This window comes from Azospirillum sp. UENF 112521, from assembly GCF_058780665.1.
In genome coordinates this window covers 722383-1172350 of record NZ_JBSNCI010000002.1, presented here as the reverse complement: position 1 = coordinate 1172350, position 449968 = coordinate 722383, and the positions used below count along the sequence as shown (strand labels likewise).

Annotated in this window: 426 protein-coding genes, 3 tRNA genes, 1 other RNA gene and 7 pseudogenes (2 of these 437 running past the window's edge); 176 read left to right on the top strand and 261 right to left on the bottom strand. The window is 67.5% G+C overall.

The window, feature by feature from the left end; all coding sequences use genetic code 11:
- Positions 1–339 carry the 5' end (the start) of a Crp/Fnr family transcriptional regulator gene (locus ACWPN8_RS07835; protein ID WP_492240423.1) on the bottom strand. It extends 396 nt beyond the left edge of the window, so the window shows 339 of its 735 coding nt (coding positions 1–339); it begins with the start codon at positions 337–339; its stop codon lies off the left edge, out of view.
- A 213-nt stretch (positions 340–552) separates the two neighbouring features.
- On the opposite strand from ACWPN8_RS07835, the gene ACWPN8_RS07830 reads away from it, so the two are divergent.
- Positions 553–954: a hypothetical protein gene (locus ACWPN8_RS07830; protein WP_109447431.1), complete on the top strand. Its 402-nt coding sequence runs from the start codon at positions 553–555 to the stop codon at positions 952–954.
- Between the two features lie 97 nt (positions 955–1051).
- Positions 1052–1888: a DUF502 domain-containing protein gene (locus ACWPN8_RS07825; protein WP_492240422.1), complete on the top strand. Its 837-nt coding sequence runs from the start codon at positions 1052–1054 to the stop codon at positions 1886–1888.
- On the opposite strand, the gene recG is transcribed toward ACWPN8_RS07825, so the two are convergent.
- From recG to ACWPN8_RS07790, 7 genes are all read right to left on the bottom strand, one after another.
- Positions 1840–3921, bottom strand: coding sequence for an ATP-dependent DNA helicase RecG (gene recG / locus ACWPN8_RS07820; protein ID WP_492240421.1), 2082 nt, complete (start codon positions 3919–3921; stop codon positions 1840–1842). The two genes, ACWPN8_RS07825 and recG, sit on opposite strands and share 49 nt — an antisense overlap.
- A 415-nt stretch (positions 3922–4336) precedes the next feature.
- Positions 4337–7279 carry a chemotaxis protein CheA gene (locus ACWPN8_RS07815; RefSeq protein ID WP_492240420.1) on the bottom strand — a complete coding sequence of 981 codons (2943 nt, stop codon included), beginning with the start codon at positions 7277–7279 and terminating at the stop codon, positions 4337–4339.
- A gap of 38 nt (positions 7280–7317) precedes the next feature.
- Positions 7318–7740 carry a response regulator gene (locus ACWPN8_RS07810; protein ID WP_492240419.1) on the bottom strand — a complete coding sequence of 141 codons (423 nt, stop codon included), beginning with the start codon at positions 7738–7740 and terminating at the stop codon, positions 7318–7320.
- A gap of 56 nt (positions 7741–7796) precedes the next feature.
- Entirely contained in the window at positions 7797–8807 is a 1011-nt protein-coding gene (locus ACWPN8_RS07805; RefSeq protein WP_492240418.1) for a chemotaxis protein CheB, read from the bottom strand.
- Between the two features lie 66 nt (positions 8808–8873).
- Positions 8874–10322, bottom strand: a complete 1449-nt coding sequence (locus tag ACWPN8_RS07800) for a chemotaxis protein CheW (RefSeq protein ID WP_492240417.1) — start codon at positions 10320–10322, stop codon at positions 8874–8876.
- On the bottom strand, positions 10319–11245 hold the full coding sequence (locus ACWPN8_RS07795) for a CheR family methyltransferase (protein ID WP_492240415.1): 927 nt from the start codon (positions 11243–11245) through the stop codon (positions 10319–10321). Before ACWPN8_RS07795 ends, ACWPN8_RS07800 begins: the two co-directional genes overlap by 4 nt.
- A complete protein-coding gene (locus ACWPN8_RS07790; RefSeq protein ID WP_492240413.1) occupies positions 11242–12483 on the bottom strand; it encodes a methyl-accepting chemotaxis protein in 1242 nt (413 codons plus the stop codon). The genes ACWPN8_RS07795 and ACWPN8_RS07790 overlap by 4 nt, the downstream gene beginning before the upstream one ends.
- 215 nt (positions 12484–12698) lie before the next feature.
- Here ACWPN8_RS07790 and ACWPN8_RS07785 point away from each other — a divergent pair, with 215 nt between their 5' ends.
- A complete protein-coding gene (locus tag ACWPN8_RS07785) occupies positions 12699–14702 on the top strand; it encodes a methyl-accepting chemotaxis protein (protein WP_492240412.1) in 2004 nt (667 codons plus the stop codon).
- 245 nt (positions 14703–14947) lie between these two features.
- Entirely contained in the window at positions 14948–15187 is a 240-nt protein-coding gene (locus ACWPN8_RS07780) for a hypothetical protein (protein WP_109449376.1), read from the top strand.
- A gap of 39 nt (positions 15188–15226) precedes the next feature.
- Here ACWPN8_RS07780 and ACWPN8_RS07775 read toward each other — a convergent pair whose 3' ends face one another.
- The 7 genes from ACWPN8_RS07775 to ACWPN8_RS07745 all read right to left on the bottom strand — a co-directional run bounded on the left by ACWPN8_RS07775 (position 15227) and on the right by ACWPN8_RS07745 (position 21471).
- A complete protein-coding gene (locus ACWPN8_RS07775) occupies positions 15227–15517 on the bottom strand; it encodes a DUF2934 domain-containing protein (protein ID WP_109449378.1) in 291 nt (96 codons plus the stop codon).
- Between the two features lie 114 nt (positions 15518–15631).
- On the bottom strand, positions 15632–16639 hold the full coding sequence (mltG, locus tag ACWPN8_RS07770; protein ID WP_492240411.1) for an endolytic transglycosylase MltG: 1008 nt from the start codon (positions 16637–16639) through the stop codon (positions 15632–15634).
- A 49-nt stretch (positions 16640–16688) separates the two neighbouring features.
- Complete coding sequence (fabF, locus tag ACWPN8_RS07765) at positions 16689–17951, bottom strand: beta-ketoacyl-ACP synthase II (protein ID WP_109449382.1); 1263 nt, start codon at positions 17949–17951, stop codon at positions 16689–16691.
- A 127-nt stretch (positions 17952–18078) separates the two neighbouring features.
- Positions 18079–18318: an acyl carrier protein gene (locus tag ACWPN8_RS07760; RefSeq protein ID WP_014247969.1), complete on the bottom strand. Its 240-nt coding sequence runs from the start codon at positions 18316–18318 to the stop codon at positions 18079–18081.
- A 188-nt stretch (positions 18319–18506) separates the two neighbouring features.
- The gene (fabG, locus tag ACWPN8_RS07755; protein WP_492240409.1) at positions 18507–19244 is read right to left on the bottom strand and encodes a 3-oxoacyl-[acyl-carrier-protein] reductase; all 738 of its coding nucleotides are present in this window, start codon (positions 19242–19244) and stop codon (positions 18507–18509) included.
- A gap of 41 nt (positions 19245–19285) precedes the next feature.
- Complete coding sequence (gene fabD, locus ACWPN8_RS07750) at positions 19286–20227, bottom strand: ACP S-malonyltransferase (protein ID WP_492240408.1); 942 nt, start codon at positions 20225–20227, stop codon at positions 19286–19288.
- A 257-nt stretch (positions 20228–20484) separates the two neighbouring features.
- On the bottom strand, positions 20485–21471 hold the full coding sequence (locus tag ACWPN8_RS07745; protein ID WP_492240406.1) for an acyltransferase family protein: 987 nt from the start codon (positions 21469–21471) through the stop codon (positions 20485–20487).
- Positions 21472–21897: 426 nt separating this feature from the next.
- Between ACWPN8_RS07745 and rpsF the strand changes: the two genes are divergently transcribed.
- From rpsF to ACWPN8_RS07700, 9 genes are all read left to right on the top strand, one after another.
- Positions 21898–22338 carry a 30S ribosomal protein S6 gene (rpsF, locus tag ACWPN8_RS07740; RefSeq protein ID WP_109047679.1) on the top strand — a complete coding sequence of 147 codons (441 nt, stop codon included), beginning with the start codon at positions 21898–21900 and terminating at the stop codon, positions 22336–22338.
- Complete coding sequence (rpsR, locus tag ACWPN8_RS07735) at positions 22339–22608, top strand: 30S ribosomal protein S18 (RefSeq protein WP_012974291.1); 270 nt, start codon at positions 22339–22341, stop codon at positions 22606–22608.
- Between the two features lie 49 nt (positions 22609–22657).
- The gene (locus ACWPN8_RS07730; protein WP_109449390.1) at positions 22658–23617 is read left to right on the top strand and encodes a DUF2232 domain-containing protein; all 960 of its coding nucleotides are present in this window, start codon (positions 22658–22660) and stop codon (positions 23615–23617) included.
- The gene (rplI, locus tag ACWPN8_RS07725; protein WP_109449392.1) at positions 23617–24180 is read left to right on the top strand and encodes a 50S ribosomal protein L9; all 564 of its coding nucleotides are present in this window, start codon (positions 23617–23619) and stop codon (positions 24178–24180) included. The genes ACWPN8_RS07730 and rplI overlap by 1 nt, the downstream gene beginning before the upstream one ends.
- A gap of 254 nt (positions 24181–24434) precedes the next feature.
- Positions 24435–25703 (top strand): class I SAM-dependent methyltransferase, encoded by a 1269-nt coding sequence (locus ACWPN8_RS07720; protein ID WP_492240405.1) that lies wholly within the window; start codon positions 24435–24437, stop codon positions 25701–25703.
- A 325-nt stretch (positions 25704–26028) separates the two neighbouring features.
- A complete protein-coding gene (locus ACWPN8_RS07715; RefSeq protein WP_109449394.1) occupies positions 26029–27252 on the top strand; it encodes an NADP-dependent isocitrate dehydrogenase in 1224 nt (407 codons plus the stop codon).
- Positions 27253–27398: 146 nt separating this feature from the next.
- Positions 27399–27779 carry an oxidoreductase gene (locus tag ACWPN8_RS07710; protein WP_492240404.1) on the top strand — a complete coding sequence of 127 codons (381 nt, stop codon included), beginning with the start codon at positions 27399–27401 and terminating at the stop codon, positions 27777–27779.
- 107 nt (positions 27780–27886) lie between these two features.
- Positions 27887–28843 carry an SPFH domain-containing protein gene (locus ACWPN8_RS07705; protein ID WP_109449398.1) on the top strand — a complete coding sequence of 319 codons (957 nt, stop codon included), beginning with the start codon at positions 27887–27889 and terminating at the stop codon, positions 28841–28843.
- 3 nt (positions 28844–28846) lie between these two features.
- Positions 28847–29290, top strand: coding sequence for an NfeD family protein (locus tag ACWPN8_RS07700; RefSeq protein ID WP_492240403.1), 444 nt, complete (start codon positions 28847–28849; stop codon positions 29288–29290).
- A gap of 100 nt (positions 29291–29390) precedes the next feature.
- On the opposite strand, the gene ACWPN8_RS07695 is transcribed toward ACWPN8_RS07700, so the two are convergent.
- The 5 genes from ACWPN8_RS07695 to ACWPN8_RS07675 all read right to left on the bottom strand — a co-directional run bounded on the left by ACWPN8_RS07695 (position 29391) and on the right by ACWPN8_RS07675 (position 35020).
- Positions 29391–29759 (bottom strand): GcrA family cell cycle regulator, encoded by a 369-nt coding sequence (locus ACWPN8_RS07695; RefSeq protein ID WP_109047672.1) that lies wholly within the window; start codon positions 29757–29759, stop codon positions 29391–29393.
- Positions 29760–29933: 174 nt separating this feature from the next.
- A complete protein-coding gene (locus tag ACWPN8_RS07690; RefSeq protein WP_492240402.1) occupies positions 29934–30734 on the bottom strand; it encodes an anti-sigma factor family protein in 801 nt (266 codons plus the stop codon).
- On the bottom strand, positions 30734–31285 hold the full coding sequence (locus tag ACWPN8_RS07685) for an RNA polymerase sigma factor (RefSeq protein WP_109449404.1): 552 nt from the start codon (positions 31283–31285) through the stop codon (positions 30734–30736). The genes ACWPN8_RS07690 and ACWPN8_RS07685 overlap by 1 nt, the downstream gene beginning before the upstream one ends.
- 42 nt (positions 31286–31327) lie before the next feature.
- Positions 31328–32773, bottom strand: coding sequence for an NADP-dependent isocitrate dehydrogenase (locus ACWPN8_RS07680; protein WP_109449406.1), 1446 nt, complete (start codon positions 32771–32773; stop codon positions 31328–31330).
- A 141-nt stretch (positions 32774–32914) separates the two neighbouring features.
- On the bottom strand, positions 32915–35020 hold the full coding sequence (locus tag ACWPN8_RS07675) for a multicopper oxidase family protein (RefSeq protein ID WP_492240401.1): 2106 nt from the start codon (positions 35018–35020) through the stop codon (positions 32915–32917).
- A 303-nt stretch (positions 35021–35323) separates the two neighbouring features.
- Here ACWPN8_RS07675 and ACWPN8_RS07670 point away from each other — a divergent pair, with 303 nt between their 5' ends.
- A complete protein-coding gene (locus ACWPN8_RS07670; RefSeq protein WP_492240400.1) occupies positions 35324–37594 on the top strand; it encodes an SLC26A/SulP transporter family protein in 2271 nt (756 codons plus the stop codon).
- Between the two features lie 90 nt (positions 37595–37684).
- Here ACWPN8_RS07670 and ACWPN8_RS07665 read toward each other — a convergent pair whose 3' ends face one another.
- Positions 37685–38425, bottom strand: coding sequence for a hypothetical protein (locus ACWPN8_RS07665; protein WP_492240398.1), 741 nt, complete (start codon positions 38423–38425; stop codon positions 37685–37687).
- Between the two features lie 334 nt (positions 38426–38759).
- On the opposite strand from ACWPN8_RS07665, the gene ACWPN8_RS07660 reads away from it, so the two are divergent.
- Complete coding sequence (locus ACWPN8_RS07660; RefSeq protein ID WP_492240397.1) at positions 38760–39572, top strand: DUF2189 domain-containing protein; 813 nt, start codon at positions 38760–38762, stop codon at positions 39570–39572.
- Between the two features lie 341 nt (positions 39573–39913).
- On the opposite strand, the gene ACWPN8_RS07655 is transcribed toward ACWPN8_RS07660, so the two are convergent.
- Positions 39914–41200: a hypothetical protein gene (locus ACWPN8_RS07655; RefSeq protein WP_492240395.1), complete on the bottom strand. Its 1287-nt coding sequence runs from the start codon at positions 41198–41200 to the stop codon at positions 39914–39916.
- 81 nt (positions 41201–41281) lie between these two features.
- Positions 41282–42472, bottom strand: coding sequence for a vWA domain-containing protein (locus ACWPN8_RS07650; protein ID WP_492240394.1), 1191 nt, complete (start codon positions 42470–42472; stop codon positions 41282–41284).
- A gap of 69 nt (positions 42473–42541) precedes the next feature.
- On the opposite strand from ACWPN8_RS07650, the gene ACWPN8_RS07645 reads away from it, so the two are divergent.
- Both ACWPN8_RS07645 and ccoG read left to right on the top strand, forming a co-directional pair.
- A complete protein-coding gene (locus tag ACWPN8_RS07645; RefSeq protein WP_492240393.1) occupies positions 42542–43120 on the top strand; it encodes an HD domain-containing protein in 579 nt (192 codons plus the stop codon).
- A gap of 342 nt (positions 43121–43462) precedes the next feature.
- Complete coding sequence (ccoG, locus tag ACWPN8_RS07640) at positions 43463–44980, top strand: cytochrome c oxidase accessory protein CcoG (RefSeq protein ID WP_492240391.1); 1518 nt, start codon at positions 43463–43465, stop codon at positions 44978–44980.
- 72 nt (positions 44981–45052) lie between these two features.
- Here ccoG and ACWPN8_RS07635 read toward each other — a convergent pair whose 3' ends face one another.
- Positions 45053–47899, bottom strand: a complete 2847-nt coding sequence (locus ACWPN8_RS07635) for a [protein-PII] uridylyltransferase (protein WP_492240389.1) — start codon at positions 47897–47899, stop codon at positions 45053–45055.
- A 372-nt stretch (positions 47900–48271) separates the two neighbouring features.
- Here ACWPN8_RS07635 and ACWPN8_RS07630 point away from each other — a divergent pair, with 372 nt between their 5' ends.
- The 3 genes from ACWPN8_RS07630 to ACWPN8_RS07620 all read left to right on the top strand — a co-directional run bounded on the left by ACWPN8_RS07630 (position 48272) and on the right by ACWPN8_RS07620 (position 50214).
- Complete coding sequence (locus ACWPN8_RS07630) at positions 48272–48946, top strand: hypothetical protein (RefSeq protein WP_492240388.1); 675 nt, start codon at positions 48272–48274, stop codon at positions 48944–48946.
- Between the two features lie 384 nt (positions 48947–49330).
- Positions 49331–49693: a hypothetical protein gene (locus tag ACWPN8_RS07625; RefSeq protein WP_098740047.1), complete on the top strand. Its 363-nt coding sequence runs from the start codon at positions 49331–49333 to the stop codon at positions 49691–49693.
- Between the two features lie 197 nt (positions 49694–49890).
- Positions 49891–50214, top strand: coding sequence for a hypothetical protein (locus tag ACWPN8_RS07620; protein ID WP_492240386.1), 324 nt, complete (start codon positions 49891–49893; stop codon positions 50212–50214).
- A 53-nt stretch (positions 50215–50267) separates the two neighbouring features.
- Here the strand turns inward: ACWPN8_RS07620 and ACWPN8_RS07615 are convergent, their stop codons facing one another.
- The gene (locus ACWPN8_RS07615) at positions 50268–50798 is read right to left on the bottom strand and encodes a hypothetical protein (RefSeq protein ID WP_492240384.1); all 531 of its coding nucleotides are present in this window, start codon (positions 50796–50798) and stop codon (positions 50268–50270) included.
- 262 nt (positions 50799–51060) lie between these two features.
- On the opposite strand from ACWPN8_RS07615, the pseudogene mutS reads away from it, so the two are divergent.
- A pseudogene (gene mutS, locus ACWPN8_RS07610) lies at positions 51061–53698 on the top strand (DNA mismatch repair protein MutS).
- A gap of 193 nt (positions 53699–53891) precedes the next feature.
- On the opposite strand, the gene ACWPN8_RS07605 reads toward mutS, so the two are convergent.
- The 4 genes from ACWPN8_RS07605 to radA all read right to left on the bottom strand — a co-directional run bounded on the left by ACWPN8_RS07605 (position 53892) and on the right by radA (position 58450).
- The gene (locus ACWPN8_RS07605; protein ID WP_109449424.1) at positions 53892–54599 is read right to left on the bottom strand and encodes an SDR family NAD(P)-dependent oxidoreductase; all 708 of its coding nucleotides are present in this window, start codon (positions 54597–54599) and stop codon (positions 53892–53894) included.
- A gap of 80 nt (positions 54600–54679) precedes the next feature.
- A complete protein-coding gene (purF, locus tag ACWPN8_RS07600) occupies positions 54680–56128 on the bottom strand; it encodes an amidophosphoribosyltransferase (RefSeq protein ID WP_199237667.1) in 1449 nt (482 codons plus the stop codon).
- Between the two features lie 108 nt (positions 56129–56236).
- Positions 56237–56926 carry a CvpA family protein gene (locus ACWPN8_RS07595; protein WP_109449428.1) on the bottom strand — a complete coding sequence of 230 codons (690 nt, stop codon included), beginning with the start codon at positions 56924–56926 and terminating at the stop codon, positions 56237–56239.
- 75 nt (positions 56927–57001) lie between these two features.
- The gene (gene radA / locus ACWPN8_RS07590; protein ID WP_109449430.1) at positions 57002–58450 is read right to left on the bottom strand and encodes a DNA repair protein RadA; all 1449 of its coding nucleotides are present in this window, start codon (positions 58448–58450) and stop codon (positions 57002–57004) included.
- Between the two features lie 188 nt (positions 58451–58638).
- On the opposite strand from radA, the gene map reads away from it, so the two are divergent.
- From map to ACWPN8_RS07570, 4 genes are read left to right on the top strand one after another with little or no spacing between them, the layout of a single operon-like run.
- The gene (gene map / locus ACWPN8_RS07585; RefSeq protein WP_109449432.1) at positions 58639–59448 is read left to right on the top strand and encodes a type I methionyl aminopeptidase; all 810 of its coding nucleotides are present in this window, start codon (positions 58639–58641) and stop codon (positions 59446–59448) included.
- Positions 59445–60065 carry an NUDIX hydrolase gene (locus tag ACWPN8_RS07580; RefSeq protein WP_109449434.1) on the top strand — a complete coding sequence of 207 codons (621 nt, stop codon included), beginning with the start codon at positions 59445–59447 and terminating at the stop codon, positions 60063–60065. The genes map and ACWPN8_RS07580 overlap by 4 nt, the downstream gene beginning before the upstream one ends.
- Positions 60066–60103: 38 nt before the next feature.
- Positions 60104–60697, top strand: a complete 594-nt coding sequence (locus tag ACWPN8_RS07575) for a Uma2 family endonuclease (RefSeq protein ID WP_492240382.1) — start codon at positions 60104–60106, stop codon at positions 60695–60697.
- Entirely contained in the window at positions 60690–61142 is a 453-nt protein-coding gene (locus ACWPN8_RS07570) for a cupin domain-containing protein (RefSeq protein WP_492240381.1), read from the top strand. The genes ACWPN8_RS07575 and ACWPN8_RS07570 overlap by 8 nt, the downstream gene beginning before the upstream one ends.
- Positions 61143–61222: 80 nt before the next feature.
- Here ACWPN8_RS07570 and ACWPN8_RS07565 read toward each other — a convergent pair whose 3' ends face one another.
- On the bottom strand, positions 61223–63412 hold the full coding sequence (locus ACWPN8_RS07565; RefSeq protein ID WP_492240380.1) for a putative bifunctional diguanylate cyclase/phosphodiesterase: 2190 nt from the start codon (positions 63410–63412) through the stop codon (positions 61223–61225).
- 600 nt (positions 63413–64012) lie between these two features.
- On the opposite strand from ACWPN8_RS07565, the gene ACWPN8_RS07560 reads away from it, so the two are divergent.
- A complete protein-coding gene (locus ACWPN8_RS07560; RefSeq protein ID WP_109449442.1) occupies positions 64013–64258 on the top strand; it encodes a hypothetical protein in 246 nt (81 codons plus the stop codon).
- Here ACWPN8_RS07560 and ACWPN8_RS07555 read toward each other — a convergent pair.
- Positions 64230–64571 carry a YnfA family protein gene (locus ACWPN8_RS07555; RefSeq protein ID WP_109449445.1) on the bottom strand — a complete coding sequence of 114 codons (342 nt, stop codon included), beginning with the start codon at positions 64569–64571 and terminating at the stop codon, positions 64230–64232. The genes ACWPN8_RS07560 and ACWPN8_RS07555 overlap by 29 nt on opposite strands.
- A 183-nt stretch (positions 64572–64754) precedes the next feature.
- On the opposite strand from ACWPN8_RS07555, the gene ACWPN8_RS07550 reads away from it, so the two are divergent.
- The 5 genes from ACWPN8_RS07550 to trpE all read left to right on the top strand — a co-directional run bounded on the left by ACWPN8_RS07550 (position 64755) and on the right by trpE (position 69292).
- Complete coding sequence (locus tag ACWPN8_RS07550) at positions 64755–64973, top strand: hypothetical protein (protein ID WP_146208075.1); 219 nt, start codon at positions 64755–64757, stop codon at positions 64971–64973.
- A gap of 22 nt (positions 64974–64995) precedes the next feature.
- Complete coding sequence (locus ACWPN8_RS07545; protein ID WP_492240379.1) at positions 64996–65334, top strand: hypothetical protein; 339 nt, start codon at positions 64996–64998, stop codon at positions 65332–65334.
- A gap of 114 nt (positions 65335–65448) precedes the next feature.
- Positions 65449–65628, top strand: a complete 180-nt coding sequence (locus tag ACWPN8_RS07540; protein WP_098740061.1) for a CsbD family protein — start codon at positions 65449–65451, stop codon at positions 65626–65628.
- Between the two features lie 230 nt (positions 65629–65858).
- Complete coding sequence (locus ACWPN8_RS07535) at positions 65859–67739, top strand: peptidylprolyl isomerase (RefSeq protein ID WP_492240378.1); 1881 nt, start codon at positions 65859–65861, stop codon at positions 67737–67739.
- A 41-nt stretch (positions 67740–67780) separates the two neighbouring features.
- Positions 67781–69292, top strand: coding sequence for an anthranilate synthase component I (gene trpE, locus ACWPN8_RS07530; RefSeq protein ID WP_492240377.1), 1512 nt, complete (start codon positions 67781–67783; stop codon positions 69290–69292).
- 416 nt (positions 69293–69708) lie between these two features.
- Here trpE and ACWPN8_RS07525 read toward each other — a convergent pair whose 3' ends face one another.
- The 10 genes from ACWPN8_RS07525 to ACWPN8_RS07480 all read right to left on the bottom strand — a co-directional run bounded on the left by ACWPN8_RS07525 (position 69709) and on the right by ACWPN8_RS07480 (position 79781).
- Positions 69709–71196: a carboxypeptidase M32 gene (locus tag ACWPN8_RS07525; protein ID WP_492240376.1), complete on the bottom strand. Its 1488-nt coding sequence runs from the start codon at positions 71194–71196 to the stop codon at positions 69709–69711.
- Entirely contained in the window at positions 71174–71998 is an 825-nt protein-coding gene (locus ACWPN8_RS07520) for an SURF1 family protein (protein WP_492240375.1), read from the bottom strand. The genes ACWPN8_RS07525 and ACWPN8_RS07520 overlap by 23 nt, the downstream gene beginning before the upstream one ends.
- Complete coding sequence (locus ACWPN8_RS07515) at positions 71995–72366, bottom strand: DUF983 domain-containing protein (RefSeq protein ID WP_109449459.1); 372 nt, start codon at positions 72364–72366, stop codon at positions 71995–71997. The genes ACWPN8_RS07520 and ACWPN8_RS07515 overlap by 4 nt, the downstream gene beginning before the upstream one ends.
- A 72-nt stretch (positions 72367–72438) precedes the next feature.
- Positions 72439–73314 carry a cytochrome c oxidase subunit 3 gene (locus ACWPN8_RS07510; RefSeq protein ID WP_492240374.1) on the bottom strand — a complete coding sequence of 292 codons (876 nt, stop codon included), beginning with the start codon at positions 73312–73314 and terminating at the stop codon, positions 72439–72441.
- Positions 73315–73335: 21 nt separating this feature from the next.
- Entirely contained in the window at positions 73336–73998 is a 663-nt protein-coding gene (locus ACWPN8_RS07505; RefSeq protein WP_492240373.1) for a cytochrome c oxidase assembly protein, read from the bottom strand.
- Complete coding sequence (locus ACWPN8_RS07500; RefSeq protein ID WP_109051101.1) at positions 73998–74183, bottom strand: cytochrome c oxidase system small membrane protein; 186 nt, start codon at positions 74181–74183, stop codon at positions 73998–74000. Before ACWPN8_RS07500 ends, ACWPN8_RS07505 begins: the two co-directional genes overlap by 1 nt.
- Positions 74180–75091 (bottom strand): heme o synthase, encoded by a 912-nt coding sequence (gene cyoE / locus ACWPN8_RS07495; protein WP_492240372.1) that lies wholly within the window; start codon positions 75089–75091, stop codon positions 74180–74182. Before cyoE ends, ACWPN8_RS07500 begins: the two co-directional genes overlap by 4 nt.
- A 150-nt stretch (positions 75092–75241) precedes the next feature.
- Positions 75242–76861 (bottom strand): cytochrome c oxidase subunit I, encoded by a 1620-nt coding sequence (gene ctaD, locus ACWPN8_RS07490; protein WP_098740070.1) that lies wholly within the window; start codon positions 76859–76861, stop codon positions 75242–75244.
- A 119-nt stretch (positions 76862–76980) separates the two neighbouring features.
- The gene (gene coxB / locus ACWPN8_RS07485) at positions 76981–77829 is read right to left on the bottom strand and encodes a cytochrome c oxidase subunit II (protein WP_109449467.1); all 849 of its coding nucleotides are present in this window, start codon (positions 77827–77829) and stop codon (positions 76981–76983) included.
- Positions 77830–78401: 572 nt separating this feature from the next.
- On the bottom strand, positions 78402–79781 hold the full coding sequence (locus tag ACWPN8_RS07480; RefSeq protein WP_492240371.1) for a DUF3422 family protein: 1380 nt from the start codon (positions 79779–79781) through the stop codon (positions 78402–78404).
- 277 nt (positions 79782–80058) lie between these two features.
- On the opposite strand from ACWPN8_RS07480, the gene tldD reads away from it, so the two are divergent.
- The 4 genes from tldD (at position 80059) to ACWPN8_RS07460 (ending at position 83186) form a co-directional block, all read left to right on the top strand.
- Complete coding sequence (gene tldD / locus ACWPN8_RS07475; protein WP_109449469.1) at positions 80059–81492, top strand: metalloprotease TldD; 1434 nt, start codon at positions 80059–80061, stop codon at positions 81490–81492.
- Positions 81493–81641: 149 nt separating this feature from the next.
- Positions 81642–82202 carry a polymorphic toxin type 46 domain-containing protein gene (locus ACWPN8_RS07470; RefSeq protein WP_492240370.1) on the top strand — a complete coding sequence of 187 codons (561 nt, stop codon included), beginning with the start codon at positions 81642–81644 and terminating at the stop codon, positions 82200–82202.
- A 47-nt stretch (positions 82203–82249) separates the two neighbouring features.
- On the top strand, positions 82250–82537 hold the full coding sequence (locus tag ACWPN8_RS07465; RefSeq protein ID WP_492240369.1) for an immunity protein Tsi6 family protein: 288 nt from the start codon (positions 82250–82252) through the stop codon (positions 82535–82537).
- A 109-nt stretch (positions 82538–82646) separates the two neighbouring features.
- On the top strand, positions 82647–83186 hold the full coding sequence (locus tag ACWPN8_RS07460; RefSeq protein WP_492240368.1) for a glycine cleavage system transcriptional repressor: 540 nt from the start codon (positions 82647–82649) through the stop codon (positions 83184–83186).
- 13 nt (positions 83187–83199) lie between these two features.
- Here the strand turns inward: ACWPN8_RS07460 and sugE are convergent, their stop codons facing one another.
- On the bottom strand, positions 83200–83517 hold the full coding sequence (gene sugE / locus ACWPN8_RS07455) for a quaternary ammonium compound efflux SMR transporter SugE (RefSeq protein WP_098740076.1): 318 nt from the start codon (positions 83515–83517) through the stop codon (positions 83200–83202).
- Between the two features lie 240 nt (positions 83518–83757).
- Between sugE and ACWPN8_RS07450 the strand changes: the two genes are divergently transcribed.
- The 3 genes from ACWPN8_RS07450 to ACWPN8_RS07440 are packed head-to-tail and all read left to right on the top strand — an operon-like array spanning position 83758 to position 88718.
- Positions 83758–84066: an FAD assembly factor SdhE gene (locus ACWPN8_RS07450; protein ID WP_492240367.1), complete on the top strand. Its 309-nt coding sequence runs from the start codon at positions 83758–83760 to the stop codon at positions 84064–84066.
- A 55-nt stretch (positions 84067–84121) separates the two neighbouring features.
- A complete protein-coding gene (mfd, locus tag ACWPN8_RS07445) occupies positions 84122–87763 on the top strand; it encodes a transcription-repair coupling factor (protein ID WP_492240366.1) in 3642 nt (1213 codons plus the stop codon).
- A gap of 1 nt (position 87764) precedes the next feature.
- Entirely contained in the window at positions 87765–88718 is a 954-nt protein-coding gene (locus ACWPN8_RS07440; protein WP_109449485.1) for an ACT domain-containing protein, read from the top strand.
- A 9-nt stretch (positions 88719–88727) separates the two neighbouring features.
- Here the strand turns inward: ACWPN8_RS07440 and ACWPN8_RS07435 are convergent, their stop codons facing one another.
- Positions 88728–88937, bottom strand: a complete 210-nt coding sequence (locus ACWPN8_RS07435) for a hypothetical protein (RefSeq protein WP_492240365.1) — start codon at positions 88935–88937, stop codon at positions 88728–88730.
- 195 nt (positions 88938–89132) lie between these two features.
- Between ACWPN8_RS07435 and ACWPN8_RS07430 the strand changes: the two genes are divergently transcribed.
- A complete protein-coding gene (locus ACWPN8_RS07430) occupies positions 89133–91064 on the top strand; it encodes a di-heme-cytochrome C peroxidase (protein ID WP_492240364.1) in 1932 nt (643 codons plus the stop codon).
- Between the two features lie 27 nt (positions 91065–91091).
- Here ACWPN8_RS07430 and ACWPN8_RS07425 read toward each other — a convergent pair whose 3' ends face one another.
- Entirely contained in the window at positions 91092–91502 is a 411-nt protein-coding gene (locus ACWPN8_RS07425) for an HIT domain-containing protein (protein WP_492240363.1), read from the bottom strand.
- 272 nt (positions 91503–91774) lie between these two features.
- On the opposite strand from ACWPN8_RS07425, the gene ACWPN8_RS07420 reads away from it, so the two are divergent.
- Both ACWPN8_RS07420 and ACWPN8_RS07415 read left to right on the top strand, forming a co-directional pair.
- Positions 91775–94384, top strand: a complete 2610-nt coding sequence (locus tag ACWPN8_RS07420) for a glycosyltransferase family 2 protein (protein WP_492240362.1) — start codon at positions 91775–91777, stop codon at positions 94382–94384.
- Between the two features lie 88 nt (positions 94385–94472).
- The gene (locus ACWPN8_RS07415; protein ID WP_492240361.1) at positions 94473–95066 is read left to right on the top strand and encodes a hypothetical protein; all 594 of its coding nucleotides are present in this window, start codon (positions 94473–94475) and stop codon (positions 95064–95066) included.
- A gap of 88 nt (positions 95067–95154) precedes the next feature.
- Here ACWPN8_RS07415 and recA read toward each other — a convergent pair whose 3' ends face one another.
- From recA to flgB, 9 genes and pseudogenes are all read right to left on the bottom strand, one after another.
- Positions 95155–96234 (bottom strand): recombinase RecA, encoded by a 1080-nt coding sequence (recA, locus tag ACWPN8_RS07410; protein WP_492240360.1) that lies wholly within the window; start codon positions 96232–96234, stop codon positions 95155–95157.
- Positions 96235–96410: 176 nt separating this feature from the next.
- Positions 96411–98456: an ATP-binding protein gene (locus ACWPN8_RS07405; RefSeq protein ID WP_492240359.1), complete on the bottom strand. Its 2046-nt coding sequence runs from the start codon at positions 98454–98456 to the stop codon at positions 96411–96413.
- Positions 98457–98542: 86 nt separating this feature from the next.
- Positions 98543–98701 (bottom strand): annotated as a pseudogene (locus tag ACWPN8_RS07400) (PAS domain-containing protein); the annotation flags it as partial.
- Between the two features lie 457 nt (positions 98702–99158).
- Complete coding sequence (gene flhB / locus ACWPN8_RS07395; RefSeq protein WP_492241379.1) at positions 99159–100223, bottom strand: flagellar biosynthesis protein FlhB; 1065 nt, start codon at positions 100221–100223, stop codon at positions 99159–99161.
- Between the two features lie 26 nt (positions 100224–100249).
- Positions 100250–101020 (bottom strand): flagellar biosynthetic protein FliR, encoded by a 771-nt coding sequence (fliR, locus tag ACWPN8_RS07390; protein WP_109449503.1) that lies wholly within the window; start codon positions 101018–101020, stop codon positions 100250–100252.
- Positions 101017–101376, bottom strand: coding sequence for a flagellar biosynthetic protein FliQ (locus tag ACWPN8_RS07385; RefSeq protein WP_098740089.1), 360 nt, complete (start codon positions 101374–101376; stop codon positions 101017–101019). The genes fliR and ACWPN8_RS07385 overlap by 4 nt, the downstream gene beginning before the upstream one ends.
- Before the next feature lie 45 nt (positions 101377–101421).
- Positions 101422–101721, bottom strand: coding sequence for a flagellar hook-basal body complex protein FliE (gene fliE / locus ACWPN8_RS07380; RefSeq protein ID WP_109449505.1), 300 nt, complete (start codon positions 101719–101721; stop codon positions 101422–101424).
- Positions 101722–101770: 49 nt separating this feature from the next.
- Entirely contained in the window at positions 101771–102181 is a 411-nt protein-coding gene (flgC, locus tag ACWPN8_RS07375) for a flagellar basal body rod protein FlgC (RefSeq protein WP_098740091.1), read from the bottom strand.
- A gap of 48 nt (positions 102182–102229) precedes the next feature.
- Positions 102230–102601 (bottom strand): flagellar basal body rod protein FlgB, encoded by a 372-nt coding sequence (gene flgB / locus ACWPN8_RS07370; RefSeq protein ID WP_395458162.1) that lies wholly within the window; start codon positions 102599–102601, stop codon positions 102230–102232.
- 467 nt (positions 102602–103068) lie between these two features.
- On the opposite strand from flgB, the gene ACWPN8_RS07365 reads away from it, so the two are divergent.
- From ACWPN8_RS07365 to ACWPN8_RS07340, 6 genes are all read left to right on the top strand, one after another.
- Complete coding sequence (locus tag ACWPN8_RS07365; protein WP_492240358.1) at positions 103069–103242, top strand: hypothetical protein; 174 nt, start codon at positions 103069–103071, stop codon at positions 103240–103242.
- Entirely contained in the window at positions 103239–103727 is a 489-nt protein-coding gene (locus tag ACWPN8_RS07360) for a hypothetical protein (RefSeq protein WP_492240357.1), read from the top strand. Before ACWPN8_RS07365 ends, ACWPN8_RS07360 begins: the two co-directional genes overlap by 4 nt.
- A gap of 22 nt (positions 103728–103749) precedes the next feature.
- Positions 103750–104091, top strand: coding sequence for a FliO/MopB family protein (locus ACWPN8_RS07355; RefSeq protein WP_492240356.1), 342 nt, complete (start codon positions 103750–103752; stop codon positions 104089–104091).
- Between the two features lie 8 nt (positions 104092–104099).
- Complete coding sequence (gene fliP, locus ACWPN8_RS07350; RefSeq protein ID WP_492240355.1) at positions 104100–104876, top strand: flagellar type III secretion system pore protein FliP; 777 nt, start codon at positions 104100–104102, stop codon at positions 104874–104876.
- A gap of 222 nt (positions 104877–105098) precedes the next feature.
- On the top strand, positions 105099–106997 hold the full coding sequence (locus ACWPN8_RS07345) for a potassium transporter Kup (protein ID WP_109449515.1): 1899 nt from the start codon (positions 105099–105101) through the stop codon (positions 106995–106997).
- A gap of 158 nt (positions 106998–107155) precedes the next feature.
- Positions 107156–107701: a fasciclin domain-containing protein gene (locus ACWPN8_RS07340; RefSeq protein ID WP_109449518.1), complete on the top strand. Its 546-nt coding sequence runs from the start codon at positions 107156–107158 to the stop codon at positions 107699–107701.
- Positions 107702–107755: 54 nt separating this feature from the next.
- Here ACWPN8_RS07340 and ACWPN8_RS07335 read toward each other — a convergent pair whose 3' ends face one another.
- From ACWPN8_RS07335 to ACWPN8_RS07315, 5 genes are all read right to left on the bottom strand, one after another.
- Complete coding sequence (locus ACWPN8_RS07335) at positions 107756–111352, bottom strand: tetratricopeptide repeat protein (RefSeq protein ID WP_492240354.1); 3597 nt, start codon at positions 111350–111352, stop codon at positions 107756–107758.
- 1 nt (position 111353) lies between these two features.
- Positions 111354–112091 carry an OmpA/MotB family protein gene (locus tag ACWPN8_RS07330; RefSeq protein ID WP_492240353.1) on the bottom strand — a complete coding sequence of 246 codons (738 nt, stop codon included), beginning with the start codon at positions 112089–112091 and terminating at the stop codon, positions 111354–111356.
- Positions 112088–112858: a hypothetical protein gene (locus ACWPN8_RS07325; protein WP_247873330.1), complete on the bottom strand. Its 771-nt coding sequence runs from the start codon at positions 112856–112858 to the stop codon at positions 112088–112090. Before ACWPN8_RS07325 ends, ACWPN8_RS07330 begins: the two co-directional genes overlap by 4 nt.
- A gap of 85 nt (positions 112859–112943) precedes the next feature.
- Complete coding sequence (locus ACWPN8_RS07320; protein WP_109451966.1) at positions 112944–113651, bottom strand: protein phosphatase CheZ; 708 nt, start codon at positions 113649–113651, stop codon at positions 112944–112946.
- 294 nt (positions 113652–113945) lie between these two features.
- Positions 113946–114074, bottom strand: coding sequence for a hypothetical protein (locus ACWPN8_RS07315; RefSeq protein WP_492240352.1), 129 nt, complete (start codon positions 114072–114074; stop codon positions 113946–113948).
- A 363-nt stretch (positions 114075–114437) separates the two neighbouring features.
- On the opposite strand from ACWPN8_RS07315, the gene ACWPN8_RS07310 reads away from it, so the two are divergent.
- Together ACWPN8_RS07310 and ACWPN8_RS07305 are read left to right on the top strand one after the other, a co-directional pair.
- Positions 114438–115469, top strand: a complete 1032-nt coding sequence (locus ACWPN8_RS07310; RefSeq protein ID WP_492240351.1) for a patatin-like phospholipase family protein — start codon at positions 114438–114440, stop codon at positions 115467–115469.
- Positions 115470–115602: 133 nt separating this feature from the next.
- Positions 115603–117183 (top strand): matrixin family metalloprotease, encoded by a 1581-nt coding sequence (locus ACWPN8_RS07305; RefSeq protein WP_492240350.1) that lies wholly within the window; start codon positions 115603–115605, stop codon positions 117181–117183.
- 30 nt (positions 117184–117213) lie between these two features.
- Here the strand turns inward: ACWPN8_RS07305 and ACWPN8_RS07300 are convergent, their stop codons facing one another.
- Positions 117214–118197 (bottom strand): SAM-dependent methyltransferase, encoded by a 984-nt coding sequence (locus tag ACWPN8_RS07300; RefSeq protein ID WP_492240349.1) that lies wholly within the window; start codon positions 118195–118197, stop codon positions 117214–117216.
- 209 nt (positions 118198–118406) lie between these two features.
- Here ACWPN8_RS07300 and ACWPN8_RS07295 point away from each other — a divergent pair, with 209 nt between their 5' ends.
- The 3 genes from ACWPN8_RS07295 (at position 118407) to ACWPN8_RS07285 (ending at position 119517) form a co-directional block, all read left to right on the top strand.
- Entirely contained in the window at positions 118407–118700 is a 294-nt protein-coding gene (locus ACWPN8_RS07295) for a (2Fe-2S)-binding protein (protein ID WP_109451972.1), read from the top strand.
- A gap of 221 nt (positions 118701–118921) precedes the next feature.
- Positions 118922–119191 carry a hypothetical protein gene (locus tag ACWPN8_RS07290; RefSeq protein WP_492240348.1) on the top strand — a complete coding sequence of 90 codons (270 nt, stop codon included), beginning with the start codon at positions 118922–118924 and terminating at the stop codon, positions 119189–119191.
- A 20-nt stretch (positions 119192–119211) separates the two neighbouring features.
- Positions 119212–119517: a hypothetical protein gene (locus ACWPN8_RS07285; RefSeq protein WP_098740106.1), complete on the top strand. Its 306-nt coding sequence runs from the start codon at positions 119212–119214 to the stop codon at positions 119515–119517.
- A gap of 81 nt (positions 119518–119598) precedes the next feature.
- Here ACWPN8_RS07285 and era read toward each other — a convergent pair whose 3' ends face one another.
- The 8 genes from era to rpoZ all read right to left on the bottom strand — a co-directional run bounded on the left by era (position 119599) and on the right by rpoZ (position 126917).
- Positions 119599–120504: a GTPase Era gene (gene era / locus ACWPN8_RS07280; RefSeq protein ID WP_109453340.1), complete on the bottom strand. Its 906-nt coding sequence runs from the start codon at positions 120502–120504 to the stop codon at positions 119599–119601.
- 250 nt (positions 120505–120754) lie between these two features.
- Positions 120755–121540: a ribonuclease III gene (rnc, locus tag ACWPN8_RS07275; protein WP_492240347.1), complete on the bottom strand. Its 786-nt coding sequence runs from the start codon at positions 121538–121540 to the stop codon at positions 120755–120757.
- Positions 121541–122308, bottom strand: a complete 768-nt coding sequence (gene lepB / locus ACWPN8_RS07270; RefSeq protein ID WP_492240346.1) for a signal peptidase I — start codon at positions 122306–122308, stop codon at positions 121541–121543.
- Entirely contained in the window at positions 122305–122790 is a 486-nt protein-coding gene (gene acpS, locus ACWPN8_RS07265; RefSeq protein WP_492240345.1) for a holo-ACP synthase, read from the bottom strand. Before acpS ends, lepB begins: the two co-directional genes overlap by 4 nt.
- Positions 122787–123536, bottom strand: a complete 750-nt coding sequence (locus ACWPN8_RS07260; RefSeq protein ID WP_109451980.1) for a pyridoxine 5'-phosphate synthase — start codon at positions 123534–123536, stop codon at positions 122787–122789. Before ACWPN8_RS07260 ends, acpS begins: the two co-directional genes overlap by 4 nt.
- Positions 123537–123715: 179 nt before the next feature.
- Entirely contained in the window at positions 123716–124096 is a 381-nt protein-coding gene (locus tag ACWPN8_RS07255; protein ID WP_492240344.1) for a c-type cytochrome, read from the bottom strand.
- Positions 124097–124168: 72 nt separating this feature from the next.
- Positions 124169–126328 (bottom strand): RelA/SpoT family protein, encoded by a 2160-nt coding sequence (locus tag ACWPN8_RS07250; RefSeq protein WP_492240343.1) that lies wholly within the window; start codon positions 126326–126328, stop codon positions 124169–124171.
- Positions 126329–126482: 154 nt separating this feature from the next.
- Positions 126483–126917 (bottom strand): DNA-directed RNA polymerase subunit omega, encoded by a 435-nt coding sequence (gene rpoZ / locus ACWPN8_RS07245; protein ID WP_098740113.1) that lies wholly within the window; start codon positions 126915–126917, stop codon positions 126483–126485.
- A 306-nt stretch (positions 126918–127223) separates the two neighbouring features.
- Between rpoZ and ACWPN8_RS07240 the strand changes: the two genes are divergently transcribed.
- Positions 127224–127826 (top strand): LabA-like NYN domain-containing protein, encoded by a 603-nt coding sequence (locus tag ACWPN8_RS07240; protein WP_109453342.1) that lies wholly within the window; start codon positions 127224–127226, stop codon positions 127824–127826.
- Between the two features lie 98 nt (positions 127827–127924).
- On the opposite strand, the gene pdxA is transcribed toward ACWPN8_RS07240, so the two are convergent.
- The 3 genes from pdxA to lptG form a co-directional block, all read right to left on the bottom strand.
- The gene (pdxA, locus tag ACWPN8_RS07235) at positions 127925–128953 is read right to left on the bottom strand and encodes a 4-hydroxythreonine-4-phosphate dehydrogenase PdxA (RefSeq protein ID WP_492240342.1); all 1029 of its coding nucleotides are present in this window, start codon (positions 128951–128953) and stop codon (positions 127925–127927) included.
- On the bottom strand, positions 128950–130410 hold the full coding sequence (locus ACWPN8_RS07230; RefSeq protein WP_492240341.1) for a peptidylprolyl isomerase: 1461 nt from the start codon (positions 130408–130410) through the stop codon (positions 128950–128952). The genes pdxA and ACWPN8_RS07230 overlap by 4 nt, the downstream gene beginning before the upstream one ends.
- A gap of 205 nt (positions 130411–130615) precedes the next feature.
- Entirely contained in the window at positions 130616–131710 is a 1095-nt protein-coding gene (lptG, locus tag ACWPN8_RS07225; protein WP_109047418.1) for an LPS export ABC transporter permease LptG, read from the bottom strand.
- 292 nt (positions 131711–132002) lie between these two features.
- Between lptG and ACWPN8_RS07220 the strand changes: the two genes are divergently transcribed.
- Complete coding sequence (locus tag ACWPN8_RS07220) at positions 132003–132581, top strand: GNAT family N-acetyltransferase (RefSeq protein WP_109451990.1); 579 nt, start codon at positions 132003–132005, stop codon at positions 132579–132581.
- A 37-nt stretch (positions 132582–132618) separates the two neighbouring features.
- Positions 132619–134202 carry a glutamine-hydrolyzing GMP synthase gene (gene guaA, locus ACWPN8_RS07215; RefSeq protein WP_492240340.1) on the top strand — a complete coding sequence of 528 codons (1584 nt, stop codon included), beginning with the start codon at positions 132619–132621 and terminating at the stop codon, positions 134200–134202.
- A 452-nt stretch (positions 134203–134654) separates the two neighbouring features.
- Here guaA and ACWPN8_RS07210 read toward each other — a convergent pair whose 3' ends face one another.
- Positions 134655–135755, bottom strand: coding sequence for a lytic transglycosylase domain-containing protein (locus ACWPN8_RS07210; RefSeq protein ID WP_492240339.1), 1101 nt, complete (start codon positions 135753–135755; stop codon positions 134655–134657).
- 345 nt (positions 135756–136100) lie between these two features.
- Here ACWPN8_RS07210 and ACWPN8_RS07205 point away from each other — a divergent pair, with 345 nt between their 5' ends.
- On the top strand, positions 136101–137315 hold the full coding sequence (locus tag ACWPN8_RS07205; RefSeq protein WP_492240338.1) for an efflux RND transporter periplasmic adaptor subunit: 1215 nt from the start codon (positions 136101–136103) through the stop codon (positions 137313–137315).
- Positions 137316–137334: 19 nt separating this feature from the next.
- Positions 137335–140460 carry an efflux RND transporter permease subunit gene (locus ACWPN8_RS07200; protein ID WP_492240337.1) on the top strand — a complete coding sequence of 1042 codons (3126 nt, stop codon included), beginning with the start codon at positions 137335–137337 and terminating at the stop codon, positions 140458–140460.
- Positions 140461–140463: 3 nt separating this feature from the next.
- On the opposite strand, the gene ACWPN8_RS07195 is transcribed toward ACWPN8_RS07200, so the two are convergent.
- A complete protein-coding gene (locus ACWPN8_RS07195; RefSeq protein ID WP_492240336.1) occupies positions 140464–141546 on the bottom strand; it encodes a patatin-like phospholipase family protein in 1083 nt (360 codons plus the stop codon).
- Between the two features lie 158 nt (positions 141547–141704).
- Between ACWPN8_RS07195 and ACWPN8_RS07190 the strand changes: the two genes are divergently transcribed.
- The 4 genes from ACWPN8_RS07190 (at position 141705) to ACWPN8_RS07175 (ending at position 146575) form a co-directional block, all read left to right on the top strand.
- Positions 141705–142526: a TrmH family RNA methyltransferase gene (locus tag ACWPN8_RS07190; RefSeq protein WP_492240335.1), complete on the top strand. Its 822-nt coding sequence runs from the start codon at positions 141705–141707 to the stop codon at positions 142524–142526.
- Positions 142523–144748: a helicase-related protein gene (locus ACWPN8_RS07185; RefSeq protein ID WP_492240334.1), complete on the top strand. Its 2226-nt coding sequence runs from the start codon at positions 142523–142525 to the stop codon at positions 144746–144748. Before ACWPN8_RS07190 ends, ACWPN8_RS07185 begins: the two co-directional genes overlap by 4 nt.
- 241 nt (positions 144749–144989) lie before the next feature.
- A complete protein-coding gene (locus ACWPN8_RS07180; protein ID WP_492240333.1) occupies positions 144990–146279 on the top strand; it encodes an Nramp family divalent metal transporter in 1290 nt (429 codons plus the stop codon).
- Between the two features lie 83 nt (positions 146280–146362).
- Complete coding sequence (locus tag ACWPN8_RS07175) at positions 146363–146575, top strand: SlyX family protein (protein WP_109452008.1); 213 nt, start codon at positions 146363–146365, stop codon at positions 146573–146575.
- A 16-nt stretch (positions 146576–146591) separates the two neighbouring features.
- Here ACWPN8_RS07175 and ACWPN8_RS07170 read toward each other — a convergent pair whose 3' ends face one another.
- The gene (locus tag ACWPN8_RS07170; protein WP_492240332.1) at positions 146592–148136 is read right to left on the bottom strand and encodes a multicopper oxidase family protein; all 1545 of its coding nucleotides are present in this window, start codon (positions 148134–148136) and stop codon (positions 146592–146594) included.
- Positions 148137–148207: 71 nt separating this feature from the next.
- A complete protein-coding gene (locus tag ACWPN8_RS07165; RefSeq protein ID WP_492240331.1) occupies positions 148208–148588 on the bottom strand; it encodes a hypothetical protein in 381 nt (126 codons plus the stop codon).
- A gap of 186 nt (positions 148589–148774) precedes the next feature.
- Between ACWPN8_RS07165 and ACWPN8_RS07160 the strand changes: the two genes are divergently transcribed.
- On the top strand, positions 148775–148984 hold the full coding sequence (locus tag ACWPN8_RS07160) for a hypothetical protein (protein ID WP_109452014.1): 210 nt from the start codon (positions 148775–148777) through the stop codon (positions 148982–148984).
- Positions 148985–149091: 107 nt separating this feature from the next.
- Here ACWPN8_RS07160 and ACWPN8_RS07155 read toward each other — a convergent pair whose 3' ends face one another.
- The 3 genes from ACWPN8_RS07155 to ACWPN8_RS07145 are packed head-to-tail and all read right to left on the bottom strand — an operon-like array spanning position 149092 to position 156397.
- Positions 149092–149313, bottom strand: coding sequence for a hypothetical protein (locus ACWPN8_RS07155; RefSeq protein ID WP_492240330.1), 222 nt, complete (start codon positions 149311–149313; stop codon positions 149092–149094).
- Positions 149288–151162 (bottom strand): penicillin-binding protein 1C, encoded by a 1875-nt coding sequence (gene pbpC / locus ACWPN8_RS07150; protein ID WP_492240329.1) that lies wholly within the window; start codon positions 151160–151162, stop codon positions 149288–149290. The genes ACWPN8_RS07155 and pbpC overlap by 26 nt, the downstream gene beginning before the upstream one ends.
- Positions 151163–151180: 18 nt before the next feature.
- Positions 151181–156397, bottom strand: a complete 5217-nt coding sequence (locus ACWPN8_RS07145; protein WP_492240328.1) for an MG2 domain-containing protein — start codon at positions 156395–156397, stop codon at positions 151181–151183.
- Positions 156398–156599: 202 nt separating this feature from the next.
- Between ACWPN8_RS07145 and ACWPN8_RS07140 the strand changes: the two genes are divergently transcribed.
- Together ACWPN8_RS07140 and ACWPN8_RS07135 are read left to right on the top strand one after the other, a co-directional pair.
- The gene (locus ACWPN8_RS07140; RefSeq protein WP_492240327.1) at positions 156600–157010 is read left to right on the top strand and encodes a hypothetical protein; all 411 of its coding nucleotides are present in this window, start codon (positions 156600–156602) and stop codon (positions 157008–157010) included.
- 51 nt (positions 157011–157061) lie between these two features.
- Complete coding sequence (locus ACWPN8_RS07135; protein ID WP_492240326.1) at positions 157062–158432, top strand: PepSY-associated TM helix domain-containing protein; 1371 nt, start codon at positions 157062–157064, stop codon at positions 158430–158432.
- Positions 158433–158442: 10 nt separating this feature from the next.
- On the opposite strand, the gene ACWPN8_RS07130 is transcribed toward ACWPN8_RS07135, so the two are convergent.
- Complete coding sequence (locus tag ACWPN8_RS07130; RefSeq protein ID WP_492240325.1) at positions 158443–159348, bottom strand: LysR family transcriptional regulator; 906 nt, start codon at positions 159346–159348, stop codon at positions 158443–158445.
- Complete coding sequence (locus tag ACWPN8_RS07125) at positions 159345–160583, bottom strand: molybdopterin molybdotransferase MoeA (RefSeq protein WP_492240324.1); 1239 nt, start codon at positions 160581–160583, stop codon at positions 159345–159347. Before ACWPN8_RS07125 ends, ACWPN8_RS07130 begins: the two co-directional genes overlap by 4 nt.
- A gap of 334 nt (positions 160584–160917) precedes the next feature.
- On the opposite strand from ACWPN8_RS07125, the gene ACWPN8_RS07120 reads away from it, so the two are divergent.
- Entirely contained in the window at positions 160918–161235 is a 318-nt protein-coding gene (locus tag ACWPN8_RS07120; protein ID WP_492240323.1) for a hypothetical protein, read from the top strand.
- A gap of 33 nt (positions 161236–161268) precedes the next feature.
- On the opposite strand, the gene ACWPN8_RS07115 is transcribed toward ACWPN8_RS07120, so the two are convergent.
- Positions 161269–162480, bottom strand: a complete 1212-nt coding sequence (locus ACWPN8_RS07115) for an ATP-binding response regulator (RefSeq protein WP_109452024.1) — start codon at positions 162478–162480, stop codon at positions 161269–161271.
- A 296-nt stretch (positions 162481–162776) separates the two neighbouring features.
- Here ACWPN8_RS07115 and ACWPN8_RS07110 point away from each other — a divergent pair, with 296 nt between their 5' ends.
- Both ACWPN8_RS07110 and ACWPN8_RS07105 read left to right on the top strand, forming a co-directional pair.
- A complete protein-coding gene (locus tag ACWPN8_RS07110) occupies positions 162777–163241 on the top strand; it encodes a hypothetical protein (protein WP_492240322.1) in 465 nt (154 codons plus the stop codon).
- An 85-nt stretch (positions 163242–163326) separates the two neighbouring features.
- Positions 163327–165207, top strand: a complete 1881-nt coding sequence (locus ACWPN8_RS07105; protein ID WP_492240321.1) for a carboxylesterase family protein — start codon at positions 163327–163329, stop codon at positions 165205–165207.
- A 101-nt stretch (positions 165208–165308) separates the two neighbouring features.
- On the opposite strand, the gene glpX is transcribed toward ACWPN8_RS07105, so the two are convergent.
- From glpX to ACWPN8_RS07090, 3 genes are all read right to left on the bottom strand, one after another.
- Complete coding sequence (gene glpX / locus ACWPN8_RS07100) at positions 165309–166310, bottom strand: class II fructose-bisphosphatase (protein ID WP_174471837.1); 1002 nt, start codon at positions 166308–166310, stop codon at positions 165309–165311.
- Positions 166311–166405: 95 nt separating this feature from the next.
- Positions 166406–167710: a homoserine dehydrogenase gene (locus ACWPN8_RS07095; RefSeq protein ID WP_492240320.1), complete on the bottom strand. Its 1305-nt coding sequence runs from the start codon at positions 167708–167710 to the stop codon at positions 166406–166408.
- Complete coding sequence (locus ACWPN8_RS07090) at positions 167710–168984, bottom strand: LL-diaminopimelate aminotransferase (protein ID WP_109086512.1); 1275 nt, start codon at positions 168982–168984, stop codon at positions 167710–167712. Before ACWPN8_RS07090 ends, ACWPN8_RS07095 begins: the two co-directional genes overlap by 1 nt.
- 292 nt (positions 168985–169276) lie before the next feature.
- On the opposite strand from ACWPN8_RS07090, the gene ACWPN8_RS07085 reads away from it, so the two are divergent.
- From ACWPN8_RS07085 to ACWPN8_RS07075, 3 genes are all read left to right on the top strand, one after another.
- Positions 169277–171349 carry a methyl-accepting chemotaxis protein gene (locus tag ACWPN8_RS07085; RefSeq protein ID WP_492240319.1) on the top strand — a complete coding sequence of 691 codons (2073 nt, stop codon included), beginning with the start codon at positions 169277–169279 and terminating at the stop codon, positions 171347–171349.
- Between the two features lie 95 nt (positions 171350–171444).
- Positions 171445–171741: a hypothetical protein gene (locus ACWPN8_RS07080; RefSeq protein WP_492240318.1), complete on the top strand. Its 297-nt coding sequence runs from the start codon at positions 171445–171447 to the stop codon at positions 171739–171741.
- A 64-nt stretch (positions 171742–171805) separates the two neighbouring features.
- Positions 171806–172686 (top strand): IS5 family transposase gene (locus ACWPN8_RS07075; RefSeq protein ID WP_492240317.1). Its coding sequence is split into 2 segments (ribosomal slippage): positions 171806–172180 and positions 172183–172686, totalling 879 coding nucleotides; the frame shifts between segments, so codons are not numbered across the junction.
- 7 nt (positions 172687–172693) lie between these two features.
- On the opposite strand, the gene ACWPN8_RS07070 is transcribed toward ACWPN8_RS07075, so the two are convergent.
- On the bottom strand, positions 172694–173779 hold the full coding sequence (locus ACWPN8_RS07070; RefSeq protein ID WP_247873335.1) for a response regulator: 1086 nt from the start codon (positions 173777–173779) through the stop codon (positions 172694–172696).
- 148 nt (positions 173780–173927) lie between these two features.
- Here ACWPN8_RS07070 and ACWPN8_RS07065 point away from each other — a divergent pair, with 148 nt between their 5' ends.
- The 3 genes from ACWPN8_RS07065 (at position 173928) to ACWPN8_RS07055 (ending at position 177973) form a co-directional block, all read left to right on the top strand.
- Positions 173928–174500 (top strand): peroxidase-related enzyme, encoded by a 573-nt coding sequence (locus ACWPN8_RS07065; RefSeq protein WP_492240316.1) that lies wholly within the window; start codon positions 173928–173930, stop codon positions 174498–174500.
- A gap of 82 nt (positions 174501–174582) precedes the next feature.
- Entirely contained in the window at positions 174583–176334 is a 1752-nt protein-coding gene (gene sppA / locus ACWPN8_RS07060) for a signal peptide peptidase SppA (RefSeq protein WP_492240315.1), read from the top strand.
- 67 nt (positions 176335–176401) lie between these two features.
- Positions 176402–177973: an MDR family MFS transporter gene (locus tag ACWPN8_RS07055; protein ID WP_492240314.1), complete on the top strand. Its 1572-nt coding sequence runs from the start codon at positions 176402–176404 to the stop codon at positions 177971–177973.
- Positions 177974–178010: 37 nt separating this feature from the next.
- Here ACWPN8_RS07055 and ACWPN8_RS07050 read toward each other — a convergent pair whose 3' ends face one another.
- The 5 genes from ACWPN8_RS07050 to ACWPN8_RS07030 all read right to left on the bottom strand — a co-directional run bounded on the left by ACWPN8_RS07050 (position 178011) and on the right by ACWPN8_RS07030 (position 183787).
- Positions 178011–179099 (bottom strand): AI-2E family transporter, encoded by a 1089-nt coding sequence (locus ACWPN8_RS07050; protein ID WP_492240313.1) that lies wholly within the window; start codon positions 179097–179099, stop codon positions 178011–178013.
- A gap of 253 nt (positions 179100–179352) precedes the next feature.
- On the bottom strand, positions 179353–180786 hold the full coding sequence (locus ACWPN8_RS07045; protein ID WP_492240312.1) for a sensor histidine kinase: 1434 nt from the start codon (positions 180784–180786) through the stop codon (positions 179353–179355).
- A gap of 25 nt (positions 180787–180811) precedes the next feature.
- Positions 180812–181492: a winged helix-turn-helix domain-containing protein gene (locus tag ACWPN8_RS07040; protein ID WP_109452048.1), complete on the bottom strand. Its 681-nt coding sequence runs from the start codon at positions 181490–181492 to the stop codon at positions 180812–180814.
- A gap of 90 nt (positions 181493–181582) precedes the next feature.
- Positions 181583–183187 (bottom strand): DegQ family serine endoprotease, encoded by a 1605-nt coding sequence (locus tag ACWPN8_RS07035; protein ID WP_492240311.1) that lies wholly within the window; start codon positions 183185–183187, stop codon positions 181583–181585.
- A 180-nt stretch (positions 183188–183367) separates the two neighbouring features.
- Positions 183368–183787: a secondary thiamine-phosphate synthase enzyme YjbQ gene (locus ACWPN8_RS07030; RefSeq protein WP_109452052.1), complete on the bottom strand. Its 420-nt coding sequence runs from the start codon at positions 183785–183787 to the stop codon at positions 183368–183370.
- A gap of 138 nt (positions 183788–183925) precedes the next feature.
- Between ACWPN8_RS07030 and ACWPN8_RS07025 the strand changes: the two genes are divergently transcribed.
- Positions 183926–184375, top strand: coding sequence for an SRPBCC family protein (locus tag ACWPN8_RS07025; protein ID WP_109452054.1), 450 nt, complete (start codon positions 183926–183928; stop codon positions 184373–184375).
- A gap of 133 nt (positions 184376–184508) precedes the next feature.
- Complete coding sequence (locus ACWPN8_RS07020) at positions 184509–185123, top strand: nitrogen fixation protein NifQ (protein WP_492240310.1); 615 nt, start codon at positions 184509–184511, stop codon at positions 185121–185123.
- Positions 185124–185129: 6 nt separating this feature from the next.
- Here the strand turns inward: ACWPN8_RS07020 and ACWPN8_RS07015 are convergent, their stop codons facing one another.
- From ACWPN8_RS07015 to ACWPN8_RS06970, 10 genes are all read right to left on the bottom strand, one after another.
- Complete coding sequence (locus ACWPN8_RS07015) at positions 185130–185495, bottom strand: hypothetical protein (protein ID WP_109452056.1); 366 nt, start codon at positions 185493–185495, stop codon at positions 185130–185132.
- A complete protein-coding gene (locus tag ACWPN8_RS07010; RefSeq protein ID WP_492241378.1) occupies positions 185492–185890 on the bottom strand; it encodes a response regulator in 399 nt (132 codons plus the stop codon). The genes ACWPN8_RS07015 and ACWPN8_RS07010 overlap by 4 nt, the downstream gene beginning before the upstream one ends.
- A gap of 143 nt (positions 185891–186033) precedes the next feature.
- The gene (locus tag ACWPN8_RS07005) at positions 186034–187383 is read right to left on the bottom strand and encodes a response regulator (RefSeq protein WP_492240309.1); all 1350 of its coding nucleotides are present in this window, start codon (positions 187381–187383) and stop codon (positions 186034–186036) included.
- A gap of 268 nt (positions 187384–187651) precedes the next feature.
- On the bottom strand, positions 187652–189298 hold the full coding sequence (locus ACWPN8_RS07000; RefSeq protein WP_492240308.1) for a sensor histidine kinase: 1647 nt from the start codon (positions 189296–189298) through the stop codon (positions 187652–187654).
- A gap of 438 nt (positions 189299–189736) precedes the next feature.
- Complete coding sequence (locus ACWPN8_RS06995) at positions 189737–192220, bottom strand: methyl-accepting chemotaxis protein (RefSeq protein WP_492240307.1); 2484 nt, start codon at positions 192218–192220, stop codon at positions 189737–189739.
- 488 nt (positions 192221–192708) lie between these two features.
- Positions 192709–194049 carry an acetyl-CoA carboxylase biotin carboxylase subunit gene (gene accC, locus ACWPN8_RS06990; protein ID WP_109452067.1) on the bottom strand — a complete coding sequence of 447 codons (1341 nt, stop codon included), beginning with the start codon at positions 194047–194049 and terminating at the stop codon, positions 192709–192711.
- Positions 194050–194068: 19 nt separating this feature from the next.
- Positions 194069–194518 carry an acetyl-CoA carboxylase biotin carboxyl carrier protein gene (gene accB, locus ACWPN8_RS06985; protein WP_098740163.1) on the bottom strand — a complete coding sequence of 150 codons (450 nt, stop codon included), beginning with the start codon at positions 194516–194518 and terminating at the stop codon, positions 194069–194071.
- A 22-nt stretch (positions 194519–194540) separates the two neighbouring features.
- Positions 194541–194990 (bottom strand): type II 3-dehydroquinate dehydratase, encoded by a 450-nt coding sequence (aroQ, locus tag ACWPN8_RS06980; RefSeq protein WP_098740164.1) that lies wholly within the window; start codon positions 194988–194990, stop codon positions 194541–194543.
- Between the two features lie 41 nt (positions 194991–195031).
- Positions 195032–195997 (bottom strand): substrate-binding periplasmic protein, encoded by a 966-nt coding sequence (locus tag ACWPN8_RS06975; RefSeq protein WP_492240306.1) that lies wholly within the window; start codon positions 195995–195997, stop codon positions 195032–195034.
- 176 nt (positions 195998–196173) lie between these two features.
- Complete coding sequence (locus tag ACWPN8_RS06970) at positions 196174–197646, bottom strand: dynamin family protein (protein ID WP_492240305.1); 1473 nt, start codon at positions 197644–197646, stop codon at positions 196174–196176.
- A gap of 152 nt (positions 197647–197798) precedes the next feature.
- Between ACWPN8_RS06970 and ACWPN8_RS06965 the strand changes: the two genes are divergently transcribed.
- The gene (locus tag ACWPN8_RS06965) at positions 197799–198548 is read left to right on the top strand and encodes a hypothetical protein (RefSeq protein ID WP_492240304.1); all 750 of its coding nucleotides are present in this window, start codon (positions 197799–197801) and stop codon (positions 198546–198548) included.
- Between the two features lie 543 nt (positions 198549–199091).
- Positions 199092–199347: pseudogene (locus tag ACWPN8_RS06960) on the top strand (helix-turn-helix domain-containing protein); the annotation flags it as partial.
- A gap of 646 nt (positions 199348–199993) precedes the next feature.
- On the opposite strand, the gene mepK (ACWPN8_RS06955) reads toward ACWPN8_RS06960, so the two are convergent.
- A complete protein-coding gene (gene mepK, locus ACWPN8_RS06955; protein WP_492240303.1) occupies positions 199994–200533 on the bottom strand; it encodes a peptidoglycan L,D-endopeptidase MepK in 540 nt (179 codons plus the stop codon).
- A 487-nt stretch (positions 200534–201020) separates the two neighbouring features.
- Between mepK (ACWPN8_RS06955) and ACWPN8_RS06950 the strand changes: the two genes are divergently transcribed.
- Positions 201021–202349, top strand: a complete 1329-nt coding sequence (locus tag ACWPN8_RS06950; RefSeq protein ID WP_247872714.1) for a L,D-transpeptidase family protein — start codon at positions 201021–201023, stop codon at positions 202347–202349.
- A 34-nt stretch (positions 202350–202383) separates the two neighbouring features.
- Here the strand turns inward: ACWPN8_RS06950 and ACWPN8_RS06945 are convergent, their stop codons facing one another.
- On the bottom strand, positions 202384–202752 hold the full coding sequence (locus ACWPN8_RS06945; RefSeq protein ID WP_109095500.1) for a DUF2934 domain-containing protein: 369 nt from the start codon (positions 202750–202752) through the stop codon (positions 202384–202386).
- 315 nt (positions 202753–203067) lie between these two features.
- Here ACWPN8_RS06945 and ACWPN8_RS06940 point away from each other — a divergent pair, with 315 nt between their 5' ends.
- The gene (locus ACWPN8_RS06940) at positions 203068–204699 is read left to right on the top strand and encodes a polysaccharide deacetylase family protein (RefSeq protein WP_492240302.1); all 1632 of its coding nucleotides are present in this window, start codon (positions 203068–203070) and stop codon (positions 204697–204699) included.
- A gap of 22 nt (positions 204700–204721) precedes the next feature.
- Here the strand turns inward: ACWPN8_RS06940 and ACWPN8_RS06935 are convergent, their stop codons facing one another.
- The 8 genes from ACWPN8_RS06935 to ACWPN8_RS06900 form a co-directional block, all read right to left on the bottom strand.
- On the bottom strand, positions 204722–205084 hold the full coding sequence (locus ACWPN8_RS06935; protein ID WP_492240301.1) for a hypothetical protein: 363 nt from the start codon (positions 205082–205084) through the stop codon (positions 204722–204724).
- Between the two features lie 136 nt (positions 205085–205220).
- Entirely contained in the window at positions 205221–205637 is a 417-nt protein-coding gene (locus tag ACWPN8_RS06930) for a hypothetical protein (RefSeq protein ID WP_492240300.1), read from the bottom strand.
- Between the two features lie 576 nt (positions 205638–206213).
- Positions 206214–208295, bottom strand: a complete 2082-nt coding sequence (locus ACWPN8_RS06925) for an amylo-alpha-1,6-glucosidase (RefSeq protein ID WP_492240299.1) — start codon at positions 208293–208295, stop codon at positions 206214–206216.
- Positions 208296–208323: 28 nt separating this feature from the next.
- On the bottom strand, positions 208324–210306 hold the full coding sequence (gene treZ / locus ACWPN8_RS06920) for a malto-oligosyltrehalose trehalohydrolase (RefSeq protein WP_492240298.1): 1983 nt from the start codon (positions 210304–210306) through the stop codon (positions 208324–208326).
- Between the two features lie 222 nt (positions 210307–210528).
- On the bottom strand, positions 210529–211251 hold the full coding sequence (locus ACWPN8_RS06915) for a DUF6683 family protein (RefSeq protein WP_492240297.1): 723 nt from the start codon (positions 211249–211251) through the stop codon (positions 210529–210531).
- 102 nt (positions 211252–211353) lie between these two features.
- On the bottom strand, positions 211354–211608 hold the full coding sequence (locus ACWPN8_RS06910; protein WP_492240296.1) for a hypothetical protein: 255 nt from the start codon (positions 211606–211608) through the stop codon (positions 211354–211356).
- A gap of 18 nt (positions 211609–211626) precedes the next feature.
- On the bottom strand, positions 211627–212808 hold the full coding sequence (locus tag ACWPN8_RS06905; RefSeq protein WP_492240295.1) for a zinc-dependent alcohol dehydrogenase: 1182 nt from the start codon (positions 212806–212808) through the stop codon (positions 211627–211629).
- On the bottom strand, positions 212805–213644 hold the full coding sequence (locus ACWPN8_RS06900) for an SRPBCC family protein (protein ID WP_492240294.1): 840 nt from the start codon (positions 213642–213644) through the stop codon (positions 212805–212807). The genes ACWPN8_RS06905 and ACWPN8_RS06900 overlap by 4 nt, the downstream gene beginning before the upstream one ends.
- A 139-nt stretch (positions 213645–213783) precedes the next feature.
- On the opposite strand from ACWPN8_RS06900, the gene ACWPN8_RS06895 reads away from it, so the two are divergent.
- Positions 213784–214434 (top strand): alpha/beta hydrolase, encoded by a 651-nt coding sequence (locus ACWPN8_RS06895; RefSeq protein ID WP_492240293.1) that lies wholly within the window; start codon positions 213784–213786, stop codon positions 214432–214434.
- Between the two features lie 94 nt (positions 214435–214528).
- On the opposite strand, the gene ACWPN8_RS06890 is transcribed toward ACWPN8_RS06895, so the two are convergent.
- The 8 genes from ACWPN8_RS06890 to ACWPN8_RS06855 all read right to left on the bottom strand — a co-directional run bounded on the left by ACWPN8_RS06890 (position 214529) and on the right by ACWPN8_RS06855 (position 223613).
- On the bottom strand, positions 214529–215473 hold the full coding sequence (locus tag ACWPN8_RS06890) for an anti-sigma factor family protein (RefSeq protein ID WP_492240292.1): 945 nt from the start codon (positions 215471–215473) through the stop codon (positions 214529–214531).
- The gene (locus ACWPN8_RS06885; protein ID WP_042703142.1) at positions 215473–215982 is read right to left on the bottom strand and encodes a sigma-70 family RNA polymerase sigma factor; all 510 of its coding nucleotides are present in this window, start codon (positions 215980–215982) and stop codon (positions 215473–215475) included. The genes ACWPN8_RS06890 and ACWPN8_RS06885 overlap by 1 nt, the downstream gene beginning before the upstream one ends.
- 260 nt (positions 215983–216242) lie before the next feature.
- A complete protein-coding gene (locus ACWPN8_RS06880) occupies positions 216243–217916 on the bottom strand; it encodes a tetratricopeptide repeat protein (RefSeq protein ID WP_492240291.1) in 1674 nt (557 codons plus the stop codon).
- A 55-nt stretch (positions 217917–217971) separates the two neighbouring features.
- Positions 217972–218047 (bottom strand) — tRNA-Ile (locus ACWPN8_RS06875).
- Between the two features lie 145 nt (positions 218048–218192).
- On the bottom strand, positions 218193–220226 hold the full coding sequence (gene rpoD, locus ACWPN8_RS06870; RefSeq protein WP_109095489.1) for an RNA polymerase sigma factor RpoD: 2034 nt from the start codon (positions 220224–220226) through the stop codon (positions 218193–218195).
- A 200-nt stretch (positions 220227–220426) separates the two neighbouring features.
- Positions 220427–222334 carry a DNA primase gene (dnaG, locus tag ACWPN8_RS06865; protein ID WP_492240290.1) on the bottom strand — a complete coding sequence of 636 codons (1908 nt, stop codon included), beginning with the start codon at positions 222332–222334 and terminating at the stop codon, positions 220427–220429.
- Positions 222335–222460: 126 nt separating this feature from the next.
- On the bottom strand, positions 222461–223057 hold the full coding sequence (locus ACWPN8_RS06860) for a Uma2 family endonuclease (RefSeq protein WP_492240289.1): 597 nt from the start codon (positions 223055–223057) through the stop codon (positions 222461–222463).
- A gap of 91 nt (positions 223058–223148) precedes the next feature.
- A complete protein-coding gene (locus ACWPN8_RS06855) occupies positions 223149–223613 on the bottom strand; it encodes a GatB/YqeY domain-containing protein (protein WP_109095486.1) in 465 nt (154 codons plus the stop codon).
- A gap of 367 nt (positions 223614–223980) precedes the next feature.
- Between ACWPN8_RS06855 and carA the strand changes: the two genes are divergently transcribed.
- The gene (gene carA, locus ACWPN8_RS06850; RefSeq protein WP_109095485.1) at positions 223981–225153 is read left to right on the top strand and encodes a glutamine-hydrolyzing carbamoyl-phosphate synthase small subunit; all 1173 of its coding nucleotides are present in this window, start codon (positions 223981–223983) and stop codon (positions 225151–225153) included.
- Positions 225154–225212: 59 nt separating this feature from the next.
- Here carA and ACWPN8_RS06845 read toward each other — a convergent pair whose 3' ends face one another.
- Positions 225213–225551: a hypothetical protein gene (locus tag ACWPN8_RS06845; protein ID WP_492240288.1), complete on the bottom strand. Its 339-nt coding sequence runs from the start codon at positions 225549–225551 to the stop codon at positions 225213–225215.
- A gap of 35 nt (positions 225552–225586) precedes the next feature.
- Here ACWPN8_RS06845 and ACWPN8_RS06840 point away from each other — a divergent pair, with 35 nt between their 5' ends.
- Entirely contained in the window at positions 225587–225901 is a 315-nt protein-coding gene (locus ACWPN8_RS06840) for an HNH endonuclease (RefSeq protein WP_109095483.1), read from the top strand.
- A 9-nt stretch (positions 225902–225910) separates the two neighbouring features.
- On the opposite strand, the gene ACWPN8_RS06835 is transcribed toward ACWPN8_RS06840, so the two are convergent.
- Positions 225911–226633, bottom strand: coding sequence for a hypothetical protein (locus tag ACWPN8_RS06835; protein WP_109095482.1), 723 nt, complete (start codon positions 226631–226633; stop codon positions 225911–225913).
- A gap of 120 nt (positions 226634–226753) precedes the next feature.
- Positions 226754–227998: a phosphoglycerate dehydrogenase gene (gene serA, locus ACWPN8_RS06830; protein WP_109095481.1), complete on the bottom strand. Its 1245-nt coding sequence runs from the start codon at positions 227996–227998 to the stop codon at positions 226754–226756.
- Between the two features lie 224 nt (positions 227999–228222).
- On the opposite strand from serA, the gene arsC reads away from it, so the two are divergent.
- The 3 genes from arsC to ACWPN8_RS06815 all read left to right on the top strand — a co-directional run bounded on the left by arsC (position 228223) and on the right by ACWPN8_RS06815 (position 230687).
- Entirely contained in the window at positions 228223–228564 is a 342-nt protein-coding gene (gene arsC / locus ACWPN8_RS06825; protein WP_109095480.1) for an arsenate reductase (glutaredoxin), read from the top strand.
- Between the two features lie 58 nt (positions 228565–228622).
- A complete protein-coding gene (gene prmB, locus ACWPN8_RS06820; protein ID WP_492240287.1) occupies positions 228623–229567 on the top strand; it encodes a 50S ribosomal protein L3 N(5)-glutamine methyltransferase in 945 nt (314 codons plus the stop codon).
- 139 nt (positions 229568–229706) lie between these two features.
- Positions 229707–230687: an alpha/beta fold hydrolase gene (locus ACWPN8_RS06815; RefSeq protein WP_492240286.1), complete on the top strand. Its 981-nt coding sequence runs from the start codon at positions 229707–229709 to the stop codon at positions 230685–230687.
- Here ACWPN8_RS06815 and ACWPN8_RS06810 read toward each other — a convergent pair.
- The 39 genes from ACWPN8_RS06810 to ACWPN8_RS06620 form a co-directional block, all read right to left on the bottom strand.
- The gene (locus ACWPN8_RS06810; RefSeq protein WP_492240285.1) at positions 230678–231280 is read right to left on the bottom strand and encodes a GNAT family N-acetyltransferase; all 603 of its coding nucleotides are present in this window, start codon (positions 231278–231280) and stop codon (positions 230678–230680) included. The genes ACWPN8_RS06815 and ACWPN8_RS06810 overlap by 10 nt on opposite strands.
- A gap of 72 nt (positions 231281–231352) precedes the next feature.
- Positions 231353–231811: a MarR family winged helix-turn-helix transcriptional regulator gene (locus ACWPN8_RS06805; RefSeq protein ID WP_098740193.1), complete on the bottom strand. Its 459-nt coding sequence runs from the start codon at positions 231809–231811 to the stop codon at positions 231353–231355.
- Between the two features lie 154 nt (positions 231812–231965).
- The gene (locus tag ACWPN8_RS06800) at positions 231966–232385 is read right to left on the bottom strand and encodes an organic hydroperoxide resistance protein (protein WP_492240284.1); all 420 of its coding nucleotides are present in this window, start codon (positions 232383–232385) and stop codon (positions 231966–231968) included.
- A gap of 272 nt (positions 232386–232657) precedes the next feature.
- The gene (locus ACWPN8_RS06795) at positions 232658–232888 is read right to left on the bottom strand and encodes a hypothetical protein (protein ID WP_098740197.1); all 231 of its coding nucleotides are present in this window, start codon (positions 232886–232888) and stop codon (positions 232658–232660) included.
- A 679-nt stretch (positions 232889–233567) separates the two neighbouring features.
- Positions 233568–233816, bottom strand: a complete 249-nt coding sequence (locus ACWPN8_RS06790) for a hypothetical protein (protein WP_492240283.1) — start codon at positions 233814–233816, stop codon at positions 233568–233570.
- Complete coding sequence (locus ACWPN8_RS06785; protein WP_492240282.1) at positions 233813–234577, bottom strand: lysozyme; 765 nt, start codon at positions 234575–234577, stop codon at positions 233813–233815. Before ACWPN8_RS06785 ends, ACWPN8_RS06790 begins: the two co-directional genes overlap by 4 nt.
- A 64-nt stretch (positions 234578–234641) precedes the next feature.
- On the bottom strand, positions 234642–235217 hold the full coding sequence (locus ACWPN8_RS06780) for a hypothetical protein (protein ID WP_492240281.1): 576 nt from the start codon (positions 235215–235217) through the stop codon (positions 234642–234644).
- Between the two features lie 69 nt (positions 235218–235286).
- Positions 235287–235685 carry a tail fiber assembly protein gene (locus ACWPN8_RS06775; protein ID WP_492240280.1) on the bottom strand — a complete coding sequence of 133 codons (399 nt, stop codon included), beginning with the start codon at positions 235683–235685 and terminating at the stop codon, positions 235287–235289.
- Positions 235686–235693: 8 nt separating this feature from the next.
- Positions 235694–236371 (bottom strand): phage tail protein, encoded by a 678-nt coding sequence (locus ACWPN8_RS06770; RefSeq protein WP_247872709.1) that lies wholly within the window; start codon positions 236369–236371, stop codon positions 235694–235696.
- 30 nt (positions 236372–236401) lie between these two features.
- Positions 236402–238183, bottom strand: a complete 1782-nt coding sequence (locus ACWPN8_RS06765) for an autotransporter outer membrane beta-barrel domain-containing protein (RefSeq protein WP_492240279.1) — start codon at positions 238181–238183, stop codon at positions 236402–236404.
- Positions 238184–238203: 20 nt separating this feature from the next.
- Positions 238204–238842 carry a YmfQ family protein gene (locus ACWPN8_RS06760; RefSeq protein WP_492240278.1) on the bottom strand — a complete coding sequence of 213 codons (639 nt, stop codon included), beginning with the start codon at positions 238840–238842 and terminating at the stop codon, positions 238204–238206.
- Positions 238843–238846: 4 nt separating this feature from the next.
- Positions 238847–239947 carry a baseplate J/gp47 family protein gene (locus ACWPN8_RS06755; protein ID WP_492240277.1) on the bottom strand — a complete coding sequence of 367 codons (1101 nt, stop codon included), beginning with the start codon at positions 239945–239947 and terminating at the stop codon, positions 238847–238849.
- Between the two features lie 4 nt (positions 239948–239951).
- The gene (locus ACWPN8_RS06750) at positions 239952–240386 is read right to left on the bottom strand and encodes a phage GP46 family protein (protein WP_492240276.1); all 435 of its coding nucleotides are present in this window, start codon (positions 240384–240386) and stop codon (positions 239952–239954) included.
- 2 nt (positions 240387–240388) lie between these two features.
- Positions 240389–240943, bottom strand: a complete 555-nt coding sequence (locus ACWPN8_RS06745; RefSeq protein WP_492240275.1) for a phage baseplate assembly protein V — start codon at positions 240941–240943, stop codon at positions 240389–240391.
- Positions 240943–241992 carry a phage baseplate assembly protein gene (locus tag ACWPN8_RS06740; protein WP_492240274.1) on the bottom strand — a complete coding sequence of 350 codons (1050 nt, stop codon included), beginning with the start codon at positions 241990–241992 and terminating at the stop codon, positions 240943–240945. Before ACWPN8_RS06740 ends, ACWPN8_RS06745 begins: the two co-directional genes overlap by 1 nt.
- A gap of 6 nt (positions 241993–241998) precedes the next feature.
- On the bottom strand, positions 241999–243387 hold the full coding sequence (locus ACWPN8_RS06735; protein ID WP_492240273.1) for a DNA circularization protein: 1389 nt from the start codon (positions 243385–243387) through the stop codon (positions 241999–242001).
- Positions 243387–245282 carry a transglycosylase SLT domain-containing protein gene (locus tag ACWPN8_RS06730; protein ID WP_492240272.1) on the bottom strand — a complete coding sequence of 632 codons (1896 nt, stop codon included), beginning with the start codon at positions 245280–245282 and terminating at the stop codon, positions 243387–243389. Before ACWPN8_RS06730 ends, ACWPN8_RS06735 begins: the two co-directional genes overlap by 1 nt.
- A 141-nt stretch (positions 245283–245423) precedes the next feature.
- Complete coding sequence (locus tag ACWPN8_RS06725; protein WP_492240271.1) at positions 245424–245684, bottom strand: phage tail assembly protein; 261 nt, start codon at positions 245682–245684, stop codon at positions 245424–245426.
- A gap of 3 nt (positions 245685–245687) precedes the next feature.
- On the bottom strand, positions 245688–246056 hold the full coding sequence (locus ACWPN8_RS06720) for a phage tail tube protein (protein ID WP_109095461.1): 369 nt from the start codon (positions 246054–246056) through the stop codon (positions 245688–245690).
- A gap of 12 nt (positions 246057–246068) precedes the next feature.
- On the bottom strand, positions 246069–247547 hold the full coding sequence (locus ACWPN8_RS06715) for a phage tail sheath subtilisin-like domain-containing protein (protein WP_492240270.1): 1479 nt from the start codon (positions 247545–247547) through the stop codon (positions 246069–246071).
- A 3-nt stretch (positions 247548–247550) separates the two neighbouring features.
- On the bottom strand, positions 247551–247718 hold the full coding sequence (locus tag ACWPN8_RS06710; RefSeq protein WP_492240269.1) for a DUF2635 domain-containing protein: 168 nt from the start codon (positions 247716–247718) through the stop codon (positions 247551–247553).
- 12 nt (positions 247719–247730) lie between these two features.
- The gene (locus tag ACWPN8_RS06705) at positions 247731–248339 is read right to left on the bottom strand and encodes a hypothetical protein (RefSeq protein ID WP_492240268.1); all 609 of its coding nucleotides are present in this window, start codon (positions 248337–248339) and stop codon (positions 247731–247733) included.
- Complete coding sequence (locus tag ACWPN8_RS06700; RefSeq protein ID WP_492240267.1) at positions 248336–248662, bottom strand: head-tail joining protein; 327 nt, start codon at positions 248660–248662, stop codon at positions 248336–248338. The genes ACWPN8_RS06705 and ACWPN8_RS06700 overlap by 4 nt, the downstream gene beginning before the upstream one ends.
- Positions 248663–248666: 4 nt before the next feature.
- Positions 248667–248915 (bottom strand): hypothetical protein, encoded by a 249-nt coding sequence (locus ACWPN8_RS06695; RefSeq protein WP_492240266.1) that lies wholly within the window; start codon positions 248913–248915, stop codon positions 248667–248669.
- Position 248916: 1 nt separating this feature from the next.
- The gene (locus tag ACWPN8_RS06690) at positions 248917–249957 is read right to left on the bottom strand and encodes a major capsid protein (RefSeq protein WP_492240265.1); all 1041 of its coding nucleotides are present in this window, start codon (positions 249955–249957) and stop codon (positions 248917–248919) included.
- Between the two features lie 14 nt (positions 249958–249971).
- Positions 249972–250376 (bottom strand): head decoration protein, encoded by a 405-nt coding sequence (locus ACWPN8_RS06685; protein ID WP_492240264.1) that lies wholly within the window; start codon positions 250374–250376, stop codon positions 249972–249974.
- Positions 250377–250386: 10 nt separating this feature from the next.
- Complete coding sequence (locus tag ACWPN8_RS06680) at positions 250387–251025, bottom strand: hypothetical protein (protein ID WP_492240263.1); 639 nt, start codon at positions 251023–251025, stop codon at positions 250387–250389.
- A 30-nt stretch (positions 251026–251055) separates the two neighbouring features.
- Positions 251056–251949: a S49 family peptidase gene (locus ACWPN8_RS06675; RefSeq protein WP_492240262.1), complete on the bottom strand. Its 894-nt coding sequence runs from the start codon at positions 251947–251949 to the stop codon at positions 251056–251058.
- Positions 251946–253595, bottom strand: coding sequence for a phage portal protein (locus tag ACWPN8_RS06670; RefSeq protein WP_492240261.1), 1650 nt, complete (start codon positions 253593–253595; stop codon positions 251946–251948). Before ACWPN8_RS06670 ends, ACWPN8_RS06675 begins: the two co-directional genes overlap by 4 nt.
- Before the next feature lie 6 nt (positions 253596–253601).
- Positions 253602–253862, bottom strand: coding sequence for a gpW family head-tail joining protein (gene gpW / locus ACWPN8_RS06665; RefSeq protein WP_492240260.1), 261 nt, complete (start codon positions 253860–253862; stop codon positions 253602–253604).
- 10 nt (positions 253863–253872) lie between these two features.
- Positions 253873–255978, bottom strand: coding sequence for a terminase gpA endonuclease subunit (locus tag ACWPN8_RS06660; RefSeq protein WP_492240259.1), 2106 nt, complete (start codon positions 255976–255978; stop codon positions 253873–253875).
- The gene (locus ACWPN8_RS06655; RefSeq protein ID WP_492240258.1) at positions 255965–256612 is read right to left on the bottom strand and encodes a DUF1441 family protein; all 648 of its coding nucleotides are present in this window, start codon (positions 256610–256612) and stop codon (positions 255965–255967) included. Before ACWPN8_RS06655 ends, ACWPN8_RS06660 begins: the two co-directional genes overlap by 14 nt.
- Before the next feature lie 161 nt (positions 256613–256773).
- Positions 256774–257481, bottom strand: coding sequence for a hypothetical protein (locus ACWPN8_RS06650; protein WP_492240257.1), 708 nt, complete (start codon positions 257479–257481; stop codon positions 256774–256776).
- Between the two features lie 4 nt (positions 257482–257485).
- Positions 257486–257758 (bottom strand): hypothetical protein, encoded by a 273-nt coding sequence (locus tag ACWPN8_RS06645; RefSeq protein WP_492240256.1) that lies wholly within the window; start codon positions 257756–257758, stop codon positions 257486–257488.
- Positions 257755–258561: a DNA-methyltransferase gene (locus tag ACWPN8_RS06640; RefSeq protein ID WP_492240255.1), complete on the bottom strand. Its 807-nt coding sequence runs from the start codon at positions 258559–258561 to the stop codon at positions 257755–257757. The genes ACWPN8_RS06645 and ACWPN8_RS06640 overlap by 4 nt, the downstream gene beginning before the upstream one ends.
- Positions 258562–258571: 10 nt before the next feature.
- Complete coding sequence (locus tag ACWPN8_RS06635; protein WP_109095447.1) at positions 258572–259231, bottom strand: DUF3164 family protein; 660 nt, start codon at positions 259229–259231, stop codon at positions 258572–258574.
- Positions 259232–259369: 138 nt separating this feature from the next.
- The gene (locus ACWPN8_RS06630) at positions 259370–260359 is read right to left on the bottom strand and encodes a tyrosine-type recombinase/integrase (RefSeq protein ID WP_492240254.1); all 990 of its coding nucleotides are present in this window, start codon (positions 260357–260359) and stop codon (positions 259370–259372) included.
- Between the two features lie 121 nt (positions 260360–260480).
- The gene (locus tag ACWPN8_RS06625; RefSeq protein ID WP_492240253.1) at positions 260481–261284 is read right to left on the bottom strand and encodes a hypothetical protein; all 804 of its coding nucleotides are present in this window, start codon (positions 261282–261284) and stop codon (positions 260481–260483) included.
- A 2-nt stretch (positions 261285–261286) separates the two neighbouring features.
- On the bottom strand, positions 261287–261583 hold the full coding sequence (locus ACWPN8_RS06620; RefSeq protein ID WP_492240252.1) for a hypothetical protein: 297 nt from the start codon (positions 261581–261583) through the stop codon (positions 261287–261289).
- A gap of 110 nt (positions 261584–261693) precedes the next feature.
- On the opposite strand from ACWPN8_RS06620, the gene ACWPN8_RS06615 reads away from it, so the two are divergent.
- Positions 261694–262233: a LexA family protein gene (locus ACWPN8_RS06615; protein WP_492240251.1), complete on the top strand. Its 540-nt coding sequence runs from the start codon at positions 261694–261696 to the stop codon at positions 262231–262233.
- A gap of 2 nt (positions 262234–262235) precedes the next feature.
- A complete protein-coding gene (locus tag ACWPN8_RS06610; protein ID WP_492240250.1) occupies positions 262236–263501 on the top strand; it encodes a Y-family DNA polymerase in 1266 nt (421 codons plus the stop codon).
- A gap of 131 nt (positions 263502–263632) precedes the next feature.
- Here ACWPN8_RS06610 and ACWPN8_RS06605 read toward each other — a convergent pair whose 3' ends face one another.
- Positions 263633–264196, bottom strand: a complete 564-nt coding sequence (locus tag ACWPN8_RS06605) for a hypothetical protein (RefSeq protein WP_492240249.1) — start codon at positions 264194–264196, stop codon at positions 263633–263635.
- A gap of 303 nt (positions 264197–264499) precedes the next feature.
- Between ACWPN8_RS06605 and ACWPN8_RS06600 the strand changes: the two genes are divergently transcribed.
- The gene (locus ACWPN8_RS06600) at positions 264500–264949 is read left to right on the top strand and encodes a hypothetical protein (protein WP_492240248.1); all 450 of its coding nucleotides are present in this window, start codon (positions 264500–264502) and stop codon (positions 264947–264949) included.
- Positions 264950–265155: 206 nt separating this feature from the next.
- Here the strand turns inward: ACWPN8_RS06600 and ACWPN8_RS06595 are convergent, their stop codons facing one another.
- From ACWPN8_RS06595 to ACWPN8_RS06570, 6 genes and pseudogenes are all read right to left on the bottom strand, one after another.
- On the bottom strand, positions 265156–265863 hold the full coding sequence (locus ACWPN8_RS06595; protein WP_492240247.1) for a DUF3102 domain-containing protein: 708 nt from the start codon (positions 265861–265863) through the stop codon (positions 265156–265158).
- A 4-nt stretch (positions 265864–265867) separates the two neighbouring features.
- Positions 265868–266134 (bottom strand): hypothetical protein, encoded by a 267-nt coding sequence (locus ACWPN8_RS06590; protein WP_492241396.1) that lies wholly within the window; start codon positions 266132–266134, stop codon positions 265868–265870.
- A gap of 247 nt (positions 266135–266381) precedes the next feature.
- Positions 266382–266489: pseudogene (locus tag ACWPN8_RS06585) on the bottom strand (ParA family protein); the annotation flags it as partial.
- A complete protein-coding gene (locus tag ACWPN8_RS06580; protein ID WP_492240246.1) occupies positions 266486–267304 on the bottom strand; it encodes a hypothetical protein in 819 nt (272 codons plus the stop codon). The gene ACWPN8_RS06580 and the pseudogene ACWPN8_RS06585, both read right to left, overlap by 4 nt.
- 421 nt (positions 267305–267725) lie before the next feature.
- Complete coding sequence (locus tag ACWPN8_RS06575; protein WP_492240245.1) at positions 267726–270737, bottom strand: AAA family ATPase; 3012 nt, start codon at positions 270735–270737, stop codon at positions 267726–267728.
- Positions 270738–270992: 255 nt separating this feature from the next.
- Positions 270993–271229 carry a hypothetical protein gene (locus tag ACWPN8_RS06570; RefSeq protein WP_492240244.1) on the bottom strand — a complete coding sequence of 79 codons (237 nt, stop codon included), beginning with the start codon at positions 271227–271229 and terminating at the stop codon, positions 270993–270995.
- Positions 271230–271353: 124 nt separating this feature from the next.
- On the opposite strand from ACWPN8_RS06570, the gene ACWPN8_RS06565 reads away from it, so the two are divergent.
- Together ACWPN8_RS06565 and ACWPN8_RS06560 are read left to right on the top strand one after the other, a co-directional pair.
- Complete coding sequence (locus ACWPN8_RS06565) at positions 271354–271542, top strand: type II toxin-antitoxin system RelE/ParE family toxin (RefSeq protein ID WP_492241377.1); 189 nt, start codon at positions 271354–271356, stop codon at positions 271540–271542.
- Between the two features lie 24 nt (positions 271543–271566).
- Positions 271567–271854, top strand: a complete 288-nt coding sequence (locus ACWPN8_RS06560; RefSeq protein WP_109048450.1) for a HigA family addiction module antitoxin — start codon at positions 271567–271569, stop codon at positions 271852–271854.
- 14 nt (positions 271855–271868) lie between these two features.
- On the opposite strand, the gene ACWPN8_RS06555 is transcribed toward ACWPN8_RS06560, so the two are convergent.
- Positions 271869–272039, bottom strand: a complete 171-nt coding sequence (locus tag ACWPN8_RS06555) for a hypothetical protein (RefSeq protein WP_492240243.1) — start codon at positions 272037–272039, stop codon at positions 271869–271871.
- Positions 272040–272166: 127 nt separating this feature from the next.
- On the opposite strand from ACWPN8_RS06555, the gene ACWPN8_RS06550 reads away from it, so the two are divergent.
- Positions 272167–272553 carry a hypothetical protein gene (locus tag ACWPN8_RS06550; RefSeq protein ID WP_492240242.1) on the top strand — a complete coding sequence of 129 codons (387 nt, stop codon included), beginning with the start codon at positions 272167–272169 and terminating at the stop codon, positions 272551–272553.
- 96 nt (positions 272554–272649) lie between these two features.
- Here ACWPN8_RS06550 and ACWPN8_RS06545 read toward each other — a convergent pair whose 3' ends face one another.
- The 4 genes from ACWPN8_RS06545 to ACWPN8_RS06530 all read right to left on the bottom strand — a co-directional run bounded on the left by ACWPN8_RS06545 (position 272650) and on the right by ACWPN8_RS06530 (position 275263).
- Positions 272650–272931, bottom strand: coding sequence for a hypothetical protein (locus ACWPN8_RS06545; protein ID WP_492240241.1), 282 nt, complete (start codon positions 272929–272931; stop codon positions 272650–272652).
- A gap of 3 nt (positions 272932–272934) precedes the next feature.
- Positions 272935–273801 (bottom strand): hypothetical protein, encoded by an 867-nt coding sequence (locus ACWPN8_RS06540; RefSeq protein WP_492240240.1) that lies wholly within the window; start codon positions 273799–273801, stop codon positions 272935–272937.
- A 673-nt stretch (positions 273802–274474) separates the two neighbouring features.
- Complete coding sequence (locus tag ACWPN8_RS06535; protein ID WP_492240239.1) at positions 274475–274720, bottom strand: hypothetical protein; 246 nt, start codon at positions 274718–274720, stop codon at positions 274475–274477.
- A gap of 279 nt (positions 274721–274999) precedes the next feature.
- Positions 275000–275263 (bottom strand): hypothetical protein, encoded by a 264-nt coding sequence (locus tag ACWPN8_RS06530; protein ID WP_109086438.1) that lies wholly within the window; start codon positions 275261–275263, stop codon positions 275000–275002.
- 129 nt (positions 275264–275392) lie between these two features.
- Between ACWPN8_RS06530 and ACWPN8_RS06525 the strand changes: the two genes are divergently transcribed.
- The 6 genes from ACWPN8_RS06525 to ACWPN8_RS06500 all read left to right on the top strand — a co-directional run bounded on the left by ACWPN8_RS06525 (position 275393) and on the right by ACWPN8_RS06500 (position 278963).
- Positions 275393–275713: a hypothetical protein gene (locus ACWPN8_RS06525; protein ID WP_492240238.1), complete on the top strand. Its 321-nt coding sequence runs from the start codon at positions 275393–275395 to the stop codon at positions 275711–275713.
- Positions 275714–276364: 651 nt separating this feature from the next.
- Positions 276365–276751, top strand: coding sequence for a ribbon-helix-helix domain-containing protein (locus tag ACWPN8_RS06520; RefSeq protein ID WP_492240237.1), 387 nt, complete (start codon positions 276365–276367; stop codon positions 276749–276751).
- A 1-nt stretch (position 276752) separates the two neighbouring features.
- Entirely contained in the window at positions 276753–276935 is a 183-nt protein-coding gene (locus ACWPN8_RS06515; protein ID WP_492240236.1) for a hypothetical protein, read from the top strand.
- On the top strand, positions 276932–277246 hold the full coding sequence (locus ACWPN8_RS06510; protein WP_492240235.1) for a hypothetical protein: 315 nt from the start codon (positions 276932–276934) through the stop codon (positions 277244–277246). The genes ACWPN8_RS06515 and ACWPN8_RS06510 overlap by 4 nt, the downstream gene beginning before the upstream one ends.
- Before the next feature lie 2 nt (positions 277247–277248).
- Positions 277249–277605, top strand: a complete 357-nt coding sequence (locus tag ACWPN8_RS06505) for a helix-turn-helix domain-containing protein (protein ID WP_492240234.1) — start codon at positions 277249–277251, stop codon at positions 277603–277605.
- Positions 277606–277610: 5 nt separating this feature from the next.
- On the top strand, positions 277611–278963 hold the full coding sequence (locus tag ACWPN8_RS06500) for a tyrosine-type recombinase/integrase (RefSeq protein WP_492241376.1): 1353 nt from the start codon (positions 277611–277613) through the stop codon (positions 278961–278963).
- Here ACWPN8_RS06500 and ACWPN8_RS06495 read toward each other — a convergent pair.
- The 8 genes from ACWPN8_RS06495 to ACWPN8_RS06460 form a co-directional block, all read right to left on the bottom strand.
- Positions 278914–278990, bottom strand: a tRNA-Pro gene (locus ACWPN8_RS06495). The genes ACWPN8_RS06500 and ACWPN8_RS06495 overlap by 50 nt on opposite strands.
- A 94-nt stretch (positions 278991–279084) precedes the next feature.
- Positions 279085–279561: a MerR family transcriptional regulator gene (locus ACWPN8_RS06490; RefSeq protein ID WP_492240233.1), complete on the bottom strand. Its 477-nt coding sequence runs from the start codon at positions 279559–279561 to the stop codon at positions 279085–279087.
- A 117-nt stretch (positions 279562–279678) separates the two neighbouring features.
- Positions 279679–280011, bottom strand: a complete 333-nt coding sequence (locus ACWPN8_RS06485; RefSeq protein ID WP_098740199.1) for an integration host factor subunit alpha — start codon at positions 280009–280011, stop codon at positions 279679–279681.
- 157 nt (positions 280012–280168) lie between these two features.
- Complete coding sequence (locus ACWPN8_RS06480) at positions 280169–281140, bottom strand: beta-ketoacyl-ACP synthase III (protein WP_109095425.1); 972 nt, start codon at positions 281138–281140, stop codon at positions 280169–280171.
- A gap of 3 nt (positions 281141–281143) precedes the next feature.
- A complete protein-coding gene (gene plsX / locus ACWPN8_RS06475; protein WP_109095424.1) occupies positions 281144–282196 on the bottom strand; it encodes a phosphate acyltransferase PlsX in 1053 nt (350 codons plus the stop codon).
- 82 nt (positions 282197–282278) lie between these two features.
- Complete coding sequence (gene rpmF / locus ACWPN8_RS06470; RefSeq protein WP_012973646.1) at positions 282279–282467, bottom strand: 50S ribosomal protein L32; 189 nt, start codon at positions 282465–282467, stop codon at positions 282279–282281.
- 190 nt (positions 282468–282657) lie between these two features.
- Positions 282658–283245 (bottom strand): YceD family protein, encoded by a 588-nt coding sequence (locus tag ACWPN8_RS06465; protein WP_492240232.1) that lies wholly within the window; start codon positions 283243–283245, stop codon positions 282658–282660.
- Positions 283246–283392: 147 nt separating this feature from the next.
- Positions 283393–283974: a ubiquinol-cytochrome C chaperone family protein gene (locus ACWPN8_RS06460; protein WP_492240231.1), complete on the bottom strand. Its 582-nt coding sequence runs from the start codon at positions 283972–283974 to the stop codon at positions 283393–283395.
- Between the two features lie 132 nt (positions 283975–284106).
- On the opposite strand from ACWPN8_RS06460, the gene ACWPN8_RS06455 reads away from it, so the two are divergent.
- The 9 genes from ACWPN8_RS06455 to ACWPN8_RS06415 all read left to right on the top strand — a co-directional run bounded on the left by ACWPN8_RS06455 (position 284107) and on the right by ACWPN8_RS06415 (position 292693).
- On the top strand, positions 284107–284601 hold the full coding sequence (locus tag ACWPN8_RS06455) for an outer membrane protein assembly factor BamE (RefSeq protein ID WP_109095422.1): 495 nt from the start codon (positions 284107–284109) through the stop codon (positions 284599–284601).
- Positions 284602–284627: 26 nt separating this feature from the next.
- Positions 284628–285770: a bifunctional diaminohydroxyphosphoribosylaminopyrimidine deaminase/5-amino-6-(5-phosphoribosylamino)uracil reductase RibD gene (gene ribD / locus ACWPN8_RS06450; RefSeq protein ID WP_492240230.1), complete on the top strand. Its 1143-nt coding sequence runs from the start codon at positions 284628–284630 to the stop codon at positions 285768–285770.
- 78 nt (positions 285771–285848) lie between these two features.
- Positions 285849–286436, top strand: coding sequence for a riboflavin synthase (locus tag ACWPN8_RS06445; RefSeq protein ID WP_492240229.1), 588 nt, complete (start codon positions 285849–285851; stop codon positions 286434–286436).
- Positions 286433–287572 (top strand): 3,4-dihydroxy-2-butanone-4-phosphate synthase, encoded by a 1140-nt coding sequence (gene ribB / locus ACWPN8_RS06440; RefSeq protein WP_109095419.1) that lies wholly within the window; start codon positions 286433–286435, stop codon positions 287570–287572. Before ACWPN8_RS06445 ends, ribB begins: the two co-directional genes overlap by 4 nt.
- A gap of 18 nt (positions 287573–287590) precedes the next feature.
- Positions 287591–288055, top strand: a complete 465-nt coding sequence (ribH, locus tag ACWPN8_RS06435; RefSeq protein ID WP_098740208.1) for a 6,7-dimethyl-8-ribityllumazine synthase — start codon at positions 287591–287593, stop codon at positions 288053–288055.
- 35 nt (positions 288056–288090) lie between these two features.
- Positions 288091–288681, top strand: coding sequence for a transcription antitermination factor NusB (nusB, locus tag ACWPN8_RS06430; protein WP_109095418.1), 591 nt, complete (start codon positions 288091–288093; stop codon positions 288679–288681).
- A gap of 88 nt (positions 288682–288769) precedes the next feature.
- A complete protein-coding gene (gene thiL / locus ACWPN8_RS06425) occupies positions 288770–289795 on the top strand; it encodes a thiamine-phosphate kinase (RefSeq protein WP_492241375.1) in 1026 nt (341 codons plus the stop codon).
- Between the two features lie 91 nt (positions 289796–289886).
- The gene (locus tag ACWPN8_RS06420; RefSeq protein WP_109095416.1) at positions 289887–290345 is read left to right on the top strand and encodes a hypothetical protein; all 459 of its coding nucleotides are present in this window, start codon (positions 289887–289889) and stop codon (positions 290343–290345) included.
- Between the two features lie 245 nt (positions 290346–290590).
- Positions 290591–292693, top strand: coding sequence for a sodium-translocating pyrophosphatase (locus tag ACWPN8_RS06415; RefSeq protein ID WP_492240228.1), 2103 nt, complete (start codon positions 290591–290593; stop codon positions 292691–292693).
- Positions 292694–292763: 70 nt separating this feature from the next.
- Here ACWPN8_RS06415 and nrdR read toward each other — a convergent pair whose 3' ends face one another.
- The 3 genes from nrdR to rpiB all read right to left on the bottom strand — a co-directional run bounded on the left by nrdR (position 292764) and on the right by rpiB (position 295152).
- Positions 292764–293231 carry a transcriptional regulator NrdR gene (nrdR, locus tag ACWPN8_RS06410; RefSeq protein ID WP_109095414.1) on the bottom strand — a complete coding sequence of 156 codons (468 nt, stop codon included), beginning with the start codon at positions 293229–293231 and terminating at the stop codon, positions 292764–292766.
- A 32-nt stretch (positions 293232–293263) separates the two neighbouring features.
- Positions 293264–294565 carry a serine hydroxymethyltransferase gene (glyA, locus tag ACWPN8_RS06405; protein WP_098740214.1) on the bottom strand — a complete coding sequence of 434 codons (1302 nt, stop codon included), beginning with the start codon at positions 294563–294565 and terminating at the stop codon, positions 293264–293266.
- Positions 294566–294714: 149 nt separating this feature from the next.
- Entirely contained in the window at positions 294715–295152 is a 438-nt protein-coding gene (gene rpiB, locus ACWPN8_RS06400) for a ribose 5-phosphate isomerase B (protein ID WP_109095413.1), read from the bottom strand.
- 585 nt (positions 295153–295737) lie between these two features.
- On the opposite strand from rpiB, the gene ACWPN8_RS06395 reads away from it, so the two are divergent.
- The gene (locus ACWPN8_RS06395; protein WP_014247241.1) at positions 295738–296181 is read left to right on the top strand and encodes a Ros/MucR family transcriptional regulator; all 444 of its coding nucleotides are present in this window, start codon (positions 295738–295740) and stop codon (positions 296179–296181) included.
- A 128-nt stretch (positions 296182–296309) separates the two neighbouring features.
- Here ACWPN8_RS06395 and ACWPN8_RS06390 read toward each other — a convergent pair whose 3' ends face one another.
- Positions 296310–296834, bottom strand: coding sequence for a hypothetical protein (locus ACWPN8_RS06390; protein WP_109095412.1), 525 nt, complete (start codon positions 296832–296834; stop codon positions 296310–296312).
- 396 nt (positions 296835–297230) lie between these two features.
- The gene (locus ACWPN8_RS06385) at positions 297231–297461 is read right to left on the bottom strand and encodes a DUF6898 family protein (protein ID WP_098740216.1); all 231 of its coding nucleotides are present in this window, start codon (positions 297459–297461) and stop codon (positions 297231–297233) included.
- 169 nt (positions 297462–297630) lie between these two features.
- Here ACWPN8_RS06385 and ACWPN8_RS06380 point away from each other — a divergent pair, with 169 nt between their 5' ends.
- From ACWPN8_RS06380 to ACWPN8_RS06360, 5 genes are all read left to right on the top strand, one after another.
- Complete coding sequence (locus ACWPN8_RS06380) at positions 297631–298143, top strand: YciE/YciF ferroxidase family protein (protein WP_098740217.1); 513 nt, start codon at positions 297631–297633, stop codon at positions 298141–298143.
- Between the two features lie 126 nt (positions 298144–298269).
- Positions 298270–298689: a hypothetical protein gene (locus tag ACWPN8_RS06375; protein WP_109095411.1), complete on the top strand. Its 420-nt coding sequence runs from the start codon at positions 298270–298272 to the stop codon at positions 298687–298689.
- An 81-nt stretch (positions 298690–298770) separates the two neighbouring features.
- The gene (locus tag ACWPN8_RS06370) at positions 298771–299181 is read left to right on the top strand and encodes a hypothetical protein (protein WP_109095410.1); all 411 of its coding nucleotides are present in this window, start codon (positions 298771–298773) and stop codon (positions 299179–299181) included.
- Positions 299182–299190: 9 nt separating this feature from the next.
- Positions 299191–299673, top strand: a complete 483-nt coding sequence (locus tag ACWPN8_RS06365; RefSeq protein ID WP_492240227.1) for a GNAT family N-acetyltransferase — start codon at positions 299191–299193, stop codon at positions 299671–299673.
- A gap of 350 nt (positions 299674–300023) precedes the next feature.
- Positions 300024–301709 carry a methyl-accepting chemotaxis protein gene (locus ACWPN8_RS06360; protein WP_492240226.1) on the top strand — a complete coding sequence of 562 codons (1686 nt, stop codon included), beginning with the start codon at positions 300024–300026 and terminating at the stop codon, positions 301707–301709.
- Positions 301710–301751: 42 nt separating this feature from the next.
- On the opposite strand, the gene ACWPN8_RS06355 is transcribed toward ACWPN8_RS06360, so the two are convergent.
- The 5 genes from ACWPN8_RS06355 to pdxH form a co-directional block, all read right to left on the bottom strand.
- A complete protein-coding gene (locus ACWPN8_RS06355) occupies positions 301752–302573 on the bottom strand; it encodes a universal stress protein (RefSeq protein WP_492240225.1) in 822 nt (273 codons plus the stop codon).
- Between the two features lie 208 nt (positions 302574–302781).
- On the bottom strand, positions 302782–303894 hold the full coding sequence (gene hypD / locus ACWPN8_RS06350; RefSeq protein WP_174471894.1) for a hydrogenase formation protein HypD: 1113 nt from the start codon (positions 303892–303894) through the stop codon (positions 302782–302784).
- A gap of 91 nt (positions 303895–303985) precedes the next feature.
- Positions 303986–305389, bottom strand: a complete 1404-nt coding sequence (locus tag ACWPN8_RS06345) for a methyl-accepting chemotaxis protein (protein WP_492240224.1) — start codon at positions 305387–305389, stop codon at positions 303986–303988.
- A 231-nt stretch (positions 305390–305620) separates the two neighbouring features.
- The gene (locus tag ACWPN8_RS06340) at positions 305621–306523 is read right to left on the bottom strand and encodes a cation diffusion facilitator family transporter (RefSeq protein WP_492240223.1); all 903 of its coding nucleotides are present in this window, start codon (positions 306521–306523) and stop codon (positions 305621–305623) included.
- Positions 306524–306637: 114 nt separating this feature from the next.
- A complete protein-coding gene (gene pdxH / locus ACWPN8_RS06335; RefSeq protein WP_492240222.1) occupies positions 306638–307255 on the bottom strand; it encodes a pyridoxamine 5'-phosphate oxidase in 618 nt (205 codons plus the stop codon).
- Between the two features lie 198 nt (positions 307256–307453).
- On the opposite strand from pdxH, the gene ACWPN8_RS06330 reads away from it, so the two are divergent.
- Together ACWPN8_RS06330 and ACWPN8_RS06325 are read left to right on the top strand one after the other, a co-directional pair.
- Complete coding sequence (locus ACWPN8_RS06330; protein ID WP_109095404.1) at positions 307454–307927, top strand: RT0821/Lpp0805 family surface protein; 474 nt, start codon at positions 307454–307456, stop codon at positions 307925–307927.
- Between the two features lie 51 nt (positions 307928–307978).
- Positions 307979–308944 (top strand): DnaJ C-terminal domain-containing protein, encoded by a 966-nt coding sequence (locus tag ACWPN8_RS06325; protein ID WP_109095403.1) that lies wholly within the window; start codon positions 307979–307981, stop codon positions 308942–308944.
- Positions 308945–309014: 70 nt separating this feature from the next.
- Here ACWPN8_RS06325 and ACWPN8_RS06320 read toward each other — a convergent pair whose 3' ends face one another.
- Positions 309015–310397, bottom strand: a complete 1383-nt coding sequence (locus ACWPN8_RS06320; protein WP_247872701.1) for a YihY family inner membrane protein — start codon at positions 310395–310397, stop codon at positions 309015–309017.
- A 118-nt stretch (positions 310398–310515) separates the two neighbouring features.
- Between ACWPN8_RS06320 and fabI the strand changes: the two genes are divergently transcribed.
- Positions 310516–311364, top strand: a complete 849-nt coding sequence (gene fabI, locus ACWPN8_RS06315) for an enoyl-ACP reductase FabI (RefSeq protein ID WP_109095401.1) — start codon at positions 310516–310518, stop codon at positions 311362–311364.
- 216 nt (positions 311365–311580) lie between these two features.
- A complete protein-coding gene (locus ACWPN8_RS06310) occupies positions 311581–312669 on the top strand; it encodes a hypothetical protein (RefSeq protein ID WP_492241374.1) in 1089 nt (362 codons plus the stop codon).
- 84 nt (positions 312670–312753) lie between these two features.
- Here the strand turns inward: ACWPN8_RS06310 and ftsH are convergent, their stop codons facing one another.
- The 20 genes and pseudogenes from ftsH to ACWPN8_RS06210 all read right to left on the bottom strand — a co-directional run bounded on the left by ftsH (position 312754) and on the right by ACWPN8_RS06210 (position 328741).
- The gene (gene ftsH / locus ACWPN8_RS06305; protein WP_109095399.1) at positions 312754–314691 is read right to left on the bottom strand and encodes an ATP-dependent zinc metalloprotease FtsH; all 1938 of its coding nucleotides are present in this window, start codon (positions 314689–314691) and stop codon (positions 312754–312756) included.
- Positions 314692–314773: 82 nt separating this feature from the next.
- Complete coding sequence (tilS, locus tag ACWPN8_RS06300; RefSeq protein WP_492240221.1) at positions 314774–316168, bottom strand: tRNA lysidine(34) synthetase TilS; 1395 nt, start codon at positions 316166–316168, stop codon at positions 314774–314776.
- On the bottom strand, positions 316156–317022 hold the full coding sequence (gene ybgF, locus ACWPN8_RS06295; protein WP_109095398.1) for a tol-pal system protein YbgF: 867 nt from the start codon (positions 317020–317022) through the stop codon (positions 316156–316158). The genes tilS and ybgF overlap by 13 nt, the downstream gene beginning before the upstream one ends.
- A gap of 250 nt (positions 317023–317272) precedes the next feature.
- Positions 317273–317743, bottom strand: a complete 471-nt coding sequence (pal, locus tag ACWPN8_RS06290) for a peptidoglycan-associated lipoprotein Pal (protein ID WP_098740232.1) — start codon at positions 317741–317743, stop codon at positions 317273–317275.
- 149 nt (positions 317744–317892) lie between these two features.
- Entirely contained in the window at positions 317893–319245 is a 1353-nt protein-coding gene (gene tolB, locus ACWPN8_RS06285; RefSeq protein WP_109095397.1) for a Tol-Pal system beta propeller repeat protein TolB, read from the bottom strand.
- A 2-nt stretch (positions 319246–319247) separates the two neighbouring features.
- On the bottom strand, positions 319248–320471 hold the full coding sequence (locus ACWPN8_RS06280) for a hypothetical protein (protein ID WP_492240220.1): 1224 nt from the start codon (positions 320469–320471) through the stop codon (positions 319248–319250).
- A 16-nt stretch (positions 320472–320487) separates the two neighbouring features.
- Positions 320488–320970: an ExbD/TolR family protein gene (locus ACWPN8_RS06275; RefSeq protein ID WP_109051801.1), complete on the bottom strand. Its 483-nt coding sequence runs from the start codon at positions 320968–320970 to the stop codon at positions 320488–320490.
- A 3-nt stretch (positions 320971–320973) separates the two neighbouring features.
- On the bottom strand, positions 320974–321708 hold the full coding sequence (tolQ, locus tag ACWPN8_RS06270) for a protein TolQ (RefSeq protein ID WP_492240219.1): 735 nt from the start codon (positions 321706–321708) through the stop codon (positions 320974–320976).
- A 57-nt stretch (positions 321709–321765) separates the two neighbouring features.
- A complete protein-coding gene (gene ybgC, locus ACWPN8_RS06265; RefSeq protein WP_492240218.1) occupies positions 321766–322245 on the bottom strand; it encodes a tol-pal system-associated acyl-CoA thioesterase in 480 nt (159 codons plus the stop codon).
- Positions 322238–323311 (bottom strand): Holliday junction branch migration DNA helicase RuvB, encoded by a 1074-nt coding sequence (gene ruvB, locus ACWPN8_RS06260; RefSeq protein WP_109448296.1) that lies wholly within the window; start codon positions 323309–323311, stop codon positions 322238–322240. The genes ybgC and ruvB overlap by 8 nt, the downstream gene beginning before the upstream one ends.
- Positions 323308–323934: a Holliday junction branch migration protein RuvA gene (gene ruvA / locus ACWPN8_RS06255; RefSeq protein WP_098740239.1), complete on the bottom strand. Its 627-nt coding sequence runs from the start codon at positions 323932–323934 to the stop codon at positions 323308–323310. The genes ruvB and ruvA overlap by 4 nt, the downstream gene beginning before the upstream one ends.
- Positions 323931–324272, bottom strand: coding sequence for an endonuclease domain-containing protein (locus ACWPN8_RS06250; protein ID WP_492240217.1), 342 nt, complete (start codon positions 324270–324272; stop codon positions 323931–323933). Before ACWPN8_RS06250 ends, ruvA begins: the two co-directional genes overlap by 4 nt.
- Positions 324273–324492: 220 nt before the next feature.
- Positions 324493–324984, bottom strand: a pseudogene (gene ruvC, locus ACWPN8_RS06245) (crossover junction endodeoxyribonuclease RuvC); the annotation flags it as partial.
- Positions 324985–325065: 81 nt separating this feature from the next.
- Positions 325066–325818: a YebC/PmpR family DNA-binding transcriptional regulator gene (locus tag ACWPN8_RS06240; protein ID WP_492240216.1), complete on the bottom strand. Its 753-nt coding sequence runs from the start codon at positions 325816–325818 to the stop codon at positions 325066–325068.
- 202 nt (positions 325819–326020) lie between these two features.
- Positions 326021–326500, bottom strand: a complete 480-nt coding sequence (locus tag ACWPN8_RS06235) for a DUF29 domain-containing protein (RefSeq protein ID WP_492240215.1) — start codon at positions 326498–326500, stop codon at positions 326021–326023.
- A 28-nt stretch (positions 326501–326528) separates the two neighbouring features.
- Entirely contained in the window at positions 326529–327353 is an 825-nt protein-coding gene (locus ACWPN8_RS06230; RefSeq protein ID WP_492240214.1) for a TIGR00282 family metallophosphoesterase, read from the bottom strand.
- 22 nt (positions 327354–327375) lie between these two features.
- Positions 327376–327960, bottom strand: coding sequence for a 5-formyltetrahydrofolate cyclo-ligase (locus ACWPN8_RS06225; RefSeq protein WP_492240213.1), 585 nt, complete (start codon positions 327958–327960; stop codon positions 327376–327378).
- A gap of 65 nt (positions 327961–328025) precedes the next feature.
- Positions 328026–328189, bottom strand: a non-coding RNA gene (gene ssrS, locus ACWPN8_RS06220) — 6S RNA.
- Positions 328190–328203: 14 nt separating this feature from the next.
- A complete protein-coding gene (locus ACWPN8_RS06215; RefSeq protein ID WP_109448308.1) occupies positions 328204–328512 on the bottom strand; it encodes a cell division protein ZapA in 309 nt (102 codons plus the stop codon).
- A gap of 4 nt (positions 328513–328516) precedes the next feature.
- A complete protein-coding gene (locus tag ACWPN8_RS06210; protein ID WP_109448310.1) occupies positions 328517–328741 on the bottom strand; it encodes a hypothetical protein in 225 nt (74 codons plus the stop codon).
- A gap of 398 nt (positions 328742–329139) precedes the next feature.
- Here ACWPN8_RS06210 and tkt point away from each other — a divergent pair, with 398 nt between their 5' ends.
- A complete protein-coding gene (tkt, locus tag ACWPN8_RS06205; protein ID WP_492240212.1) occupies positions 329140–331134 on the top strand; it encodes a transketolase in 1995 nt (664 codons plus the stop codon).
- Between the two features lie 59 nt (positions 331135–331193).
- Positions 331194–332202: pseudogene (gap, locus tag ACWPN8_RS06200) on the top strand (type I glyceraldehyde-3-phosphate dehydrogenase).
- 80 nt (positions 332203–332282) lie between these two features.
- Here gap and ACWPN8_RS06195 read toward each other — a convergent pair.
- On the bottom strand, positions 332283–333971 hold the full coding sequence (locus tag ACWPN8_RS06195) for a methyl-accepting chemotaxis protein (RefSeq protein ID WP_492240211.1): 1689 nt from the start codon (positions 333969–333971) through the stop codon (positions 332283–332285).
- Positions 333972–334133: 162 nt separating this feature from the next.
- A complete protein-coding gene (locus ACWPN8_RS06190) occupies positions 334134–334478 on the bottom strand; it encodes a type II toxin-antitoxin system HicB family antitoxin (protein ID WP_109450340.1) in 345 nt (114 codons plus the stop codon).
- Positions 334479–334683: 205 nt separating this feature from the next.
- On the opposite strand from ACWPN8_RS06190, the gene ACWPN8_RS06185 reads away from it, so the two are divergent.
- The 6 genes from ACWPN8_RS06185 (at position 334684) to ACWPN8_RS06160 (ending at position 339787) form a co-directional block, all read left to right on the top strand.
- Entirely contained in the window at positions 334684–335133 is a 450-nt protein-coding gene (locus ACWPN8_RS06185) for a hypothetical protein (RefSeq protein ID WP_492240210.1), read from the top strand.
- Between the two features lie 110 nt (positions 335134–335243).
- On the top strand, positions 335244–335480 hold the full coding sequence (locus tag ACWPN8_RS06180) for a hypothetical protein (protein ID WP_247873204.1): 237 nt from the start codon (positions 335244–335246) through the stop codon (positions 335478–335480).
- A 165-nt stretch (positions 335481–335645) separates the two neighbouring features.
- On the top strand, positions 335646–336575 hold the full coding sequence (locus ACWPN8_RS06175; protein ID WP_492240209.1) for a class I fructose-bisphosphate aldolase: 930 nt from the start codon (positions 335646–335648) through the stop codon (positions 336573–336575).
- Positions 336576–336578: 3 nt separating this feature from the next.
- Complete coding sequence (gene thiE, locus ACWPN8_RS06170; RefSeq protein WP_109450345.1) at positions 336579–337250, top strand: thiamine phosphate synthase; 672 nt, start codon at positions 336579–336581, stop codon at positions 337248–337250.
- Positions 337251–337395: 145 nt separating this feature from the next.
- Positions 337396–338202: a TSUP family transporter gene (locus tag ACWPN8_RS06165; protein WP_109450346.1), complete on the top strand. Its 807-nt coding sequence runs from the start codon at positions 337396–337398 to the stop codon at positions 338200–338202.
- 265 nt (positions 338203–338467) lie between these two features.
- Positions 338468–339787: an OmpP1/FadL family transporter gene (locus tag ACWPN8_RS06160; RefSeq protein ID WP_247873205.1), complete on the top strand. Its 1320-nt coding sequence runs from the start codon at positions 338468–338470 to the stop codon at positions 339785–339787.
- Between the two features lie 47 nt (positions 339788–339834).
- Here ACWPN8_RS06160 and ACWPN8_RS06155 read toward each other — a convergent pair whose 3' ends face one another.
- Both ACWPN8_RS06155 and epmA read right to left on the bottom strand, forming a co-directional pair.
- Positions 339835–340740, bottom strand: a complete 906-nt coding sequence (locus ACWPN8_RS06155; protein ID WP_492240208.1) for a hypothetical protein — start codon at positions 340738–340740, stop codon at positions 339835–339837.
- A gap of 93 nt (positions 340741–340833) precedes the next feature.
- Positions 340834–341916: an EF-P lysine aminoacylase EpmA gene (gene epmA / locus ACWPN8_RS06150; RefSeq protein WP_492240207.1), complete on the bottom strand. Its 1083-nt coding sequence runs from the start codon at positions 341914–341916 to the stop codon at positions 340834–340836.
- A gap of 356 nt (positions 341917–342272) precedes the next feature.
- On the opposite strand from epmA, the gene efp reads away from it, so the two are divergent.
- The 6 genes and pseudogenes from efp (at position 342273) to ACWPN8_RS06120 (ending at position 347657) form a co-directional block, all read left to right on the top strand.
- Positions 342273–342839 (top strand): elongation factor P, encoded by a 567-nt coding sequence (efp, locus tag ACWPN8_RS06145; RefSeq protein WP_109048864.1) that lies wholly within the window; start codon positions 342273–342275, stop codon positions 342837–342839.
- Between the two features lie 101 nt (positions 342840–342940).
- Positions 342941–343738, top strand: a complete 798-nt coding sequence (locus ACWPN8_RS06140) for an inositol monophosphatase family protein (protein ID WP_109450350.1) — start codon at positions 342941–342943, stop codon at positions 343736–343738.
- 115 nt (positions 343739–343853) lie between these two features.
- The gene (locus ACWPN8_RS06135) at positions 343854–344645 is read left to right on the top strand and encodes an OmpA family protein (protein ID WP_492240206.1); all 792 of its coding nucleotides are present in this window, start codon (positions 343854–343856) and stop codon (positions 344643–344645) included.
- 48 nt (positions 344646–344693) lie between these two features.
- Positions 344694–345888: pseudogene (locus tag ACWPN8_RS06130) on the top strand (flagellar motor protein MotA).
- Between the two features lie 36 nt (positions 345889–345924).
- A complete protein-coding gene (locus ACWPN8_RS06125) occupies positions 345925–347319 on the top strand; it encodes a peptidoglycan -binding protein (protein WP_492240205.1) in 1395 nt (464 codons plus the stop codon).
- 68 nt (positions 347320–347387) lie between these two features.
- Positions 347388–347657: a hypothetical protein gene (locus tag ACWPN8_RS06120; RefSeq protein ID WP_247873206.1), complete on the top strand. Its 270-nt coding sequence runs from the start codon at positions 347388–347390 to the stop codon at positions 347655–347657.
- 51 nt (positions 347658–347708) lie between these two features.
- Here ACWPN8_RS06120 and ACWPN8_RS06115 read toward each other — a convergent pair whose 3' ends face one another.
- The 10 genes from ACWPN8_RS06115 to ACWPN8_RS06070 form a co-directional block, all read right to left on the bottom strand.
- Positions 347709–348299 carry a GNAT family N-acetyltransferase gene (locus tag ACWPN8_RS06115; RefSeq protein WP_492240204.1) on the bottom strand — a complete coding sequence of 197 codons (591 nt, stop codon included), beginning with the start codon at positions 348297–348299 and terminating at the stop codon, positions 347709–347711.
- 156 nt (positions 348300–348455) lie between these two features.
- Positions 348456–349715 carry a M16 family metallopeptidase gene (locus ACWPN8_RS06110; protein WP_492240203.1) on the bottom strand — a complete coding sequence of 420 codons (1260 nt, stop codon included), beginning with the start codon at positions 349713–349715 and terminating at the stop codon, positions 348456–348458.
- Positions 349712–351133, bottom strand: coding sequence for a threonine synthase (thrC, locus tag ACWPN8_RS06105; protein WP_492240202.1), 1422 nt, complete (start codon positions 351131–351133; stop codon positions 349712–349714). Before thrC ends, ACWPN8_RS06110 begins: the two co-directional genes overlap by 4 nt.
- Positions 351134–351396: 263 nt before the next feature.
- On the bottom strand, positions 351397–352413 hold the full coding sequence (gene dusA, locus ACWPN8_RS06100; protein WP_492240201.1) for a tRNA dihydrouridine(20/20a) synthase DusA: 1017 nt from the start codon (positions 352411–352413) through the stop codon (positions 351397–351399).
- A 143-nt stretch (positions 352414–352556) separates the two neighbouring features.
- Positions 352557–352632 (bottom strand) — tRNA-Glu (locus tag ACWPN8_RS06095).
- 122 nt (positions 352633–352754) lie between these two features.
- On the bottom strand, positions 352755–354551 hold the full coding sequence (gene recJ / locus ACWPN8_RS06090; protein ID WP_492240200.1) for a single-stranded-DNA-specific exonuclease RecJ: 1797 nt from the start codon (positions 354549–354551) through the stop codon (positions 352755–352757).
- A 118-nt stretch (positions 354552–354669) separates the two neighbouring features.
- Positions 354670–356721, bottom strand: a complete 2052-nt coding sequence (locus ACWPN8_RS06085; protein WP_492240199.1) for a molybdopterin oxidoreductase family protein — start codon at positions 356719–356721, stop codon at positions 354670–354672.
- A gap of 174 nt (positions 356722–356895) precedes the next feature.
- The gene (locus ACWPN8_RS06080) at positions 356896–358194 is read right to left on the bottom strand and encodes a TRAP transporter large permease (RefSeq protein WP_109450369.1); all 1299 of its coding nucleotides are present in this window, start codon (positions 358192–358194) and stop codon (positions 356896–356898) included.
- A complete protein-coding gene (locus ACWPN8_RS06075; protein ID WP_199237694.1) occupies positions 358191–358760 on the bottom strand; it encodes a TRAP transporter small permease in 570 nt (189 codons plus the stop codon). Before ACWPN8_RS06075 ends, ACWPN8_RS06080 begins: the two co-directional genes overlap by 4 nt.
- A gap of 236 nt (positions 358761–358996) precedes the next feature.
- Positions 358997–360019 (bottom strand): TRAP transporter substrate-binding protein, encoded by a 1023-nt coding sequence (locus tag ACWPN8_RS06070; protein ID WP_492240198.1) that lies wholly within the window; start codon positions 360017–360019, stop codon positions 358997–358999.
- A gap of 176 nt (positions 360020–360195) precedes the next feature.
- Here ACWPN8_RS06070 and ACWPN8_RS06065 point away from each other — a divergent pair, with 176 nt between their 5' ends.
- The 3 genes from ACWPN8_RS06065 (at position 360196) to ACWPN8_RS06055 (ending at position 364849) form a co-directional block, all read left to right on the top strand.
- Entirely contained in the window at positions 360196–362415 is a 2220-nt protein-coding gene (locus tag ACWPN8_RS06065; RefSeq protein WP_492240197.1) for a sensor histidine kinase, read from the top strand.
- A complete protein-coding gene (locus ACWPN8_RS06060; RefSeq protein ID WP_109050605.1) occupies positions 362412–363008 on the top strand; it encodes a response regulator transcription factor in 597 nt (198 codons plus the stop codon). The genes ACWPN8_RS06065 and ACWPN8_RS06060 overlap by 4 nt, the downstream gene beginning before the upstream one ends.
- 122 nt (positions 363009–363130) lie before the next feature.
- Positions 363131–364849 carry a sensor histidine kinase gene (locus ACWPN8_RS06055; RefSeq protein WP_492240196.1) on the top strand — a complete coding sequence of 573 codons (1719 nt, stop codon included), beginning with the start codon at positions 363131–363133 and terminating at the stop codon, positions 364847–364849.
- A 28-nt stretch (positions 364850–364877) separates the two neighbouring features.
- Here ACWPN8_RS06055 and ACWPN8_RS06050 read toward each other — a convergent pair whose 3' ends face one another.
- Positions 364878–366185, bottom strand: a complete 1308-nt coding sequence (locus ACWPN8_RS06050) for a pentapeptide repeat-containing protein (protein WP_109453138.1) — start codon at positions 366183–366185, stop codon at positions 364878–364880.
- Positions 366186–366745: 560 nt separating this feature from the next.
- Here ACWPN8_RS06050 and mepK (ACWPN8_RS06045) point away from each other — a divergent pair.
- Together mepK (ACWPN8_RS06045) and ACWPN8_RS06040 are read left to right on the top strand one after the other, a co-directional pair.
- Positions 366746–367381, top strand: coding sequence for a peptidoglycan L,D-endopeptidase MepK (gene mepK / locus ACWPN8_RS06045; protein ID WP_247873207.1), 636 nt, complete (start codon positions 366746–366748; stop codon positions 367379–367381).
- Between the two features lie 313 nt (positions 367382–367694).
- Positions 367695–369197: a calcium-binding protein gene (locus ACWPN8_RS06040; RefSeq protein WP_492240195.1), complete on the top strand. Its 1503-nt coding sequence runs from the start codon at positions 367695–367697 to the stop codon at positions 369195–369197.
- A gap of 68 nt (positions 369198–369265) precedes the next feature.
- Here the strand turns inward: ACWPN8_RS06040 and ACWPN8_RS06035 are convergent, their stop codons facing one another.
- From ACWPN8_RS06035 to ACWPN8_RS06020, 4 genes are all read right to left on the bottom strand, one after another.
- Entirely contained in the window at positions 369266–369766 is a 501-nt protein-coding gene (locus ACWPN8_RS06035; protein ID WP_109450381.1) for a DUF934 domain-containing protein, read from the bottom strand.
- Positions 369753–371444 carry a nitrite/sulfite reductase gene (locus ACWPN8_RS06030; RefSeq protein ID WP_492240194.1) on the bottom strand — a complete coding sequence of 564 codons (1692 nt, stop codon included), beginning with the start codon at positions 371442–371444 and terminating at the stop codon, positions 369753–369755. The genes ACWPN8_RS06035 and ACWPN8_RS06030 overlap by 14 nt, the downstream gene beginning before the upstream one ends.
- A gap of 57 nt (positions 371445–371501) precedes the next feature.
- Entirely contained in the window at positions 371502–371789 is a 288-nt protein-coding gene (locus tag ACWPN8_RS06025) for a DUF2849 domain-containing protein (RefSeq protein WP_109453140.1), read from the bottom strand.
- Between the two features lie 130 nt (positions 371790–371919).
- A complete protein-coding gene (locus ACWPN8_RS06020; protein WP_492240193.1) occupies positions 371920–372477 on the bottom strand; it encodes a precorrin-2 dehydrogenase/sirohydrochlorin ferrochelatase family protein in 558 nt (185 codons plus the stop codon).
- Between the two features lie 280 nt (positions 372478–372757).
- Between ACWPN8_RS06020 and ACWPN8_RS06015 the strand changes: the two genes are divergently transcribed.
- The 5 genes from ACWPN8_RS06015 (at position 372758) to ACWPN8_RS05995 (ending at position 379085) form a co-directional block, all read left to right on the top strand.
- Complete coding sequence (locus tag ACWPN8_RS06015) at positions 372758–373444, top strand: phosphoadenylyl-sulfate reductase (protein ID WP_492240192.1); 687 nt, start codon at positions 372758–372760, stop codon at positions 373442–373444.
- Positions 373441–374238, top strand: coding sequence for a sulfate adenylyltransferase subunit CysD (gene cysD / locus ACWPN8_RS06010; RefSeq protein ID WP_109153259.1), 798 nt, complete (start codon positions 373441–373443; stop codon positions 374236–374238). Before ACWPN8_RS06015 ends, cysD begins: the two co-directional genes overlap by 4 nt.
- A gap of 1 nt (position 374239) precedes the next feature.
- Positions 374240–376108: an adenylyl-sulfate kinase gene (gene cysC, locus ACWPN8_RS06005; RefSeq protein WP_492240191.1), complete on the top strand. Its 1869-nt coding sequence runs from the start codon at positions 374240–374242 to the stop codon at positions 376106–376108.
- Between the two features lie 162 nt (positions 376109–376270).
- Complete coding sequence (locus ACWPN8_RS06000; RefSeq protein WP_492240190.1) at positions 376271–377893, top strand: ABC-F family ATP-binding cassette domain-containing protein; 1623 nt, start codon at positions 376271–376273, stop codon at positions 377891–377893.
- A gap of 112 nt (positions 377894–378005) precedes the next feature.
- Positions 378006–379085 carry an NAD(P)H-dependent flavin oxidoreductase gene (locus ACWPN8_RS05995; RefSeq protein ID WP_492240189.1) on the top strand — a complete coding sequence of 360 codons (1080 nt, stop codon included), beginning with the start codon at positions 378006–378008 and terminating at the stop codon, positions 379083–379085.
- A gap of 21 nt (positions 379086–379106) precedes the next feature.
- Here ACWPN8_RS05995 and ACWPN8_RS05990 read toward each other — a convergent pair whose 3' ends face one another.
- From ACWPN8_RS05990 to ACWPN8_RS05935, 12 genes are all read right to left on the bottom strand, one after another.
- Entirely contained in the window at positions 379107–380135 is a 1029-nt protein-coding gene (locus tag ACWPN8_RS05990; RefSeq protein WP_109450395.1) for a GGDEF domain-containing protein, read from the bottom strand.
- 119 nt (positions 380136–380254) lie between these two features.
- Positions 380255–380791 (bottom strand): pentapeptide repeat-containing protein, encoded by a 537-nt coding sequence (locus ACWPN8_RS05985; RefSeq protein WP_492240188.1) that lies wholly within the window; start codon positions 380789–380791, stop codon positions 380255–380257.
- Between the two features lie 65 nt (positions 380792–380856).
- A complete protein-coding gene (locus ACWPN8_RS05980) occupies positions 380857–381354 on the bottom strand; it encodes a thioesterase family protein (RefSeq protein WP_492240187.1) in 498 nt (165 codons plus the stop codon).
- On the bottom strand, positions 381351–381737 hold the full coding sequence (locus tag ACWPN8_RS05975) for a HEPN domain-containing protein (protein WP_492240186.1): 387 nt from the start codon (positions 381735–381737) through the stop codon (positions 381351–381353). The genes ACWPN8_RS05980 and ACWPN8_RS05975 overlap by 4 nt, the downstream gene beginning before the upstream one ends.
- Positions 381738–381756: 19 nt before the next feature.
- The gene (locus ACWPN8_RS05970; RefSeq protein ID WP_492240185.1) at positions 381757–382092 is read right to left on the bottom strand and encodes a nucleotidyltransferase domain-containing protein; all 336 of its coding nucleotides are present in this window, start codon (positions 382090–382092) and stop codon (positions 381757–381759) included.
- Entirely contained in the window at positions 382093–382494 is a 402-nt protein-coding gene (locus tag ACWPN8_RS05965) for a HEPN domain-containing protein (RefSeq protein ID WP_109450404.1), read from the bottom strand.
- Entirely contained in the window at positions 382484–382816 is a 333-nt protein-coding gene (locus tag ACWPN8_RS05960; RefSeq protein WP_109450406.1) for a nucleotidyltransferase domain-containing protein, read from the bottom strand. Before ACWPN8_RS05960 ends, ACWPN8_RS05965 begins: the two co-directional genes overlap by 11 nt.
- A 50-nt stretch (positions 382817–382866) precedes the next feature.
- The gene (metH, locus tag ACWPN8_RS05955) at positions 382867–386358 is read right to left on the bottom strand and encodes a methionine synthase (protein ID WP_109450408.1); all 3492 of its coding nucleotides are present in this window, start codon (positions 386356–386358) and stop codon (positions 382867–382869) included.
- A 51-nt stretch (positions 386359–386409) separates the two neighbouring features.
- Complete coding sequence (locus ACWPN8_RS05950; protein WP_492240184.1) at positions 386410–386883, bottom strand: DUF29 domain-containing protein; 474 nt, start codon at positions 386881–386883, stop codon at positions 386410–386412.
- Positions 386884–386887: 4 nt separating this feature from the next.
- Complete coding sequence (locus ACWPN8_RS05945) at positions 386888–387361, bottom strand: DUF29 domain-containing protein (protein ID WP_109450413.1); 474 nt, start codon at positions 387359–387361, stop codon at positions 386888–386890.
- Positions 387362–387421: 60 nt separating this feature from the next.
- Positions 387422–388327: a methylenetetrahydrofolate reductase [NAD(P)H] gene (metF, locus tag ACWPN8_RS05940; RefSeq protein WP_492240183.1), complete on the bottom strand. Its 906-nt coding sequence runs from the start codon at positions 388325–388327 to the stop codon at positions 387422–387424.
- Positions 388324–389310 (bottom strand): ArsR/SmtB family transcription factor, encoded by a 987-nt coding sequence (locus ACWPN8_RS05935; RefSeq protein WP_492240182.1) that lies wholly within the window; start codon positions 389308–389310, stop codon positions 388324–388326. The genes metF and ACWPN8_RS05935 overlap by 4 nt, the downstream gene beginning before the upstream one ends.
- 456 nt (positions 389311–389766) lie before the next feature.
- On the opposite strand from ACWPN8_RS05935, the gene ACWPN8_RS05930 reads away from it, so the two are divergent.
- Both ACWPN8_RS05930 and ACWPN8_RS05925 read left to right on the top strand, forming a co-directional pair.
- Positions 389767–390552: an MlaA family lipoprotein gene (locus tag ACWPN8_RS05930; protein ID WP_109450420.1), complete on the top strand. Its 786-nt coding sequence runs from the start codon at positions 389767–389769 to the stop codon at positions 390550–390552.
- 206 nt (positions 390553–390758) lie between these two features.
- Positions 390759–391388: an MlaC/ttg2D family ABC transporter substrate-binding protein gene (locus tag ACWPN8_RS05925; RefSeq protein ID WP_109450422.1), complete on the top strand. Its 630-nt coding sequence runs from the start codon at positions 390759–390761 to the stop codon at positions 391386–391388.
- A gap of 63 nt (positions 391389–391451) precedes the next feature.
- Here the strand turns inward: ACWPN8_RS05925 and ACWPN8_RS05920 are convergent, their stop codons facing one another.
- A complete protein-coding gene (locus ACWPN8_RS05920; protein WP_492240181.1) occupies positions 391452–392723 on the bottom strand; it encodes an MFS transporter in 1272 nt (423 codons plus the stop codon).
- Positions 392724–392885: 162 nt separating this feature from the next.
- Between ACWPN8_RS05920 and ACWPN8_RS05915 the strand changes: the two genes are divergently transcribed.
- The 4 genes from ACWPN8_RS05915 to ACWPN8_RS05900 all read left to right on the top strand — a co-directional run bounded on the left by ACWPN8_RS05915 (position 392886) and on the right by ACWPN8_RS05900 (position 396354).
- Complete coding sequence (locus tag ACWPN8_RS05915; RefSeq protein WP_492240180.1) at positions 392886–394400, top strand: pentapeptide repeat-containing protein; 1515 nt, start codon at positions 392886–392888, stop codon at positions 394398–394400.
- Between the two features lie 148 nt (positions 394401–394548).
- Positions 394549–394689, top strand: a complete 141-nt coding sequence (locus ACWPN8_RS05910; protein WP_492240179.1) for a hypothetical protein — start codon at positions 394549–394551, stop codon at positions 394687–394689.
- A gap of 19 nt (positions 394690–394708) precedes the next feature.
- A complete protein-coding gene (locus ACWPN8_RS05905; protein ID WP_492240178.1) occupies positions 394709–395161 on the top strand; it encodes a YsnF/AvaK domain-containing protein in 453 nt (150 codons plus the stop codon).
- Between the two features lie 5 nt (positions 395162–395166).
- Complete coding sequence (locus tag ACWPN8_RS05900; RefSeq protein ID WP_492240177.1) at positions 395167–396354, top strand: YsnF/AvaK domain-containing protein; 1188 nt, start codon at positions 395167–395169, stop codon at positions 396352–396354.
- A gap of 93 nt (positions 396355–396447) precedes the next feature.
- On the opposite strand, the gene ettA is transcribed toward ACWPN8_RS05900, so the two are convergent.
- The gene (ettA, locus tag ACWPN8_RS05895; protein ID WP_098740304.1) at positions 396448–398124 is read right to left on the bottom strand and encodes an energy-dependent translational throttle protein EttA; all 1677 of its coding nucleotides are present in this window, start codon (positions 398122–398124) and stop codon (positions 396448–396450) included.
- A 162-nt stretch (positions 398125–398286) separates the two neighbouring features.
- On the opposite strand from ettA, the gene ACWPN8_RS05890 reads away from it, so the two are divergent.
- Entirely contained in the window at positions 398287–398766 is a 480-nt protein-coding gene (locus ACWPN8_RS05890) for a YaiI/YqxD family protein (protein ID WP_492240176.1), read from the top strand.
- 25 nt (positions 398767–398791) lie between these two features.
- On the opposite strand, the gene ACWPN8_RS05885 is transcribed toward ACWPN8_RS05890, so the two are convergent.
- Complete coding sequence (locus tag ACWPN8_RS05885; RefSeq protein WP_492240175.1) at positions 398792–400195, bottom strand: FAD-linked oxidase C-terminal domain-containing protein; 1404 nt, start codon at positions 400193–400195, stop codon at positions 398792–398794.
- 332 nt (positions 400196–400527) lie between these two features.
- On the opposite strand from ACWPN8_RS05885, the gene ACWPN8_RS05880 reads away from it, so the two are divergent.
- The 7 genes from ACWPN8_RS05880 to lipA all read left to right on the top strand — a co-directional run bounded on the left by ACWPN8_RS05880 (position 400528) and on the right by lipA (position 407977).
- On the top strand, positions 400528–401619 hold the full coding sequence (locus tag ACWPN8_RS05880; RefSeq protein WP_492240174.1) for an ATP-NAD kinase family protein: 1092 nt from the start codon (positions 400528–400530) through the stop codon (positions 401617–401619).
- A 32-nt stretch (positions 401620–401651) separates the two neighbouring features.
- Positions 401652–402635 carry a thiamine pyrophosphate-dependent dehydrogenase E1 component subunit alpha gene (locus ACWPN8_RS05875; RefSeq protein WP_098740309.1) on the top strand — a complete coding sequence of 328 codons (984 nt, stop codon included), beginning with the start codon at positions 401652–401654 and terminating at the stop codon, positions 402633–402635.
- Positions 402636–402702: 67 nt separating this feature from the next.
- Complete coding sequence (locus ACWPN8_RS05870; protein WP_492240173.1) at positions 402703–403737, top strand: alpha-ketoacid dehydrogenase subunit beta; 1035 nt, start codon at positions 402703–402705, stop codon at positions 403735–403737.
- Positions 403738–403857: 120 nt separating this feature from the next.
- Positions 403858–404982: an acetoin dehydrogenase dihydrolipoyllysine-residue acetyltransferase subunit gene (locus tag ACWPN8_RS05865; RefSeq protein ID WP_492240172.1), complete on the top strand. Its 1125-nt coding sequence runs from the start codon at positions 403858–403860 to the stop codon at positions 404980–404982.
- A 95-nt stretch (positions 404983–405077) separates the two neighbouring features.
- Positions 405078–405863, top strand: a complete 786-nt coding sequence (locus tag ACWPN8_RS05860; protein WP_492240171.1) for a glucose 1-dehydrogenase — start codon at positions 405078–405080, stop codon at positions 405861–405863.
- A gap of 63 nt (positions 405864–405926) precedes the next feature.
- The gene (locus ACWPN8_RS05855; RefSeq protein WP_492240170.1) at positions 405927–407057 is read left to right on the top strand and encodes a 2,3-butanediol dehydrogenase; all 1131 of its coding nucleotides are present in this window, start codon (positions 405927–405929) and stop codon (positions 407055–407057) included.
- Complete coding sequence (gene lipA / locus ACWPN8_RS05850) at positions 407057–407977, top strand: lipoyl synthase (RefSeq protein ID WP_492240169.1); 921 nt, start codon at positions 407057–407059, stop codon at positions 407975–407977. Before ACWPN8_RS05855 ends, lipA begins: the two co-directional genes overlap by 1 nt.
- Here lipA and ACWPN8_RS05845 read toward each other — a convergent pair.
- From ACWPN8_RS05845 to zapE, 3 genes are all read right to left on the bottom strand, one after another.
- A complete protein-coding gene (locus tag ACWPN8_RS05845) occupies positions 407961–408422 on the bottom strand; it encodes a hypothetical protein (RefSeq protein ID WP_492240168.1) in 462 nt (153 codons plus the stop codon). The genes lipA and ACWPN8_RS05845 overlap by 17 nt on opposite strands.
- Before the next feature lie 209 nt (positions 408423–408631).
- Positions 408632–410302, bottom strand: coding sequence for a methyl-accepting chemotaxis protein (locus tag ACWPN8_RS05840; RefSeq protein WP_492240167.1), 1671 nt, complete (start codon positions 410300–410302; stop codon positions 408632–408634).
- Positions 410303–410683: 381 nt separating this feature from the next.
- Positions 410684–411856, bottom strand: coding sequence for a cell division protein ZapE (gene zapE, locus ACWPN8_RS05835; protein ID WP_492240166.1), 1173 nt, complete (start codon positions 411854–411856; stop codon positions 410684–410686).
- 255 nt (positions 411857–412111) lie between these two features.
- Between zapE and ACWPN8_RS05830 the strand changes: the two genes are divergently transcribed.
- Positions 412112–414286, top strand: coding sequence for an ATP-binding protein (locus ACWPN8_RS05830; RefSeq protein WP_492240165.1), 2175 nt, complete (start codon positions 412112–412114; stop codon positions 414284–414286).
- Positions 414287–414317: 31 nt separating this feature from the next.
- Here the strand turns inward: ACWPN8_RS05830 and pdxY are convergent, their stop codons facing one another.
- Positions 414318–415178, bottom strand: coding sequence for a pyridoxal kinase PdxY (gene pdxY / locus ACWPN8_RS05825; protein WP_492240164.1), 861 nt, complete (start codon positions 415176–415178; stop codon positions 414318–414320).
- A 203-nt stretch (positions 415179–415381) separates the two neighbouring features.
- Between pdxY and ACWPN8_RS05820 the strand changes: the two genes are divergently transcribed.
- The gene (locus ACWPN8_RS05820; RefSeq protein WP_492240163.1) at positions 415382–416251 is read left to right on the top strand and encodes an HpcH/HpaI aldolase/citrate lyase family protein; all 870 of its coding nucleotides are present in this window, start codon (positions 415382–415384) and stop codon (positions 416249–416251) included.
- A 28-nt stretch (positions 416252–416279) separates the two neighbouring features.
- On the opposite strand, the gene ACWPN8_RS05815 is transcribed toward ACWPN8_RS05820, so the two are convergent.
- Both ACWPN8_RS05815 and ACWPN8_RS05810 read right to left on the bottom strand, forming a co-directional pair.
- On the bottom strand, positions 416280–417725 hold the full coding sequence (locus tag ACWPN8_RS05815) for a hypothetical protein (protein WP_492240162.1): 1446 nt from the start codon (positions 417723–417725) through the stop codon (positions 416280–416282).
- 33 nt (positions 417726–417758) lie between these two features.
- Entirely contained in the window at positions 417759–418154 is a 396-nt protein-coding gene (locus ACWPN8_RS05810; RefSeq protein WP_109450464.1) for a response regulator, read from the bottom strand.
- Positions 418155–418682: 528 nt separating this feature from the next.
- Between ACWPN8_RS05810 and ACWPN8_RS05805 the strand changes: the two genes are divergently transcribed.
- Complete coding sequence (locus ACWPN8_RS05805) at positions 418683–418973, top strand: con-10 family general stress protein (protein WP_109050568.1); 291 nt, start codon at positions 418683–418685, stop codon at positions 418971–418973.
- 105 nt (positions 418974–419078) lie between these two features.
- Here ACWPN8_RS05805 and leuB read toward each other — a convergent pair whose 3' ends face one another.
- On the bottom strand, positions 419079–420194 hold the full coding sequence (gene leuB / locus ACWPN8_RS05800; RefSeq protein ID WP_109050567.1) for a 3-isopropylmalate dehydrogenase: 1116 nt from the start codon (positions 420192–420194) through the stop codon (positions 419079–419081).
- A gap of 72 nt (positions 420195–420266) precedes the next feature.
- Positions 420267–420878, bottom strand: a complete 612-nt coding sequence (gene leuD, locus ACWPN8_RS05795) for a 3-isopropylmalate dehydratase small subunit (RefSeq protein WP_098740325.1) — start codon at positions 420876–420878, stop codon at positions 420267–420269.
- 375 nt (positions 420879–421253) lie between these two features.
- Between leuD and ACWPN8_RS05790 the strand changes: the two genes are divergently transcribed.
- The 7 genes from ACWPN8_RS05790 (at position 421254) to ACWPN8_RS05760 (ending at position 429692) form a co-directional block, all read left to right on the top strand.
- On the top strand, positions 421254–422894 hold the full coding sequence (locus ACWPN8_RS05790; RefSeq protein WP_492240161.1) for a hypothetical protein: 1641 nt from the start codon (positions 421254–421256) through the stop codon (positions 422892–422894).
- 86 nt (positions 422895–422980) lie between these two features.
- Complete coding sequence (locus ACWPN8_RS05785; protein ID WP_109450471.1) at positions 422981–424039, top strand: glycosyltransferase family 2 protein; 1059 nt, start codon at positions 422981–422983, stop codon at positions 424037–424039.
- Positions 424039–424467 (top strand): GtrA family protein, encoded by a 429-nt coding sequence (locus ACWPN8_RS05780; RefSeq protein ID WP_109450473.1) that lies wholly within the window; start codon positions 424039–424041, stop codon positions 424465–424467. Before ACWPN8_RS05785 ends, ACWPN8_RS05780 begins: the two co-directional genes overlap by 1 nt.
- Before the next feature lie 92 nt (positions 424468–424559).
- Positions 424560–425411 (top strand): diaminopimelate epimerase, encoded by an 852-nt coding sequence (gene dapF, locus ACWPN8_RS05775; protein ID WP_109450476.1) that lies wholly within the window; start codon positions 424560–424562, stop codon positions 425409–425411.
- Positions 425408–426679: a tRNA (N(6)-L-threonylcarbamoyladenosine(37)-C(2))-methylthiotransferase MtaB gene (gene mtaB / locus ACWPN8_RS05770; protein ID WP_492240160.1), complete on the top strand. Its 1272-nt coding sequence runs from the start codon at positions 425408–425410 to the stop codon at positions 426677–426679. The genes dapF and mtaB overlap by 4 nt, the downstream gene beginning before the upstream one ends.
- A 22-nt stretch (positions 426680–426701) precedes the next feature.
- Positions 426702–428063 (top strand): signal recognition particle-docking protein FtsY, encoded by a 1362-nt coding sequence (ftsY, locus tag ACWPN8_RS05765; RefSeq protein WP_492240159.1) that lies wholly within the window; start codon positions 426702–426704, stop codon positions 428061–428063.
- A gap of 120 nt (positions 428064–428183) precedes the next feature.
- Complete coding sequence (locus tag ACWPN8_RS05760; protein WP_109450480.1) at positions 428184–429692, top strand: AMP nucleosidase; 1509 nt, start codon at positions 428184–428186, stop codon at positions 429690–429692.
- A 52-nt stretch (positions 429693–429744) separates the two neighbouring features.
- On the opposite strand, the gene ACWPN8_RS05755 is transcribed toward ACWPN8_RS05760, so the two are convergent.
- From ACWPN8_RS05755 to ACWPN8_RS05735, 5 genes are all read right to left on the bottom strand, one after another.
- On the bottom strand, positions 429745–430368 hold the full coding sequence (locus ACWPN8_RS05755; protein ID WP_492240158.1) for an FMN-dependent NADH-azoreductase: 624 nt from the start codon (positions 430366–430368) through the stop codon (positions 429745–429747).
- A 141-nt stretch (positions 430369–430509) separates the two neighbouring features.
- Positions 430510–431280, bottom strand: coding sequence for a class II glutamine amidotransferase (locus tag ACWPN8_RS05750; RefSeq protein WP_109450484.1), 771 nt, complete (start codon positions 431278–431280; stop codon positions 430510–430512).
- A gap of 129 nt (positions 431281–431409) precedes the next feature.
- Positions 431410–431829: an ArsC/Spx/MgsR family protein gene (locus ACWPN8_RS05745; RefSeq protein WP_492240157.1), complete on the bottom strand. Its 420-nt coding sequence runs from the start codon at positions 431827–431829 to the stop codon at positions 431410–431412.
- Between the two features lie 2 nt (positions 431830–431831).
- Positions 431832–432725 carry an ADP-ribosyl-[dinitrogen reductase] hydrolase gene (gene draG / locus ACWPN8_RS05740; protein WP_492241373.1) on the bottom strand — a complete coding sequence of 298 codons (894 nt, stop codon included), beginning with the start codon at positions 432723–432725 and terminating at the stop codon, positions 431832–431834.
- A 106-nt stretch (positions 432726–432831) separates the two neighbouring features.
- Entirely contained in the window at positions 432832–433722 is an 891-nt protein-coding gene (locus ACWPN8_RS05735; RefSeq protein ID WP_492240156.1) for an NAD(+)--dinitrogen-reductase ADP-D-ribosyltransferase, read from the bottom strand.
- A 185-nt stretch (positions 433723–433907) separates the two neighbouring features.
- Between ACWPN8_RS05735 and ACWPN8_RS05730 the strand changes: the two genes are divergently transcribed.
- The 5 genes from ACWPN8_RS05730 (at position 433908) to ACWPN8_RS05710 (ending at position 441523) form a co-directional block, all read left to right on the top strand.
- Positions 433908–435203, top strand: a complete 1296-nt coding sequence (locus ACWPN8_RS05730) for a hypothetical protein (protein ID WP_492240155.1) — start codon at positions 433908–433910, stop codon at positions 435201–435203.
- A 264-nt stretch (positions 435204–435467) separates the two neighbouring features.
- Positions 435468–436364 (top strand): nitrogenase iron protein, encoded by an 897-nt coding sequence (gene nifH / locus ACWPN8_RS05725; RefSeq protein WP_063634031.1) that lies wholly within the window; start codon positions 435468–435470, stop codon positions 436362–436364.
- A 184-nt stretch (positions 436365–436548) separates the two neighbouring features.
- Complete coding sequence (nifD, locus tag ACWPN8_RS05720; protein WP_109450494.1) at positions 436549–437988, top strand: nitrogenase molybdenum-iron protein alpha chain; 1440 nt, start codon at positions 436549–436551, stop codon at positions 437986–437988.
- Between the two features lie 31 nt (positions 437989–438019).
- Complete coding sequence (gene nifK / locus ACWPN8_RS05715; protein WP_109450496.1) at positions 438020–439579, top strand: nitrogenase molybdenum-iron protein subunit beta; 1560 nt, start codon at positions 438020–438022, stop codon at positions 439577–439579.
- Positions 439580–439963: 384 nt separating this feature from the next.
- The gene (locus tag ACWPN8_RS05710; RefSeq protein WP_492240154.1) at positions 439964–441523 is read left to right on the top strand and encodes a methyl-accepting chemotaxis protein; all 1560 of its coding nucleotides are present in this window, start codon (positions 439964–439966) and stop codon (positions 441521–441523) included.
- 39 nt (positions 441524–441562) lie between these two features.
- Here ACWPN8_RS05710 and ACWPN8_RS05705 read toward each other — a convergent pair whose 3' ends face one another.
- Positions 441563–442090, bottom strand: coding sequence for a hypothetical protein (locus ACWPN8_RS05705; protein ID WP_109450500.1), 528 nt, complete (start codon positions 442088–442090; stop codon positions 441563–441565).
- Positions 442091–442333: 243 nt separating this feature from the next.
- On the opposite strand from ACWPN8_RS05705, the gene nifE reads away from it, so the two are divergent.
- Genes nifE through fdxB form a run of 6 tightly spaced genes read left to right on the top strand, consistent with a single transcriptional unit; the run spans position 442334 to position 446621 of the window.
- On the top strand, positions 442334–443752 hold the full coding sequence (gene nifE, locus ACWPN8_RS05700) for a nitrogenase iron-molybdenum cofactor biosynthesis protein NifE (protein WP_109450502.1): 1419 nt from the start codon (positions 442334–442336) through the stop codon (positions 443750–443752).
- Positions 443753–443757: 5 nt separating this feature from the next.
- A complete protein-coding gene (nifN, locus tag ACWPN8_RS05695; RefSeq protein WP_492240153.1) occupies positions 443758–445158 on the top strand; it encodes a nitrogenase iron-molybdenum cofactor biosynthesis protein NifN in 1401 nt (466 codons plus the stop codon).
- Between the two features lie 38 nt (positions 445159–445196).
- Positions 445197–445595: a nitrogen fixation protein NifX gene (gene nifX, locus ACWPN8_RS05690; protein WP_109450505.1), complete on the top strand. Its 399-nt coding sequence runs from the start codon at positions 445197–445199 to the stop codon at positions 445593–445595.
- Between the two features lie 2 nt (positions 445596–445597).
- Positions 445598–446053 (top strand): NifX-associated nitrogen fixation protein, encoded by a 456-nt coding sequence (locus ACWPN8_RS05685; RefSeq protein ID WP_109450506.1) that lies wholly within the window; start codon positions 445598–445600, stop codon positions 446051–446053.
- A 17-nt stretch (positions 446054–446070) separates the two neighbouring features.
- Positions 446071–446271 carry a CCE_0567 family metalloprotein gene (locus ACWPN8_RS05680; protein ID WP_455176626.1) on the top strand — a complete coding sequence of 67 codons (201 nt, stop codon included), beginning with the start codon at positions 446071–446073 and terminating at the stop codon, positions 446269–446271.
- 56 nt (positions 446272–446327) lie between these two features.
- Positions 446328–446621, top strand: a complete 294-nt coding sequence (gene fdxB / locus ACWPN8_RS05675) for a ferredoxin III, nif-specific (protein WP_012973385.1) — start codon at positions 446328–446330, stop codon at positions 446619–446621.
- 140 nt (positions 446622–446761) lie between these two features.
- Here fdxB and ACWPN8_RS05670 read toward each other — a convergent pair whose 3' ends face one another.
- The 3 genes from ACWPN8_RS05670 to ACWPN8_RS05660 form a co-directional block, all read right to left on the bottom strand.
- Positions 446762–448126 (bottom strand): glutamate--cysteine ligase, encoded by a 1365-nt coding sequence (locus tag ACWPN8_RS05670; RefSeq protein ID WP_492240152.1) that lies wholly within the window; start codon positions 448124–448126, stop codon positions 446762–446764.
- A gap of 48 nt (positions 448127–448174) precedes the next feature.
- Entirely contained in the window at positions 448175–448954 is a 780-nt protein-coding gene (locus tag ACWPN8_RS05665; protein ID WP_492240151.1) for a 16S rRNA (uracil(1498)-N(3))-methyltransferase, read from the bottom strand.
- A 176-nt stretch (positions 448955–449130) separates the two neighbouring features.
- Positions 449131–449514, bottom strand: coding sequence for a response regulator (locus tag ACWPN8_RS05660; RefSeq protein WP_492240150.1), 384 nt, complete (start codon positions 449512–449514; stop codon positions 449131–449133).
- Between the two features lie 232 nt (positions 449515–449746).
- Between ACWPN8_RS05660 and ubiA the strand changes: the two genes are divergently transcribed.
- Positions 449747–449968 carry the start of a 4-hydroxybenzoate octaprenyltransferase gene (ubiA, locus tag ACWPN8_RS05655; RefSeq protein WP_492240149.1) on the top strand. Its footprint extends 726 nt past the window's final position, so only the first 222 of its 948 coding nucleotides appear in the window; it begins with the start codon at positions 449747–449749; its stop codon lies beyond the right edge, outside the window.

Genomic DNA, 449968 nt, shown 5'->3' with positions numbered 1-449968 from the left:
GCCCTCCCCCAGCGCCACCACCGACGCCGACCGCGGACGGCCGTCCAGCGCCGACATTTCCCCCACCAGTTCCCCCGCCTCGATGTCGTTGAAGCTGATTTCGCGCCCACCGGCCGAATGGCTAAGCACCCGCACCCGCCCTTCGACCAGGAAGGCGACGTCGCGGGTCTCGGCCCAATGGTCGATCAGCTGCTCGTCGGGAGCGAAGCGGCGCCAGCGGCATTGGCGCGCCACCGCGGCGCGCTGGTCGGCGGACAGCGGTCGAAGCAGCGCGATGCGGTCCAGGCCGGCGGCGGATGCCTCGGCCAGCCCATCGGCCGGGCTGTCGGGCTTGGTCATTCTGGTTTCGTCATGTCGGTCTTTGGCGCGGAAGATTCCGGCTTCGCCCCGGACTGTATGTTGCCCCGAAGGATAGCGTGACCTGCGCAAAGGTGGAAGGCGCTGTGACTATTGGCCGGTGTCAACCCTCCGTTAACGCCAAGCGCGCAGAAGGGGGTGACGCCTCGCCGAATTTCCCATTTGCCGAACCCATCGTTGCCCGGAGCGCCGACCATGCCGACCCTGTTCCCCGTGCCCACCGCCCGCCGCATCGACCGCCAACGGCTGCTGTCGGTCGCCCTGATCCCCTTCGCGGCGGCCATCGCCATGGCGAGCACGGTCGCCGCCACCGGCTTCACCGCCAGCCCGCTGGGCGAGGCGAGCAGCACGCTGGGCTTCCTGCTGGATTTCGTGAAGTTCTGCTATCTCGCCGTCGCCATGGCGCATCTGTCGGGCGCCATCGCCGACCACACCTGCGGCAGCCTCGCCGCCGGCCTGTCGATGGACGAATACGACGCACCGGAACCAGTCTCGAAGGACGAGTTCTGGCGCGCCTTCCCCAACCATGTCGACGGCGCCGCCATCGCCGGGGCCGTCACGCTGCTGTCCGTGATCGCGAGCTCGCTGGTCGGCTGACGCTTTTCCCAATTCCCGCGTTCCCTTACGCGGCAGTTGAGAGCGGACGGCGCTTGCCCCACTATGGCGCGGATGGACGATGGGCGGATGGGCAGGCGTGAGCGGAGATCAGACTGAACCGAAGGCCGAGGTGAAGGCCGACCCGAAGTCCCAGGGCAAGCCCCAGGCGAAAGGCCAGATGGGGGAGCCGGCGCGGCACCGCCGCGAGGGCATCGGGTTGATGGGACGGCTGCGGGCCTATTTCCTGGCCGGCATCCTGGTGACGGCCCCCATCGCCATCACCGTCTATATCGCATGGTGGTTCGTGTCGCTGATCGACGGCTATATCCGACCGTTGATCCCCAGCGTCTACAATCCGGAAAACTACCTGCCCTTCTCGATCCCCGGCATCGGCGTTCTGGTGGTGATCATCGCCGTCACCCTGATCGGCGCCTTCGCCGCCGGCTATGTCGGCCGGCTGGTGCTCGGTGTCGGCGAGGGGGTGGTCGGACGCATGCCGGTCGTCCGCTCCGTCTATGGCGGGGTGAAGCAGATCTTCGAGACGGTGCTGGCCAAGAAGTCGAACGCCTTCCGCGAGGTGGTGGCGATCCAGTATCCGCGCCCCGGCGTGTGGTCGCTGGGCTTCATCACCGGCAGCGCCCACCCCGAGGTGCAGGTGAAGCTGGCCGGCGAAGCCGACGACATCGTCAACGTCTTCATCCCCTGCGCGCCGCCCACCGCCGGCTATCTGGCGATGGTGCCGCGGCGCGAGGTGACCGTGCTGAACATGACCGTCGAGGATGGGCTGAAGCTGGTGATGTCCGGCGGCATCGTCGTCCCGCCCGACCGCCGCCCCACCCTGGTGGAAATACCGGCCGATCCCGACGATGAGGATCTGGACGGCGATCAGCCCGACCGCAAGGTCTTGGCCGCCGCATCGCGTTCGAAGAGGTAGAGCAGGGTCCGCAGCGCCTCCCCGCGCGGGCTGGCGAGGTCGGGGTCGCGCTCCACCACCAGCCGGGCATCGTCGCGCGCCACCGCCAGCAGGTCGCCATGCACCGCGAGGTCGGCCATCCGGAAGCCCGGCAGGCCCGACTGGCGGGTGCCCAGAACCTCGCCGGCACCACGCAGGCGCAAGTCCTCCTCGGCGATGACGAAGCCGTCCTCGGTGTCGCGCAGGGTCTTCAGCCGTGCCCGCGCCGTCTCCGTCAGGTTCGACTCGAACATCAGCAGGCAGCTCGACGGCTTCTCGCCACGGCCGACCCGGCCACGCAGCTGGTGAAGCTGGGCGAGGCCGAAGCGTTCGGCATGCTCGATCACCATCACCGTCGCTTCCGGCACGTTCACGCCGACCTCGATCACCGTGGTGGCGACCAGAACGTCCAGGCTGCCTTCGGCGAAGGCGGCCATCACCGCGTCCTTGTCGGGCCCCCGCATCTTGCCATGGACGAGCCCGACACGGTCGCCGAAGGTAGCGCGCAGGAAGGCATGGCGCTCGGTCGCGGCGGCGAGGTCGCTCTGCTCCGATTCGTCGACCAGCGGGCAAACCCAATAGACCCGCGCCCCCTCCGCCACCTTGCGCTGGATGCCGTGGACGACCTCCTCCAGCCGGTCCAGCGCGATGGTGACGGTCTGCACCGGCTTGCGGCCCTCCGGCTTCTCGGTCAGGCGCGACACGTCCATGTCGCCATAGGCGGTCAGGGTCAGAGTGCGCGGGATCGGGGTGGCGGTCATCACCAGCACATCGACCGCCCGCCCCTTGGCCGACAGCTGAAGGCGCTGATGGACGCCGAATTGGTGCTGCTCGTCGATCACCGCCAGCGCCAGATCCTTGAAGGCGACATCCTCCTGGAACAGGGCATGGGTGCCGACCAGCAGCGGCAGTTCGCCGGAGGCCAGCCGGTCGAGCACAGCCTGGCGTGCCTTGCCCTTGTCGCGCCCGGTCAGCAGCCCGATCTCGACGCCGGCCGCCCTGCACAGCGGCGCCAGGCTCTCGGCATGCTGACGGGCGAGGATTTCCGTGGGCGCCATCAGCGCGGCCTGGGCGCCGGTCTCCACCGCGTTCAGCATCGCCATCAGCGCGACTACGGTCTTGCCGCTGCCGACATCGCCCTGGAGAAGCCGCAGCATCCGCCGCTCGGCGGCCATGTCGGCATAGATCTCCTCCAGCGACCCGGCCTGCGAACCGGTCAGGGAGAAGGGCAGCGCCGCGAGCGCGGCGCGGCGCAGGCTGCCGTCGCCCTGGGTCGCCCGCCCGGCCAGCCGGCGCTGGCTGGCGCGCACCAGCATCAGGGCGAGCTGGTTCGCCAGCAGTTCGTCATAGGCGAGGCGACAGCGGATGGGGGCCGTGGCGGCGAGGTCGCCCTCATCCTCCGGCGTGTGGGCGCGCTTCAGCGCCTCGGCCCAGCTCGGCCACTGGCGGCGGGCCAGCCATGCCGGATCCTGCCATTCGTCGAGCGGCGGGACATCGTTCAGCGCCGCGCGCACCGCCTTGCGCAAGGTCTTGGCCGGCAGGCCGGCGGTCATCGGATAGACCGGCTCGACCAGTTCCAGATCTTCCTTGGCGTCGACCGGGACGACGGCGTCGGGGTGGGTGATCTGGGCGGTGTCGTTGAACCACTCCACCTTGCCGGAAACCACCATGGTGGTGCCGGCGGGGATCTGCTTCGACAGCCAGTCGCCGCGGATATGGAAGTAGACCAGCTCCAGCACGCCGGTCTCGTCGGTGCAGCGGATCTTGTAGGGATGGCGCGGGTTCACCGGCGGCGCGTGCGAATCGATGCGCACGGTCAGGGTGGCGATGCGCCCATGCGGCGCCTGCGCGATCGTCGGCGAGAAGCGGCGGTCGACCACGCCGCAGGGCAGATGCCACAGCAGGTCGACCACATGGGCGCCGGCCAGCTTCTCCACCAGCTTGCCCAGCCGGGGGCCGAGGCCGGGAAGTGCCGTGACCGGTTTGAACAGCGGAAACAGGATGGCGGGACGCACGGGCGGGTCGCTACCGGAAAAGCCTTCGACGGCCACCAGAAAGCCGGGTGGGCCTTCCTGCGTCAAGGCTGCTGAACGGCATTGGGGAAAAGGCGGGGAAAAGAAGGGACGGCGGAGCGCACCCAAGGCCAGGGGGCCTATGGTGGGGGGCAACGTCGGCCAGGAAATTGGCTTGGACGCGCTCCGCCGATAGGTACCGTCCGGAGGCAAACGGGAGAACCGGACGGTCGGGTCCGATGGCAGGGAACCATCGGGAAGAGACACCAGATAAGAAGACGCTCAATTGTGACGGGCCGGTGTTTCAGGGGGGCTGGCCCGACCGCGTCACAAGAAGGACATTAGCCCGTCCGCCCTGTCCCCAACCTGACTCAACCATGAATTTCCCTTCATGAACCGGCCAAGCCGAACGGGTGCATCAGGCCGGCGCATCGGCCTCCCGCCGCTGGGCCAGCGCGGCGAGGCGATAGAGTTCGTCGCCGTCCAGGATAATGACGATGCGGCCGTCGTTCAGCAGGGAGACGCCGCCGACACCGGGCACCTCGGCGAGGCCGGGATGGCTTTCGCGGACGAACAGGTCGCCGCGGCGCAGGAGCCTGTCGATCTCCAGCCCGATGCGGCGGCCGCCCTGGCGCAGAACGACGACGAGGCGCTGGCCGGGGCCGCAGAGCGGCCACTCCCCCTCGGCGGGAAAGCCCAGCGCATCGGCGAGGCGGACCACCGGCAGTACCCGCTTGCGGCGCATGACGGTCCAGCAGCCGGAGACGCGGTGGAAATCGTCGGCGGTGAAGCCGCAGACCTCCTCGACGAAGCGGTCGGGGATCGCCAGCACCTGATCGTCGACCTGGACCAGCAGGGTGCGCAGGATCGCCGCCGACAGCGGCAGGTCGATGGCGAAGGCGGTGCCCGCCCCGTCCCGCGTGCGGATGGCGATGCTGCCGCCCAGCCGGGTGATGGCATTGCGCACCACATCCATGCCGACACCGCGGCCGGACGTCTCGGTCACCGTGTCGGCGGTGGAGAAACCGGGGGCGAAGATGAATTCCCGCACCGCATCGGGCGACAGGTGCAGGCTGTCCTCCTCGCCGATCAGGCCCTGGCTCACCGCCTTGGCGCGCACCGCCTCCGTCGCGATGCCGCGGCCATCGTCGACGATCTCGACCACGACGCGGCTGTTGCGCTGGATGGCGCGCAGGGAAAGCGTGGCCTGGGCCGGCTTGCCGGCCACCTCACGGTCGGCGGCAGGCTCGATGCCGTGGTCGATGGCGTTGCGCACCATGTGCATCAGCGGGTCGTAGAGCATCTCGACCATGCTCTTGTCGATGCGGACCTCGCCGCCCTCGGTGGCGAAGCGGACCGACTTGCCCTGCCCGCGTGCCAGTTCGCGCACGACGCGGGGAAACTGGTTGAACAGGGTCTCGATGGGAACGACGCGCAGGTCCAGCGCCGCCTCGCGCAGCCGGTCGACGGAGCGGCTGAGCTGGGCGTCGAGGTCCAGCAGGTCGCGGCGGTGATGCTCGACCGCCTCACGCAGGAGACGCAGGTCGGGATCGCCGGCACCCAGCCGCTCGGTCAAGGCGGCGAGCGCCGACTCCAGCCGCAGGTCGTTGGCCGTGGCGTTGAGGTCGCCGGACAGCAGGACCATGCCGTCGATGCGGGCCATGAAGCGGTCGATCACCTCGCCGGGCACGCGCAGCACGCCACCAGCGGCGGGGGCCGCCGGGCGGGCGGATGGGGCGGCAGGCTGCGGGGCAGCGGTCGTCACCGGTGCACCGGCGGACTGCACCGCAGGCAGGGTCCGCGCATCGGCAGGGACCGGCAGGTCAGGTGTGACCGGCTCCCCGCCATCCCCGGCCGGATCGGACGGCGCGCAGGCGCGGATGCGCAGGAAGCCGCCGCCGGGGTCGATGCCGGCGAGGGCGTCCGCCAGGGCGGGAAGCTCCTGCGGGGAGGCGATCAGCACACGCAGCCAGGTCTTGCCGTCGATGAACTCCGGCCAGTTGGTGATGGCGCGCACCTTGCTGCCCATCCACTGGACGAACCCGGACGCGACCTCCGGCGAGGTTTCCAGAAAGGCGGTGACCTCGTAGAGCCGCATCTCCGGATCGGCGATGGCGGCGCGCAGGTCGGCGGTGCTGTCGGGCGACAGGAAGCGCAGCAGGCCGGGATCGAGCCCAAGGGCCGAAAGATCGTCGGCGTTCAGCGGACGGCGCGCCTCGCCCGCCTCCCGCTCGGCCGAGACGGCATCGACGAAGGTGCGCAGGCGGCCTTCCAGCGCAGCCACCCCGTCCGCGTCCAAATCCCCGGCCGGATCGCACGCTGCCCGCGCCGCCAGATCGGCGATCATGGTGCGGGCGTCGGCCATCAGGATCGGCCAGTCGGCATGGTCGGCGGCGGGTGTACGGCGCATCACATCGGCCAGCACCCGCAGCAGGGCGGAGCCGCGCGGCAGCCGGACGATGTCCAGCGTCGCCGCCATACGGTCGAGCAGCCCGGCAAGTTCGGCGGCAACGGACGCATCGGCCAGCACCGACGGATCGGCCAGCAGCGCATCGGCGCGGGCGCCGCCCTGGGCAAGGATCTGGGCGTTGTGGTCGGCCAGCAGGGTCGCCAGGATCGCCGCACCGGCATCTTTGCCGGTCAGTCGCCCGATGCGGGCGCTGGCGGTGGCGACGGCCTGAAGCTCGCGCAGGATAGCGTCGGCATCACGGGCGGCCAGCGCCTCGCGGAACCGGCGCAGCGTGTCGGCGAAGGGCAGGAAGTTCAGCCGCTCGCAGGCCAGCTCCAGCCGGTCGGCTGTGTCGTCGACGCTGCGGAGCCCCTCCTCGTCCAGGCTGTCTAGGTCGAGCGCGCGGGTCAGCGTCGCCATCCCGTCATGCAGCAGCCCGACGAACAGGCCGAGCATCCGCTCGTTCTCGTGCAGACGCACCGGCGGGGGCGGCGGCGGGGCGGGAACGGGCTTGGCGGCGGGCCCCTCCCCGCCCAGCGCGTCGAGCCGCGCCAGCAGGTCGGCCGGCGCCTGCCCGTCGCGGCGGTCGCGCATGCCGGCCTCGGCAAGCCCGCGCAGCGCGTCCAGAGCCTCCAGCAGCGGGGCGGCGACCTCCTCCGTCAGCGCCAGCGCACCGCCGCGCACACGGCCGAGGATGGTTTCCGCCCGGTGCGCCACCGCCTCCATCGCGAAGAGGTCCATGGCGCGGGCGGCCCCCTTCAGCGAATGGAAGGAGCGGAACAGGGCAGCGATCCGTTCCGCCTCCGGCCCGTCGCCGGGGCCGGCGGACAGCAGCTTTTCCAGCAGGTCGAAATGTTCGCCGGCCTCGACGCCGAACTGTCGCCACAGGGTCTCGATCAGTTCGCTGGTCATGGGTCACCGCTCACAAAAGAAGGCGCCGAACCGGAGACTCAGGGCTTCAAGGGCGGGGGCAAGCCGGCGGCGCGGCGGATGGCGGCGACGATGTCGTGGCCCTTCTTGTGGGCAAGGTCGAGGCTCATGGTGCCGGACGGCTTGGCGATGATCTCCACCGCACCCAGGGCTCGGGCCTCGTTCGCTTCGGGCGAGCCGACCTGCGCGACGGAGGAGATGATGATCACCTTGGCGCGCGACATCAGCGACAGATGCTCCATCACCTCCAGACCCGACATCTCCGGCATTTCGATGTCGAGCAGGACGATGTCGGGCTTCAGGCTCTTGACCATCTCCAGAGCCACCTTGCCGTTTTCGGCCGCACCGACGAGGGACAGCTCGTCGTCAGCGCGCACGATGTCGCCGATGATGGTGCGCATCAGCACCGAGTCATCGACCAGCAGGATCGTCGGCTTCGCCATGAGTAAAAACTTCCTATGTTTGCAGCGCCTGTCGGCTTCCGGGGTCTTCCCGATTGTCAGGAGAGTGTGAAGAGAGCGTTCAGCTTGCGGGCGATTGACGTAACCGGCAACACCTCCGTGGCGATACCGGCACGGATTGCCGCCCTGGGCATGCCGTCGACCGCGCAGGTCGCCGGATCCTGGATCAGAACGGGAAAGCGGCGTTCCGCGAAGGCCGTCGCACCGTTGCTGCCGTCGTCGCCCATGCCGGTCAAGACGACGGCGACCGGCGACTCCGCCGCTTCCGCGGCGCTGCGGAAGAGCCGGTCGGCCGAGGGGTGGTAGATGGCGCCGGCCGGGTCGGCGGCATGCAGGGTGAAGCGGCCGGAGGTGCTGCGGCGCACGGCCCAGTCGCCGCCGCCACGCAGGATGGTGACGGCCGCGGGGTCGAGCGTCTCACCGTCGGCCCCCTCCCCCACCGGCCGGCCGAGCGACCGGGCGAGCGACGCGGCGAAACCGGCGGTGAAGCTGGCCGGCATGTGCTGCGCCACCACCAGCGGACAGGGCAGCGGTCCGAGCGCGCCCAGCAACTCCGCCAGCGCCACCGGCCCGCCGGTGGACACGCCGATGACGACGAGGTCGGGGCGGTGTCCGCGGACGGACGGACGCAGAGACGGAGGCGGTTCGGGTGCGGGCTCGGCCACGGAAGCCGGAACGGAATCGGCGGCCCGCTCCCCCGTCAGCGCCATGCGCCAGCGGCCCCAGTGGCGCACCTTCTCGGTCAGCTGGCGTTCGATGGACGCCATGTCGAAGGTGATGAAGGAGCTGTTCTTGCAGATGAAATCCACCGCCCCGGTTTCCAGCGCCCGGATGGTGGCGGCCGCCCCCTCCGACGTTTCGTTGGAAACCATGATGCAGGGCGGGCCCTTTTCCGCGGCGATGGCCTGAACCGATTCGATTCCGTCCATGACCGGCATGTTCAGGTCCATGGCCACCACATGCGGCTTCAGCTTCCGCGACAGGCGCAAGGCCTCGGCACCGTTGCGCGCCTCGCCGACGATCTCGATGTCGGGCGCCGGCTCCAGCATCTTGCGCAGCGCGATGCGGACGAAATTGCTGGTCGTCCACCACCAGCAGGCGGATGCGCGGGTCGGTCATGGCGCGGCAACCTCGCTCCGGGCGTCTCCGATGGGCAGCACCCTGGTGCCGGCAGCCGCGGCGGCGGTCAACCCCTCGGGCCGCAGAACCGGGATCAGGGCATTGTCCAGGCGGATCACCGCGGCGGTCAGGCGGTCGGACAGCGGGTCGACATCCTCGCTGTCGATCTTGCGGATGCGTTGGATCTCGTCGGCGATCACCGCCACGGTCCCGCCGTCGATCTCTACCAGAACGGCGATGCCGGGCGTGGCAGGAGGCGCGCCGACCGGCGCCCGCGCCAGCAACCGGCGGAGATCGAGAACCGGGAGGATGCGGCCGTCAACATCGGTCAGCCCGTCGAAGCTTTCGGCGCCCTGTGGCAAACGCAGCCGGTCGGACACCTCCACCACGCGGCGGACCTTCTCGAACTCCAGCGCATAGATGCGGGCCTCCACCACCAGGGTGAGGAAGCGGCGGTAGAAGCGGCGCGGCAGGCGGCTTTCCGCCAGATCGTCGTCGGGATCGCTACCCTCGGGTACGAAGCGGCCGATGTCGTCGAGTTGATCGCCCAGCATGCGCGCCACGCTCCTCACGTCGAGCCAGAGTCCATCGTAATCCAAGATCCGGGCCGCCGTCCCGGCCTCGCCCGCGCGCAGGCGGTCCAGCGGCACGCGCACCACGCCCCGCACCCCGTCCACCCGGACGCCCACCGGCCCCCGCCGCGTCCGCAGGACGACGGCGTAGCCGCCGGGCCGATCCCCGATACCGGCGCCGGCACCGGCACCGAGCGGATCGGTGACCAGGATCGACCGCTTCTGCACCCGCGCCACGCCCCGCACCAGTGCCGGCGCATGGGGTAGCGGACGCAGGTCGCCGAGGGGGAAGACCAGCAGCAGATCGTCCATTTCCAGCGCATGGGGTTGGCCGGCGACCTCCACCATCAGCAGGCGGATGCTGGCGCGCTCGCGCGACGGGTCGGGCGGCTCCGCTGCACCGCCGGACAGCGCATCGGCATCCGCCAGCCCCGGAACGGCGAGCGCCCCGCCGCGCCCCAGCCGCATCAGATCGGGATCGAGCAACCGCAGGGACCGGTCGCCATGGCGCAGCCGGCCGGCCACCGGTGTTCCGCAATCCTCCGGCTCCGCCGCGCACAGCTCCACCCGCTCCGCCGTCAACGTGCCGCCGATGCGGCCGGCGCGGAGTGCCAGCACGCCGGTTCCGGCGCGCAGCACGATCAGCAGTCCGCCGCGCCGTCCGCCGCCCCAGGCCAGCCGCAGCGACGGGTAGCCGGTGACGTCCAGCACCGGCAGGATGCGACCGGCGACATTCGCCAGCCCCTCCACCTGCGGCGGGGCGAAGGGCAGCCGGGTGATGCCGGTCGGCTCCGCCACCTCCTCCACCCGATCGGCGGCGACGGCGAAGGGCGTGCCGGCGATGTCGAAGGTGAGATAGCCGCAGGTCGTCATGCCGCCGCCTCTCTCCGCCGGTAAGCGAGCGCGCGGTCGCCGCGATGGCGTTCGAAGCCATTGCTCCGGCAACAGTCGTCCGGCAGCCGGTCGGTGGTGCCGAGAACCAGCCAGCCGCCCGGCGCCACCGCCGCGGTCAGCAGGGAGAGCGCCCGTTCGCGGCTGTCGTCGTCGAAATAGATCATGACGTTGCGGCAGGACACGAGATCGAAGCCACCGGCCGGCACCTCATCCGGCAAGTCGGCGTCCATCAGATTGTGGCGGGCGAAGCGCACCACCCGGCGGGCATCGCCATGCACCCGCCGGTGCAGCGGCGCCTCCGCCCCCAGCGGGACGAACCAGTTTTCATAGTCCGACGGCATTTCGCGGAAGGGCCCCAACCCCTCGCCGCCATAGCAGGCATTGGCGGCCTGCCGCACGGCGATGCGGCTGAGGTCCGTGCCGAGAACCTCGACGGTCCAGTCGGTTTCCAGCCCCTGTGCGGTACGGCGTGCCTGCCCGGCGTCGGCCAGGGCCTCCAGCGTCACGATGGCGAGACCGTAGGCTTCCTCCCCGGTGGCGCAGCCGGCACTCCACAGCCGCAAATTTCGGGTCGTGGCGCGTTCGGCGATCAGGCGCGGCAGCAGATGGCCGCGCAGATAGGCGTGATGCGGCAGGTCGCGGAAGAAATAGGTTTCGTGGATCGTCAGATTCTCGATCAGGCTCAACCAGTCCGGGCTGTCGGCCGGCGCCCCTTCGATCTGCGCCACCCAGTCCTCCAGCACCGCCAGCGGCATCGCCGCCAGGATGCGCACCAGCTTGCGCTCCAGCGGGCGGTCGTGGCGAATCCCCGCCTTGCGCCGGACATCCTCCAGCAGCCGCCGCACCAGATCGTGCAGCGGTCCATCCGACCCGGACTCAGGAGGAGCGGCGCCGCCGGTCACGACGCCCGGAAGCGTTCGGCCAGCCGCCGCGTGTCGTCGGCCAGCCGGGACAGATGGACCATGGTCGCGGTGATCTCCTCCGACGCGGCAGCGTTCTTGGAGGCGACGGTGCGGATGTTGCCGACGTTCGATTCGATCTCGACGATATGGTCCTGCTGGTGGGCCATGGCCGCGGCGACCGACTGGACCATGCGGTCGATCTGTGTGACCCGTTCGGCGATGCCGTCCATCATCTGCACCACTTCCGCCGTGGCAGCCATCCCCTCCTCCGCCATCGCGGCGGCGGCCTCGACGATCTCGGCGATCTGGCGGGCGCTCTCGACGGCGTTGTCGGCGAGCTTGCCGACCTCCTCGGCGACCACCTCGAAGCCCTTGCCCTGCTCGCCGGCGCGGGCGGCCTCGATGGAGGCGTTGACCGACAGGATGTTGGTCTTCACCGCGATCTGGGTGATCGCCTCGGTGATGCGGCCGATGCGGCGGCTGTTGTCCCCGATGGTCTGGGAAACACGGACCAGCCGCGCCATCTCCGCCTTGCCGCGGTCGGCGAATCCGGCGGTGACCCGCACCATGTCGGAGGCGGCGCGGGTGCTGTCGGTGACGTCGGCGATGGCCCGGACGGAGCGGCCGACCGCGTTCACCACCCGGTCGAGATCCTCGGTCTGGATGGCGGCACCGTCGGCGACCTGCGACACCGCGGTGCTGGCCTGCCCGGCGGCGACGGCGACCTGGGCCGCCTGCTGGCCGATGTTCCGGAAGGAGGCACGAGCATCCTCCACCAGCGCCGCCATCTCGCCATAGCGGCCGGGGAGAGGCGTTGCGGCCGGTGCGTCGCCGTCGGCCTCATGCGTCAGGCGGCGGAGGGTCGCATGCAGGCTGTCCTGGGTCCGCACGACACGGGCGAGCGCCGCGGCAATGCCTCCGGCCTCGTCGCCGCGGACGGACAACGCGGATGCATCGTTCCGCATCCCAAGAGCCGGCATCCCGGGGTCCGGCGTTCCGGCGGCGAGGCGGTCCGCGGCCGCCTCCAGCCGCGTCATCGCGTCCGACAGATCGAACGCCAGGACACAGCCGATCAGCAGCGCCAGGGCGAGCGTACCGCCTGTGGCGAGCCAGACGGTCTGCGGCGCGGCATCCGGAACCGCCTGGGGAAGCAGAAGGGGAACGAGCGCTGCTGCCGCGGGCAGAAGAACGGCGAGTCCGAAGCGGGGAAGGATCCGCAAGCTGGCCGGAAGGGACATCGCGGTACAGACTCCTTACGAACGACCAGCGGCATCCCGCGACATCTCGCGGAGACCGCACGCCACCCTTATGACTTGCCGGATGCACCCCAACCGAAGCAAGGTGAATCCGGCAGATGGACCGGGATGCCGCAGATCACGCGGGGCTTCCGCCGTCCGCCCATCGCTCAACCCGGCGCCGCCCAAGGGGCGGCCTTGATCGGACCCCCACCGGCATGTCCATCGCCACCCGCATCGCCCTGGGCTTCGCCGCCGTCCTGCTGCTGACGCTCGCCGTCGCCGTCGTCGGCTGGAGCGGGCTGAACACCTACGCCTCGCGGGTGGAGATCGCCGCCCAGACCGCCCGTCTGGACACCCTGCTGTACAGCGCCCGGCAGGAGGAATCGCGCTACCTGCTGGACGTCGACCCTTCGGCCAGCCGGCGGGTACGGCAACTGACGGACCAGTTGAGGACGGAGGCCGAGGCTCTGCTGGCCCTGCCCGATCACGCGGTCCCCCCGGAAGCGTTGCGCGAGGCGTTGGAAAAGCTGGCGGCCTATCGCAAATCCTTCGACGAGGTGGTCGGGCTGGAGGTCGACCGCTTCGCCAGCCTGGCAAAGCTGCGCAAGCAGACCGCCGCCCTGCTGGTGATCGCCCAGACGCTGACGCACGAGCAATCGGCACGCTATGCCGACGCGCTGGCGCGGGTGAAAGCGGACCCCGGCGACCGTGCGGCGGTGACGGCGCTGGAATCCTCGGCGCTGCTGGTCGCCATCGCCGGGCGGCTGATCCAGGACACCCGTGGCGCTCTGCTGGATGTGCAACAGTTCCTGATCGACCATGGCGGTTCAGGCCGCAACTCCCTCAGCGCCAGCATCGACCGGCTGCTGGCGGTCGTCGGCGATGTCCGCAAGGCGGCCAACGACGGGGAAGCGCTGCGCGAGTCGGAGAAGCTGACCGCCGCCATCATGGGGGTGGAGACGGAGTTCCTGCTGGTGGCCGACATCGTCGTACGGCGCAACGCCGCGCGGGACGCCATGCGCGACGCCGCCAGGATCGTCAACGATCAGGTGACGCAGCTGGTGGCGGCCCAGACGGCCGAGCGCGAGGCCGGGCGGTCGCGTGCAGTCATGCTGTTGTGGAGCGGCGCGCTCGGCGCGCTGGCCGCCGGCACGATCCTGTCCATCCTGATCGCCCGCAGCCTGACCGGCCCCATCGCCGCCACCACCGCGGCGGTCCAGCGCCTGTCGGACGGCGATCTGACGGTGGCGGTGCCGAACACCGGCCGGCAGGACGAGCTGGGATCCATCGGCCGTGCCGTCGCCACCGTCATCCGGGTGCTGCACGGACTGCATGGCGAGATGCACAGGCTGTCCGGCAAGCCGGTGGGATCGCCCGAGACGGTCGGGGCGCAGCAAACCCCGGACTTTCATGGGGCGTATGGCGAGATGGTGGCCCTACTGCAGGAAACCGGCACGGCCTTCCACACCATCGGCGAGCAGGCGACCCAGGTCGCCGTCGCCGCCGGGCAGGCCAGCACCGCCATCGCCCATGTGTCGGACGGCGCCTCCGAACAGACCGACGATCTGGATCAGGTGGCGACCGCGGTCGGACAATCGGCCCGCGCCATCGCCCATGTCACCGACAGCACACGCGATGCGTCCGACATGGTGAAGGATGCCGCCGACTTCGCCGACGGTGGACGGCAGGACATGGCGCGGCTGCTGCGCGTCTCGCAGACCATCGCCGACAACAGCCGCCGCATCGGCCGCATCACCGAGGCGATCACCCAGATCGCAGTGAAGACCAACATCCTGTCGGTCAATGCCTCCATCGAGGCCGCCCGCGCCGGTGAGCAGGGCAAGGGCTTCGAGGTGGTCGCCGAAGAGGTCGGCAAGCTCGCCGACAACGCCGTCGAAAGCGCCCGCCAGATTGCCGAGATCGTCGAGGCCGCCGCCGCACTGGCCGAAGAGGGCAAAGCCGTCACCGAACAGGCGCGGCGCCGGATGGACGGTCTGGCCGAACGGGTCGACCGCATCGACGGCGCCTTTCAGTCGGTTGCGGTCGCCATGGAAGAACAGCAGGCCTCCGTCCGCGAGATCGAGCGGTCGGTTGAGAGCGTGCGTACCGTCGCCTCCAAGAATGCCGCCGCGTCGGAGGAGATCGCCGCGACGATGGTGCACCTCTCCCGCCTCGCCGATGAAACACGACGTCAGGTGTCGCGCTTTCAGGCCGGCTGAAGCTTGGCCTTTGCCGAAATTCTGAATAGGGAGTGAGACTGGGAAGCGTTTCCGGCGCCGCATGCTTCTGCCCAGGCCCGCCTGGCCGCAGTCTCCGAAGTGGTAATTCTTAATCCCAGCCGGGATTACATGGCATTTAAAGTTCTTTTAACCCTATTCCATGCCTAATCGGTTTGCGGGAACGCTCGATCCCGAGAAGACGCTCTACCGAACATTAGACCCACACGACACCAAGGGAGTTCCCCATGCCCGCACAGAAGGTCGCCGATGAAGTCCGCCTGGCCAGCCGCATCCACGCGCGCCTGCTGGACGCCTTCATCGATTTGACGGAGCGGGAACTGGCCGGGCTGGCTCCGGGCTTCGCCGAGGAAAGCCTTGCGGAAGCGCTGGAGGCCCTGCGCGCCGCCCGCAAGTCTTACGGCACGACCGCCGGGGTGATGGTCATTTCCAACCTGCAATTGCCGCAGGCTTCGAACGCCGCCTGACCCCGGAAGCCATCCTGCGACCGGTCAGGCCGCGACAGATCAGGCGGTGACCGCCTTGCGGGTCCGCGGCTTGCGCGTCTTCGGGGGCTCGGCAGGCACGGCTTCCGCTTCAGCGGGCTTCACCACACCGCGCGGCTTGGCGTTGGTGGTCTTGCGCGGAGCCTTCACCACGGCAACGACCGGCGCGTGATCGGGAACGGCAACCGCTTCGGCCAGGACCGCGCGTTCTGCCTGGACCCAATGGTCGGCATCGCGGCCATGGGGACAGCCCTCTTCCAGCCAGATCGCATAGGCGCGATCACGGATGCGCTTTTCGACATCCACACTCATTACATCTCCCCGGGGAATGGTGGTCAGTTTTGCTGCAATGCAAAGACTGCCGAATTCCTCGAATGCGCGCAACAAGGCGAAACGTTATCGGCCCTCCGCCCGATCAATCGGCCGTCACTCCGATGACGTTTCGCCGTGCTCGGGCTGGCGGCTCTGCTGGACCTCGCGCCATTTGGTGACGTTGCGGTTGTGGTCGGCCAGCGACTTGGCGAAGACGTGGCCGCCGGTGCCGTCGGCGACAAAATACAGGAATTCGTGCCGTTCGGGCTTCATCACCGCCTGGATCGAGGCCTTGCCCGGATTGGCGATGGGCCCCGGCGGCAGGCCGGTGGTGACATAGGTGTTGTAGGGCGACTCGAACTTCCAGTCATTGCGGGTCAGTGCCCGTCCCAGCTCGCCGCTGCCATCGGTCAGCGCGTAGATCACCGTCGGATCGGACTGCAGCTTCATGCCGGCTTCCAGCCGGTTGACGAAAACCCCCGCCACCCGCGGCCGCTCCGCAGCGATGCCGGTCTCCTTCTCGACGATGGAGGCGAGAGTCAACGCCTGCTGCGGCGTTTCGAACGGCAAATTCTGGTCGCGGTTCTTCCAGGCCTCCGCAAGCGCCTGGGTCATCGCCGTCTGCATCCGCTCGATCAGAGCGGCGCGGCTGTCGCCATAGGCGAAGTGGTAGGTCTCCGGCAGAAGGGAGCCTTCCTTCGGCGGCTTGGGCAGATCGCCGGTCAGTCCGGTTTCCCGTGCGAGCAGTGCGACCACCTGGGCGGAGGTCAGCCCTTCCGGCACGGTGAAGCGACGCACAACGGTGCGGCCCTGGCGCATCTGCTCCAGGACGCCTTCGATGCTGATTCCCGCGGGGAACTGGTATTCGCCGGCCTTCAGTTCACGGAAGGTGCCGGACAGCTTGGCCGCGGCGGCGAACACCAGCGGCGAACCGATCACGCCGGAGTCGCCCAGCGTGATGGCAATGGCCTCCAGCCCGCTGCCACGCGGGATGACGACCGTTTCGGATTGCTCCAACGGTCCGGGGGCCGAATAGCGCTGGTAGCCCCAGACGCCGACTCCGCCCGCCGCACCGACAGCGAGGACCAGCGTCCCCGCAAAAATCCGGAGACCCCAGCCCATCGCTCACCTCTTGAAGACTGCAGACCGCAACGCGGGTGCGGCGCTTCGTTTACGCAAATTCCTTGAACACCAGCGAGGCATTGGTGCCGCCGAACCCGAAGGAGTTCGACAGTGCGGCGCGCACGCGGCGCTCCTGCGCCACCTTCGGCACCAGATTGACGCCCAGGCAGCTCTCGGACGGATTCTCCAGATTGAGCGTGGGCGGCACAATGCCGTGGTTGATCGCCTTGATCGAGTAGATCGCTTCGACCGCACCGGCGGCCCCCAGCAGGTGGCCGATGGCCGACTTGGTGGAGGACATCGCCAGATTGTCCATGGCGTCGCCGAACAGGCGCTTCACCGCACCCAGCTCGATCTCGTCGCCGAGCGGCGTCGAAGTGCCGTGGGCGTTGACGTAATCCACATCGGACGGGTTCATCCCGGCGCGCTTCAACGCGGCCTTCATGGCGCGGAAACCGCCATTGCCGTCTTCCGCCGGAGCGGAGATGTGGTGCGCGTCGCCGGACATGCCGTAACCGACGACTTCGGCATAGATGGTGGCGCCGCGCTTCTTCGCGTGCTCCAGTTCCTCCAGCACGACGACACCGGCACCCTCGCCGATGACGAAGCCGTCGCGGTCCTTGTCATAAGGGCGCGACGCCTTTTCGGGCGTGTCGTTGAAGTTGGTGGACAGCGCGCGCATGGCGGCGAAGCCGCCGACGCCGAGACGGCTGACCGCCGCCTCCGTACCGCCGGCGACCATGATGTCGGCATCGTCCCACATGATCAGACGGGCAGCGTCGCCGATGGCGTGCGCGCCGGTCGAGCAGGCGGTGACGACCGCATGGTTGGGGCCCTTGAAGCCGTGCTGGATCGAAATATGGCCGGAGGCCAGATTGATCAGGCAGGCCGGGATGAAGAAGGGCGACAGGCGGCGCGGGCCCTTTTCGTGCAGGGTGACGGCGCCGTCGGCGATGCCCGGAAGGCCGCCGATGCCCGAACCGACCATGACGCCGGTCCGCTCGCGCTCCTCATCGGTCTGGGGAACCCAACCCGAATCCTTGATTGCTTCCTGCGCCGCGGCGATGGCGAAGATGATGAAATCATCCATCTTCCGCTGGTCCTTCGGCGGAATGAAGGTGTCGGCGTTGAATTCGCCCTCACCGTTTCCGCGCGGGACCTGCCCGGCGACTTTGGAGGCCAGGTCCGAAGCGTCGAACCCCGTGATGCCGCGGATTCCCGACGTTGCGGAAATCAGCCGCTCCCAGTTCAGCGTGTGGCCGACGCCGAGCGGCGTGACCATACCGAGTCCGGTGACGACGACACGTCTCATGAGGCTGTTCCTTGACCTTTCCTCGAATAAACTGTCGACGATCTGGTCGTCGACGGCCAGGCCCCGCGCTGCTGGTGTTGCAAATGCGGTTTGCCTGGCCCTCGGGGGCTCAATGCCCGCGGCCCGATCAGGCGGCGGCGTTGGCCTTGATGAAGTCGATGGCGTCCTTCACCGACAGGATCTTCTCCGCGGCGTCGTCCGGGATCTCGACACCGAACTCTTCCTCGAAGGCCATGACCAGCTCGACGGTGTCGAGGCTGTCAGCGCCCAGATCGTCGATGAAGGAGGCGTTCTCCACCACCTTCGACTCCTCGACACCCAGGTGGTCCACAACGATCTTCTTCACGCGCTCGGCGATGTCGCTCATCTTTTAAGACCTTCCAATCCTTGAAACCGCTCGGGATAATCCGGTCGGAGCAACACGCGAAGAACGTGCCGTCCTGCCGCGAAAAGCCCCGTCCGATAACACATTTCAGCAGCCTTGACCAGCACCCGCGAGGGACCCTGGTTGGCGCCGTTCTTCACACGTGGCGATGCCGCCCCGTCTGATCCTCATCAGATCATAGCCATGCCGCCGTTGATATGCAGCGTCTGGCCGGTGACGTAGGCGGCCTCCTCGCTCGCGAGGTACACGACCCCGGCGGCGATCTCGTCCGACTGGCCCATGCGGCCGGCCGGGATAGACGGGAGCAGCTTCTGCTTCTGCTCGTCGTTCAGGGCGTCGGTCATGGCCGTGGCGATGAAGCCCGGCGCGACGCAATTGACGGTGATGCTGCGCGAGCCCAGTTCGGCCGCCAGCGATTTCGACATGCCGATCAGGCCGGCCTTGGAGGCGGCGTAGTTCGCCTGCCCCGCGTTGCCGGTGACGCCGACGATCGACGTGATGTTGATGATGCGGCCCCAGCGGCGCTTCATCATGCCGCGCATGGCGGCCCGCGACAGGCGGAAGGCCGCCGTCAGGTTCACGTCGATCACCGACTGCCAGTCCTCGTCCTTCAGGCGCATGGCGATCTGGTCGCGGGTCAGGCCGGCATTGTTGACGAGGATGTCGACCTTGCCAAGCGCCGCCTCGGCGTCCTTGAACAGCTGCTCGGTTGCGGCGGCTTCCGACAGGTTGCCGGGCACGACGAAGGCGCGCTCGCCCAGTTCGGCGGCCAGGGCCTCCAGCGGGGCGACGCGGGTGCCGGACAGCGCGACGGCGGCGCCCTGGGCGTGCAGCGCACGGGCGATCGACGCGCCGATGCCGCCGGACGCGCCGGTGACGAGGGCCGACTTGCCGGTCAGGTCAAACATGGATGGCCTCATGACGCTGATTTATCAGAGTGCTGATACAATCACAGGGTTTTCAGGAACGACTCGACATCGGCCGGGGTACCGACCGACACCGCCGCCATATCCTTGTCGATGCGCTTGGTCAGCCCGGCGAGCACCTTGCCCGATCCGACCTCGACCAGCCGTTCGACGCCCTGCTCCTTCATATAGAGCACGCATTCACGCCAGCGGACCATGCCGGTTACCTGCTCGACCAGCAGGCGGCGGATGGCGTTTGGATCGGACACCGCCGAAGCGGTGACGTTGGCAACCACCGGAATCACCGGCGCGGAAATCGTGACGTTCGCCAGAGCCTCCGCCATCGCGTCGGCGGCCGGCTGCATCAGCGAGCAATGGAAGGGAGCGGACACCGGCAGACGCACGGAGCGCTTCAGACCACGTTCCGCCGCCAGCGCGATGGCACGGTCGATGGCGTCGGCACTGCCGGAAATCACCACCTGCCCGACCGAATTGTCGTTGGCGATGCTGCACACCTCGCCCTGGGCCGCGTCGGCGGCAATCCCCTGCGCCTGGTCCAGATCGGCACCCAGCAAGGCCGCCATGGCGCCCTTGCCGACCGGAACGGCCTTCTGCATCGCCTGGCCGCGCAGCTTCAGCAGGCGCGCGGTGTCGCCCAGCGAGAAGGCGCCGGCAGCGCACAGCGCCGAATACTCGCCCAGCGAATGGCCGGCGACGAAGGTGGCATGCTTGGACAGATCGACACCGCCCTCGCTCGCCAGCACCCGCATCACCGCGACGCTGACCGCCATCAGGGCGGGCTGGGCGTTTTCGGTCAGGGTCAGATCGGCCTCGGGGCCCTCGACCATCAGGCGCGACAGCCGCTGGTTCAGCGCGTCGTCCACCTCTTCAAAGGTGTGACGAGCGACTTCGAACGCCTCGGCGAGTTCGCGGCCCATGCCGACGGCCTGGCTGCCCTGCCCCGGAAAGACGAACGCCCTGGTCATGCTTCGGTGAAACCCTGGATGAATGCGCCCCGCCCCTGCGGCGGCACCATGGATTGGGCGACAGTCATACCCTCACTTTTGAGCAAGTCAAGCGACGCGCGATGACCAAAGCGACAATGGTGCGATAAAACGCCACGTATTGAGGCAGAAAGCCCACGAAAAACCGCCATTCCGAAGGGGTTGTTCGTGGGCTCGCACAGAGGTGCCGCCCACCGGGTCTTGCACCGTTTGCCGCAGTGCAAATCAAAGGCCTGCGGTCATGCCTTGCCCATCAGCGCCACCCTGGTCCATGGCCTGACCTGCGCCAGCATCTCCAGCACCATCGGGCCGATCAGGCCGGAAAGCAGAGCCCCCCAGAAAATCACGCCGTCCGGAGCCTCCACATGGTGCAGCACCACCCGCGTGCCGGCGGCGAACAGGGCATGATGCAGGTAGATCGCATAGGAGGAGCCGCCGACGGTCCGGAAAATCCGGCTCGACGGCATGGCATGCAGCAGCGTCACCGCTCCCCCCATGCCGCACAACAGGGCAACGCCGCTGTTCCAGCCGAAATGGGGCAGATACCCCCACAGCGACGCCTGATGAAGCGCGACACCGAGGGCAAGTGCAGCACCGGCCGCCGCCTGCATCGTCTGCCGCGGAACCATCGCCCGGAACCGTGTGACGCCCACCCCGAACAGGAAGTGCGGCAACAGGAAGCAGGCCTCGTTGATCGAAAGGATGTTCGATTCGACATGGACCGTCAGGCAGGCCGCCACCGCTGCGGCCATTGCCAGCACGAATCCGCCCGGCCTGTCCATGGCATGGAGCGCGTCGAGCAGCGCCACGACGGAGAAGATCAGGAAAAGCGCCTGCAAATACCAGAAATGGGCATAGGGGTAGACGTAGATCTGCCACATCGACTCGGGGACGAAGCTTCCGTTCGCGCCCGGTGCATGCGTCTGCAGGAAATAGAAGATGGCGGATACCACCAGGAACGGGAAGCCCAGGCGGCGAAGCTTCTTGACGAAGAAGGTCTTCAGCCGGTCGCTCCGGGCCGGGTTCAGGGCATAGACCAAGCCTGAGATGAAGGTGAAGAGCGGCATACGGATCAGCTCGAAGCTGTCGGTGGCGTAGCGGTAGATCGACCCCTCCGCCACCTGCATTCCGGATCCGGGAATGCCGACCACGTGATAGGCGACCAGCAGGATGCAGGCCAACCCCCTCAGTTCCACGACATGGTACGGCAACATGTTCTTGCGCATGGCTACTCCAGGCACCGGGCTGTGATGCCGCCGGCGGAGCATGCGTGGGCGATTCGACGCATAGCTCCGCCGGGAACGGCAGTCGCAACATGGCGCCTGGGGCAGTGTATTGCACTTCGGTCAAATGCGCCGGACCGTATCCCGCGCGATATCCACCCTTGCCCCACCCCTACCCAGCCCATTCCCGGCAAGCGCAGCGGTGTTCATCCGGGCAGCACCCCCGTTCATCCGGACAACACCCTATGGCCGACATAGATTTTCCAAAAGGTGGGAAGGTTTTCCACTTGCTACCACCGCCGGCCTGTGCATACTGCGCCGCTTCATAACTCCTTGCCGTCGGTCCGCCGCCGGCTAGGCCCGGGCGGCTGATCCGATCCATGAGGGATGGGGCGCAGCGCCGGACCATGAACAGCCATGGGGAGTGCAATGGCACTTTATGAGTGCGTGCTGATCGCGCGCCAGGACATTTCGGCCGCCCAGGCCGAGCAGCTCTCTGAGCAGTTTGCCCAGATCGTTCGCGACAACGGCGGCACGATCGCCAAGAGCGAATACTGGGGTCTGAAGACCCTCACCTACAAGATTAAGAAGAACCGCAAGGGTCACTACACCCTCTTCAACATCGACGCGCCGGCCGCTGCCGTCGCCGAGATGGAGCGGAACATGAGCATCAGCGAAGACGTGCTGCGCTTCATGACCGTGCGTGTCGACGAACTCGACGCCAACCCGTCGGCGATGATGCAGAGCCGCAACGAGCGTGGTGAGCGCGGCGAGCGTGGCGATCGTGGTCCGCGTCGCTTCGACGACCGTGGCCCGCGTCCGCCGCGTCGCCAGGAAAACGTTGCCGCCGCCGAAGGGGAGTCCGCGTAAATGTCCGACAAGCAGACCACGGGCGCTCCGGCCCGCACCGGCGGCGCTCGCCGCCCGTTCTTCCGTCGCCGCAAGACCTGCCCGTTCTCGGGCGCGAACGCCCCGGCGATCGACTACAAGGACGTCAAGCTGCTGTCCCGCTTCATCTCCGAGCGCGGGAAGATCGTCCCGAGCCGCATCACCGCGGTCTCGACGAAGAAGCAGCGCGAACTGGCCCGCGCCATCAAGCGCGCCCGTTTCCTGGCCCTTCTCCCCTACGTGGTGAAGTAAGCCCGGCAACGGCCGAATTGTTTCGGTGAAGGTTCTTCAAGGGGTTTCCATGGCCTTGGGTCCGGCCGTTCCGCTGGTGGTCGCCGTCGGCGGCGGTCTGGCGAGCGCGTTCTTCTACCTGTCGGTCACGTTCGGCGGGATGGGTGCGCTGATCCTGGGCTATCTGGCCCCCCTGCCCCTGTTCCTGACGGGACTGTGGCTGGGGGTTCCGGTGGTGGCGCTGGCCGGTCTGGCCGGTGCCGCCGCGGTGATGCTGGGCACCTCCGGCAGCATGCTGGTTGCGCTGTCCTACCTGGTGACCGGGGCTGCCCCGGCGATCCTGGTGGTGCGGCAGTCGCTGCTGGCGCGCTCGCGGGAGGATGGTTCCCTTGAATGGTATCCGCCCGGCCGGGTCCTGATGGGCCTGACCGGGATGGGCGTGGCGGCGTTGCTCGCCGCGGTGATCCTGACGCTCGACCAGCCCGGTGGGTTGGAAGGGCTGATGCGGCAGACCCTGGCCCGAGTTGTCGAGCCGGCGTTCCGCTCGCAGGGCCAGCCGGCTCCGGATCCCGAGGCATTCTGGGTGGCGGCCGTCCTGCCAGGACTGGTTGCGGTCTCATGGCTTGTCATGACGATCGTCAACGCGGTGCTGGCGCAGGGGGCGCTGATGCGGTTCGGCCGCAACCGGCGCCCTGCCATGCGTCTGGCAGAGCTGGAACTGCCGAGCTGGTTGGCGCCGCTGTTCGCGGTGTCGGTGGCGGCGGCATCGGCCGTACCGGGAACCGTCGGGTTCCTGGCGGTCAATCTGGCCCTGATCCTGGCAATCCCGTTCGCCTTCGCCGGGCTTTCGGTGGTTCATGTATTCGCCAGCAGCAAATCGGCGCGAACGCTGATCCTGGTTGGCTTCTACATGATGCTGTTTCTCTTCGGGTGGCCGATCCTGCTTTTGGTCGGCCTGGGCATGATCGAGCAATGGATCGGGCTGCGCCGCCGGTTTTCCCCCGCGGCCCCCGGTCAGGAGGACGAGTGATGGAAGTTATTCTGCTGGAGCGGGTCGAGAAGCTCGGCCAGATGGGCCAGGTCGTCAATGTGCGCCCCGGCTTCGCCCGCAACTATCTGCTGCCGCAGCGGAAGGCCATGCGCGCCACCAAGGCGAACCTGGCTGTCTTCGAGAAGCAGAAGGCCCACCTTGAGGCCGTGAACCTCGAGCGCCGCAAGGACGCCGAGCATGTCGCGACCAAGATGGACAACGTGACGGTCGTCGTGATCCGTCAGGCCGCCGAGACCGGCGTCCTGTACGGCTCCGTGACCACCCGCGACGTCTCCGACGCGCTGACCGCCGCCGGCTACAAGACCGACCGCAAGCAGGTCCAGATCGACACCCCGATCAAGACCCTGGGTCTGTTCAAGCTGCGCCTGGTCCTGCACCCGGAAGTGTCGATCACGGTCACGGTCAACGTCGCCCGTTCGGCTGAAGAGGCCGAGCTGCAGGCCCAGCGCGGCGGCATGATCACCGCCGCCGACCTGCGCGACGACGACGAGGAAGAAGAGACCTTCGTCGAAGAGACCGCGACCGAGGAAGAGGAGGGCTGATAGCCCTTCTGCCGCGGCAGTCCCGAAGAGGTCTTCGGGGTTTTCGCGGCACCGTCGCACCGCTCGTCCGGGAGCCGCCCGCCCCACCAGGGGCCGGGCGGTTTTCCGCATTCAGGTCCTCGGCGAGCGTCGCCGCACATAACTCAGCGCATAGGGCAGCAATGCCCAATTGGGTAGCAGCTCTGACCGATTGACGAATTGTCGCACCCCGCCTTGCGCGCGATGCTTGGACGGCACCGCGGAAGGAGTTCGGCATGCTGCTGGTTCGTCTGCTTGCCGCCGCCAAGGGCGACGGAACCCTGAATCTTGTTACGGCCGATGGAAAGCATCACCGGATTGGCTCCGGCCCTCCACATCTGACCCTTCGCCTCCATGACCGCAAGGTCGAGCGTGACCTGCTGATCAATCCCCGCCTGCGTTTTGGCGAAGCCTATATGGACGGCCGCTTTTCAATCGAGGGCGGCACCATCTACGACCTGCTGGCGATGCTGATGAGCGGCGCCGAGGTGCAGGGTGCGCTGGGCCGGGCGTTGGAAACGCTGTCTCCAATGCTGCGCCGTGTGCAGCAATACAACCCGATGCAGCGGTCGCGGCAGAATGTGGAACACCACTACAACCTGTCACGCCAGTTCTATCAACTCTTCCTCGACCGGGACATGCAGTATTCCTGCGCCTATTTCCCGGAGCCGGGACTATCGCTGGACGAGGCGCAGGAGGCCAAGAAGCGGCACATCGCGGCCAAGCTGCTGATCGTGCCGGGCATGCGGGTGCTCGACATCGGCTGCGGCTGGGGCGGCATGGCGCTCTTTCTGGCGCGGCACACCGGGGCACGGGTGACCGGCATCACCCTGTCGTCCGAACAGCTGGCGGTCGCCCGCCGTCGGGCGGAGGAAGCGGGGTTGGCCGACCGGGTCACCTTCGATTTGCGCGACTATCGCGAATTCGCCGCCGCCCATCGGGGAGCCTTCGACCGTATCGTCTCGGTCGGCATGTTCGAGCATGTCGGCGTGCCGCATTACCGCGATTACTTCTCGGCGGTACGCGAGATGCTGAACGACGAGGGGGTGGCGCTGATCCACTCCATCGGCCGGCTCGACGGACCGGCGAGCACCAACCCCTGGATCCGCAAATACATCTTCCCCGGCGGCTACTCCCCTGCCCTGTCGGAGGTGCTGCCGGTCATCGAACGGTCCGGCCTGTTCGCCACCGACCTGGAGGTGCTGCGCCTGCATTACGCCGAAACGCTGCGCCACTGGCGTGCCCGCTTCCTCGACCGCTGGGAGGAGGCCAAGTCCCTGTACGACGAGCGGTTCTGCCGCATGTGGGAATTCTATCTGGCCGGTGCCGAGCTGGCCTTCCGCCTGCAGGGGCACATGGTGTTCCAGGTCCAGGTTGCACGCTCGCAGGGAGCGGTGCCCCTGACCCGCGACTACATGCTGAATGCGGAGCGCGACCTTGCCGGTGCGTCGGCCGGTCATCCGGTGGAACGGCGGCCCTCCCGCACACCGGAGTCGGCAACCTGACCGCTCCAGTCGTCGGATTTGCGGCCCCGGCACGGCATTCCGCCGTCAAAGGGCCACAATCCAGCCAACCGGTAATACCAATTGACCATCATGGCCGGGCGCAGGGCCGTGTTGCAAGCGGAATCGTGCGACATCGACGCCTGAACCACCGCCGCGCCTTCCTTTCCGTCACGGGGCGATGCTATATAACCGCGATTGATTTCCGCCCGGGGTACCGGGGAGCCACCCATGCGGCATGCTCCCCGGCAACAAGCGCCCGCTGGACGACGCGCCCGGCTCCCAAGGAATGACAACGCCCTTACCCGTTCGGGGAGATCTCGCACCCATGACCAAGATCAAGGTAGCCAATCCGGTCGTCGAACTCGACGGCGACGAGATGACGCGCATCATCTGGCAGTTCATCAAAGACAAGCTGATCCTGCCCTACCTCGACATCGACCTGAAGTATTACGACCTCGGCATCGAGAACCGCGACAAGACCGATGACAAGGTCACCGTCGAGTCCGCGAACGCCATCAAGCAGTATGGCGTCGGCGTCAAGTGCGCGACAATCACCCCGGACGAAGCGCGGGTGACGGAATTCAACCTCAAGAAGATGTGGAAGTCGCCGAACGGCACGATCCGCAACATCCTGGGCGGCACCGTCTTCCGCGAGCCGATCGTCTGCTCGAACGTCCCGCGCTACGTTCCGGGCTGGACCAAGCCGATCATCATCGGCCGTCACGCCTTCGGCGACCAGTACAAGGCCACCGACTTCGTCGTCCCCGGCCCGGGCAAGATGACGATCAAGTGGGAAGCGGCCGACGGCAGCCAGAAGATCGAGCATGAGGTGTTCGACTATCCCAGCGCCGGCGTGGCGATGGGCATGTACAACCTCGACGATTCGATCGAGGGCTTCGCCCACTCCAGCTTCATGTACGGGCTGGAGCGCGGCTACTCGGTCTACCTGTCGACGAAGAACACGATCCTGAAGGCCTATGACGGCCGCTTCAAGGACATCTTCCAGAAGGTCTTCGACGAGACCTATGCCGACCAGTTCAAGGCCAAGGGCCTGGTCTACGAGCACCGCCTGATCGACGACATGGTCGCGTCGGCCCTGAAGTGGGAAGGCGGCTTCGTCTGGGCCTGCAAGAACTACGACGGCGACGTGGAGTCGGACGTCGTGGCGCAGGGCTTCGGCTCGCTGGGCCTGATGACCTCGGTCCTGGTCACGCCGGACGGCAAGACCGTCGAGGCCGAGGCCGCCCACGGCACGGTGACCCGCCACTACCGCGAGCACCAGAAGGGCAAGGAGACCTCGACCAACCCGATCGCCTCGATCTATGCCTGGACCCAGGGCCTGGCCTATCGCGGCAAGTTCGATGACACTCCGGACGTGATCAAGTTCGCCCAGACCCTGGAGCGCGTCTGCGTCGAGACCGTCGAGTCCGGCTTCATGACCAAGGATCTCGCCATCCTGATCGGCCCGCAGCAGCCGTGGCTGACCACGAAGCAGTTCCTGGACAAGCTGTCGGACAACCTGGAAAAGAAGATGGCCGCCTGGTCGTAAGGTCGGCGCTTTCTTCAGCCGGCGCTTTCTTCACAGGGTGCGACGCCGCGTCCGGGTCAAACCGGACCGCGGCTCGGCTAGGGTTCGAGCGGGGAGTTTCGACTCCCCGCTTTTTTCTTGTCCGAATTCAAAAAGGAATGAACCCGATGCCCAACGATCTGTTCCGCGTCGCCGTCATCGGTGCCGGCGAGACCGGAACGCCGCTGCTGCGCAAGCTGCTGGCCGCTCCCTTCGTCGAACTGCTGGGTGTGGCGGATCTCGATCCGGCGGCGCCGGGCATGCGCCTTGCCGAACACCGGGGCGTGAAGACCACCACCAACTTCCACGATCTGGCGGAACTGGGCGATGGTCTGGATGTACTGATCGATGTCACCGGCGTGCCCGCGGTGCGGGAATCGCTGCGCAAGGCGATGCAGGAGACCGGCAACCACCACACCGTGATCGTCCATGAAATGGTGGTGCAGTTGATGTTGTCGCTGTTGAACGGCGAACTGGTGCGGCTAAAGCACGACACCCGGGATTACTGAGGCACGCTGTCGAGGCAGGGGCGGGATTTGCAGCTTCTCCGAATTGGCTCATGATGGGGTGCGAGGGCGTCTGCGACGACGCCCGTCCATGTCAGGAGCGGCGATTGATGGAACTCGGCATTCTGGTCATCGCGGCGTTCGTGCTGGTCGTCATTCTGGCGATCACGAGCGTCCGCACGGTCCCCCAGGGCTTCAACTTCATCGTCGAGCGGCTGGGCCGCTATCAGGAGACCCTGCATCCCGGCTTCAACGTGATCTTTCCTGTCATCAGCTCGATCCGGGCCAAGGTGGATATGCGCGAGACCGTGGTGGACGTGCCGTCACAGAGCGTCATCACCAAGGACAATGCCGCAGTGACCGCGGACGGGGTGCTCTACTTCCAGGTGCTCGACCCGATGAAGGCGACCTACGAGGTCAACGACCTGCAACGGGCGATCCAGACGCTGGCGATGACCACCACCCGGACAGTGATGGGCTCCATGGACCTCGACGAGTTGCTGAGCCAGCGCGAGGCGATCAACGCCAACCTGCTGCGTGCCGTGGACGAGGCGACCGCCTCCTGGGGTGTGCGGGTGACCCGCATCGAGTTGCGCGACATCACCCCGCCCGACGACATCGTCCAGGCGATGGGCCGGCAGTTGAAGGCCGAACGCCTTCGCCGCGCCCAGATTCTTGAGGCCGACGCCGAGAAGGAAAGCCAGATCCGCATCGCGCAGGGCAAGCTGGAAGCCGCCAAGCTGGAGGCGGAGGCGCGCGAACGGCTGGCGGAGGCCGAAGCCAAGGCGACGCGGCTGGTTTCGGAAGCGGTGGCCCAGGGTTCTAACCAGGCGCTGGGCTACTTCCTCGGCCAGAAATACATGGAGGCGTTAAAGGCATTCGCCGCCTCTCCCAACCAGAAGACGATGATCCTGCCGGTGGAACTGGCCGGCGTGGCGGGTGCCCTGTCGGGTCTGGGCGAGTTGCTGCGCGACGCGACCCCGCCGAGACCGCCGGAGCCTCCCGCCGCCACCAAGCGCAATCCCTGGTCGGTGCCGCCGACCGCATCCGCTGCGGATGGGGAGTGACGGATGTCACCTCTGCTTTGGGGAGCGTTGGGCGCCGTGCTGATCGCGGCCGAGCTGGTGATCCCCGGCCTGTTCCTGATCTGGTTCGGCGGGGCGGCGATGCTGACCGGGCTGGTCACCGCACTGTGGCATGATTGGGGACTGGTCAACGAGGCCGGATTCTTCACCGTCGCCGCCGGGGCTGCCGTTGCCGTCGCCATGGTCCATGCGCGCCGCCGCAATGCGTCGTCGGACAGCGATGCCGCCCGGATCAACGACCGCGCCGGTCAACTGGTCGGCCGTGCGTTGACGCTGAGCGAACCGATCGTCAACGGACAGGGCCGGGTTTTCGTCGGCGACACGTTGTGGTCGGTCGAGGGACCGGATCGGCCGGCCGGGGCGGCGATGCTGGTCGCCGGCCATAAGGGGATGGTTCTGGTGCTGCGCGATGCGGCGGAGGTCCGGTAGGGTTCCTCCCCACGCAACCAGCCGGCCCACAAATCACCCAACAAAAAAGCCCGTCTCTCCCCCGAGAGCGGGCTTTTTTGTTGGGTATCTTGCCGGACTGTCAGGCAGCGCCGACGTTGCGGTCTTCCTCACGCTTCTTGCTGCCCGACGCCGGCTGATAGGCCAGGGCGGCATGCTCCGCGCAATAGGGCATGCCCGGCAGGGCGGTCTTGCCGCAGAAGTGGAAATCCTGGTGCTTGGGGTCGCCGACCGGCCATTTGCACATCCGCTCCGTCAGAGCGAGGATGGTGGCGCCACGGGTCGGCTTCTTCTTGATGGGCGACGGCCGGCCCGACAAGCCCAGTCGATGGGCCTTGCCGATGACCGCGTTGCGGGTGATGTCTCCCAGAATGTCGGCGATCTCGCTCGCGCTCAAACCCTGGGACCAGAGGTCCTTGAGCTGTTGAATCCGCTCGTCCGTCCAACTCATCCCCGAGTACTCCCGATCCGGTGTCCGGTTATGCTGTGGCAAACAGGTCACGGTCTAGTGCCGTTTTCCATAAGCCGCAACATTTTGTGCCAGCCGGTGAGGAAGCTACCAGATGACGGCCGCGGACGATAGGGGGGCGCGGCAACATTCCTGTTGATAAGTCCGTGGGTAGACTCACGAATTCAGCGCACCATAGACCTCCTCGGCGACGCCGGACAGAGTATCCCGATCGGTTTCCCCGGCGACGGCCAGAGCCAACCCATTGTCCTGCCAATACAAAGCGCGGACGCCGCCATCCTGGGCGAACCGGAACGCTGAACCGGAGGTGTTGGGAGAGGGGCGGATATACAACGTAATGCGACGCCCGGCCGCATCCTCGTACATGTACATTGCAACAGGTCCAGCGGAATCGGCCAAAAGCCGGCCGCCGATCAGTTGGTACCCCCCTCGTGTGACTTTTGGGCAACGCATATTCTTGCCCAGCCGCTTGGACAGCCAGTTGACCAGATGCGCTTCCTCCTCAACGCCGATCTCGACCGGATGGCGGACCTCGACGGAGAAAACGCGGTGAGCCGCGACGGCGTCGGCGATGAAGGCGGCGGTCGGCGGCTCGGCCCGCACGCCGATGCGGTCGCGCATCACCCAGCCGCTGGCGCCGCCGGCGAGGAACACCAGAAGGGAGGCGGCAATCGCCGTTCCCCACCAGACGGCACGGCCACGGGACGGGAGCGGCTTTTCGGAATGGTCGCGGGCGGTGAAGGGCGGGGTCAGGCGGTCGGGCAGAGGCTGGTCGATCAGCGGACCGAAGCTCTGCCCCAACAGGGAGCGCTGGGCACGGTAGCGTTCGAAGCGCTGGGCGACCTCCGGATAGTCGGCGAGGTGGCGTTCGACGGCGGCCAGCCGTTCCTCCGGCAATTCGCCGTCCAGCCAGGCATGCAGCTCGGCTTCGGTCACGGGATTGCTGATGCCGCTCATCACTTGATCCTCCTGACGACCTGCTGGGTACCACCGTCCAGCAGGAGCCTCAATTTTTCGCGCGCCCGGGCCAGCCGCGACATCACCGTCCCGATCGGCAATTCCAATACCTCCGCCACCTCGCGGTAGGACAGCCCCTCCATTCCCGTCAGCAACAGGATGGTGCGGTGTTCGTCGGTGAGCTGGGCGAAGGCGCGGACGAAATCGCGCACCGCCCCGCGGTCGGCTGGCGGGGCGCTCAGCGCCAGATCGTCGGCCAGATCCTCCACCGGCACCTCGGCCCCGCGCCGCCGCCGGCCGCGTTGGCTGGAGATGTGCAGGTTGTGCAGGATCGTCATCAGCCAGCCGCCGAGCTTCGACGGGTCACGCAGCGCATGGCGGTTGGCCAGCGCCTTCTCCACGCAGTCCTGCACCAGATCGTCGGCGTCCGGCCGGTTGCCCACCAGGGCGGTGGCATAACGCCGGAGCCGCGGCACATGCGCGGCGATGGCGCGGTCGTCGATGTCGGGCGGGCTCATGTCGGGTCCGGGGATGGCGTCGTCGTCTGTCATGACGCCCTGCCCCGCCGCTTTATTCCCACGCCGCCCATCGGATCACTGGCCCGGCGAGGAGAAGCCGGCCTTGCCGTCGAAATTGCTGAGATTCTCGGTCTGGGTGAAGTCGATCTTGGCCTCGGCCAGGCGGCCCAGCAGCTCGACGATGGCGCCATGCTGCACCGGACCGTGCTGCGCCAGGAAGCGGCAGCGCCAATGATCGGTGCAGAAGACGTCGGCATTGCCGTCCGGCCAGACCCGTTGCGAGCGGTTGGAGATGCTGGTCAGCTTCAACGCATCGGTCGACAGCGGCAGCACCAGCTCCGCCAGATCGTCGGGCAGGCCGCCGGACCATTGCAGGAAGATGTCCACCCCGACCAGTTCCTTCAGCGCGCGGACGCGCGGGGACAGCCGGTTGATGCCGTCATAGGCCGGCCTTGCGGTGGAATAGCCCACCGGCGGCATGGTGACCGGGGTCTGGCCCAGCCGCTCCACCACCGCTTCGGCGAAGGCGGCGGTGCCGGCGCGGACCCGGCCCAGCCCGCGGGCGTAGATGTCGGCGGTGTGGATGCCGTCCTCGATGGTCTTCAGCCACGCATTGTGGATGCGGGCGGCGATGTCGCCCTGGCCGATATGGACCAGCATCATCACGGCGGCCATCAGCAGGCCCGAGGGGTTGGCGATGCCCTGCCCGGCGATCATCGGGGCCGAGCCGTGGATCGCCTCGAACATGGCGCAGGTCTCGCCGATGTTGGCGGAACCGGCCAGCCCGACCGAGCCGGTCAGCTGGGCGGCGATGTCGGAGACGATGTCGCCGTAGAGGTTCAGGGTGACGATGACGTCGAAGCGCTCCGGCTGGTCGGCCAGACGGGCGGCGCCGATGTCGACGATCATGTGGTCGGCCTTGATCTCCGGATAATCGGCCGCGATCTCGTAGAAGATCTTCAGGAACAGCCCGTCCGTCATCTTCATGACGTTGTCCTTGACGAAGGCCGTCACCTTTTGCCGGTGGTTGGAGCGGGCGAAGTCGAAGGCGTAGCGGACGATGCGCTCCGACCCCGGCCGCGAGATCAGCTTCACCGACTGGATCACGTCGTCGGTCTGGCGATGCTCGATGCCGGCGTAGAGGTCCTCCTCGTTCTCGCGGATGATGACCACGTCCATGCGCGGATGCCGGGTCCGCACATAGGGGTGGTAGGAAACGCAGGGACGGACATTGGCGAACAGACCCAGCGTGGTGCGGGCGACGACGTTCAGCGACTTGTTGCCGTATCCCTGGGGCATGGTGATCGGCCCCTTGAGGAAGACCCGCGTGCGGCGGATCGAGCCCCAGCCGGCGGCATCCAGCCCGCCAGGATGCCCCCGCTTGTAGACGGCCTCGCCGGCCGGAACCTCTTCCACCTTCAGACGCGCGCCGGCCGCGTTCATCACATAAAGCACGGCATCCATGATCTCCGAGCCGATGCCGTCGCCGCGTGCGACCGTGACGGGGGTGATATCGCGCATGCACTCACTCCAAGGGGACGCGCGACCGTAGACGCAAACAGGGGCCTTTTTCAATGGTTGGAGGCAGCGACGGATCGCAGCATCGGGTGGGGCGCACTCCCCGCGCCCGGCTTTGCCGAAGCGGGGAGTGCGCGCGTCCGGTCAGTGATGCGCCCCGGCGACGCCGCCGCGGCCATCGGGCACGCCGATGCTGACATTCTGCATCATGCCCTGGTCCTCATGGTCGAGGATGTGGCAGTGCAGCACATACGCGCCGATGAAGCGCTCGTAGCGGGTGCGGACCGTCACCTTGTAGACGCCCTTGGGCGGCTCGGTGGAGGTCAGCGCGCTGCTGTTGTCGCTCTTCACCCAGATGGTGTCCTTCCACACCCCCTTCATGCCGGCATAGTCCGGGTCGCCGGACCCGGGCTCGCTGACGTCGCGGCCGTCCGGACCGATGACCGAGACGATCTGGAACGGGTTGACGTGAATGTGGAAGGGATGGCTGACGAAGTAGGAGGCCAGCTCCCACTGCTGGGCGGTGCCCAGCACCACCGGCCGGTTGTCCACGTTCGGCCGGTAGGCGGCCGCCCCCTTCGGGCCATAGGTGCCGTCAGGATTCTCCACCACCTCGAAGCTGTCGGCGACCTGGAACAGCGGGTTGGTGCGCTTGCCCCCGTCCGGCGGCAGGTTGATGAAGAAGGTCAGCTCCTGCTTGGGCTGGTGCATCACCTCATGCTCGGTGATCGGCCGGTGGGCGGTGAACTTCGAGAAGCGCGGGCAATAGGGGGTGTCGGCCATCGTCTTGGCGAAGCAGCGGGCGGTCAGCCCGTCGATGACCTCCTTGGCGACCGACGGCGCGTATTTGGTCGCGTTGACCGTCAGCCGGCGGATGGTCTCCTTCACCGGATCCTTGACGACGCGGTCGCCCTTCACCCGGACGAAGCCGAGCACGCCGGTGGAGGTGGCGGTCTGGTCCGGGCTGGCGTTGGCGGCGGACGGCTTGTTGATGACGCAGTAGATGCCGGGTTCGGGGAAGTTGACCAGCAGATCGTCGCGGTAGCCCGGCTGCATCGGCACGCTGGTGCGCACCTGCCCTTCCTCCATGGTCAGCCCGTCGGAGGCCGCGAGGATGTAGGGCACCGGCTGCCCGACGCAGCGCTCCTTGGCGAAGCGGTCCTGGCCGGTGGCCGACAGGGTCTTCTCGCTCTGGAAGAAGCCGGTCGGGTCGAGCTTGCGGAACTCCACCGTGATGGGGGAGCGGACGCCGCCATGGATCAGGCGCCAGCGTTCCGGCTCGCCGGTCCTGGCGTTGGCGAACATCGGACGGACGCGGCCGTTGACGGTGGTGAAGCGCCCGGACTGCTCCCAGGTGCCCGGACCGAACTGGTCGTAGGACACGACCTCGCCCACCTCGCCCGGCGCGCAGCTCCAGTCGATGGAGCCGTCGGCGTTGGTCTTCAGCTTGCCGTCCTTGGTGCAGGCATAGGGGATCTGCTCGAACAGCAGGACCCGGTCGGTCATCGCCACGCCTTTGGGGCTGGTCAGCAGGGTGTCGAGATCGCCGTTCGCCTCGCGCGTCGGCGGACGGTCGCCGCGGATGATCAGCGCGCCGGCCATGCCGCTGCCGACCTGGAGGGCGGTCGAGCCGTGGCGGTGCGGGTGATACCAGAAGGTGCCGGCCGGATGATCGGCCGGAATGTTGTACTCATATTCAAAATCGACGCCCGGATTGAGCGAGATCAGCACATTGTCGCTGTTGCCGGTCGGGCTGACCCAGACGCCGTGGCTGTGCAGGTTGGTGCCATTGAAGCAGTGCGGCTTGTTGATGTCCGCCGCCGGCTGGTCGGTGCAGTTGGGATCGGCCGGCAGCTGGTTGTGCAGCTTGATGCGCACAGTGTCGCCCGGCGTCGCTTCGATGGTCGGGGCGACATAGGGATGGTTGGGATCGACGTTGGTGCCGCGATAGCTGCGCAGCCGCACGGCGTCGGGACGGCCCTGGGCCGGGTTGCGGATATAGCCGTCGGTGAAGGACACGAACAGGTCGTAATTGCGCGCCTGCCCGGTGTGCGGACGGGCAGTCGCCTGCGGCTGGCGCATCAGGAGAGAGCCGACGCGCGGCGATTCGGAATTGGTCAGCAGTGGCGGATTGCCGATGGCTTCGCCGGCCGGCTCCGCACCGTCCTTCGCGGCGGTGGCGGCCAGCGCGCCTGAGGCGGCGCCCAGCGCCAAGGGCATCAACAGGCCAAACAAATATGCATGTTTCATGAAATACTCCCTCCTCAACGTCCTATATCGGGAGATATGATTCCTGATAATTGATTTTTGCAACGATGACACACGCATAAACATATGCCGGCCCGCCCGGATGCGGCCGGAACGGAGGGCCGTGGATCGACAGGGGACGAAGCGGCTGGCGCAATGCAGGGTGGCGCAGCACAATTCATCACCGCTTATTGCTTGCCTGTGCCGCGGAATTCCGCTCATTGCTGCAACCGTGACGGCGAAGCGCCGCAGTGACGCAGCGTTTTGCGCAAGACCCGCCCGACCAGCCGGACCGAACGCGACATCATGAGCGACTCCCCCATTCGGAAGCCCTCCACCGGCCCCGTTCCAAACCCCGGCCGGAGCCTGATCGCATCGGCGATGATCGGGCTGATCGCGGGTATCGACAATCTGGGCAACGGGCTGGCGATTGCAGCACTGCTGTTCACCGGGCCGCTGGCGGCCGGGCTGGGCGCCGGGGTCGGGGTGGTGCTGCTGAGCGCCGCCATCCTGGCGCTGCTGGTCGCCCTGCGCAGCACGCAGCCGAATTCCGTCGCGCTGGTGCAGGAGACCGGCGTCGCCATCCTGGCCTCCACCGTCGCCACCATGGCCGCCGGACTGGAGAGCGCGCCGGAAGGGGTGAGGATCGCCACCGCCTTCGCCATCCTGGGCGGCAGCACGCTGGTGACCGGGCTGCTGTTCTGGAGTGTGGGACGGCTTCGGCTGGGGCGGCTGGTGCGCTTCTTTCCCCACCCGGTGGTGGCGGGATTCCTCGCCGGGTCGGGCTGGCTTCTGGTGGAAGGCGCGCTGGCGATGGTCAGCGGACGCCATGGGCTGGGCGCCGGCATCGCCGGGCTGGCGGCGCCGATGGTGGCGGTCACCGCGGCGGCGGCGGTCGGGCTGGCCGGGCTGCTGGTGCTGGCGATGCGGCGCAGCGACAGCCCCTTCGCCATGCCGCTGGTCCTGCTGGCCGCGGCGCTGGCCTTCCATGCCGGGCTGCCCCTGATGGGGCTGACGGCGGAGGAGGCGCGCGGCTGGGGCTGGCTGCCCGGCGTGGCCGGCGGCGGCGGGTTCAGCCTGCCGGTGCCGACGGAGGTGCTGGCGCTGGCCGATTGGGGCCGGGTGGCGGCGGCGCTGCCGGCGATGGTCTCGGTCGCGGTGCTGGGCATGCTGGGCCTTCTGCTGAATGTCAGCGGGATCGAGCTGGCGCAGGGGGAATTGGCGCAGGGCCGCGACATCGATGCCGATGCCGAGCTGCGCAGCACCGGGGCGGCCAATTTGCTGGCGGGCGCGCTGGGCGGGCCGTCCGGCTATGTCGGGCTGGGCATGACGCTGCTGGCCGGGCGGATGGGCGCCAGCGGACGCGGCGCCGGGCTGGCGACCGCGGCGGTGATCCTGGGCGGGCTGTTCGTCGCGGGGTGGCTGGTGTCGGTGACGCCGGTGTTCCTGACCGCCGGGCTGATCCTGTTCCTCGGCGTCGAGCTGTTGCAGGAATGGCTGATCGACGCGCGCCGCCGGCTGCCGCGGACGGAGTGGCTGATCGTGCTGGCCGTGGTGCTGGCGATTGCCGGGATCGGCTTCATGGAGGGGTTGGCGCTGGGTCTGGCGGTGTCGCTGGCGATGTTCGTCTACAGCTATTCCCGGCTGCCGGTGATCCGCGGCCGGCACAGCGGGGCGGAGCTGCGCAGCCGGGTCGACCGCAGCCCGGCGGCCAGCCTGCATCTGACCGGCGCCGGTGCGGCCATCGAGGCGATGCAGCTGCAGGGCTATCTGTTCTTCGGCACCGCCGAGCAGATCGTCGGGCCGGTGCGCGACCGGCTGGAGCGAACGGGGGCGCAGATAGGTGGACAGACCGGTGCGCAGCCTCTGCGCTTCCTGATCATCGACTTCCGCCACATCAAGGGCATGGATTCGGCCGCCGCCGGGGTGTTCCGCCGCATCCGCAACCTGATCGGGGCGGCCGGCGCCACGCTGGTGCTGAGCGCCCTGCCCGACGCGGTGGAGGACGCCTTCCGCAGCTGCGGCCTGGATCCCGACCGCGACCCGGTGCTGCGCCGCGCCCCCGACCTCGACCATGCGCTGGAATCCTGCGAGGAGGCGCTGCTGGCCCAGAGTAGCGCGGATGGCGGCGGAGCCGACGCGCCGCTGCTGCGCCATCTGGAGGCGATGACCGGCCCGCACCCCCGGCTGGCCGATGCGGTGGCGGCGCTGGACACCCTGAATCTGGAGCCGGACGAGGTGCTGATCCGCGCCGGCGAGGCGGCCAGCGACGTCTTCATCATCGGGCGCGGCCGGGTGAAGGTGCAGATCGCCCTGCCCGACGGCCGCAGCCTGCGCCTGCGCACCATGACCGCCGGGGCGGTGGTCGGCGAGATCGCCCTGCTGCTGGGCCAGACCCGCGGCGCCGACGTGGTGGTGGAAACCCCCGCCACCATCCACCGGCTGACCGCGGCGACGCTCGCCCGGCTGGAGCGCGAGGATCCGGAACTTGCGCTGGTCCTGCACCGTATCCTGGCGACCACGCTGGCGCAGAAGGTGACGCTGGCGAACCGGCTGATCGAACAGGCGGCGGTGTGAGGCGGCGGTCTGGGGTTGCGGTTTGGGGCGGATGGAACGTGTGAAACGCCGTGAACCGCTTTCCGGGCGGCGTTCCACTGTCGCATCCGCTCAGCGGCGGCGGGGAAACGCCCCTGCCCCGCCCTGGCGCTCCAGGGCCGAGCCGAGATTGGGATAGGGATCGTCGGGGTTGAAGGTCCAGGGATAGGCACCCTTCGGCCCTTCCGCCTCCGGCCGGGCGACGATGGCGGCGATAACCTTGGGATCGGGCGGGGTATGCTCGCGGATCGCGCCGGGGATGCTGTCGTCGTCGAGACCGGGGAGCGGGGCGGCGGCTTCAGTCGCAGTCGCCGGGGGCGCCGGCTGGTCCTGCCGGGCGGCTGCCTGCTTGTCGGTGGTCTGCTTGTCGGTGGTCTGCTTGTCGGCGGCCGGCCGGGCGGCAAGATCGTCGAAGTCCCTGAACAGGCCGAGCCGCTCGGCCAGCCAGCGCACGGTGGAGGGATCGCCGGCGGAGACCAGCCGCTCGATCTGCTCGGTCACCAGGGCGCGCAGCGAGCCGAGCCGAAGCTCCGACTCCCGGTTCAGCGCCTGCCGCTCCCACCAGACGCGATGGCGGAAGGCCTGCGAGCCGTAATAGGCCCGCCACAGTGTGGTGCGGCTGCACCCCATGGCGCGGGCGACCTGCTGGAAGGACGCGCCGCGCGCCAGCATGCCGGCGGCCATCACCCACTGTTCCTCGTGGAAGCGCGAACCGGGGACGAGCGAGCCCTCGGGCGGAACCGGCGGCTCCTCGGCCCAGCGGGGGAAGCGGTCGGCGGGGTGGGAGGCGGTGGGGGGCAGGCAGTCGGGCATGGGGCGTCTCCTTGGAGATATGGGCTATTAATCCTAAATCAACCGCGATCCCTCGGCAATGATAGGTTTAAAAACCCCTCTTTTTTGGTTCCTTGGTCCGAAGGGCTGCGCGGACTCATTCCCCGAAAATGTATGTATACCCATCATTCGTCGCGCCCGATTTCGGCAGCGGGTGTATCCTCTGCCGGACCGCGGCCCGATCCCCCGTCCCCGCCTCGCCGGCACAGTCTCACGCCGCCCCGCCCGTTCGCCGGATCGAACCGCCCTCGCGACACCACCGACTGCCCGTCCACGCCCCCACCGGGCCGGTCAAGGAAGAGGGAGGAGTCCCGCCATGGCGAACCGCTGGTACATGCCCGAGCATAAGGTCCCGCTGACAGACATGCTGGTGGTGCCCAAGGATGTCCGCATCCGTTCCATCGACACCCTCAGCCTGGGCGAGGCGCTGGCATTGGGATGGCGCGACTTCCTGGCGGCACCGACGCAGCTGCTGTTCCTGGGTGTCATCTATCCGCTCGTCGGGCTGGTCACGGCGCGCATCGCCTATGGCGGCGATCTGCTGCCGCTGTTCTACCCGCTGGTCGCCGGCCTCGCCTTCGTCGGCCCGCTCGCCGCCGTCGGCATCTACGAGCTGAGCCGGCGGCGGGAACGCGGACAGCCGGTTTCCTGGGTCAACGCGCTGGATGTCTTCCGGTCGCGGGCGATCTGGTCGATCGCGGCGCTGGGGCTGCTGATGCTGACGCTCTATGTGCTGTGGCTGGGGGCGGCGCAGATCGTCTACGACCACACGCTGGGCCGGCTGGAGCCCGGAAGCGTCGGCGCCTTCGTCCATCTGCTGTTCACCACGCCGGAGGGCTGGCAGATGATCGTGCTGGGCAACGCCGTCGGCCTGATCTTCGCAATGGCGACCCTGGCGCTGAGCGTGGTGTCCTTCCCGATGATGCTGGATCGCGAGGTGGACTGGATCATCGCGATGCAGACCTCGGTGCGCGCGGTGATGGCGAACCCTGGCCCGATGATGCTGTGGGGCGTGATCGTGGTGGCGATGCTGGCGGTCGGGTGCCTGCCGGCCTTCGTCGGGCTGGCGGTGGTCATGCCGGTGCTGGGGCACGCGACGTGGCACCTGTATCGGCGGGTGGTGGGGTGAGAATGACCCGTTGGAGACGTTTGGTTCGAGACTATGAAGCTCGGATCGACGTCTCCGGCGACATGATACAGCTCGCCATGGCAAGCCTGCTACTTCGATGAGTTTGCCACTGAAGCGGTTGTCAAACGAGCTCTAAGGACGACGATCCGGAGATCGTTGAACCGTTTACACCTTCGTCTACTGTAAGATCAGCCGCCACCCGCCGAGTCATCGCACAGCACGCAAGTTCTTGTCTGACCAGATTGAAATTAAAAATCTGCCACTTCGAAAAATTCACCAATAAAATTAATGAAAAACGACATTCAATGCCTGCTTTTACGGAAATAAAATGTAGAGGCGCGCTAATTTGAAAGTTTCTCAATTTGCTTCTGAACCATTGTAGATACGCTTTTTAACCACGCCATTTCACCTATCTTCGAAGTTGCTGGACCTATTTGAGTTGCAACACCTAGCGCCAAACCTAAAATACCAATTGCAGCTGCCTTTGATATAGCAGATGAAACATTCTCGATAGTCTTCTTAGCCGTCTGATCTATTAATTCAATTCCATACAAATATGCCCTGCTTACAAAGTTCTCTATAGTTCTCATCATTGCAAAAGCCGCACGTTTGGACGCACTGCTGGGATTAGACAAAAGCTCATTAATATGTTTTAAGGTCTCGGGAACTTCCGGCTCCGAAATAGATGGATCCCTTTCAAGCTTGTTAACAAGAGACTCAGCTGACTCTTTAATCTTTTCAATGTCATCGGTATCGAGATGAGCAGAAGATGCATTCTCTAAAAATCTGTTCCAATCTGGGTATTGGGATAGATACATATCGACACCACGCGTATGCGCCTGATACATGGAATTAATTACATCTGACATCTCACCTTCAGAAGAGTTCCTTATCATTTCACATGTTAAATTTGACAATCCAATCAGAACAATATTTTCTTCGTTTGCAATTTGCATATTTAGTTTTTCCAAACCCTCAATTATTCTCTTGTCACAATTCGACTTTGCCAGCCTTTCTATTAAATTGGCACCCTGGCTCAAAATCGCTTCTTTCCCAAGTGCAATCCCTTTTTCATCTTCTTTATTGATTGCATTTCCAGATCTAAGAATAACTATTTTCCCATTATCAATATCGAACTGAACCGGGGCGACTTTCTGCGGCGGAAGCATTTTCCTAATAGCAGTCGCATCAAACTCAAATTCAGTTTGCTTTTTTTGCAAATCAACAGTAGCGAGAGACTCGTATAATACAAATGCCGCCCTGCCGACAGTGGGAATAGGACTAATTTCTTCAATAAAATTTTGAATAAACATTACTTTACGCGCAGGCGCAGATAGACGAAAAGGAACAGATGAAAATTTAGAAAACTCTTTGGACTTCAGTAAATCTTCTAGACCATCAGTTAATTCAGATACACCTTCTCCAATATAATCAAGATCATAATGATCTTTCCTCACGTAAGGGAAAAAGGAAATTCTCATTTCTTCAATTTTCAGAATAACTTTCTTCAATTCCATCCATTCCAAATTTGTACGATCCCTCTCTATCACAACATTTCTGTCGAGAGATGCCTTCATAGACGCCATTACTGAGGGGATGGCACTCAAATCTTCAAGGTATATATTCATTTTTCTTTCTACTTTTAGCTGTATAATAAGAAATAGCGGGCATTAAAAGACTAATTCATCAACATATAACGATGCAAGGGACTACCTCCCCAACTCCCGCATAGCCCCGTCCAGCCCCTCCAGCGTCAGTGGGAACATCCGTCCTCCCATCAGGCGCTGGAGCAGGCGGGTGCTTTCCGTGTAGTCCCAGTATTGCGGCGGGGTCGGGTTCAGCCACACCGCCTTGGCGTAGACCGACAGCAGGCGCTGCATCCACACCTGCCCGGCCTCCTCGTTCCAGTGCTCGACGCTGCCGCCGGGATAGACGATCTCGTAGGGGCTCATGGCGGCGTCGCCGACGAAGACCAGCTTGTAGTCTGCGGGATAGGTGTGCAGCACGTCCCAGGTGGACAGCCGCTCGGTGTGGCGGCGGGCGTTGTCGCGCCAGACGCCCTCATAGACGCAGTTGTGGAAGTAGAAGTGCTCCAGATGCTTGAACTCGCTGCGGGCGGCGGAGAACAGCTCCTCGACGAGGCGGATGTGGTCGTCCATCGAGCCGCCAATGTCGAGGAACAGCAGCACTTTGATCGTGTTGTGCCGCTCCGGGACCATCTTCAGGTCGAGCCAGCCGGCGTTGTTGGCGGTGGCGCGGATGGTGCCGGGCAGGTCCAGCTCGCTGGCCGCCCCGCTGCGGGCGAACTTGCGCAGACGGCGCAGCGCCACCTTGATGTTGCGGGTGCCGATCTCGACCCGGTCGTCCAGGTTCTTGAACTCGCGGCGGTCCCAGACCTTGACGGCGCGGCGGTGCCGGCTCTCGTGCTGGCCGATGCGCACGCCCTCCGGGTTGTAGCCGTAGGCGCCGAACGGTGAGGTGCCGGCGGTGCCGATCCATTTCGATCCGCCCTGGTGCCGGCCCTTCTGCTCGGCCAGACGCTGGGCCAGCGTCTCCATCAACTTGTCCCAGCCGCCGAGTGCTGCGACCTGCGCCTTCTCCTCGTCGGTCAGGAAGCGTTCGGCCAGCTTGCGCAGCCACTCCTCCGGCAGGTCGGTGACGGGGACCTCGTCGGCGGCCGGCATCTCCTCGGTCAGGCCCTTGAAGGTGGCGCCGAAGACGCGGTCGAAGCGGTCGAGGTTGCGTTCGTCCTTAACCAAGCATGCACGACTGAGATAATAGAAATCCTCGACGCGGAAGGACGCGGTGCCCTGCTTCATGGCCTCCATGAGCGTCAGGTACTCCGTCAGCGAGACGGGCACGCCGGCCTTGCGCAGATCGAAGAAGAATGACGTGAACATGGGCGCAGTCCTTCGGCATCGGGGTCCCCGGGGCGGAGGATACTGCAATGCCCCAGCCGAGAGAACAGCATGACCTTGCCAAACGCCTCCCCGACAGGCGCTCCCCTCCTCGATTTCGCCCGCGCGCTGGATTTCGCCGCGCACAAGCACATCGACCAGCGCCGCAAGGGCGTGCGCGCCGAACCCTACGTCAACCATCTGTCGGAGGTCGCCCTGCTGGTGGCGGAGGCGACGGCGGGCAAGGATTCCGTCGTGGTGATCGCGGCGCTGCTGCACGACACGCTGGAGGACACCGACGCCAGCTATGAGGAGATCGAGCAGCTGTTCGGCACCGAGGTGGTGCAGGTCGTCGCCGAGACCACCGACGACAAGCGCATGTCGAAGGCCGAGCGCAAGCAGCACCAGATCGACGCCGCCCCCAAGGCCTCGACCCGCGCCAAGCTGGTGAAGCTGGCCGACAAGGTGTCGAACCTGCGCTCCATGGCGCACAGCCCGCCCGCCGACTGGCCGCTGTCGCGCAAGGTCGAGTATTTTGAATGGGCCCATGCGGTGGTCGCCGGCCTGCGCGGCACCGACGCCCGGCTGGAAGCGCTGTTCGACCGCGCCTACCACGACGGGCTGGCGGAGCTGCGCGGGCAGACGGTGTGAGGCGGAAGGGCGGTCGCCCGACCGCAGAGCCGTGTCGCCGCAGGCAACGATTCACACGGATTACACGGATTTTGACACGGATTACACGGATCGGGCCGCTCCTTGGGAGGGAATGTCCGGATATGGAGCGCGCTGAACCGGGGAGGTTCCGTGAAATCCGTTTTTAATCCGTGAAATCCGTGTCGATCTTGCCGGCATCGCCGATGCGTCGGGTTCAAGCGGGCGTTCGCCAGATTAAGCGGGCCGGATTGACATTGCGCAATGCGGCTCCATCACGGAAGTCTTATGGAGAAGGGACGACGCTGACGCCACCCGTGCCGCTGACGGCCGAGGAAAGATGCCATGTCCCTTCGCCAAGAAGACACCACCCTCACCCGCCGCCCGGACCCTGCCGGCAAACCGGCCGCGTCCTCCCATGCCGAGCCGCATGAGGAGCCGGGACGCCACTGGTTCATCAACCGGCCCAAGGTCTATGCCGCCGACGTGAAGGGCCGCTTCCGGCAGCTGAAATGGGCGGTGCTGATCGTCCTGCTGGCGGTCTACTACATCACGCCGTGGCTGCGCTGGGAACGCGGGCCGGGCATCCCGGACCAGGCGGTGCTGATCGACATGGTCGGGCGCCGCGCCTATTTCCTGTGGATCGAGATTTGGCCGCAGGAGGTCTATTACCTGACCGGCCTCCTGATCCTCGGCGCCTTCGGCATCTTCTTCGCCACCACGCTGGCCGGGCGCATCTGGTGCGGCTATGCCTGCCCGCAGACGGTGTGGACCGACCTGTTCATGTGGGTGGAGCGCAAGATCGAAGGCCCGCGCACCACCCGCATCCGGCTGGACAAGGCGCCGATGACCGGGGCCAAGCTGGCGCGCAAGACCGCCAAGCATGCGGCGTGGGTCGGCATCTCGCTGCTGACCGGCGGCGCCTGGGTGTTCTATTTCAACGACGCGCCGACGCTGATGGGCGAGCTGCTGCACGGGCAGATCACCAGCGGGGTGGCGACCTTCATCGCGCTGTTCAGCTTCACGACATATTTCTTCGCCGGCTGGGCGCGCGAGCAGATCTGCATCTATGTCTGCCCGTGGCGCAGCTTCCAGTCGGCGATGGTGGACGAGGACACCTTCCTCGTCACCTATGAGGACTGGCGCGGCGAAGGCCGGGCGCCGCTGCGCAAGTCGCAGGGCTGGGACGACCGGCAGGCGGCGGGCCTGGGCGACTGCATCGACTGCAAGCAGTGCGTCCATGTCTGCCCGACCGGCACCGACATCCGCGAGGGACAGCAGATCTCCTGCATCGGCTGCGGCCTGTGCGTCGATGCCTGCAACGACGTGATGCGGCAGATCGGCCGGCCCATCGACCTCGTCCGCTTCGACACCCAGTCGAACCAGATCGCCAAGATCGACGGCAAGCCGGAGCGGGTGAAGCTGGTGCGGCCGCGCACGGTGATCTATTCGCTGATCATGCTGATCGTGCTGTGCGCCATGGGCATCGCGCTGATGCTGCGGCCGACGCTGGACGTCAGCGTGCTGCGCGACCGGGCGCCGCTGTTCGTCATGCTGTCGGACGGGTCGGTGCAGAACGCCTATACCATCAAGGTGCTGAACAAGACGCACATCGCCCGCAGCTATGCGGTGAGTCTCGAGGGCTTGCGCGATGCGCATCTGTCGGTGGCCGGCGATGAAGCGGCCGGCAGCGGCGGCAGCCTGACGCTGACCGCGGAGGCGGATTCGGTGGCGACCTTCCGGGTGTTCGTGAAGGTGCCGGCGGCGGCGGTGAAGTCCGGGTCGACGGATGTCGCGGTGATCGCCAAGGATCTGGGCAGCGGCGAGGCCGGCAAGCACGCCAGCGTGTTCATGGCGCCGTAGACGGCTGTTTCCGGGGGTCCATGCCCTCTCCCCGGGGGGAGAGGGTTACCGCTCCGAGGGAGAGGGTGTGTTTTACGCCCCCGTCACCTTCGTCCGCGTGCGCTTCACCGTCGCGGGCGGGGGAGCGTCGCCGGTGGGGTCGTCGAGCGCGCTCAGCAGCCGTTCCTTGATCTTGGACAGCTTGCCGTCATGCGTCACCTTCAGGCCGAAGACGTCCTTCACATAGAAGACGTCGATGGCCTTCTCGCCGAAGGTCGAGACCTTGGCCGAGCTGATCTGCAGGGTCAGGTTCGACAGGGCACGGGTCAGGTCGTAGAGCAGGCCGGGACGGTCGCGGCCGTTCACCTCGATCACCGTGTGGGTGGTCGACGCGTTGTTGTCGATCAGCACGCGCGGCGGCACATGGAAGACACGGGTGCGGCTGGCATGGGGCGTGCGGCGGGTCGACAGCTCGTTCAGCGGCTTCAACTGGCCCGACAGCACCTTCTCGATCATCACCGACAGCTTGGCGAGCTTGTCGCCGCTCTCGAAGGCACCGCCGCCGGCGGCGTCCTGCACCGAGAAGACGTCGAGCGCCATGCCGTTGGTCATGGTGAAGATGCGGGCATCGACGATGTCGGCGCCGCAGGCGGCCAGCGCCCCGGCGAGGCGGGAGAACAGGCCGCTGTGGTCGGTGGCGTAGATCGTCACCTCCGTCACCGCCCGGCCGCGGTCGACGCGGGTCTCCACCGTCAGCGGGCGCTGCGCCCGCTCCGCCTCGCGGACGATGCGGGCCTGATGGGCCAGCGTGTCGGTGTCGAAGGCCAGCCAGTAGCCGGGATAGCCCAGCCCCTTGTGATGCTCGAAAGCCGCCTCGTCGAAGTCGGTCAGCTCGGCACGCAGGGCAGCCTGGGCGGCCTGGATGCGCCGGCCGCGGCCCTCCACCGTCATGCCGCCGGACATCAGCTCTTCGGAGCGGTTGTAGAGTTCGCGGAGAAGCGTGGCCTTCCAGTTGTTCCAGCGCTGCGGGCCCACCGCGCGGATGTCGGCGACCGTCAGCACCAGCAGCAGGCGCAGGCGCTCCGGCGACTGGACCAGCGCCACGAAGTCACGGACGGTCTTGTCGTCCTCCAGGTCGCGCTTGAAGGCGGTGTGCGACATGGCGAGGTGCCAGCGCACCAGCCACGCCACCGTCTCCGTCTCCTCCGCCGTCAATCCCAGGCGCGGGCAGAGCTTCTCGGCGACGCGGGCGCCCAGCACCGAATGGTCGCCGCCGCGGCCCTTGGCGATGTCGTGCAGCAGGACGGCGACATAGAGCGCCCGCTTCGACACCACCTTGTGGATCACCTCGGTGGACAGCGGCAGCTCGTCGGCATGCTCGCCGGACGCGATCTTGTGCAGGATGCCGAGCGCGAACAGCGTGTGCTCGTCCACCGTGTAGACATGGTACATGTCATACTGCATCTGCGCGACGACCCGGCCGAAGTCGGGGATGAAGCGGGCCATCACCCCGGCCTCGTTCATCCGGCGCAGCGTGATCTCCGGATCCTTCGGCCCGGTCAGGATGTCGAGGAAGAGCCGGTTGGCATCCGGATCGTTGCGCAGCTTCGGGCCGATGGCCGACAGCGACCGGGTGATCGACCGGAGTGCGGCCGGGTGGATGTCGATGTCGTTCATCTGCGCGGTGTGGAACAGCCGGATCATGTCGATCGGCTGCTCCTTGAACTGCTTGTCGTTGCGGGCGTTCAGCCGCTCGCCGTCGACGATGAAGCCGTCCACGTCCTTGCGCCTTGCGACCGAGGCCAGGCGCAGCAGGTTGAACTTGGGCGGGCGCTTCGATTCCGCTTCGAGTGCGGCGCAGAAGATGCGCGTCAGGTCGCCGACATCCTTGGCGACCAGGAAGTAATGCTTCATGAAGCGCTCGACGCCCTTGGTGCCGGCATGGTCGGTGTAGCCCATGGCGGCACCGATGCTGGTCTGGACGTCGAAGGTCAGGCGGTCTTCCAGACGGCCGGTCAGGTAATGCAGGTGGCAGCGCGCGGTCCACAGGAAGTTCTGCGCCTTGGCGAAGCGCTGCGCCTCCTCCGGCGTCAGCACATGCTTGCCGACCAGCTCGTCCACCCCTTCGACCCGGTAGAGATACTTGGCGATCCAGAACAGGGTCTGGAGGTCGCGCAAACCGCCCTTGCCGTCCTTCAGGTTGGGTTCCAGCACATAGCGGCTGTCGCCCATCTTCAGGTGGCGGTTGTCGCGCTCGGCCAGCTTGGCCTCGACGAATTCGGGACCGGATCCTGCGACGACCTCCTTGTCGTAGCGCTTGCGCAGCTCGGCGAACAGCTTGCCCGGCCCCCAGAGATAGCGGGATTCGAGGATCGCCGTGCGGATGGTGACGTCGGCCTTGGACTGGCGGATGCACTCGTCGATGCTGCGCACGGCATGGCCGACCTTCAGCCCGAGATCCCACAGGATGTAGAGCATGTATTCGACCACCTGCTCCACCCGCGGCGTGCGCTTGTAGGGCAGCAGGAACAGCAGGTCGATGTCGGAGAAGGGCGCCAGCTCGCCGCGGCCGTAGCCGCCGGTGGCCACCACGTCGAACACCTCGCCCGACGTCGGGTTGGCGGTGGGGAAGATGAAGCGGACGGTGAAGTCGGCCAGCGTGCCGACCACGCGGTCGGCGAGGTAGCAGTTCTCCCGCACGCACTGCTCGCCCGATCCGCCGGCATCGAAGCGCCGCCGCACCTCCGCCCTGCCCTCGGCCAGCGACTTGCGCAGGCAGGCGATCAGCGCCGGGCGCAGCTTGTCGCCGGTGCCGTGCTCGGCGACCAGATCCTCAAGCTCCCCCGACAGCTTGCGGCGGGAGATGATGGCGCGCTTGTTGGGGATGGCGGGCGCGGGCGACTTTGGCGGGGCCGGCGTCTTGGAGCGGGAGGACAGCATCGGTCAGGAAAAACCTCGGCGTTCGCGCGGTCCGGACGGGCCGCACCGTTCGCACTATAGCGTTAAAGCCATCAGGTAGCACGATCAGGTAGCGCGTCCAGGATCGAATCCCGGCGCAGGGCGCGGCCCGACCGATCCGCGCGGCGACCGGACCGCAGAAGTTGCGCGCCGACCGCGGCGACGGCCTCATTGCAAGGACGATCATCCATTGGCTGTCGCCTAACGGTGCCTATCGCTTTAGAGGAGGATTTCACTGGACCAATACCCCCTTTTTTAGTAAGAAAATTCGCTGCGTACGAGAAGGTTCCCGCAATTTACGTATCGATTTTCCAGTTCTGACGCTTTTCCTCAACTTCGCGGAGTCATTGGAAGATGAATGGCATGTCTCTGAAATTTTTGCAGAACTCCCTGCTTTCCTTGGCTCTCGTCGTTGGCCTTTCGGCCTGCAATCAGAATCGTGCCAACACCACGCTCGATTCCACCCCGGCCGCGCAAGCGCCGGTGAAAATCAATTTCTCCGCCATCAAGTTAAGGAACACCGTCAACCCCGAAGAAGTCATCCTGATCGACAACGGCCAGCAAAAATCGATGCAGTACCTCACGCCGCAGTTGCGGACGGCCGTGCGGGCCTTGGGTTTTGGTGGTGTCGGACAATATGCGGTGCTGAGAGGTGTTCGCGCGACGCTGCGCCTGACCGGCAAGCAGCCGATGTTCGTGATCGCCGTTCCCAGCAATGCCCAGCCCGAGAGCTACTTCACGCTGGCCAATTTCGCCGTGCGCGACAACGGAACCCGCGAGGTCATCGTCGGCGGCGGCTATATGAGCTACTCGACCGGCGTGAACAAGGACCGCGTCGTTCCGACCTCGGTCGAGAAGATGCCGGATCAATCGAAGGCCCCGAAAGGCTCCATCCTCTACGCGGTGGCGGTGAACGCTCCCCTGAACGAGGGCGAATACGCGATGATCTTCTACAACAGCCAAGTCCGCGCGGTCGGGTTCGCTGCCGGCGCCATGGACAGCTACTTCGATTTCGGCGTGGACAAATAATCCGTTCGCGGCCGGCGAAATCGGGAGTCCTCGCGCCGATTGAAGTGATGGGACGAGGGAATCCAGATCAGGGGCCCGATCAGGGGCCCGATCAGGGGATTGATCCGGATTTCACTCGATGCCGCCCCTCGGGCTGGCGGTGCGGACTGCCGCCAGTTTCCGGAAAATGCCACCGAAACGCCGACGGGTGCGGCCCCGGCGTCAGGAGTGTGGGGAAGCGACCGCGTTCCCGACCCTCGGCGCCGGATCGGCGGGCACGAACGCCCGCACTGAAAAAAGCGCCACCGGCGCCGCTGATGCCGCCGGTTGTGACCGCCGTCACAGCGGCACCGCCATCGCGTCGTCAAACTGGTCCCGTGTGGAGCGTAATGCGGGAGACGGGCCATGACCGGCCGGACGAGCACGGGACGCGCGGCGGAGACATCGGCGAAGGAGACGTCGCTGAAGGGACGGCGGGAGCTGGCGGCGCTGAACGACGCGCTGGCGCTGGCCGAACGCGGGCTGGGACGGCAGACGGTGGCGGCGCTGATGGCGCGGCTGCTGCGGGTGGCGGCGATGTTCCCGCGCTCGGTGGACGACACGCTGATGTGGCAGGTGACCGACCTCGTCACCGGCGACGACCTGTCGGACGGGGTGAAGCTGACGCTGATCCGCATGGGATGGGCGTCCATCGTCCAGGCGCAGTACCGGGCACACGGGCTGCGGATGGTCGACGCCCCGAAGCGCCGGCAGGCCGCCGCGGCGTGAGGTGAAGGGTCCGCGCAGGCCGGAGCCGGCAGGAACTGGCCGGCAAACCTTGCCCGGCGGCAGGCTCCGCCGCCCTGGCGGGCGCCTCAAGCCCCTGGAACGGAAAGACTTCCCGTTCGGCGTTGAAATTGCATCGCGCACCGCACTGCCGGCAGGTGCTGTCCGGCGGCGGCGCAACCGACAGCGGGACCACCGCGATGCAAGTCAACGGCTACAGCGGCTATTCGAGCGCGCTCCACACCCAGTCGCAGACGGCGGCCGTCCGCAAGGGCTGGGGCAGCAGTGCCGGACCGACCACCGACACCGACGCGGTCAACGCCTTCCTGACGGAGTCGAAGAAGACGCCGGCCGAGCGGATCCGCGACGACTGGCTCGCCCGGCACAAGATGACCGAGGACGACCTCAAATCGATGCCGTCGGAGAAGCGGGAGGCGGTCGAGAAGGAAATCGCCGAGGAGCTGAAGCGGAAGCTGACCGGGCAGGATGCCAAGCGCGGCGCCGTGATGAACCTGACCGCCTGACGCCGCCTGCCTGACGCAGCCTCCTTATCCCCTGCCCGACCCTGCCGTTTCCGTTACGCGTCGCGGACGCTCACATGCACGTTGCCGCCGCCCTCGCGATCCAGCAGGGCGGAAGCCTGGGCCTCGCGCTCCGCCGTCTCCACCCGCACCCACAGGATGATGCCGCCGGCCTCCAGCGCGCGGGAGAACTCGTCGGGCTTGGGATGGCTGGTCAGCTCGTCCAGATAATCCTTGATCGCCACGCCGCCGACGCCGGCCGCGACCAGCGCCGCCAGCGCCGCCTCGATGGGGCCGCCGACGATGGCGATCAGGCCGGCGGTGGTCAGGGGGAAGGCGTATTTCAGCTCACCCACCAGACCGGTCAGCGCCTCGTCGCGCGGCCGGTATTTCGGATCGGCGGCCTCCAGCGAGGTGTGGCTGGCCAGCACCGACAGGTCGGCGCGGTCGAAATCCGCCGCCAGCAGGGCCTCCACCGCGCGGTCGAACGCGGCGCGGGTGGCGAAGAGGGCAACGACCTCCCGCACCTCGGCAGAGGTGGCGGAAGAGATGGCGGCGGGCACGGTCTGCCCGGTCGATTGCGTCATGATGGCCGTCTCCCTATTTTTCAGCTTTCCCTATTGTAGCGACCGGTTCCAAGCGCCCGTCAACCGCGACAGGGACGGGAACCCGAGTCGTTCGTGCGCGTCCCATTGTCCCACATGCCATTGTCCCAGGCTCGGCTATCCGGCCTATCCCGCGGCTGCATATCCCGTGATAGGGTGCGCATCCGAAACAACACCCATCCAAGGCTCCGTGGTTCCCGTGTCCGACATCGCAGAAATCGTCATCCCGCCCGACGCCACCCCGATGATGGCGCAGTATCTGGAGATCAAGCAGGCGCATCCCGATTGCCTGCTGTTCTACCGGATGGGCGACTTCTACGAGATGTTCTTCGGGGATGCGGTCAATGCCGCGGCGGCGCTGGACATCGCATTGACCAAGCGCGGCCAGCATCTGGGCGAGGACATCCCGATGTGCGGCGTGCCGGTGCATTCCCACGAGAATTACCTGCAGCGCCTGATCCGCCAGGGCTTCCGCGTCGCCATCTGCGAGCAGATGGAAGACCCGGCCGAGGCGAAGAAGCGCGGGGGCAAATCGGTGGTGAAGCGCGGCGTCATCCGCATCGTCACCCCCGGCACCCTGACCGAGGACAGCCTGCTCGACGCCCGCTCCTCCAACTGGCTGGCGGCGGTGGCGGAGACGGCCGGCGGGCTGGGTCTGGCCTGGCTGGAGATGTCGACCGGCGAGCTGGTGGTGCAGCCGGTGGAGCGCACAGGACTTGGCGCGGCGCTGGGGCGGCTCGACCCGCAGGAGGTGCTGGTCTCGGAAAAGCTGAGCCAGAACGCCGGAGCTGTTCGAGCTGTGGGGCGAATGGAAGTCGCGGCTGACCATCCAGCCCACCCCGCGTTTCGACAGTGAGAACGGCAGGCAGCGGCTGCTGAACCAGTATGGCGTCGGCACGCTGGACGCCTTCGGCACCTTCACGCGGGCGGAGGTCGCGGCGGCCGGTGCGTTGGTCGGCTATGTCGAGCTGACGCAGAAGGGGCGCGTGCCCCGGCTGTCGCCGCCGCGCCGGCTGGGGCCGGGTGCGGTGATGGAGATCGACGCTTCCACCGCGCGCAACCTGGAACTGACGCGGACGTTGAGCGGGGAGCGGCGCGGCAGCCTGCTCGCCACCATCGACCGTACGGTGACCGGAGCCGGGGCGCGGCTGCTCTGCGCCCATCTGACCTCGCCGCTGACCGATCCCGCCGCAATCGGCCGCCGGCTCGACATGGTGGAATTCGCGCTTACGGGCGAGCGGCTGCGCGGCGAGCTGCGCGGCGCCTTGCGGAGCTGTCCCGATCTGGAGCGCGCTCTGTCGCGGCTGACGCTGGGCCGGGGGGGCCCGCGCGATCTGGCGGCGATCCGCGACGGGCTGCGGCAGGCCGGGCTGATCAGGGAACTGCTGGCAGGATCCATGCCGCTGCCGGACGGTCTGGCGGCGCTGGACAAGCGGCTGGGCGCGCATTCGGAACTGGTCGACCAGCTGACCCAGGCGCTGGCGCCGGAGCTGCCGCTGCTGGCCCGCGACGGCGGCTTCATCGCCCGCGACTACAGCTATGCGCTGGACGAGCTGGTGACGCTGCGCGACGAGAGCCGGCGGCTGATCGCCGGCTTGCAGACGAAATACGCCGAGATCGCCGGGGTGCCGTCGCTGAAGGTCAAGCACAACAACGTGCTGGGCTATCACATCGAGGTCACCGCTGCCCATGCCGACAAGCTGATGTCGGATAAGGGGCGCGAAGTGTTCATGCACCGCCAGACCATGGCGAACGCCGTGCGCTTCGGCACGGTGGAGCTGTCGGACCTGGAGCGCCGCATTTCGGAGGCCGCCGACCGGGCGCTGGCGGTGGAGCTGGAGCTGTTCGCCGGGCTGGTCGAGGTGGTCGCCGGCAAGGCCGACGCCATCGCGCAAGCCGCCCATGCGCTGGCGGCGCTGGACGTCGCCACCTCGCTGGCCGAACTGGCGGAGGAGCGGCGCTACAGCCGGCCGCAGGTGGACGACAGCCTCGCCTTTTCGATCAAGGGCGGGCGGCATCCGGTGGTGGAGGCGGTGCTGGACGCCGCCCATGGCGGGCCGTTCGTGGCGAACGATTGCGACCTGGCGCCGGACAACCGGCTGTGGCTGCTGACCGGTCCGAACATGGCCGGTAAATCGACCTTCCTGCGGCAGAACGCGCTGATCGCGATCCTGGCGCAGATGGGCGGCTTCGTCCCGGCGGAGCAGGCCCATATCGGGGTGGTCGACCGGCTCTACAGCCGCGTGGGTGCCGCCGACGATCTGGCGCGCGGGCGCTCCACCTTCATGGTGGAGATGGTGGAGACGGCGGCGATCCTGAACCAGTCGGGCACGCGGGCGCTGGTGATCCTCGACGAGATCGGGCGCGGGACGGCGACCTTCGACGGGCTGTCGATCGCCTGGGCCTGTGTGGAACATCTGCACGACGTGAACCGCTGCCGGGCGCTGTTCGCGACGCACTATCACGAGTTGACCATGCTGGCGTCGAAGCTGCCGGCGCTGTCCTGCCACACCATGCGCATCAAGGAATGGCAGGGCGACGTGGTGTTCCTGCACGAGGTGACGGCGGGGGCGGCGGACCGCAGCTATGGCATCCACGTCGCCAAGCTGGCCGGGCTGCCGCCGGCGGTGGTCGGGCGGGCCGACGAGGTGCTGAAGCTGCTGGAATCGGGCGACCAGAACGCGACGATCCACCGGCTGGCCGAGGATCTGCCGCTGTTCAGCGCGGCGCTGAAGCGGCCGGCGCCGAGGGCTGAGGTGGTGGAGGTTACTCCGGCGGGGCCGTCGGCGGTGGAGGTGGCGCTGGCGGGGATCGATCCGGACAGCCTGACGCCGCGGCAGGCACTGGAGGAGCTGTACCGGCTGCGGGGATTGATGCGCTGATTTCTCGGAGATCCCTTCTCCCCCTGCTCACGCGCAAACTTCGTTTGCGCTGACGCGACAGGCGGACCATAGGTCCGCCGAAAGCGGGGAGAAGGTTAGGATGAGGGGGTTCGGCGGAGCCGAAGACATTCGGCAGGTGCTTCCCCCTCACCCCGACCCTCTCCCCGGGGGGGAGAGGGGATTTAGGCAGTCGCTATTGCGCCTGAACCAACTCCCCGTGGCGCTCGCACCCGGCCTCGGCCAATTCCACGAAACGCTCGGTCACGTCGTCGGGCTGGGCGACCTTGGTCGGGTCCTCGCCGGGGAAGGCCTGGGTGCGCAGCTTGCTCGCCACCACGCCGGGGTCGAGCAGGTTGACGCGCAGGGTCGAGCCGGCGACCTCCATCGCATAGGTCTTCACGATCATCTCCAGCGCCGCCTTGCTGGCGCCGTAAGGCATCCAGTAATGGTGCGGCGCCTTGGCGGCGGCCGACGTCACGAAGATGGCGCGGCCGGTGCCCGACGCGCGCAGCAGCGGATCCATCGAACGGATCAGCCGATAATTCGCCGTCACGTTCAGGTCCATCACCCGCGACCACAGCTTCGGATCGTACTGGGCGACCGGACCCAGCGCCTCCAGCGCGCCGGCATTGCCGACGACCACGTCCAGCTTGCCGAAGCGCTGGTAGAGCGCATGGCCGAGCTGGTCGATCTTGTCGTAGTCGCGCAGGTCCATCGGCACCAGCGTCGCCGACTGGCCGGAGAGCTTCTGGATGGCGTCGTCGGTCTCCTCCAGCCCGCCGACCGTGCGGGCGACCAGGACCAGATGGGCGCCTTCGGCGGCGAAACGCTTGGCGACGGCGGCGCCGATGCCGCGCGAGGCGCCGGTGACGAGGGCGATGCGGCCGGAGAGACGGGACATGGGGACGACTCGTTTCCTGGGATTATTGTTCGTTCACATATGAAAAACCCTCTCCTGGGATGGGAGAGGGTTTTTCGAGGTCAGGCGCGAACCGGGACGTTCGACTCGACCGGCGGCTGGTCCAGCGCGTCGGTCAGCGGGATCGGGTAATCGCCGGTGAAGCAGGCGTCGCAGTAGCCGAGCTTGGCCGGGTCGCGCTTCTCGTCGCCCATCGCGCGGTAGAGGCCGTCGAGCGAGATGAAGGCGAGGCTGTCGGCCTGGATGAACTCGCGCATCTGTTCCACCGTCATGCGGTGGGCCAGCAGCTTGCTCTGCTCCGGCGTGTCGATGCCGTAGAAGCAGGGGTGCGAGGTCGGCGGGCTGGAGATGCGCATATGCACCTCCTTGGCCCCGGCGGCGCGCACCATCTCGACGATCTTCTTCGACGTGGTGCCGCGGACGATGCTGTCGTCCACGAGCACGACGCGCTTGCCCTCGATCATCGCGCGGTTGGCGTTGTGCTTCAGCTTCACGCCGAGATGGCGGATCTGGTCGGTCGGCTCGATGAAGGTGCGGCCGACATAATGGTTGCGGATGATGCCGAGGTCGAAGGGCACGCCGGCTTCCTGGGCATAGCCCAGCGCCGCGGGCACGCCGCTGTCCGGCACCGGCACGATCACGTCGGCGGGCACGCCGGCCTCGCGGGCCAGCTCGCGGCCGATGCGCTGGCGCGCCTCATAGACGGAGGTGCCCTCCATCACGCTGTCGGGGCGGGCGAAGTAGATGTATTCGAAGATGCACAGGCGGCGCTGCTGCGGCTGGAACGGGCGCAGGCTGTGGACGCCGCTGTCGTCGATGACGATCATCTCGCCCGGCTCGACGTCGCGGACATAGTCGGCGCCGACGATGTCGAAGGCGCAGGTCTCGCTGGCCAGGATGTAGGTGTCGCCGAGCTTGCCCAGCACCAGCGGACGGACGCCGAGCGCGTCACGCACGCCGATGACCTCCTTGGAGGACAGCGCCACCAGGGAGAAGGCGCCCTCGACCTGCCGCACCGCCTCGATCAGCCGGTCGACCGGCGAGCCGCCGCGGGCGGTCGCCATCAGGTGGACGATGACCTCGGTGTCGGTCGAGGACTGGAACAGGCAGCCGCGGCGGACCAGCTGGCGGCGCAGCACCTGGGCGTTGGTCAGATTGCCGTTGTGCGCCAGCGCGAAGCCGCCGAACTCGAAATCGGCGTAGAGCGGCTGGACGTTGCGGATCGAGGTGTCGCCGGTGGTGGCGTATCGCACATGGCCGATGGCGCTGCCGCCCTTCAGCTTGGCGATGATCGCCTCGGAGCTGAAATGGTCGCCGACCAGGCCCAGCGTGTGCTGGAGGTGGAACCGGCCGCCGTCGAAGCTGACGATGCCCGCCGCCTCCTGCCCGCGGTGCTGCAGGGCATGCAGGCCCAGCGCCGTGATGGCGCCCGCCTGCGGGTTGCCGTAGATGCCGAACACGCCGCACTCTTCGCGCAGCTTGTCGTCGTCGAACGGATGCGTCGTCAGCATCACCAGAAGTCCTTCGTCCAAGAGGCGCCGTCGGCGCGCGTCAGCACATGCAACGGAAAAAACCACGGTCCCACAAACGTCAATCGCGCCAAAACCGAGCGGTCAAGCTCAGCGGGCGTTGTTCTGCATCAGCCTTTCAAGATCGGCGCGATCGCGGTCCTTATAACCGGTATCGGGCGCCTGCGCACCCCCGGTCTTCGCGGGGCTGGGCACCGGCGTCGACAGGCGGTCGAGCGCCTGCTTGGCCTCCATCGCCTGACGCGCACGGTCGCGCGCCATGTCCATCTGGCCGAGACCTTCCTTGCGCAAATTCTCCGGCACGAAGGCGTAGAGCGTTTCCGCCCCCATCGCCAGGAAGGGCCGGGTCTTCGCCTGCTGGAGCCAGACCGGCTGTTCGGCCTGGTTCGGCACCAGCCACAGGAAGAACAGGTAGGCGATGGAAACGAGAATCCCCCCCTTCACCAGACCGAAGGCGAAGCCCAGCGTGCGGTCCAGCGCCGACAGGGCGGAGGCCTGCACCCCGCGCGACAGGCTGCGGCCCAGCAGCGACAGCACGATCAGCGCGACGATGAAGACGCCCACCGCCGAGGCGGCGTAGGCCAGCATCTCGAAGCGGATGTAGATCTGCGCATAGGGCAGGACATGGGGCAGCGCGTAGAGCGTGACGATGGCCGCACCGGCCCAGGCGGCGACCGACACCAGTTCGGCGACGAGGCCGCGGCTGAAGGCGAGCAGTGCAGCCAGGAGCAGCACGGCGAAGACGACGATGTCCACCGGATTGACGGGAAGAGTGTCCATGACCCTGTGCCGATTGCCTGTAGGGATTGATGAGGTGCCGATTGGTGAATGTGCCGAGTGAAGGCGGAATTGCGGTCAGATGTATTCGTCGTCACGCGAGCGGCGCGTGTCGTTGTCGTCATGGCCGCGCCGGGACGGCGGCCGGCCGGAGGAGCCCTGCGGCTGGAACAGCGGCATCAGCTCGCCCAGCTGCTGGAGTTCGACGGTCTTGAGGCCGTTGTCGCCGCGGCTGCCCTTCTTGCCGGCGCGCCGCGCCGGGAAGATGGCGGAGGAGAAGCCGAGCTTCGCCGCCTCCTTCAGCCGCGTGTCGGTCTGGCTCACGGCGCGGACCTCGCCCGACAGGCCGAGTTCGCCGAACACCACCGTGTCGGCCGGCACCGGCTCCCCGGTCAGCGACGACACCAGCGCCGCGGCGACCGCCAGATCGGCCGCCGGTTCGGTGATGCGCAGGCCGCCCGCCACGCTCAGATAGACGTCGTTGGCGCCGATCTGCACGCCGCAGCGCGCCTCCAGCACCGCCAGCACCATAGCGAGGCGGGCCGAATCCCAGCCGACCACGGCGCGGCGCGGCGTGCCGAGCGGCGACGGGGCGACCAGCGCCTGCACCTCGACCAGCACGGGGCGGGTGCCCTCCATCCCGGCGAAGACGGCGGCCCCCGACACGTCGCCGCGGCGTTCGGCCAGGAACAGGGCGGACGGGTTGGCGACCTCGCCCAGCCCGGCGTCGCCCATCTCGAACACGCCGATCTCGTCGGTCGGGCCGAAGCGGTTCTTCACCGCGCGCAGGATGCGGAACTGGTGGCCGCGCTCGCCTTCAAAATAGAGCACCGTGTCCACCATGTGCTCCAGCACGCGGGGACCGGCGATCATGCCTTCCTTCGTCACATGGCCGACCAGCAGCAGGACGACGCCGCGCCGCTTGGCGACGCGGATCAGCTCCTGCGCGCTGGCGCGGACCTGGGCGACGGTGCCGGGGGCGCTGTCCAGATTGTCCATGTACATGGTCTGGATCGAATCGATGACGATCACCTCCGGACCCTTGGCGTCGTCGAGCGAGGCGACGATGTCGCGCACGCTGGTGGCCGAGGCCAGATCGACGGGGGCGGTGGCGCAGCCCAGCCGCTGGGCGCGCAGACGGACCTGATCGACCGCCTCCTCGCCCGAGACATAGGCGCAGCGGTGGTCCTGCGACAGCCGGGCCATCGCCTGGAGCAGCAGGGTCGATTTGCCGATGCCGGGATCGCCGCCGATCAGGATGGCCGAGCCGGGGACCAGCCCGCCGCCACAGACGCGGTCGAACTCGGCGATGCCGGTCATGCGCCGGGGCGGCGCCTCGCTGGAGCCGTGCAGCCCGACGAAGTCGATGCGGCGGCCGCGGGCCGCGCCCAGCCCCTTGGGCGCGCTGTCGGGCGCGGCCTCCTCAACGAGGCTGTTCCATTCGCCGCAGGCGTCGCACTTGCCCGCCCATTTGGGGAAGGAGGCGCCGCAAGCCTGGCAGACATATCGGGTGGTGGGCTTCGCCAAAGGTCTGGTAGTCCAATGGGGATAGGGCCCGCCACATATAGCAAGCCATTCCGCCGAATCCTACGATTGCAGGGGTGGAATGCAGGGGCTTTTTTCAGACGGGTGGCGTGATAGCTTGTTGCGCTGCCTGCGGATGGTCGCAGCGGCCGAAGGTTGGTCAGAGGATTTACGTGACGGATGACGGTTTGATGGACAAGGATGGACGGCGGATCGTTCTGCACGGTCCGGAAGAGTTCGCGGCGCTGCGCAAGGCCTGCCGGCTGGCGGCCGAGACGCTGGACTACATCGCGCCCTTCGTGGTGCCGGGCGTCAGCACGGGGAGACTCGACACGCTGATCGAGGAGTTCCAGCGCGACCGTGGCGGCATCCCGGCGACGCTGGGCTACCAGGGCTATCCGGCCTGCAGCTGCATCTCGCCCAACCATGTCGTCAACCACGGCATCCCCAGCGACGACAAGAAGCTGGTCGAGGGCGACATCGTCAACATCGACGTCACCGTGATCCTGGACGGCTGGTACGGCGACAGCAGCCGCATGTATTTCGTCGGTGAGAAGGTCGGCGTGAAGGCGCGCAAGCTGGTCGATCTGACCTACCGCTGCATGATGGCCGGCATCGCCCAGGCCAAGCCCGGCAATCATCTGGGCGACATCGGCCATGCCATCCAGACGATGGCGGAGGCGGCGCGCTGCTCGGTCGTGCGCGATTTCGGCGGTCACGGCATCGGGCGGGAGTTCCACGGCGCCCCGCACGTCGATCATTTCGGCAAGCCCGGCACCGGCGTGGAGCTGCGCCCCGGCATGGTCTTCACGGTCGAGCCGATGATCAACGCCGGCCGTCCCGAGGTGAAGATCCTGTCCGACGGCTGGACCACGGTCACCCGCGACCGCTCGCTGTCGGCGCAGTTCGAGCACCAGATCGGCATCACCGAGGACGGCTGCGAGATCTTCACCCTCTCCCCCGCCGGCCACACCCAGCCGCCCTACGGGAGCGCCGCATGAGCGACGACCGGAAGCAGGACGAACAGAAGCAGGGCGAACAGAAGCCTTGGGACGTGCTCGGCAGCCGTGAGCTGCTGGACGCCAGCCCGTACCTGAAGGTGCGGGCGGAGACGGTGCGGCTGCCGGACGGGCGGACAGTGGATAATTTCTACCAGCTCGACCAGCCCGACTTCGCCCTGATGTATGTGGAGACCGAGGACGGCAAGGTCGTGATGCTGCGCACCTACAAGCACGGGCCGCGCCGCGTCAGCCTGACCTTCCCCGCCGGCGCCATCGAGCCCGGCGAGGATCCGCTGGCCGCCGCCAAACGCGAGCTGCTGGAGGAAACCGGCTATGCCGCCGACGACTGGACGGCGCTGGGCGGCTTCGTCGTCGGGGCGAACTCGAAGGGCAGCACCTGCCACATGTTCCACGCCAAGGGCGCCCGCAAGGTGGCGGAACCCGATCAGGGCGATCTGGAGGACATGCGGATCGAGCTGCACAGCGCGCGCGAGCTGATCGACGCGGCGGCGCAGGGCGACTATGCGGTGCTGCCGGTGATCGCCATGCTGGGGGCGATGCTGCTGCCGGAGCTGCGCGAGGGGCTGGGCATGGCGGCGCGGACGCGGTCGGTGTAGAAAGACGGGGCGACCTTTCACCGACCGGGAGGGCGGCCATGGCCCTGCGCAAAGAGCGCCGGATGACGCTTGACGAGTTTCTCGCCTGGGAGGAGCGGCAGGACGGCCGCCACGAGTTCCTCCAGGGCGAGATCGTCGCCATGGTCGGCGGCACGGTCGCCCACAACCAGATCGCCGGCAACGTCTATGCCGCCCTGCGCGGCGAGCTGCGCGGGTCGCCCTGCCGGGTGTTCCAGGAGACGATGCGCATCCGGGCCGACGAGTCGGTGTTCTATCCGGATGTCTTCGTCACCTGCGCCAAGCTGGACGACCGCGATCGGCTGGCCCGCGAACCGATCCTGATCGTCGAGGTTCTGTCCGACAGCACCTCCAGCTACGACCACACCACCAAAAGCGCCGCCTACCGCACCCTGCCCTCGCTGACCCACTATGTGCTGATCCATCAGCGCGTGGCGGTGGTCGAGAGCTTCCGCCGGGCCGGCGACGGCTGGACGCATGAGCTGCTGTCCGGGCGCGACGGCCTGCTGGCAATCCCGGCGCTGGAGGTGACGCTGCCGCTGGCGGCGATCTATGAGGACACGCGGGTGTCCTTCGACCTGACCATCCCTGTGAGCGATACCGACAATGCCTGAACACGCCTTGTCCGCCGAGCGGCTGATCGAAATGCTGGAGTTGCAGCCGCATCCGGAGGGGGGCTTCTACGCCGAGACCTACCGTGCGCCGGGCGACGGCGGGCGCGGGGCGGTGACGGCGATCTATTTCCTGCTGAAGGCCGGGCAGCGGTCGCACTGGCACACCGTCGATGCCGTGGAGATCTGGCTCTGGCACGGCGGGGCGCCACTGGAGCTGTCGGTTCATCAGGAGGGCGGAACGGTCGAACGCCACCGGCTGGGGATGGACATCGCCGGCGGCGAGCGGCCGCAGGCGGTGGTGCCGGTGGGAGCCTGGCAGGCGGCGCGCAGTCTGGCCGACGGGCCGGAGGGCTGGTCGCTTGTCAGCTGCACCGTGGCGCCGGCCTTCGAGTTCGCCGGGTTCCGGATGGCGCCGGAGGGATGGGAGCCGACGGAAAAGCTGTGAGGGGCGGGTGACCGTCCCCTCGCCCGGATCGCTCAGTGCTTGATCGTCCCAACGGATCGCCCCGGCACCGGACCGGGAGATCAGGCGATGGCCGGCGCGGCCTGCGTGCGCACCATGTCGGCCAGCGCCTCGGGCGCCATCGGGCGGCCAAACAGGTAGCCCTGCATCAGGTCGCAGCCGACCGACACCAGGAAATCGCGCTGTTCCGCCGTCTCCACCCCTTCCGCCACGGTGGTCAGGCCAAGGCCGTGCGCCATGCCGACGGCGGCCCGGACCAGCGCGTTGCTCTTCGGGTTCTCCGGCACGTCGATGACGAAGGCGCGGTCGATCTTCAGCTTCGCCACCGGCAGCTGCTGCACATAGCTGAGCGAGGAATAGCCGGAGCCGAAATCGTCGATGGCCGCCTGGATGCCGAGAGCGGCCAACTCGCCCAGCGTCCGCACCGCCACCTTCAGGTCGCGCACCGCCGCCTGCTCGGTGATCTCCAGCCCGAGATGGCTGCGCAGCGACGGATGCTCGCCCAGCAACTCCTCCAGGCGCAGGGTCAGGTTGCCGCGCAGGAACTGCTGGCCGGAGATGTTGAGGAAGACGCGGTCGGGCAGCACGCCCTCCGCCTCCCAGGCCGTCATCTGGGCGATGGCGGTGGACAGCACCCAGTCGGTGATCGGCACGATCAGGCCGCTTTCCTCGGCGACCGGGATGAACTCCCCCGGCGACACCGGACCCAGTGCGTGATGGTCCCAGCGCAGCAGCGCCTCCGCCGAGCGGACCCGGCCGGCCCTGTCGACGATGGGCTGGTAGACGAGGCGCAGTTCGTTGCGTTCGATGGCGTGGGTCAGATGCATGGTCAGCATCATCCGGCGCGTCGCCGCCGCCGCCATTTCCGGCGTGTAGAAGCAGATGGCGTTGCCGCCATTGTGCTGCACCGCCTGCAAAGCGAGCTTGGCCTTGGCGTTCAGGTCCTCCAGCGTGCCGACCGTGTCGTCCTGCACCGCGGCGCCGACCGACAGCCGCAGCCGCACCCAATGGCGGTCGGCGTAGATCGATGCGGTCAGCCGGTCATGCAGCACCCCGGCCAGCGTGCGCGCCTGATCGGCATCGGCCACCCGTGACAGCGCTGCGAATTCGTCGGCGGCGATGCGGCAGATGATGGTGTTGGGTGGCAGCACCTCGGTCACCCGGCTGACCATCGCCTTCAGCGCGGCATCGCCGACATGGAAGCCGAAGGCTTCGTTCACGTCGCTGAACTGGTCGACGTCCAGCGCGAACAGCGCGAACAGCCCGCCATTTGCGCCGCCATCCGCGCTGCCGCCCTCCGGCCCGCCGGCGCGGTGGCCGGCGAACAGCGCCTCGCATTCCTCCAGGAAGGCGGTGCGGGTCAGAACGCCGGTCAGCGGGTCGTGCCGCGCAAGGTAGGAGGCGCGCTGCTCCGCCGCCAGACGGTCGGAAATGTCGCGGATGATGCCGACGAAGGTGACGTCGTCGCCCATCCGCGCCTCGCCGACGCTGAGATGGATGGGGAACACCGTGCCGTCCTTGCGCTGGCCCAGCGTGTCGCGGCCGATGCCGATGATCTTGGCCCGCTCGGTCCGCATATAGGTGTCGACATAGCGGGCGTGGTCGCGGGAGAAGGGCGGCGGCATCAGGATTGTCATACTGCGCCCGACCAGCTCGCTGTCCTCATAGCCGAACAGGCGGCAGCAGGCGCGGTTGATCGAGCGGATGGTGCCGCTGCGGTCGGACACGATGATGCCGTCCACCGCCGCGTCCAGCAGGGTGGCGACGAAGCTGTCGCGGCAGGTCACGAACTGGGCGATGCGGTCGGGATCGCCGGTCTGGTGAAAGGTGCCGAGATAGCCGAGAATCGTCCCGGCGCCGTCGCGATGGGCGGTCACGCTGCCGCTGAGAATCGAGCGGCGGCCATCGCAGCCAAGCGTCGGGCAATCGACCGGGGCCGAGCCGTGGGCCGGCGATTGACCCAGGGCGGCGATGGCGGCCCCCAGCGCCGCCGTCACGGGATGGTCGATGGCGGCGAGCGGGCGGCCGACCAGCTCCGCCGGCGAACGGTCGAGCGCCGCTGCGAAATGGCGGTCGGCATGCCGGCACACGCGGTCGCGGTCCAGATAGACCAGCGCCATCCCACCCGCCATTCCGCCCGCCATCCCCCCATCGTCGAGCAGGCTGGCGGCCAGCGAGGCCAGGAAGGCCGGATCGCGCGGCATCCCGGCGGCGTCCGCCGCGCCGGACCCGCTGCACTCGGAACCGTTCATCTGATCCGCCGGTTGTAGGTTCACGAAGCGATCCGTTTCTTCTGTCCGGCCCGAAAGACGGACCTCGTGATACATCGCCGGGATACCGGCTGACCGAATTCGGATACCCGACGGTGGTATTATGACCCCGTCCGGCATCTTTTCCAACGTCAAGCGGACGCGTAAATGCAGGACATTTCCGCAACCCCGCCGCCGTGATGCTTTCGCACTCTAACGGTTGGAAGCCGAAGCACGATTGACATGGTTCAATTCAGGCCGCGGTTTCGGAAACGGACGCGCACCATCCGCCGCATCGCTACAGCTTTCGCGCGTGTGGTCTGCGACAATTCGGGGGCATTGGGTCCGGCGTGCTGGACCTTCGGCGGTATACACCCCAAGATATTCGCCGACACCAGTTGCCGGCATCGCCGGTCCGGGAACCGTCCCGGCATTTTTTCAGCCAGTCCCGTCTCTTTGTGCCTGATGGAGGAATAAACCGCAGGTCCCAGGCGTTTTTCCTGACAATGGCCGCAACAACCGACCCCCAGGTCGGCTGGCGCCGGCCCGTCGGGTCCGCCAACGGTCCGCGGTTCGAGAAAAAACGATTGGGAGCATTCCGTCATGACCAACGCATTCAGCCAGATCCGACACACCGACGGCCGTGCATACTACCAGGGCACCCCGCTGTCCCTGGCCGATGCGCAGATCATGCTCAACGACGACATCCTGCGCCGCCGGGTGCGCGTCGGGGCCTATCTGCGGGTGGATGACGGCCGGCTTGTGCTGGTCAACGGCCCTGCCCTGCACCCGTGGGTCAGCCGGCTGGCCCCGTCGGCGCTCAGCCCCCGCGCGGCCCGGCCAGAATAAGCGCCGCTCCGCCCAGACAGATCAGCGCGCCGGCCGCATCCCAACGGTCGGGCCGCGCACCCTCGACCAGCCACAGCCACAGCAGCGACGCCGCGATGTAGACGCCGCCGTAGGCGGCATAGGCCCGCCCGGCGAATTCGGCGTCGGCCCGCGTCAGCAGCCAGGCGAACAGGCACAGGCTGGCCACCCCCGGCAAGACGAGCCACGCGCTGCGGTCCAGCCTTATCCACGCCCAGAAGGCGAAGCAGCCGGCGATCTCCGCCAGCGCCGCCGCGCCATACAGCGCCAGCGTCGCGCCCTGTGTCCGCTCCATCCGCCCGTCCACCCCAGCCCCGCTTCAGACCGGCAGGATGCTGACGGCCGTGCCCCTCGGCGTCAACAGGGTGCACTCCATTGCAAGGCGCCACAGCTCGTTTCAATTTGCCGCCCTAATATTACAGTGCATTCATGGACTTGGCCGGGGGTGCGGCATAAATTCGCTGGGAGGAGGCATACTATGATGCTCATAGACGCTACCGACCCGATGCGGGATGCCATCGAAACGATCCGGGCCACCGACGTGATTTCGGACTCGAAGAAGCGCATCCTGTTCCAGGGGCTGGAGGCGTTGCGGGACCGGCATTGTCCGGACCCGCGTCCGATGGCGGGCCGTTGCGAAGAGTGCTCGTCCCGCAGCCGCTGCCTGCCGGCGGTGCTGGATCTGCTCGGTTCCTGACCACGGGCGGGGAGAACGCGGAATGCGCCTGACGCTCGATGACGAAGCCACGCTGTGTTCCGTCGAGATTCTGGCGGAGGCGGTCGAAATGGCCTTCGTTCCCGGTATCCTCGAACTGCGCACCCTGCGCGATTCCCTGAACGATGCCCTGCACACCCGATCCCCGGCGGCCGTGAAGCTGGCCTTCAGCGCCTTCAGCCGGGTCGACCGCGATTTCCGCAACCAGATCACCCATCACGCCCTCCAGCTGGCGGCCCTGCGCCGTCACAGCGCCGGGCCGATGCACCGCGACCTGCCCGTCGATGGCGGCATGCCGGCGCGGTCGGCCGGCCGCGGAGTCGATGGACCACGCCGGGCGTGAGCAGGACGGAAGCGTGGGGCCTGGGCCGCTTGCCTTTCGTGTATTATTTTTAATGGACCCTTTTGCCTTCCGATCCGTTGTCCTGGCATAACCAACACAGATGAGGTTGCCACCATGGACAAGGATCGCATCGAAGGCGCTGCCCGTTCCATCAAGGGTGCCATCAAGGAAGCCGCCGGCAAGCTGACCGGCGACACCAAGACCGAGGCCGAGGGCCGCGGCGAAAAGGCCGCCGGCAAGGTGCAGAACAGCGTCGGCGGCGCCAAGGATGCCGTGCGCGACGCGCTGAAGTAACCGCCGACGCGATCCCGGCGCCCGCGAGGGTTTGCCGATCCGACGTGACCATCGGACGCCCCGGCCCCGCATTTCCATGCAGGGCCGGGGCGTTCGCATGCTCGGGCCCCGCCGGGCGGGCGCCAGCGGCAACGCCCAAGCCGGAAATGGGCTGTTGCCCCCCTCTTTCCCCTATCTATGATGCGCCGCCCCGGCCGGATGGCCGAACGACGCGCTTAGATTCGGGTCCCATGCTCCAGTTCATCCGCAATTTCGCCGGCTCCTGGGTCGTCAAGATCCTGTTCGTGCTGTTGATCCTCAGCTTCGGCGTCTGGGGGATCGGCGACGTGTTCCGCTCCTCCACCCCCACCACCGTCGCCGAGGTCGGCAAGGTGGAGATCGGGCAGCAGGCGCTGGACCAGGAATTCCGCCGGCAGATGGAACGGCTGCGCCCGATGCTGGGCGGCAACCTGACCGCCGAGCAGGCCAAGCGCTTCGGCCTTCTGGAACAGTCGCTGCAATCGCTGATCCAGCGCTCGCTGTTCGACCTCGCCGCCGCCGACATGGGCATCGCCGTCGGCCCGGAGGTGGTCCGCCTGCGCATCGCCGACGAGCCGGCCTTCCGCAACCAGCAGGGCCAGTTCGACCCCAACATCTTCCGGTCCGTGCTGCGCAACAACCAGCTGACCGAAGACGGCTATGTCGCGATGATCCAGCGCGAGACCGCCCGCCAGCTGGTCGCCGGTGCGGTGTCCGCCGGCCTGACCCCGCCGCAGCCGCTGGTGCAGGACCTCTACCGCTATCGCGGCGAAAAGCGCGTGGCGGAAGTGGTGACCCTGCCCAACGCCTCCATCGGCGATGTCGGCGTGCCCGACGACGCGACGGTCAAGCAGGCTTACGACGACCATCAGGTCCGCTTCACCGCCCCGGAATACCGCGCCCTGACGGTCGCCCGCCTGTCGCCCGACGCGCTGGCGAAGGACATCAAGATCGACGACGCCCAGCTCCGCAAGGCGTACGAAGAGCGCGCGAACGAGTTCGGCGCCCCGGAAAAGCGCTTGGTCCAGATGGTGGTGACCGACGACGAGGCGAAGGCCAAGCAGATCGCCGAGGCCGCCAAGGCCAAGGGCCTGGCCGAGGCCGCCAAGGATGCCGGCGTCGAGCCGGTGACGCTCGACAACATCGCCAAGGCCGACCTGCCGGAGATCGGCGACGCCGCCTTCGCGCTGGAGCCGGGCAAGCCGTCCGACCCGATCAAGAGCGCGCTCGGCTGGCATGTCATGGCCGTCACCGGCGTCACCCCGGCCTCGACCAAGAGCTTCGAGGATGTGCGCGACCAGCTGGCGGCCGAGCTGAAGAAGGAGCAGGCGCTCGACTCCGTCTTCTCCATCGCCAACCGGGTCGAGGACCAGCTGGCCAGCGGCGCATCGCTCGACGAGGTCGCCCAGGCCCAGGGTCTGGTGCTGAGCAAGGTCGCCGCCATCGACAGCACCGGCAAGGCGCCGGACGGCAAGGACGCCGCGCCGGACCTGCCCGGCCTGAAGGCGCTGCTGCCGAACGCCTTCCAGTTGAAGACCGGGGCCTCCTCCAACCTGACCGAGGGCGAGGGAAGCAACTTCACCGCCGTCCGCGTCGACAGCGTGATCCCCGCCGCCGTCCGTCCGCTGGCCGACGTGCGCGAGCAGGTCATCGCCGACTGGCAGCAGGAGCAGCGCGCCGAGCGCGCCGCCAAGAAGGCGGAGGAGATCGCCGCCAGCCTGAAGCAGGGTGCGGAGGCCGCGGCCCAGGACATCGCCACCCAGTCCGGCGCCACCTTTGCCATGACCAGCCCCTTCACCCGCGACGCCCAGGCGGTCCAGGGTCTGCCGGCCGAGATGGTCGCCAAGCTGTTCGCCGCCAAGCCGAACGAGGTCGTCACCGGCAACACCGCCGATGCCCAGGTGGTCACCCGCCTGAAGGAGATCATCCCGGCCGATCCGAAGGCCGCCGATGCCGATCTGGCGCCGGTCCGCGCCGCGGTCGAACAGGGGATGGAAAGCGATCTGGTGGCGGAGTTCACCAACGCGCTGCGCGACAAGTATCCGGTCCGCATCCATCGCCAGCGCATCGACCAGTTCTTCGCCAGCAACTGAGGCTTCGGCGCAGCCGACAGCAATCCGAGAGGTCTCGTGCCGTGAAGGTCCAGCCCGATAACACCAGCTTCGATGCCGCTTACGCCGCCGGTCGGCCGCAGGTGGTGTGGACCACGCTGGTCAGCGATCTGGAGACCCCGGTCTCCGCCTATATGAAGCTGGCGGACGGCCGTCCCTTCGGCTTCCTGCTGGAATCGGCGGAGCGCGGAGCGGGGTCGCGGCGCGACCGCTATTCGGTGATCGGCTTCAAGCCGGACGTGGTGTGGCGGTCGCGCGGCAACCGGGCGGAGATCAACCGCGACGCGCTGCACGATCGCGAGGCCTTCAAGCCGCTCGACAACGCACCGCTGGACGAGTTGCGCGCGCTGATCAACGAGAGCCGGATCGACCTGCCGGACGCGCTGCCGCCGATGGCCGCCGGCCTGTTCGGCTACATGACCTACGACATGGTCCGGCTGATGGAGCGGCTGCCGGACAACAATCCGGACGAGCTGAACATCCCGGACGCCATCCTGACCCGGCCCAGCATCGTCGCCATCTTCGACAGCCACACCGATTCGATCACGCTGGTGACCCCGGTGTGGCCGAAGGCCGGCAAGGATGCCGCCACCGCCTATGCCGACGCGCGGGAGCGGCTGACCGACGCGCTGGCCGATCTGGAACGCCCCCTGCCCTACCGGCGGGAGCCGCGGGCGGAGACCGGCCTGCCGCTGGCCTGGACCTCCAACACGACGCGCGAGGAGTATCACGCGATCGTGGAGAAGGCGAAGGAGTACATCCGGGCCGGCGACATCTTCCAGGTCGTGCCGTCGCAGCGCATCCGCTTTCCCTTCAAGCCGTCGCCGCTGGCGCTGTACCGCACGCTGCGCCGCCTCAACCCGTCGCCCTTCCTGTTCCATTGCGACTTCGGCGACCTGACCGTCGTCGGCTCCAGCCCGGAGATCCTGGTGCGCGTGCGCGACGGCAAGGTCACCGTCCGTCCCATCGCCGGCACCCGCAAGCGCGGCGCCACCACGGCGGAGGACGAGGCGCTGGCCGCCGATCTGCTGAGCGATCCGAAGGAGCTGGCCGAGCATCTGATGCTGCTCGACCTCGGCCGCAACGATGTCGGCCGGGTGGCGAAGGTCGGCACGGTCAAGGTGACGTCCAAGATGATCGTGGAGCTTTACAGCCACGTCATGCACATCGTCTCCAACGTCGAGGGCGACCTCGATCCGAAGTTCGATGCGCTCGACGCGCTGGTCGCCGGCTTCCCCGCCGGCACGGTGTCCGGCGCGCCGAAGGTCCGCGCCATGGAGATCATCGACGAGTTGGAGAAGGCCCGCCGCGGCGTCTATGCCGGCTGCGTCGGCTATTTCGGCGCGTCGGGCGCCATGGACACCTGCATCGCGCTGCGCACCGCCGTGCTGAAGGACGGCATGATGTATGTCCAGGCCGGCGGCGGCGTCGTCGCCGACAGCGACCCGGAATCCGAGTATCAGGAGACCGTCAACAAGTCGATGGCGCTGATCCGCGCCGCCGAGGAGACGCTGCGCACGACCGCGCGCGGGTGATCGTCACAGCCACTCTCAACGAAGACAGGCCGCCTCATGGGGCGGCCTTTTTCATGCGTGGATAATTGAAAGTCTGTGAAGCAGATTCCATCGGATCGGATTATCCACAGAAAAATGCACGCTGCCGGACGGTAGCGCCGCACACATCTGCAACCATGCATCTATAGTGGGAGTGTGTGAACGGGGTGGCGGACAGGCCGCCACCGCCGCACACGAACAAGGGAGAGAAGAGGATGGAGAAAATCCTCACACTCCTGATCCTGCTGTTGCAGATCATCAAGGCGTGCCTTGATCTTCTGAACCGCTGATCGGATGGGTGCGTCGGGGTCGATCACACCCCGGCGCACCTGTCCCTAAAGATAAGCCATTTCCCGCTCTTGCCAAGAGGCTTCCGCACGCCTTCCGCGAGGTGGCGGTCAGAGATACCGCCGCTCCAGATGCCGCTTGAACACCGATGCGTCGAGCGGCCGGCCGGTCGCCGCGGTCAGCAGCTCGTCGCCGGAGGCATGGAAGCAGCCGGTCTGATGGACGTTCACCCGCAGCCAGTTCACCAGCGGCGCGAACTCGCCACGCGACAATGCCGGGACGATCTCCGGATCGGCGCTGCGGGCGGCGTCGAACAGCTGGGCCGCGGTCATCGCGCCCAGCGTGTAGCTGGGGAAATAACCCCAGCCGCCACCGGGCCAGTGGATGTCCTGCAAGCAGCCGAGCCGGTCGTCCGGCGGGACCACGCCGACGAGTTCGGCCATGCCGTCGTTCCAGGCGCCCGGCAGGTCCGGCAGGGTCAGGTCGCCGGCGACCAGCGCCTTTTCCAGGCGGTAGCGCAGGATGATGTGGGCGGGATAGGTCACCTCGTCGGCATTGACGCGGATGAAGCCACGCTCCACCCGGCTGTAGAGGCGGCGCAGATTGTCGGCCTCCCAGGCCGGCCCCTCCCCGCCGAAGGTCTCGCGCACCACCGGCGCCAGCCAGGTGATGAACTCCGCCGAGCGGCAGGCCTGCATCTCCATCAGCAGCGACTGGCTCTCATGCACCGCCATGCCGCGGGACTGGCCGACCGGCTGGGTCAGCCACGCGGCCGGGCGGTTCTGCTCGTACAGCGCATGGCCGGTCTCGTGCAGGATGCCCATCAGCGCATCGGTGAAGTTCGCCTCGTCGTAGCGGGTGGTGATGCGCACGTCGCCGGTCGCCCCGCCGCAGAAGGGATGCAGCGACACGTCCAACCGGCCGCGACGGAAGTCGAAGCCCAGCCGCTCCATCATGCGGACGCCAAGCTCGCGCTGCTTCTCCACCGGGAACGGCCCCTGCGGCTCGGTCACCGCCGGGGCAGCCGACTGCTTGTCGAGGACGCGGCCGATCAGGTCGGGCAGGAAGCCGGACAGGTCGGCGAACAGCGCGTCGATCCGCTCCGCCCGCGCGCCCGGATCGTGGCTGTCGAGCAGCGCGTCATAGGCGCTGATCCCCATCACGGAGCCGAGCGCCTCCGCCCCCTCGCGGACGCGGGCCAGAACCTCTGTCAACGAGGGCAGCAGCTTGGCATAGTCGCTTTCCGCCCGCGCGGCGCGCCAGGTCATCTCGCAGACCGACACCGCCTTGCTGGTCGCCTCGACCAGATCGGCGGGAACGGCGGTTGCCTGGATGTGGTGGCGGCGCATCTCGCGCAGGTTGGCGCGTTGCCAAAGGTCGAGGCTGCCGTCGCCCTCCGCCTCGGCCAGCAGATCGCCCATGCGCGGGTCGGTCGCCAGTTCGTGAGCGATCACCGACAGGGTCGCGGTCTGCTCCGCCCGGCCGTCGTTGGCCCCCTCCGGCATGATCGTCTGGGTATCCCAGCCGAGAATGCCCAGCGCGTCGCCGATGGCGGCGATGCGGGCGTGGCGGCGTTCAAGCTCCTGATATGCGGTCATCGGGTCGTCCGTCGGTTCCGGTGTCGGCGCGCTTGCGCTGTGACAGCACGTAGATCCCGGCGAGCGTCACCGCAAGCCCGTACCAGGTCAAGGCATACTGCAAGTGGTTGTTCGGCAGTTCCACCCGCGGCTCGATCCCCGCCAGGGTTCCGGCCGGTGCACCGAGCAAACCGGCGCCCTGCCCGGCGCCATTACCGCTCCCTTGTCCCGGCAGCATCTCCACCACCACCGGCGCCACGCCGCTTAGCGACAGCGCGGCGGCCATCGCCGGCGGATCGGCGCGCATCCAGGCGGAACCGGGCGCCGGGGTGCCGTTGCCGGGCTGGAACAGGCCGGGCGGCTGCGGCACGCGGACGATGCCCCTGACGGTCGTCTCGCCCTCAAGCCGGGCGGCAGTGCGGGCCGCCGGGTCGCGGCGGTCCATCGGCACGAAGCCGCGGTTGACCAGCAGGATGCCGGCCCCATCGGCGCGCTCGAACGGAGTCAGCACCTCATAGCCGACCTGCCCCTGGTGCGGGCGGGCGATCACCAGCAGGTCCTTGTCGGTCAGGAAATGCCCGGCGAGCGTCACCGGCCGGAACTCCCAGGCGGCGGGGTCGTCGATCCGGGCAGGCAGCGGTGCCGGCGGCGCGGCCATCTGGCGGTCGATCCGGGCGATAAGTTCCTCTTTCCACTGCAGCCGTTCCAGCTGCCATGTGCCGAGCCCGATGGTGACCGCAAGCCCGGCCAGCGTGACCAAGGTCGCTCCCAGTGTGGGGCGGAAATGTCGCCGCCCTGACGTCTCGACCGCGGTCGCGCTCAAGAGCCCTTCTCCACTTCGCTGCGGCGATAGCGGTACTGGAGGGCGATCACAGCGGCCTTGGCCGGCCGCAACATGCCCAGCGTCAGGCCCAGCACGACGATGCTCCAGACGATGGCATGCAGCCACAGCGGCCAGTCCACCGTCATCGACACCCAGAGTGCGACCGGAACCACGAGGAAGCCCAGGATGAAGATCAGGAACACGGCGGGGCCGTCGCCGCTGTCGACCTGCGAGAAATCCAGGCCGCAGACATTGCAGCGCTCCGCGACGGTCAAATAGCCGTCGTACAGCCGCCCCTTGCCGCAGCGCGGGCATACGCTGCGCAGGCCCGCCGACAAGGGGGAAACACTCGGGTAGAGATCGATCACGCCATCACCTCCAGTCCGGACCGTTCCGGCAGCGATACAGACCGCCGCCGGAACGGCTCGGCACCGGTCGCGTCAGTGGACGGCGACCACGCCGCCATGACCGCCCCACCAGTAGACCGACACGAACAGGAACAGCCAGACGACGTCGACGAAGTGCCAGTACCAGGCCGCCGCCTCGAAGCCGAAATGGCTTTCCGGGGTGAAGTGCCCCTTGTTCGTCCGGAACCAGCACACAGCCAGGAAGATGGTGCCGACCAGCACATGGAAGCCGTGGAATCCGGTCGCCATGTAGAAGGTCGAGGGGAAGATGCCGTCGGTGAACTTGAAGGACGCGTGGACGTACTCGTAGACCTGGAAGAAGCTGAACAGGACGCCGAGCAGAACGGTCAGGCCCAGCGCCTTCGCTGCCACGCGGTTCTGTCCCTCAATGATTGCATGGTGGGCCCAGGTGACGGTGACGCCCGACAGCAGCAGGGTCAGCGTCATCATCAGCGGCATGTCGAAGGCGTCGATGACATGCACGTTGGGCGGCGGCCAGATGGCGTCGGGGTTGAGCGGCGACACCTTCGGCTCCAGCGCCGCATGGAAGAAGGCCCAGAAGAAGGCGGCGAAGAACATCACCTCGGACGCGATGAACAGCGCCATGCCATAGCGCAGGCCGATCTTCACCACCGGGGTGTGGGCATGCTCCACCACCAACTCGCGGATGACCGACCGCCACCAGCCGAACATCGTCACCAGGATGGCCAGCACGCCCAGGATCATCAGCAGCTTGCCGCCGCCATGCATGTAGATGACCAGACCGGTCGCCAGAAGCCCGCCGGAAAAGGCGCCGATCAGCGGCCAGGGGCTCGGCTTCAGCAGATGGTAGGGATGCGGGATGCCGGCGCCCGGTTCATGGGCTGACGGTTCGGCGTGCGGCATTTGCCCGTGGGTGATGTCGGCCATCGTCTCACTACCCCATATGGTTCAGTTTGTGGCGGTCGCCCCCGGCTCCGCCTTTTGTTTGCTTGCCCCCGGAGCCGGGGACGTCGATGCGGCGGCCGTGTGCTGTGCCAGCCTGGCCTCGCTGTCCTTGGCGCGGAAGAAGGTGTAGGACAGCGTGATGGTGCTCACGTCGTCCATGTTCGGATCGTCGGCCATCGACGGGTCGACGAAGAAGGTCACCGGCATGTCCACGACCTGACCAGGTTCGAGAACCTGCTCGGTGAAGCAGAAGCACTGCATCTTGTTGAAATAGGCGCCCGCCTTTTCCGGCGTGACGTTGTAGACGGCGGTGCCGACGGTCGGCGCCTTCCCGCGATTCTCCGCCCGGTAGGCGGCGAAACCGGTCTCTCCCAGCTTCAGCACCAGATCCTTCTGTTCCGGCCGGAAGCCCCAGGGAAGGGCGGAGTTGGTGTCGGCGTTGAAGCGGACGGTCACCGTGCGCCCGACGACACGCGCCGCGGCCTGTTCGGCCCGCTGGGTGGTGCCGCCGAAGCCGGTGACCGAGCAGAACAGGTTGTAGAGCGGGACCGACGCATAGGTCAGCCCGATCATCCCCGCCACCAGCCCGAACAGCGTGCCGAGGACGAGGCGGTTGCGGCGGCGCAGGCTGTCGTCGCGCCCGTTCATCCCGTCACGAGGTATCATCAGTGCGCCCCGCCCATCCGCACCACGGTGATCGCATAGAACAGGACCACCAGGGCCAGCAAAGCCGCCAGAACGGCCAGATTGCGCCCGCGCAGCTTTTTGGCCCGCAGGGCGGCTTCCTGCCGGCGCTGCTCTTCGACGGAGTTGCGGGTATCGGTCAGGTCATCGCGTTCCATCACCGTCATGCCCACCCTCCAAGGATAAGCCGCTCGCCCATCATCACGGCGAACAGCAGGAACAGGTACAGGATCGAGAAACCGAACATCTTCTTGGCCGGCTTGTCGTCGCTGGCCCGCAGGACGCGGACGGCGCAGCCGAGGAACATCAGGCCGAGGATCGCGGAAACCGCCAGATAGACCGGCCCGGCGATGCCGAGGAAGGACGGCGCAGCCGCCACCGGCAGCAGGATCAGCGTGTAGAGCAGCATCTGCCGCTTGGTCGCCGCCTCGCCCGCCACCACCGGCATCATCGGCACGCCGGCACGGGTGTAGTCGCCGTTGCGGAACAGGGCCAGCGCCCAGAAATGCGGCGGCGTCCACAGGAAGATCAGCAGGAACAGCATAATCGACGGCAAATCGACGCTGCCGGTCACCGCGGCCCAGCCGATCATCGGCGGGAACGCGCCGGCGGCCCCGCCGATCACGATGTTCTGCGGGGTCCGGCGCTTCAGCCACATGGTGTAGACGAAAACATAGAAGCCGATGGTCAGCGCCAGCAGCGCCGAGGCGGTCCAGTTCACCGCCAGCCCCATCACCACCACCGACAGCACCGACAGGGTGACGCCGAATCCCAGCGCCTCGGCCGGCTCGACCCGGCCCGACGGGATCGGACGCTTCACCGTGCGGGTCATCACCGCGTCGATGTCGCGGTCGTACCACATGTTGATGGCACCCGACGCCCCGGCGCCGACGGCGATGCACAGGACGGCGACCAATGCCAGGAAGGGGTGGATGTGACCGGGCGCCAGCACGATGCCGGCCAGCCCGGTGAAGACCACAAGCGACATGACCCGCGGCTTGAGAAGCTCGATGAAGTCACCGGCCGACGCGCCCCCTGTGTGGTTGAGCGCCAGTTCGTTCGTCACGTCCGTCATATCATGTCCTTGTCTTCTAACCCCGGGCCTTCCAACAAAAAGTCGTCACCCCGGCACCCTCACCACCGGCGCCCATGTTCGGGCTGCTCGGCCTGGTCCTGTTTCCCGGACGGGCGCCTGCTTCTGGGCGACGCCCGCCCGTTAGCACGCTTACTTGACCTGGGGCAACGTCTCGAACGCATGGAACGGGGGCGGCGAGCTGACCGTCCATTCCAGCGTGCCGGCCTGCGGGCCCCAATAGGCGCCTGGCACCCGCTCCCCGCTGCGCAGGGTCTTCCAGGCGATCCACACGAACAGCAGCGTGGAGGCGAAGGAGAGGTAGGCGCCCAGCGACGAGATCATGTTCCAGCCCCAGAAGGCATCCGGATAGTCCGGGATGCGGCGGGGCATGCCCGACAGGCCGAGGAAGTGCTGCGGGAAGAACACCAGGTTGACGCCGACGAAGGTCGTGTAGAAATGGACCTTGCCCCAGAACTCCGGATACTGCCGCCCCGACATCTTGCCGATCCAATAGTACCAGCCGGCGAAAATCGAGAACACCGCACCCAGCGACAGCACATAGTGGAAGTGCGCCACGACGTAGTAGGTGTCGTGCATGTAGTTGTCGAGACCGCCGTTCGCCAGCACCACGCCGGTGACGCCGCCGACCGTGAACAGGAAGATGAAGCCCAGCGCCCACAGCATCGGCACCCGGAACTCGATCGAGCCGCCCCACATGGTGGCGATCCAGGAGAAGATCTTCACGCCGGTCGGCACCGCGATGATCATGGTGGCGGCGGTGAAGTAGGCCTTGGTGTTGACGTCCAGACCGACCGTGTACATGTGGTGCGCCCACACGACGAAGCCGACCACGCCGATGGCGACCATGGCGTAGGCCATGCCGAGATAGCCGAACACCGGCTTCTTGGAGAAGGTCGACACGATGTGGCTGATGATGCCGAAGGCCGGCAGGATCATGATGTAGACTTCGGGGTGGCCGAAGAACCAGAACAGGTGCTGGAACAGGATCGGGTCGCCGCCGCCTTCGGGGTTGAAGAAGGTGGTGCCGAAGTTGCGGTCGGTCAGCAGCATGGTGATGGCGCCGCCCAGAACCGGCACCGCCAGCAGCAGCAGGAAGGCCGTCACCAGCATCGCCCAGACGAACAGCGGCATCTTGTGCAGCGTCATGCCCGGGGCGCGCATGTTGAAGATGGTGGTGATGAAGTTCACCGCGCCCAGGATCGAGCTGGCGCCGGCCAGATGCAGGGCGAAGATCGCCATGTCGACCGACGGCCCGCTGTGCCCCAGCGGCGAGGACAGCGGCGGGTAGATCGTCCATCCCGTGCCGGCACCGGTGCCGACGAAGGCGGAGCCCAGCAGCAGCAGGAAGGCCGGCACGATCAGCCAGAAGCTGATGTTGTTCATGCGCGGGAAGGCCATGTCGGGCGCGCCGATCATGAGCGGCACGAACCAGTTGCCGAAGCCGCCGATCAGCGCCGGCATCACCACGAAGAACACCATGATCAGGCCGTGCGCCGTGATCAGCACGTTCCACATCTGGCCGTCGGAGACGAACTGCAACCCCGGCGACTGAAGCTCCGCCCGCATGATGACGGAGAACAGGCCGCCGATCAGCCCGGCGATGACCGAGAAGATCAGATAGAGCGTGCCGATGTCCTTGTGGTTGGTCGAATAGAACCAACGCTGCACGAAGCCGGGGACGTGATGATCGTCATGCCCGTGCCCATGGTCTCCCACATGCTCACCATGTCCCGGTGTGGCGTTTGCCATGTCTCTACCCTTTGTCGCTGTCCCTGGCCGCCGTCCGCTCCGCTCTGTCGCGGAGCGCCGGCAGCTGGGTTGGGTTCTTCTTATCGCGTCGTCCCTGTGGCGGGCTGTGCGAAGTCCGCTTATTCGACCAGCGTTCCGGTCGGGCGCTGCGCCACGTCGCGGTCACCGTCCTTAGGAGCGTAGGCCGTCTTGGCCTTGGCGACCCAGGCGTCGAACGCTTCCCGAGACACGGCCTCAACCGCGATCGGCATGAAGCCGTGGTTGGTGCCGCAGATCTCGGAGCACTGGCCGTAATAGACGCCTTCGCGCTCGGCCTTGAACCAGGTCTCGTTGATGCGGCCGGGCACGCCGTCCTTCTTCAGGCCGAAGGCGGGAACCGCCCAGGAATGGATCACGTCGCCGGCCGTCACCAGCACGCGGATGGTGGTGTTCACCGGAACGACCACTCGGTTGTCGACCTCCAGCAGGCGCTTCTGGCCCGGCTTCAGGTCGGCATCGGCGATCATGTAGCTGGAGAAGGTGATGTTGCCGTGGTCGGGATATTCGTAATCCCAGTACCACTGGTGGCCGATCACCTTGATGGTCATGTCGGCCTGCGGGATGCGTTCCGCCGCGTAGAGCAGCTTGAAGGACGGAACGGCGATCACGATCAGGATGATGACCGGGACCACGGTCCAGGCGACCTCGAGCAGCGTGTGGTGCGAGGTCTTGGACGGAACCGGGTTCCTCTTCGCGTTGAACCGGACGACGCAGTAGGCCATCAGCCCCGCGACGAAGATCACGATCAGCGTGATGACGACGGTCAGCAGGTCGTTGAACGAGGTCATCAGGTGTTTGACCGGCGAGGCGGAGGGCTGCATGCCCATTTCCCACGGTCGCGGCTCGTTCGCCAGGGCGGCACTGCTCCAGCCGCCCACCATCGACAGGACCGCCGCCAGGCCGGCGGCGTACAGGCTTTGCCTTCTCATCCCCAACCCCTTCTTAGCCGCGACGCTCGTCATGGCCCGCGGTCGTCTCTCCCGCCGACGCTCCCTCCGCCCTGTTGATCCGGACCGGTTTCTGTTCGCGCGGTCCATGGTTGGGCTTATCAGCGAACGTCAGTTTATGCAGGGATCACGCCATCTTAGCGCGACATATACCCGCAGCCGGAGCTTATCCCCGTGCCCCGCTGGGTTACAAGCCTTTCCTCTCGCCCACCGATTGCCCCATCGACTGCATAGACTTTTCCTCACATTCAGATGAGCCGTGGGAACAAAGGTTGAGCGGAAACAGGGGGCATGCCATGCGGCATTCCGCCGCAGTCCGTTGGACCAGCTGATTTTCTCGGGATTGGCTTCGGGACATGAATGCCAGCGCTCAAGCCCTGGCGCGCAGGATTGTTGCGGCGGCGGTGCGCGACTCAGGAGTTGAGGATGGGCAAGGTCCGGGCGTCCCGCCAGATGCGCGAAGGTGATAGACGGCGCCCCTACCCTTCCCCGCCCGGCTAGGGAGGGTTTGCGGCACCTTCAATTCAGATCGGACAGGGCGGCAACCGCGCCGGTCAATGCCCGCCGACCAGCACCTTGCGAATCCGCCTGACACCCGACCAGACGAAGGCGATGACGATGGGGATCATCAGCCCGACCAGCAGGTCGGGGTCGATCTTGAGGCCGAAGCCTTTCAAGCCCTTGGCCGCATAGCCGACGATGCCGACGAGGTAGTAGCTGATCGCCACCACCGACAGCCCCTCGACCGTTTCCTGCAGGCGAAGCTGCAACTGCGCGCGGCGGTCCATCGACTGGAGCAGCTCGGCATTCTGCCCTTCCACCGCAATCTCGACGCGGGTGCGCAGCAGCGTGCTGGCTCGCGCGACGCGCTGCGACAGCGAATCGAGCCGCTCCTCCACCGCCTCGCAGGTGCGGATCGCCGGGGTCAGGCGGCGGTCCATGAACTCCTGGACGGTCTGCAACCCCTCGATCCGGATCTCGCGCAGCTCCTCGATTCGCCGCTCCACCAGCTCGTGATAGGCGCGGGCGGCGCCGAATCGGTAGGCGGTCTCGGCGGCGATCTGCTCGGTCTGCGCCGCCAGCAGGGTCAGGCGGTCGAGCAGGTCGCGCTCGTCCTGAAGGCCGCGCAGGCTGGCGATGCGGGTGGTGACCTCGGCCAGCCCGGCCTCGATCGGGCCGATGCGGGGCAGCACGCCGCGCGCCATCGGCAGGGCCAGCAGGGCCAGCACGCGGTAGGTCTCGATCTCCAGCAGGCGCTGGACGACGCGGCCGGTCTGGCGCGGCGTCATCGAATGGTCGGCGACCAGCATGCGGGAGAAGCCGTCGCCATGGATGCGGAAGTCGGTCCAGGCGGTGGCCGACCGGCCGGCGATTCGCGAGCCGACATAGCTTTCGGAGCCGAACATCGCCGCCATCATGTTCGCCGAGGGTTCGGGCGTGTCGGGATCGAGCACGGCGACATGGATGCCGACCAGCAGTTCGCCCGGCAGCCCGGCCAGCCAGTCGCGCGGCAGGGCGTGCAGCGCCGGATCGACGAAGGGATCGACGACGGAGCCGGCCGGCATGGCGCTGGGACGGAAGACCGTCCAGGTCGAGAATTCGGTATGGCGTTCCCACTTCAGGTGGAAGCTGCCGAAGGAGGCGCTGTGGTGGGTGGCGCCCTGCGGCGGACGGACAACGCCGGCCCAGTCGCACAGCGCCTCCAGATGCCGGCGGTCGGCCTCCGCCGCCCCTTCGCCCGACAGCATCGCCAGCATGGTGGCGCGCACCGGGGCGGCCAGCGCCTCCGGCGGGCGGGCATGCACCTCGTTGGTGAGCGTCTGGCGCAGCGGATGATCGCGCAGCGGGCGCAGGCCGGAGATGGACGCACCGGAGCCACCGGGCCCGGCGCGGTTCAGGGTATCGGCTGTCGTCCGCGCCGCACCGTCGGTCATGATCCCCTCCGCCATCCCAGCACCGCCCCCGCTTGGCCGTTCCGTGGCCATCCCCTGGTCTTCCCTGGCCCGTCCGCCGACAGGTTACACAATCGGGCATCGGCGAACTTGCCGGATCGCGCCAGCGTCGCCACACTATAGTCTGTCCGTTAGAACACATCGTACGGTGCGGCGCGAGATCGCCCGCTATGACACTGTGTCCTACCATGGAACAAGGCCGCTACTCCCCGCGGGCCGGGCAGGCCGGGTTCCGCCCCATCACAGGTTCGGAGTTTTCATGAGCGCGCTTGCCGTCACCGACGATCTCTTCTTCAACCGCGCCGGCATGGACCGCGCCCGCGTGGAAGGCGTCGTGCAGGACGCCCTGCACAGTGCCGACGATGGGGAGCTTTATCTTGAATACGCCCAGAGCGAGTCGCTGGGCTGGGACGATGGGAAGCTGAAATCCGCCAGCTTCGACACCACCCAGGGCTTCGGCCTGCGCGCCATCGCCGGCGAGGCAACCGGCTACGCCCATGCCAGCAACCTGTCGGAAGAGGCGATCCGCCGCGCAGCCGCCACCGTGCGCGCCGTGCAGGCCGGCCACGCCGGCACTCTGGCCGAGCCGCCGGCCGGCACCAACCGCGCGCTCTACATCCCCGACAACCCCCTGCACCTCGTCCCCTTCGCGGAGAAGGTGAAGCTGCTGGCCGACATCGACGCCTATGCCCGCGCCAAGGACGAGCGCGTCCGGCAGGTCAGCTGCTCGATCAGCGGCGAATGGCAGGCGGTGCAGATCATGCGCGCCGACGGCGTGCGTGTCGCCGACCTGCGCCCGCTGGTCCGCCTGAACGTCTCGGTCGTGGTGGCCGAGGGCGACCGGATGGAGACCGGCGGCTATGGCGGCGGCGGCCGCGTCACCTACGAACACTACATCCAGCCGGAGACCTGGCGCGGCTTCGTCGACGAGGCGCTGCGGCAGGCTCTGGTCAATTTGTCCTCGGTCCCCGCCCCGGCCGGCGAGATGACGGTGGTGCTGGGCAGCGGCTGGCCCGGCATCCTGCTGCACGAGGCCATCGGCCACGGGCTGGAGGGCGATTTCAACCGCAAGAAGACCTCGGCCTTCTCCGGCCTGCTGGGCCAGCGCATCGCCGCGCCCGGCGTCACCATCGTCGATGACGGCACCATCGAGAACTCGCGCGGCTCGATCAGCGTCGACGACGAGGGCACGCCCGGCCAGTGCACCACGCTGATCGAGGACGGCATCCTGGTCGGCTTCATGCAGGACCGCATGAACGCCCGCCTGATGGGCATGCGCCCGACCGGCAACGGCCGGCGCCAGAGCTTCGCCTACAACCCGATGCCGCGCATGACCAACACGGTGATGCGCAACGGCAACCACAGCCCGGACGAGATCATCGCCTCGGTCAAGAAGGGCATCTACGCCAAGAATTTCGGCGGCGGCCAGGTGGACATCACCAACGGCAAGTTCGTCTTCTCGGCCAGCGAAGCCTACCTGATCGAGGACGGCAAGCTGGGTCCGGCGGTGAAGGGCGCCACCCTGATCGGCAACGGCCCGGACAGCCTGACCCGCGTGTCGATGATCGGCAACGACAGCCGGCTCGACCCCGGTGTCGGCACCTGCGGCAAGGACGGCCAGGGCGTGCCGGTCGGCGTCGGCCAGCCGACGCTGAAGCTGGAAGGCCTGACGGTCGGCGGCACCGCCGCCTGACGCTGCGGCGTCTGACATTTTCCGAGCCTCGATGAAGGGCCGGATCGCTTCTGCGGTCCGGCCCTTTTCGTATTTCGGGCTTGGAGCCGCCGATTGCATTGGTATCGTCAATCAGGAGTTTTTCAACTTCCCGGATTGGACGATCACACATGCATTCGTTTTCGAGAATTTTAAAGGCCGCGACGCTCGCTTTCGGGCTGGCGCTGGCCGCGACCCTTCCCGGCCATGCCCAGACCGCCCCGACCGTTGAACAGGCGGCCGCCGCCAAGGCCCCGGGCGCCAGCGCCGACCAGCTGAACGCCCGCGTCGTGGTGGCGAGCTATTTCTACGCCTCCACCGATCTCACCTCCGCCCGCTATGCCGACGATTCCAAGGGAATCGATTTCTCCAAGCCGCTGGAGGTGATCGACGTCGCCGCCGGCACCGGCTGGTACCAGTATGTCCGCACCGGCTATGACAGCGTCCGCTTCGGCAACTTCTTCTCGCCCGTGGTGACGGCGACGCCCGACTGCCTCGGAATCTCCGGCGCCGGCCGGGCCGAGTACAAGGCGGTCCTGCCCGCCGGCCAGGGGCTGAAGTCGGTTGCCGCCCCCATCGTCGACAGCTGGACCACCCCCGGCACCAGCGTGCAGACGGCGGGCGGCTGCGCCCAGGTCGTGGTGCCGAACAGCGTGAAGGCCGGCGTCACCAGCGGCGGTCTGGTACAGTAACGCCCCGCCGCAATCGCAACCCCTTCCATCGCACCCGGAGCCCCGCCATGTCCGACATCGCCACCACCGACGAACTGCGCCGCCGCATCGCGCAGGCCCAGGCCGGGGTTGCCGTGCTGGCGCGGCGGGAACCGGACAGCAGCTGGCTGGCCAGCATCCAGCGCCAGCTTGACTATGTAGACGGGGCGGCGCGGGATGGGGCCGAGCGGCTCGACCACGCCGACGAGCTGAATTTCGGCCTGCTCGCCTCGCATTATGTCGACGACGCCGACCCGGCGCTGGCGGCGGAGCTTCACACCATCAGCGCCGCGACCCGCCGCCTGTTCGGTTTCTGAGCGCCATTTTGTGCTGGCGTTCCCGGCACCCCGCTTCGATGATCGCCCTTCCGGACGGCACGGCCGAACCCGTGCCCCTCGAGAACAAGATCAAAACGGGAGATGTGCGATGGCGACGGAATCGACCGCTGGGCTGGCCCTGGTTTCCACCTTCTGCCCCGACCGGGTCGGGCTGGTGTCCGGCATCACCAGCCACCTGTTCGACCAGGGCATCAACCTGCGCGACGCCACCTTCGCCTCGCTCGGCACGGGGGCCGAGTTCTCCGCCGTCTGTGAACTGCCCGCCGGCCTGACGGTGGCGGAGGTCCAGGCCAGCCTGTCGTCCCTGAGCGTCCTGGCCGGCGCCGAGGTGAAGGTCACCCCCTTCGCCTTCGATCCCCAGCCGGGCCCGCAGGCGATGGTCACCCACCGCGTCGAGGTGTCGGGCGGCGACCAGCCCGGCCTCGTCGCCCGCCTGTCGGAGATCTTCACCCAGTTCGACGCCAACATCGTGCGGCTGGACGCGCAGACCTTGCCCGACCGCGCCGGCGAGCGCTATGTCCTGCGCTTCTCGGTCTCGATCCCGCCGGAGCGGGCGGAGGTCTGCCTGTCGGCGGTGGCCAACACCGCGGAAACGCTGGGGCTGACCTGCCGGGCGGAGGCGCTGTGAGGGGGCTGCCCCCTCACCCATGCAGGACTTTCAGCCCGACGATCCCGCCGACGATTGCTGCGATGCACAGCAGACGCAGCGCGCCGGCGGGTTCGCCGAACAGCATCATGCCGAGCAGGGCGGTGCCGACCGTGCCGATGCCCGTCCACACCGCATAGGCGGTGCCGAGCGGCAGCGTCTTGAGCGCCGCCCCCAGCAGCAGGATGCTTGCCAGCATCGCCGCGGCGGTCAGCACGCTGGGGACCAGACGGGTGAAGCCTTCGGTGTATTTCAGGCCGACGGCCCAACCGATTTCAAAAAGACCGGCGAAGAACAGCGTGACCCACGCCATGACGGTACCCTCCGTCCTGGAATGGCGGGGTCGTCCCCACCCGGTTGGCCTCTGCAAATCGGCGGGGTCGTCCCCGCGGGCCTGACCGCAGATAGGACAGGCGGCATGCCCAGTCAAGACGGCAGGGTCAAGACGGGCGGGGAATGTTGCATCGCCACGCCGGCCCGTGCAGGATGGGGTTCCTGAATGGTTCCCCCCTTCGCCGCTGGTGGCGCTGGGGGCTTTCGACGTTGGACTGCAATGACCGAAAACGGTACCGCACCGGCTCCCGAGAAGGCCGAATTGATCGAAAACCGGCGCAAGCGGCTGCGCTTCCGCTCCTGGCACCGCGGCACGCGCGAGATGGACCTGCTGATGGGCAGCTTCGCCGACGCCCATGTCGGCGACTTCGACCACGCCATGCTCGACCGCTTCGAGGCGCTGCTGGAGCTTGGCGATCCCGACCTCTACGACTGGATGTCGGGGCGCGAGCCGGTCCCGGCGGAGCATGACACTGACGTGATGCGCCTGTTGACGGCGTTCCGTTACACACCACGTCAAGGCTCCTGACGGAGCCCGGTCAAGGCTCCCCGACACGCACTTCCCATCTCCGAGGCATCCTCCTTTGGTCAGTTACGATCTCCAGCCCGGCCGCGCCGGCCGACTCCTGATCGGCGGCGCGCCCGAGGGTCATGACGCCCGCATCCTGGCGGAGCTGGCGCAGAAGGCCGGCGGCTACGGCCTGCTGCATGTGGCGCTGGATGACACGCGCTGCGCCCTGCTGGCGGAGGCGCTGGCCTTCTTCGCGCCGAAGCTGGAGGTGCTGACCTTCCCGGCCTGGGACTGCCTGCCCTATGACCGGGTGTCGCCGAACGGCGGCATCGTCGCCCGGCGCATCGACACGCTGACCCGCCTGATCGCCCGGCGCGACGCGGCGGCGAACCGCGACGGCCTGGCGCCGCTGATCGTGCTGACCACGGTCAACGCCGTGGTGCAGAAGGTGCCGCCGCGCAGCGCCTTCAGGAATGCGGTGTTCTCCGCCAAGCTGCGCGACCGGATCGACCTGGAGAAGCTGCAGCGCTACCTCGCCGGCAACGGCTACACCCGCGCGCAGACGGTGCGGGAGCCCGGCGAGTTCGCCGTGCGCGGCGGCATCGTCGACCTGTTTCCGCCCGGCACGGAAGAGCCGTTGCGCCTCGACCTGTTCGGCGACGAGCTGGAGGGCGTGCGCGCCTTCGATCCGATGACCCAGCGCACCACCGACAAGCGGGACAGCGTCGAGCTGAAGCCGATGTCGGAGGTCTTCCTCGACGAGGCCGGGATCGCCCGCTTCCGCTCCGGCTACCGCGAGCTGTTCGGGGCGGTGACCGACGACGATCCGCTCTACGAGGCGATCTCCGCCGGGCGCAGCTATGGCGGGATGGAGCATTGGCTGCCGCTGTTCCACGAGAGCATGGACACGGTGCTGGACTATCTGCCGCGCGGCATCGTCGGCCTGGACCATCAGGCCAACGAGGCGCGCGACGCCCGCATCGCCCAGGTGGTGGATTTCCACGCCTCGCGCGACGGCATGATGACCATCGAGAAGCGGGCGGGCTCCCCGGTCTACAAGCCGGTGCCGGTCGCCTCGATGTTCATCGACGCCACCGGCTGGGACGCGCTGCTGGCGGAACGCGCGGTGGCGCAGCTCCAGATCTTCTCGACGCCCCCCGGCATCAAGGGGACGGTGGACGCCGGCGGCAAGCGCGGCCATGACTTCGCCGAGGAGCGCAACCGCCCCGACGTGAATGTCTTCGACGCGGTGAAGGACCATATCCGCAGCTTGCGCGCCGACGGGCGCCGCGTGCTGATCGCGGGATATTCCGCCGGGTCGCGCGACCGCCTGTCCAACGTGCTGGCCGACCACGGCATCCCCGGCCTGGAACCGGCGGAGAGCATGGAGGATGTCCGCCGCTTCGACCGCGGCATCATCGGCACCATCGTGCTGGGGATGGAGCATGGCTTCACCTCCGCCGACCTCGCCGTCATCACCGAGCAGGACATCCTCGGCGACCGTCTGGTCCGCCCGGCCAAGAAGAAGCGCAAGGCCGCCAACTTCATCGCCGAGCATTCGGCCCTACATGAGGGCGACATCGTCGTCCATATGGACCACGGCATCGGCCGCTACGATGGGCTGGAGACGCTGGAGGTCACCGGCGCGCCGCACGACTGCCTGCGCCTGGTCTATGAGGGCGGCGACAAGCTCTATGTCCCGGTCGAGAACATCGAGGTGCTGTCGCGCTACGGCTCGGAGGACGCCAATGTCCAGCTCGACAAGCTGGGCGGCGCCGGTTGGCAGGGCCGCAAGGCCAGGGTCAAGAAGCGCCTGAAGGACATGGCGGAGGCGCTGCTGAAGATCGCGGCCGAGCGCATGCTGAAGAAGGCCGATCCGGTTTTGACGCCGGAGGGCGTCTATCAGGAGTTCGCCGCCCGCTTCCCCTACCCCGAGACCGACGACCAGCTGAAGGCCATCGAGGACATCTTCACCGACCTCGGCAGCGGCCGGCCGATGGACCGGCTGGTCTGCGGCGACGTCGGCTTCGGCAAGACCGAGGTGGCTCTGCGCGCCGCCTTCATGGTGGCGATGAGCGGCAAGCAGGTCGCCGTCGTCGTGCCGACCACCCTGCTCGCCCGCCAGCATTTCCGCACCTTCTCGACCCGGTTCAACGGGCTGCCGGTGCGCGTCGTGCAGCTGTCGCGCATGGTCACCGCGCGCGAACAGACTCTGGTCAAGAAGGAGCTGGCGGAGGGCACGGCCGACATCGTCGTCGGCACCCATGCCCTGCTCGCCAAGGGCCTCGACTTCAAGCGGCTCGGCATGGTCATCGTCGACGAGGAGCAGCATTTCGGCGTGAAGCAGAAGGAGCGGCTGAAGGAGCTGCGCGCCGACATCCATGTGCTGACGCTGACCGCCACGCCGATTCCGCGCACGCTCCAGATGGCGCTGTCCGGCGTGCGCGAGCTGTCGCTGATCGCCACCCCGCCGGTGGACCGTCTGGCGGTGCGCACCTTCGTCCTGCCCTATGACCCGGTGGTGATCCGCGAGGCGATCCTGCGCGAGCATTACCGCGGCGGCCAGAGCTTCTATGTCTGCCCGCGGGTGGAGGATCTGGCGAAGGTGGCCGAGCGGGTGCGCGAGCTGGTGCCCGAGGTCAAGGTCGTCACCGCCCACGGCCAGATGCCGGCCAGCGAGCTGGAAGACGTGATGACCGCCTTCGACGAGGGCAAGTTCGAGGTGCTGCTCGCCACCAACATCATCGAAAGCGGCCTGGACATTCCCAACGCCAACACGCTGATCGTCCACCGCGCCGACCTGTTCGGGCTGGCTCAGCTCTACCAGATCCGCGGGCGCGTCGGCCGGTCGAAGAAGCGCGGCTATGCCTATCTGACCTATGCGCCGAACAAGCCGCTGAGTTCCACTGCCCAGCAGCGCCTGCACGTCATCGAGACGCTGGACAGCCTGGGCGCCGGCTTCCAGCTCGCCAGCCACGACATGGACATCCGAGGCGCCGGCAACCTGCTGGGCGAGGAGCAGTCGGGCCAGGTGCGCGAGGTCGGCGTCGAGCTGTACCAGCAGATGCTGGAGGAGGCGGTCGCCAGCGCGCGGGCCTCGATGCAGGAGGGGGCGGTCGCCGCCGCGGCGGCGCAGGAGTGGGTGCCGCAGATCAACCTGGGCACCCCGGTGCTGATCCCGGAAAGCTACGTCCCCGACCTGACGGTGCGGCTGTCGCTCTACCGCCGCATCGCCGATCTGGTCGACCGGGCCGAGGTGGACGGCTTCGCCGCCGAGCTGATCGACCGCTTCGGCAAGCTGCCGGAGGAGGTGGAGAACCTGCTGGACGTCGTCACCGTCAAGCGCTGGTGCAAGCAGGCCAACATCGACCGGGTCGATGCCGGGCCGAAGGGGCTGGTGCTGGCCTTCCACGACAATTTCTATGCCGAGCCCGCCAAGCTGCTGACCTACATCGCCCAACACCTGACGCTGATGAAGCTGCGGCCCGACCACAAGCTGGTCTATGTCCGCGAATGGCCCGATCCGCAGGCCCGCGTGCGCAGCGTGCAGAAGCTGGTCAAGGATCTGGCGGAGATGGCGTCGGGCGGCGGCGTGCCGCGCGGCGAGACCCCGCCGCCGCCCCCTCCCCCGCCGCCGCCCAAGCCGACCGGGGCGAAGATCGCCTCGCGCTTCGGCACGCCGTCGCGGTTCGGCCGTCCGACCGGGCGGCGCTGAGATGGATGAGCTGATCCGCACCGTGTCGCTGGCCCGCCGTCTGGCCATCGGCGACCGGCGTGCAATGGGCGATGCCCCGTCGGTCGCCGACGAGGTGGCGGCCGACCGCGGCAAGCTGGCGGAACTGGTCGGCTGCCTGTTCGACGGGAACGCCAGCGTGCGCATGCGCGCCGCCGACGCGCTGGAACGGGTGTCGCGCGGCAATGCCGGCTGGCTCGACCCCTATGTCGAGCATCTGCTGACCGATGCCGTCGCCATCGAGCAGGCGGAGGTGCGCTGGCACATCGCCCAGATCGTGCCGCGCCTGACCATGACGGAGGAGCAGCGCCACCGCGCCGCCGTCCTGCTGGCCGACTGGTTCGAGAACAGCCCGAGCCGCATCGTCCAGACCAGCGCCCTGCAGGCGGTGGTCGATCTGGCCGAATCGGACGCGGACTTGCGCGCCACTTCGGCGGAGATGCTGGGCCGCGCCATGCGCTCCGGCGTGCCGTCGTTGGCCGCCCGCGCGCGGCGCATCCTGAAGCCCTTCGAGGTGGACGAGGCGACGCTGACCGCGGCCCTGGTGCGCGAGCAGACCGGCCTGACCCTGTCGATCCTGCCGGAACGGCTGGCGGTGGCGCAGTTGCCGCCGGGCAGCGGCCTGCCGGACTGGCTCGACTGGACCGACCCGCTGGTCGGCGCCACCCGCACCGGCGAGGAGCTGTCGATCCTCTGCCGGGAGGAGCGCGTGCCCGACGGGGTGAAGGCCGAGCGCGGCTGGCGCGCCTTCCGGGTGGAGGGCGTGGTCGATTTCAGCCTGTTCGGCATCCTGGCCCGCATCGCCGTGCCGCTGGCCCAGGCCCATCTGCCGATCTTCGCGATCTCCACCTACAACACCGACTATGTGCTGGTCCGCGCCGACGACCTCGACAAGGCGGCGGACGTGCTGGCGCTGACCTGCACGGTGAAGCGGTAGGGGCGGCCGTCAGGCGCCGCCGCCCTCCCGCCGGCTTTGCTCGGCGATCTCCTCGCGCTCGCCCATCTCCTCCCACTTCTTCTGGACAGGCTTGTCGGGATCGCCGGCGGCCTTGCCGGTCTCATCGACCAGCTTGTCCTCGATCTGCTGGGCGGCTTCGGAAGGGGCGTCAGACTGGGCGTCGGAGGTGCGGGAGGCGGGGCGGTCTTCGGTGGCCATGGCGGCGATCTCCGGATTTTTGCTGAACACACGAACGGTTCCGTCCTGATAACGGCATGGCCGGCCCGGCGGTTCCGCTCCGGTTTCAAAAATTGCATGTAGAAAAGAAATACAATTTTTCTGTTGCTCGGGCTCATTTATCACAGCGACAGTGGGGTCATTGACCATCAACCCACGCGCGTGGAGGTTACGCCCATGAATGCGTCTCGCCTGTCGATTGTGGCAGCGGTCGGCCTGCTGCCGCTGACTTTGCTCGGCGCCTGTGCGCCGGCACTGCCGACACCGGCCCCCACCAAGGAGGCGGTCTGGCTCGACCAGAACTGGAAGCCGGGCGAGCGCTATTGGTATCACCATGCCAGCCAGGGCACCTCGACCTTCCCGATCCCCTATTCCTGGTTCACGGCGCTGGAGCAGCCGGACATCCGGGTCTTCGGCGAGCCTAAGATGCTGGCGGACGAATCGTACCTGCAGCAGTTCGGCTTCATCCCCAGCCCGAAGCGGCTGGGCGGCGCCACGGCGCGCGATTACGGCTATGGGGCAGAGCCCGGCTCGGCCAAGGCGGTGCTGGCCGCCTACAACCAGTCGGAGGACGAGGTCAACCCGGACGGCCTGCCGGTCGGCTTCGCCCGCACCAAGGGCTATGTCGACCCGACGACCGGCCAGTCGCTGCCCGACCAGATCGGCCTGACCTGCGCCGCCTGTCACACCGGCCACATCGAGTATAACGGCGTCAGCCTGCGCATCGACGGCGCGCCGGCCGTCATCAACCTCGATGCGCTGACGGCGGCGCTGGGCTATTCGCTGGCCTACACCAAGGTCCTGCCCGGCCGGTTCGACCGCTTCGCCGACCGCGTGCTCGGCCCCACCCGCACCGCCGAACAGACGGCCGCCCTGCGCGAGCAGTTCGAGCAGACGCTGACCACCCTGGAGACCCTGGCGAAGCGCGGCGCGGCGCAGAGCGGCAATCCGGCGGTCACCGAGGGCTTCAACCGTCTGGACGCGCTGACCCGCATCGGCAACACCGTCTTCACCAATGACCTGCTGAACGGCAAGGTGGAGTTCGACCCCTTCACCAACGTCGCCGCCATCACGGCGCCGGTGAAGTATCCGCACATCTGGAACGCGTCCTGGTTCGACTGGGTGCAGTATGACGCCTCGATCATGCAGCCGATGGTGCGCAACGCCGGCGAGTCGATGGGCGTGGCGGCGCGGGTGAACCTGTCGAACCCGGACCGCAAGCTCTATGCCTCCTCCGTGCCGGTCGACAATCTCTACAAGATGGAACAGCTGCTGGCCGGCCCGAACCCGCTGGCCCGCAAGCCGGACGGCAGCGTGACCGGGTTCCAGGGGCTGACCGCGCCGAAATGGCCGCAAGCCGTTCTGGGCACCGTCGATGAGACCAAGCGGGCACGCGGCGCGGGCCTGTACCAGGAGCTGTGCCAGGGCTGCCACCTGCCGCCGGTCGATACCCCGGCCTTCTGGGATGCGAAATACTGGACCAAGCCGAACGCCGCCAAGCAGAGCTATCTGAAGGTCACGCCGATCAATGTCGGCACCGACCCGGCCCAGGCCAACATCCTGCAAACCCGGACGGTGCAGCTGCCGGCCTTCCTGAAGGTCGATCCCGCCAGCCTGTGCAACGGCAAGCCGGGCGAGCCGGTCACGAAGACGACTTTCGCGGCGGCGCTGGGCTACGTCGTCCAGAAGACGGCCGAGACCGCCTATGACGAGAACAAAATCCCGCCCGCCAAGCGGGAGGAGATGAACGGCTTCCGTCCGAACTGCCTCCAGGCGGAAGCCGGCTACAAGGCCCGTCCGCTGGACGGCATCTGGGCCGCCGGCCCCTACCTGCACAATGGCTCGGTCCCGACGCTCTACGACCTGCTGTCGCCGCTGGAGGAGCGGCCGAAGAGCTTCTGCCTCGGCCTGCGCAGCTTCGATCCGGTGAAGGTCGGCTACCGCACCGACTGCGCCGACGGCACCTTCACCCTCGACACCAAGATCCCCGGCAACACCAATGTCGGGCACCAGTTCGTCGGGTCCGGCGTCGCCGGCAGCGGCATCATCGGCCGCGGCCTGTCGGAACAGGAGCGGTGGGATCTGGTGGAATATCTGAAGACCCTGTAACGCCTGTCCCCGCGACCGGGCCGGCGGTCAGTCCTCCGCATGCAGCGCGTCGGCCAGCCGTTGCGCCAGGGCCGCCGCCGCCGCCGGCTGGTAAGGCTCGGCATGGCCGGCTCCCCAGACCGGACCCGGCCATGCCGGATCGCCGCGCGTCCGCCCGATCACATGGACGTGCAGCTGCGGCACCATGTTGCCGAGCGCCCCGACATTCATCTTGTCCGGCGCGAACAGCCGCTCCACCACGCGGGAGGCTCGCGCGATCTCCCGCATCAGCGTCGCCTGGTCCCCGTCGCCGAGCCGGTGGATTTCCACGGCACTCTCGCGCATCGGCACCAGGATCAGCCAGGGCCACAGCCGGTTGTTCATCAGCAGAACCCGGCAAAGATCCAGATCGGTCACATGAAGTGTGTCGGCCTGTAGCCGTTCGTTAAGGGAAAACATGCTTCACTCCTCTCTGGCACTCGCTGTCTGGCACTGACCGGAAGCATCATCCGGGAATAATCCGGAGGCTGCCCTGTTGTAGCCGGCAGTGGCGGGCCAACCGCGAAGCTTGTATAGAAGGCCGTGCGCGCCGGCCATACGGCACGGGCGGCATTCGTTGGACGATTGAGAGAGTTCGGTCCGAGGCAATGGTCGGGGCGGCAACGATCCCCTTGCGCCATTTCCGCGGGCCGTATCCATGTTTTCTGGTGCGGCGAGCGAGAACGACCCACATGCGCAAATCGGCCTTTGCGGTTCTGATCCTGGTGATCCTCGGCAACATCGCCTTCTGGGCGCTGTGGAACCGTCCGGTGGACGAGCGGTCCTGGGCCGGCGCCATCACCGGCGTCGCCTATACCCCCTTCCATTCGGACAAGAGCCCCTCGAAGGGCGACAAGGCGTCCGCCGACGACATCGAAAAGGACATGACGGCGCTGGAAGGTGCTGTAAAGGCGGTCAGAACCTATTCGACCACCGACGGCTCGGAAATGGTCGCGGCCATCGCCGCCAAGCACGGCCTGCCGGTGACCGCCGGCGCCTGGACCGCCGGCAAGCCGGAAATCGACGAGCCTGAACTGGCCGGCCTGATCAAGCTCGCCCGCGCCAACAGCAACGTCCGCCGCGTGCTGGTCGGCAACGAGGCGATCCTGCGCGCCGACCTGACGGTCCCGCAGGCAATCGAGTACGTCAAGCGGGTGAAGAAGAAGGTCAACGTCCCGGTCTCCATCGCCGAGCCGTGGCACGTCTGGCTGAAGAACCCCGAGCTGGCCGACGCGGTGGACTTCCTCGCCGTCCATCTGCTGCCCTACTGGGAAGGCGTGCCGGTCGACCAGTCGGTCGATTACGCCATGTTCCGCTACAACGAGCTGAAGGCGAAGTTCCCGAACAAGCACATCCTGATCGGCGAGATCGGCTGGCCGGCCGACGGGCCGTGGCGCCGCGGCGCCGAGGCGAGCCAGGTCAACCAGGCCAAGTTCATCCGCAACTTCCTGAACGTCGCCGCCCAGAACAAGCTCGACTACTTCATCATGGAGGCCTTCGACCAGCCCTGGAAGCGGGAGATTGAGGGCACGGCGGGCACCAGCTGGGGCCTGTGGGACTATCAGCGCAACCCGAAATTCCCGATGATCGGCGGGGTACACGAGATCCGCAACTGGGAGATCAAGTGCGCCACCGCCGTGGCGCTGGGCTTCCTGCCGCTGGTGTTCTTCCTGTGGCGCCGCAGCGACCTGAAGATCGGCGGGCAAATCTTCTACGGCGCGCTGATCCAGGCGGTCGCCTCCGTGCTGGTCTTCACCGTCAGCGCCGCCTCGGCCGCCGGCCTCGCACTCACCACCGAAATCGCCTGGGGCCTGCTGATCTTCTGCCAGCTGGTGCTGTTCGCGGTCATGCTGATCGACGGCATGGAGCTGACCGAGGTCGTCTGGCAGCACAAGTTCAAGCGCAAGTTCATCCCCTGCTCCGCCGCCCCGCTGCCCAATGCGGCGAAGGTGTCGATCCATGTGCCCTGCTACAACGAGCCGCCGCACATGGTCATGCAGACGCTGGACGCGCTGGCCGCCCTCGATTACCCGAACTACGAAGTCCTGCTGCTGGACAACAACACCAAGGATCCGGCGGTCTGGCGGCCCATCGAGGAATATTGCAAGAAACTGGGGCCGAAGTTCCGCTTCTTCCACCTCGACAACTGGCCGGGCTTCAAGGCCGGCGCGCTGAACTTCGGTCTGGCGCAGACCGCCCCGGATGCCGAGCACATCGCCGTCATCGACAGCGACTATCAGGTCCATCCCGACTGGCTGAAGGCGACCATCCCGCACTTCAACCGGCCGGAGGTCGGCTTCGTCCAGTCGCCGCAGGATTATCGCGAGTGGGAACACGACCTGTTCCAGCGCATGACCAACTGGGAATATGCCGGCTTCTTCCACATCGGCATGATCCAGCGCAACGAGCGCAACGCGATCATCCAGCACGGCACCATGACCATCATCCGCAAGTCGGCCCTGGAAAAGGTCGGCCGCTGGGGCGAATGGTGCATCACCGAGGACGCCGACCTCGGCCTGCGCCTGTTCGAGCATGGCTATGAGGCCGTCTACATGCCGGAGAGCTACGGCAAGGGCCTCGTGCCCGACAGCTTCTCCGCCTACAAGACGCAGCGCTTCCGCTGGGCCTATGGTGCGGTGCAGATCCTGAAGCATCATTGGCGCCAGCTGTCGCCCGGTGCCAAGGAGCTGACCGCCGGCCAGAAGTATCACTTCATCACCGGCTGGCTGCCCTGGTTCGCCGACGCCGCCCACATGGTGTTCGGCATCGCCGGCATCCTGTGGTCCATCGGGCTGATGGCCTTCCCGAAATATTTCGAGTTCCCGCCCAACGTCTTCATGATCCCGACGCTCAGCGTCTTCGCCTTCAAGGTCGGCGCCTCGCTCTGGCTCTACGAGGCGCGGGTGAGGTGCGGCTTCTGGGACAAGGTCGGCGCGGCGGTGGCCGGCATGGCGTTGACCCACACGGTCGGCCGCGCCATGTGGCTCGGTATGTTCACGTCCGGCCGTCCCTTCGTCCGCACGCCGAAATGCGAGAACCAGCCGGCGCTGATGCAGGCCTTCCTGATGGCGCGGGAGGAACTGGTTCTGCTGGTGTCGCTGTGGGGAGCGGCGCTCGCCATCGTCATGGTCTTCGGCCATGAGAACCGCGACGCCTTCATGTGGTCGGGCCTGCTGGTGGTGCAGTCGCTGCCCTATCTGGCCGCCTTCATCACCGCACTGATCAACGTCTTCCCGACGCTGGGCTTCGGCAGGAACAAGCCGCAACCGGCCGACAATGCGGTGGCCAGCGCCGGCGACTGATGGTCATAGGCCGGCGCTTCGGCTTGGAAGGAAGCGCCGGCTCTGCCAGACTGGATCGCCAGGGGTAACCAGTCCCGGGAGGCGGCTCATGTCCGGCAATCTCACCTCCGGACGCGGCATCGGCCCACCGGAGTTCAGTGTCCGCACCACAGCCGGCGTCGAGCGGACCGGCAGCGCCACCGACCGCAACCACCGCCGCAACCCACGGCGGGAGCAGCAGGAGCGCGAGCAGGAGCGGCGCGACCAGAGCCCGCCCAACCCACAGCGCCGCCGCCTCTACGACCTGCTGTTCGATGAGGTCGACCAGTTCGAGGGGCTCGACGACGGGCAGCGCAGCCGGCTGAAGGACAATCTCCGCAGCCACCTGTCCCACCGTGCCGCTGCCCTTACCCCTCAGGCCGCAGCCAATTTCCCAGCCGGGCCGGTTCCCCATGACGAGGAAGCGCTGGCCGAGGCCCTGCTGAAGGACCCGGCGGCGCCGATCCCGGTCGATGCCGAGCACATCGTCCAGGCCGTCACCGCGGCAGCGCCGGCGCAGGATGCGGAAACCGCCCGGATGGCCGAACAGCTACGCGACTGCCTCTCCCGCAACACCGACCGCGCGCGCAAGGTGGCGGTCTATCTGCACCTGCTGCTGACGCTGGAGGGGGCGTTCCGGCCGCATGTGGTGATGGATGTGTAGGTGAGGGCATTCGCCAGCCGCCAAAAAACAGAAAGCCCCACCTTCCTTTCGGAAAGCGGGGCCTTTCGTCACGCATGACCGGACGGTGTCACTCCGGCGTGGAGGCTTCGCCGTCGGCTTCCGGGGTGCCCATCATCGCGTCGGCGACCAGACCGGCGTTGCCGCGGATCTTGGCCTCGATGGCGTCGGCCATCTCCGGGTTGTTGCGCAGATAGGTCTTGGCATTCTCGCGGCCCTGGCCGATGCGGGTGCCGTCATAGCTGAACCACGCGCCCGACTTGTCGACCACGCCGGCCTGGATGCCGAGGTCGAGCAGCTCGCCGACCTTCGACACGCCCTCGCCATACATGATGTCGAACTCGACCACCCGGAACGGCGGGGCCATCTTGTTCTTCACCACCTTGACGCGGGTCTGGTTGCCGACGACGGTGTCGCGGTCCTTGATCGAGCCGATGCGGCGGATGTCGAGGCGGACGGAGGCGTAGAACTTCAGCGCGTTGCCGCCGGTCGTCGTCTCCGGGTTGCCGAACATCACGCCGATCTTCAGGCGGATCTGGTTGATGAAGATCACCAGGCAGTTCGACTTGGAGATCGAGCCGGTCAGCTTGCGCAGGGCCTGGCTCATCAGGCGGGCGTGCAGGCCGACATGGCTGTCGCCCATCTCGCCTTCCAGTTCGGCGCGCGGCACCAGGGCCGCCACCGAGTCGACCACCAGCACGTCGATGGCGCCGGAGCGCACCAGCGTGTCGGCGATCTCCAGCGCCTGCTCGCCGGCATCCGGCTGGGAGATCAGCAGTTCGTCGATGTTGACGCCCAGCTTGCGGGCATAGGACGGGTCGAGCGCATGCTCCGCATCGACGAAGGCGCAGGTGCCGCCGGCCTTCTGGGCCTGCGCGATGGCGTGCAGGGCCAGCGTCGTCTTGCCCGAGCTTTCCGGCCCGTAGATTTCGACGATGCGGCCCTTCGGCAGGCCGCCGATGCCCAGCGCGATGTCGAGACCGAGCGAGCCGGTGGAAATCACCTCCGTCTCGACCAGGTTCTCCTTGGCGCCGAGCTTCATGATCGAGCCCTTGCCGAACGCGCGTTCGATCTGGCTCAGGGCGGCATCGAGCGCCTTCTGCTTGTCCATGGAATCCTTCTCGACCAAACGAAGCTGTGCGGACGACATGCCCGGTACCCCTCTCTTAGAACACACGGTCGGCGCTCTTGCAACGAGGCTGAATGTACTCTCTTCGTTCTCGTTTGCAAGCGCCGATGTTGCCGGTGCGTTCCTATTTTTCCGGGGTTGTCCAGGCTCGTTTTCGCGAACGAATTCGCTCCCCCATCCGCTGTCCCGGCTGCCCCTCACCGCCCGTCGCGGATGACCTCCTTCACCTTGGAGGCCAGCTGCTTCAGCGAGAAGGGCTTGGGCAGGAAATGGGCGACTTCGACGCCGTCGATCTCGCCCAGCCGGTCCTCGGCATAGCCGGAGATGAAGATGACCCGCATCTCCGGGCGCAGCCTGCGGACATGGCGGGCCAGCGTCGGCCCGTCCATCTGCGGCATCACCACGTCGGTGATCAGCAGGTCGATGGAGGCGCCGTTGGTCTCGATCTGCTGCAAGGCCGCCTCGCCGTTCTTGGCCTCCAGCACCTGATAGCCCTTGTTGCGCAGCGCGCGGGCGGAGAAGACGCGCACCGCATCCTCGTCCTCCACCAGCAGGATGATGCCGGTGCCGGTCAGGTCGCTGCCGCGCCGCTCGCGCGGCTCCGCCGTATCGACCGGACGCAGCTCGCCCTGGTGGTGGGGCAGCAGGATGGTGAAGGTGGTTCCCTCCCCCACGGCCGAATCGACCAGCACGAAGCCGCCGGTCTGCCGCACGATGCCGTAGACCGTCGACAGGCCGAGCCCGGTGCCCGACCCGACCTCCTTGGTCGTATAGAAGGGCTCGAAGATGCGCTGGAGATTCTCCCGCGCGATGCCGCAGCCGGTGTCGATCACCTCGATGGAGACATAACTGCCGGCCGGCACCGTCTCGTGCTCCCGCCGCTCCGGCTGGCTGACGACGTAGTTGGTGGTGTTGACGATCAGCTTGCCGCCGCCGGCCATGGCGTCGCGGGCATTGACCACCAGATTGATGATGACCTGCTCCAGCTGATTCTGGTCGACCTTGACCAGACCCAGGTCGCGGCCATGGATCATCTTCAGTTCGATGTTCTCGCCGATCAGCCGGCGCAGCAGGTTCGCCAGCTCCGCCAGCACGTCGGTCACGTTGATGACGCGCGGCTGAAGGGTCTGCTGGCGCGAGAAGGCCAGCAGCTGCCGCACGAGGTTGGCGGCGCGGTTGGCGTTCTGCTTGATCTGCATGATGTCGCTGAAGGACTGGTCGCCCGGCTTGTGCCGCAGCAGCAGCAGGTCGCAGAAGCCGATCATCGCCGTCAGCAGGTTGTTGAAGTCGTGCGCCACGCCGCCGGCCAGCTGGCCGACCGCCTGCATCTTCTGCGACTGGGCGAACTGGGCCTCCAGGCTCTTGCGCTCGGTCATGTCGATGAAGTGCAGGATCAGGCCGACACCGTCGCCGCGCGCCCCATCGCCCCTGGCACCATCGCCCCTGCTACCCTCGCCGCGGCCATCCGTCCGCACCGGGTTGGCGAGGCGCCGGGCATAGAGCTGGGCGGTCAGCTCGCGCCCGCCGGACAGCCGGACCTCCAGCGGGTGGGCCGGGTCGGCGCCGCCCTGCACCGACCGCAGCCGGGCGATCACCGCCTCGCGCTCCGCCGGAACGATCAGGTCGGCCATCGGGCGGTTGATGACGCTGCCGGACTCGCTGCCGATCAGCGCCAGGAAGGCCTCGTTGCATTCGGTCAGCTGCCCGGTCTCGTCGACGAGCGCGATGCCGATGGGCGCATCCTCGAAGAAGCGCTGGAACCGCTGCTCGGACTGGCGCAGCGCCTCCTGCCATTCCCGTTCCGGGGACAGGTCGCGCACCACCGACCGGGTGTGGATGGTGCCGTCGTCGGCCTGCACCACGCTCTGCGCCACCGCGACCTGGAACCGCCGGCTGCGCAGACCCACCATGGTCAGCTCGCCGCGCTGCTCGCCGCCGCCATGGTCGAACAGGTCGTAGGGGGCGGCGGACACCGGGGGAGCCGCCAGGATGCCGTGCAGCCGCGATTCACCGTCGGTCAGGTCGCCGGGGGCGGCCTCCAGCCATTGGGCCAGGGTGGCGTTCACGAACAGGAAATGGCCGTTCTGATCGACCGAGAAGAAGCCGACCGGCGCATGTTCCATGAAGTCGGCGAGCTTGGCCTGCTCGCGCAGCATGACATGCTCCAGCTCGCGCCGCGCGGTGATGTCCTCGATCCGCCAGTGGACGGAGCCGGGGAAGCCGGCCACCGGCTGGCCCTGCACCTTGCGCCATTCCGGCGGGTGCCCGTCCAGCGCCGGGATCGCCAACTCGGCCGAGGCAGCCCCCCCGCCTTCACCCGTTCGCGCAGGCGGCGGAATTCGCGCGCGCTGTCGGGGTCGCCGGAGAATTGGCGGGCCAGGGCGTCCAGCGGCCGTTCGCCGCGGCGCCAGCCCGACAGCTCGCGGAAGGCGGCGTTGACGAACACCACATCGTCCGTTCCGTCGCAGACCAGCTGTCCGGCCGGCATCCCTTCCAGCGCGCCGCCGAGAAGCGCGCCGATGTGGGCCGACCGCCGCACCACCGACACGCTGCGGGCGATCAGCAGGGCCACGCCCAAGGCCACCAGCGCCGCCCCCAGCCAGCCGACCGCATCGTGCTCCAACAGCAATCCGGCGGCCAGCACCAGCAGTCCGGCCGGCGCCAGCGCATACTGCACCAGCATCAACACCCCGCCGGACGAAGCCTTGCGGTTCACTGCATCGCGCGCGGTGTCGGAAAGGGAAGTTGCGTCGTCCACCAATACTCCAAACCCCACACGGTCCGGCCGGGACATGCCCCGGTCCGCACTTGCCCGTCACACCACCTGCGATGGCCGGCCGATCCAGCCGATCCCGTCAACCGCCCCTTCAACCGTCAAGGGGCCGGAGCCGTTGCACCCAGATCGAATGAATCCGGATCGATTGAACCGGATCGGTTGCCCCGGATCAATTGCGCAGCGACCGCCCTTTCAGCTTGAAGACATAGGTGATGACTTCGGCGACCGCCCGATAATGCTCGGATGGAACTTCCTCGTCGATATCGCAAGCGGCATAGAGCGCACGGGCAAGGGGCGGGTTTTCTATGACCGGGACATTGTTCGATTCGGCGATCTCGCGAATCTTGAAGGCGACCTGATCGACACCCTTCGCCAGCACCATCGGCGCGCCCATCTGGGTGGGATCGTATTTCAGCGCAACCGCAAAGTGAGTCGGGTTGGTGACGACCACGTCGGCATTCGGCACCGCGGCCATCATGCGCTTGCGCGCGCGCTCGAACCGGATCTGCCGGATGCGGCCCTTGACCACGGGGTCGCCTTCCTGCTGCTTGTGCTCGTCCTTCACCTCCTGCTTGGTCATCTTCATCTTCTTGTCGAACTGCTGCTTCTGCCACAGGAAGTCGCCGGCGGCGATGAAGGTCAGGACGACGAGGACCCAGACCAGCAGGCGATGGGCCAGCCCGTCCATCTGCAACAGCATGGCAACGATGTCGATGCCGATATAGGCCTCGATGCCGCCGAACATCGGCACCAGCGCCATATAGGCGACGCCGCCGACCACCCCCAGCTTGACGATGCTCTTCAGCAGCTCGACGCCCTGGTTGGCCTTGAACATGTTCATCAGGCCGGGCAGCGGGTTCAGCTTGCCGAACTTCGGCGAGATCAGCTCCCACGAGACGTGGAAGCCGGTCTGCCCGATGGTCGACAGGACGCCGGCCACCACGAACAGCAGGATGGGCAGCCACAGCGCCCACATGGCGTCGGTCATCACCCGGAACAACAGCGCCCCGACCCCGGCCCGGTCGAAGGTGATGCGGTCCAGATTCTCGAAATAATAATTCAGGCGGAAGACCAGCCCCTTCAAGGTGCCGGGCAGGATGGAGACCAGAACCACCAGCATCGCCGCGACCATCAACCAGTTCGCGGCCTCGCGGGTCATCGCGAACTGGCCCTGTTTGTGGGCCTCGTCGAGCTTTTTTCCCGTCGGGTCTTCTGTTTTGGAGGAACTCGTCAGCTTCTTCCGACACCGGCGTCCTCCTTCTACAGCGGCTTCAGGAATTCGATGAAGGTCGATTCGAAGCGCGACAGCCAGAACAGCATCATCGCCCCCAGCGTCAGGGCGAACATGAACAGCCCAAGCAGCACCTGGACCGAGGTGAACAGCTGGAACACCTGCACCTGCGGCGCCAGCTTGTTCAGGAGCCCGAGCGCCAGCGCGAACAGGATGCCGGTGATCAGGAAGGGAGCTGCCATCTGCACCCCCATCATGAAGCTCTTCGACACCAGCTGCCCGACCACGTTCGCCATGTCGTCGACCGGGATGGCGGCACCGGGCGGGAAGGTGGAATAGCTGTCGACCACCGCCATGATCAGCAGATGGTGCAGGTCGGTGACGAACAGCAGAAGCAGTCCCAGCCACCCCATCAGCGAACCGGGCAGCGACCCGGCGGACGCCAGCGCCGGGTTGAAGATCTGCGCGTTGGCCAGCCCGCTCTGCAGGCTGATGATGGTGCCGGCCACCTCCAGCGCGCCCATCAGCAGCCGGGCGATGGTGCCCATGAAGATGCCTATGGTCATTTCGCCGGCGGCCAGCACCAGCAGCTGGAACGGGTTGCCCGGCATCGGCGGCAGCATCGGCCGGATCGCCGGCGCCGCCACCATGCTGACCACCAGCGCGAACAGCAGCCGTGCGCGGGTGGGAACGAAGGCGTCGCCGATGGTCGGCATCACGCTGAAGGCGGTGCCGACCCGCATGAAGACCAGCATCCAGACGAAGATCTGTTCGCCCAGCAGCTGCTGCAGGATGGTCATTGGCCCGCCGCGGCGGCGGTCGGTGCCGGGGCGGGCGTCACGCCGGTGCCGGGGGTGAAGGGCGCGCCGCCATTCTCGTTGGCGCCGACGCCGATGGCGACGATGCGGTCGGCGACCTCATGCTCGAAGAACTCGGTCAGCTTGCTCAGCATGAAGGGCATCAGCAGGATGCTGAGCCCGAAGACCAGCATCACCTTCGGCACCATGGCGATGGTCTGCTCGCTGATCTGGGTGACGGCCTGGAAGATGGAGATGACGGTGCCGAGCGCCATCATGATGACCAGAATCGGTCCGCACACGATCACCAGCGTGACGATCGAGGTGCGGCAAAGCTCGATGACTTCGGTCTCGTTCATAACTGCAAGCTGGGCATGACGGCGGCTGGGACCGGGCGCAGGCCGTCACATCGGCATGCGCAGGATTTCCTGGTAGGCGTTCAGCACCTTGTCGCGCACGGCGGTGACGGTCTGCAACGTCACCTCGGCGTTGGTCACCGCCTGGACGACGTCGTTCAGGTCGGCCTTGCCGACGGCCGCCATCGCCGAGATGTCCTCGCTCTTCCTCAGGGTGCCGATGCTCTCCTTGGCCGCCTGCTCCAGCACGTCGCCGAAGGAGGCGCCGTCGCGCGCGGGCATGCCGGGGCCGGTCGTCTTGGCGGCGGTGGTGGCATAGGCCGCGGCGGCGTTCAGCGGATTGATCATGGCGGCGGTTCCGGTCGGTCAGGAGGGTTTGCGGCTGAGCAGGCGAAAATCAGGTGCGGAGAAGGTCGAGCGTGCGGGTCAGCATCTGGCGCGCGGTGTCGATGGCCGACAGGTTGGCTTCGTAGCTGCGCTGGGCCTCGCGCATGTCCATCGCCTCCACCACCGAATTGACGTTGGGCATCAGGACATAGCCGTCGGCGTCGGCCGACGGGTGCGACGGGTCGTACTTGCGCTGGAAGTCGCTCTTGTCCACATCGACCTTGGCGACGCGGACCTTGTCGACGTCCATCGCCCGGTCCAGCTCGTTCTTGAAGATGACGGTCTTGCGGCGATAGGGCAGATCGCCGGGCGTCTCGGCGGTGGTGTTGGCGTTGGCCAGATTCTCCGAGATGACCTTCAGGCGCGTGCCCTGCGCCTTCATGCCCGAGGCGGACACCGCCATCGACTTGTAGAGATCCATCGCACCGCCTCCTCAAAACCCGGCCGGAAAGATCGGCCGGAATGACGCTCAGCTGCCCGAGCGGATCGCCGACTTGATCATCGCCACCTGCTTCTTATACAGGTTCGTGATGGTCTGGTAATCCATCGAACTCTGGCTCATCCGCATCATCTGGTCTTCCAGCACGACGTTGTTGCCGTCCGGCGCCGTCTCGTACGGATCGCGCACCTTCTGTTCCTGGGCCATGCCGCCGGCGCCGCGGGTGCCGGCCAGATGGGACGCGTTGGTCGCCACCGGGGTCAGCCGCCGGCTGTCGCTCAGCGCGTCGCGGAAGCTGAAGGGCTTGAGGTCCCGGCTCTTGTATTCGGGCGTGTCGGCGTTGGCGATGTTCTGCGACAGGACTTCCTGGCGTTGGGTCAGCCAGTCCATCTTGCGCGACATCAGTTTGAAGAGTCCGAGATTTCCGAGGTCCATCGCCCTGATCCCGCCACCAATACCGCCGCCGATCCCGCCGAATGCCGCCCTGACGGCGGCGTCCGGCAAGGATATCGCCATGGAGTGCAATGGTCGCCCGTTTGCGTTAACGAAGGATGAATCCTTACCTGCGAGAATCGGCCGGGACAACCGCCTTTACAGTTCGTTAAGCCTACCGGTCCAGGATGCGGCGCAGGAAGGACCCCCTGACCAAGGCCGCCTGTTGTCCGCGCAAGCCCGCCCTCCCGCCCCGTCGCCTGCCGGCCCGACTGCCGGCAAGAGGCAGCCTGCCGCCCGGCGCCCGGCGCAACGCCCGGTCGCGGTGGCGCTGAAGTACGAGCTGGGCACCGAGAGCCTGCCGCGGATCGTGGCCACCGGCAAGGGCACGGTGGCGGAACAGAATCCTGGAGGTCGCCTTCGCCAACGGCGTGAAGGTGCGCGAGGACGCCGATCTGGTCGAAATCCTGTCCGCCATCGAGGTCGACAGCGACATTCCGGTCGAAGCCATCGCCGCGGTGGCCGAAATCCTGGCCTATGTCTACCGCGCCAACGGCACCCTGCCGCCGGAGCCGCGATCCGAAGAGAGTCCGGAGGAGGACAAGCCGTGACCCGTCCGCCATCCATGCCGCCATCCGCCCTTTCGCCCTCCCCCGCTCCTCCCGGTCCAGACGGCACCGAGTCGGCAGCCGGCATCGCGCAACGGGCGGCAGCGCTGGGCGCCACGCTCGACGACGCGCGGGCGCAGGCGGAGGCCGGCGTCCTGATCGATCTCGCCGGGCTGGAGGACCGCGTCGCCCATCTCTGCCTTGCCGCGGAGACGCTGCCGCGGGGCGAGGCGCGCACGCTGCTCGGCCCGCTCGGCGATTTGGTTGCGGCGCTGGGTCCGCTCGCCGCCGCCCTGACCGACCAGCAGAAAGGACGCGAGGAGGCCGTCTCCGCCGCACTGGCCGGCCGCGACGATCCGCACACCGCCCGCCAGCGCGCGGCGGCCGCCTATGGCCGCAGCGCCGGCCCGGCCGGATCCGGTCTGGCGGATCCCGGCCTGACAGATACCGGCCTGACAGATACCGGCCTGGCCGACGACACGCCCTGACCAGAGAAAGCCTGCCGTTTCCATGGATCTCGACCAGTATATCAAATTCCTGATGGCGCTCGTCTTCGTCGTGGCGCTGATCATGGTCGTCGCCTGGGTGATGCGCCGGGTCGGCATGGCCGGCGGAACGGTGCGCGGACGCGCCCGCCAGCGCCGGCTGAGCGTGGTGGAGGCCCTGCCGATCGACGCCAAGCGGCGGCTGGTCCTGGTCCGCCGCGACGACCGCGAGCATCTGATCCTGCTGGGCGCCAACGGCGACCTGCTGGTCGACAGCACGCCGGCGGGCGGGTTCGACAGCGCGCTCGCCGGGGCGGAGGCCGCACCGGGCGACACCCCCCGCCCGGCGGGGAGCGATCCGCGATGAGGCTGGCCATGCTCCGCCGTCTCCGGTCCTGCTGGAAGCCGGCCGCCGCCGGGCTGGCGCTGGCGCTCGCCGTCGGCGTGGCGCTGGGCCTGAGCGCCGGGCCGGCGCTGGCGCAGAGCCTGACCTTCGACCTGGGCGACGCCGGCGGCACCGCCACCGGCCGCATCGTCCAGACCATCGGGCTGATCACGGTGCTGTCGCTGGCGCCGTCGATCCTAATCATGATGACGGCCTTCACCCGCATCGTCATCGTGCTGTCCTTCCTGCGCAACGCGCTGGGCGTGCAGCAGGTGCCGCCGACCACGGTGATGATGTCGCTGGCGCTGTTTCTGACCTTCTTCGTCATGGCCCCGGTGTTCGAGCGCAGCTACGCCCAGGGCATCCAGCCGCTGATGAATCAGGAAATCGACGAGATGGAGGCGTTCCGCCGCACGATGGCGCCGCTCCGCGATTTCATGCTGCACCACACCGCCGAGAAGGACCTGCGCCTGTTCATGGACATGGCCCGCATCCAGTCGGTGCCGGAGGCGAACGACATGCCCCTGCATGTGCTGGTCCCGGCCTTCATGATTTCCGAGATCAAGCGCGGCTTCGAGATCGGCTTCCTGCTGTTCCTGCCCTTCCTGATCATCGACATGGTGGTGTCGTCGATCCTGATGTCGATGGGCATGATGATGCTGCCGCCGACCATGGTGGCGATTCCGTTCAAGATCATCTTCTTCGTGCTGGTCGACGGGTGGTATCTGATCGCCGGCTCGCTTGCCCGCAGTTTCGGAACGCTCTGAGGCGACACGCACAGCGGGAAAAGTCCTGCGCACTTCGTCGCATCCCCCCGGCGCCGGAGGGGCCGCGCAAGCACGCTCTGGCGTCGGGCGCCGTAAACGCGTATGAGGAAAGGCGATGCGCGTTTACGGCGGGATGGGCGGCCCGGCGACCATCGCCGCCACCACGGGCGCCATCGAACGGGCGTTTTGAACGACGGACCAACTTCGGACCGCAATCACTGCATGACTGATACCGCTTTGAAGGCCGCGCAGCCCGACACCGGCAAGCTCGCGACGCTGACCCTCGGTGCCCTGGGCGTCGTCTTCGGCGACATCGGCACCAGCCCGCTCTACACGCTGCGCGAATGCTTCGGCGGCGAGCATGGGCTGCCGCTGACCCACGACAACGTGCTGGGCATCATGTCGCTGGTGTTCTGGGCACTGGTGATGGTCGTCACCGTCAAATATGTGGGCTTCGTCATGCGGGCCGACAACAAGGGCGAGGGAGGCATCCTCTCCCTGCTGGCGCTGGCGTCGAAGACGCGGCCCGACGCCTCGGGCCGGCTGACCGTGCTGACGGCGCTGGGGCTGTTCGGTGCCGCGCTGTTCTACGGCGACGGCATGATCACCCCGGCGATGTCCGTGCTGTCCGCGGTGGAAGGCCTGGGCGTGGCCGAGCCGGCGCTGGAATCGGCGGTGGTGCCGCTGACCGTCGCCATCGTGATCGCCCTGTTCGCCATCCAGAGCCACGGCACCTCGCGCGTCGGGGCGCTGTTCGGTCCGATCATGCTGGCCTGGTTCGCCACGCTGGGCGTCCTCGGTCTGCTGGAGGTGATCGAGCAGCCGAGCGTGCTGGTCGCCTTCAACCCGCTCTACGCCATCTCCTTCTTCGCCGACCACGGCATCGCCGGTTTCCTGGTGCTGGGTGCCGTGGTGCTGGCGGTGACCGGCGGCGAGGCGCTCTATGCCGACATGGGCCATTTCGGCCGCCGCCCCATCCAGGTGGCCTGGCTGGCGGTGGTGCTGCCGGCGCTGCTGCTGAACTATCTGGGCCAGTGCGCGCTGCTGCTGAACGACCCGACGGCGGTGCGCAGCCCATTCTACCTGCTGGCGCCGGATTGGGCGCTCTATCCGCTGATCGGCCTGTCCACCGCCGCCGCCGTCATCGCCAGCCAGGCGGTCATTTCCGGCGTGTTCTCGCTGACCCGGCAGGCGGTGCAGCTCGGGCTCTGCCCGCGTCTCGACATCCGCCACACCTCCAACGAGGAGGAAGGGCAGATCTACATCCCCCGCGCCAACTGGGGCCTGCTGGCCGCGGTGCTGGGCCTCGTCCTGGTGTTCCAGTCCTCCAGCCGCCTCGCCGCCGCCTACGGCATCGCGGTGACCGGCGACATGATCATCACCACCAGCCTGTTCCTGGTGGTGGCCCGCCGCCGCTGGAACTGGAGCCTGCCGGTCTGTTTCGGGGTCGGCGCCGCCTTCCTGACGGTGGAGGTCTCCTTCTTCGCCGCCAATGCGGTGAAGATCCCCCATGGCGGCTGGGTGCCGCTGGTGATCGCCTGCGTCACGCTGGGCCTGATGTCCACCTGGCGCCGCGGCCGCGCGGTGCTGACCAAGCGGCTGGCCGAGGAATCGCTGCCGCTCGACGCCTTCATCCAGCGGCAGGCGAAGAAGGGCGACATCCATCGGGTGAAGGGCACGGCGGTCTTCATGACCTCCAGCTCCAACACCGTGCCGATCGCCCTGCTGCACAATTTGAAGCACAATCAGGTCCTGCACGAGCGCGTCGTCTTCGTCACCGTGGTGGTGGACGACGTGCCGCGCGTCCCGGCCAAGGACCGCGTGCTGGTCGAGGGGCTGGCCGACGGCTTCTACCGCATCACGGTGCGCTACGGCTTCTCGCAGGAGCCGAATATTCCCAAGGCCCTGCGCCTGTGCAAGGCGTTCGGGCTGGAGTTCGACGTGATGGCGACCTCCTTCTTCCTGGGCCGGGAGACGCTGATCCCGCAGATGAACTCCCAGATGGCGCTGTGGCGGGAGAAGCTGTTCGTGGTGATGTCGCGCACCTCGGTCAGCGCCACCGATTTCTTCAAGCTGCCGCCCAACCGCGTGGTGGAACTCGGCACGCAGGTACAGCTGTAGCCGGTTGAAGGACGGCTGGGCACGACCGAAGACTTACCTCCTTCGCTCTCGCGGAAATCGCCGCCACCAACAGAAAAAATGGTGATCTGAGCGAAAGAAGCCTCCGTATCGGTGTTGTGTCCGCGGGAAGCGGACCTTCACCGATAAGAGGAAATGCTATGAAGAAGGTTGCCACCGTGGCGATCGCCACCCTTCTTTTTGCCGGCTGCGCCAATGCCGCCATGGAAAAGATGGTCGGGGGCGCGCCGATGTACCCCAGCAAGACCATCGTGGAGAACGCATCCCAGTCGAAGGACCACACCACCCTCGTCGCCGCCGTGAAGGCCGCCGGGCTGGTCGACACGCTGAACGGCAAGGGCCCCTTCACCGTCTTCGCCCCGACCAACGAGGCCTTCGCCGCACTGCCCGCCGGCACCGTCGACACGCTGCTGAAGCCTGAGAACAAGGGCCAGCTGACCAAGGTGCTGACCTACCACGTCATTCCGGGCAAGCTGGACGCCAAGGACCTCGTGGCGGACATCAAGAAGGGCAACGGCAAGGCGATGCTGAAGACGGTGGAAGGCATGCCGCTGACTTTCACCCAGTCCGGCGATGCCGTGATGGTCGCCGACGCGTCGGGCAACACCGCCCGCGTCACCATCGCCGACGTCCAGCAGTCCAACGGCGTCGTCCATGTCATCGACAAGGTTCTACTGCCGAAGTAACCGCAGGAATGCGGGCGGCGGCGGGCGGCGTTTTCCGCCCGGCATTCCGCCGATTTAAGAGGTCGGCTTGTCCGCGGATTGCTTGCCGCCGCGATACTGCTTCAAAAACTTCTTGAACATATCCACTTCCGCGACGCGGGAGCGGATCGTGCCGACGTCGATCAGGCCCATCGCCTGTTCGGGGCGGGTCAGAATGCGGAAGGCATCCTCGTTCGGCCCGCCCTTCATCGACCCTTCAAAATCCTTTTTCAGCAGGTTGAGCCCGTTGCCGTCGCCGGCCAGCGCCAGCGCGACGGCACGGTTCAGCACGAGCTGCGACATGTTGGGATCGAGCGGCTTGCCCGGTGCTGGCGGCGCTCCGATCACCTTGTTCAGCGCCAGCGCCGCCGCATCCCACTTCTGCCCCTTCCAGGCGATGTCGACGCGCAGCAGATTGGCGTTGGTGCTGTCGTCCTGGGCCAGAATCTGCATCGCCTCGTCGCCGCGGTTCAATTCCGCCAGCGCCTTGGCCTGCATCAGCCGCCGCTCCGCCGCCAGATCGGCCGGCAGCCCGGCGACGTTCGACAGTTCCAGCGCCTTCAACGCCTCTTCCGGCTTGTTGTCGAGCAGCCGGACCGAGGCCAGCCGGGTGCCGACCCGCGCCTTGTCGAGCCCGGACAGGCGGTATTCGACCTGATGCTGCAGCAGGTCGGCGGCGCGGTTCAGCAGGTCGATGGAAATCAGCCGTTCCGCCAGTTGCCGGATGATCTCGTCGCCGGCCTCGCCCACCGGGGTCAGCTCGCGGAACTGGTCGTAGAGCTGCATGGCGTCCAGCGTGGGCAGGCGCTGCGCCCCGTCCTTGTAGAGGTCGGCGAAGATGCGCGACATCTCCTTGGTGATCGCCTCGGCCCGCGGCGTGTCGGCGACCAGGGCAGCCGTCTCCTTCATCGTGTTGAAGCCCTTGGCATATTCACCGCCGGCGATCAGCACCTCGCCCATGCGCGAGCGGATCTGCATCTCCAGATCGTCGCCGCGCCAGGTGAAGGTCAAGCCGGCCAGCTGCTCCGCCGCCGCGGTCGGCGACATCTTGCCTTCCGACAGCTCCAGATTGGTCAGCGCCAGCCCGGCCTTGGCACGGTAGAAGCGGTCGTAGCTGTTGTAGGCGGCGGTCAGCTGCTGGCGTGCCTGATCGATCTCGCCGGTCTGGGCATAGAGCAGGCCGCGCAGATACTGGGTCTGCGGGTTCTCCTCCTGATCCGGGCCGCCATGCTCGATGACGCGGTCGAACAGCCGCTTGGCGGTCGCGGTGTCGCGCGTTTCCAGCGCCGCCTCCGCCGCCCGCAGCCCGAGCTTGCCCAGCATCGGATCGGGATAGCTGTTCAGGATCTGGCCCGACGCCTTGAAGCCGGCCATCGCCTTGGGCCAGTCGCGGCGGTCCGCGGCGATGGCGGCGCGCCACAGATTGGCTTCCGGATTGCCGGCGAGCGAGGGGATCGACAGGTCGGCCTCGCCGCCGTCGAGATCGCCGGTCAGCACGCGGGCGGCGCCGCGCAAGGCCCGGAACTCCGGCCAGCCTTCCAGGTCGGGCTGGTTCTGTTGCAGCACGTCCAGCAGGCCGAGCGTCTCCTGCCCGAACCCGTTGGCGAAATAGAAGCGGGCGAGATCGAGCTGCGCCTTCGGCCGCTCCGATTCCGGCGCGTTGACGACGGCGAGCTGGAGGTCCTGCCGCGCCTCGGTGAAATGGTCGAGCTCGCCGCGCTTCCAGGCCGGCAGGTTGAACAGCCGGCGCCCCTGCATCTGGGCGGGCGTTTGGGCGGGCTGGACCTTGGGCGGCTCCATGGCGGCGGACGACCCGCCGGCCGGTGGCGCCGGCATCGGCGCGGCGGCCAGCTGCGCCGGAACCGGCTGCGGAGCGGCCGACGGCGGGACGGCGGCGGGCGGCGGCGGTGACGCCGCGTTGCCGGAATCGGCGGTGGGCGAGATGTGCAGGCCGCCGGCGGTGGTCAGCTCCACCCCCTCCTTGATCGCCCGCACCGTCACATTGTCGGAGATCGGCCGCACCACCACGCCCTGGTAGGAGGCCATGACCTCAAGGTCCGGATAGCGGTGGGGTTCGGGCACCCCCTGCCCCGGGCTGGGAAGCGGAACGACCTGGATGCGGTCGCCGACGTCCGGGTCGGCGAACTGCACGACGTTGGCCGCATCGGGGGCCCGCACCAGCAGCCGGGCGCCCAGCAGGAAATCGGGGTCCGGCTCGACCCGCAGGTCGCCGGTGCTGCCCATGTTGGCGGGGCGGGCGGAGGACAGGATGCGCCATGTGGTGCCCTGCCGCTCCACCGTCGGCCACACCATCGGGCCGATCTTGGTGCGGAAGACGCTGCCGCCGGTCGCCGGCACCGGCTCCACCGCGCCCATCAGCTCGGCGCCGGGACCGCTGAGCTTGCCGGCGCCGATCGGCATCGGCCGGTCGAAGGCGATGTAGAGCTGTCCCGCCCGCGGATAGACCGCGATGGAGGCAGGGCCGCCGGTGTCGAAGGTCAGCACCGGCCCCTTCGGCCCCGCCGCCAGCTGGGCCTTCGCATCGGCAGCAGCCGCCGGAGCCGCCTTGGCCTCGGCCGGCGGAGCGGCAGGAGCCGGGTTGGCGGCAGTGTTGGCCGCGGCGGCGTTCGCGGCGACGGCCGACCGGCCGGAGGTGGCCGACGCCACGGTGGGGGCGTCCTTGCCGCCCTCCTTGGCTACGTCCTTCGCCGGTGCAGGCTGGCTGGCGCCCTGGTTGCCGCTGGCGCCCTGGCTGCCCGGCCCGGCCGGCGTCCCTTGGGAGCCCGAAGCGGGCGCAACGGCTGCCGGAGCGGCGCCGTCGCTCTTCAGGCCGGCGCGCGATCCCGGATTGCCGACGGTCAGCACCATCGACTTGCCCGACGCGCTGTCGCTCACCTCGGCGTCCTGCGGCACGGCGAGCGTGACCGCCAGCGAGCCGTCGGGCTGGCGGTAGGATTCAATGTTGCGGATGTTGCGCAGCGGTGCCTTGGGCAGGGCCGACAGGTCGGCGGTGCCGCCCTTGTCGAAGGCGACGGTCACCGCGGCGCCGTCGCGGGTCACCTTGTAGCCGACCGGGGCCGGCCAATCGAAGGTCAGGCGGCTCCGGTCGGGCTGGTCGCCCCCCTGCACCCGCAGCCGGCCGGCGGACGGCACCGGCTTCGCGGCATCCGCCTTCGCGGGGGCCGGCGGCGCGGGCTCGGCATTGGCATTGGCCTGCTGCGGGGCGGCGCCCGCCGCCGCGGGCGACAGGTCGATGGCGACGGCATTGCCGTTGCGGAAGCTCTTCAGCGAAACCGGGCGCTTCAGGTCGAAGGACACCGTCTTTCCATCGGCCTCCACCCGCCCGGCGGCGAGATAGTCGGGCAGCGCCCGCACCAGCCGGTCGACCGGGGCGTCGATGGGTTCGGTGAAGGCGATGACCAGCCGGTCGCCCTCGACCGCCGCGGTGAAATCGACCTTGCCCGGCCAGTCGAAGACCAGACGGCCGAAATCCTTGTGGGTGCCGCCGCGCACCGGCACGCTGGCGGCATCGGCCGGCAGGGTGGAGAGCAGGACCGGCACGGCAAGCAGCGCCACCGCGGCGGCACAGCCGCGCAGCCAGCGCTTCCGTCGATAGCCCGAGCCGTCCGTCACCTCAATCCGCTCCTTCCTCGCGCACCACGATGTCGACCGGCAGGCGCCCCCCGCCGCCCGACACATCGCCGGCAATCCCTGCCCCAATCCCTACCCCGTCCACCGGCATCATCACCGCCCGCGCCACCAGATCGCGGCGATAGCCGGTCTCGCGCAGGGCGGCGGAGACGGCGACCGCCCGCGTCAGCGCCCGTTCCCAGGCGACGCCGCCGGTCGTGTCCTCATGCTCCGCATGGCCGACCAGCTCGATGCGGTTGCCGATGCGGCCGATGACGGCACCCAGCAGGAACAGCACCCGCCGCCCCTCCTCGGTGAAGGCGGCACCGGTGGGGTCGAACATCCGCTCTCCCGGCAGGCGGATGACCACCCGGTCATCTTCGCGCCGGACATCGACCACCGCCAGCTCCGCGTTCGACCGCAGCTGGCTTCCCAGCAAGGCGGCCAGATAATGCAGGTCGATGGCCGCCCTCGCCTCCACCGCCATGGCGTTGAAGGCGGCGCCGGGATCGGCCGGCCGGTCCGACGGGGTCGTCGCGGTCGAGCGCGCGGCCGGGATCGACTCCGACACGCCCTTCGCCAGACGGGTCCAGCGCTCCGCCTCCGGCTCGCTCATCGAATACATCAGCACGAAGAAGGCGAGCATGAGTGAGATCAGGTCTGTGAAGCTGATCAGCCACAGCGTCTTGCGCTGGGCGCCGCCATCGTCCGCCCTGCCGGCGATCCGGGGAACGCGGATCATTTCCGCACCTCGGCTTTCGCCGGTGCCGTATTCGCAGGGACGGTATTGGTCGGTGTGGTGGGCTTCGCCGGTGCCGCCTTCGCGACCGGACGGGCCGCCCCGTCCTCGTCCCAGCGCAGGGAGAACAGCAGCCGCACCCCGCCGGGCTCGCCGCGTTCGATACCGACGGTGACGTTGCGGGCCGGCGCCCCATCCTCGACCAGGGCGCGGGCCAGCACGCCGGCACGGGCGACCGGCCCCGGCGGCTGGCTGGGCGTTCCCGTCGGGCCGATGCCGAGCAGCGCGTCCAACTCCACCCGCTCGCCCTGGCGCGACTGGCGGAGCGCGTCGGCGATGCGGTCGATCAGCCCCTGCCGGTCCGGCCGCAGGGTCATGGTGCCGGGAACGAACAAATCGTCGGCGGGCAGGCGCACCTCCAGCAGCTGGCCGGGGGCGACCACCTCCACCTTGGAGACCGCGACCGCGGTGGCGAACAGGGTGCCGACATCCTCCAGCCGCTGCACGGCGAAGACGGTCCCGGCGCGCGAGGCCACCGGTTCGGATCCGTCGCGCAGGCGCGGATCGATGACGAAGCTGGGGAAGGTCCGCTCCAGCGAGGCGGCGACCGCCTTGACCTTCTGCACCGTCTGCACCGAATGGGCGTTCAGCACGATGAAGAAGACCAGGAGCAGCAGGAACAGCGACAGCAGAAGCAGGATGCTGCCGTTGTTCGGATTGGCATGGCTGCCCGAACCGCCGGCGCGCCCGGCCCGCAGCAGCAACGGCAATCCGGCGCCTCCCGCCCCTGGGGCGATGCCCTGGGCCGTGTGCCCGCCGCCGGGCCTGCTGATGGGGGAGCCGGGCAGCATGGCGTCAGTCGAAACTGGCCAGCAGACGGTCGATCTCGTCCTGGTCCATGGCGTTGCCCGGCAGCTGCGGGCCATGCAGAAGCTGCTGATCGGCCTCCGCCGCGCTCATCGGCTCGAAATGCACGGCGGCCTCCGCCTCCTCCGCCGCCAGCTTCGCCAGCCGCGGGGCGTGGTTCTGCCGCACCTCGCTGCCGAAGGCGGCGACGATCATGTCCACCTTCGATTCGATGTGCTTCAGCGTGCGCACCACCTTGCTGATGCGCTGGCCGGTAATGTCCTGGAAGTTGCAGGCCTCGTAGATCGCGGTGATCTGGTCGTTCAGCTTGGCCGAGGTGCCGGCATCCGTCTGTCCGGCGACGGCGCCGATGGCGTCGCAGGCGTCGAAGATGGCGAAGGTCGCCTTTTCCGTCGCGCCGATCACCGCGTCCAGCTCGTCCGTCGCGGTGCGGATGTGTTCGTCGCGGATTTCGGCCGGCTGGAGCGCAGCGATCTCCTGCTTGGCCGTCTCGATGTACTTGGCGAGGTCCACCACCTCCTTGTACAGGCGCAGGTCGGTGGCGGAGATGTCGCCGTCCATGCTGCCCAGGATGTTGCGGACGATGTCCGTCACCTCGTCGCGCGACAGCGGCTGTGCGGCTTCCGCGAAGGCGGTGTCGAGGCGCTGTCTCAGGAGCTTCTGTTCCGTCACGGCGGATTGGGCGGAGAAGGTCATCGGGCGTGTCCAGCGAGAGGGGCAAGGCCTTGGCGGAAAGTGCCGGAACCTCCCCGGTTCGCGCCCTCCGGCGAGCGCACCGTCGGTGCCTTCCACGGCGGAGGTTCGATGCTCCGACCGCTTGTGGCGCCCAACCGTCCAAGGAACTGTCCGAGCCGACAAAGCCTAGGGCGCGAGGGTTAAGAGCCCGTAAAGATGACCCCGCCAAGGGTCCTGACACCGTGCCCGAGTTGCCCGCGCATCACACTGTGGCCGGCGCAACCGCATGGGTGCCGGCCTCGCCGGCGGCGTGGTTCAGAACAGGCTGGCGGCAGCCGGCGCACCGAGGAGCGCGATCAGGGCCAGCACGGTGACGGCAACCAGCCGCTCCATCGGCGACCAGCGCTTCCAGTCTTTTCTGAAGCTTTTCAGTTCGTCGGCCATGACAAACCTTCCGGGGTTCGGGAACTACACTGCAACGCAACGAAACTGCATCCCGGGCAGTTGACGCATGGTTAAAATCACCCGGCACCACGACAATGCTCGACCAGTGGCACAGAATTGCCACAGTCATGCCCAGCCAACCTCTGATCCAGGTCAAACATCGGCCAAATTTTCGACATTTCCCATCTCGCGGGTGGCGATGCCGTCGTCTCCGGCGGCGTGCCACTTCCGGCCGCTTCCGAAACCGGGCGGTAATGCCTAGATGATAAGCTCTAGATCAAGCCTCCGATGCCGGAGGCATCCAGCCTCCGATGCCCGGGGGCATCTGGCCCCCGACACCGGGGGCGCCGACGGGAGATGCGGATGGCGAAGGGAACCGACCTGAAGATCGGGCTTGCGCTGGGCAGCGGTGCGGCGCGCGGCTGGGCGCACATCGGCGTCCTGCGCGCACTGGAGGAGATCGGGATCAAGCCCGACATTATCTGCGGCACCTCGATCGGCGCCGCGGTGGGGGCCGCCTATCTGACAGACCAGCTCGACGAGCTTCAGGCCTGGGCGCAGAAGATGGGCTGGCTCGGCATGCTGGGCATCATCGACCTCACCTTCCGCCGCGGCGGTCTGGTGGCGGCCGAGAAGGCGTTCGGCCGCTTCGACAACGAGCGCAGCAACGTCCTGATCGAAAAGCTGCCGATGCCCTTCGCCACCGTCGCCACCGACCTGTCGACGGGGCGCGAGATGTGGCTGCGCGACGGCCCGCTGATGTCGGCGGTGATGGCCTCGGCCGCCATGCCCGGCCTGTTCCCCGCGGTGCGGCGCGACCATCACCTGCTGGTGGACGGCGCCCTGGTCAATCCGGTGCCGGTCTCGCTCTGCCGGGCGCTGGGGGCCGACATCGTGGTCGCGGTCAACCTGAACAGCGAGCTGTCGCCGCTGGGCCGGCCGACCGGCCGCACCGCCGGCAAGGGGCTGACCGGGAAAGGGCTTGGCGGCAAGGGAATCGGCGGCAACACGGTCGCGGTCAAGGCGCCGGAACCGGTGGTGGCGGGCGGCGACGCCGGTTCCCCCGCCTTGTCCCACCTGACCAGCCAGATCTCGACATGGCTCGGCCGCAAGCCCAGCCGGCGCACCCAGTTCCTGGCCGACCAGATCGACGACGCCCATGCCCACAAGCATATGCCCAACGCGCTGGAGGTGATGGCCGGCTCCATCGACATCATGCAGGACCGCATCACCCGGTCCCGTCTGGCCGGCGAACCGCCCGACGTGCTGATCGCGCCGCGGCTGGCCCATATCGGCATCCTGGAGTTCGACCGCGCCGCCGAGGCGGTGGAGATCGGCCATGCCGCCGCCTCCATGCTGCGCCCCTCCATCGAACTGGCCCTGCGCCGCGCCTGACCGGTTGCGCTGGAGGCTGTTCCCGTCTTCCGTATCAGCCATATATCCCTCGTGTCTCGGCGTTCGTCCGGGCCATGTCCCCGCCTGCCCTTCCCTGTTTGCCCCTCCCCGATCACCGCGAGAGCCAGCGTCCATGAGCCAGTCTGCGCCGTCCGACACCGTCGCCACCCTGCTCGCCAGCGGAACACCGCATTGGGGCAACAACGGCACGGTGCTGGACGGCGGCTCCGTCGGCGCCGCCGCCACCGTCACCTATGGCTTCCTGACCAGCGCGCGGCAGGTCTCCTCCGCCAACTCCACCGGTTTCGCCGCCATGAGCACGGCCCAGCGCGCCGCCGTCCGGCAGGCGCTGGCGGCCTGGAGCGCGGTCGCCAACGTCACCTTCGTGGAGATTTCCGACGCCGCGAGCGCGGCGGTCGCCTTCGGGACCAACCGGCAGCGCGGCCAGTCGGCGGCCTACGCCTATTATCCCTCCACCGGCATCCAGGGCGGACAGGTGTTCCTGGCCAACGACAGCGCCGGGAACACCAACCCGACGTCGGGCAGCTACAGCTACATGACCGTCATCCACGAGATCGGCCATGCGCTGGGGCTGAAGCATCCCGGCAACTACAACGCCGGCACCGACGACGGAACGGAGGGGCCCTATCTGCCGGCGGCGACGGACAATTATGCGTTCAGCATCATGTCCTACAACGAGAACGCCGCGCTGCCGTCGGGGACCTACCTGACCGGCCCCAGCCTCTACGACATCGCCGCGATCCAGTATCTCTACGGCGCCAACATGGCGACCGGGGCCGGCGACACCGGCTATGCGCTGAACACCGCCAGCTTCACCACCCTGTGGGACCCCACCGGCCACAACAGCCTGAACGGTGCCGCCCAGACGGCCGACCTGTCGCTGGATTTGCGCAGCGGCCAGTTCAGCAGCGCCGGCGGCACGACCTTCCTGGCTCTGGCCTATGGCACCAGGGTGCAGCTGGCGACCGGCGGCAGCGGGAACGACAGCTTCACCGTCAACGATCTGGGCAACGTCATCGACGGCGGCGCCGGGACCGACACCGTGGTGCTCAGCGGACGCCGTGCGCAGTACCGCGTCCAGTCGCTGGACGCCGGCCGCTACATCGTCAGCGGCGCCGACGGCAACGACCTGCTGACCAACATCGACTATCTGCGCTTCGCCGACGGCAGCACCGCCCTGTCGTCGATGGTGTCCGGCAGTTTCGACGCGCTGCGCTACGTCGCCTCCAACAGCGACCTGATCGCAGCACTCGGCACCAACGCCGCGGCGGCGACCCAGCATCTGATCGGTGCCGGCGTCTATGAGGGCCGCAGCCTGACCGGCTTCGATCCCTACAATTATCTGGCCGGCTATGGCGACCTGCTGACCAGCTTCGGCAGCGACGTCGCCGCCGCCACCCGCCATTACATCGAGGCCGGCAACCGCGAGGGCCGCAGCTCCACCCTGTTCGACACGCTGTCCTACGAGGCCAGCAACCCCGACCTGATCGCCGCCTTCGGCGACAACCGCGAAGCGGTGGAACTGCATTACATCGTCAGCGGCCGGCTGGAGGGCCGTTCGCTGACCCGCTTCAACGCCGCCGCCTATCTGGCGGCGAACCCGGACGTCCGCACCGCCGTCGGCGGCAACCTGACCGCCGCCAAGCAGCATTACGTCAGCTATGGCTATGCCGAGGGGCGGGCGCTGGCCTGAGCCCAGTACTGGCTCTTATTTTGCCGGCCCTTATTTCGCCGGCCAGATCCAGGTCAGCTCGTGCTTGTTGTGGTGGAGGTGGAGCACCCGGCCGCCGGGGATCTCCGCGAAGGCGCGGGCGGTCTCATGGTCGGTGTCCGCCTGGAACTTCAGCGTGCAGACGAAGCGCTTGGCCAGCCCGCTGTCCATCCACTCCTTCACCAGCCGCAGCAGGCGGGTCGGATAGCAGATCACGTCGCAGCACAGCCAATCGACCGGACCGACCGTCGCCGGCTTCAGGCCGAAGGCGCTCTCCTGGCGGATCTCCACCCGCGGCAGGGCGGCGATGGCCGGATCGAGCGGCGCCTTGTCGACGCTGACCACCGACGCCCCCAGCTCGTGCAGCACCCAGGTCCAGCCGCCGGGACAGGCGCCGAGGTCGAGACAGCGGTCGCCCGGTCCCGGCTGCTCGCCGAACAGGGTCAGCGCCTCCCACAGCTTCAGATAGGCCCGGTTGGGCGGCGCCGTGCGGTTCTCGACGAAGGTCACCTCGCCGTTGCGGAAGGGGCTGGAACAGTGCGCCGCGGCGATGATGGTGGACTCGTCCACCAGCGTCCAGGAGCCCAGCGGCGCCGTCGGCAGGGGCGACGGGAAGACCACCGGCTTGGCCGACACATGCGGCAGGTTTTCCTGGATCAGGGCGGCGCGGCGGTGATGGCGCTGCGACCACAGCGCCCAATTGCGCTGGATGCCGCGCAGAGCCTTTGCCCCGCCCTTGATCGAAGGGAAGTCGATGCGGACCGGGTCGTACCAGATGTTCTGCGCCCAGGCCGCCGGCCGGGCCGGACCGTCGACGAAGACCAGCCGGCCGTCGACCGATGCGACATCCCCCAGTTCCGCCACCAGATCGTCGAGGAAGCCGTCCGCCGCCAGATAGATGGTCTGGCCAAGCGGGGTCACCACCGCGCCGGGAATGGCTTTCGGGTCGGTGCCGGGGGCATTCGGGGAGGCGGTTTTGGGGGTGCTGTCGTCCATGCCCCACGGGCTACCGCTGCCGGCCGTCGAATGCAAGCGCAAGGATGCGGCTCACCCCTTTCGGCGTGACGCGAAGGGGGCTGTGACAAAGCGTCTCGAAACTTCTTATATGCGATTGGCTCGCAATTGCTGCATTGACAACGATTCTCACTCTCAGCTATTGCTGGGCTCAGGACACCTCATCCGAAACCGATTTTCGCCGAGGGCTTATGTTCGTCTGCATCTGCCACGCGTTGAACGATAAGAAGGTCAAGGCTGCGCTCGATCAGGGCGCCACGACCCCGGCCTCGGTGTTCCGCCATCACAATTGCCAGGTCCAGTGCGGCAAATGCGTTCCGACCATGCGCAGCATGGCCAGCGAACACCGCGCTATCTTCGCACAGCAGGCCGCCGCTGCCGCAGCCGTCGTGGCGACGCCGGCCGCCGCCCCCTGCTGCGGCTCCGTCTTGCCTGAGCCGGCCAATGCCGAGGCCGTCCCCGCCTATGCCGTCGCGGCCGAGTGAACACGCACGCATAGGATCAGGACCGCGCTCCCGCCAGGTCTACCACTTCCGACTTTCTGCTGAATAACAGGTCTACAACCTCGCCTTAAGGCTGCGACAGATTGCGCGCCGACTATGATTTTTGGGCGAATTGACCCGACAGCGGCATTCCGGCACAAAAGCGTCACCAAAACAAAAGAACGTCGTCAAAATGACGGCGTATAAAAACAGGAACGGGCCGGATGAAACCGGCCATGGAGGAAACGCAATCCAACCAGGATGACTTCCTTGGCCACCGGGTTTGCCTTGTCCTTGATGGGCTTGGCGGCCCGGCGGGATTTGGATTCGGACAGGTATTCCGCAACTGCGAAATCGCACCGCGAAAACCGGGCGGCATCTCCCAAACGGGCTGTGCCGACTGCGCTTCCGGCGTGTTTTCGTCATGTCGGCGCGGGGATATCTTTCCATCCGGCCGAGAGGTCAAAAGCGCCAAGAAGTCAAAAAACGGTTGAGGATCAAAGGAGGACACTTCATGAGCCGCCGCAACCGGCAAGCTTTCGACACGTTGAGCCGTGATCTGGTGCTGCGCGCCACCGACCGCATGGAAACCCTGCGATCGATGGTGGAGCGCGCGGACAGCAACCGGCGCGAGACGTGGGAACGCACGCTCGACCGTCTCCGCGGCCTGAACAATCGCGCCATCGCCCGCATCGAGGCCGCCCACATGGCCGATGACGACGCATGGCCCTTCGCCCGCGCCCAGGCCGATCAGGCGATGATGGACCTGATGCGCGCGCTCGACGATTTCGACGGCCATCTGCGCCTGATCGCCGCCTGACGAAACCGCTCAACGGCGGACAAATGAAAAGGCCCTCTCCCGCAGGAGAGGGCCTTTTTCATGGGGCGGGACGCCACGAGGTCAGGACGCTCCGAAATCGAGGCCCCAGGCCGAGTAGCGTTCCGGATCGTCGACCCAGCCCTCGCGCACCTTCACGAACAGGATCAGGTGGACGCGGCGTTCCAGCATGTGCGTCAGCTCGGAGCGCGCGGCCGATCCCAGCGCCTTGATCCGCTGGCCGCCCTTGCCCAGCACGATGGCCTTCTGGCTTTCGCGCTGCACGAAGATGACCTGCGAGATCTTGACCGAGCCGTCGTCGAACTCCTCCCACACCTCGGTCTCGACCGTGGCGGAATAGGGAAGCTCCTGGTGAAGCTGGAGGAACAGCTTCTCGCGGGTGATCTCCGCCGCCAGCAGGCGCATCGGCATGTCGGAGATCTGGTCCTCCGGGAAATGCCACGGCCCTTCCGGCAGACGGTCGGCCAGGAACTGCTTCAGATGGGCGACGCCGTCCTCGGTGAAGGCCGACACCATGAAGATGTCGGAGAAGATGCCCTCCTGCCGGAAGGCGTCGGCGATGCCCAGCAGGACGTCGCGCTTCACCAGATCGATCTTGTTCAGGATCAGGATGGCTTCGCGCCCCTGTTCCTTCAGCCGGGCGACGATGCTGCGAGTGTCCTCGTCGATGGAGCGGCGCGACACGTCGTAGAGCACGCCGATCACGTCGGCATCCTCCGCCCCCTGCCAGGCAGCCGCCACCATGGCGCGGTCCAACCGGCGCTTCGGCTTGAAGATGCCGGGGGTGTCGACGAAGATCATCTGGGCATCGCCCTGGATGGTGATGCCGAGCACGCGGGTGCGGGTGGTCTGCACCTTCGGGCTGACGATCGACACCTTGCTGCCGATCATCGCGTTCAGCAGCGTCGACTTGCCGGCATTCGGCGCACCGACCAGCGCGATGAAGCCGCAGCGCGGATGGTCCGGCATCGTCGGCAACGGCGGCAGGACGGAGATGGGCTGCCCGCGCGGGGCGTCCTCATCGTCGTCGTAGTCGTCGTCCTCGTATTCGCCGTCCTCTTCGTCGTCGAAGTCGCCCTCTTCGGCGGCATCCTCACCCTCGAGGCCGGCGTCTTCGAGCGCCTCGTCGTCCGGCACGGGTTCCCCCACGGGCTCCGGAGTCGGCTCCGCAGCTTCGGAACCGGGCTGGATCTTCGTCTTGTCGATGTCGTCGCGACCGTCAGTCATCGACTTGCACTCCCACCTGGCGCAGCAACGCGCTGGCCGCCTTCTTTTCCGCGATGCGCTTCGAGGAGCCGGAACCGGAGACCGGCTCCATCCCCTCGACATGCACCGCAACCACGAACAGCGGCTCGTGCGCCGGGCCGCTGCGTTCGATCTGTTCATAGCGTGGCAGCGGCTTGCCGCGGCCCTGCGCCCATTCCTGCAACGTCGTCTTGCTGTCCAGCGGCGGCGGCGTCGCCTTGTCGATCTCGCCGGCCAGAGCCTGGCGGACGAAGCGCGTCACCGGCTCCAGCCCGCCATCGAGATACATGGCGCCCAGCACCGCTTCGCAGGCGTCGCCCAGGATGGTGCGGTTCTCCCGCCCGCCGCTCTGCGCCTCCGCCGGCGACAGGCGCAGATAGGCGCCCAGCCCGATGGCGTCGGCGACGCGGCCCAGCGATTCCCGGCGCACCAGCGCGGCATGCCGTTTGGCCAGCGCGCCCTCGCGTTCGTTCGGATAGCGTTCGAGCAGCCATTGCGCGACGACCAGCCCGACGACGCGGTCGCCCAGGAACTCCAGCCGCTCATAGGCGATGCCCGGCCCCTTGTGCCCCTTGCGGCCGACCCGCTCCAGCCCCATCAGGCTGGGGTGGGTGACGGCATCGTGCAGGAGCGACGGGTCGGAAAACTCATACCCCAGCGCCTGCGCAAGGCTGGCGACGTCCGCGGACCGGGCGGCGCCATCGGGCTGGATGTCGGAGCCGGCGCCCGGATCGGCGGGCGCCTTGGTGACGGTGGACACTTACCGGACTCCGTTGAACAGACGGCTGAAGCGCAGGTCGACCGGCCAGCGCCAGATTTCGTAGAAGCGCGTGCCCTCGTCGAGCGAGAAGAACAGGAATTCGGCCCGGCCGACCATGTTTTCGATGGGGACGAACCCGACCTGCGACGGCACGCGGCTGTCGAGCGAGTTGTCGCGGTTGTCGCCCATCATGAAGAGATGGCCGGGCGGCACCTTGAACACCGGCGTGTTGTCGAGCGGGCCGTTGTCCAATTCCTCGATGATGCGGTGGGTGCGGCCGTTGGGCAGCGTTTCGAGGAACTGCGCCGTGCGGATGCTGCGGCCCAGCGAATCCGTGGTCACGTAATCCTCGATCCGCTCCCGCTTCACCGGCTGGCCGTTGATGTGCAGGATGCCGCCGATCATCTGGACGGTGTCGCCCGGCAGGCCGATCACCCGCTTGATGTAGTCGGTCTTGTTGTCGCGCGGCAGCTTGAACACCGCCACGTCGCCCCGCTCCGGCTCGGAGCCGAGGATGCGGCCCTCGAACAGCGGCAGGCCGAAGCCGACCGTGTATTTGCTGTAGCCGTAGCTGAACTTCGACACGAACAGGTAATCGCCGATCAGCAGCGTCGGGATCATCGAGCCCGACGGGATGTTGAACGGCTCGAAGGCGAAGGTCCGCACGCCGAAGGCGATCAGCACGGCGAAGATCACCGTCTTGACGGTTTCGGCGAACCCGGATTCCTTGGCTTTGGCAGTGGGCGCCGTTTCTTTCTGAAAGGTCATTCTGGGGTCGCCGTTTCGGTGGGCGTTGTGGACGAATTGGGGACGGACTGGACAGGCTCGGCGCTGATGACGACGAACGCTTCCGCCATCGGGTATTCGTCGGTCAGCGTCACATGGATTTTCGCGCGCATGCCCGGCGGCGTGATCGCCTCCAGCCGGGCCAGCGCGCCGCCGGTCAACCGCATCGTCGGCTGGCCGGACGGCAGGTTGACCACCCCCATGTCGCGCCAGAAGACGCCGTCGCGGAAGCCGGTGCCCAGCGCCTTGGAACAGGCCTCCTTGGCGGCGAAGCGCTTGGCGTAGGTGGAGGCCCGCGCGTTGTTCTTCGCGGCGGAGCCGGCGCGGCGCTCGGACTTGGCCTGCTCGACATCGGTGAAGATGCGGTCGATGAAGCGCTGTCCGAAGCGTTCCAGCGACTTCTCGACCCGCCGGATGTCGATCAGGTCGTTGCCGATGCCGAGGATGGTGCCGGATATCGTCATGCCGGCAGTCCGGCGGCGCGCGCCCTGTCCATCGCCTTGCGCATGCGGGCGATGGAGTTGGTCAGCCCGACGAAGATCGCCTCGCCGATCAGGAAATGGCCGATGTTCAGCTCCACGATGGTCTGGATCGCCGCCACGGGGCCGACGGTGTCGTAGCTCAGGCCGTGGCCGGCATGGCATTCCAGCCCGATCGCCTCGGCATGGGCGGCGGCGCGGACGATGCGCGCCAGTTCCGCCTCGCGCTCCGCCGGGCTGTGGGCGTCGCAATAGGCGCCGGTGTGCAGTTCCACCACCGGGGCGCCGAGGCGCTTGGCGGCGTCGAGCTGCGCCGGCTCCGGATCGATGAACAGCGAGACGCGGATGCCGGCGGCACCCAGTTCGCCGACCGGGCGGACCAGATGGTCGTACTGGCCGATCACGTCCAGCCCGCCCTCGGTCGTCACCTCCGTGCGCTTTTCCGGGACGAGGCAGGCGGCGTGCGGCTTGTGGCGGAGCGCGATGCCCAGCATCTCGCCGGTCGCCGCCATCTCGAAGTTCAGCGGACGGTCGATCTCGGCCATCAGCCGTTCGATGTCGCGATCCACGATGTGGCGGCGGTCCTCGCGCAGATGGGCGGTGATCCCGTCGGCACCGGCCTCGATGGCCAGCTTCGCCGCGCGCACCGGATCGGGATGCGCCCCGCCGCGTGCGTTGCGGACGGTCGCCACATGGTCGATGTTCACGCCGAGGCGGAGAGGACGGGACATGCAAGGACTCCAAAGCGCCGCGGCCCGCCGGAACGGGCGGGAGCGATTCCGTCTATATAGCGGTGCGTCCGCCATCCGTCACGCCGAACCGACCGACGCAATCGCGGATGACAGGGAATTTACCGTCTCCGCCCCCTGCCCGACCGAATGGCCGGACCGGCGATCCCGGCGGATTGTCCTTATTTCGACCGTTGGATCAGGCCGTTCATGTGGTCGTTCAGATCGCGGAAGTCCTTGACGGTCCAGGCGTGCGGCGGGAGCCGGTAGCCGTTCTCCTTCAGTGTCTTCGGGATCAGATCGCCGTTTGGCCGCAGGATGACCGACGACACGATGACGCCGGGATAGTCCGCCAATCGCTTCCTGAAGGCCGCCGTCGTCAGATCGGGGGTCGGAGGGTTGCTCTTGTGCGCCAACGGACCGGAGCCTTTCGCATCCGTCCCGTGGCACATGGCGCATCTCTCCACGAACAACCTCTCGCCGTTGTCCGCACTGGCCCCATGAAGTGGAGACAGGCAGACGGCAGCAACCGAAACCGGCAGGAGCAGCCTGGCGAGCCGCATGTCCTGTTCTCCCATCGCGCACCTTCATGGTGCGTCTTTGTGGTGCGACCCTGCTCCGTGCCGTCGGGAGCGTCACCGCCCCCGCGCCCGCTCCACCGAATGGATGGCCGGGGTGGCGCGCAGGGCGGCCATGATGTTGGTCAGGTGCTTGGCATCCTTCACGTCGATGTCGATCAGCAGCTCGAAATAATCGGTGCTGCGGTTCGTGATCTTCTGATGGATGACGTTGCCCTGATTCTTGCCGATCACCGTGAACAGCGTGCCGAGCGAGCCCTGTTCGTTGGCGATGACGACGCTGATGCGGCCGACATGCTCCTCCGGCGAATCCGGGCCGGTCTCCCACGACACGTCGATCCAGCGTTCCGGCAATTCATGGAAGCTTTCCAGCGTCTCGCAATCGATGGTGTGGATCGTCACGCCCTTGCCGGTGGTGACGATGCCGACGATGCGGTCGCCCGGCAGCGGGTGGCAGCAGCGGGCGTAATGGACCGCCATGCCCGGGATCAGCCCGCGGATCGGCAGCGCCAATTCCTTGCGGGCCTTGGCCTTGGGCTTCGGCGCGCTCTCTTCCAGCTCGCGGACGGCGGGAGCGGTCTGGGCCTTGTGGCCGGGGAAGACGGCGTGGAAGACTTCGCGGACCGAATGCAGGCCGGAGCCGACACCGGCCATCAGGTCGTCCACCGTCGGCTGCTGGAAGATCTTGGTGGCGGCCTCCAGCGCCTTTTCGGTGAACTCGTAGCCTTCCGACTTGAACTGCCGCATCAGCATGCCGCGGCCCAGTTCCATATACTGGGCGCGCTGCTGGGTGCGCAGGAACTTGCGGATGCGGGCGCGCGCCTTGCCGGTGACGACGAAGCGCTCCCAGCCGGGAACCGGCGTCTGCGCCTTCGACGTGACGATGTCGACCTGATCGCCGTTCTGCAGCTGGGTGCGCAGCGGCAACATGCGGCCGTTGATCTTCGCCCCGACGCAATGGTCGCCGACCTGCGAGTGCACGGCATAGGCGAAGTCGACCGGCGTCGCCCCGCGCGGCAGCGCGATCAGGTCGCCCTTCGGCGTGAAGCAGAACACCTGGTCCTGGAACAGCTCAAGCTTGGTGTGCTCCAGGAACTCTTCCGGCTTCTGCGCATGCTCCAGGATGTCCAGCAGCTCGCGCAGCCAGCGGTATTCGCCGCCGGTCGGGCGCGGCTGGTGGTCCTGCTTGTAGGCCCAGTGGGCGGCCACGCCCAGCTCGGCGATCTCGTGCATGTCCTGGGTGCGGATCTGCACCTCGATCCGGTTGCGGCCGGGACCGATCACGCCGGTGTGCAGGCTGCGGTAGCCGTTGGGCTTGGGCGTGGAGATGTAGTCCTTGAAGCGCCCGGGCACGACCGGATAATGGGCGTGCACGATGCCCAGCGCCTGATAGCATTCACCGACCGAGCCGACCGTGATGCGGAAGGCCATGATGTCGGACAGCTGCTCGAAGCTGACATTCTTGCGCTGGAGCTTGCGCCAGATCGAATAGGCCGACTTCTCGCGCCCCGACACCGACACGTCGGGCAGACCTTCGGAGGCCAGCAGCTCGCGCAGTTCGGTGATGATGGTCTGGACGCGGTTCTCGCCCTCGCTGCGCAGGCGGGCCAGCTGGGCCAGTATGCTGTCGCGCGCGTCGGGGTTCAGTTCGGCGAAGGCAAGATCGTCCAGCTCGTCCTTGATCTTGTGCATGCCGATGCGTTCGGCCAAGGGCGAATAGATCTCGATGGTCTCGCGGGCGATGCGGCGGCGCTTTTCCGGCTTCTTCAGGTGGAACAGCGTGCGCATGTTGTGAAGCCGGTCGGCCAGCTTCACCAGCAGGACGCGGATGTCCTCCGACATGGCGATGACCAGCTTGCGGAAATTCTCCGCCTGCTTGGCCTGCTCGCTGTTCAGCTCCAGCCGCGACAGCTTGGTGACGCCGTCGACCAGACGGGCGATCTCCTTGCCGAACACCCGCTCGATGTCTTCGAGCGTGGCGACGGTGTCCTCGACCGTGTCGTGAAGCAGCGCCGTGGCGATGGTGCCGGCGTCCAGCTTCATCTGGGTGAGGATGCCGGCGACCTCCAGCGGGTGGAGGAAGTAGGGATCGCCAGACGCGCGCGTCTGCGACCCGTGCGCCTTCATCGAAAAGACGTAGGCACGGTTGAGCAGATCCTCGTCGGCGGAGGGATCATACGCCTTGACGCGCTCGACAAGCTCGTACTGCCGGATCATGCGGCCCGACCCGGCGCACGCGGCGCCTCAAATGTGTTCGTGGCGGTTCTCAGGGCGGTCCTGCAAGAACCGAAGGAGAGCAGGACGCCCTCCTGTTTTTTGTTCGGCGAGGGGGCGTTGCGCCCCCTCCGGGTCCTGCGGTCGTTGTCCAGGATCAGAGGTCTCCGTCGGGATCCTCGGTCATGGCGAAGCCGGCGCCCGGCTCCGCATCCATGTCGGCGGCGACGTCGTCTTCCTCGGTCAGCTCTTCGCCGTCGCTCTCGCTCATGCCGTCTTCGTCGCCCAGCGAGTTGTTGCCGCGGGCGGCCCAGTCATTCTCGCCGGCCATCAGCTCGACGATCTCTTCCTCGGGCTCGTCCGGCTCAACATGCTTCTGGTGGCCCTTGATCAGGGCGTTCTTCAGATACTCCAGCGACACCGTCTCGTCCGCGATCTCGCGCAGCGCCACGACCGGATTCTTGTCGTTGTCGCGGTCGATCGACAGCGGGGCGCCGCTCGCGACTTCGCGGGCGCGCTGGGCAGCCATCATGACCAGCTCGAAACGGTTCGGAACCTTCAGGACGCAATCTTCAACGGTAACGCGGGCCATGCCAGACGAACTCCGGATTCAGAGGAGGCTCTAGACTATATGGATGTGGCCCGATAGGTGCAAGCGCGAACGACAGCGCTGCTGCATTGCGTCAGGGGAACACATCCGTCCAATCTCAATATCTATCCGGCCCGATGCCTGGAAACAGTCGGCAAACCCTGCCTCTTGTATGTCTGCCGGCAATACACTAGATTTCAAAATTGGAACGCGAGCTTTTGCGCATGTTCCAATACATTTTCAACAAGCAGCGATGGAAGGATCCTTGCATTGGACCGAAATTCGACTTTGCCGCGTGATGTCAGCAAGTTGTTTTACAAAGAAGAGCGTCTCGCACTTTTTATCGATGGCGCCAACCTCTACGCCGCAGCGCGTTCACTCGGCTTCGATATTGATTACAAAAGGTTGCGTGACGGCTTCGCCGGGGAAGGCCGGCTTGTGCGCGCCTTCTATTACACGGCCCTCGTCGAGGACCAGGAATACTCCCCGATCCGTCCGCTGGTCGATTGGCTGGACTACAACGGCTACACCATGGTGACCAAGCCGACCAAGGAGTTCACCGACGCATCGGGCCGGCGCAAGATCAAGGGCAACATGGACATCGAGCTGGCCATCGACGTGATGGAGATGGCCGAGCATGTCGACCACATCCTGCTGTTCTCCGGCGACGGCGACTTCCGCCGGCTGGTGGAGGCCGTGCAGCGCAAGGGCGTCCGCATCAGCGTCGTCAGCACCGTCCGCTCGCAGCCGCCGATGGTCGCCGACGAGTTGCGGCGGCAGGCCGACAACTTCATCGAGTTGCAGGAGCTGGCACCCTTCATCGCCCGCACCCACCATCACCGCGATCAGATGCCCTCCCACCATGACCAGCAGGGCGGGCCGACCATGTACGATCCCGATGACCGGGGCTGACGGCCAGGCTTACGGCACGGGTCGGAAAGCAACGAAAGCAGACGGCATGAAAAAAGGAGCGCATCGGGCGCTCCTTTTTCGTTTGGAGAACTTCGACCTCAGGGGCCGGCTGTCCGCTGCCGGTTCCGCGCCATCCGGTCGGCCGTCTTCAGCGCCGCGATCAGGCTGGTCGCATTGGCCCTGCCAGTGCCCGCAATGTCCAGCGCCGTCCCATGGTCGGGAGAGGTGCGGACGAAGGGCAGGCCCAGCGTGATGTTCACGCCGCTGTCGAAATCCACCGTCTTCACCGGGATCAGCGCCTGATCGTGGTACATGCACAGCGCCGCGTCATATCCACGGCGGGCGGCGGCATGGAACATGGTGTCGGGCGGGCGCGGCCCGGACACGTCGATGCCGTCGGCGCGCAGCGTCGCGATGGCGGGCTCGATGATGTCGATCTCCTCACGCCCCATCGCCCCGCCCTCCCCCGCATGCGGGTTGAGGCCGGCGACGGCCAACCGCGGACGGTCGATGCCGAAGTCGCGCGCCAGCGACGCCGCGGTGACCCGGCCGGCATGGACGATGGCGTCGGCGGTCAGCTGGTTCACCGCGTCGCGCACCGACACATGGATGGTCACCGGCACCACCCGCAGATCGGCCGCCGCCAGCATCATGATCGGCTCGCCGGCCAGCCCGGCGAGGTGGGCCAGATATTCGGTGTGGCCGGGATGGCGAAAACCGGCGGCATAGAGAGACGATTTCTGGATCGGGTTGGTGACAACGGCCGCGGCCTGCCCACCCTGCAGCAGCGCCACGGCACGGTCGATGCTGGCGATCACCGCGGCACCATTGGCCGGATCGGGCCGGCCGGCGACGACCGGGTTGCCGAGCGCGACCGGCAGGACCGGCAGGGCACGGCCGAAGATCGCCGCCCCCTCCTGCGGAGACGAGACGGCCTGCACCGGCACCGGCAGCCCGAGCGAGGCCGCCAGCGCGGCCAGCCTCGCGGGATCGTCCAGCACGACGAAGGGGCGCAGGCCGGCCTCGTCGCGGGCCAGCCACGCCTTCAGCCCGATCTCCCCGCCGACGCCGGCCGGCTCCCCCATGGTCAGGGCCAGCGGCAGGTCGTTCGGCGGGGCGGCGGTCACAGGCGGGTCTCGATGAAGGCGGTGCGGCGCAGGTCGCGCAGGTACCGGCGCGACAGCAGTTCCGCCCGCTCGCTGACCAGTTCGCGCTCGATCTCGTCGCGGCCGGGCAGCTTGGCTTCCTGAACCGGGGTCGGGGCCGGCGGCGGCGGCGGAGCCGGCTGGGCTTCCGGCGGCGGCTGGATCATCGGCATGTCACGCTTGCAGACGATCAGGATCACCGCGGCGGCCGGGCTCATCAGCACCGGGCTGGCCTGGCCGAGCGGGATGCCGAGCGCGAGGTTCTGCAGGCCGGGGGCCATGTCCTTCACCCGCATGGTGCCCATGTCGCCCGATTCCGGCATGCCGGTCTCCTTGGCGCGGGCCTGGAAATCGGCGCAGCTCTTGATCGACTTGCGCAGCTTCTCGGCCTGTTCCTTGACGGACTTGGCCTGCTCCTTGGACTCGATCGGGAGGATGATCTGCTTCATGTTGACCGTGGCCTTGGCCACGTCCGGCCGCGGCTGCGGACGGGGAGCCGCCGGACGGGCGACCGGCATCGGCACCTCGCCGCCGCTGCTGCCGAACGGCCGCTGGCCGCGCACCAGCAGGATGTGGTAGCCGGTCGCCGTGCGGACCGGCGCCGACAGCTGGCCGCCGCGCATGCCCGACAGCGCCTTGTCCACCTCCGACGACAGTTCGCCGCTGCGCACCCAGCCGAGGTCGCCGCCCGACGCGGCGCCGGCCGACTGCGAGAACTGGCGGGCGAGTGCGGCGAAATTGCCGCCGCGCTTCACCTCTTCCACCAGACGCTCGGCGTTGCGGCGCACCTCGTCGTCCTGGTCGGGGCTGTCCACTGCCAGGAAGATCTCGGCGACCAGATATTCGGGCTTGCCGATGTTGGCCTTCAGCCGCTCCATCGCGGCGTCGACCTCGTCCTCGCCGACCACGACCTCCTGGCGGATGCGGCGCTGCATCACCTTCTGCCAGGCGAGCAGGGCGCGGATCTGGTCCTTCAGGGTGGAGTACGGCACGTTCTGGCGCTTCAGCATCTCCTGAAGCTGCTGGCCGTTCATGCGGTTCTGCTCGGCGATGCGCTTGACGGCGTCGTCGATCTCCGACGCCGAGACGGTGACGCCCTGGCGCTTGGCCTCCTGCATCTGCAGGCGCTCGTCGATCAGCAGGCGCATCACCTGCGGCATCAGCCGCTTGGTCGTTTCCGGATTGGCGGCGGCGCCGGCGTTCAGCAGCGCCATGCGGATGCGGGCATTGACGTCCGAAACCGAAACGACCTCGTCATTCACCACCGCAGCGATGCCTTCCGACCCCGGCGCGCGGGCCTGACGCGTGCTCTCGTCCCCCGTCCGCGGCGCGGCGGCACCGGCGGCAGCCTTGCTGGACTGCGCCACGGCGGGCATGGCCAGAAGCGCACAGGCGGTCGCCACGGCGACGGTGGTCCGGACGGCTCGCAAACTCGACATGCTGCTCAAGCTCCAAAAACGGGTCGCCCGTTATTACGGTGGGGCCGGTGCCCCTGGCAAACGGAATCGGACCCTGCAATCCAGTGCTAAACCAAGTGGGCGGAATTATGACCGATGGCGATAACCGCCCGCTTTGCGGCGAATGGTCCCACCCCCGTCCCTTCCCGGCGTCCCGTCCCAGCACCCCCTCCCGGCAGCCGTCCCGTCAGCCGTCTTCCAGATGCAGAAGGGCGGCGATGCCCAACAGCAGGCTGATGCCGGCAGGACTCCAGGCGGCCATGAGGATGGGAATGGTTTCCGACATTCCGAAGGTGCGGACCACGTCGGTCATCACGAACAGCACGAAGCCGGTCAGCACGCCGCCGGTGACCATCGCCATGGTGCCGCCGCGACGCGGCAGCCGCAGCGAGAAGGCGGCGGCGAACAGCACCATCGCCAGGAACAGGAAGGGCTGGGCCAGCAGCGACTGGTAATGCAGCCGGTGGCGCACGGCCGGGAAACCGGTTGTCTCCAGCGTGTGGATGAAGCGCGGCAGCTCCCAGAAGGAGATGGTTTCCGGCGGGGCGAAGCTCTCCTCGATGGTCGCCATGTCCAGCTCGGTCGGGATGGTGTAGCTGTCCAGCTTCTCCGGGTCCTTCTTGGCCCGGTTCAGGATCGCCTCCTGCAATTCCCACTTGCGGTCCTTCAGCACGGCGCTCGGCGCATCGACGCGGCCCAGATAATTCTGGTCGGCGTCGAACAGGAAGACGATGACGTTCGACAGCTCGAAGGTCACCGGGTTCACCAGCTCCGAATGGATGAAGAACTGCTCGTTCTCGTTGGTCTGGCGCAGCCACAGGCCGGAGCGCGAGATGTTCAGCGTGCTGGACTGGAGCTTGAGATAGCGGTCCTGCAGCTGCTCGTACTTGGCGATGAACACGGCGCCGACCGGGTTGATCAGCGTCACCTTCACCACGCCGATGGCGGCGGCGGCGAACATCACCGGCATCAGGAACTGCCAGGCCGACACGCCGACCGCGCGGGCGACCACCAGCTCGGCGCTGCGCGTCAGCCGCCAGAAGGTGAACATGCCCGCGAACAGGACGACGAAGGGGAAGATCTGCTGCCCGATCTCCGGCAGCTTCAGCAGCGCCATCTCCACCACCAGCCCGAAGGTGACGTGGGGCTTGGTGCCGGCGCGGCGCAGAAGCTCCACCGTGTCCAGCAGCAGCACGATGGCGAGCAGGATCACCATCAGCAGGCAGAACCACACGACGAACTGCCGGCCGATGTAGCGGGAAAGCGTAGGCGAGGAATACATGCGGTGTCCGGTCTCCGGAGCCCCGCCCGCGGCGCCGCCATGGCACCTGGGACGGACTGGCGCGGCCCCGCCCGATCAAGGATCGGTGCGGGCCCCCGCCGGAACAAGTCCCGCTGTTTACCTCTGTTGCGCCGCGATGACAACCGGAGCCGAGGCCGAAGCCTCGGTCGGAGCCGAAGCCGGTCGCCCGCAGGCCTATCGACGGCGTCGTGCGTCTCCCTCCTTTTCCATCTGGACTTCCTGCGCGGGCACTCCAAACTGTTGGAGAGAGGCTGCACGGGAGGGTCGGTCGATGACGGACACCACGCTCGCAATCCGCCAGGCACGCGGGTCGGACGCCGCCGGCATGGCCCGCGTCCATGTGCAAAGCTGGCGCTCCACCTATCCCGGGCTGATCCCGGCGCAGTTCCTGGTCAACCTGTCCGAACCGGCCGCCGCCCAGCGCTGGGCAGCCATCGCCGAGACGCGCGGCCCCGGCCAGGGCGCCTTCGTCGCGGTGGATGTCACCGGCCGGATCGCCGGTCCCGGCACCATCGTCGGCATCGCCTCCTTCGGCACGCGGCGGGTCACGGTGGAAGGGCATGCGGGTGAGTTCCACGCGCTTTATTTGCTAGATGACGCAAAGGGTTACGGCATCGGTCGGCGGCTGATGGCGGCGATGGCCGACCGTTTCCTGGCCGCCGGCATCCGGTCCGCGGCGGTCTGGTGCCTGCGCGACAACCCGTCGCGCTGGTTCTACGAAAGGTTGGGCGGAATCAAGGTGGCGGAGCGGCCGATCCGCTTCGCCGGCAGCGATCTGGTGGAAATCGCCTATGGCTGGCGCGACCTGACGCCGCTTGCACGCTTGTCGGCGGGGCCGGAGGTGCGGTAGTGAGGGGACTTGAGTCCCCACGCATCAGGATTCGCCGATGTCCAGCGCCGCCTCCCTTTCCGCCGCCTCGCTTTCAGCCGAACGGGTCCTCATTCTCGATTTCGGGTCGCAGGTGACCCAGCTCATCGCCCGCCGTGTGCGCGAGAGCGGTGTCTATTGCGAAATCCACCCCTTCGGCATGAGCGACGAGCGCATCCGCGAGTATGACCCGAAGGCGATCATCCTGTCGGGCAGCCCGGCCTCGGTCACCGAGGCGAACGGCCCGCGCGCCCCGCAGGCCGTGTTCGACCTGAAGGTCCCGGTGCTCGGCATCTGCTACGGCCAGCAGACGATGTGCCACCAGCTGGGCGGCACCGTGTCCGGCTCCGACCACCGCGAGTTCGGCCGCGCCTTCATCGAGATCAAGGAGCCCTGCGCCCTGTTCGACGGGCTGTGGGAGGTCGGGTCGAAGGAACAGGTGTGGATGAGCCACGGCGACCGCGTCACCGCGCTGCCGCCCGGCTTCCGCGCCGTGGCGGTCAGCGACGGCGCGCCCTTCGCCGCCATCGCCGACGACCAGCGCCGCATCTACGGCGTGCAGTTCCACCCGGAGGTGGTCCACACCCCGCACGGCGCCCAGCTGCTGGCGAACTTCGTCCACCGCGTCGCCGGCATCGAGGGCGACTGGACGATGGCCGCCTTCAAGCAACAGGCCATCGAGAAGATCCGCGCCCAGGTCGGCACCGGCAAGGTGATCTGTGGCCTGTCGGGCGGCGTCGATTCGTCGGTCGCGGCCGTGCTGATCCATGAGGCCATCGGCGACCAGCTGACCTGCATCTTCGTCGACACCGGCCTGATGCGCGCCGGCGAGTTGGAAGAGGTCGTGCGGCTGTTCCGCGACCACTACAACATCCCGCTGGTCCACCGCGAGGCGGCCGACCTGTTCCTGGGCAAGCTGGCCGGCGTCACCGATCCGGAGCAGAAGCGCAAAATCATCGGCGGCCTGTTCATCGAGGTCTTCGACGAGGAGAGCGCGAAGGTCGGCGGTGCGGAGTTCCTGGCCCAGGGCACGCTCTACCCCGACGTGATCGAGAGCGTCTCCTTCACCGGCGGCCCGTCGGTCACCATCAAGTCGCACCACAATGTCGGCGGCCTGCCGGAGCGGATGAAGCTCAAGCTGGTCGAGCCGCTGCGCGAACTGTTCAAGGACGAGGTCCGTGCCTTGGGCCGTGAACTCGGCCTGCCGCCGGCCTTCATCGGCCGCCACCCCTTCCCCGGCCCGGGCCTCGCCATCCGCGTCCCCGGCGAGATCACCCCGGAGAAGCTGGAGATCCTGCGCAAGGCCGATACGGTCTATCTGGAGGAAATCCGCAACGCCGGCCTCTACGACGCGATCTGGCAGGCCTTCGCCGTGCTGCTGCCGGTCCGCACCGTCGGCGTGATGGGCGACGGCCGCACCTACGACCATGTGCTGGCCCTGCGCGCGGTGACCTCCACCGACGGCATGACCGCCGACTGGTACCCCTTCCCCCACGACTTCCTGGCGCGCGTGTCCAACCGCATCGTCAACGAGGTCCGCGGCGTCAACCGCGTCGTCTACGACATCACGTCGAAGCCGCCGGGGACCATCGAGTGGGAATGAGGCGAGTGGAAACGCTTTGCCGGTGAAAGACAAAGGGGCGGGAAACCGCCCCTTTTCTTTTGCCTGCCCAGATGTCGCTCAAAACAGCGATTCGACCGTCTGCGTCCTGGGGCTGCGCCGCTTGCCGCGGGCTGGCTTGGGGGTGGCGGGAAGCAGGCCTTCCCTCTGCGCGCACAGGTCGTGCCAGACATGGCCCGGACGCTCCGGCGTCCAGTACATGGGTTCGCCGAGCAGCACCTCTTCGCCGCAACAGGCGCAGGGAGGGTATGGGCTGGATGTGTGTTCGGACCGGTCCATCTCACCGTTATGCCAGTGGCGAGGCGATCCGTAAGTGATGCGGATCAAATCGGACCGCAAGAGTGCGAAAAAATAGCTCCGCTCACGCTGGACCTGGGGACAGCGGCGGCCCCGCTCCCCACAGCGGGGGAACAGGACCGCGCAGCCCTATGCCGTCAACGCACGTCGGCCAGTGCGACGCAGGCGCGGTCGCGGCCGGCGAGGCTGCCGCAGCCGTCGGCGCGCTGGGAAACAAAGCGCATCACAACGCGCTCACCCTTGCCGACCGACTGCGGCGGCAACAGCGCCTCGGCGACCTGGGTGGTGAATTGCGGGCTGACGCGGTGCGTCGGTGCGGGCGCCGGGTCGAGGCTGGCGACCTGCACCGGCCTTGCCGGAGCCACCGCGGGGGCGGGAGCCGGGACGGGAGCGGGCGCGGGTTCGGGCAGCGACGCCACCACCACCGGAGCCGGTGCCGGAGCGGGCGCCGGTTCTGCGAGCTTCGGCTCGGCCGGGCGCGGCTCCATCCGCCGCGGCTCGACAGCGCGGGATTCGGGCGCGCGGGTTTCCGGAGCGGCGGAGGCGACGACGACCGGCGCCGGTTCCGTCCGCTGCGTGGACGCCGTCTGGCCGCCGCGCGGCTTCGGCGCGTCGTCCGGCACCACCGCGACCTCGATGGCCGAGGCGCCGGCCGCCAGCGACGGTTCGCGCGGGCCGGTGCCGCGCAGCACCGGGGTCAGCGCCGCCAGATACATCTTCGTCTCGCGCGGCAGCCGCTGCTTGCCGGCCAGATGCTGGGCGTAGCAGGCCGGGCCGCAATTGTAGGCGGCCAGGAAACCGGGGGCGCCGAACAGGTCGTACATCTCGCGCAAGTAGGCGGTGCCGGCCATGATGTTCTCGTGCGGGTCTGAGGGATCGGACCCTAGTCCATACTTGGCCCGCATCAGCTCGTAGGTGCCGGGCATCACCTGCATCAGGCCGATGGCCCCGGCGGAGCTGGTCAGCACCTTGCCGCTGTTGGTCGTCGCCCGGCCGTTGCTCTCGCGCATCATCACCGCGCGGATCCATTTCTCCGGCATGTCGTACCGCTGGGAAGCCTCGCGGATGTGCGGGACCCAGCGGGACAGCGGATCGTTCGGATCCGGGACATAGGCAGCGGATTCGACCGGCGGAGCCGTCTGCACCTGCGGCGCGTCGGAGGCGCAGCCGGCCAGACCGAGGGCAAGGCACAGCAGTGCTCCGGCGGCGTGGATCGTCGCGAGGTTTCGTTTGACCACGAGGGGATTTCCGTGCTGTTGGCGCAGGCGGGACAAAAGATGGATCGCTTTTCAATGTATAGCCCACGCCTGTCAAGCGACATCACGGCCGTTTCTTGAATCCTGTCCCGAAGATGCCTCAAAAATGCCCGCTTTATCCCTTGTGAAGAGGTCGGCAATTAGGATTTTGGGCAAATGTCCCTATGCCTATCTTCTCTCTCCGTCCGGACATCACCATGCCGTCACAAGGCGCGACAACGGGAACCTTGACGGAACATCCACGCCACCCCTAATGGAGGGCGCCGGCCGCCCCCTCAACCGATGCCGTTCCGATCGGACAGGCTCGGCCGAACTGGATCGACGATCATGACCGCCCCCCAACGGACCTTCCCGCCGGCCCAGCAGACACCGCAGCCGCAGATGCCGTCCCCGCCGCAGGAAGACGCCCCGCCCCGCAAGCCCCGGCGCTTCGGCCGGCTGCTGGCGATCCTGCTGGTTCTTCTTGCGGCAGGCGGCGGTATTGCCCTGTGGCGCGCCCGCAATCCGGCCCCTCCCTCCCCCACCCCGGCCGGCCAGGCGGCGGAGCGCCCGGTGGAGCTGACCGCGCTTGAGGTCACGGCCGTCGCCCCGCGCGCGCTGGCGGAGACGGTCCGGCTCAGCGGCTCCGTCTCGCCGATGGAACAGTCGGCGGTGAAGGCGGAGGTCGCCGCCCGTCTGGCCGAGGTGGCGGTGCGCGAGGGGCAGGCGGTCCGCCGCGGCGAAATGCTGGCCCGCTTCGACACGGTGGAGCTGACCGCCCGCCTCAATGAGAAGCAGGCCAACCTGGAGGGCGCGCGGGCTCAGCTGGTGCTGGCCGAAAAGACGCTGACCAAGAACCGCACGCTGAACCGCAGCAACATCGTCTCGGACACCAGCCTGGATCAGGCCGAAAGCAGCTTCGGCTTCCAGCGCGCCCAGGTCGACGCACTGGCGGCGCAGGTGGAACTGGCGCGCAAGGCCTTGCGCGACGCGGTGGTGCTCAGCCCCATCGACGGCATGGTCGCCACCCGCACCGTCAATCCCGGGGAAAATCTGGCGGTGAATGCCGCCATGTTCACCGTGGTCGACCTGTCGCGGGTCGAGGTCGAGGCGACCGTCCCGGCGGAGCAGGTGGCCCGGCTCGCCGTCGGCCAGACCGCCAGCCTGCGGGTGGAGGGGTTCGGCGAACGGGAGTTCGCCGGCAGCGTCGCCCGCATCAACCCGATGGCGCGGGCGGGATCGCGCGCCATCCCGGTCTATGTGACCATCGACAATCGCGACGGCGCGCTGCGCGGCGGCATGTTCGCCAGCGGCGAGGTTCTGGTGGCGCAGGCGGCGGGCGCCATCGCCGTGCCGCCGGTCGCCATCCGCCACGACGAGCAGGGCGAGTTCGTCCTGGCGATTGCGGACGGCCGCACCGTGCGCCGCCCGGTCACGCGGGTGGCGCTGTGGGCGCGCGGCGATCTGGTGCAGGTGGACGGCCTGGCGCCGGGCGAGCGCGTCGTCACCGGCAACCTGCCCGGCCTGACCGCCGGACGCAGCGTCTCGATCGCCGGCACCTGACCCGGACGGACCAGCAGCCATGCCGATCACCCGCATCAGCGTCGACAACCCGGTCTTCGCCACCATGATGATGGTGGCGCTGATGGTGCTCGGCCTCTTCTCCTACAACCGGCTGGGCGTCGACCTGTTTCCCGACGTCGATTTCCCGGTGGTGGTGGTCAGCACCGCCTATCCCGGCGCCAGCCCGGAGACGGTGGAGACCGACATCACACGGCCCGTCGAGGATGCGATCAACACCATCGCCGGCATCAAGACGCTGACTTCGCGCTCCTACGAGGGGCAGTCGGTGGTGATCGCCGAGTTCGACCTGAAGACCTCGTCGGTCCAGGCGTTGCAGGACGTGCGCGAGAAGGTCTCGGCCATCCGCGCCAGCTTCCGCGACGAGGTGAAGGATCCGCAGATCACCCGCTTCAACCCGGACGACCAGCCGATCCTGTCCATCGCCGTCACCTCCGACCTGCGGTCCTTGCGCGACCTCACCACGCTGACCGACCAGATCATCCTGAAGCGCTTGCAGAATGTCCGCGGCGTCGGCAAGGCCACCATCGCCGGCGGGGTCAAGCGGCAGATCCTGATCCGCCTGAAGCCGGAAAAGCTGGAAGCACTCAACGTCGGCGTCGACGAGGTGATCGCTACCGTCACCAGCGAGAACCAGGACGTGCCCGCCGGCACCGTCTCCGGCCAGGGACGGGAGCGGGTGGTGCAGGTGGAGGGGCGCGTGCGCAACCCGCGCGACCTGCTGGACCTAATCGTCGCGCGGCGCGGCGGCAGCCCGGTGCGCCTCTCCCAGGTCGCCGAGGTGATCGACGGGCAGGAGGAGCAGGATTCGGCCGCCCTGCTGAACGGCAACCCGGCGCTGGCGGTCGATGTGGTGAAGGTCCAGGGCGCCAACACGGTGGAGGTCGCCCGCGGCCTGCATGGGGCGATCCAGGATCTGCGGACCAACGGCTCGCTGCCGGCGGACGTGACGCTGGCGGTGGTGCGCGACAGCTCCCGCGGCATCACCAACTCGCTCAGCAACGTGCAGGAGACGCTGGTCGAGGGCGGCATCCTGACCATCCTGATCGTCATGGTGTTCCTGGGGTCCTGGCGCAGCACGGTCATCACCGCGCTGACCCTGCCGGTTGCCGTGCTCGGCACCTTCGGCATGCTGGCCGCCATGGGCTTCACGCTGAACATGATGACGCTGATGGCGCTGTCGCTCGCCATCGGCATCCTGATCGACGACGCCATCGTCGTGCGCGAGAACATCATGCGCCACCTCGCCCGCGGCCAGGGCCACCGTCAGGCGGCACTCGACGGCACGGCAGAGATCGGGCTCGCGGTGCTGGCGACCACGCTGACCATCGTCGCGGTGTTCCTGCCGGTCGCCTTCATGGGCGGCATCATCGGCCGCTTCTTCCTGCAATTCGGCATCACCGTCTCGGCGGCGGTGCTGATCTCGCTGTTCGTGTCCTTCACGCTCGACCCCATGCTGTCCAGCATCTGGTACGACCCGGCCGCCCACGGCCGCCATGGCCGCTCGATCTTCGGCCGCTTCGCCGCCTGGTTCGGGCGAGGCTTCGATGCGCTCTCGCACGGCTATGGCCGGCTGCTGCGCTGGGGCCTGCGCCGGCGCTGGATTGTCGTGATCGTGGCGCTGGCGATCTTCTTCGGCAGCTTCCTGCTGGTGCCGCGCATCGGCGTGGAGTTCGTCCCCGCCGCCGACCTCGGCGAGCAGATCGTCGAGGTGGAATCCCCCGTCGGCTCGTCGCTCGCCACCACCACCGCCAAGACCCGCCAAGTCGAGGCGGCGATCCGCGAGTTCCCGGAGATCGCCTACACCTACAGCACGGTCAACACCGGGGTCTCCATCGGCCACAACCGCGGCAGCATCTATCTGCGCTACACCCCCATCGACCAGCGCAAGCGCTCGCCCAACGACCTGGCCCCGCTGCTGCGGCAACGTCTGTCGGCGATCCCCGGCGTCACCATCGGCATCGCCATCCCCGGCGTCGGCGGCGTGCAGAAGCAGATCCAGGTTTCGGTCCAGGGCCGCGACATCGCCGAGCTGGACCGGCTGTCGCAGACCGTGATCGGCGCCATGCGCGCCATCCCCGGCTTCGTCGATGTCGACAGCACGCTGAAGGCGGCCAAGCCGACGCTGGCGGTCCGGCTGGAGCGCGACCTCGCCAGCGATCTCGGCATCGGCACCGCCAAGGTGGCCGACACACTGCGCCCGCTGTTCGCCGGCGACACGGTGTCGAGCTGGAAGGCGCCGGACGGCGAGAGCTACGACGTGCTGGTCCGCCTGCCCGAAGGCGACCGCGCCGGCCGCGCCGACCTCGACCGCATTTATTTCTCCGGCGGGGTCGATGCCAACGGCACGCCGCGCATGATCCCGCTGTCCCAGGTGGCGGAGGTGGTGACGACGCTCGGCGCCTCGCAGATCAACCGGCGCGATTTGCAGCGCGAGGTGAATGTCCAGGCCAACGTCCAGGGCCGCGCCGCCGGCGATGCCGGCCGCGACCTCCAGGCGGCGCTGGCCAAGATCGAGCTGCCGCCGGGCTACCGCATCGTCTTCGGCGGCTCGACCAAGGACATCGCCGAGACCAGCGGCTATGCCATGCAGGCCCTGGCGCTTGCCGTCATCCTGATCTACCTGATCCTCGCCTCGCAGTTCGGCAGCTTCCTGCAACCGCTCGCCATCATGGCCTCGCTGCCGCTGTCGCTGGTCGGCGTCTTCCTGGGGCTGCTGGCGGCGGGATCGACGCTGAACATCTTCAGCGCCATCGGCTTCATCATGCTGATGGGGCTGGTGACCAAGAACGCCATCCTGCTGGTCGATTTCGCCAATCAGGCGCGCAAGCGCGGCGCCGGCCTGCACGACGCGCTGGTCGAGGCCGGCATCATCCGCCTGCGCCCCATCGTGATGACCACCGCCGCGATGATCTTCGGCATGCTGCCGCTGGCGCTCGGCATCGGCGAGGGGGCGCAGCAGCGCGCGCCGATGGCCCATGCGGTGATCGGCGGGTTGTTGTCCTCCACCATCCTGACGCTGCTGGTGGTGCCGGTGGCGCTGACCTATCTCGACGGGCTGTCGCGCCGGATGAAACGCTGGTTCGCCCACAGCGATCCAGACGCCCAACAGCATCCGGCAGAGTGAGGGTCAGGCCAGGGCCGGGGTCCGCACCGAACTGCCGACGCCGACGGCCCGCATGTTCTCCTCGACCCAGCGCCCCGCCGCCTCGCGCCCGGCGTCGCGCAGCCAGTTCAGGAAGCTCCAGTCGGTCATCAGCTTTGAATAGAGCCCCAGATCCTGGAGATGCTCGTCGGCGCCGATCATGTGCAGGCGCGGGGCGTCGCCGCGGGCGGACAGGCAGCGCATCTCCTGCAACAGGGCGGCGTTGAAGGTGATCTGGTTGAGGCGGGCGGCGATGCCGGCCGGATCCTCCGGCGTGGTGGCGCAGGTGAAGGGGTTGATCGTCACCACCAGCAGGTCTGCGCCGGGACAGGCCGCCGCCAGCGGCGACAGCGGCGGGTTGGCGAGATAGCCGCCATCCCAATAATCCTGGCCGTCGATCCGCACCGCGCGGAACAGGCTGGGCAGGCAAGCCGAGGCCAGCAGGTGATCGACCTCCAGCTCCGTCTCGTCGAACAGCCGCAGGGCTCCGGTCCGCACAGTGGTGGCGCTGACGAACAGCCGCAGCCCGCTCCGCCGGATCAGCTCCGGTTCGACCATCTCGGCCAGCAGGCCGCGCAGCGGGTGGAAATCCGCCGATTGGGTCCGATAGGGGCTGACCCAGCGCCGTGCCCAATCGACCATATGGGTTCCCGGCGCGTGATCGACATTCCAGCGGCCGAGCAGCCGGTCGGTCACGCTCGGCCGGATCGGCCCCAGCCGCCCGGCGGCGCTGACCCGCTCCCAGAAAGTCGCCAGTTCGGCCCGCGCCCCACTGCATCCACCGCGTGCCCAGCCCTGGGCCAGCATGGCGGCGTTCATCGCCCCGGCGCTGGCCCCGCTGACCCCGACCAGCCGGATGTCCTCCTCCAGCAGCCGGTCGAGCACGCCCCAGGTGAAGGCGCCATGCGCACCGCCGCCCTGCAAGGCCAGCGCCAGCGTTGGCCTGGGCGGCGGCAGGGCCAGAAGAGGGTCCGGCCCCGACAGTTCCAACGGTTCCGCAGGGCAGGCGGGCGGCACAGGCGTCGCCTTGCCGCACACACGGTTCCACAGCTTTCGGATCATCGTCATGGCCGGCACGTCTCCAAATGCTTATGCTGCACCGCAACATGAGCAGGGACTTCCGCATCGGCAAGGGGGTATGCCCATGGAGGCAGGCAGGGAACGGCATTGGAAACCCGCCGCCACATGCACTAAGTAGGCGGACACCCCAGACGCCGAGCCGCCCCTTGCCCACCCCGCACTATCAGGTCATCCCGATCACCGACCCCGAAGACCCGCGCATCGAGCCTTACCGCGACGTGCGGGAGCGCGATCTCGTCGGCCGTGACGGGCTGTTCATCGCCGAAGGGGCGGTGGTGGTGCGCAGCCTCGTGCAATCCACCCGCTACCGGGCCCGCTCGCTGCTGATCGCCGAGAAGCGGCTGGAGGCGCTGGAGCCGATGCTGGCGGCCCTTTCGCCCGAAACGCCGGTCTATACCGCCACCCAGCCCGTGCTGGACCGCATCGCCGGCTTCCCCCTGCATCGCGGCATCCTGGCGGTGGGGGAAAAGACCGGTGTCCCGAGCGTCGCCGACCTGCTGGGTGCCTGCGGGCCGGTTTCCCGTGTCGTCATGCTGTTCGGCATCGGCAACCACGACAATATGGGCGGCATCTTCCGCAACGCCGCCGCTTTCGGCGCCGATGCGGTGACCCTCGATCCCGGCTGCTGCGACCCGCTCTACCGCAAGGCGATCCGCGTTTCGGTGGGGGCGACCCTGCTGGTGCCGACGGCCAAGCTCGCCGCGGACGAGGATCCGCTCGCCCTGCTCGACCGCTTCGGCTTCGAGGCGGTGGCGCTCAGCCCCGCCGGTGCCGAGACGCTGGCCGCCCTGACGCCGCCGCGCCGTGCCGCCCTGCTGTTCGGCTCTGAAGGGCCGGGCCTGCCGCCCGCCCTGCTGGCCCGCGCCCGCAGCGTGCGCATCCCGATGGCCGGCGACTTCGATTCCCTCAACGTGGCGACCACCAGCGGCATCGTGCTGCACCACATCGCGTCCGGACAGGTGCCATGACAGACGATATGAGCGACGACATCGGCACGCCGGCCGCCACAGCCACCGCCGACCCGCATCTGGTCCATGACCTCGCCGTCGCCCATCCGGAGGTGACGACGCTGGGGGCGGCCGGCCTGCTGCGGATGACCGACGCCGAGGCGCGCGGGCTGGTGGCGCTCGGCCTGCCGCTGCCGAAGGGCAAGCGCGACCTGCTGGTGCCGGCGGAGCGGCGCGCGGCCATCCTGCTGGAGATCGCCGGACGCATCGACCGCGCCCACCGCCGCGACGCGCTGCTTGCCCAGGGCCGCCGGGCGCTGGCCGGCGGCCACACCACCCTGCTGTCCTGCGAGGACCGCACCCGCGTCCGCGCCGTGCGCAGCGACGAGCTGCCCTGGCCCGGCCTGTCCCCGGCGATCCGCTTGCAGGTTTCCCGGACCTTCGACGCGCTGGAGCTGTCGGACCTGTCCGATGGGGAGCTGTCGGCCCGGCTGGACCATGACCCGGCCCTGCGCGCAGCACTGGACGACACCCTGTCGCGGGTCGCCACCCGGCTGCGCGATCTGGCCGAGCGGGCCGGTGACGACCCGGAGTGGGGCTTCGCCAGCCTCGCCGACCGGCTGGGCAAGGCCGCCCGCAACCGCAGCGACGCCGACGAGCTGCTCGACCGCTGGGACCGCGAATACGACCAGTGGCGCCGCGAGCGGGCGGAGGGGCGCGGCCGGCTCTATGTCGACCGCCATTTCGACTTCTCGCGCTTCGAACGGCTGTTCCCGGTGGCGCGCGGCATGAACCGCCGTCTGGTGCTGGTGATCGGCCCGACCAACTCGGGCAAGACCCACCGTGCCATCACCGCGCTGCGCGAAGCGCGCGACGGCGTCTATCTGGCGCCGCTGCGCCTGCTGGCGCTGGAGGTGATGGAGCGGCTGAACGGCGAAGGCACCCCAACAACGCTGATCACCGGCGAGGAGGAAATCCGCACCCCCGGCGCCCGCCACACCGCCTCCACCATCGAGGTGATGGACCCCGACCGCCCCGTCGAGGTCGCGGTGATCGACGAGATCCAGATGCTGGCCGACCCGGCGCGCGGCTGGGCCTGGACCGCCGCCCTGATGGGCGTGCCGGCGGAGACCGTCTACATCCTCGGCGCGCCGGAGGTCCGGCCGCTGGTGGAGCGCGCCGCCGCCCATCTCGGCGAACCGCTGGAGGTGGTGGAGCTTGAGCGCAAGACCCCGCTGTCGATGCTCGACCGCCGGCTGGAGTGGGCGGAGGTGGAGCGCGGCGACGCGCTGATCGCCTTCTCCCGCCGCGAGGTGCACAGCGTCCGCGACACGCTGCTGGCCCAGGGGCTGTCGGTCGCCGCCATCTACGGCGCGCTGGCCCCGGCGGTGCGGCGGCGCGAGGCGGCCCGTTTCCTGTCCGGCGAGGCGGATGTGGTGGTGGCGACCGACGCCATCGGCATGGGGCTGAACCTGCCCTGCCGCCGGGTGTTGTTCACCGCCCTGGAGAAGTTCGACGGCAGCGGCGTCCGCCCGCTGAGTGCCACCGAGGTGAAGCAGATCGCCGGCCGCGCCGGCCGCTTCGGCCAGTTCGAGGAGGGGCATTTCGGCGTCATCGCCCGCGGCACCCCCGCCACGCTGAAACGCCTGCTGGAGGCGCCCGACCGCCGCCTGCGCGCCGACGCTCCCCTGCCCGTCCGCCCGACCCGCGCCATGTTGGCCCGTCTCGCCAGCCACATCGACAGCGACGAGACCCGGCTGCTGGTGGAGTGCTTCGGCAGCGCCGCGACATCCGGCTCCCCCTTCCGGCTGGCCGACCTGTCGGCGCTGCGCCGGGCAGCACCCATGCTGGATGCCCGCCGGCTGGCGCTCACCGCCAAGCTCGACCTGCTGCTCGCCCCCGCCGACCTGGAAGATGCGGAGGATGCCAAGGTGTTCGCCGCGATCCTCGACGCGGTGGAGGCCGGAGAAAGGCTGCCGCTCGGCCGACTGATCCCGGCGCGGCTCGACGGGCTGGCCGCCGATGTGCTGGAGGCGGCGTCGCGCGCCTGCGACCTTTATTTCTGGGCGTCGCGCAAGTTCCCGGACGCCCTGCCCGACCGCGACCGGGTGCGCAGCGCCCGCGACGCCATCGGCCAGCGCCTGTCCGAAGCGCTGGCGTCCCGTGCCCGCCGCCGCGAGCCGCCGCCGGCCGCCGGCTTCCGCGGCGCCCCGCGCAAGCGCTTCGGTCCGCGCCGCCGCTGACAACGGGGGATTGAGTGAGGAGGATTGGTTCCCGGCGAAATTCGCCCTCATGGCACTGCTGCACTGCGAACGAAGGGGACGCCCTGCTGTTCTGAACTGGACCAGACTTGGCTCGGTCACCACATCGATAGCAAGCGCCTATCGCCACGTTAGAAAACGTCGATTGGACGCTATCGAAAGACCCTGCCACTGTTGCATCGGCGGCCAAGCCCTCCGGCCGTCCCGTTCAGGAGCAACCGGCGTGAAGACCGCATCCCCCACCATCGCCGACACCGTCCCCACCCGCTCCCCTGCGGTGGGACGCCGGTTCTGGACCATGCTCGGCCCCGGCTTCGTGGTGGCGGTCGGCTACATGGATCCCGGCAACTGGGCGACGGACATCGCGGCGGGCTCCAGCTTCGGCTTCGCCCTGCTGTCGGCGGTGCTGATCGCCAGTCTGGCCGGCATCTTCCTGCAGGGGCTGATCGTCCGGCTGACGCTGGCGACCGGCACCGATCTGGCCCGGCTGATCCGCCAGCGTTTCCCGCGGCCGGTGGCGATGCTGGTCTGGGCGGTCTCGGAGCTGGCGATGATCGCCACCGATCTGGCCGAGCTGCTGGGCAGCGCCATCGCGCTGAAGCTGCTGTTCGGCATCCCGATCATGGCCGGGGTGGTGATCTCCGCCGTGCTGACCTTCGGCATCCTGGCCCTGCCCGGCGCCCGCGGCCGTGCGCCCGAACTGGTGGTCGGCGCGCTGATGAGCGTGGTCGTCGTCTGCTTCGCCTGGGAGTTGGCGATTGCCCGCCCCGACCCCGGCGCCCTGCTGGCCGGTCTGGTGCCAAGCGTCGAATTGGCTCGCAATCCCGAGATGCTGTACCTGTCGCTGGGCATCATCGGCGCCACCGTCATGCCGCACAATCTGTTCCTGCATTCCGGTCTGGTGCAGGCCCGGTTGGCCGAGGTCAAGACGGAGGAGGAGCGGCGGCAGGCCGCGCGCTGGCTGACCATCGACTTGTCGACCGCTCTGGCGCTGGCCGGTCTGGTCAACGGCGCCATCCTGGCCGTCGCCGCCGTGGCCTTCCAGGGGGCGGCTGCCGGCGCCTCCCCCGGCATCGAGGACGCCCACGCCCTGCTGGGCAGCAGCATCGGCGGCGTCGCCGCCCTGGTCTTCGCCATCGCCCTGCTGGCCGCCGGCCAAAGCTCCACCACCACCGGCACCATGGCCGGGCAGATGGTGACGGAGGGCTTCCTGAACCTGCGACTGCGCCCGGTCACCCGTGCGCTGATCACCCGCGGCGCCTCGCTGATCCCGGCATTGGCGGTGCTGGGCAGCGCCGGGGACGGGGCGGTGGATGGCTTGCTGGTGCTGAGTCAGGTGGTGCTGGCCCTGACCCTGCCCTTCATCCTGATCCCGATGCTGGTGCTGCTGCGCAACGACAAGCTGATGGGCGGGCTGGCGATGGCGCCGCTGACCCTGCGGCTGGCCAGCCTGACCGTGCTGGTGCTGACCGGCCTGTCCGGCTGGCTGGCCGGCACCACCGCCATGGCGTGAGCGGAAAGGCACCTCGACCCGGAGCGGGGAATGGTCCATCTTGCGGCCCGTTCCCCGATTTTCCTTCCTGTCATCGGTGCCCTATGGATCCTGCCCTCGAACAACGCCTCGCCGATCTGGAAAGCCGCCTCGCGCATCACGAGCGCATGGCGGAGGAGATGTCGGAGGTCATCTTCGCCCAGGGCCAGACCATCGACCGCCTGACCGCCCAGATGAGGCGCATGCGCGACCGGGTGGAGGCGGCGGAATACGCCATCGCCTCCCCGCAGGACGACCGGCCGCCGCCGCATTACTGAGGGACTGGGAGCGTCCTCACCCCACCCCCTCGTAGACCACCTCCGTCATCATCCCCGTCGCCATGTGCAGCAGGTTGTGGCAATGCAGCGGCCAGCGGCCGGGGTTGTCGGCGTCGAAGGCGACGGTGACGCTGCCCATCATCGGCACCAGGACGGTGTCGCGCACCGCCCCCGCCACCGGCCGGCCGTCGATGGCCACCACCTGGAAATGATGGCCGTGCAGGTGCATGGGATGCGCCATCATCGACGCATTCTCGAAGGTCAGCTCCACCCGCTGGCCCTGGCGGACCGTCAAAGGCCGGTGCGCCCCGAAGGTCAGACCGTCCAGGCTCCAGACATAGGGCGCCATCGAGCCGGTCAACTGCATCCGCCGCGTCAGGTCGGCTGTACGCGCCGCCAGCGGCATGATGGCGATCAGTTGCCGTTCCAGCGACAGGTCGAGCGGATCGGTCTGCGTCTCCCCGGTCGTCGCGATTTTCTCCACCGCAGCGCCGGGGGTGGCAAGGATGATGCCGGTGCGCTGCACCGCCCCTTCGCGCAGAGCCAGGATCGGGAAGGCGCCGCCCTCGGCCGGCACGGTGAGGCGGATGTCCAGCCGCTGGCCCATGCTCATGGCGAAGCGGCTGCCGGCAACCGGCTGCACCGGGTTGCCGTCGGCGGCGATCACCTGCCCGGTCAGCCGCCCGAGGTCGAGATGGAAGGCGGTCGAGGTGGCGCCGTTGATGATGCGCAGCCGCACCCGTCCGCCCCGTTCCACCCGGACCAGTTCGGGGTCGGCGAGCGTGCGATCGTTCGCGAGGTAGGCGTCGTACTCGACGTCGTTCAGGTCCATCGCCATGCCGCCGGACATGCCGCTCATGCCATGCCCAGAGCCATGCGCCGAACCATGTCCCGCCTGTCCGTGATCCATTGAGCCATGGTTCATCACGCCGTGATTCATGGCGCCAGTGCTCATGGCACCGTGATCCATCTGGCCGTGCCCGCCATGGGCCGTTCCGCCGGCCGGCGCACCCAGGGAGGCCAGCAGTTCCGCCGGGTCGCGGAAGGTGAAGTCGTGCAGTAGGAGTGTCACCTCCTGCTCGTCGGTGCGCACATCCTCTGCGCTGCGGACCACCAGCGGGGCCGCCATCAGCAGCTGTTCCTGCATCCCGTGATGGGAGTGCATCCAATGGGTGCCGGTGCGGGGCGCGAAGTCGTAGCGGACCGACTCGCCGTCGCGGATCGCCGGACGGTTGTTGTCGACGACACCGTCCTGGACATAGGGCGGCGTCTGGCCGTGCCAGTGGATGATCGAGTCCTCGCCCGCCCGGTTGGCGAGATCGACGACGAAGCGCCGGCCGGGATCGAGGGTCAGCCCATGGGTGCCGTCGGGCTGGCGGATGCCGAACACGCCGGCCGCCTTGCCGTTCACGTCGAGCGTGCGGCGGTCGACGGTCAGCCGGACGGCATCCTCCACCGGACTGGCGGCAAAGACGGAACGCGGAAAGGCGGGAAGCAGGGCGGCACAGCCGCCGGCGACCGCCGTCGACAGCAGACGGCGGCGCGAAAGCGCGAGAGTCATGACGGACTCCGAAGATTCGGATGAAAAGGGGATAAGGAAAGGCGCCGCGGAAGCCCAGCGGCGCGCCGGCATCATCCCAGCCGCGGCGGCGGCAGGTCGGGCCGCACCCCAAGCCCTTCACGCAACAGTCCGGTCGTCCACCGCAAGCGCAGCCCGGTGGAGCCGACCGGGGTCGTCAGACCGGCGCTTGGCAAACCGACGACCATGGGGGCACAGGCCATGCCGGCGCAGCAAGGCTGGGTCGCGTGATGCGTCCGGCCCGGCGCGGGGCGGCCATGGTCCATTCCATCCATGGCGGCCGCGTGCGGCACGCCGTGCACCGCCATGGCGGCCGGCGCATCATGCGGACAGGCAGCGGCGGCATTGCCCGACCACAGCAGCAGGCCGAGCATCACGAGGACCAGCGCCCCCGCGACCCCGCTCAGCCTCCGCATCCAGTCGGCGACGCGCATCGGCACCGCACCGCTCCCGCTTGTTGTCAGCCTTTCCAAATAGGCCCTCGGTGGGAGCCGGTCAACCGCCTCCGACCGCCGGACAGGGCGTCTACCCATTCCGTCCTAGGCGTTTTCCCGAGCATGGAACTGCAACACACTGCCCCTATATTGGCCGTCACCCGAAACCAAGAAAACACTCCCGAGATGTCCGCCCCCGCCCGTTCGGCCACCCTTCTGCACACCGCGACCCGTCCGCTGCATTGCGCCTGCTGCGGCCGTCCCTTCGTCCGTCCGTCCACGCGGGGGCCGGCACCGCTCTATTGCTCGGCGGATTGCCAGAAGCAGATGCGCGTCCGCACGCGGGTGTGGAGCGGGCGCGACGACGCCCCCTTCGGACTGCGCCGCGCGTCTTAGAGACTGTCTGGTGCTCATTGAAGCACCAGACAGTCTCTAAGCTTTTGGTTCTTCGTGTGATTCACGCTTCAAGCGATCCCGCTTGAACCGATCACACTCCAGCGGTTTCAGCGAATCTCGACGGTCGCGCTGTCGCTGCGGCCGTCGGCGTCCAGCACGGTGACCCGCACCACCCCCGGCCCGTCCGGACGCCAAACCACGTCGCGGGCAATCGGTGACTGGGCGATGCGCCGCCCGTCGATCAGCCAGGATAGCGGGCGACGCCCGCCGGTGGCGGTCAGGGTCATCGGCTCCCCCTTGCCATCAGGGCCCAGTGCCTCCAGCACCATGTCGCTGACCGGGAAGGTCAGGCGCAGCCGGTCGGTTCTGGCGCGGCCCGGCCAGTTCGACCTCGCCCGGCCGCAGGTGGCGCAGCAGCTCCGGCGGCGCCTCGTTCCTGACCGGGCCGGCGGGACGGCCGCGCTCGGCCGGCAGCCGGTCGAAGACCTCGAACAGCAGCGGAGCGGCGGTGTTGCGGCCGTAATGGTCGGGGCTGGGCGTGCCGTCCGGCCGCCCGACCCACACGCCGACCGTATAGCGCCCGGTGACGCCGAAGGCCCAGGCGTCGCGGAAGCCGTAGCTGGTACCGGTCTTCAGCGCCACCGGCCCGCTGCCGCGCAGCTCCTGCGCCTGCACCACCCCCGGCGGCGGCGGCGAGCCTTCCAGGATGGCACGGACCTGCTGCGCCGCGGTGGCCGACAGCAGCCGCTGCTCCGCCCCGCCGGGCTCGTCCAGCCTGGCGCGCAGCGGCGCCACCAGCCCGTCGCGCGCCAGCCCGCTGTAAAGCATGGTCATGTCCCACAGGCTGATCGACGCCCCGCCCAGCGCCACCGGCAGCCCCGGCAGCGTTGTGCCGCCCGGCAGCACCAGCCGGGCACCGGCCTTGCGCAACGCCTCGGCGAAGCGCAGCGGCCCGACGCGGTCGAGCACCAGCACCGCCGGGACGTTCAGCGAGCGTTGCAGCGCCTCCATCACCGTCAGGTCGCCGGTGAAGCTGCGGTCGAAATTGCGCGGCGCCCAGTCGCCGAAGCGGGTGGAGACGTCGGCGATCTGGGTCAGCGGGTGGATGATGCCGTCGTCGAAGCCCAGCCCATAGATGAAGGGCTTCAGCGCCGATCCGGGCGAGCGCACCGCCCGCACCATGTCGATGGGGCCCTGCCGTGTCTCGTCCAGCGCGTTGGGGCTGCCGAGATAGGCCAGCACCGAGCGGTCGCGGTTGTCGACCACCAGCACCGCCAGCCCGGCCTGCGGGTTCAGCGTTTCCGCCGTCTTCCGGCCCAGCGCCTCGACCGCCTGTTGCAGGGTGCCGTCGATGGTGGTGGCGATCTGCGCCCGTCCGGGATTGGCGCTGCGCAACCGGTCGGCCAGATGCGGGGATGATGCCGGCAGCGGCAGCCGGGCCGAGGGCACCGGCAGGGTCTTGGCCTCCGCCACCGCTTTGGGCGGCAGCGCGCCCGCTTCCGCCACCCGGTCCAGCACCTTGTCGCGCGCCGCCCGCGCCCGCTCCGGATAGCGGTCGGGGCGCAGGTGGGAGGGCGATTGCGGCAGCGAGACCAGCAGCGCCGCCTCCGCCGCGTCCAGTTCAATCGGCGCCTTGCCCAACAGCATCAGAGAGGCGGCGCGGATGCCTTCGATGTTGCCGCCATAGGGGGCGAGCGTCAGATACATGCCGAGGATGTCGCGCTTGCCGTAGCGCCATTCCAGCTGGGCCGCCCGCGCCGCCTCGATCAGCTTGGCGCTGAAGGTCCGTGGCCGCGGCTCCAGCAGGCGGGCGACCTGCATGGTGATGGTGGAGGCGCCGGAGACCACCCGCCCCGCCCCCAGATTCTGTCCCGCCGCGCGCAGCACCGCCAGCGGATCGACGCCGGCATGGTTTTCAAAGCGCCGGTCCTCGTAGGCCAGCAGCAGCTCGACGAACAGCGGCGAGACATCGTCCACCGTCGCCGGCAGCCGCCACGCGCCGGCCGCGTTGGTGAAGACGCGGAGCGGCTGGCCCTTGCGGTCGGTGACAGTCACCGACAGGTCGGCCAGCCGGTCGAGCGGCGGCGGGAACAGCCGGTCGAGCAGCAGCGCCGTCCCCATCAGGGCGGCAAGGGCGGCCACCGCCACCCCCGCCCGCCTTACCCAGACATTACGCACCCAACCCGGCGCCAATCGTCACTCCGCCGGACGGACGGTGATCCGCCCGGTGGTCTGGCGGGCGAAGAAGCGCGGCTTGTACATGTCCTCCACCGTCGCACCCGGCAGCTCGTAGGTGCCGGGGGTGATGGCGCGGACGATGAAGGCCAGCTTGAAGGTCTGCTGGTCCTCCGTCAAATCCACCGCGGCGACATAGCGGTCGTCGCGCGCCTCGGTCGTGCGGGTGTAGCTGAGGTCGCCCAGCCACGCCATCTCCTCCGGCGTGCCGCCGCCCAGCTTGGCGTTCTCGATCTCCCAGCCGGCGGGCAGCGCATGGGTCACCATGCCCTGGTGGAACAGCTTGGTGTTGGCCTCGCCCTCCAGCACGACGACGAACACGTCGTTTTGCTTGATGGTGTCGAGGTTCAGCACCTCGCCCTTGCGGGTGAAGAAGTTGCGCTTGATGCGCAGCCCCTCGCGCGCCGCCGGCTGCGGCGCCACCGGCACACCAGACAGCGACACCGCCTGCCAGACCGCCGCCTTGCCGGCGTTGGCGACCGGGATGCCGGCCTTCAGCTGGGCCAGCGTCGGGGTCAGATCGACCCGCGCGCCGTCCTTCTTCGCACCGCCCAGCGTCATCTCCGCCTTGGCCGGCGCGCCGCGCAGCAGCGCGTCGGCAGCCAGCACCGACCACGCCTTTTCCTGCGTGTTGGTGCGGTTGGCGGCGGTGGCCGACGCCGGCAGGCGGTCGATCAGCGCCGGGATGCGGGTGCCGGCCATGTTGACCTCGGTCATCAGCGCCACCAGGGCCGCGGAGTCGCGCACGGTCGAGCCGTAATCGACGTGCCATTCCTCACGTGCCAGATGGCCGACCGCGCTGTCGAAGGCGCTGGCCGCCCGCTCCTGGTCGCCCATGCGGGCGAGCGCCGCACCGAGCTGCCCCTTGGCGAGCGGCGTCGGCAGCTTCTCCAGTGCTGTGTCGTGCAGGTAGCGCGCCGGGCCCGGCAGCGAGACGCCGGCCAGCGCCAGCGTGTGCAGGGCATAGGCGCGCACCGCCAGATCCCCCGGCTCCGACGCGCTGGCGATGGCGCGCTGGCGCAGCCAGTTCAGGGCGTCGGTCAAGGGCTTGTCGGGAACCGCCTCGCCCTTCTGCTTGGCGCGGACGAGGAACTCGGCGGCATAGGCGGTCAGCCAGCCGTCGGCCTCGTCATTCGCCCCCCACAGGCCGAAGGCGCCGTCGAAGCGCTGCTTGTCCAGCGTGCGGGAGATCGCCTGCTGGACCCGCGCCTCCAGCCCGTCGTCGGGCTTGCGGTCCTTGCCCAGCGCCAGTTCGACGTCGCGCACCACCAGCAGCGGCAGGGCGCGGCTGACCGTCTGCTCCAGGCAGCCGAACGGGTAGCGGTCGAGCGCCCGCAGGATGCCGGCGACGTCGAAGGGCGGTGCGGTGGTGAAGCTGGCCGACCAGCTGGTGGTTCCCGGCAGGTAGGTCGCAAGCTCGGCCCCGTCGAAGCGGACGCTTTCGCCCGGAGCGATCTGGCGGGTGACGAACTGGGTCTCCACCGACCGCGCCGGGCGGACGGTGATGCCGTAGTCGTGGTTCAGCGACAAATTCTCCGGCCCCTTCACCGCCACGGCGACATGGCCGATGCCGGCGGCCACACCCTTCAGCGGCACGATCAGCGTCTTGCGCTCGCCCTTCGCCAGCGGAACCGACAGATTGCCGCCCTCCACCGCCACCGCGTCCTGGGCGGTGACGGCGACCTCATAGGTGCCAGCAGCCGCCTCGACATTGTGCAGCGACAAGGTAACGCGGCTGTCGTCGCCGGGGGCGAGGAAGCGCGGCAGGATGGCGTCGGCGACCAGCGGATCGCGCACCGTCACCGGCCCGGCGGCGGAGCCGACACGGCCGCGGCTGTAGGCCACCGCCATCAGCCGGAGTTCGCCGTTGAAGTCCGGCACGTCGAAGCCGATGCGGGCGGTGCCGTCGGCGCCGACCTTGACCGGCCCGTGGAACAGCGAGACCACGGTGAAGGGCACCACCGGCAGTCCGGCGCCGCTCGAATCACCGCCCTGGCGCATGGCGCCATAGGGACCGTCGAGCGGGTCGATCAGCCGGCCGTAATCGTCGCGGATGTCCAGCCCCAGCCGCCGCTTGCCGAAATAATGCTTCTCCGGCTGCGGGCTGGCGAAGTCGGTCAGGCGCAGGATGCCCTCGTCCACCGCGGCCAGCGTGACATAGGTGTCCTCGATCTTCCCGCCATCGGCGGCGGCGACCTTCACCCCGACCTCCAGCCGGCTGCGCGGGCGCATCACCTGCGGCGCGTCGAGCGTGACGGTCATGGTGCGCACCGACGGATCGACGCCGACCCAGGCCACACCCATGGCGCGCACCGGCTGACGTTCGCGGCCCTTGACCGGCGGGCGGTAGGCGGTGGCGGTCACATAGGCGCCCGGACCCCAGGCGGCATCGACCGGGATCTCCACCGTCGCGCCTTCGGCCGGAACCGAGATGGTGCGCACGTCGAAGATGCGGTCGGTCGCCACCGTCACCAGCAGTTCGCCGGCGAAGGGCGGCGCCACCCGGATGCGGGCGGTCTCGCCCGGCTTGTAGGACTGCTTGTCGGTGGAGACCTCCAGCTTGTCCGGGATGTCGGCGGTCTCGTCGCCGCTGGCCCAGCCGGAATAGAAGCGGTAGGAGCTGGCCACGCCCGCCGCCTTGTCCGTCACCTCCAGCCGGTAGCGGCCGAAGTCGCGCTTGCCAAGCGCCACCACCGCCGGCTTGTCGGCGGCGACATCGACGCTGCCCGAGGCCAGCGGGATGTCGCGCACCGTGGCGTTGTAGCTGTAACGGCCGTCGCGGCGGAACCAGACGAAGGACACCCGTTCCTCGACCAGCTCCCACTTGATGCCGGGCTTGGCGACGGCGCTGCCGTCCGGCGCCACGGCGACCAGATCGAAGGCGGCATCGCCGCCCTCGCCGACGCGCCCGTCGGAGAAGCGCGGGCGCAGGCCCAGCGCATGGGTCTTGGGCCACACCGGCACGCTGACCGACTTGTGGACCGGGCGCCCGCCCGGCTCGGACAGGGTGACGCGGATGTCGGCGCGCAGCGGCTTGCTGGTGTCAGGCACCTCCGGCAGGGTCACGGCGATGTGCGACACGCCCTGCTCGTCGGTGGTCGGGAATTCCAGCGGGTCGAGCCGCTCGGTCGGGTTGTCCTGCACCCGGCCGAAACGATAGTCCTTGAAGGCCGGATAGGGCATCGGGTCGGTCTTCAGCGCCACCTCGGCGGTGCCCTCCAGCCCGGCGGCCGGCGGGCCGTAGAGGAAGCGGCCCTGCGCCGTCACCTCGAAGGGCTGGCCCGGAACCAGGATCGGCGCGCTGGCGGTCACGTCGAGCGCCAGCTTGATCGGCACGAAATCCTCGACCTGGAAGGAGCCGCGGCCGATCGGCTCGCCCTTCGGGTCGCTGTAGACCTGCACCTCCCAGCCGCCGAGCGGTGCGGTGCGGGTCAGGGTCAGCGGCAGGAAGAAGCCGCCGGCCTCCTGGCCCTTCAGGGCGCCGCTGTAATATTCGGTGCCGCTGGGCCGCAGGACCTTCACCGTCAGCGGGAAGTTGTCGACCGCCTCGGTCTTGTCGTCGCGCAGCAGGATCGACAGGTTCACCGTCTCGCCCTGGCGGTAGACGCCACGGTCGGCATAGACGAAGGCGTCCATCGGTCCCGGCGCCGGACGCCCGCCGACCCCGCGGTCGCTGAGGTCGAAGGCGGCGCCGGTCAGATCCTGCATGGCGAAATCGGTGCCGAGATAGGCCATCGCCATCTCGGGTGCGTTGCCGCCGGTCTTCAACAGGCCGGGGGCGAAGCGGGCGCGGCCGAACTCGTCAGTCTTGACACGGGCCAGTTCGGTGTTGTTGCGGGCGACCAGCGCCACATCGACCCCCGGCAGCGGCTTGGCCGTGCCGAAGGAGCGGGCGAAGACGGTCAGCCCATCGGCGCCGCGGAAGCTGGTCAGGCCGATGTCGGACAGCAGCACCCACTGGGTCGCCAGCGCCTCCCAGCGGTCGGACTCCTCCACGTCATGCGGGCGGGCGGTGACGACATAGAGGCCGGCCTTGGGATCGTCGCCCACCGCCTGCCGGAACGGGATCGCCGCGGTGGTGTCGCGGTTGCGCTCCCCCTTCACCTCCAGCGAGCCGGACCACACCAGCTCGCCATTCTCCTGGGCGAGCCGGTCGGCGGAGTAGCTGGTCAGCTCGTTGAAGATGTTGCCTTCATACTTGTTGGACACCAGCGCCCGGTCGGCGATGCGGTAGACCGACACGTCGAGCCGGTCGGTGTTGACGCTGACCACCGGGATGCCGTCGGCCCCCTTGCGCGGCAGGATGTAGGCGGAGCCGCGGAAGGCCGCCATCGACGGCCGGTCGGGCACGCGCACGCGCTGGGTCTCGTCGGCTTTCAGGTTCACCCCGTCCTCGCCGGGCAGACCCTGGCGCAGGGTGACGGTGTAGCCGGAACCATGGGTGACGCCGCGCAGGCACAGGCTGTTGTCGCGCGTCTCGATGGCGGTCTTGGTCGCCGGCTCCACCCGGACATAGTCGTCGAAGCGCACGCCCTGCTTGCCGCTCAGCCGGTCGCTGAACTGGAAGCAAACACGCGGGCTGCTGCCCTCCGCATTGACGGTGACGCCGGTCAGCGCCAGCCCGGCCTTGCGGCGGAGTGCGACGATGCGTTCCTCCAGCTTCGGCGCCTGGGTGTCGAGGGTCGCGGCCTCCATCTTCGGCGCGATCTCCTGGATCGACCTCAGCGCCTTGACCGCCTCGTCCGGCTTGCCGAAGGCCTCGTCCATCAGGGTGGCGATGCGCCAGAGGATGGCGACCCGCTCCTCGTCCTTCGGGTTGAACTGGCCGGCCATCACGGCGCTTTGCAGCGCGCGGTCCCGGTTGGGCGGGGTGGCGGCCTGCCAGACGGCGCTCAGCTCCAGCCAGACCGACGGGGAGCCGCCGCCCTGGGTGATCGTCTTCTCATAGGCCTGGATGGCGCCGGCCATGTCCTTGCGGTCGCGGGCGGCGCGCGCCTGCTTCAGCAAATCGGCGATCACCTGCGGTTTCGGTTGCGGCGGCGATTTCAGCAGCAGCCCGTTGGCATAGGCGGAAGCGTCGGAGAGGGCGCCGGGCGGCGTATAGTCGGCACGGACCGGACCGGCCGCAAATGCCATCACCACCAGAACCCAAAGCAGCGTCAACAGCCGTGCCATCATGTCGCCTTACAACCGGAAGCGGGATCGCCCGGTTATAGCGCCGATAACCCGGTCGTGGCGATATGGCGAACCGCCGATGTACCGTTAGGCTGTATGGGTACCACCACGCTTGTCGAGAGCGGTGCTTCCACCGGCACTTGTCCGCTGGCCGCGGATCGGATAACGATCGACGGCTTTCGGGCTCTCTGGCGAACGGAAACCGATGCTGGTTTATTGCCGCAGGCTGCAGGAACGGTGGGGGCTGGCGCTTGCACTCGCGCTGAGCCTCAGCCTGTTCGTTCGCCTTGCCGCACCCTATGCCGGGGCCGCCGACCGCGACGGCTATGTCGCGATCTGCACCGGAAGCGAACTGGTCTATCTGCCGGCGGACCATGACGGGCTGCCGCTGCCGGACGGCGGGCAGAGCGAGAAGCCGGACCTGCCGCCGCTCCACCTGCCCTGCAACTGGCTCGGACAGTTTCTCGTCCTGCTGCCGGCGTTGCAGATGCTGGTCCTGCCGGCGATTCCGCTGCTGCCGGCGGAGGTGCCGGAGCCCGAACAGCCGCACCGCCCGAAGCCGCTCAAGCCCTTCCAGTCGCAAGCCCCGCCATCCGGCCGTCATCCGACGCATTGAGCCGCCCGCCTGCCGGGCGAACCCGCATCGCGACGACCGACTGGACCGATCATGACGCAAACTCTGCAAGGCGGAGCCATCGGCTCTGCCCTTTACCGTGCGCTGTGGCGCTGGCATTTCTTCGCCGGGCTGATCTGCGCCCCCTTCGTCATCCTGCTCTGCGTGACCGGCGCCCTCTATCTGTTCAAGGACGAGATCAACGACGGGCTGCACCGCGAGCTGCGCCTCGTGACACCGCAGGCTACCGAGCGGCTGGCTCCGTCCGCCCTGGTCGCCAGGGCGCTGGAAGCCCATCCCGGCACGCTCAAGGGCTATGGCGCCCCTGCGGCACCCGACCGCCCCGCCGAAGTGAAGATCCTGGGATCCGACGGGCTGAAGGACGTCGTCTATGTCGATCCCTATGACGGCCGGGTGCTGGGCAGCCTGTGGGACGGCGGCTTCGCCGGATCGCCGACCATGTATGTCGTGCGCAAGCTGCACAGCCTGCAATATGCCGGCTGGTTCGCGGAGCGCGTCGTCGAGGGGGTGGCCGGCTGGATGGTGCTGATGACCGCCTCCGGCCTCTATCTCTGGTGGCCGCGCGGTCAGCAGAGGGGCGGCCAAAGGGGTGGTGTCGTCACGGTGCGCGGAGGGCCGGGCAAGCGCGTGTTCTGGCGCGACCTGCATGCCGTCACCGGACTCTTCGTCAGCGTCTTCATCGTCTTCCTGGCGATGACCGGACTGCCCTGGTCGGGCTATTGGGGCAAGCAGTTCTACGCCGCCGCCTATGCGGTCGGCATGGGCATGCCGGACGGCTATTGGGACAAGTACCCGGTCTCCACCGTCCCGCTGAAGGACACAATCGACCGTGCCCCCTGGATCGTCGAGAACCAGCCGGCGCCGCTGTCCACGTCGGCGGCCGGGGTGCCCGCCAAGCTGGACGACGTGGTGCGGACGGTCGAGGCGCTGGGCATGGCGCCGGGCTATGCCATCGCCATCCCAGGCAAGCCGGACGGCGTCTTCACCGCCTCCGTCTATCCCGACGACGTCAGCCGGGAACGGGTCGTTCATCTCGACCAGTACAGCGGCACGGTGCTGTTCGACATGCAGCTGAAGGATTTGGGCCTGTTCGGCCGGCTGGCGGAATGGGGGGTCGGCATCCATATGGGCCAGGCATTCGGGCTGGCGAACCAGCTGGTGCTGCTCGCGGCCCTGGTGGCGATGGTGGGGCTGACGATGTCGGGCATCGTGATGTGGTGGAAGCGCCGCCCGGCCGGCAGCCTGGGCGCGCCGCGCCTGCCGGCGGGCCGGCCCGTGCCGAAGGGGCTGATCGTCATCGCGCTTGCAGGCGGCCTGTTCTTCCCGATGGTGGGTGTTTCGATGCTGGCATTCGCTGCCGTCGAGCTGGCCGGTTACGGGACCCGCGCCCTGCGGATGGCCTGAGGCACGACCGTCAATTGGACGCCGGGGCCTGTCCGGCGTCCAGCGCGCTGCGCACGAACGCCCGCTCGGCGATGCTGCGGTAACGGTCGCGGTGCCGCAGCAGGTGGAAGGGCCGGGCCGGCAGGTCCAGCCCATCCAGCGCCACGATCCGCCCCGCCGCCAGATCCTCGGCGACGATCAGGTCGGACAGCACGCTGGCCCCGACGCCGGCCAGCAGCGCCGCCCGGATCACCCCGCCGCCGGGCAGCGTCATCGCCACGTCGAGCGCGTCGGGCGCCAGCCCCACCCCGCGCATCGCCGCCTCGAACAGCGCGCGGGTGCCGGATCCGGGTTCGCGCTGGATCCAGCGCCCGGCCGCCATCTCCTCGCGCCCGACCCGGCCCAGCCCGGCCCAGGGATGGCCGGCGCCGACCACCAGCCGCAGCCGGTCGCCTTCGATCGGTTCGCTGACCAGCGCCGAATCGCTCACGGCCCCCTCGGCGATGCCAAGCTCGGCGCGGCCGTCGCGCACCGCCTCGGCCACCTGTTCGGTGTTGCCGATGGACAGATCGACCCGGATGCCGGGATAGGCCGCGGCGAAGCGCAGCAGCCGCGGCGCCAGCCAATGGTTGCCGACCGTCTGGCTCGCCGCCAGCCGCAGCGCCCCGCGCGACAGGCCGGACAGCTCGGCCAGCATCGTGCCGGCCTCCTCCACCTTCGCCAGGATGGCGCGGGCCTGGGCGTGCAGCAGGTCGCCGGCGGCGGTCAGCTCCACCCGGCGGCCGATGCGGTCGAACAGGCGCAGGCCATGCTCGGCCTCCAGCGCGGCGATGGCGGCGCTGACCGCCGGCTGCGACAGGTGCAGAACCTCGGCGGCACGGGTGAAGTGCAGCATCTCCGCCACCGTGGCGAAGATGCGCAGCTGCTCCAGCGTCACGCGAACAGGCCGGTGAAGGGCAGGAAATCGACAAGATCGCCGGGCCGCACCGCCGTGGCCTCGGCCGGCATGTCGACCAGCCCGTCGGCTTCGACCATCGAGGTCAGCACGCCGGAGCTGTTGCTGGGGAACTTCACCGCGACCGGGCGGCCGTCCGCGCCGCGCTCCAGCCGGGCGCGCAGGAACTCGCGGCGGCCGGGCTTCTTGGTGAAGGTGAAGTCGGCGACCACCAGGCTGCGCGGCGTGGCGATGCCGCTGGCCCCCGACAGGCGCAGGACCAGCGGGCGGCCGACCAGCAGGAAGGTCACCATCGCCGACACCGGATTGCCGGGCAGCCCCAGGAAGGGCGTGTCGCCCACCCGGCCGAGCGCCAGCGGCTTGCCCGGCTTGATCGCCAGCGTCCACAGGTCGATGGAGCCCAGCGCATTGACCGCCGCCTTGACATGGTCCTCCTCGCCGACCGACACGCCGCCGCTGGTGACGATCAGGTCGGCGGTGCCGGCGGCCTCGGCCAGTGCGGCGCGGGTGGCGTCCGGCCGGTCGGGCAGGATGCCGAGGTCGCGCACCTCCACCCCCAGCGCGTCGAGCTGGGCGGCCAGCGTGTAGCGGTTGGCGTCATAGATGGCGTGGTCCGGCTTGGGCGTCCCCGGCTCGCGCAGCTCGTCGCCGGTGGAGAACAGCACGACGGTCAGCCGCTTGCGCACCGTCAGGGTGGAGCGGCCGACCGCGGCGGCGAGCCCGACCTCCTGCGCGCGCAGGCGCTGGCCGGTTTGCAGAACCACCGCACCGGCGGTCATGTCCTCCCCCGCCAGCCGGATGTTGGAGCCGCGCTTCAGCGATGCCGGGACCAGCACGGCGTCGCCGTCGGTCCGGCAATCCTCCTGCATCGCCACGGTGTCGACCCCGGCCGGGACCGGCGCGCCGGTGAAGATGCGCACCGCCTGCCCTGCCGCGACCGTGCCGTCGAAGGTCGATCCCGCCGGAACCCGCCCGACGACGTCCAGCCGCCGGAAGCCCTCCCCCGCCTCGGCGGGAAAGGCCCAGCCGTCCATGGCCGAGACGTCGGCCGGCGGCACGTTGACCGGCGCCACCACCTCTTCCGCCAGAACGCGGCCGAGCGCCCGGCGCAGCGGCACCTCCTCCGTCCCGGTCACCGCGCCATAGCCCCGTGCGACGCGGGCGACCGCCTCGTCCAGCGACAGGGGAATGGGGCCGTGTGCGGAGCAATCGTCCATGATCTCGATGTCCTTGTTGAACGGGCCGGGATGAGGAGCGCCATTCGAGCGGCGGTCGGGCCCGCGCCCTTCCTATCGCCAACTGCAACCCCTGCCTTTGATCGGCGTCAAGGCTCTGTTTGGATATTCCTGTATTGCGGCGCCTCGGTCCGTCCCCGCCCGCAGCCAGCCGGGACAGGCCGGGACAGGCCGGGTTCCCGGCATGGGGAAGGCTCCCTCCTTTTCGATGCACCTGCCCCGCGCTTTGGCGTAGGATGCCCGCACTTTGCCACAGCCCCCGCCGGGGCCGGCGATTTTCCTGTCCGTTCCCGTATCCGCAAGAGCAGCCCGTCCCATGGCAAAGCCCCGCCGTTCCCCGTCCCGCAGCACCCCGTCCGATGTTCAGGGGGCATGGCTGCGCCGCGGTCTGGACCAGCCGGGCGGCAAGCTGCCGCTGTTCGACGAGCGCGGGCAGCGCGTGAAGAAGCCGACGGTGGACGCCTGCCTGAAGTCGGGATGGGCGGAGCGCTGGTTCGACAATCCGCTGAAGCCGGACTGGCTGGTCTGCCGCCTGACCGAGGCCGGCCGCACCGCGCTGGGCGGGCATGAGCACGGCGATGTCGCCCCTGCCGACAAGGCGGAGGCCGATGCGCGGCAGGGTGCGCTGATTTAAGGGGCTGCTATTTAAGGCGCTGCTTGAGCGGAGCTACTGCGCCGCCTGCGCGATGCCGTTCACGCGCTTGATCCGCAGCTGGCGGTCGACCTCGGCCTGGAGCTGGCGCGGGGTCACCGGCTTGTGCAGGATCGCCACGCCATGGGCCGAGGCGTCGGCCAGCGTGTCGGCGCCGGTCTCCCCGGTCAGGATCAGGGCGGGAACCTCCGCACCGTAGCGGGCGCGCACCCGGCGGATCACCTCGGTGCCGACCCGCCCCTCGCGCAGTCGGTAATCGGCGATGACGATGTCCGGCACCCGTCCCAGCGACTCCAGCCGGTCCATCGCCCGGTCGGCGCTGTCGGCGGCGACGACGCGGAACCCCCATTCGGTCAGCACCGTCTGCAAGCCCAGCAGCACAACCGCGTCGTCATCGACCAGCACGGCAAGGCGCGGGCGGTCGATGGACGGCGGCCGCTCCGGCCCCCCTGCCCGGCCGGCGAGAAAGCGGGCCGGCGCCAGCGGCACCAGGACGCGGAAGGCCGATCCCTGCCCGTGCACCGACCGCACCTCGACCGGATGGTCGAGCAGCTGCGACAGCCGCCGCACGATGGCGAGCCCGAGCCCGAGCCCGCGCAGCCGGTCGCGCTCCGGATTGCCGACCTGATGGAATTCCTCGAAGATGCGGTCGAGATGTTCGGGCGGGATGCCGATGCCGGTGTCCTGAACCTCGATGGCCAGCCGGTCGCCGTCCGGCCCGGCATCGATGCGGCAGCGGATGCGGATCGCCCCGGCATCGGTGTAGCGCAGCGCATTGTCGACCAGATTGCGCAACAGCTGCATCAGCAGCCCGCGGTCGCTGCGCAGCACCGCCTCGCAGCTCTCCACCCGCCAGACCAGCCCCTTGGCGGTCGCCTGCTCGCCATAGGCGGCGTCGAGCGCGTCGGTCAGCTCGCCGACGTCGAAGGTGTCGAGGACCGGCGTCACCACCCCCGCTTCCAGGCGCGACACCTCCAGCAGCCCGTCCAGCAGGCCCTTCATGGTGTCGAGCCCCTGGTCGAGCCGGGACAGCAGATCGCGGCCGCTGTGGTCGCCGACATGGCGGGCAAGGGCTGCGGACAGGAAGAACAAAGCCTGGAGCGGCTGACGGAGGTCGTGGCTGGCGGCAGCGAGGAACTTCGACTTGGCGAGATTGGCGCGCTCGGCTTCCTCCCGGGCGGCATCGCGCTCCGCTTCCAGCGACTGAAGGCGATGAATGAGACTCATGCTTCGACCACGGCTCTCACGGAGGATTGGGGTTCCCGAAGGCGCCCCGTTTCCATTTTAGAACAGAACCGGGGGTAATGTTAAAATGCATTAACCATAATAATGCTGCAGCGCGCAACCCTTCCCAGGCATATGCGTCGCATGGGCAGGGTCCATGAAGAAAAGGTTAATGGAGGTTCATATGCGAAAGCCCCGGCATTGTCCGGGGCTTTCCGCATTCGGGACTCGATTGGCCGCCTCGCGCCGGACGCTGTGGGCAAACCTTTCGATATCCGCTTTTTCCGGTACGCGAGACCGTGCCGGACGCCGACTCAGATGCTGCGGCGGACGGCCATGTGGATTTCGCCGCGGGTCAGTCCGATGTCGGACAGTTCGGAGTCGGACATGTGGTTCAGCTCACTTTCCGCGCGGTGAAGTTCAATCCGTTCGTGGACCCAATGAACGACACGCTGGAAGAGGGTGATTTCTTTTGTTCCGGTCGCAAACAATTCACCGGACGAAGACTGCATCGAAGAGTAGGCCATGTTGATCTCCTGCGCTTGGCGCTGATTACATGGTCCTATTTTGCCTTTCGCACCCGCGAAATCAACGGACAACCCTCTGCGGTCCTGCGGCGGCAGACCTGCACGGATTCGATGGGCCGGAATTTCCTGCGGACCGCAGGCTTCGCCGCGCCGCGATCCGGCAATTCATGGACAAACTGCGGGAAAATGTTCCCGCAATCCTCCCATCGGATAGAAATCATCCGAAATTACCGATAGTATAGCGTCATTATTTCTACTTTAGAGGATTAGCTCAATGCAGATGGTCCGCAATAAGAAACCTTTGAGTGCATTTTTCGCCGGCATGCTTGCCCTTCCCCTCCTTGCCGCATCGGTCACGGGGTCGGCCTGGGCGGCTTCCCCCAAGCCGGCAACGCCGAACCCCCAACCGCCGGCCGCCCCCGCCTGCACCTCGTCCGACCCGACGACGGTCTGGGCCGACAATGCGAAATCGACCGCGGCACTCTGCGGCAGCCAGGGGACGGGGGGTATCGCCTCCTATCTCGGCATTCCCTATGTGGCGAACCAGCCGGTGCCGCCGAACCGCTGGATGCCCAGCGCGCCGGCAAGCTGGCCGCCCGCGCCCGCCATGCAGGCGGTGAACGTGCAGAATCAATGCATCCAGAAGCTGCCGGCCTGGGACGCCCAGCCGCCGGCGACCGGCGAGGACTGCCTGTATCTGAATGTCTGGGCGCCCACGGCCTCGCTGAACAACCCGGCGGCCAAGCTGCCGGTGATGGTCTTCATCCATGGCGGCGCCTTCATCGCCGGCTCGGGCGGCGCGCCGGTCTACAACGGATCGGCACTGGCGCAGAACGGCGTCATCGTGGTCACGCTGAACTACCGGCTGGGTGCGCTGGGCTTCATGGCCGCACAAGTGCCGGCGACCGGCAAGAAGGATGCGCCGACCGTCGACATCAACGGCAATTTCGGTCTCGACGACCAGCGCAACGCCCTGCTCTGGGTCCAGTCCAACATCGCCCGCTTCGGCGGCGATCCGACGCAGGTCACGCTGTTCGGAGAGAGCGCCGGCGCGATGTCCACCGGGCTGCATCTCTTCGCCTCTCCGGCCAGCGCCCCGCTGTTCCAGGCGGCGATCATGGAAAGCAACCCCATCGGATCGCTGTATCGCACCCTGGCCGACACCCAGAGCCAGGGCACCAACTTCATCCGCTGGCTGTGCACCAAGACGCTCCATCTGCTGAGCTGTCCGGGCAACATGGAATGGTTGCAGAGCCTGTCGCCCGACACCATCCAGAAGGCGCAGGCCGACTTCCTCAATCTGGGAATCGGCAACGGCAACGGCGGCGGAGGCCCCGTTCCGGCGGCCGGGGCGCTGGCCGACTCCCTGCCCTGGGCGCCGACCGTCGACGGCAAGGACGTCGTCGCCCAGCCGATCGCCGGCTTCGCCACCGGCATGCCGCAGAAGCCCTTCCTGTTCGGCGTCAATGCCGATGAAGGCGCCGTCTTCGCCGCGATGATCGCCGCCGCAATCCCCGGCCCCTATCTGCCGGCGGAATACAACAAGATCCTGGCCAAGGCGATCCCGGACACCACCGCGCGGACCGCAATCGCCGCTTACCAGAACAGTGCCGGCCAGAAGCCCTATGTGGCGCCGGCCGCCAACCCGCCGACCTATTACGGCCTGGACAAGATCACCAACGGAACGGCGCAGACGACCGATCTGCTGATAGACGACTTCGCCTTCCACTGCGCGAACCTGTGGATGGCCGGACAGGCCTATGGCCAGATCGCCAACACCAAGGGCACCTCGCCGATCTATGGCTACCTGTTCAGTCAGCAGCCGATCTTCGACCTCTACAAGACGGCGTCGGGCCAGCCGGTCGCGGCCTGCGCGCCGAGCAACGGCAATGTCTGCCATGCCAACGAGCTGCCCTACGTGTTCAGCACGCTGGGCATCCTGTTCGCCAACCCGCCCCAGGCGGACGCCGCGCTGGCCGGCACGATGACCTCGACCTGGGCAAGCTTCGCCAAGAACCCGGCGGCCCCGGCCGGACTGACCGCCTATACCCCCACCGGCGTCTTGAACCTCTTCAACAGCCGGACGTCTGCGAAGACGACGCCGATCTCCGGCATGGATCAGGCCGGCAACTGCTCGGCTCTGTGGAACACACTGGGCGTCTATCCGGCCGCGGCGCAGACGACCGCCAGCAACAAGCCGTAACCGTCCTTTCGGAAGGCGGCAAAGAGAAGGGCGCGCGGGAGACAATCCCGCGCGCCCTTTCCCACAGCATCCGGCCCCGCAAGGGACCGGCGGCAAAAACCTTACTTCACGCTGACCTTGCGCGACAGGTTGTGGTGCGCCTCGATGTAGCGGACGGTGCCCGACTTGGAGCGCATGATGACCGAGTGGGTGTAGGCACCGCCCGGAACGCGGCGGACACCCTTCAGCATGGCGCCGTCGGTCACGCCGGTGGCGGCGAACATGACGTTGCCGCGCGCCAGCTCGTGCAGGCTGTACTTCTTGTCGAGGTCGGTGACGCCCCACTTGGCGGCGCGGGCCTTCTCGTCGTCGTTGCGGAACAGCAGACGGCCCTGGAACTGGCCGCCGATGCAGCGCAGCGCGGCAGCGGCCAGCACGCCTTCCGGCGCACCGCCGGAGCCGACATACATGTCGACGCCGGTGCCGGCCTGGCTGGTGGCGATGACGCCCGACACGTCGCCGTCGTTGATCAGCATGATGCGGGCGCCGGCTTCACGGACGCGGGCGATCAGCTCGGCGTGGCGCGGACGGTTCAGGATGCAGACCAGCAGCTCCTGCACCTCGGTGCCCTTGGCGGCGGCCAGCGCCTTCAGGTTGTTGGCCGGGGTCTCGTCCAGGTCGACGACATTGTCCGGCAGGCCGGCACCGACGGCGATCTTGTCCATGTAGACGTCGGGGGCGTTCAGGAAGCCGCCCTCCTCCGCCATGGCGATCACGGCCAGCGAGTTCGGGCCGCCGGTGGCGCAGATGGTGGTGCCTTCCAGCGGGTCGAGCGCGATGTCGACCTTCGGGCCGGAGCCGATGCCGGCACCGACCTTCTCGCCGATGTACAGCATCGGGGCCTCGTCGCGCTCACCCTCGCCGATCACGACGGTGCCGTCGATGTAGAGCGTGTTGAGCGCCTGGCGCATGGCGTCGACCGCGGCCTGGTCGGCCAGCTTCTCGTCGCCGCGACCCATCAGCAGCGAGGCCGACAGAGCGGCGGCCTCGGTCACGCGGACGGCCTCCAGCGCGAGGTTGCGGTCCATGTGGGACAGGTCGACATGCGTAGACGGCGTAGACATCGTGTGCTCCCCCAACTCTTCGGTCGTATCAGGCTGTGTTTGGTCAGGCTGTGCTTGGTTATTGTGGGAAACGGTCCCGATCAGAACTGCCCTGGTCAGAACTGCTCGATCCGGATCATCCGCGGCGGCTCCAGCACGCTGTCGCTGGCCGCGATGGTCGCAAGCGCGCGCTGCATGGCCGCCTCGTCGGTGTCATGGGTGGTCAGGACCACCGGAACGCCTTCGCCCGGCGAGCGGCCGCGCTGCAGGAACTGCTCCATGGAGACGTTCTGGTCGCGCATCGCCGCTGCGATATCCGCTATCACACCGGGACGGTCCACGACCATCAGGCGGACGTAGTACGACCCGCGGCGCGCTTCCATCGGCGAGGGGGTTGCCGCACCCAGCCGATCGGCCGGAACGCCGAAGGTGGGCGTAGACCGCCCGCGGGCGATGTCGATCAGGTCGGCGACCACCGCCGAGGCGGTCGGGCCGGCGCCGGCGCCGCGGCCGACGAACAGCACCCGGTCGGCGAAGTCGGCCTGAGCCACCACGGCGTTGAACACGCCGTCCACCGACGCGATGGGGGCGGCCACCGGCACCATGCAGGGATGGACGCGCTGCTCGACGCCCGCTTCGGTGCGCCGCGCGATGCCCAGCAGCTTGATGCGGAAGCCCAGCTGGTCGGCATAGTCGAAATCGACCGCCGACACCTGCCGGATGCCCTCGACATAGACCGAGGAGAAATCGACCGGCGTGCCGAAGGCGACCGACGCCAGGATCGCCAGCTTGTGCGCGGCGTCGATGCCGTCGATGTCGAAGCTGGGGTCGGCCTCGGCATATCCCAGAGCCTGGGCATCGGCCAGCACATCGGCGAAGTCGCGGCCGGTGGTCCGCATCTCCGTCAGGATGTAGTTGCAGGTGCCGTTGAGGATGCCGTGGATTTCCGACACGGCGTTGCCGGCAAGACCCTCGCGCAGCCCCTTGATGATCGGGATGCCGCCGGCGACCGCCGCCTCGAAGGCGACGGTCAGGCCGCGCGATTCGGCCTTCCGGGCGATCTCGGTGCCGTGGACGGCCAGCAGCGCCTTGTTGGCGGTGACCACATGCTTGCCGGTCTCCAGCGCCGTGGCGACGGTGTCGCGCGCCGGGCCTTCCGACCCGCCGATCAGCTCCACCACCAGATCGGCGCCGGCCTCGGCGGCCATCGCGACGGGATCGTCGAACCACTGGACGCGCGACAGATCGACGCCGCGGTCCTTGCCCTTCGAGCGCGCGCTGACCGCGACCACCTCGATCCGGCGGCCGCAGCGCTGTTCGATCAGCGAGCCTTGCGTTTCCAGCAGCTTCAGGACGCCGGCACCGACCGTACCTAGGCCGGCGACGGCGATTTTCAGGGGGGCTTGCTGGGCGTTCGGCATCAGGCTTTCGCTTTCTCGGATTCCAGAAGGGCGGCGCGGGCCACCGGGTCCTTGCTCGCCGCAACGCCGCCGGCGTTGGAGCGGAAGAACTCCTTGATGTTGCGGGTCGCCTGGCGGATGCGGTGGACGTTCTCCACCATCGCCAGACGGACATGGCCGTCGCCGTATTCGCCGAAGCCGATGCCGGGCGCCACCGCGACCTCCGCCTGCTGCAGCAGCAGCTTGGAGAATTCCAGCGAGCCCAGATGGGCGAACTGCGGCGGGATCGGCGCCCAGGCGAACATCGACGCCTTCGGGCTGGGAACCTCCCAGCCGGCGGCGGCCAGCCCCTCGATCATCACGTCGCGGCGCTGCTTGTACATGTCGCGCACCTGCTGCACGCAGTCCTGCGGACCGTTCAGCGCGGCGGCAGCGGCGACCTGGATCGGCGTGAAGGCACCGTAGTCGAGGTACGACTTGATGCGGGCCAGCGCCGTGATCAGCGTCTTGTTGCCGGTGGCGAAGCCGATGCGCCAGCCGGCCATCGAATAGGTCTTCGACATCGAGGTGAACTCGACGGCGATCTCGCGCGCTTCCGGGATCTCGAGGATCGAGGGCGGCGGGTCGTTGTCGAAGAAGATCTCGGCATAGGCCAGATCGGACAGGATGTAGATGCCGTGCTTGCGGCAGAACTCGACGATCGGACGGTAGAAGTCCAGCCCGACCACCTCGGCCGTCGGGTTCGACGGGTAGTTCAGCACCAGCGCCAGCGGCTTCGGCACGCTGTGGCGCACGGCGCGCTCCAGCATGATCATGAAGCTGTCGATGTCGGTCGACGCCCCGTTCTCCATGCCCACCGGCAGGTGGCGCACCGAGGCGCCGGCCAGGATGAAGCCGAACGGATGGATCGGGTATGAGGGATTCGGCACCAGGATGATGTCGCCGGGGCTGGTGATCGCCTGGGCGAGGTTCGCCAGACCTTCCTTCGAGCCGATGGTGACGATGCACTCGGTCTCGGGATCGACGTCGACGTTGAAGCGGCGCTTGTAATAGGCGGCATGGGCCTTGCGCAGGCCGGGGATGCCGCGGGAGTTCGAGTAGCGGTGCGTCTTCGGATCGCGCACGGCCTCGACCAGCTTGTCGACGATGTGCTGCGGGGTCGCCTGGTCGGGATTGCCCATGCCGAGGTCGATGATGTCGGCGCCGTTGGCCCTAGCTCGCGCCTTCATCGCGTTCACTTCGGCGAAGACGTAGGGCGGCAGGCGCTTGATGCGATGGAATTCGGTGTTGGACATGGACGCTCCGGAAGACCGCTCCGGTCACGCCACGAACCCAAGAGACCTGCGGACCGGGACTGACGTTCTACCGCCCTGACGCGACGGAAGCGAGGCAAATTTCGTGTTCGGACCGTCCGGCACGGCGCTTTGGCCGCGACGGCCCCGTGAGACGCGGTGATGGAGTGACTTAACAATCTCCCTACCAACGTCGTGGTTAAACCTAACTGTGCTTTAACCCATTAGATTTCATACCTTCGGCTTGGCACTTTCGTAGCCATGCCGCATCGGTGAAGGCTGTTGGAGTCGTAAGATGGTTTCGCTTTTGAAGGTCGCAGATCGGCTGCTCGGCGACATGCGCTTTTCACGCAAGATGGCGCTTGCCCTGTCGGTCCCGATTGCGGGCGTGGTCGTGCTGTCGTCGCTGCTGGTGTGGGAACAGGTCGAAGCGAGCCGCCGGGCGTCCGATCTCGCCTCCGTAACCCGCCTGTCGGTCGGCATGACCAGCCTCGTGCACGAGCTTCAGAAGGAACGCGGCTCCTCCTCCATCTTCCTCGCCGGCAAGCTCGCCGAAGACCGCAAGCGCCTGGAGACGGTGCGGACCGCCGCCGACGCCCGGATGGCCGAGCTGGCCCAGGACATCGCCGGGGCCCGGGTCCGCGATTCCCGGGTAGCCGCGGCGATCGGCGGCGCCCGCGACGCACTGTCGCAGCTGTCCGGCCTGCGCACCGGCGTCGACGGCATGGCGCAATCCTCGATGGAGGTGGTGGCGAGCTACACCGCCGTGATCCGCAGGCTGCTCGACGCCGCCGGGCAGGCCCGGTCCCTGTCCGACGGCAGCGACCAGCTGCGCGCCGCCGATGCCCTGGTCTCCCTGTCGGAGGCGAAGGAGCGGCTGGGCCAGCAGCGTGCGGTCGGCGGCGGCGCCTTCCGCAAGGACCGTTTCCCCATCGACGCGCATGAACGCTTCATCGAGCTGTCGGGCGAATACAAGGCGCTGATGGGCGGGCTGAAGAACAAGCTGACCGCCGAGCAGGCCGGCTATTTCGACCGGACCGTCGCCGGACCGGCCATCGCGGAGGTGGAGCGGATGCGGCGGACCGGCATCGCCTCGGCCTATGGCGCCGCGGGCGAGCGGATCGATGCCGGGAAATGGTTCGACACCATCACCATCGCCATCGACATGCTGCGCAGCGTCGAGACCCGGGTGGCCGACGACCTGATCGGGCTTGCCACCCTCGATGCGCAGGAGTTGATGAACCGGCTGGTCGGCATGGCCGCCGGTCTGGCGATCCTGCTGGTGACCATGACGCTGATCGCCGTCCTGGTCGCCCGCAACATCACCCGGCCCATCGCCCGCCTGAACGGCGACATGGCGCGGCTGGAAGCCGGCGAGCGCGAACTGACCATCCACGGTGCCGGACGCGCCGACGAGCTGGGCGCCATGGCGCGCAGCCTCGACCAGTTCCGCCTCAGCCTCGCCGAAGCCGACCGGCTCGCCGCGGAGCAGCGGCAGCACCAGGAGGACCGGCTGCGCGAGGCCGAGCGGCTGGAGCAGCTGGTCGATGCGTTCGACCGCCACATCGAAATGGTCGCGGAGCAACTGGCGGGTGCTGCCACCGGCCTGCGCGGCAATGCCCAGCAGATGAGCCACATCGCCTCGGAGACCGAAGTCCATGTCCTCTCCGTCGCCCGCGCGTCCGAAGGGGCATCCGACAATGTCCAGGCCGTCGCCGCCGCGGCGGAGGAGCTGACCGCCTCCATCGCCGAGATCGGACGCCAGATGGCGGGCTCGACCGAGATGGCGGAGCGGGCGGTCGGCGACGTCCGGCGCACCGCCGACGTCATCGCCGATCTCAGCGGCGCCGCCCAGCAGGTGGGCGAGATCGTGCGGATGATCACCGACATCGCCAGCCAGACCAACCTTCTCGCCCTCAACGCCACCATCGAGGCCGCCCGCGCGGGCGGGGCCGGCAAGGGCTTCGCGGTGGTGGCGCAGGAGGTGAAGAACCTCGCCAACCAGACGGCGAAGGCGACCGAGGACATCACCGCCAAGGTGGCCGAAATCCAGGCGGCGACCGGCCACACCGTCAGCGCCATCGACGACATCGGCGGCATTGTCACCCACATCGAGGAAAACATCTCCGCGGTCGCCGCCGCCGTGGAGGAGCAGAACGCCGCCACCGCGGAGATCGGCCGCAACGTCCGGCAGGCCGCCGACGGCACCGACCGGGTGTCGCACAACGCCTCCCTGGTCGGCACCGAGGCCAGCCGGGCCGGCGCCATGGCGAAGGAGGTGCTGTCGATGGCCGACGCGCTGAAGCGCAACGCCGACGGGCTGCGCAGCGACGTCGCCGACTTCATCGGGAAAATCCGGGCGGCGTGAGGGGGGCGGGGAGCGGCGTGGCGGTCGCCGCTTTCCACCCAAGAGGGAGGCATGTATCCTGAGAGCGTAGCGATTTTCTCCCGGAGGCTCCCGCGATGCCCGTTTCGCCGACCCCGCCGGCACGCCCCTCCAAAGTGACGGCCACAATTCCGGCGGAGGAACTGCCGCGAGCGATCACCGCCGCCCTCCCCGTCCGCCCGCCGGCCGGAACCCGCTTCCGGGTGACCATCGAACCGGCCGATGAGAGCGAAGAGGAACGCCGACAGTCGTTGATGGATGACGTTGCTGTCGGGCTGGAGGACGCGGACGCAGGGCGGACGACGGACGGCGAGATGCTGTTCGAGCGTCTGATCGCCAAATATGCCAAGGCGCCCGCGACCTGCCGCACGTGATGCGAGACTAGGTCCTGTCTGACGAGCCTATTGACGTTGTGGTTTAGAGCCCAAGGTCAGTTTGATGGCTTACGATGCGACAGGGCTGCGACGCTACGAACTGAGCGATGCGCAGTGGGATCGGATCGCGGATTTGATGCCGCGGTCGAATCCGCGAGGTGGCGGTGTGTGGCGGGATCACCGTCAAGTGGTTGATGGGCTGATGTGGAAGCTGAACACCGGCGCCCAATGGCGGGACATTCCCGAACGCTACGGCCCCTGGCAGATGATCTACGAACGCTTTGTGCGATGGCGTTGCGACGGGCTGTTCGAGCGGATCCTCGACCGGCTGCGCTTGCAGCTTGATGCGGATGGTCGGATCGATGTGGACCTCTGGTGCATCGACGGCACCAGCATCCGGGCCAGTCGCTCGGCGGCTGGGGGCGGAAAAAGGGGGGCTCGGACGAGCCGGCCGACCACGCACTCGGCCGCTCCCGCGGGGGCTTCGGGACCAAAATCCATTTGGTGACCGATGGCAACGGCCTGCCGCTGGCCGCCGTGCTGAGCGCAGGTCAGCTTCAGGAAATCTCCTTCGCCGTCGCCGCCTTGGAGGCGGTCAGCTTGCCCACCCGCCGAGGGCGCCGACGCACCAAGCCTCGAAAGCTGGCTGGCGACAAGGGCTACAGCGCCAATCGCTTTCGTCAGTACCTGCGACGCCGCCACATCGAACCGGTCATTGCCATGCGCAAGGACGAACGCAGGCGAACCCACCGCGGCAGGCCGCCTCGGTTCGATCGGGAGGCATACCGGCGACGAAACGTCGTCGAGCGTGGCATCGGATGGCTCAAAGGATGCCGATCCGTTGCCACGCGACATGACAAGCTTGCCGTCAACTACATGACCTTCATCAGGCTCGCCATGATCCAGCGATGCCTGCGCGTCAGTAGGCCGTCAGACAGGACCTAGCGCCCCCTCACCCCACCCCGGTCGCCTTCGCGTATTTCCGCTTCGCCACCTCCAGCGAAGCCAGCAGCTGCTGGCCGGTGGCGCCGCCGTCGCCGCTGACGCGGCCGGTCATCACTGCCCTGATCGCGTCGACATGGGCCTTGAATAGCAGATGCTCGTTGGCGGTCACCGTGGTCAGGCCGCTGCGGGTGGCCTCGTAGAGCGACTTGGCGATGTGGGTGATCAGCGGATAGCCGAAGATGCCGCCCTGCCCGCGCATCTCGTGGGCCGAGCGGTTGACCTGGGCCAGCAGGCCGGCCACCGCCTCGGGCTCGCGCGGCAGGCGCTCGACACGGCGGCCCATCTCGTCCACCTCCGCGCCGATCCAGACGGCATAGTCGCCGGCGCGGTTCAGGATCTCCTCCTCCGCGGCGGCCAGCACCTCCGGCGGCAGGGTCGGCACCGGGTCGCGCGGGGCAAGGCCGGCCTTGGCGCCCAGCCGGTTGGGCAGGTCGAAATAGATGACGGGGAAGCGGTCGATGCCGCGCGCCTTCGACGCGCTGTGCACCATCAGGATCTCCGACGGCGCGGTCATCCGGCAATCCATCGCCACCGGCTTGTCGGCGCGGCGGCGGTCGGGGCCGAAATAGCCCTTGGCCAGGACGAAGCGGCGCGGCCGGGCGATGGCGAACAGCAGCCGGCTGGCGATGGTCTGGGCGGAAAAGGGCTTGGCGATGAAGTCGGTCGCCCCGAGATCGCGGGCCTGCTCGACATAATGCCGGTCGGCGGCCCCGGACAGCATCAGCACCGGCAGGAACTTGTCGGGGCTTTTCGGGCTGTAGCGGATCCAGCGCAGCAGCATCAGCCCGTTGACCTCGGGCATCACCAGATCGGACAGGATCAGGTCGACCGGCGCGGTGCCCGGCGGCAAGGCCGCGCGGCGCTCCTCCAGCCAGCGGATGGCGTCGGCGCCGCTCGCCACCCCCTCCACCCGGCCGATGCCGATGGTGCGCAGGGTCGCCGTCAGCACCGTGCGGATGAAGCTGCTGTCCTCCACCACCAGGACCGAAAGAAGATCGAGCTTCGGCTGGGTCATCGCCTTCTGTTTCGCCAACCGGGACATATTCCCGCATTCAGTTTCCACTTCTGGCACAACCAGGCCCGATTGGCGAGCGACAAGCGGAACGGAAGACAAAGCGCGCGGCCGCGGTTACCCTCCCCCGGCCGAAAAGGCCCAGCAATCAAAAGAGAGGACTCGCCCGATGCCGCAACCCGATCACGTCATGGCCCTGCCCCTGCCGGAAAAGCCGGACCTCGACCCCGACATGCAGGCCCTGTTCGACAAGTGCGTGGAAAAGCTGGGCTTCGTGCCAAACGTGCTCCAGGCCTACGCCCTGCGGCCGAAGAAGCTGCGCAACTTCGCGATGGTCTACAACGAGCTGATGCTGGGCGAGAGCGGCCTCAGCAAGCTTGAGCGCGAGATGATCGCGGTGGTCGTCTCTTCCGCCAACCATTGCTATTACTGCCTGGTCGCCCATGGGCAGGCGGTGCGCAAGCTGTCGGGCGATCCGGAGCTGGGCGAGATGCTGGTCGCCAACTACCGTGTCGCCCCGCTGGAGCCGCGCCAGCGCGCCATGCTCGACTTCGCCTGGAAGCTGACCAAGGAGCCGATGTCGGTCGGCGAGCCCGACCGCGAGGCGCTGCGCGCCGCCGGATTCAGCGCCGAGGACATCTTCGACATTGCCGACACGGTCGGCTTCTACAACATGTCCAACCGCGTGGCGACCGCGGTGGACATGATCCCGAACCGCGAGTACCACAGCCAGGACCGTTAAGGCCCGGAAAGCCGCAGGCTTCCGCCGGCATCGCAATCGGCAGCCTTATCGATAGTCTTCATGGCCACACAGGGTAGGTATCATGGCGATCGTCCGTTTCTTCGTCCGTCTGTTCGCGCTCATCGGCCTGCTGCTGGTGGTCGGCGCGGTGGCGGTGGTGGTGCTGGCGGTCCGTCACGAGCCCACCCTGCCCGCCGCCGTGGTGCTGGAACTCGACCTGACCAAGCCGCTGGCCGAAAGCGACGACGGCAAGTTCGGCAGCCTGTTCGAGCACCAGACCACGCTGCGCGAGGTGCTGGACGCGCTCGACGGCGGCCGGCGCGATCCGAAGGTGAAGGGCGTGCTGGCCCGCTTCGGCGACGACAGCATCGGCTTCGCCCAGACCCAGGAGCTGCGGACCGCCATCGAGCGGTTCCGCGCCTCGGGCCGTTTCGCCGTCGCCTTCGCCGAGGAGTATGGCGGGGCCGGGGCGGGCAACCGCTCCTACCTGCTGGCGAGTGCCTTCGACGAGGTTTGGCTGCAACCGCTGGGCACGCTGGGCATCACCGGCCTGTCGGCGGAGCTGCCCTTCGCCCGCGACGCCTTCGACCAGCTGGGCGTGCAGCCGAGCTTCGCCCAGCGCGAGGAATACAAGAGCTTCGCCGAGACCTTCACCAAGTCCGGCATGACCCCGGCCAACCGCGAGATGATGGAGGCGCTGGTCGGCGACCTCGGCAACCAGCTGGTCGACGGCATCGCCAAGAGCCGGCGCCTCGCCCCCGCCGCGGTGCGGACCGCCATGGACAAGGCGCCGCTGCTGAGCAAGGAGGCGCTCGACCAGAAGTTCGTCGACCGGCTCGGCTATGCCGACGAGGCGCGGGACGAGGCGCTGAAGCGGGCCGGGGCCGGGGCGGAGACGTTGAGCCCGGCCGATTACCTGTCGGTCGCCGGCAGCCCCAACGGCGAGGGGCCGACCATCGCCCTGATCCATGCCGTCGGCACCATCACCGGCGGCGAGAGCGGCAAGCCGACGCTGGGCGGGATGTCAGCCGGGTCGGACACCATCGTCAAGGCCATCGAGGAGGCGGCCGACGATCCGGAGGTGCGCGCCATCCTGTTCCGCATCGACAGCGGCGGCGGCGCGGTTTCCGCGTCGGAGGCGATCCGGCGGGCCCTGGTCAAGGCGCGCCAGAGCGGCAAGCCGGTGATCGCCAGCATGGGCGACACCGCCGCGTCGGGCGGCTACTGGATCGCTCTGGCCGCCGACCGCATCGTCGCCTCCCCCGCCACCGTCACCGGCTCCATCGGCGTCGTCGCCGGCAAGTTCGCCATCGGCGGCCTGTCCGACAAGCTCGGCATCCATTGGGACCGGGTGCAGGGCGCGAAGAATGCCGGCATGTGGTCGCCGCTGCATCCCTTCGAAGGCGGCGAATCCGAGCGGCTGAACGCCATCATCGAGGACACCTACGCCAACTTCCTGCAACGGGTGGCGGAGGCCCGGCGGATGACGCCGGAACAGGCGCGCGGCATCGCCAAGGGCCGCGTCTGGACCGGCGCCCAGGCCCGCGAACTCGGCCTTGTCGACGATCTGGGCGGCCAGGAGCAGGCGCTGACGCTGGCCCGCACCGCCGCCGGCCTCTCCGCCGACGCCCCGGTGAGTCTGGTCCCCTACCCGCCGCCTAAGTCGGTGACCGACCAGATCCTCGATCTGGTGTCCCGCAAGGGCGAGCTGGTCGGCGCGCTCGCTGCCGTTGCCGAACTGCGGCCGCTGCTGGCACAGCTCCGCCCGCTGCTGGCCGCCACCCAGGGCGACGGCGTGCAGGCCCGCATGCCGCCGATGTCGCTGGGGCGGTGAACAGCGCCGGCCCGACCCAACTCCCTGCTTCACCGCTCGAAGATCTCCACGTCCGAGACGCCTGACCATGACCGAGACCGCCACCCGCGCCGCAGAGCCCGATGCCTCAAAGCTCGATCCGGCCCATCCCGTCTTCACCCACCAGGAAATCCTGCGGGTGTTCAGCGGGGTTGCGCTGGCGATGCTGATGGCGGCGATGGACCAGACCATCGTCGCCACCGCGCTGCCGACGATGGCGAGCCAGTTCGGCGGGCTGGAGATGCTGCCCTGGGTGGTCACCGCCTATCTGCTGACCTCCACCACGACGACGCCGATCTACGGCAAGCTGTCGGACCTCTATGGCCGCAAGCGCGTGCTGCAGACGGCGATCCTGCTGTTCCTGGTCGGCTCGGTGCTGTGCGCGGCGGCGCAGAGCATGACCCAGTTGATCCTGTTCCGAGGGTTGCAGGGCCTGGGCGGCGGCGGGCTGATGTCGCTGGCCTTCACCATCATCGGCGATGTCGTCGCCCCGCGCGAGCGCGGGCGGTACCAGGGCATGATCGGCGGCGTCTTCGCGCTGGCCAGCGTCGCCGGGCCGCTGCTGGGCGGCATCTTCACCGAGACCATCGGCTGGCACTGGATCTTCCTGATCAACCTGCCGCTGGGCGTCGCCGCGCTCGCCATGACCCGCAGCACCCTGTCGCGCCTGCCCGCCGGCCGCGCCCGGCCGCGCATCGATCTGGCCGGGGCGGCGCTGCTGACCGGGGCGGTGACCAGCCTGCTGGTCGTCGCCACCCGCGGCGACGCCATGGGCTGGAGCAGCCCGGGTGCGCTGGCCCTGCTGGCGGCCGGCCTCGTCATGCTGGCGGTCTTCCTGTGGCACGAGCGCCGGATCGAGGAGCCGATCCTGCCGCTGCACCTGTTCCGCCGCCCGGTGGTGGCGGTGGCGACGCCGGTGGTCGCCGTGTCGGCGATGGTGCTGTTCGCCGGCATCGTCTATCTGCCGCTGCATCTCCAGCTGGTGCAGGGGACCAGCGCCACCGTGTCGGGCCTGCTGCTCCTGCCGCTGGTGCTGGGCATGACCGTCGGGTCGGTCGGCGGCGGACGGCTGATCGCCAAGACCGGGCGCTACAAGGCCTTCCCGCTGGCCGGCCTGGCCCTGTCGGGCGCGATGTACGCCCTGCTGGGCAGCCTGCCGGCGCTGGCGGCGGACGGGCTGTGGTCGACGCTGATCCTGGTGCCGCTGGGCATGGGGCTGGGGCTGGTGATGCCGGTGATGACGGTCGCCGTGCAGAATGCGGTGGAGCATCGCGACCTGGGCGCCGCCACCGCCGCGGTCGGCTTCTTCCGTTCGCTCGGCGGGTCGGTCGGCGTGGCGGTGTTCGGCGCCGTCTTCAACGCCGTGGTCTCCGAACGGCTGGAGGGGGCCGGCCTGTCCGGCCGCGCGGTTCTGGAGCACGGCGCCGCCGCCCTCGCCGGCCTGCCCGCCGCCGCCCGCAGCGGGGTGGTGGCGACGCTGGAGCACGGCTTCGCCACCCTGTTCCTGCTGGCCGCCGCGCTGGCGGTCGTCTCCTTCGCCATGACGCTGTTCCTGAAGGAACTGCCGCTGCGCTCCGCCCACCCCGGCCGGGCGGAGACCGCCCCGGCCACGGAAGGCTGACGGGTCGGGCTGACCGGCCGGAACAGTCTGCGGCCGGTCAGGAATGATCGCTGGGGAAGTGCCTGGGCTGCCCCAGCTTGTCCTCGATGTAGAGCAGGTTGACCAGCACCAGCACGACGACGGCGAGCGGCGTCGCCAGGAACATGCCCATGATGCCGAACAGCACGCCGCCGGCGGCAATCGCGCCGATGGTGACCACCGGCGGCAAATCGACCACCCGCTTCTGCAACAGCGGCGTGATCACATTCCCTTCGATCTGCTGGATGACCAGATAGAGCCCGGCGACCCAAAGCGCATCCTGCGGCGACTGGGCGAAGCCGATCAGCAGGGCCGGCACCGCCGCCAGGAAGGGACCGACCAGCGGGATGAACTCCATCAGCCCAGCGACCATACCCAGCGCCAGCGCCGAAGGGATCCCGAGCAGCCAAAGCCCGACCGCGATCATCGTGCCGACCGCCGCCATCGCCACCAGCTGCCCGATCAGCCACTTCCACAGGCTGTCGCCGGCCACATCCATCACCTCGCAGGCCCGCTTCTGGCCGCGCGGCGGCACCAGCAGAACGACGCCACGCTGATATAGGCCGGGCGATGCCGCCAGATAAAGCGCTGCGAACATCACCACCACCGCGTCGCCGACGACATAGACGAGGCCGGAGGCGAAGCTGCTCAGCTGGTTCATCCAGGGCCATTCCTTGCCCTGCTCCATGATGCGGTCGCGCCAGCCGTCGGGCAGCATGCCCATCGCCTTGGTCACCTGCTCCTGCAACTGGCCGAGCTGGGCCGCCATCGAGGTGCCCATCAGCCAGCCGCCGCCGCCGACTAGCAGGACCAGCGTCAGCAGCACGATGGCAAGCGACCAGCCATGGCCGAGCCCGGTCGCCCGCTGCACATAGCCGGTCAGCCGCTGCAACAGGATGGCGAACAGCACGCCGGTGAAGATCAGCAGAAGCGTGCCGGAGATCCGCCACAGGAAGATGCTGAGCGCCGCCACCCCGGCGACAATCAGCACCTTCCAGGTGAAGACGGCCAGTTCGCCGCGCCCGGCCCGCGCCGGCGGCTCGGTCTGCGCCGCCCCGCCGCCGGGGGGTGTCGCTTGATAGGCGGTGGGCCGGCTGGGTGTCGCCATCTGTTCAAACTCCCGCACTCGCGGCCGCCGGAGGGGCAGCCTCGCGGGAAGAACGCGCGGAGTCGGCAGACGTTGCGCAATTTCGGCAGGCTAGGCCGTCGGCGGTAGTCCGAAGATCGGTATGGAAGCTGCCCCGAACCGCCCCATATCAGCAGGGACGCCAAGGAGTCATTCTCGCTGATGTCACTTTAAGAGCCCGCCTCACAGCGGGCTTTTTTTTTGGGCCGATACCGGCTCCCTTGGCGGCCCCCTTTTAGCGGCGGGCTTCCGGCGGGAACAGCAGGCTGACCTTCAGGCCGGGCTGGTTGTCGCTCAGCTCCAGCTTCGCGCCATGCAGCGTCGCCACCGCATCGACGAGGCTCAGCCCCAGCCCGTTGCCGGGCGAGGCGCGGGCGGTGTCGAGCCGGACGAAGCGTTGCAGAACCTTGTCGCGCATGTCCGGCGGAATACCGGGGCCGCTGTCGGCGACCTCGATGCAGGCGGCGCGGCCGGGAGCCGGACCGTCGAGGACCAGCGTGATGCTGCCGCCGTCCGGCGTGTATTTGATGGCGTTGTCGAGCAGGTTCGACACCACCTGGGCCAGAAGCTGCCCGTTGCCATGGACGACCGGCCTGCCGCGGATGTCGACGGACAGGCGCTGACCGCGCTCGTCCGCCACCGGCTCGTAGAGGTCGGCGGCCAGTTCCACCACCTCCGCCAGATCGACCGGCACGAAGTCCTGCCGCTTGGCGCCCGATTCCGCCTCGGCGATGGACAGCAGGGCGGTGAAGGTGGCGAGCAGCCGGTCGGCCTCGACGATGGTGTCCTGCAACACGGAACGATAGACCTCCGGGTCCTCCGTCTCGTGCAGCAGTGCCAGTTCGATGCGGGAGCGCAGCCGGGTCAGCGGCGTGCGCAGGTCATGGGCGACGCTGTCGGTCACCTGCTTCATGCCGGTCATCAGCCGTTCGATGCGGTCCAGCATGGCGTTGAGGTTGCCGGCCAGCCGGTCCATTTCGTCGCCGCCGCCGAATCGCGGCACCCGGTCGGTCAGATCGCCGCTCATGATCTGGCGGGTGGTGCGATTGATCGCCTCGATCCGCCGCATGGCGCCGCGGCTCATCAGCAGCCCGCCGCCCAGCCCGAGCAGGGCGGTCGCGCCCAGGATCCAGCCGAGCGAGCGGAACATCCGGGTGCGCAGCTGGTCGATCTCGCTCATGTCGCGGCCGACCAGCAGACGGAACTGCCCCGGCAGCGTGAAGGTCACCGCCTGGGCGGTGGAGGGCCGGTCGGTCACCCCGCCATAGTCGGCGACCTTGAAATGGGTCCAGCCGCTGGCGTTGGGCACCGCCGCCGGCCAGCCCGACAGGTTGCCGGCCAGGATCACCCCGGCCGCCGTGGTCAGCAGATAGATGGAGTTGTTGTTGGCAACCGCGCTGCGCGTCCGCACCACATCGACGAGGCCGGGCAGCCCATAGTTGCGGTAATGATCCTGCAGGCCGGCGACCTCCAGCGCGATGGTCTCGCCGATCTCCTGCTCCAGGAAGCCCGCGGTGGTGCGGTAGACGACGCCCAGGATCAGCCCGACCGATAGGACGAACATCGCCAGATAGAGCAGCGCCAGCCGGAAGGCCGTGGTCCGCACCAGCCGCAGCCCGGCGGCGACGAAGCCGTGCAGGCCGGCGGCGGCCGCGCCCTCATGCTTCATGCGTCACGCAATTCCATCGAGACCCTTACGCCTCCGCCGCGCGCAGGCTGTAGCCGGCGCCGCGCACGGTGTGGATCAGCGGGGTGGGGAAATCCTTGTCGATCTTCTGGCGCAGACGGGCGATGTGCACGTCGATCACGTTGGTCTGCGGATCGAAGTGATAGTCCCACACATTCTCCAGCATCATGGTGCGGGTCACCACGCTGCCGGCATTGCGCATCAGATATTCCAGCAGCGAGAACTCGCGCGGCAGCAGCTCGATGGCCTTGCCGGCACGCCTGACGCTGCGCGACAGCAGGTCGAGTTCCAGATCGCCGACCGACAGGCGGGTCTGCGGCTGGGCCGCACCCCGCCGGCGGACCAGCACCTCGATCCGCGCCAGCAGCTCGGAAAAGGCGAAGGGCTTGGTCAGGTAGTCGTCGCCGCCGGCCTTCAGCCCCTTCACCCGGTCGTCGACGCTGCCGAGAGCCGACAGGAACAGGACGGGCGTGTCGTTGCCGGCTGCCCGCAGCACCTGGACCAGCGACAGGCCGTCGCGGCCGGGCAACATGCGGTCGACGACCATCACGTCGTAATGCTCGGCCCCGGCCAGGAACAGGCCTTCCTTCCCGTCGTTGGCGACGTCCACCACATGGCCGGCCTCCTTCAGCCCCTTGGCAAGGTAGCTGGCGGCCTGGCGATCATCTTCTATGACGAGAATCTTCATGAGCACGAGTGTAGCCTCCCAAAACAGCCCGGCCAAGCACGAGGGTGTCATGCCCGGCCGGACTTTCCGTCACTCAGAGAGCGCGTTGCCTCACGCCTTCAGCTTCAGCGCGACGAAGGACTCGTTGCCCTGCCGGTTGATCAGCATCAGCAGCGCCTTCTGTCCAGCCTTCTCCGCTTCGCTCACCTGATGGCGGACGTCGGCCGGGCTCTTCACCAGGGTGTCGCCGACCCGCTCGATCACGTCGCCGGGACGGATCGGCACATCGACGCTGGAGGACAGGCCGGTCACCACGACGCCCTGGATATCCTCGCCGATGCCCAGCCGCTTGCGCGCCGCCCGGTCCAGCGGGGCCAGCTTCAGCCCCTTCACCGGCGCCACATCCTCATGCTCGGCGGAGCCCTTGCCGGAGTTGGTCTCGGCGGCGGCCATCTGCTGCTGTTCGGACAGGCGGTCGATGCGCACCGGCACCGTCTTCTCGCGGCCCTCGCGCAGGATCTTCAGGTCCACCGTGTCGCCGGCCTTGGTATCCGCGACATGGCGGGTCAGGTCGCGCAGGTTGTTGACCGGCTTGCCGGCATAGGACAGCACAACGTCGCCCTGATGCAAGCCGGCGCGCTGGGCCGGGCTGTCGGCGGTCACCTCGGCCACCAGGGCGCCCTTGGCGCTGGGCAGCCCGACGCTGTCGGCGATGTCCGGCGTCACCTCCTGGATCTTCACGCCGAGCCAGCCGCGCTCGACCTTGCCGCTGTCCTTCAGCTGGGCGACCACCTCCTTGGCGAGGTTGGAGGGGATGGCGAAGCCGATGCCGACCGACCCGCCGTTGGGCGAGTAGATGGCGGTGTTGATGCCGATCACCCGGCCGCTGAGGTCGAAGGTCGGGCCGCCCGAGTTGCCGCGGTTGATGGCGGCGTCGAGCTGGAAGTAATCGTCGTAGGGGCCGCTGTGGATGTCGCGGCCGCGCGCCGACACGATGCCCTTGGTGACGGTGCCGCCCAGCCCGAACGGGTTGCCGACCGCCATCACCCAGTCGCCGACGCGGGTCTTGTCGCTGTCCGCCCAGTCGACCGACGGCAGCGGCTTGTCCGACTTCACCTTCAGGAGCGCGAGGTCGGTCTTGGCGTCGCGGCCGATCAGCTTGGCCGGCATGGCGGTGCCGTCCTGCAGGGTGACGGTGATCTCGCTGGCGCCGTCGATGACGTGGTTGTTGGTCACGACATAGCCGGCCGGGTCGATGATGAAGCCGGACCCCAGCGCCCCGGTTCTGCCGCGCGGACCCTGGTCCTGATCCTGGTCGCCGTCAGGACCGCCATTGGGGCCGCCATTCCGGTTCATCTGGTCCTGGAACTGGCGGAAGAACTCCTCGAACGGCGTGCCGGGGGGGACGCCGGGGATCGCCGGGCCGCGCTGTGCCCGGGTTTCGGCCTTTGCCTCCTGGGTGGCAGCGATGTTGACCACGGCCGGGCTGACCTTGGCGGCGAGGTCGGCGAAGCTGGCCGGCGTGTCCTGCACCATGGCGACGGCCGGCGGGGTGGCGTTCTGCTGGGCCTGCGATGCCGCCCAGCCGGCCAGCGCCGGAGCCGTCAGCACCGTGGTGCCCAGCAGCAGGGCGGCGACGGTCCGGCGCAGGCGGCCCGCACGCCCGATCTCACGCTGGGGCTTCGACTGGGAATTGGCGGGAGGAAGGGTGGTCATGACGGCGACACTCCGATCAGGCGATTCCGACTGTGGGGAGGTGGCACCGGCGGTCCGACCGCCGCGGCACCTCACCGCTGTTGTCTCCAACATAGGAACCCGCCCTTGACCGCCGCCTTGCGACCGGATGAAAGAAATTTCAGGCTGGCCGGCCGGATCGGCCGGATCGGTCTTGCGGGCCTACTCCCCGATCAGATGCAGCGCGATCTCTCGCCGGTGCGGCCGGGCGCGGTGCTCGAACAGGTAGACGCCCTGCCAGGTGCCCAGCGCCGGCTCCCCCGCCATCACCGGTATCGACAGGCTGACGCCGGTCAGGGCGGAGCGGATGTGGGCTGGCATGTCGTCCGGCCCCTCGGTGGTGTGGGCGTAAAGCGACGGATCCTCGGCCACCAGACGGCGGAAGAAGCGCAACAGGTCCGCCTGCACGTCAGGGTCGGCATTCTCCTGGATGGTCAGGGAGGCCGAGGTGTGGCGGCAGAACACCGTCAGCAGCCCGGTGTCCATCCCCTGCTCCGCCACCCAGCGCCGGATCTGGGCGGTCACCTCGACCAGCCCGGCGCCGCGGGTGGGAACGGTCAGCGTCGTGACGGCTTGTCGCATGGCTTGCGGTCTCCTTCGGTTTTCGCCGGCTTGGTTCCGGCGACAGGCAATACCAGATGTCTCTACCCCAACGGTGTCGCCCGAATGAAATCGAAGGGCGCCCTGTTTCTGTCGGAAGGCCAAGGAGGAAGACGGCGCATGGACATCACCGGCACCCACAGCGTTCCCGGACCGCGCGACCGCGTGTTCGCGGCGCTCTGCGACCCGGCGGTGCTGATGCGCTGCATCCCCGTGCTGGAAGAGATGGAGCGGCTGTCGGCCACCGACTATGCGGCCCGGGTCCGCACCACGCTCGGGCCGATGAAGGCGCGCTTCTCCGGCCGGCTGCGGCTGGAGCCGGAGGATGGCGCCCACCGCTACCGGCTGGTCGCCCAGGGCAGTGGCGGGCTGGCCGGCGCGGTGAAGGGCGAGGCGGTCGTGGTGCTGGAGGAGGAGGAGGGGCAGACCCGGCTGACCTACAGCCTGTCGGTGGCGCTCGGCGGTGCGGTCGGCCGGCTGGCGGTGAAGCTGGTCCAGGCCAAGACCGACCGCGTGCTCGCCGGCTTCTTCGAGCGCTTCGCGGAGGAGGTCGACGGCCGCCCGGAATGACCGGACAGGGGATGGGACAGTCGCTGCGGCGCAATGCCGCAGGTCATGGGACCGGAGAGTGGCTTTCGCAGGTGCAGCATCATGGGTCAGGATAGCAGGCGTCGCGGGTGCTCTTTGCCGGTGGAGATGCCGAGTGGTCCTGTCTCAGCCCACTGCCCACAGCCTTGACCAGAATCCCGCTGCGGACGCCGACCGCATGATCTTCGGCCGCATCCTGGCGCTTGCCGCCGCCGATCCGGCGCGGACGATGACCGGATCGCTGGCACTGACCAAGGCCGACTTGACCGAGCTTGCCGCAAGATACGCCCCCCACTTCGCCGATGCCGTCGCCGCGCTCCCCGATAAGGGCGAGGCCGGCGGGGACGAGGCCGGCGAGGACGCCATCGAAGAGGCCGATCTGCGGGCCTTCCTTGTCGAGCATGGCGCCTCGGGGGCCGACGAGGAGCGTTGGCTGGCCGCCATCCTGGCCCGCCGGTCGCTGGAGCCCAACCATCTGTGGCAGGACATGGGCTTCCACGACCGCGGCGAACTCAACGCCATGTTCCGTCGGCATTTTCCGGCGCTGGTGGCGCTGAATTCCGGCGACATGAAATGGAAGAAGTTCTTCTACCGCCAGCTTTGCGAGCGCGAGGGGCTGATGCTCTGCAAGTCGCCGAACTGCGAGGTGTGCGACGACGTGGAGGTCTGCTTCGGCGAGGAGGCCGGGGACCCGCTGTCCACCCTCTCCCGCCTCGCGCGCAACGGGTAAGGAGGCTCAGCGCGGCTGGGCGCCCAGATCCTCGAAGGCCATGCCTTTGTCGGTGCGGCGGAAGCGGCCCTTGCCGTTGACGGTCAGCGGCGGCTGGCCCGGCTGCGGCACGAAGGTGGCGGCGTAGTAGCAGTCATACTGGCCGCTGCCGTCCTGGCTGCCGCCGGTTGGGCCGCCGCTTGGTCCGCCCTTCGGCTTCGCCTCGACACAGCCCTGCTTGCGGAAATTGTCGAAGGCGCGGAAGGCGGCATTGCCCTGGCGCTCCAGCGCGCGGCGGGTGTGCGCCTCCACCAGCTTGCGCATGTCGCCCTCCGACGGCTCGCCCGAACAGGCGGCGAGCAGCAGCGCGGCGAGAAGAACGAGGCGCCTCACCGCCCGCCCAGCAGCCGGTCGACCCGCTCCTTCAGCGCGGCGAAGGAGGGCGGCTTGACCACGAAGCCGTTGACGCCCAGCGCCATCGCCTGCTTCACGATCTCGGATTCGGTGTGGTTGGTCAGGAACACAACCGGGGCGCGGGGATTGGCGGCCTCGGCGCTGGCGCGCAGGCGGGCCAGGAATTGCAGGCCGGAGACCGGCTTCATGTCGATGTCGCAGACGATCAGGTCGGGATTGACGCGGATGCACTCGTACATCGCCGACTTGCCGTTGTCGGCCTCGGTCACGTCGCGGAAGCCGATCTGGCCCAAAATCTGGACGATGGTGCGGCGGACGAAGGGCTGATCCTCCACGACCAGGATCCGAAACTGGGAATAGTCGATCGCCTGCATATCCACTCCCATGTCTCCAGCCAATACGCCGCATCCCACTGATACCGTCCGAACCGGTGGCGGGCAATCGAAGGTCGGTTACCGGCGGATGGAATATGATTTTGGTTCTGTAAATTTTCCGACAATTTGTAGTGCCGGAGCCGTCATCCGCCGGCCTGGACCCGGCCGGGAAACAGGCGCTCCAGAACCGTGCGCAGACGGTCCATGGTCAGCGGCTTGTGCAGGCAATCGTCCATCCCGGCGGCGCGGCACCGCGCGTCGTCCTCGGCATCGGTCCCGGCGGTCAACGCCACGATGGGCACGCGGCCGGCTTCCCCCGGCAGGGCGCGGATGGCGCGGGTGGCCTCGTGGCCGTCCATCACCGGCATCTGCACGTCCATCGCGATCAGGTCGAACCGCCTGTCCGTCGCGGCGGCCAGCCCCTGCGCCCCGTCCTCCGCCGTCGTCACCGTGTGGCCCAGCGCCTTGAAGAAGCCGGCGGCCACCAGACGGCCGATGGGGTTGTCCTCCACCAGCAGGACCGACAGGGCGGCGGGGCGCAGCACCGCCCGCACCGGGATGCGGACGGTCAGCCCCTCCCCCGCCGCGCCATCCGGCCCGTCGGTCAGCAGATGCCCGCCCAGTCGCCGCAGCAGCGGCTGGACCGCCGCCAGCACCAACGGGCGCAGGCGCGCCGTCCCCCGGCGCCGCAGCGTCAGCTCGGCGGCCTCGCCCGCCGGCCGCAGCGACAGGGACAGCGACAGGGACGCGCCCCCCTCCGCGGCCAGCAGAGTCAGCAGACCCCGCAGGCCGGCGGCATCGCCGGTGAACTCCTCGTCCGCCCCGCCTTCGACCGTCACCACCCTTGCCGTCACCACCCTTGCCGTCGCCGCTTCAGCATCGGCGGCCAGCGCCGCCAGCGTCAGGCTGTCCTCCACCGCGGCGCCCGGCCCGACCGGGCGCAAGGCCGCCACTGTGGTCCGCAGGGCGGCGCCCGCAGCCTGGACGGCGAGCAGCCGGTCCTGCTGGCGCGGCAGCAGCGGCGATTCCAGCGCGGCGGCCGTCAGCGCCATCATCGGATCGAGCGCCGCCGCAACCGCAGCCCCCGCCGCGTCGAGCAGCGATGCAGCCTCGGCCCGGTTCCGCTGCGCCTCGGCCAACGCCGTCCGCAACCGGTTCTCCCGCATCTGGCGCCGGCGGGCGGCCGACACCGCGCTGCGCAGGGCATCGCCGTCACCGGCCGGCAGCGCATCCTGCGCGCCCGCCGCGATGAAGCCCGCACTGTCCTGCCCCTCCGCCAGCAGAACCACCACCGCCGGGGCCGGCTCCAGCCGGGCCAGCGCCTCGACCGCCGCCACCGCGGGAGCGTCGAGCAGCACCACCGATTCCCCCGCCGCCGCACCGCCGCCGCCCAGCCGGTCCAGGGCGGCAGCCACCGTATCCACCCGCACCAGCTCCGGGAAGAACGGGGCGAGCCCCCCGGCGAGCGCCATCGCCCGGGACACCAGAAGCACCGCATCATTTTCCGCCAAGCTGGGTCGGATCATGGGTTGGGCCTTAAGTTCTTCTGCCATTTTCCCTCGAACGAACCGCCAGCCGGCGATGGATGTGGAAACGGAGGCCGCGGCGACGGGCAGGACCGGGATGGCCGTCGCCGATCACCACCCGGTTGCGGCCCGCCGCCTTCGCCTCATACAGCGCGCGGTCGGCGCGGCCAAGCATCCTCGTCCTTGTCCTCGTCCTCTGCCGACAGGATCTCGAAGGGGGCCGTCGGATCCTGCATCAGGGGAACCCTCGGAAGGAGGGAGGCGGCAGATGGATGGAGAAGGTGCTGCCGATGCCGGGGCTGGACAGGACGGTGAGACGGCCGCCCAGCCGGTCCGCCATCTTGCGGGCGATGGCGAGCCCCATGCCGGTGCCGGGATGCTCGTCGCGCGGATGCAGGCGCCGGAACACCTCGAAAATCTGGTCGCGGTGGCGCGGTTCGATGCCGATGCCGTTGTCGCGCACGTCGATCACGTCATAGCCGTCGACCCGCCGGTGGGAAATCCGCACCTCCGCCGCCCGGTAGGGATGGCGGTAGTCGATGGCGTTGGCAATCAGCACGATGAAGATCTCGCGCAGCCGGCGCTCGTCGGCCTGCACCGCCGGCAGGTCCGCCACGGTCACGGCAGCGCCGGCATCGGCGATGCGCCGCTCCAGCGCCGCCAGCGCCGCCTTCAACGGATCGCCGGCCGGAATGACGCCGCAGCCGAGCGGCACCCGGTCCTCCGCCAGAAAAAGCTGCACGTCGCGCAGCAACATCTTCAGCCGCCCGGCGCCGTCGACGATCTCGCGGATGAATCCCTCGCTCTCCTCGTCCAGCCGGCCCTTCTGCTGGTGCTCCAGCAGCTGGGCGTAGCTGGAGATGGCGCGCAGCGGCTCCTGCAGATCGTGGGCGGTGGCATAGGCGAACTGCTCCAGCTCGTTCTTGGCGCGGCCAAGCTCGGCGGTGCGCAGGTCGACCCGACGCTCCAGCGTGTGGCGGCGGCCGATCGCCATGACGGTCACCATTTCGATCAGCAGCGACAGCAGGAGGAAGGCCAGCTGGAAGCCGCGGAAGGTCGGGTCGCCATGGGCCAGCCCCTCCCAGCTGGTGCGCGGGGCCAGCGCGAGGTGCCAGTAACCGTCGGGCAGGTTGATCCGCTCGACCAGCGGGTCGCCCTTCAACGCCAGAGCGTCGCCGGCCACCTGCTGGCCGCCGTCGGTCACCACGGCGAATCCCAGATGCGCCGGAACCCGGTCGAACCGCACCTCGTTCAGGATGGCACCGACGTCGAACACCATCCCGACGGCTCCCCAGGGCTTGCCCGGTGCATGGACGATCTGGCGGGCGATCAGTCCCTGCCCGCCCTGCAACAGGTTGACCGGACCATGGACGGTCACGTCGCGGCTGACGATGGCGCGCTGCACCGTATCGGCGAAGCCCGGCCGCGCGTCCCGCAGCAGGTCGTTGCCCAGCAGCTTCCCGTTGCCCTCCATCGGATAGACGATGCGGACGACGAACTCGGGCGCGGCGGAGATGGTGCGCACCCCCACCACCGACCGCCGCAGCCCCTCCGCATAGCGCGGGAACTGGTCGGCAAGGCTGCCGGTGCCGGACGCGACCTCGACGAAGGCGGTCAGGCCGCTGACCAGGGCGATGCGCTCGTTCAGCGCGCTCGACAGGGTGCTGGCGAGCGACGAGGCGGTCAGCGCCGCGGTGGCGCGATGTTCGGCCGTCAGGACGCGGACATAGACGTCGGCCATCCAGACATAGCCGACCAGCAGCACCAGCGTCACCACCGCCTGGACGGCGGCGGGCTTCCAGATGCGCAGTCCGCCGGCCAGCAGGCGGCGCAGGATGGCCGGGACCGGATGGCGCGGCGCGGTCAATGGCTGCACCGTCATGATCGGATCCGGGCCTCCCAAGGGTGTGCAAATCCGGCCTGCCCTGTCCTGACCTGCCCTGCCCCGGCCCGCCCCATCCCGCCATCCGGGGCCGGCAGGACCAGATGGCACAGGCCGCCCCAGGGACGCGATTGGAAACATCCCGGCCAGCGGGACGACCGCCAGGACGACGAGCAAGACAAGGGTGTGGTGTCGGCCATCACTGCGTCCCGGCCTCTTTTCCGTCGAAGGGTTCCGTACAGGGGACGGGATGCTTCAAGCCGCATGCACCGCCGGTGGTGACCGCAATCATATCCGTTCACCCAGCAAGGATTCCCCTGTGAAAGTGTCACAGGGGATAAGTCCTCAATCTGGAGGATGAAGAAGATGCGTGACGTTCGGCGCGGCGGATCGATGACGGAGCGGCAGCTTTATCCGCGGGGCTTATCCGGCATACGGTCAGGCCGCCACGTCGACCGGCGGACGGTCCTTGGTGGCGATTTCCACGGCCCGCGCGAAATCGCCCGCCATCTTCTCCGCGTCGAAGGCCAGATGGATGCGGCTGTGCTCCACCGCCTTCACCGCCACCGCCACCTCCGCTGCGTAGCGGTCGAGCCGCAGATGTCCGATTGCCCCAGCCAGCGAGCGGCCGTCGGTCGCCGTCACCGGATCGATCATGGCCCCGCCGATGGACAGGTTGCGCACGGTCACCGCCAGCCGGTCGCCGCCGATCAGCAGGGTTCCCGTCTCGTCCACCTGGAAACGCGGCTTGCGCCGGCGGTCGGCATCGCCGGTGGAGGTGCGGACGATGCGGACCAGAACCTGCCGCAGGCTCTCGATGGACCGGGCGACATCGCCGGACCCGTTCTTGACATGGGTGGCCTGTTCGCCGGTGCGGTCGGCCTCCTCCGACACCGCGGCGATGCGGTGCGACACCTCCTGCGCCGCCGTGGAGGTCTCCACCACGTTGCGGCTGATCTCCTGGGTGGCGGCCGCCTGCTGCTCCATCGCCGCGGCGATGGACCCGGCGATGTGGTCGATCTCGGCGATGGTCCGGCCGATTTCCTCCACCGCCTGCACCGCCTCGTCGGTCACCGCCTGGATCGCGGTGATCTGGCGGGTGATCTCCTCGGTCGAGGACGCGGTCTGGTTGGCGAGGTTCTTCACCTCCTGCGCCACCACGGCGAAGCCCTTGCCGGCCTCTCCCGCCCGCGCCGCCTCGATGGTCGCGTTCAGCGCCAGCAGATTGGTCTGGCCGGCGATGGACTGGATCAGGTTGACCACCTCGCCCACCTTCGCCACCGTTTCCGACAGCGAGCGGATGGTGGCCTGGGTGTGGTGGCCGCTCTCCACCGCGCGGCGGGTCACCGCGCTGGAATGGGCGACCTGCGAGGAAATCTCGCGGATCGAGGCGGCCAGCTCCTCGCTGGCGGCGGCGACGGTCTGGGCGTTCGCCAGCGCCTGCCCGGCGGCGGACGCCACGGTCTGGGCGTTGATGCTGACCCGCTCGGCCGAGCCGGACATGCCCTCGGCATCGTCGGCCATGGCGCCGGTGCGCTGGGCGACCTCCTCCACCGCGCGGCCGGCCTCCCGCTCCACCGTCGAGGCCATGTTTTCCAGGGCCCGGCGCCGTTCCTCGTCGGCATGGCGGGCCCGCTCGACACGCTCCTGCACGGCATAGCACAGGCGCGCTTTCAAGCCGCGCAGCTGGCCGGCGATAAGATGGAATTCAGCCGCGGCCGGCAGGTCGATGATGTGGGTCTGGTCGTTGCGGGCGATGGCGTCGAAATCGACCGAGAAAGCGGCCAGCGGGCGGCGGACGGTGCGCAGCAGCAGGAGCCCGCAGAACACCGCCCCCAGCAGGACGGCCAGCCCGGCGGCCACGGCGAACACCAGATGCCAGCGGAAATCCTCCAGCGCCCCTTCATACTCGCCCTTGGCGACCGTCAGCTGCAATTGCAGAAGGTCCTTGTTGGTCTGGAACGCCGCCTGGAACAGCGGGTCGATGCGGTCGCGGACCAGCACCTCCAGCCGCAGCGAATCGCCCTGGCGCGCCAGTTCCACCGCCGGCTTCAGCCCCTCGTTCAGGAAGGCGGCGCGCTGCTTGGCGAAGCGGTCCGCCAGCGTGGTCTCCTCCGGCGTCATGAAGGTGGTGAGATAGTCCGCCCACAGCCGGTCGATGGTGGCGGCGTTCCTGGCGATGCGGTCCTCGCGCTGCGCCATCGCCTTGGGATCGGTGCCGTCGCGGGTGTCGATGATCAGGCGCTGCAAGGTCTGCACATTGTCGCGCATGTGGTCCAGAATCTCGCCGATCTGGACCGCCGGCACCGTGCGGTGCTCGTACACCATCTTCAGCGACGCGTTGCTGTCGGACATGCCGCGCAGCGTGACGCCGCCGACCGCCAGCATCGACAGGATCATGAAGGCGAAGATCAGGGTCAGCCGCCCGGTCACCGTCGCCATCCAGCGGCGGAACCCCGCCCCGGCGCCGCGCCCGACCGCCTGCCCGTCGCGCACCGTCAGATGGCGAGCCCTGCCCTCACGGATATCGGCGTAAAGCCGTTCCGCCGCCGCCACCTGATCGCGCGACGGCTTGGTGCGGATCGAGATGAAGCCGGTCACCGTCCCGTCCTCGATCACCGGCGTGACATTGGCGCGGACCCAATAGAAGTCGCCGTCCCTGGTCCGGTTCTTCACCAGCCCTTCCCACGGCCGCCCGTCCTTGATGGTCGCCCACAGGTCGGCGAAGGCCTCCTTCGGCATGTGGGGATGCCGGATCAGATTGTGCGGAGCCCCGATCAGCTCGGATTCAGCATAGCCGCTGATGTCGACGAATGCCTTGTTGACGAAGGTGATGCGCCCGCCCGTGTCGGTACGCGACACCAGCAGGACACCGTCTTCCATCACGATTTCACGGTCGGTGATCGGTTCGTTGAGACGCATGGGACGGGGCCTCGTCAGACAAAGGGCAGGTTCGGGCAGGCAGGCCGGCACGACGGGTCGCGACCGGTGGACAGACAGAGGCCAGCGCACCGCCTGGAAAAAGCGATGGTTCGGCACAGCTAACGGAATGGCGTTTCATCTACTCTGGGTAGCCCATGTCCGCACTGACACAGATCAAGTCAGCAAGGGGCGTGCCATGCACACTGAATTCTTCGCAAACCGCCGTTCCGGTAAAACCCTGATGACCGGGCAGGCGCTTCCACCGGGATTCGTCACGTCCGGAGTTGCAATTTGCGAATGAAAACGCGAGTCATCCGAGAAATTATCAAATTGCAAAAGAACAGAGTCCCCGCGGGAAGCGTCAATCACAACATCAGAAAACATTAATAAAGAAAAAGCCCCTCTCTCGACTTGGAGAGAGGGGCCTCATGACTGCGACATTCCGCCGCAGCATTTCCGCGCATGTGAAAATGCCGCGAACGGTCAGGTCAGGACTTCGCCATCAGCTGTTCGAGCCAATGGATGTCGTAATTGCCGTCGATGAAGGCCTGCTGCGCGATGATGCGGTCATGCAGCGGCAGCGTGGTCTGGATGCCGCCGATCACATACTCCTCGATGGAGCGGCGCAGGCGCATCAGGCACTCGTTCCGGGTGGTGCCGTGGACGACCAGCTTGGCGATCAGGCTGTCGTAATGCGACGGCACGCGGTAGCCGTCATACAGCGCGGAATCGACGCGAACGCCCAGCCCGCCCGGCGCGTGATAGCCGTCGATCTTGCCCGGCGACGGGATGAAGGTCTCCGGGTTCTCGGCGTTCACGCGGCATTCGATGGCATGGCCTTCGAAGCGGATGTCCGACTGGCCATAGCCCAGCGGCGCACCGGCGGCGACGCGGATCTGCTCGCGGACCAGATCGATGCCGGTGATCATCTCGGTGATGGTGTGCTCGACCTGAAGGCGGGTGTTCATTTCGATGAAATAGAACTGCCCGTCCTCGTAGAGGAACTCCATCGTGCCGACGCCGCGGTAGCCGATGGCCGCCGCCGTCCTGGCCGCCAGATCGCCGATGAAGGCGCGCTGCTCGGCGTTCAGCGCCGGGCTCGGCGCCTCCTCGATGACCTTCTGGTGCCGGCGCTGGACCGAGCAGTCGCGCTCGCCGAAATGCACGCAGGTGCCGTGGGTGTCGCCCAGGAGCTGGATCTCGATGTGCCGCGGATGGCCGAGATACTTCTCCAGATAGACCTCGTCGTTGCCGAAGGCGGCGCGCGCCTCGCCACGGGCCAGCTGATAGGCTTCCTTCAGCTGGTCGGGGTTGCGGGCGACCTTCATGCCCTTGCCGCCGCCGCCCGCCGCCGCCTTGATCAGCACCGGGTAGCCGGTCTCGTGGGCGACCTTCTCGGCCTCCTCCAGCGACGTCACCGGACCGTCGGAGCCGGGCACCACCGGCAGCCCCTGCTCCATCACCGTCTTCTTGGCGGTTACCTTGTCGCCCATGATCCGGATATGCTCCGGCGTCGGGCCGATGAAGGTGAAGCCGTGCTCCTCCACCATCTCGGCGAACTGGGCGTTCTCCGACAGGAAGCCGATGCCGGGATGGATGGCGTCGACATTGGTGATCGACGCCGCCGACAGGATGGCCGGAATGTTGAGGTAGCTGTCGCGCGCGGACGCCGGACCGATGCACACGCTTTCGTCGGCGAGGCGGACGTGCATGGCGTCGGCGTCGGCGGTGGAATGCACCGCCACGGTCTGGATCCCCATCTCGCGGCAGGCGCGGTGGATGCGGAGCGCAATCTCACCACGGTTCGCGATCAGGACCTTTTCGAACATCGCCAAGGGAATGCCCCGCTTACTCGATGATGAGGAGAACTTCGCCGAATTCGACCGGCTGGGCGTCGGACACCAGCACCTCGGCGACGGTGCCGCCGCGCGGGGCCTTGATCGGGTTCATGACCTTCATCGCCTCGATGATCATGATGGTCTGGCCGGCCTTGACCACGTCGCCCGGACGGACGAAGGGGGTGCCGCCCGGCTCGGCCGCCAGATAGGCGGTGCCGACCATCGGCGAGGTCACCGCACCCGGATGGCTGGCCGGCTTTGCGGCGGCCGGCGCCGCCACGGCGACCGGAGCGGCCGCCAGGACCGGGGCTGCCTGGACGGCGACCGTCTGGGCGGCGGTCGGGCGGGTGACGCGGATACGCTTTTCGCCCTCGGCGAACTCGATCTCGCTCAAGCCCGTCTCACGCAGGAGGTCCGCCAGCTTGCGGACCAGATCGCCGTCGATGTCGAAGCTCGCCATGATGTCAGTCGTTCCCGTTTCCTTAATCGCGGTCGATGATGTTCGCGATGGCGTCCAGCGCCAGAAGATACCCGTGCGGCCCGAACCCGCAGATCATCCCCCTCGCCACCGGCGAGATGTAGGAGTGATGGCGGACCGGCTCGCGCTTGAAGATGTTCGACAGATGGACCTCGATCACCGGCAGATCCGACAGGATCAGGCTGTCCATGATCGCGACCGAGGTGTGGGTGTAGGCGCCGGCGTTGATGACGATGCCGTCATTCTCCGTGCGGGCCTGCTGAATCCACGAAACCAGTTCGCCTTCGTGATTCGACTGCCGGAAATCCACGGTCAGACCCAGCGTGTCGGCACGCTCGTGGCAGGCGGCCTCCAGCTCGTCCAGGGTCATCGACCCGTAGATTTGCGGCTCCCGCACACCCAGCATGTTGAGGTTCGGCCCGTTGAGGACCAGAATCGACGCGTCGATGGCCACAGCCCGCGCCCCTTTTCCATGATCGAAACCGCGCGTTTATATCACGAAGCACCGTCCTGTCCATGGCGACGGGGGCCTTCCGCGCGGAAAAGCGCGCCGGAATCCGGAATATCGCCGCGGCTGGGCCGGAAGACCGCGCGGACCCCCGGGGAAAACCCCAGCAATATCAGGGAGCAGGCTGAAGCGTGTGGCTGACGAGAAGCTGGTCGTAGACGCCCTGCCGCTTCAGGGCGTTCAGCCCGTCGTTGAAGACCGCGACCGCCGTCTCCGCCCCCGGCGTGCCGCGCCCGACCACCAGATGCAGCGTGACCACGGCGAAGGGCCGGTCCGCCACCCGGATGTCGTCGGCCAGAACCGGAGCGCTGAATCGCCGCGGCGCCGCTGAACTCGTCGATCACCAGGACGTCGGCCCGCCCGGTCGCCACCATCCGCACGCAGGCACCCAGGTCCGACGGGGTCTGCCGGGTCAGTCGGCCCTGGCCGACCATCGCCTCCAGCCCGGCCGGCAGGGCATAGCCCACCGGCTGGCAGATCGTCCGTCCCTGGAAATCCTCCAGGCCGCCGGAGTCGCCGCCGCCGGTCCGGCCGTTGAACTCCATCCCGGACCGGTTCGAGAGATAGACGAACTGCCGCACCTCCATCACCGGGTCGGAGAACAGCACCTCCCGCTCGCGCTCCGGCGTGCGGATATAGGGAAAGGTGGCAAGGAAACGGCCGGCCACCACGCCGTCGTAGCCCCGCTTCCACGGCATGAAGCGCACATCGTAGCGGCGCCCGCCGACCGCGAAGGCGCGGCGGACCAGATCGGTCACCAGCCCGCCCCCCGGCAGGTCGTCGCCGGTGTAGGGGGCATAGTCGCCGCCGGTCACCAGATCCAGGCCGGTATAGGGAGCCGGAGCGGGAGCCGTGCCGCCGGCCTCCGCGCCGGGCACCTGCGCCTGCGGCTGGACCGGGGCGACGCACAGCAGCAGCCCGGCCAGGGCGGCGCCCGCGGCCGAGGATCTCACCGTACCGATCGCTCCGTTTGCCGAATCCCGCAAGTCCGTTGGCCATCCGCTGGTGGGTCCGGCGCCGTGGTCGCACGGCGCCGGCCAAGATCTAAGCGCTGAGATCTAACGGCCAAGATCTAACGGCCTGGACGCCGCACTGTAAAGAGCCGCCGATACTCGCCGCCGGCTTGCGGTCACTCGGCCGCGGCAGCCGGGCCGGCGGCGGCGTCCCGCGCACGGCGGCCGGCGGGATCGGTGTAGAGGTCGTTGATGCGCTGGACATGCACCGCCGTCGCCTCGCGGATGGCGAAGATCGCCTTGCGCGCCCGCCCGCCCCAGCCGGCCGGCTGCGTGGCGAAGATCGAGCGGAAGAAGCGGGTGTTCCGCAGGAAGGCCTGCCGCAGGTTCAGGTCGACGTCGCCGAAACGGTCGCTCAAGGTGGCGGCGATGCGGCGGGCGAAGAACTGGCGCAGCTTGAAATGCCCGGCCAGGAACAGCCCGCCCAGCAGCAGGGCGGTGCCGATCAGGTGCAGCGGAAGCCCGCTGTCGCCGGACTCGGACAGCCAGCCGAGGAAGGCGCCGAAACCGCCGCCCAGCGTCTGCACCACGGTGCCCAGCAGCCCCAGCAGCAGCACGCCCCACACCGCGTCGCCGATCAGCACGCGGCGGCGCCACTTCGCCATCGCCTCGCGCAGCTTGGGCAGCACCTCGCCCTCGACCTCCTTGGTCAGGCTGTCGATGGAGCCGATGATGCGATAGGCGCGGGCGACCTCGACCTCGTTGATGCGGGTCTGGAGTTCGGCCAGATCATGGTCGCGGCGCGCCTGGTAGCGGGCGCGGCGGCCGTCATCCTCGATGTCGACGGCGGAGCGCTGGTCGTAGATGGCATAGAAGCGGCCCGACACCAGCCCGGCCTGGGCGATGGCGCGCTGCCAGGCGCCGAACACCGCCTCGAGATTGTCCTCCTTGGCGGTGGTGTCGACCTGGTTGAGGATGTAGCAGACCTTGCGGGCGTCGGCGCGGTTGACCGTCTTGGCGACCAGATGGCGCAGCGTGTCCTGCATGGCGCCCGGTTCCGGATGGCGGGCATCGAAGAAGACGAGCACGAGGTCCGACAGCTCGACGATGTGGTCGACCAGCCGCAGGACCGAACGGCGCTGGTCGTCGGCGTCGAAGCCCGGCGAATCGATGAAGATCTTGCCCTTGGTCCGCGGCCCGGCCAGCGTCTTCAATTGCAGGTAATTGTCGATCCGCTTGCCCTCGCCAGCGGCGACCTTCTCGATCTCGTCGGCGATGCGATAGAAGGGGAAACGAGGGTCGGCGTTCAGCGCGGTGCCGGGCAATGCCTCCTTGCGGGTTTCCGGACCGTGGCAGATGACGGTGAACTTGTCGTCCACCGCCTGATTGCCGGTGTTCTGCAGCACCTCGCCCAGATAACCGTTGAGGAAGGTCGACTTGCCGGCGGAGAAGGTGCCGAGCACCGCGACCATCGGCCACCAGGGAATGCGGGTGGTCAGCGATTCATGGCGGTCGATCAACCCCAGCCCGGCCAGGATGCGGTCGAAGGCGCGGAAGGTCGGGAGGACCGGCAGCAGGTTGGGATTTTCCGCCCGCAGATGGGCATCCAAAGCCGCAAGGCGCTGCTGAAGGGCTTGCCGGGGGGTCATGGCGGGCGAATTCCACTGTTGCACGGGCCGAAAAGAACGGCCCCTCTCTAGCACGGGCGGGACCGGCACCGGACATGAAATCTCCCTCATCTTCCGTCCGGGATTATCCGGGCAGGGAGCCGGGGCGCGGAATCCGGACGGGGCCGGGCGAAATGCCGCGGGAACAGGACCGGGCGGACGCGCGTTTCCCGGCGATGGACGACAGCGACCATCAGGACGACGGCCAGAGCGGAGGCAAGGATGGCGGCCTCGGGGAAAGCCGCGACGGCGGGCCCCTGCCGGCGGGCGCCGATCAGGCGCATCGGCTGACCGCGGACGAGCTGGCCTTCCTGCTGCGCGACCCGATGCTGCGGGCGCGGGAGGCGGAGCGTGCCGCGAAGTCCAACCGCAGCCGCACCGAACGGCGGGCGGCGGACCCGGCCTATGCCGAGCGGCTGCGGGCCGGCGACCGCGAGCGCCAGCGCCGGCGGCGGCGGCGCGATTCCATCGGCCGGCCCGAACCGCCGGAGCCGGTCGCCGCCGACCTGCCGGATCTGACCGTGGCGCGGGCGGAGGCGCTGCTCGCCGACCATCTGGACGGCAACCCGTCCGCCCAGGCGGCGCAGCTGCGCGGACGGCCGGACCGTATCCGGCTCTATGCCGAGGCCTTCGTCGCCTACCGCGTTCTGTCGACCGGCGGCGTCCGGCCGACCCGCGGGGCGCTGGCCGCCCTGCTGAAGTCCCGCTTCGGCCGCACCGTCACGCCGTCCCAGGTCCAGAAGCTGCGCGACCATGTGGAAGGCTTCGCCATGGCCGGCGGCCCCTGGGCCATGGAGGCCTCCCACCCGTCCGGCATTGCCCGGACGAGGAACCCGCGGAAGGCCGATACGGATAGTCACGCACCACGGCCCCCGCGCCCCTGAATCGCCGGTTCTCGGCCATGGTTAACGGCGACTTAATAAGGTTAATTAAGTATTAACGCTTGTCTGGCCAACCATGCGGCCCGACCGGCCGGGTCGACATGCAGCGTGACGGACCGTATCGGCCTTGGGAGAGGAAAGTTTCTCTCTGTCCTTCGGTTTATTTATTACAACCAGAAGGCCTTCCACCACCATTTGTGGCGGTACAAATCTTATCGGTTCCCGATCACGGAATTTCTATAATCGAAAAGCTATCGACCCAACCAATGGATGATCCCAAAGACTCGGTGATTTCCGCAAAGGGATGAGCACAGGGTTCCGGCAGAGCCTCGGCGCAATTGATTCTCACCGGCGGCTGAAATAATACAAAGCTGTAATATGACAACCCCTGCGAATGCTGCACCACCACCAGCGCCTATCGGCATATGGCAAACACACACCAATATTCAGAAGTTTTCTCTTGAATCGCTTCAACGAATGTGTAAACAATATTTTCATTCTCGCAAAGACAAGCCGCGGAAGACTGGGCAGCGGAGACCGATGGACATGAGTGAACCGACGGCGCGCAAAAGAGGACGACGCGGATCGCCGGAATCCTGGTCTGTGGACGCCCATGTCGGGCAGCGCGTGCGGATGCGCCGAACCCTGCTGGGAATGAGCCAGGAAAAACTGGGCGAAGCGATCGGCCTGACCTTTCAGCAGGTCCAGAAATACGAACGCGGCTCCAACCGTATTTCGGCGGGTACCCTGTACCGGCTGAGCCAGGTTCTGGACGTTCCCGTCAGTTTCTTTTTCGATACCTACAACGATGCCGACAGCCCACGCCGCCCACGCAGCGGTTTCGAGGAGTTTGACGACAGCGACAGCCAGATCAGCCGGCGGGAGGCGCGGTTGCTGCGCCTGTGGCGCGCCGCCCCCTCCCATGTGTCGGACGAGATGCTGTCGCTGCTCTCCGCCCTCTCTCCCGAAATCAGGGAGCCGCCGGAAGGCCCCGGCGAGGGTGAGGACGGCGAACCGGATGCCTCCCCCCGATCGGGCAGCTCGCAATCGCCGGTCAACGGCGGAAGCCGCCTCGCCGGCACCGAGATCGTCGCCACCGGTCCGGAGGGGGAAAGCGTCCGCAAGGCCGGCCGTCCGGTGCGCAGCGATGCACCGCGGGTCAAGCCGGTGAAGTCGGCCGATGCCGCCAGCCAGAGCAAGTCGCGCCGGCGTCATGGCGCGGTGTGGGACCCGACCGACATCCTGCGCGCGTCCAAGCCGTCGCCGAGAAGCTGATCCAGGACCGGAATCCGGTCCGGCATTCCAGAATGCAGCGCTTCACCGCCAACAGATCGGAAGCAACAGCACATCGAAGCGCCACCATGGGAAAAGGCTCCGCATCGGCCGATGCGGAGCCTTTTTCAAACCAGGACGGGCACGGTTGCCCGTGGCCTTGCCAGCTGCCGACCTTACCAGCTGCGGACAGGACCGACGTCGAGATGGACGAAGCCGCTGCGCGGATAGAAGCCGACGCCACCGGACTGCATCCCCTTCGCCGTCTCGGAAATGGCGCGAAGCTGGGTGTCGGGAAGGCGGATGTCGATGGCCATGCCGCGGGTGTGATAGCTCTCCTTCGCGACGCCACGCGACCGGCGCCGGGCCATCGCATTGGTGCGGCGGGAGCGGTAGCCGCAGATCACCTCGAACGGATCGTCGGATCCGACGCTCTGGTGAACGCGGGCGAGCAGGTCGAACAGGCGCGGGTCGTAGTGGCAGACCTGCTTGGCGCGATGGTCGCGCAGAAGTACGTCAAGCTTGCGCAGCGCGTCCGGCTTGTAGTTGCCGTCAGCCCAATAGACGCCGTCGAACCGTTCCTGCGTGTTGATGTTGTGCAGGCTGAGGCGCCGGACACTGCCGGCCAGGGGAGCGGCTTCCACAGAGCCCGATCCCAGAAGGACCGGCGCCGTCGCCACACCAGTCACCACGCTGGTGGCGACCCCCGTCATCATCCCCGATGCGGCCGGAAGAGCCGCAGATACCGCCGCCGCGGCAAAACCAAGGAACCCGCGCCGCCCGATTGCCGGTGCGGCACGCTCATCATCCCCCAAATGCATCCCCGAACCTCGTCGTCTTACGTTTTTGCCGTTCTACGCTGTGGCCGTTCGGCGTTTGGCGGGTCGCGCGGCGCCCGCGGTGTATAGTATCAGCCTTAGGACCAACGCTGATCCGAAGCGTCCCGTCTGGTGTGAATCGTCTCCGGACGGATATTCGTATAAGGAAGGTCATCGGCTGAGGCAATTAAAAAATTTTGCAGTGTGACCTTCTTGCATAGGCGGGTCATAGGACGGCGGCAGGAAGATCACACCGGAAGAATGATCGACCGGATTTCTCGCCGCGCGCCTCGCCTTCCATTATTGCGTTGCATAAATTGATCAGAAGGGCAGCGGTGCATCCATTCCGATGCTGCGCTGGACCACAGTGACAGAAGGTGCCGCCATGATCGCTTCCGCCGACCTCCGCATGTCCCGCAAGCTGGCCCTGCTGGCGCTGACCGCCGCATCGGCGATGGCGCTGCTCGGGGCCGGGCCGGCGGACGCCCTGCCCTACCGCGACACGTTGACCCAGTGGGCCGACCGGTTGGACGCCGCCGCGGTGGAGTTGGACAGCGCGCCCGTGCAGACCTCCACCCGGATCGGGGAAGGCGGACTGATGAAGCTGGGCAGCAGCGGCGAGCGTGTCGGCCGGCTGGCTCAGCGTCTGGCCGAACTCGGCCTGCTGCCGGCCGACAAGGTGTCGGAGGTGTTCACCGTCGACGTCGACCGCGCGGTGAAGGCCTTCCAGCTCGCCCAGCGGATGAAGCCCGACGGGCTGATCGGCGCCGGCACGAGGGCGGCGCTCGACCGCACGCCGGCCGAGGCCGCGGCGCTGATGCGGCAGAGCGCCGTCGCGATGCGCAGCTTCCGCGACACCGCCCCGGACAATATCCTGGTGGTGAACCTGACCAACCAGACCACCACCCTGGTCCGCGGCGGGGAGGAGGAGCTGACGATGCGCGCCATCGTCGGCCGGCCGTCGCGCGAGACGCCGCTGCTGACCGACCGCATCACCCACGTCATCGTCAACCCCACCTGGACGGTGCCGCCCACCGTCCTGAAGGAAGACAAGCTGCCGAACCTGCGCGCCAAGGGCACGCCCGGCATCCAGAACGCCATCGTCTATCTCGACGGGCAGGAGGTGGCGCCGGAAACGGTCGACTGGCACGACGTCACGCCGGGCCGCGTCCGCATCGTCCAGCAGCCGGGCGACCACAATGCGCTCGGCCGCTTCCGCTTCAACCTGACCAACCCGTACGACATCTATCTGCACGGCACCAACGAGCCGCGGCTGTTCGCCCGCGAGCTGCGCTCGATCAGCTCCGGCTGCGTCCGTCTGGAGGATCCGCGCAAGCTGGCCGAACTGCTGTTGCAGGGCACCAGCGTGACGCCGGAGCGGATCGACCGCCTGCTGAGCAGGCAGCAGCCGCAATGGGTCAAGCTGGCGACGCCGATGCCGGTGCAGTTCGTCTACTGGATCGCGACCGTTGAGGCCGATGGGGCGGTCCGCCTGCATCCGGACATCTATGACCGGCTGGACGACGCGCCGGCCGCGGTGTCCGTTCCGGCGCCGCTGCCCGGTGCGCTTCCGGGCACCACGCCCGCCGCGGCCCCCGCGCCGGCTCCGGCTGCCCTGCCGCCCGGCGGCGGGCAGCCCGACGCGGGCCGCGCCGCCATGCCGCTGGACAAGAGCGGCACGGCGGAACAGTCGGCAGGCAGGTCCAGCGTCTGAGGAAGGCCGGACCGCGCGGCGCCTGCCTATAGGGTCAGGCCCGGCGCCGCGTCTTCTTGCTGCGGTTGGGCGGCACGGCGGTCGATGCGGCCTCTTCCGGCGTCGGCCAGACGTCGCGGTCGCCGCGCATCGGGATGCCCATCTCCTCGCCCTGGTCGGCGAGGCCGGGCTGTTCGCCCTGATTGGCGATGCTCAGCACCGGCTCGACCGGTTCGGTTCGCATCGCGGTCGCTTCCGGACCGCCGGCGGGGTTGGGCTTCAGCGTGTCACGATAATTGTCCTGGATGGCAATCTCTTCGCTGGCCAGTTCCCAATGGGCCTCGGAACGACCCTCCGGCCGGCCTTCATTGACCCAGATCTCGTGCGCGCGCCGACGGATGCGGCTTTCCAAATCCTCGGCCATACGGGTCGTCTCCTTCACGGGTGGGGCTTGCGGGGGGAGGCGGGAACGGCGCCCGGCGGCAGTCGCCGCCCAGGCCCATCCCGCCGGTCCTGTAGTGAACCCCGCCGCTCCCCCGGCGGTTCCGGCGCGCTTCCGCCCTATGCTTTCGTACTGCCCGCATCCGCTACCGTTTCCGAACGGCAACGCCCCTGTGAAAAGCGGCGAAGCCGCCACAATTCCGCCGCTTGTCGTTTGAATTAACCCCATCGTGATGATATTGCACCGCCATCAACCGGCGGTCCGCAGACAGTGGCTGGGCCAAGCGACGGGACCGATATGTTGCGCATTTTCTGGCCGAATCCCGCCTCAACCAGCACCCGGACCCGGGCGGCCGATGCCGTCCGAAGCCAAGGCGGCGCCCTGGCCCCGCGTGACCGCGCCGGCCTGCTCAAGGTCGCTTTGCTGGCCTGCGTGCTCGGCCTGCCCGCCCTGCCCGCAGCCGCTGCCGAGCCCGCCGCGAAGCGCCCGTCCGCCGTAAAGGTGGAGGCGAAGCCTGCTGTCCCGGTGCAGGCCGCCACGCCCGCGGCGGCCCCGGCGCCCGATGGTCCGATTCTACAGCTGGGCATCTATTCCCGCGACGGCGATGCGTGGCTGAGCTGGAAGAATTTGCAGCAGCGCGAGCGGGACCTGACCGCGGGTCTGACCGCTTCGGTCCTGCCGCTGGACGGGAAGAGCGGTGCCGGCGTGGCGCTCTACGCCCAGGTCGGCAAGGGCACGGACGCGCGGGCGCTGTGCCGGCGGATCGTCGGCGCCGGCTTCGGCTGTCTCCTCGTGGACCGGCCGGCCGTGGCCGAAAAGCCGGCAGAGAAGGCGGCGACAGCCGCTACTGCCACTGTCGTTGCTCCGTCCGCGCCGGCGGCGGGCGGCGCCTCGGCAATCCCGGGATTGGCCCCTGCTATGCCTGCTGCGTCGGCCCCTGCAACGGCAAAGCCGCCGGCCGTGACCCTGGCGGTCGCCCCGGCCCCCATGCCGGCTGCCGCAGCCGCCGAGGCCAAGCCGCCGCAGCCGGCCGGCAACCGCGAGACGGTGACGACAACCACCTCTTCCGTGCTGGCGCCGATCGGTTCGGCTGTCGCCGCTCCGCTGGCTCCGCCGCCGCCGTCGGTGGCCAACGCCACGCCGCCAGCCGACGGGCTGATCATCTACAACGAGGAAGACGCCCGCACCATGGCGGACATCGAGCAGCACAGCCGCCGCAAGGGCCGGCTGCGCTCGGTGATGCCGGATTCGCGCTATGACGTGATGCCGGCGACGCTGAAGCGGGAGAACTGGAACCTCTGCGCCCTGACCTTCGACGACGGGCCGCACCGCACGGTCACCCGCCAGATCTTGGACATCCTGAACCAGGAAGGCGTGCGCGCCACCTACTTCCCGGTGGGCCGCATCGCCGAGCGGCAGGGCGACCTGATCCATGATTTCGTCGCCGCCGGGCACGAGATCGGCAACCACAGCCTGACCCATTCCGACCTGCGCAAGATGGACGCCACCGGCGCCCGCTACGAGATCGCGGAGACCAACCGCATCCTGCGCAGCTTCGGCGCCAATCCGGTGCTGTTCCGCCCTCCCTACGGCCGCTATTCGGAAGAGCTGCTGACCATCGCGCGGGACGAGCGCATGGGATCCGTCCTGTGGTCGGTGGACACGCGCGACTGGCAGGTGCGCAACGCCGACAAGATCGTCAGCCAGATCAAGCTGGGCGGGCTGCCGGGCAACGTCTTCCTGATGCACTCCACCTATCCCAGCACGGCGCAGGCATTGCCCCGCGTCATCGCCGAACTGAAAGCCAAGGGCTGCGAGTTCGTCACCCTGTCGGAATGGCTGGAACGGGCGCGCATCCTGGCGCTGCCGAAGATCGTCAATGCCGGCATGCCCTCGGCGGGCGGGGACGAGGCGAACGGCCGCCAGTAACGACCGCCTGTAAGCCCGTGTTTCAGCGGGCGCCCTTGCCGTCCTGCTTCTTGCGGTTCTGGGCGTATTGGCGGATCACCGCATCGACTTCCGTCGGCAGGATGCTCCAGGTCGCACCGACATTGTCGCCCTTCACCTCGACCACCGAAACGGTCGCGTTGAAGGTGAATTTGCCGGCGGCATCGTCGACGCGCACCGCAACCTTGGCGTTCTGCCCGACCACCAGCGACCCGTCGAAACCGCGGGCGACGAAGCCCTTGGGCGTCAGCGACACGATGGGATAGCTTTTTCCGTCGCACTGGATGACGCTGACCGGCATGCGGGCCGCCGGCTTGGCCGCCTTCTTGTCGGCCACCGAGACCTTCAGAAAATCGAAAAGCCCCATACCCTGCCCCCGGAAAGCCGCCCCCGCTTGCGACGGACGGAAGGGCGAATGCCGCCCCCGCCCGCGATTAAACGCGGGCACGCTTCGCGTAGCAACGAAATCCTGCCGGGTTTCCGTCAGGGAAAAGCCTGATGCCTCAGGGACGGCCGCTGCCCTGCCCGGTCTCCTGCCCGAAGCCCTGCATTGCCGCCCATGCCCGCTGCGCCCGCCTGAAGGACAGCAAGGTGAAGGGCAGCAGGGTGACGAGGACAACCGCCATGCCGACAATCACCGACAGGGCCCCCAGCGCATCGGTGGCCGGAAGCTGCGCAACCAGGCTGGCCATGAGATGGAGGATCAGCGCCCCCAGCACCGACGCGCCCAGCAGCGGACCGACCAGGGCGGGCAGCCCGCCCAGGAGGCCCCGTGCCGGCGCTTCGGTCGGCTTGGCGACGGCATCGCCGTCCGCCCATCCGGCCCGGCCCGGCCCAGGCCGGATCAGCCCAGTCGGGACCAGCCCAGGCCGGACTGCCGGGTATGGCAAGCCGGCGACGCCTCGCACAACGCTCCGCATTGGCACCTCCGCTCTGGCTGTTCTCCCCGCACCCCGTACGGTCTCATTCGCTTGGCCCCTTCGGATTGCCGAAGGAACCGGTTTGGGAACTATAGGGTGCTTTCTCCGGTCTGGCCAAAATCCAATACGGTTACCCCCTTACGCTGAGCGCCGGACCGATCCCTGCCCAAAGTAAAGGCATCTTATGGACAGGTTCATTGGATAGGCACGACGAAGGGCTTGGCCGCCGGCCTCGCCTGCGGTCTCCACAGAGGCTGTGGATAACTGTGTGGGCAAGCCGTGGGCAGTCCCGATTCGCGCAAGGCGATTCAAGGGGCCTGCTGTGTTTGCCCAAAAATCAGGCAATCTACGCAACCACCTGATTTATAAGAATAATCACGTTTTTCCGGCTGTCGGGGCCCCAGGGGCGTGTCAACTGAAATCTGTCACATTTCACCGGACCCTGCGATTTCACACCCTGTTGTGCCCTGTTGACAACTGCTCCCAAGGGCATTGCACCATCGATGCGGGTAAGGCGGCCCCCATCGGCCGCCCTATGACCTTCGGGTGGGTGACGTCCGCAACCCCCGGCGCCGCCTAGCTTTCCGTCTTCACCCAGCAGCGCAGCACTTCGGCCACGCTCCAGGCCTGCGAGATGCAGCCGCGCGGGGTGAACGGGGCCTCCGCATCGAAGATTTCGCTGATGGTGCCGATGCCGGCCTCGTCCAGATGGGGCAGGAACCCCTCAAGCAGCCGGCGCCCGCCTTCCTTGTCCTCCGGATGCAGCTTCAGCCAGGCATCGACATAGGGGCCGATCAGCCAGCCCCAGACGGTGCCCTGGTGGTAGGCGGCGTCACGCGCCCGCAGGTCGCCGAAATATTTCGCCTTGTAGTCGCGGCAGCCCGGCGCCAGCGACCGCAGCCCCAACGGGGTCAGCAGGTGCTTGCGCACCGTCTCCACCACCGGCTCCCAGCGCTCGCGCTCCAGAACCGGATGGTCGAGCGAGACGGCGAAGATCTGGTTGGGCCGGCAGGCGATGTCGTCGCCATGCTCGCCATCCACCACATCGAACAGGTGCCCGGCGGACGGGCACCAGAAGCGCGCGTTGAACGAGGCGCGCGCCTGATCGGCCAATTCCTCCAGCGGGCGGGCGGCGGCCTCGCCGTCCTCCTCGCGCAGCCAGCCGGCCGTCAGCCGCAGGGCGTTGTGCCACAGCGCGTTGATCTCCACCGCCTTGCCGCGGCGCGGCGTGACCACCCAGTCATCGACCTTGGCGTCCATCCAGGTCAGCTGGTAGCCCTCCTGCCCCTGGCGCAGCAGCCCGTCCCGGGGATCGACGCCGATGCCGAAGCGGGTGCCGCGGCGGTGGAAGTCGATCACCTCGCGCAGCTTGGGCAGCAGCAGGCGCAGCGTGTCGCGGTCGCCGGTGACGCCGAGATAGCGGTGAAGCGCGTGGAAGAACCACAGCGTGGCGTCGGCGGTGTGGTACAGCCCGCGGTCCTTGCCGTCGGGGAACATGTTGGGGATCAGGCCGTCGCGGATGTAATGGCCGAAGGTGTGCAGGATCCACCCCGCCTCCAGATGGCGTCCGGTGGCGAGCGTCAGCCCCTCCAGCGCGATCATGGTGTCGCGGCCCCAATCGGTGAACCAGTGGTAGCCGGCGATCACCGTCCGCACCTCGTCACCCTCCGCCCGCGCCCGCATCTGGTCGGCGACCCGGCCGGCCGGCACGAACAGGAAGCTGTCGGCCGACAGCACCAGTTCCGCCATCGCGCCGTCGCGCAAGCTGGGGTGGGCGTTCTGGATGATGCGGCGGCGGCGTTCCGCCTCGAAGCCCAGCACGTCGGCCGGCGGCAGGGCCTCCAGCCGCCACCAGTCTTCGGTCGCGGCGGCGAAGGTGATGCTCTGGCCTGCCCCGACCTCGCCGCTGAAATAGCCCGGCGTCCACAGCGACCCGCGCGACTGGTAGCCGCGTTCATCCTCCACCCGGTAATAGACGTCGCGGCGGATACCGCCGTCGAGCGTCATCGGGAAATCGCCGCCTTCGATGGCCATGCGCAGCACCGGCAGGTCGGGCCCGGCCGAGACCTCATATTGCTGCCCCGACGCGGTGATTCGATAGGCCCCGGCCAGCGGGCGGTCCACCGCCGATTCCAGCGTGCGGAAGGCCAGCACCGGCCTCAGCCGCAGCTGCACCGGTGCCTTCGCTTCCATCACCCGGTAGGTGACGTGGACGATGTTCTGGCCGTGCGGCAGGACGACCTGCTTCTCGATCACCGCCCCGCCGGCACGGAAGCGCCAGACCGGCAGCCCGGTCTCCATGCGGAATTCCTGCAGGGCGGCGGTCTGCCCCTCCTCCCCCGCTTCGCCGCCGGCCGGATCGCCACCGCCTGGATCACCGCCGCCTGGATCACCGCCAGTGTCGCGGGAACTCAGCCGGTAGCGGTGACCGTCGGAGTCGATGACCACGTCGCTCAACTGGCTCAGCATCAGCACGCGGCCGAGCGGGGCCGGCAGTGCGGCGATCAGCAGCCCGTGATAACGCCGTGTCACCGCCCCCGACACCGACCCGGAGGCGTAGCCGCCAAGACCGTTGGCAACCAGCCATTCACGGGTTTCGGCACCTTTCGGACCGGTGTTCAGGACCTCGCGTGACAGGGTGCGGACGAAATCAGCCATGGTGGACCTATGCTCAGCTATCGGTTTCCTATCCTTGGGAAACCACGATGACCGGGGTTGTGTTGCCTCCCTCATCGTCGCTTTCCGTCGAAAAGCCATGTGCCGGTCCCAAAACCAGCGCCGCATGGCCGGGCAGCCGCCACGCTCCGTCCGGCTGCTCCACCGCCGCCGTGCCGCAACCGCCATAGGCGGGCTCCTCGCTGGACCACAGCACCGTCCAGGCGCCGTCGAGGGGTGGCGCCAGCAGCGGCTCGGCCAGCACAGTCAAGGTGAGGTCGCGGCCGAGGTTGACCAGCAGCAGCCGGTCGTCGCCCTCTTCCCCGAAGAAGCGCAGGACGAAAGCCTCCTCCCCCAACACGGCGCCGTCCAGTCCGCCGGTGCACTGGGCGGCGAAGACCGGGTCCTCGCGGCGCAGGCGCAGCAGGTCGCGGTGCAGCGCCCAGACCGCGGCATTGCTTTCCCGCTCGCGATGGTCGAGCTTGCAGCGGGTGAAGCTGTCCTCGGCATGCGGCTTCGGCAGGGCCGCCTGCATCGCCGGCCCAACGATGCTGGGGAACTGGGCCAGGAACTCCGCCCTGCCCTTCTCGACCAGTCCCGCCAGATCCGGCTTGTGGTCGGCGAAATAGAGGAAGGGGGCGCTGGCGGCGAATTCCTGGCCCTGGAACAGCATCGGCGTGCCGGGTCCCAGCAGGAACAATGCCGTCATCGCCCGCAGTCGGCCCGGCGTGGTCAGGGCATGCAACCGCAGCCCGCGCGCGGAGTTGGCGATCTGGTCGTGATTCTGCAGGAAGCTGACGAAGGCCGGGCTTGGCACGCCAAAGGCCGGCATGCCGCGCCGCTTGCGCTGCCAGCGATACCACTGTCCCTGGTAAAGGAAGCCGTACTTCATCGCCGACACGAACTCCTGCGGTGTGCCGCGATAATCGGTGTAGTAGGCCTCCATCCGGCCGGTCAGCGCCACCATCGCCGAATGGTGCAGGTCGTCGTTCCAGATGGCGCACAGCCCGCAGCCACCCTCTTCGGCCGGCTTCACCATGCTGACATGCTGCGGCTCGTTCTCCCCCACGACAATGGTGGCGCGCCCGCCGGCGGCCTGGCGCACGGCACGCGAGATTTCAGTCAGAATGTGCGGCTTGCCCTGGGCTTCGCTGCCGTCATTGATCGACTGGGTGGCGTCCAACCGCAACCCATCCAGGTGGTATTCCTCGATCCAGAAGGCGGCGTTGGTCAGGAAGAACTCCCGCACCGGCTCCGAATTGGGGCCGTCGAAGTTGATCGCCTCGCCCCAGTCGTTCTTGTAGCGGTCGGTGAAGTAGTCCTTGGCGAAGCACTTCAAATAATTGCCGTCCGGCCCGAAATGGTTGTAGACGACGTCGAGAATGACGGCGAGCCCCAGCCGATGGGCCTCATTCACGAAGCGCCGCATGGCATCGTCATCGCCATAGAGCCGCGTCGGCGCGAACAGGTTCACCCCGTCATAGCCCCAGCCGAAGCGGCCGGGAAACTCCGACACCGGCATCAGCTCCAGCACCGTCACGCCCAGATCGGCCAGCCTCGGCAGCTCCGCCAGCGCGGCATCCCAGGTCCCTTCGGGTGTGAAGGTGCCGATGTGCATCTCGTAGATCACCTGCCCCTTGATAGCGCGGCCCTGCCAGCCCTGGTCGGTCCAGGCGAAGCGGTGTGGATCGACCAATTGCGAGGCCCCATGCGACCCCTCCGGCTGAAAGCGCGATATCGGGTCGGGATAGAGCATCTCCTTCCCGTCCAGCCGGAAGCGGTAGAGTCCGCCAGCCTCCAACTCCGGAACCGCCCCGGAGAAATAGCCGTTCCCCTCGTCGCCCAGTACCGTTGCCCGCCCCTCCGGTTCGGCGACCAGTTCCACCCGCTCGGCATCGGGCGCCCAGACCCTGGCATGGGCGCCTCCGGGCAGCACCTCCACCCCGATGGGCCAGCGGCGTTCGACAGTGGCCTGCGCCTGCTCGACAAGCGGAATTGCGGCGGAAATCGTCACGGCAACGGCCCCCCGGTGAGTGATGCGGATTTCCGCTGTGCCTACGCTAAACAGGAGCGAGGCGGTGTGATCACGCCGGAGGTGGAGAATTGTTTCGAAAACTATGGATTTAGCGGTGGGTTCGACGACCGGATGAGCGGCCGGGCGATGCCGCGGCTCCTCACCGCCTGCTACTTCTCACCTCTTGCCGCCTCACCGTTTGCCGCCTCACCGTTTGCCGCCTCACCGCTTGCCATTGGGAACGAAGCCGCCGCCGGTGATCTCCATCCCGGCCATGTCGAGCCCCATGCCCTGCGCGCCTTTGGCAACGGCGGCGCGGACCTGCCGCATGAGCGCGGGATTGCCCTTGGCCCGATCCACCGCGACGTCGATCAGCATGGTCTGGACCAGCAGAGCCTCGGCAAGCTCCTGCTTCTCGGCATCGGAGGCCTTGCCCGGACTGCCGGCGGCGTTCAGCGCACGTGCCGACTGGGCGCGGACGACGGCGTACATGTCGCGGCCCAGCGTGTCGTTGTCGCCGCGCGTCGCCTGCCACGCGGTGATCCACCACAGCGCATAGGCATCCGCGAGATTGTCGGTCCGCAGGCCGACGGGGGCGATCGCCGCCCCGATCCGCTCGATGATGTCGCCCTCGGCGAACAGCCTTTGCAGATCGGCGGCGCCGTTCGGATCGACCGCCCGCGTCTTTTCGACGAAGGCGGCGAGATTGGCGCTGCGCCGCGCCTTCGACGGCGTGAATCCCAGCCGCGAGATATCCGGCGGCGGCGTGTTGCGCCGTTCCTGCTCGTTTCTCAGTTCGCGCAGATGGGTGCCCAGTATGTCGGTCTGGGCAATCGACGGCACGAGGGTGCTCCACGCCCAGCCGTCGATGATCGACTGCTGGGCGGCCGCGTCGCTCCCGCCCAGCGCGACGGCCAGGGCCATGACGCTCAGAAACCTCCTCATCCGACCTTCCTTTTTCGAGACACGAGGACGGAGAGCGGACGACAGACCGGTCTCGCTGGAAAGAGACCCGATGGAGGTATCGCTTCCGGCGTCAAAGCCTCCTCACACCCGCTCGCCGAAGCTCCGGGCGGCGGCATCGATCACCAGCGGGTGGGCGCGGAGCGCGGTCAGCGCCGCCTCGGCCTTGTCGTCGCCGACCTCCAGCGTCACCACCACGTCGGACCGGTCGCCGCGCTCGGCGTCCCGCTCCTCCCGCCCCCGCTGCACGACAGTGCCGAAGCGGTCGCGCAGGCTGCCGACGATCTCGGCCTCCACCCCCCGGCCACGCTCCGCGGGATAGGCATAGACCAGTTCCATCTGTCTCTCCTTGTCGCTTCACCCCTGCGGCGCGAAGACGACGCGCAGGCAGTCGTCGGCCTTCTCCTTGAACATGCGGTAGGCCTGCGGGCCGTCGTCCAGCGGCAGCCGGTGCGTCATCAGGTAGGAGGGGTCCAACTCGCCGTTGCGGATGTGCTCGAACAGCCGCTCGGCATAGCGCTGGCCATTCTGCTGGCCCATGCGGAAGGTCAGGCCCTTGTTCATCGCCGCCCCCATCGGGAACTTGTCGATCAGCCCGCCATAGACGCCGACGATGGACAGGGTGCCGCCCTTGCGGCAGCTCTCGATCATCTGGCGCAGCACCGCCGGCCGGTCGGTCTGCAGCCCCACCGCCTGCCTGGCGCGGTCATAGAAATCCTCCACCGCGTTCGATCCGCTGTCGGCCTCCATGCCGACGGCGTCGACGCAGACGTCGGGACCGCGCCCGCCGGTCATCGCCTGAAGCGCGTCGAAGATGTCGACCCGGCTGTAATCCAGCGTTTCCGCCCCTGCCTTCATCTGGGCGGCGCGCAGCCGGTCGGGTACGCGGTCGATGCCGATCACCCGCTCCGCCCCCAGCAGGAAGGCGCTGCGGATCGCCATCTGGCCGACGCCGCCGCAGCCCCACACCGCCACCACGTCGCCCGGCTTGATGCCCGCCATGTCGGCGGCCATGTAGCCGGTCGGCACCGCGTCGGAGACGAAGACCGCCTTCTCGTCGCTCACCCCGTCGGGCACGCGGAATGCGTTGAAGTCGGCATAGGGCACGCGGATGTACTCGGCATGGCTGCCGGCATAGCCGCCGAAGGCATGGCTGTAGCCGAAGATGCCGGCGCCGCAATGGCCGTAGGCGGTGCGGGCATAGTCCGGATTCGGGTTGGAGTTGTCGCACAGCGAGCTTTCGCCGTGCCGGCAGTGCCCGCACTGGCCGCAGCCGATGATCGACACCGTGATGACCCGGTCGCCGCGGTTGAGATAGCGGACCTCCGGCCCCTTCTCGACAATCTCGCCCAGGAACTCGTGGCCGATGATGTCGCCGGGCCGCATGGTCGGTACATAGCCGTCGAGCAGGTGCAGGTCCGACCCGCAGACCGACGACAGCGCCACCTTGACGATCACGTCATGCGGATTGACCAGCACCGGGTCGGGCACCCGCTCCACCCGCAGGTCGTTGGTTCCGTTCCAGCAGAGCGCCTTCATTCCGTCGCCTCCCGGAAGGGACCGGAGGTTCCGCCGCGCGGCTGCCGCTCGATGGTGGACAGCTCGCCCGTCTCCACCCGCTGCTTCAGCCGGCGCAGCGCCTCCTCCGCCTGGGCAGCCGGCGTGGTGCCCAGCAGCGCCGCCACCTCGGTCGCCGGCACGCGGTAGACCAGCGTCAGCCGCACCTCAGTCCCGCGGTCGCCCGGCGCCGGGCTCAGCATCAGCGAGGCGCGGTGCGGCAGGGCCGTCTCGCCCACCGTATGCCAAGTCAGCAGCCGGTCCTCGTCGACGCGGTCCAGCACGCAGCGCCAGTTCGGCGCCTCGCCTGCTGTCCCCCCGGTGGACGCTGTCGCGGATTTGCCGATCCAGCGGCTTTCGGTCGCCGACAGCACATCGACCCGCTCAAGCTGCGGCATCAGCTTGGGCAGGTTGGCGAAGTTGCGCCAGAAGCGGAAGATCGTCCCGGCATCCGACGCGATGGTGACCACCGCCTGCGTGCGTTCCGGCGTCAGCGAGCGGCGGCGGGTGGCCGGACCCTGGTGGCGCCACGCGCCGGGGTTCGGTGCCGTGCCCAGCGACCGCTCGCCGAAAGGGCGCAGCCCGAGGGCAGCAGCGGCGAACAGGCCGGCGCCGCCCAACGCCATCATCGCCCCGCCCCAGCCCGGCCGCTGCAATCCCAGGACGCCGAGTGCCGTACCGCCGACCATGGCAAGCCAGCGACCGCCGGTCGCGGCATCGCCCGATCCCACCCCCGCAAGGCCGGACCCCAGGCCAGAGAGGAGAGAGTCCGGCTGCGGCCGGCGGCCACCCCACCCGGTCAAACTGTTCGACGCCATCGCCGCTCCTTTCCCGTCTGTGCAAAGACCATGGACAGAGAACAGCCGGGTTGCGGCTTCGTTGCCTCACCTGCTGTGGTAAGCGGCAACCGCAGGGCGTCTGCGTTGTTAGTCCCTACAGCAAAGATCGGATGGGAGGATGGCCGTGCCGCTTCTGGACGCCACCATGGGCATCGTCGACGCCGAGGGCTTTCGGCCGGTGACACTCGAAACCGACCGCGGCCCGGTCCAGGCCCGCTTTTACCCGGTGCCGGACGGCGAACTGGCGGTGCTGTGGGTCGGCGGGGTCGGCGGCGGGTTCGACAGCCCGGCACGCGGGCTTTATCCGCGCCTGTCCGCGGATTTCACCGCCGACCGGGTCGCCTCGCTGCGCCTGCGCTTCCGCGATCCGCGCGACCTGGAGGAGGCGGTGAACGACGTGCTGTGCGGGCTCAGCTTCCTGGGCCAGCAGGGCATCCACCATGTGGCGCTGGTCGGCCATTCCTTCGGCGGCGCGGTGGTCATCCAGGCGGCGGCGTCGAACCGGGGTGCGGTCTGCACCGTGGTGACGCTGGCGACCCAGGGCTACGGCACCGATCCGGTCGGCGACCTGTCCTGTCCCATCCTGCTGATCCACGGCGAGGCGGACGAGATTCTGCCGGCCAGCTGCTCTATTCATGTCCACCGCAAGGCGGGCGAGCCGAAGAAGCTGGTTCTGGTCCCCGGCACCGGCCACGCGCTGGAAGAGGCGTCGGAGGCGGTCTGCCGCGAGGTGCGCGACTGGCTGAAGACCTATCTGCTGGAGCGATGAGGCCTAGAAACTTAAGGCATGCCGAAACGATAAGCTCTGCCGAAACGACAAGGGGCGCCACCGGCGCCCCCCTCGATCTGCCTTGAACAGCCTCTCAGCTTTCCTTGGCCTTGTGCGTGTCACTGATCGGCTGCACGCCCGCCGGCTGCTCCTGCTGCTGCTGTTGGGGCTGCTGCTGGGGCTGCTCCGGCGGGGCCTCGCGCCGCGGCGGGCCGGCCTTCACGTCCTGATAGACCGCCTTGGCGATCTCCAGCAGCTCCTCCTTCGACAGGCGGCCGGCCAGCGCGTAGGCCAGCGGCCCTTCGACCCAGTAGAAGGTCGCCACGTCGCCGTTCTGGGTGAAGCTGAAGTTCGACTGGTTGCCGCTCTGCGGGGCGCCGACGAACAGGGTGATCCGCTTGTTGCCATCGTTGGCATACATGTACTGCGCGCCGGCGCCGAGATCGGTCGGCAGCGAGCGGCCGCCGATCAGGCGATAGCCGACGCGGCCAAGGTCCGGCCCGAACACGTCGCGTCCCATCCGCTTGGACAGCCAGCCGTTCAGCTCGTCCTGATTGTCGGCGCCGAGCTCCACCTGGAAGCGTTCGTCCGAGGTGTAGAAGCGGTGCGCCTGGGTGGCTTCCTGGGCGAAGGTGGCGAGCGTCTGGCGCTGCTGGGCGACGGGGACGGCGGCCTGCTGGTCGACGCCACGGCCCATCCAGCCGCCGGCGGCGCCGGCGACCACCAGCATCACCGCCGCGGCGAAACGCACCAGCGGACGGGCATGCCAGGCCGGACGATTGTCGTTGAAGGCGACACGCCCCTTCAGCCGGTCGGACAGTTCCTGGACCTTGTCGCTCGGCGGCTCGCGCAGGACGGTGTCGAACATCTCGTGCAGCAGGATCGCCTGGGCGCGGTAATCCTCCGCCCGGCGTGCCGCCTCCGGATCCTCGGCCAGCCATCGCTCCACCGCCAGACGGCGGTTGCCGTCCAGCTGCCCGTCGACATAGGCGTGGAGCTCATCCTCCGTGACCCGTCCCAGTCCCTGATGCGCGTTCATCACTTCACCCGCCGGAGGGTAACGCCACCCTCGTTCGCCAGTTTCGCCCGTACCGCCTCGCGCGCCCTGGACAGGCGCGACATGACGGTCCCGATCGGCACGCCGAGCATGTCGGCGACCTCGTCGTATTTCAGGCCCTCCAGCGCCACCAGAAGCAGCACCTTGCGCTGTTCCTCCGGCAACTCGTCGACCGCGCGCATCATCTCGCGCAGCTCGACACGCTCTTCCTGCCGGGGCGGACTGACCAGCTTGGATTCGACGTCATCGACATCGACCTCCTGCGGCCGGGCCGCCTTGGAACGGACCTGATTGACGTGGACGTTGTGCAGGATGGTGAAAAGCCATGCCCGCAGGTTCGTCCCCGCCTGGAAGCTGTCGGCACGCGCCACCGCGCGCGTCAGCGCCTCCTGCACCAGATCCTCCGCATCCGCGCTGTTGCGCATCAGCGCACGCGCGTAGCGCCGCAAGGACGCGATGTGGACTTCCAGATCGACCCCGAATTTGCTCAACCGCGCACCCGATCCTTAACCGATCACGCCACGGCTCACGCCATGGCCTCCCCTTCTGCCGACAAGGCGGACGGGACGACGAGGGCGCCGCAACTCCAGAGGCCGGGCCGGCTCCTTCGACCTTGCGGCCGAATGGGAGACCCGATGCATATGGGTGCGAACGCGCGCCGCGCATCCTTTATTCCAGACTTTATGAGGCTTGCAGCAAAATTTGTGCGGCACGGCCACGCTTGTGCCGAAAAGGCTTCAGAGCGGCCCCGTCAGTTGCCGGCCAGGGCAATCCGCCGCTCCGCCAACGCCGCCAGATCGGCCCGCAGCCGCTCCACCGGCCCCGACCAGTCGCCGGGAGCCGCCTGGCGGTAGAGCCGCGCCGTCGGATACCAGGGCGACTCCTCTCGCCCGCTCAGCCAGCGCCATTCCGACCCGGCATGCAGCAGCACCGACACCGGCCGGCCCAGCGCGCCGGCCAGATGGGCCATGAAGGTGCAGGAACTGACCACCACATCCAGCTCCCCCAGGGCCGCCGCGGTGTTGTCCATGCCCTGCAACGAGCAGCCCCAATCGACGGTGCCGGCGGGCAGCGGGAATTTGGCCATGTCGTCGCGCCCCTGCCCGAACTGGAGCACCACCGCGGTCGTTCCCGGAATGCCGAACAGCGGCAGCAGCGGCTCCAGCCGGGGCGAGCGGACGCGGTCATAGCGGAAATGCACGGACCCGGCCCAGACGATGCCGATCCTCAGCCCCGCCAGACCCGCGGCCCTCCCGGCCCAGAGATCCCTCGCCGCCTGCGAAGCGTGCAGATAGGGAGTGTCCGCGGGAATGCTGTCCAGTTCGGTTCCCATCCGGTGGACCAGGCTCATCACATGGGCGTGCATGTCGTAGGGCGGCAAGTCCTCGTCATAGCCGAAGGCGGCATCGACGATGCCTGAGGACCGCAGCAGCCCCAGCAGGTTCTCCTGGCCGCAGAACAGCACCCGCATCCCCTGCGCCCGCAGGATCGGCGCATAGCGGATGAACTGGATCGCATCGCCAATGCCACGGTCGGCATGGATCAGCAGGGTCGCCCCCGGCCGGATGCTGCCGTCCCAATCCGGCCGGTCGAAACGCCGCGGCGGCTGGAACAGCGGCAGCCGCAGCCTTTCCTCATAGAGCGCCGCCCCCTCGCGCAAGCGCCCCATCAGCATCAGCGCGCTGCCCTGCCCGACCGCCGCCTCCGCCAGCGCCGGATCGAGGCGGCGGGCCTGGGCGAAGGCCGCCACCGACGCTTCCGCCCGGTGCCGTTGCAGATGCGCGAATCCGAGATTGCTCCAGCTTGCCGGATCGGCCGGATCGAGCGCCAGCGCCCGGCAGAGCGCCGGCTGCGCCTCCTCGATCCGCCCCGCCTCGACCAGTTCCGCCCCTGCCGAGGCCCAGGCCGGCGCCGTGCCGCGAAGCCGGGCCAGCCGGCCCAGTTCGGTCGCCGCCTCCGGCATGGCCTGCCGGCGCAGGGTCTCCGCCAGATTGTTCAGGCTGCGCCCATGGTCGGGCGCCAGCAGCAGCGCCAGCCGGTAAAGCGGCAGCGCCGCCGATGCGTCGCCGCTCCCCAGCCGCAGATCGGCGAGATCGCAGAACAGGTCGGGAGCGAGCGCACCGGCAAGCGCCGCCCGATGCAGGACGGCGGCGGCCTCTTCCACCCGCCCCAGCCGTTTCATGCAGGCCGCGAGGTTGCGCGCATAGGCGGGATTGCCCGGCGCGCTGCACAGCGACCGCCTGAACGGCGCCAGCGCACCCACCGCATCGCCGCTGCCGATGGCCGCGACGCCGAGGATGCTCCAGCCGTCGCCGCGCCCCGGATCGAGCGCCAGCGCCTGCCGCAGCGCCCTGCGCGCCGCTGCCGGTTCCCGCCGCTGCAAAGCGGCCGCCGCCGATTGAATGAGTTGGAGAACGTCGCCCACGAATATGCCCCCCCGCCATGCCCCCAAGGAGAGTGTTGGGTCGGTCGGGGAGGCGTGGTGGGCCCGGCCGGATTTGAACCGACGACAACACCGTTATGAGCGGCGCGTTCTAACCGCTGAACTACAGGCCCTACCGCGGGCCGCACTTTGCGACAAAGCTTTGGGGAATTGCAACCCCTCGTTCACCGCTCCGACGCGGAAACCCGAAAACGAAAACGGGGGCCGAAAGGCCCCCGCTTCGTCTCGAACGATGCGCTTCCCGATCAGGTATCCCAATCAGGTATCCAGGAAGCTGCGCAGCTTGCGCGACCGCGACGGGTGCTTCAGCTTGCGCAGCGCCTTCGCCTCGATCTGGCGGATACGCTCGCGGGTCACGTTGAACTGCTGGCCGACCTCTTCCAGCGTGTGGTCGGTGTTCATGCCGATGCCGAAGCGCATGCGCAGCACGCGCTCCTCGCGCGGAGTCAGCGAGGCCAGGACGCGGGTCGTCGTCTCGCGCAGGTTCGCCTGGATGGCGGCGTCAAGCGGCAGGACGGCGTTCTTGTCCTCGATGAAATCGCCGAGATGCGAATCCTCCTCGTCGCCGATCGGCGTCTCGAGGGAGATCGGCTCCTTGGCGATCTTCAGGACCTTGCGGACCTTCTCCAGCGGCATCATCAGCCGCTCGGCCAGCTCTTCCGGGGTCGGCTCGCGGCCGATCTCGTGCAGCATCTGGCGGCTGGTGCGGACCAGCTTGTTGATCGTCTCGATCATGTGGACCGGGATGCGGATGGTCCGCGCCTGGTCCGCGATGGAGCGGGTGATGGCCTGGCGAATCCACCAGGTGGCGTAGGTCGAGAACTTGTAGCCGCGCCGGTACTCGAACTTGTCCACCGCCTTCATCAGGCCGATGTTGCCCTCCTGGATCAGGTCTAGGAACTGCAGGCCGCGGTTCGTGTACTTCTTGGCGATGGAGATGACGAGACGCAGGTTGGCCTCGACCATCTCCTTCTTGGCCCGGCTCGCTTCCTTCTCGCCCTTCTGGACGGTGGAGACGATGCGGCGGAACTCGTTGATCGGCAGACGCGCTTCCTCGGCGACGTTCGAGATCGACTCGCGCGTCTTGCGGATTTCGCCGTCGTACTTCTCCGCGAACTTGCCCCAGGTCTTGGGGTTCAGGCCGCGGATGCGCTCCAGCCAGTTCGGGTCCAGCTCGTGGCCGAAATACTGGTTCAGGAAGTCCTCGCGCTTCACCCGGCACTCGGTGGCCATGCGCAGCAGGCGGCCCTCGAAGCCGGTCAGCTTGCGGTTCAGGCCATAGAGCTGCTCGACCAGCTGCTCGATGCGCTGGTTGTTCAGGCGGACGGTGTTCATCAGCTCGACCATCTCGAGCTTCAGCTTGTCGTACTTCTTGTCCGTCTGCTTGCCGACGTCCTCGCCGCGCTGCATCGCGCCCATGCGGGCCTCATGCAGCTTGTGCAGCTTGTCGTAGGTCGCCTTGATGTTCTCGAAGGTCTCGATGACCTGCGGCTTCAGCGCGGCTTCCATCGCGGACAGCGACAGGCTGTTTTCGCCCTCGTCGCCTTCCTCGCCCTCTTCGCCCTCGCCTTCGGCGCGCGGCGGGCGCGGCTCGTCGCCGTCCTCTTCGGCCGGCGGAGCGTCGGCGGCGGGCGCGGCAACGGCGGAAGCGCCTGCGCCGGGGGCGCCGGGGGCGCCGGTGGCGTCAACAACGTCGGCCAGCCCTTCCGGCAACTCCTCGCCATCCGGGCCGCCGCCATAGGTGGCGTCCAGATCGATGATGTCGCGCAGCAGCATCTTCCCTTCCATCAGGGAATCATGCCACTCCAGGATGGCGCGGATGGTCAGGGGCGATTCGCAGATCGCGCCGATCATCATCTCGCGGCCGGCTTCGATCCGCTTGGCGATGGCGATTTCGCCCTCGCGCGACAGCAGCTCCACCGATCCCATCTCGCGCAGATACATGCGCACGGGGTCATCGGTGCGGCCGATGTCGTCGTCGTCGAGGTTGCCCGACGAGCGGCCTTCGCCCTCGCCCGCACCCTCGCCGCTGTTCTCCGAATCCTGCTCTTCCGATTCGACGATGTTGATGCCCATCTCGGACAGCATCGCCATCGTGTCTTCGATCTGCTCGGACGAGGACGAATCCTGTGGCAGCGCTGCGTTCAGCTCGTCATAGGTGACATACCCGCGCTCCTTGCCGCGGGCGATCATCTTCTTGACGGCCAAACCCATGCCGTCCATCAGAGGACCGTCTGCGGATTCCTCCCGCGTTTCGGAAACTTCCACGCTGTTCGCAGCTTTCGTGGCCATGCGATCGGTGCCCCCGCATTACCCCAGTGAATAAAGACGAAAGGAGCGCCCGGTCCCGGTTCCCCGGCCCGTCCGCCCCACCCCCAGACCATGTATCTACCCAGAACCCGCCATCACAGAAACTGTCATGCGGCCCCGTCCTGTTGCCCTCTGTACCCATCAACCGACGCCCGATTGCCGACGATCTGCATCGTCAACACTCAAAGCTCGTCAAAGTCACTGTCCGCGATACCCAGACCGGACTTTATGACCTCCTGCTGAAGAGCCACGACCCTCGCGAAGTTGGCCTCGCTGTTGTCACGGGTCAGAGCGGCCTTCGCTTCCCTAAGATCGTCGAGCACCCGCTCGTGATGCAGATGCCGCCACGCAGGCCACCATCCCTTCCGAGCATCCTCCGTGGAGGCGTCCGGACGGGCGAAGCCGGCATGGACATAGGTCGACTCGCCTAGCAAAGCACCGACCATCGTCTCATGGCCGGCGGATGACAAGTGGCGACAAAGCGCATCGGCGTCAAGTGTCGAGTTGTGGTTGCGGTCGTCGGAAAGGCATTCGATGACCGCCCAGCGCAGTTTTTCCAGCTCCGGGTCACCGAATGGCAACAGGCCCAGCGGCTCCGCCAGTTCGCCGAACAAATCCGGATGGTTGATCAGCGTGGCCAGCAGAATGCGCTCGCGCATCGACGCGAGGCGGGAGGCGCGGCCGCGCCCCTCCCCCGCCGGCTTGGAGGTCAGGCGTCCGGGCGTGCCCGGCACATGGCGGCGCGGCGCCTCGCCGAAGCGTCCCCGCCCCTGCCCCGGCACCCATGGCCCGCGGTTGTAGGCCGGCCGCGCCGGGGCGAAGGCCTCGTCGACGCGGCGGCGCATTTCGGTGCGGTAGAAGCTCTGGACGTCGCGGTCGGCGATGGTGGCGACACGGGCCTCCAGCGCCGCCTTCACCGCGGCCTTGGCCTCCGGCGTGTCGGTCGGCCTGCCCTCGCTCTCCATCCGCCACAGGGCGTCGGACAGCGGGATGGCGGCCTCCAGCACCGCCCCCATCGCCTTCGCCCCCTGGGCGCGGATCAGGCTGTCGGGGTCCTCGCCCTCCGGCAGGAAGGCGACGCGGGCCGACTGGCCGGGGGCGAGGTGCGGCAAAATGCGCTCCACCGCCCGCCAGGCCGCCCGCCGTCCGGCATTGTCGCCATCGAAGCACAGGAAGGGCACCTTCTCCGCCGCCGGGATCAGTTTCCACAGCTCCTGCACCTGGGTTTCGGTCAGCGCGGTACCCAGAGGCGCCACTGCCCCCTCGAAGCCGGCGCGGACCAGCGCGATCACGTCCATGTAGCCTTCGGCGACGATCACCGGCTTGCCGTCCGCCGCCGCCTGCCGCGCCCGCGACAGGCCGTAGAGCAGCGTGCCCTTGTGGAAGAGCGGCGTGTCGGCGGTGTTGACGTATTTCGGCCCGTCGCCTTCCAGGATGCGCCCGCCGAAGGCGACCACCTGCCCGCGCCGGTCGGTCACCGGGAACATCACGCGGTTGCGGAAGAAGCTGTAGGGCGACCGGCCGTCGTCCGGCCGCTTCAGCAGCCCGGCATTGACCATGTCCTCGTCGGAGAAGCCCTGCTTGCCGAGATAGGTGCGCAGCGCATTGGAATCGCCGGGCGCATAGCCCAACCGGAAGCGGGCGATGGTCTCGCCGTCCAGCCCACGCCGCAGGAAGTAATCAAGCCCCGTCCGTCCGGCCGGCAGGTGCAACTGCTGCTCGAACCAGCGCGCCGCCTGCTCGACGAGGTCATGCAGGGTCTTGCGCTTCTCGTAGCGCTGGCGGTCCTCCTCCGTCGGGCGCGGCACCGGCAGCCCGGCCTCGCCGGCCAGATGCTCGACCGCCTCGGGGAAGCCGAGATTGTCGTGGCGCATGACGAAACCGATGATGTCGCCATGGGCGCCGCAGCCGAAGCAATGGAAGAATCCCTTCTGGTCGTTGACGTAGAAGGACGGCGACTTCTCATTGTGGAAGGGACAGGGGGCCTTGTACTCGCGGCCGGCGCGAATCAACCGCAGCCGTTTGGAGACCACCTCCGACAGAGTCAGCCGGGTGCGCAGTTCTTCCAGGAATTGGGGCGGGAAAGCCATGGTCGAACGGTCACCGGATGCGAAGGACGATAGGCGGAAGCGATGGGGGCCACGCTATAGCAGAGGCATAGTATGGGAACCAGCGCCGCCGGCCCCAAGGGAGCAGATGGCGCAGACGGCGCAAGCTCAGTCCGGCTGCCTGACGAGATGCGTTCCGGCATAGAGCGTGCGCAGGGAGGCCTCGTAGCCGATGCTTTCCAGACCCAGCGTGTCATCGGCCATGATCACCAACGGGCTCTCCGGCCAGCTTCCGTCAGCCTGCCGCCGCAGAAGCTCCGCCCCGACCCCGGCCGTCCACAAAATCAGAATTTCGCGGACCGACGGCAGCGTGGTGTAGGTCCAGACATTTTCCCAGGTCTCGGCCTCGTTGCTGGGCGAGAGGATCTCGACCAGCAGCACCGGGTCAGGCAGCGTGCGGAGCCCCCGTTCGTCGGGCGTGCAGGTCACACCCAGGTCGGGTATGCGCATGTTGTGGCTGGAGCGGACACGGGGCTGCACGCCGGGAGCGGTCACGATATGGCAGCCGGTTGCCCGGTCGGCCAGATGGTTGCCGATCAGACGGGCTACGGTGCTTTGCAGGATGCCGTGGGTGATGCTCGCCGGCGCCATGGCGCGCGGTTCGCCGTTCACCAGCTCGTACCGCGTGTCGGTGCCGTCGCCGTTCCAGTCGAGGAACTCCGCGACGGTCATGCCTGAGAAAGTGGGCTTGCGGACCGCGACCATTCCACCGTCCTCCCGACTGCTGCACGCCACCCTGGGGCGCAAGCCTGGCCTCGGGTTCCCCCTCGGCGGCCAGCGCCCCGTCAGCCCGGCCTTACTTGCCGGACAGCCGCGCCTTCACCAGACCGCCGGCCTTGGCAAAATCCATCTGGCCGGCGTGGCGGGCCTTCAGCTCGGCCATCACCTTGCCCATGTCCTTGATGCTGGCGGCACCCAGCTCGGTCACGATGGCGTCGATGGCGGCGGCGACCTCCTCCTCGCCCATCTGCTTGGGCAGGTAGCGCTCGATGACCGCGATCTCCTCGCGCTCCTGCTGGGCCAGTTCGGGACGCCCGCCCTGCTCGTACATGCTCGCCGATTCGTTGCGCTGCTTCACCATGCCCTGCAGCATCGACAGGATGCCGGCATCGTCGATGCCGTCGGTCACGCCGCGCCCCCGGGCTTCGATGTCGCGGTCCTTGAGACCGGCGAGGATCATGCGGATGGCGGACACAGTGCGCGTGTCCTTCGCGCGCATCGCATCCTTCAGGCTGTCGTTGAACTGCGTGCGCAGCGTCATGTCCCAGGTTCCTTGGTTCGTCGGACCGGGAGGAAAGGCCCCGGCCGGACAGCCGACTATTCCCAAAATGGCTGCCGATTTCCATGGCAAAAGCCCCGGACGGGAAATGACCACACTCCGGACCGCCGACTTTGTCCGCGGATCAGGGCCGCCTTGCAAAGCTATTGCTGGAAATCCTGCGTCCAATCGTCATATAGGATGTCCGGCCCATCCGATCAGCCCACTCGATCCCACTTAAACCGTCCGATCCCGGCGGAGGCGGGGTGCGAGCGGCTACGTGTGCGCGCCCGGCGGGACGCTAGGCCGTCGCCGTTCCGCCGATCACCCGATCCGTCGCCGGCCGCGGTTTTTGGGAAGGTTCACAGGAATGACTCTCGCCACTCCCCCCTCCGACAATGCGGTTCACACCGGCGTCCTGGTCCTGGCCGACGGCACCGTGTTCCGCGGCCGAGGCATCGGCGCCACGGGGGATTCGGTGGGCGAGGTGTGCTTCAACACCTCGATGACCGGCTATCAGGAAATCCTGACCGATCCCAGCTATGCCGGCCAGATCATCACCTTCACCTTCCCGCACATCGGCAACACCGGCGCCAACCTTGAGGACATCGAGACGATCACGCCGGCCGCCCGCGGCCTGATCCTGCGCGCCGACATCACCGATCCGTCGAACTGGCGCGCCACCCGCCATCTCGACGACTGGCTGAAGAGCTACGGCCTCGTCGGCCTGACCGGCATCGACACCCGCCGCCTGACCCGCCGCATCCGCGACCTGGGCGCGCCCAACGGGGTCGTCGCCCATGCGCCGGACGGCAAGTTCGACATCGAGGCGCTGGTCGCCAAGGCCAAGGGCTGGCCGGGCCTGGAGGGCATGGATCTGGCCAAGGACGTGTCCTGCCGCCAGACCTACGACTGGACCGAGGCCGGTTGGACCATCGGCGGCGGCTATGCCACGCTGGACAAGCCGCAGTACCATGTCGTCGCCATCGATTACGGCGCCAAGCGCAACATCCTGCGCTGCCTCGCCGCCGCCGGCTGCAAGGTGACGGTGGTGCCGTCGACCGCCTCGGTCGAGGACGTGATGCGCCACCAGCCGGACGGCGTCTTCCTGTCCAACGGCCCCGGCGACCCCGCCGCCACCGGTGAATATGCCGTGCCGACCATCAAGGGCCTGCTCGACACCGGCGTGCCGATGTTCGGCATCTGCCTCGGCCACCAGATGCTGTCGCTGGCGCTGGGCGCCAAGACCACCAAGATGCAGCAGGGCCACCGCGGCGCCAACCATCCGGTGAAGGATCTGGCGAGCGGCCGGGTGGAGATCACCAGCCAGAACCACGGCTTCGTCGTGGTGCCGGAGACGCTGCCGGCCGACGCCGAGGTCACCCATGTCAGCCTGTTCGACGGCACCAACGAAGGCATCCGCCTGAAGGGCAAGCCGGTCTTCTCGGTGCAGTACCACCCGGAAGCCTCGCCCGGCCCGCAGGACAGCCACTATCTGTTCGACCGCTTCGTCCAGCTGATCGCCGAGAAGAAGGCGGCCTGACGCCATACCGCCGGCAGGTCATGAAAAGGGGGGAGCCGTTCGCGCGGCTCCCCCTTTTCCTATTTGGCATTACGGTCCTTGTCGGGGGCCAGCGTCGCGGCGGTCGCCGTGCGCGGCTGTACCCGCTGGATGCCACCATAGCAGCTTGTGCCACCACGCCCGCCGGGCGATCCGGCGGCCTGGCCGTACTGGGTGCAATCGGCAGTCTGGCCGGCGGCAGTCTGGTCGGCGGCAGTCTGGCCAGCGGCGGTTTGGCTGGTTGCGGCCTTTTCGCCGTCATGCTTCTGGTCGCGAGGCTGTGATTTGGGATCGTTCACAGTGGCCTCCTGGAGGTTGCGGACCATATCATTTATGGCCTCTCCTAGATTGCCAACATGGTCAGCGATCAGCGGTTCCAACAGATATGCGTCTTCCCGATCATCCGTTTTCCCACATGGCCCGGCCAGCTGCCGAGCCGGATGGCCCCGCCTGCCCGCTCTGCGGCCGGCCGATGGTGCCGGGCGGCAGCCTGAACGAACACCACCTGATCCCCCGCACCTATGGCGGGCGCGAGACGGTGACGATGCACCGCATCTGCCATGCGAAAATCCATGCGGTGCTGACCGAACAGCAGCTGCGCGACCAGTATCACGAGATCGACGCCCTGCGCGGCCATCCCGACCTCGCCGCCTTCATCCGCTGGGTCCGCCGCAAGCCGCCGGAATTCAACGACGGCCATGCCACCGACAGGCGGCGGCGCAAGCGCTGACCGTCCTTCTCAGCCCTGGCGGACGGTCCGCCGCTTGGCGGGTTTCGGCAGGTAATTGCGGGCTTCGCCATTGCAGACGCGGCTGACCCGCTCATACTCCTCGACCGTATCGACCTGGGCCTGCCGGCGGTCGCGCTCGCGGCCGAACTCCTGCATGATCCGCCGCATCGCCGATTCGAGCGGGCGGCGGATCGCCGCCATTGCCTGCGACTGGCTGCGCGAGCGCACCGGCGCCATTTCCGCGATCACCTGATCCAGCCGGCTGCGGATCTGCGGCATCATTTCCTGAAGCAGGGCCTCGTCCACCGCGACATGGCGCATCTCGTGGGCAAGCACCTCGCCATGCAGGCAGGAGCCGGCGGGGATTTCCCGGGCGACATGGACGATGCGCTGCTGGAAGCCGAAGCTGATGGCAAGCTTGCTGGCAGAGGCGCAATAGGTGCCGTCGCCCATCGTCTTGAACAGGGCCGACACCTGCGACTGCTCGCCGTACCGCGCCTGGGTCAGCCCCAGCACATGGCTGTCGGCGGTGCTGACCGGACCCGGCGTGCGTCCCGGCAGGCGGGTGAGCTGGGTGATCGACAGCGCATCGTCGCGCTGGATCGGCGCCAGCACGGTGTCGAGGTCCAGCGTGGTCGGCGGAAATCCGGTGCAGCCGTTCGACTGCGCCGCGGCCGGCGACACGGACAGCAGGAGTGCCGGAACGGCAAGGAACAGGAGGCGAACGGTCATCCCGGCACTGTTACCGGGAAACCGTTCCCCTACAAGAGATTTGGTGGCAAGAGATTTGGCGGCAGGAGATAGCGAAGGGCCGCCACCGCAGGTCTCCGGCGGCGGCCCCCGATGCTGCCCTCAATGCTTGGAGGGGAACAGGAAGCGCGCCTTCAGGGTGCCTTCGATGGCGCGCAGGTCGTTGACGACCTCCAGTTCTTCGACGTCGCCGTTGACGTCGACCACAACATAGCCCAGCTCCGGATCGGTCTGGAGATACTGGGCGGCGATGTTCAGGTCGCGGCCGGAGAACACCTCGTTCACCTTGCGCAGCATGCCCGGACGGTTCTCGTGGACGTGCAGGAAGCGGGTGCAGCCGGCCTGCACCGGCAGCGCCACCTGCGGGAAGTTGACCGCGCCGACGGTGGAGCCGTTGTCCGAATATTCGAGCAGCTTCTGCGCCACCTCGGTGCCGATGTTGGCCTGGGCCTCCATCGTCGAGCCGCCGATGTGCGGGGTGAGGATGGCGGTCTTGATGCCGCGCAGCGCGCTCTGGAACTCTTCCTTGTCCGAGCCGGGCTCGACCGGGAAGACGTCGATGGCGGCACCCAGGATGTGGCCGGAGTTCATCGCGGCTGCCAGCGCCTCGATCTCCACCACCTGCCCGCGGGCTGCGTTGATCAGGTGGCTGCCCTTCTTCATGGCGGCCAGCTCACGCTCGCCGATCATGTCGCGGGTCTGCGGGGTGTCCGGCACATGCAGGGTCACCACGTCGGAGACCGACAGCAGTTCCTCCAGCGAGTCGCAGGCCCGCGCATTGCCGAGCGCCAGCTTGCGCACGGTGTCGTAGAAGCGGACCTGCATGCCCATCGCTTCGGCCAGGATCGACACCTGGGTGCCGATGTGGCCGTAGCCGACGATGCCCAGCGTCTTGCCGCGGATCTCGTAGCTGTCCTTGGCCGACTTCATCCAGCCGCCGCCATGGACCAGCTGCGACTTCTCGAAGATGCCGCGCATCAGCATGATGATCTCGCCGATCACCAGTTCCGCCACCGACCGGGTGTTGGAATAGGGGGCGTTGAACACCGGGACGCCGTGGCGGCGCGCCGCCTTCAGGTCGACCTGGTTGGTGCCGATGCAGAAGCAGCCGACGGTGATCAGCTTGCTCGCCGCCTCGAACACCTTGGCGGTCAGGTGCGTGCGCGAGCGGATGCCAAGGATATGGACCGAGCCGATGCGTTCCAGCAGCTCGGACTCGTCCAGCGCGCGCGGCAGCCGCTCGACGGAGGCATAACCGCCGCGGGCCAGCTCGTCGATGGCGTTGTCGTGGACACCTTCCAGCAGAAGGATGTTGATCTTGTCCTTGGAGAGCGAGAGCTTGGTCACGGCCGGCTTCCGTATCTGGGCATCGGTTCTGTCCCGCAAGGCCAGCCCACCGGGATACGGCGCGCAGGGCCTTTCGGAAAAGCGAGCGCGCAAAATAATACCAAAGGCAGCCCTTGTCACCTGACGGATGTTGCGCCGCGGCGTCCGTTTCCGCATGCCGGATTGGCGCGCAGCGCGGGTTGGGTGTATCAGTCTGACCGCTCTTCAAACTTGGAAAGCCTGTCATGAGCGACGTGACGATCTATCACAACCCGCGTTGCAGCAAATCGCGCGAGACGCTGGAGCTTCTGCGCTCCCGCGGCGTCGAGCCGACGGTGATCGAGTATCTGAAGACCCCGCCGGACGCGGCGGAGCTGTCGGTCCTCCTCGCCAAGCTGGGCAAGGGTCCGCGCGACATCACCCGCGCCAAGGAGGCGGCGGAGGCCGGCATCGCGAAGGACCTCGACGGCGAGGCGCTGGTCGCCGCCCTGTCCGCCAATCCGGCGGCCATCGAACGCCCCATCGTGGTGAAGGGCGACCGAGCCCGCATCGGCCGCCCGCCGGAGTCGGTGCTGGACCTGCTCTGACCGTTTCCGATCCGCTCTGCTCCCCCCACTCCCGCCCCTTCCCCGGAGCCAGCCGCCCGTGACCAGCAAGCACACCGCAGCAACCGCCGCCGCCGAGCTGTCGACCATCCGCGATTTCCTGCGCTACGGCGTCAGCCGCTTCAACGAGGCCGAGCTGGATTACGGCCACGGCACCACCACGGCCTTCGACGAGGCGGTGTTCCTGGTGCTGGAGTCGCTGCACCTGCCGGTCGACCAGCTCGACCCCTATCTGGATTCCCGGCTGACCGCGGCGGAGCGCGAGGCGGTGGCCGGCATCCTCCATGCCCGCATCGACACCCGCAAGCCGGCGCCCTATCTGCTGAACAAGGCCTATATCCAGGGCATCCCCTTCTATGTGGACGAGCGGGTGATCGTCCCGCGCTCCTACATCGGCGAGCTGCTGTTCTCCGACATGTTCGGCGGCGACGACTTCACGCTGGTGGAGGACCCGACCTCGGTCGAGCGGGTGCTGGATCTGTGCACCGGCTCCGGCTGCCTCGCCATCCTGGCCGCCCGCATCTTCCCGGAGGCCCAGGTCGACGCGGTGGACCTGTCGCCCGACGCGCTGGAGGTGGCCAAGCGCAACGTCGCCGACAGCGGGTTCGGGGACCGCATCACCCTGCATCAGGGCGACCTGTTCGCCCCGCTGAAGACGCGGAAATACGACGTCATCATCACCAACCCGCCCTATGTCGACGCCGAGTTCGATGGACGCCCTGCCGCCGGAGTTCCGGGCCGAGCCGGCACTGGCGCTGGCCGGCGGCGACGACGGGCTGGACATCGTCCGCCGCATCCTGAAGGAAGCGCCCAAGCACCTGACGCCGGAAGGCGGCCTGCTCTGCGAGTTCGGCACCGGCCGCGAGATCCTGGAGGCGGACTATCCCCACTTGGACTTCCTGTGGCTGCAGACCGCCAACAGCTTCGGCGAGGTGTTCTGGCTGACGCGGGACCAGCTGAAGGCCGGGAAGTGAGTCGAAAGTAGGGCGCGATTGCCCCACTTCGGTCCTCCCCGGATGGGAGAGGACCGAAGTGGAGGCCCGGCTTCCCCAGGAACCCTTCTCCCGCCCGCCGGTTGTCCTCTCACGATGTTGCACCGCAGCAGCCCTGAGAGGACGCCGCCGATGACCGACCGCCGCTCCACCCTGCTCAAGACCCTGGGCCTCACCGCGCTGACCCTGGGCGGATTGGCCGTCGCCAACACGCTTGCCGCCCGCGCGGCCGAACGGCGCTATCCGCCCGAAGGCCGCTTCCTGACCGTCGATGACGTCCGGCTGCATTACATGGAGGCCGGCGAAGGTCCGCCGGTCGTGCTGCTGCACGGCAACGTCTCCGCACTCGGCGATTCGCTGGCGAGCGGGTTGTTCCAGCGTCTGGCCCGGACCCACCGGGTGATCGCCTTCGACCGGCCCGGCATGGGCCACAGCGACCGCCCGCGCGATCGCGCCTGGACGCCGGAGGATCAGGCCGACCTGCTGGCCCGGGCCTTCGACTCGCTGGGGATCGGGAACGCCGTGGTGGTCGGCCATTCCTATGCCACGCTGGTGGCGCTGGCCCTGGCCCTGGACCATCCGCAAGCGGTGAAGGGGCTGGTGCTGATGGCCGGCTATTATTTCCCGACCAAGCGGGCCGATGCGGCTCTGGTGGCGCCGCTGGCGACGCCGGTGCTGGGCGACCTGCTGCGCCACACCCTGTCGCCGCCGGTTTCGATGGCGATGATGCCGGGGCTGCTGAAGACGCTGTTCTCACCCCGTCCGGTGCCTGAGCATCTGACCGAGAGCTTCCCCGCCGCCCTGACCATCCGGCCGGGCCAGATGCGCGCCAACGCCCAGGATGGCGTGACCATGGCGCCGGCCGCCGACCGCCTGCAGCACCGCTATGCCGACGTGACCGTCCCGGTGGCGATCTTCGCCGGCCATCACGACCGCGTGGTCGAGCAGGAGGAGCAGAGCGGCCGGCTGCATCATGTGCTGCCCGACAGCACGCTGCATTGGGTGCCCGACTCCGGCCACATGGTCCATTATGCCGACCCGGACCAAGTCGTGCGCCGGATCGGTGAGCTGTCAGCCGGGAAGACGGCTCCGCGGATCGCCGCTCACAGATAGCGCCGCATCAGGATGCTGCCGCCCTGGTGCGGCAGCCGGGGGTGCCAGGGGATGGCGGCGCTGCCGATCTCCTCGAACCCCTCGCCGACATAGAGACGGCGGGCCGGCTCGTTGTCGGCCCAGACATGCAGGGTGATCCGGTCGAAGCCGCCGGTCCGCGCCCGCTCGTAGAACCAGCCGAGCAGCCGGCCGGCGATGCCATGGCGCCGGTGCGCGGGATCGACAGCCAGGGCGGACAGGAAATAGCTGCCCCAGTCCAGCGTTTCGGCGAATTCGCCCATATGGGCGACGCGGTCAGGCGGCAGGCCGCTGTAATCCTCCGTCCGGATCCAGTCGGTGGGATAGCCATGGGCGATGCCGATCACCTGCCCATCCAGTTCGGCGACACCGCTCTGGCGATGCGACAGCGACCCGCTGCGCCCGGCCAGGCCGGGCACCAGCATCTCCGCCGCGGTCATCCCCGGCATCAGCCCGTCGAGCAGGAATTCGTAGACGCCACCGCCGGCGATGTCGATCAGCCGTGCCAGATCCGGTGCGTCGTCGGCATCGGCGGAGCGAAGGCGGAGGCGGTCCTCAGTCGGTACGGAACTCACGGGCGGACCCCTTGGATCGGGAAAGCGGCTGGATAGAAAAGGCTCTCCCGCCGACGATTTCCAGTCCCAATCCTATCTGTCCTGATCGGCCGCCCGGTTCAAATCGTCGCGCAGCCGCAGCAGCGCATCGCGGAGCGACATCAGCTCCGCGGCGGAGCAGCCGGCGGCGGCGGCGATTCGGGTCGGCAGGCATTCGGCCTGCGTCCGCAAGGCCGCCCCTTCGGCGGTCAGGCCGATGCGGACCAGCCGCTCGTCCTGCGGATCGCGGCTGCGGGTCAGCAGGCCCTGCCCTTCCATCCGCTTCAGCAGAGGGGTCAGCGTGCCGCTGTCCAGCCCAAGCCGCTCGCCGAGCAGCTTCATCGACTGGCCGTCCTCCTCCCACAGCAGCAGCATGATCAGATACTGCGGATAGGTCAGGCCAAGCTGCTCCAGCAACGGGCGATAGACGCGGCTCATCGCCAGATTGGCGGAATAGAGCGCGAAGCACGCCTGATTGGAAAGCAGAAGCGGATCGTCCCTGTCGGCTGCCATGATGTCTGAACCTTGAAAAGACGGCGCGCCGCCGGGGTGCTGCGCGTCGGTCGATCATGCGGCCTGCACAATCGCGCGCAACAGCCCGGCGGCGCAATGCCGAAGACTTTTCGCTTCAGGCGATGGTCTCGGGCCCGGCCCTCAGGCCCGGTCCTCAGGCAATGGTCGTGGTGACCGGGATGTTGCCCTTGGTGGCGTGGCTGTAGGGGCAGACCTTGTGGGCGCGGGCCAGCAGATCCTCGGCGGCGGCCTTGTCCATGCCCGGCAGCGAGACCACGAAATCGACCGTCAGGCCGAACCCCTCGCCATCGTCGCGGGCACCGATGCCGACCGTGGCGTTCACCGTCAGATCGGCCGGGACGGCGATCTTGTCGCGGTTGCCGACGAACTTGATGGCGCCGATGAAGCAGGCGGAATAGCCGGCGGCGAACAGTTGCTCGGGGTTGGTGGCGCCACCCTGGCCGCCCAGTTCCTTCGGCGCGGCCAGCGCGACCGACAGCAGGCCATCGTCGCTGACGGCCTTGCCGTCACGGCCACCGGTGGCGGTCACCTTGGTCGAATACAGGGTCTTCATGGCGCGTGCTCCTTCACTGATCGTTGTGCGGTGGATTTTGGTTTGGCTTTTGATTTCCCGGGCGGCGGTCCGAACCGGCACCCCGTGATCTTGTGAGAGGAACAATGACGCACAATCGAATTGCGCGCAATGTATTTGATTGTGCGTTATCAGATTGTGCGCAATGCGTCTGGCGCATGGCACGGCATGAGAGGGAAGCGGCGGAGGCGCGGGCAGCGCTGGCTCCGCCCGGCTTTTCCGACCACAGCCCCCTCAGCGATGTGAAAGGCTGCTCATTCCGCCACCCGGAGGTCCACCTTGCCGCGCCGCTCGTCGGTCCTGCGTCCCATGGTGATGTTCTTGGGCGCCCGCACGTCCCGGTTCCGCCATGTCCAGCATTCGCCGGTCTCATCCTGGAAGCAGACCCAGCACAAATCGTGCTCGGCACCATAGTCGATGAGGAAATGCGCGAGGGCGGGGCCCTTCGGGGTGTCCATGGGAAGCGGCGGATTGAGTTGGAGCATGATGGCCTCGTTGCGACACTGTGGAGCATGAACGCGCCAAAGCGTGCGCTCGGTCCCGCTTCGCTTCCGGACACTCCCATTGCGCCGATCCCTGTCCGGTTCGGAATGGCTGGCCGATCTCTTCAATGAAGCTCTTTGCCGGCCGGCCCCATGTGCCTGCCTTTCCATCCAAGACATCCATGCGATGCCGACAGAAGACGCGCCGGCTTCCTGGAGTGCAGGCAAAGAAAAAGCCTTGGAACCGTTGGGTTCCAAGGCTTCTCCGGTCCTTCCGGAACTGGTCGGAGCGACAGGATTCGAACCTGCGACCCCCAGACCCCCAGACTTGAGAGGAACCGCTAAAGTATTGAAATTGAACAAGAGAAGGGGGGCGTAAATCCGCCGAATATCAGCGATTTCTGCCAACGTTCCCAAACGATCTCCCAAACAGCTGGCGGCGGATGGCCGCAGCTCTGGATTACAGGTTATGGGGATCGGCGCCGATATGGCAAACCATCGTCGGCGCTCTGGTCATCGTCGCAGCCACCATCAAGGTGGCCACCCCTTGCTTCATTCAGCCGCACCCCACCCGCACAGGCGAGCACCAGTCTCGTTGTGCGCCAGCAGCTGCTCCGCCGTGCCATCGCTCAGCTGGTCGCCCCGGCTGATGTAGATCGGACGGAAGGCGGCACAGGCGCCCTCAGTCCCGGCTCCAGCGGTTGCGCAGCCGGTCAGCAGCGCCAGGACCATCGCGGCGGACACCATCTTCAACATCATGTCGAACCTTTCCGGCGCGCAGCGTCTCCTGGGTGGATTCCGCCTTCGCCTCCTGGCGCCCGGCGCGGCGCTGCGAGGCGCCGAAGGTGGCGATCGCCGCCAGCACGGCGCCGATGGCCAGCAGGGTGGGGCCGATCCGGCCCCAGAGCCCATCTAGCAGGGCGACGATCATGCCGCCGCCCGGCGCTGGTCCGCCCGCTGGCGCAGCAGCAGGATCACCACCGCCGCCGCCAGCAGCCCCGCCACCGCCCAGCCCAGCCCGCCGGCGGGCAGGCTTTCGAGCAGACCGCGCGCGGCGGTGGAGACATCGCGCGCCTGGTCCAATGCCGCCGCCACGCCGGTCAGGCCCAGCGCGCCCAGCCCGCTGACCCCGGCAACCGAGCGCGTCACCGGCGCCGGCGCCGGCGCCGGCTCGGCCCCACGGCTGGCCGGATGGACGTCGTCGGCGAGGAAGAGCGCCGCCTCGGCCGCCCGGCGCTTGACCAGACCGGGCATCACCTTGCCGCTGCCGCGCGTCCATTTGCTGAACTCGGCCGCGGCACCGCCGGCGTCACCAAGGTTCAGCTTCCGCAGCATGGTGCTGGGCTGGCCGTTCTTCAGCATGACAAACCCGTCCTTGCCGGCATCCTTGCCCTTCGCCTTCCGGCCGGCGCCGACGTTCATGACGAACAGGGTCAGGGCGGCGCGCTGGTTGTCGGTCAGGTCGACGGTGACGGCGCGGTCGACCACCGCCGCGGCGGCCGCCAGATCGGCCTGCAGCAGCTGCTCCGCGCGATCCGCGGTGATGGTCAGGCCAGTGTGGACGTCGGGCCCGGTGTGGCCATAGCCGATCGTCCAGGGATCGCCACCGCTGGCGGGATCCGGATAGGCGGTGAGGCGCAGGCCCTCGGCCTGCTTGGCCAGCTCGACGGCGGCCTGGGGGAGCGCACGCATGGGATGGTCCTTCCATGAAAAAGGCCGCCGGGCGGGCTGCCGGGCGACGGTGTATCGGGGGTGGTCAGACGAGAAGGACGATGGCGATTGCCACGCCGAAGCCGGCGCCGGTCAGCAGCTCCCCCCACTCGGTGGCACGGGTCAGCCTCCAGCCCAGCAGCGGCATCCTGGTGCCGATCAGGTAGCCGGCCGGCATGGCGACGCCGCCGATCGGCAGCCACAGCGCCGCCGGGTGGGTGGCCACCAGCGGCAGCGAGATCAGCCACAGCCGGACGATGCCGGCGGCCAGCAGATAGCCCAGGCGCTCCGGCCTGGTGATCCCGAACAGGGTGTCGTCTTCCGACCAAACCGTGGTCGATTGCGGGCTGAAGGACCACGGCACCCGCAGGTTCTGCCCGGCGCCATGGGGGATTCCAGCCATGCCGATGAAGGCAGCCGCACCGCAGGCTGTGGCGATCATGGCGGCGTGGACATCAAGCGCCAAGCCGGCATGCAGCAGGTAGACGACGAGCCCCACCGGCAGGCCCCAGAACAGCACGCGGCTGCCCTGGGTGCCGAGCCAACTGTGGCTCTGGCCGCGTTCGCGATGGGCGATGGCCAGGACCAGTGCGGACAGGACCGCCGAAAGGAAGGGAGACATTGGACCTCCGGGCATGAAAAAGGCCGCTCAAAGCGGCCGGGTCACTGGATTGGAGTGTTGTCGCGCCGGTCAGGCCGGCGGTACCGGCCAGTCGATCGCCGCGGGGAAGCCCGGCTGAGCCGTGATGTCGCGCAGGGCCTGGCGGTAGACGGCCCAGGCGGCGGTGTCGCCGGGAGCGTCGGGGAGCTGGGTGAAGTCGCAACGCTTCAGCAGGATGTCGCGCCGACGGCGCGCGGCGGCGATCAAATCCTCGTCGGTCGGCAGGACCGGCTCGACGGCCGGAATGACCTCCACCGCCCAGGCCTCGCCGGTCCAGCGCGGCCGCAGGCCCTCGGCCACCGCCGGCGGCGCGATCTCGACGCAGCCGGCCGGGATAAGGAAGACGCCCGGCTCGAGCGGGAACTCGTCAGCGACGGTGGTGCCCAGCAGCAGCCCGCCGGCGTCCAGCTGGTAGACGATCTTTTCCATGATGCCCCTCAGTATTTGATGCAGGCCAGCAGGGCCACGTTGCGGGGACGGGTCTCGGGACCGCCGGTCGAGCCGATCCAGCCGTCCTCCCAGCCGCCGATGTCCGAACTGTTGCTCTCGTCGTTGTTCCCGGCGGCGCTGTCGACGCCCGACTTGAAGGAGTGGCTGTGGCTGCGGAACTGGTCGTCCTGCCAGCTGCCGAAGCTGCGGCCGCCGTCGACGCCACGGCCGTCGTCCCAGCCGCGGATGAACTCGCCCCGCAGATCGGGCAGTCGGAAGGTCGTGGAGCCGTCGCCCGCCCCCCAGGTCGTGCCGATCACGCTGAACAGGGCGGCATAGGTGGAGCGGCTGACGGTGGCGCCGTTGGCCTTCAGCCAGCCGGTGGGCGCGTTGCTGGTGGCGTAGAAGGCAATCGCCCCCGCCGCCAAGGCCGGCGTCGCCGACGCTGCCGCGATCATGGCGTTGATCGCCTGCAGCACCTGCGCCCGGTTGTTCGGCGTCAGCGACAGGCCGGCGGCCGTTACGATGGCGACCAGCTCCTCCTGGATCGTGTTGAGCCAGTCGGCGGTGATGATCGTGGCGGCGACGCCGGAGGCCGGATCGCCGCCGGTGAAAAAGCCGGTCGCGCCGGTGGTGGCGGCGGCCGGCAATGCAGCCGCCACCGTGGTCCCGCGGATACGGTCCATGGGGATCTCCAGGGTTCAGAAATGGGTGGGTCAGTGCGCTTCGAGCGCGGCGACGCGGGCTTTCAACTGGTCGAGAGCCTCCCCGAGGCCCCACAACGCCCCGACGATGCCGCCGCCAATCCCAGTGCCGCCGTCGCCGGTCCATGCCGGCATCACCGGAGCTGAGAAACCGGATCCGGCGTCATCCAGGATGGTCAGGCTGACGGGGTCGAGCGTGATCCCCGTACCGCCATCTGAAAACAGGAAGGCCTTGTCGATCTTGCCTGCCAGCTTGGTGTCCACCTGCGCCTTGGTGTAGGCGTCGGCGACGCCGGTCGGAATGTCGGCGATGGTGGCGACACGCGATCCGTTCAGCTTGAAGGTGCCACCGACCGTAAACGCCACGTCGCCGGCGATGGTCGCCTGCAGCTGGCCGTGCCGCGCCGTCCCGGTCCCACGGCCAACCGTGACGATAAGGTCCGCACCCTGCTTGTTGGTACCGACACTGTCGGGCGTGCCGATGGTGACGCTGCCGGCAGTGCCGTTGCTCGGCTCGCCACCGAGCAACGAGACAGACCCGCCGACAGCTCCAGGGCCGCCCTTGACCTGTGCAGCCCCGCCTGTGGTCGCACCCTGGCCCCCCTCCAGGTACGCCGGTCCCCCGGCGGCGCCGGTCGAATCCCCCGCTTTCATACCGGCAACGCCGCCGGTGCCGCTGCCATCGGCCTTGCCGCCAACCAGATAGACGCCACCAGCGTTCTTGTTGGAATCGACAGTCGAATGCCCGCCATAGAGATGGACATTCCCCCCCTGCCCCGGATTGACGGCATTGTCGTCACCGTGGACACCATGCAGGCGAAGGTGGCCCTTGCTTGCATAGACGGTGGCGACGTAGGGCTGTGGCGAATCCGCGCCCGACGCGTTCTTGGTCGGCTGCACCGACGCCGGCGTTCCGACCTTCATCACGTCGACGCCGTCGATCCTGCCGACGACGACACCGGCGTCGGCGCCGGTGTCCGTCACCCGCAGGGAGCTGTCGCCAGCAGCGATGGTGGCCGATCCCACCGCCACCTTGGCATCGGTCTCGGCCTTGGTGTAGACGTCGCCGGCCTTCAACAGGGGCGTGCCATTCACAGCCGGTGGGAATTTGAAGTCAGCGAGGCCCGTGGCATTGTCGACAATCAGGATCGCCCTCGCGCCCCCGGCGGCGTAAATGCCGAGCTTGCCACCCAGCACGACATTGAGCGACCGCGCGCCTGCCAGGTCGGTTTTGGCCGATCCGTTGGTGATAATGAAGTTTTCAAGGCTGCTGACGTCGTTGCCGATTGCGATTGCGCTCCCCCCGGAGGCGTCGGTGTTGAGAACGATAAGCCCCTTGGCCAGGATTCCGCCGGTCGGATCGCGCTGGACAATGGTGTTGGGGCTGATGCCAGCGTCGGCGTTGATGGCAGCCCGGACGAAGGCGGTGGTGGCGATCTGCGTCGAGCTGGTGCCTGCCGCCGCCGTCGGCGCTGCCGGCGTGCCGGTGAACACCGGCGACGCCAGCGGTGCGGCACCCAGGGTCGTCCGGGCCGTCGCGGCATCCGGATCGTCCAGCAGCGTGCGGGCGAAGGCCGTCAGGTCGGCCGTTGCGAAGCTGTCGGAACCGGTCGCATAGAGCAGCTTGTCCGCCACCAGCAGGATCGCGGCCAGGGCAGCCAGACGGGCGGACGCAGCCTGCTTTCCCGTCTGGAGCGCTTCGATTTCGGATTTTGCCGCGGCGAAGTTGTTTCGCACGTCGGCAGTCGAAGCGGCTCCCGCGGCCGGCTTCGTCGGGTCGATGGCACTCACCATGTGATCAACTCCAGAGTGGTTCAGGTATCCCAGGCGGTCGTTCCGCCATCCCAGCTCGTGGCCCCCGCATCCCAGAGGGTCGCGTAATTGAAGGTCACGGTGGTGTGGGCCGCCGCGATCCGGCGCAGGAAGATCTCCAGGCTCACATCCCCCCACTCGACCAGCGCTTCACCGGCGGCGGTCCGGCCGGCGCGGGCGTAGGTCGTGCGCTGCCCGGCGCTGTTGACCTGCCAGTGGAACGCCCAGGCCTCGCCCTGTGCCGGATCGCCGGCCCGCGTGAAGCCGGCCCGCGCCGGCGCGAATTGCGTGATCCCGATCGAAATGCCCATCGCCGCGGCATAGGCGGTGATGACCGGCACCGATTGGCCGCCGATGCCGATCAGCTGGGCCAGGACGGCGCCATGGCGCTGCTGCATCGTCGCTTCGGCTTCCAGGCCGAGGGTGGCTTCCCATTCGGGCAGCAGCCCCAGGGCGGTGGTGGGGAAGGCGTTGACCAGGAGCGCCCCGGCGTCCTCCGCCGACCGCTCGTAGACCGGGGCCAGCCCATCGAGGACCGCGGCCTGGGCGGTGCCCTCCTCGCGTGGCCAGATCCGGCCGGTGGGCAGCAGGGCCTGCATCGCCTGCCGGAAGGCGGAGGCGGTAAAGATCGGCGCCGGCATGGCATCAGCTCCAGGTGATGGTCCCGACGGTGAAGAGCCGGCCCGGCTGCGCCACCGGATCGGCGGTCGGGCTGACGATCCGGAAGGCATCGACGCCGGAGACCGCCTCCACCGCTTCCCACAGCCGGTTGAGCGGGATCGTGCCGCCCGGCGCGGCGTCGATGGCGAACTGGTCGACCAGCGCGGCCGACACCGCCGCCCTCGATGCCGCCGGGATGCCGCTGATGCCGATCGGCACCGGCGTGTTGACCGGCGCCACGACATAGACCAGAGCCGTGACCGGCTGAAGGTTCCACAGCGCGTTGGCCACCGTCAGCTGGTCGCCCGTTGCCCGCACCGCCCGGATGTCCGCCGCCGCCACCCCGTCCGTGCCCTGGGGGAAACCGCCATGGGCGGCCTGGGCATCGTCCAGCATGACATACACCACCACCGTTCCGGGCCCGGCCCCGGATCGCGAGACCCAGGCCCGGGTGACGCCGGGGACGGCGAGCGCCCAGCCGACGAAATCGTCGGCATCGCCGCCCTGGGCGGTGATCCGGTAGGCCGCCAGCATGCGGGCGCGGAGGCCGTCGTCAGCCTCCAGGTCCGCGCCGCCGGTGACGGCGGCCGCGGCCGCGCCGGTGGACTGCACGCCGGCGACCGCCCGGCCCAGCACCATCACGGCGCCGGCATCGGCATTGCCCGCGGCGCCGGCCTCGTCGGCCAGGATCGGCGCCGCCACCGTGCCGCCGCCGCCGACGGCCGCGGCTGTCGACACGGTGTAGGCGGTGCCGTCGGCGCGGATCACCGGCGTTCCGGCCGGCACCACCGTTCCTGGGGTTCCGGTCAGGGTGACGATGCCGGTGGCCGCGGTCGCAGGCTTGCGGAAGACGCCTTTCAGCGCCGCCCACCCCTCCAAAAACTCGTCGGTGCAGGTGAAGGGCACCGCCTGCCGGGCGATCCAGTCGAGATAGCCATAGTGCAGATGCGCCATGGCCGCCTGGATGTCGGACAGCACGCGCAGCACCGCCCGGCGCAGCAGGCCGGTTTCGGCACCGGTGGAGGCGGCGACATCCTGCGCGGTCTGCGCCCGCAGCTCGGACAGCGTCGGTCGGGAAAACGGCATTTCGTCAGGCTCCCTGCCATGCCCAGGAATAGGAAAGGGCGACGGTGCGGCCGTCGCTCCGGAAGGCGGTGATGCGGGCGCCGAGCGTCGAGCGGCGCAGCCAGGCGGCCTCGATGTCGAAGCGGGCCACGACGCCGTCATCCACCAGCCATTGCAGGGCCTCGGCGATGTAGTCGCGGGCGCGGTGCAGCGTCTCGGTGGTCTGCTTGGCCCGCTCCAGCAGCCAGAGGCGCGAGCCCAGCTCCCGGTCGCCCCACCAGCCACGCCGGTCGGCGGTGCCGTCGGGGATGGCGTCGTCCTTGTTGGCCGGCCGGTCGGTGAAGAGCGACAGCAGGATGGCGGTGGCCAGGTCGTCGCCGGTGTCGAGGTCGCCGCCGGGCGCAAAGGTCCAATCGCCGCGGCCATCGGCCGGCGACCAGGTGATGGTGATGTCCGCCATGGCTATTCCAGCTGGTTCGGGACGTTGGTCGAGCCGCTTCCCGTCTGCACACCGCTGTGGGTGTGGCCGTTGTAGACGTCGCGCATGCCCTTCATCGTGCGGGTCTGGGTGTCGCAGTGGTCGATGATGTCGCCGGTGACCAGAAGATCGGCCTCGATCCGGACCTTCGGCGTGCCGGTGATGGTGACGGGCTTGCCGGCGCCACGGATCGTGATGCCGGCGCGGGCGATGTGGATGATCTGCCCCTGGTCGTCGTGGAGCGCCACCTCGCCGCCCTTCAGCCCCTTGGGTCGGGCGGCCTGGTTGCCGGTGGCCACCGCGACGCCGGCGGAGCGGTCGCCGCCGACGAAGATCACCACGACGTCGGTACCGACCGGCGGCACCGAAGTCAGCCCGTATTCGGCCAGACGCGGGGTGGTGTCGCGCACCTCGTCCTGGCCAAGCCGGACCTGGAGCATCTGCACGTTGCCGGCGTCGTTGACAGTGGTGATCCTGCCGCGGCCGATGGTCATCAGCAGCCGCGTGTAGAGCCGTTCGGCCATACCCATCATGTCCATCAGCGCACCATGTCGTTGAGGGTCGGCATCAGCACCACCGGAGCGACGGCGAAGGCGTCGGGCGGCATCAGCACCAGGTCGGCGGCGGTCCCGGTGCGGTCGCGGCGGTAGGTCACCTCGGCCACGATCCACTGCACGTCCGGGATCTTCAGGCTGGGCAGCTGGATGCGGACCAGCCGGTTCGGCGTCCACAGCATCCCGTCGCCGTCGCGCCAGCTGTCGGCGGTCAGCTGGACGCAATAGGAGCGGCCGGCCCGGCGTGCCGCTTCCCACAGGCCGCGCCGCTGCGCCAGCCCGGCCGCCACCACGCCGGTTTCGGCGATGATGGTGCGCCGGCGATGGCGCGGCACCTCCTTGTCGTCCACCGTGACCAGGACGTCGCCGGCTGTGCCGGTCTCGCCGACCGGGTTCATGTTCAGCATCCGGACCACGTACTCCGAAAATCGGAGGTCCATGCCGAACATGGCGGTGGCGCGCTCGACGTTCTTCCCTTGCGCGAAGCCGCTGCCGTGCTTCCCGGTGCCAACCCGGGCCAGGATCAGGTTGCCGTCGGGGGCGTCATAGGCCAGCAGGGCATTGGCCCGGGTGATGCGCTCGATGACGCTGTACGGCGTCTCCCCCCACAGGAGGTTGATCTGCGGGATGGGCGGCCCGACGTCGTCCAGCGCGCTGACCGTGATGCCGTAGGGCGCCGCCAGCTTCTGCGATATCGACAGCACCGAGGCGGAGCTGATCTGGTTGCTGTCCCACTCGGCCGAACAGTCGACCAGGTCCTGGCACTTGCTGCGGCCGGTGACGCGCAGGGTGTGGCGCTGCCCGTCGATGGACGGCATGAAGCGGTCGACATAGCCGGTCACCACCAGATCGTCGCCGATCCGCACCTGGCAGGCATCGCCGGGCTTGACCACGACGGCCTCCGCCTCGCCCGGGAAGCGCTCGGTGAACTCGATGTCGAAGTCGCTGGGCATGCGCTCGATGCCGCGGGTGACGCGCACGCCTTGCCAGCCCGACAGCTTGCGCGTGCCGGTGATCAGCGTCAGATCGTCCATGGACGGTTACTCCGCGAGCGCCCGGAAGGCGGTGGGCATGAAAGCGGGGTGGATCGGGTCCGCCTCCCGCACCAGCTCGTCCGCACGGGCCGGGTCCTGGTAGAGCCGCTGCGCCAGCACCAGGGCCGGCTGCGGGGTGGCGGTGATGACCGACACCAGCCGGGCCAGGTCGGCGGCGCGTTCCGTCAGATCGGCGACCAGCGCGGCGCGCAGCTGGCGCAAGGCCAGATAGGTGGCGTCCTCTCCGCCATCGCCGGCGCGGACGATCTCCGCGTCGATGACGTCGCGCAGGCGGTCGCGCACCTCCACCGCCTCGTTGTAGGAGGCGGGTTCCCAGCCGGCGGCGGCACGCGCCAGCTCGGCAATCGCGGCGCGGCGGTAGAGCGCCGCCACGGGGACGCCGGCGCCGGCGGTGACGCTGCTGTCGGTTGCCAGGGGGAGCAGCAGGCGGATGCGGTCGGCCGGGGTCGCGGCGGCCGCGGCGGCGGCCGAGACATGGGCGGCGATGGCGGTGGCGGTGTTCCCGGCCGTGTCGCCGCCGGTGACCGCCGCTGCCCTGGTGACGGTGGCCGCCGACCGCGAGACACCGCCGCGCGCCGTTGCGGTGGTTTTCTTCAGCGCCGGCAGGGTGGTGCCGCTCCGGGTGCCGCTGGCGCGGAAAAAGCGGCCGAACTCGCCCGGCAGATCGCGGATGGCGTTGTAGAGGTTGGTCGCGTCGTTGATGTAGCGCTCGACCGTCCGCACGTAATAGGACACGGTGCTGACGATCTGGCGCAGCACCGCCCCGCCCTCGCGCAGCAGCGTCCCCGCCGTCGAGACGAAGTCGGCCACGGCAGCCAGCCCCAGCGCGTCGGCGATGCCGGAAATCTCCGCGGCGCGATCGGCCACGCTGCCCGGGTAGAGCAGCCGGCCGGCCTCCACGAACTGGAAGGCGATCTCGCACACCCGGCCGAGGTCGCGCCGTTCGGCGATGCGGAAGCGCAGCAGCGCCACCGATTTCCGGCCGAGGGTCGGGTGGACCAGTTCCCCCTCCCCCTCCCCTTCACAGGCCCGCTGCAACTGGTCGCGCTGGGTGAGGACGGAGCCGCCGCCATAGACGGCCGAATCCTCCACCAGGAAGCCGATCAGGCTGATGCGCCGCGGCGCCCGCCCCAGGTCCTCCACCCACACGCTGTCACGGTAGGGGTATTCATGGACGGCGACCCGGCGGCCGAACTGGCTGTCGGAGGACAGCACGCCGAAGGGCACGCCACGGAAGCTGGCGCGCTGCAGCTGGCTGTACCAGGGGCCGGGCGCCGACCCGAAGCCGGCCAGGTCGGTGCCCAGCCGCTCGGCCGCCGAAGCCACCTTCGAGACGCCGGCGGCGAGGTTCCTATAGGCGCTGGTGGCGGACATCAGGGCCTCGCAAAGCTGGGCATTGCATATTCGATGCGGGTGGGCACGAAGTTGCCGGAGGGTGTCTGCGCGGTGGCGGCGGTGCCCTCCGGCACGTTGCCGCCCAGGGTGACGGTGACGTTCACCTTTTGCTCGCCGCCGGCCGGCGCCTGCGACTGCAGGCGTTCCATCGCCGCGATGGAGGCGATGTATTTCTTGGTCTCCGACGGCAGGGGCCTGCCGTCGGCGATGTTGTCCTTCACCCGCTCGGGACCGGCGTTGTAGGCGGCGGCCGCCGTGGTTTCGTTGCCGAACCGCTTCAGCTGTTCCGACAGGTAGGCGACGCCCGCCTCGATGTTGGCGTCCGGATCGGTGATGCCGCCCTTGATGCCGTAGCGCCGGGCCATGTCGGCAAAGGTGCCGGGCATGACCTGCATCGGCCCGATGGCGCCGGCCGAACTGGTCAGCGGCAGGCCGTCCTTGCCGAACTGCCTGCCGCCCGATTCCTGCTGCATGATGCGCCGCACGAAATTCGGATCGATGCCGTATTTGGCCGACAGCGCGTTCACCTGCGGATCCCAACGGCGGACAGCTTGGCTGATGCCTGCGGACGGCACGGCATTGGCGGCCGCCTTCGAGACGATGCTCGCGGACGTCGGAGACACCGCCCCGCCGGGCACGGGCATGACGCCGGGCGCCGCCGGAGCGGCCGGCGGCACCAGCTGCTGCGGCCGTGGCGCCGCAGGCGTGGCGGCCGCGGCGCTGCCCTTGTCGGTGTCCCACAGCAGGCCGCCCTTGCCGACCAGGCCGAAGCTCCACCAATAGGCGTCATGCACCGCATCCTTTCCGGTCTGACGCTGCCACCACTCCGAGCGGCGGAAGGCATCGTCGATCTCGGCCAGCTTGCGGTCGAAGAATCCGCCGATATCGGCCCAGTTGGCGTAGATCAGCGCCGCCCCCTCCACCAGGCCGGTGACCAGGCCGAGGATGGGATGGATGCGGGCGGCGACGGCCATGACGCCCAGCGCGCCCGCCACCTCGGTGATGGACGCGGCCGTGCCCTTGTTGGCCGCGGTCCATTCGGTCATGCCATCGATGGCGCGGCCGAACTTGCGGCTCCACTCGGACTCGATGGTCGTCGCGACGCTGGAGGCCGCCCCCTTCAGCCGGTTGATCGAGGTGCCCAGCTCTTCGGACTGGCGCTGGGTCTCCTCCGACACGGCACCCAGCCGCTCGATGTCCTTGATGTAGGCGGTCCACCCCGCCCGGCCCTTGCGCAGCATCGGCAGCAGGGCCTGCACCCCGAACATGCCGGCGATCCTGGCCTGGGTCTGCGGATTGGTCTGCTTGGCGATGGCGTCCGCCAGATCGCCCAGCGCCGCCTCGGCGTCGACCGCACCGGAGGCGGTGCGGCGCGTGGCGATGCCCAGGCTGTTGAGCATCGCCGCCGCCTCGTTGTTGCGGCCGAAGGCGGCGTCCTGCAACGTGCTGGCCAAGGCGCCCAGGCTGCCGGTCATCTCGTCGGCGCCGACACCGGCCAGCTCGGCAGCACCGCGCAGGGTGCGCAGCCGGCCGGCGGCGATGCCGATGCCGCGGGCGGCATTGCCGGTGGCGACGCCGACGGCGCCCCAATTCGCCACCAGCGCGCCGGCGCCGGCGATGGACCCGGCGCCGAACACCAGTCCCAGCGAGTTGTTGAGCACGCCGACGCTGCGGGCGGCATCTACCACCGGCCGGGCCAGACCGACCGCTCCCTTCTGCAGGCGGTCCAAGACGGAGGTGTCGCCGACCCGCTCCATGGCGGAGCCGATCCGGCTCAACGACGGCGGCACCCGCGACAGGGCGGAGTTGACGCCGTTGACCACGCTGGAGGCGCGGTCGCGGGCGGTCAGGACGATCTGGAAGGTGTTGGCCATGTCAGTCCCGCTTGATCATGCGGTTGGCCTGGTCAACCCACCAGGACAACTCGGTCCAGGTGAGAGACCAGGCATCCCGCGGCCCCCAGCCGTAGAACTTGGTGACCTCGGCAACGGCGTCCTGCCAGTTGCCGGGCCAGCTCAGATAAAACCCGCGAGATAGACCTGCGCCTTCTTGAGGTCGCGGGCGCCGATCTTCTCGACCGCCGGCTTGGGAACGCCCGACACCATGGCGATCAGCACGATGTCGCTTTCGAAGCCGGTGAACTTCTCGGCGGCCTTCATGTCGCCGCCGGTCGGCTCGCGCAGAATCAGATCGGTATAGGTCTCGCCGCTGTGCGTCACCGGCTTGCGCAGCTCGATTACCAGCTCTTCCGGCTGGGTCTCGGTTTCGTTTTCCATCTGTTAGGCCTCCTCGACCTGTGCGGACTCGAACTTGACGTCGAAGGTGCCCTCCGCCGCCTTCACCTCCTGGGCGTCCGTGGTCCAGGCATTGCGGGCGGTGACCACCTTGCCGTTGGCCAGCTCCACCGTGACCGTGACATTGGTCATGTCGTTGAAGGCGGCGACCGACAGGGAGCCGGCATCGCGGAAGGTGCCGCTGATGAAGCCGGCCTTCGGCTTCTCCGAATAGCCGTGGACGCCGTCCATACCGGTCAGCGTGTCGCGCGAGACGGTGGACGGCGAATAGGTGAGGTCGGCGGCCAGCATGTAGGTCGTGCCATCGACCGTGATGTAAGCGGTGCCGGCAAGGCGCCGCGAGGTGTCGGCCATAAAGCGTCTCCTTTACGAGAGGCGGAACTGCGCCAGCAAGGCGAAGATCCGGAGCTGGTTGATCAGGATGCCCGGCCACAGGACATCGATGCGGTTGGGGTTGGTGCGGTTCTTCTCGACCACCAGGCCGGCCTTGAAGGCGTCGCCGTTCTGGACGTGGCCGTCGTATTCCAGCTCCCGGTACCGGGCGATCAGGTCGGCCTTGATGACGGCCGGCGTCACCACGTTGGCGCCGGGACCGAAGCGGGTGCCGTCGGCGGCCAGCTTCTTGCGGGCATACTTGCTGGTGATCACCGACTTCAGATCCCGCAGGACGAAGGCCAGCAGGAAGAGCGTCTCGATCTCCAGATAGCTGTCGTCGGCCGCGCCGAAGCCGTTGCGCTGATAGGTCGTGATGACGTTTTCCAGCCTGCAGGTGCCGTCGGCGCCGACGTTGAAGGTGCTGATGCCGTCCCACAGCAGGATGTTGCGGCTGGACAGGTCGAAGCGCGAGGCGATCGGCGGCGCCAGCATGGTGGAGAGCGCCAGCGTCTGGAGCGGCGTGCCGGGGTCGGCGCGGAGGCTCACGGCCGCGGTGCCGGCGAAGTCGGCAGCCACGATCCAGGCCGGGGTCGGGCTGTCGTAGAAGCCGAGGATCGACACATGCTGGTCGTTGCGCGAGACGCCGAAGGTGGTCAGCGCCCCGACGGTGCCGCGATAGGCGGCGAAGCCATGGCCGTAGATCTGCTGCCCCCAGCTCCACCGGCCCGTGCTGTCGTTCAGCAGCGCCTTCAGCGCATCGAGCGAGGTCGCATCGGTGTAGGGGAAGACGATGAAGTCATAGGGCTGGTCGGCCAGGGCGGCGAAGGCGGTCGGCAGGGTCGGCGGGGTGGCGCCGCCGGCCATGGCGACGATGGCCACGGTCAGGCCGGCCGGCGTCGCTTCCCCCGCGGTGGCGCCACGGTAGTTGACCCGCAGGTCCACCTCGTTGCCGCCCGGACCCTTGTTCTTCGCCGTCAGGGTGACCACGCCGGCGGCGGCCGCGGCCGTCACCGGCAAGGACGGCATCGCGGTGATGGTGGCGGCGAGCGCGGTGGCGATGGCGGCGACCGCCTGGCCGGACACCACCGGCTGCGCCACCAGCACGCCGCCGACATAGAGTGCCAGCGTGCCGTTGACCGTCGGGCTGCCGGTCAGGGTGATGGTGGCGGTGGCGGCCGTGGCGCCGGCGGCATCGGCCAGCGGCAGCAGCCACACCTCGCCGAAGCTGTCGGCGGCGCGATAGGCCTCGTACATCAGCGCCAGCTGCGAACCGAGCCCGGCCAGTGACTGCGCCTCGCCCAGGCTGGGGCAGATGACCGGAGCGCCCGCGGTGGCGGTGCCGGCGCCGGCGATCTGGCCGACGATCAGCGTCCGCATGGTCTGCGACGCCGAATTCGCCCGGCTGTTGTCCACCTCGGCATAGAAGAGGGGCACCCGCAGGTTCTGCGGGATCTGCTTGAAGGCGACCATCGGTTAAGCCTCCTCGATGGCGGTGGGCGGATCGGCCGGCACGACGTCGCCATAGACGTTCAGCAGGCGGGTCCAGTACGGGGTTTCCGGGACATCCCGCCCGGCGTCGGGCAAGAAGTCGCGGAGGTCCGGGTCGCGGATCTGCAACCCGAGCTTGGGCTTCACGAACACGGGCGTGAACTCCTATGGAAAGTCGATGGACAGCCGGCCCTCGTCGCGCCCATCCGGACCGGAGGTGCGCGGCGCCGGCGGGACGGCATCGGGGAACGGCGGATCGGGATAGGTGCCGGTGGCGTCGAAGGGATCGATGGTGTCGACATGGACGTCGACACCCTGCAGCTCGTCCGTCACCGCCATCTCGAAGTCTTCGGGGTAGCGGAAGGCGAACTGCATGCGCAGCTCGCCGACGTGCTTCTTGGTTTCGGCCGTGACGCTGGTCTCGGTGCGGATCGCCGCCACCTGCTCGATGCTGGTGATGATCGCCCAGTCGGTCAGCACCGCCACCTTGATCTGGCGGCGCAGAGTGGAGAGGTCCGCCTTGGCTGCCTCCGATGTCTCGCGCTCGACCTTGGCGTCGACCTGCAGGATCGCCGTGGTGTGGAAGGCCGGAAAGCCGATGTTGCCCCGGCTTTCCGATTCCTCCCGCTGGTCGTCCACCAGGATGGCCGGCAACTCGCTGCTGGCCAGCGGCGTGTCGCGCGGGGCGAAGACGTTGACGCCGGCCAGGGTGTTCGCCTTCTGCAGGGCGGCGATCACCATCTCGCGCAGCGTCTCGCTGAACAGCACGGTCATCCCGACACCCAATTCAGGAAGAGCTTCGCCCAGCCGTGCCCGTCGGGCTCGATCACCGAGACGACATAGACGGTGCCGCTGGCCAGGATGGTGATCTGGTCCTTGATGTCCGGCGGCGCGGGGAATTGGGACAGCTGCACCCCCAGGACCGGGCTGGCGGAGGACACCGGCTGGTCGCCCAGCTCCTGCACCTCGGCATAGGCTTCATCGAAGACACCGGTGATGGCGAAGGGCGCCCCGCCGGCGGCCGGCGCATAAAGCGCCGCTTCGCCGAAGGCCGTCATCACCGGCCCGTGCACCAGGCTGTCCCAATCCACGGCCATCGGATCAGGCCTCCGCCTGGTCCACCGGCTCGGCCTCGGCCGGCCGCTCCGGATCGGCGAAGCCGGCCGCACGCAGGCGGCGGGCCTCGGCCGGCTCGACCTTCAGCTTCTGGCCGGGACCGTAGACGGTCACCGCCGGTTCGCCATCCTCGCCGCCCTCGCCCGGCGCGTGGATGGTGCGGCGGGCGGCGACCGTGATGGTGACCAGCTCCAGGGGGGCGGCCGTGGCGGCCGCGGTCTGCTTTTCAGCCATGTCAGATCACCTGCGCAAACAGCGCGCCATTGGCGCGGGAGGGGATGACGACGGGCGATGACTGCATCAGCACCAGCCGCTGCGCCGGGTCCTTCTCGACCCACGACTTCGGCGCATAGGCCATCGCGCCATAATTGAAGTCCGGATCCAGGATGGCGCCGAAGGCCCGGGTGCCCTGCAGGTCCGGACCGGTCAGGACGACGCCGCCATCCGGGATCATCGGCTTCTCGACGCCGTCCTCCGGATCGACGTACCAGTCGTTGTAGAGCCACAGCCGGTACTGGCCCCAGACGCCCTTGAACACCGCGCCGCGCTGCACCTGGGTGCCGAGCTGGATGCTGTTGCCGGCGCCGCCCTGGCCGGGATACCAGTTGGCCTGCTTCAGCACCGGGTCCTTGGTGAAGGCCTGCCAGCTCTTGGTGGTGAAGACGACGTCGGTGACCACAGCACCCGACTTCTTCAGGACCAGGGTGGCCCAATTGTCCAGGTCGGTGGTCGGCGATGCCGTTTCGGCCGCGATGTTGGCCGGGGTCCAGCGGGCGCCGGCCGACAGGGCGATGGTCAGGGCCGGATCGCGCTGGAAGTCGATCAGCGTGGTGGGGAAGCCGTCGCCCTTGATGGTGACGGTGCCGGTGCACAGCGCCGACGATGCCATCCATTCCAGCCGGCGGTTCAGGATGTCGATCTGGTCGGCCATCTCCAGCTGGAGATTGATCATCTCGCGCTCGCCGGCGCTCAACTCGCCACCGACGCGCTCGCCGATCTGGCGCCGGATCGGCTTGCGCAGGTCGGGGGCGCGCTTGTCCTTGATGTAGGCCGGCTTGAACTCGTTGGTCTGCATCCGGCGGCTTTCGACCAGCTTGCCGGCGACCAGCGGCGAGACGAACGGCGCCATGCGGCGGAGGCCGACATCGACGTCGATGGCCACCGTTTCCTTGTCCGATTCCACGATGTTCGGGAAGAAGCTGTCCAGCAGCCAGTTCTGCGACAGCTTCAGGTTCGGGACCACCCCGACCAGCGCGGCGGTGCTGTAGATGTCCATGGAAATGCCTCCGATCAGGACGGGTCGGCGGCCGAAACCGCCGTTTTGAGGAAGATGCCGGCGTCGCGCAGCACATCCTTGATGCTGGCGACCGTGTGGCCGGCACCCAGGATCAGCTTGCCGGCGTTGAACTCGCCGGTGAGGTAGACGCCGGCCAGCTTGTCGCCGCCGCTGGCGTCGACGGCGTCGGCCAGGATGACGGACGGCACCTGGCTGCCGTCGTTGGCGGCCGCGGCGCTGAGGGTGAACTTGCCACCGGCGGTGATCTTGCCGAGCACGGCGCCGCGGGCCAGCACTTGGCCGGCGGCGACGGTGACGGTGTCGGTCACCAGCTGGAAGCGGCCGGCGATCAGCTGGTCCGGCACGAACTCGCTGGTGGCCATGCCCGGCTGGAAGGGCGAGCTGGAGAAGGTGGCCATGGGGCGCTCCTTACTTCTTGGCCGCGCCGCCCGTGGCGCGGTCATAGGCGGCGGTCATGCGGGCGACGGTTTCGGCGGCGCTGCCCTTCTCCGGGCCGGCGCCGCCGTCGGGACCGACGGCCGGGCTGGGCACGTTGGCCATGCGCTCGCCCAGGCCGCGCTTGCCCTGCGGGATCGAGGCCGAGGTTTCGGCCAGCAGGCCGATCGCCTCGGTGGCGGTGAGGTTGGTGGAGAAGGCGAGGCGGGCGGCGACGTGGGCCTGCCCGGCCGCGTGCGGGGTGGCGAAGATCAGGGCGCAGCGTTTGCGCTCGTCGGCGCGGCCGGCGGCGTAGCTCTGCCCCTTCCCCTTGGCCGCCTTCGCGTCCTTTTCATCGTCCGGGTTCTCGGCGTCGGGGTCCTTGCCGTCGTCGTCCTCGGCGCGTTTGCCCTTCGCCTCGTCGTCCTCGTCCTCGGCGCGCTTGCCCTTGGCATCGGGGTCCTTGCCGTCGTCCGGGTCTTTGGCGTCGGGGTCCTTGCCGTCGTCATCCTCCGCGCGCTTGCCTTTCGCCTGATCGTCCTTGCGATCGTCGGTTTCGGCCCGCGTCGCGCGCCGGCCCAGGCCCGCCAGATGGGCGAACGAAGCCGCCGCGCCCGCAAACGGGTGCCGCATGATGGTCTCCTTGTGTGTGCTTGCGAGAAATCAGCCCAGCTGGTCGAGCAGGGCCAGGAAGGCGGCGTCGGGCGCCATCACCGCGTCCACCAGCCCGAGCCGTTCGGCATCGGCGCCCAGGAAGGTCGCGGCTTGGGTGTCCCGGACCTTGGCGGCCGGGAGTCCTCGGTTGCGGGCGACCGTCTCGACGAACAGCTCGCCCATGGTGTCGATGTCGGTCTGGAAGCGCGCCCGCGCCTCCTTGGACAGCGGGATCTCGGGGTGGCCATCGGCCTTGCAGTCGCCATAGGTGACGAAGGTCACCTTGATGCCGGCGCTGGTCAGGGCCGTCGACCAGTCGACGTGCATCCAGATCACGCCGATCGAGCCGGCGCCGCCGGTGCGCGGCACAACCACCCGGTCGGCGGCCGAGGCGAGCGCATAGGCGGCCGAATAGGCGCCCTCGGAAAGGATCGACCAGATCGGCTTGTCGCCGCGGGCACCATGGATGGTGTCGACCAGGTCGAAGCATCCGGAGACCTCGCCGCCGGGGCTGTCGACCAGCAGGACGATCGCGCGGACCTCCGGATCGCGCAGCGCGCCCAGGAAGGCGGTGCGGATGCCGTCATAGCCGGTCATGCCCGAATAGGGGCGGAGCGTGCCCAGCTTGTGGACCAGCGTCCCCTCGATGTGGATGACGGCCACCCCGGCGATCACGTCATAGCCGTGGTCCCGCTCCCGCGACCGGCGGGGACGCTCGTCCTCATCGTCGCTGTCGAAGAAGGCGTCCGGAGCGACGACGATGGCGTCGCCGTTGGCGCGGAACAGGTGGGAGATGCCGAGGCGGTCGCTCAAGGCGGCCATGATCACCTCGGCCTTCTCCGGACGGATGGCCAGCGGCGTGTTGAACAGCCGCTGCGCCAGATGATGGAATCGAATCGTCATTGGGCATCCGGTTTCTTCGGCGGCGCCGCCGCCTGGTTGGCGGGGATGTTCATGGCCGCCCAGCTGGGCGGGTCCATGCCACGGTCCTTGAAGGCCTGGATTTCGCGGGCGCGCTGGTCGAGCACCTCCTCCCAATCCTGGCCGGTGTTCTCCGCGCACTCCTCCTCCAGGGTGGACAGCGCGGCGTCCATGCCCAGGACCGCCCCCTGTTTCTCCGCCACCGGGTCGATCCAGCCCCGGCCCGGCCCCATCCAGCGGCAGCGGGCATAGGCGCCGCGGGCGTCGATGAACTCCGGCACCACACCCGACGGCATCGGCAGGCTGTCGACCTCCATCGCCTCCTCGAGCCACGATGCGTAGACCGGCGAGGCGAAGCCGGTGGCAAAGTCGGCACGCCGGCGGGTCAGCGTCTTCCACGCCTCCAGCAGCGCGGCGCGGGCGCTGGAATAGTTGACGTCCGACCAGTCGTTGGAGAGCTGCTGCGCGCTGATGCCGATGCCGGCCGCCGCGTTGCGCAGCACCGCCCCCTCGAAGGCGGCGAAGTTGCTGGTCGGCCGGGCGGCCGCCACCGTGTTGATGGCCTCGCCGGGGAACAGGATGGGCATCCGCACCCCGCCCAGCATGGTGCGGCGCGACTGGTGATAGTCGGCACGCGCATCCTGGTAGGCCCCGACACCGTCGCCGGTGCCGAGTGCGTCCTGCACCACCGCCGGATCGTGCGGGCTGGTGATGTAGGCGCCGAAGATCGCGTTGACGATCGCCGCGTCCAGCTCGGTGCCGTCGTACTTGATCAGCATCTTCAGCCGCTGCAGCACCGGGGTCAGCACGCCGGCGCCGCCGCGGTGCTGTTCGCCGCGATCGGCGTCGAAGTCGTGGACGATCAGCGGCCGGCCCCAGGCGGTTTCGCGCGGAACGCGGTCCCAGGTGACGCTGTCGCCGCCGGCATACCAGTCGTTCTGGTGGGCCTTGCGGATGTGGTAGGCGAGCGCCGCCCCATGCCGGTCGATCTCGACGCCGCCGCGCATGTGGCGCTGGTCGAACTGCATCTGCGGGTTGGACAGCCGGTCGGGATCGATCAGCTGCACCACGGTGCAGTATTTCGCCCGGCCCCGCCCCACCCGCTCCGGCATCCAGGGCAGCGCGGCCAGGGCATCGCCGTCGACCAGCTTGTGCCGGAAGGCGATCCGGAAGATCTGCGACATGGTGCGTTGGCGCTGGGCATCGCAGTAGCGGCCGGGATCGTCGGCCCACAGGCGCCAGCCCGCTTCCACCGCGCGTCCGAACTCGTCCGCCCAGCGTGCGTCGAATCCGCTGTTGCCGGTCATCAGGGCGAGCGCCCGGTAATCGGGCTTGGCGATCGGCCGGAAGCTGGCGCCGACGGCGTTGTCCAGGATGCGGGTGACGGCGCCCGATGCCCAGCCGTCGTTGCGCACCAGGTCGCGCACACGGCTGACGATGCGGTCGCGGTACGGGGTGAGGTCGCTGTCGGCCGAGCCGAGATAGGGCTGCCACGCCGCCAGATGCTGGCCCTGGGTGTCGGCCGCATCGTAGGGGGTGGAGCCGCCGCCGGCCAGCATCGAGGCGCGGCGGGGCGATGCCGGCAGCGGGGTGACGCCGTCCGGCCCATAGAGGACGATTGCGTTCATGGTGCCCTACCGGAACAGGAAGCCGACGGCGCGGCGGGTGGAGCCGATGCCGAGCTGGCGCTGGATGGTCTGGATCAGCGCCGTGATCTTCGGCAGGTCGGTCTGCAGATAGGTGATCGAGCGGGAGCCGTTGCCTTGGGTGTAGGCGACGGACACCGCCTTCTGGCCGGTCGACAGGTCGATGAAGGCCTGCTGCGCGGCGGCAAGCGCGGCGCGCAGCTGCGGCACGGTCATCCCGGCCAGGATGCCGCTGGAAATATCGGTCATGTCGGTTCCTTCAGGCCAGGCGGCTGGACAGGGTGCGCCGGGGCGGCGTCGGTTGCGGGGGGCCGGCAACGGCGGAAATGACGGTGGCCAGGGTCGAAATCACCGCTGCGGCCTCCGCCTCCTTCACCTGTTCGGGGGTGACGACGAGGGAATTTTCATCCCACGGCGCCGCCCAGGACGGCGGCCGCTCCCAATTGATGCGGTTCAGCCCGTGGAGGTGGGCCACGACGTGGTTGCCGACCATGGTGTCCAGGGCCTCGTTGCGGACCGACGCGCTGGTCTTCTCCCAGCGGCCGTTGGGCAGCCGGTGCTCGGCCACCAGCTGCTCGAACCACGGGTGCGGCGGCGCCTTGGCCCGCAGAGCGACCGGGAAATGGATCGACCAGGGGCCGTCCTCAACCCGCTGCAGCTGGCCGTTCAGATCGTCCTTGAAGGTGTTCGGGTTGAAGACGCCGACCGGCACGGTGCCGTTGGAGCCGAACTTCTTCCCGGCCTGGGCCGAGGTGTCCGGATAGGTCACGCTCAGCCGCGGCGCCATCAGGCCGGAAGCGCCCTTGGTCGGAATGACCGAATAGACGTCGCGGCCGCCGATCTTGCCGAACAGCTTCACCAGCTGGCGCTTCCGCCAGCGGGTCCAGGCATCGTAGGCCTGCTGGCTGACGCCGGGCTGGCCGCCGGAGTCGAAGCCGGCGGCGCGCAGGCCCATGTGCCGGCCGGAGCCGTCGGCCAGCGGATAGGTCTTCAGCAGCACCTTCTCCACCAGCTGCTCCCAATCCTCCGGGCTGGTCGCCGGATCGCCGGCCACCCGGAAGCGGTCGATCACCCAGCTTTCGCCCTTCACCCCCCAGCCGCGGAACAGCACGTCGAAATGCGCGATCTGGACGTCCCAGAAGGCGGTGATGAAGCGCACCCCTTCGGGAACCGAGCCGAGGTGCAACTGGACGGATGCCCGTTCCGCGATGTCGGTCCCCAGCAGCAGCCCGACCGTGCGGGGCGGGGCGTAGGGGATGCCGAACTGCTTCACGATGACCTGGCGCAGCGTCTCGTCCTCGCCGGTCATCTCCATTTCCCGTTCGGCCTTCGCTTTGGCCCGGGCCAGGGCGCCGATGCCACCCAGCACGAAGGGAGACATCGTGCCGGTGATCCAGAAGCCGGCGGTGGCGCGGCGGACCCGCTCGCCGGTGACGGTGCCGTCCTCCGCGATGGTCTGGCCGTCGCCGATCCAGCGGCCGGTGCCCAGCATGCCGCGGCGCTCGCCGTCCTCGATGCGGCACTGGTTCACCGGACACAGCAGCCGGGCATTGGCCTCCACCTCGTCCAGCGTGCCCTCCTCCGGATAGTCCAACACCATCACGCGGGCGGCGATCGGCGCCGGCGACGAGAAGGCGCCGCAGTGCGGGCATCGCCAGTACCAGACCCGCCGGTCGCTGTCGGCGTACATGGCCATGATCCCCGCGGTCCAATCGCGGGCGGGGTTCATGCCCTTGGCCTTGTCGGGGTGGCTCACGGCCAGGATCATCGACTGCCGGCCGAAGGTCTGGCGCCGGACGTCGAAGAGTGCCTTGACGTCGCCCATCTCCCCATAGGCGTCGATCTCGTCGGCGACGATGCGCGGCGCCGACTTGTTGATCAGGTTGCGCTTGGTCGCCGGCAGGAACTCCGCCCGCATGGTGCGGAAATTCTTGAAGTGCAGGCTGTCGTCCACCGACCGGGTGCCGAGGCGGGATTCCATGTCCTCATGCGCCTCGATCATCGGGTTGATGCGCGACTTGACGTAGGCCTCCACCGCCTGGTCGGTCTGCATGTACCAGAGCAGGTTGGCCGGATCCGACGCGACGGCATGCAGCAGCCAGTTCTCCGCGATCGTGGTTTTCGCCGACTGGCCGGGGCCGATGACGGCGACGGTCAGGTGATCCAGCGAGGTCAGGCACTCCATCGGCTCCACGACGTAGGGCACCTGGTCGTTGCGCCACTTGCCGACGTAGCCGCCGCCCTCGTTGGCCAGCACGCGTTTCATCTCCGCGAACTCGGCCACCGTCCGGCGCTCCGGCGGCAGCAGGGCGGCCAGGGCCTCCTCGGCCAGCAGCCACCCCGATGCAAATTCAGGTTCCTGCATCCCGCATCGCCTTCCGCAGATCGAGCACCATCTGGCTGCGCAGATCGTCCACGATCTCGCGCAGCACCGGCATCGCGTCCTCGTCCAGCCCCAGCCGCTTGATCATCAGGACCGGGATGCCGTCGATCCCCTTGGACAGGTGGGACAGCATGGTGGCCAGCACCGTGCGCATCTCCTCCGCCTCCACCAGCTCGGAGCGGCTGAGGCGGAGCTTGTCTTCGATCATCGCCGCCTGGGCGGCGTCCTTGCGCTGCTTGGCCGTGGCCTCGCCGGCATGCTGGGCCGGCCCCTGTCGGCGCCGCGGCGCCGGCGGATCCTCTTCGTCCTCCAGGTCGAACACCGGCGGCGGAGGTGCCGCCGGCCTGCGCGGTGCCGGCCGGGGCGGAGGAGGAGGCGCCGCCTCCGGATCCAGATAGGCCCGGACCGCCGCGAGGTCGAACTCCCACCCGCCGGCCTTGGTGCCGCGGGTGACCACCGGAAAGCCGGCGTCGGACTCCAGACGCCGGTCCAACTTCGGCCGGGTCCAGCCCAGCGCCTCGACCAGCTCCTTCTTGCCGACCGTCGGACCGGCCGTGTAACGCGGCGGTGTAACGCCGGCCTTGCCGGCCGTTACACGCTTCGTCGGTGACGCCATTGGTTTCGCTCCGCTTTTCCCTCCGTCCGGGAGCGTGTAACGGACCGTGTAACGCGTTTTTTTTGCCCAATGAGTGGCAGAGCCCGCGGTGCGCAATGCCCGCGTTTGCCGATCCCCCCAGGAAGGACCCATTGAGGGGGGGGGTACCCCTCCCGGCCCGGTCACCCCTTGGCGGTCGCCAGCGCCTCGCCCATGGCCTTCTCGAACTCACTGCGCAGGGAGGCCTGCACCACGTCCTTCGCCCGCTCCCGATAGCCGAGGCGCTGCTGGACGGGCAGCGCGTCGCCGAACCGCACCAGCAGCTTCAGCCCGGTCTTCACGCCGTCCACCTTGCCGATCCGGCCCTTGGTCCCGTGCTCCCGCCGATAGCCGGCCTTCGGGTCCGCCCGCCGGTAATCCCGCGGGGGACGCTGCCAGATGCCGCTGATGCTCTGGCCGCTCTTGAAGGCGACGGTGCCGACGAAGGTGTCCGATCGGGCGGCCAGCCGACGGAGCTTGCCCTTGGGCAGGTTGCCGTACTGGTTGAGCTGGACGTTCTTCGGATTGAACAGCGTCCCGCCCCGCTTGCTGGGCGGAAGGTGATGTTGTCCGCCCAGCTCGAAGGGTTCCAGGTACTTCGCCGCGATGTCCTTGACGAAGATGATGGCCGTCAGGTCCGCCTTCCGGGCCGCCTTGACGCCGACGGCGCGCTGGGTGAACAGGGTTGGCCGGTCGAACACCTCCGTCAGGGCCTCCTTCTCGGCCGCCTGGACCTTCTTCGCCACCGCGGTCAGGGCACGGGCGGTGGCGAAGGGGATCTGGTCCTTGGCCAGCCCGGTCAGCGTCGACTGCAGCGGCTTCAGGTCGGCGCGGACATCGAGGGCGAGCATGGCGTTACGGCTTGGGGCTGGCGTCGTCGCCAAAGTGTTCACGCGTGAACACTTTGGACGGCTTGGAACGCGGCCAGAGCCGATCCCGGAAGTCGAGTGCCAGCAGCACCAGGCGCCCGACCACCAGCGCCACCGTGCCCCAGAAGGCCAGCTCCTGCGCCGGCCCATGCAGGGCATCGAGCCACCAGTTCATGGTGCCGCCGATGGTGACGATGACGCCATCGGTGGCGGCGCGGCTGGTGAGGCCGTGCATGATGTCGTCCACATGCATGGTCATGCTGCCAACTCCTCGGTGAGATTGGCCAGCCTCTGCCAGCCAGTCTCGAAATAGCGGCGGTCGCGCTCGACGCCGATGAAGCGCCGGCCCGTGGTCAGAGCGGCATGGCCGGCCGACGCGCTGCCGAAGAACGGGTCGAGCACCGTCTCGCCCGCCGGGCAGACGGTGCCGATCAGCTCGGCCAGCAGCTCCACCGGCTTCTCCGTCGGATGGGCGCCAAACCGCACCGGCGCATGGCGCAGCACGTTGGCGACGTTCCGGCGCAACGGCTCGCTGCCCTTGCCCTTGGTGAAGTGGTGGATCAGTTCGTGCTGGTGCCGGAAGTGGGTGCCCATGCCGAAATAGGTCTTGTCCCACACCAGCAGCCCCACCCGCTTCAGGTCGGCGCTTTCCATGGCGTCAGCCGCATGGCCGGACAGGAACAGCGCGGCCTCGCCCCCATCGATGGCATCGGCCAGATGATCGCCCATGCGCCAGTCGATGAAGGCAAGCACATGCCCGCCTGGCTTCAGCACCCGCTGCCACTCCATGGCGCAGCTGCGCAGCAGATGGAGGAAACCCCGCGTGCTCAGGCTGTCGGAGCCGAACCACCGGTCTGTGTCGCCCTTGGTCGACCGCGTCATGGTCTTGCCGTAGGCGGTGCGGCCGGCTTCACGCGTGGCGCCGCTGGAATAGGGCACGTCGGTCAACACCAGGCTGACCGAGCTGTCGGGCAGCTCCCGCATCCGCTCGATGCAGTCGCCCAGCAGCAGCGTTGCCGCGCCGATCGTCACCGATGTGGCCGCAGTCGTATTCTGTTTCATGCTGGTGCGCTCACAGATTTGCGAGGTCATGGCTCACGGGTTGCCACGCCGCTTCCTGGGAATCACGGCGGTAGAAACGCACGTACCGTGATGTGCTTTCGATCATCACGGAATCCGCGATGGCCTTCATCGCGCGTTCCCATCTCGGATCGGCGATCTCGACGCGGCGCAGCGCGAAAACGCTTTCGCGCGAGACCTTTCCCTCTTTGTCCGTGCGGAACGCGTGCTCGACCAGCACGCGGATGTTGTCGTTGGTCTCGGTCGCCCATTCCCTGATGCATTCATCGATCAGAGATTTCGCGACTTGCAGTTCAGGACCGAACCGCATGTGGTCAGTCACCTGCACCTTTATTTGCAGGCGGCCGTCGTAGCTGGTGAAAGTCATGTTTCCGCGTTTTCCGCCGACTTTCACTTCGTATTTTTCATGGAGCAGCGCAACGAAGGTGTCCACGTCGCCAAACACGGCCGCCTTGAAGGCACGCATTTGCGCCGACAGCGCATCGGCCTTTTCCATCAGGCCGCGCACGAATTGGTCCTCCAGGAGGTCGCTCGCCCGCACCTTCCGCGCAGGGATCATCCGGCCTTGGCGATCCTCGTAATAATCCGGGCGCACGGCCTCCGGCGTTACACCGACCGCAATGGCTTCCGGCTGCGCATCAGAGTGCGACATCGTTGTATTCCTTGATGTTTTTCGTGATGCGCCGGCGGCGCGTGTAACGCCCAATGGCCGACCGTGTAACGTCCAAGCTTGCGATAATGGGCCTTTTCGCAAACTCAGCTTTCCATTCCGAAGGACCGCACGGCACCGTCACTCTTCGGCGACAAGCCGTGCGGTCTGTCCGGCCAGGTCGGCCCGATTATCGTCGTAGCGCATGGTGACCCGTGGATCGCGGTGCCGCGCAAAGGACTGTGCGGCCCGCAGATTGCCGTTGGTCGCGTCCAGTGCGCTGGTGATGGCCGCATGGCGCAGACCATGCGGCCGTGTCTGGATTCCGACGTCATCCCCAAGCCGCTGCACGATCTGGTACACCGCGGCGCCGGTCAGCCGGCCTTCGCCAGATCCGGCATTGTCTAGCCGGAAGAAGAGCGGCCCGGGATGACGGCCGCGCATCCGGATCCACTCCTCCAGCGCTGCCTTGGTGGCGTCTGGCAGGGTGATCATCTCCCTCTGGAGGCGCCCCTTGCCGAGGATGGCCAGCGTCGCGGCTGCCGGATCGTAATGCTCCAGGTCCAGCGAGACCACCTCGCCGCGGCGCAGCGCGGTATCATGCAGCAGGCGTACAATGGCGGTGTCGCGCACCCCCTTGCCGTCGCTGCGCTCCTGGACCTGGGAGAGCATCGCCTTGACGCCGTCCCGCCCCGGCCCGCGGGTATCGCGGTAGGCGGCGGCGTCGACGTTCTCGATTTCCAGTTCCCAGCCGACCAAGCCGAGCGTCTTCCCCAGCTTGATCAGCGAACGGAGCGCGGCCAGCCGCCGGTTGATGGTGGCAGGCGCCAGCTGCCGGTCCTGCAGATCGGCACGGTAGCTCAGCACCAGGGCATTGGCCTGACCGGCAGAAAGCGCAAGCAACTCGCGCGTTGCCCGGTCGACGGTGCCGGCATAGGGCGCCAGTTCGGGGTTGCCGGCGACGAAGACCCGGAAGTCTTCCAGATCCCGGCGGTAGGCTGCCACCGTATTGGCCTTGCGGCCGGACAAAAAGGCATCCAGCAGCCGCTCCTGCAACTGGTCCAGCGGCAGCGCCGCAGCCATGCCGGACTGGGCCACGGTGTCCAACTGCTTCACGGTCAGTGCGCCCACGGATGCCTCACATGGCCCGTCTCCGGTCCAAGAATGAGAAGGCCCGCCGCGGCAGATGCCGGGCGGGCCTTCGTTCACACGCAATTCGTCCCGGTCACTCTGTCAAGATATTGATCCTATTTCAAGGATAAATATCCCATGGACGAGATGGAGCAGCGAAGCCGGTGATGGTGTGGTTCCGCAGATACCGGCCTTGAAGCGACCGCAACAGCGCTGTCATGCCATCGTGCCATTCCGCATAATCGCAGTTGGCCTCGATGATCTCCGCGTCGCTGTGCTCAGGTTCCAGCGCGCACCAACGCACCAGCAGCTCCCTTCCGCCCTGATCGTCGGGGCGGAACTGGAAGTCCTGTTCCTCTGCCGGGATCCGGCGGCGACCGTGGGCGTCGAACAAGGATTGTCCCCGTGCCAGATAGCGCGCGGCCAGCTCTGAGCGAAGCGGGGTCGGCTGCCACTCCTCTTCGATCACGTGGCGGTATCGGCCTGGCCGGTCGGACGGCTGCCGGCACGCCACCAGCGGCTGGCTCAGTGACAGCCAATCCGGCCGCGTTCCGGCCTTTCCATGGGATCGGACAAGGCGCCGCTTGCCCATGGGCAATGCCTCGATGGCGGTGGCCACGGCTTCGGCATCGGGTGGGATCCGTGGGGCGATGCCGCGCGTCGGGCCGCCGCCATCCAACCGGGTGCCGACGGCGCCGATGGCGGCCAGCCGGGCACAGCTGTCGACACCCCAGGCACCCGGGTAATCGGAGCCGCTCAGATGGCGGCGCTGGTTGCGGATGCCGAACTGGGCGGCGGCCTCGACCACATGTAGGGTGCTGCCGTCGCGCAACGCCTGCTGGTCCCGGCAGGCCCACACCACCAATTCCTCCAGGTCGAGAGGACGGCGCCGATCCTGCACCGAATGGGCATAGGCGACGGCCATGGTCAGGCCGCCGCCCGGATGGGCAAGTCCGAGCTGGAAAGGCTTTGCCCAAACAGCCGGATAATGCCCACCACCAGCGTGTCCAATGCTTCCTGGGGGATCAGGCTGGGATCGATTCGGCCACAGGCCTGCAGATAGCGTGCTTTTGCGAAGAGGTCATCGGCATCAGCGATCTCACCGGCAACGAGAAGCCGCTCCGAGCGGCTGCATGCATCATCCGCCGCCGGCGAGTCGGCCGCCCCGGATAGCGCCAGGAAGTCCAACAGGGCCGGCAGCAACGGCGTGACAGGGACGGGCATTCAAACCTCCGGCGACCGCCTGACGGCACACATCCGCCAGGGTCGTTAGGATTGTTTGCCCAAAAGGATTACCAATTCCTTGCGACAAATTGCGCGGACAGGGTTTTTTGTTGCTTTTCCCCATCACTGCCTCGTGGAACCGCTGTCAACCGATCAATGTTCTTGAAAAGTTCTTATGCAGCGCCATCCTGACGGCCAGTGTCAGCAACAAGGAGGAAGCCATGTGCGAGCCGCAATTGGTCTACATGCGTTCGTGCCCAATTGCCTCATACGATGCCGTGATCTCGGCAGGCTTCCCCAGCCCGGCCGCCGACTATGTCGAAGGCCGCATCGACCTTGCGGAGGTGCTGGTGCCGCACCCCAGCGCCACCTTCACCTTGCGCATCTCGGGCCACAGCATGACGCGCGCCGGCATCCACGATGGGGATTTGGCGATCGTCGACCGAAGCCTGACGGCCCGGCATGACGACGTTGTGGTTGCCGTGCTGGATGGTGAGCTGGTGTGCAAGCGCCTGCTGGTCCGCCGTGGGCGATACTATCTCGCACCCGAGACGGACGATCGCGCATATCAGGTCATCGATGTCACCGATCGCCGCGACTTCGAGGTCTGGGGCGTCGTCAGCGCGACCATCCGGATCCACCGTGGCTGACGATGGCCAGCACCTTCGCCCTGGTGGACTGCAACAATTTCTATGTGAGCTGCGAACGGGTCTTCAACCCGCGGCTGGAGGGCGTGCCGGTCGGCGTGCTGTCGAACAACGACGGCTGCTTCGTCGCCCGGTCGGCCGAGTTGAAGGCGCTGGGCGTCACCATGGGCCAACCTCTGTTCGAGGTGCGCGACCTCGTCCGCCGCCACAATGTCCGGATCCTGTCCAGCAACTATGCCCTCTATGGGGATCTCAGCGCACGCGTGACCGATTGCCTGCGGGGCCTTGCTCCGGCTCTGGAGGTCTATTCGATCGACGAGTCGTTTCTCGATCTGACCGGAATGACGGGCTCCCTGGCCGCCTATGCTGCCGATATCCGCCGGACGGTGCGGCGCTGGACCGGCATTCCGACCTGTGTCGGGATCGCCCCTTCCAAGACGTTGGCGAAGCTGGCGAACTTCGCAGCCAAAAAGGTCCTGCGCGATGACAGTGGCGTCTGCGACCTGACCAGCTCAGACGATCGGGAAGAGATCCTCGCGCGGGTGCCGGTCTCGGAAGTCTGGGGGGTTGGCCGGCGATCGGCCGAAAAGCTGGAGCGGTTGTCGGTGCATACCGCCGCCGACTTGCGCGACCTCGACCCTCGGCTCGCCCGCCAAGTGCTGACGGTGACCGGCGAAAGGCTGGTCTACGAGCTGCGCGGGATTGCCTGCATGCCGCTCGATCTGGCGCCCAGCCCACGCAAGACCATCGCGGTGACGCGCTCATTCGGTCAGCCGGTGACGGGGTGGGAAGAGATGCGTGAGGCCGTGGCGACCTACGCCACCAGGGCGGCGGAGAAGCTTCGCGCGGAAAAACTCGCGACCGAAGCCGTCCAGGTGTTCTGCCACACCTCGCCATTCCGCCCCGGTCCAAGCTACAGCAATGCGGTGACCGTGGAGGTGCAGCCGGCGAGCAGTGACACTTTCCAGCTGATTGCTGCGGCAACCGCCGGCGCCCGCCGGATCTGGCGTGACGGCTACGACATGAGCAAGGCCGGCGTGATCCTGACCGGCCTGATCCCGGAGGGAAAAGTGCAGCCCGACCTGCTGCAGGTCGCGGATCGGCAGCGTGGCGCGAAGCTGATGGCCGCGCTCGATGCGGTCAACACCAGGATGGGACGGAACACCCTGGTGCCGGCAGCCACCATCGGCCGCTCTTGGCACATTCGTCAGGACCAACGTTCGCCCAGCTACACCACGAAGATGGACGAAGTGCCGGTGGTTTCAGCATGAAAACAACATCGCACACCGCCAATAATTACTTAAATATACACCATGTGATTGGATAGGAATAATACAATGATCATCCCATAATTTTTAGGGGCAGGCAGTTCTAGCCTGCCCCGCATCATCGAAAAAAATACTTAATGGCTCTCTGGCTGCACCAAAAGCTGCGAAACGATTGCAATCCTATCACGGAGAACGGGGCCAATATTCCTGACAGATAATTCTTTCACAAGATAAGGCGGAATAACGAGATCTGCTTCCCAAGTTTCGGTGGGGTCGATCCGGCCGCGCACCGTAACATTGCCGCTTGCTTTGCGGCAGATTTCCATCCCACCACTCATTGCGGGGTAGGCAGCACAAGGCGACACACTCCGTAAAGGCACCACGAAAACCTGCTGCACCTTGGCACCAGTTTGCGCCAATGCGTGAAGGTCGAACAGCCGGCCGGATTCAAACGGTTCCACCATCGCGCGATCAAGCCCATCCCGAGTTCCACCATCGACAATGACCGCTGCCCGAACAAGTGGATATTCCACCGCCTCTCTGTGAGATGCTGCGGTGAAGCGGTCAATTAGAGCCTGCTCGACATCGTCAACTTTACGCGAGGGCGGTATGGATGCGCTTTGAGCGCATCCCGCTAAGACGGTAGCTATTGCAATCGCGGCGACAGCCTGCGCAGCAATGGAGTTGTTCTTATTCATAATACGTTGGTTTCCAGTAGCATATTGAGCATGCTTCTTTGCTCAAAGGTTATCTAATTGTCAACCGGTGTGCGCCATAAGGGAATGGCTTTCTCACTCATAACCGGCACGTGCAAACACGCCGTTTAAGCCGCTCGCGAAACTTTTCATTCTCCCTAGTTTGCTTTCTCACGAGGTGTTGCCGGCACCTTAAGCGCCTCTATCTCGCCCGTCGTCACCGCCAAATGGATTGTACCGGCGTCCAGGGGGTGCTGGCACTTGTCGGATTAAATCGCCCTGCCGCCATGTTCATCAGGAAGCCGCATGTGCGGTCGTAAGACGGGAGGTGTGGAGATGCGTTCAACTTTCGCTTCAATGCTTATCGGTCTGCTGGTTTGGACCGCCGTCCCGGCAGTGGCCGAGACGGTCAGTGAAAATGCATGCAGCGGTGGGTGCACCATCCGCGGCAAAGACGGCTCCAAAACCGCAACCATCGAGAAACCCATCTACGGCGCCGAATTTATTATCCGCGATAACGACCGCAACGTAATTGGGAAAATAGACAGACCAATTTCCGGCGATTATTACATCATCAGAGACTATTATGGCAACGAAACCGGGAAAATTGACACACCAATCTCCGGTGAATACTATATCATCCGCGATAAATATGGCAGTGAAACCGGAAAAATCGAAAAACCTTACTCCGGAGATTATTATATCATCCGTGATAAAAGCGGCAATGAAGTTGGAAAAATCGAGAACTTTCCCTGAGGCGATGACCTTGCCTCACTCCCTCATTTGAGTTGACCGTGTCCGGGGTGAGTTTCACCGTACCAGTATTTGGTAAAGCTTGATGCCGGCACCGGTTTCCGGGAGAGCATGCACAGGCCCCAAGCCGGACCACCGCTCTCCGGGTGGGGCGGTGCCGGCGAGAGCCACGGTTCAGTCATTGCCCATAATCATTGGATGCCAAGCGTTCAGCCATGGCGCTCCAAGTCAGCGTTATGCAACTCCACCACATGCCGGACCACGTCGGCCGCCGCGGGATCCGGCGCCACCATCACCAGCAGGTAGCGGCGCACGCCGTCCAGCTCGACTGTGATGGCGCCTGGATCGTCCGGGTCCGTGCTCCACGGCAGCGACAGCGCCGCCGCGAAGCGTGACTCGCGCGGCGGCGCTGGGACCGGAGCGGTCCCCTTCTCCACCGGCCGGGACGGCGCCGGCGTCACCGCCGGCACCTTCAGCGCCTCCACCTCGCCTCGTGTCACCGCCGGGTGGATCGTGCCGGCGTCCAGGGCCTGCTGGCGGGTGTCGTCCGGCAGGGTTGCGATGGCGTAGAGCGTGCTCATCGCTTCCGGCAGACGGTCCAGCGGCACCTGCCCCTCGTCGACGAAGGCGGCGATCTCGCGCAGCTTGCGGGCGGTGGAGGTGCTGAACGGAAGGTCGGTCGCCACCATCGCCTCGTACTCGCCGTGGGGCAGAGCCGCCTTGGCCTCGTTCAGGCGGCGGCCGACGGCGATGGTCGCCTCCAGAGCGTTCGACCATTCGCGGCGGATGTCGGCGGCGAACTCGGCCCGCGTGGTCAGCGGGCGCGGGGTGGCCAGCATCGACAGGCGGGCGTCGCCCAGGCTGCGGCGGGCGGGCGGCCTGGGCTTGGGCGTTGGCCCGGAACCGGATCGGGACATGGGATCAGCCCTCCATCGCGGCGGACAGGTGGAGCCAGAGGTCGCGGAACAGCGGGCCGGTGCGGGTGCCGGGGATCTCCGCGGTGCCCAGCCCGGCGATGAAGCTGCGCGGCACCTCCTGAAGCTGCGGGATCTCCACCGGCGCCACCGCCCCCATGGCGGAGACGATGGCGCGGGCGTCGGCGGTCTCGCGCAGGCGCGGGACGACCTGGCTCAGCAGCAGACGCATCGGCCGGCGCCGGGCGCGCAGGTAGGGCAGCATGGCCTGCATGCTGACCAGAATCCTCCGGGCCGGGGCGGACGGGCACCAGCACCGAATCCGCGCAGTCGAACAGCAGGGCGGTCGCCTGGGGAAAATTCTCCACCGCGGTCGGGGTGTCGATCACCAGCAGGTCGAGGCCCGGCGGAGTCGGCCGCTCCGTCACCGCGCCCAGCGGGCGCTGTTCGTGGAGGATCGGGGCAGCGTCGGCCGGGCGCAGGCCGTGCCAGTGGGTCAGCGAGCCTTGCGGGTCGGTGTCGAGCGTGCCCACCCGCCGGCCGGCGACGGCGGCCGCGACGGCCAGATTGCGGACGGTGGCGGTCTTCGGACCGCCGCCCTTCCCCTGGACCACCAGGATCGTCCTCATGGCCGGTCCCCCTGCCCGGCCCGGCCCGCCTGGGCGGCGATGGTCTGGCGGATGAGGGTCGCCTCGCGTTCCAGGATTTCGGCGATGGTGTCGAGCGGGGAGTTGATCGCCTCGGTCGCGGCCTTCAGCGCCTTCAGGGCGTCGCTGTGGGCCTTGATGGCGTGCATCAGGCGGAAGCCCTCCTGCCGCAGCTCGGGCGGCAGGGCGCGCAGATGGGCAAGCGCGAGGTCCATGCTCTCCTCGCGCGTCCGGGCGGGCGGCGGCGGCAGAGCGGCGGGCTCATACGGCCGGGCGGCGGACAGCGAGGCGATGTCGATCCGCTCGCCCCGGCGCAGACGGTCGAGCGCCCGGTCGGTCAGGGCGGAGCGCGCCCGTTGCTCCTCCTCCTGCCCGATCCGGCGGGCGCGGCGGTCGATGGCGTCGAGATCGGCACGGGTGAGGACCGGCGCCAGGGCGGGATGCGCGGCCCCGCCGGTCACGGCGTCGAACAGCTCGACGATCTGGATGGTGACGGTGATGGCGCGTTCGGTCTCGGCCTTGGTGCAGAGATAGACGGCCTGCTTCTTCGTCAGCCAGAACTCGGTGGCGGGGCGGCCCCGTCCGCGAATTTGCGGTACGGTGCCGCAAATTCCGCCAAGCCTTTCCAGCGCATCGCGGTGCCGCTCGATCAGTTGGCGGATATCGCGAGGTCTTCCGAAGCCCAACGCCTCGGCCAAGCGCAGATCCAGAATGCGTGGCTCGCCGTTGATGGCGATGTCGATGTCGGTCGGTGATAAGGCGGGCAAGATCTGCCCGTTGTCGCCCATGCTTTCCATGGCGAAGCCCTCCAAGTCGGCGTTGCCGGCGACAGGAAGGCTTCTGAGGACCGCCCTGGTGCCGGGGGTTCAGAACCTGACTTGGACAGGCCGGACTATTCCCCTTACGGGTGTTGTATTATCCGACCCCCGGCGAAGGGGCATGCTACGGACAGAGTCCCGGCATGAAAAGGGCCACGTCGCGAAAACGCGCGGGTGGCCGGCTGCCAAGTGGAGGTTCTGAGGCTCCGGGAGGAAAAGTCGCTCCGTTGGGATGGCGCGTCAACCATTTATGGATCTTTTAGAGAAGCGATCAAAATCTTACAGAATAGCGAATAGCGTTAGCAATGACACCTCGATAATTATAATAATTTCTCTTCATATCAATGATACCTATCAAAACCACCTCCTTTAAAACGATAGACCTAGATATATCGAGCGTTTAGAATTCAATTTCCTCTTCAGCGTTTCTCTCTATGAAGTTCTTTTCATCTGAAAATAACATTTCTTCGACGTACTCCCAACCATTTTTTTTGAATAGTTGAAATATTTTCTTCCTAGATTTATCATCTGCAAAAGATTTTGAGATCTTCACATACATTATATTACTACCATTCATAATAATTCTGTACAAGTCAGATTCATCGACGTAAATGGATGTCTTTACAGTTCCAGTAATATCACAATGACGCAACATTGAAGATTTGAATACGATTTCTCCCTCTACCCTTCGGAGAGCGCAATTAACAATCCTAGTTTTTTTGAAAGAACATTTATCTGCCGTCGTAGCATACATTTGGTTGTTTTCAAAAATTGCTTCCTCAAAATTTGTTCTGTTAAGCTCTCCATACGCAAACTTCGTGTTCTCAATCGAAGCTCCCGTAAAGTCGCAAAGCGACATATTCTGAACGAAGAAGCTGGCTCCTGCTATGAGCGCCACTCGAAAAGAAGCACCCTCAGCAAAGAAGTTTACATAAGAACCAGATATAATCTGCGAATGATCAAAATTGACTCTTTCCAAAAATCTGACGAAGAAATTGTTATATATTGAAACATAATCGCGATTTGAATTACTGAATTGAAGTTCATGCACAAGATCTCCGGTGAAATTTCTCGCAATTTTATCAAAAGCTAATGGATTGCTACTTATATAATCAATCTTAATAGGACCGGATTTCCATCCTCCTTCAGAAATATCGGCGTTAAACAAATGAGTCGGATAAGCAATTTTGCTGAATGCGTTCATAACTGCCCATAATGCTATCTCTGCATTACGATGCCCAATTTCTGCATTGCGCCAGCTTCCCGCTTCGTCGTAATAATCTATTCCCTTTTCTAAGGAATAGTTTATTAGCGATGCTGCGATACCAACCCACTTCCTGCCCATCTCATAATCAGCCCCATCTCGTTTCCTTTCAACAATGATCTCTGCTTGATTGATTAGAAAGGCGACGATTTCGACTGTTATTGGCGCAGCTGCGGTAAGCCGAACCCATTTTGATAGAAACATTCTATGATCAAAATCACTATAAGGGTCAGCAACCTGTTGACCCCAGCGCATGAATGCATCAAGTAGACCGCACGCGGTCAGATATTCGCCAAAGCTTTTGTGGAGAAATTCATATCCACGGTTTAATTCCTCATCCTTGCGAGTGTAAAATAGAATGGCAACATTATCGAGATCCGCAGCCCCACAATTTTTAGCCTTTTTCAGTAAATCGGGTCTCATAAATACATCTCTCATACTCACAAACGTTGCCTCATCCCCGGTACGCCCGCCGCCTCTCCATGCAGCAATTCCGAGAGATTGCATCAGTGTATCAAATGTTTCCCTACCCATTTCGTTTAAGCTTCTCCGAGTCTCTTTAATTCTTTCGCGCTCCCAAATTTTTCCAAATATTGATTCATAAATGTGATTTCTATTGTTTGCTGCTTCCTCCCATTGGCTACCCACGTAGCCAGATATGATGAGGAGGTATGCGAGTAAAGGCTCTTTTGTTAGGTCACTAAGGGACTCCTCTGTCATCGCAGCAGGAACATCCAAATCCTGTTTTGCAGCAATTGCATAACGAAGCCAGAATTCTTTTCTTTGGTCGAGATCGGCCACATTATGAACGTCTATAACTTCTCTATCTCTCAAACGATAAGGTTGTTGTTTAAACGGACGCATATCTGCCACATGAAGAGTTCTGTTTCCATGCAGAGAAAGTCTTTTACTAGCCTCCTGCATGGAAGGCGCTCTTCCCAGTACAATAAACCTCACAGAGGCTGAGTCGCCTATACGCGACTTCCAGTCGATCAAGGCAGAAGCAAATTCTTGCGCAGCTGTTTCTGAACCAGCCCCTTCTTTGGCTAGCTCGTCCAGGCCATCAAAAATGATAATCCAATCTTGATGGTTATCACGACCTAACGAACTAAGTGGCGTTGTATCTGCATCAAACGGTTCATCAAGATACGACCTAAAATATTCCTCTATTCTCAAATCGATAGAACCTCCACCTTTAAGCCTTTGAAGAGGAACAACAAGAACTCTCCATCGAGGAGCCAGGGAAAGAGTAGCAGCAATTTTTCTTGCAAATGAAGATTTGCCAGAACCGGGTCCACCAGAAACCAGCTTTATTCGATCAGATCGATCATTTTTTTCTAGCCATTCCATAACAATATCTTCAAGCATTCCAATCTGGATTGGAATGCTATCGTTCTCATCTACAGAAAATTTCTGTATATTCTTTTCCTGTCGATCAGTTATTTTTTCATCAACCCACCACGCTCTCAAAGGCTGATAAACTTGCCCAAGAGTAACCCCGCAATCTTCATCTTGCGCAAATAAGATATGATCATCAAATCTCTTTATAATCTTTTCTCTATATTCTGACCAAGCACGATGCCTAGAGTTATTTTGCGCGAATGACCCTTTCAACGCATCAAATACATGAGAGTAGTAACCATTATCACGCGCCCTTATCCGAGAAAGCCCAATAGAGACTTCTTCTCGAAATATTGCTTTGATATTTTCCATAGATATAGAAGGAGAAAATACTTTAATTTCCTCATATATCCTTCCTGCTGCATCAGAAAATATCGTGAAGTTGTTAGGATTATCAAAATCGGCAAGATCGATATATATATCTTCTTGATCACAAATTAAACTGTATCTATCTAAAAATGACTTAATTAAATAATCTATTTCTTCCACTGATGCTTTATTTCTGAGATCACATCGTGCCAGTGATTTTGAAAAAGCATATGCTAATGTTTCCATCACTAGTTTCATAGACCGGCGAGAAACGTCATCGTCACCTTTGAGCGCTTCAATAGTCTTGAAGAATGATGGTATCGGATTTCCCAATCCAAATTTTCCAAGCGCTACGGCTTGAACGGCCGCTTCAGCAGCAGAAATAGAAACTTTGGCCCAATCGAACCTCTTCTCGCCACATGTTAATTTAATCGACATTCTTATTTTGCTCCTTAAGCAACCATCTCTATTTTTACATTGATAAAACGATAGCACCCACATAGTAACATCAAGCAAATGCAACGTTCTGCTAACGCAGACTCGCGCCGCTAGCATGGTTCCAGCAAGATGCGATACCCCGGTATTCAACCGAAGCACTATATTTTGCCCTGGTTAATTCAGCTGTGTCCAGAACGAAGAGGATTGGCACTGACGCAGGAAGATGATTCTTAAACAATAGGTTACCATATGGCATTACGGCCGGATCAGGTCCGCTGTGGTCAACAGGCGCTCGTCCACCCGGCGCAGCGCGCCGCAGCGATAGACCCGATGGCAGGCGGCGCGCAGGGCCTGGACGGCGCGACAGGGGGCGTCGTCCTCGCGCTGGGGCTGCACCGGCCGGTGGCGCGCGGTGCGGGGCGGATCGCCCAGATCCAGGCGGAACTGCCGGTCGGGCCGGCGGCGGGACAGGGTGCCGGGCTGGACGGGCATGGCTCAGGCCCTCCCCTCGATCAGCGGGAAGGCCGAAACGGCGCCGACCGACGGAACGGCGACGGTGATGTCCACAGCCTCGACATGGAACAGCCGCAGCAGTTCCAGCTCGTAGGCCACCCGCATCCAGTCGGCGACGCAGCGATTCGGCGCGGTGATGGTTAGCCTGCGATCCCCGCCGGGGAACCGGCTGGAGGCGCTGAAGGGCGACCGCGCCGGACAGCACAGCATTCGGATCAACGACCAATGGCGCATCGTCTTCGTCTGGCACGATGGCGGCGCGCACGAGGTCGAAATCGTCGATTACCACTGACCGGCCAACGCCAAGGAGGGCGCCATGCGGATCAAGACCCACCCCGGCGAGGTTCTGCGCGAAGAGTTCCTCGTCCCGCTCGATCTCTCGGCCCATGCTCTGGCCCTGGCTCTGCGCGTGCCGGCGACCCGCATCGGGGAAATCGTCAACGAACGGCGCGGCATCACCGCCGACACCGCCTTGCGGCTGGCGCGCTATTTCGGCACCACGCCGGAATTCTGGCTGAACCTTCAGATGGCGCATGACCTGTCCGTCACCGCCGCCGACCATGGCGAGGAAATCCAGCGCAGCATCGCCCCCCGCGCCGCCTGACCGGACCGGCGGCGTCACTCCGCATCGGATCGCTGCCGCTCCCGGCGCAGGCCCGGCAGCAGGATCGTCACGTCCGCCCGCCGCCCCAGCAGCCAGCGGGCGGCGCAGCGCCCCAGCTCCCACCCGAAGCCGCCCAGCATGGCGGTGCCGAGCAAGGCGAAGACCAGCCCCAGCCCGCCCATCATCACTCGGCCTTTGAGTGCCTAATGACGCCTCTCCTAAACCCGTAGGAAGCGTAGATAAGGCTTTTTGCTATTGATCACATCGCAGATTGAAGCGACCATACACCCACCTCGACTAGGGAGAACGGGTGTGAGCGAATTGCACGACGATAACGATTTCGACGATTCCATTGATATCGATGAGTCGCTCGACATCAATGATGATCCCTATTCCGAAGAAGAAACTCCACTTTCCGAACTTGAGCCAGAGGAGCTGATCGGTATCGCTGATCAAGAAAGTATCAATTCGGAACACATTGAACCTCTGGAAAATGATCTCAGCGTCCGCAACAATATCCTGAAGCAAATCGGCGACACGGATCAGCCAGCCCCGCAACCGCTCAAAGATGACCTTGATCAGATTAACGCCAGGATTGATGACAGAATTGGCGATCTGATTGGAGATATTGAGGCTCAGAGGGACGAGATTTTGAATCCGACGTACAGTGCGGAAGAAATCTCCGACGACGGGCGGTGAGGACAGTAGCTGATCGTCTGCCGCTCAAACAGGAAAGAGGTTGCGAACAGCTGGAAGCATGCCGTGACCAACCTCTTTTCTGCTTGCGGCACGCATTCACTCGCCAATTTTTTTAAGTTGTCGACAACGCGGGTCGGCGTGGCGCAGCCGGATCAGGTCCGCCGTGGTCAACAGGCGCTCGTCAACACGGTGCAGTGCACCGCAGCGATAGACCCGATGGCCGGCGGCGCGCAGGGCCTGGACGGCGCGATAGAGGGCGTCGGCCTCGCGCTGGGGCTGCACCGGACGGTGGCGCGCGGTGCGGGGCGGATCGCCCAAGTCCAGGCGGAACTGCCTTTCCGGCCGGCGGCGGGATAGGGTGCCGGGCTGGACGGGCATGGCTCAGGCCCTCCCCTCGATCTGCGGGAAGACCGAATCGGCGGCGCCTGGCGGAACGGCGACGGTGATGTCCACCGCTTCGACCTGGAACAGCCGCAGCAATTCCAGCTCGTAAGCCGCCCGAAGCCGGTCGGCGACGCAGCGATTCGGCGTGGTGACGGTCAGCCTGCGATCCCCGGATAGCCCAAGCCTGCATCCCCGAAACCACGTCGCATGCTGGACGGCGCCGATCCGGCGGGCGATTCGGGCGTGGCCGTCGCGCTCGATGTCGGCGGCGGATGGCGGCGGGCTGGTGCCGGCGCTCGCGTGTGGGCTCGCGCGCGGGGGTTCACGGGTTTTATCACAGGGTTTGGCCGACACCGGTGTCGGGCGATGAAAGCCGGTTCCGGCGGGCGATCCTGGGGCGGTTGGCGGGCGTTCGGCGCTTTGGCCGACTCCCGTGTCGGCGACACCGCTGTCGGGCGATGGATCGTCGGACGGATCGGGGGCGTCGCCGGCCGGGTCGTCCTCGCGCTCCAGCCAGTCGAGACAAAGGCGCATGCGGGTGGGCTGGCCCCGGCCGCCGGCGCGGTCGCGGACGATGACGCCGGCGGCCAGCAGCGCGCTGCGCGCCCGCTCCACATCGCGGGTGGACAGGGCGCACAGCCGCGCCACCGCCTCCACCCCGGTCCAAGTCAGCAGCAGGCCCAGCACCTCGAACATCTGGCGGTTGACGCGCTCCAGCATCACTAGGGCGACCAGCTTGTCGCGCGGCTTCAGCGCCGGGCAGGCCAGAACGGCGCAGCGGAACCGGCCGACGGTCTCGCGGAAGGCGGCTTGCGGCTTGGCCGCGGGGGTTGCGGGGGTGGTCGAAGCAGATGGCAAGGACATGGGGGCACCTCCCCGGCGGCGCGGTGGCCGGCCGGCGGCAATGCGGCTCCCTGCGGGCGCACGTGTCCGTGGCTGCAAGGAACAGCGGATTTTAATCCTGATTTTTGATACCCTCCGGACACGCATCGCCGCATTCCCGCCGTGGGCACGGCAGGGGCATGGGGCATTGGCGATGATTGCGGTCCTAGCGGGGCGGCCTCGGCGGGGCCGTCCCGTTTCAGGGCGGGGCGCGCGGATACAAGGCAAGGCTCCGGCGTTGACCGCCGCGCGGGGGCGCAACGGTGGGGACAAGACGGGTGCGGCGCGGCCACCGGCAAGGGCGGACGCTGGGCACCGGATGACGGGGGCTTACGGGGAGAAGCCGGCGCCGGTCAGGGTGGCGCGCGTGGCGATGCCATCGGGCAAAGCTCCAGGGTTCACCGGCGCGTGGGCGCGCGGCGTCAGGGGGTGAAGACGCGCATCGCTTCCGGCCGTCTGGCGGCCGAAAGCGGCGCGGTCTTCAAAGTCGATGGGGGCGGCTGACTGGCGACCGTCGAGCGGACGCACGGCGGGCCGCGCGCCATGGCGCAGCCGGTGCGATGGCGGGCCAACGGGCGGGCCTCTCGGTGGAAGCAGTTGGTTTTCTGGATAGATCTGGGATCCGAAGGGGGGCTGGCTGTCGGGCGGCGCCCGATCATGCGGATCCCCGCTGCGGCGATGCCGGCCGCAAGCCATGCAGGCGGTCGGTGGCGCGCTGCATCAGCGCCAGCAGCTCGGCCGCATCCTCGTCCGGCAGATCGGCGAGGGAGTCGCGGTGGCAGAGCGTCCGCACCAGGCGGTCGACGCTGCACCATGTCACCGCGGCGGCGGCCTCGAAGGCTGGCCAGGCGGCCAGGACGGCGCGCTGCGCGTCGGTGAGGCCCGGGTCAGCGGGGGGCATGACTGGCCCCAGACAGGGAAAGCGGCCGGAGTCGGATGGCGACTCCGGCCGCGGCCGCTCCGCCGGTACGGACAAGGAACCCGGCGGAGCGGTGGCTGTGGCGGCGGGTGGCCGGACTCGGGACGCACCCGATTGACCCGGCCGGGCGGCCGGCGCCTGATTCGGCGATGGGAAACTGTCGCGCCCAAGCCGGAGCTTCGGGGTTGCGCAGTCGCTCAGTGCGAGCGATGCTTCCCGCCGAAACAACCGAGGGTGTGGGGCCTTGCCGGATCTCCCTGTTCATGTCCGCCTCTTTTTCCGCGGCTTTCCCAGGATCGGCGCGCAGAGGCCGCTGCTGGCCAGCGCGACGGGATCGGTCATGAAATCGTGGGGAATCACCGCCTCCATGGCCCGCAGGGTCGTGGCGGTGGGGTTGCCTTCCTGGCGGAGCACGTCACGCACGGTGCTGGGCGGCACGGCGGCGGCTCGGCCGAATGACTCCGCACTCCAGCCCTGATGCCGGGCGAAGGCGCAGATCCGATGAATCGAGGCATCGATGTGCATGACGTGCTTCATGCCCATCAGGATTCAACGCTATACCGTGAATGTCAAGGGGGCTCATCGGTGCTGCACGAGATAGATTCATCGGCACAGCGTTCTCGCGCTTTTGCACGGGGTCCGCATAATGCCGGCATGGATACGCCGCCCAAGACCGACATCGCCGCAGCACTCAATCGTGTTCTCCAGACGCACAAGGAGCGCCTGCGGTCCAAGAACCATTGGGCTGGCCTGTCGAAGCTGCCAGCCACAACGGTTCTGGACGCGTTCAATGGCGCCAACAGCACCATCGACACCCTGACCAAGCTTGCGGAAGGCGCCGGCTTGTCGCTGGCCGAGCTGCTGGCCTATGGCGATCCCGACTGGGAAATGCAGGTGAAGACCCGCCGGACCTTCCGCTCATGGTCTACCGAGGATTTCAATGCCCTGATCCGGGTTCTTGAGCGGCGCACCTAGCCGCCCGGCTCCGGCGCATCCTCATCCAGCGGTCGATCAGCGGCAGGATCTTGTCCGCGCCGTCGCGGCGGCACAGCTGCGTCACCAGCTCGACCGCGCGATCCTCGCGCGCCTTGCGATGCGATAAGTCTTCGGTCTTTTCGTTCTTCGGTGTTTTCGGCACCGCCAACCCCCCATAAATCAACACTCTACCGGGGCCGGCCCCGGTAGGCGGACAGGTGTGCGGCTGGGCACGGGTGCGCGCCCCGGCTCAGCACGGCTCATCGATGCGGTTGGCAGCCGCGTGGGTGGGGAGATGGCGTCTCCCTGCCTCCGCCTTCCTGGATGAGAAGGCGCGAGGCCGCGGCATCCTATGGCACCGCCCCGCCTGGGCAAAAGAAAAAGTTGCATCGTTTCTCGACTGGTTTCCACAAGTTGCGAGATGGCGGGCGACGGCGAGGGCGGTCCCGCCGGGTAGCGCCCGGCGGGGGTTCAGAATGATCGCTTTACCGTGATTTTTGCCATTGACGAAATCACGGTATACCGCCCATCCTAATACAGGGTATGGCGTGAACGCCAGCACCCTTGGATGCAGGCGCTGTTGGAGTGCGACCGATGAAGGGAGCGATCAAAGTCCCGTTACAACGCAGGGACGGACCGCAGAACGTTGCGATGGACCGAAGCTTCGGCGATCTGTCCGGGAAGATGGAGCGCACGCTGCGCCACATGGCGCCGGCGCTGCCGAAGGATGGCGCGACGCCGCTGGTCACCTACAACGTGGTGATCGCCAACCGCCGGATCTCGCACCGGACCTCGATGCGGCTGGACGTGACGTCCTGGCTGCTGCTCGACCACATTGCCGAGCTGGAGGGCTACGCGAACCGCGACGTGCTGGTCAGCGCGGTGCATGAGCGGTTCCACGCCACCGATCTGCCGCTGACGGCGATGGTGCGGCTGTTCCTGCAAACCTACACGGCGCCGGAGGCGGTGCTGGAGTTCCTGGGGGAGGCGCGGCGGCCATACGGGCGCGGCTTCGTCGCCAGCCCGCTGAAGAACTGACATGACCGGCGCAGGGCAAGAGACTGCCGCCATGGTCGGCCTCGTCCAGTGGCACCTGGAGGAAGCCGTCCGGGCCGAACTGGAGGCGGGGGAGACCGGCCTCCCCTTCCGTCGGCGGCGACTGCTGTCCGCCGCCCGCTATCACCGCGACTGCGCCGAACTGGCACGGGAGGAACTGCCGTGATCCCCACCCTCGAAGCAACCGACTGGCAGGTGTGCCACGCGGCGCGGTTCGACACCCCGGCCGACGTCCGCCGGATCCAGTTCCGGCAGGGCGAGCGGCTGGTCATCCTCGCCGTGGGCGAGGTGCCGGTCGTCTGCGACATCCTCACCCCCGGCGTCTACAGCGTGGACATCCCCGCCCACTACCCGCGCGCCGTCTTCCCCGTGCTGGTGGTGGCTGTCCCCTGCCTCATCGCCTACCTGCTGGCTCATGGCGGGCCGACGCGGGCGCTGCCGGCCGTCCCGCTGGCCGACCCGCACACGGGAGGTTAGGCATGCCTCGCGCAGCTGTGAACCCTGCCCTCGCCGACCTGCTTCCCGACGGCCCATCCTGCACCGTCAAGGAAGCCGCCGCACTGCTGGCGATGCCCCGCAGCGAGGTCTATGCCGCTGTGCATGGCGGAGATCTTCGAGGCCACCGAGTCGGCAAGCGGGGTGTCCGTGTCTACCTTCGATCGATTGCAGAGTATCAACGGCGACGGGCGATCCCATCGGCCAAGCGAAAGCGCGACTCGGTACCCCCTGCTGAACCGCCCGTCTCCAAACCCGCGAAGCCCACAGCTGGCCATCGTGAAGCTTTGGCCTTCTTGCACACCCTTGGTGTCGTGAGCGAGCCTTCGAACCGGAGGTAACCGCCATGAGCGTCTATTTCAGCACTGCCCGCGACAAATGGCTTTACGATTTCGAGTGCGGCGGCAAGCGGTATGCGGGCTACTGCCGCGATCCGAAGTCCGGCGAGCTGGCCAGGAACAAGACCCAGGCCAAGCGCATAGAGGCTGCGATCCGCGCCGCCTTGATGGAAGAGCTGGAGTCGGAAAAGCGCCCTGGCGGCCGACTGGCCGCGTACACGGTTGCGCAGATGCTGGCCGAGTTCGCCGCCCGAAAAGCCACCGGCAAGAATTGGGTGAACGAACAGGTCTATGTCAGGGAGCTTCTGGAGTTCTTCGGCGCCGATACACCGGTGGCGCAGCTGACGGAGTCTCGGGTGTGGGACTATGTCACCTGGTCGCGGAAGCAGCCTCTCCGGGTCTACATGGGCGCCGGCAAGAAGAAGGAACAGGTCGCGGCAGGCCCGAAGGCGAAAGCGCCGCTGTTCAAGGACGGGGTCCGCACCAGGTCGGACTCCACGATCAACCGTTACCTGATCTGTCTTGGTGCGGCGTTGCGCATCGCGCACAGCCTGCGTGACGGTGACGGCCGGCCACTTCTGTCGGAGCTGCCTAAGGTCCCGCGCCTTGCCGAGCCCGAGCACCTGCCGCGGCCGATCTCCGATGAGAACCTCGCGGCAATCATCCACCACCCTGAGACACCGGCCCATGTTGCCGACGCGGCGCTGCTGGTGCGGTTGATGGGTTTCCGCAAGGCGGAGGTCTTCGGCCTGCGGATCCAGCAGATCGATTTCAGCGTTCGCGGGGTCTGGCTGGATGCCGAGTTGACCAAGGGTGGACGGGCGGAGTGCGTGCCGGCCAACGACGAGGCACTGGAGCTGCTGGCACGCCTCGTGGCGCAGGCAAGGAAGTGGGAGGTCGACCACCTCTTCACCTACCAGCATGGAGAGAAGGGGGAGCGCCGGCCGGTGAAGAATCCCCGGCGGGCATGGAACACCGTGCTGAAGAAGCTTGGCATCAAGCACCGCTGGCATGACACCAAGGCCAGCTTCGTCACCGCCGTGGCACAGGTTGCCTCTGCCGCCACCACGAAGGCGCTTGCCCGACATAAGGACCACCGCACCACCGAGCGGTACATCGAGGTGGCGGACCCGGTTCGTCGTCAGGCGGTCCAGGCCATCGCGTTTGGGGGCAAGGCAACGGCGCTTGCGAAAAGTCCCAAACAGAAGTCCCAAACAGTCGCGTCGACCGATGTGAGACCAGCTTCGCAGGCCCCAAAAGAAAAAGCCTTGGAACCGTTGGGTTCCAAGGCTTCTCCGGTCCTTCCGGAACTGGTCGGAGCGACAGGATTCGAACCTGCGACCCCCAGACCCCCAGTCTGATGCGCTACCAGGCTGCGCTACGCTCCGTCAACTTCACCGCAGTGCTTGCGGCTTGGCTCCGGAAGGGAACGGGACTATAGCCGCGGGCTTTCGCCGATGCAACATCTCCCGTGATGATTTTTCAGCTTTTTTTGCCCCCAATTTCGGACAGGCGGGACAGCACCGATTGCAGCGATTTCAGCTCGTCCAGGACCATGGTGATCTCGTGCCGGACCGCGTCCGACAGCGGCGGATGATCCTCGCTCCCGCCCCTGTCGTCATCCCTGTCATCGTCGGTGACGTCGCCGCCGAACCCGTCCGCATCGACCGACCCGCCGCCATCGTCGGCATCCTCGGGCAGCGGCGGCGTCGGGTCGGACATGCGCCCTTCCTTTAGCAGGCGCTGGACGCCCTTGATGGTGTAGCGGTCCTCATACAGCAGAGCCTGGATGCGCCGGAGAAGTTCGACATCCTCCGGCCGGTAATAGCGCCGGCCGCCGCCACGCTTCAGCGGACGGATCTGGGGGAACTTCGTTTCCCAGAACCGCAGCACATGCTGAGGCACGTTGAGGTCGGTCGACACCTCGCTGATGGTGCGATAGGCCGTGGCGGATTTCATGGCGCGAATTTCATGGCGCGATCAGGCCGCCATCCGACAACGGCCAGTGGCGGCACTCCGCGGAAAGGCACGGCACGGCGACGGGCAAGGCGGAGAGGTCATCGCAAACGACCGGCGTCAGGACAACGCCCGCGCAGGCGTCGGTGCCCCACCCTCCTGAACCTCGTTGATCCGGTGTTTCAGCACATGGCTGGCACGGAACACCAGAACACGACGCGGCAGAATCGGCACCTCTTCCCCGGTCTTGGGGTTGCGGCCGACTCGCTCGCCCTTCTGGCGGACCTGGAAACTGCCGAAGGAGGAGATCTTGACCATCTCCCCCCGGGACAGGGCATCGGAAATCTCGTCCAGCACCGTTTCGACCAGATCGGCCGATTCGTTGCGCGAAAGTCCGACTTCCTGGTAGACGGCTTCGCTCAGTTGGGCGCGCGTTACGGTATTTTGCGACATTGTCAGACCTCCCCCCGCAACCGTTGCAAAGACGGTAATCCGGCGAAAGAAGGTCCGTCAATTCAAAAGCTTGGCAGCCCCATACGGCCCGGCCGAAGCCCGGCCGGGCGTGCATTGCAGCATGACGGATGTGCGATGTGCGGAGGACGCCGGCGCCTTACCAGCGGACCAGCGCCGAACCCCAGGTCAGGCCGCCGCCGATGGCTTCCATCAGGATCAGGTCGCCGCGCTTGATACGGCCGTCCGCCACCGCTTCGCCCAAGGCCAGCGGGATCGAGGCCGCGGAGGTGTTGCCGTGGCGGTCCACCGTCAGCACCACCTTTTCCGGCGACAGCTTCATCTTGCGGGCCAGCCCGTCGATGATGCGGCGATTCGCCTGGTGCGGCACCATCCAGTCGATGTCGGCCGACTCCAGGCCGTTGGCGGCCAGGGCCTCTTCGACCACCGCCGACAGCTTCGACACGGCATGCCGGAAGATTTCCTGCCCATGCATGCGGACATGGCCGATGGTGCCGGTCGAGGACGCGCCGCCATCGACATAGAGCAGGTCGTACTGGTTGCCGTCGGAATGCAGATGAGTGGACAGCACGCCCTGGTCGCTCGAATCGCCCTTGGCCTCGTAGGCTTCCATGACGATGGCGCCGGCGCCGTCACCGAACAGCACGCAGGTGGTGCGGTCGTTCCAGTCCAGCAGGCGGGAGAAGGTCTCCGCCCCGATCACCAGGGCGCGGCGCGCCTGACCGTTGCGCAGGAAATTGTCGGCCACCGACATGGCATAGACGAAGCCGGCACAGACCGCCTGGATGTCCATGGCGAAACCGGCGGCGCCCAGCGCGGCCTGCACCTTGGTCGCCGTGGCCGGGAAGGTGTTGTCCGGGGTGGTGGTGGCCAGGATGATGCAGTCGATGCTGCTGCCCGGCACGCCCGCATGCTCCAGCGCCCGCATCGCCGCGGCGATGGCGAGGTCGGAGGTCTTCTCCCCCTCGGCGGCGATATGGCGGGACTTGATGCCGGTGCGCTGGACGATCCATTCGTCCGTCGTGTCGACCCGCTGTTCCAGATCTTGGTTGGTGACGACGTTGGACGGCAGGAAGATGCCGCAACCCAGAACTCGGGAACGCATGACCATTGTTCAGCCCGCCGCCGCCTTCGTGTCGGGAAGAGGGGTCGCGTCGGCTATACGTCCCATCTCTTCCTTGATGCGTTCGTTGAAGCCGTGCGTCGCCAGGTTGATGGCGACCGCGACGGCATTGGCGAAGCCGACAGCGTCGGTGCCGCCATGGCTCTTCACGCAGACGCCGCGCAGGCCGAGGAACATCGCGCCGTTGTAGCGGCGCGGGTCGATCCGCTCGCGGAAGCGCTTGAAGGCGCCGCGGGCCAGCAGATAACCGATCCGTGCCAGGAAGGACGTCGCGAAGGTGCGGCGCAGGAATTCGGAGAACAGCTTCGCCGTCCCCTCCGCCGTCTTCAGCGCGACATTGCCGGTGAAGCCGTCGGTGACGATGACGTCCACCGTGCCCAGCCCGATGTCGGTGCCTTCGACGAAGCCATGGAAGCGGCCGGGAAGCGGCATGTCGCGCAGGCTGGCCGCCGCGGCACGCACCACTTCATTGCCCTTCATGTCCTCCGAGCCGATGTTCAGCACGCCGATCGACGGCTGCGGCAGGCCCAGGATGGCACGTGCGAAGACGGCCCCCATCACGGCGAACTGGACGAGGTTTTCAGGCTGGCACTCGGCGTTGGCGCCGAGATCCAGCATAACGCTCTCGCCCCGCTGCGTCGGGAAGAAGGAGGCCATCGCCGGCCGGTCGATGCCCGGCAGCGTCTTCAGCACGAACTTGGCCATCGCCATCAGGGCGCCGGTGTTGCCGGCCGACACCACGCAGGCCGCCTCGCCCGCCGCGACGGCGTCGATGGCAAGCCGCATGCTGGACTGGCGACCCGCACGCAGCGCAACCGCAGGCTTGGCGTCCCCGGCCACGAAGTCGGCGGTGTGGCGGATTTCCGCCACTGCCTTCAACGCAGGCCGCTGGTTCAGCAGCGGTTCAAGCCGCTGCTGGTCGCCATACAGCAGAAAACGCACGTCGGGATGGCGTTCCCGCGCGATGTCCGCCCCGGCAATGACCATGTCGGGACCGTGATCGCCACCCATGGCATCCAGGGCGATGGTCAGGCGCTGGCTCACCGCGAACAGGCTCCCCGGCTTGGACCCCGGCAGGGGCGACGGGCGCCCCCGATCAACGGGACCTCAGACAACGCGATGCGGATCAAGCGGCCGCGGTGCCGCTCTGAACCACTTCACGCTGGTCGTAATGGCCGCAAGACCCGCAGACGTGGTGCGGACGCTTCAGCTCGCCGCAGTTCGGGCACTCGTTGTAGGCCGAGGTGGGCAGAGCGTGGTGCGAACGACGCATGTTGCGCCGCGACTTGGAGGTCTTCTTCTTCGGAACAGCCATGACCGTAAACTCTCTTCATTGGAAAGGGCGGCCCGAACAGGGGCCGCCCAGCGCGAGCGGCATTCAATAAGGCAAATGCCCCAAAAGGGCAAGCCCGAACAACCCCCATTCCGCAACCCCGGGCCGCTCATTGGTGGGGGTGGAAGTGCCGGCCCTTATACAAGACGCGGCGGGGAAAGCAACAGCCGGATCAGTTCCCCGGCTTCAACTTCTGCAGGACGGCGAAGGGATTGGGTTTTTCAGGCTCTTCGGCGGCCTCGTCCTCGGCCGTCTCGCCGTCCTCATGCTCGCGATACCCCTCGAAATCCACGCCTTCGGCATGCGGATAGGGGTCGAGCCCGAGCGACAGGTGCTGCGCCGTCAGTTCGCCGATGTCGATTCGGTTGTTCTCCATCGGCTCGGGAACGTCCTCGTCCGACAGGGAGGCGTCGAAATCGATCTCCAGCCCCGGATCCTCGATCATCGACTCCGGGGCGAACAGCGCCTCGAACCGTTCGCTGACATGGGCCGGCACCGGCTCCAGCGTCACGACGCAGGTCTGCACCACATCGGCCTCCAGCTGTCCGGAGACCCGGATCATCTGGCCGCCGCGCACGGCGCGCAGCCTCACCGTGGCGGTCAGGCTGCCGATCGCCTCCAACTCCAGCCGCTCGGCGAGCGCGCGGCGCTCCGTCTCCGTCGCTTCGATGGTTTCGCTCACCTCGGCACGACGCACCGTGTCGGCATTGACGACGCGTGAGAATTCCGGGGCCGGCTGGGCGCCGTTGGCAGGGCTCATGGCAAAGACTTTCCGATCGAAAACCAAAACGGCCGGCGCGGCGAACGCCCGGCAAGTCCCGAGTCACATGCAGCCCGCGGCCTGGAAAGGCAAGCCCCCAGACACGGCGGCAGGCATCGGCGACACTCTACATATATAGCGAAGCGGTCAGGCCGGCACCGGTGCGAAGCGGATCTCGCCCTGCAACAGCGACTCCAGCGGCTGGGCGTCGAGCGTCGCGGCACAGCTGCGGACATAGGCGGCCATCGCCGCCAGCGCCTCGTCCGGCACCGGATCGACCGTGCCGTAGAGGTTGTTGTCCAGCGCCACCTCCAGCCGGCGGCCGTCGGAGTCGGCCAGCGCCTCGTCATAGGCGCGGATCCGCCCGGCCATCCCGCGCGCCATCGTCTTCACGCGCCGGGCGATGCCACTGTCGCCGGCCCCCATCTCCAGCAGCGACTTCTCGAAATCGTCGACCATCGTCTCATAGAGGCGCTGCGACAGTTTGCCCGCCTCCGGCCCCTGACCCTTCAGCCGGCGCATCACCAGCAGCATGTGCAGCGCCACCATCTCGAACCGCCCGTCCAGGCTGTCGGGCACGGAAAGCGCGCTGTAGAAGCCGGGTTCGCGGGCCTGCCCGACGATGGCGGTGAACAGGCCACCAACCGCGGCGGCGGTGCGGGCGCGGTCTCCGCCCCCCACACCACCCAACAGCGGGCCCAGCAAACGGCCGATAAAGCTTCCTGACACGAACGGCAACCCTTCCCCGACTCGGAGTCTCGTTGACAGGGCGAAGCAGCCGGTGCGATTGTCCCGCCCGGAGACTGTCCACAGCCGTGAACGGCCTCGCTGCCCCGCCGGCTCCATCATAGCCCGAGCACCATGACCAGATCGAACTTTTCCGCCCCCCGCGCCGTCATTCGCACCGCCCTGCTGGGCAGCATCCTGCTCGCCGGCCTCGCCGCGACCGGCTGCTCGCCCACCCTCGCCACCCGCGGCAACCTGACGGACCCGCAGCTGGTGGCGGAACTGCAACCGGGCCAGAGCCGGCGCGACGACGTCGCCGCGGTGCTGGGCACGCCGACCTCGGTCGGCACCTTCGATCCGAACGTCTGGTACTATATCGGGCAGAAGACTGAGAAGACCGCCTTCTTCGAGCCGGAAGTGACGGAGCGCCGCGTCGTCGTCGCCCATTTCGACGACAACGGCGTCCTGCGCGAGATCAAGACGCTCGACAAGTCGAACGGCCAGGACATCGATCTGGTGGAGCGCACGACCCCCACCGCCGGCCGCGAGATGGGCTTCCTGGAACAGATGATGGGCAACGTCGGCCGCTTCTCCGCCAAGGATACCAAGGGCAAGGGCCCCGGCAGCTGATCGGCCGGCCGATAGCCCGGCCCGCCGTGCCCATTCCTTCCGATACGGACACCGACCTGCGCCACATGCGCGCCGCCCTGTCGCTCGCGGCGCGCGGGCTGGGGCGGACCTGGCCCAATCCCGCGGTCGGCTGCGTGCTGGTCCGCGACGGCGCCGTGATCGGCCGCGGCTGGACCCAGCCCGGCGGCCGCCCCCATGCCGAGACCCAGGCGCTGGACCGAGCCCGCGCTTTTTCCGGCGGAGCGGACGGTGCCACCGCCTACGTCACGCTGGAACCCTGCAACCATTATGGCAAGACGCCGCCCTGCGCCCTGGCGCTGGTCGAGGCGAAGGTGGCGCGTGTCGTCGTCGCCTGCCAGGACCCCGACCCGCGGGTTGCCGGCGGCGGCTTGGCCCGGCTGCGCGATGCCGGCATCGCGGTCACGACGGGCGTCTGCGAGGCCGATGCGCTTGCACTCAACGAGGGCTTCTTCAACCGCATCACGCTGGGCCGCCCCCTGGTCACGCTGAAAGTCGCCAGCACGTTGGACGGCCGCATCGCCACCGCCACCGGCGAGTCGCAGTGGATCACCGGCCCGACGGCGCGCGCCTGGGGCCACCGGCTGCGCGCCAGCCATGACGCCATCCTGGTCGGCATCGGCACCGCGCTGGCCGACGACCCCGAATTGACCTGCCGCCTGCCCGGCCTGGAAGACCGCAGCCCGGTGCGGGTTGTGGTGGACAGCGGCCTGCGCCTGCCGCCGACGGCGAAGCTCGCCACCGGCGCTCGCCGCATTCCGACCTGGGTCGTCACCGGCCCCACCCCCGACCCCACGCGTGCCGAGGCTCTGGCTGCCCTCGGCGTCGAGCCGATCCCGGTCACCGCCGGGCCCGACGGCCGTGTCGATCCCGCCGCCGCGATGACCGCCCTCGCCGCCCGCGGCATCACCCGCGTGCTGGTGGAAGGCGGAGCGTCGATGGCCGGCGCCCTGCTCGGCGCCGGTCTGGTCGACCGGCTGGAGTGGTTCCGCGCCGCCTCGCTGATCGGCGGCGACGGGTTGCCGGCGGTCGCCGGCTTCGGAGTCGAGGCGTTGGCCGCGATGGCGCGCTTCGAACGCACTGCCTTCCGCAGCGCCGGCACCGATCTGGCCGAAAGCTATCGCCGGATCGGCCCCAAAGCGTCGGTCTAGCCCGCGCAACAGACCGTTGCGCCGCTTGCGGTGTCGCGCCCGCTTCCCCTGGCCGCGAAACCTGCTAAATTCCCCCGCATGTTCACCGGAATCATCACCGATGTCGGGCGCGTCCGGGCCGTGGAGCGGCAGGGCGACACCCGGTTCACCATCGAGACCGCCTTCGACACGGAGACGATCGCGATCGGGGCGTCCATCGCCCACAACGGCGTCTGTCTGACGGTCATCGAAAAGGGACCGGGGACCTACGTCATCCAGGCTTCGGGGGAAACCCTGTCGAAGACGACGCTCGGCGGCTGGGAAGCCGGCACGCGCATCAACCTGGAGCGCGCGCTCAAGGTCGGCGACGAGCTGGGCGGCCACATCGTGTCCGGCCATGTCGACGGGGTCGGCCGGCTGCTGTCGATCCGCCCCGAAGGCGAATCGCTGCGCCTGACCTTCGAGGCGCCGGCCACTCTCGCCAAATACATCGCGCCCAAGGGCTCGGTCGCCATCGACGGCGTGTCGCTGACCGTCAACGAGGTCGAAGGCAACCGCTTTGGCGTCAACATCATCCCCCACACCCAGACCGCCACCACCTTCGGCGGGCTGACGGAGGGCGATACGGTCAATCTCGAAATCGATATGCTGGCGCGCTATGTCGCCCGGCTCGCGGGGCAGGAATGACGTCCGAGTTTCACCACTACCTGTCGACGGCCGAAGAGATCATCGAAGAGGCGCGTCAGGGCAGGATGTTCATCCTGGTCGACGACGAGGACCGGGAGAACGAGGGCGATCTGGTGATCCCCGCCTCCTGCGCCACGCCGGACGCGGTGAACTTCATGGCCAAGCATGGGCGCGGCCTGATCTGCCTGACCATGGACCGGCCGAACATCGAACGGCTGCGCCTGCCGCTGATGGCGCAGCAGAACGCGTCCCGCCACCAGACCGCCTTCACTGTCTCCATCGAGGCGCGCGAAGGCGTGACCACCGGCATCTCCGCCGCCGACCGTGCCCGCACCATCGCCGTCGCCATCGACCCGGCGTCCGGCCCGCACGACCTCGCCACCCCCGGCCACATCTTCCCGCTGCTGGCGCGTGACGGCGGCGTGCTGGTCCGCGCCGGCCATACCGAGGCCTCGGTCGACATCGCCCGGCTGTCCGGCCATTCCTCGTCCGCGGTGATCTGCGAGATCATGAACGACGACGGCACCATGGCACGCCTGCCCGATCTGGTGCAGTTCGCCCAGTTCCACGGGCTGAAGGTCGGCACCATCGCCGACCTGATCGCCTACCGCCGCCGCACCGAGACCATCGTCGAGCAGGTTCTGGCCGGCAATCTCGACAGCCGCTATGGCGGGCGCTTCCAGTCCTACGTCTACATCAACAAGATCCAGTATGCCGAGCACATCGCGCTGGTGCGCGGCGACATCTCCGGCGACGAGCCGGTGCTGGTGCGCATGCATGCCCAGTCGGTGCTGGACGACGTGCTGGGCGACCGCAACTCCGGCCGCGACAACGACCTGCACGCCTCGATGGAGCTGATCGCCAAGGAGGGCCGCGGCGTCGTCGTGCTGCTGCGCGAGCCGAACCCGAACGGCCTTTCCACCGTGCTGAAGGCGCGGCTGGAAGGTCAGGCCGGCAGCGTTCCGGAACTGCGCGACTACGGCATCGGCGCGCAGATCCTGCTGGATCTGGGCGTGCGCAAGATGACCCTGATCTCCAACCGCAAGAAGCCGATCATCGGGCTGGAGGGCTACGGCCTGACCGTGGTCGGCCACCGCGCGATCAATCCGGGCGCCACCGACCCCGGTGAGGACTGAGGACCAGAACGCCGCCGGATGACCGATACGCCCCACATCATGGTCGTGGACGCCCGCGTCCACGAGGACATTGCCGATGAGCTGGCGCGTGGCGCCGTCGCGGAACTCGACCGCGCCGGCGCCACGCACATCCGCTATGGCGTGCCCGGCTGTCTGGAGCTTCCGGCGGCGATCATGTACGCCATCCGCTCCATGGATTTCTTCACCGCCCGCAAGCGGTTCGACGGCTATGTCGCGCTGGGCTGCGTGATCCGGGGCGAGACGACGCGGTACGACACGATCTGTGCCGAAAGCGCCCGCGGCCTGCAGGATCTGGCCCTGCGCTACAGTCTGGCGGTCGGAAACGGCATCCTGACGGTGGAAAACCGCGAGCAGGCCTGGGCCCGCGCCAATGTCGGATCGGTCAATACCGGCGGGCGTGCCGCGCGTGCCTGTCTTGACATGATTGACCTGAAGCGCAAATTCCGCCTCTATCCGCGCTGACCCCGACATCTCCTCTCTTTTAGCGACTGCAGATCATGAGCAACGACGACGCGGGCAGCCCCGTGACACCCGATCACGCCCCCAAGGGCGGCGACTCCAAGGGCAAATCGAAGTCCCGCAAGAACAAGACCGGCGGCGGCTCCGCCAAGGCGCGCCGCAAGGCCGCCCGTCTGGCCGCGGCCCAGGCGCTGTACCAGATCGATCTGGCCCAGGCCCCGGTCGAGAATGTCGTCGGCGAGTTCGTCGCCCACCGGCTGGGCGAGGAGATCGACGGCGACAAGTTCGTCTCCGGCGATCCGCAGCTGTTCGCCGACATCGTCCGCGGTGCGATCCACCGCCGCGCCGAGGTCGACGGGGTGCTGGGCGCCGCCCTCGACCCGCGCTTCCCGCTCGACCGGCTGGAGCTGCTGCTGCGCGCCATCCTGCGCGCCGGTGCCTACGAGATCGCGGTGCATATGGACACCCACCCGCGCATCCTCATCAGCGAGTATGTCGACGTCGCCCGCGCCTTCTTCTCCGGCCGCGAGCCGGCGATGGTGAACGGCGTGCTCGACCATGTCGCCCGCGCGCTGCGCGCCGACGACCTCGCCAAGCCCGACCCCGGCCGCAGTGCGGTCGAGGAGTAATACCCGAAGAAATTCCCTCTCCCCCCCGGGGAGAGGGTTAGGGTGAGGGGGTCGCACCGCGTGCCTTTCACGAGAATCAACCCCGTGCATCCCCCTCACCCCGACCCTCTCCCCGGGGGGAGAGGGGAATCGCCCTCTCGGCGAGTTCGGCCGGATCACCCGCTTCTTCAAGCCGCTGGCCGCCGGTTTTCCCGGCGCCCGCGGCCTGCGGGACGATGCCGCCGTGTTCGGCGTGCCGGACGGGCGGGAACTGGTCGTCACCACCGACGCCATGGTCGCCGGGGTGCATTTCTTCCCCGACGATGCGCCGGCGGACATCGCCGCCAAGCTGATGCGCAGCAACCTGTCCGACCTCGCCGCCATGGGGGCGGAGCCGCTGGCCTACACGCTGGTGACCGCCCTGCCCCGCGGCCTCGACGAATCCTGGCTGGAGGGCTTCGCCGCCGGGCTGGGCGAGGAGCAGCGGCAGTTCGGCATTGCGCTGGCCGGTGGCGATTCGGTCTCGACCAGCGGCCCAATCACCCTGTCGGTCACCGCCTTCGGGCTGGTCCCCACCGGTTGTGCCCTGCCGCGCTGGGGCGGGCAACCGGGCGACCGCGTCTTCGTCACCGGCAGCATCGGCGATGCCGCGCTCGGGCTCGAAGTCGCCTATGGCCGTCTCGACATTCCGGACCAGGACACGCGCGCCCATCTGCTGCGCCGGATGCGCCGGCCCGACCCGCGCATGGGCGTCGGGCCGTGCCTGATCGGTCTGGCCAGCGGTGCGATGGACGTGTCGGACGGGCTGGTCGCCGACCTCGGCCATCTCTGCGAGGAGTCCGGCTGCGCCGCCCTGCTCCGCGCCGATGCGGTGCCGCTGTCGGAGGCTGCCCGCGGCGCCATCGACGGCGATCCGGTGAGACTGGCGCTGGCCATCACCGGCGGCGACGATTACGAGCTTCTGTTCACCGCCCAGCCGTCGGCCCGCGACGCCCTGGCGGCCCTGGCCGCGGAATGCGGGGTTGCGATCACCGAGATCGGCGAACTCTGTCCCGGTACGCCCGGCGAGGTCGCGGTGCTGGACGGTGCCGGTGTGCCCCTGCCGCTGGCCCGGCGCGGCTGGGACCATTTCTGACCGTCCACCTCCCCCGCCCCGCGTTTAAGACAATCGAAAGCATCCGCGGCGCAGGGTTCGGCGCTTCGCCGTCTGTCTGAGGTGTGTTGCCGTGGTCAAGGCTCTGATCGTCCTCGTTCTCGGCATCGTCTTGCTGGGCGGCGCCAGCTTCGGTGGCTGGTTCGTCTATCAGAAATACTTCACCGAACATCCCGACGCACCGCCGAAGAAGGTGGAGCCGCCGCCCAAGCCGCCGACCGCCTTCGTCCGCCTGCCCCCGCTGGTGGTGCCGATGATCGGCCCGACCCGAGTCGAACAGTTCGTGACCGTCGTGGTCGCGGTGGAAGTGCTTCTGGAAAAGCAGCCGATGGTCCAGGCCAACCAGCCGCGCCTGACCGACGCCTTCCTGACCGCGCTCTATGGCGGCATTGCGGACAAGTCGATCCTGAACGGGGCTTTGGTCAATATTCCTGCCGTAAAGACCAAGTTGGCGGAGGCCGCCGGCAAAGTCGTCGGCAAGGATGCGGTCTATGACGTGCTGGTCCAGGCGGTTACGCAGCGCAATCTCTGACCGCCTCCCAGGGCACCCGCAATTCGCACCCATTTTGCGGTGCATTATCCCGACACTACCCACAAAGGCCAGGGGCACCCCCGGCCATTTCGCCGCGTTGCGCCGCCCCGTGCGGCGGTTGCAAAGCGGCCGCACCGGGCGCATGCTTTTCCCGATAATACTTGCGCCCGACTTCTCCCCCACTTGATCACCGTGGTGGGACCAGCCTTTCCGGGGCGCGACCTTAAAATCAATCGGGGGATGCGATGGCTCTAGCGTTCATCGTCATCATCGCCGCCGGCCTGCTCGCGCTGGCCTACGGTTTTCGTACCGGAAAAGAAGTCATGGCCGCGTCGCCTGGGTCCGAACGGATGCAGGCCATCGCCGCCGCGGTGCAGGAAGGGGCGCGCGCCTATCTGAACCGCCAATACACCACCATCGCCATCGCCGGCGCCGTCCTGCTGGTCATCCTGTGGGTGACGCTGGGCTTTCCGGTGGCCTTGGGCTTCCTGATCGGCGCCGTGCTGTCGGGCAGCGCCGGCTATGTCGGCATGAACGTCTCGGTCCGCGCCAACGTCCGCACCGCCGAGGCCGCCACCCGCGGCCTGGCGCCGGCACTCGACATCGCCTTCAAGTCGGGCGCGATCACCGGCATGCTGGTGGTCGGGCTCGGGCTGCTGGGCGTCGGCGGCTATTTCGGCATCCTGACGCTGGTCTACCACGTCAACGATCCCGTCGAGGTGCGCACGATCCTCGAGGCGCTGGTGGCGCTCAGCTTCGGTGCCTCGCTGATCTCGATCTTCGCCCGGCTGGGCGGCGGCATCTTCACCAAGGGCGCCGACGTCGGCGCCGACCTCGTCGGCAAGGTGGAGGCCGGCATCCCGGAGGACGACCCGCGCAACCCGGCGGTCATCGCCGACAATGTCGGCGACAATGTCGGCGACTGTGCCGGAATGGCCGCCGACCTGTTCGAGACCTACGCCGTCACCATCGTCGCCACCATGCTGTTGGCGGCGATTTTCTTTACCGGCGGCGTGTTGCGGATGATGCTGGTCTATCCGCTGCTGATCGGCGCTGTCTGCATCCTGGCCTCGGTCGCCGGCACCTTCGCGGTGAAGCTCGGCCCCGACAACAACATCATGAAGGCGCTCTACAAGGGGCTGGCGGTCGCGGCCGGCATCTCGCTGGTGCTGATCCTGATCGTCACGGCGATCCTGTTCGGCTTCACCCGCGCCATCACCATGACCGACGGCGTGTCGATCACCGGCTTCAACCTGCTGGTCTCGGCCCTGGTCGGGCTGGGCGTCACCGGCCTCTTGGTCTGGATCACCGAGTTCTACACCTCGACCGCCTTCCGCCCGGTGCGCAGCGTCGCCAAGGCGTCGGAGACCGGGCATGGCACCAATGTCATCCAGGGTCTTGCCGTGTCGATGGAATCGACCGCCCTGCCGGTGATCGTCATCTGCGCCGGCATCCTGATCGCCCACGGGCAGGCCGGCGTCTTCGGCATCGGCATCGCCGCGACGACGATGCTGGCGCTGGCCGGCATGGTGGTGGCGCTCGACGCCTATGGGCCGGTCACCGACAATGCCGGCGGCATCGCCGAGATGTCGGACATGCCCGCCAACATCCGAGTCACCACCGACGCGCTGGACGCCGTCGGCAACACGACCAAGGCGGTGACCAAGGGCTATGCCATCGGCTCCGCCGGTCTGGCCGCCCTGGTTCTCTTCGCGGCTTACGTCCAGGATTTGGGCCATTACTTCCCCAACATTCCGGTCGAGTTCCGGCTGAACGACCCCTACGTCGTCGTCGGGCTGCTGGTGGGCGGCCTGCTGCCCTATCTGTTCGGGGCCATGGGCATGACCGCCGTCGGCCGCGCCGCCGGGTCCGTCGTCGTGGAGGTGCGGCGCCAGTTCCGCGAAATCCCCGGCATCATGGAAGGCACCGCCAAGCCCGATTACGGCCGTGCGGTGGACATGCTGACCAAGGCGGCGATCAAGGAGATGATCATCCCCTCGCTGCTGCCGGTCCTGGCCCCGGTGGTCCTCTATCTGGTGATCGCCGCCATCGGCGGGCGGGCGGCCGGCTTCGCGTCCCTGGGCGCCATGCTGCTGGGAACCATCGTCACCGGCATCTTCGTCGCCATTTCGATGACGTCGGGCGGCGGTGCCTGGGACAACGCCAAGAAGTACATCGAGGAGGGCAATCACGGCGGCAAAGGCTCCGACGCCCACAAGGCGGCGGTGACCGGCGATACCGTCGGCGACCCCTACAAGGACACCGCCGGCCCGGCGGTGAACCCGATGATCAAGATCACCAACATCGTGGCGATCCTGCTGCTGGCGATCCTGGCCCAGGTCGGATGAGGGCTCGGCTGAGGGCTCGGGTGAGCGACCGGTGCGGGGCAGGACAACCGCCTGCCCCGCACCGACGCATTTACAGTCCCGGCGAGGCTTCCGGCGCCAGAGTTTCCACGAACTCGTTGAAGTCGGAAGCCTCGCGGAAATCCTTGTAGACGGAGGCGTAGCGGATATACGCCACCTGATCCATCGTCTGCAGCGCTTCCATGATCTTCTCGCCGATCTGCTTCGACGGGATTTCGCTCTCGCCGGAGGATTCCAGCTGGCGGACCATGCTGTTCACCACCCGGTCGATGCGGTCGCCGTCGATCGGGCGCTTGCGCAGCGCGATCCTCATCGACCGCAACAGCTTCTCGCGGTCGAAGGCTTCGCGCTGGCCGTTGCTCTTCACCACCGTCAGTTCGCGCAGTTGGACGCGTTCGAAGGTGGTGAAGCGGGCGCTGCAACTGGGACAGAAGCGCCGCCGGCGGATTGCCGAGTTGTCTTCGGTCGGGCGCGAGTCCTTGACCTGGGTGTCCTCGTTTCCGCAGAACGGGCAGCGCATCTGGTGGTTTCCCCCCTTTACGGCGTGGGCGATTACAGCGTCGGGTAGATCGGGAACTGACGGCACAGGCCGCGGACACGCTCGCGCATTGCCGCCTCGACCGCCGTGTTGTCGCCGGAGTTGCTGGCGGCCAGCCCGTCCAGCGTCTCGACGATCATCTCGCCGACCTGTTTGAACTCGGCGGTGCCGAAGCCGCGGGTTGTCGCCGCCGGGCTGCCCAGGCGGACGCCGGAGGTGATCATCGGCTTCTGCGGGTCGAACGGCACGCCGTTCTTGTTGCAGGTCATGCCGGCATGCTCGAGGCTGGCTTCCGCCGCCTTGCCGGTCAGGTTCTTCGGACGCAGGTCGACCAGCACGATGTGGCTGTCGGTGCCGCCCGACACGATGTCCAGCCCGCCGGCGATCAGCGTCTTGGCCAGCACCTGGGCGTTGTCGACCACCGCCTGGGCATAGGTCTTGAACTCCGGACGCAGCGCCTCGGCGAAGGCAACCGCCTTGGCGGCGATGACATGCATCAGCGGGCCGCCCTGGAGGCCGGGGAAGACGGCCGAGTTGATCTTCTTGGCGATGTCTTCCTTGTTGGTCAGCACCATGCCGCCGCGCGGGCCGCGCAGCGTCTTGTGGGTGGTGGTGGTGACCACGTCGGCATAGGGGAACGGGTTCGGATAGACGCCGCCGGCGATCAGGCCGGCATAGTGGGCGATGTCGACCATGAAGATCGCGCCGACCTCGTCCGCGATGGCGCGGAAGCGCTCATAATCCAGCACGCGCGGATAGGCGGAGCCGCCGGCGATGATCAGCTTCGGCTTGTGCTCGCGGGCCAGAGCCTCGACCTGATCGAAGTCGATCAGGTGGTCGTCCTTGCGCACGCCGTACTGCACGGCCTTGAACCACTTGCCCGACATGTTGGGGGCGGCACCGTGGGTCAGGTGGCCGCCGGCGGCCAGCGACATGCCCAGCACGCAGTCGCCCGGCTGCAGCAGGGCCAGCAGCACCGCCTGGTTGGCCTGGGAGCCGGAGTTCGGCTGCACGTTGGCGAAATCGCAGCCGAACAGCTTGCAGGCGCGCTCGATGGCGAGGTTCTCCGCCACGTCGACGAATTCGCAGCCGCCGTAGTAACGCTTGCCCGGATAGCCCTCGGCATACTTGTTGGTCAGGACCGAGCCCTGCGCTTCCAGCACCGCCTGGGAGACGATGTTCTCGGAGGCGATCAGCTCGATCTGCTCCTGCTGGCGGACCAGCTCGTCGCGCACCGCGCGGGCCAGTTCGGGATCGGTCTCGGCAAGCGAGGCGGCGAAGAAGCGGCCGATCTCTGCGGTGTTGCTGCTGGTCATGGCGGGAGGTTCCTCAATCGAAGTGGCATCAGGCAGGACAGGCGCGCGGCCAACCTGCCGTCGTCAGGTCTTTCCGGGCTCTGTCGCGTCCCGGTTGCGGGCCTTCACGGCCAAATGATTGGGCCAGGAAAAGCGGCGCGGGAACGCGCTCAGCCCATCTTGGCGATGCGGCGGCTGTGACGCTCGCCGCCTTCAAAGTCGGTCTTCAGGAAGATTTCGACGCAATCCTTGGCGATCTCCGGCCCGACGATGCGGGCGCCCAGCGCGATCACGTTGGCGTCGTTGTGCTCGCGCGACAGGCGCGCGGTGGTCACGTCGTGCACCAGGGCGGCGCGGATGCCGGGATGGCGGTTGGCGGCGATGCTGATGCCGATGCCGCTGCCGCAGACCAGCACGCCGCGCTGCGCCCGGCCGTCGGTGACGGCGGCGGCCAGCGCCGCGGCGAAGTCCGGGTAATCGACCGAGGCCGGACCGTCGGTACCGAGATCGAGGACGGTGTAACCGGCGCCCTCAAGCTGCCGTGCGATCTGAGCCTTCAGCTCATAGCCGGCGTGATCGGATGCGAGTGCCACGGTGCGGACGGTCATGACGGCGGAAACTCCGGTGCGGTCGGTAACGGATACGGGCAGTACGGATGCACGGGCGGCAACCGGGCCGGCGAAGCGGCCTGCAATCGGGCGAAAGACGCCGGCACCCTACCAGATGTCGGTGCCAACCGCCACAGCCACACCATGACATGGATGCATAGCTAAACCCAGCACCGCCGGGCAGCGGTCGATTTGGCGGTCGATTTACGGCGCACGATCGGCCGGCACACAGCCGGAGCGGCACCGACGCCCATCACCGCGAAAGTTTGGCCTCTGTTTTCACCTCTTCGTTGCCGAAGGGGCAAAACAAGGGAGATAGCCGATTCGTTATATGCGGGGGAAATCCGCCAATTGCTGCAACGGAGTCGGGGGAAAATCGCAAGCCGGCGCCTACTAGACGCGCCTTAAAGCCGCGGCACAGCCACAACCGTGCAACGATTTTCAGCGAAGGCTGATTTAAGCGGCGTTCCTTTGTTCTGGCCGACAAGAGCAACTAATTTGATGCTTGCCGAAATTATATTGACACCCAAATCACGGTATGCAACTTGGTTCCTACGGACAAATGAAAAACCAGGACACAGTGCAATGAGCGACCAGCTTCGCGCCGATGTACCGGACAATGCGCTGCTGCGGATGACCGCCGACATCGTATCGGCGTATGTCAGCAAGAACGTGTTGCCTGCTCAGCAAATCCCCGACGTGATCAATACGGTCTACTCGTCGCTGACCGGTCTGAATGGTCAGCCCCGAGAGGTCGCGGCGGAGCCGCTGAAGCCGGCCGTTCCGATTCGTAAGTCAGTGACGCCCGAATACATCGTCTGCCTGGAAGACGGGAAGAAGTTGAAGATGCTGAAGCGGCACCTTCGCTCGACCTACAACATGTCGCCGGACGAATATCGCGCACGCTGGGGACTTCCGCCCGACTATCCGATGGTCGCGCCGAACTATGCGGCTCAGCGTTCGGAATTCGCCAAGCGCATCGGCCTGGGCCGCAGTTCCGGCCGTCAGACCCGCCGCAAGGCCGGTTGATCGCGTAAAGTCCGTATGCAACGCGGGCCGATCCACCCAGGATTCGGCCCGTGTGCGTGTCCGGTCGATGGCCCTGCCATCCGATTGGTTGAAGCTGCGAATCGGTTGCATTCGATGGGCCGCAAGCCTCAGTTGGCACACCCTTTGCGGCCCGACAGGCGGCAGTTGAAACGGTCGACATTTCGACTCAATTCGCGTCCAGTCGACACATTTTCTTCGTTCAGGCAGGTCAGATAGGTCATCGACTTGTCGACGTAATCCTTCACTTCGCCCTGACAGGAAGACATCTTGTCGGCGCTGAGGAAGGTCGCCTGGTCGTCCATGCACAGCGGCACACCCGGCTTCAGGCAGCCCGCGGCCGGCGTCGTCGGTTGCGGGGCGGTCGGGGCCGCTCCACCGTTTGCCGTCCCGGCAGCGGCACCGGCGGCACCGGGGGCGGACTGACGGCCGCCATGGTCCTGTGCGCCATGGCCCGGCTTCTGGGACGGCTGGGACGAAGCGGCCAGCGCCGCCTGCGGGATCGCCAGGACCGGCAAGGCTGCAACCGAAGCGGTTCCCAACGCCGCAGACATCAGCGACACACGCAGGAAAGCCGTCACGCCCAGCGTCCCGAAGCCTGCCGCCCTAAAACCCGCCGCCTTAAAACCCAACATGGCCTCGATCCTCTGGCGTTTCATTCTTCTGCCCGAAGGCCGGCACGGAAAACGGCCCGGCCGACACCCCGCTTAACCGGCTGAACGGCGCAGGGAAAGGGGCTTTCCTTATGCGCCATTCGTTCAGAGATGCGCGGTTCTACAAGCGTTACACCCCCTGCGCCAGTGTCAACGGGCAGGCATAGGTCTACTGTCGGGGTCGAGCGGTTCGCTCTACGACCGGCGGGCCGACCAAGTGTCGGGGCCGCCGGCGGAGGCATGCCGGCGCTCACCATCAGCAAAAGCCAGACTTCGATACGCGCCGCCCGGCCCCGTCCGGCGGCGCGTTTTCTTTTCGCCCCTTGCGAAAGGGAGCAATCCACGGCAGATGCGCAACCTCTGGATGTTCAGGCCCGGTCAGTAAAGTCCGCCGCCCCGCTTCGGCCCCGGCTTGGCCGGGGCGGCTGGGCCGACGCCCTTGTTCTGCACGAAGCGCAGCTTGTTGATCGCCGTCCGTTTCAGCAGTTCCTGGCTGCCGGTTGCCGGGCCGGCCACCGTCACCTCGACGCCGGTCCTGGCATCGATGGCGGTCACCCGCAGATAGCTGCCGACCCGCTGGAACTCGAACAGCACGTCACCGTCGGTCATGCCCAATGCCCTCCCTCGGCCCGGTTCCACATCGCCCGGTCTTCCTTACCCTAAGGTCAGTCCCCGTTCGAGACCGCAACACCCGGCAGCCATCGCTGTTGTCCATCCAGCCATTCGGCGCGCAGGAGCCCCGCTCCGCCAACCCCCACTGCGAGGAAGGACCACCAAAATGGCCGCCAAGACGATGCAGGATCTGCTGATCGAGGATCTTCGCGACATTTACCACGCCGAGAAGCAGATCGCGAAGGCCCTGCCGAAGATGGCCAAGGCCGCCAGCTCCGACCAACTGCGCCAGGCGTTTGAAACCCATCTGGAACAGACCCATGGGCAGATCGAGCGGCTCCAGCAGGTGTTCGAGGAGCTCGACACCCGTCCGCGCGGCAAGCATTGCGACGCGATGGAGGGGCTGATCAGCGAAGCCCAGGAAATCCTGGAGATGGGCCTGGCGCCCGAGGTGCAGGACGCCGCCCTGATCGCCGCCGCCCAGAAGGTGGAGCATTACGAGATCGCCAGCTACGGCACGCTGCATGCCTTCGCCACCGCCTGCGGCCTCGACAAGGTCGCCCAGCTGCTGGACGAGACGCTGCAGGAGGAAAAGGACACCGACACGCTGCTCAACAAGCTGGCGATCGGCGACGTCAACAAGAAGGCGATGGCGGCCAGCGGCAGGAAGGCCGCCTGATCCCGTAATCCCTCAAGTCTTCCGTGACCAATCGTTCCCGGCCCTGCATAAGGGCCGGACCCTGGTTGCAAGCGCCGCGTCGGACCGATAGCATCCCCGCTGTCCGGTCCTTCGCGGTGTTCCGTCATGCGTCGCCTTTTGTGTGCCTTCGGCCTTGCCCTGCTCCTGACGCTGCCGTCGGCGCCATCGGCCGTTGCGAACGAGGGGGCGCCGGGCGCACTTCCACCGTCGGTGCGGATCAAGCCGCTGATGGTCCCGGTGGTGAATGCCGGACGGATCGAGAAGTACACCCAGGTCGAAGTGAACCTGGAGATCGGCAACGCCCTGAAGCTGGGCGAGGTGCAGCTCAGCATCCCGCGCCTGCACGACGCCATCCTGACCGCCATCTACAAGGGCGTGGACGAGGGCTGGATCGTCCGCGGCAACATCGCGAACGTGCCTGCCCTGCGCCGCCGCATCGACGAATCGGTGATCGCCATGTTCGGCAAGGACGTGGTCAGCCGCATCCTCATCACGCCCATCGCGCGGCAGTCATCGCTGCAGTAGACTGCTCCCCGGACAAGCTCCGCAATTCAAGGCGCCGTACAAGGCCCCCGTATTGAAGCCCCCTTCAAGGATCGACCCGTCATGCCCCTCGTCTATGTCGCGCGCAGCGCCGCCCTGACCAAATGGGCGTCCGACGTCGGACAGGGAAAGCACATCTACAAGCTGGGCATCGCGGAGGATGAGGCCGCGGTCAAGGCAGAGGTCGCCGCCGGCTGGGGTGGCGAATCCGACTGGAAGCTGATCCAGACCAAGCCGGTCGAGGAGCTGGACGAGGAAACCGCGCTGGCCCGGCTCGGCCGGCGCGAAAAGGCCATCGACCCCACCTATTACCCGCGGCTCAAGGGAGCGGCCGGCGTGTACCGCATCACCCTGACCAACGTTCAGAACAGCCTGCTGGTCGCCAAGGCGATGACCGCGGACGAGCCGCTGACCGACGTCAAGGTGAAGCCCAAGGACATCGCCGACTACATGATCCGCAACGCGATTGCCTGAGAAATCCCCGTGAAGACCGCCCCGCCGCCCGTCCGCCGCGTCGCTTTCGATGCCATGACGCTGCGCGACCTGCACGACATGCTGGCCCTGCGCAGCCGCGTGTTCGTGGTCGAGCAGGCCTCCCCCTACCCCGACATCGACGGCCGCGATCCCGGCGCGCTTCACCTGATCGCGGTGGACGAAGCGGGCGCCATCGTCGGCTGTGCCCGCTGCCTCGGCCCTGGTGAAAATGGCCCGGATGGAGCGAATCCGGACGCGCCGGTCTCCTTCGGCCGTCTGGCGGTCGACCCGTCGCAACGCTCCACCGGGCTGGGGCGGGCGCTGGTGGCGGAGTCGCTGACGGTGCTGGCGGAGCGCTGGCCCGACCGCGACGTGGTCATCGGCGCGCAGCAGCATCTCGAACGCTTCTACGGCAGCTTCGGCTTCGTCCGGGATACCGAGCCGTACGACGATTTCGGCATTCCCCACATCGACATGCGGCTGCGGCGCTGACGCTCCTTTCACCGGCCCGCCGCCTCTGCCGTCGCTTGCCCCCCGAATCCCATCCCCGTGCCGCCACCACGTCGATGCGACACAACGCCTCACGCATACGGTAGTATTGCCGCCTGCGAAAGACAACGGATCGTTGTTAACGCTTTGTTTTCCGCTCAGGCATAAGCCTTACGTAACAGTCCGATGATTTCGTCATACGTAAAATTTTCGATGATCGAAATCGAAATCGATGACGTATCAGTGTTCGCATTCGATCGGGTCAAAGCATCACCCTTTCGTATGCAACTCCAAAGGCGAGGCGACTGTCCCCGCTAGGCAAAGGCCTGTCCGGTTACATGAGGGGCAAGACGATGTCCTGGTTCACCAATCTCCGCATCGGCGGAAAGCTGTTGACGGCATTTTCTGCATTGATCGTCATCATTGGCGCAATCAGCATTGCCAACTATTCGACCCTTTCGTCGATCCAGTCCTCCATCGGTTGGACAATCCACACCTACCGCGTGATCCAGACCGCCGATGCGGCGATGGCGGCGATGGTGGATCAGGAAACCGGTCTGCGCGGCTATCTGGTCAGCGGCGATCCGGCCTTCCTCGAGCCCTACCGCTCTGGCACGCAGTCCTTCGACCGGGCCCTGGCGGAGGTGAAGTCGCTGACCGCCGACAACCCGCAGCAGCAGGCCCGGGTGGAGGATCTGCGCAGGCACGCCGCCATCTGGCGCGAAACGGTGGCGGAAAAGGAAATCGCCCTGATGTCCAAGGCCGACACGCGTGAGGAGGCCCGCGCGATGGAGGCGAAGGCGCTCGGCAAGGCATCGATGGACCACATCCGCAGGTTGGTCCGCGAGGTCGACGATGCTGAACGTGCGCTGCTGGCGCTGCGCGACGCGGAGCAGAAGACCGCCTTCTCGACCGGCTACGTCACCGCCGTCGCCGGCGCGCTGATCTCCCTTCTGGTCGCCGTGGCCGCCGGTCTGGTGCTGCGCGGCTCCATCGCCACGCCCATCGTCGCCATGACCGCCGCCATGGCACGGCTGGCCGGCGGCGACCGCGCCGTCGAGGTGCCCGGCGTCGGCCGCAGGGACGAGGTCGGTGCCATGGCCGAGGCGGTCGATGTCTTCAAGCGCAACGCCATCGAAGCCGACCGCCTCTCTGCCGCCCAGCGCGCCGAGGAGGAGGCCAAAGCCCGCCGCGCCGCCCGGCTGGAGGAGTTGATGCACGCCTTCGAGGGCAACGTCGGCGCGGTGGTGCAGAGCCTGTCGGGTGCCGCGACCCAGATGCAGCAGTCGGCCGGCACGCTGACCAGCACCGCCGACGAGACCAACCGCCAGAGCACCACGGTTGCGTCGGCCGCCGAGCAGGCATCCGCCAACGTCCAGACCGTCGCCGCCGCCGCGGAGGAACTGTCCTCCTCCATCGCCGAGATCGGCCGTCAGGTCACCCAGTCGACCCGCGTCGCCGAACAGGCGGTCAGCGGCGCCAACCGTGCCAACGGCGTGGTGTCCGGCCTCGCCGAAGGAGCGCAGAAGATCGGCGAGGTGGTTGACCTCATCAACAACATCGCGGCGCAGACCAATCTTCTGGCGCTCAACGCCACCATCGAGGCGGCGCGGGCCGGAGAGGCCGGCAAGGGCTTTGCCGTCGTGGCGAGCGAGGTGAAGAGCCTCGCCAACCAGACAGCCAAGGCGACCGAGGACATCACCGGCCAGATCGCCACCATCCAGGGCGCGACGCGCGAGGCGGTGTCCGCCATCGAGGAGATCGGCCGCATCATCACCGAGATCAGCCAGATCTCCGCGACCATCGCCTCGGCGGTGGAACAGCAGAGCGCCGCGACCCAGGAAATCAGCCGCAATGTCCAGGAAGCGGCCCAGGGCACGCAGCAGGTGACCAGCAACATCGTCGGCGTCACCCGCGCCGCCGGCGACACCGGCCGCGCTGCCGGCGAAGTCCGCAGCGTCGCCGAGCACCTGACCGGCGAATCCACCCGCCTGCGCCAAGAGGTGGAGAGCTTCCTCGACGGGGTGAAGGCGGCGTGATGAACCAGGGGGACGCGACCCGGCGCCCCCCTGCCCCAGTCCTCAATGCGACAGCAGCAGCGGCACCGGGCAGGTGCGCAGGACATGCCGCGTCCCGCTGCCGCGGTGCAGGAACGGGAAGCCGTAATGCCCATGGGCGCCCATCACCAGCAGGTCGGCCCCGGTGTCCATGGCGCGGGCCAGCAGCGCGTCCATCGCGCCGATGTCGGTCACGGTGAAGTGGGTCTGCTCGGCCGTCACGCCGTGCAAGGCGAGATGGTCGAGCACGCCGACCCGCGGCGTCTCCGGCGCGGAGGAGGAGGCCTGGGTCAGCACGGTGATGACCGTCACCTCCTTGGCCTGCTCAAGCATCGGCATGGCGTCGGACAGGGCGCGGGCGGCTTCGCGCTCGGCGTTCCAGGCGACGGCCACACGCTGGCCGATGGTGGCGAAGCGGCCGGCATAGGGGATGACCAGCACCGGGCGGCCGGAATTCAGCACCACCTGCTCGTTCAACTCCTCCGGCGCCGCCTGCGATCCGGCCTCGCGGTCATACTGGCCCAGCACCGTCAGGTCGGCGAAGCGCGACCAGATGATGACCTCGCGGATGACATGGTTGTACTCGCCATGGGTCAGGCCGTGCCAATGGCCCTGCAACCCGGACGCGGCGAGCTTTTCCTTGAACAGCGCCTCGCTGCGGGCAGCGGCTTCGCCCAGATGGTCGCTGGACCGGCGGGCGATCACGCTGGTGGCGTTGCGGTCGCCCTGCGCGAACAGGCCGCGCAGGACGGCGCCATGACGCTGGGCCAGCGCGATTGCGGCATCGAGACGCGCCTCGACATGCGGGCTGCTGTCGAGATGGACGAGGATGTGCTTGTAGGTCATGCGGGCCCTCCCGGTATGAAATGCGAAGTCTTATGACGTCTGCGGTTCTCCGCCGGACCGATCTGCGGGACGAAACGCGGCCAGACGGATTGTTTCATATGCATCATGTTCAGCCGGGCGGCGTTCGTCCAGCCGCGTTCTTCCGGCCTGCGGCGAGAAGTCGCAACGAGACGAACCGGCCGTGCGGAAAAACCGAGCCGGGAACCGGTCAGGCGTCGCGGAACCGTCCATAGGTGTAATGCGCGGCGCACGCGCCCTCGGCCGAGACCATGCAGGACCCCATGGGGTTCTCCGGGGTGCAGACGGTGTCGAACAGCTTGCAGTCGACCGGCCGCTTCACCCCACGCAGGATGGCGCCGCAATCGCAGCCCTTGTGGTCGGGAACGCTGGCCCCGGCGATGGGAAAGCGCCGCTCGGCATCGAAGGCGGCATAGGCGTCGCGCAGCTTCAGCCCGCTGTGCGGGATGCTGCCCAGTCCACGCCATTCGAAGGACGGCCGGGTCTCGAAAATCTCCAGAACCAGCGCCTGGGCCTTGCGGTTGCCGTCGGCGGTGACGGCGCGGGTGAACTGGTTCTCCACCTCCGCCCGACCGTCGTTGATCTGGCGGACCAGCATCAGGATGGATTGCAGCACGTCGAGCGGCTCGAAGCCGGAGATCACCACCGGCTTGCCGTGCTCCGCCGCGGCCGGGGCATAGGCCTCCGACCCGATGACGACCGAGACATGGGCCGGCCCGACGAATCCGTCGAGCGACAGCCCCTCGTCGGCCCCGGCCAGGATGCCCTGGATGGCCGACGGGGTGAGCACATGGTTGCAGAAGACGGAGAAGTTGGTCAGCCCCTGCGCCGCGGCGGCACGCACGGCCAGCGCCGTCGGCGGGGTCGTCGTCTCGAAGCCGATGGCGAGGAACACCACCTGCCGGTCCGGATTTTCGGCGGCGATGCGCACCGCCGCATCGGCGGTCACCACCATCCGCACGTCGGCCCCCTGCGCCTTGGCCTTCAGCAGGCTGAGCCGCCCCGATCCCGGCACGCGCATCACGTCGCCATACGTGCACAGCGTCACCTCCGGCCGGCGGGCGAGCGCGATGGCGTCGTCGATCCGCCCGACCGGCAGGACGCAGACCGGGCAGCCCGGCCCGTGGATCATCCGCACATTGCCGGGCAGCAGGTCGGGGATGCCATAGCGGGAGATGGCGTGGGTGTGGCCGCCGCAGAACTCCATCAGATGATAGGAGCGGTCGGCCCGCACCTCCCGCGCGATGGCGGCGGCGACATTGCGGGCCAGAACCGGATCGCGGAACTCTTCGACGTATTTCATGGTCGCTCCCTCTGCCCCGCCATTTCACCCGCAAGGCTGATCGTATGCGTTGATACGGATCAAGAGGGAAGCCCGGGAAATCGTCCCGCCGTCAGACTTTGTAGGCCAGCCGCAGCCCGCCCCAATGGCGTCCACGCACGGTGACGGGGGCGGAGACGTCCTTCATCAGCGCGAACTTCCCGCCGCCCATGTCGCGCCGGTAGGTCTGGAGCAGGAAGGGCTTGGTGCTGCGGCCGGCGGCCAGCCCGACGCGGTCGTTGAAGATGCGGCGGTTGCGGCAGTTGGCGGCGTTCCAGACCGGGTCGCGGCCCTGGGGCTGGCTGAACTGACGGTTGTGGGTCGGCAGATAGCCGTTCTCGTCCACCGCCACGCAGAAGACGATGCGGCCGTTGGCCGTCAGCACCGGCTCCTGGATGCCGGGCAGGACGCGGTCGCACAGCTGGGTGTAGCGGGTCATGACCTGCTGCGGGTCCGATCCGGCGACCGGTTGGTACTGGCGGTCGAACAGGTCGGATTCGCTGATGTCGCCGCGGGCCAGCGCATCCTCGAAGGCGGCGGACACCTTTGCGGCGGCGTCCTTCACCGCGGCGATGAAGGGGGTGTCGACCGTCTCGATGTTCAGTTCGGCGGTGACGCCGATCAGCCGCTCGCTCATCCCGACCAGGCTGTTCACCCGGTCGCGCGCCTGGGCCAGATTCTCGCTGGACAGCTTCACGCCCACCGCCAGATCGGCGATCTCGCGCTCCAGTTCGCCGCAATTGCCGCCGATCTCGGCCGATGCGGCATCGATCTTGTCGGTCTCGCCGTTCAGCTCGCGCATGGCGCGGCCGACCGTCTCGATCACCGTGCCGATGGCGGTGGTCCCCTCGCTGACCGCGCGGGCCTTGGCGGCGCTGGCGGCGCTCTCCGCCATCAGGCGCTGCGCCTGCTCGTTCAAGGATTTCAGCGTCGCATCGATCTCGGTGGTCGCCTCGCTGGTCTTGGTGGACAGCGACTTCACCTCGTTCGCCACCACGGCGAAGCCGCGCCCGGCATCGCCGGCGCGTGCCGCCTCGATGGTGGCGTTCAACGCCAGCAGGTTGGTCTGCTTGGCGATGGTGAAGATCTCCTTGGCGACCTTGCCGACGCGGTCGAGCGCGTCGCGCAGCCCGGCGATCTGCCCTTCGATCCCCGTCACCGACGACACCAGGGAATGGATGTCGGACAAGGATTTCTGCACGCGGTCGTGGGAACTGTCGACCTCCTGCCGCGCCTGTTCGGTCACCGAGCGCGCGATGGCCGAGGCCTGGGAAATCCGGTCCGTGCTGCGCGACATCTTGGCGCCGGTGTCGCGCAGTTGGGCGAACACCTCCGACTGGTGGGTGACGCGGGCGTTCACATCCTCGATATGGCCGGCGATATCCGCAATCTCGATGCCGAGGTTGCCAGCCTCCTCCGCGATGTCCGCGATCAGATGCGGACGAAGCCCAAAGCCACCATCCATCATGTCCACCATTTTTGCTGTTTTATAACTGAGCGCTTTCTCCCGAGACCGATTATTGCGCTTTTGATACAGATTCGCAACGAACGGGGTGACCGAGCCGAACCCGGCCCCCCTGTCCATTGGTAGGATACCTTAAGGAGAGGCGCGCCCAGTGATTGTGCAGCCTCCCTGGTTGGACGCGAAATACGGGATATCCCGCAATACGGTTCCGTATTACGCGCCGTGCGCGGTGACGTTCCGCTCTCAGCCGGCGATCCGGTGGTCCAAACGCTCGTCGGCCAGACCGGCGGGCTCCTGGTGGACCAGCACCTCGGCATTGGCGAAGGCATCGCGCAGCCGCACCTCCACCCGGTCGGCGATCTCGTGCGCGGCGGTCAGGGTCAGGCCGCCGTCCAGCTCCAGATGCAGCTCGATGAAGCAGCCGGTACCGGCATTGCGGGTGCGCAGGTCGTGCAGGCCGCGCACCCCCGGCTCGGCCAGCGCCAGTTCGGCGATGCGGCCGCGCTCCTCTTCCCCCAGTTCGCGGTCCATCAGCACGTCCAGCGCATCGCGCGCAACGCCGCGGGCGCCGTTCAGCAGGAACAGGGCGATGCCGATGCCAAACAGCGGATCGACCGCGGCCAGCCCGGTCGCCTCGGTCAGCAGGATGGCGACGATGACGGCACCGTTCATCAGCAGGTCGCCTGAATAATGCAGCCGGTCCGCCCCGATGGCGACCGACCCCGTGGCGGTCTGCACCCGGCGCTGGAAGGTGATCAGCCCGGCGGTCAACAGGATCGACAGCAGCATCACCGCGATGCCCATCGTCCCCTCGGCGATCGGCTCCGGCCGGACCAGCCGCCGCACCGCCTCGATGCTCAGCAGCACGGCGGAGCCGCCGATGAAGGCGGCCTGGGCAAGCGCCGCCAGCGCCTCCGCCTTGCCATGGCCGAAGCGGTGGTTGGCATCGGCCGGGCGCAGGGCATGGCGCACCCCCAGCAGCGTCACCACCGAGGCCATCAGGTCGGTGCAGGAATCGATCAGCGAGGACAGGATGCTGACCGACTCGGTCAAGAGATAGGCGCCAAGCTTCGCCGCGATCAGGGTCGAGGCCACCGACACGCTGGCATAGGTGGCATAACGGCGCAGACGGTCCGCCGAAGCCACGTTTTCCCCATTGTCGCCCACTGGTTCCCCCACTCCGCAATGCCGGCCGGGGCGCGACCGTAGCGGCCCATCCTTACAGGTCGCTTACGGCGCGCTCCGGTTTGACGGTTCCCTTTACGGGAACAGATGCTCGGTCGTCCAACCCGGCGCATCGGCAGCCGCTCCGTCCACCCGCTGGAACACCAGCCGGTCGTGCAGGCGGAACGGACGGTCGCGCCAGAACTCGATCCGCGACGGCAGGACACGGAAGCCGGTCCAGTGCGGCGGCCGCGGCACCGTGCCGATGGCGTATTTGGCGGCGAACTGCGCGACGCGCTTCTCCAGCTCCCACCGGCCCTCCAGCGGGCGCGACTGCTGCGAGGCCCAGGCGCCGATCCGGCTGTCGCGCGGACGGCTCTCGAAATAGGCGTCGGCCTCGGCGTCGGTGACGATCTCCACCGCCCCCTCGACCCGCACCTGCCGGCGCAGGCTCTTCCAGTGGAAGCACAGGGCGGCGTTCCGATTCGCCAGCAGCTGCGTGCCCTTGCGGCTCTCGGTGTTGGTGTAGAAGACGAAACCGCGCGGATCGATCCCCTTCAGCAGCACCATCCGCACCGACGGAATGCCGCTGGCGTCGGCGGTGGCGAGCGCCATGGCGTTGGGATCGTTGGGCTCGCTCTGTTCCGCCTCCTTCATCCAGTCGGCGAAGAGGTCGTAGGGGGAGCGGGGATCGCGGTCGTTGCTGTCCGTCATTCCTGTGGTCCTGTCTCGATGGGTCCCGCGCCGCCGGACAAGGGGTTGCGCGGCCGGTGCGGGAGCGTTCTTTTGTGCAAAAGCGAAAGGGTCACAGCCTCATCACAATTCACAGCAAGCATAGGGTCGCTTATATCACTGTCCACCGCGAAGCCACCGATTGGCTGCCGCGGCAACCAACCTTTTCGAGGCGCAAGGATGTTCGTGAAGAAAGTCGTTCCGGCCGTGATCGTCGTGGGCCTGCTGGCCGGGTGCCAGACGGGCGGTCAGAAGGAAACGGTCGGCACGGTCGGCGGTGCGGTCGCCGGCGGCCTGATCGGTTCGCAGATCGGCGGCGGAACGGGCAAGCTGGTGGCGACCGGCGTCGGCACGCTGCTGGGCGCCTTCATCGGCAAGGAGATCGGCGGCTCGCTCGACAAGGCCGATGCCGGCTATGCCGAGACCGCCGCCCGTCAGGCCTATGCCGCCCCGGTCGGCGACCGCATCAACTGGAACAACCCGCAGTCGGGCAATTCCGGCACCATCGTGACCACCCGCGACGGCTACAGCAACACCGGCACCTATTGCCGCGAGTTCCAGCAGACCATCGTGGTCAAGGGGCGGACGGAGCAGGCCTACGGAACCGCTTGCAAACAGGCCGACGGTACGTGGAAGATCATCGGCAACTCGTAACACCGCCGACCCGCAACCTTTGAGCCCCCCTGGGGCGGGAAATCTCTGCCCGTGGCTACGCGCGATCCCTACAGCGTTCTCGGCGTCAGCCGGTCCGCCAGTGCCGACGACATCAAGAAGGCATACCGCAAGCTCGCCAAGCAGCATCACCCGGACCTGAAGCCGGGCGATGCCGCCAACGAGGAGCGGTTCAAGGAAATCTCGGCCGCCTACACGCTGCTGTCGGATGCCGAGAAGCGCGCCCGCTACGACCGCGGCGAGATCGACCCGTCGGGGCAGGAACGGCACGCGGGCTTCGGCTCGCGCGGCCGGACCGCCGGCAGCCGCGGCAAGGCCTACAGCAGCACCGCCGACGACAGCTTCTTCGGCGGCGGCGACGACTGGTTCTCCGACCTGTTCGGCGGCGGCCGGCGCCGCCCCGGCGGGCCGGGGGCCGGAGCGGGAGCCGGGGCCGGCGGCTCCGCCGGGCCGAAGGTGCGGGGCAGCGACATCTCCTATTCCGTCACCGTCCCCTTCATCGAGGCGGCGAACGGGTCGAAGCGCCGCATCAACCTGTCCAACGGCAAGAGCATCGACGTCGCCATCCCGGCCGGGACGGAGAACGAGTCGAAGCTGCGCCTGAAAGGCCAGGGCCTGCCCGGCATGGGCGGCATGCCCAACGGCGACGCCATCGTCGAGGTGCATGTCGAATCCCACCCCTTCTTCACCCGGCAGGACGGTGACATCCATGTCGAGGTGCCGATCACGCTGAACGAGGCGGTTCTGGGTGCGACCGTCAATGTCCCGACGATCAGCGGCAAGGTCGCGGTGAAGGTGCCGCCGGGCGCCAACACCGGCTCCGTCCTGCGCCTGCGCGGCAAGGGCGTGGTCAACCAGGCCACCAAACAGCCGGGCGACCAGTATGTGAAGCTGAAGGTCGTCCTGCCCGACCCGCCCGACGGCGAACTGGTCAAGTTCGTCGAGGAATGGGCGAAGACCCGCAGCTACGACGTCCGCAAGAAAGCCGGGCTGGAGTAACCGCCGCCGCCGGGTTTCCCCCTCCCCTCAGGGCGCAGAACCGCTTCGGCCCGCCGCCGCTGCCGGTCCCCTATTTCTTCACCGCCCGCAGCGGCACCGGCCCGGTGCCTGCCTGCCCCGCCCCTTGCCCCGCCCCTTGCCCCGCCGGCTGACCTTCCGGCGGCGGATCGTCGTTCAGCAGGGTCTTCAGCGGCACGTTCAGCAGATCGCCCTGCCGCGCCTCGGCGGTGTCCAGCAGGCGGGCGGTGCGCTCCTGCCAGGGCAGGTCAAGGCCGCCCAGCCCATGGACCGAGCCGCGCATGCCGATGCCCAGCGCCTTCATCAGCTCCAGCAGGGTCGCCTCGCCCATGTCGCGGGTGACCACCCAGGCGTCGCGGGTGGTGTGCGCCACCCAATGGGCATCGCGCAGCTGTTCCAGGATGCCGTCGATCAGCAGCGTGCCCACCGGCACCCGCCCGACCAGCGTGCGGCGGCGCATGCCGACACCGAGCCGGCTCGCCTCCATCAACTCATGCAGGACGGCCAGAGCCAGCGCCAGCCGCTGGGCCGGCAGCAGCCCCTCCATGCCGCCGCGGGTGACCTTGCCCGCCCGCCATTCGGGCAGCGACGCGGCGACAACCGCGCCGAACAGCACCGTCGACCACGCGATGTAGAGCCAGAACAGGAAGATCGGCACCACCGACAGGGCGCCGTAGATGGTCTGGTAGGCCGGGTATTCCCGCATGTACCAGCCGAAGATCGCCTTCGACCCTTCCAGCAGGATGGAGCCGATGGCCCCGCCGCACAGCGCGTCCAGCCAGAACACATCCCGATTCGGGATCACCAGATACAGCAGCGAGCAGCCGACCAGCTGCAAGGCGAAGGGCAGCAGCATGCCGATCCCCGCCAGCGGATGGACGACCCCTTCCAGATGCGCGACCTCCAGCGCCGTCCACAGCGTGCTGGACAGGGACAGGCTGGCACCGGCGAACAGCGGGGTCAGCGAGACCACCGCCCAGAAGGACAGGATGCGCGTCACGTAGGACCGCGGCTCGCGCACGCGCCAGACCGTGGCGAAGGATCCCTCGATGGTCCAGATCAGCAGCACCGCCGACACCGCCAGCCCGATCACGCCGAAGATCGGCATCTGGCCGGCGTTCGCCATGAAGCGGCCGAGATATTCCAGGATCGCGTCGCCGATCTCCGGCACCAGGTTCTTGACCAGCGCGGTCTGAATGCGCAGCTGCAGGGCGCTGAAGGCCGGGAATGCCGAGAAGATGGCGAAGCCGATGGTCATCATCGGCACGATGGCCAGCAGCGAGGTATAGGTCAGCGCCGCGGCGGTCTGGAAGCAGTTGTCGTTGTAGAAGCGCAGCATGGAGTGGCCGAAGAAGCCGCCAAGCTCCCGCAGGCCGGTCAGGATGCGGCTGCGCTCGGCGTCCTCATGGCCCGGATTGTCCTTAGGATGAGACATGCGACGCCTCCTGCGGCAAGACAGCCCGCGTCGGTTTGACCGTTGGGCGCTTTCGTGTAGGATGCGCCCCACTTTTCGCGGCTGGAGCCGCAGCACATCCGTCGTTCACGAGGTTCCGATGTCCAATCCGATGCCGCTCATGGCCGGCAAGCGTGGCCTGATCATGGGCGTGGCCAACGATCGTTCGATCGCCTGGGGGATCGCCTCCGCCCTGGCCCAGCACGGGGCGGAGCTTGCCTTCACCTACCAAGGCGACGCGCTGCTGAAGCGGGTGAAGCCGCTGGCCGAGCAGGTCGGCGCCAAGCTGGTCCTGCCCTGCGACGTCACGGACGAGGCCAGCATCGATGCGACCTTCGCCGCCATCGAGAAGGACTGGGGCAAGCTGGACTTCGTGGTTCATGCCATCGCCTTTTCCGACAAGAACGAGCTGGACGGGCTGTACCTGGACACCACGCGGGCCAACTTCCTGCGCACCATGGACATCTCCTGCTACTCCTTCACCGCGGTGGCGCAGCGCGCCGTGCCGCTGATGAAGGACGGCGGCAGCCTGCTTACCCTATCCTACTATGGCGCCGAGCGCGTCATGCCCCATTACAACGTGATGGGTGTCGCCAAGGCCGCGCTGGAAGCCAGCGTGCGCTATCTGGCAGTCGATCTGGGTGGCCGCAACATCCGTGTCAACGCCATCTCCGCCGGTCCGATCAAGACTCTGGCCGCCAGCGGCATCGGGGACTTCCGCTATATCCTGAAGTGGAACGAGCTGAACGCCCCGCTGAAGCGCAACGTCACCATCCAGGAGGTCGGCGGCGCCGGCCTGTTCCTGATGTCCGATCTGGGCAGCGGCGTCACCGGCGAGGTGATGCATGTCGACAGCGGTTACCACACCGTCGGCATGGTCGCGGTGGACGAGGCGGCCGAAGTCGCCAGCCTGCTCGGCTCGCTGGGCGGCACGCCGAAGGCCGGCTGACGCCACGGCCCGCTCGGTGGAACAGCCGGACGGTGCACGCAATCGCACGATGAAGAGAGGGATCGGTCCGCCGATCCCTCTTTGCGTTTGCGAATACGGCGTTTATGATTTGAGAAATATTCGCGGGATTGGGTAATATTCATGCGCGCTCGCAAGAAAATGGACTCGGTTTCTCCGATCCTTGAGCAGATCCTTTATGGCGGATCCAGCGTGTCGATGAATCTCATCGGCATCACGCGCGAGATTCCGGAAGAGCAGCGCATGTTCAAGGCTCAGGGCCTGAACAACTGCATCCTGTTCAAGTACCCGAACTTCGACGACCGCGACGACGACGGCGGCGATCCCATCGCCGAGGACGAGGAACTGGAGGGCGGCGAGCGCCCGGTCGAAACCGGGATCTATGTGCCGCACAACTCCAAGGCACCGGAGGCCGGCGGTGTCGCCGTCTATCTTCGCGGCCGCAACAGTGCGGCCCTGCTGGAAGAGCAGTTCGGCATCAAGCACGGGCCGCAGGAAAACGGCATCATCGGTGACATGAAGATGCTCCAGATGATCGACGACGTGCCGTCGCTCGACGCCTTCCTGCTGAAGACCTGCTTCGAGGCGGAGAAGATCAATGTCGATCCGCGCCACTGGCTGATCTCCAACGAGGAGGACCACCAGCTCCGCCGCCTGATCCGCGCCCGCATCGAGCCGATCGTCCGCAAGGCGCTGTCGGGCAGCCAGGGCAGCGCCGGAAGCGTCGAACGCTTCCTGGAGGCGATCTGGAACCCCAACCTGGAAGAAGCCGGCCTGTTCGTCTCCGCCTTCGGCATCGAACGGTCGGAGGCCGACACCATCTTCAGCGCGTGGAAGGGCACGACCTTCTACGAATACCAGCTGCGCCGCATCGCCCCGCGCGCCCGCACCATCCTGACCTGGCTGAAATCGCGCGAGTGCATCCCGGTCGACATCCGCATGCACAAGCCCTACGAGACCCAGCTGCTGATGCACATCGAGAAGGTGGGCAAGCTGCTGGAGACGACGCTGCTGGACATCCGCACCATCCTGTCGGACTACGAGACCTCCTTCAGCAGCTTCATGGCCGGCCAGCCGGAGCCGTTCCGCGACTATCTGCGCAGCATCCGGTCGCGCTACTGGCTGCTCGGCTACTGCGTGTCCGCGCTCACCAGCGTCGCCCATCTCGACGCCCGCTGCATGAAGAACACGCCGACGCGCAAGCTGTATTTCGAGGGCATGCAGAAGCTGCTGCGCCAGTTCGACGTGGCGCTGGACCGCCGCCGCGAGCAGAAGGGCGCGCTCTGAGCGGTTCCTGCCCACTTCGAAATCTGCCAAAGAAAAAAGGCGGCGCCTCGCAGCGCCGCCTTCTTCATTTCCGAACCCGGAGCCTCAGGTGCCCTGCGGTTCCGGACCCATGCCACCGCTTTCCTGCCCGGTGCTGGGCGGAACGGAGGAGCGGCGGCCGGAGCCGGTGGTCGGACGCGGCGGGACGGCCATCGTCTCGCGGTCATCGTCGCGCAGGATCGGTTCGCCGCGCAGCAGACGGTTGATCTCGTCGCCGCTCAGCGTCTCGTACTCGAGCAGGCCCTTGGCCAGTGTGTGCAGCTGGTCGATGTTCTCGGTCAGGATGACCCGCGCGCGGTCGTAGCTCTCGTCCACGATGCGGCGGATTTCCTCGTCGACCAGTTGGGCCGTGCGGTCGGACATGTTCTTGTGCTGGGTCACGGAATGGCCCAGGAACACTTCCTGCGTCGGCTCGCCGTAGAGCAGCGGGCCGAGCTTGTCGCTCATGCCCCACTCCGTCACCATCCGGCGCGACATCTCGGTCGCCATCTTGATGTCGCCCGAGGCGCCGGTGGTCACCCGCTCCTTGCCGAAGATCAGCTCCTCGGCGATGCGGCCACCCATGGCGACGGTCAGGTCGGCCAGCAGCTTGGCCTGCGACAGGCTGATGCGGTCGCCTTCCGGCAGGCGCATCACCATGCCCAGCGCACGGCCGCGCGGGATGATGGTGGCCTTGTGGACCGGGTCGCTGTCGGCGCAGTGGATGGCGCAGATGGCGTGGCCGGCCTCGTGGTAGGCGGTCAGCTTCTTCTCGTCCTCGGTCATCACCATGGAGCGGCGTTCCGCACCCATCATGACCTTGTCCTTGGCGTTCTCGAACTCGGACATGCCGACGACGCGCTTGCCGATGCGGGCCGCGAGCAGCGCCGCCTCGTTCACCAGGTTCGCCAGATCGGCGCCCGAGAAGCCGGGGGTGCCGCGGGCGATGACCTTGGCGTCGACGTCCGGCGACAGCGGAACCTTCCGCATGTGGACCTTGAGGATCTTCTCGCGGCCCAGCACGTCGGGGTTCGGCACCACGACCTGACGGTCGAAGCGGCCCGGACGCAGCAGAGCGGGGTCGAGAACGTCCGGACGGTTGGTCGCGGCGATCAGGATCACGCCCTCGTTCGCCTCGAAGCCATCCATCTCGACCAGCAGCTGGTTGAGGGTCTGCTCACGCTCGTCGTTGCCGCCGCCCAGGCCGGCACCGCGATGGCGGCCGACCGCGTCGATTTCGTCGATGAAGATGATGCAGGGAGCGTTCTTCTTGCCCTGCTCGAACATGTCGCGGACGCGGGACGCACCCACGCCGACGAACATTTCGACGAAGTCCGAACCGGAGATGGTGAAGAACGGCACATTGGCTTCGCCGGCCACCGCGCGGGCGGTCAGCGTCTTGCCGGTGCCCGGAGGACCAACGAGCAGGCAGCCCTTCGGGATCTTGCCGCCCAGCCGCTGGAACTTCTGCGGGTCCTTCAGGAACTCGACGATCTCCGTCAGCTCCTGCTTGGCCTCGTCGATGCCGGCGACGTCGTCGAAGGTGACGCGGCCGACCTTCTCGGTCAGCAGGCGGGCCCGCGACTTGCCGAAGCCCATGGCCTTGCCGCCGCCGGATTGCATCTGGCGCATGAAGAAGATCCAGACGCCGATCAGCAGAAGCATCGGGAACCAGGACAGCAGCACCGAGAACAGCGACGGCACGTTGCTGTCGTCGGGGACCGCGTTGATCCGGACGTTCTTGTTGGTCAGGCGCTCCACCAGCCCCGCTTCGGGCGGGACATAGGTGCTGAAGGAGCGGCCGTCGGAGAAATGGCCCGAAACCTGGTTGCCCTTGATCGTCACGTCGGCGACCTGGCCCCGGTCCACTTCGGCGAGAAGCTCGCTGAACGGAACGGTCGTTTGCGGGCTGCGGGTGGAGGAACTCTGGAACAGGTTGAACAGGGCCACGAGCAGCAGCCCTATGATGATCCAGAGAGCGAGGTTCTTGCCGAAATTGTTCACGTCACACGCCTTTCTGCGAACCCATCGCCATGCGGTGCGCCGACAAGGCCGCACCCCGGTCTCCTACGGGCACGTTCCCAGATTAAATAATGCCGTCCCGGTCCGAAACAACCGTAAAAGCTGGTCTTCCCAACGACGAAAGTGGACAAAACCTTGCGCGGTCCACCGGATGCTGTCCATCCGCGTCGAACCCGTAGCACACGCCGATCATCGGCACACCAAGCAAATCCGTGCCCGACCAAAGGCTTGGCAGGGTTTCCCGCACCGGAACCGGCAGGTCGGGCACCCCCTTCGGCGCTTGGCGACCTGCCCATTCGCGCCAACCCTCGGCCCCCAGCGCCGCGACCGTGACGGGCCGGCAATGGCCGGGCGACACCCTCAGGTCGAATCGACCGTCCCAGCGAATTGTTCCTCCGGGGGCCACCGTCGGCCGCTCCGTCACCGCCACCGGTTCGCGCGCGACCATGACCGCGCCGCGCCGCATCCGGACGACGCAGCCGCCCAAGGTCGCGCCCGTCTTCGCTCCGCCCTGCCCGTCCTTCAAACCGTCGAGCAGCCGCTCCAGCGCTTCGTCGCGCACCGGGTACGCCGGTCCGCCGACCGCGGCCAGCGCGGCACCCAGAGCCCGCAGCGCGATCTCCAGCGGTGCGGCGCGCAGCGGTGCCGGCGCCAGGGTGATCCAGCCCTCGGGATGAATGGTTGCGGCCTCTGCCAGCAGCGCGGCCGTCGCCTGTTCCAGCGCCGCCCGGGCACGGCCGGCGCGCCGGGCGACCTCGCCCAACCGGCCGGCGTCGAGCCCCTCCCCGCCCAAAGTCTCGCGGGCGGCGCGCAGCCGGGCACGGGCGAAGCGCGGGTTGCTGTTGGAGGGATCCTCGATCCAGTCCACGCCTCCCGCGCGGCAGGTCGCCAGCAGCCGCTCGTGGGAAAAGCGCAGCAGCGGCCGGATCACCCGCACCGCCCCATCGGCACGGACGGGCGCCATCCCGGCCAGCCCGTCGATGCCGGACCCGCGGGCCAGCCTCAGCAGAACCGTTTCAGCCTGATCGTCACGATGATGGGCGAGCGCCAGATGCAGGATGCCGGCCTTGGCGCAGGCCGCGCCGAGCAGCCGGTGCCGCGCCGTCCGGGCGGCAGCCTGGATTCCGGCCGACGGCTTCGCCCCGTCCCAGCGCAGGATGCGGTGGGGAACGCCAAGACGGGCCATCGCCCGCCCGACCGCTGCCGCCTCCCCGGCGGACTCGGGCCGCAGCCCATGATCGACCGTCAGCGCCAGCAGGCTTCCGCCCCGCTCCGCGACCCAATGCCGCAGCAGCAGGACCAGCGCCACGCTGTCGCCACCACCGGAAACCCCGACCGCGACGGCCGGTGACGGTTCGAATCCGCCCAGCGCCGCCAGGGCGTGGGCGAACTCCTCCCGCGATACCGGCCCACCGTCCCCGGGGCCGTCTCCGGAGTCGCCGCCCATCAGGCCGGGCAATTGATGCGCTTGCGCTCCGTATCGGCGCGGCGCTTCACGCTGGCCGAGGCTTCGGGGAACTTGGTCAGCAGCTGGCCGAAGGCGGTGCAGGCGTCCGACTTCTTGTTCATCTGCTGCAGGGTCATGCCCAGCTTCAGCAGGCTGTCGGCCGCCTTCGGGTTGGTGCGGTACTTGGACAGCACCTCGGCGAAGGCCTGGGCCGCTTCCGGGAACTTGTTGCGGACGTAATAGCTCTCGCCCAGCCAATATTGCGCGTTGCCGGCATAGGCATGCGACTTGTTCTTGACGATGAACTCCTGCAACGCCTTCTCCGCCCGGTCATAGTCGGAGTTGCGCAGCAACTCGAACGCCTGCTCATACTGCTTTTCCGGCGACAGTCCGGCGGTCGAGGGCGGATTGGCCGAAGCGGTCTGCGCCGGCTTGTCGGCCTTCTTCTCGTCAGCCGCGGCAGCCTTGGACGGCTTGGTCGGGGCGGCATCGGACATGGCACCCCCCATGGCGCCGCCGGCGGTCCCGCCGCCCTTCTCCAGATCCTTCAGGCGGAAATCGACGTCGGCGTTCACCTTCTCCAGGCGCTCGCGCAGCTGGCTGAGCTGATAGGTCGATTCCTCGTACTTGCCGGTCAGATCCTGGATGGTGCGCTCCAGGTTCTGCAGGCGGATCTCGAAATCGGCGGCGACGGAGGGCGACAGCTGCGCCACCTCCACCGGACCGCCCAGTGCCGCGACCTGCGTTTCCAGCGATTGCAGCCGCTCGATCTGCCCCTTCGACTGGGCCAGGGCGGGGCCCACGGCTGGGGTTGCCGCGAGCATGCCACCCAGCAGGAGGGCGGCGACGGGACGGATGTTGGTCATGCGCGTGGGATCCTGAGGAGATCTGATGCCGGGGGAGCACCCACGGCGACCATGGCGAACGATAAAGGCGACGCGATGGCCGCTGTTTAGCAGAACTTGCGCGTCCACGCAAAGAACCGACCTTGCCGGATTTTTCCGGCCCCCGAAAAGGCTCCCCCGGGAAGATGCCGCCAAAAAAGAAAAGGCGCCGCCCCCGGTTACCCGGCGGCGGCGCCCTTCCCTGTTCCCCGTCAGGCGGGGACCGGCGTCATCAGTTGACGACGGTCACGCCACGGCGGTTCTGCGACCAAGCGGCCTCGTTCGAACCAACGACGGCCGGACGCTCCTTGCCGTAGGAGACGACGTTGACGCGGTTCGGGGTGATGCCCTTGGCGGCCAGGTAGTTCTTCACCGAGTTGGCGCGACGCTCACCCAGGGCGAGGTTGTACTCGCGGGTGCCGCGCTCGTCGGCATGGCCCTCGACGGTGACGGTGACCGAGCCGTAGGTCTGCAGCCACTTGGCCTGACGGTCGAGGGTGGCGCGAGCCTCCGGCGACAGGTCGAAGCGGTCGAGGCCGAAGAAGACGCGGTCGCCGACGTTGACGACGAAATCTTCCGCCGAGCCCGGACGGACCGACGACTGCTGGGCACCGGTGTTGGCGCCGTTGGCGGCGTCGTTCGGAGTGGATTCGCAAGCGGCGAGCAGAGCGACCGCGGCGAGAGCGAGGAACTTCATACGCATGTTCAGGGACCCCTTGAACGAAACTTGTTTGATGGTCGAACTTTGTCTGCACAGGAGCCGCTTCTTTCCGCCAATCCCCGACGAAAAGACGACGTTCGACCTTTGTCTTGAGCATTGCTCCCGCGTGGCCGCAAAATAGGGCTACTCCACTAGGGAATCAAGGGCGACCACGCGGGGTCCGACGCATCGACCGGGGTGCTCACGCGACGCTCATTGGCGCCGGTGATGTCGATGCTGTACAGCTTTGCGTTGCGGCCACGCCCGTCACCCGACGGCAAGTCCTTGAAGAACATGATGACTCGGCCGTTGGGGGCCCAGGTCGGACCCTCGACGTGGAAGGCTTCGGTCAGGATCCGTTCCCCCGTCCCATCCGGACGGATTACGCCAACTGCAAAGCTGCTACCACGCTGGCGCGTGAATGCGATCAGGTCGCCGCGCGGCGACCACACCGGCGTACCGTACCGGCCCTCGCCGAAGGTCAGCCGCTTCACGCCCGAGCCGTCGGCGCCCATGACATAGAGCTGCTGGGTGCCGCCGCGGTCCGACTCGAAGACGATGCGCTGGCCGTCCGGCGAGTAGCTGGGGCCGGTGTCGATGCCCGGCGCATCGGTCAGCTGGGTCTGGCGGCGGGTGCGCAGGTCCAGCGTGTAGATGTCGGTGTTGCCATTCTGGGCCATCGACATGATGACCTTGTTGCCGTCCGGCGAGAAGCGCGGGGCGAAGGTCATGCCGGGGAAGTCGCCCAGGACCTCTTGGCGGCCGGTGTCGATGTTGAACAGGTACACGCGCGGCTTCTTGTTGAAGTACGACATGTACGTGATTTCCTGGGACGTCGGCGAGAAGCGCGGCGTCAGGACCAGGGTCTGGCCGTCGGTCAGGAACTGATGGTTGGCGCTGTCCTGGTCCATGATGGCCAGCTGCTTCTTGCGCGCGTTCGCCGGGCCGGATTCGGCGACATAGACGATGCGCGTGTCGAAATAGCCGTCCTCGCCGGTCAGGCGCTTATAGATGGCGTCGGCCACGATGTGGGCGATGCGGCGCCATTCCTGCGGCGAGGCGCTGTAGCTCAGCCCCTGCATGTACTGGCCGGCGGCGACGTCCCACAGGCGGAAATCGACCTTCATGCGGCCGTCGGCGCCCGTGGTGGTGTTGCCGGCGACCAGGGCCTGGGCGCCCAGCGCCTTCCAGTCCTGGTAGCGCGGCTCGCCGCTGCGCAGCTGGTCCGGCGTCTGCAGGAAGCCGCGCGGGTCCAGCGGCTTGAACAGGCCGGAGCGCTCCAGGTCGTCGGAGATCACCTTGGAGATGTCGGCGCCCATCTGCGCATCGCGCCCGCCCGATCCGGCGAAGCTGGTGATGGCGATGGGCAGCGGCTCGGACACGCCCCGCGTGATGTCGATGCGCAACTCGGCGCGCGCCTCCTGCGGAGCGGCAACGCCGAGGGAGAGGAGAAGCGCGCCGGTGGCCCCGGCCAGCTTCAACAGAAGCCTCGTCTTCGTCGTCATGGTCAGAACATGTCCCTCGGGTCGAAATTGAACACGATGAAGCGCCAATCTTCATAAGTCTGCGGCGTGAACTCGCTGGTCAGCAGCTCCAGGGGGCTGGACCGCTTGACCGCGCGCACCGCCGCGTCGGCCGACGCCCGGAAGGCGGCATCCGACATGTAGCGCGACCTGTACTTGTCGTCGATCCAGGCGCGAACCACGCTGTGGTCGCGGCCGACCTCCACATGGATCTCGATCTGCATCGAACCGGCGTCCTTGCGGCCGCTGTCGAAGTTCCAGTTCTTGCTCAGCTGGCCGCGGATGGCGTCCAACGCGCGGCCGGATGGCTTGAACGGCTTGTCGGGGCCGTTTGTTGCCTTGGCCGCCCCGGCCGGAGCCGCCGACGCGGTCTTCTGGCTGGGCTTGGCGTCGCTGTTGGCGCTGGCCGATGCCTTGCCGTCAGCCTTCGGGTTGTCCGACGGCTTGATCTTCCCGACGTTCGACAGCAGGTCGGACAGCGGGTCGGCCTTGGCCGACGGCTTCTCCGGCTGCTTGGCCGGCGCATCCGCCTTCTTCGTCTCGGCCTTGGCATCCTTCGGCGGCTCGGCCTTCGCGACCTCCTTGGCAGGCTCCGGCTTCTTCGGCTCCGCCTTGGGCGGTTCCGGTTTCGGCGGTTCCGGCTTGGGAGGCTCGGGCTTTTTCGGCTCGGGCTTGGGAGGCTCCGGTTTCGGAGGCTCGGGCTTGGGCTCGTGCTTCGGCGGTTCCGGTTTGGGCGGTTCCGGCTTCGGCGGCTCGGGCTTGGGAGGCTCCGGCGGCTTCGGAGTCGGCGACGGCGCCGGATCCGGGGGCGGAGGCGGCGGGGGTGGCGGTGGAGGCGGCGGGGGCGACGGGGTCGGCTTGGGCGGCGGCGTCGGCTCGCGCGGGGGCGGCGGCACCTGGGCGACCTTCGGCGGCTCCGGCGTCTTGGACGGCGGAGGCGGGGGCGGAGGCGGCTCGTCCTCCTCGTCCGGCGGTTCCGGCGCCGGCGGGGCGGGCTTGGCCTCGGGCATCGGCGGACGGGCGGCGGTGGCCGGCTTCGGCTCGCCCTTCTCGACGCGGGCAGCCTGGGTGATCTCGCCGACGTCGACGATCTCGATCGGGATCGAGGAGGCGATCTCGAGCTTGCGATCGCTGGGCGGCATGCCGAGCACCATCAGCGCGACCAGCGCGACGTGCAGCACCGCCGAGGCGATCAGGGGCTTGCGCATGGGAGTTCCGCCCGCCTCAACGCGCCGGCTTGGGCGCGCCGACCCGCGCGCTGGACGCGGTCGGGCCGTTGGGCATCTCGGCGACCAGCCCGACCTTCTTGAAGCCGGCGGCGCTCATGGTGCCCATCACCTCCAGCATCTTGCCATAGGCGATCTTGGCGTCGCCGCGGACCAGGATGCGGGCCTCGGGGTTGTTGTTGGTGACCGCGATCAGCAGCGGCACCATGTTGGCCAGCTCGACCGGCGTCTCCTGGACGAAGACGCGGCCGTCGGTCTGCACGGTGACGAACAGCGGATCCTTCTGTTGCTCCAGCGGAGCGGCGTTGGTCTTGGGCAGGTCGACCGGCACGCCGACGGTCAGCATCGGGGCGGCGACCATGAAGACGATCAGCAGGACCAGCATGACGTCGATGAACGGCGTCATGTTGATCTCTGCCATCGCGCGATAGCCCCGGCGCTTGCCGCGGCCGTGGGATTTGCCTGCGAGTTGTCCGGCCATGGTTCAGGCGGCTCCCCGCTCCTCGAGGTGGCGGGACAGGATCGCCGAGAACTCGCCCGAGAAGGTGTCCAGCCGGTCGGCGTAGCGGCCGAGGTCGGTGGAGAACTTGTTGTAGGAGAGCACCGCCGGGATGGCGGCCAGCAGGCCCATGGCGGTGGCGAACAGCGCCTCGGCGATGCCCGGCGCCACCACGGCGAGGCTGGTGTTGCCCGAGCCGGCGATCGAGGTGAAGGAGTTCATGATGCCCCACACCGTGCCGAACAGGCCGATGAAGGGGGCGGTCGAGCCAACCGAGGCCAGGAAGGTCATGTAGCGTTCGGCCCGCGCCATCTCGCGGCCGATGGTCACCGCCATCACCCGTTCCACCCGCTGTTGCAGCGAGCTTTTCATCGTGCCGCCGATGCCGCGGTCGGCGGCGTGGCGCCATTCGCGCATGCCGGCGGCGAAAGTCGCCGCCATCGGGTCGGCCGGGGTCTGGCCGATGCGGTCGTACAGCGCGTCGAGCGACCCGCCGGACCAGAAGGCCTCCTCGAAGGAGTTGGCCTGGGCGTTCAGCCGGCGGATGCGCATCAGCTTCTCGATGATGATCGCCCAGCACCAGATCGAGGCGACGACGAGCATCATCATCACGATCTTGACGACCGCGTCGGCCTGCCAGAACAGGCCGAGGATCGTGATCTCATGTGCCGTCGTGGCGGCGGCATTGCCGGCCAGCTGGGCGGTTTGCAGGGCGTCCATCGCAGTCAGTCTCGCGGTTGCGCTGTTGGCACGGGGATGTGGAAGGAAAACGGTCGGTTAAGAGTGGGCAGGCGTGGTCTGCTTGGCATGCAGCGTCTCCATCGCCGCTTTCACCGGTTCGGGAAGGCGCACGGCCCGACCTGACCGGTTGATCGTCACCAGCTGCAGGTCGGCGCGCGCCAGCACGCGACCGTCGCGGCGAATGACTTGTGCAACTGCGAAGGAGGCACCGCGGATATCGACGATTCGGGTTTCCACTTCAAGCGTGTCCTCCAGCTTGGCAGGGGCGTCAAAATCGATGGTCAGGCGCCGTACCGCAAATGACACACCTGTGACATCGCCCAAACCCTCGGCCATCTCCCTCTGACGGAAGCCCATCAGGGAGAGCATCTCCGTGCGCGCCCGCTCCGCGAATCGCAGGTAATTGGCGTGGTAGACGATGCCGCCGGCGTCGGTGTCCTCGTAATAGACCCGCAGCGGATACCGGTGCGTGCCGTCCTCCGCGAACCATCCCGAGAGAGCGGGAGCGTCACTCATCGCCATCCCCCTCCGTCGGGTCGGGAACTCGGTCCAACAGGTCGAGCTGCCGAAGCGGCGCGTTCGGCGGGTTGAGCCCGAGATAGCGGAAGCCCTGGTCGGTCAGCATGCGCCCGCGCGGCGTGCGCTGCAAAAAGCCCTGCTGGATCAGGTAGGGTTCCACCACCTCCTCCAGCACGTCGCGCTGTTCGCCCAGCGCCGCCCCCAGCGTCTCGACGCCGACCGGCCCGCCGCCATAATTGGTGGCGACCAGCCCGAGATAGCGGCGGTCCATGCTGTCGAGTCCCAACCGGTCAACCTCCAGCCGGGTCAGGGCGGCATCGGCAACGCGCTTGTCGACCTCCTCGACGCCGGCGACCGCGGCGAAATCACGCACCCGGCGCAGCAGCCGGCCCGACACGCGCGGGGTGCCGCGCGCCCGGTTGGCGATCTCGCGCGCGCCCTCGGGCGTGATGCCCATGCCGAGCACGCCGGCGGCGCGGCGCACGATCAGCTCCAGTTCGTCCGGCTCGTAGAATTGCAGGCGCACGGGAATGCCGAAGCGTTCGCGCAAGGGGCGCGTGATCAGGCCGCTGCGCGTCGTGGCGCCGACAAGGGTGAAGGGCGGCAGGTCGATCCGGATGGACCGTGCCGACGGGCCTTCGCCGATGATAAGGTCGAGCTGGAAATCCTCCATGGCGGGATAGAGCACCTCTTCCACGGCGGGATTAAGGCGATGAATCTCGTCGATGAAGAGGACGTCGTGCGGCTGGAGGTTGGTCAGCAGCGCCGCCAGATCGCCGGCCCGCGCGATGACCGGGCCGGAGGTGGCGCGGAAGCCGACGCCCAGCTCGCGCGCCACGATCTGCGCCAGCGTGGTCTTGCCGAGGCCGGGGGGCCCGAACAGCAGCACATGGTCCAGCGCCTCGTTGCGGGAGCGGGCGGCCTGGATGAAGATCGACAGGTTCTCGCGCGCCTGCCGCTGGCCGATGAATTCGGCGAGCGACAGCGGGCGGATCGACGCCTCGGCCGAATCGCCGTGGCCCTGGCCCGGCTGGACGAGACGGTCGTGGTTGGGATCGCTCATTGGCTCAGTTCCTTGAGGCCCTGGCGGATCAGATCGGACACGCCGGCATCATCGCCCAGCACCCGCCCGGCGGCGACGACCGCGCCGAAGGCCTCCGACCGGCCATAGCCGAGATTGACCAGCGCCGACACCGCATCGGCCAGCGCCGGGGTGGCGCCCGGCACGGCGGCGGGGGCGCCCTTGCCTGCCGGCGCGCCCGCGGTCGCCGCCGGACCGAGCGCCAGATTGCCGACCTTGTCCTTGAGTTCGTTGAGAATGCGCGCCGCCACCTTCGGCCCGACGCCATCGGCGCGCACCAGCGCGGTCTTGTCCTGGGACGCGATGGCGCGGGTCAGCTGGTCGGGGTCGAGCACGCCGAGGATCGACAGCGCCAGCCGGGCGCCGACGCCCTGGATGGTGGTGAGCAGCTTGAACCACTCCCGGTCGGCCTGGTCGCCGAAGCCGTGCAGGACGATGCGTTCCTCGCGGATGAAGGTCTCGACCACCAGCGACGCCCGCTCTCCCACCGCCAGGCGCGACAGCGTGCGGTTGGAGCAGGACAGCAGGTAACCGACGCCGTTCACGTCGAGCACGACCCAGTCGGTGCCGGTGGAATCGACGATGCCGGTCAGCTTGGCGATCATGGGAACTCCCGGCCCGAAGGCTGGCTGCGAAGAATGGGGGTCTCTTCGAGACGCGCGCGGATGGTCTCCAGCACGCCGTCTAGGTTGTCGATCACGTCGGTGTTCCAGAAGCGCAGGATGCGGAAGCCGGCCTGCTCCAGCATGCGCGCACGCCGCTCGTCATGGGCGGCGCGCTGCTCGGCATGCTGGCCGCCGTCCAGTTCGACGATCAGGCGATGGTCGTGGGCGACGAAGTCGGCGACGAAGCCCAGGATCGGCTCCTGCCGCCGGAATTTCGCGCCGAGCTGGGCATTGCGCAGCTTCTGCCAGACGATCTTTTCCACGTCCGTGGCGTTCATCCGCAGGTCTCGCGCGCGCCCGGTTATGTAATCGGCTGGCTTCGCCTTTGCGATGCTCGCCATATCCTCCACTCGCCCCAGGGGACCATCCCCCTCTCCCCCCGGGGAGAGGGTCGGGGTGAGGGGGAAGCGCTGCGTGGACTCTTGGGAGAGGAGCGCTGTGCATCCCCCTCACCCTGCCCTCTCCCCGGGGGGAGAGGGTTTGCTTCCCCGTGGTGTCGCCGCCCCGCCGCCACATCGTCCAGCTTGCACGGTGGTGCGCATGGCAGATCGCTATGGCGAGCGCGTCGGCGGCGTCCGGCGAGGCGATCTCGCAGCCGGGCAGCAGCAGGCGCACCATCGTCTGGACCTGCGCCTTCTCGGCGCGACCCTGGCCGACGACCGCCTTCTTGACCATGTTGTTGGCGTATTCCGCCACCGCCAGCCCGGCCTGGGCCGGCACCAGCAGGGCCACGGCGCGGGCCTGTCCCAGCTTGAGCGTCGAGACCGCGTTGTTGTTGACGAAGGTCTCCTCTACCGCCGCCTCGTCGGGCTGGTAACGCTCCACCACCGCCGACAGGGCGTCGTGGAGCTGCACCAGACGCTCGGCCAGCGGACAGCGGTCGTCGGAATGCACAGCGCCGTCGGCGACGTGGCTCAGGCGGTTGCCCGCCACGTCGATGATGCCCCAGCCGGTGTGGCGCAATCCGGGGTCGATCCCCAGCAGCCGCACCGGCGAAGGCACCGTCGCCTCACTTCGTCCTGCCCGCGCAAACACGGCACCCGCTCTCCGCTTGCAAGACCCGCGTTCAGCTTACGCGGTCAGCTTCTGCATCAGCTCGTCGGAGATGTCGAAGTTGCCTTCGACCACCTGGACGTCGTCGTTGTCTTCCAGCACGTCCAGCAGCTTCAGCAGGCTGGCGGCGGCGTCCTCGCCCGGCGCGACGGTGTTCAGCGGACGCCAGGTCAGGCGTGCGCTCTCCGCACCGCCGAACTTGGCCTCCAGCGCATCGCGCACAATGCCGAAATTCTCCACCGTGGTGGTGACCTCGTGGCCGTTCTCGTCGGATTCGACGTTGTCGGCACCGGCCTCCAGCGCCACCTCGAACACGGCGTCGGCGTCGGCCGCGGCGGCCGGATAGAAGATCGCACCGATGCGGCTGAACATGAAGCTGACCGAGTTGGTCTCGCCCAGGCTGCCGCCGTACTTGGTGAAGCTGGAGCGCACTTCCGCGGCGGTGCGGTTGCGGTTGTCGGTCAGCGCCTCGACGATCAGGGCGACGCCGCCGGGGCCGTAGCCCTCGTACCGCACCTCTTCGTAGTTCGCGTCGTCGCCGCCGCCGGGGGTGCCCTGCTTGATGGCGCGGTCGATGCGGTCGCGCGGCATGTTCTGCGCGCGTCCGGCCAGGATGGCGGCGCGCAGGCGCGGGTTGGCCGCCGGGTCCGGCAGGCCGCTCTTGGCGGCGACGGTGATCTCGCGGGCGAGCTTGTTGAAGATCTTGGACCGCTTGGCGTCCTGCGCGCCCTTGCGGTGCATGATGTTCTTGAACTGGGAATGACCGGCCATGGGTCGAACGAGCCTCGAAACGGAATTGGTCAATCGGGCGGGGTTAAGCGCACGACACATGTAACAGGTCTGCCGCTCCACCGCACCTTTTCGGCGCGGGAGACGACACCCACGGGATTAGAAAGTCAATATGGCGAGATTGCGGCGCGGCTTGGCCGCTTTTGCCAAGGGCTCCATCACGGACTCTTACTGGCGCAAGCCCCTATTGGTTCCCGCTCTGATTGTCCGGCCAAAACTCAGGATCGAGCAGTTCTCCCAGACGATACGGGCATTCGCGCGGCAGGTCGCGGTCGAACAGGCAGTCGGCTTCCAGGCCGAACAACGCATCCTGCCTCCCATCCACCCAGGCATCGGGCAGAAATTCGTCCAGCTTGGCACTCAGGCTTGGACTGTCGCGCAGCACGCGGGTCAATGACGTCCGCTGCTGGTTCACCGACCGCTTCCAACCGTTGCGCGGCCAGTCGGCGGGCGATAGCTCAAGCATCAGCAGATGTTCGATGATGCGGGCCAGCCGGGACGTGACCTCGATCTGCTCGCGGCGCCCTATGCTCTCAATTTCCTCGGCAAGGTTCTCCCAGTCCAACGGCAAGCTGGCTCCCGACGCCGCAGCCTCGCGCAGCCGTGCAGCCTGCTCCATCGCCCAGGCGTAGAAATCCTTGTCGTATTTGGCCTGGAACCCCATGGACCGCGCCCCCTAAGCCGTGACCACCTTACTGCGTCCGTTCCGGCAAGGCCCGGCTCAGCCGCCCGCCGATGCGCAGCGGCTCGATGCGGACCGCCAGCCCGGTGCGGTCGTCGGTCTCGACGTAGCAGCCGCAGACGGTGCCCTCGCCTTCCGCCGGCGACAGCCGTTCGGTCGGCAGCTTCCGCACCATCTTGGCGAGCGCCACCTCCTTCTTCATGCCGATGGCGCTGTCGTAATCGCCGCACATGCCGGCATCGGACTGGTAGGCGGTGCCCTTCGGCAGGACCATGTGGTCGGCGGTCGGCACATGGCTGTGGGTGCCCACCACCAGCGAGGCGCGGCCGTCGCAGAAATGCCCCATGATCATCTTCTCGCTGGTCGCCTCGCCATGCATGTCGATCAGCACGGCATCGACGCCCCCGGGCCCGAGGCGATGGGCCTTCAGCACCCGGTCCACCGCCGCGAAGGGGTCATCCATCGGCTCCATGAACAGGCGCAGCAGCACATTGACGACCAGCACCTTCCGGCCGCCGCGCGCCTGAAGCAGGACGTATCCACGGCCGGGCGTGCCCTCCGGGTAGTTCACCGGGCGGACGATGCGCGGCTGCTGCTCGATGGTGGAGACCAGTTCCTTCTGGTCCCACGTATGGTTGCCCAGGGTCACCACGTCGATGCCGGCCTCGAAGAACTCCTCGGCGATCTTGACGGTGACGCCGTAGCCGCCGGCCGAATTCTCGCCGTTCACCACCGTCAGGTCGGGGTCCAGCTTCTCGCGCAGCATCGGCATATGCGCCAGCACAGCCTCGCGCCCGGACCGGCCCACCACATCGCCGAAGAACAGAATCCGCATCGCCCCAACCTTCCAGAAAAGCTCACTTATGAATGCGGAGCGTCTCGCGCTCCGTCACGATCCAGTCCAGCCGCTCGTCATGGCCGTCCACCGGAACCGCCGGCATCTCCTGCGCGGCGAAGGCCACGCCGACAGCGACCACCGCGCCGCCTGCCCGCAGGCCGTCCAGCGTCCGGTCGTAATAGCCGGCGCCATAGCCCAACCGGTGGCCGGAGCGGTCGAAGGCCAGCAGCGGCACCAGCAGCAGCGACGGCAGCAGGGCCGCGCGCCCCTCCGCCGGTTCCTGGATGCCGTAGCGGCCGGCCGCCATCGGCGCCTGGGGATCCCAGTCGCGGAACAGCAGCGCGGTGCCGCGCGGCCCGGAGACCGGCAGCCCGACCGCATGGCCGAGGTTTTTAAGATGGAGCAAAGCCGGCCGCGCGTCGAGTTCCGAGCCCAACGGCCAATATCCCCCGGCGGCACCGCGCGGCAGATGGCCGTCCCGCGCCAGTTCGGCGATGCGGTCGCGCACGGCGGCGGAGGCAGTGGAGCGGTCGCCGTCGGCGATGGCGTCGCGCCGGGCGCGCGCCTCGCGTCGGGCGGCGTCCTTGGCTTGCGGATCGGTCATCGTGGACTGCGTGCGGAGGGAGGAACGAGGGAGTCCCCGGAACGGGGAGGCCCGGAAAGAGGGTGGAAGGCGCCGCCTCGGCCGGTGGCCATGTGCCTATCCTCCATGGCCTGCATGAGCAGGTGGGCGCCGTGTACCCGGCCCGATGGGCCGGACAGGGACAGCTCCCTAGAGTTCAAGGTTATCGGCCCTGGGGATTATTGCAGCCTGTCGAACCAGGCAGCGGTCCTTCCGTGCACCAATCTAGGCGCGCTCGAGCCGCGCGGCAACCTCTTCGATGCGTTTTGCGACACGATCGAGTTCGACGACCACCGCGCCCTCGTCCACCGAGGGGGCGATGCCCTTGCCGGACATCACGTCCTGCAGCTCGTCGGCCAGCACCAGACAGGTCATCAGCATCATCTGTGCTTCCGACCCGCTGCGCCCGCCGCCGGTCAGACGGCGCAGGCGGTCGTCCACATAGGCCGCAAGCTCGCGCAGCCGGCCCTCCTGCCCGTCCTCGCACAGCATGCGGTAGAAGCGGCCATTCACCTCGATATCGACCTGCGCCATGGCGTCAGCTCTCCAGCACGTGTTGCAGTCGGGCGATGGCGACCTCCAGCCGCTGCGACACCGCCTCCGCGGTGGCCTGGGCGGTCGCCCGGTCCGCCCGCGCGGTTTCCAGCGCCTGGGACAGATCCTGCTCCCGTCGGACCACCCGCTCCTCGCGGGCGGCGGCGGCATGGTCGAGACGTTCCACGGCGCGGCCGAGACGGTCGAGAGCAGCTTTCAGGGAATCCATGGACGTCAACCTCGACCTGTGGGCACGTCATGTTCGACGGGCCGCGGACCCGGACCGGCTTTCCGCCAAGCCGAGCCGCTGCCTTATCGGAGCGCATAGAGTTGGGCCGGCACGCCGACCGCGTCAACCATCACGACGGACTCTTCCACCGAATGCCCATACCGAATACCGGGGCGTGACGGAACGCCGCAACCGACGCATCGGTTTCGAACCCTTAACGGGTGCGGGGCGTCCCACACGGACGAGGGGCCTCTGCCATGCCCTTCCCTACCCCAATCCCATGTTGACCTGCGGACGGCGGTTCTGCATGGTGCGCCCGTTTCGCGGCGCCTCTTCCGGCGACCGCGCAACCACCGTTGCCGACGCCGCAACCGCGTCCGACCCGCAGGAAACGCCAGATGTCCGCTGACTCCGCCCAGCCCTCCCTCCACACGATGGCCAGCGCGATCCGCGCGCTCTCCATGGACGCGGTCGAGGCCGCGAAGTCCGGCCACCCCGGCATGCCGATGGGCATGGCCGACGTCGCCACGGTCCTGTTCACGCAGTTCCTGAAGTTCGATCCGAAGAACCCGACCTGGGCCGACCGCGACCGCTTCGTGCTGTCGGCCGGCCACGGCTCGATGCTGCTCTACTCGCTGGCCTACCTGACCGGCTACGAGCGGATGACCATCGACCAGATCAAGCGCTTCCGCCAGCTGCACAGCCTGACCCCCGGCCACCCGGAAGTCGACCCCAGCCTCGGCATCGAGATGACCACCGGCCCGCTGGGCCAGGGCGTCTCCACCGCCGTCGGCATGGCGCTGGCCGAGCGGATCACCAACGCCCGCTTCGGCGACGAGCTGATCGACCACTTCACCTACGTCATCGCGTCCGACGGCGACCTGATGGAGGGCGTCAGCCACGAGGCTTGCTCGCTGGCCGGCCATCTCGGGCTGAACCGCCTGATCGTGCTGTGGGACGACAATCACATCTCCATCGACGGCACGACCGACCTCAGCTTCACCGACGACACCCAGGCGCGCTTCCGCTCATACGGCTGGAACACCATCGCCGTCGACGGCCACGACACCGACGCCGTGTCGAAGGCCATCGCCCAGGCGCGGACCTCCACCGACAAGCCGACGCTGATCGCCTGCCGCACCATCATCGGCAAGGGTGCGCCGAACAAGGCCAACAGCCACGCCTGCCACGGCTCGCCGCTGGGCGCCGACGAGATCGCCGCGACCCGCACCGCCATCGGCTGGACCCATGAGGCCTTCGTCGTTCCCGACGAGGTACTGTCCGCCTGGCGCGCCGCCGGGACCCGCAGCGCCGAGGCCTACAATGCCTGGAGCAGCCGCCGCGCCACCCTGAGCGCCGAGGCCGGCAAGGCCTTCGACGAGGCGTTCAGCCATGGCGTGCCGAGCGCGCTGACCGACACCATCGTCGCCTTCAAGCAGAAGGTCAGCGCCGAGAAGCCGAGCTGGGCGACCCGCGTCGCCTCCGGCAACACGCTGGAAGTCCTGGTGCCGGCGATCCCGGAGATGGTCGGCGGCTCCGCCGACCTGACCCCGTCGAACAACACCAAGGTCAAGAACACCGCCGACGTGAAGGGCAAGGGCGAGTTCGCCGGCCGCTACGTCCGCTACGGCGTGCGCGAGCACGGCATGGCGACGCTGATGAACGGCATGACGCTGCATGGCGGCATCATCCCCTACGGCGGCACCTTCATGCAGTTCGCCGACTATTGCCGTCCGGCCATCCGTCTGGCCGCGCTGATGAAGCAGCGCACCGTCTTCGTGATGACCCACGACTCGATCGGTCTCGGCGAGGACGGCCCGACCCACCAGCCGGTCGAGCATCTGGCCGCGCTGCGCGCCATCCCGAACCTGCTGGTCCTGCGCCCGGCCGACGCGGTCGAGACCGCCGAATGCTGGCAGATCGCGCTGGAGGCCACCGGTGCCCCGTCGGTGCTGGCGCTGACCCGTCAGAACGTGCCGACGCTGCGCACCGAGCATACCGCCGAAAACCTGTCGGCCCGCGGCGCCTACGTGATCGTCGAGGCCGAGGGCGAGCGCAAGGCGACCATCCTCGCCACCGGCTCGGAAGTGTCGCTGGCGGTGGAGGCCCGCAAGGCGCTGCAGGCCCAGGGCATCGGCACCGCCGTTGTGTCTATGCCGAGTTGGGAACTGTTCGAGCGCCAGGACGATGCGTACAAGGCATCCGTGCTGGGCACCGGCGTGCGCGTCGGCGTCGAGGCGGCGATCCGTCTGGGCTGGGACCGCTGGCTGGGCGACAAGGGCGCCTTCGTCGGCATGGCCGGCTTCGGCGAATCGGCCCCCTACCAGGAACTGTACAAGCACTTCGGCATCACCGCCGAAGCGGTCGTGGACGCCGTTAAGGCGCGTCTCTGAGAGAAGCCGAAGGGGCGTCCAGCCGAATTCGGGCGCCCCATATCCAACTGGAGGAAGTCATGGCTGTACGGGTAGCGATCAACGGTTTTGGCCGCATCGGCCGTCTGGTTCTGCGCGCCATCTACGAGAGCGGCCGCAAGGACGTGGAGGTCGTGGCGATCAACGACCTCGCCGATCTGAAGGCCAACGCGCACCTGCTGAAGTACGACAGCGTCCACGGCCGCTTCCCCGGCACCATCGAGACCGGCGACGGCGTCCTGATCGTCAACGGCCACTCCATCAAGGTCGTGCAGGAGCGTGACCCGGCCAAGCTGCCGTGGAAGGATCTGGGCGTCCAGATCGCCATGGAGTGCTCTGGCATCTTCACCAAGCGCGCCGACGCCGCCAAGCATCTGGAAGCCGGCGCCGAGAAGGTGCTGATCTCGGCCCCGGCCACCGACGAGGACATCACCGTCGTCTACGGCGTCAACCACGACAAGCTGACGGCCGAGCACAAGATCGTCTCGAACGCGTCCTGCACCACCAACTGCCTGGCGCCGGTCGCGCATGTCCTCCACAACCTGGTGGGCATCGAGAAGGGCTTCATGACCACGATCCACTCCTACACGGGTGACCAGCGGATCGTCGACACCAACCACAAGGATCTGCACCGCGCCCGCGCCGCGGCCCTGAACATGATCCCGACCTCGACCGGTGCGGCCAAGGCTGTCGGCAAGGTCCTGCCGGAGCTGAAGGGCAAGCTGGACGGCACCGCCATGCGCGTTCCGACCCCGAACGTGTCGGTCGTCGACTTCAAGTTCACGTCCAAGCGCGCCACCTCGGTCGAAGAGATCACCAAGGCGATCTCCGACGCCGCCAACGGCCCGCTGAAGGGCGTGCTGGAGGCCTACACCGAGGATTCTGGTCTCGACCGACTTCAACCACGATCCGCACAGCTCGATCTTCGCGCTGAACGAGACCAAGGTCATCGACGGCAACTTCGTCCGCATCATGACCTGGTACGACAACGAGTGGGGCTTCTCCAACCGCATGAGCGACACCGCCGTCGCCATGGCGAACGCCAAGTAAGCCTCGCTTCGGCAAGAAAAAGGCGCCTTCCCCACGGAAGGCGCCTTTTTTCTTTGAGACAACCTGTTCCCAGGCCGCCCTCAGGCCGCCCGCACCGTCGCCAGGAAGTCGCCGACCTGCGCGTTCAGCCCGGCCGCCTCGCTTGTCAGCTTGCCGAGCGCGTCGACCAGTTCGCGGGCAGTGCGGCCGCTCTCGTCGGACGCGGCGGTGACGCCGGAAATGCTGCTCGACACCTCGCCGGTGCCGGCGGCGGCCTGCTGGACCGAACGGGTGATCTCCGCGGTTGCGGCGTTCTGCTGCTCGACCGCGGCGGAAATCGCCGTGGCGATGCCGCTCAGCCGCTCGATCACCGCCGCCACCTTCTGGATTTCCGTCACCGCCTGACCGGTCACCGTCTGGATGCCGCTCATCTGGCCGCCGATCTCGTCGGTCGCCTTGGCCGTCTGGTTGGCCAGCGCCTTCACCTCGCTGGCGACGACGGCGAAACCCTTGCCGGCCTCCCCTGCCCGCGCCGCCTCGATGGTCGCGTTCAGCGCCAGCAAATTGGTCTGGCCGGCGATGGAGTTGATCAGCCCGACCACGGTGCCGATCCGCTCGACCGCCTCGGCCAGGCTGCCGATGCGGCCGGTGGCCTGCTGCGCCATGCCGACCGCCTCGCCGGCGACGCGGCTGGCTTCCGACACCTGCCGGCCGATCTCGACGATGGAGCCGGTCAGTTCCTCCGACGCGGCGGCGACGGTCTGCACATTGGCGGCGGTGTCGTCGCTGGCGCTGGCGACGATGCCGGCCAGCTGGCTGGTTTGCTCCGCCGCCTGCGACATCGCCCGCACCTTCTGCCCCAGCGCGTCGGTGGTGGTGGAGACGGAGCGGATCATGCCGCCCACCGTCCCCTCGAATTTTGCGGCCAGCCGGTCCATCGACCGGCGCTTCTCCTCCTCGGCCCGGCGGGCGGCTTCGGCCTGTTCGGCCTCCAGCCGGCGGCTCGCCTCGGCATTGATCCGGAACACCTGGACCGCACGGCCCATGTCGCCCAGTTCGTCGCCGCTCTCCGTTTCCGGCACGGTGACGGACAGGTTGCCGTCGGCGAGCGCCCGCATGGCACCGGACAGGCGGCGGATGCGCCGGCTGATCGAGTTGCCGACCAGTGCGATCAGCCCCACAACTGGCAGCGCGAGCCCGCCGACGATGGCCGCCATGGTCCACAGGCTGCTGGCGAAGCGGGCGTCCAGATCGTCGATGTAGACACCGGTACCGATCAGCAGTTGCCAGGGCTCGAACATCTTGACATAGCTGAGCTTGGGCAGCGGCACTTCGGTGTTGGGCTTTGGATACATGTACTCAACGAACCCATCACCCTTGGTCCGTGCGGTATCGACCAACGACCGGACGAAATAAACGCCGTTGGCGTCCTTATTGTCGCGCTGGTCTTTGCCGATGACGTCGGGGCGGACCGGATGGATGACCGTCTGGTAGTTCATGTTCTGGACAAAGATGTAGTCCTTGCCGTTGTAGAACATGGTGTTCAGGTTGGCTTTGAACCGCTCGAAAGCCTGTTCGCGCGTCAGGTGTCCCGCCTTGACTTCGGCTTCGTATCCAACTGCCAATCCGTGAGCGGTCTGGACGACGGAGCGCAAGGTCTCCTTGCGCTCGTCCAGCATGTTCCGCTGGTCGAGCCAAAGAGCGGCGACGGCCATCGCGATGGACACGACGCCAGCCAGCACGACCAAGGCCGACAGCTTCGCCCGCAGGGTCAGTTTCAGTGCGCTCATGGGCTATCCCCCCTTCGTTATAGCGGGGGCGGAGCAAGGACGATGCCAACCCGCAAAACGGGATGGCTCCTTGACGCTGCCACGAAAAGGCGAGAGCGCGCCGGGACAATCCGCTGGTCCTGCGAATGGCGGCAAGCAAGCTGCTTCGCATTTTGCGAAAAGTCAGCCCGTCTTGACGTTTGTCACACCCGCGGCGCGGCCCAGGCATTCGGCGATCCAGGCGGACAGGCTCTTGCCCTCCCGCGCGGCGCAGTCGGCGACGGCGCGGTGCAGGATCGGGTTGATGCGGATGGCGAGACGGCCGGAGAAGGGCTGTTCGCCGTCGCCGCCCATATCGCAGGACAGGTCGAGATAATCGTCCACCGCCCGCCGGAAAGACTCCCGCAGCTCGTCCACAGACCGACCGGAAAAGGTGATGCCGTCGTGGGTGTTGATGACTTCGCCAACGAAGACGCCCGCTTCGTTGTCGAAGTCGATCTGGGCCTTGTAACCCTTGTATTCCATCATCGCGGCATTCCCGGGGGAGGTATTCCCATGAAACGGGCGCCGGCGCTCCGGCCCCCGCTCTTCTGTGACTGACCATACTCCGGGTCGGCGACCGCAGGGTTTGACCTGCCTCAATTCTCGCAACCGGCTGGACGGGGCGGCTGGGGTGTGGAGCCGTCCGGCAGGCCCGTCTACAGTGGCCGCCCGACCTCCCCCTGGCGCCCCCATGACCGCATTTCCCTCCGTCCAGCCGGTTCCGGCCCGGCCCATCCTGATCCGCAACCTCGGCGACGCGCTGGCGGCGGCGCGGGCGGCCGGGTCGGCCGGCACGGCGTTGACGCTGATGGCGCCGCCGGCGGGGGGAGCGCTCTGGCTGCTCGGCGTGCTGGAGCGGGTGCGCCGCACCCACCCCGGACTGGCATCGACCGGCCTGCTCGATTGCGGCGACCGCGCCGGGGAGGCGCAGGGGGCGCTGGCGGCCGGCGTGCCCGCCCTGCTGTTCACTGGCCATCCGCTGGCGGCGGAGCGCCTCGCGGCAATCGCCGCGGCCCGTGGCGCCACCCTGTTGACCCGATGCCCGCCGCTGCTCGATCTCGCCGCCGAAGGTCGGGGGACCGACCGCGCCGAAAGGCTTGAGGCCCTATGCCGTGGCTGGCTGGCGCGGGCCGAAGGATAGCGCCCGACTACCGCTTTTTCGCACAGCCTCTCCGCGCAAAGGTGGTGTAACGTCACCTTAGGATATTTTTGTGACACGCCGCCCTCCCTCCGATGCCGGATGACCCGCCCATGAGCATCACCTCCCTCACCACGCCGGATCAGACGATTGCGCAACCCCACCGTCCGGGGCAGGCCGCCGGCGGCCGGCACTCCGACCGGATGGGACACAGGCCGGCTCCGGGGCCGGAGAAGATGCGCGGCCTCAAGCTGGTCGCCGTCTGGGTCGGGCTGACCGTTGGGTCCTGGGCGGTGCTCGGCGGGGCCGGATACGGGCTCTACACGCTGGCGGGATCCCTTCTGCCCTAACCCCTTCGGACGGGCTCATGCCCTCCGCAAGGGTCCTGCCCGACCGCAGGCCCTAGGCCGTTCAGGCGTGGCAAATGGCCGCTTTATGCCCCTCCCGCCGTTGCAAAACGGGCCAATCCGGGCTAAGACGGCGCCATTCCAAGAATGCCCAGGGGAAGAGCCACAATGAAGCTCACGCGCCGCGTCAAAGACATTCTCGCCAACTACGAGAGCGACAATCCCGGCACCAAGGCGAATCTCGCCCGCATCCTGATGGAAGGCAAGCTCGGCGGTACGGGCAAGCTGGTGATCCTGCCGGTCGACCAGGGCTTCGAGCATGGTCCGGCCCGCAGCTTCGGCCCGAACGATGCCGGCTATGACCCGCACTACCATTATCAGCTGGCCATCGACGCGGGCTGCAACGCCTACGCCGCCCCCCTGGGCTCGCTGGAAGCCGGTGCCGGCACCTTCGCCGGTTCGATCCCGCTGATCCTGAAGATGAACAGCGCCAACTCGCTGTCCACCCAGAAGGAAGCCGCCGACCAGGCCGTCACCGCCTCGGTCCAGGACGCCCTGCGCATCGGCGCGTCGGCCATCGGCTTCACCATCTATCCCGGCTCCGACGCCATGTACTCCCAGTACGAGGAGTTCCGCGAGCTGTCGAAGGAGGCCAAGTCCTACGGCCTCGCCACCGTGCTGTGGTCCTACCCGCGCGGCGGCGCCGTCACCAAGGACGGCGAGCTGGCCATCGACGTGATCGGCTATGCCGCCCACATGGCCGCTCTGCTGGGCGCCCACATCATCAAGGTGAAGCTGCCGTCGGCCACGCTGGAGCAGCCGGAAGCCAAGAAGATCTACGAGTTGAAGAACATCCCCATCGCCACCCAGGCGGAGCGGGTGAAGCACATCATGCAGTGCGCCTTCAACGGCCGCCGCGTCGTGGTCTTCTCCGGCGGCGCCACCAAGGGCGAGGACGCGGTGTTCGAGGACGCCCGCGCCATCCGTGACGGCGGCGGCAACGGCTCGATCATCGGCCGCAACGCCTTCCAGCGCCCGCGCGAGGACGCCCTCAAGCTGCTCGACCGGATCATGAAGATCTACCAGGGCCGGGAGTAACACTTGGCCAAGGGAAAGCCGACGCAGGCGGAACCTGCCTGCCGACTGTACCTCGTGACGCCGCCGGCCCTGGAGCCGGCGGCGTTCGCGCCGATTCTGGCGGAAGCGCTGGATGCGGGCGACGTCGCCTGCGTGCAGCTTCGCCTGAAGGACTGCCCCGAGGACGACATCCGCCGCGCCTGCGACGTGCTGCGCCCGGTCGCGCAGGAGCGTGAGGTCGCCTTCATCCTGAACGACCATCCCCGCCTTGCGCGGGAAACCGGTTGCGACGGCGTGCATGTCGGCCAGACCGACACCCCCTATCGCGACGCCCGCAAGATCATGGGCAACGACGCCATCGTCGGCGTCACCTGCCACGACAGCCGCCATCTCGCCATGATCGCCGGCGAGGAAGGGGCGGACTATGTCGCCTTCGGCGCCTTCTTCCCCACCGCCACAAAGACGGCCGAATACAAGGCCGAGCCGGATCTCTTGAGCTGGTGGTCGGAGCTGATGGAGGTCCCCTGTGTCGCCATCGGCGGCATCACCGCCGAGAATTGCGCGCCGCTGGTCACCGCGGGCGCCGATTTCCTGGCCGTGGTCAACGCCGTCTGGGGCCATCCCCAGGGTCCCGGCGCCGGGGTCCGGGCGCTGAACGCCGCCATCGAGGCTGCACTGGCCGGTCCGGCCGGCTGACATCGACAGGCCGGCCGGATGTGTGTGTACCGGCCATGCTGAAACACAGCATGCAGGCTCCGCCGAATCATAGTATGCCGGCTCCGCCGATTTACGGATAGGCCGGCTCCGCCGGCGGTGCATCTACGCGGGTTTCCACACAATCATGGACCTCCTGACGCCCGAGTCGCTGGGCATCCTGTTCGCCGTCGGCCTGCTGGCCGGCTTCGTCGATTCGATTGCCGGCGGCGGCGGCCTGCTGACCATCCCGGCCCTGCTGGCCGCCGGCCTGTCCCCGGCGGAGGCCCTGGCGACCGGCAAGCTGCAATCCAGCTTCGGATCGCTGTCCGCCACCATCAAGTTCGTCCGCCGCGGCGAGGTCCATCCGGCGTCGATGCGGACGATGATCCTCTGCACCTTTGTCGGCGCCGGTGCCGGCGCGACGCTGGTGCAGATGCTCGATCCCAGCTTCCTGCGCGACGTCATCCCGATCCTGCTGATCGGCATCGCCCTCTATCTGCTGCTGTCGCCCAAGGCCGGCGACGTGGATGCCCACCAGCGCATCGGCGAGCATGCCTTCGCGCTCAGCATCGGCACCGGCATCGGCTTCTACGACGGCTTCTTCGGGCCGGGCACCGGCACCTTCTTCGCCATCGCCTTCGTCTCCTTGCTCGGCTACAACCTGCGCAAGGCGACCGCCCACACCAAGGTGCTGAACCTGACCAGCAACCTCGCATCGCTGCTGTTCTTCATCGCCGGCGGGCATGTGCTGTGGACGGTCGGGCTGGTGATGGGCGTCGCGCAATATATCGGCGCCCAGGCCGGCGCCCATATGGTGATCCGCAACGGTGCCCGAGTCGTGCGCCCGATGCTGGTGGTCGCCTCCATCGTCATCACCGCCAAGCTGGTCTGGACCGACGAGCACAACATCCTGCGCGAACTGTTCAGCGCCGCAGCCGCCTGGATCGCCTGACCATAGCTTGACAGGCGGCCTCCGCCGCCCCTGGATCCACGTATCTCCGCCGATATTCGACCGTCTTGCCGACACCGCCGTAGGGGTTAACCCCCATCCGGCGGCGCTCGCGCATGCGCCTCCGTCTTTTCCCCTTCCGATTTCGGCAAGGCTCCGCAAAGCTGTTCGTTGAGCCAACAAAAAGTGGTGGCGGCCCCTTTACGTAAGCGTCAGTTCGTGTATCATTGCGTCAATAACACAATTTGGGGAAGGAACGATGTCTCCGATGACGCTCAAGACACGCCTGATGACCGCCGCCGCCGCCATTGCGGTCACCGCGGCGACCGCCTCCACGGCCTTCGCCGCCGGTTTTGCGTTGAAGGAGCAGAGCGTATCGGGTCAGGGCACGGCCTATGCCGGCGTGACCGCCGGCGGCAACGGCGACGCCAGCTCGATGTTCTACAACCCGGCGACCATGGGGCTGGTGACCGGGATCGAGGCGGTGCAGACCGCCACCGGCGTCATCGTGAAGTCGAAGGTCGACAGCGCCAGCGCCAACCGCGCCCGGCGGCTGGGCGGCACCTCGATCAGCGGCAACGCCTCGCCCGGCGACATCGCCCAGGATGCACTGGTCCCCGCCGGCTACTTCGTCTATTCGATCGATGACGATCTGAAGGTCGGCATCTCGGCCAACGGCCCCTGGGGTCTGGTGACCGATTACGGCGACAGCTGGATCGGCCGCTATCACGGCATCCGTTCCGACCTGCGCACCTACAATTTCGCGCCGTCGGTGTCCTACCGCATCAACCCGATGATCACGCTGGGCGGCGGCGTCCAGATCCAGTATGCGAAGGCCAAGCTGTCGCAGTCGTCCGACTTCGGCGCCAGCCGCCTCGGCCGCCCCGGTTCGCTCGACGTGAAGAGCGACGTGACCGGCGACGACTGGGGCTGGGGCTTCACGCTCGGCGCCCTGATCGAGCCGGTGAAGGGCACCCGCGTCGGCCTCGCCTACCGCTCGGCGGTCAAGCACACGCTGACCGGCAGCATCTCCTTCACCGGCCTGCCGGCGCCGCTGGCCGGTGCCCTGCCCGCCCAGAGCGCCAGCGCCGACCTGACCACGCCGGACATCGCCTCCATCGGCCTGTACCACGAGGTCAACGACCGCTGGGCGGTGATGGCGGACGTGCAGTGGACCAACTGGTCGCGCTTCCGCGAACTGCGCGTCAACATCGCCAATCCGGCGCTCAACTCCGTGACGGAGGAGCACTGGAAGGACACTTGGTATTACGCGCTCGGCACCTCCTACAAGGTGACCGACAAGCTGACGCTGCGCGCCGGCGTCGCCTTCGACCAGGGTTCGGTCGACGTCGAGTACCGCACGCCGCGCATTCCGGAACAGAACCGCTACTGGCTGTCGGCCGGTGCCGGTTATCAGGTCACCGACAATCTGCGCGTCGACGCCGCCTACTCGCACGTCTTCATTCCGAAGACCTCAGTCGCCCTCACCGACGACCTGACCGGCCCCGAAGCCGGCCGCGGCAACCTGAACGCGGACTACAAGAGCAGCATCGACCTGATCGGCCTGCAGGCGAAGTTCACGTTCTAAGCATAGAACAATGGCGCCGCAAAATTCTCATTTGCGGCGCCTTCTTCTTAGAGCTTGCGCTCTGATAAATTACCACCACTAGAGTCTGAAGATTGAACTCTCACTCTTTGCAACATTTGATCTTGAAGCGCAGTTATTGTTGCATCTATTGCTCCAAGAGTTAGTTCAACAAATTTCTCTTTCTCTATTATATAACCAGACTCTGATCTCTTCTTTATCTCTTTATCTACCGTTTTTTCTGAGCTATATTTTTTATCAAACTCGAAGATTTTCTTGAACATCTCCTCGACTTCTTTTTTTGAATTACTAGATTTTGCGACAGACAACCTATCGTCTCCGAAGTTTGATAAATTATTGATTATTACAGCACTTAAAGACTCTCCAAAATCTTTATTAACTTGCCCTGTCAAATATCCTTCCGTGTGGTTAGCCTTAATGTCTTGTGCCGGAGCTGCCAAGTAGAAAAGGCTCCCAATATTCCCTCCAACAGAAGGAAATCTTGACGAAAATCTTTGATGTTTTCTAACTATTGGCCGTATATAGGCTTCGAAAGCTCTGTCGATTATATTGAGCTTTTTTACAATATCTTCATCAGAATCAGGAATTGTGAAATCGATTCTATTAATCAACCCATAAACTCCGGATTTTAGATCGCTCCTCATCGACTCAGTTATATAGATGATAAAGTCAGTAGTTCTGTCTAGCCCCATTGGCCTTTCATCAATTCTAGTGGCGAGCTGAGACAGCCTTCTATCAACATCCTTAAGATCAGAGCTTAGAACTACGAGAGTGTAAGCTGCAGCAACTACAGGAAAACCTAGCATTCCAACAAGATAAACCAGAGATCTAATCTTCTCTGGAACACCTATCAAGTCATATCTTCTTTCAGTAACATCTTTATGATCAACAATCTGATCATTGCCTCGATTTCCATCCATAACTGTCTCAGACATTCTTATAAACTCCATACAATTTATATTGCAGAAGATAAGCAGCGCGGCGCAAGCGCCGCCGTCATTTATTGTGCTTTGATTAATATATTCTAATTATCTGATTAAGGAAATGCTTTTTGCAACCGGCAGCCACAGCACCTGCTCGATGCTCTCGGCGCCGCTGCACAGCATTGCCAGCCGGTCGAAGCCCATGGCGATCCCGCTGCTCTGCGGCATGCCATGCTCCAGCGCCGCCAGGAAATCCTCATCCACCGGGAAGCGCTCGCCATAGAGCCGTTCCTTCAGCGCCATGTCCGCCTCGAAGCGGGCGCGCTGCACCGCCGGGTCGGTCAGCTCGCCGAAGGCGTTCGCCAGTTCCAGCCCGCAGGCATACAGCTCGAAGCGCTCCGCCAGCCGCGGGTCCTCCGGCTTCGGCCGCGACAGCGCCGCCATGCACAGCGGATAGTCGGTCAGCACGCAGGGCACGCCTTCGCCCAGATGCGGCTCGATCCGGTCGAACATGATGCGGAAGACGATGTCCTCCCAGCGGTCGCCGTGATGGGGCGCGATGCCGATGCGCGCCGCCTCCGCCGCCAGCGCCGCCGGGTCGGGATCGTGGCTGCCGTCGTAGGTCGCCATCAGGTCGATGCCGGCATAGTCGTGAAACGCCTCAGGCACGGTCAGGATTCGCCAGGGCGCGAAGGGATCGCAGGTCATGCCGCGGAAGCCGAAGCTCCGCCGCCCGCCGGCCTCGGCCCCGGCGCACAGCAGGTCCCGGCAATCGTCGATCAGCGTGCGGTAGCCCTCGCCCGCGCGGTACCATTCCAGCATCGAGAATTCCGGCGCGTGCGTCCCCGACCGTTCGCCGTTGCGGTAGACATGGGCCAGCTGCCACAGCCGCGGCACGCCCGCGACCAGCAGCTTCTTCATGGCGAATTCCGGGCTGGTGTGCAGGTAGAGCCGCCGGCTGTCGTCGGGGTGCGGTCCCCGCAGTTCGGTGGCGAAGGCCTGGAGATGCGGCTCCATCCCCGGCGACACCTGAAGGGCCGGCGTGTCGACCTCGATGAAGGCCAGCTCCTCGAACACGCGGCGGACGGCGTTCAGCACCCGGCCGCGCGCCGCCAGATAGGGCCGGCGGCGGGCAAGCGCCTCGGGATGCCAGGGGGGAAGTTCGGCGGATCGGAGGGGGGCGGACATGTCGGCGCGCTCTTGATGGACGGTCGAAAGGGGTACGGCCGCATCAGAGCATCGACGGCCGGCGTACTCAAGCCGGCTTGGGATTGGTCGCAGCCGCGGCCTGTGATAAACTCCGCCCATCACCACCGAACCGCCGGGGCGGCACGGCTGGAACACTGAACAGGGCCGGGAAAAGCGTTTCAAACGTTCCAAACGTCCCATTGCTGGAGCCGTTCTAAACCCGGCGGGCCGGTTTGGCGAAGAATCGCCTGTCAATCGGCCGGATTGCGCGCCGTCATCGTTCCGCGCCGTTGCCTACAGGCGGTCAAGCTGGTAGGGTCCGCGCCGCCCATATTTCTGGAAGTCATGAGTAAGCCATGAAGGTCAATGCCAACACGATGCGCCCCGGCCATGTGCTGGAGCACAACGGTAAGCTCTGGGTCATCACCAAAACCGCCATCGTGCAGCCTGGCAAGGGCGGCGCCTTCATCCAGCTGGAAATGAAGGACGTTCGCACCGGCAACAAGTCGATCGAGCGGTTCCGCACCCAGGAGACCGTTGAGCGCGCTCGCCTGGACGAGCATGAGATGACCTTCCTCTTCGCCGAAGGTGACAGCTTCACCTTCATGGACAAGGAAAGCTTCGAGCAGGTCGCCATCCCGCGCGACATCATCGGCGAACCGGCCGTCTTCCTCCAGGACGGCATGGAAGTCACCGTGCAGAGCCACGAAGGCTCGCCGCTGGGCGTCGAGATTCCCGGCAAGGTCACGCTGCTGATCACCGAGTCCGACCCGGTGGTGAAGGGCCAGACGGCCTCTTCGTCCTACAAGCCGGCCAAGCTGGAGAACGGCGTGTCGATCCTGGTTCCGCCGCACATCGAGGCCGGGACCCGCGTCGTCGTCGACACCGCCAGCGGCGAATACGTCGAGCGCGCCAAGGACTGATCCTTTCCAAGGTCCGTCCTGCCATCACCGGTCTTCGCCATGCGCGGAGGCCGGTGTATTGTTTTCTGGTTCCTGCTGCACGAAACGGTACACCAACACCCATGGCCACCCGCTCCGCTCTCATCAACGTCATGGTCCGCGCCGCCGAAAAGGCCGCCCGGGGTCTCGTCCGCGACTTCGGCGAGGTCGAACACCTCCAGGTGTCGCGCAAGGGGCCCGCGGACTTCGTGTCCGCCGCCGACCTGAAGGCCGAACGCACCCTGCGCGAGGAATTGCAGAAGGCGCGGCCCGAATTCGGCTTCCTGATGGAGGAGAGCGGCGCGTCCAAGGGCAGCGATGCCGAGGCGCGCTGGATCGTCGATCCGCTCGACGGCACCACCAACTTCCTGCATGGCCTGCCGCACTGGGCGATCTCCATCGGTGCCGAGCGCAACGGCGAGATCGTCGCCGGCGTGATCTACGCTCCCATCGGCGACCAGCTGTTCTGGGCCGAAAAGGGCGTCGGCGCGTACGTCAACCACACCCGCCTGCGCGTGTCAGAGCGCCGCCGGCTGGAGGATTGCGTGATCGCCACCGGCATCCCGTTCAAGGGCCGCGGCGACCACGCCACCTTCCTGAAGGAACAGGAAGCGGTGATGAAGGAGGTTGCGGGCATCCGCCGCTTCGGCGCCGCCTCGCTCGACCTCGCCTACACCGCCGCCGGCCGATTCGACGCCTATTGGGAACGCGGGCTGGCTCCCTGGGACTGCGCGGCCGGCGTGCTGATGGTCACCGAGGCCGGCGGTTTCGTCGGCGAGATCGAGGGCGGCCGCAACCCGGTCTTCACCGGCAACGTCCTGGCGGCCAACAGCCACCTCCAGGTTCCGGTTTCCCGCCTGTTGAAGTCCGCCAAGGGCTGACCTCCGCCCCGCCCGTCCGCCGCCTTCCCGAACGGAGACGGCGGATGAGCGGTTGTGGCTGGAGCGATCGATAGGCTATGGTTTGCGGGACAAAGGTTTAACGGGACACATCGTTTTGCGCCGCTGGGGACACGCCGACCGCAAGCACCTTGCCGCCGCCGCTCTGTGCGCGGTCTGGACGCTCTCTCCGGCTGCCCTGTCGGCGGCTGCCCCGGCCAGCAACGCCGCTGCGACTCCTGCCGCGACGCCCGCCGGCCTGACGCTGGAGAATGCGGTCCCCCTGTCGGTCCCGCCGCGGCCCAGCCTGCGCACCCCGCCGCCGGTCAAGGCGCCGCCGCGCCTCACCCTGCCGCAGCCGCTCGAAGCGCCGCCGCCGCCGTCCTTGACCGAAGGCCCGGCCCAGCCGGCTCCGCGGTCGACCACCGCCCGCAACCAGCCTCCGGCCGCCGTTCCCGCCCAGCCGCAGCAGCCCGCAGCCCAGGGGACGCCCGCCGCTCCGGCGCCCGTCACGCCGGCTCCGGCCGCGCCGCGGACCGACACGGCCGCACTACCCCCTCCCCCGGAGGCGGCACCTCCGGCGGCTAGCCTGCCACCTTCGAGCGTTTTGAGCCTTGTGTTCCCGGCCGATGCCACCAATCTGCCGGATGCGGCGGACGCCGTGGTCGACCGGATCGTCGAGCGGTTGCGCGCCAGCGACACCGCGAGGCTCCAGCTTCGCTCCTACGCCAGCGGCACGCCGGATACGGCGCGCGAGGCACGGCAGCGGGCGCTGGCCCGGGCGCTGGCATTGCGCGAGCGGCTGACCGCTTTCGGGATCCGCAGCACCCGCGTCGATGTCCGTGCGCTGGGCCTGGACGAGGGCGGTGGGGTTCCCGACCGCATCGACGCCGTCTTTCTGAACGAGTAGCGCCCACACCGTGCGCGAGGTCTGATCGGAACACCCCTTCGGAGCATCATGACCGCCATAATCCCGACGACCCGACCGCAGGAGGTATCCGCCCTCATGACACGCCCGGAGCGGTTCCTGACCCGGATGATCCTGTTCCTGGTCGTGGTCTGCGCGGTGACCGGCCTGCTGTTCCCCGCCTTGCGCTCGGCCTTCCTCAACAACGCCCCGCTGAACGGCGTCATTCTGGCGACCTTGCTCGCCGGCATCGCCTTCATCTTCCGGCAGGTCCTGATGCTCCGTCCCGAAGTGGCGTGGCTGGAGCAGTACCAGAGCGGCGTCGCCCCCGCATCCCTTCAGGAGCCGGTTCTGCTGGCGCCGATGGCGCGCATGCTGGGCGAGCGGCGCGGCCGGCTGACCCTGTCGGCGCTGTCGATGCGCTCGATGCTGGACGGCATCGCCTCGCGCCTCGACGAATCGCGGGAGCTGTCGCGCTATCTGATCGGCCTGCTGATCTTCCTCGGCCTGCTCGGCACCTTCTGGGGCCTGCTGCACACCGTGCAGTCGGTGGGCGGCGTCATCGGCAGCCTGTCGGTGCAGGGCGGCGACGTCGGCAGCATGTTCTCCCGGCTGCAACAGGGGCTGGAAGCGCCGCTGGTCGGCATGGGCACCGCCTTCTCCTCCTCGCTGTTCGGTCTGGCCGGATCGCTGGTGCTGGGCTTCCTCGAACTCCAGGCCAGCCAGGCCCACAACCGCTTCTTCCAGGATCTGGAGGACTGGCTGTCCAGCGCCACCCGCCTGTCGAGCGGGGCCGCCGGCGGGCTCGAGTTCGGGCGACCATGCCGCGTCGGCCTATCTGACCGCCCTGCTGGAGCAGACCGCCGAGAACCTCGATTCGCTCCAGCGCACCGTCGCCACCGCCGAAGAGGGACGGCGCGCCGCCAACGCCAATTTGATGGCGCTGACCGAGCGGCTGTCGAGCCTGACCGACCATATGCGGGCCGAACAGCAGCTTCTCCTGCGCCTTGGCGAGAATCAGCTGGAGGTGAGGGGTCTGCTCGACCGGCTGGCGGAGAATTCCGGCGCCGGCTTCGACGACGCCTCGCGCCAGCATCTCCGCAACATGGACATCTACCTTGCCCGCATCGTCGAGGAATCCTCCAACGGACGGGTCCAGGCGGTGCAGGAGATCCGCAGCGAGATCAAGCTGCTGGCCCGCACCATCGCAGCACTCGCCGAAGAAGCCGACCAGCAGCCGCGCTGATACCCAGACCGTCACAGGCCAACGCCGGGAGCATCCATGGCCAGCATCAGCCGCCGCAACGGCCACCGCGACGCCAGCGCCTGGCCCGGCTGGGTCGACGCCCTGTCGTCGCTGGTGATGGTCGTCATCTTCCTGCTGATGGTCTTCGTCGTGGCGCAGTTCTACCTCGCCACCGCCCTGACCGGCCGCGACGAGCAGCTGACCGCCCTCAATCACAAGATCGCGGAGATGAACGACCTGCTGGCGATGGAGCGTGACGCCAACGCCGACCTGCGCGTCAACATCACCCAGCTGTCGACCGAGTTGCAGACCTCCGTCACCACCCGCGACGACATGACCCTGAAGCTGAGCCAAGTTCAGGAGGACCGCGACCGCACCGCTCGCACACTGGAAGAGCTCCAGCGCAATGTCCGCGTCGACCGCGAATCGCTGGACCTCAAGCTGAAGGAGATCCTCAGCCTCCAGGCCGACATCAAGGCCCTGCGCGACGCCCGGCAGAAGCTGGAAGGTGAGCTGGCCGCCGCCATGGCCGCCACCAAGCTGACCGAACAGCAGCGCCAGGCCCTGCTGGCCGAACTCGGCACCACCCGCGACCGGGCCAAGGCCCTGGAATCGGAGCTGGCGTCGGCCGCCGAGAAGACGATGCTGGCGCAGAAGGAGATCGACCAGCGCGACATCCGCCTGAAAGGGCTGGAGTCGCAGCTGGCCGGCAGCCGTACCCAGGCCCAGAAGGATCTGGAGCAGCGCGACCTGCGCATCCGCGACCTGATGGCCTCCCTGACCGGCGAGCAGGCGGAGGGCACCAAGAGCAAGCAGCAGATCGACCTGCTGAACCAGCAGTTGCTGGCGCTCCGCGACCAGCTCGCCCGCATCGGTGCGGCGCTGGAGACGTCGGAGAAGGCGTCGGCAGAGCAGAAGGTGCAGATCGCCGAGCTGGGCGCCCGGCTCAATCAGGCGCTCGCCGCCAAGGTCCAGGACCTCGCCCGCTACAAGTCGGAGTTCTTCGGCCGCGTCCGCGAGGCGCTGGGCAGCCGGCCGGACGTGCGGATCGTCGGTGACCGCTTCGTCTTCCAGTCGGAACTGCTGTTCCCGTCCGGATCCGCGACGCTGGAGGAGGCCGGCAAGCAGCGATTGGCCGACCTCGCCCGCACCCTGATCGAGATCGGCAAGGCGATTCCCTCCGACATCAACTGGGTCCTTCGGGTGGACGGCCACACCGATATCAAGCCGGTGCGCTTCCAGTTCGCCTCCAACTGGGAACTGTCCTCGGCCCGCGCGCTGTCGGTGGTCAAGTTCCTGATCGACCAGGGCATCCCGGCGGAGCGGCTGGCGGCCGCCGCCTTCGGCGAGTTCCAGCCCATCGACCCCGGCACCTCGGACGAGGCGCTGGCGAAGAATCGCCGCATCGAGATCAAGCTGGACCAGCGCTGAGCGGAACCCAGCCGCGCGGCTGGCTGTTTTCCTTCCATCGACGCTCTTGTCGACATGAGGAATCAGCCATGATGAAGACTGTCTTTGCTGCCCTTTCGGTCGCAGTCCTGGCCGGCGGTATCGCCGCCCTGCCGCACCCGGCCGAGGCGAAGGGATGCGTGAAGGGTGCCGCCGTCGGCGGCGTCGCCGGCCATATGGTCGGGTCGGGCCATGGGGTGGCGGGCGCCGCGCTCGGCTGCGCGGTCGGCCATCACGAAGCCAAGAAGAAGGATGAGGCCGCCAAGAAGCAGGCCGAGCAGCAGCAGGACCAGCACGGCAACAACCAGCCGCCGAAGTGAGCGCTGTCAGGTAAGCGTTTTCAGGCGGGATGGAGCGGCTATGGACCTGGTCTAGGCCTGCCACTCCTCCCGCAGGATGGCGTAGAGGACATGATCACGCCATGCGCCGTCGATGCGCAGGTAACCACGGGCATAGCCTTCGTGGGAAAAGCCGACCTTTTCCAGCAAACCGCGGCTCGGCAGGTTGGTCGGCAGGCAGGCGGCCTCGACCCGGTGCAGGCCGAGCTGGCCGAAGGCGAACTCCAGGGCCAGCCGGGTGCCGCCGGAGACATAGCCGTTGCGGGCGTAGGGCTGTCCGGCCCAGTAGCCGAGCGTCCCCATCTGCGCCACGCCGCGGCGGATGTTGGTGAGGCCGAGCCCGCCGACAAGAGCGTCGGTCCCCCGGTCGAAGATCAGGAAGCTGTAGCCGAGATCGTCCCGCCACTCCTGCGCCTGCCGCCGCAGCCGCCGGGCGAAGGCGGTGCGCGTCAGGGCATCGGCCGGCCAGGTGGGCTCCCAGGGCGTCAGGAAGCCGCGCGAGGCGGCCCGAAGATCGGCCCATTCCCGCCAGTCGCGGGGCAAAGGCGGCCGGATGTAGCAATGCGATCCGTCGAGCCGGATCGCGGGAGGACTGATGAGGCCGCTGCCGAGAAGGCGGATCATTGAGTGACCACCCTTCCTCTCCCGCCTTCGCTCAGGAGAAGAGGGATCCGCATCCCGGTCCATCCACGCAGTGCAACCCCCTCACCCCGCCCCTCTCCCCGGGGGGAGAGGGGGACGAGTGCGGGTGGGAAGTGGGGACCGCCACCGTCTTCATCGTCAGGCGAGGCGCTCCGCGATGCGGTCGTAGCTTTCCAGCTTGGCGATGGGGCCGAGAGCGGCCACGGTCGGACGGCTGGCGCGCAGGCGGGACGCCGCCTTGACCACAGACTCGCGGTCGACGCCGTCGATCTTCGCCACGATCTCTTCAACCGGAACTGGGCGGTCGTAGATCAGGACCTGCTGGCCCAGCTGCTCGCAGCGCGACATGGTGCTTTCCAGCGCCATCAGCGTGCCGGCCTTCAGCTGGGCGCGGGCGCGGGCGACCTCGTCCTCGGTGACGTCGGCGCCGACCTTGGCAATCTCGTCGCAGACGACGGGAACCAGCTCCGCCACCTCGTCCTCGCCGGTGCCGGCATAGACGCCGAACAGGCCGCCGTCATGATAGCCGCCGGTGAAGGTGTAGATGGAATAGACCAGCCCGCGCTTCTCCCGCACCTCCTGGAACAGGCGGGACGACATGCCGCCGCCGAGCAGGGTGGAGAGCACCGAGTGGGCGTAGAAGTCGGGGTCGTGCACCCCCACCCCGTCGAAGCCGAGCACGAGGTGCATCTGCTCCAGGTCACGGTCCTCGCGGAAATCGCCGCCGGTGTAGCGGGCGGTCTCCGGCTTGGGCGGTGCGCCGCTCGGCAGGTCGCCGAAGGCCTTCATGGCGAGGTCGACCATCCGGTCATGCTCGATCCGGCCGGCGGCGCTCAGCACCATGCCGGGGGCACCGTAATGGCCGACGATGTAGTCGACCAGCGCCTCGCGCGGCAATGCGCCGACGATCTCCGCCGAGCCCAGCACCGGACGGCCGATGGCCTGCCCCGGATAGGCGGTGGACTGGAAATGGTCGAAGATGATGTCGTCGGGCGTGTCGGCGCTCTGGCCGATCTCCTGCAACACCACCGTGCGCTCGCGCACCAGCTCCTCGGCGTCCAGCGTGGAGTGCTGGATCATGTCGGAGAGGATGTCGAGTGCCAGCGGCGCATCCTCGTGCAGGACCTTGGCGTAATAGGCGGTCTGCTCGCGGGTGGTGTAGGCGTTCAGCTGGCCGCCGACATTCTCGATCTCCTCGGAGATGCGGAAGGCCGAACGGCGCCGGGTGCCCTTGAACAGCATATGCTCGACGAGGTGGGCGACGCCATTGACGCTCGCCGCCTCGTTGCGGGTGCCCACCCCGACCCAGCAGCCGAGCGAAACGGACTGCACGTCGGGCATGGTGTCGGTCGCGACGCGAAGCCCGTTGGGCAACGTCGTCACACGAATGGAACTCATGCGGCCTCCTGGGCGGCGCGGGCGCGCTTGGTGACGAAGTCCTGGACCGCCGCCAGATCGTTCGGCAGGTCGGACAGGCGCTCCTCGCGCACATAAAGATCGGACAGGCGCGGCGGCAGGTCCGGCCGGCGGCCGGTCGCCTTTTCCACCGCGTCGGGGAACTTGGCGGGATGGGCGGTGGCGAGAACCACCATGGGAACGGTCGGATCGGCCCGGCCGGCGGAAACCGCCGCCTTGGCCGCCCCGATGCCGACCGCCGTGTGCGGGTCGAGCAGATAGAGGCTGTCCTTCCAGACGTCCGCAATGGTCGCCATGGTGGCGGCCTCGTCCACCCGGTGGCCGGAGAAGATGGCCAGCGCGCGGGCGAGCTGCGCGTCGGTCACCGCGAACCTGCCCTCGGTGCGGAAGCGGTTCAGCGCCGCCGTCACCGCGGTGCCGTCGCGGTCGAGCAGGTCGAACAGCAGCCGCTCGAAGTTGGAAGAGATCTGGATGTCCATGCTGGGAGACAAGGTAGGCACGACAGGCGCCGCGACCATGCTCCCACTGGCGAAAAAGCGCGCCAGGATGTCGTTGCTGTTGGATCCCACCACCAGCGTCTCGATCGGCAGCCCCATGGAGCGGGCGCCATAAGCGGCATAGACATTGCCGAAATTGCCGGTCGGCACGGTGAAGGCGATCTTGCGGTCCGGGACGCCCAGCGCAACGGCAGCAGTGAAGTAATAGACGATCTGGGCCATGATGCGCGCCCAGTTGATCGAGTTCACCGCCGACAGCCCCATCCGGTCGCGGAAGGCGCCGTCGTTGAACATCGCCTTAACGAGGTCCTGGCAATCGTCGAAGGTGCCGTCCAGCGCGATGTTGTGGACGTTGGACGACAGCACGCTGGTCATCTGGCGGCGCTGCACCTCGGACGTGCGGCCCTTGGGATGCAGGATGAAGATGTCGACGTTCTGGCGGTCGCGGCAGGCCTCGATGGCGGCCGAGCCGGTGTCGCCGGAGGTGGCGCCGACGATGGTCACCCGCTGCCCGCGCTTGGCCAGCACATGGTCGAACAGGCGGCCGAGCAGCTGCAGCGCCACGTCCTTGAAGGCGAGCGTCGGCCCGTGGAACAGCTCCAGCACCCAGGTGGTCGGGTCGATCTGCACCAGCGGGGTCACCGCGGCATGGTCGAAGCTGGCATAGGCGTCACGGACGATGGCGCGGAACTCGTCCTCGGCGATGGAGCCGCCCAGGAAGGGCAGCATCACCCGGACGGCGATCTCGCTGTAGGGCAGCCCGCGCATGGCGCGGATGTCGTCGGCCGTGAACTGCGGCCAGGTCTCCGGCACATAGAGGCCGCCGTCGCGCGCCAGCCCGGCAAGAAGGACGTCCTCGAAACCCAAGACCGGGGCCGCGCCCCGCGTGCTGACGTACCGCACCGCTTACACTCCGTCCGATGAAGTGGGCATAGTTAGCGAGGACCCCGCCCGCACGCAAGCGGTGCGGGACGCACGGCGCATATTCCCGATGGTGGGGGCGCCCGACGGCTTCGGGTAGAACGCTTGAAACACCATGAAACGGTTTCGTGGGGTGTGTTCAGTGTTCAATCCGGCCCGACCCGTGCGGCTCCGGATGGACGGCATGGAACAGAGTGAAACGGTTCCCCGGAGATGTTCCATCGTTCCATCCCGGCCCGATCCTCTCACGCAGCCTCCTCGACCACCTCGTCGGCACCGCGCCGGCGCACCAGCGAGGCGGCGCGTTCCAGCACCTCCGGACCGGCGCCGAGGCGGTGGGCGTTCTCGGCGATGTGGCGGCGGTAGGCACGGGCGCCGGGCAACCCCTGGAACAGGCCCAGCATGTGGCGGGTGATCGACGACAGCGGCGTGCCGACCGTCATCCGTGCCTCGATGTAGGGCAGCATCGCCTCGATCACCGCATGGCGGTCGGGTCCGGGCTCCCCGCCCATCAGGCGGCGGTCGGCGTCGGCCAGCAGATAGGGCGTCTCGTAGGCGGCGCGGCCGATCATCACGCTGTCGAGGGTGCCGAGATGCCCCTCGGCCTCGTCCAGCGTGCGGATGCCGCCGTTGATGGCGATGGTGAGATGCGGGTGTTCCGCCTTCAGCCGGTGGACGAGGTCGTAGCGCAGCGGCGGGATGTCCCGGTTCTCCTTGGGGCTGAGGCCCTTCAGCCAGGCCTTGCGGGCATGGACGATGAAATGGGTGCAGCCGGCGGCGGAGACGGTGCGGATGAAGTGGTCGAGCGTCGGCCACTCCTCCATCTCGTCGATGGCGATGCGCGACTTGACGGTGACCGGAATCGACACCGCCTCGCGCATGGCGCCGACGAGGCGTGCCACCAGATCGGGCTCAGCCATCAGGCAGGCGCCGAAGCGGCCGGACTGCACGCGGTCGCTCGGGCAGCCAACGTTGAGGTTCACCTCGTCATAGCCCCACTCCTCGGCGATGCGGGCGCAGGCAGCGAGGTCCGCCGGGTCGGAGCCGCCGAGCTGGAGCGCCACCGGATGTTCCGCCGCATCGAAGCCCAGCAGCCGCTCGCGGTCGCCATGCAGCACGGCACCCGTGGTCACCATCTCGGTATAGAGCAGGGTCGAGCGCGACAGCAGACGGTGGAAGTACCGGCAATGCCGGTCGGTCCAGTCCATCATCGGGGCGACGCTGAGGGGGATGGCGGAGGTGACGAGGTTCGGAGCGGTCATCGCGGTCAGCTCTGCTGCGGCCGGAAAAATCAGGATGGGCGAAACGGGATCGGCGGGCAACCGCCGGGCATAAATTTTGCCAAAAGCAAAAGGCCCGGCTATGCAGCCGGGCCTTCCTAACTTGTCGCGCATCCTGGAGAAGATGGCGTCCCCGACGGGAGTCGAACCCGTGTCGCCGCCGTGAAAGGGCGGTGTCCTAGGCCTCTAGACGACGGGGACGTCGTTCGCGGTGACGCGCTTTCTAAAGATCGGAGCCGCCGAGCGCAAGCGCTTTTTTGCATCCTCCGATACTTTTTGCGCCCTGCCTGCCCCCATTCCCCACCCCCATGCCCCGCCAGTGCTCAGGCCGAGCGCGCCGGTGCCGCGTCGTCGATCAGCAACTGGACCCCTTCGGAGCCGTTCCAGCGGTCGATGCGCAGGACGCCGGCAAGATGGAACGGCGTGCCGCGGCCGGTCAGCAGGGCCTGGCCCATGTCGCTGTCGAGCGCGCGGAAGGCGATGGCCTTCAGCCGGGCACCGTCATTGCCTTGCAGGATGCAGCGGACATGGTTGGCGCCCACCACGTCGGCACGCACGACGCGGGCATCGGCGATGGCGAAGCGCGGCTCGGAATTGCCGGTGCCGTAGGGGCCGAGCTTGTCGAGCATCGTCACCAGACCGACGCTGGCGCCACCGACCGACAGGGCGCCGTCCAATTCCAGCGTCGGCACCAGCGGGGCGGACGCCACCTGTTCGGAGATACGGCTGTGCAGGAAGTCGCGCAGCGCATCGATCTTGTCGCCGGCCACGGTGAAGCCCGCCGCCATGCGGTGGCCGCCGCCGGCCAGCAGCAGCCCCTCCTGCCGGGCGGCGATCACCGCCGAGCCGAGATCGACGCCACGGACGGAACGGCCGGACGCCTTGCCGATGACGGTGCCGTCGGCGGTTTCCTCCAGCGCCACCACGCAGGCCGGGCGGCTGTAGCGCTCCTTCAGCCGGGCGGCGACGATGCCGATGACGCCGGGATGCCAGCCGGCGCCGGTGACGAAGACCAGATCGGTCGTGCGCCCGGCCTCGGCGGCGACGCGCTCCAGCGCCTCGTCGAGGACCGCCTGCTCGATGGTGCGGCGTTCTGCGTTGTGGCCTTCCAGCCGCTGGGCCAGTTCCATCGCCTCGATGGGATCATCGGTGGAGAGCAGGCGGGCACCGAGGTCAGACGCCCCCACCCGGCCGCCGGCATTGACGCGCGGCCCGAGGACGTAGCCGGCATGGTAGGCGTCCGGCTTCTCCTTCACCCCCGCCACGTCGGACAGGGCGGCGAGGCCGGGGTTGGCGCGCCGCGCCATCACCTTCAGCCCCTGCGCGACCAGCGCGCGGTTCAGCCCGGTCAGCGGCACCACGTCGCACACCGTGCCGAGTGCCACGATGTCGAGCCACTCCATCAGGTTGGGCTCCGCCCGGTCGCGGTAGAAGCCGGTTGTCCGCAGCACCCGGTTGATGGCGACGATGGTGATGAAGGTGACGCCGGCGGCGCAGAGCGTGCGGTAGGCGCCGTCCTCGTCCAGCCGGTTGGGGTTGACCAGCGCGACGGCGGGGGGCAGGCGCGGTTCGGCGGCATGGTGGTCGAGCACGACGACATCCAGCCCGGCCTCGGCTGCCGCCTCCAGCGCCGCGAAGGCGGAAATGCCGCAATCGACGGTCACCACCAGCCGCACCCCCTCCCCTTTCAGGCGAAGCAGCGCCGGGGCGTTGGGGCCGTACCCCTCGGTGATGCGGTCGGGGACATAGACGCGGATGTCGGCGCCGAGCGCGCGGAAGAAGCGGCGCAGCAGGGCGGCGGAGGTGGCGCCGTCGACGTCATAGTCGCCGAAGACGGCCACCGGCTCGCCGTCGCGGATGGCCCGCCCGATGCGCTCGGCCGCCGGGTCCATGTCGCGGAAGCGCGACGGATCGGGCAGCAGCGCCTTCAGCGTCGGGTTGAGGAAGGTCTCGCAGCTGTCCTCGGTGACGCCGCGGGCGGCCAGCACCCGGCCGACGATCTCCGGCAGCCCACGCCCCTGGGTGAGAGCCTGCGCCTGCCGCTCGTCGCAGGGCCGCGCCTGCCAGCGCTTGCCGGACAGGGAGTGGGCGACGTTGAGGAAGGCGGCGGGCTCGGTCATGGCGGTGCTGCACGGTCTCTCTGGGATGGGGGCACAGCCATAGCAGAGATGGGGGCGCGGCGCACGGGTGGGTATGGACAGGGGTGGGATGTGGCCGTGGGAGTGGAGGTGGGCGGCTTTAAGCCGCCCGCATCCACACCGCGGTGTCGTGGAACGCCGCACCGCCGGCCGGCGGCACCGGCTCCGGCGAGGTCAGGCTGTTGATGCCCATGCCCTCGACGAAGGCGCTGTTGGGCCAGATGCCCTCGACGATCACCACGCCGCGCGGCACACCGGCGAAGGACTTAGCATGGACCACCACGCTGCCCTGTGGGTTGCCCAGCCGCACCGCGTCGCCGTCGGCCAGAGCCAGACCGGCGGCATCGTCCGGATGGATCAGGGCGGTGGGACGGCCTTCGCGCTTCTGGGCGGTCAGCGTCTCGGTGAAGGAGGTGTTGAGGAACTGGCGGGCCGGGGCGGTGACGAGACGGAACGGGTGATCCGCATCGGCGTCGCGGGCCGGGGGCATATGGTCGGGCAGCTCCGGCATGCCGCCATAGGGGCCGAGCGCCGCCCAGTCGGGGGCGAAGCGGAACTTGGCGTCGGGATGGGCGAAGCCGTTGAGGAAATGCGAGGTCTCGAAATCCGGCTGGGCGTCGATCCAGCGGTCGGCGGTCAGCGTCGCCGCGTCGCCGAGGTCGGACGCCTTCAGCATGGCGTCGATGATTTCCAGCGCGGTCATGCCGAATCCCGGATGCTCGGCGCCGACGCGGCGGGCGAGTTCGCTGATGACCCAATGGTTCTCGCGCGCCTCGAACTGCGGCTCGATCACCTTGCGGCCGATCAGGATGTGCATCTGGCCGCCGCCGCGGTAGATGTCGTCATGCTCCAGGAAGGTGGTGGCGGGAATCACCAGATCGGCCAGCTTGGCTGTGTCGGTCATGAACTGCTCATGCACCGCCACGAACAGATCCTCGCGCAGGAAGCCCTGGCGGACGCGGTTGGAATCCGGGCAGATCGTCACCGGGTTGGTGTTCTGGATCAGCATCGCCGTCACCGGCGGGCCGCTGGTCAGGTCGCGCGGGTCACCGGTCAGGACAGCGCCGATGCGCGACTGGTCGAAGCTGCGCACCGACTTGTCGAGACGGTCCAGCCCCTCCGACAGGGTCTTGTCCAGCTTGTAGATGCCGGACGAGCAGTAGAGCGCGCCGCCGCCCTTGTGCTGCCACGCCCCGGTCACCACCGGCAGGCAGGAGACGGCATGGACCTGCGCCGCCCCATTGTGGGCGCGCGACAGGCCGTAGCCGACGCGCAGGTAGCTGCGCTTCGTGGTGCCGTAGAGGCGGGCGAACTCTTCGATCTCCGCCACGGTCAGGCCGGTGATGGATGCTGCCCAGTCCGGGGTGCGGCTGGCGAGATGCGCCTCCAGCGCCCCGGTATCGCCGGCCAGCCGGGCCAGATAGGCGCGGTCGGCGTAACCGTCGCGGAACAGCACATGCATCACCGCACAGGCCAGCGCCCCGTCGGTGCCCGGCCGCAGCATCAGGTGCAGGTCGGAGACCTCGGCCGTGCCGGTGCGGTAGGGGTCGATGGTGACCAGCTTCGCCCCGCGGCCCTTCCGGGCGCGGCTGACATGGGTCATCACGTTGACCTGGGTCGCCACCGGGTTGCCGCCCCAGTTGACGATCAGGTCGCTTTCCGCCATCTCGCGCGGGTCGGCGCCGCGGATGTCGCCATAGCCGGCGAGCCAGCCCATGTTGGCCGGGGTGTCGCAGACCGTGCTGGTCTGGCGCGAATAGCCCTTGGCATGGCGCAGGCGCTGGATGCCGCCGCGCTGCACCAGACCCATGGTGCCGGCGTAGAAATAGGGCCAGACGGCTTCTGGGCCGTAGGTCCGCTCGGCGGTCAGGAAGGCGTCGGCGATGCGGTCCAGCGCCTCTTCCCAGCCGATCGGCTTCCATTGCCCGGAGCCCTTGGGGCCGCTGCGCAGCAGCGGGGTCTTCAGCCGGTCCGGCGAATGCACGCGCTCGGCATAGCGGCTGACCTTCGCGCAGATGACACCGGCGGTGTAGCTGTTCTCGGCGGCGCCGCGCACCTTGCCGATGCGGTCGGGGGCGAGGCGTTCCACCTCCAGCGCGCAGGTGCTGGGGCAATCGTGCGGACAGGCGGTGGGCAGGAACTGGGCCGACAAGGCTAACCTCTGGTCTGGCTGGCGGCGGGGTGGCCCAAAGTTTAGGCCCTGCCCCACGCCGGCTTCAATGCGCAACAATGTATGGGTACAAAAAAGCGGGGCCGCGAAGTCCCTTGTCCGGACTTCGCGGCCCCTGCCGATTTTAGCGAGAAAATCCCCTGGCGACTTGCGGCTTTACATGAAGCCGAGCAGGCGCGGGAACCACAGCGTGATCGCCGGGACATAGGTGACGAGGCCGAGGAAGATCAGCATCGTCAGCAGCCACGGCCACACCGCCACCGTCAGCTCGGTGATGCCCATCTTGGTGATGCCCGAGGCGACGTAGAGGTTCAGGCCCACCGGCGGGTGGCACATGCCGACTTCCATGTTCACGATGATCAGGATGCCGAAATGCACCGGGTCGATGCCCAGCTTCATGGCGACCGGGAACAGGATCGGCGCCATGATCAGGACGATGGACGACGGCTCCATGAAGTTGCCGGCGGCCAGCAGGATGATGTTCACCACCAGCAGGAAGACCCACACGCCCATGTTCTGGTCGAGGATCCAGGCCGCCATGTTCTGCGGGATCTGCTCCGACGTCATCAGGAAGGAGAAGAGCACCGCGTTGGTGATGATGTAGAGCAGCATCGCCGACATGCTGGCGCTGTCCAGCAGCACCTTCGGCACGCGGCGGAGCGGCATGTCCTTGTAGACGAAGACCGCGACGACGAAGGCATAGACCGCGGCCATCGCCGCCGCCTCGGTCGGGGTGAAGATGCCGCTGTAGATGCCGCCCATGACGACGATGATCAGCAGCAGGCCCCAGAAGCTTTCGCGCAGGGCGTGCATGCGCTGGGCAAAGCTGGCCTTGGGCAGGCGCGGATAGCCGAACTTGCGGGCACGGAACCAAGTGGTGAAGCCGAGGAAGCAGGCCAGCATGATACCCGGCACCACGCCGGCGATGAACATCTGGCCGATGGAGGCGGCCTGCGGGTGGCCGGTGGTGGCGACGCAGTACATCACCATGACGATGGACGGCGGGATCAGGATGCCGAGCGCGCCCGAGGTGGTGACGATGCCGGCGCCGAAATTCTTCGGGAAGCCCTGCGCCACCATGGCCGGCAGGATGATCGAGCCGATGGCGACCACCGTGGCCGGGCTGGAGCCAGACACCGCCGCGAACAGCGCACAGGCCATCACGCCGGCAAGGCCGAGGCCGCCGTGCCAGTGGCCGACCATCGAAGTGGCGAAGTTGATCATGCGGCGCGCGACGCCGCCATGGGTCAGGAAGTTGCCGGCCAGGATGAAGAACGGGATCGCCATGATCTCGAACTTCTCGATGCCGGTGAACAGCTTCAGGGCCACGGCGTCGATCGGCACGTCGGTCATGAAGAACAGGAAGGACAGAACGGTCAGGCCGAGCGAGATGGAGATCGGCATGCCGGTGAGCATGAGGGCCAGCAGAAGCCCGAAGATGATGGCGGCGTTCATGCCGGGCCTCCTTCCTTGGCGGCTTCGACCGGGTCGATGCCGTCGACCTGGGCGTGGTCGTGATGGGGCAGTTCACCGGTGCGGACGAAGGTCCAGGCGACCTGGAGGAAGCGGAAGCACATCAGGTAGGAGCCGAGCGGCACCGCCAGATAGATGATCCACATCGGCCATTCCAGATCGGCCGACACCTGCTCGGTCTCGGAGATGTGGTAGACGAAGCGGGCACCCAGCGACCCGACGATCAAGGTGAACAGCGCGCCGGCACCCAGCCCGAACAGCACGAACTTGGCACGCAGGTGCGGTTCCATCCGGTTGATGATGACGTCGACGCCGACATGGATGCCGGTGCGCACGCCATAGGCGGCGCCGAACTTGGCCATCCACACGAACATGTAGATGCACAGCTCCTGCGCCCAGGCGAGGTTCCAGTGCAGCACATAGTCCTGGATGTAGGGAACGCCGGAGAAATAGCGGTGGACGACGGACGCGAAGATGACGAGCGTCGCCCCGGCCATGAGCGACGCGATCAGCGTCTCCTCAAGCCGGTCGAGTAGTTTCATGAGCATGTCGGGGGGATCTCCCGGTCGGCGGAGATGGTCTTAAAGGCTGGATAGCCGCAGCACGACCCTTAGCGCTTCAGTCGGCCGTCATCCCCGCGCAGGCGGGGATCCAGGCGGCTGCCGGAGCGGAATGGATCGTCGAAGCTGGATTCCCGCCTGCGCGGGGATGACGGCCGGACAGTGTGGATGCCGGTTTGGAGTGGACGACGCCTTCCGGTGGAATGGCGTCGCCCGCCCTCAAATCACATCTTGAAGCCGGCCGCGGCCAATTCCTTGTAGATCGCTTCGATCAGGTCCTTGCCGACGCGGGATTCGGCGTCCTTGTGGACCGGCTTCAGGGCCTTGACCCAGGCTTCGCGCTCTTCCTTGGTCTGGGTGTGGAACTCGGTCTTGCCGGACGCCTTCATCTGGGCCAGCGCAACGTCGTTCTCGTTCTGGGCAATGTCGTTGGCGTAGTCGGTCGCCTCCTTCATCGCCTCTTCCAGCTTGCCGCGGACGTCGGCAGGCAGGCCTTCCCAGAACTTCTTGTTCACGATGACCGCATAGCCGAGATAGCCGTGGTCGGTCAGGGTGGCGTTCTTCTGAACCTCGTGCATCTTCTGGGTGTACATGTTGGACGGCGGGTTCTCCGTGCCGTCGACGACGCCGGTCTGCAGCGCTTGGTACACTTCGGAGAAGGCCATCACCTGCGGCAGGGCGCCCAGCGCGCGCATCTGGGCGTCCAGAACCTTGGACGACTGGATGCGCATCTTCAGGCCCTTCACGTCCTCCGGCTTGATGAGCGGCTTGTTGGCGCTCATGATCTTGAAGCCGTTGTCCCAGTAGGCCAGCCCGACGATGCCCTTGGACTCCAGCTTCTGGAACAGCTTCTTGCCGATCTCGCCCTTGGTGACGCGCTGGAGGACTTCCTTGCTCGGGAAGATGTAGGGCAGGTCGAAGACCTCGAATTCCTTCGCGCCCAGCGGGCCGAACTTGGCCAGCGACGGGGCCAGCATCTGGACGGCGCCCAGCTGCAGCGCCTCAAGCTCTTCCTTGTCCTTGTAGAGCTGGCTGTTCGGATAGACCTCGATCTTCACCTTGCCGGCGGTCAGCTTCTCGGCCAGTTCCTTGAACTTCTCGGCACCCTTGCCCTTCGGCGTCTCCGGCGCGACGACGTGGCTGAACTTGATCACGATCTGGTCCTGGGCCCAGGCCGTCGAAATCGCCATCGGCGCCGACATCATGCAGCCGACCGCCGCCGCGCACAGGAGCTTCACGAGTTTCATAGGTGCGTCCCCCTCTGGTATTCATTGTAGACGGGACTGACTGTTCGGCCCCGTACTTGTTGCGCATTGTTCATGATCGGACGGATTGCGGCTATTGTGGATATCCGCAGAGTCGGCCTATTCCACTTTCGTACGGTCCCGCCATCCCCTGCCCCCATATTTTCGTGTCCACCCCGATGCCGAAGCCATCCTCCAAGTCCAGTCCTGCCGTCCGCATCGGGCGGGCGGTGCCGCATGCCATGCCGGTGGTGGCGATGGCGCTGGTCGTGGTGCTGCTGGGCGCCTTCCTGTGGCTGTTGCAGCGCAACGAGCGGGAGGAGGAGGCGCTGGCGCTGATCAAGGACGCGCTGTGGGTGGAGCAGAACCTGCACTTCCAGCTCGCGTCCGACGAGGACAAGCTGGAGAGGCTGGCGGAGACGCTCAGCCGAATCGAGGCGGGCCGGGTTGAGGTGGATCTGCGGCAGTTCGCCGCAATGGCCCGGCTGGTGGTGAACACCAACCCGGCGATCGAGCGGGTGCTGTGGCTCGACGCCCGGGGCCGCACCCTGCTGGCCGAGCCGCCGCTGCCGGGGAACGGCGGAACGGATGCAGCATCGGAACCGGCCGGCGCGGAGGGGATGGCCCGCGACGACGCGGTGCGGATCGCGCGGTCCTCCGGCCTGCGGGCCTATGGCGCGCCCTACCGGATCGACGCCACCGACCGCGGCTTCGACGCCGCCTTCCCGCTGTTCCGCGACGGCGTCTTCGCCGGCACGCTGGTCGGCGTCTTCTCGTTCGAGGCGATGCTGACCCACCATGTCCCCTGGTGGTTCGCCCAGCGCTACCAGCTGGAGGTGGTCGACGCCACCGGCGCGGTGCTGGGATCGAAGTCGCGCATGTCGGTGCCGGGCTCCATGGCCGGTCCGGCCCCCGACCCGGCGCGCAGCCACCTGATCCCGTTCGATCCGCCCGGCCATGGGATGGCCCTGGTCGCCACCGCCTACCCCACCGACTCCAACGTCACCCGCACCGTTCTGGTGGCGGCGATCTTCGCGCTGACCGGATCGGCATTGTGGAGCCTGTGGTCGCTGCGCCGGCACATCGCCGGCCGCCTGCGCGCCGAGGAGGCGCTGCGCGAGGAGCATGCCTTCCGCAAGGCGATGGAGGACAGCCTGACCGTGGGCATGCGCGCCCGCGACCTGGAAGGGCGCATCACCTACGTCAACCCGGCCTTCTGCCGGATGGTCGGTCTGGAGGCGGAGGACCTGATCGGGCGCGGCCCGCCAGCGCCCTATTGGCTGCCGGAGGAGATCGACCGGGCCGAGGCCGCCTTCCAGGACGTGCTGGCCGGCCGGGCGCCGGAAAGCGGGCTGGAGATGCGTTTCCAGCGTGCCGACGGCGAGCGGTTCGAGGCGCTGATCTACGAGGCGCCGCTGATCGACGCCAACGGGCGGCAGACCGGCTGGATGGGCTCCGTCCTCGACATCACCGAGCGCAAGCGCGCCGAGGAACTGGCCCGCCAGCAGCAGGAGCGGCTGCAACAGACCTCCCGCCTGATCACCATGGGCGAAATGGCCTCCACCCTGGCCCATGAGCTGAACCAGCCGCTGTCGGCCATCGCCAGCTATTGCACCGGCTGCCTCAACCGGCTGCGCTCCGACCGCTGCGACACCCAGGAGGTGGCGGCGGCGCTGGAGAAGCTGGCCGCCCAGGCCAAGCGCGCCGGGCTGGTGGTGCGCCGCATCCACGATTTCGTGCGCAAGCGCGACCCCAAGGTCGCCCCCTGTTCGTTGGCCGAGGTGCTGGAGGACTGCGTCGGGCTGGCCGGCAGCGATGCTGCAAGGCTGGGCGTGCGGGTGGAGCTGGATGCCCCGGCGGATCTGCCGCCGGTCACCGGCGACCGCATCCTGCTGCAGCAGGTGGTGCTGAACCTGATGCGCAACGGGATCGAGGCGATGGCCCGCACCCCGCGCGCCGACCGCCGCCTGACCGTCACCGTCCGCCAGACCGATTGCGACGGCGGTGGGGACGGCAAGGGCGGGGGCGGGGATGGAGCCCGCCTGCTGCTGACCGAGATCCGCGACCATGGCTGCGGCGTCGCCCCCGACGTGGCCGACCGCCTGTTTTCCCCTTTCTTCACCACCAAGCGCGAAGGTATGGGCATGGGGCTGAACATCTGCCGCTCCATCGTCGAGCACCACCGCGGCCGGCTGTGGTTCGAGACGGTGGCGCCGGAGGGAGATGGAGACGGGGACGCAACGGGGGCCACCGCCGCCGGCACGCGCTTCCTGTTCACCCTGCCCGTCCATGCCCGCACGCCGGACCGGTCGACAGACCCGCATCCTGGCGGCCCACATCCCGCCGGCCCGCATCCCGCCGGCCCTTTTCCCGATGACACTGCCGAGGCTGCCGAATGACCACGCTCCACATCGTCGACGACGACGAGGCCATCCGCGACGCGCTCGGCTGGCTGTTCCAGTCGCGCAACGTCCCGGTGGCAGGCTGGCCGTCGGCCGAATCCTTCCTGGAGTCGTGGCGGCCGGACACCGCCGGCTGCCTCCTGCTGGACATCCGCATGGAGGGCATGAGCGGGCTGGAGCTGTTCGACCGGCTGCTGTCCAAGGGCTGCCGCATGCCGGTGATCTTCCTGACCGGCCATGGCGACGTGCCCATCGCCGTCGGCGCCCTGAAGAAGGGGGCCCGCGATTTCGTGGAGAAGCCCTTCAACGACAATGAGCTGGTCGACCGCGTGATCGACGCGCTGGCCTTCGACGCCGAGCAGCGCGAGCGCGAAGCCGGCCAGGCCGGGCTGGCCGCCCGTCTGGCCACCCTGACCCAGCGCGAACGGCAGGTGATGGAGCTGGTCGTCGCCGGCCGCCTGAACAAGGTGATCGCCGACGAACTTGGCATCAGCATGCGCACGGTGGAGGTCCACCGCAGCCATGTGTTCGAGAAGATGCGGGTGAAGACGGCGGTGGAGCTGACGCGGCTGCTGACGGGTGCCGCCTGATTGCCCCTTCCGATAAGAGAAAACCCGGGGAACGACGGAGGCGCCTGGAGTCCCCACCGGTCCCGTACTAGTCTGTCCGTACCACTCCGGTGGTCGTCCCCGACGGTCTGGAGCATCAGCGGTTGAGGTTTCGGTTACCCGGCTCCATCCTTGCCATCGGTCTGGCCGTGACGGCACCGCTGTTGCTGTTCGGCGCCGTGATGGTCTGGCAGCTCGACGCCCGCGACCGGGCGGAGACGGAGGATGCGCTGCAATCGGTGGCGCAGTCGCTGTCGCTGGCGGTCGACCGCGAACTGGCGAGCCAGCTGCGCCCGCTGGAACTGCTGGCGTCGCTGCTCCAGCCCAATGCCGACGATCTGCGCACCCTGTACCAGGAGACCACCACCGCCACCCACAGCCAGCCCGGCTGGCTGGCGATGGGGATGATCGACGCCGACACCGGCCGCTTCGTCTTCCACACCCATTACCCGCTGGGCGTCCAGCCGCTGCCGCCGCCCCGGCTGGACGATGTCACCCGCCATGTCATCGAGAGCCGCCGCGCGACCATCGGCGGCGTGCTGCCGCCCGGCGGACCGCCGGGCCGGCCGTCGCTGATCCTGCGCGCACCGATCCTCCAGTTCGACCCGGACCACCAGACCGACCGGGTGCGCTACATCCTGTCCCTGGCACTTGGGCTGGAGGGGCTGTCCAGCGCCCTGCGGACCCGCGACACCCCGCCGGAATGGACGGTCACCGTCATCGATCCGACCATGGTGATCGCCGCCCGTTCGCGCGATGCCGCCGCCTATCTGGGCCAGAAGGTCTACGCGTCGCTGGAGGCGCGGATCCGCACCGGCAGCAACCGCATGTTCGTCGGCCAGACCAAGGACGGGGTCGAGGTCCACTCCGTCATCCACCGCTCCTCCGAAACCGGCTGGGCGGTGGTGCTGGGCGTGCCCTCGGCCCTCGTGCAGCAGAAGCTGAACGCCACCCGCATGACGGTGGTCGGCGGCGCGGCTGCCGCCTGTGCTGCGACGCTGATGCTGGCGCTGCTGGTGTCGCGCGCCTACCGCCGCCGCCGCAGTGCCGAGGAGGAGGTGCGCCGTGCCCGCGAGGCGGTGCTGATCGAGCAGCGCCGCCGGCTGCAATCGGAAAAGGACCATGCCGAGGCGGCGAACCGGGCCAAGAGCGATTTCCTGGCGAACATGAGCCACGAGCTGCGCACCCCGCTGAATGCGATCATCGGCTTCGCCGAGGCCCTGATGTCCGGCATCTTCGGCCCCTCTCCGCCCAAGCATGTCGAATATCTGACCGCCATCCACCAGTCCGGCCGCCATCTGCTGGATCTGGTGAATGAGCTTCTGGACATGGCGAAGATCGAGGCCGGGCGGCTGGAGCTGTTCCCCGCCTGCGTTGCGCTGGGCGAGCTGCTGGAGGACTGCCTGTCGCTGATGGAGGCGCTGGCCCTGCGCAAGGGGGTGGTGCTGACCGGCGGCGCCATCGCGTCCGATCTTCAGGTCACGGTGGATGGGGTCCGCATGCGGCAGGCGGTTCTGAACGTCCTGTCCAATGCCGTCAAATTCACCCCGGCGGGCGGTGCGGTGCGGGTGGAGGCCAGGCCCGGACCCGGCGGAACCGGCGCCGTCATCGTGATCGCCGACACCGGCGTCGGCATGACCGCGGACGAGATGGTGATCGCGATGGAGCCGTTCCGTCAGGTCCACAACTACCTGACCAAGGCGGAGGCCGGCACCGGCCTGGGCCTGCCGCTGGCCCGCCGCTTCGTCGAGGCCCATGGCGGCACCCTGACCCTGGACAGCACGCCGGGCACCGGCACCACGGTGACGATCATCCTGCCGTGAGGAGGGTTGCGGAAAGCGGCGCTTCGCCTCAACCCCGGCGGGGCGGACGGCCGGGGAGCGTGGCGCGCTGAAGCTTGGCGCCGGCCATGTCGGCACCGTCCATGTCGGCGCTGTCGAGATTGGCGTCGGACAGGTTCGCCTGCACCAGGCAGGTGCCGACCAGCAGGGCGCCGCGCATGTCGGCTCCCATCAGGTTGGCGGCCCAGGAGCGGCCGGTGGGGCGGCCAGACGGATCCTTGATCGCCGCCGGGCCAAGCCGCACCCGCGTCAGGTCGGCACCGGTCAGCACGGCGTAGCTGAGGTTGGCGCCCGACAGGTCGGCGCCCATCAGGTTGGCGCCCTCCAGAGTGGCGCCGGACAAATCGGTCATCATCAGCCGCGCGCCGGTCAGCGCCGCCGCCGACAGGTTGGCCCCCCGCAACGAAGCGGCGCTGAGGTTGACGTTGCGCAGGTCGGCGCGGCTGAGGTCGGCACCGTCCAGGTCGGCCCGCTGGCCGCGCTGGCCGAAGCTGTCGATCCAGCGCTCATGGTCGAAGATGGCGCGCTGGATTTCCGACCCCATGCTGTCGATGGGGCGGGTCATCTGCGCCGTGGCGATGCGGGTGGAGGACAGGTCGCAGTCGGCCATCCGCGTGCCGACCATGTCGGCCTTGTCGAAACGGGTGCCGTCCAGCGCCGCCCCCGACAGGTTGGCGCCGTTCAGACGCGCGCCGGTCAGGTCCGCCCCGGTCAGCACCGCCCCCGACAGATCGGCGTTCTGCAGCACGGCGCCGCTGAGGTCGGCCTCGGACAGGTTGGCGCCGCGCAGCACCGCGCCGGTGAGGTCGGTGGGAATACCGCCCTCCGCCGTCATGCCGTTCTGGAGACGGGCGAGGGCCGCCTTGTGGATCTGGCGGGCGCTTTCGGCATCCTGCGCATCGGGGCCGGTGCCGCGGCGGGCGGTGCCGCCCGGTTCCAGCGTGCCGGCCCGCAGGTCGGCGCCCTTCAAATTGGCGTTCGAGAAGTCGGCCGCGCGCAGCCGGGCGCCGCGCAGGTCGGTCTGCATCAGGTTGGCGCGGCTGATGTCGGCATCGCGCAGATCGACGCCGAACAGGTCGGCGCCGGCCAGATTGGTTCCGTTCAGCCGCCCGCGCGCCAGCCGCGCCCCGACCAGGCGGGCGCCGCGCAGATCGCGCTGCGACAGGTCCACCCCTTCCAGATCGGCCATGGCGAGGTTGGCGCGGGCGCCGCCCGGCTGGCCCTTGATCCAGCGGGCGTGCCGGTCCAGCACCTCGGCCAGCTGGTCGGGCCGAAAGAAGGAGACGGACTGGGCGGTCGGGGTGGTGGCGGTTGGCACGGACAACTCGACGCCGTGAAATGGTTACATCGCGACAATCATGCGGTTCATTCCTTACCGAAGGCTGAATGAACCCCCCTTTTGCGCACCCTCTTTCGGAGGATGCGGTTCGGCGGCCCGCCGGCATGGCGCATCGGCGGGAAAACACTGATTCCAGCCGGGCTGCATAGGAAAAACGGAAGCTTGGCCATAACAACGGCCATAGGCCCCGACCCGTCCATCGCCGTTACCTTACCGCGTCAGTCCCGAGTCGCGCACGTTACCGTTCTGTAATCGAACCGGTTGCGAACGGGTCGCGAACAGCCACGGCCAGGGCTTCCCGCCCCTGTTCCTGGCAAGGCGGCGGAATCCCTCGACTCCTTCAGAAAACAGCATCGGTTAAGCAATGGTTTCTTGACAGAAAAGGCCACGGGCATCCTAAAAGTGTCCCACCTTTCGGATAAACGCACCGCAGCACGCCTTGACCTTAGCCAAGATGTGACTTTGGCCGTAACCGGGACGATGGGGTCCAGACGATGGATTTCGGCTGCCGGAGCGGAAAAACGGGATATGAAGGAAGAATGATGAAGGATGCGGACGCCCGGTCGATCACGACCGCACGCCCGAGCGTCGGCGAGAGCCACGCCACCGAACGCCGTCATCTTGATCGCCGCCATCTTCTGCGCGCCGGCCTCGGCTTGGCGGCGGTCGCCTCAGCGGGCGGGACCCTGCTGACCAGCGAAGAGGCGGAAGCTGCGGCGCTGCGCGCTCCGCCGCGGGTGCTGTCCCTGGTGAACCTGCACACCGGCGAGCGCATCAGCGCCGAATACTGGTCGCGGGGCAAATATGTCCGCGACGCGATGCGGGCCCTGAACCGCGTGCTGCGCGACCACCACAACAATTCGGTCCATGCCATCGATCCGAAGCTGATCGATCTGGTCCACTCGTTGAGCCGCAAGATCAACCGCCGCGGCCCGATCGAGATCATCTCGGGCTACCGCTCGCCGGAGACCAACGCGATGCTGCGCGAGGCCGACGGCAGCGGCGTGGCGCAGAACAGCTATCACATGCGCGGCATGGCGATCGACCTGCGGGTCCAGGGCCTGTCGACCCGCCAGCTCCAGCGGGCGGCGCTCAGCCTGCGTGGCGGCGGGGTCGGCTATTACCCGGACAGCAACTTCGTCCATGTCGACGTGGGGCCGCTGCGCCACTGGTGAGCGGCCTGACCACGGATTTACCGTGGGGTGGCATACCAATCCTTCAGACGTTCGATACGATGTGGCGCCAAGTCCGGACCGGGCTTCGGCGCCGCAGTCGCTTTCGGGTCACGCCTCCTGTCTCCCGCCGCAGGCTTCTGCGATGGTGGCCCGCCTTTGAACGCCTTTTCTGCAACTTTTGGAAAATGACGGTTGCGGCTCATTACCGCATCCTAGGGTAGATGTTTCCGTTTTGCCGGTCCGATATTTTTATTATCATTTCCACTCCACAATTTTTCGGAGCGCCGAGCTTCGCAAGTGGGGGGATAGGCATATGGGTTATCTGTTCGGTGGAAGCGGCAGCGAAACTCTGGTCGGCGGTTATGGTGACGACACGCTGGATGGCGGTGGTGGCAACGATCTCCTGATCGGCGGCATGGGCAACGACGTCTACATCGTGAACGGGACGGGCGCCGTCATCCAGGAATTCGCCTTCGAAGGCTTCGACGAGGTCCGAACCACGCTCAACGCCCAAACGCTCAGCGACAATCTGGAGCGCCTGACTTTCATCGGAACCGGCGACTTCCAGGGGACCGGCAACGCACTGGACAATATGATCGTCGGCGGGGCGGGGAACGATACCCTGACGGGCGGCGACGGCGTCGACACGCTGATCGGTGGCGAGGGCGACGATGTCTTCTATACGGATCACGCCGACGCACCTTTGCAGGGCGGGGCCGGATTCGATACCGTCTTCATCCAAAGCAACTTCGGAACCTATCTCGATCTGGCGGCGTGCAGCATCGAACGGGCCTATGGCGGCTCTGGAAACGACCAGTTGATTGCCGACGGAGCGGTCATCGGGCTTTTGATCGATGGAGGAGACGGCGACGACACGCTCGTTGGCGGCGCTTTCAACGACACGCTCTTCGGTGGCAATGGGCGCGACCAGATCGTCGGCGGGGCGGGCGACGATGTGATCTACATGGATACGACCGACACGGTCGACGCCGGAGACGGCTTCGACACCGTCTATGTCCATGGAAGCAACAGCATGGTCTTCATGAACACCGCCGGCATCGAACGGCTGTTCCTCGGAGACGGAAACGACCTCGTCTTCGCGCATCAGTCCGCCAGCGCAATCGAGATCGACGGCGGGGCCGGCAATGACGCCATTGAGGGCAGCGCTTTCAATGACACGCTCTGGGGCGGCGACGGCAACGATACGCTGGTCGGTGGGGACGGAAACGATGTCCTGTTCGGCGGGGCCGGCGACAACATGCTGTTCGGCGGCGACGGGGACGATGCTTTTTACATCGATACCCCGACGGTGGCCTTTCTGGTCGGCGACGGAGGTGACGACACGGTGTATGTCCGGTATTCCGGTGGCGTCAACTTGGCCCTCACCTACTCCATCGAGCATTTCTTCGGCGGGGCCGGGGACGACAGCGTCACCGCAGCCGACTCCTCCAACGGTCTGACGATGGACGGTGGGGGCGGCAATGATTCGCTGACGGGCAGCCGGTACAACGATTTCCTGTCCGGCGGAGACGGGAACGATACGCTGTTCGGTGACATCGGCAACGACACGCTGCAGGGCGGATCCGGCGCCGACCTGTTCAATCTTGCGACCATCGACTCCGACGTCATCCTGACGGATTTCAGTGCCGCGGAGGGTGACCTGATCGGGCTAGGCATGAACAATTTCTATACGGTAAACGCCAATGCCCAGGGTGAGGCCGTTCTGACCATCACCAACGCCAACGGCACCCCGACCGTCACCCTCTCCGGGGTGATGGCACAGGACGTGTCGAGTTCCTGGTTCACCACCCTCTGAAATGAGGACGGCGCCGTCCCGGCAGGGACGGCGCCTTTCCCATTTGTCCCGGGCGGATGAAGACCGCCCTACCCCACCTTCAGCTTGCGGCGCAGCAGCGACAGCGGTGCTGTGTCGTCCAGGCTCGGCTGGAAGGCGATGGTGACCTCCGTCAGCGCGTTGGCCCAGCTGTCCGGGTTGGTGCCTTCCGGCGCCTCGACCGAGGTGAAGCCGGTGCGGACCAGGAACAGATACTGGTCGGGGATGACATGGCCGACCGCGCGGATCTCGCCGGTGTAGCCATAGCGTTCGCGCAGTTCGCGCGCGGTGGAGAAGCCGCGGCCGTCGCGGAACTTCGGGAACTCCAGCGCCACCAGGGAGAAGCGGTCGAGGTCGGCGGCGATGGCCCCCGCCAGCGTGCCGCTCTTCAGCCGCACGCCCAGCCGGGCGTTGCGGCCCTCGAAGCTGTCACGCTCCGCCTGCCAGCGCTCGAAGCTGATGATGACCGGGCGGTCGTTGGGGACCGGCTCGCCATCGGGGATGAAGCTCCAGGCGTCCTCGCCGATGCGCCCATTCTCAATCAGCGGCATAGATTCTCTCCTTGAACGGGGCATGGCCGACGCGGCGGAGCGTGTCGATGAAGCGCTCGCCCTCGCCCGTGCGGTTGGCGAGATAGACGTCGACGATGGCCTCGATGGCATCCACCGCCTCGGTCTCGGTCACCGCCGGGCCGAGGATGTCGCCGATTTCCGTGGTCAGCGTCGGGTCGCCGCCGACGGTGATCTGGTAATATTCGGTGCCCTTCTTGTCGACGCCGAGAATGCCGATGGCGCCGACATGGTGATGGCCGCAGGCGTTGATGCAGCCGCTGATCTTGATGCCGAGTTCACCGATGGTGCGCTGGCGGATCGGGTCGGCGAAGCGGGCGGAGATCGCCTGGGCCAGCGGGATCGCGCGGGCATTGGCCAGCGCACAGTAATCCAGCCCCGGGCAGGCGATGATGTCGCCTATCAGCCCGGCATTGGCGCTGCCCAGACCGGCGGCGTCGAGCCGCTTCCACAGATCGTACAGCTCGTCCTTCTTGACGTGCGCCAGGACGAGGTTCTGGACATGGGTGACGCGCAGTTCGCCGAAGCTGTGGCGCTCGGCCAGATCGGCGACGAGGTCCATCTGGTCGCAGGTGGCGTCGCCGGGGATGCCGCCGGCCGGCTTCAGCGAGACGGTGGCGATGGCATAGCCCGGCGCCTTGTGCTCCGCGACATTCACCTCCAGCCAGTTGGCGAAGGCCGGGTCGGATGCCTTGGCGCGCTCCAGCGCTTCGGAATGGTCGGGCAGCTCCTCCAAGGGCGGCGGGGCGAAATGCTGCCTGACACCCTCGACGATCTCCGGATCCAGGCGGTATTTGGGCCCGCGCAGCCGCGCGAACTCCTCCTCGACCTCCTGGGTGAACTTCTCCAGCCCCAGCTCGTGGACCAGGATCTTGATCCGCGCCTTGTAGATGTTGTCGCGGCGACCGTACTGGTTGTAGACGCGCAGGATGGCTTCGAGATAGGCGACGAAATCCTCCTCGGCCACCCACTCGCGCACCAGCTTGCCGACGAAGGGCGAACGGCCGAGACCGCCGCCGACATAGAAGGAGAAGCCGGCCTCGCCCTTGTCGTTGCGCCGCGCCAGCAGGCCGACGTCATGGATGCGCACCGCGGCGCGGTCGCTCTCCGCACCGGAGATGGCGATCTTGAACTTGCGCGGCAGATAGGTGAACTCGGGATGCATCGTCGTCCACTGCCGCAGGATCTCGGCATAGACGCGACCGTCGACCACCTCGTCCTTGGCGGCGCCGACGAACGGGTCGGTGGTGACGTTGCGCACGCAGTTGCCGCTGGTCTGCAGCGCGTGCATGTCGACCTCGGCCAGCTCATGCAGGATGGCCGGGGTGTCCTCCAGCTTGATCCAGTTGTATTGCAGGTTCTGGCGGGTGGTGAAATGGCCGTAGCCGCGGTCGTACTTGCGCCCGATCTCCGCCAGCTTGCGCAGCTGGGTGGCCGACATCACGCCATAGGGCACGGCGATGCGCAGCATGTAGGCGTGAAGCTGGAGATAGAGGCCGTTCATCAGCCGGACCGGCTTGAACTCCTCCTCCGTCAGCTCGCCGGACAGCCGGCGCTCGACCTGTTTGCGGAACTGCTCGACGCGCTCGGCGACGAACTGCCGGTCGATCTCGTCATAGTGATAGATGCCGGCACGGGCGCCGGGCGCGATGTGGTTCATGTCGATAAGCCCTCAGAGCCGCCGGAACGGCCAACGTTCATTCACCCGAACAGCCACTCAGGCGGCCTGCTTGCCCAGATCCAGACGGACGGTCGGGCCGGCGGTGCGGATGCGCTCGCGCATCGTCGCCGGGACCGGGACGCCGTCCTCATCCACCACCTCGAAGGCGTAGATGTCGACGCCGAACTGCTCGCGCTCGGCCTTCGCCTTGGCGTCGGCCAGCACGGCATCCGCCTCGGAGCGCTGGAACAGCGCAGCCTCGGCGAAGGACTCGACCCACACGCCATCCTTGCCCAGGAACACGACTTCCCCGTCGCGCAGGCGGTTGGCGGTGATGGCTTTCATCGATCCTTCCTTCGATCGATCCTTGGCCGACATCTGGCTCTCCTGGCTGGTCGTTCTCGAACGCGTTTGGTGTCTTAACCCGAACCGTCGGCGGTCCGGCAGTGAATTCGGCGGCTCTATGGCCGGACGGTCATGGCAGCCATTTTTCCCGCTCGATCAACTCGCGGCTTTCACGGGCGACCTCGGACATCGACGCCCCTTCCGCCCGGCGGCGGTTGCGAAGCTCGGCGATGGTGCGCAGCCGCTCCGCCCACTCCTCCGGGAACAGGGCCTCCAGCCGCTGGCGCAGCAGGCTGGCGAGGGTCGGGCTGCGGCCGCCGGTGGAGACCGTCATCACCAGATCGCCACGCCGCACCACGGAGGGCGAGTGGAAATCGCACAAGGGGATGACGTCCTCGACATTCACCAGCACGCGGCGCTGCCGCGCCAGTTCCGCCAGTGCCGTCTCGATCGAAGGTCCCAGCCCCATCACATACAGCACGCCGACCCTGTCGAGATCGGATGCCTCCGGCAGAGCCCGCACCAGACGGTCGCCGGCGAGAGCCGCCAATTCCCCATCCGGTTCCGGTGAAAAGACCTGCGGATCCGCCCCGCCCTCGCGAAGCTGCGTCAGACGGCGCAGCGCGAGCGGGCCGTTGCCGGCCAGCGCAATCGCCACACGCGCCGGGTCGAGCGCCAGCGGAATCATGTCCGCCTCACCGAAACGGGCGAAATCGGGCGGGCGGCTGCGGCGCCGATGACCGGGATCCTGTGCATGGCGTCATTTAGCCCGGCCGCCGCACGACAATCAACATATTTCACACAATGATTTGCAGCGCAGCACAAACCTATTAAACAAGTAGAGAATGTATTTACGTTGCACGGGTTTTCCGCCGGTGTTAATGTGCAAACACAGTCATTAAACCTACATAATTAGTAGACTTAAAGGCCACCGCGAAAGGCAGCCGACGATGGACGCGGAAACACGGGTGAAGCATCTGACCGAGAGCCACGGCACGCTGGAAGGCGCACCGCTGCTGGCCGCCATGCATGAGCTGTTCGGCGGGCGGATCGCGTTGATGTCGTCCTTCGGCGCCGAATCCGCGGTGCTGCTGGCGCTGGCCGCCGAAGCGACGCCGGATTTCCCGGTTCTGTTTGTGAATACCGGCAAGCTGTTCGGCGAGACCCTGCGCTACCGCGACCAGCTGGTGAAGCGGCTTGGCCTCAGGGATGTGCGGGAGATCGGGCCGACCGCCGACGATCTCGCCGCCGGCGACAGGGACAGCCTGCTGTTCACCCGCGATTACGACGCCTGCTGCCATCTGCGCAAGACGGTGCCGCTGGACCGCGCGCTGGCCACCGCCGGGCTGGAGGCCTGGGTGACGGGCCGCAAGCGCTTCCAGTCCTCGACCCGCGCCGCCCTGCCCCTGTTCGAGGCGGAAGGCGGCCGCGTGAAGGTCAACCCACTGGCCAACTGGGACAAGGCCCGGCTGGAGGAAGAGTTCACCCGGCGCGACCTGCCGCGCCACCCGCTGGAAGCCGACGGGTTCCTGTCGATCGGCTGTTTCACCTGCACCGAGCGCGTGGCGCCCGGTGCCGACCCGCGTTCCGGCCGCTGGGCCGGCAGCGCCAAGACCGAATGCGGCATACACACCATGATTGGAACCGCCCGATGAGCGCCGATCTCGACCAGCTCGAAAACCAGAGCATCTATATTCTGCGCGAGGCCTACAACCGCATCGACAAGCTGGCGATGCTCTGGTCGATCGGCAAGGACAGCAACGCGCTGCTGTGGCTCTGCCGCAAGGCGTTCTTCGGCCGCATTCCCTTCCCCGTCGTGCAGCTCGACACCGCGATGGAGCTGCCGGAGGTCTACGAGTTCCGCGACCGCATCACCAAGGAGTGGGACCTCGACCTCAAGGTGGAGCAGTGCCCGCCCGAGGAAGAGATGGACCAGACCCTGCCGCCGCTGACCCGCGCCGCCGCGCGCAAGACGGAAGGTCTGAAGAACCTGCTGCGCGACCATGCGTACCAGGGTGTGATGGTCGGCATCCGCCGCGACGAACAGGCGACCCGCGCCAAGGAGCGCGTGTTCTCGCCGCGCTCGCTGGAAGGCGACTGGGATGTCAAGGACCAGCCGGCGGAATTCTGGGACCATTACAAGACGCGCTTCCCCGAAGGCGTCCATGTCCGTATCCACCCGCTGCTGGCCTGGACCGAGCTGGACATCTGGCGCTATTCGCAGCGCGAGGGGATTCCCATCGTCCCGCTGTACTTCGCCAAGGACGGCAAGCGCTACCGCTCGCTGGGCGAGAAGAACATCACCTTCCCGGTCGACAGCACCGCGTCCACCATCGACGAGATCATCGCCGAGCTTCAGGTGACCCGCATTCCGGAGCGCGCCGGCCGCGCGATGGACAATGAATCCGAAGACAGCTTCGAGCGCCTGCGCAGCGTGGGGTACATGTAAGATGCCGCATTCTCAACTCCGCATCGTCATCGTCGGCCATGTCGACCATGGCAAGTCCACGCTGATCGGCCGCCTGCTGAACGACACCGGCAGCCTGCCCGACGGCAAGGTCGAACAGGTCCGCGAGATGAGCCGCAAGCGCGGCATGCCGTTCGAGTGGGCCTTCGTGATGGACGCGCTCCAGGCCGAGCGCGACCAGGGCATCACCATCGACACCACGCAGATCCACTTCAAGACCAAGCAGCGCCCCTACGTCATCATCGACGCGCCGGGCCACACCGAGTTCCTGAAGAACATGGTGACCGGCGCCTCCCAGGCCGACGCCGCGCTGCTGGTGATCGACGCCGACGAGGGCGCGCTGGAGCAGTCGCGCCGCCACGCCTTCCTGCTGCACCTGCTGGGCGTGCGTCAGGTCGCGGTGGTCGTCAACAAGATGGACAAGGTCGAGTTCTCCAGCCGCCGCTATGAGGTGGTGGCGCAGGAGATCAAGGACTATCTGGCCGAGCTGGGTCTCCAGCCCAAGGCGGTGATCCCGGTGTCCGCCCGCAACGGCGACAACATCGTCAGCCGCAGCGAGCAGTCCGACTGGTATCTCGGCCCCACGGTGATCGAGCAGCTGGACGCCTTCCGTCCGCAGCAGACCTCGCCCGACCAGCCGCTGCGTTTCCCGTTGCAGGACGTCTACAAGCCGGACGACCGCCGCATCCTGGCCGGCCGCATCGAGAGCGGGCGCCTGCGCGTCGGCGACACCCTGCACTTCTCGCCCACCGGCGCCAGCGCCAAGGTGGTCAGCATCGAGGCGTGGAACCATCCGGAGACCGTGCTGTCGGCCCAGGCCGGGCAGAGCATCGGCATCACGCTGGACAAGCGCATCTTTGCCGAGCGCGGCCACATCGCCCACCACCAGTCCGACGCCCCCACCCTGGCCCACCGGCTGAGCGTGCGGCTGTTCTGGCTGGTGTCGGACCCGCTGGTGGTCGGCAAGACCTACACGCTGAAGATCGCCACCGCCGAACACCGGGTGACGGTGGAGCAGGTGACGGCGGTCATCAACGTGGAGGATTTGTCCAGCACCCCCGGCAAGGCGGTCCGCCGCAACGAGGTGGCCGAGGTCGTCCTGCGCTCCCGCTCGCCCATCGCGCTCGATCTGGCGTCGGACCTGCCGCGCACCGGCCGTGGCGCTTTGATCGACGGCAACGACGTGGTCGGCGGCTGCCTGGTGGTGGAGATCGAGGACAGTGCTGCGGCCAACATCACCGAGGTGTCGCACACCGTCTCGCTGGAGGAGCGCGCCCAGGCCAACGGCCACAAGGGCGGCGTCATCTGGCTGACCGGCCTGTCGGGTGCCGGCAAGTCGACGCTGGCGATGGCGCTGGAACGCGCGCTGTTCGACCGCGGCTGGCAAACCTTCGTGCTGGACGGCGACAATGTCCGCAACGGCCTGAACGCCGGGCTGGGCTTCTCCGCCGACGACCGGGCGGAGAACATCCGCCGGGTGGCCGAGACGGCGAAGCTGTTCGCCGACGCCGGCATGGTGGTGATTGCCTCGCTGATTTCGCCGCTGAAGGCCGACCGGGCGCGGGCGCGGGTGATCGGCGGCGAGCGCTTCCACGAGGTGCATGTCGCCGCCAACCTCGCCACCTGCGAGGAGCGCGACCCGAAGGGCCTCTACAAGAAGGCGCGGGCCGGCGAGATCGCCGAGTTCACCGGCATCTCGGCCCCCTACGAGGCGCCGGACCAGCCCGAACTGGTGATCGACACCGACGCGCTGAGCCGCAGCGAGGCGCTGGCCCAGCTGCTGGACTATGTCGACGAGACCTTGGGCAAGAACAGCCTGAAGTCGGAGAAAGAGCTGACTTATGTGATCTGAGGGCCAGTTTCATAGGGTGTGGCATCGGGCGCGGGGGAAAGACCGCGCCCGATGCTTTTTCAGCCGATGCCGCCCCCCGCCCCATCAACCCTCCCCCCTCCCCGGATCCTGTGGCATAAGGGGCCGCCCTCACGCATCACGCCCCAAGGACCCCTGCCGCCCATGATCCGCTTCGATAACGTCAGCAAGCAGAACGGCCACCGCATCCTGTTCCTGGAGGCCTCCGCGGCGCTCAATCGGGGTGAGAAAATCGGGCTGGTCGGTCCTAACGGTGCCGGCAAGACCACCCTGTTCCGCATGATCACCGGCGAGGAGCAGCCGGACGGCGGACAGGTGGCGATCGAGAAGCAGGTCAGCATCGGCTATTTCAACCAGGATGTCGGCGAGATGTCCGGGCGCTCCGCCGTGGCGGAGGTGATGGATGGCGCCGGGCCGGTCAGCGTCATTGCCGCCGAACTGGCGGAGCTGGAAGCCGCCATGGCCGACCCCGACCGCGCCGACGAAATGGACGCCATCATCGAACGCTACGGCGAGGTGCAGGCCCGCTTCGACGAGCTGGGCGGCTATGAGCTGGAGGGCAAGGCACGCGAGGTGCTGGCGGGCTTGAGCTTCAGCCAGGAGATGATGGACGGCGACGTCAGCGGCCTGTCGGGCGGCTGGAAGATGCGCGTGGCGCTGGCCCGCATCCTGCTGATGCGCCCCGACGCCATGCTGCTCGACGAGCCGAGCAACCATCTGGACATTGAAAGCCTGATCTGGCTGGAAGGTTTCCTGAAGGGCTATGAGGGCGCCCTGCTGATGACCTCGCACGACCGCGAGTTCATGAACCGCATCGTCACCAAGATCATCGAGATCGATGGCGGAACGCTGACCAGCTATTCCGGCGACTACGGCTTCTACGAGAAGCAGCGGGCGCTGAAGGAGAAGCAGCAGGAGGCGCAGTTCGAGCGCCAGCAGGCGATGCTGGCGAAGGAGCTGAAGTTCATCGAGCGCTTCAAGGCCCGCGCCTCGCACGCCTCCCAGGTGCAGAGCCGGGTCAAGAAGCTGGACAAGATCGAACGCTTCGAGCCGCCCAAGCGCCGCCAGGTGGTGACCTTCGATTTCCCGCCGGCCCCGCGCTCCGGCGACGACGTGGCGGTGCTGAAGAACGTCCACAAGGGCTATGGCAGCCGGTCCATTTATGAAGGGCTGGACCTGACCATCCGCCGCAAGGAGCGCTGGTGCGTGATGGGCGTCAACGGCGCCGGCAAATCGACCTTGCTGAAGCTGATCGCCGGGACGACCGAACCCGACAGCGGCACCGTCACCGTCGGCGGCAGCGTCAAGATGGGCTATTTCTCCCAGCACGCCATGGAGCTGCTGGACGGCGACCAGACCATCTTCGAGGCGCTGGAGGCGCATTTCCCGCAGGCCAGCCAGGGCTCGCTGCGGGCGCTGGCCGGTTGCTTCGGCTTCTCCGGCGACGATGTGGAAAAGCGGTGCCGCGTGCTGTCGGGCGGCGAGAAGGCACGGCTGGTGATGGCGATCATGCTGTTCAACCCGCCCAACTTCCTGGTGCTGGACGAGCCGACCAACCATCTGGATCTCGACACCAAGCAGATGCTGATCCAGGCGCTGGCGGCCTATGAGGGCACCATGCTGTTCGTCTCGCACGACCGGCATTTCCTGGCAGCATTGTCCAACCGCGTGCTGGAGCTGACGCCGGAGGGAATCCACCAGTATGGCGGCGGCTATACCGAGTATGTCGAGCGCACCGGGCAGGAGGCGCCGGGGCTGCACAGCTGAGCCCCGGACCTTCCCATCACCCTGAGTGAACGCGTCCTTCAGAACAAGTCATTGGTCGTGAAGTCCGCCGGGGCGTAGCATCGCCTGCGTTGTCGAGACAGCGGAGGCGGACATGCCCTCTCTCACGGAGTCCCTTGAACGGCTGGGGCTGCGGTCGCCGGTGATCCAGGCGCCGATGGCGGGGGGCGGCGACACGCCGGCCCTGGTCGCTGCGGTCAACGAAGCCGGCGGCCTTGGTTTCGTCGGCGCCGCCTACCTGACCGGGGAGCAGATCGCCGAGCGGGCGCTCGCCATCCGTCAGCGCACCGCCCTGCCCTTCGGCATCAACCTGTTCGCGCCGACGCCGCCCCCCGAACCGGCGCCGATGATGGCCGAGGCGATGGCCCGCCTGAGGCCCTTCCATGCCGAGCTTGGCCTGCCGGACGCGGAGGAGCCCGCCTATGGCGGCGACATGTTCGACCGGCAGTTCACCGCCCTGCTCGACAGCGGTGCCGCCTTCTACAGCGTCACCTTCGGGCTGCCGCCGGCCGACAGCGTGGCGGCGGCCAAGGCGCGCGGCATGCGGGTGCTGGGCACCGCGACCACCGCGGCGGAGGCAGTGGCCCTGGAACGGGCCGGCGTCGATGCGGTGATCGCCCAGGGCAGCGAGGCCGGCGGACATCGCGGCAGCTTCATCGGCGATCCGGCCGCCAATCTGGTCGGCACGATGGCGCTGGTGCCGCAGGTCGCCGATGCGGTGGGCGTGCCGGTGATCGCGTCGGGCGGCATCATGGACGGGCGCGGCATCGCCGCGGCGCTGGCCCTTGGCGCCTGCGCGGTGCAGATGGGCACGGTGTTCCTGACCACGGAAGAGGCCGGCATCCCCGAGGCGCACAAGGCCGCCATCCTGTCGGCGCGCGAGGACCAGACCCGGATCACCCGGGCCTTCTCCGGCCGTCCGGCACGCGGCGTCGTCAACCGCTTCATGGAGACGGTGGAGGACCCGCGGGCGCCCAAGGCGGTGCTGCCCTTCCCCTTGCAGAACGCGCTGACCCGCCCGCTGCGCACCGCCGCCGGCAAGGCCGGCCGGGCGGAGTTCCTGTCGCTGTGGGCCGGACAGGGGCTGACGCTTGCCCGGCGGCGCCCGGCGGGGGACCTGGTGGCGGATTTGCTCCGCGGGACGGAGGAGGTACGGCGCAGGCTTGCCGGTTGACTGGACAGCCGGCCAGCCAGTTCAGACGGCCTCGGCCGTCACCCGGTTGCGGCCGCTGCGTTTGGCGGCGTAGAGCGCCTGGTCGGCGCGACGGACCAGCGTCAGGGCCGGTTCGCCGGGGCGGAACTGGGCGACGCCGACCGACAGCGCGACGGTGCCGTAATTGGCGTTGCGCGCCTTGTTCACGATCTGGCGCCCGCCGACGAAGGCCCGCACCTGCTCCGCCAGCTTGGTGGCGTTCTCCAGGCTGGTGCGCGGCAGGATGATCGCAAACTCCTCCCCGCCATAGCGGGTGGCGGTGTCGCGGCCCTTGATGCATTCGGTCAGCATGCGGGCGACCAGCTTCAGCACATGGTCGCCGACCAGATGGCCATGGGTGTCGTTGAAGCTCTTGAAATGGTCGATGTCGACCATCAGCAGCGACAGCGGCTGCTCGTCACGCACCGACGCCTCCATCGCCTCCTCCAGCATCAGGTCGAAGGCCTTGCGGTTGCCGATGCCGGTCAGCCCGTCGGTCAGCGCCTCGCGCCGCGCGCTGTCCAGGCTGACCCGCATCTCCGCCAGCTGCTGGCTCGATTCCTGAAGCTGCAGCTGGAGCGCCGTCTGCCGGTCGACGATCTCCTTGGTCTCCGCGGCGATGGCGGCGACCATGGCACGCAGTTCCAACAGGCTGAGCGGCTGGTCCAGCTCCTCCCGGAAGCCGGACAGGGCGTTGCCGTAGCGCTCCGTCTCCGATCCGACATTGCCCAGCTGCTCCAATATGCGCCCCAGGGCATAGCGGGCTTTGTCCGAGGTTTCACGGATTGCCTGGGCTTCGGCGTCCATGGTGAAGAAGCGCTTGTACAGTTCGTCGCACAGCGTCTGCGAGGCGGCCAGCCCATCGCGGCGCGCCAGATCGATGGCGCGGGTCAGGTCCGGGTTGTTGCCGCTGTAATAGACGTACCAAAGCGTGAAGTTTTCCGGGGTGGCCGGCAGCCGGTCGGACAGCATCCGCTCCATGGCCTTCGCGGCGAGGCCGCTGGAACGCTCGAAATCCTCCGCAGTTGCCACGACCGCCGTCCGTCCAAAATCATTAGATTTCGAACGGTACGCGGCGCAAGCCCTTACGGCAAGAAGGTTTTTGGGAACAAGGAGAGATGTTACAACCGCTTTGGTTGTGCACTATCCGATTAATTGCATTGTCCGACGGAGCTCTCGGCACAGACATGCTTGCCGTCGGTCCAGCGTGCCCCCGACAGGTCGGCATGGCGCAGGTCGGTGCCGGACAGCTTCGCTCCCGTCAGGTCGGCACGCGCCAGCGACGCGCCCACCATCTTGGCATTGCGCAGGTCGGCCTCGCGGAAGCTGGCGCCGGTCAGGTCGGCGCGGGTGAAATCGGCCTCGATCAGGCGGGCCTTGTCGAAGACCGCGCCGGGGGCGGCGGCGCTGATAAACTTGGCACGGTAGCCGTCGGCATCGGTCAGCTTCGCCTCGCCCAGGCTGGCGCGCTGAAAGGTCGCATCGCGCAGCATGGCGCCGCTGAGATCGACACCGGTCAGCGTCTGCCCTTCCAGCGAGCAGCGCCGCCAATTGACCTTCGGCTGCGCCGCGTCGGTGCAGTCGGCCAGCGCCGGACCCACGGAAAGGACGGTCAGCACGACCGCGGCGGCGGCGAGACTGCCGGAACGGATGCGCAGGCGAAGCGGCGGGACGGGTGCGGTTCTCATCCCTCGATAGATGGGGGCACCGCCGCTCAACTCAACCACCAGGCCGCTGCAAGCAGGGCTTGCGGTTATCCGGCACCTCGGGAACCGTCCAGCCGGGCAACCGCACGCCCCGCCTGCGGCGGCCGGGGAAGGGCGGCATGGGCCGCCGCCTGTCCGGCCAGCGCCGCCGCGACGGCCGGTGGGAAGGGGCCGGTCTTCCGTGTGCCGAGATCGACGTGCAGCAGCATGAACTCCGCCGTCGCCGCCAGCCACCCCTCTTCGGCATGCCGCATTTCGTGGAACAGGTGCAGCCGTTTGGCATCTGCGCCGAGCAGCAGCGAGTCGAAGCGCAGCGGCGTCCCCTCCGTCACCTCGCGGGCATAGGTCAGGTGGGCGTCGACGACGAAGACCGAGCGGTTCTCCGCCGCGACATAAGCCTTGCCGATCCCGAAGCGGTCCAGCACGGCGTCCGTCGCGTGGTCGAAGGCCAGCAGGTAATAAGCGACGTTCATGTGCCCGTTGTAGTCGATCCACTGCGGGCGGACAGTTTCGTGGTGGAGGGCCAGGGGAGTATGAAGGGTCATGCACAGGATCCGGCGTCAGACGAAATGGTGAGTCCAATGCTGTCGCGGGTTGCTTCAATCTCGTCAAGCCAGCCGAACACCTCCTCCGGGGTCGGTTCGTCGGAGACATCGCCCGCCTCTCCCGGATACCGGTACAAGGTGGCGAAAGCGGTGAAGCGCCCGAGAGGCGACAAGCGTTCCCGGATCGGCAGATCACGCGGGATGCGCATGACGAGCAAATCGATATCGTGGGAACGGGGGACATCAAGATCCAGCCAGACCAGAACCGCCCTGACCAGCTTTTCAGCAGCCTGTTGGCAATGGTAGGTAGCGGCCGTGACGATGGGATCCGGAACGGACAGGCAGGCCCGGCCTGCGCGCAGGTAGACGGTCGCCGTTGCCAACCATGCTTCGGGTCCGACCCTAAGCCCCATAGACACGCACCCCCTCATGCGTGGCCTTGTAACTCAACGTGCCGACCTGATTCCTGTTCGCTTCGAAGAAGGAACGGCGGCAGGGCACGATGTCAGCCGGGATGCAGGTCCCGGACTTGGCTGCATGGGCGAAGACGGCCGACCGCCGTTCCTTCGGCGCGTCGTCCGGGACGATCACCAACAGGTCGTAATCGCTATCCTCATCGAAATCGCCGCGCGCCCGGCTGCCGAACAGATAGACGGCTTCCGGCTCCAGGGCCGGGACGATCCGGTCCAGCAGGATTCGCAGCTTCTCGTCGTTCCGTGCGTCGATGGCATCCATCATCTACGCCTTTGCTTCCAGAAAAGCGGAAACCGTCGCCCGTACCTGCTCGATTTCAGCCAGCCAATGGGACACGTCGTCGGGATCGGGTTCGTCCGGCGGGCCGTCGAAGATATCCATGCTCGGATAGCGGAAAGCCGCGGCATAAATCGTGAAGCGCTCCAATGGCAACAAGGTCGCACGCAAGGGGTGATCGGGCGGCACATCGTCCAGCAATGCCACGATGTTGTGTTGTTTCGGCGGATGGCGTCCGAAGGAGACAAGAACCGCCTTGACCAACTTCTCTGCAGCCTGCTGGCAATGGTAGGCCGCGGACTTGACCGCAGAGCCCACGAGGCAAGCACGGATCGCCCGGATGTCCTCGTCAACCACCGCCAGCCAGGCCGTGACCACCCTATCGACCATAGACCCGCACCCCGAAGTGATTGGCCTCGTAACAGAGCGTTCCCACCGAATCCTTGTTTCGTTCAAAGCCGGTGCGGGAACAGGGAATGATGTCGGCCGGAACCCGAGACTGCCGGCTGGCCTCGAAGGCGGTGGACATCGACCGCCGTTCTTTCGGTGCATCGTCCGGGACGATCACCAGCAGGTCGTAATCGCTGTCCTCGTCGAAATCGCCGCGCGCCCGGCTGCCGAACAGGTAGACGGCTTCCGGCTCCAGGGCCGGGACGATCCGGTCCAACAGGATTTGCAGCTTCTCGTCGTTCCGCGCGTCGACCATAGCCATGAAGACCTCCGCCGCCCATCCTAACACGGAACGGGCGGCGGAGGATCAAATCACACCGAGAAGTACTTGGCCCGCGGGTGGTGCAGGACGATGGCCGAGGTGCTCTGCTCGGGATGGAGTTGGTCCTCGTCCGACATCTCGATGCCGATGCGGCCGGCATCCAGCAGCTTCAGCAGCTGTTCCTGGTCCTTCAGGTTCGGACAGGCCGGATAGCCGAAGCTGTAGCGGCTGCCGCGGTAGGACTGCTGCAACAGCTTCTCCTTGTCGCGGCTGTCTTCCGAGCCATAGCCCAGCTCCGCACGGATGCGGGCATGGACATATTCCGCCATCGCCTCGGTCATCTCCACCGACAGGCCGTGCAGGTAGAGATAGTCCTGGTAACGGTTCTCGGCGAACCACTCCCGCGCCACCTCGGCACAATGCTGGCCCATGGTGACGACCTGGAGGCCGAGCACGTCACGCTCCGGATCGGTCACGTCGCGCAGGAAGTCGGCGATGCACTCGCCATCCTCCTTGCCCTGGCGCGGCAGCGAGAAGCGCGCGGCCTCGGTGGTGCCGTCCTCCTCGAACAGGATGACGTCGTTGCCGTCGGCCGCCGCCTTCCAATAGCCGTAGACGGCGGTCGGGCGCAGGATTTCCTCCTTCGCCGCGATCTGGAGAATGCGGTCGAGCACAGGCCGCAGCTCCTTCTTCGCCCACTCCTTGAACTCCTCGAAGGACTTGCCGTCCTTCCGGTAGCCCCATTGCAGCTGGTAGAGCATCCGCTCGTTCAGGTAGGTGACCAACGTCTTCAGCGGCACATGGTCGATCAGCTTCGGCCCCCAGAAGGGCGGGGTCGGCACCGGAACGCCCTCGGCCAGCCGGTGGCGGCGGGCGCGGACGGCGTCCTTGTCCACCGGGCCGGTGGCGGCACTGGTCGCCTGCCCCAGCACGCGGCGGCGGTTGGTCGCCTTGCCGGCGCGCTTGGCCTGCTGGATGGCGAGCTGCTGGTCGAAGCTGCCCTCCACCACCTTGTCCATCAGGGTCAGCCCGTCGAAGGCGTCGCCGGCGTAGGCGACGCGGCCCGAGCCGTAGGAGGCCACGCAGTCGCCCTCGACATAGGCGCGGGTCAGCGCCGCACCGCCGAGCAGGACCGGCACCTCCAGCCCCTCGCGGGTCATCTCCTCAAGGTTCTCGCGCATAACCACGGTGGATTTCACCAGCAGGCCGGACATGCCGATGGCGGTGGCCTTGTGCTCCTTGGCCGCCTGGATGATGGCGCTCACCGGCTGCTTGATGCCGAGATTGACCACCTTGTAGCCGTTGTTGGTCAGGATGATGTCGACGAGGTTCTTGCCGATGTCGTGGACGTCGCCCTTGACGGTGGCGAGCACCAGCGTGCCCTTCTGCTGACCCTCGATCTTCTCCATGTGCGGCTCCAGCCACGCCACGGCGGCCTTCATCGTCTCGGCCGATTGCAGCACGAAGGGCAGCTGCATCTTGCCGGCGCCGAACAGTTCGCCCACCACCTTCATGCCGTCGAGCAGGTAGGTGTTGATGATCTCCAGCGGCGGATGGGTCTTCATCGCTTCCGCGAGATCGTCCTCCAGCCCGGTGCGGTCGCCGTCGACGATGCGCTCCTTCAGCCGCTCCTCGACGGTTTCGGCCCGCGCCTTCTTCTTGGCATCCGCCGCCTTGCGGCCCTCGAACAGGGCGATGAAGGCCTGGAGCGGGTCGTACCCCTCGGCGCGGCGGTCGAAGATCAGATCCTCGGCGGTCTTGACCTCCTTTTCGGGGATCTGGTGCAGCGGCAGGATCTTGGAGACATGGACGATGGCGCCCGTCATCCCCTTCTTCACTGCATGGTCGAGGAAGACCGAGTTCAGCACATGGCGCGCCGCGGCGTTGAGGCCGAAGGAGACGTTGGACAGGCCGAGGATGATCTGGCAGCCGGGCATCTCGCGGGCGATCGCCTCGATGCCCTCCAGCGTCCAGATGGCGAGCTTGCGGTCATCCTCGTTGCCGGTGGCGATGGTGAAGGTCAGCGGGTCGAACAGCAGGTCGGATGGGGCGAGGCCGTATTCGTTCACCGCCAGATCGTAGAGCCGCTTGGCGATCTCCAGCTTGCGGTCCGGCGTCTTCGCCATGCCCTCTTCATCGATGGTCAGGGCGATGACGGCGGCGCCGAACTTCTTGGCCAGCGCCAGACGCTGCCTTGCCGGTTCCTCGCCGTCCTCGAAGTTGATGGAGTTGAGGATCGCCTTGCCGCCATAGAGCGCCAGCGCCTGCTCCAGAACCTTGTACTCGGTCGAATCGACCACCAGCGGCGCCGTCACCGAGCCGGAGAAGCGGGAAATGACCGCGTTCATCTCCGCCACCTCGTCGCGGCCGACGAAGGCGGTGCAGACGTCAAGCGAGTGGCTGCCCTCCTTGACCTGCTCGCGCGCCATCTCGACGCAGCCGTCCCAGTCGTTCTTCTCCTGCAACTCGCGCCACTTCTTGGAACCGTTGGCGTTGCAGCGCTCGCCGATGGCGAAGAAGGCGTTCTCCTGGCGCAGCGTCACCTGGGAGTAGAGCGAGGCCACCGCCGGCACCCAATGGACGGTGCGGCCCTTCGGCGCCGGACGGTGCGAGCCGGCCGGAGCCAGCTTGCGCAGCATCTGGTTCGCCGCCGCGATGTGGGGGACGTTGGTGCCGCAGCAGCCGCCGACGAGGTTGACCCCGTCCTCACCGACGAAGCGCTCCAGCCAGTGGGCGAAGTCGTCGGCGCGGAGCGGGTAATGGGTCTTGCCGTCGACCAGTTCGGGCAGGCCGGCATTGGGCTGGACCGAGATCAGGCCCGGCCAGTTCTGCGACAGCCAGCGCACATGCTCGCTCATCTCCAGCGGGCCGGTGGCGCAGTTCAGTCCCATCAGCGGCACGTCCAGCGCCTGGATGACGGTGGCCGCCGCGGCGATGTCGGTGCCGACCAGCAGCGTGCCGGTGGTCTCCACCGTGACCTGGACGAAGACGGGGGTGTCGCTGTTGGCCTCTGCCCGCGCGCGCTTGATGCCGTTGACGGCGGCCTTGATCTGCAAGGGATCCTGGCAGGTCTCGACCAGGATGGCGTCGGCGCCGCCGGCGATCAGGCCGGCGGCCTGGACATAGAAGCTGTCCTCCGCCGGCTGATAGGCGATGTGGCCGAGGCTGGGCAGCTTGGTGCCCGGCCCGATGGAGCCGATGACGAAGCGCGGCTGCCCGTCCTTGAAGCTTTCCGCCGCCTCGCGCGCCAGCTCGACCGCGCGCTGGTTGATCTCGAAGGCCTTCTCGGAGATGCCGAACTCGCCCAGCGTCACCGGCGAGGCGCCGAAGGTGTCGGTCTCCACCATGTCGGCGCCGGCCTCGAAATAGCCGCGGTGGATGTCGCGGACGATGTCCGGGCGCGACAGGGGCAGGATGTCGGTGCAGTTCTCGTGCCCCCAGTAATCCTTCTCGACGTCGAGGTCGAGCGCCTGGATGCGGCTGCCGAACCCGCCGTCGCAAAGCAGAACACGGTCACGCAGGGTGTCGAGGATGTGGGCCATGGGAATGCGTCTTGTCCGTTATTTGGCGGGTTCGGGGCAGAAAAGGCAGGGTCAGGTCAGGCCGTGGCGGCTCTTTGGCCACCAGTCCTCGTCAAGAAGCTGGTCCAGAGAATAGGGGCAGTCGGCCGGAAGGTCGTTCGGTCGCATGCCATCACGCTCCAGACCGAGAGCGGCGATCTTGCGACCGGACTTGTAAATGTTGGCGGTGTCGATCCGTCCGCGAAGGCTGGGACTGGCCGACAAGTCGCGGGCAACACGGTCGCGGTGTTCGAGGACGGAGACCTTCCAATCGCCGCGCAGATCGGCCGCCGGGGAGTGTTCCAGCTTCAGCAGATGCTCGATCACACGGACCAGCGCGCTTTCGACCGCGCGCAATTCCGACCGGCCCATGCTTTCGATCTCCTCAGCGACATTCTCCCAGTCGACGGGCGTGTTGATGCGCTCGCGCGCCGCCTCGCGGAGCAGGCGGGCCTGCTCCTCGGTCCAGGCGAGGAAGTCGGTGTCGTATCCGATCCGGCTGTCCATTGGCTCAGCCCTCCAGCCCGTGGCGGTTCAGCGGCCACCAGTCGGGATCGCGCAGATCCTCCAGGGCGTAAGGGCAATCCTTCGGCAGCGCATCGATGGCGATGCTGTCGTCCTGGCAGGCGTCGTCACGACCGTCCAGCCACGCCTTTCCCAGGATCTCGGCCGGCCAGCGCTGCAGGCTCGGATGGTCTTCCAGCTTGTCCTGCAGATGGCGGCGGGCCTTGGTCACGGAGATCCGCCATTTCCGGCGCGGATAGGGATCGGGCGACTGTTCGAGTTTCAGAAGATGCTCGATCACCGTGGCCAGATGGCTGCGGATCGCGTCCTTGACCTGCCCGCCCATGATGTCGAGTTCCTCGGCGATGTGCTCCCAATCGATGGGCGAGTTGGAGCGTTCGGTCGCCGCTTCGCGCAGCAGACGCGCCTGTTCCTGGGTCCAGGCGTAGAAGTCCGTGTCGTATCCGATCCGGCTGTCCATGTCATCGCCCTCCCGCGACAATTCGCCGTCCCAGCGTAGCACAGGGCGGCGGCCGGCGCCCTACCCCGCCACCGCTGCCGCCGCCGGAGCGGCCTTCGCCTTGACGCCCAGCATGCGGCAGATGGCGATGGTCAGGTCGGAGCGGTTCAACGTGTAGAAGTGGAAGTCGTTCACGCCCTGCGCCTGCAAGGCCTGGCACTGCTCCGCCGCCACCGTCGCGGCGACGAGCTGGCGGGTCTCCGGGTCGTCGTCCAGACCCTCGAAGGTCTCGGCCAGCTTCGCCGGCATCGAGGCGCCGCACTTGCCGGCGAACTCCACCGCGCGGGCGAAGTTGGTGATCGGCAGGATGCCGGGGACGATCGGCACATGGATGCCGGCCGCCGCACAGCGGTCGAGGAAACGGAAATAGGCGTCGTTGTCGAAGAAGAACTGGGTGATGGCCCGGGTGGCGCCGGCATCGACCTTGCGCTTCAGGTTGTCGAGGTCGAACTGGGCGCTCGGCGCCTCCGGATGGCTTTCGGGATAGGCGGCCACCGAGATCTCGAAATCGGCGATGCGCTTCATCCCCGCCACCAGATCGGCGGCATAGGCGTAACCGCCGGGGAACGGCTCGTATTGCCCGCCGACGCCGCCCGCCGTCTCCGGCGGATCGCCGCGCAGCGCCACCAGATGGCGGATGCCGGCATCCCAATAGGTGCGGGCGATGGCGTCGATCTCGTCGCGGGTGGCGCCGACGCAGGTGAAATGGGCGGCGGCCGGGATGCCGGTCTCGTCCTGGATGCGGCAGACGGTGGCGTGGGTGCGCTCGCGCGTCGAGCCGCCGGCACCGTAGGTCACCGACACGAAGCTGGGCGACAGCGGGGCCAGCCGCCGGATCGACTGCCACAGGCTCTGCTCCATCTTCTCCGACTTGGGCGGGAAGAACTCGAAGCTGATGGACGGCAGCGCAGAGGTGGGCGCGGTCATGACGGAACTCCGCTGAGCGAGTGGGCGGTCTTCGGGAAGGAAATGGCGGCGCCGGCGGCAAGGCGGGTGGCCGGCCAGACGGAAACGGTGAGCGGGTCGCCCGGCAGCTGCACCACCGGGCCGCAGTCGAGGCCGGACTGGCGGCACCAGCCGGCGACCTCGGCATCGGAGAAGCCCAGGCGGCGGTGGGCGTGCTCCTCGCGCAGGGCTTCAAGATGATGGGGGGCGAAATCGACGATCAGCAGCAGCCCGCCGGGGCGCAGGACCCGCGCCGCCTCGGCCAGGACGCCAGAAGGCGATTCGGTGTAGTGCAGCACCTGATGGATCACCGCGGCATCGAAGGATCCCGAGGGGAACGGCAGCTGGTACATGTCGGCCTGGCGGACATGGCAGTGGCGAAGCCCCGCCTCCTCCAGCCGGTTGCGGGCGACGGCCAGCATCTCGCGCGACTGGTCTACCCCGATCGCGCGATGGACGCGCCCGGCGAGCACCTCCAGCATCCGTCCGGTGCCGGTGCCGATATCCAGCAGCTCCTCCACCCCCTCTTCCGGGAACAGGCGCAGCAGAGCGGCCTCGACCTCGCCTTCCGCAACGTGAAGGGAGCGGATTTCGTGCCAGCGCGCAGCATTCTCACGGAAATAGGCGGCAGCGCTTTCCGAGCGGGACCGCTTGATGGCGTCCAGCCGCTCCAGATCGAGGATGAGTGTGGCGTCGTTCGCGGGGATGGCGTCGACCAGGACGCGCGCCAGTTCGGCCGACTGCCCCTTCTCGGCCAGCCGGTAGAAGGCGAAGGTCCCCTCGCGGAAGCGGTCGAGCAGGCCGGCGTCGCACAGGAGCTTCAGGTGGCGCGAGACGCGCGGCTGGCTCTGCCCCAGGATCTGGGTCAGTTCGGTCACCGTCAGCTCGCCGTGCGCGCAGAGTGCCAGCAGCCGCAGTCGCGTCGTTTCGGCCGCCGCCTTCAGCGTCGCAAGCAGATCGTCCATCGCCTCACGTCCGATTCGGGCCGGGAAAGGAGCCGGCCGGACGGGACACCCCGCCCCGCCGGCCTGGATACAGATATAAAGATATCTTTATGCGTCGTAAACCGCTTTTCGCAGCCGCTTGCATCGATGCCCGCGACAGGTCCGCGCCGGCCCGACCCGGTGCCGGCAGTCCGCGGCGGAAAGCGGCGGGATGCAAGCTCTCCCGCCGCATTGCGGCAAAGCCGACACAGTCGCCGCGCCCTCTCCTGCGACAGGCTGGCGCATGCTGGTCAAAAGGCGAAGCCTGTGTTAGGTCAGGAAACGGTGGAAATTCTGCGATATCTCGCCCAATCTTCCTCCCGACCGCGTAGCCACCTTGCCAGGGTTGAGGACTCCAGCCATCGGGGTCTTCGGTTGTGGACAGGAGATGCGGCGACCCGCACCGAGTTCGAGCCCACAGATAAAGAGCCGTCGCACATGAAGCTGGCCAGCCTTTCCCGCTCCCTCCTCCGTTCGGCCACCGTGGTGGCCTTCGCCCTGACGGCCACGGCCTGCGCGACCAACCCGGGCGACTCGGGTGCTGCGGATGCGGCCTACCAGGTCAGCGACCCGCTGGAGATCCCCAACCGCTTCGTCTTCGCCGCCAACGAGGCGGCGGACGTGCTGGTGATCCGCCCGGCGGCCGAGGTCTATGTGGGGGTCGTGCCCGATCCGGTGCGCGACGCCATCCACAACTTCATCGACAACCTGATGTCGCCGCTCTACATCGCCAACAACCTGTTGCAGGGCAATGTGGAGGGGGCGACGAACGCCACCGGCCGCTTCCTGACCAACACCATCCTGGGCGCCGGCGGCATCGCCGACGTCGCGTCGCAGGCGGGCATCCCGCATGCGCCGGAGGATTTCGGCCAGACGCTGGCGGTGTGGGGCGTTGGCGACGGGCCGTATCTGGTCCTGCCGCTGCTGGGTCCGTCGAACCTGCGCGACACCGCCGGCTACGCCGTCGACACCGTGGGCGACCCGATCCGCATCTGGGCCTACGCCAACGACCACAAGGGCGCCTACATGACCCGCGGCATCGTCAGCGCCGTCGACCGCCGGTCGGAGGTGCTGAAGGAGGTCGACGACCTGCGCCGCAACTCGCTGGACTTCTATGCCACCGTGCGCAGCCTGTACCAGCAGCAGCGCCGGGCGGCGATCAGCAACAACAAGGCCGGCACGACTCCGGAATTCCCGGACTTCACCACCGCGCCGAAGCCCTGATCCGTCCCTGACACCTCTTGGCCCCGTCCATCGCGACCGCCGCACGCTCCCTCCGGGAACGGGTGCGGCGACCGCGGCGGCGGGCAAACCGGCGGCCATGGATGCCGGAGCCGGGAGCGTAAGCCTCCTCCAAAAGCATCCGGCGGCAACCCAAAGGCCAGATGACCGTTGACAAAGCCCCAGCAACAGCCACTTTTCGCCCCATCATGCTGACACGCCGCCAGTTTGTCGCGTCCGCTGCCCTGCTCGCGGTGAGCGGTTGGGCCGGGCACTCTCTCATCTCTCCCGCAGCCGCGCAAACCGCGGACCAGGGGGCAAGCGCGTTCATCCAGAAGCTGGGGAACGACGCCATCGCAACCTTCTCGGACAAGAGCCTGTCGCGCGATCAGGCGATCCAGCGCTTCCGCACGCTGCTGTACGCCGGCTTCGACGTGCCGTACATCGGCCGCTGGGTGCTGGGCCGCTACTGGAACAACGCCAACGAGGCGCAGCGGACCGAATACCAGAAGCTGTTCGAACAGCTGATCGTCAACACCTATGCCGAGCGCTTCGTCGAGTATTCCGGCGAGACGTTCAAGATCGCCGGCGTCAGCCCGGCCGGTGAAGCCGACAGCATGGTGACGACGCAGATCGTCCGTCCCAACGGCCCGCCGGTGAATGTCAGCTGGCGTGTCCGCAAGGGCGGCGCCGACTACAAGATCATCGACGTGGTGGTGGAGAATGTCAGCATGGGCGTGACCCAGCGGCAGGAATTCGCCTCCGTCATCGAACAGAATGGCGGCCGCATCGACGGGTTGATCCAGGCGCTGCGCCAGAAGGTCGGCCGTACCGGCTGACCGTTCGACAGCAGTCTAACCTACCGCGAAGCCCGGCCCCTCATGGAGCCGGGCTTCGTCGTTTCAGGCCTCCGATGCGGCCTTTGCGGCGTCGGCCGATGCCATGTCGTCGTCACCGGCCTCCGCAGCGCCGACATTGCGGGTCTCCGGCAGAAGCAGCGCCGCGAGCAGCAGGGCCACGCCCGCGGCCGCGGCCAGCATCAGGAAGGCGGCGCTGTAGCCCTCCCGCACCACCATCTGCCCGGCGGCGGCGGTGCTGAGCGAGGCGCCGATGCCCTGGAGGGTGGCGATTGCGCCCTGGCTGACATTGAAGCGCCCGGTCCCCTCGGTCAGGTCGGCGACCACCAGCGGGAACAGCGCACCGAACAGCCCGGCGCCGACCCCGTCCAGCAGTTGGACGCCGACGAGCCAGGCGGAATTGTCCGACAGGGTGTAGAGGACACCGCGCAGGGGCAGCACCAGGAAGGCGGCCAGCAGCAGGGGCTTGCGCCCCCAGCGGTCGGCCCTGGCGCCCACCAGCATCGCCATCGGCACCATGACCAGCTGTGCCGCGACGATGCAGAAGGACATCAGGCTGGTGCCCAGCGCCGGATCCTTCATCGCCAGCTTCTGGCCGACCAGCGGCAGCATCGCCGCATTGGCGAAATGGAAGAGGGCGGCGCATCCGCCGAAGATCAGCAGCGGCCGGCAGCTGAGGATGACACGCAGACCGGACGGGCTCTCCCGGTCGCCGCCATGGTCCGCGCCATGGAGCCCGCGGGCGACCGCATGGTCGATGGCATTGGCGGGAATGCCGGCGGTGGCGGCGATGCTGCACAACGCCATCGCGGTCATCAGCCAGAACACCGCGATGGGTCCGAAGGCATAGGCGGCCAGACCGGCGAGCAGGGCCGCCACCGCATTGCCGGCATGGTTGAAGGATTCGTTGCGTCCGACCCGGCGGACGAAGGCGCGCGGCCCCAGCATACCCAGCGTGATTGCCGCGATGGCCGGCGGGAAGACCGCTCCGGCGGCGCCCACCGCCGATTGCAGCACAGCGACGACGGTGAAGCTGTTCAGCCAGGGCAGCGTCAGCGAGCCCACCGTCACCAGAAGCGCTGCGACGACGATCACCGCGCGCTTGTAGCGGGTGCCGTCGACCAGCGCTCCGGCCGGCACCTGGGCTGCGATTCCCGCCAGCCCGGCGAGCGTCATCACCAGCCCGATGTCCGCCTCGTTCCAATGCTGGACGGTCAGCAGATAGATCGCCAGATAAGGGCCGAGCCCATCCCGCACGTCGGCTAGGAAGAAGTTCAGCAGATCGAGAGAACGGTCTGGTCCGGCCACGTCGGTCATCCTGCAGGGAGTCCGCCCCGGATGGAGCTGCGGCAACAGAACGCCGAACGGAGCGATTTGCTCCAGAGCATTCAGAAGCAGTGACGCGCCTGTCCGAACGGGCTATCGTTGCAGCGACTCTGCTGTCTTTCGTCATACGGTTGGATCCGGGAACCCGACGCCATGGCCGAACGCGATCCGAAAGAGATCGACGAACTCCGGACGATCATCCAGGCGCATCAGGCATGGCTGAAACGGCCGTCCAGCGGTCGGCGCGCCGACCTCAGCTTCCGCGATCTCTCGCGGCTGAATCTGGAGCGCGTGTCGCTGGCCGGCGCCAAGCTGGCCGGGGCCAACCTCAGCAACGCCCGCATGGTGAAGGCAAACCTGTCGCAGGCCGACCTGTTCGGCGCCGACATGGAGGCGGTGAACCTGACCGGCGCCGTCCTGACCGGCGCCGACCTGCGCGGCGCCAACCTGCACCGCGCCCTGCTGACCGATGCCAACCTGCGCGGTGCCGATTTCCGCGCGGGCGAGCTGGTGGACAGCAGCGGCCAGGAGGGCGGCCAAGAGGGCAGTGGCCGGACCTCCACCCGCGGCACCGGCACCACCCGGCTGACCGAAGCGAAGATGGAGCGGTCGATCCTGGCCGGCGCCAATTTCTCCGGCTGCGACCTGACCGGGGCGGACCTGAACGACGCCGACCTGACGGGCGCGGAGCTGACCTCCGCCGTGCTGATGGGCACCGATTTCTGCGGCGCCAACCTCGACGGGGCGGTGTTCGGCAACACGGTGATGGACCACGCCACCCTGACCCGCACCTTCATCCCCTTCGCCCTGCCGCCCGACGCCATCGTCCGCCCCAGCTACAGCGCGATGCCGGTCGCCGAGTTCCTGGAGCTGGTGGAGCGGCACGAGCGCTGGGTCGACAGCGGCGGGGCGGAGGGGGCCCGGCTCGACCTCGACCTCGTGTCGGTGGCGGGGGCGGACCTGCATGGGCGGACGCTGGCGGCGGCCCGCCTGCGCCGCTGCCGCCTGCCGGGCGCCCGGCTGACCAAGGCCAGCCTGGAGATGGCGGAGCTGTCCTACATCGACCTCGACGAGGCCGACCTGCGCGACGCCGTGCTGCGCGGGGCCACCCTGCGCCGCGCCTATCTGGCTCACACGCTGATGAACGGGGTCGATGCCCGACCGGTGCCGCTGGCCGGCGGCCGCGACTGGCCGGCCAATTTCGAGGGCGCCGACTTCTCCGACGCCGACCTGCGCGACTCCACCATGGGGCCGGCAATCGTGCGCGGTGCCGTGTTCACCAAGGCGCTGACCGACAGCTCCGGCATCGACATCACCGGCGCCACCAGCCCCTTCCCCCCGCCCCCGCCGGAAGAACGGCGGCGGCAGAAGCGCTTCGTCCGCCCCGGCATGGTCGTCCACACCGACCATGGCAGCTTCCCCGCCCGCAACTGGTCGGTCGGCGGATTGTGCCTGCTGGCGGTCAACCAGCCCTACCAGCGCGGCCAGACCTTCCAGGCCCGCGTCGTGCTGGCCGACCAGCAGGAGGTGGCCGCCGTCGCCAACCTCGTCGTCCTGCACCGCGACGAGGAGCGCGGGCAGCTGTCCGTCCGCTTCCACCAGTATGGCGACGACCTGAAGGCGCTGCTGAAGACCGCCTTCCTGGAACACCAGAAGATGGCGGGCTGACACCGGCCGCACAAATTTTCCTGCCATCGCTCCGTCTATTTCAAAGGATCGTTGAATCCCCGGAACGATCAGTGACGTGCCTCTGTTTGAAGGATGCGTGCCGGATGGGAGCAAAACCCTGCCGGTCTACATCCGATAGGAGGCTCCCATGGCAGACGAACAGAAGCCCAGGAAAATTGGTGTGTATGGCGGTTCCGACGGCGGAGCCGGCAGTTTCGGCATGAACTGGATGTGGATCATCATCGGACTGATCGTGGTCGCGGTCGTCCTTTATCTCCTGTTCCGCTGACCCGGCGGCACCCGCCGCCATGACGGCCGACACCGGACCGCCACCCGCCCGGCGCAGCGACGGCGACGATGCGGTCATTCCCCTGCACGACGAGTCGGTGACCGTCGGCAAGCAGCGGGTCGAGCGAAGCCGCGTCCGCGTCACCACCCGCGTGTCCGAACGCGAGCAGATCGTCCGCGAAGCGTTGGAGCATGAGGAGGCCACCGTCACCCGCGTCCCCATCGACCGCGAGATCGACGCCCATCCCGGCATCCGCCAGGAGGGGGACGTCACGGTGATCCCGCTGGTGGAGGAGGTGCTGGTGGTGGAACTGCGCCTGGTGCTCCGCGAAGAGCTGCACATCCGCAAGAACCGACGGACCGTCGAGATCGAGCAGCCCGTCACCCTGCGTTCCGAAGACGCGGTGGTGGAGCGTGTGACCACCCCGCCCTCCCCCGTCCGATCCCCCAATCAGACTTCGCCCGAGGAGTGAGACCGATGACCAAAACCATCGTTGCCCTCTATGACCACCGATCCGACGCGGAAACCGCATCCCGCGATCTGCAGGCTGCCGGGTTCGAGTCCAGCGTCATCGAAATCCTGTCGCACAGCGACCTGTCCAGCGGCGGCTGGGGCGACAGGGACTTGAGCGGCTCCCCCACCGGCACCGCCGCCGGCTCCCTGACCGGCGACAGCTCCATCGGTGCGGCGAGCGGCATGGCCCGCACCGACCTGTCCACCGGCTATGTCGCCTCGCCCAACACGGTGCCGGGCACCGGGCTCAGCATGGAAAGCGGCCTGGGCGCCGGAGCGGGCATGGGCACGATGGGATCCGGCGGCGTCATGACCGGCAGCGGATCCGGCGGAATGCTGGCCCGGCTGACCGGCTGGGGCATCCCGAACCAGGATGCGCAGGTCTATGCCGAAGGCGTGCGCCGCGGCGGATCGTTGCTGAAACTGCGGCTGGAAGAGGAGGATGTCGACCGCGCCATGGACGTGCTGGAGCGCGGCAACGTGGTGGATGTCGAGGAACGCGGCAGCGCCTACCGCGACTCCGGCTGGGCCGGCTACGACGAAACCGCCGCTTACTACGATGACCAATCGGCGGAGGAGGAGCGCGTACGCTACTCGCCGGGCCGCACCGCCATCGACACCACGGGCAGCACGACGATGGGCAGCACGACAGCGGGCACTGCGGCCGGGCTGACCGGAGCCGCCGCCGCCATGCGCGACGTGAACGCCGACAGCACCCGGACCGGCAGCGCCGAACGGGAAGAGCAGATTCCGATCGTCGAGGAGCAGGTCAACATCGGCAAGCGCAGCGTCGAGCGCGGCGGCGTCCGCGTCCGCAGCTATGTCGTCGAGACGCCGGTCGAGGAGCAGGTCCGCCTGCGTGACGAGACCGTCACCGTCGAGCGCCGCCCCGGCGGCCTGGTCGGGGGCAGCAGCGAGGTCCCGGCCGACGCCTTCCGCGAGCGCACCATCGAGGTGACGGAGACCGACGAGGAAGCGGTGGTCAGCAAGACCGCCCATGTCCGCGAAACCGTCGTGGTCCGCAAGGATGTCGAGGAACGCGCCCAGAGTGTCCGCGACACCGTCCGCCGCACCGAGGTGGAGATCGAGGACACGCGGGACGAAAAGTTGCGTGACCGCCGCACCGACCGGTCGGACGATGTGACCCGCTGACCGGACTGACCGTTCACGGATATGGAAAAGGCCGCCCCTTCCAATCGGAGGGGGCGGCCTTTTCCGTTCAGCCACCAGGATCGGCAGCCAGGATCAGCTGCGCACCAGCGGCTTGTACTTGATGCGGTGCGGCTGGTCGGCGTCGGCGCCCAGGCGGCGCTTCTTGTCGACCTCGTAATCCTGGAAGTTGCCCTCGAACCATTCGACGTGGCTTTCGCCCTCGAAGGCCAGGATGTGGGTGGCGATGCGGTCGAGGAACCAGCGGTCGTGGCTGATGACCACGGCGCAGCCGGCGAAGCTCTGCAACGCGTCTTCCAGCGCCCGCAGCGTATCGACGTCGAGATCGTTGGTCGGTTCGTCGAGCAGCAGGACGTTGGCGCCGGACTTCAGCATCTTGGCGAGGTGGACGCGGTTGCGCTCACCGCCCGACAGCTGCCCGACCTTCTTCTGCTGGTCGGGACCGCGGAAGTTGAAGCTGGAGACATAGGCGCGGCTGGGCATGGTCTTCTTGCCCAGCTCGACCAGATCCAGCCCGTCGGAGATCTCCTCCCACACCGTCTTCTTGGCGTCGAGGCTGTCGCGGCTCTGGTCGACATAGCCGAGCTTCACCGTGTCGCCGACGCGGAAGGTGCCGGCATCCGGCCCGTCCTGCCCGGTGATCATGCGGAACAGCGTGGTCTTGCCGGCGCCGTTCGGGCCGATGACGCCGACGATGCCGCCCGGCGGCAGCCGGAAGGACAGCCCGTCGATCAGCAGCCGGTCGCCGAAGCCCTTGGCGATGCTCTCCGCCTCGATGACGACGTTGCCGAGGCGCGGCGGCACCGGGATGACGATCCGGGTCTCGCCGGACTGTTCCTTGCCGCTTTCGGCCAGCAAGGTCTCGTAGGCGGTGATGCGCGCCTTGCTCTTGGCCTGACGGGCGCGCGGGCTCTGCCGGATCCACTCCAGTTCGGTGGCCAGCTGCTTCTGGCGCGACTCTTCCTGGCGGCCTTCCTGCTCCAGGCGCTTCTGCTTCTGCTCCAGCCAGGACGAGTAATTGCCTTCCCACGGAATCCCCGACCCGCGGTCGAGTTCGAGGATCCAGCCGGTGACGCTGTCGAGGAAGTAGCGGTCGTGGGTGACCAGCACGACGGTGCCCTTGTAGTCCTCCAGATGCTTCTGGAGCCAGGCGACCGATTCGGCGTCGAGATGGTTGGTCGGTTCGTCGAGCAGCAGCAGGTCGGGCTTCTCGAGCAGCAGCTTGCACAGCGCGATGCGGCGCTTCTCGCCGCCCGACAGCTTGGTCACGTCGGCGTCGCCCGGCGGGCAGCGCAGCGCGTCCATGGCGATCTCGACCGTGCGGTCGATGTCCCAGGCGTCGGCCGCGTCGATCTTCTCCTGCAGTTCGCCCTGTTCGGCCAGCAGCGCGTCGAAGTCGGCGTCCGGGTCGGCCATCAGGTTCGACACTTCGTTGAAGCGGTCGAGCAGCGCCTTGGTCTCGCCCAACGCTTCCATGACGTTCTCATGGACGTTTTTGGTCGGATCGAGCTGCGGCTCCTGCGGCAGGTAACCGACCTTGGCGCCCTCGGCCACCCAGGCCTCGCCGGAGTAGTCCTTGTCCAGCCCGGCCATGATCTTCATCAGGGTCGACTTACCGGAACCGTTGACGCCGAGCACGCCGATCTTCACACCCGGCAGGAACGAGAGCCAGACGTTGTCGAGAACCTTCTTGCCGCCAGGATAGACCTTGGTCAGGCCCTTCATGACATAGACATACTGGTAGGACGCCATGCGCCGCTCCGACCTTCCGAAAAAATGTGAGAATTGGCGCCGCCCCATCCCGATGGTTCTACGGCACCCTGTCGCTAGGGACTGGTTTTAGCGCATAAGGGCCTTGCATGAAACCTTGTTGAGCCACCCGGCGGGGGCCGGGCGGCGACGGGAGGAACAGGATTGGTCAGTTCCAAGGTCGAAATCTACGTCGATGCCGACGCCTGCCCGGTCAAGGCCGAGGTCTACAAGGTCGCCGGCCGCACCGGCTCCAAGGTCTGGCTGGTCGCCAACGCGCCGCTGCGCCTGCCGACGGAGTGCATGGCGGAACTGGTCGTGGTCAGCGACGGCTTCGACGCCGCCGACAACTGGATCGCCGAGCATGCCGGCCCGACCGACGTCGTGGTGACGGCGGACATCCAGTTGGCCGACCGCTGCGTGAAGCGCGACGCGGTGGTGATCGGCCCGACCGGACGCCCCTTCACGCCCGACAGCGTCGGTTCGGCACTGGCGACCCGCGCGCTGATGCAGGATTTGCGCGACATGGGCGTGGTCAGCGGCGGCAACGCCCCGATGAGCCAGCGCGACAAGTCGCAGTTCCTCCAGACGCTGGACCAGGCGGTGCAGGCGCTGAAGGCGGGGCGGCGGCCGAAGTTCCGGTGAGGGGAAGGAGGGGGCCGAGGCCCCCTTACACCCGCACCACCTTGCCCGGATTCAGCAGGTTGTCCGGATCGAAGGCCCGCTTCAGGTCGCCCATGACGTTGAACGCTTCGCCGGTTTCCTGTTCCAGGAAGGCCATCTTGCCGTAGCCGATGCCGTGCTCGCCGGTGCAGGTGCCACCCATCTCCAGCGCACGGGTCACCATCTTGTCGGCGAGGCGCTGCGCCTCGGCCAGCTCCGCCGGGTTCTCGGGGTCGAGGACATAGACGAGGTGGAAGTTGCCGTCGCCGACATGGCCGACCATCGGGGCCAGCATGTTGGACTCCGCCAGATCCTGCTTGGTCTCCAGGATGCAGTCGGCAAGCCGCGAGATCGGCACGCAGACGTCGGTCGGCCAGCCCTTCGACCCCGGACGCAAGGCGAGTGCCGCGTAGTAGGCGTCGTGCCGGGCCTGCCACAGCTTCGAGCGGTCCTCCGGCCGGGTGGCCCAGGCGAACTCCATCCCGCCATGCTCGGCGGCGATGGCGGCCACCATCTCCGCCTGCTCCTTCACCCCGGCCTCGGTGCCGTGGAACTCGAAGAACAGGGTCGGGGCGACGGCGTAGTCGAGCTTGGAGTATTTGTTGACGGCGTCGATCTGCACCTCGTCCAGCAGTTCGATGCGGGCGACCGGCACGCCGACCTGGATGGTCTGGATCACCGTGTCGACGGCGCCCTTGATGGTCGGGAAGGCGCAGACGGCGGACGAGATGGCTTCCGGGATGCCGTAGAGCTTCAGCGTCACCTCGGTGATGATGCCGAGCGTGCCTTCGGAGCCGACGAACAGCCGGGTCAGGTCATAGCCGGCCGCCGACTTGCGCGCCCGCCCGCCGGTCTTGATGACGCGGCCATCGGCCAGCACCACGGTCAGGCCCAGCACATTCTCGCGCATGGTGCCGTAGCGCACGGCGTTGGTGCCGCTGGCCCTGGTCGCCGACATGCCGCCCAGCGAGGCGTTGGCGCCGGGATCGATGGGGAAGAACAGGCCGGTGTCGCGCAGATGCTCGTTCAGCTGCTTGCGGGTCACGCCGGCCTGGACGGTCACGTCCAGATCCTCCGGGCTGACGCGCAGGATCTGCTGCATGCCCGACAGGTCGATGGTGATGCCGCCGGCCAGCGCGGCGATGCCGCCCTCCAGCGAGGTGCCGGTGCCGAAGGGGATGATCGGCAGCTTGTGCTTCGCGCAGATCCTGACGATTGCGCTGACCTCTTCGGTCGAGTTGGCGAAGGCGACGCCGTCCGGCGGGAAGGGGGTGTGATAGGATTCGTCCTTGCCGTGATGCTCGCGCACCGGCAGGGAGGTGGTGAACCGGTCGCCCAGCAGAGCCGACAGCTCGGCCCGGGCCTCCTCGGTCAGGGCCGCACGCGGCCGGGTGGTGGCGATGACGGTCATGGGTGTTGTCCTCCCCGCTGGACGGTTCATTGGTATGACCAAAGGAAGCTAGAGCGGCGGACAAGTGCTTGGCAAGACGGGTGTTGCGCAACGGTGGAATGCCGGAGTGCGGCGGGATGGTTCCAATCTCACGCATGAAGCGCCACACCTGTTGCACCGGCGGCGCAACAGTCCGTGCAACAGGTGTTGCAACGCCCCACCCCGCCGCACCACCTCCAACCGTTGAAAATCAAGAAAATCCGCTGAACTGACCATCTGGCACGGCGGTTGCTCTTACTCCCTCGAACCGCGCGTCGATCAACGGCGCGCATCAGCGAGGGGGAGGCGCCATCTTGGCTCCGGTCGTCGGCATCGTCGCCAATCCGGTTTCAGCCCGCGATATCCGCCGGGTCGTCGCCAACGCCACCAGCCTGCAGATCGCCGACCGGGCGAACATCCTGCTGCGTGTGCTGGCGGCGCTGCGTGCCTGCGGCGTCCGCGACGTGCTGATGATGCCGGAGAATGGCGGCATCCGTGCCCATGTCGAGCGCGGCCTGATGCGGGCCAGGGGGAATGGCGCCTCGGGCGGCCAGGACATCTACCCTGCCCTCCACACCGTCTCCATGCCGGTCACCGGCACCGTCGCCGACACCCACCGCGCCACCGCGGAGATGAGGCGGGCCGGCGTGTCGGCTCTGGTGGTGCTGGGCGGCGACGGCACCCATCGGGCGGTGGCGGCGGAATGCGGGACGGTGCCCATCGCCGGCATCTCCACCGGCACCAACAACGCCTTCCCCGAACATCGCGAGCCGACGATCACCGGGCTCGCCACCGGGCTGGCGGTCACCGGGCGGGTGCCGCCGCACATCGCGTTTGCCGCCAACAAGCGGATCGACGTATCGCTCGACAGCGGGGCGACCGGCGCCACCGTCACCGAGATGGCGCTGGTCGATGTCGCCCTGGTGACGGAGCGCTACATCGGCGCCCGTGCCCTGTGGCGGACCGAGAATTTCCGCGAACTCTACGTCACCTTCGCCGACCCGGAGGTGATCGGCATGTCGGCCATCGCCGGCCTGCTGGAACCCGTCGGCCGCGACGAGAGCGGCGGCCTGATGGTGCGGCTGTCGCCCAATGGCGATGGCGCCGGCGATTGCCGCAGGGGCATCACCACCCTCAACGCTCCCATCGCGCCGGGAATGATGGCCCGGGTCGGCGTCACCGACTGGCGCCGCATGCCGGCCGGCGTGGCCTTCGTGCCGGAGGTCACCGCCGGCTCGATCGCGCTGGATGGCGAGCGCGAGCTGTCCTTCACCGAACGCGACCGTCTGTCCCTGACGCTCAGGGACGACGCCTTCCGCACGGTCAACGTCGCCGCGGTCATGCGGCACGCCGGCCAGAACCGGCTGCTGACCGGCACCCCGGTGCCCGTCGCCGCCGCCTTCTAAACATCAAACACACTCCAGGGAGAAAACACCTCATGGCCCAGAATCCCTTCCCTCTCGGCAAGGACGAGCTGCTGAAGGCCTACCGCACCATGCGGACGATCCGCGAGTTCGAGGAGCGGCTGCACGTCGATTTCGCCAAGGGCGACATCCCCGGCTTCGTCCACCTCTATGCCGGCGAGGAGGCCTGCGCCACCGGCATCATGATGCACCTGAACGACAACGACCGCATCGCCTCCACCCACCGCGGCCACGGCCACTGCATCGCCAAGGGCGTCGACGTCCACGCGATGATGGCGGAGATCTACGGCCGCAGCACTGGCGCCTGCCGGGGCAAGGGCGGGTCGATGCACATCGCCGACCTGTCCAAGGGCATGATGGGCGCCAACGGCATCCTCGGCGCCGGGGCACCGCTGATCTGCGGCGCGGCGCTGGCGGCCAAGGTGCGCGGCGACCGCGGCGTCGGCATCACCTTCGTCGGCGACGGCGCGTCCAACCAGGGCACCTTCCTGGAGAGCCTGAACCTCGCCGCGGTGTGGAACCTGCCGGTGGTCTTCGTGGTGGAGAACAACGGCTATGCCGAATCCACCGCGATGGAGTGGGCGGTGTCCTGCGACAGCTACGTCGACCGCGCCACCGGCTTCGGCATGCCGGGCGTCACGGTGGACGGCACCGACTTCTTCGCGGTGTACGAGGCAGCCGGCGAGATCATCCGCCGCGCCCGCGACGGCGGCGGCCCGGCGCTGCTGGAATGCAACATGGTCCGCTTCTACGGCCATTTCGAGGGCGACGCCCAGACCTACCGCGCCAAGGGCGAGCTGGAGGCGATCCGCGCGTCCCGCGATTGCCTGACCATCCTGTCGGAACGGGTGGTCGAGGCCGGGGTGATCGGCCGCGACGAGCTGCAGGCCATCGACCGCGAGGTGAACGCGCTGATCGAGGACGCCACGCGCGCCGCCAAGGCCGCCCCGCTGCCGGCGCCGGAAGACCTGCTGCGCGACGTCTACGTGGCCTACTGAGCCACGTCTACGTCGCCTACTGAGCCAAACCCCAATCCAAGAGACGCGAAACGCGCGGAGGAAACACATGTCCCGCAAGATCAGCATGAAGCAGGCGATCAACGAGGCCCTGGATCTGGAGATGCGCCGCGACCCCACCGTCATCGTCATGGGCGAGGACATCGTCGGCGGCACCGGCGCCCAGGGCGAGGACGACGCCTGGGGCGGCGTGCTGGGCGTCACCAAGGGTCTGTACGCCAAGCATGGCGACCGGCTGATGGACACGCCGCTGTCGGAATCCGCCTATATCGGTGCCGCCGTCGGGGCCGCCGCCTGCGGGCTGCGGCCGGTGGCCGAGCTGATGTTCCTCGACTTCATGGGCGTCTGCTTCGACCAGATCTTCAACCAGGCCGCCAAGTTCCGCTACATGTTCGGCGGCAAGGCGGAGACCCCGGTGGTGATCCGCGGCATGGTCGGCGCCGGCTTCCGCGCCGCCGCCCAGCATTCGCAGATGCTCACCCCGCTGTTCACCCACATTCCGGGTCTGAAGGTGGTCTGCCCCAGCAACGCCTATGACGCCAAGGGCCTGCTGATCCAGTCGATCCGCGACAACGATCCCGTGATCTTCTGCGAGCACAAGAATCTCTACGGCCTGGAATGCGAGGTTCCGGCCGAGAGCTACGCCATCCCCTTCGGCGAAGCGAACGTGCTGCGCGACGGCGACGACGTGACCATCGTCAGCTACGGCCTGACCGTCCACCGCGCGATGGAGGCGGCGGCGACGCTGGCGAAGGAGGGCACCGAGGCCGAGGTGATCGACCTGCGCACCCTGTCGCCCATCGACTGGGACACCATCGTCGAGAGTGTGGAGCGCACCGGCCGGCTGGTGGTGGTGGACGAGGCGCATCCGCGCTGCAACCTCGCCACCGACATCGCCGCCTTCGTCGGCCAGAACGCCTTCGGGGCGCTGAAGGCCGGCATCCAGATGGTCACCGCCCCGCACACCCCGGTGCCCTTCGCGCCCTCGCTGGAGGATCTGTACGTTCCCAGCGCCGACAGCATCGCCAGCGCCGTGAAGCGCACCCTGTCGCCCAAGGGCGCATCGCCGCGGATCGCGGCGTAACAGACCGGCCTCACACCACACAGCACGCACGAGCCGCCCCACCCCCTCATTCCCGCCTCAGCGGGAGTGATGGGAGGGGTGTGCGCCAAGCAAAAAAGCATTCCCAGGAGACCGAGTTCCATGTTGAACGAGCGCATCAAGCCCATCGTCATGCCGAAATGGGGCCTGTCCATGTCGGAAGGCAAGGTCACCGGCTGGCTGAAGCGGCCGGGATCCACCATCTCCATCGGCGATGAACTGCTGGAGGTCGAGACCGACAAGATCACCAATGTGGTCGAGGCGGGCGAAACCGGCGTGCTGCGCCGCGTGCTGGGCGAGCCCGGCACAGTCTACCCAGTCAAGGCGCTGATCGCCGTGCTGGCCGACCCCGACGTGCCCGACGACGACATCGATGCCTTCATCAGCGCCTATGCCGTCCCGGCCAGCGAAGACGACGGCGACGCCGAGGCCGGCCCGCAATACCACACCGCGGAAACGCCGGCCGGAACCATCCGCTACGCCAAGCGGGGCGAGACCGGGCCGACCGTCCTGCTCGTCCACGGCTTCGGCGGCGATCTCGACAACTGGCTGTTCACCATCGACGCGCTGGCGGAGAAGGCCACCGTCTATGCGCTCGACCTGCCCGGCCATGGCCAGTCGAACAAGCGGATCGCCGATCCCAGCCTGTCCGGCCTGTCGAAGGCGGTGCTGGGCTTCCTCGATGCGGTCGGGGTGGAGCGCGCCCATTTCGTCGGTCATTCGATGGGCGGGGCGGTGTCGATGCGCACGGCGCTCGACGCGCCGGGGCGGGTGGCGTCGCTGTCGCTGATCGCGTCGGCCGGTCTCGGCGAGCAGATCGACCACAGCTACATCCAGGGTTTCGTCGGTGCGACATCGCGCCGCGACCTGAAACCGGTCCTGGAGACGCTCTTCGCCGACCGTGGCCTTGTCAGCCGCCAAATGGTTGACGACCTCCTGAAGTACAAGCGGCTGGACGGTGTGGACGAGGCGCTTCGGGCGCTGTCGGCCTCGCTGTTCGCCGAGGGCCGGCAGGCCAGCGTGCTCGCCTCCGGCATCGCGGACGCCAGGACGCCGACGCTGGTGGTGTGGGGCGAGGAGGACCGCGTCATCCCCGCCGACCATGCCCAGGCGCTGGCGAACACGGCCCAGGTCGCCGTCATCCCCGGCGCCGGCCACATGGTGCAGATGGAGGCGGCCGGCAAAGTGAACGCGCTGCTGAAGGACCACATCGCCAAGGTGGACTGAGGAGGCCAGCCCCCTTCCCGCCCCTTTCCCCGGTTCCCGAACCCTTCGCCACCGGCGCGCAGGCTGTCCGCCAGCGCGCCGGCAGGAGACCGTTCATGCCCGATCTCAAGGACAAGTGCATCATCGTCACCGGCGCCGGCCGCGGCATCGGCGCCACCATCGCTCATGCGCTGGCAGCCGACGGTGCCAAGCTGACCATCGCCGACCGCAACGCGGCCGACGCCCAACAGGTCGCCGAGGCCATCCGTACGGCCGGCGGCAGCGCCATCGCCGTCACCGTCGATGTCCGCGACCGCGCCGCCGTCCGCCGCATGATCGACGAGACGGTGAAGGCCCATGGCCGGCTCGATGTCCTCTTCAACAATGCCGGCATCGCCCAGACCAAGCCCTTCCTCGACATCACCGAGGACGACTGGCACACGGTCAACGACGTCAATGCGCTGGGCGTGCTGATCGGCATGCAGGAGGCGATCAAGACGTTCCGCAAACAGGGCAGCGGCGGCAAGATCGTCAACACCGCCTCCATCGCCGGCAAGCAGGGCTACGAGCCGCTGGCCCATTACTCGGCCAGCAAGTTCGCCGTGGTGGCATTGACCCAGGCTGCCGCCCGCGGCTTCGGCAAGGACGGCATCACCGCCAACGCCATCTGTCCCGGCGTGGTGGCGACCGAGATGTGGAAGATCATCGACCAGGGCTTCCGCGACACCGGCATCACCAAGTCGGAGAACGAGGCCTTCGACATGTTCGCCGCCGGCGCCGTGCTGGGGCGGCCGTCGCGGCCCGACGATCTGGTCGGCGTCGCCCGCTTCCTCGCCTCGTCCGACAGCGATTTCATGACCGGCCAGTCCCTGCTGGTCGATGGCGGGATGGTGTTCGCCTGACCGCAGCAGACACTCGCCGACAACGATAAAACCGCCCCAACGATAAAACCGGAGGACAACACCATGAATGCCATAAACAAAGATTTGGCGACCACGATGAAGGCCGCCGTCTGGCATGGCCGCAAGGACATCCGGGTCGAGGACGTGCCGCTGCCGGGCGCGCCGCCCGCCGGCTGGGTGCAGATCAAGGTGCATTGGTGCGGCATCTGCGGGTCCGACCTGCATGAGTATGTCGCCGGCCCGGTCTTCATCCCGGTCGACACCCCGCACCCGCTGACCGGCCTGAAGGGCCAGTGCATCCTCGGCCACGAGTTCAGCGGCGAGATCGCGGTGCTCGGCGAGGGCGTGACCGGGTTCAGCGTCGGCGACCGGGTGGCGGCCGACGCCTGCCAGCATTGCGGCGAGTGCTATTACTGCAAGCACGGCATGTACAACATCTGCGAGAAGCTGGCCTTCACCGGCCTGATGAACAACGGCGCCTTCGCCAGTCTGGTCAACGTCCCGGCAGAACTGCTCTACAAGCTGCCCGACGGCTTCCCGACCGAGGCCGGCGCCCTGATCGAACCGCTGGCGGTCGGCATGCATGCGGTGAAGAAGGCCGGCAGCATCGTCGGCGAGACGGTGGTGGTGGTCGGCGCCGGCACCATCGGGCTCTGCACCATCATGTGCGCGAAGGCGGCGGGAGCCGGGCGGATCATCGTTCTGGAGATGTCCGCCGCCCGCAAGGCCAAGGCGCTGGAGGTCGGCGCGTCCATCGTGCTCGATCCCAAGGAGTGCGACGCGGTGGCGGAGGTGAAGGCACTGACCGGCGGGTACGGCGCCGACGTGTCGTTCGAATGTATCGGCCACCGCGACACCGCCAAGCTCGCCATCGACGTCATCCGCAAGGCCGGCAAGACGGTTCTGGTCGGCATCTTCGAGGAACCCAGCGCCTTCAACTTCTTCGAGATCGTCGCCACCGAGAAGCAGGTCATCGGCTCGCTGGCCTACAATGGCGAGTTCGCCGACGTCATCCGCTTCATCGCCGACGGCCGCATCGACGTGCAGCCGCTGATCACCGGCCGCATCACGCTGAGCGACATCGTCAGCGGCGGCTTCGAGGAGTTGGTCGCCCACAAGGACCGCAACGTGAAGATCATCGTGCAGCCGCAAGCCGTGGCCGCGGCAGCCGAACAGCCGGAGCTTGTCCACTGATGGCCCTGCCCGCGCTGCATGCACCCCGCCCGGAACACCGGGCCGAGAAGCCGGCCTGGCTCCGCGCCCGCGCCCCCGCCGGTGCGGCGTTCGAGGACACCCAATCGCTCGTCCGCCGCCACGGCCTGAACACGGTCTGCGAGGAGGCCGCCTGCCCCAACATCGGCGAGTGCTGGAGCAAGCGGCATGCCACGGTGATGATCCTGGGCAGCGTGTGCACGCGGGCCTGCGCCTTCTGCAACGTCGCCACCGGCCGGCCGGACGCGCTCGACCCCCACGAGCCGGACCGGCTGGCCAAGGCGATGAGCAAGCTGGGCCTTGCCCATGTCGTCATCACCTCGGTCGACCGCGACGACCTGCCGGACGGCGGTGCCGCGCATTTCGCCCGCTGCATCCGCCGCCTGCGCGAGACCGCCCCCGCCACGACGGTGGAGGTGCTGACCCCCGATTTCCGCAACAAGCCAGGGGCGGTGGAGGCGGTCGCCGATGCCCGCCCCGACGTCTACAACCACAATCTGGAGACTGTGCCGCGGCTCTATGCCGAGGTGCGGCCGGGTGCCCGCTATTACGGCTCGCTCCGCCTGCTGGAGCGGGTGAAGGAGCGCGACCCAGGCATCTTCACCAAGTCCGGCATCATGGTCGGGCTGGGCGAGGAGCCGGCGGAGGTGTTGCAGGTGATGGACGATCTGCGTGCGGCGGGCGTCGATTTCCTGACCATCGGCCAGTATCTCCGCCCCACCCCCACCCATCACCCGGTCGCCCGCCACGTCACGCCCGAGGAGTTCGAGCGCTATGCGACGGTGGCGCGGGCGAAGGGCTTCCTGATGGTGTCGGCGACGCCGCTGACCCGCTCCTCCCACCATGCCGGCCGCGATTTCGAAGAGCTGCGGCGGCGGGCGGCGGCTATTGCACCACCCTGACCGGCCCCACCTTGGACCCATCCGACTGCGGCGGCTTCATCAGTTTGCAATTGCTCACACAATAGGTCTGCATCTCCATGCGGCCGCCGCAGCTCACAAAACACTCATCGTAATCCTGGGAACAGCTGCTCAATCGGTAGCAATGAATTTCACTTTCAAAGTCCCCAATTCGCCTTTCATGCTTCGCACCTTTGGGAAGATTTTTCTTGTACTCGTAATATGCCGCATGCGCACGGGTCAGCCCTTCGGCCATGCAGGTCTGGTACCCCAATTCGACCGCGGCGTTGCACAGTTGTTTCGTCTGCTGGCATTGGGCGACGCAGCGTTTTCCGGCGTCGGTTGCCGGCATGAATGTGGTCGTCCTCGTCTGTAAATTCGGAGTTGGGGTACAGCCGGCCAACCCGGCCGCCAGCAGGCAGCCGAACACAATGAAACGCGCCATCATAATGGATGCCCCGCCCTGGATTGACGTTACCTGGCATGAACACCCAAGCCAGACGGAGTCATCCAGTTCCGGCGTAGGATTCGCAAAAAAGGTTGCCAGGGCAAAGCAACCACAATCCGGAGACGAAGAAAATCCGCCTGCCGACCCAGTCCCACGGATGGGATGGTCCGGTTCGGCGAGCGGATTGAGGACGATGGATGCGGGTACGGTCAGGCGGCGCGGACGGTGGCGATGAAGTTGCCGACCTCCGCCTTCAACCGCTCCGCTTCCTTCGCCAGCCCGTTGGCGGTGCTCAGAACCTGATCGGCGGCGGCGCCGGTTTCGGTGGCGGCCCTGGTCACGCCGACGATGTTGGTGGACACCTGCTCGCTGCCGCGCGCCGCCTGGGCGACATTGTTGGAGATTTCGGAGGTCGCCGCATTCTGCTCCTCGATGGCGGCGGCGATGGCCGACGAGATTTCGCTCATTCGCCCGATGATCCCGGCGATGCCGGCCACCGCTTCCCGCGCACCGGTGGTGGCGCCCTGGATCTGCTTCACCTTCGTCTGGATCTCGTCGGTGGCCTTCGCCGTCTGGCTGGCCAGCGCCTTCACCTCGCTGGCGACGACGGCGAAGCCCTTGCCGGCCTCGCCGGCGCGGGCGGCCTCGATGGTGGCGTTCAGGGCAAGCAGGTTGGTCTGGCCAGCGATGGAATTGATGAGATCGACCACGGCGCCGATCTGGTTGGCGGTTTCGACCAGAAGCTGCATGCTGGCGTTGGTGCGGTCGGCCTCCTGCACGGCGGTTGCCGAAATGGCGCTCTGGTTCGACACCTGACGCCCGATCTCCAGGATCGAGGCGGCCAGTTCCTCGGTTGCCGCGGCGACCGTCTGCACGTTGGCGCTGGACTGTTCCGATGCCGCCGCGACGGCGGTCGCCTGCGCGGTCGACTGGGTCGCATTGGAGGACAGGCTGCCGGCAGCCCCCTGCATCTGGATGGCGGACGAGGACACATTCTGGACGATGGCGCTGACGCTGCCCTCGAACCGGTCGGCAAGTCGGCGCATCTCCGCCTTGCGTTCCGCCTCTGCGCGCGCCTTCTGTGCCTCCTGCTCGGCGGTCAGGCGCCGGACTTCGAGCGCGCTGCCTTTGAAGACATCCAGGGTGCGGGCGAGCAAGCCGACCTCGTCGCGGCGCTCCGTCCCATCGATGGCGAAATCCAGTTCGCCCTGCGACACGCGGGTCATCGCGGTGATGATGCGCGTCATCGGACGGGTGATCAGAAGCACCACGACGATCAACGACAACCCCAGCCCCAGCAGGATGCCGGCGATGGAGAGCGTCAGGACGACGCTCCGCGTCTGCTCGGTGGCGGCGCTGGCTTCCCGTATCGCCTTCTCGACACCCTTGCGGTTGATTTCGACCCGCTCGTCGATCAGTTCAGACGCCGCGCGGCGCGTCTTGGCGCCTTCGCCGGAACTGAGGGCGAACGCCTCGTCATCCTTGCCCTGAATGGTCAGGTCGATGACCTTGAGGGCGTTCTGGCGGTAGGCGTCGACCAGCGATTTGATCTTCACGCCGGTTTCGCGGCGGATGTCGCTGTCCGCGGTGAGGGCGAGGTCGGCGACGGCCTTGTCGGTCCGCGCCATCGCTTCGTTGAACATGGCGGAAAAACGCCGCATTTCATCGACGTTCTTTTCGATGATGGCGTTCTTCTCGGCCACGGTCGCCGCATTGAGATGTCGGCCGACGTCGAGAATGGTCGCACGCCGCGCCGCCTCGACGGTCAGCGCATATTCCGAGACCCGCTGAACCAGTTCCAGACGCTGGAGCGCCGTCACGGCAATCGCCGTCATGAAGGCCAGCAGCAGAATCACCGGTGCGAGGATCTTCACGATCATCTTTTGATTGCCGAACCACCCCAACATCCACCACCCCCCAAAAGCGATAATTCCGAGCGGGATCAAAACCATCCCCTCGGATTTAGGGTAGTTTTTTCACCAATCCAATCAATAGGGGGTAAACCACTTTATTATTTAAATAATGAAATGTTTATTTTCAGAGCGTAATTCATCAACTTGATGGCGAGATTTTGTCAATATATTGCCATTTTCGCGCAAATATTGTACGAGCTGACTGACAATCAAAAAGAATATTTTATTACTCTCGCAAAGAAATTCCTTCTCTTGTATCGGCAAGAGAAATACAGCCGCCTTGACCAGCCATGGAAGGACCGGGCAAGGCGGCGAACCCCGGTCGAGAGAACCGATCCGGAGCAGCGATCAGGTCAAATGCTGCCGTTGCAGGTAGTCCTCGCTCTGCATCTCCATCAGGCGGCTGACCGTGCGCTCGAACTCGAAGGCGTGGGTGCCTTCGGGATAAAGGCGTTCCGGCGGGCCCTCGGCGGCGATGACGACGTTGACCTTGTGCTCGTACAGCGCATCGATCAGCGTCATGAAGCGCTTGGCCTCGTTGCGCAGTTCGTCCTTCATCGTGGGCACATGGTCGATCAGAACCGTGTGGAAATGGGTGGCGATCGCCAGATAGTCGGCCGCCCCCAGCGGCTTGCCGCACAAATCCCAGAAATCGACCCAGGCCACGCATTTGGCGGCACGCGCGATTTCCACCCGCCGTCCCTGCACCGTGAGGCTGCAAGGCTCGCCCGCCGCACCGCCGGTCAGGTCGGAAAAGGCTTTCGCAAGGGCAGCGTCCGAGGCCGTACCCAGCGGGTGATGGTAGATCGGCACGCCCTTCAGCCGGTCCAGCCGGTAGTCGGTCGGGCCGTCCAGCGACAGGATGTCCAGCTTCTCCTTCAGCAGGGCGATGAAGGGCAGGAACAGCTCGCGCTGGAGACCGTCCTTGTACAGCATGTCGGGCGGCCAGTTGGAGGTCGCGACCACCACCACGCCCAGATCGAACAGGTTGGTGAACAGGCGCCCCAAAATCATCGCGTCGACGATGTTGGTGACGTGGAACTCGTCGAAACAGAGCAGCCACGCCTCGTCGGCCAGCGCACGGGCCAGTTCGGGCAGCGCCTCGTCCGGGCCATCGTGCTTTCCCTTGCCCGACCGGCGATGGTCGTGGATGCGCTGGTGGATCTCCAGCATGAATTCGTGGAAATGGACGCGCCGCTTCTTGTCGACCGGGGCGGTCTCGTAGAACAGGTCCATCAGCATCGACTTGCCGCGGCCGACGCTGCCGTAGATGTACAGCCCCTGCGGTGCGGTGGAGGCGATATCCGGCGGCGGCGGCGCGGCACGGCGGCGGCCCAGACCGAAACGCTCCAGCCACCCTCCCCCTGCCGGCTTGTCGTCTCCGACGGGCTGCGGCTGATAGCCCTTCAACGCCTGATACAGGCTTTGGAACTTCTCCGCCGCCAGTTCCTGGTCGGGATCGGGGCGAAGAGTGCCGCTGCCGCGGCGGGCGCGGTAGAGCGAAAGCGGTCCGTCGGTCATGGGGATATGCGCGATCCGGCTGCCAAGATGGCTCCTTACCTAACGGATGGCGCCGGCTACGGCAACCGCCGACGGGAGGGAGAACAGGGCATGGCAGAGCGGCGTCCACGCTCAAAGCACGCGGCATGAACGGCGCGGCATCTGCGCGCAGTGCAAAGCCCCGCATTTCCGTCCGGTTACACTTTCTTTAAGGCGCTGGCGCGATTAAACAGGGGGGCCATCCGGCCGCAACCGCCACAGGAAATCACGACGCCGATGCCCGTTCCCGGGTCCGCCTCCCCGCCGCCACCCCGCTCCACCGCCGGTCTGGCGGGAGCGTTGCGTGGCCGGCTGGGATCGGTGCGCTTCCTGATGACCGCGTCCGGCCTCGCCTTCATCCTGGTGGTCAACACGCTGATCGGCTACGGCATCCTCCAGGGGCGTCGCGAGGCGCTGGACGCCGGTGAGCGCGCGACCCGCGATCTTGCCCGCATGCTGGAATCGCAGACGCTGCGGACGGCCTTCGCGGTGGACCAGCTGCTGCGCGACCTGTCCTTCGCGCTCGACATGCTTCCCGACGGCCCCCGCCGCGGCAGCACGGCGATCCACGACCATTTGCGCCAGCGGCGCGACACTTTCGCCGAACTGGCCGATCTGGTGGTGGTCGACGGCGACGGCTTCGCCCTGCATCATTCGGCCGAACTGCCGCTGCCGACGGTGCCGTTGTCCGACCGCTCCTATTTCACCGGGCCGCGTGACGGCGGCCGGGATCTGCATGTCAGCGCCGCCATCACCAGCCGGGTGCGGCCCGGCACGCAGATCATCCCGTTCAGCAGGCGCTGGCTGGATACCGACGGCGGCTTCCGCGGCGTGCTGGTCGCCATGGTCGATCCGACACGTCTGGCGGCGACGCTGGAATCGCGGGATATCGACCGCAAGGGCAGCGTGATCCTGGCGCTGGGGGATGGCACCATCCTGCTGGAGCGGCCGCAGGGGCCAGGTGGAAATCACGGCGGACCGGGCCGGCTGACCGACTGGCCGGCGGTGTGGACCGCGCTTGCCATCCATGACGAGACGACCATCCGCGATGCGGTCCCCGGACCCGGGGGCGACACCGACAGCTTGGTCAGCGTGCGGCGGGTGCAGGGCTATCCCTTCGTGATCGTCGCGACCCTGCCGGTGGCGGCGGCGCTGGCCGAATGGCGGCGCGACACGGCGGCCTGGACGTCCATCGGCATGGTGATGACCATCGCCATCGCCCTGCTGACCGCCTTCGTCGTCCGCCAGCATGCCCGGCGGGACGAGGATCAGGCCCGGCTGGCCCGCGCCTCCCGCCGGATCCGCGGCATCCTCGAGTCCATGCTGGATGCGGTGGTGACCTTCGACACCGCCGGGCGCATCGTCACCTTCAACCGCGCGGCGGAGATGATGTTCGCCGTGCCGGAGCGGGAGATGATCGGCCAGCCGATCGAGGCGCTGATCCCCGATGCGCGCGGCGGTGCCAACGACCGCGACCTGACCGCCCTGCGCCGTGACGGCCATGCCTTCCCGGTCGGCTTCACCGTCAGCGATCTGCGGCTGGGCGGCGGGACCGGTGCGGCGCGTCCGGACGAACCGCGGATCTATGTCGGCGTCATCCGCGACATGACTCGCCGCAAGCAGCAGGAGGCGGAACTGATCGCCTCCAAGACCCAGGCGGAGCTGGCGAACCGGGCGAAGAGCGAATTCCTGGCCAACATGAGCCATGAGCTGCGCACCCCGCTGAACGCCATCATCGGCTTCGCCGAGGTGCTGGACAGCGAGTTCTTCGGCACGGTCAACGAGCGGCAGAAGTCCTGCATCACCGACATCCATGACAGCGGCCGGCACCTGCTGGACATCGTCAACGCCGTGCTGGACATGTCGAAGCTGGAAGCCGGCCAGTTCGAGCTGTGCGAGGAGGCGGTGGAGGTGCATGAGGCGGTCGGCCAATGCCTGATGATGGTGCGCGACCGCGCCGCCTCCGGCGGGGTCGCCATCCACAACGAGGTGACGGCCGCCATCGCCACCCTGTGGGTCGACCGCCGTGCCTTCAAGCAGGTGATCCTGAACCTGCTGTCCAACGCGGTGAAATTCACGCCCGGCGGCGGCAGCATCACCATAACGGCCGGGATGGAGCAGGGTCGCGGCTTCGCACTGGCGGTTGCCGACACCGGGATCGGCATCCCGCCGGACTTCATGGCCGACCTGTTCCAGCCTTTCCGTCAGGCGGAGAACGCCGCCAACCGCCGGTACGAGGGCACCGGGCTGGGCCTGTCGATCTCGAAGAATTTCGTCGACCTGCATGGCGGCACGCTGACCTGCCGCAGCACGCCCGGTGCCGGCACCATGATGACGGTGCGGCTGCCGGCCGGGCGGGTGATCGAACAGCCCAGCCGCATCGGCAGCCACGATCCGGTTCCGGCGGCCTGAGGCGGTTTTGCGCAGGCGGCCTTCGGTCGCGTTATCGCAGACGCGTTGCGGAGAAGCGCCGGGACGGATCGACGAAATCGTCCTGCGCGGCGATCAGCTGAAGCTCGCGCGTGCCCATCCGCCGAGTCGTCTCGAAAATGGCGAAGATCGCCGACGCCGCCTTCTCCAGCGCATCGGCCGGATCGAAGGCGGTCAGGTAATGGGCGAGGAACAGGGCCGCCACCGCGTCGCCCGACCCGTTGGGCGGCGGGTCGAAGGTCAGGCGCGGTGTCGACACCAGCCAGGCGCCGTCGGCGCCGTCCACCAGCATCTCGATGCTGTCGGGATCGGCATCGCTGCGGGTCAGGCTGGTGACCAGGACCAGCCGTGGCCCGCGCGCCCGCAATGCCGCGGTGGCGGCCAGCGCGTCGTCCAGCGTCGCCACCTTGCGGTCGGTCAGATATTCCAGCTCGAACTGGTTCGGCGTCATCAGGTCGGCGGCGGGAACCGCATGGTCGCGGATGAACTCCGGAAGGCCGGGCCGCACGAAGAAACCGCGGCCGACGTCGCCCATCACCGGATCGCAACAGTAGATCGCCTTGGGATTGGCGGCCTTCACCCGCGCCGCCGTCTCGACGATGACCTGCCCCAACTCGACGGCGCCCATATAGCCGGACAGCACCGCATCCTGCGCCGGCAGCACGCCGCGGGCGGCGATGCCGTCGACGATGTCAGCGATGTGCTCCGCCGTGAAGACCTGCCCGGTCCAGGCGCCATAGCCGGTGTGGTTGGAGAACTGGACGGTGTTCACCGCCGTGGCGTCGATCCCCAGCCGCTGCAGCGGAAACACCGCGGCGCGGTTGCCGACATAGCCATAGGCGACGTGCGATTGGATGGTGAGGACGCTTTTCATGGCGGCAAGCGTAAGCGACGCTCCGCCGGGCGTAAAGCCGCCGACTCCGCGGTGACGGCGGGGTCGAGCATCATGGCTGCCATGCGCCGGACCATACGCCGGACGATGAGGGAACACGGCTGTGACGGCCTGGCCCATGGACAGGGGACCGGCGCCCGTCTAAAGCTGGCCCATTCCATCATCCGCAGTTCCGGGATACCGCCATGGCCACCACAGTCCGCCCCCGCCGCAGCGTGCTCTACATGCCGGGCTCGAACGCCCGCGCCCTGGAGAAAGGACGCAACCTGCCGGCGGACGGGCTGATCCTGGATTTGGAGGATGCGGTCGCTCCGGACGCCAAGGCGGCCGCACGCGACACCATCGCCGGCGCGCTGGCCGCCGGCGGCTATGGCGGGCGGGAACTGATCGTCCGGGTCAACGGGCTGAACACGCCCTGGGGCTATGACGATCTGCGCATGGCGGCGGCCAGCGGCGCCGATGCCGTGCTGCTGCCGAAGGTGGAGAGCGCCGATGCGGTGCGGCAGGCCGAGGCGGTGCTGCGTGCCGCCGGGGCGCCGGCCGGCCAGACCATCTGGTGCATGATGGAAACGCCGCTCGGCATCCTGAACGCCAAGGAGATCGCCGGCGCCTCTCCCGCCGTCGGCGGGCTTGTGCTCGGCACCTCAGACCTCGCCAAGGATCTGCACGCCGCCCACACGGCACAGCGGCTGCCAATGATCACCAGCCTGGGGCTGTGCCTGCTGGCGGCGCGGGCCTATGGGCTGGCGGTGCTGGACGGCGTGCATCTGGACCTGAACGACGACGACGGCTTCGCCGCCTCCTGCCGGCAGGGGCGCGACCTTGGCTTCGACGGCAAGACGCTGATCCACCCGAAGACGATTGCCGCCTGCAACGCCGCCTTCGCCCCCGACGAGGAAGAGATCGCCCAAGCCCACCGCATCATCGCCGCCCATGCGGAGGCGGCAGCCGCCGGCAAGGGCGTGGTGCTGGTCGATGGCAAGCTGGTGGAGAACCTGCATGTCGAGAACGCCCGCCGGCTGGTGACGCTGGCCGAGGCGATCGGCGCGCTCTGAGGCTGGCCGAACCGTCTGACGGACAGAATCACCCATCCTCTCCATCGCGGTACAGGTCGGGCCAGTCGAAGCGGGTCATCGAGCGCGGCCGGTCCTGCGGCGGGCCGATGCGGTTTCCGGCGACCAACCTGACCCCCGATGCCCGCGCCGCCACAACCATGCTGGTGGTCGACAGCCCGGCGACGCAGATCATCAGGCCGGCGCGGTCCGCCGCGGTGACGATGCCGTTCATCTCCTCCATCAGGCGGGCTTCGGCCGAGCGGTCCGCCGGCATCGCCACGGTGATCCCGCTCAGGCCGTTGCCTGAAAGTCCGGAAAGGCTCTGCGACTTGAACTCGATCCGCATGAAGGTCCAACGGCAATAGGGCCTGACCTCATGCAACAGCTCGTTGAGCCGCCCGGTCGGCACCCCAGGCGGAAAACGCAGCAGCTCGAAGATGAGAAAGCGGCGCAGATAGTCGGGGATCGACTGGCAGATCTCCAGGAAGGGCAGCCGGGTGCGGCGGGCCGCCAGCGTTTCGAAGCAGACAGGCACCGACATCATCAGCCGCGATCTGTTGCGGAACAGCCCGTTCAGGATTTCCACGGATTCGACCAGCGCATCCGCATCGAGCCGCAGGATCTCCATGGGATCCGTCAGGGAATTCAGCGCCGCCGCCCCTTCCAGGAAGGAACCGTCGGGAAAGATCCGTACCGGCGTGCCCATATAGGTCGAGATGACCAGCTTGCCGATGTCCCAGACCGGCCGGTAACGGATGCTGAACTGGCCGGCATCCTCGGGGGAAAGCTGCAGCTGGCGCAGAACAGGCCGAACCTTGCCGCCGTCGTCAGCGTGAAAGTTTGGGCCGGACATGGCCGGAGAACCCGCGGCGCCCGAACCATCGGCCGACCGGACGGCCGCGGGGTCCGGCCGCGGCCGCGCTTCCGCCAGCAGAACCTTGGCAAAAGCATGCTCGAACTGAATTTGCCCGTCCGCCACGCCGACGGCGGTCGAGACCCGCATGTCGGCTGACCGGTCGTCACCGAGAAAAAGCTGCAGAAGTTCCTGCGCGATCCTTGCACAGACCAGGTCAGCCGCATGCCGGTCGAGCGTCGCGAACACCAGAATGAAATCGTCGCTCGCGGTTTTGAAGCGGATGTCGTTGCGGGTGAGGCAACGGTCGATGATCGCGTCCGCGGCCGCCAGAACCCGCGGGCGCAGAGCAGGCCAACCGGGGCCCAGGCGATCCCGCATCATGCCGAGATCGAGCAGGTGAACCCGGCCAGTCGAAGCGACCGCCGGCTGCATCAGCAGCCGCCATAGCCGCTGTTCCAGGGCGCGCAGCTGCTCTGCGTTCTCCAGCGGCGATGCCGGTGACGGTTTGTCGGCACCGTCGGGGCGGCCGGCAGCGGTCGGCGGAGATCCGGCTGCCCCGGCCTGGCTAATAAACCACCGGCGCAGCAGACGCCGCATGGAGGCGATCGTCCGCAACACGATACCGCAACTCCTCTCGCCGCTCCCGGCGCGTCAGAGGGTGCGCGGCGTGGGACCACCGGATCCGCGGCCGCAGAAATCGACGATGAGATCGACGTGGCTGCGCTCGATCGGCTTCGCCAGCGCGTGATCGGCGCCCATTTGCCGGGCGACCGCCAGCAAGTCCATTGCCTTGCTGCGTCCGCCGCTGGAAATGGCGATGATCTTGACCGAAGGGGACGACCGCCGCATGCGCATGATGGTTTGGAGACCATCGGCGAACGGCATCACCAGATCGCAGATCACAAGGTCCGGCAGATTCGCCCGGAACAGGCGCATGGCCTCCTGGCCGTCCTCGGCCTCGACAACCTCCACCCCGGCTTTTTCGAGGAGGCGACGCAGCGTCAAACGCAGAGCGGGATCATCGTCAACCACAAGCACGGTTGGCATTTTCCCCTCCTGTCCACGTGAAGCCCATCCGGCATCAAATCCGTCGCCCCCATAATCAGGCCCCGATATCCATTGCCAATTTCTTAAAATAACCACCGATAATCCAAAAAATCCTGCATTTTCTTGGATTTTTCAAATAATTGCGTTAGGGAAACATTGATATTTCGGCACAAAAATACGCATCATCTACGCAAAAGAGCGGTTCATTCCCACAGAATTGCTTCCATAATTCAAAGTTATTTTTTCAATTCCAGGAAATAATTGCTTATGCTGTTTCTTGTTGTCGGCACCGCCTATGCCCGCATCATTTCGCCGCACATCATCTCAAACGCGATAAGTTTCTTGAATTGCCGTCCATGGATGAAAATGGAATGCTTCCGTGCAACTTTTCCGTAGACCGAACAGCAGGCTCCGGCAAACCGGTGCCCTCACTCCACAGGCCATAAGGACAGTTTTTATAAGTCGAAGTGGGAACCACCCTCTGGCCGATTGGTTGTCGAGTCAGCAAGGCACAGTCGGAGGTTGGTTATGGCCTCGAAAGAGAGCAATCGTACGTCGGGCCGCGGCTTCGCGTCGATGGACCCGGATCGGCAACGCCAGATCGCCAGCAAAGGCGGTGAAAGCGTACCGGCCGACAAACGCAGCTTTTCAAAGAATCCGGAACTCGCGGCGGAGGCGGGACGCAAGGGTGGGCGTAGCGTGCCCGCATCCTCGCGCAGCTTCTCCAAGAACCCGTCCCTGGCGGCCGAAGCCGGCCGCAAGGGTGGACAGGCAAGCCATGGCGGCCGTACGGCCGACCGGCCGGCCGGAGGCGATTGACCGGGGAGTTTGACGAGTTGGGTATCGTGCAGACGAAAAAGCCCCCGTCCTTGTGGACGGGGGCTTTTTCTTTCAGCGCAATCGGCAGTGCTGCCGGGTAACCGGTCAGGAGGCCACCTTGTCCAGTTCGCGCAGGATCGAGTCGCCCATCACGGTGGTGGAGCAGCGCGCCATGCCCGGGGCCATGATGTCGGACGTGCGCATGCCGCCGCCCAGCACGTTCTGGATGGCCCGCTCGATCAGCTTGGCATCCTCGTCCAGGTTGAACGAGTAGCGCAGGCACATCGCGAAGGACAGCAGCGTGGCGCAGGGGTTGGCCAGATCGCGGCCGGCGATGTCCGGGGCGGACCCGTGCACCGGCTCGTAGAGCGCCTTGCGGTTGCCGTTGGCATCCGGAGCACCGAGCGAGGCCGACGGAAGCATGCCGAGCGAGCCGGTCATCATCGCCGCCTCATCCGACAGGATGTCGCCGAACAGGTTGTCGGTGACGATCACGTCGAACTGCTTCGGGTTCTTCAGCAGCTGCATGGCGCCGTTGTCGGCGTACATGTGGCTCAGCTCGACGTCCTGGAACTCTTCCCCGTGCAGCCTGGTCACTTCCTGCCGCCACAGCAGGCCGGACTCCATGACGTTCGCCTTTTCCATCGAGCAGAGCTTGTTGCCGCGCTTGCGGGCCAGCTCGAACGCGACGCGGGCCACGCGGCGGATTTCCGACGTGGTGTAGACCTGGGTGTTGACGCCGCGGCGCTCGCCGTCGCCGATCTCGGTGATGCCGCGCGGCTCACCGAAATAGACGCCGCCGGTCAGCTCGCGGACGATCAGGATGTCCAGCCCGCGGATGACGTCGGCCTTCAGGGTCGAGGCGTCGACCAGCGCGTCGAACACCACCGCCGGGCGCAGATTGGCGAACAGGCCCAGTTCCTTGCGCAGGGTCAGCAGGCCGGCTTCCGGACGCTTGGTGTAGTCGGTCGGGTTGTCCCACTTCGGGCCGCCGACGGCGCCCAGCATCACCGCGTCCACCGCCAGCGCCTCGGCCAGGGTGGCGTCGGACAGCGGAACGCCATGGGCGTCGATGGCCGCGCCGCCGACCAGCCCTTCGGACACGTCGAAGGTGATCTTGCGCTTGCGGTCCATCCAGTCGATGACCCGGCGAACCTGGCGCATCACCTCCGGGCCGATACCGTCGCCGGGGAGGAACAGAAGCTTCTTATTGGCGGCCATGGCGGGCGCACTCCCAAATGTCAGACGTCAAGAAGACAGAAGTTGAAGAGGATCGGGGGAGGATGGAGGCGCTCAGCCCCACATCCACGGCTGGCCCGCGCGCTGCTTGCCCTCATACCCGTCGATATGGGCCGACTGCTGCAGGGTCAGGCCGATGTCGTCCAGGCCGTTCAGCAGGCAATGCTTGCGGAAGGGGTCCAGCTCGAAGGAGATGGTGCCGCCATCCGGGCCGGTGATGGTCTGCTTCTCAAGGTCGACCGTGATGACGGCGTTCGACCCGCGCGACGCGTCGTCGAGCAGCAGGTCGACCTGCTCCTTCGGCAACTTGATCGGCAGGATGCCGTTCTTGAAACAGTTGTTGTAGAAGATGTCGGCGAAGCTGGGGGCGATGATGCAGCGGATGCCGAAATCGGCCAGCGCCCACGGCGCATGCTCGCGCGACGAGCCGCAGCCGAAATTCTCGCCCGCCACCATGATGCTGGACTTGCGGTAGGCCGGCTTGTTCAGGACGAAGTCCGGGATCTCCTGCCCGTCCGGGGTGTAACGCATCTCGTCGAACAGATGCTTGCCAAGCCCCGTCCGCTTGATGGTCTTCAGGAACTGCTTCGGGATGATCATGTCGGTGTCGACGTTGATCATCGGCAGCGGCGCCGCAACGCCGGTGAGAACCGTGAACTTTTCCATCGCCAGAAATCCTGTCGCGCAAGAAAGCGCAAGCGTGCGCATGCAGAGCGTGGTGAATAGCAGACCGAACAAGCCATTGCCAGAGGAAGCTTGCCCTTTTCCCGGCACGCACTGAGCGAACAGGCATGCGCGAATGCACCGGCACGCATCATTGTTGCGCGTCAGGCAGCGTATCGGCGCGGTCAGGCCCGTTTGGGGATGCCGGAACGCAGCACCCGGATCGCAAGGGGGGTCGCTGGGCGGGAATAGGGTTGAGGCTCCTGCTGTTCATCGGGCGGCGGATGGGCGACCACCCCTTGCAGTGGAGGCCCCGCCCGCCTACCAAGTCGCCCAGCCAGTCGACATGCCCACCAGAACGAAGGCCCGCCCGATCCGATGCCGACACTTGACGACGACCGCAGCGCCCGCCTGATCGGCATCGCCTTCCTGCTGCTGGCACCGCCGGCCTACGGGCTGCTGACGCTGGCCTTCGGGATGGATGCCAACTGGGACCTGCGGAATTACCACTGGTACAACGGCTACGCGATGATGACCGGACGGATCGGGCGCGATCTGCTGGCTGCCCAGATGCCGACCTTCTACAGCCCGTTCCTGGACGTGCCCTTCTATTGGCTGGCGACCCATCTGCCGGCGCGGGCCGCCGGATTCCTGTGGGGAACGCTTCAGGGCATCAACCTGTCGCTGCTGTATCTGCTTGCATCCTTTTCACTCCGGAACGTTCCGGCCCTGAAACGGGCGCTGATCGCAATGGCGCTTGCGGTGATGGGCGGGCTGGGCGGCGGGACGCTGGGTCTGATCGGCACCACCTTCCAGGACAATGTGGTCAGCCTGGGCGTGCTGGGTGCTGCGGCGGCCATCGCCGGCAGCCTGCCCGGCATCCTCGACGGCCGGCCGCTGCCCAGCTTCGCGCGGGTCGCGGCGGCCGGGCTGCTGGCCGGGGCGGCGATGGGGCTGAAGAACCCGACGGTGATCTATGCGGTTGGGCTGTGCCTGGGCTTCCTGGCATTGCCGGCCCGGCCGTGGCGCCGGCTGTGGCTGGCCTTCTTCTTCGGCATCGGCGTGCTGGCCGGTCTGGCGCTGGGCGGCGGCGTCTGGATGGTGCATCTGTGGCACGATTACGGGAACCCGGTCTTCCCGCACATGAACCACATCTTCAAGTCACCCTTCGCCGCGCTGTCCGACTACGTCAATGTCAGCTTCTTCCCGCCCGGCCTGTGGCAGCGGCTGTTCTTCCCCTTCGTCTTCACCGTTTCCCCCCTGACGGTGGGCGAGGTGCCGTTCTTCGACCTGCGGGTTCTGGCGCTGTTCGTCCTGGTTCCGGCCGGAGTCGTCTGCGCAGTCGCCACGGGGATGTTGGGGAAGCGGAACGACTGGCTGACGGCGGTGCCGGCGACCCGGTTCCTGCTGGCGGCGATAACCGTCACCTACGCGTTGTGGGTGGTGATGTTCTGCATCTACCGCTATCTGGTGCCGTTGGAGATGCTGGCACCGCTGGCGCTGGTGATGGCGGTCGGGCTGCTGCCGCTGGCGCGCCGGCTGCGCATCGGGCTGGCGGTGGCGCTGCTGGCCGTGGTGCAGCTGACGGTGCAGCCCGCCGACTGGGGGCGCGTCGCCTGGCCAACGGGCACCGATGCCAAGTGGGTCGAGGCGGACGTCCCGGCCATCGCGGATCCGGACGACACCATGGTGCTGATGGCCGGCTATTGGGCCATTTCGCACGTCATCCCGTCCTTCCCGGCGCGGGTCACCTTCGTGCGCATCCAGTCCAATTTCCTGCAGCCGGATTCCGTCGGCAACGGCTACCTCGCCATCCTGAAGGACAAGGTGGCCTCCCACCGCGGCACCTTCCTGATGCTGAGCACGATTCCCGACACGCCCGGTGCCGCGAAAGCCGCGGAGCTGCTGGGCCTGCGGCTCGACCCGCAGCGCTGCCGGCCGATCCCCAACAATCTGGGGGAGACCCTGAACCTATGCGCCGTTGACCGCGAGGGCGGCAAAAGGGAGACAGTGGAATAATCGCGGCGTTTGTGCTGTTTATCGCCGCAGACAGCCCGATCTGCCGACAGCCCGACCTGTCCCGCCTCCAGCCAGAAGCCAGCGCCATGACCGTATCGACCCTCGGCCGCCCTGCCGACCGCCCCGCCCTCACCCCGGATGCCGGCGCCTCCGGAACGCCGTCGGCGGCCGCGGCTGTCGGCCCGGCTCCCACCATCGCGGTGCTGATCCCCTGCTACAACGAGGAAGCGGCGATCGGCAAGGTGGTGCAGGACTTCCGCGCGGCTTTGCCGGACGCCATCGTCTATGTCTACGACAACAACTCGAAGGACCGGACGGTGGAGGTCGCGCGCGCCGCGGGCGCCGTGGTCCGGAGCGAGCCGCTGCAGGGCAAGGGCAACGTCATGCGCCGCATGTTCGCCGACATCGAGGCGGACGTGTATGTGCTGGTCGACGGCGACGACACCTATCACGCCGCCAGCGCGCCGGAACTGGTCAAGCGCCTGTGGGACGAGCAGCTCGACATGGTCAACGGTGCGCGGGTGACGGAGATCGTCGCCGCCTATCGGCCCGGCCACCGCTTCGGCAACCTCGTGCTGACCGGCATGGTCGCCAAGATCTTCGGCAGCCGCATCGGCGACATGCTGTCGGGCTACCGGGTGTTCTCCCGCCGCTTCGTAAAGTCCTTCCCGGCGCTGGCCAGTGGTTTCGAGACCGAAACGGAGCTGACCGTCCATGCGCTGGAGCTGCGCATGCCGATCGCCGAGGTGAAGACCCCCTACAAGGACCGTCCGCCCGGGTCGCACAGCAAGCTGAACACCATCCGCGACGGCATCCGCATCCTGCGCGCCATCGTCATGCTGGTGAAGGAGGAGCGGCCCCTGCCCTTCTTCTCCGCCGCCTTCGGGCTGCTGGCCCTGCTGTCGGTGATCCTGGGCGTGCCGGTGATCGCGACATATTTCCAGACCGGGCTGGTTCCGCGCTTCCCCACCGCCCTGCTCGCCACCGGGCTGATGCTGCTGGCCTTCCTCAGCCTGACCTGCGGCCTGATCCTCGACACCGTCACCCATGGCCGCCGCGAGGCCAAGCGCATGAGCTACCTGTCGCTGCGCGCACCGGGCCACCATCGGCCGCTGGCGGCGGAGCGTGAGGACGGGCGCCGGTGATGGCATCGGTCGCGAGATTTCTGGACAGCCGGCTCGGCCGGCTGGGCGTGCAGTTCGCCAAGTTCGGCGCGGTCGGCATCATCGGGCTGGTGGTGGACACGGTCGTGCTATACGCCGGCCTGGCGCTGGGCCTCCAGTTCTTTGCCGCCCGCGTCCCGTCCTTCTTTGCGGCGGCGACGGCGACCTGGGCGCTGAACCGCGCCTTCACCTTCCGCGGTGCGGCGGACGAGCCGCTGCATCGCCAGTGGGCCAAGTTCATCGCCGCCAACGCCATCGGCGGTGTCGTGAATTACGGCGTCTCGGTCGGGCTGGAATCGAGCGTGCAGATGGTCGCCGAACACCCGTTCCTGGCAGTGGCCGCCGGGTCCATCGCCGGCATGTTCTTCAACTTCGCGGCGTCGAAGCATCTGGTGTTCAAGGGGGCGTAACGGGGGGGCTTAGGTAGCGGAAGGCGCCCGCGAATCTGCCTTGCGCGGCGCCTTATGGACTTATCCCTGCGGCTCGCCATATAACGGCGGCCATGACCCGCGAATTCCTGAAGATGCACGGCCTCGGCAACGACTTCGTCGTGATCGACGCCCGTTCCGAACCCTACCGCCCCTCGGGTGCGGAGGTGCGCGCCATCGCCGACCGCCGGCTGGGCGTCGGATGCGACCAGTTCATCGTTCTGGAGAAGACCGATGCGCCGGGCGTCGACGCCTTCATGCGCATCCGCAATGCCGACGGCAGCGAGGCCGCGGCCTGCGGCAACGCGTCGCGCTGCGTCGGCTGGCTGCTGATGGAGGAAAGCGGGCGCGACCGTGCCAGCTTCCAGACCGCCGCTGGTCTGCTACATGCAAGCCGTGCCGACAACGGCCGCATCACCGTCGACATGGGCGCCCCCCGCCTCGATTGGGCGGCGATTCCGCTGGCCTCCCCCAGCGACACGCTGCGGGTCGAGACGGTCGAGCATGGCGGTTTCGCCGCTCCGGTCGCGGTGAACATGGGCAACCCGCACGCCGTCTTCTTCGTCGACGATGCCGAGGCGGTGCCGCTGGACGAGGTCGGCCCGGTCTTCGAGAACCACCCGGCCTTCCCCGAGCGGGCCAACATCGAGTTCGCGCAGGTGCTGTCGCCCACCGCCATCCGCATGCGGGTGTGGGAGCGCGGCGCCGGCATCACCCAGGCCTGCGGGTCGGGGTCCTGCGCCACGCTGGTCGCCGCGGTGCGCCGCGGCCTGACCGACCGCAAGGCCGACATCATCCTGGACGGCGGCACCCTGACCATCGAGTGGACCGAGGACGACCGCGTCCTGATGACCGGCCCGGTGGCGCTCGCCTACAGCGGCCGGCTGTCGGCGGAGCTGGTTTCGCCTGAACTGGTTTCGGAATGAGCGACAGCACCGACAGCACGACGCAGGCCGGCCCCGAGATCGTCACCTTCGGCTGCCGCCTGAACACCTACGAGTCCGAGGTGATGCGCAACCATGTGCGCAGCGCCGGGCTGGACGACGTGGTGATCGTCAACACCTGCGCCGTGACGTCGGAAGCCGAACGGCAGGCGCGGCAGACCATCCGCAAGTTGCGCCGCGAGCGGCCGGACGCCCGCATCGTCGTCACCGGCTGCGCCGCGCAGATCGACCCGCAACGCTTCGCGGCGATGCCGGAGGTCGATCAGGTCCTGGGCAACCAGGAAAAGCTGCAGCCGGAAAGCTGGGGCCTGCCGCCGGCCGAGAAGGTGCTGGTCAACGACATCATGTCGGTCAAGGAGACCGCCGGTCACCTGATCGGTGGGTTCGAGGACCGTGCCCGCGCCTTCGTCCAGGTCCAGCAGGGCTGCGACCATCGCTGCACCTTCTGCATCATCCCCTATGGCCGTGGGCCCTCGCGCTCCGTCCCCATCGGCGGCATCGTCGAACAGGTCCAGGCGCTGGTGAAGGCCGGCTACAACGAGGTGGTGCTGTCCGGCGTCGACATCACCAGCTACGGCCCCGACCTGCCGGGCTCGCCGTCGCTGGGGCAGATGGTGCGCCGGCTGCTGGCGCTGGTGCCGGAACTGCCGCGGTTGCGCCTGTCCTCCATCGACTGCATCGAGATGGACGACGACCTCTGGCGCCTGATCGAGAACGAGCCGCGCCTGATGCCGCACCTGCACCTGTCGCTCCAGGCCGGTGACGACATGGTGCTGAAGCGGATGAAGCGCCGCCATGGCCGCGCCGATTCCATCGCCTTCTGCGAACGGGTGCGGTCGATCCGCCCCGACGTGGTGTTCGGCGCCGACTTCATCGCCGGTTTCCCGACGGAGACCGAGGAGATGTTCCAGAACACCATGCGGCTGGTGGAGGAGTGCGGCCTGACCTGGCTGCATGTCTTCCCCTACAGCCCGCGCCCCGGCACGCCGGCCGCCCGCATGCCGCAGGTCGACGGCGCCGTCCGCAAGGAGCGTGCCGCCCGTCTGCGCGCCGTCGGCGAGGCGGCGGAGGCCCGCACCCTGGCAGGCCTGGTCGGCCGCACCGCCACGGTGCTGGTGGAGAAGGACGATCTCGGCCGCACCGAGCATTTCGCCGCGATCCGCCTGGGCCGGACCTTCCCGCCCGGCTCGCTGGTGCCCGCCGCCATCACCGGTATCAAGGACGGCGTGCTGACCGGCACCCCGCTCTGACCCCTCTTATAGTGGACACTCCATGATTTTCCGCTGGTTCGGCCGCAAGAAGCCCGAAGAGACCGCACCCAAGGACGAGGCGGCAAAGGACGAATCGGTCACCCTGGAGTCGTCCACCCCCGCGCCGGAACCGGAGCCGGAAAAGGCGCCGGAGCCGCCTGCCGCCGCACCCGCGCCCAAGCCGGAAACCGAACCGGTGCCGGAACTGGCGCCGGCCCCGCCGGTTGCCGCGCCGCCTCCCACCTCGCCCGCTCCCGTCATGCAGGCGCCGGTCGCGCCGGCCCCGGCTCCTGCGCCGGTCGAGCCGCCGCCCGCCCCCGTTCAGGTTTCCCCTGCTCCGGTCAGCCCTGCCCCGGTTCCCCCTGCCCCGGTCCCGGAGCCGGACCCCGTTCCGGAACTGCCGCCGGCACCGGCTCCCACCCCGGCTCCGGTCGCCGCCGCCGAAGAGGCGCCGCCGACCAAGAAGGGCTGGTTCGCCAAGCTGAAGGAAGGGCTGTCCAAGTCCTCGTCCAAGCTGACCGACGGCATCACCAGCATCTTCACCAAGCGCAAGCTGGACGACGAGGCGCTGGAGGAGCTGGAGGAGCTGCTGATCACCGCCGACCTTGGCCCGGCCACCGCGGCGAAGGTGACGGCCGAGCTGGCGCGCACCCGCTTCGGCAAGGAGGTTTCGCCGGAGGAGGTCAAGACCACGCTGGCGGCCGAGGTGTCGAAAATCGTCACCCCGGTGGCCAAGCCGCTGGTGCTGGACCCGGCCTTGAAGCCGCATGTCATCCTGGTCGTCGGCGTCAACGGCACCGGCAAGACCACGACCATCGGCAAGCTCGCCCGCCAGTTCAAGGCGGAAGGCAAGACCGTGATGCTGGCCGCCGGCGACACCTTCCGCGCCGCCGCGGTCAGCCAGCTGAAGATCTGGGGCGAGCGCACCGGCTGCCCGGTCGTTGCCCGCGACACCGGGGCGGACGCCGCCGGCCTTGCCTATGACGCGCTGGAGCGGGCGAAGGCCGAAGGCGTCGACGTGCTGCTGGTCGACACCGCCGGCCGGCTGCAGAACAAGACCGGCCTGATGGAGGAACTGCGCAAGATCGTCCGCGTCATCAAGAAGCTGGACGAGACGGCGCCGCACACCACCCTGCTGACGCTGGACGCCACCACCGGCCAGAACGCACACAGCCAGGTCGAGATTTTCCGCGACATGGTCAACGTCAACGGCCTGATCCTGACCAAGCTGGACGGCTCCGCCCGCGGCGGCGTCCTGGTCTCGCTGGCCGAGAAGTTCAAGATTCCGGTCCACGCCATCGGAGTCGGCGAGGGCGTCTACGACCTGCGGCCGTTCGATGCCGATGCCTTCGCCAAGTCGCTGATGGGCTTGAGCGCCGACTGACCGGCGGGGGCCTCTCCGACGGGGCCCGAACGGCTCTCTATCGGCCTGAATGGGTAAGCACCGGGGGTTGGCCGAAATTCGGCCTTCCCAGCCGGTCGTTCGTACCCCATCTTTGACGGCATGACTGATAAAGCCCCGTTCCAGCCCGGTTCGGCCGGGCGCTTCACCGATGCCAAAGCAGCACTGGCCTGCGTGCGCGACATTTACGAGCGCAACACCGCCTACCTGCGCGACCGCTTTTCCGCCTACACGCAGGGCGATGAGGAAGGCGGGCGGAACCGGGCCTATTACCCCTATGTCCGGCTGACCGCCGTGTCGGGGGCCGGGGTCGATACCCGGCTGTCCTACGGCTTCGTCGAGGGGGTCGGCGTCCATTCCACCACGGTGACGCGGCCCGACCTGTTCGAGCGCTATCTGCTGGAACAGTTCACGCTTCTGCTGCGCAACCACGGCGTCCCGCTGGAGGTCGGCGTCAGCGAGGAGGCGATCCCGATCCACTTCGCCTTTCCCAACGGCATGTATGTGGAAGGCGACCTGCCGCCGGACCGGCTGACCAAGCTGCCGGACCTGTTCGACCTGCCCGATCTGGCGCGGATGGACGACACCATCGTCAACGGCACCTTCGACGGCGGGCCGGACGCGGTGAAGCCGCTGGCGCTGTTCACCGCTCCCCGGGTGGATTTCTCGCTGCACCGGCTGCGCCACTACACGGCGACGGGGCCGGAGCATTTCCAGAACTTCGTCCTGTTCACCAACTACCAGTTCTATGTCGACGAGTTCATCCGGCTGTCGCGCGAGATCATGGAGCCGACCGGCGACGCCGATCTGGCGGCCTACCGCGCGCAGTATGACAGCTTCGTCGAGCCGGGCGACATCGTCACCACCAACCAGAATCTGGGTGGTTTCGCCGATGCCCCGGCGGCCAGGCTGATGCGGATGCCGCAGATGCCGGCCTACCACCTGAAACGGCCGGACGGCAACGGCATCACGCTGGTGAACATCGGCGTCGGCCCGTCGAACGCCAAGACGATCACCGACCACATCGCGGTGCTGCGCCCGCATGCCTGGCTGATGCTGGGGCACTGTGCCGGGCTGCGGCATACCCAGCGGCTGGGCGATTACGTGCTGGCGCACGGCTATGTCCGCGAGGACCATGTGCTGGACGCCGACCTGCCGCTCTGGGTGCCGGTGCCGGCCCTGGCGGAGGTTCAACGCGCGCTGGAGACGGCGGTGGAGCGGGTGACCGGGCTGTCGGGCTTCGACCTGAAGAGCATCATGCGCACCGGCACGGTGGCGACCATCGACAACCGGAACTGGGAACTGCGCGACCACCGCGAGCCGCTGATGCGGTTCAGCCAGAGCCGCGCCATCGCGCTGGACATGGAAAGTGCCACGATCGCCGCCAACGGCTTCCGCTTCCGCGTGCCGTACGGGACGTTGCTGTGCGTGTCGGACAAGCCGATGCATGGGCAGCTGAAACTGCCGGGGATGGCCGACCGCTTCTATCGCGAGCGGGTCGACCAGCATCTGAAGATCGGCGTGCTGGCGATGGAACTGCTGCGCGAGCACGGCATGGAAACGCTGCACTCCCGCAAGCTGCGCAGCTTGGCGGAAGTGGCGTTCCAATAACGAATGGGGGCGGGTACGAGACCCGCCCCCATCTCGGTCTTGAACTCAGGCCTCAGGCAGCGGCCAGCAGGCTCTCGATTTCCTTGGTCGCGGCGGCCAGCGCCTTGTCCTTGGCTTCCTGACCCATGCTGACGCCCTCGGCGCGGATGAAGGTTACGTCGGTGATGCCGAAGAAGCCGAACACCGAGCGGAGATAGGCCTCCTGGTGGTCGAGGCCGGCCAGCGCCGGGTTGGTCGAATAGACGCCGCCACGGCCCGAGGCCACGATCACGCGCTTGCCGCCGGCCAGACCCTCGGGGCCCTTCTCGGTGTAGCGGAAGGTACAGCCGGCCTGGGCGAGGCGGTCGATCCAGGCCTTCAGCTGGGTCGGGACGGAGAAGTTGTACATCGGCGCGCCGACCACGACGACGTCGGCGGCCAGGAACTCGTCGAGCAGGACGTTGGTCAGGGCCAGCTCTTCGCGCTGACGCTCGCTCAGCCCATCGACAACGCCGAGCTTGAGGACCGGCAGCAGCTCGCCGTCGAGATGGGCCGGCGGGTTGGCGGCGACGTCGCGGGTAACGACGGTGGCGGCCGGGTCGGCCTTCACCAGGGCTTCGACGATGGAGGCGGTCAGCTGGCGGGTGACGGAGAAGGTGCCGAGCGGGCTGGAGTCGACATGCAGGATCGTGGTCATGACGGAAGGAGCCTCTTGGTTGTTGCGGCCGTCTTCTCCGGCCGGGTTCTGACGCCCAAGATGCCCCTATCTTTTCCAACGGTTAAGCCGGGTTCTGCGCGATAGATCGTCTCTGCCAAAGCAACAATCGGCCCGGCAGGATCAGCGCGTCACCAGCGCCCCGCTGCGGAAGACCGCCATCTGGCCCGGCTGCATCACCGTCCAGGCCTCGTCCCTGGTCAACGGCCGGGTGGCGATGACGGTGACGACGTCGTTGGGCGTCGTCTCCTGGGAGAAATCGACGCTCATGTCGGCATCGAGCAGGGTCGCGGCACCGAAGGGAGCCTTGCGGGTCAGCCAGGCGAGGTTGGTGGCGCAATGGCACCACAGATAGCGCCCGTCGCTGAGCAGCATGTTGAAAACGCCCAGCGTTCCCAGATCGGCGGCCAGATGGCGGATCAGCTTCATCAGCCCGGTGGTCGTCTTCGGCGGCTCCGGATACTGCATGCGGATCTGGTCGAGCAGCCAGCAGAAGGCATGCTCGCTGTCGGTGCTGCCGACCGGTTCGTAGAAGGTCAGGATGCGGTCCTTGATACCCTTCAACTGGCCGTTGTGGGCGAAGGTCCACATCCGCCCCCACAACTCGCGGGTGAAGGGGTGGGTGTTCTCCAGCGACACCCGGCCGCGGTTGGCACGGCGGATGTGCGAGATCACGGTGCAGGACTTGATCGAATAGCGGCTGACCAGCCGGGCGATCTCCGACTCCGCACTGGGGGCCGGATCGTGGAAGGTGCGGCATCCCTTCCCCTCATAGAAGGCGATGCCCCAGCCGTCACGGTGCGGCCCGGTCTGCCCGCCGCGGCGCATCAGGCCGGCGAAGCTGAAGCAGATGTCCGTGGGCACGTTGGCGCTCATGCCCAGCAGTTCGCACATGATGTCCTCGTCTGCCGCTTGTCGTCGCCCTAGGGAGCGACAAGCTACGACAGGCCGTGCGCAAGGTCACGCGCGGACATGGCCGGAAACGGCGTGCATGTCAGGCGATTGGCCTCACGGTTTTGGGCCTTACGGTTTTGAGCAGGGCGGCATGTCCGGCCGCAGGCACCCCTCCATCTTCCGTGCCGGGACACCGCCGCCCAACCCGATCCAGGCATCGACCCGGTCGATCTCGAACCCGCAGTCGCGGCGGTCGCCGACCTGCATCGGCGGACGGCGGATCAGCAGCGGACGCTCGACCATCGCGGCCAGCGCCCCGGCTTCGTCCATGCTCTCCGGCACCAGTTCGCCGTTCTTCACCGCAGGCGCGGCGCGGTTGAACCAGTCGGCGACCGGACGGTCGCCGAAGTAGGGGCGGAGCGTCTGGGGCGTCCAGGGCTCGCTCAGCAGGTCGCGGGCGACGACGCGGTGGCCGGCCTGCTCCAGCAGGGCCTTCTGCCGGGCATTGCCGCCGCAGCCGGGCTTCTCGAAAAAGATCACGTCGGCCATGGTCATGTCCCTCCGAACAGCGGCGCGCGGGCCAGCAGCGCGTCGGTTTGCTGACAGATCTCGTCATGGACCCCGCGGTCCAGCTTGCGCAGCCAGCGCGGCGGGATCGACTCCACGCCATAGGTGGCGCCGGCCAGCATGCCGGCGATGGCGCCGGTGGTGTCGGCGTCGCCGCCCTGGTTGACCGTCTCCACCACGCAGGATTCGACCGAATCGGTCTGGAAGTAATAGTGGAAGACGGTCTGCACCGTATCGACGATGAAGGCGGTCGACAGGCCGCGATAGGGTTCGAACTTGAACTGGCGATGCCTGGCGATCAGGGCGTTGGCCTCCTCCCGCGCGGCGACGATGCCGCCGCCCAGCACCAGCCGCCGCACCATCCGGCCGAGCGCGATCACCGCGGAATCGGACAGCTGGTTGCAGTGGGTGATGTGCGACTGCTCGACCGACCAGCGCTCGAAGGCGGCATCGTCGCCCAGCGTCGCCAGCGCCACCGGCAGGTTGCGCATCGCCGCACCGTTGCCGGCATGGTATTCAGACTCCGGCTCCTCCAGCGTGCCGTTCATGATGAAGCGGCGGATGCCGCGGCGTGTCGTGTCGCCGACATCGACCGGCACCGATTTCAGCCAGATGGCGAACTCCTCGGCGGCGCGGCGGGCCTCCCATTCCGGCCCGGACAGGATGGCGCGGCCGAGATGGAGCGACATCTCGGTGTCGTCCGTCACCTGTCCGGCCGCCAGCTTCAGCCAGCCGCCGCCCTTGATGTGCTTGTGGACGCCATACTGGTGGGCGATCTCGCCCTTGGTCAGGAACTCCACCGTCGCCCCCAGCGCGTCGCCGCAGGCGAGGCCAAGATAGGCGCCGAGCGCCCTGGAACGAATCTGGGGGGAGCGGATTTCAGGCGTCAGACTCGTCGGATCGGTCATGCCGTTGGGCACAGGGTCCGTCCCTTCCTGGTGCGTCCCGCAGACGGCAGGCAAGCCGCCGCCGGACGTGAGGTTGTCAGAGAAGCGACACACCCACGCGATAGTCCCCGCCGATCACCAGATATTCTCCTTCTCCCTGGAAAGGGTAGCGCGGCAGGATGTCGCGGAAGAAGACGATCTTGGGCAGCGGCACCCACGCATCGAGGATGTAGTCGCCGAACTGGCCGGCGATGTCGCGGTTGATGGAAAAGGAACACAGGTTGTTCAGCCGCAGCACCGCGGTGCGCTTGTCCGGCCGGGCAACGATGTGGTGTTCCTCGAAATCGTTGACGCCGCGGTAGAGCCGGATGTGCGAGGCCCAGTTGGGCATCGGCGCGTCGGGCCAGCCGCGGCGGATCGTCCACTGGCAGAACTCGTACAGAAGGTCGAGCTGCAGGTGGATGTTGTTGTTGTGGAAGCGGGTCGACTGCTTCTGTTCGCCATAGGCCGCCCAGGCGTCGGAGGCGAAGCGGCGGATCGGTTCGCCATGGAAGGTCGGCAGCAGGCCGAAACGGCTCTCCACCCAGCCCTTCAGAACCGCCCCTTCCGCCCGGTTGCTGTCGAACATCCAGCCTTTCAGCAGACGCAGGTAGCTGGCGCGGAAACGCCGCCTGCCATCCGGCCCTTCGGTTCCCGAGAAGTCGGGGTTCACCCCGAACACCGCCGCCATATGGCGCTGGAATATGTCGGAGGCGGTCGGCGCGTCGCGGCACTCGTCCAGCGCCTCGAACAGGGCGGCATGTTCGCTGCGGGTGGCGCCGATGCGCAGGCGCCGCGGTTCGTCATTGTAGGCTTCGCCGCACAGGGCGGCGGCCGGCACATTGACGAGGTTGGCGCGGTGGGCGCGCAACGCCAGCGGTGAATCGGGCGGCACGTCGGGCTCCTGCGTCCGGCCCATCCCATCGCTCGTCACCACCCCGTCCGCCACGCCGTTCCGCTCCGCCGCAATGCCATTACTTCTTATATGGATATTGCATAAGCCGGCGCGTGCCAAGCCTTCACCGCCGCAACCGGCACAGGCGTGTCGCCGCATGTCGCAACATTGTCCATTTGAAGCCGAACGATCCGTCCCCATACTCTGTACAGCGACGCTTACGATCCGGCGGCACCCGCATGGCCTTCTGGCCGACCAAGTACGACGATAGCCGGCGCCGGCGCACTTCGCCGCTGCCCACCCAGACGCCTGCCGCGACGCCCGCCTCTGCCAGCCCCGTCACGCCTGCCGGCGGTCCGCCGCGCGGCGTCGCGGAAGCCCGGACCGCCCTGCGGCTGGCCCAGCTTCTCCGCGGCACGATCACCCCCCTGCGCGGCGACACGGTGCTGGAAATCCTGGAGCCGCACCGGCCGCGCCTGGTGCCCAAGCCGGTCAACCCGCTGCCGGCATTGGTCGGCAAGCCGCAGGGACAGATGGTCGACGCGCTGCTGCGGCCCATCGGCCAGATCGTCACCGACGTGTTGTTGCCGGGGGTGCGCGACCACCTGATCGACCGGCTGGTGGCCGGCCGCACCGACCATGAGGACAGCCTGCCGGGCGCCGTCGACCTTGCCGAAGCGATGCGGGCGCTGGTCGGCCGGATGCGCGGCGCCGGCAAGGGCCATCTCCAGGCCGTCGTCGCCGCCATCGGCACCGATGCCCGCGCCACCGCCGACGCACTGACCAGGGACAGCCGCCCCATCGACGTGGGCGGCATCGACCGGCTGGCCCGCGCCCTGCTGCGCTTCGAGGTGCGGCGGATGGCGCTGGAGGCGCTGGGGGGTGCCAGCGCCTTGCAGGACGTCATCTATCAGTCGCGACGGCTGGCCCGCTATTCCCTGCGCCGCGCCACCGAGGCGATCGAGGGATTTGTCGCCGACCGCGGGCTGAAGACGCTCCATGCCAGCCTCGCCACCCTGGCCCAGGCCGACGGGCTGATCGTCATCGCGCTGCGCAATCTGGACGACCAGGAGGAGACGAAGGAGGAGTCCGGCCCCTTCGTCGAGCCGGCCGACCGCAAGGCGATGAACGACTGGCTGTCGGCGGCGTGGCGCCTTTCCGACACATTGTTCGATCTTGTCGGCAAGGCCGCGGCCGGCGGCGAGCTGGACGACCTGCTGTTCGCCGCCTTGCTGCGGCAACTGCGCAGCCTGCATCACTTCTGCGCCGACCTGACCCACGCCGGCCGCCCGGCGGCCGTGGACACGCTGAAGCAGCGGCTGGTCGACCGCTGTGACGCGCTGGCCCGCCTGACTGGGGAGCGTCTGGTCGAGGCGCTGCTGGCCAAGCCCGCCGATCCCGCCCTCGCCCGTCGGCTGTTGGCGCGCGGCCGTCTGCTCGCCCAGCTGCTCTATGACATGAACCGCGACGAGGCGGTGGAGGAGCTGGCGCTCCGCATCGTCGTCGCTGCCGAGGCGCTGGGCGAAGAGCGCTGAAGCGCAGGAATCGGCGGGCCCGCCCGCTTCCAAAGCTCCCCTGCCGCAAAGACCCGACAAAATGTCGGGCTTTGTCGTGTGTGTCGGGACCACGACAAAGGAAAGGGAAAGGCTTCCTGAGAAAATTATATAATAAAATCAATAGCTTATTGGATTTTTTTAGCTCTGGCACGGGTCGTGCAATCCATGAAATCCGAAGCGGCCACGAACCGGCCGCACCGGATCGAAACACAGTCCCACGACCCAAGCACAGGAGCGACCCACATGGCCAAAGCGCCTCTGCGTCAGATCGCCTTTTACGGCAAGGGCGGTATCGGCAAATCCACCACATCTCAGAACACGCTGGCCGCGCTGGTCGAGCTGGATCAGAGGATCCTGATCGTCGGCTGCGACCCGAAGGCCGACTCGACCCGCCTGATCCTGCACGCAAAGGCCCAGGACACCGTCCTGCATCTGGCCGCCGAGGCCGGCTCGGTCGAGGATCTGGAGCTCGAGGACGTGCTCAAGATCGGCTACAAGAACATCAAGTGCGTCGAGTCCGGCGGTCCGGAGCCGGGGGTCGGCTGCGCCGGCCGCGGCGTCATCACCTCGATCAACTTCCTGGAAGAGAACGGCGCCTACGACGACGTGGACTATGTGTCCTACGACGTGCTGGGCGACGTGGTGTGCGGCGGCTTCGCCATGCCGATCCGCGAGAACAAGGCCCAGGAAATCTACATCGTCATGTCCGGCGAGATGATGGCGCTCTACGCCGCCAACAACATCGCCAAGGGCATCCTGAAGTACGCGCACAGCGGCGGCGTCCGTCTCGGCGGCCTGATCTGCAACGAGCGCCAGACGGACAAGGAATGGGATCTGGCCGACGCGCTGGCCAAGCGCCTGGGCTCCAAGCTGATCCACTTCGTGCCGCGCGACAACATCGTCCAGCACGCCGAGCTGCGCCGCATGACGGTCATCGAGTATGCCCCGGACAGCAAGCAGGCCGGCGAATACCGCGCGCTCGCCAACAAGATCCATGCGAACTCGGGCCAGGGTTGCATCCCGACCCCGATCACCATGGAAGAGCTGGAAGAGATGCTGATGGACTTCGGCATCATGAAGACCGAAGAGCAGCAGCTCGCCGAGCTGGCCGCCAAGGAAGCGGCGAAGGCCGGCGCCTGACCCCAGGCGTAGCGACGGTTGCCTACCGGCCCCCCTGCCGTCCGCGCAGGGGGGACCGCCTGAACACTGGCCCCATCCCCAGCCCCGCACAACGCCGACCCAGCAAAGCCAGGGGCGACGGCGTGGGAGGGAGGGGCTCGGTCACGCGCTGCAGTGGCGCGAATATTCAAGCAGGAGGCCGGCTATGAGCCTGTCCGAGAACACCACGGTCGACGTCAAGAACCTCGTCAACGAAGTCCTCGAAGCCTATCCCGAAAAATCCCGCAAGCGCCGCGCCAAGCACCTGAACGTGCTGGAGGCCGAGGCCAAGGACTGCGGCGTCAAGTCGAACGTCAAGTCCATCCCCGGCGTCATGACCATCCGCGGCTGCGCCTACGCCGGCTCCAAGGGCGTGGTGTGGGGTCCGATCAAGGACATGATCCACATCTCCCACGGTCCGGTCGGCTGCGGCTACTACTCCTGGTCCGGCCGCCGCAACTACTACATCGGCGACACCGGTGTGGACAGCTGGGGCACGATGCACTTCACCTCCGACTTCCAGGAGAAGGACATCGTCTTCGGCGGCGACAAGAAGCTGCACAAGGTCATCGAGGAAATCAACGAGCTGTTCCCGCTGGTGAACGGCATCTCGATCCAGTCGGAATGCCCGATCGGCCTGATCGGCGACGACATCGAGGCTGTCGCCCGCGCCAAGTCGGCGGAAATCGGCAAGCCGGTCATCCCCGTGCGCTGCGAAGGCTTCCGCGGCGTGTCCCAGTCGCTGGGCCACCACATCGCCAACGACGCCATCCGCGACTGGGTGTTCGAGAAGACGGAACCCAAGGCCGACTTCGTCTCCACCCCCTATGACGTCACCATCATCGGCGACTACAACATCGGCGGCGACGCCTGGTCGTCCCGCATCCTCCTGGAGGAGATCGGCCTGCGCGTGATCGCCCAGTGGTCGGGCGACGGCACCATGGCCGAGTTGGAGAACACGCCGAAGGCCAAGGTCAACCTGATCCACTGCTACCGCTCGATGAACTACATCGCGCGCCACATGGAAGAGAAGTTCAACATTCCGTGGATGGAATACAACTTCTTCGGCCCGAGCCAGATCGCCGAGTCCCTGCGCAAGATCGCGGCACTCTTCGACGACAAGATCAAGGAGAACGCCGAGAAGGTCATCGCCCGCTACCAGCCGATGGTCGATGCGGTCATCGCCAAGTACAAGCCGCGGCTGGACGGCAAGAAGGTCATGATCTACGTCGGCGGCCTGCGTCCCCGCCACGTCGTCGATGCCTACCATGACCTGGGCATGGAGATCATCGGCACCGGCTACGAGTTCGCCCACAACGACGACTATCAGCGCACGCCGCACTATGTGAAGGAAGGCACGCTGATCTACGACGACGTCACCGCGTTCGAACTGGAGAAGTTCGTCGAGGCGATGCGTCCCGACCTCGTCGCGTCGGGCATCAAGGAAAAGTACGTGTTCCAGAAGATGGGCCTGCCGTTCCGCCAGATGCACAGCTGGGACTACTCCGGCCCGTACCACGGCTATGACGGTTTCGCGATCTTCGCCCGCGACATGGACCTGGCCATCAACAACCCCGTCTGGGGCGTGATGAAGGCCCCGTTCTGACCATCGGCCTCTGGAACAGGAGAATTTGAGAATGACCGACAAGCTTTCGCAGAGCGCCGACAAGGTCCTCGACCACTACACCCTCTTCCGGCAGCCCGAATATGCGGCGATGTTCGAGAAGAAGAAGACCGAGTTCGAGTACGGCCATTCGGACGAGGAAGTCGCCCGCGTGTCCGAATGGACGAAGTCCGAGGACTACAAGGCGAAGAACTTCGCCCGTGAAGCGGTCGTCATCAACCCGACCAAGGCCTGCCAGCCGATCGGCGCGATGTTCGCCGCCCAGGGCTTCGAGGGCACCCTGCCCTTCGTCCACGGCTCCCAGGGCTGCGTCGCCTATTACCGCACCCATTTGACCCGTCACTTCAAGGAGCCCAACAGCGCGGTCTCCTCGTCGATGACGGAAGACGCGGCGGTGTTCGGCGGCCTGAACAACATGATCGACGGCTTGGCGAACGCCTATGCGCTCTACAAGCCGAAGATGATCGCGGTGATGACCACCTGCATGGCCGAAGTCATCGGCGACGATCTGCAGGGCTTCATCGCCAACGCGAAGAACAAGGAAAGCGTCCCGGCCGACTTCCCGGTCCCCTACGCCCACACCCCGGCCTTCGTCGGCAGCCACATCGTCGGCTACGACAACATGATCAAGGGGATCCTGACCAACTTCTGGGGCACGTCGGAGAATTTCGACACGCCCAAGACCGAGCAGATCAACCTGATCCCGGGCTTCGACGGCTTCGCGGTCGGCAACAACCGCGAACTGAAGCGCATCGCCGGCGAGTTCGGCGTGAAGCTGCAAATCCTGTCCGACGTGTCCGACAATTTCGACACGCCGATGGATGGCGAGTACCGCATGTATGACGGCGGCACCACCATCGAGGAGACCAAGGAGGCCCTGCACGCCAAGGCCACCATCTCCATGCAGGAGTACAACACGACCCAGACCCTGCAGTTCTGCAAGGAGAAGGGCCAGGAAGTCGCCAAGTTCAACTACCCGATGGGCGTCACCGGCACCGACGAGCTGCTGCTGAAGCTCGCCGAACTGTCCGGCAAGCCGGTCCCGGCCAGCCTGAAGCTGGAGCGCGGCCGTCTGGTCGACGCCATCGCCGACAGCCACACCCACATGCACGGCAAGCGCTTCGCGGTCTACGGCGACCCGGACTTCTGCCTGGGCATGACCAAGTTCCTGCTGGAGCTGGGTGCGGAGCCGGTGCACATCCTGTCGACCTCCGGCTCCAAGAAGTGGGAGAAGCAGGTCCAGAAGGTGCTGGACGCCTCGCCCTTCGGCAAGTCGGGTGCGGCCCATGGCGGCAAGGATTTGTGGCACCTGCGCTCGCTGATCTTCACCGACAAGGTGGACTACATCATCGGCAACAGCTACGGCAAGTATCTGGAACGCGACACCAAGGTTCCGCTGATCCGCCTGACCTACCCGATCTTCGACCGCCACCACCACCACCGCTACCCGACCTGGGGCTACCAGGGCGCACTGAACGTGCTGGTGCGGATCCTGGACCGGATCTTCGAGGACATCGACGCCAACACCAACATCGTCGGCCAGACCGACTACTCGTTCGACCTGATCCGCTGACCGGCAGGCCGCCGGCGCTTCAGCTTTCGATTTGCAGGCATCGGTTCAGCCAAACCGTCGGGCCGGGATTTCCATCCCCCAGCCCGGCGGCAACCTCCCCAGCCCGGAGAGCGTCGGCAACGGCGCGCTCCGGGTATTTTTGTCGGGAGAAGGAACACGGGAGACTGAGAAGCAGTCTTTATTTCTGGAGATTATATTGCCGCCTTGAAGTAATTTATGGTCGGTCCGCAGAACGATCAGGCTTCAAAAAGCGGATGGATTTTGCAGAGACTAAAATATATAGGGGAGAAATAGGTAAAATTGCATATATTGAGCAAAAATCACCCTTATATTCATGCTTTCACCACACCTTAGGACCAATACTAATTGACCTAATTCCGCTCCATGCGCTTCGATTATTTACGGTCGGCTTTCGATCGTGGCGCACCGCAAACGCAAGGAAGGGGGGCGGAAATGTTCGGCTTCATTCAGACGATCTATGGCAAGGGTTCAAACAGCCACGCCCTGCTGTCCGCCTTGGACCGCTCGCTTGCCATCATCGAGTTTTCCCTGGATGGAACGATCCTGAATGCCAACCCCAATTTCCTGGCGGTGATGGGCTATTCATTGCCCGAAGTGGTCGGACGCCATCACAGGATGTTCATCGACCCGGCCGAACATGCCAGTCCCGCCTATCAGGAGTTTTGGGATCGGCTGAGACGCGGCGAGTTCCAGCGGGCGTTGTACCGGCGCATCGCCAAGAACGGTCGCGAGATTTGGATCGAGGCCACCTACAACCCCATTCTCGATGCCACCGGCCGTGCCTGCAAGATCATCAAAGTCGCCACCGACGTCACCGAACGGCAGGCGACGAACGCCGACATGCGCGGCAAGATCGATGCGATTTCGCGGTCGCAGGCGGTGATCGAATTCAATCCCGACGGCACGGTCATCACCGCCAACGAGAATTTCCTCACCGTTCTCGGCTACAGTCTGGATGAAGTCCGCGGGCGCCATCACAGCATGTTCATCGATCCGCAGGAGCGCGAGACTCCCGCCTATCGCGAATTCTGGAAAAGGCTCAACAGCGGACAGTTCGAAACTGCCCAATACCGGCGCATCGGCAAGGGCGGGCGGGCTGTCTGGATTCAGGCGTCCTACAACCCGGTGTTCGACGACATGGGCCGACTGTGCAAGGTGGTTAAGTTCGCAACGGACATCACCGAACAGATCGGCATGCTGGGCCGCCTGAAGTCCCTGATCGACACCAATTTCTCGGAGATCGAACAGGCGATGACCACGGCCCACCGGCAGGCCGATACCGCCGCTGCCGCATCGTCGCAGACGCGGGTGACTGTACAGACCATCGCGGCCGGCGCGGAGGAGCTGACGGCGTCCGCCCACGAAATCGCCGACGGCATGTCCCGGTCGCAGCAGGCGGCCGATGTCGCGGTGAGCGAGACCAACAACGCCGACCGGGCCGCCACCCGACTTTCGGAAGTCGCAAAGGCGATGGGAGGCATCGTCGAACTGATCCGTTCCATCGCCGGACAGATCAACATGCTGGCCCTGAACGCGACCATCGAGGCGGCGCGGGCGGGCGAGGCCGGCAGGGGCTTCGCCGTGGTTGCCAACGAGGTCAAGAACCTGGCCAACCAGTCGGCTAACGCGACCGCCCAGATTTCCCGCGAAATCGAGGGAATGCGATCCGTCTCCGGCGATGTCGTGTCTTCCCTGTCGGCAATTCGCATAGCCATGAACAATCTGCGCGAATTCGTCGTCATGTCCGCCGGCGCCGTCGAGGAGCAGACCACCGTCACCGCGAGCATCTCCGTAAACATGCAGGGAGCATCGACCTCGGTGGCGGTGGTGGACCGGAACATCACCTCAATCTCCACCGCCTTCGCTCAGGTCGGAACCGCCATCGCCTCGACCAAGGAGGCGGCGCAAGTGCTCGCCCGCTGATCGGGCTGGCGGGCTGGCGGGCTGGCCAGCCATTTCGCCTCAACCGCCGCGAATCGCGAAGCCGACCACCCGTTCCAGTGCACGGTCGGCCGCCGCCTGCCAGCCCTCGCCGCCCAGCTCGATCGAAGCCGGCGGGAATCCGACCGACGGGGCGGCCATGCCGTCGCGGACCGGACGGGCGCGCAGCAGCAGACGGGGGCGGGCACCGCCGCTCCAGTCCTGGCGGCCTTCGAGGACGACCAGCAGGACCGGGCCATCGACCGCAAGCGGCGTCTCGGCAGGTTCGGCATCGGGCATTACCGCGCGCAGGCCGAGGCGAACCACCGCCTTGCCGTAACCGCCGGCTTTCCGGGCGACGAGATCGGCGGCGGCATCGCACAGCATCCCGGCCTCCGGTGGAACCGGGCGTTGGTCGAGGTCGAGGAACCGGCACGCGACACCGATCTCACCCCCCGGTTCCTGGGCCAGCCGGATCACCGCGCCGTCCTGTGCCGCCGCGGCGGGGACTGCCGCCAGCACCGCCACCATCGCGGCCGCATATCGCCAGCGCCTGCCGTACCGTTGCATTGTTGCTTTCCACCCGTTCGAGCCGTCCTGATACGGCCGGCCCTCCCCGCCCCCTGCGCGGCCCATCCCCTGCGCGACATGTGCGACACCCGACAAGCCCCCTGGGCGGAGCCGCCGATTGTCAGCTATCGGACAGGGTTGGAAAACCAGACAATCGTTTTTCGCCAACGACTTACCCACTGGCACGCCCCCTGCATCACGCCGATGCAGAGCCATTTCCGGCGCCAGGATGGGAGAGCGGGCATGCTCCAGGACAAGATCCAGGATGTCTTCAACGAACCGGGCTGCGCGACCAACCAGACCAAGTCGGCCAAGGAGAAGAAGAAGGGCTGCACCAAGTCGCTGAAACCAGGGGCGGCGGCCGGCGGCTGCGCCTATGACGGGGCGATGATCGTGCTCCAGCCGATCGCCGACGCCGCCCATCTGGTCCATGGCCCCATCGCCTGCCTCGGCAACAGCTGGGACAACCGCGGCTCCAAATCCTCGGGCTCGCAGCTCTACCGCACCGGCTTCACCACCGATCTGTCGGAACTGGACGTCATCGGCGGCGGCGAGAAGAAGCTCTACCGCGCCATCAAGGAAATCGTTCAGCAATACGACCCGCCGGCCGTCTTCGTCTATCAGACCTGCGTGCCCGCGATGACCGGCGACGACATCGCTGCGGTCTGCAAGTTCGCCGCGCAGAAGCTGGGCAAGCCGGTGATCCCGGTCGATGCCCCCGGCTTCGTCGGATCGAAGAATCTCGGCAACAAGCTGGCCGGCGAAGCCCTGCTCGACCACGTCATCGGCACGGTCGAGCCCGAATACACCACGCCCACCGATGTCTGCATCATCGGCGAATACAACCTCGCCGGCGAGCTGTGGCTGGTCAAGCCGCTGCTGGACGAGATCGGCATCCGCCTCTTGTCCTGCATCTCCGGCGACGGCCGCTACCGGGAGGTGGCCCAGGCCCACCGCGCCCGCGTCACCATGATGGTGTGCAGCCAAGCGCTGGTGAATGTCGGCCGCAAGATGGAGGAGCGCTACGGCATCCCCTATTTCGAGGGCTCCTTCTACGGCGTCTCCGACATGTCGGACACGCTGCGCACCATGACCCGGATGCTGGTGGAGCGCGGCGCCGACAAGAGCCTGATCGACCGCGCCGAGGGCGTGATCGCGCGGGAGGAAAGCCGGGTCTGGCGCCGGCTGGAACCCTACAAGCCGCGTTTCGACGGCAAGCGCGTCCTGCTCTTCACCGGCGGGGTCAAGAGCTGGTCGATGGTCAGCGCGCTGGAGGGCGCGGGGCTTACCATCCTCGGCACCTCCACCAAGAAATCGACCAGGGAGGACAAGGAGCGCATCAAGAAGATGAAGGGCGAGGAGTTCCACCAGTGGGACGATCTGAAGCCGCGCGACATCTACAAGATGCTGGCCGACAACCGGGCCGACATCATGATGTCCGGCGGCCGGTCGCAGTTCATCTCCTTGAAGGCCAAGGTTCCCTGGCTCGACATCAACCAGGAGCGCCACCACGCCTATGCCGGTTATGACGGCATCGTCAATCTCTGCGAGGAGATCGACAAGACGCTGTCCAACCCGATCTGGCGTCAGGTCCGCCAGCCGGCACCGTGGGAGTCGGGCCCGTCCTCCGCCCTTCTGGCTTCCTCGATGGCGGCGGAGTGACGGCGATGTCCCACATCCAGCGCTTCCCCTCCGCCGCCAAGGCCGCGTCGACCAACCCGCTGAAGATGAGCCAGCCGCTGGGCGCGGCGCTGGCCTATCTCGGCGTCGACCGCTGCCTGCCGCTGTTCCATGGCTCGCAGGGCTGCACCGCCTTCGGGCTGGTGCTGCTGGTGCGCCATTTCCGTGAGGCGATCCCGCTGCAGACCACGGCGATGGATCAGGTCGCCACCATTCTCGGCGGCTACGACAATCTGGAACAGGCGATCCGCACCATCGTCGAGCGCAACGATCCCGCCATGATCGGCGTCGCCACCACCGGCGTCACCGAGACCAAGGGCGAGGACATGGGCGGGCAATACACGCTGTTCCGCCAGCGCAACCCCGACATGGCCGACACGGCGCTGGTCTTCGCCAACACCCCGGACTTCGCCGGCGGCTTCGAGGACGGCTTCGCCGCCGCGGTCACCGCCATCGTCGAGCGGCTGGTCGAACCGTCGCCGGTGCGCATCCCGACCCAGGTCAACGTGCTGGCCGGCTGCCACCTGTCGCCCGGCGACGTCGAGGAACTGCGCGACATCATCGAGGGCTTCGGCCTGTCGCCGATCTTCCTGCCCGACCTGTCGCTGTCGATGGCCGGCCGCCAGCCGTCCGACTTCACCGCCACCTCGCTGGGCGGCGTGACGGTCGATCAGATCCGCGCCATGGGCGCTTCGGCCATCACCATCGTGGTCGGCGAGCATATGCGGGTGGCCGGCAACGCGCTGGAGCTGAAGACCGACGTGCCCAGCCATTTCTTCAACCGCCTGACCGGGCTGGAGGCGACGGACAAGCTGGTCCGGCTGCTGACGGAGCTGTCGGGCAAGCCGGCGCCCGCCCGGCTGCGGCGCCAGCGCGAAAGCCTCGTCGATGCCATGCTGGACGGGCATTTCTTCTACAGCCGCAAGCGCATCGCCGTCGCGCTGGAGCCCGACCTGCTCTATGCCGTCACCGGCTTCCTCGCCGACATGGGGGCCGAGGTGATCGCCGCGGTGTCGCCGACGCAGAGCCCGGTGCTGGAGCGGCTGAAGGCCGCCACCATCATGGTCGGCGACCATTCCGATGTCGAGACGCTGGCCCGCGATGCCGACCTGATCGTCTCCAACTCGCACGGGCGGCAGGGGGCGGCGCGGATCGGCGTGCCGCTGCACCGCATGGGCCTGCCGCTGTTCGACCGGCTGGGGGCCGGTCTGCGGGTGCAGGTCGGCTACCGCGGCACGCGGGAGCTGCTGTGCGAGATCGGCAACCTGTTCCTCTCCCGCGAGATGGACCACGAGAGCCATGCCCACGGGCAGGACCGGCACGGGCACGACAACCACGGGGAATCCCACGGCTGCGGAGGCGGATCATGCGGATGCAACGCCGTCTGAGCGTGGTGCAGGACCCACGTCCGACCAAAGGAGGATCGATGAAGGTCGCTTTCTGCACCCAGGACATGCAGCACGTCGATGCGCATTTCGGCTGGGCCAAGAACATCGCCGTCTACCAGGTCGACCGCCAGGGCCATGCCTTTCTGGAGACATTCCAGTTCGGCGGTTCGATGTTCGAGGACGGCAACGAGGACAAGCTGGTGCCCAAGCTGGAGGCGCTGGCCGACGTCGCCATCCTCTATCTGTCGGCCATCGGCGCATCGGCCGCCGCCCGCGTGGTGGCGAAGAAGATCCATCCGGTGAAGGTCGAGGCCACCGACACAATCCCGGCCCTGCTCGACAAGCTGGTCCAGACGCTGAACGGCAATCCGCCGCCCTGGCTGCGCAAGGCGATGGGCGAAACGCCCGAATTCCATTTCGACGAGGAGGAGGTCTGAGTATGGCTGATGTGGCTGAATTGTCCGTCGCCGACCAGTTCGTGAAGACGCTGGTCCTGCTGTTCCGTGCCGAGGACAGCTATGGCGCCTGGGAAGGCAAGCCCGACGAGGCTCTGCTCGCCCCCTTCGTGCTCGACAAGGAGGCGCGGGCCGCCATCCCGATCATCGGCGATCCCGACCCGGACACGCTGTGGCGACTGGAGCTGTTCTACAAGGCGGTCGGGCTGATGGTGGAGAAGCAGACCGGCCTGATGGCCTCGCCGATGATGAAGATGAGCCATGAGGGCTTCGGCCGCATGATCCTCACCACCGGGCGGCTGGTGGTGGTGTCGAAGTCCCTGCGCGACGTCCACCGCTTCGGCTTCCCCAGCATCGAAAAGCTCGCCGCCGACGGCGCCAGGCTGGTCGAGGACGCCGTGGCGCTGATCCGGGAATATCCCGATGTCGCGAACCTCTGAACCACGGAGCTGCGACCATGAGCGAGATCGACGCCCTGAAGGACGAGATCAAGAAGCTGAACGCCCGCGCCACCCAGAAGAAGATGGACCTTCACGATTTGTCGGAAGAGCTTCCGCAGAATTGGCAATCCATCCTGACGGTGGCGCAGGAAACCTATGACGCGTTCAAGACCCTGACCGAGAAGCGGGCGGCGCTGAAGGCGCTGGAGACGGCGTAACCCCACCATTCCCAAAGAAGAGCTTAGGCGCACCCTTTCCCGAGAGGAGCATTCCCATGGCTGAGTTCCTGACCGGCACCACCCGCGGTGGTCAAAGCTGGACCCCGAAATTCGTCCAATCCATCGACCAGAAGCAGTGCATCGGCTGCGGCCGCTGCTTCAAGGTGTGCGGGCGCGGCGTGCTCGACATGATCGGCCTGACCGAGGACGGCGACATCGTCGACGCCTTCGACGACGAGGCCGAGAAGAAGATCATGACGGTCAAGGAAGCGGCCAACTGCATCGGCTGCGAAAGCTGCTCCAAGGTGTGCTCGAAGAGCTGCATCACCCATGCGCCGGTGGCGGCCTAGAGTGTGATCGGTTCAAGCGGAAGCGCTTGAAGCGTGAATCACACGGAAAACCAAAAACTTAGAGCCTGTCTGTGCTCGTTGAAGCATCAGACAGGCTCTAAAAACGGGGGCTGACGCACGGGCGCCGGCCCCCACCCTTTTCAGTACGCGTATTCCTTGAACACCGGATCGACGCTGCCGCCCCAGGGCCCGTTGAACTTCTCAAGAAGCTCGTCGGCGGGGCTGCGGCCGGTCTCGGCGACGACCTGAAGCGTGTCGAGGAAGTGGGTCTCGTCGTCGCCCCAATTGTCGTTGCGGGCGCGGCGGGCCAGACCGTCGCGGGCAATCGCCAGCATCTCCAACGCCACGTTCCGCACCGTCCCGGTGCGGAAGGTCGTGCGCAGGCCGGACCGCGGCACCTCGGCACGCAGATGCGCCCGCTCCGCCGTCGTCCAGTCCTTCACCAGATCCCAGGCGGCATCCAGCGCCACCTGATCGTAGAGCAGCCCCACCCACAGGGCCGGCAGGGCGCACAGGCTGCGCCACGGGCCGCCGTCGGCGCCACGCATCTCCAGATACTTCTTCAGCCGCGCTTCCGGAAAGGCCGTGGTGGTGTGGTCGGCCCAGTCGGTGATCAGCGGCAGCTCGCCCGGCAGCGCCGGCAGCTTGCCATCCATGAAATCGCGGAAGGACTGGCCGGCCGCATCGATATAGGTGCCGTCGCGGTAGACGAAGTACATCGGCGTGTCGAGCAGATAGTCGACATAGCGCTCGAAACCGAAGCCGTCCTCGAACACGAAGGGAATGTCGCCGGTGCGGTCGGCGTCGGTGTCGGTCCAGATGTGGCTGCGGAAGCTCTGGAAGCCGTTCGGCTTGCCCTCGGTGAAGGGGGACATGGCGAACAGGGCGGTGGCGATGGGCTGGAGGGCCAGCGACACGCGGAACTTCTTCACCATGTCGGCTTCGGAGGCGAAGTCGAGGTTCACCTGCACGGTGCAGGTCCGCGTCATCATGTCGAGGCCGAGCGAGCCGACCTTCGGCATGTAGTCGCGCATGATCTTGTAGCGGCCCTTCGGCATCCAGGGGATGTCGTCGCGCGTCCATTTCGGCTGGAAGCCCAGCCCCATCATGGCGATGCCCAGCTCGCTCCCGACCTCCTTCACCTGGCGCAGGTGGCGGTGCACCTCGGCACAGGTCTGGTGCAGGGTCTCCAGCGGGGCGCCGGACAGCTCGACCTGCCCGCCGGGCTCCAGCGTGATGTTGGCCATGTCCTGGACCAACGCGATGATGTTGCCCTTCTCCTCCACCGGCTGCCAGCCGAAGCGGGTCATGCGGGTCAGCAGTTCGCGGATGCCGTCCGGCCCGTCATAGGGCAGCGGCCGCAGGTCGGAGGTGCGGTAGGCGAATTTCTCGTGCTCGGTCCCGATGCGCCAGTCGGGTGCCGGCTTGCAGCCGGATTCGAGATAGGCCGCAAGCTGGCGGCGGTCGGTGATGGGTTCGCCGCGCGTTGTCGGGGGTGCGGACATGAAGTCTCTCGCGGGAAGTGGACGGAGGTTCGGCCGGGTGACGGCCGGTTATGGGATCGGCGCGCGGAAAGGCGGACGCCGGTCGCTTCCCCCGGCAGTCCAATCCCCGGCCAAGGACTGCCAGCAAGCCAACGCCGCCACCACCGCCGTGTCGGCCCGCAGAATGCGCGGACCCAATCCCACCGGAACAACAAAGGGAAGTTTGGCGAGTTCGTCAAGTTCCGACTGGTCGAAGCCGCCCTCCGGCCCGACCAGCAAGGCGGCCGGCCCGGGCGGCGCATCGCGCAGCACCTCGGCCACCGGACGGGCGGACCCGGCCTCCGCGCACAGATAGAGCCTGCGGTCGGCCGGCCAGCCGGCCAGCGCGCGGTCCAGCGGCACCGCCTCGCCCATCTCCGGCACGCTGAGGCGCTCGCACTGCTCGGCCGCCTCCACCGCGTTGGCGCGCAGCCGGTCGAGGTTGACGCGGTTGGGATCGGTTCGCCGGGTGAAGACCGGCCACAGGCGGGACACCCCCATCTCCGTCGCCTTCTCCGCGACGAAGTCGATGCGGCCCTTCTTCAGCGGCGCGAACAATAGCCACAGGTCCGGGGTGGTGTCCTGCTCCCGCCGCTGCTCCGCCACGGTCAGCGAGCACCAGCCCTTGCCGAAGCCGTCGATGACCGCCCGCCATTCGCCGTCACGTCCGTTGAACACCGCGACGGAGTCGCCGCGGTCCAGCCGCAGGACATGGCGCAGGAAATGGGCGCGCTCATGGTCGAGCCCGACCGACTGGCCTTCGGCCAGCGGGCTGTCGACATACAGGCGGGTCTTGATCGGGTCGGCCATGGCATTCGTCTCCGCGGGGCGGTGGAGACTATAAAGCGGATCGCGTGAAACCGGACGAGATTTGACGCGCGAGGCAGCCCTTCAAATACAGCGCCAAAGGTTCATGCGCTTCACGGTAGACGCACCGAGGCTTCGGACGGGGGCGCCACGTGCCGAACCCGGTCCGGAGGCCGGCGTCAGCCGACGGCGATCAGGGAGTCGATCTGCCGGCGCAGGTCGTTGGGCTGAACCGGCTTGTGCAGGATGCGGATCTGGTCCGCCTTGGCCGCGGCCATCAGTTCGGCCCCGGTGTCGCCGGTCAGGATTATCGCGGGCACGGTGACGCCACAGGCCTCCCGCACCGCCCGCACGGCGGTGATGCCGGACCAGCCGTCGCGCAGCCGGTAGTCGGACAGGATCACGTTGGGCAGTGGGCAGCCGGGCAGCTTCGCCAGGACGGTTTCCACATCCTCGGCGGCAAGCACCTGATAGCCCCAGGTGTCCAGCATGATCTCCATCCCGGCCAGAATGATCAACTCGTCGTCGATGACGACGGCGAAACGGTCCGGTGTTGTGCTCATGTCCATTTACGATTGCAGGCCGCTGAGGTTATGACAAAGAAACAGTATTGGCACGATTTTGACGAGCGCAAGATCACAGGCTGCAATTTTCCATGGCTTGGGCTCGGGTGATTTGCCGCACCGCGCTTGCCGCACGGAGGCCAGCCCGATACCTTCCCCGTCATCCACGCCCTGATTGCCGCCCTGATTGGCTGGTCAGACATCCTCATAGCACAGCGGAACCGCTGCCGTCATGCCCACTGCCTCCACAGGCCCCACTCTGCCCGAGTCCGGCTTCACCGACATCCGCCAGGACGGCTGGATCGCGCGGAAGCTCCCGCCCCGCGTGCGCCCTTATGTCACACTGGCGCGACTCGACCGTCCCATCGGGACATGGTTGCTGCTGTTCCCCTGTTGGTGGAGCGTGGCGCTGGCCATGCCGCAGCCCTTCCGCGACTGGCCGACGCTGCTCGGG

Excerpts from the sequence above, each read along its gene's own strand:
- ACWPN8_RS07830 (WP_109447431.1), top strand. The coding sequence starts at position 553 with ATGCCGACCCTGTTCCCCGTGCCCACCGCCCGCCGCATCGACCGCCAA.
- ACWPN8_RS07815 (WP_492240420.1), bottom strand. The coding sequence starts at position 7,279 with ATGACCAGCGAACTGATCGAGACCCTGTGGCGACAGTTCGGCGTCGAG.
- ACWPN8_RS07810 (WP_492240419.1), bottom strand. The coding sequence starts at position 7,740 with ATGGCGAAGCCGACGATCCTGCTGGTCGATGACTCGGTGCTGATGCGC.
- ACWPN8_RS07805 (WP_492240418.1), bottom strand. The coding sequence starts at position 8,807 with ATGCTGGAGCCGGCGCCCGACATCGAGATCGTCGGCGAGGCGCGCAAC.
- ACWPN8_RS07800 (WP_492240417.1), bottom strand. The coding sequence starts at position 10,322 with ATGACGACCTGCGGCTATCTCACCTTCGACATCGCCGGCACGCCCTTC.
- ACWPN8_RS07790 (WP_492240413.1), bottom strand. The coding sequence starts at position 12,483 with ATGTCCCTTCCGGCCAGCTTGCGGATCCTTCCCCGCTTCGGACTCGCC.
- ACWPN8_RS07785 (WP_492240412.1), top strand. The coding sequence starts at position 12,699 with ATGTCCATCGCCACCCGCATCGCCCTGGGCTTCGCCGCCGTCCTGCTG.
- ACWPN8_RS07780 (WP_109449376.1), top strand. The coding sequence starts at position 14,948 with ATGCCCGCACAGAAGGTCGCCGATGAAGTCCGCCTGGCCAGCCGCATC.
- ACWPN8_RS07775 (WP_109449378.1), bottom strand. The coding sequence starts at position 15,517 with ATGAGTGTGGATGTCGAAAAGCGCATCCGTGATCGCGCCTATGCGATC.
- mltG (WP_492240411.1), bottom strand. The coding sequence starts at position 16,639 with ATGGGCTGGGGTCTCCGGATTTTTGCGGGGACGCTGGTCCTCGCTGTC.
- fabF (WP_109449382.1), bottom strand. The coding sequence starts at position 17,951 with ATGAGACGTGTCGTCGTCACCGGACTCGGTATGGTCACGCCGCTCGGC.
- ACWPN8_RS07760 (WP_014247969.1), bottom strand. The coding sequence starts at position 18,318 with ATGAGCGACATCGCCGAGCGCGTGAAGAAGATCGTTGTGGACCACCTG.
- fabG (WP_492240409.1), bottom strand. The coding sequence starts at position 19,244 with ATGTTTGACCTGACCGGCAAGTCGGCCCTCGTCACCGGCGCGTCCGGC.
- fabD (WP_492240408.1), bottom strand. The coding sequence starts at position 20,227 with ATGACCAGGGCGTTCGTCTTTCCGGGGCAGGGCAGCCAGGCCGTCGGC.
- ACWPN8_RS07745 (WP_492240406.1), bottom strand. The coding sequence starts at position 21,471 with ATGCGCAAGAACATGTTGCCGTACCATGTCGTGGAACTGAGGGGGTTG.
- rpsF (WP_109047679.1), top strand. The coding sequence starts at position 21,898 with ATGGCACTTTATGAGTGCGTGCTGATCGCGCGCCAGGACATTTCGGCC.
- rpsR (WP_012974291.1), top strand. The coding sequence starts at position 22,339 with ATGTCCGACAAGCAGACCACGGGCGCTCCGGCCCGCACCGGCGGCGCT.
- ACWPN8_RS07730 (WP_109449390.1), top strand. The coding sequence starts at position 22,658 with ATGGCCTTGGGTCCGGCCGTTCCGCTGGTGGTCGCCGTCGGCGGCGGT.
- rplI (WP_109449392.1), top strand. The coding sequence starts at position 23,617 with ATGGAAGTTATTCTGCTGGAGCGGGTCGAGAAGCTCGGCCAGATGGGC.
- ACWPN8_RS07720 (WP_492240405.1), top strand. The coding sequence starts at position 24,435 with ATGCTGCTGGTTCGTCTGCTTGCCGCCGCCAAGGGCGACGGAACCCTG.
- ACWPN8_RS07715 (WP_109449394.1), top strand. The coding sequence starts at position 26,029 with ATGACCAAGATCAAGGTAGCCAATCCGGTCGTCGAACTCGACGGCGAC.
- ACWPN8_RS07710 (WP_492240404.1), top strand. The coding sequence starts at position 27,399 with ATGCCCAACGATCTGTTCCGCGTCGCCGTCATCGGTGCCGGCGAGACC.
- ACWPN8_RS07705 (WP_109449398.1), top strand. The coding sequence starts at position 27,887 with ATGGAACTCGGCATTCTGGTCATCGCGGCGTTCGTGCTGGTCGTCATT.
- ACWPN8_RS07700 (WP_492240403.1), top strand. The coding sequence starts at position 28,847 with ATGTCACCTCTGCTTTGGGGAGCGTTGGGCGCCGTGCTGATCGCGGCC.
- ACWPN8_RS07695 (WP_109047672.1), bottom strand. The coding sequence starts at position 29,759 with ATGAGTTGGACGGACGAGCGGATTCAACAGCTCAAGGACCTCTGGTCC.
- ACWPN8_RS07690 (WP_492240402.1), bottom strand. The coding sequence starts at position 30,734 with ATGAGCGGCATCAGCAATCCCGTGACCGAAGCCGAGCTGCATGCCTGG.
- ACWPN8_RS07685 (WP_109449404.1), bottom strand. The coding sequence starts at position 31,285 with ATGACAGACGACGACGCCATCCCCGGACCCGACATGAGCCCGCCCGAC.
- ACWPN8_RS07680 (WP_109449406.1), bottom strand. The coding sequence starts at position 32,773 with ATGCGCGATATCACCCCCGTCACGGTCGCACGCGGCGACGGCATCGGC.
- ACWPN8_RS07675 (WP_492240401.1), bottom strand. The coding sequence starts at position 35,020 with ATGAAACATGCATATTTGTTTGGCCTGTTGATGCCCTTGGCGCTGGGC.
- ACWPN8_RS07670 (WP_492240400.1), top strand. The coding sequence starts at position 35,324 with ATGAGCGACTCCCCCATTCGGAAGCCCTCCACCGGCCCCGTTCCAAAC.
- ACWPN8_RS07665 (WP_492240398.1), bottom strand. The coding sequence starts at position 38,425 with ATGCCCGACTGCCTGCCCCCCACCGCCTCCCACCCCGCCGACCGCTTC.
- ACWPN8_RS07660 (WP_492240397.1), top strand. The coding sequence starts at position 38,760 with ATGGCGAACCGCTGGTACATGCCCGAGCATAAGGTCCCGCTGACAGAC.
- ACWPN8_RS07655 (WP_492240395.1), bottom strand. The coding sequence starts at position 41,200 with ATGAATATATACCTTGAAGATTTGAGTGCCATCCCCTCAGTAATGGCG.
- ACWPN8_RS07650 (WP_492240394.1), bottom strand. The coding sequence starts at position 42,472 with ATGTTCACGTCATTCTTCTTCGATCTGCGCAAGGCCGGCGTGCCCGTC.
- ACWPN8_RS07645 (WP_492240393.1), top strand. The coding sequence starts at position 42,542 with ATGACCTTGCCAAACGCCTCCCCGACAGGCGCTCCCCTCCTCGATTTC.
- ccoG (WP_492240391.1), top strand. The coding sequence starts at position 43,463 with ATGTCCCTTCGCCAAGAAGACACCACCCTCACCCGCCGCCCGGACCCT.
- ACWPN8_RS07635 (WP_492240389.1), bottom strand. The coding sequence starts at position 47,899 with ATGCTGTCCTCCCGCTCCAAGACGCCGGCCCCGCCAAAGTCGCCCGCG.
- ACWPN8_RS07630 (WP_492240388.1), top strand. The coding sequence starts at position 48,272 with ATGAATGGCATGTCTCTGAAATTTTTGCAGAACTCCCTGCTTTCCTTG.
- ACWPN8_RS07625 (WP_098740047.1), top strand. The coding sequence starts at position 49,331 with ATGACCGGCCGGACGAGCACGGGACGCGCGGCGGAGACATCGGCGAAG.
- ACWPN8_RS07620 (WP_492240386.1), top strand. The coding sequence starts at position 49,891 with ATGCAAGTCAACGGCTACAGCGGCTATTCGAGCGCGCTCCACACCCAG.
- ACWPN8_RS07615 (WP_492240384.1), bottom strand. The coding sequence starts at position 50,798 with ATGACGCAATCGACCGGGCAGACCGTGCCCGCCGCCATCTCTTCCGCC.
- ACWPN8_RS07605 (WP_109449424.1), bottom strand. The coding sequence starts at position 54,599 with ATGTCCCGTCTCTCCGGCCGCATCGCCCTCGTCACCGGCGCCTCGCGC.
- purF (WP_199237667.1), bottom strand. The coding sequence starts at position 56,128 with ATGCTGACGACGCATCCGTTCGACGACGACAAGCTGCGCGAAGAGTGC.
- ACWPN8_RS07595 (WP_109449428.1), bottom strand. The coding sequence starts at position 56,926 with ATGGACACTCTTCCCGTCAATCCGGTGGACATCGTCGTCTTCGCCGTG.
- map (WP_109449432.1), top strand. The coding sequence starts at position 58,639 with ATGGACAAGGATGGACGGCGGATCGTTCTGCACGGTCCGGAAGAGTTC.
- ACWPN8_RS07580 (WP_109449434.1), top strand. The coding sequence starts at position 59,445 with ATGAGCGACGACCGGAAGCAGGACGAACAGAAGCAGGGCGAACAGAAG.
- ACWPN8_RS07575 (WP_492240382.1), top strand. The coding sequence starts at position 60,104 with ATGGCCCTGCGCAAAGAGCGCCGGATGACGCTTGACGAGTTTCTCGCC.
- ACWPN8_RS07570 (WP_492240381.1), top strand. The coding sequence starts at position 60,690 with ATGCCTGAACACGCCTTGTCCGCCGAGCGGCTGATCGAAATGCTGGAG.
- ACWPN8_RS07565 (WP_492240380.1), bottom strand. The coding sequence starts at position 63,412 with ATGAACGGTTCCGAGTGCAGCGGGTCCGGCGCGGCGGACGCCGCCGGG.
- ACWPN8_RS07560 (WP_109449442.1), top strand. The coding sequence starts at position 64,013 with ATGACCAACGCATTCAGCCAGATCCGACACACCGACGGCCGTGCATAC.
- ACWPN8_RS07555 (WP_109449445.1), bottom strand. The coding sequence starts at position 64,571 with ATGGAGCGGACACAGGGCGCGACGCTGGCGCTGTATGGCGCGGCGGCG.
- ACWPN8_RS07550 (WP_146208075.1), top strand. The coding sequence starts at position 64,755 with ATGATGCTCATAGACGCTACCGACCCGATGCGGGATGCCATCGAAACG.
- ACWPN8_RS07545 (WP_492240379.1), top strand. The coding sequence starts at position 64,996 with ATGCGCCTGACGCTCGATGACGAAGCCACGCTGTGTTCCGTCGAGATT.
- ACWPN8_RS07540 (WP_098740061.1), top strand. The coding sequence starts at position 65,449 with ATGGACAAGGATCGCATCGAAGGCGCTGCCCGTTCCATCAAGGGTGCC.
- ACWPN8_RS07535 (WP_492240378.1), top strand. The coding sequence starts at position 65,859 with ATGCTCCAGTTCATCCGCAATTTCGCCGGCTCCTGGGTCGTCAAGATC.
- ACWPN8_RS07525 (WP_492240376.1), bottom strand. The coding sequence starts at position 71,196 with ATGACCGCATATCAGGAGCTTGAACGCCGCCACGCCCGCATCGCCGCC.
- ACWPN8_RS07510 (WP_492240374.1), bottom strand. The coding sequence starts at position 73,314 with ATGGCCGACATCACCCACGGGCAAATGCCGCACGCCGAACCGTCAGCC.
- ACWPN8_RS07505 (WP_492240373.1), bottom strand. The coding sequence starts at position 73,998 with ATGATACCTCGTGACGGGATGAACGGGCGCGACGACAGCCTGCGCCGC.
- ACWPN8_RS07500 (WP_109051101.1), bottom strand. The coding sequence starts at position 74,183 with ATGACGGTGATGGAACGCGATGACCTGACCGATACCCGCAACTCCGTC.
- cyoE (WP_492240372.1), bottom strand. The coding sequence starts at position 75,091 with ATGACGGACGTGACGAACGAACTGGCGCTCAACCACACAGGGGGCGCG.
- ctaD (WP_098740070.1), bottom strand. The coding sequence starts at position 76,861 with ATGGCAAACGCCACACCGGGACATGGTGAGCATGTGGGAGACCATGGG.
- coxB (WP_109449467.1), bottom strand. The coding sequence starts at position 77,829 with ATGAGAAGGCAAAGCCTGTACGCCGCCGGCCTGGCGGCGGTCCTGTCG.
- ACWPN8_RS07480 (WP_492240371.1), bottom strand. The coding sequence starts at position 79,781 with ATGACCGACGGTGCGGCGCGGACGACAGCCGATACCCTGAACCGCGCC.
- tldD (WP_109449469.1), top strand. The coding sequence starts at position 80,059 with ATGAGCGCGCTTGCCGTCACCGACGATCTCTTCTTCAACCGCGCCGGC.
- ACWPN8_RS07470 (WP_492240370.1), top strand. The coding sequence starts at position 81,642 with ATGCATTCGTTTTCGAGAATTTTAAAGGCCGCGACGCTCGCTTTCGGG.
- ACWPN8_RS07465 (WP_492240369.1), top strand. The coding sequence starts at position 82,250 with ATGTCCGACATCGCCACCACCGACGAACTGCGCCGCCGCATCGCGCAG.
- ACWPN8_RS07460 (WP_492240368.1), top strand. The coding sequence starts at position 82,647 with ATGGCGACGGAATCGACCGCTGGGCTGGCCCTGGTTTCCACCTTCTGC.
- sugE (WP_098740076.1), bottom strand. The coding sequence starts at position 83,517 with ATGGCGTGGGTCACGCTGTTCTTCGCCGGTCTTTTTGAAATCGGTTGG.
- ACWPN8_RS07450 (WP_492240367.1), top strand. The coding sequence starts at position 83,758 with ATGACCGAAAACGGTACCGCACCGGCTCCCGAGAAGGCCGAATTGATC.
- ACWPN8_RS07440 (WP_109449485.1), top strand. The coding sequence starts at position 87,765 with ATGGATGAGCTGATCCGCACCGTGTCGCTGGCCCGCCGTCTGGCCATC.
- ACWPN8_RS07435 (WP_492240365.1), bottom strand. The coding sequence starts at position 88,937 with ATGGCCACCGAAGACCGCCCCGCCTCCCGCACCTCCGACGCCCAGTCT.
- ACWPN8_RS07430 (WP_492240364.1), top strand. The coding sequence starts at position 89,133 with ATGAATGCGTCTCGCCTGTCGATTGTGGCAGCGGTCGGCCTGCTGCCG.
- ACWPN8_RS07425 (WP_492240363.1), bottom strand. The coding sequence starts at position 91,502 with ATGTTTTCCCTTAACGAACGGCTACAGGCCGACACACTTCATGTGACC.
- ACWPN8_RS07420 (WP_492240362.1), top strand. The coding sequence starts at position 91,775 with ATGCGCAAATCGGCCTTTGCGGTTCTGATCCTGGTGATCCTCGGCAAC.
- ACWPN8_RS07415 (WP_492240361.1), top strand. The coding sequence starts at position 94,473 with ATGTCCGGCAATCTCACCTCCGGACGCGGCATCGGCCCACCGGAGTTC.
- recA (WP_492240360.1), bottom strand. The coding sequence starts at position 96,234 with ATGTCGTCCGCACAGCTTCGTTTGGTCGAGAAGGATTCCATGGACAAG.
- fliR (WP_109449503.1), bottom strand. The coding sequence starts at position 101,020 with ATGACCATCCTGCAGCAGCTGCTGGGCGAACAGATCTTCGTCTGGATG.
- ACWPN8_RS07385 (WP_098740089.1), bottom strand. The coding sequence starts at position 101,376 with ATGAACGAGACCGAAGTCATCGAGCTTTGCCGCACCTCGATCGTCACG.
- fliE (WP_109449505.1), bottom strand. The coding sequence starts at position 101,721 with ATGATCAATCCGCTGAACGCCGCCGCGGCCTATGCCACCACCGCCGCC.
- flgC (WP_098740091.1), bottom strand. The coding sequence starts at position 102,181 with ATGGATCTCTACAAGTCGATGGCGGTGTCCGCCTCGGGCATGAAGGCG.
- flgB (WP_395458162.1), bottom strand. The coding sequence starts at position 102,601 with ATGTCGCGCAAGATGGACTGGCTGACCCAACGCCAGGAAGTCCTGTCG.
- ACWPN8_RS07355 (WP_492240356.1), top strand. The coding sequence starts at position 103,750 with ATGGATCTCGACCAGTATATCAAATTCCTGATGGCGCTCGTCTTCGTC.
- fliP (WP_492240355.1), top strand. The coding sequence starts at position 104,100 with ATGCTCCGCCGTCTCCGGTCCTGCTGGAAGCCGGCCGCCGCCGGGCTG.
- ACWPN8_RS07345 (WP_109449515.1), top strand. The coding sequence starts at position 105,099 with ATGACTGATACCGCTTTGAAGGCCGCGCAGCCCGACACCGGCAAGCTC.
- ACWPN8_RS07340 (WP_109449518.1), top strand. The coding sequence starts at position 107,156 with ATGAAGAAGGTTGCCACCGTGGCGATCGCCACCCTTCTTTTTGCCGGC.
- ACWPN8_RS07330 (WP_492240353.1), bottom strand. The coding sequence starts at position 112,091 with ATGATCCGCGTTCCCCGGATCGCCGGCAGGGCGGACGATGGCGGCGCC.
- ACWPN8_RS07320 (WP_109451966.1), bottom strand. The coding sequence starts at position 113,651 with ATGACCTTCTCCGCCCAATCCGCCGTGACGGAACAGAAGCTCCTGAGA.
- ACWPN8_RS07315 (WP_492240352.1), bottom strand. The coding sequence starts at position 114,074 with ATGGCCGACGAACTGAAAAGCTTCAGAAAAGACTGGAAGCGCTGGTCG.
- ACWPN8_RS07310 (WP_492240351.1), top strand. The coding sequence starts at position 114,438 with ATGGCGAAGGGAACCGACCTGAAGATCGGGCTTGCGCTGGGCAGCGGT.
- ACWPN8_RS07305 (WP_492240350.1), top strand. The coding sequence starts at position 115,603 with ATGAGCCAGTCTGCGCCGTCCGACACCGTCGCCACCCTGCTCGCCAGC.
- ACWPN8_RS07300 (WP_492240349.1), bottom strand. The coding sequence starts at position 118,197 with ATGGACGACAGCACCCCCAAAACCGCCTCCCCGAATGCCCCCGGCACC.
- ACWPN8_RS07295 (WP_109451972.1), top strand. The coding sequence starts at position 118,407 with ATGTTCGTCTGCATCTGCCACGCGTTGAACGATAAGAAGGTCAAGGCT.
- ACWPN8_RS07290 (WP_492240348.1), top strand. The coding sequence starts at position 118,922 with ATGAAACCGGCCATGGAGGAAACGCAATCCAACCAGGATGACTTCCTT.
- ACWPN8_RS07285 (WP_098740106.1), top strand. The coding sequence starts at position 119,212 with ATGAGCCGCCGCAACCGGCAAGCTTTCGACACGTTGAGCCGTGATCTG.
- era (WP_109453340.1), bottom strand. The coding sequence starts at position 120,504 with ATGCCGGACCATCCGCGCTGCGGCTTCATCGCGCTGGTCGGTGCGCCG.
- lepB (WP_492240346.1), bottom strand. The coding sequence starts at position 122,308 with ATGACCTTTCAGAAAGAAACGGCGCCCACTGCCAAAGCCAAGGAATCC.
- acpS (WP_492240345.1), bottom strand. The coding sequence starts at position 122,790 with ATGACGATATCCGGCACCATCCTCGGCATCGGCAACGACCTGATCGAC.
- ACWPN8_RS07260 (WP_109451980.1), bottom strand. The coding sequence starts at position 123,536 with ATGTCCCGTCCTCTCCGCCTCGGCGTGAACATCGACCATGTGGCGACC.
- ACWPN8_RS07255 (WP_492240344.1), bottom strand. The coding sequence starts at position 124,096 with ATGCGGCTCGCCAGGCTGCTCCTGCCGGTTTCGGTTGCTGCCGTCTGC.
- ACWPN8_RS07250 (WP_492240343.1), bottom strand. The coding sequence starts at position 126,328 with ATGATCCGGCAGTACGAGCTTGTCGAGCGCGTCAAGGCGTATGATCCC.
- rpoZ (WP_098740113.1), bottom strand. The coding sequence starts at position 126,917 with ATGGCCCGCGTTACCGTTGAAGATTGCGTCCTGAAGGTTCCGAACCGT.
- ACWPN8_RS07230 (WP_492240341.1), bottom strand. The coding sequence starts at position 130,410 with ATGTCGAGTTTGCGAGCCGTCCGGACCACCGTCGCCGTGGCGACCGCC.
- lptG (WP_109047418.1), bottom strand. The coding sequence starts at position 131,710 with ATGTATTCCTCGCCTACGCTTTCCCGCTACATCGGCCGGCAGTTCGTC.
- ACWPN8_RS07220 (WP_109451990.1), top strand. The coding sequence starts at position 132,003 with ATGACGGACACCACGCTCGCAATCCGCCAGGCACGCGGGTCGGACGCC.
- guaA (WP_492240340.1), top strand. The coding sequence starts at position 132,619 with ATGTCCAGCGCCGCCTCCCTTTCCGCCGCCTCGCTTTCAGCCGAACGG.
- ACWPN8_RS07205 (WP_492240338.1), top strand. The coding sequence starts at position 136,101 with ATGACCGCCCCCCAACGGACCTTCCCGCCGGCCCAGCAGACACCGCAG.
- ACWPN8_RS07200 (WP_492240337.1), top strand. The coding sequence starts at position 137,335 with ATGCCGATCACCCGCATCAGCGTCGACAACCCGGTCTTCGCCACCATG.
- ACWPN8_RS07195 (WP_492240336.1), bottom strand. The coding sequence starts at position 141,546 with ATGACGATGATCCGAAAGCTGTGGAACCGTGTGTGCGGCAAGGCGACG.
- ACWPN8_RS07185 (WP_492240334.1), top strand. The coding sequence starts at position 142,523 with ATGACAGACGATATGAGCGACGACATCGGCACGCCGGCCGCCACAGCC.
- ACWPN8_RS07175 (WP_109452008.1), top strand. The coding sequence starts at position 146,363 with ATGGATCCTGCCCTCGAACAACGCCTCGCCGATCTGGAAAGCCGCCTC.
- ACWPN8_RS07170 (WP_492240332.1), bottom strand. The coding sequence starts at position 148,136 with ATGACTCTCGCGCTTTCGCGCCGCCGTCTGCTGTCGACGGCGGTCGCC.
- ACWPN8_RS07165 (WP_492240331.1), bottom strand. The coding sequence starts at position 148,588 with ATGCGCGTCGCCGACTGGATGCGGAGGCTGAGCGGGGTCGCGGGGGCG.
- ACWPN8_RS07160 (WP_109452014.1), top strand. The coding sequence starts at position 148,775 with ATGTCCGCCCCCGCCCGTTCGGCCACCCTTCTGCACACCGCGACCCGT.
- ACWPN8_RS07155 (WP_492240330.1), bottom strand. The coding sequence starts at position 149,313 with ATGGTGCTGGAGGCACTGGGCCCTGATGGCAAGGGGGAGCCGATGACC.
- ACWPN8_RS07145 (WP_492240328.1), bottom strand. The coding sequence starts at position 156,397 with ATGATGGCACGGCTGTTGACGCTGCTTTGGGTTCTGGTGGTGATGGCA.
- ACWPN8_RS07140 (WP_492240327.1), top strand. The coding sequence starts at position 156,600 with ATGCTGGTTTATTGCCGCAGGCTGCAGGAACGGTGGGGGCTGGCGCTT.
- ACWPN8_RS07135 (WP_492240326.1), top strand. The coding sequence starts at position 157,062 with ATGACGCAAACTCTGCAAGGCGGAGCCATCGGCTCTGCCCTTTACCGT.
- ACWPN8_RS07125 (WP_492240324.1), bottom strand. The coding sequence starts at position 160,583 with ATGGACGATTGCTCCGCACACGGCCCCATTCCCCTGTCGCTGGACGAG.
- ACWPN8_RS07120 (WP_492240323.1), top strand. The coding sequence starts at position 160,918 with ATGGCAAAGCCCCGCCGTTCCCCGTCCCGCAGCACCCCGTCCGATGTT.
- ACWPN8_RS07115 (WP_109452024.1), bottom strand. The coding sequence starts at position 162,480 with ATGAGTCTCATTCATCGCCTTCAGTCGCTGGAAGCGGAGCGCGATGCC.
- ACWPN8_RS07105 (WP_492240321.1), top strand. The coding sequence starts at position 163,327 with ATGCTTGCCCTTCCCCTCCTTGCCGCATCGGTCACGGGGTCGGCCTGG.
- glpX (WP_174471837.1), bottom strand. The coding sequence starts at position 166,310 with ATGTCTACGCCGTCTACGCATGTCGACCTGTCCCACATGGACCGCAAC.
- ACWPN8_RS07095 (WP_492240320.1), bottom strand. The coding sequence starts at position 167,710 with ATGCCGAACGCCCAGCAAGCCCCCCTGAAAATCGCCGTCGCCGGCCTA.
- ACWPN8_RS07090 (WP_109086512.1), bottom strand. The coding sequence starts at position 168,984 with ATGTCCAACACCGAATTCCATCGCATCAAGCGCCTGCCGCCCTACGTC.
- ACWPN8_RS07085 (WP_492240319.1), top strand. The coding sequence starts at position 169,277 with ATGGTTTCGCTTTTGAAGGTCGCAGATCGGCTGCTCGGCGACATGCGC.
- ACWPN8_RS07080 (WP_492240318.1), top strand. The coding sequence starts at position 171,445 with ATGCCCGTTTCGCCGACCCCGCCGGCACGCCCCTCCAAAGTGACGGCC.
- ACWPN8_RS07065 (WP_492240316.1), top strand. The coding sequence starts at position 173,928 with ATGCCGCAACCCGATCACGTCATGGCCCTGCCCCTGCCGGAAAAGCCG.
- sppA (WP_492240315.1), top strand. The coding sequence starts at position 174,583 with ATGGCGATCGTCCGTTTCTTCGTCCGTCTGTTCGCGCTCATCGGCCTG.
- ACWPN8_RS07055 (WP_492240314.1), top strand. The coding sequence starts at position 176,402 with ATGACCGAGACCGCCACCCGCGCCGCAGAGCCCGATGCCTCAAAGCTC.
- ACWPN8_RS07050 (WP_492240313.1), bottom strand. The coding sequence starts at position 179,099 with ATGGCGACACCCAGCCGGCCCACCGCCTATCAAGCGACACCCCCCGGC.
- ACWPN8_RS07045 (WP_492240312.1), bottom strand. The coding sequence starts at position 180,786 with ATGAAGCATGAGGGCGCGGCCGCCGCCGGCCTGCACGGCTTCGTCGCC.
- ACWPN8_RS07040 (WP_109452048.1), bottom strand. The coding sequence starts at position 181,492 with ATGAAGATTCTCGTCATAGAAGATGATCGCCAGGCCGCCAGCTACCTT.
- ACWPN8_RS07035 (WP_492240311.1), bottom strand. The coding sequence starts at position 183,187 with ATGACCACCCTTCCTCCCGCCAATTCCCAGTCGAAGCCCCAGCGTGAG.
- ACWPN8_RS07030 (WP_109452052.1), bottom strand. The coding sequence starts at position 183,787 with ATGCGACAAGCCGTCACGACGCTGACCGTTCCCACCCGCGGCGCCGGG.
- ACWPN8_RS07025 (WP_109452054.1), top strand. The coding sequence starts at position 183,926 with ATGGACATCACCGGCACCCACAGCGTTCCCGGACCGCGCGACCGCGTG.
- ACWPN8_RS07010 (WP_492241378.1), bottom strand. The coding sequence starts at position 185,890 with ATGCAGGCGATCGACTATTCCCAGTTTCGGATCCTGGTCGTGGAGGAT.
- ACWPN8_RS07000 (WP_492240308.1), bottom strand. The coding sequence starts at position 189,298 with ATGACGGTGCAGCCATTGACCGCGCCGCGCCATCCGGTCCCGGCCATC.
- ACWPN8_RS06995 (WP_492240307.1), bottom strand. The coding sequence starts at position 192,220 with ATGCGTCTCAACGAACCGATCACCGACCGTGAAATCGTGATGGAAGAC.
- accC (WP_109452067.1), bottom strand. The coding sequence starts at position 194,049 with ATGTTCGAAAAGGTCCTGATCGCGAACCGTGGTGAGATTGCGCTCCGC.
- accB (WP_098740163.1), bottom strand. The coding sequence starts at position 194,518 with ATGGCGAGCTTCGACATCGACGGCGATCTGGTCCGCAAGCTGGCGGAC.
- ACWPN8_RS06970 (WP_492240305.1), bottom strand. The coding sequence starts at position 197,646 with ATGACCCCCCGGCAAGCCCTTCAGCAGCGCCTTGCGGCTTTGGATGCC.
- ACWPN8_RS06965 (WP_492240304.1), top strand. The coding sequence starts at position 197,799 with ATGCCGCGGGAACAGGACCGGGCGGACGCGCGTTTCCCGGCGATGGAC.
- mepK (WP_492240303.1), bottom strand. The coding sequence starts at position 200,533 with ATGATGACGGGGGTCGCCACCAGCGTGGTGACTGGTGTGGCGACGGCG.
- ACWPN8_RS06950 (WP_247872714.1), top strand. The coding sequence starts at position 201,021 with ATGATCGCTTCCGCCGACCTCCGCATGTCCCGCAAGCTGGCCCTGCTG.
- ACWPN8_RS06945 (WP_109095500.1), bottom strand. The coding sequence starts at position 202,752 with ATGGCCGAGGATTTGGAAAGCCGCATCCGTCGGCGCGCGCACGAGATC.
- ACWPN8_RS06940 (WP_492240302.1), top strand. The coding sequence starts at position 203,068 with ATGTTGCGCATTTTCTGGCCGAATCCCGCCTCAACCAGCACCCGGACC.
- ACWPN8_RS06935 (WP_492240301.1), bottom strand. The coding sequence starts at position 205,084 with ATGGGGCTTTTCGATTTTCTGAAGGTCTCGGTGGCCGACAAGAAGGCG.
- ACWPN8_RS06930 (WP_492240300.1), bottom strand. The coding sequence starts at position 205,637 with ATGCGGAGCGTTGTGCGAGGCGTCGCCGGCTTGCCATACCCGGCAGTC.
- ACWPN8_RS06925 (WP_492240299.1), bottom strand. The coding sequence starts at position 208,295 with ATGGCTGATTTCGTCCGCACCCTGTCACGCGAGGTCCTGAACACCGGT.
- ACWPN8_RS06915 (WP_492240297.1), bottom strand. The coding sequence starts at position 211,251 with ATGAGGAGGTTTCTGAGCGTCATGGCCCTGGCCGTCGCGCTGGGCGGG.
- ACWPN8_RS06910 (WP_492240296.1), bottom strand. The coding sequence starts at position 211,608 with ATGGAACTGGTCTATGCCTATCCCGCGGAGCGTGGCCGGGGGGTGGAG.
- ACWPN8_RS06905 (WP_492240295.1), bottom strand. The coding sequence starts at position 212,808 with ATGAAGGCGCTCTGCTGGAACGGAACCAACGACCTGCGGGTGGAGCGG.
- ACWPN8_RS06900 (WP_492240294.1), bottom strand. The coding sequence starts at position 213,644 with ATGGCGTCGAACAGTTTGACCGGGTGGGGTGGCCGCCGGCCGCAGCCG.
- ACWPN8_RS06895 (WP_492240293.1), top strand. The coding sequence starts at position 213,784 with ATGGCCGTGCCGCTTCTGGACGCCACCATGGGCATCGTCGACGCCGAG.
- ACWPN8_RS06890 (WP_492240292.1), bottom strand. The coding sequence starts at position 215,473 with ATGAACGCGCATCAGGGACTGGGACGGGTCACGGAGGATGAGCTCCAC.
- rpoD (WP_109095489.1), bottom strand. The coding sequence starts at position 220,226 with ATGGCCACGAAAGCTGCGAACAGCGTGGAAGTTTCCGAAACGCGGGAG.
- dnaG (WP_492240290.1), bottom strand. The coding sequence starts at position 222,334 with ATGGCTTTCCCGCCCCAATTCCTGGAAGAACTGCGCACCCGGCTGACT.
- ACWPN8_RS06860 (WP_492240289.1), bottom strand. The coding sequence starts at position 223,057 with ATGGTCGCGGTCCGCAAGCCCACTTTCTCAGGCATGACCGTCGCGGAG.
- ACWPN8_RS06855 (WP_109095486.1), bottom strand. The coding sequence starts at position 223,613 with ATGACGCTGCGCACGCAGTTCAACGACAGCCTGAAGGATGCGATGCGC.
- carA (WP_109095485.1), top strand. The coding sequence starts at position 223,981 with ATGACTCTCGCCACTCCCCCCTCCGACAATGCGGTTCACACCGGCGTC.
- ACWPN8_RS06840 (WP_109095483.1), top strand. The coding sequence starts at position 225,587 with ATGGCCCGGCCAGCTGCCGAGCCGGATGGCCCCGCCTGCCCGCTCTGC.
- ACWPN8_RS06835 (WP_109095482.1), bottom strand. The coding sequence starts at position 226,633 with ATGACCGTTCGCCTCCTGTTCCTTGCCGTTCCGGCACTCCTGCTGTCC.
- arsC (WP_109095480.1), top strand. The coding sequence starts at position 228,223 with ATGAGCGACGTGACGATCTATCACAACCCGCGTTGCAGCAAATCGCGC.
- ACWPN8_RS06815 (WP_492240286.1), top strand. The coding sequence starts at position 229,707 with ATGACCGACCGCCGCTCCACCCTGCTCAAGACCCTGGGCCTCACCGCG.
- ACWPN8_RS06805 (WP_098740193.1), bottom strand. The coding sequence starts at position 231,811 with ATGGCAGCCGACAGGGACGATCCGCTTCTGCTTTCCAATCAGGCGTGC.
- ACWPN8_RS06800 (WP_492240284.1), bottom strand. The coding sequence starts at position 232,385 with ATGAAGACCCTGTATTCGACCAAGGTGACCGCCACCGGTGGCCGTGAC.
- ACWPN8_RS06795 (WP_098740197.1), bottom strand. The coding sequence starts at position 232,888 with ATGCTCCAACTCAATCCGCCGCTTCCCATGGACACCCCGAAGGGCCCC.
- ACWPN8_RS06790 (WP_492240283.1), bottom strand. The coding sequence starts at position 233,816 with ATGATCGTCGCCCTGCTAGATGGGCTCTGGGGCCGGATCGGCCCCACC.
- ACWPN8_RS06785 (WP_492240282.1), bottom strand. The coding sequence starts at position 234,577 with ATGCGTGCGCTCCCCCAGGCCGCCGTCGAGCTGGCCAAGCAGGCCGAG.
- ACWPN8_RS06780 (WP_492240281.1), bottom strand. The coding sequence starts at position 235,217 with ATGTCTCCCTTCCTTTCGGCGGTCCTGTCCGCACTGGTCCTGGCCATC.
- ACWPN8_RS06775 (WP_492240280.1), bottom strand. The coding sequence starts at position 235,685 with ATGGAAAAGATCGTCTACCAGCTGGACGCCGGCGGGCTGCTGCTGGGC.
- ACWPN8_RS06770 (WP_247872709.1), bottom strand. The coding sequence starts at position 236,371 with ATGGACCGTATCCGCGGGACCACGGTGGCGGCTGCATTGCCGGCCGCC.
- ACWPN8_RS06765 (WP_492240279.1), bottom strand. The coding sequence starts at position 238,183 with ATGGTGAGTGCCATCGACCCGACGAAGCCGGCCGCGGGAGCCGCTTCG.
- ACWPN8_RS06760 (WP_492240278.1), bottom strand. The coding sequence starts at position 238,842 with ATGCCGGCGCCGATCTTTACCGCCTCCGCCTTCCGGCAGGCGATGCAG.
- ACWPN8_RS06755 (WP_492240277.1), bottom strand. The coding sequence starts at position 239,947 with ATGCCGTTTTCCCGACCGACGCTGTCCGAGCTGCGGGCGCAGACCGCG.
- ACWPN8_RS06750 (WP_492240276.1), bottom strand. The coding sequence starts at position 240,386 with ATGGCGGACATCACCATCACCTGGTCGCCGGCCGATGGCCGCGGCGAT.
- ACWPN8_RS06745 (WP_492240275.1), bottom strand. The coding sequence starts at position 240,943 with ATGGACATGATGGGTATGGCCGAACGGCTCTACACGCGGCTGCTGATG.
- ACWPN8_RS06740 (WP_492240274.1), bottom strand. The coding sequence starts at position 241,992 with ATGGACGATCTGACGCTGATCACCGGCACGCGCAAGCTGTCGGGCTGG.
- ACWPN8_RS06735 (WP_492240273.1), bottom strand. The coding sequence starts at position 243,387 with ATGTCCGCCACCAGCGCCTATAGGAACCTCGCCGCCGGCGTCTCGAAG.
- ACWPN8_RS06730 (WP_492240272.1), bottom strand. The coding sequence starts at position 245,282 with ATGGCCAACACCTTCCAGATCGTCCTGACCGCCCGCGACCGCGCCTCC.
- ACWPN8_RS06725 (WP_492240271.1), bottom strand. The coding sequence starts at position 245,684 with ATGGAAAACGAAACCGAGACCCAGCCGGAAGAGCTGGTAATCGAGCTG.
- ACWPN8_RS06720 (WP_109095461.1), bottom strand. The coding sequence starts at position 246,056 with ATGGCCGACACCTCGCGGCGCCTTGCCGGCACCGCTTACATCACGGTC.
- ACWPN8_RS06715 (WP_492240270.1), bottom strand. The coding sequence starts at position 247,547 with ATGGTCGCCTTCAAGCAGATCCCGCAGAACCTGCGGGTGCCCCTCTTC.
- ACWPN8_RS06705 (WP_492240268.1), bottom strand. The coding sequence starts at position 248,339 with ATGACCGTGCTGTTCAGCGAGACGCTGCGCGAGATGGTGATCGCCGCC.
- ACWPN8_RS06700 (WP_492240267.1), bottom strand. The coding sequence starts at position 248,662 with ATGGCCGTGGATTGGGACAGCCTGGTGCACGGGCCGGTGATGACGGCC.
- ACWPN8_RS06695 (WP_492240266.1), bottom strand. The coding sequence starts at position 248,915 with ATGGCTGAAAAGCAGACCGCGGCCGCCACGGCCGCCCCCCTGGAGCTG.
- ACWPN8_RS06690 (WP_492240265.1), bottom strand. The coding sequence starts at position 249,957 with ATGGACATCTACAGCACCGCCGCGCTGGTCGGGGTGGTCCCGAACCTG.
- ACWPN8_RS06685 (WP_492240264.1), bottom strand. The coding sequence starts at position 250,376 with ATGGCCACCTTCTCCAGCTCGCCCTTCCAGCCGGGCATGGCCACCAGC.
- ACWPN8_RS06680 (WP_492240263.1), bottom strand. The coding sequence starts at position 251,025 with ATGCGGCACCCGTTTGCGGGCGCGGCGGCTTCGTTCGCCCATCTGGCG.
- ACWPN8_RS06675 (WP_492240262.1), bottom strand. The coding sequence starts at position 251,949 with ATGACGATTCGATTCCATCATCTGGCGCAGCGGCTGTTCAACACGCCG.
- ACWPN8_RS06670 (WP_492240261.1), bottom strand. The coding sequence starts at position 253,595 with ATGAACGCAATCGTCCTCTATGGGCCGGACGGCGTCACCCCGCTGCCG.
- gpW (WP_492240260.1), bottom strand. The coding sequence starts at position 253,862 with ATGACCGATATTTCCAGCGGCATCCTGGCCGGGATGACCGTGCCGCAG.
- ACWPN8_RS06660 (WP_492240259.1), bottom strand. The coding sequence starts at position 255,978 with ATGCAGGAACCTGAATTTGCATCGGGGTGGCTGCTGGCCGAGGAGGCC.
- ACWPN8_RS06655 (WP_492240258.1), bottom strand. The coding sequence starts at position 256,612 with ATGGCGTCACCGACGAAGCGTGTAACGGCCGGCAAGGCCGGCGTTACA.
- ACWPN8_RS06650 (WP_492240257.1), bottom strand. The coding sequence starts at position 257,481 with ATGCTCGCCCTCGATGTCCGCGCCGACCTGAAGCCGCTGCAGTCGACG.
- ACWPN8_RS06645 (WP_492240256.1), bottom strand. The coding sequence starts at position 257,758 with ATGACCATGCATGTGGACGACATCATGCACGGCCTCACCAGCCGCGCC.
- ACWPN8_RS06640 (WP_492240255.1), bottom strand. The coding sequence starts at position 258,561 with ATGAAACAGAATACGACTGCGGCCACATCGGTGACGATCGGCGCGGCA.
- ACWPN8_RS06635 (WP_109095447.1), bottom strand. The coding sequence starts at position 259,231 with ATGTCGCACTCTGATGCGCAGCCGGAAGCCATTGCGGTCGGTGTAACG.
- ACWPN8_RS06625 (WP_492240253.1), bottom strand. The coding sequence starts at position 261,284 with ATGGCCGTCGCCTATGCCCATTCGGTGCAGGATCGGCGCCGTCCTCTC.
- ACWPN8_RS06620 (WP_492240252.1), bottom strand. The coding sequence starts at position 261,583 with ATGCCCGTCCCTGTCACGCCGTTGCTGCCGGCCCTGTTGGACTTCCTG.
- ACWPN8_RS06610 (WP_492240250.1), top strand. The coding sequence starts at position 262,236 with ATGGCCAGCACCTTCGCCCTGGTGGACTGCAACAATTTCTATGTGAGC.
- ACWPN8_RS06605 (WP_492240249.1), bottom strand. The coding sequence starts at position 264,196 with ATGAATAAGAACAACTCCATTGCTGCGCAGGCTGTCGCCGCGATTGCA.
- ACWPN8_RS06600 (WP_492240248.1), top strand. The coding sequence starts at position 264,500 with ATGTGCGGTCGTAAGACGGGAGGTGTGGAGATGCGTTCAACTTTCGCT.
- ACWPN8_RS06595 (WP_492240247.1), bottom strand. The coding sequence starts at position 265,863 with ATGTCCCGATCCGGTTCCGGGCCAACGCCCAAGCCCAGGCCGCCCGCC.
- ACWPN8_RS06590 (WP_492241396.1), bottom strand. The coding sequence starts at position 266,134 with ATGCAGGCCATGCTGCCCTACCTGCGCGCCCGGCGCCGGCCGATGCGT.
- ACWPN8_RS06580 (WP_492240246.1), bottom strand. The coding sequence starts at position 267,304 with ATGGAAAGCATGGGCGACAACGGGCAGATCTTGCCCGCCTTATCACCG.
- ACWPN8_RS06575 (WP_492240245.1), bottom strand. The coding sequence starts at position 270,737 with ATGTCGATTAAATTAACATGTGGCGAGAAGAGGTTCGATTGGGCCAAA.
- ACWPN8_RS06570 (WP_492240244.1), bottom strand. The coding sequence starts at position 271,229 with ATGCCCGTCCAGCCCGGCACCCTGTCCCGCCGCCGGCCCGACCGGCAG.
- ACWPN8_RS06560 (WP_109048450.1), top strand. The coding sequence starts at position 271,567 with ATGCGGATCAAGACCCACCCCGGCGAGGTTCTGCGCGAAGAGTTCCTC.
- ACWPN8_RS06555 (WP_492240243.1), bottom strand. The coding sequence starts at position 272,039 with ATGATGGGCGGGCTGGGGCTGGTCTTCGCCTTGCTCGGCACCGCCATG.
- ACWPN8_RS06545 (WP_492240241.1), bottom strand. The coding sequence starts at position 272,931 with ATGCCCGTCCAGCCCGGCACCCTATCCCGCCGCCGGCCGGAAAGGCAG.
- ACWPN8_RS06540 (WP_492240240.1), bottom strand. The coding sequence starts at position 273,801 with ATGTCCTTGCCATCTGCTTCGACCACCCCCGCAACCCCCGCGGCCAAG.
- ACWPN8_RS06535 (WP_492240239.1), bottom strand. The coding sequence starts at position 274,720 with ATGCCCCCCGCTGACCCGGGCCTCACCGACGCGCAGCGCGCCGTCCTG.
- ACWPN8_RS06530 (WP_109086438.1), bottom strand. The coding sequence starts at position 275,263 with ATGCACATCGATGCCTCGATTCATCGGATCTGCGCCTTCGCCCGGCAT.
- ACWPN8_RS06525 (WP_492240238.1), top strand. The coding sequence starts at position 275,393 with ATGGATACGCCGCCCAAGACCGACATCGCCGCAGCACTCAATCGTGTT.
- ACWPN8_RS06520 (WP_492240237.1), top strand. The coding sequence starts at position 276,365 with ATGGACCGAAGCTTCGGCGATCTGTCCGGGAAGATGGAGCGCACGCTG.
- ACWPN8_RS06515 (WP_492240236.1), top strand. The coding sequence starts at position 276,753 with ATGACCGGCGCAGGGCAAGAGACTGCCGCCATGGTCGGCCTCGTCCAG.
- ACWPN8_RS06505 (WP_492240234.1), top strand. The coding sequence starts at position 277,249 with ATGCCTCGCGCAGCTGTGAACCCTGCCCTCGCCGACCTGCTTCCCGAC.
- ACWPN8_RS06500 (WP_492241376.1), top strand. The coding sequence starts at position 277,611 with ATGAGCGTCTATTTCAGCACTGCCCGCGACAAATGGCTTTACGATTTC.
- ACWPN8_RS06490 (WP_492240233.1), bottom strand. The coding sequence starts at position 279,561 with ATGAAATCCGCCACGGCCTATCGCACCATCAGCGAGGTGTCGACCGAC.
- ACWPN8_RS06485 (WP_098740199.1), bottom strand. The coding sequence starts at position 280,011 with ATGTCGCAAAATACCGTAACGCGCGCCCAACTGAGCGAAGCCGTCTAC.
- ACWPN8_RS06480 (WP_109095425.1), bottom strand. The coding sequence starts at position 281,140 with ATGGTCATGCGTTCCCGAGTTCTGGGTTGCGGCATCTTCCTGCCGTCC.
- rpmF (WP_012973646.1), bottom strand. The coding sequence starts at position 282,467 with ATGGCTGTTCCGAAGAAGAAGACCTCCAAGTCGCGGCGCAACATGCGT.
- ACWPN8_RS06465 (WP_492240232.1), bottom strand. The coding sequence starts at position 283,245 with ATGAGCCCTGCCAACGGCGCCCAGCCGGCCCCGGAATTCTCACGCGTC.
- ACWPN8_RS06455 (WP_109095422.1), top strand. The coding sequence starts at position 284,107 with ATGACCAGATCGAACTTTTCCGCCCCCCGCGCCGTCATTCGCACCGCC.
- ACWPN8_RS06445 (WP_492240229.1), top strand. The coding sequence starts at position 285,849 with ATGTTCACCGGAATCATCACCGATGTCGGGCGCGTCCGGGCCGTGGAG.
- ribB (WP_109095419.1), top strand. The coding sequence starts at position 286,433 with ATGACGTCCGAGTTTCACCACTACCTGTCGACGGCCGAAGAGATCATC.
- ribH (WP_098740208.1), top strand. The coding sequence starts at position 287,591 with ATGACCGATACGCCCCACATCATGGTCGTGGACGCCCGCGTCCACGAG.
- nusB (WP_109095418.1), top strand. The coding sequence starts at position 288,091 with ATGAGCAACGACGACGCGGGCAGCCCCGTGACACCCGATCACGCCCCC.
- ACWPN8_RS06415 (WP_492240228.1), top strand. The coding sequence starts at position 290,591 with ATGGCTCTAGCGTTCATCGTCATCATCGCCGCCGGCCTGCTCGCGCTG.
- nrdR (WP_109095414.1), bottom strand. The coding sequence starts at position 293,231 with ATGCGCTGCCCGTTCTGCGGAAACGAGGACACCCAGGTCAAGGACTCG.
- glyA (WP_098740214.1), bottom strand. The coding sequence starts at position 294,565 with ATGACCAGCAGCAACACCGCAGAGATCGGCCGCTTCTTCGCCGCCTCG.
- rpiB (WP_109095413.1), bottom strand. The coding sequence starts at position 295,152 with ATGACCGTCCGCACCGTGGCACTCGCATCCGATCACGCCGGCTATGAG.
- ACWPN8_RS06395 (WP_014247241.1), top strand. The coding sequence starts at position 295,738 with ATGAGCGACCAGCTTCGCGCCGATGTACCGGACAATGCGCTGCTGCGG.
- ACWPN8_RS06390 (WP_109095412.1), bottom strand. The coding sequence starts at position 296,834 with ATGTTGGGTTTTAAGGCGGCGGGTTTTAGGGCGGCAGGCTTCGGGACG.
- ACWPN8_RS06385 (WP_098740216.1), bottom strand. The coding sequence starts at position 297,461 with ATGACCGACGGTGACGTGCTGTTCGAGTTCCAGCGGGTCGGCAGCTAT.
- ACWPN8_RS06380 (WP_098740217.1), top strand. The coding sequence starts at position 297,631 with ATGGCCGCCAAGACGATGCAGGATCTGCTGATCGAGGATCTTCGCGAC.
- ACWPN8_RS06375 (WP_109095411.1), top strand. The coding sequence starts at position 298,270 with ATGCGTCGCCTTTTGTGTGCCTTCGGCCTTGCCCTGCTCCTGACGCTG.
- ACWPN8_RS06370 (WP_109095410.1), top strand. The coding sequence starts at position 298,771 with ATGCCCCTCGTCTATGTCGCGCGCAGCGCCGCCCTGACCAAATGGGCG.
- ACWPN8_RS06360 (WP_492240226.1), top strand. The coding sequence starts at position 300,024 with ATGTCCTGGTTCACCAATCTCCGCATCGGCGGAAAGCTGTTGACGGCA.
- ACWPN8_RS06355 (WP_492240225.1), bottom strand. The coding sequence starts at position 302,573 with ATGACCTACAAGCACATCCTCGTCCATCTCGACAGCAGCCCGCATGTC.
- hypD (WP_174471894.1), bottom strand. The coding sequence starts at position 303,894 with ATGAAATACGTCGAAGAGTTCCGCGATCCGGTTCTGGCCCGCAATGTC.
- ACWPN8_RS06345 (WP_492240224.1), bottom strand. The coding sequence starts at position 305,389 with ATGGTGGACATGATGGATGGTGGCTTTGGGCTTCGTCCGCATCTGATC.
- pdxH (WP_492240222.1), bottom strand. The coding sequence starts at position 307,255 with ATGACGGACAGCAACGACCGCGATCCCCGCTCCCCCTACGACCTCTTC.
- ACWPN8_RS06330 (WP_109095404.1), top strand. The coding sequence starts at position 307,454 with ATGTTCGTGAAGAAAGTCGTTCCGGCCGTGATCGTCGTGGGCCTGCTG.
- ACWPN8_RS06320 (WP_247872701.1), bottom strand. The coding sequence starts at position 310,397 with ATGTCTCATCCTAAGGACAATCCGGGCCATGAGGACGCCGAGCGCAGC.
- fabI (WP_109095401.1), top strand. The coding sequence starts at position 310,516 with ATGTCCAATCCGATGCCGCTCATGGCCGGCAAGCGTGGCCTGATCATG.
- ACWPN8_RS06310 (WP_492241374.1), top strand. The coding sequence starts at position 311,581 with ATGAATCTCATCGGCATCACGCGCGAGATTCCGGAAGAGCAGCGCATG.
- ybgF (WP_109095398.1), bottom strand. The coding sequence starts at position 317,022 with ATGACCAACATCCGTCCCGTCGCCGCCCTCCTGCTGGGTGGCATGCTC.
- pal (WP_098740232.1), bottom strand. The coding sequence starts at position 317,743 with ATGCGTATGAAGTTCCTCGCTCTCGCCGCGGTCGCTCTGCTCGCCGCT.
- tolB (WP_109095397.1), bottom strand. The coding sequence starts at position 319,245 with ATGACGACGAAGACGAGGCTTCTGTTGAAGCTGGCCGGGGCCACCGGC.
- ACWPN8_RS06280 (WP_492240220.1), bottom strand. The coding sequence starts at position 320,471 with ATGCGCAAGCCCCTGATCGCCTCGGCGGTGCTGCACGTCGCGCTGGTC.
- ACWPN8_RS06275 (WP_109051801.1), bottom strand. The coding sequence starts at position 320,970 with ATGGCCGGACAACTCGCAGGCAAATCCCACGGCCGCGGCAAGCGCCGG.
- tolQ (WP_492240219.1), bottom strand. The coding sequence starts at position 321,708 with ATGGACGCCCTGCAAACCGCCCAGCTGGCCGGCAATGCCGCCGCCACG.
- ybgC (WP_492240218.1), bottom strand. The coding sequence starts at position 322,245 with ATGAGTGACGCTCCCGCTCTCTCGGGATGGTTCGCGGAGGACGGCACG.
- ruvB (WP_109448296.1), bottom strand. The coding sequence starts at position 323,311 with ATGAGCGATCCCAACCACGACCGTCTCGTCCAGCCGGGCCAGGGCCAC.
- ruvA (WP_098740239.1), bottom strand. The coding sequence starts at position 323,934 with ATGATCGCCAAGCTGACCGGCATCGTCGATTCCACCGGCACCGACTGG.
- ACWPN8_RS06250 (WP_492240217.1), bottom strand. The coding sequence starts at position 324,272 with ATGAACGCCACGGACGTGGAAAAGATCGTCTGGCAGAAGCTGCGCAAT.
- ACWPN8_RS06240 (WP_492240216.1), bottom strand. The coding sequence starts at position 325,818 with ATGGCCGGTCATTCCCAGTTCAAGAACATCATGCACCGCAAGGGCGCG.
- ACWPN8_RS06235 (WP_492240215.1), bottom strand. The coding sequence starts at position 326,500 with ATGGGGTTCCAGGCCAAATACGACAAGGATTTCTACGCCTGGGCGATG.
- ACWPN8_RS06230 (WP_492240214.1), bottom strand. The coding sequence starts at position 327,353 with ATGCGGATTCTGTTCTTCGGCGATGTGGTGGGCCGGTCCGGGCGCGAG.
- ACWPN8_RS06225 (WP_492240213.1), bottom strand. The coding sequence starts at position 327,960 with ATGACCGATCCGCAAGCCAAGGACGCCGCCCGACGCGAGGCGCGCGCC.
- ACWPN8_RS06215 (WP_109448308.1), bottom strand. The coding sequence starts at position 328,512 with ATGGCGCAGGTCGATATCGAGGTGAATGGCCGCTTCTACCGCATGCTG.
- ACWPN8_RS06210 (WP_109448310.1), bottom strand. The coding sequence starts at position 328,741 with ATGGATTCCCTGAAAGCTGCTCTCGACCGTCTCGGCCGCGCCGTGGAA.
- tkt (WP_492240212.1), top strand. The coding sequence starts at position 329,140 with ATGTCCGCTGACTCCGCCCAGCCCTCCCTCCACACGATGGCCAGCGCG.
- ACWPN8_RS06195 (WP_492240211.1), bottom strand. The coding sequence starts at position 333,971 with ATGAGCGCACTGAAACTGACCCTGCGGGCGAAGCTGTCGGCCTTGGTC.
- ACWPN8_RS06190 (WP_109450340.1), bottom strand. The coding sequence starts at position 334,478 with ATGATGGAATACAAGGGTTACAAGGCCCAGATCGACTTCGACAACGAA.
- ACWPN8_RS06185 (WP_492240210.1), top strand. The coding sequence starts at position 334,684 with ATGACCGCATTTCCCTCCGTCCAGCCGGTTCCGGCCCGGCCCATCCTG.
- ACWPN8_RS06180 (WP_247873204.1), top strand. The coding sequence starts at position 335,244 with ATGAGCATCACCTCCCTCACCACGCCGGATCAGACGATTGCGCAACCC.
- ACWPN8_RS06175 (WP_492240209.1), top strand. The coding sequence starts at position 335,646 with ATGAAGCTCACGCGCCGCGTCAAAGACATTCTCGCCAACTACGAGAGC.
- ACWPN8_RS06165 (WP_109450346.1), top strand. The coding sequence starts at position 337,396 with ATGGACCTCCTGACGCCCGAGTCGCTGGGCATCCTGTTCGCCGTCGGC.
- ACWPN8_RS06160 (WP_247873205.1), top strand. The coding sequence starts at position 338,468 with ATGACGCTCAAGACACGCCTGATGACCGCCGCCGCCGCCATTGCGGTC.
- ACWPN8_RS06155 (WP_492240208.1), bottom strand. The coding sequence starts at position 340,740 with ATGTCTGAGACAGTTATGGATGGAAATCGAGGCAATGATCAGATTGTT.
- epmA (WP_492240207.1), bottom strand. The coding sequence starts at position 341,916 with ATGTCCGCCCCCCTCCGATCCGCCGAACTTCCCCCCTGGCATCCCGAG.
- efp (WP_109048864.1), top strand. The coding sequence starts at position 342,273 with ATGAAGGTCAATGCCAACACGATGCGCCCCGGCCATGTGCTGGAGCAC.
- ACWPN8_RS06140 (WP_109450350.1), top strand. The coding sequence starts at position 342,941 with ATGGCCACCCGCTCCGCTCTCATCAACGTCATGGTCCGCGCCGCCGAA.
- ACWPN8_RS06125 (WP_492240205.1), top strand. The coding sequence starts at position 345,925 with ATGGCCAGCATCAGCCGCCGCAACGGCCACCGCGACGCCAGCGCCTGG.
- ACWPN8_RS06120 (WP_247873206.1), top strand. The coding sequence starts at position 347,388 with ATGATGAAGACTGTCTTTGCTGCCCTTTCGGTCGCAGTCCTGGCCGGC.
- ACWPN8_RS06115 (WP_492240204.1), bottom strand. The coding sequence starts at position 348,299 with ATGATCCGCCTTCTCGGCAGCGGCCTCATCAGTCCTCCCGCGATCCGG.
- ACWPN8_RS06110 (WP_492240203.1), bottom strand. The coding sequence starts at position 349,715 with ATGAGTTCCATTCGTGTGACGACGTTGCCCAACGGGCTTCGCGTCGCG.
- dusA (WP_492240201.1), bottom strand. The coding sequence starts at position 352,413 with ATGACCGCTCCGAACCTCGTCACCTCCGCCATCCCCCTCAGCGTCGCC.
- recJ (WP_492240200.1), bottom strand. The coding sequence starts at position 354,551 with ATGACCGAGCCCGCCGCCTTCCTCAACGTCGCCCACTCCCTGTCCGGC.
- ACWPN8_RS06080 (WP_109450369.1), bottom strand. The coding sequence starts at position 358,194 with ATGAACGCCGCCATCATCTTCGGGCTTCTGCTGGCCCTCATGCTCACC.
- ACWPN8_RS06075 (WP_199237694.1), bottom strand. The coding sequence starts at position 358,760 with ATGCTCATGAAACTACTCGACCGGCTTGAGGAGACGCTGATCGCGTCG.
- ACWPN8_RS06070 (WP_492240198.1), bottom strand. The coding sequence starts at position 360,019 with ATGAAACTCGTGAAGCTCCTGTGCGCGGCGGCGGTCGGCTGCATGATG.
- ACWPN8_RS06065 (WP_492240197.1), top strand. The coding sequence starts at position 360,196 with ATGCCGAAGCCATCCTCCAAGTCCAGTCCTGCCGTCCGCATCGGGCGG.
- ACWPN8_RS06060 (WP_109050605.1), top strand. The coding sequence starts at position 362,412 with ATGACCACGCTCCACATCGTCGACGACGACGAGGCCATCCGCGACGCG.
- mepK (WP_247873207.1), top strand. The coding sequence starts at position 366,746 with ATGATGAAGGATGCGGACGCCCGGTCGATCACGACCGCACGCCCGAGC.
- ACWPN8_RS06040 (WP_492240195.1), top strand. The coding sequence starts at position 367,695 with ATGGGTTATCTGTTCGGTGGAAGCGGCAGCGAAACTCTGGTCGGCGGT.
- ACWPN8_RS06035 (WP_109450381.1), bottom strand. The coding sequence starts at position 369,766 with ATGCCGCTGATTGAGAATGGGCGCATCGGCGAGGACGCCTGGAGCTTC.
- ACWPN8_RS06030 (WP_492240194.1), bottom strand. The coding sequence starts at position 371,444 with ATGAACCACATCGCGCCCGGCGCCCGTGCCGGCATCTATCACTATGAC.
- ACWPN8_RS06025 (WP_109453140.1), bottom strand. The coding sequence starts at position 371,789 with ATGAAAGCCATCACCGCCAACCGCCTGCGCGACGGGGAAGTCGTGTTC.
- ACWPN8_RS06020 (WP_492240193.1), bottom strand. The coding sequence starts at position 372,477 with ATGATTCCGCTGGCGCTCGACCCGGCGCGTGTGGCGATTGCGCTGGCC.
- cysD (WP_109153259.1), top strand. The coding sequence starts at position 373,441 with ATGAGCGCCGATCTCGACCAGCTCGAAAACCAGAGCATCTATATTCTG.
- cysC (WP_492240191.1), top strand. The coding sequence starts at position 374,240 with ATGCCGCATTCTCAACTCCGCATCGTCATCGTCGGCCATGTCGACCAT.
- ACWPN8_RS06000 (WP_492240190.1), top strand. The coding sequence starts at position 376,271 with ATGATCCGCTTCGATAACGTCAGCAAGCAGAACGGCCACCGCATCCTG.
- ACWPN8_RS05995 (WP_492240189.1), top strand. The coding sequence starts at position 378,006 with ATGCCCTCTCTCACGGAGTCCCTTGAACGGCTGGGGCTGCGGTCGCCG.
- ACWPN8_RS05985 (WP_492240188.1), bottom strand. The coding sequence starts at position 380,791 with ATGAGAACCGCACCCGTCCCGCCGCTTCGCCTGCGCATCCGTTCCGGC.
- ACWPN8_RS05980 (WP_492240187.1), bottom strand. The coding sequence starts at position 381,354 with ATGACCCTTCATACTCCCCTGGCCCTCCACCACGAAACTGTCCGCCCG.
- ACWPN8_RS05970 (WP_492240185.1), bottom strand. The coding sequence starts at position 382,092 with ATGATGGATGCCATCGACGCACGGAACGACGAGAAGCTGCGAATCCTG.
- ACWPN8_RS05965 (WP_109450404.1), bottom strand. The coding sequence starts at position 382,494 with ATGGTCGATAGGGTGGTCACGGCCTGGCTGGCGGTGGTTGACGAGGAC.
- ACWPN8_RS05960 (WP_109450406.1), bottom strand. The coding sequence starts at position 382,816 with ATGGCTATGGTCGACGCGCGGAACGACGAGAAGCTGCAAATCCTGTTG.
- metH (WP_109450408.1), bottom strand. The coding sequence starts at position 386,358 with ATGGCCCACATCCTCGACACCCTGCGTGACCGTGTTCTGCTTTGCGAC.
- ACWPN8_RS05950 (WP_492240184.1), bottom strand. The coding sequence starts at position 386,883 with ATGGACAGCCGGATCGGATACGACACCGACTTCCTCGCCTGGACCGAG.
- ACWPN8_RS05945 (WP_109450413.1), bottom strand. The coding sequence starts at position 387,361 with ATGGACAGCCGGATCGGATACGACACGGACTTCTACGCCTGGACCCAG.
- metF (WP_492240183.1), bottom strand. The coding sequence starts at position 388,327 with ATGACCGCGCCCACCTCTGCGCTGCCGTCCATCAGCTTCGAGTTCTTC.
- ACWPN8_RS05935 (WP_492240182.1), bottom strand. The coding sequence starts at position 389,310 with ATGGACGATCTGCTTGCGACGCTGAAGGCGGCGGCCGAAACGACGCGA.
- ACWPN8_RS05930 (WP_109450420.1), top strand. The coding sequence starts at position 389,767 with ATGAAGCTGGCCAGCCTTTCCCGCTCCCTCCTCCGTTCGGCCACCGTG.
- ACWPN8_RS05925 (WP_109450422.1), top strand. The coding sequence starts at position 390,759 with ATGCTGACACGCCGCCAGTTTGTCGCGTCCGCTGCCCTGCTCGCGGTG.
- ACWPN8_RS05920 (WP_492240181.1), bottom strand. The coding sequence starts at position 392,723 with ATGACCGACGTGGCCGGACCAGACCGTTCTCTCGATCTGCTGAACTTC.
- ACWPN8_RS05915 (WP_492240180.1), top strand. The coding sequence starts at position 392,886 with ATGGCCGAACGCGATCCGAAAGAGATCGACGAACTCCGGACGATCATC.
- ACWPN8_RS05910 (WP_492240179.1), top strand. The coding sequence starts at position 394,549 with ATGGCAGACGAACAGAAGCCCAGGAAAATTGGTGTGTATGGCGGTTCC.
- ACWPN8_RS05905 (WP_492240178.1), top strand. The coding sequence starts at position 394,709 with ATGACGGCCGACACCGGACCGCCACCCGCCCGGCGCAGCGACGGCGAC.
- ACWPN8_RS05900 (WP_492240177.1), top strand. The coding sequence starts at position 395,167 with ATGACCAAAACCATCGTTGCCCTCTATGACCACCGATCCGACGCGGAA.
- ettA (WP_098740304.1), bottom strand. The coding sequence starts at position 398,124 with ATGGCGTCCTACCAGTATGTCTATGTCATGAAGGGCCTGACCAAGGTC.
- ACWPN8_RS05885 (WP_492240175.1), bottom strand. The coding sequence starts at position 400,195 with ATGACCGTCATCGCCACCACCCGGCCGCGTGCGGCCCTGACCGAGGAG.
- ACWPN8_RS05875 (WP_098740309.1), top strand. The coding sequence starts at position 401,652 with ATGGCCCAGAATCCCTTCCCTCTCGGCAAGGACGAGCTGCTGAAGGCC.
- ACWPN8_RS05870 (WP_492240173.1), top strand. The coding sequence starts at position 402,703 with ATGTCCCGCAAGATCAGCATGAAGCAGGCGATCAACGAGGCCCTGGAT.
- ACWPN8_RS05865 (WP_492240172.1), top strand. The coding sequence starts at position 403,858 with ATGTTGAACGAGCGCATCAAGCCCATCGTCATGCCGAAATGGGGCCTG.
- ACWPN8_RS05860 (WP_492240171.1), top strand. The coding sequence starts at position 405,078 with ATGCCCGATCTCAAGGACAAGTGCATCATCGTCACCGGCGCCGGCCGC.
- ACWPN8_RS05855 (WP_492240170.1), top strand. The coding sequence starts at position 405,927 with ATGAATGCCATAAACAAAGATTTGGCGACCACGATGAAGGCCGCCGTC.
- lipA (WP_492240169.1), top strand. The coding sequence starts at position 407,057 with ATGGCCCTGCCCGCGCTGCATGCACCCCGCCCGGAACACCGGGCCGAG.
- ACWPN8_RS05845 (WP_492240168.1), bottom strand. The coding sequence starts at position 408,422 with ATGATGGCGCGTTTCATTGTGTTCGGCTGCCTGCTGGCGGCCGGGTTG.
- ACWPN8_RS05840 (WP_492240167.1), bottom strand. The coding sequence starts at position 410,302 with ATGATCGTGAAGATCCTCGCACCGGTGATTCTGCTGCTGGCCTTCATG.
- zapE (WP_492240166.1), bottom strand. The coding sequence starts at position 411,856 with ATGACCGACGGACCGCTTTCGCTCTACCGCGCCCGCCGCGGCAGCGGC.
- ACWPN8_RS05830 (WP_492240165.1), top strand. The coding sequence starts at position 412,112 with ATGCCCGTTCCCGGGTCCGCCTCCCCGCCGCCACCCCGCTCCACCGCC.
- pdxY (WP_492240164.1), bottom strand. The coding sequence starts at position 415,178 with ATGAAAAGCGTCCTCACCATCCAATCGCACGTCGCCTATGGCTATGTC.
- ACWPN8_RS05820 (WP_492240163.1), top strand. The coding sequence starts at position 415,382 with ATGGCCACCACAGTCCGCCCCCGCCGCAGCGTGCTCTACATGCCGGGC.
- ACWPN8_RS05810 (WP_109450464.1), bottom strand. The coding sequence starts at position 418,154 with ATGCCAACCGTGCTTGTGGTTGACGATGATCCCGCTCTGCGTTTGACG.
- ACWPN8_RS05805 (WP_109050568.1), top strand. The coding sequence starts at position 418,683 with ATGGCCTCGAAAGAGAGCAATCGTACGTCGGGCCGCGGCTTCGCGTCG.
- leuB (WP_109050567.1), bottom strand. The coding sequence starts at position 420,194 with ATGGCCGCCAATAAGAAGCTTCTGTTCCTCCCCGGCGACGGTATCGGC.
- leuD (WP_098740325.1), bottom strand. The coding sequence starts at position 420,878 with ATGGAAAAGTTCACGGTTCTCACCGGCGTTGCGGCGCCGCTGCCGATG.
- ACWPN8_RS05790 (WP_492240161.1), top strand. The coding sequence starts at position 421,254 with ATGCCGACACTTGACGACGACCGCAGCGCCCGCCTGATCGGCATCGCC.
- ACWPN8_RS05785 (WP_109450471.1), top strand. The coding sequence starts at position 422,981 with ATGACCGTATCGACCCTCGGCCGCCCTGCCGACCGCCCCGCCCTCACC.
- ACWPN8_RS05780 (WP_109450473.1), top strand. The coding sequence starts at position 424,039 with ATGGCATCGGTCGCGAGATTTCTGGACAGCCGGCTCGGCCGGCTGGGC.
- dapF (WP_109450476.1), top strand. The coding sequence starts at position 424,560 with ATGACCCGCGAATTCCTGAAGATGCACGGCCTCGGCAACGACTTCGTC.
- mtaB (WP_492240160.1), top strand. The coding sequence starts at position 425,408 with ATGAGCGACAGCACCGACAGCACGACGCAGGCCGGCCCCGAGATCGTC.
- ftsY (WP_492240159.1), top strand. The coding sequence starts at position 426,702 with ATGATTTTCCGCTGGTTCGGCCGCAAGAAGCCCGAAGAGACCGCACCC.
- ACWPN8_RS05760 (WP_109450480.1), top strand. The coding sequence starts at position 428,184 with ATGACTGATAAAGCCCCGTTCCAGCCCGGTTCGGCCGGGCGCTTCACC.
- ACWPN8_RS05755 (WP_492240158.1), bottom strand. The coding sequence starts at position 430,368 with ATGACCACGATCCTGCATGTCGACTCCAGCCCGCTCGGCACCTTCTCC.
- ACWPN8_RS05750 (WP_109450484.1), bottom strand. The coding sequence starts at position 431,280 with ATGTGCGAACTGCTGGGCATGAGCGCCAACGTGCCCACGGACATCTGC.
- ACWPN8_RS05745 (WP_492240157.1), bottom strand. The coding sequence starts at position 431,829 with ATGGCCGACGTGATCTTTTTCGAGAAGCCCGGCTGCGGCGGCAATGCC.
- ACWPN8_RS05730 (WP_492240155.1), top strand. The coding sequence starts at position 433,908 with ATGGCCTTCTGGCCGACCAAGTACGACGATAGCCGGCGCCGGCGCACT.
- nifH (WP_063634031.1), top strand. The coding sequence starts at position 435,468 with ATGGCCAAAGCGCCTCTGCGTCAGATCGCCTTTTACGGCAAGGGCGGT.
- nifD (WP_109450494.1), top strand. The coding sequence starts at position 436,549 with ATGAGCCTGTCCGAGAACACCACGGTCGACGTCAAGAACCTCGTCAAC.
- nifK (WP_109450496.1), top strand. The coding sequence starts at position 438,020 with ATGACCGACAAGCTTTCGCAGAGCGCCGACAAGGTCCTCGACCACTAC.
- ACWPN8_RS05710 (WP_492240154.1), top strand. The coding sequence starts at position 439,964 with ATGCGCTTCGATTATTTACGGTCGGCTTTCGATCGTGGCGCACCGCAA.
- ACWPN8_RS05705 (WP_109450500.1), bottom strand. The coding sequence starts at position 442,090 with ATGCAACGGTACGGCAGGCGCTGGCGATATGCGGCCGCGATGGTGGCG.
- nifE (WP_109450502.1), top strand. The coding sequence starts at position 442,334 with ATGCTCCAGGACAAGATCCAGGATGTCTTCAACGAACCGGGCTGCGCG.
- nifN (WP_492240153.1), top strand. The coding sequence starts at position 443,758 with ATGTCCCACATCCAGCGCTTCCCCTCCGCCGCCAAGGCCGCGTCGACC.
- nifX (WP_109450505.1), top strand. The coding sequence starts at position 445,197 with ATGAAGGTCGCTTTCTGCACCCAGGACATGCAGCACGTCGATGCGCAT.
- ACWPN8_RS05685 (WP_109450506.1), top strand. The coding sequence starts at position 445,598 with ATGGCTGATGTGGCTGAATTGTCCGTCGCCGACCAGTTCGTGAAGACG.
- ACWPN8_RS05680 (WP_455176626.1), top strand. The coding sequence starts at position 446,071 with ATGAGCGAGATCGACGCCCTGAAGGACGAGATCAAGAAGCTGAACGCC.
- fdxB (WP_012973385.1), top strand. The coding sequence starts at position 446,328 with ATGGCTGAGTTCCTGACCGGCACCACCCGCGGTGGTCAAAGCTGGACC.
- ACWPN8_RS05670 (WP_492240152.1), bottom strand. The coding sequence starts at position 448,126 with ATGTCCGCACCCCCGACAACGCGCGGCGAACCCATCACCGACCGCCGC.
- ACWPN8_RS05665 (WP_492240151.1), bottom strand. The coding sequence starts at position 448,954 with ATGGCCGACCCGATCAAGACCCGCCTGTATGTCGACAGCCCGCTGGCC.
- ACWPN8_RS05660 (WP_492240150.1), bottom strand. The coding sequence starts at position 449,514 with ATGAGCACAACACCGGACCGTTTCGCCGTCGTCATCGACGACGAGTTG.